The sequence below is a fragment of the Weissella coleopterorum genome (assembly GCF_011304355.1).
In the GTDB taxonomy this organism is placed as follows: Bacteria; Bacillota; Bacilli; order Lactobacillales; family Lactobacillaceae; genus Weissella; species Weissella coleopterorum.
This window is the reverse complement of sequence record NZ_CP049888.1, coordinates 461,371-922,743: the sequence shown is the minus strand read 5'-3', so window position 1 is coordinate 922,743 and position 461,373 is coordinate 461,371. Positions and strand designations below refer to the sequence as shown.

Here is a 461,373-nt window from a genome sequence, read left to right as displayed (position 1 = left end):
GATAAGCGGTAAAACGACGCCAACTATAATGTGATGACATCGACAGAATAGGCTCAATGGCACGTAACCCAATCTGCCAAATTAAGATAACTCCACCCATTGAAACAATTGCGAATCTTTTTTTGACTCCCGAGGCCATAATTATAATAGCGATAATTCCCGTCGTAATAATTAATCCACCCGTATCCGGAAAACTAAGTAGCAGGAAAAATATTATACCAAACCGGATCCAACCTAAATGCCAAAAATTGTAGTTATTTGCATGTTGACGGGTCATTGCAAATGAACCCCATAAAATTAAACAGACTTTATAAAGCTCGACAGGTTGAATTGAAATGGGTCCCCAAATAATCCATCCACGTGCCCCATTAATGGGAGGGAAGAAAAGTGTCATAACCATCAAAAGCAGTGATAATCCATACATTAGGTAGGCAATCAACCCCAATGATTTAATCCATTTTTGCGAGGCATGGTAACCAATTAACATCATTAGAAACGCGATAAAATAAAACACTAACTGTTTTGATAGTGCACTTAACGGAGTCCCCATTAATAGACCCGCGCTAGCAGAAAATGACATTACACTTCCAAAAGACATCAGTCCTAAAACTAGAATCGCAATCCACCAGTCAAAATATCGCATTCGATCTTGAATTTTTTTAAATAATTTTACCAAACCCGTTCCCTCATTCTTCTCCAAAGAGTCAATATTAATATTATATACTAATTTATCTGCAAGAATAGTGATTCTAATTGAAGTTTAACCATTTTCATTTAAAAAAAAGAACTAAAAACTGAAATGTTCTTAGTTCTATCATTAGTTAAGATTATTGTTGTGACATTTTGCGACGCTTCGCAAACTTCTCACGTTCAGAAGTGTTCAAAATATCTTTACGAATTCGAACATTTTCTGGTGTTACTTCAACATATTCATCTTCATTCAAGAATTCCAAAGCCGCTTCCAATCCCATCTCACGTGGAGTTTTGATTGAGGCAGTTTGGTCTTTATTTGAAGAACGAACGTTTGATTGTGGCTTCATCTTAGTAACGTTCACAGAGATATCATTGTCTCGAGAATTCATACCAACAATCATACCTTCATAAACTTCGATCCCAGCTCCAACGAACATTTGTCCACGATCTTCCACACCCATAATAGCGTAGTTAGTGGTTGTTCCTTGCGTAATTGAAACCAAAGCTCCATTACGACGACCAGGCTCCCAATTACGAACGATTGGTCGGTAATCTTCATACGTATGGTTATAGATACCATATCCACGAGTAGTTGAAAGGAATTCAGTTGAGTATCCAATCAAACCACGTGAAGGAGCCACATAGGCCAAACGAGTTTGACCATTTCCCATTGATTCCATATTCAACATTTCACCCTTACGTTGATTCAATGAATCAATAACAGATGATGCATATTCGTCAGGTGTATCAATTTGAACCGCTTCGTATGGTTCTGATTGTACGCCATCAATATCACGATAAATAACTTGTGGACGAGATGCTTGTAACTCAAATCCTTCACGACGCATTGTCTCAATCAAAATTGAAAGATGCAATTCACCACGACCTGATACCAACCAAGATCCAGCTTCACCAGTGTCTTCAACTCTCAAAGAAACGTCAGTATGCAACTCACGACGAAGCCGATCTTCAATTTGGCGTGCTGTAACAAATTTACCTTCACGACCAGCAAAGGGCGAGTCATTTTGACGGAATGTCATTTGCAAAGTTGGTTCATCAATTCGCAAAACTGGCAAAGCTTCAGGATGTTCTGGATCAGTAACAGTCTCACCAACTGAAATTTCTTCCATTCCGGCAAGTGCAATCAAATCACCCGCTTCAGCTTGTTCAATTTCAACTCGGTCAAGACCAATAAATCCGAATAACTTTGTAACACGGAAATTTTGTGAAGTCCCATCTAATTTCATAACTTCAACAGAATCACCAATCTTAATAGTTCCACGGAAGACACGCCCAATTCCAATACGACCAAGGAAGTCATTATAGTCAAGCAATGCAACTTGGAATTGTAATGGCTCAACTGAATTTTCTTCAGGTGCAGGAATTGTTTCAAAGACAGTATCAAAGACTGGCTTCATAGTATGTTCTTGCTTCGCAACATCTGGATCTAATGATGAAGTTCCGTTCATAGCTGAAGCAAAGACCACTGGGAAGTCCAATTGTTCTTCATCAGCTCCAAGCTCAATGAACAAATCCAAAACTTCATCAACAACTTCTGAAGGACGAGCCCCAGGACGATCAACTTTATTGACGACCACGATTGGTGTTAAGTTTTGTTCAAAGGCTTTCTTCAAAACGAAACGAGTTTGTGGCATAGTTCCTTCGAAGGCATCGACTACCAACAAAACTCCATCAACCATCTTCATGATTCGTTCAACTTCACCACCGAAGTCCGCGTGGCCGGGTGTGTCAACAATGTTAATTTGCTTGTCGCCAACCTTAACGGCCGTATTCTTGGCCAAAATGGTAATTCCACGTTCTTTTTCAAGATCGTTTGTATCCATTGCTCGATCAGTAATGTTATTTCGAGCATCTAATGTATCTGATTGCTTCAATAATTCATTCACCAACGTGGTCTTTCCATGATCGACGTGGGCGATGATTGCAATGTTACGAATGTTATCGCGTTTTGCCAAAATCCTGTTCTCCTTGACGTTTTCGTCACTTTAATTTCTGTTTACTATTCTACACCAAATGTCCCAAAATAAAACGCCAAATTGACCTTTAGAGGTTACTTGACGTATTAGTCAACATTTTAATATCTGTCGCAACTAAACTTTGAGCTGCTAAGATGACATTTGATGATAACACGTTCACTGTTTGACCGTCAAGTGTTTTTACTTGCAACCCTAGTGCTTGGCATAAAATTAATCCTGCCGCAAAATCCCATGGCTTTAGAACACTTGTAAAGCCACCTAATTGGCCTTTTAACAAACGGATGAATGAAATACCAGCTGATCCATATACACGATAGCCTAGAGCAGCACGTGCCATCGTTTGATATTGAAAATGGTCATATAGTAGGTGAATTCCTGAAAAAGACAGCAAACTCTGTTCTAACGATCTTTCCACTGGAGGTTCCATTAGATTTTGATTGAGCCAAACCTTTTGGAATGGACCACCGTGCACTATCTCATTTTTAACAACGTCCATTATCCAAGCCCCTTGTGCCTGACCATCGTAAAAATAAGCTAACATTGAGGCATATTCGTCCCTTTGTTTAATAAAATTCATGGTTCCGTCAATCGGATCAATAATCCAAACCGGTCCAGTAAGATCAGTAATCTCGTCACCAAACCCTTCTTCGCTTAAAATTTGAGCGTTTGGATCATATTGTTTGATCTTTTCAATATAAATTTTTTCTACATTCTGATCCAAATTAGTAACCAAATCACGCATATTACTTTTAGTATTAACGATTATTGGTCTTTGAATTTCTTTCAAAATGTAAGTTCTTACTTCAGCCATCCAATCTAAAACTAATCGATCCAGTTGCATATGATTAACTGGTAGTTTATCCATCTAGCCCTCCATAATCAACTGTTTTTTATTCGTTTGTCGAGCCGCTTGAATCGTCTTATAAATACTATATCCAGACATCGTTTCAAACTGCCGCCCCAGTTGCTTCTCTTCACTTTTACTAGTAACTACTACTTTAAACCCCTGATACGCTGTAAGTAACTGCTCAACTGCTACCCCACTTTCGTATGCTTTTGCCACAGCAGAGTATAGAGCGCTGACTTTAATAATATCTTCCGTGTCCCAACCGGCGAGAAGCGGATAGTCAAAATTCAAATCACTTTTCATGAATGCTTACCCCAAATATTTTGCATTTTCAATTTGATGCCAAGGTTCATCCGCTTTGATATGATCATAATATAGCGCTCCCTTTAGATGATCAATTTCGTGTTGGAACACGATAGCCGGATAACCTTCTAATTTCAGGTCATGACTAGCCCCTAGTTCGTCTTGGTAACGAACTGTGATTCGGTAAGGCCGGTGAACATATCCGGGGCGATCTTCATCCACAGAAAGACACCCCTCACCAATATTCAATGCACATTGTTTAACTGATTGCCGAATAATTACGGGATTGAAAATAACCCCTTTAAAAAAGTATTTAGGTTCAGCAACTTCCTCTGTGAATTCGGTCTCATCTTCCTCGTTCCAAGCTTGCTCATCCTCTTCAGGAATTAAAATTGCCGAAAATTGTTTTGAAATTCCAATTTGAGGAGCAGCTAATCCAACTCCAGGTCGTAAGTCATATTTTTCATTCAACTTTTCGTCCTGACTAATAACCAAATATTCCATCATATTTTGCATGGCTTCTTGATCCTCAGCGCTTAAAGGAAATGTGACTTTTGTGGCTTGTTGTCGCAAAACCTGCGCTGGGTCCCGGACGATATCTTTCATGAGATACATGTATTTTATGCCTCCAATTAAATTATTTTTATGCAATATCATTGATTATAACCCAATTTAACATAATGGGTTATGTTTGAAATGGTTGATTTAACTTCTTTAAATCATGCAAATAAGCTAACGTTTGCTGATTGTTAACATTTGCTACATCAATATGTAGAATCGGTTTAATTTGATCGTACCATAAATCCGTAATAACAATTGGCGCAATTTCTTGATCAATTTGAGGGATTTGTTGTTGAAAACAATACTTTTTAAGCTCATTATTTAAGCTTTGCTGCAAAATCTTGGGATCTAATCGCTGTTTATATTCAATTTGCATTTCAAATGCCATTACATTGTGGCCCCAGATATTGGCAATTAACGTTGAATTCAGATGCTCTGGTAAATTTAAACTATGGTCAATACTAGTTTGGGTAAATAGATTATTCATTGCTTCGTTAATGAGTTGTTGAGATTGAATAATTTCAAATTCAGTTCTACGTCTCCCTAAAACGTGCTTGATTCTGATAGTTAGCAGAATAGCAATTAGAATCAAAGCAATCATAATTATAAATATTTTCATTTGGATACCCCCAGGGATAAATAACATTCAGTTACATTAATTTTCTTTATACGATCATATATTCCGAAATCACTCCACGCATAAGTTACTCAATTTATAGGCATCAAACTGTAAAATAGCCTTCATTATCAATTTTAATTTTATAATAAAAAAAGCATAAAAAGAATATTATTAATTTCAATCATGAAAATTATTAAAAATCCTTACCTTTATGCTCACCTTAAATTGTTATAAATCTAAAAAGCTTTAAGAGTGGTTTTTTATTGTATTTATTTGTAGTAACAACACAGTAATTAAAAATTATCGTATTTAATGAATTCAAATGATATTCATAATTCTTTTTCTTGATCTAATCTCTAAATTATTACTCCTTAGGTAAATTCAAATATAGGGTCGTTCATTTCTCAGAACTTCCCTTGAATTCATATTCAAAAACCCTATCATCGAAACGACCATTAATCTTTACATGAAACTCACTTAATTTTTTCAAATCTTCAGTTTTCAAATTTTTTTAATTTAATTGCTCCAAATTATTATGCAAACTCATATTTATAATCAAAAATGTAGGCTCCATCATTTTGTTTTTTTAATCAATATATTTCACGATACTTTATAAACTAATCGTATTTACAGTATAATATTTCTTAAATAAGTTCTAATTTTAAGGAGATTTAAATGTTTAAAAAGCTATTTTTACCAATTTTGTTGATCATTTGCGCATTATCAGGCTTAGTTTTGATCCTGCACAATTCTGCGCAACAAAAGCCACAAGTACAATCATCACAACCAATTACTCAAAAAAACAAGCATCAAACCTACAAAACTGACCACAATTTAATCGTTGTTAACAAGAAACATCCTCTCAATCAAAACTATAACCCTTTCAATGGGGCAATAGATAGTAATAACCCAAATGGTGCAGGTCTTTCTAAAGCAACCAATCAAGCCAAAACGCAAATAATTTCAGATCTACAGACAGCAGGCTTCCCTATATCAGATCAAGTTTCTGGTTATCGTTCATTTAATTATCAAACTACGCTTTATAATAATTACGTTACAAGTCATGGACAAAAAGAAGCCGATACTTTTTCAGCTCGACCCGGTTACTCTGAACATCAAAGTGGTTTAGCTTTTGATCTAACCGGACAAAATGGTCAATTACCCACCGATGATAAGCTCTATCATTGGCTTCAAAATAATGCCCATAAGTATGGACTAATCATTCGTTTTCCTCGAAATTCAAGTGCCAAAACTGGTTACATGGGTGAAGAATGGCACCTCCGCTATATCGGTGTCAAAAACGCAACAAAGATGTATCAAAAAAAGATCAAAACGCTTGAAGAATTTACAGGAATCATTGGCGGTGATTATCATCAAGACGCTCGACAAGACCAAATGGCAGTCAAGGAGTAATTTATGCAATCTTTCTCCACTTTTTATGTACTTGATTTAAATATTGACCTCGCCTTATTCCCAATATTATTAACATTTATGATCAACCCAGCAGTTCTACTATTATTTAGTTAACAGTTTCATGGTACAATAATAGTCAGGAAATATTTCTATTAGCACATTTCGAATCTTTTAAATTAATCCAAAAGATTCAGAAAAATTATTATATTAAAAAGGAGTTAAATCATTATGATTTACAAAATATATTTTCAACCTACCAAAACACAAAATCCTAAACGGGAAAGTACTAAGTCACTTTATCTCGAGGCCTCTGATCTACCTGCAGCTCGGTTAGCCGTTGAATCAAAAACTGATTATAACGTCGAACAAATTGAAGAGCTTTCTGAAGCAGCGTTGACTTATGAGCAACAAAGCCTTGGTGAACGGTTTAAATTAACGGAGTTCTAATATGGCAATGGATATTGATGTACAACCAAATGAAGCCGCAGTATATGCTTTGGGTGGCTTAGGTGAAATTGGAAAAAATACATACGCTGTTCAATATGGTGATGATATTGTCGTCATTGATGCAGGTGTTAAATTTCCTGAAGATGAACTTTTAGGAATTGATTACGTCATTCCGGACTATTCATACCTCGTTGAAAATATTCATAAAGTTCGAGGATTAGTGATTACTCATGGGCACGAAGACCATATTGGTGCCATTCATTTCTTCTTGGAAGCCGTTAACGTCCCTGTTTATGCAGGACCTTTAGCAGCCGCTTTAATTACCAATAAATTAGAAGAACATGGCCTCACCAATCGCACTGAATTAAATGTCATCGGTGAAGATGATGTGCTAACATTCGGTCAATTATCGGTTGAATTTTTCAGAACAACTCACTCTATTCCAGATACCTTTGGGGTGGCAGTTCACACGCCGGTCGGTGTCATTGTTGAAACGGGTGATTTTAAATTTGATCTGACTCCAACCACTCATCAGCCACCTAACTTGCAAAAAATGGCTCGTCTAGGTGCTGAAGGCGTGCTCTTGTTGATGTCTGATTCAACCAATGCTGAACGTGACGAATTTTCAAAGTCAGAACGTTGTGTCGGGAAAACAATTGATCAATTGTTTGATGATATCAACGGTCGGATTATCTTTGCGACCTTTGCGTCAAATATGTCAAGAGTTCAAATGGCCACTGAGGCAGCTCTGGCCCATGGACGAAAAATTGCCGTCTTCGGACGGTCAATGGATACAGCGGTTCGCAATGGATTAGCTTTGGGTTATTTAAATATTCCAGAAGATATGTTAATTGATGCGCATGAAGCCAATAAACTTCCACCTGAAAAAGTATTGATCTTATCTACTGGATCACAAGGTGAACCTATGGCCGCCTTAGCGCGTATTGCCAATGGAACCCATAAACAGATTAAAATTCATCCCAATGATACTGTCATTTTCTCCTCTTCTCCTATTCCAGGAAATACTCAATCTGTAAACCACGTGATTAACGAATTAGAGGAAGCTGGTGCCAATGTCATTTATGGTAAGGTCAATAATATTCACACCTCTGGTCATGGGGGCCAAGAAGAACAAAAATTGATGTTATCGTTGATGAAACCTAAGTATTTCATGCCTGTCCATGGTGAGTATCGGATGTTAAAAGTCCACGCTGGATTAGGTGAAGCCGTTGGTGTACCAACTGATAATACGTTCATTTTAGATAATGGTGACGTCTTAGCGCTAACTGCTGATAATGCCAGGGTGGCCGATCACATTCCTGCTGCTGATACTTATGTTGACGGAAATGGAATTGGTGACGTTGGGACAGCGGTCCTAAAAGATCGTCAAATGCTGTCACAAGACGGATTAGTAGTCGTCGTTGCAACAATTGATTTAAAAAGTCAAGAAATTACGGCTGGTCCGGATATTCTATCACGCGGCTTCATCTATATGCGTGAATCAGAAGACTTGATTAATGAAGGCCGTCGTGAAATTTTCAAGGCGATCCTCACGGCTATGCGGGAACCCAATGCGAATGAAAATACTATTCGTAATGCTGTTATTTCTAAATTACAGCGTTTCCTATTTAGTCAAACTAAGCGTCGGCCACTGATCTTACCAATGTTTATTATGATTTAATAGCACCAAATAAAAAAGAACCAATCTTAATTAAGGTTGGTTCTTTTATTTTATTTTCATAACCAAAAATCAAAGGAACGTGAACTAAATCGATAATTATAGATATGTGCCCCTAATTCTTCGCCATCCGCTTGCGCTAACTCTAAACGGTGAGTTTGAAATTCTAGTGTTTGATTTGTATAACGATGAACTTCAGGTTGTTCATATAACTGTTTTTTCAATAAAGCTTGGACAATTTTAAACAACCGTATTTTATTCTTTGGCTTTTCAATAATGATTAAATCAAGAAGCCCATCATGTGGATCAGCATCCGGCATAATATTAACCCCACCACCAAAATATGGATGGTTAGAGACGGTCATTAGATAAGCGTTTTCGTATAAATCGGTTGAATGGCTTGGGTTTTTAACTGTCACAGCAAAGGCATCCTGTTCCATTAAAACTTTAAAAATTAGAAGCGGGTAAGCCAATTTACCCCATCCCAAACGATTGAGCCAAACTTTAGCTAATGACTGGTTCGTCATACTGACGACCATCGCATCGAATCCAATTCCTAGGTTATTCACAAAATATTGCCGTTTTTGATTCTTAAGATCTTCGTAGATTCCTAAGTCAATGGTTAAAGGTTGCTTCTTGAACGGTTGACTAGTTTGTTCTAAAATTCGCTGTAGAGAGGCTAATGGATCGACCGCAATCCCATGAGCTCTAGCAAAGTCATTGCCCGAACCATCTGGAATATATGCTATTGGCTGCCTGTAATTAATATCCCGTTCTAGAATAGCATTAATTGCCAAATTCAAAGTCCCATCACCACCCATGACTACCAATTGCGTTGGTGATAATTTTTGTTGTTTTAGAAAATGATTAATCCAGCGTGCTAAGTCTTGTGAATCTTTACTAATATAGAAGTTAAAATCAATTTCTTGAGCAACTAACTTTTCTTTTAGAAGCGCCCAATTTGCTAACGACTGTCCAGATTTCGCAACGGGATTGATGATAAATTGATATTTATTTTTCACTAATCTGACCGCCCCTCATCTTAATTATCGTTTTTGTGCATCTCGATACACAAAACTATTTCATTATACCTTATTATTTTAAAATTTTATAGCAAATTAGACATTTATTTCACATTCTATTTCTAGAAAGAAAAACCAAAGTTCAATTAAATTTGAACTTTGGTTTAATCAATTTAAAATACAGCTGTCAAAGGAGGTACAACTTGTTTTTTACGAGAGACAACTCCTGGTAAGTTTAAAACATTATTTTCAATATTGGTATCAAAGGCCTTGGCGACTTCGTTCTCAGCATTTCCCAAATATAACGCTTTTGAATTAGAATTTAAGATATCAGTAATGACAAATAAGAAGTTATCATAACCTTCTGCTGCCATAGCTTCCTCAAATTCACTTTGGCGTGCCAAAGCTTCGTCAATATCAACTGTGTTAACTTGACCAATGCGGAAAGCATGTCCATTAAAATCAAATGACTTGGCGTCACCATCAATTAATTCTTGTGCCGTTCGACTTGACAAATTCGTTCCAGCCTTCAATAATTCAAGACCATAAGCTTCATAATCTTGAATACCTGCAATTTCAGCCAATGCCTCTAAGGCAGGTTGATCCATTGAAGTTGTGGTGGGACTCTTCAAAAGTAAAGTATCAGAAATAATAGCTGAGGCCATCATTCCAGCAACCGTACTTGGAATTTCAGTATTACTCTTTTTAAATTCATAATATAAAACAGTTGCAACTGACCCCAATGGCATATTGATAAACCAAAGTGGAGCATTTGAGCTAAAGTTAATTTTATGGTGATCATAAACTCCCACAACTTCAACATCATCAATGTTTTTAACTGATTGAGACGTTTCATTATGGTCCACCAAATAAACTTGTGGTGTTTCGGCATTTTCAATAATCCGTAATGGTTCAAGCTTAAAATAATCCAAAGTAAATTGTGTCTCAGCGTTTGGCTTCCCCAGGGCAACTGCTTCTGTCTCTTCTCCCATCGTCTGATTCAAGAAATATGATGCTGCAATCGCCGATGCAATCGTATCGGTATCAGGATTTTGATGTCCAAAAACTAATTTTTTCGTCATTTTTCACTCCAACTTTCTAAGTTATATTTCATTTATATTTTACTATAACCACTCTATTTCAGCACTCTTAATTCAAAATCAATTCAAGATTATTGGTATGCATCATAACAGGCATTCCTACTTTTTGTGATTCCACGACAAAACTACCATTACTTTGACGTTGACTAAATGAATATTCATTTGGATTAACCACCACATTCTGATTTTGATCAGTCAAAATTGATAACTGGGGCATGTCTTTACTTTCCGTAATCACAACCGCAATAATCTGATGCGAATCCTTCTTTAATTCGCGCATAATGGCAACCCTTTTTTAGCCCTTGAAGTGACCGGAATTTCATCTGTTTTCATCAATTTATATGCACCACGATTAGAAATAAAATGTAAGGCTTGACCATCTTTTGACACTCCGCCACCAATCAGTTGATCGTCCAGCCTCAGATTAATTGCTTTAACACCAGCCGTCCGGTTCCCTTGAACCGGAACTTCATCAAGACTGTAACGCAGTCCTTGCGCCTTTTGAGTAATCAAAATTACATCTAACGGCTGAACTTGCTCGGAAGCTTTAATAAATTGTAATAAAGCAACTACGCCATTTGTATTTTTAAACTTAATCATTGGCATTGAACGCTTTTTATAGCTACTACGTGGCGCTAGTGTAGAAAAGTCGAGCCGCTTAATATAGCCCTCATTTGATGCTACTAACCACTGGCCTTTGAGTTGCTCAATATCATCAAGCACCATCACCTTTATAATTGATTCATCACTTTGTAAATCATTAATTGTTTGAGAAAGATGTTCACCTGCGTCTTTCCATTTGAATTCTGGGATTTCATTCACTGGTCGATAAATTACATTTCCATAATTAGTAAAGATGAACGCATGCTGTAGTGTATTAACTTTCTCCATATAAACCACTTCATCATCGTCGCGTAGTCCATTGTCATGCCCTGAAGCACTATATGAACGTAGTGAAGAACGCTTCACATAACCAGCTTTAGATACTAACATTACAACATCTTCATCTGCAATCATCACGGTCTTATCGATTTTAATTTCTTGTACTTCAGCTTGAATTTCTGTCAAACGGGGCGTTGAGTATTCTTTTTTGATGGCTAATAATTCGCGTTTTAATACTTTAGTCAGTTCTTTTGGCTCATTCAAAATTAATTGATATTTTTGAATCAAGTCCCGCAACTTTTCCGCTTCGCTTTGTAATTGTGTCACATCGGTATTGCTTAATCGATAAAGTTGTAATGTCACAATCGCTTCAGATTGAGCTTCGGTAAATTGATATTGGTCAATTAAATTTTGCTTAGCACCTTTCCGATCCTTAGATGCGCGAATTGTGGCAATGACTTGATCCAAAATCGATAACGCTTTAATTAAACCATCAACAATATGAAGTCGTTCTTGGGTTTTTTTAAGATCAAAAGTCGTCCGCTTCATAATAATTTCACGTTGATGTTCAATAAATGCTTGTAAGGCAGTTTTTAAACTAAATAGAACTGGTCGTTCTTGATGAATCGCCACCATATTAAAATTATAAGCAATTTGTAGATCTGTTTTTTTAAACAAATACTGTAGAATACCTTCAGCATTTCCATCTTTAGCGACTTCAATGGCAATCGTCAAACCGTCACGATCTGATTCATCACGTACTTCCGTCAAGCCAGCTACCTCTTTGTTTAAGCGTAGTTCATCAATTTTATGCACGAGTGCAGCCTTGTTTACTTCATACGGAATTTCTGAAATACGAATCAACTGCTTTCCGCCTTTGATCGCTTCAATTTGCGTTTTGGCGCGAACAACAATTTTACCCTTACCGGTTTCGTACGCTTTCTTTAGACCACTAGCCCCTTGAATAATTGCTCCAGTTGGAAAATCAGGTCCTTTAACAAATTCCATCAATTGATCAGTATTTGCCTGCGGATGACTTAATAGATAAATCACTGCATCAACGACTTCGCCTAGATTATGTGGAGGAATTTCAGTCGCATATCCAGCTGAAATTCCCGTAGCTCCATTGACCAATAAATTGGGAAAATGCCCTGGTAGGACGGTCGGTTCGTATTCCGTATCATCGAAATTCAAAACCATCTCAACGGTTTCTTTTTCTAAATCACGAAGCATTTCACCAGCTAGTTTTGATAAACGTGCTTCCGTGTATCGCATCGCTGCAGCTGGATCATTATCAATTGAACCATTATTTCCATGCATCTCAATTAGTGGTGTTCGTAGTTTCCAATCCTGCGACATTCGAACCATCGCTTCATAGATTGAAGAATCACCGTGTGGGTGAAAGTTACCCATGACATTACCAACAGATTTGGCTGATTTACGGAATTGTTTATCATAAGTATTTCCATCTTTACTCATCGCATAGAGAATACGCCGTTGGACAGGCTTTAATCCATCTCGAATATCTGGTAAGGCTCGTTCTTGAATAATATATTTGGAATATCTTCCAAACCGATCACCCATGACTGCCTCTAATGAAAGTTCTTGAATTGAACCATTTTTGGACTTTTCTGGCATAATTAGCACCTCCTTACTTTTTTATTCACTATCCCAATTTTTAATTTCTGGTTTAAAAAAATCAGTTAATGGTTCATTGGTATTGTTCGTCGAACTTGCTGCTGATGCTTGTTCTTGCTGATCGTCCACGACAATAGGTGTAGTTGCTAACTGTGTTTCATCGATTGCATGAGGGTTTTCATCGAGCTCATTTTGCTTATCTAAGATAGAAGCTTCATCCGCTAATGAGAAAGCCACGTGACTCTCAATCCATTTCCGACGGGGCTCAACTTTATCTCCCATCAAGGTTGTGACACGCTTTTCAGCCATCATGGCATCATCAATGGTAATTCGAATTAACGTTCGGCTCGTTGGATCCATGGTCGTGTCCCAGAGCTGCTCAGCATTCATTTCACCGAGTCCCTTGAAACGTTGTAGCGTGTATCCACGCCCTATTTCTTTCTCTTTTTCAGCTAATTGTTCATTGGTCCAAGCATAACTAATAGTTTGTTTCTTAGTCCCCTTCCGTAACATATATAGCGGTGGCAAAGCGATATATACTTTCCCAGCCTCCACTAAAGGCCGCATATATTTATAAAAGAAGGTCAATAACAACGTTTGGATGTGGGCCCCATCATCATCCGCGTCAGTCATAATAATAACTTTGTCATAATGAGAAGCACTCACGTCAAATTCAGATCCAACCCCCGCACCGATGGTATAGATCATAGTTGCGATTTCTTCATTTTTCATGATATCGGCTAACTTAGCCTTCTCAGTATTCAAAACTTTTCCTCGCAAAGGTAAAATCGCCTGGAATTTACGATCACGTCCTTGTTTAGCAGAACCTCCGGCAGAATCTCCCTCAACCAAAAACAATTCATTTTGTTTAGCATTTTTGGACTGTGCAGGGGTTAACTTACCCGATAGAACTCGATCTTTATTTCCCCTTTTTTTACCAGTTCGTGCATCTTCACGTGCTTTACGTGCTGCTTCGCGGGCTTCTCTTGCCCGCAACGACTTACGAATTAATTCTTGCGAAAACGTCCCATTTTCCATCAAATAAAAGCCTAATTGCTCTGCAACCACGCTATCTACAATTGAACGCGCTTCAGGTGTCCCCAACTTCTCTTTGGTTTGTCCCTCAAATTGCAAGAGTTCTTCAGGAATTCGAAGTGAGATGACTGCCGACAAACCTTCGCGTACATCAGAACCTTCAAGATTCTTATCTTTATCTTTTAATAAATTAACTTTGCGTGCGTACTCATTAAAGGCTTTAGTCCAAGCAGATCGTAATCCAGCTTCATGGGTTCCTCCACCAGGCGTTCGCACATTATTAACAAAGGACATGGTTGTCTCAGAATAGCCATCATTATATTGGGCTGCCACTTCAACTTCAATTCCTTTTTCAATTCCATCAAAGTAAAGTACATCCCCCATAATCGTCTTATCTTCATTAAGATAAGTCACAAAGGAACGAATTCCATCATTATATTGATATTCTTCAGTCTTTTCTTGCCCCAAACGTTCATCAGTCAGTGTAATTTTAACTCCGCTCAATAAAAAGGCTGATTCGCGTAAGCGCTCGGCTAGGATATCAAAATTATAATTTGTAGTTGAAAAAATCGTCTTATCCGGCTGAAATTCAACAGTGGTTCCATTCCCTGCTTTTGTCTTGCCTAAATTAACAAGTGTTCCATCAGGATGTCCGCCATTAATGAAATGTTCTTGATACTTTACACCATCACGAACGATTGTAACCGTTAAACTTGATGACAAAGCATTCACTACGGATGAACCGACTCCGTGCAACCCACCAGAAGTCTTATAACCCCCTTGACCAAATTTCCCACCTGCATGCAAAACAGTCAAAATAACTTCAGGAGTTGGTTTACCGGAAGCATGCATTCCAACTGGCATTCCCCGTCCGTGATCAACCACTTTAATTGAATTGTTTGCCCCGATGGATACATTAATTTCTTGACCGAAGCCAGCTAACGCCTCATCTACGGCATTATCAAAGATCTCATATACTAAATGATGTAGTCCTTTTCCATCCGTTGAACCGATATACATACCCGGACGTTTCCGCACGGCATCTAAGCCCTCTAGAACCGTAATATCATTTTCATCGTAGGTATTTGTCTTTACCATCTATTTTGCCTACCTTCATTTTTTATAAAAAAGTTAATATTTTGGATTAACCACCGTAACTATAAAAAGCACTCACAGTCAAAAATACCACGACTTTAAGTGCTGTTGCAATGTTTTTTGTTTTTTTTAATCAAATTTAAGATTAATAACGAGTTTTTGTTTGACCATTAATACTTCGTTGAAAGGGGATTTCATTCCAAATTTGGCCACGGATAGTTAAATCAACTTGCCCATGTGTCAAATCTATTAATTGATCTTTAATTAGATCCAATTCATGCTCATTAACTGGCACAATCAAACTCACTTGATCGGTAAAATTGGTTTCATTAATTGCCAAACTATACTCTGTTAACCAATATTTAATGCGTTCAAATTGAGCATATTCAATCGTAATAACTAATTCTGTTTGTGCCACTCTTTGCACTAGTCCAACCGCAACCACCGCCTCGGCTAACGTACCAGCATAAGCACGAATTAAGCCGCCCGCACCTAATTTAATCCCACCAAAATATCGAGTTTGAACCACCACGACGTCTTTGATGTGGTTGTTATTTAAAACTTCTAACATTGGTGTTCCAGCAGTTCCACTTGGCTCACCATCATCTGAGGCCCGCTGAATCTCTGATTGTCGACCCAAAACATAGGTCCAGACATTATGATTGGCCTTAGCGTGTTCTTTCTTAACCTGTTGAATAAAATTTCGAGCTTCTTCTTCAGTTTGCACCCGCTGCATTTGGACGATGAACCGAGACTTCTTGATGGTTTGCTCATAATTGAAATGTGATTGTTTTATAGTGATATACGCTTGTTCCACGTTCGATCACCCCTTAACTAACTTAGTCTTCAAATTCAAATTGGAAGTCTAAAATTTGTACCGTATCACCATTTTCAGCCCCTGCTTTCCGCAAAGCATCATCAACTCCCATCGTACGTAATTGTCGAGCAAAACGCATCAATGACTCCGTGAAATTAACATTAGTTCGCTTGAACAGATTTTCCAGCTCATCCCCAGTTAAGATCCAATAATGATCGTCTTCTCGAATAATTTCAAACGGTTGTTCATTTTCTTTATATTCATAAACGGTTGATTCTTCAGGTGCTGATTGCATTTCTTGAGCAATGAACGCATCTGTCTCATCCAATACATTTGCCGTCTTTTGCAAAAGTGGTTCTAATCCATCCCGTGTCAAAGAAGAAATTGGCATCATAATCGTGTCGGGATCAAAGTCAGGATCTTGCTCTAACTTGGCCTTAAATTTAGCCAAAGCTTCAGGTGCATCGGGCATATCCATCTTTGTTGGAACAATAATTTGTGGTCGATCTAGCAAAGCAGGATCATATTCAGCAAGTTCATGATTAATTTGTTGATAATTATCATAAGGATCTGAGTCAGGATCAACGCCACTCATATCAATCAAGTGTAAAATTACGCGAGTCCGTTCAACATGTCGTAGAAATTGAATTCCAAGTCCTACTCCGTCTGAAGCTCCTTCGATCAATCCTGGTAAATCAGCCATCACAAAATCTCGACCATCATTTAATCGTACCATCCCTAAATTAGGAACCAGCGTTGTAAAATGATATTCAGCAATTTTTGGCTTAGCTGCCGTTACCACCGACAAAAGAGTTGACTTTCCAACGGATGGGAAGCCAACCAGTCCAACGTCGGCCAACACTTTTAATTCCATGCGAATATCAAGCTCTTGTCCAGGCTCTCCATTTTCAGCAATTTCTGGTGCTGGGTTTTTCGATGAAGCAAATCGAATATTTCCACGACCACCACGACCACCCGCAGCAACTACCAAACGGTCGTCTTTATCAACTAAATCACCAATTAATTCACCAGTTTCGGCATTAGTTACCGTCGTTCCTTGTGGCACTCGGATAATCATATCTTCTGCGGACGCTCCTGTCATTCCTTTAGTGGCACCGTTGCCACCAGGAGTTGCCTTGAAGTGACTTTTATAGCGGAAATCCATCAAAGTACGTAGACCTTCATCAACAACCAAGATGACATCACCACCGTGACCTCCGTCACCTCCAAAAGGTCCCCCCATATTAATATATTTTTCATGTCGGAAAGAAACAGCACCATCGCCACCTTTTCCACCTTTAACAAATACTTTTACTTGGTCAACGAATGCCATCGTCGTCCCACCTTTCTGCTTCATATAATCATCTGATTAGAGCCTGTAAACTTACTTTAAAATCTATCAAGTAGAATCACAATCGATTCTACTAGCCTAGATTTAATGCGATATTAACTTATCTATTGTATCGTATTTAGCTTGATAATGCTAATAACTCCCTTAATGAATTGCTCCTAATGAAATTTTCAATGCTTGAATAACCTTTTCTGAAAGACCTAATTGCTTTAATTCTTCCTTTGATGCCTTCTCAATCTTACTTAAAGAACCATATTTCGTTAGTAGTTTTTGTCTTGTTTTTGGTCCAATTCCTGTAATTTCGTCCAACTTTGAACCCAAAGATGATTTTGAACGTAGATTTCGATGAAAAGTTATTACAAATCGATGTACCTCATCCTGAATTCTTTGTAATAGGAAAAATCCTTGTGATTTAGGATCTAGTTGCGTATGCTGACTTCCCTCAGATTTCAACAAATCTGCCGTCTTATGATGGTCATTTTTTACCATCGCTGCAACAGGGAGATCAACTAATCCTAATTCATCCTCCAAAACTTCCCGGGCTGCATTTAATTGAATCACGCCACCATCCATCAGCACCAAATCAGGTAATTTCTCATGTTCTTTTAAAAGTCTGGAATAACGGCGTCGGATAACTTCCATTGTTTCCGCCCGTTCATCTGCATGGTTAACACTTTTAATTTTATACTTACGATATTTTTGTTTATTAGGGACTCCATCTTCAAAAACAACCATTGCTGAAACAATTTCTTCACCTTGAGTATGTGAATGATCAAATGCTTCAATCCGATGAATTTCGTTAATCCCCAGCGCATCGGCAATTTCTTGCATCGCTCCGTTGGTTTTTTGCTCATTCATTTCCATTAATCGGAATTTTTCATCAAGTACAATTTTGGCATTCTTAATCGCTAAATTCATTAATTCTTTTTTCTCACCACGTTTAGGAGTTCGGACTTCTGTTTTTAAAACTGAACTGATCAACTCCGTATCAACACCGTCTGGAACCAATATTTCTTTGGGTAAAACCGTATTTTTACGATTGTAAAACTGTAAAATAAAACTAGTTAACTCTTCAGCTGGCTCATCCACAATCGCAAACAACCGTTTTTCTCGTTTTAAAAGCCGGGCCTGTCGAATAAAGAAAATTTGAACAGATAACCATCCCTTATCCATATAAAAATTGAACAGATCCCGTGGAGTCCCGTCCTTAGAAATAATTTTCTGCTTTTCGACCGTTTCTGCAATAAAGTTTAACTGGTCTCGAATATCTGCAGCTCTTTCAAACTCTAGTTTGTCAGCGGCCACGTCCATTTTTTCTCGTAACTGTTTGGCTACTGTTTGCGTATTTCCCGCTAAAAAGCTTTGAATCTTTTTAATTTGAGTTTGATATTCCATAACCGGAACTTCTCGCCAGCAAGCACCTAAACATTGCCCCATGTTGGCGTACAAACATGGGCGCCCTTGAAATCCGCTACACCGCCTCAAGGGATAATTCTTTTGAATAAAATGTAACGTTTCTTGTGCGGCATAAACGTTAGGGTATGGTCCAAAATATTGAGCATTATCTTTCTTAACAATGCTGACTAATTCAATCTGCGGATCCCGTTCATTCGTAATTTTAATATAGGGATATCCCGTCCCACGCTTAAGTCGGATATTAAAATAAGGTTGGTATTTCTGAATCAAAGTAATCTCAAGTAGTAACGACTCCTTTTCAGAGCTAGTTACGATAAAATCAAAATCAGCAATATTTCGAACTAATTCAGCTGTTTTACCGTCATGCTCGCTTTTGAAATATGAACGCACTCGATTTTTTAAACTTTTTGCTTTACCGACGTAGATGATTTTACCGTTTAAATCTTTCATTTGATAAGAACCGGGTAGGTCTGGTAATAAAGCTAATTTTTGTTCAATATGTTCTGATGCCATTGAACCCCTCTTTCGTTTTACTCTGATATTATATAGATGAAGTTAAGGCTTAAGTTTTACTATCTTAGTTCCTCTTCACACATCAAAGACATCTTAAATTGGTACAGTTTTCTCACTATTGATTATAACTTAGTATCTCGATATCTTGCCCATCAAAGGCTAGTTTAGTAATACTTCCATTCTTAGGTCGTTCATTAAGGTTAAATTGACCGTGACCATACTGTTCCATCAAGCTCAACAAAGTATTTCCGTGACTAATTACTAATACATTATCCCCATCATGAAGTTCAGGTTGCTCTGCAATTAATTTAAATCCTTTTTGGATTCTAGTCCAATACTCATTCTGGTTTTCGGCGTCATGAAAAGGATCAGCCGCCTTCATCATATTTTTTGCATCAGCAATCGAAAATTGTTGCACAATGTCTGCAAATGAATTTAAGTTCTGCTTTGATCCAACCTTAGACCATACTTCGTCCATGTTGTCGCCTTCAAAAGATCCGTAAAATTGTTCTCTAAAATATGGTGATTTAATTGCTTTTGTCAATAAGCTTTTATGATTTTCTGCCAAAATCAATTCGGCCGTATCTTCAGCTCGGGTTGTATCAGAACAAAAGGCCGCTACAAATTTAATGTCCGAGAGCCTACGTCCGGTATCTAATGCATTTTGTATTCCTTTACCGGTTAATGGTGAATTACTCCACCCTTGTAGTTTATTATAAATATTGAAATAGGTTTGTCCATGTCGAACAAGATATAATGTCACTTTTGCCATTTTATCCTCCCAGCGTATTACGCTTATTTATGCAAATTAAATAGTTTAATTCTTAAAGTTCATCTATCATTATTATAGTATAATAGATTCAAATAAGGAGGATTTTACAAATGGGATTACAATCAAACCGTCAAAACGGGATGGAAACAGCATTTGATAATTTCATCGAATTACCAAAAAAAGATGATAATGAAAAAAATAGTTTCTTAGGGAAAAAATCAAAGCCTGATTTGCAGGCCGAAGAAAATTAAAAAGCTAGGCGCTTTAATCTTTGCGCCTAGCTTTTTAATTTTCTTCACGTTTAACTTCAGTTAGTAACTTCTTCTCATCGACATCTAATTCGTACGATGCCAGTAAATCTGGTCGCCTTAAATAGGTACGACGAAGGGCCTCTTTTTTACGCCATTCTGCAATCTTAGCATGATGTCCACTCATCAAAACATCTGGCACTTTTTTACCTTTAAAATCCGCTGGACGTGTATATTGTGGGTACTCCAATAGTCCTGTTGAAAACGAATCATCAACGGCAGACATATCATCTCCTAATGCTTCATCCAAAAGGCGTACAGTCGCATCGATAATAACCATCGAGCCCAATTCGCCACCAGTTAAAACAAAATCACCTAATGATATTTCATCCGTTACTAAATCACGGATTCTTTCATCATATCCTTCATAATGACCAGCAATAAAAGTCAAATGCTCTTCCTGCGCTAATTCTTCTGCCATTTTTTGATCAAAAGTTCGTCCTGCTGGATCAAGTAAAATAACGCGGCCCCGATTTCCAGCAGTTTGCTCCACATAGTCCATTGCAGAATAGATTGGTTGTGGGGTTAACAACATCCCTTGCCCACCTCCGTAAATAACATCATCAACATTATGATGTTTATTTTCCGTGAAATTTCGGAAATCAACCACATTAAAGTCCACTAATTGGCGTTCAATCGCCTTACCAATAATCGATTCACGCATCGGCGCAAACATATTAGGAAATAAACTTAAAACATCAATTCTCATCAGCAACCCACTCTTCTAATAGATTAACTTTGGCAACACGGTTATTCAGGTCAATTTCTTGCACTACCTGTGATGTAAACGGTAGTAGCAAATCTGACCCCTGCTTTCTTTGAATCACCCAAACATCATTAGCGGGTAATTCCAAAATTTCTTTAACCGTTCCAATTACATCTTGATTTTCATTATTAATGATCGACAATCCAACAATGTCATGATAAAAATACTCATTTTGATCGAGCTGTGGAACTTTTGTCTCATCCACAAATATTTCCAATCCCTTATATTTTTCAATGAAATTAATATTTTGCAAATCTTTAAAGCTCAATAAAATAAATTGCTTATGTTTTCGAACAGTCGCAATTTCAACTGATACATTCATTTTCTGGTCAATGACCATTCGATTGCCCGGAACAAAACGTTCCGCCGGAAAATCTGTAGTGGCAATCACGCGTACTTCGCCTTTGATTCCATGGGTATTCACAATTGTACCTACTTTATATAAAGCCATTCAATTACTCACTCTCTTTTGGTTATTATCATTCTAAATTCAAATAATTTTTTAAAATTATATTGAATTGATCATTCGGCAAAGCTGTACCCGTAAACCGCCCCATTACAGTATACTCATGCCGATCTTTAAAACTTAGTGGTTTAATTTCAACCAGTACCACCGCCATATTCTGCTCAGTCAGAAAAATTTGACCTGGTTCACGTAGTTTCCCCTTTGTATGTTTACCAATACGCCAACTATGGAAATCGGCTAAGTACAAGCTGCTTTTCTCGGCGTAATACCGTCCATTTACATCTTGCTGGAGCATTACGCCTACTAGTTGTGCCGTTGGATATTTACTAGCCATTTCCCTAACCGCCCTAATTATTCAATGTACTAATTATAGATAAATCTAACTACCGAAGCAATAGGTTTCTGGCTTTGATTCAAAAAGGAATAAAAATCAAAAACATGAATCGTAGTTTGACATTCGATCAGAATGAGTTTAACATAATTCGAGTCGATTAATATGTGCAATTGCACATAAAGGAGAGAAATATGCACCCTGAATTACATCATGATCAATTTCAAAGTATTGGCATTATTAGTCGTGTCATGCGTACGGAACTAAATAGAGCTCTTAAACCTTATGGGTTAAACGATAGCAATTATTTTTTTATCTTTTATATTGCAGATCATCCAAAACCTTCACAGGGTGACTTAACCCGAACGATGTTTTTAGACCATAGCACCATTGCTAGATCCGTTGCTAAACTAGTAGAACTGGGTTATCTAAAAAAAAAACTGGATGAGAATGACCATCGAACGACACGCCTGTTCTTAACAAACGATGGGGCTCAACTTCGAGATAAGCTCCATGAAATCACTACAACTATTTTTGATAATACTTTTACTGAACTTTCAGTTGATGAAAATGATTTATTAAAGAAATTGTTATCAAAAACCGCCACCCATTTAGAAAATACGAGGTCTGAAAAATGAACCATCCAAACCAAAAAATGTCCACCAGAGATATTTTATCAATTATTGCAGCCGCCATTATGGCTTTTATTGGAGTTCTAATTGAAACTTCAATGAACGTCACATTCCCAACTTTAATTAGTCAATTCAAAGTTGATTTATCGATGGTTCAGTGGGTCACAACCGGTTACTTATTAGTCGTTTCACTAGTCATCGTTTGTTCATCTTATATTAAGGGGAGGTTCAAAGAACGCAATATTTTTATGGCTGGTGTTCTTTTTTCAATTATCGGCGATCTTGCTTGCGCACTTGCCCCTGGTTTTTCAATTCTATTGATTGGTCGTTTAATCCAAGCCATTGGAACCGGAATTGTATTACCCTTATTATTTAATATAATTCTTGAGCGTGCTCCTATGGCCAAACGTGGTGTTTTCATGGGCATGGGCGGATTAATTGTTTCAATGGCTCCGGCCTTAGGACCAACTTTTGGTGGAATTGTAGTTAATTTTACTAGTTGGCGGTATATTTTCTGGTTTGTATTACCTCTGATGATCATTGGTTTTGTCCTAGGTTTTGCAATTGAACAAATTACTCCACTTGTTAAGCAAAAATTCGATTGGATTCGCTTATTACTGTTAACGATTATGTTTACGAGTTTAACCCTTGGGTTTAATACCGTGGGGCAATCTGGTTGGTTGAATGGAAAATTAGGTCTTTGTCTTATAATTACTGCCCTTGCAGTAGGAATCTTCATTGCTGTTTCAAATCGCTCTAAGCGCGTTTTAATTAATATTTCAATTTTCAAAAATCCCGTCTTTACCCTAGCTTTAATTGCGTACGTATTAATTCAATTTTCAAATATTGGTGTTAACTTCGTTTTACCAAATTACGCTCAAATTGCTGGTCATGCTACTGCCATGATTGGTGGCATGATCCTATTACCCGGAAGTTTAATTTCTGGACTATTAAATCCCGTCTGGGGTCGAATGTATGATAATTTAGGTGCTAAAAAACCAATCTTAATTGGAAATTCAATTTTCTTTATAGCAATTATCATTTTTGCAGTCTTTAGTCTTAAATTATCACCAATGATGATCTTAGTTTACTACCTAATTTTTGCAATCGGTGTTACGATGTCATTTGCAAATACAATGACCTACGCTCTAACCATTACAGGATCTGAAAAAGAAGCTGACGCCAATGCAATATTTAATACCCTTCAACAATTTGGTGGTTCAATTGGAACTGTGATCGCATCAAGTTTCTTAGCTTCTGGCGCTGGCCATAGTCCGGCTGCTGTAATGCAATCCGGAACACAACACGTCTTTATATTCTTTGGCATCCTAATTTTTATTAATTTTTTCTTGTACAACTTCACATTTAAATTGGGGCATAAATTAATGCCTAATTTATAATAATTAAAAACTAGCTCTTTAAAATAAGGGCTAGTTTTTTTCATATAATTTTATGATGATTAAACTATCACACAATTTTTTTAACAAAAAAAGGTTAGTCCATCGTGATAATGGACTAACCTTTTTATAAGTACAAATTACTTTGAGAACTTAGCTTCATGGTACTTCTTCATGATTCCAGCTTCTGATAACAAGTTTTTAACTGTATCAGAAGGTTGGGCACCATTATTCAACCATCCCATGATAACTTCTTCGTTCAACTTAACCTCAGCTGGTTCAACCAATGGGTTATAAGTTCCAACGTTTTCAATGAAACGTCCGTCACGAGGTGAACGTGAATCTGCTACAACTACGCGATAGAATGGGCGCTTCTTTGATCCCATGCGCTTTAAACGAATTTTAACTGCCATGTTTAATTTCCTCCGGTATTTTTCTACTCTTATTATAATACCAGAGTTCTATAATAGTGTAAAGTGTTTTTCCTTTACACTTTGCTTTTAACGACGCTTTTTCTTATTTTTTTTAATTTGTCGCGCCATCCGCTTCATCGCCATGTCCTGCATCTTTTGGCCCATGTTACCGCCCATACCTGGCATATTTGGCATACCACCACCTTGTAATGAACCCATCATCTGTTCCATTTGGGCAGTATTTCCATTCATGGCTTTGCTCATCATGCCCTTCATTTGGTTAAATTGCTTAATCATTCGGTTGACTTCAACAATCGGGCGGCCAGCTCCTGCTGCTAAGCGGCGACGTCTTGAAGGATTGATTAGATCAGGATCTTCTCGTTCAGATGGCGTCATTGATAGAACAATTGCTTTCATATGATCGATCTGCTTAGGATCCATTTGCATATTCTGCAGGGCTGGATTATTTGCCATTCCCGGAATCATTTTCATCAAATCTTCTAAGGGACCCATATTTTGAACTTGATCCATTTGGTCAATAAAATCGTTGAAATCAAAAGTGTTTTGCCGCATTTTTTCTGCTTGTTCAGCCGCTTTTTTCTCATCAACATCTTTTTGCGCTTTTTCAATCAGGGTCATTAAATCACCCATCCCTAAAATTCGCGAAGCCATTCGTTCAGGATAGAAGATGTCCAAATCGGTCATCTTCTCGCCCTGACCAACGAATTTAATGGGCTTATTGGTAATCGCACGGATCGAAAGTGCTGCTCCACCACGCGTATCACCATCCAGCTTAGTCAAAACTACTCCAGTAATACCTAATCGATCGTTGAACCCAGTGGCCGTTTCAGTCGCATTTTGACCAGTCATGGCATCAACCACCAGCAAAATTTCATCCGGTTGAGCAATCGCTTTAACATCAGCCAATTCTTGCATAAGCTCTTCATCAATTTGTAAACGACCGGCGGCGTCAATAAAGACGTAATCAGATTTCAATTCAGCTGCTTTAGCTAATCCTTGCTTTACAATTTCACGGGGATCAACATCTGTTCCCATTGAAAAGACAGGGACATCGATTTGTTGACCTAAAGTTTCCAATTGATCAATCGCGGCTGGTCGATAAATATCGGCCGCAATCATCAAAGGACGTGCATTTTGTTCTTGCTTTAGTTTCAGAGCTAATTTACCCGCTGTGGTCGTTTTACCAGCTCCTTGCAACCCAACCATCATAACGATCGTGGGTATTTTTGGTGAACGATTTAAAGGTACATCTTGCTCACCCATCATTGCTGTTAATTCATCATTGACGATTTTAACAATCTGCTGTGCTGGGTTTAAGCCCTCTAAAACTTTTTGACCTGCCGCTTTTTCACGAACATCACGAACAAAACTTTTAACAACAATGTAATCAACATCGGCTTCTAACAATGCCATCCGAATTTCACGCATTGTATCGCGTAAATCAGCATCTGTAACTTTACCTTTTTTTCGTAATCCGCTCAATGCAGATTGTAATCGTTCTGTTAACCCTTCAAATGCCATACTTTTTAATCCTCCTCAAGCGTAATTAATTGTTCCATTAAATTAATTAATTGTTGATCATTTTGATAATTTTGTTTAATATAAATCTCAATTTTCGTAGCTGCGACTTGTCTTTTTAAGTATTCAGCGTATAAATGTAGCTTACTCTCATAATTTTCCAGTAGCTGAGTACTCCGCTTTAAATTATCATAGACAGCCTGTCGTGAAACTGAAAATTCTTCCGCAATTTCACCCAATGAATAATCATCAGCATAATATAGCTCTAAATAGTCATCTTGTTTGCTAGTTAATAACGAACGATAAAAATCAAATAGAATATTAAGGCGCGTGCTTTTTTCTAGTTCCATCCTATAACTCCAATAATGGTCCAAACAAACTCTTAGCAAAATCATTTGCATCAAATGGTTTCAAATCACCAACTTGTTCCCCCAAGCCAATCCATTTAACTGGTAAATGTAATTCGTTTCGAATAGGTAATACAATACCACCCTTGGCCGTCCCATCTAATTTAGTTAAGACAATTCCCGTCACATCCGTTGAATCTTTAAATAATTTGGCCTGTTGTAACGCATTTTGCCCCGTCGTTGAATCCAAAACTAAGAGGACTTCAGCCGGTTGGTCAGGTAATTCCCGTTCAATAATCCGCTTCATTTTCGATAATTCCTGCATCAAATTCACATTATTTTGCAAACGTCCAGCCGTATCAACAAATAAAATATCTGCTTCTTGCGCAATTGCAGCCTTGACTCCATCGTAAACAACTGAAGCAGGATCTGATTTTGGTGGTCCAACAATCACTTCCACACCATCTCGCTCACCCCAAACCTGTAATTGTTGGGTCGCTCCCGCTCGGAAAGTGTCTGCAGCAGCTAACAAAACCTTCTTACCTTCGTGTTTATAGCGAGCAGCTAACTTTCCAATCGTGGTCGTTTTACCAACACCATTAACCCCTACGAATAAAATAACCGTCGGACCAGATGTGGCAAAGTGCATTGAAGCATCTTCATCACGCCCTTGTTCAGTATAGTGATCAATTAATTTCTGGAGGATAACTTTGGAAACAGCTTCCTTACTTTTAGCATTTTGGAGCTTAACTTCATTGCGTAATTCATCTGTCAATTTAAAAGCGGTTTCTGCCCCAACGTCGGCCTTAATTAGGGTTTCCTCTAGATCATCAAAAAAGTCTTCATCGACACGCCTAAAATTGGACATAAATTCATTCCAACGTTGGCTCCAAGATTTCTTCGTTTTATGCAACCCTTGATCTAAGTCGGTTTCATCTGTTTGAGTCATTTCATCCATATTGGATTCCGAGGTAACAACTTCTTGTGCCTGAATTGCTGACTTTTCAACTGCTGTATCCTGATCATCGCCTTGATCGGTTAATCCTGCTTCAATCGGTTCTGAGGCCAAAGCACCAGGCAATACTTCCTTATGCTCTATCTCGTTTAACTCGCTCACATCAGCTTTCATTATTTCCGCAGAATTTACTGCTGAAACATCTAACTCAACTTTTGATTCCAAGTCCCCCACCATAGGCTTAACTTGCAATTTATTTGGCATCAAACGTTCCACTTTAACAAGCGGCTTGTCAATTTTGGGTTGAAAAGGTGTATCAGCTGTGATTCGTGGATATAAAGTCACTACTTCAATTTTTGGCTTTAAATTAGTTGATTCTACAACATCGCCAGTAAACGCTTTTTTTATTGCATCAAATAATCCCATAATTTGAATTCCTCATTCATTTTTAATTCGTTAAACTTTGATAAGCGACCCGCGCAGCAGCTTTCTCAGCTTCTTTGGTCGATTTACCCTGACCCGTTCCAATTGCTTTATTGTTTACACTAACTGCAACTGTAAAAATTTGTTCATTGTTTTCAATTTGTTCTTCATCAATTTTTTCGTAGTTAATTTCAACTGCACCATGTTTTTGTAATAATTCTTGTAATTTCGACTTATAATCAACAAATCGATCATAAAATCCTGTTTTAATTTTAGAAAAGAACACTAAGTCCAGCAAATGCATTACAGCGGCTTGACCTTGATCTAGGAACAAAGCGCCAATAAATGCCTCCCATAAATCTTCTAAAAGTGAATCGCGATTTCTCGCTCCAGACATTTCTTCACCATGGCCTAATTGGACATATTTATCAAGATGTAACTCACGTGACAAAGCTGCAAATGATCGGGTTTGCACCATTAATATTCGCAACTCTGTCAATCGACCTTCATCCCAGTCTGGGTAATTTTTAAAAAGATAGACCGCAGAGGACTGTTGCATAATTGCATCACCCAAAAATTCTAGACGTTGATAATCACGACCTTGATACCCTGGATGTTCATTGATGTAATTTGCTTGGGTTAATGCCTCTTCTAGTAATTTTAAATCGTTAAATTGTAAGCCGTATTTATCGGCAATTTCTGCTTGTAACTGCGCAAACATTAAAAATCTCCTTCTATGTTATTCTTTGTATAAGTATACCAAAAAACCGGACCTACAAACGTTCCGGTTTTTAAAATATCATGATAACGTTTATTTTTTACTTTGATGCTCATAAATATAATCAACAGTCTGATTAATTGTTGTTAATTTATCCGCATCCTCGTCAGGGATTTCTGCATCAAATTCATCTTCCATTTCTAAAACGAGCTCAACAAAGTCAATGGAATCAGCATCAATATCATTTAAGAAATTTAAATCACCATTAATTTGATCAGCTGAAAGCTCAAAGTGATCTGCAACTAAAGCGGCCACACGATCATAAATTACTTGTTTTTCTAACATGTCATTTCTCCCTTAAAAACCCTTTTTACTTATTATCCATCCGCGCAGCTAAATCATCTTTATGATCTGTCACAAAGGTATCAACCTTATTAATTAAATTACTGTCCAACATCGATTCAATTTGAACCATTGCTGCAGCAATGGCTTTAGGACTAGCTGAGCCATGCGCCTTAACAACTGGTGCTTTCACTCCCAAGACAACTGCCCCGCCATATTGTTCTGGATTCCACTGCTTAGCCATCGACTTTAGCGTTGGTAATAATAATCCCGCTCCCATTTTAGCACGAACTCCACCGTTGGAAAGTGAATTTTTCAAAGTTTTCATAATTGTTTTGGCCGTGCCTTCAATCGCTTTTAATGCGGCGTTTCCTGTGAAACCATCAGACACAACTACATCTGCCGGGCTTTGCAAAATATTAGCAGCTTCAACATTCCCCACAAAATTAACCAAATGTTTAGTATGACCGGTCTTTAGCAATTGATGCGCATCTTTGTGCATCTGATCACCTTTATCTTCTTCACCACCATTATTCAATAGACCAACACGTGGATTTTCATAATGTAAAATTTCATGTGCATAAAATGAACCCAAAATTCCATATTCATATAGATGGTTAGCTCGATTATCTGCGTTCGCGCCAACATCCATCATTACAAATACATCATGTTCTCCCCCAATCGCTGGCAGTAAGGTCATGAGTGCTGGACGACTAATTCCTTTGATACGTCCCACCAAGAAAATACCAGCGGCTAGCAACGCCCCAGTGTTTCCAGCTGAAAACAATGCATCAGCTTCGCCATGCTTAACGGCGTTGGCTGCCATAACTAATGAACTATTTTTACGGTTCCGGATGGACTTAACTGGCTCGTCTGCCATTGCAATTATATCATCAGATTGAATTAAACTAATTCGCGTCATATCTTGAATTAGCGGCTTAACTTGATCAAGCTGCCCAAATAATATAAATTCTACATTTGGTAATTGGTCTCGAGCGCTCTCTACTCCCGATACTACAGTGGTTGGCGCATCATCCCCACCCATTGCATCTACGGCAATTTTATACATCTCTTGTTCCTCTTTTTCTAGTATTACTACATAATATCATATTGATAAAATCAAGCCTAATCAAAATTTCGATATCTTTCCATTGTTTCTGATAAAAATTGACTTAGTTGAAGATTTTCAGACTGATCAGCCCAGTTTAAAGTATTTACCATTTCAATTGCTTCTTGCTGAGCTGTTTCCATCATAATTAAATCATTCACCGGATCGCCCACTTTAAATTCAGGCAAGCCAGACTGTCGGTTACCCAAAACATCGCCTGCCCCTCTGAGTTCGAGATCTTTTTGGGCTAAAACGAAACCATTAGTCGTCTGAACCATGGCCTCCATTCGTTCAATTCCAAATTGAGTTTTGGGATCTGAAATCAAAAAGGTATAAGACTGCCGTTGTCCACGTCCCACACGACCACGTAATTGGTGTAATTGTGCTAACCCAAAGCGATCAGCGTCTAAAATTAACATGACCGAGGAATTAGGGACGTCTACGCCCACCTCAATGACGGTGGTCGCAACCAAAACTTGAAATTCATTTTGTTTAAAGGCCGCCATTACATCATCTTTTTCTTGATTCGATAAACGACCATGCAATAACCCGACTTGATACTTGGGTGCAAAGTATTGCATTAGATCTTCATAAACTGCATGCGCATTTTGCACATCCAAAGTTTCAGATTCTTCAATTAACGGGGTTACGACATAGGCTTGTGCACCTGATTCCAATTGTTTTTGAATGAACTTAATCGCGTTATCAAATTCATTGTTTCGTAACCACTCAGTTTTAATCGGTCTACGCCCCGCTGGCAATTGATCAATTACTGAAACATCCATTTCACCGTATGCCGTAATAGCAAGTGTTCGCGGAATTGGAGTAGCAGTCATTGCTAAAATATCTGGGTTCATTCCAATTTCACGTAATTTTGCTCGTTGTTTGACCCCAAAACGATGCTGTTCATCAATCACAGCGAGCCCCAAATTATGAAAAGCGATATCCGTTTGGATTAAGGCATGGGTTCCAATTAAAATATCAATCTCTCCATTTTCAAGATCAGTTAAAATTTGTCGTCGTGGCCCAGCTTTCATCGCTCCAGTTAGCAATTCAATACGAACGTCCTTAACATCAAAAAATTGACTCAATGTTTTCGCATGTTGTTGAGCTAAAATTTCAGTAGGCGCCATTAAGGCCGCCTGCATTCCGGCTGAAACAGCTGCATACATAGCTAATGCAGCGACAACCGTTTTACCTGATCCGACATCACCTTGTAATAGTCGATTCATATGTTTCGGTCGTCTTAAATCGGCTACAATTTCATTAACAACCTTTTTTTGCGCATTCGTTAATTCAAATGGTAATGTTTGAATAAATTTTTTGAGTTTATTATTATCAAATTTAATTGATCGTCCATGATTTGCTTGATCCGTCATTTTTAATAATTGAATCCTCATTTGAAATAAAAAGAATTCTTCAAATGAAGCAGTACGACGAGCAGCCTGAGCTTGAATTCCATCTTTTGGGACGTGCATACCAAACATCATTTCCACTCGTGACAATAATTGATACCGGATCCGAATGGATTCTGGGATTAAATCTACCAATAAAGTCTTATATTTACCCAATGCTTGTTCAATTAAAACCTTCAAAGTTTTTTGGGGAATTTCCTTTGATGCCGGATAAGTTGCTTGAAGTTCATCCATACTATCTTTAGCTAAAATTCGAATCCCCATCAAAGTTTGTCGGCGTTGTTCATAGGTCCCATAAACTGCAACTTCTTCACCCAAATGAATTTTATCTTGGACCCATGGCTGATTAAAGAAAGTAACTGCTACATTTTCGTGCTCAATTAGCAACCTAAAATTGATTCGAGTTTTTCGATATCCATAACGTGCTAAGACCGGTTCAGATGAAACGATCCCTTTAAACGTTACCTTCTCACCACTACCAACTTGGGAAGGCAACTTGGTCGCTAGGTCACTGTAACGTAGTGGAAAATGACTTAATAAATCTTCAATCGTAAAGATCCCTAAATGATGAAGCCCGTCTAGCCGTTTTGGCCCAACTCCACTTAGTGTTTCAACAGAATCATTTAATTCCATTACTCCCTCCCCTTTTTATTATTTCTATCAATTATACAATGTTTTGCCTAAAACCGACTTTTTTATCCAGCCGATCTTGCTAATCAATCGTTTTTGAAATCATAATCTATGTATCACTCTAGATAAGACTAAATAAAAATAGCGTACCTAAGATAGATACCCTATTTTTATCATTCTAAATTTAGATTGCAAGCGAAATAAAATTAAGCAGAAATAACACCGCAATAATCCATAAGACTGGCGTAATTTCATATGCTTTCTTTTTAGCTAATTTAACAATTATATAGAAAATAAAGCCGGCAGCAATTCCATAAGAAATTGAATATGATAAAGCCATAAATGCCGAAGTAAAGAAGGCGGGGATTGCTACTTCCAAATCATTCCAATCAATCGCCTTAAACTCATTCATCATTGAAATACCCACAATAATCAAAATTGGAGCTGTTGCTGCTGAAGGAATGACTCCGACAAGCGGCGCAGCAATAATAGACAAGAGGAAGCCAACGGCAACAATAACTGAGGTTAACCCAGTTCGACCACCAGCATTAATTCCTGAAGCGGACTCAATAAATGTGGTCGTATTTGATGTTCCGTAGACTCCTGCCAACATTGTTGCAAAAGTATCCGCTACTAAACCACGATCCATTTTAGACTTAAAGCCTTTTGCTTCTTCAAACTCCTTTTGATCCTGTTTAGAGAAAATACCAGTAGTTAATCCAGTTCCAATAAATGTTCCAATCGCATCAAACAAACCTGACAATCCCATTGAAAAGACAGTTAAGATGACCACCAAAATTTGTTTTGGGGACGTAAACATTGACCATAGACCATCCTTACCCAAGGCTGCTCCAAAAACAGTTCCAAAATCATGAAAAGTCGTAACAAAAGAGTTATGTACATCAATGTGCATATTTGTCACACCCATCGGAATTCCAATCATAGTTGTGATTAAAACCGTAATCAGATAGGCACCTCGTACCTTTTTAATCACCAAAATAACAATAATAATGAATCCAATCAATGCCAATAATACTGGGGCACTACTAAACGTAGCTAATGAAGGGGTTGTCCCACCACCAGCAATTAACGTATCAATTGCCTTTGCTCCTTGACCCGCCTGAAATGGTCTATTATTGAGACTTAATATACTCTCCCCACCAACAATGAAATTAATAAAGCCGGCATTTTTTAAACCAATATATGCAATAAACATTCCAATTCCAGCAGCAATCGCATGCTTTAAAGAAATAGGAATTGCTTTCACAATTGCTGAACGTAATTTAGTCAAAGTAATAATAACATCTACTAATCCTACTAAGAACACCATCCCTAGTGCTTGTTGCCACGTAAAGCCTAATCCAAAAACAATCGTATACGTAAACATCGCTTGCATTCCAATAGAAGGCCCAATTGCATACGGCAAATTGGCAAACAGCCCCGTAATTAACGTTCCCGTAATAATTGTGAGAATCGTGGCTAGGAAAACACCTTGTGAAGGCATCCCTGTCATTGATAACACTGCTGGATTCAAGAAAATAATATATGCCATTGCCACAAAAGTGGTCAAGCCCGCGGTGACTTCTGTTCGAACGGTTGTATGGTTCTCCGATAATTCAAAAAAATGCTCTAGCACGATTGCTATCCCCCAAAAAATAAAATATGCGTCTACGTAAATGTACCGTAGACGCATGAAAATTAAAATGGCGTAAAGTAATTACTTTACGCCATCAACAGAAACTTAAACCGGTCACAAAAAACCACTTAAGTTAATTTTTCAAGTCTGTGGCAAAACACGTTAACGACTAAATAATTAAAAATGTTGTTCTAACAATACAGCGCATTCGAATCTAAGTCAAGTTAATCTTGTAACTTCACTAGTCTCTTCAACAGTGTCCCGATAAGAATTAGATCAAAAAAACTCAAACGGCGTCAAAATTCCATTTGAGTTTTAAAACAAAAAATAGTGCCAACAAGAGAACTTTTAATCCTCTTATTAACACTATTTATATTAGTGAGTTTTACGTTACATTTCACTAGGTGCTTTAACTCCTAAGAGCCGTAGAGCCTCAGTCAAATTATTTGACACTGCTTGGACCAATGCTAAACGAGCATTTAATTCATCATCTTCAACTAGAATCTTTGAATTAGCATAGTACTTACTAAAAGTACGTGCTAAATTCAAAGCGTACTTAGCGATCACTGATGGTTCTCGATCACGCCAAGCCCGACGAATTACCTCATCAAAAGTTCCTAATAATTTCACAGTTTCCCAAACTTTTTCATCAGAAATTTCTAAATTATTCGGATCAATTGTGGGGTTACCGGCTTTACGTAAAATTGAGTGCGCACGGGCATTGGCATATTGAACATACGGTCCAGTATCACCCTCAAAACGAACCACATCTTCTAATTTGAAATCGAAGTTAAGAGTTCGTTCATTCATCAAATCATGGAAAATAACCGCCCCAGTTCCAACTTCATGGGCTACCTCTTCTTTATTTGGTAGGTCGGGATTTTTTTCATTAATTTGATCCAAGGCTAACTTCTCTGAATCCGTCAAGACATCCTTCAACAAAATAATTCGTCCTGAACGAGTTGACAATTTTTTACCATCGACTGTAATCATTCCAAATGAAATATGTTCGATATCATCAGCCCATTCATAACCCATCTCTTTCAAGATAGCTTTCAATTGTTCGAAGTGCTCACGTTGTTCACCACCCACAATATAAAGTGACTTTACAAAGTTATAGTTCTTCTTACGATAAGTCGCCGCCGCCAAATCACGCGTCATGTATAATGTCGCCCCATCAGTTCGCTTAATCATAGCAACATTTAGATTGTATTCATCTAAATTCACTACTTTAGCGCCCTGTGATTCGATTAATTTACCTTTATCTTCTAATCGTTCAATCACAGCTTCCATTTTATCATTATAGAAAGCTTCCCCATTAAATGAATCAAATTGAATATCTAAGGCGTCATAAACATCCATAAACTCCTTTAATGATTCATCTCTAAACCATTGCCATAACTCTAACGCCTCTGAATCACCATCTTCAAGCTTTTTGAACCAAGCCCGTCCCTGATCATTTAATTCTGGCTCGTTTTCAGCTTTAGCATGAAACTCAACGTAATAACGAACTAAAGTATTAATCGGATCGGCGCGCACCTCAGCTTCTGAACCCCATTGCTTATAAGCAACAATCAACTTACCAAATTGCGTTCCCCAATCACCTAAATGATTAATCTTAACTGGTTGATAACCATTTGCCTTTGAAATTTCTGCCAATGAATTTCCAATAACAGTTGAACGTAAGTGTCCCATTGACATTGGCTTAGCAATATTTGGCGATGACATATCAATTGTAATATGTCCGGCTTCCCCGTCCGTATTATGACCGTATTTTTGATTTGAAATAATTTCTTGCAAGATATTTGAACCAGCCGTTTTGGGATTCAAAAAGAAATTAACGTAAGGTCCCATTGCCACTACCTGTTGATAGGCACTGGTGTCTAATTGTTCCACTAGATCACTAGCAATCATATTAGGTGCCTTTTTCAATTGCTTTGCTAAAGTGAAGGTTGGAAAAGCATAATCACCTTTACTTGAATCTTTTGGTACTTCAATTTTAGCCTTTAATGTCTCAATGTCCAAATCCGGTAACACTGTTACTAATGTTGTTGCGATTTTTTCTTTATAATCCATCGGCTTTTCTCCTAATTTTTTTCTTCTGATGATACATCCTCTTCAACATCCTCTTCAGGGAGTTCACGAGGTGCTGGATTTTCAGTCTTAACTAAAATCTTAGTTTCGCTCATTCTGGTGATAGCTCGGCGGTTGTATTCCACCACAGTTGCATCATCTACTGGATCATTTTCAGTAATCATGACTAATAAAGCATGTTCATAGATTTTCTCGATAATTCCCTTAAAAGAATGCTCAAAATTAGCAAAAGCAGGGGCTTCAACAAAATCCCCAATATCAAATTCAGATGTATTTACAAGCGGTTCTTTTTTTGCCATTCGCCAATCTCCTTGTGTTTTTATTAGTTATTTTTGTATAAAAATTCAAAATCAATTCTTTCATTATACCAATTTTTAGGTTAATTTTCCAGTTCAGAAACAACCTGTTTGGCAATATTCCAGTCATTTTCATAGGGTGTATCAATTCCACCTATTTTTTGATATTCATCTAGACCCTTGGCCGCCAAAACAGTAACATCATTTTCTTTGGAATTAGTGATTGCTTGCCGAATTGCATTCCTCCGGTCCATTTCTCGCAATACCTGTACTTTGGAATTCACAATATTCTTTTGAATTTCGTCCGCAATGACCTCTGAATCTTCAAATTGCGGATCATCCGCTGTTAAAATTGCGATATCTGCACCTTCACTCAACGCTTTTCCAATCCCTGGTCGACGAGAAACACCCTTGTTACCAGGTGCTCCTACAACTACCCTTAAAACCTCCACATGTTCATTTGAACGCACAAATTTTAACAGTGCAGCGATTGATGCATAGTTGTGTGCATAATCAACGTAAATGGTGCCATGCGTTTTGGTGGTAAACATCTGCATCCGACCCGGAATTTGAACTTCTGCTAAGCCCGCACGAATTGCCTCAGGATCAGCACCAACTAATCGACTAGCCAGTGCCGCTGCGGTTGCATTACTTTCATTGAAATCTCCTGGTAAATCTAAATCATAATTGCCTTGAATAGCTAACCGGTGAGCCTGTTGGTCTGTTTCGATCAAATCAAAGTTTGAACCACTTAAGTTAGCAGATTGTGTCTCAAACGCCAAATCAGGTCTCACACCATCTTCTTGGTCTTCACCATATAACCAAATACCATCGCGCGGGATTAGCTCAGTTGCTCGGGTTATTAGTTCCGAAAAATGTTCACTTTGCGTATTTAATATAATTTGGTCAGAATGGTCAATCATCATCATTTTATGGGCGAGATAGTCTTCAAAGGTTGGATGTTCATTCTCACCAACATGATCTGGTGAAATATTCAAGAAAATCCCCACATTATAGCGTAATCCATAAACACGTTGTTTTTTGAAAGCTTGGGATGAAACCTCCATCACCATTGCCGTCATACCATTATCAACCGCTTCGCGCATTAATTTAAAGAGATCCAATGATTCCGGGGTAGTTAAGTGCGCGCGATAATGATTTTCAGGCGCTGGTCCCGTAATTTGGCTAATGGTTGACGATAGTGCTATTTGATGATTCGTCGCATGTTTTAAAATATCATAAATCATATAAGTGGTTGAGGTTTTACCTTTAGTTCCCGTCACCCCAATTAAATTCAAACTTTGTTGCGGATAATCATAATAAGCCATGCTTAGAATGCTCATGGCCGCCAAACTATCTTCAACATACCAAACTGGCACTGCGACTTCAGAAAGGTCTATGCTGGTCTGAGCTATAATACCCGTCGCACCTTTTTGTAACGCTTCCCTTAAATATGCATCAGGCAACTGGCCTTTAACAATAAAAAGTGCGTCCGCTTCCACCTGCTTAGAATTATAACTAATTGTTTGAAAGACACCTTCATTAGCGGGTGATTCGACCAATAAACCTTCATCTGATAATAAATTAGTTATTTGTTCTGATGTTAATACCATTTAAAACTATCCCTCTTCCTCGTTAAAAATTGCTCTTAATGTATAAATTGATCCAGTCACAACAATTAAAGCATCGGATGAATCTCGATATTTGCGTGCTAATTGAACCGCAGCCCCTGGATCATCAGCAATTTCAACATCAATATTAGTATTATGCAAACAATATGAAGCCATCGCTTCGGCCGTCATACCATCCCGAGCTTCGGGGGTGACCGCAATAATGGTGGATGCAACACTTGCTACAATATCAATAATCTCATGGGCATTTCGGTCATCCAATAAGCCCAGAACAAAAACAGGCTTAAAGGGTAAATGCCACGCTTTAATTGAATCACGTAATCCACTAATTCCATCTAAATTACTTGCTCCATCATAAAGAATATTACGGTCCGCCACATACTCCATGCGCCCTGTAATCGAAACATTTGACAATGCTGCCATGGTTCTATCCGTGGACAATTGAAATCCTTTTTGTTGTAGAAATGTCACAATTTGCAACACCGTACTCAGATTACTAGCTTGATAAGCTCCCGCTAGTGGTAAATGAATATTGGGGATATCATCAATTTTCAAAGAGAGCCCCCGTGGTGCACTAGATAGAATCGTGATTTTAGGCAGTGGGTATGGGTTCCAAAATGCACCGACGGCCTGAGATTTTTCATGCAAAATTTTTTGAACATCATAATCTTGACCTGGATAACTAACAACTAAGCTTCCTGCCTTAATGATTTTGGCATATTCCGTGGCCACTTGTTGCAAAGTTGAACCAGTCAAACAAACATTATCCAATGATATTTTGGTGTATGCGATCAGATATGGACTCCGGACGGCGTTAGTAACATCATTACTACCACCAGGCCCCTCTTCTAAGATCACAAATTGCGTATCTTGCTGCGCAAAGTAAACTAACGCAATTAAGACCCACCATTCAAAAGTGCTTAATAATGAAAAATCACCATCATGTTTTTTAATCTGGAATGTAATTTCATGAACAATTTTAACAACGTCTTTTTGATCAATCGGCTGACCATCAATTGTAATCATCATTAAATCATCTTGAATTGCTGGTGCGGAAAAATGTCCCACATGGTACTTACTCTCACACAGAACACTTTTAAGCATTGTTCCAGTTGAGCCTTTACCATTGGTCCCAGCAATATGAATAATCCTAAGCCTTTTATCCGGATTTCCCAACCAAGATAAAATTTCGCGAATCATACCCACGCGTGCTAACGCAGGCTTTACAGCTTTTGCTTCTGTAATTTTTTTATTAATTTTACGGTAATCTTCACGTCCAGCCATATCATCACTATCCTTATTGTTTTCTTCAAAACTTCTTACCAAATTATACAATGTTTTTACGAAAAAAAACGTTATTCACAAAAACTTCAAGTTTTAAATTTAATTACATCACAATATTAAAAAGGATTGAAGTTATTATTCATTCTTCAATCCTTTTATTAAGCTAAATATTTAAATGTATTCAATCTAGTATACAAAATTTTTATAATTTTTCAAGGGCAGCAATTCTCTGATCCATCGGTGGATGAGTTGCAAATAAATCACTCATTTTTTCACGACTCAAAGGATTACTGATGTAAAGCCCAGCACTAGACGGAGCTACATTGTCTTCCTGCATGGGTTCGCTTTGCGATATTTTTTGTAATGCTGAAATCAGACCTTGTGGGTTACGTGTTAATTCCACAGCCCCGGCATCCGCTAAATACTCACGATTACGTGAAATAGCCAATTGAACAATGGTTCCCATCACGGGAGCCAAAATTAAAACAAGTAAAGATACTAAAATTCCTACAATATTGCTACCACTATTATTGTCACTATCTCGTCGACTACCACCCCAAAACATAAAATTTGTTCCCAAATTTGCTAGCAACGCAATTACCGAAGTTAAGGCAACTGCCAATGTTTGAATTCGAATATCGTAATTACGAACGTGCGTCATTTCATGCGCCATAACACCTTCTAATTCATCACGACTTAATCGTTGTAAAATTCCAGTTGTAGCCGCAACAGCCGCATTATTGGGATTATTTCCAGTGGCAAAAGCATTTGGTGACGGATCATTGATAATGAAAACTCGTGGCATTGGCACTTGTGCCACCAAGGACATATCTTCAACAATATGCCATAACTCTGGTGCATCATCAGGTCCCTGTAACTCTTGGGCATGATTCATCTGCATTACAATATCTGTAGATTGACTATATACATATCCCACATAGACAATTCCAACAATCAAAGTAATCAATAATCCCATAGAAACGGAGCGCCACATAAAATAACCTAAAGCTGCCCCGACAATTGCCAAAAACATGAAAAATCCAATAAACAGCATTACCGTCTTACGCTTATTTTGATTGATCTGATCGTACAACATAATTATAATCCTTGATCGCTAAACGAAACCTTAGGAGCTACTTTTTCTTCGCTAGGGACTTCTAAGAATACTGAGGGCTCAAAATGTCCCATTTTAGCAACCACAGATGTGGGAAACATTTGTATTTTAGCATTATAGTTAGCCGTAGTTGAGTTAAATAATTGTCGAGAATAGGCAATTTTATTCTCCGTATTGGTCAATTCTTCCATTAACTTGGCATATTGTTGATTTGCTTTCAAATCAGGATATGCTTCCGATAGAGCAAAAACTGATTTTAAAGCAGATGTCAATTGATTTGAAACTTCCATAGTGGCTTGCTGATCACTAGCTGGAATCTCCATTAATTGATTCCGTAGACCAATAACCTTTTCTAAGGTTCCTTGTTCGTACTTACCATACCCCTTCACGGTTTCAATTAAATTAGGAATTAAATCGTTTCGACGCTTTAATTGAACATCAATTTGCGCCCAAGACTCTTTTGTATGCATCCGTGCAGACACGAGACCATTATAGATAACGACATAAGCGATAATTAATACCAAAATAATCCCGATCCAAATAAATATGTTCATATAATACTCCTTTTGCTGATATAAGCTCGTAATTAATTATTTAAGTATGATTCAATGGTTGTTTGAATCGCAACCAACTGAGTGCGAGCCAGTTCACTGGTTGCCCCTTTGGTCCCGACATAAAACTTGATCTTAGGTTCGGTTCCAGAAGGTCGCACTGCTACCCATGAACCATCAGAAAGCCAGTATTTCAAAACTTCAGCTGCTGGAAGTTTAATTTCATGAACTGTACCAGATACCATATCTGTATCTGTTCCAGCCGCAAAGTCTTCAATTCTAACAACATCTAATGCACCAAAGGATGTTGGAACCTCTTTTCTAAATTTAGCAATCAATTGTTCAATTTGTGCCTTTCCATCTATTCCGGTAAATGTTAAAGCCTTGGTATCTTCAATGAAATAACCAAATTGTTCAAATAATTCTTGTACCCCATCATAAACGGTTTTACCAATTGACTTATAGTAAGCTGCAACTTCTGCCATCAAAACCGTTGCCTGTACGGAATCTTTATCCCGCACAAACGGCTTTACCAAGTATCCATAAGATTCTTCAAAACCAAATAAGAAGGTGTGATCATGATTTAACTCATAATTTTTAATTTGTTCTGCAATATATTTAAAACCAGTTAATACGTTAATGGTTTTGATCCCGAAACTAGCCGCGATATCAGCTGCAAATTCAGATGAAACAATTGACTTAACTAAAACACCATTATCTGGCAAAAGATTAGCCGCCTTTTGCGCTGTAAGGATATAGTTCATCATAACAGCTCCAATTTGATTCCCAGTCAACATCACGTATTCGCCAGAAGGTTGCCGAACCGCAGTCCCCATCCGGTCAGCGTCTGGATCAACTGCAATGACCACGTCTGCATCTTCTTGATTCGCTAATTCAATTCCCATAGATAACGCCTTAGGATCTTCGGGGTTAGGCAATTCAACCGTTGGAAAATCACCATTTGGTTCTTTTTGTTCCGGTACCATGACAACATTTTTAAAACCTGCATTTTCGAGTGCTTGTCCCGTAATTAAACCCCCCGTTCCATGTAATGGTGAATAGACTAATTTCATTTCTTTGCCCACTGTATCAATCAACTCTTGATTAATTGATACAGTTTTGATGTTCTTAAGATAGGCTTGGTCTAATTCAACACCCAAATTTTGATATAATTTTTGTTTTTTTAATGTATCCAAATCGGCTACGGGCACATTGAACATATCAACTTGGCGAATTGCATCTGTAATAATATCTGATTCTTTCGGCGGCATTTGTCCACCATCCTCGCCGTAAATCTTATATCCATTATAATTTTTCGGATTGTGTGATGCTGTGATCATAATTCCCGCGTACGCATTTAAATGGCGAACCGCAAACGATAATTCTGGCGTTGGACGTAATTGTTCAAATACAAAGGCTTTAATGCCATGTGCTCCTAGTACACGACCTGCTTCCTTAGCAAATTCACTAGAATAATGTCTTGAATCATAAGAAATCGCAACTCCACGATTTTTTAATGCGCTATCTTCAAAAGAATCAATTAAGCGTGCTAAACCTTCTGTCGCTTGTCGGACAGTATAGATGTTCATTCGATTAATTCCAGCACCTAAAATCCCACGCATTCCAGCGGTTCCAAAACTTAATGGTGTATAAAAAGCATCCTCGCGTTCACCATCATTTTGCATATTTTTCAAATCAGCTTTTAAATCAGCCGAAAGATCTGCTTTCTCTAACCAGATATTGTAAGTTTTTTTCCAACTCATTTTATTTCTCCTAATTATAATTTTAACTTTTAAATTGCTTTCATTATATCACAGCCCATTTCGCACCACTATCTTGACATCATTAATTTCACTAAAACTACAACTTTTAAATAAAAAATGCATTACTCAAGAGCAATGCAAGATTATAGGGAAAATATTATTATTCAACAGCTAAATAAATTGGATAAAGTGGTTGATCTCCAGCTTGAATTTCAACTTCCATCTCATCATCCAATTTTTCAATGAATGTAGCTAATTTTTGAGCGTCTGATTCTGTTGCGTCCGCTCCATAAATAATCGTCACAATTTCATCATCTTCATCTAGCATTTTTTCAACTAACTTTTGTGCCGCCATTTGAATATCGCCTTCTGGTTCGGCAATCACAATAGTTCCATCCAAGAGACCAATTGCATCTCCAACATGAATTTCTAATCCGCCAATCGTAGTATCACGTACAGATGTAGTGACCGAACCAGATTTAACATCATTGATGGCCATTGTCATGTTTTGGGCATTATCGGTCAATTCTGCATCTGGATTAAAGCCTACTAATAATGCCGTCAATCCTTGCTGGACGGTCCGCGTTTTAATAATTTCAACAGGAATATCTAACATCGACTTAGCTTGATCGGCCGCCATAAAGATATTTGAATCATTTGGCAAAACCAAGGCTTGCTTAGCTCCGCTCGCTTGAATTGCTGAAACAATATCAGCCGTTGAAGGCGCTTGAGTACTATCAATAATTACATTAGCACCCGATGACTTAAATAGATTTTGTACACCTGATCCTGCTGCAATTCCGATGACAGCCAAGTCAACTTGAATTGCTTCATCATTTTGAGCATCCTTGGTTTGTTGGGCAGCTACTGACGCCTCTTCTTGTTGATAACGCATGTTATCAACTTTAGTTTTACGCAATGATCCATATTTTAGTCCCCATTCAAAAACTTTACCTGGGTGTTCAGTATGAATATGCACTTTAACAACTTCTTCATCATTGATGACTAACAATGAATCACCTAGCTCGGCTAAATAAGCATAAAATTGATCATAATCAAAATCAGTATCGTACGTCGTCCCCACTGATAGATCAACCATCATTTCAGTACAATAACCAAATTCAATGCTTTCAGGATTCAATTCACCTTGAACCCCCGCGTTATGCAATTCTTTAATCATCGCCTCTAACCCAGCATTATCAACCGCATCATGCTTAATTTCTTGGCCAGACAAAACTGCATAAAAAGCTTCTAAGACAATAACTAAACCTTGTCCTCCTGAATCGACCACTCCAACTTCTTTTAAAACGGGAAGTAAGTCAGGGGTAGTCGCTAGCGCCGTTTCCGCTGCATCATAGGCAGCCTTAGCTACCATAACTGCATCATCCGATTGTTTTGCAGCTTGGTTTGCGGCCGCAGCTGCTTCACGAATTACTGTTAAGATAGTTCCCTCGGTTGGCTTCATTACAGCTTTATAAGCCGTTTCTGCTCCACCCATTAAACCGTCAGCCAGCGTTCGAGCCGTCAAAACATCTTCATCTTTAACAGCATTGGCAAAACCTCTAAAAATTTGCGACAAAATAACTCCGGAATTACCACGAGCACCCATCAACAAACCCTTTGAAGTAGCCTTTGCTAATGCACCCAAGCGAAGATCAATTTCATCACGCTCATATTCCGCACCAGAAGCCATTGACAAGGTCATATTTGTTCCCGTGTCTCCATCCGGAACTGGGAAAACATTTAATTTATTAATTTTTTCTGCGTTGTCTTGTAAAGCATTGGCCGCAGCGTTGATCATTTTACCAAATTCAACGTTAGTAATTTCTGTTACAACTTCCACAATTTCAAATCCTCCGAAATAACCTGATTATTCACCCAAAATACGAACGCCTTGGACAATCACATTGACTTCATCGGCGATAATTCCCAACATACTACTTAAATCATTCTTCACACGTGCCTGTACACTTTTTGAAATTTCTGAAATTTTCATACCATAGCCTACAATCACGTAAACATCCACTGCAATCCCAGTTTCGGTCTCACGAACAACTACGCCTTTAGCATAGTTGTCCCCACTCAAAGCTTGGTTAATTCCATCACGTAAAGGATTTTGGCTGGCCATTCCAACCACGCCATAATTATCAGTAGCCGCACCACCAACAATTTTAGCAATTACGTCGTTTTCAATTTGAACAGTTCCTTGTTCGGTTTGAATCTTTACTGCCATATCTAAACCCCCCTTGTAAAATCCATAATTAATATTTTATCACAGAATTTAAGACAGCTCTATCAATTGTCACTAAATTCAATGTTTACCCTATTTTAACGCAAGTGTCTAAAAATGTGTAAATTATATTATCAATTCCTTTATTCTTCTAAATAAATTTAAGTAAAGAAAAAGCTATCTAATTAAATTAGATAGCCATAATCTATTTGAATATTAAACACGTTCGATTGAACCGTTCTTCAACCCAGCCTTCAAAGTACGGGCTGATAAGTAAACTTTCTTAGGTGCTGCTCCGTTAATTTTAACGGTTACCTTTTGCAAGTTTGGCTTCCAGCTACGACGGCTTGAGTTAAGGGCGTGTGAACGTTGGTTTCCGAAGCGCGTACGCTTTCCGTTGACTGCATCAACTGCCATGGTGTGACCCTCCCATCTTAAGCTCTTTATTTCAGTGCTTTAATTTACTTAAATAATCTTATCAAAGCCCGCAACAATATGCAAGCACTTTGTGTAAAGTAATATTACTTTACATCATTTTAGCGATGAATTAATTAGCATCCTTCGATTGAATCACCGCTATCATACCAGTTTTAAACGAAAAATGATTTTTTTGACCAATAAATTCATTAGATCCCCAAATTGTAACCGGACCTTCCCAGTCATTCAATGGATATTTTTCATCAATTAAGGTCAAACCCTTCACTGGCGTAATGGCAGCAAAGCCTAAATATTGCATCCCCGGTTGTTTGGTAATTGTGTATGCGCCAGGTAAATAAAAATCAATTACATTACTCTTATCAATTAACCGACTATGTGTTGCGATGGACCTTAAATACGGTTTAGCAAACATAAAAATATTATTGAGCAAATGATCCAAACGCCCGCCTGTAGCACCATAAATCTCAATCATTTGTGGTTGATAACGCCGCTCAACCTCTTGTAAAATGGCCTCGGTGTCGGTTTGAATTTGATCTTCTTTGTTAATCAAGCTTGGTAACCCATGCACAAAATCCGAACGCTTTTCGACGTGAATCGAATCTAGATCACCTAACGTTAAAATCGGCGTTATCCCCATCTTCATAAGGTACAAAGCTCCTCGATCAGCAGCAACCCATGGACCGGTTATTTTTCCTTGGTGTAGAGCAGCGGGCCATTCAGATTGGGGACCTCCCACTAATAATCGAATGAGCGTTCTATTTACGCTAGTTTCTGGCATAAAGGCACCTCTTTTTGGTTAACGCTACTTAGTGACTTCTTTCAAACGCTCAATCTTAGCAGCAGGATCAACTTTATCATAGACATATGATCCAGCCACCGCAACTGTTGCGCCTGCCTCGTAAGCTAATTTAGTAGTCTCATCATTGGCTCCACCATCAATTTCAATATCGTAGTGATAGCCATTTTGTGCCTTCAGTTCAGCTAACTCAGTAATCTTTGCTAAGGTTTCAGGCAAGAACTTTTGTCCCCCAAAACCTGGATTAACGGTCATAACCAACACTTGATCAACCATGTGCAAGATTGGTTCAATCACCGTAACTGAAGTAGCTGGATTAATCACTACTTCTGACTTGATACCATGATCATTGATTTGTTGTAATGCCCGGTGTAGATGTTGAGTAGCTTCATAATGAACTCCTAAAATATCTGCGCCTGCGTCAACAAAAGCATCAATATAGCGTTCTGGTTGTTCCACCATTAGATGCACATCCAAAACCATATTTGTCTTAGGCTTCAATGCCTTAACCCAACCTGGACCATATGATATTGATGGTACAAACATACCATCCATCACATCAATATGTAGGTATTCTGCACCTGCATCTTCGACGAGCTTTACATCACGCTCTAAGTTTAAATAATCTGCGGCTAAAATTGATGGTGCTACTTTAATTGACATAATATCCCCATTTCCTTGTTTAATCTGAACTTAATTCAAATTATTTAAAATTAATTTAAACCTTTTCGGCAAAATCAATGTTTTTTATCATGTTTATTATATACCGGGCGACGGCCTTCAATCAAATCATAAAACAATTTATAGTTATCATATCTTGATTGCATTATTTCACCAGCCGTTACTGCAACCTTAACAGCACAGTCTGGTTCATTTAAATGAACACAGCCCCGAAATCGACAATTACGAGCGTAATAATTGATTTCACGAAAATATTTTGTAAGATCCCGAGCTTCCATTTTAAAGACTTCAAAGGTTGAAAAACCAGGTGTATCAGCCACCCAACCCTGCCCCATCGCAACTAAGCTTACCTGTCTAGTTGTATGTTTTCCTCGACTTAGCGCTTGTGAGACTTCTCCGGTGGCCAAAGCTAATGTTGGATCTAAATGATTCAATAGTGTTGACTTACCAGCCCCAGTTTGTCCCATCACGACACTTAAGCCCTGATTTAAAATTTCTCGTAAACTAGTTAAACTTGGCTTATCAAACGCAGATTGTGGCAAAATAACCTGATATCCTGCTAAACGGTAACCCGTTACAATTTCTGACAAAGCATCAAATTCTATTGCCGTCAACAAATCCGTCTTCGTAAAATAAATAATGGGTTCGATTCCGTCCTCCTCCAAGGCGACCAACTGCCGATCTAATAGATTTGTCGAAAAATTAGGTAATTTAACGGCAGTCACTAAAATAGCTTGATCGACATTAGCAACTGGTGGTCGCACAAGACCATTTTTTCGGGCATCGATCTTAAGTAAGTACCCATCTTGATCCGCATCAGCCGAAAATTCTACAAAATCTCCCACTAATGGTGTCAAACCTTTTTTTCTGAAATTGCCACGTGCCCGCGTGCGCATCATCTTGCCATCATCGGTTAATACATCATAAAATCCAGCTAATGATAGATGAATCTGTCCATGATAATTGGTCATTCAATTGCCTCAAATTTCTATAAAATTATTATTATCTAATTTTATCGTACTAATGATCGAAACACCATCATAAAAGCTTTAAAGAATATTTACTAATTAAAATTAGCAAAAAAGACTGGACTGATCATTTGATCTATCCAATCTTTTTAAGTTTGCACCCAATTTAATTAAGCTTAATTGGACGAACTGCTCTCATGACCACTTGAACTATTACCGGTTCCAGTTGAAACGCCCACCGTTAGCGTATCCCCCTTTTTGATGCTTCCACCAGCTGAAATATCTTGACTAGTAATAACGCCCTTATCTTCTGTCGACGTTACATCATTCTTTGGTTGAACTTTGACTCCATTGCTACTAGCCCAGCTCTTAACATCGTCTAAACTTTTACCAACAAAATTAGGGACGGAAATTGGTGTTGCACCCGTCGAAATAGTGACTGTAACAACTGTGCCGTCTTTAATTTTGGTTCCAGCTTTAATTGATTGTGAAATCACTTTATTCTCATCAACTGAATCTGAAGCTTGTTGCGCGAAGGAAACAATCACACCTTCTTTATTAGCCAATTTTTGAGCATCATTTTGACTTAAGTTGCTAAAATCAGGTACCACTAACGATTTTTGTCCTCGCGATACCGTGAAGGTTACCGTAGTATTAGATGGATCGACCTTGGATTCAGCCGCGACATCTTGTTCAATAATATAACCGGCTGGGACATCTGAATTATACTGGCGAACCACTTTGACGCTATACCCTTTGGTTCGGAGTTGCTGTGCTACTTTAGAATACTTCTCACCCGTATAGTCACCAAAACGCACCATCTTAACCCCAGTAGAGATATAAAGGCTAACCTTACCACCTTTTTCTATTTTTTGACCTGCCTTGGGGTTCGTTTTAATCACAAAACCCTTCTTTACCGTCTTACTATTCACATAATAGACTTTGCCAACCGTTAGTCCATCTTGTTTAAGTGATTGGCGAGCAGCGCTTTCAGTATCCCCAGTGAAGTCAGAAATCGTCACTTTATCAGGAATTAACCCAACAACTAAAAACAGTGCTAAGACACCAGCTAAAATAATTGCAGCCCAGGTTGCAATTCGTCTTTTTCTACTCCACGTTTTTAAGCCGGATTGTTCTTTATTTTGTCCCGGCTTGCTTTTTCTTGAAACTGGTTCTGCTGCTACATCAGACTGATTAGCAACTGTTCCAACCACATCACTTGGAATAATCTTAGTGACCGTTGTTGTCTGATCTGCTTGATTATTTAAATTCAAACGGGGTTCGTTTAAACGTTCAGTAGACATTACATTCGATAAATCTTGTCGCATTTCATTCACTGAACTATAACGATCCATAGAATTTTTCTGGGTGGCTCGTAAAATTACATTTTCAAGCGCTTGTGGGATTCGAGGATCAATATCTCGCACAAATGGCATTGGTTCCGTCGAGTGCATTAAAGCAACGCTAACTGCTTCTTGTGCATCAAAGGGAACTTTGCCAACTAACATTTCGTATAGAATAATTCCTAATGCATAAATATCGCTACGAGTAGTTGCCATCCCGCCTTTAACTTGTTCTGGGGACATATAGTGAATAGAACCAATCGCGACATCCGTCTTAGTCAATCCGAGACTAGATTGTGCTAAGGCGATCCCAAAATCTGTAATTTTAGCCCGTCCACTTTCATCAATTAAAATATTTTGTGGCTTCAAATCACGATGAACAATATTATGGCTATGGGCCATTGCCACACCCGCTAATACATCATCCATAATTTCTAATGTTCGCGTAATAGTCAAAGGGTGGTGGCTAGCAATATAGCGTTTTAGATCCTCCCCCTTCACATACTCACTCACTAAAAACTGTAACTGATCTGATTCACCGAAATCATAAACTTGAATAATATTTGGATGAACTAATTCGGTTGATGCGGCTATTTCATTTTCAAAACGTTGTCGGATAGTGCTATTATCACGCATATCTAACCGAAGTAATTTAACTGAAACATCTCGGTTCAAAAATTGATCATGAGCCCGATAGACATTTGCCATTCCACCTTCGCCTAAAGGCTCAATAATTTGATATCGATCGGCAATTAATTCATTAACTCGCATTAGTATCCCCCATCTCCTTCCTGCATACCCAAGAGTACCGTCACATTATCAGGCGTTCCCTTTTGATTAGCTATAGCAATTAAATGTGCCACCGCTGTAGAAATATTATCACTTTCTTGGATGATTTGAACTATTTCATAGTCTGAAAGTGCTTTTCCTAATCCATCTGTGGTAAGTAAGAGAAGATCTCCTTCTTCTATTTTCATATCCTGAATATCTGGTTTCGCCTCAGTATTGACCCCTAATTGTCGGGTAATCATATTTCGACCTGGATGTTCCTTTGCCTCTTCTGAAGTAATAGCGCCTCGACGCAATAATTCACTGGCCAAATTATGATCTTGTGTCAACTGCAAGATACTATCACGTCGTAATAGATAGGCTCTTGAATCGCCTAAGTTTGATATTACCAAAGAACTTGGCAGAATAACTGCTATAACCAACGTCGTCGCCATGCCTTTTAATGTCTTATATCGATTAGCAGTCGTCAAAATATTCTTATTTTCTTGAAGCGTCTGCTCTAACAGCCACGCCTTAGCTGCACTAGGGGTATCAATTTGAGTCATGAGCCAATCATTACCAAAATGTGAAACAGCCATGGTAGCGGCAACATCTCCAGCATTCTGGCCACCAACGCCATCCGCAACGATCGCTAATTGAACTCCACGTTGATTCACAAAAACATCAACATAATCTTGATTATCAGCACGAACAGTTCCACGATCCGTTGCAAAAGCGATTTTCATAACTTGGCCTCTCCTCTAATTTCTTCCAATATAAATTAATATTACTGTTTTTTGTGCAACGTCGCAACGAAAAATCCATCCGACTCAAAATCATCAGGAAAAATTTGCATTGTCAAACGCTCATTTTGAGTAAGTGGTCCCTGGGTTGCAACCAACTCATAATCAGAGTTTTGAGCTAAAAACTCTTTTACAACAGCATCATTTTCGATCTCTAAAATTGTACAAGTACCATAAACCAAATAACCGTCTTTTTTTAATTTAGGCGCGACGGCGTTTAAAATATCAAGTTGAATTTGATGTAATTTAATACTATCAGCGTAACTTTTTTCGTAACGAATTTCCGGTTTACGACGCAATAGTCCAAATCCTGAACAAGGGGCATCAACTAAAATCGCATCAAAATAATTATCCGCAAAACGCGTATCAACTTTACGAGCATCTAGTTCCTGAGCGTGTACTCGTTCAGAAACGTGCAGTCTCTTAGCATTTTCTTCGATTAATTTAATTTTGTGGGGATGAATATCTAAGGCTTCAACTACTCCCCCTTTTTCAGCGCTTAAATAACTAGCAATTTGTGTTGTTTTTCCGCCTGGAGCCGCAGCAGCATCCAGTACTTTCATCTCAGGTGTCAGCTGCAGATTGGGTACCATCAACATCGCTGATTCATCTTGCAATGTCAGTAGTCCATCTGAAAAAGCTTTCGATGAAGCTACATGTCCATGATTGAGCCGTAAGGCATCTGCCGTAACCGGCGACTGTTCAACTTCAAATCCCTCGATACGCAAAAGTTCTGTCACCTGTTGAACATTAGTAACGGCCCGATTGATGCGAGCAGACTGTGCAGGTGCACTATTGATCGAATGTACCACCTTTTTCATCTTTTCATCACCAACTTCAAGCGCTAATTGCTTTAACAACCAAGTTGGTAACGAAACTTCAATTGAAAGACGTTCAATTGGATCTTCAAGTGCTTTTATTTCAGGCAATCCCTGTCTTTCCAAGTTATGTAGCACGCCCGTGACATATTTACGAATACCATCATGACCTCTTCGCTTGGCCACTTGAATTGCTTCATCAAAAATCGCATGTTGCGGAATTTTATCTAAATATTGCATTTGATAAACGGAAATCATGAGCAGTTCTTTAACGAATGGATCAACATTTCCCCGCAAAAATGGTTTCAGCCAATATTCCAATGTTAAGCGATGTTGGATTACTCCATAAACAATGGTCGTTAATAAGTGCACGTCTCTTTCTTCTAACTTAGAAGCCTTTACAATTTGATTTAGTTGTAAGTTTGAATAGGCACCATCTTTAACTCGCTCTAAAACTCGAACCGCTAATGCGCGGGCATTACCTTGTTCCCAGCCCGCTATCTGTTTTGAATTTCCTTTACTCATGAGTAATTATTTGTTCTCCTTCGGTAAAATTAGCATGCCCATTTAAATAGGCAGTTACGTTCATTTTAGGCTTACCAGCTGGTTGTAATTCATCAATTGCCAAAACTTTGCCATCACCTGCTACTAACCAGAGATCATGTTTAGTCATTTTAAACACCGTTCCACTCTTCAAATCACTTTTCACGTCAACTAAATGGGATTTTTGAATTTTAGTTCTCTGCCCTTTAATCGTTGTATGAGCAACTGGAAATGGATATAAGCCTCGAATTTGATTAAAAATTGTTCGAGCCGATTTTGAAAAATCCAACACCTCTTCCACTGGTTGAACATTTGGCGAAAAAGTAACTTTGGTAGCATCTTGCGGTTCAGCCACATTGCTTCCATCAATCAAACTAGGAAGTGTTTTTAACAACAAATCACGTCCCAAAACGGATAATTTATCAAATAAAGTTCCCGTATTGTCATCATCAGTAATTTGGATTTTGGCTTGCGCTAATACATCACCTGCATCCATCTCCTTAATCATGTACATAATGGAAACCCCAGTTTCAGTATCACCATTCAGTAAAGCATAGTGAATCGGTGCACCTCCACGATACTTTGGTAACAAAGAAGCATGGACATTAATTGCTCCGATTCGAGCTGCTTGCAATAATTTAGTAGGTAAAAATTGACCATACGCCGCTGTAATCATGATATCTGGGTGTAAATCAATCATCGCTTGTTGTTCCACTGATCCGCTCAATTTAGCTGGTTGAAAAACTGGAATCTGTGCTTCTAGGGCCAACTGTTTGACTGGCGTAGGGGTTAAAACTCGTTTTCGTCCAACCGGTCGATCAGGTTGTGTTAATACAGCAACCACATCGTAAGCTGGATGATCAATTAAAGCTTGTAAGATCCCAACTGAAAATTGAGGTGTTCCCATAAAAATAATTCTGGTTTGATTTTGCATACTGTACTCCTTTTATAAATTTATTGGGTCACGATTAATACTAATTTGAATATTTTTATCAATCATTTTTTGTGCATCAGTAACTAAAGTATTTAATATCTCTTCTAATCCGGTGTCAAATTGATAGCGTAATAAAATTTGATAGATATAACGATTCTTAACTCGGCGAATTGCACCGGGTGCTGGGCCAAAGATCATAGTATCAGAACCGACCTTATCTTTTAACCAATCAACGATTTGATACGAAATTTTAGCGACATCTATTTCATTTGGATGAGTTAACTTAATTTGAATCGCATAGTAATAAGGAGAATACCGCCAATTTTTACGTAAGGCCATTTCTTGTTGATAGAACGACTCATAGTCCTGAGTCTGTGCCAAACGAATCGCATAATGATTTGGATTAAATGTTTGAATCACAACACTTCCCGCCTTATTTGCTCGACCTGCTCGACCCGCTACTTGAGTAATTAACTGGAAAGTTCTCTCACTGGCCCGGTAATCAGGGATCTTTAGTGTTGTATCCGCATTAAGGACGCCTACCAAAGTTACATTTGGGAAATCCAAACCTTTGGCAATCATCTGTGTTCCAATCAATATGTCTGCTTTTTGTGCTCCAAACTCTTCAAGTAAACGGTCAGTGGCACCTTTTCTACGCGTCGTATCATTATCCATTCGAATAATCTTAGCTTGTGGATATAAGGTTTGTAATTGTTCCTCTACTTTTTGAGTCCCTGTTCCAAAAGGCCGAATTCGACTCGATCCACATTCGCTGCATTTGTGAGGAATTGGTTCCATCGCCCCACAAACATGACATTCCATTCGTTGGGTATCTTTATGCATCGTTAAGGCCAAATCACAATTTGGACACATTGGTACATAACCACAATCCCGACACATCATAAAATTAGCATAGCCGCGCCGGTTCAACATTAGGATAACTTGTTCCTTTTTTTCAAGACGATCTTCAATTTCGATTTTCAGCTGAGGTGAAAATATTTCATCACCATTCTGCTTCATAACCTCACTCATATCAATGATTTTTGCCTCTGGTAACGGATTATCTAAGGCTCTTTTTTTCAATCTTAGTAATTGATAAACTTTCTTTTGTGCTCGTGCCCGACTTTCTAACGACGGCGTTGCCGACCCTAAGATTAAAACTGATTGATGGTACTTTGCTCGCCAAGTCGCAATTTCACGTGCGTGATATCGGGGGTTATCATCTTGTTTATATGAACTTTCGTGCTCTTCATCCATGATAATTAAGCCAATATGATTCAACGGCGCAAAAATAGCAGAACGCACTCCAACTACCACATGCACTTCTTGACGTTGAATTCTTCGCCACTCATCATATCGTTCTCCATCAGATAAAGCCGAATGAAGCAATGCAACATCGTCACCAAAACGCCCCTTGACACGGCGTACCATTTGAGGTGTTAACGTTATTTCTGGAACTAAAAACAAAGCTGTTTTACCTGCCGCAATGGTTTGAGCAATGGCTTGCAAGTATATCTCAGTTTTACCAGAACCCGTCACTCCCTCTAATAAGAAGGTTTGCGGTTTTTGTTGCATAAGGGCAGCACTAATTTCCGCAAAAGCATCCTGTTGTTCAGAGTTCAATTCAAGCGCCTGCGTTGATTGAATCTCGCTTGATAACAAAGGCTGTCGATATGTCTCCATCTCAGTTAAAGTAATCCAACCATTCTGATTAGCTAAAGTTATATCTTGTGACGTTAAATTTAGATGCTTTTGTAGATCGCTCACTAACTTCCAATCATTTGTTACATGTTGCATTAAATATGTTAGAAAACGCGCTTTTTTTTGCGCATTTTTCTTCAAATTTTTGCGCATTTGATCGTATTGTTCTGCTGTTAGTAAATTTTTATATTTCTTAACCTTTTTCACCCGGGCCTTGTCCTTTAAATAATAATTAAAGCCCAATGCTTTCAATCCTTGATAATGTTTAATTTTACTAATTAATTCCACTGGAATGGAATCTAAATCAAATGGAATTTCGTCCCGATCAACAAATAAATCTTTTACCTGCTCATCATCAATCAATTTTGAATCAAATAATACCAAGCTTTTCTGATATTTGGCTTTCATCACATTTGGTAACATAGCTTGCAAGATGCTAATCCTAAAATTGAAGTTATGATCAGCAATTTGCGCACTTAATTTTAGTAATTCCGGATTCAAAACCGGTTCCAAGTCCAAAACATTGGTGATTGGTTTTATTTTAGTTGAAACTACTTCTACGGTTGTAACTTCTAAGACAAATCCTTGAATTTGGCGTCCGCCATTACCAAATGGTACTTGAACTCGTACGCCCGGTTGAACTATCAAACGCAAATTTTCTGGAATTTGATATGTCCATGGTTTATTCGTTTGACGTGTTGAAACATCAACAATAATTTTTGCGACATCCATCAATAGCTTCTCCTTCCAAAAAACACACTTCTAATAATTATAGCAGACCAAACTCATTTCGGAACTTAATAAGTTACGTTTTTCGTTATAATTAACCGCGGCTCGAATTTCTAACATAAAAAGAACTCGACACACGTAAAATCGTCCATCAAGTCCTCTTTAAATTTAATTTATTTTTTTAATGATTCAACATCTCGTGCAATCATAATCTCTTCATCTGTTGGGACGATCAAAACTTCTGCCGTTGAACCGTTTGCAGTCAAGATTGTCTCTTCCCCGTAGACATCATTCTTCGATTCATCCATCTTAATTCCCATGAAATTTAACCGCTCAATAATGTGAGAACGTTGTTCTTTAGAATTTTCACCAATTCCACCTGAAAAGACCAAGACATCCAAACCACCCATTTCAACAATATATTGTCCAATGTAGCGTAGAACACGATCTTCCCACATATCAATTGCTAATTTGGCATGTGGATTAGTTTCTGCAACCTCTTTCAAATCGCGCATATCGGAAGAGATAGTTGACACTCCTAATAATCCAGATTTTTTGTTCATAATTTCTAACATCTGCTCATTAGTCAAGCCTTCACGTTCTTGAATATAATTTACCAATGATGGATCAATATCCCCAGTCCGGGTTGCCATCATTACTCCAGCTAAGGGAGTAAATCCCATTGAAGTATCAAATGACTTTCCATCTTTAATCGCAGTTATTGATGATCCCGCTCCCAAATGCAAAGTGATAATTTTTAATGATTCTAATGGCTTATCTAACATTTCAGCCGCACGAGCTGAGATATAACGATGTGAAGTTCCGTGCGCCCCATACTTACGTGCGCCATACTTTGTGTAATATTCATAGGGTAGCCCATATAAATAATTTATCTGTGGCATGGTTTGATGGAAAGCCGTGTCAAAAACAGCTACTGATAAAGCATTTGGAATCAATTTTTGAAAGGTTTGAATTCCAACAATATTAGCTGGTTCGTGAAGTGGCGCATAGTCAATAAGCTTCTCCAATTTTGTCATAACATCATCATCAATGATGACTGAATGATTATACCATTCACCACCTGCCACGACACGATGACCAACACCAGTGATTTCTTGAATATCAGCAATGACACCATGTTGCTTAAATTGTTCAAGCATGTAAGCAATTCCTTGCTCATGATTTTTGATGTCTAAGATATTTTCAAATTTTTCCCCATTGAACTTCAATGAAAAAATCGAATCAGATAATCCGATTCGTTCAATCTGTCCTTTTGCGATCACCTTTTCATTTGGCATCTCAATTAATTGAAACTTCAAAGATGAAGATCCTGCATTGATTGCTATTGTCTTCGCCATTCTTAAACATCTCCTTTTTTGTGCGCATTTCATCAAAGTTAATAATAACTCCATATAGAATATATCTTACCATGAAAAACATGATCTAGGGTTGCTAATTCTAAATCCCACTTTTCCAATTCTGAACTTCTTCAATAAACTTTTTGTTTGCTAGTTCATCCCCAATTTCAGGAATTTGCGCTAACAAAACTGGCTCGGCTTGTCGATTTATTCCATCGTGTTTTTGTAAAATAATCAGCTCTTTACCAACAACCCCTTTTTTAAATAATTTGTGAGGGAATTTCATAATTGCTTGTAGTAATATTTCCTCACTTTGTAATAATCTCAAAAGATCGGAACCCTGTTCGGTTTCCAAAATGTTTTCTGGTACCAATAATAGGGCTGTTCCACCCGGTTTTAGCACATTAACTGCTTTTTCTATCAACAAATGGTGCACATAACTTAATTGATTATTATCTTTGGCCTTCACTATGTAGGCAGAGTCAACCGACTTCGGATACATCCCGACTGGTAAATCTCCGACAACTATCTGATACTGTTCAGTAAAATCAAAATTAACAGCATCTTTTAATTTAAGTTGCCAATCAAGTCCCAAGATCGTATTCACGCCACTGGCTAAAGTCAACATTGTGTCATCATTATCAATTCCAGTAACTTTAATTGGTATTTCAGAATTCACTACTTGTTGAATTGTAGCACTTAAGTTTCCTGAACCAATGCTAATATCTAAAAGAGATAATTCTTTACTATCAGTATTTTTAAATTGCTCTACAAAATAAGCCACCCACATCCCAATTCCATCAGGTGTTATTTGATAATTTGCCTGTAATCGATCCTCCATCAATGTTCCAACTAAAACCAATTGTAGAACTTGACGTTTATCAGCACTACTCATTTTTTCTAAATTCAACTTATTAATATTAGATGTCCACGACATCACTAGATTTTGATCTAGAGCATTTAAATCATCACTTTCCTCGCCTAATATTATTGAAAAAACTTCAATCAATGCTTCCACGGCTGAAATATCCATTTGATCGCTTATTTTATTTCGAGTTAATTGTAGTACATTAACTGCCTGTTCAATTTCTTCAAACATGCATTCACCCCTAAGAATTTAATATTAAATATAAATTTCAGTTTAGTCATTTTATGACTTTTTAGCAAGCAGGGATTCATTTTCATTCGTTCTATTAATTAATTTTTTATATTTTTTTATTTCACGCTCTAAGTGTTTATTTTGCTCAATAATGACTTCATATTGTCTTTTTTCTATTTTTAAATAATGCTGTAACACTGTCATTCCAAATATACTAAACATTAGTATATAGACCGTAATATGTCCTTTTCTTCGCACTTGAAACCTCAACTTATTCACTAATCGTTATTCATATAAATACAACGTTGAAGACTTAAGCAATTATCCTGTCTACCAAGATGTTTTAGATGTTCTAATTCTCTAATGATCATTGAATAATAGTTACTTTTATCAGTTTTGACCATTTTTTCAATATATATTCCCTTACTTAATGGCATATATTCTTTATTACTACCCGTCAAAACTAAGCGTTGATGCCAAATAATTAGCCGATATTCTTTATCGGTTTTCAAAGAATAGAAATAATAGACAGGTCTGTGATCAATTCTCATCTTGGCATCAATCAATTTCAAATTTAACTTTGACTGATTTAAATCTAATATCAATCGGTTTGCTTGATATTGAAAATGACTTTCTCTTTCCGTGGCTTTAAATCGAATAAGTTGATAAATATTTTCAGTCATTAATTGGGCGATAATGCCCAGAATTAATAGTCCCATCATGACTTCCACTAATGAAAATGCATTTCTTTCACTTTTTACGATCATCCCATTGTTCTCGCACTTCTCGTAATTGATATAATAATTTGCTCTGTTCGTCATATAGTCTAATCTTATTTCGTTGATGATGACAAACGAGCATTTGACAATTTATTACCGTGTGCGAAATCAAAACTAATGCCAGCAAGGCATCCAACATTAAAAAACCTTTACGTCGACTTGAGATTAAAATCACCCCATCCCATCGAAAATGATAATTTCTTAAATTCTTTATTTTTTATATTTTGTAAAACAATCGTCCCTGGTTGAACCCACCCGAATGAACCGAAACAGCCCCATAAGCTACCACCCAGTCATCAGGTAAATATATAATTGATTGTATTTTTTTTTTGCACCATAATTGCTCTGTTTTTCTTTTCTTCACAACCTTCAATAATAATTTGTCCAGGTTGTGATATATTTCTAACTCGATCCACTTCAAATTGAAGTTCTTTCTTAAACTTTATCCAATTTTGTTTGGGTACTTTGTTTGCCCCACAGTATGTAAAAGTGCTTAAAATCGTACAGGTTAAAAAAAGCGTTATCATAATCTCAATTAACGTAAAACCGAATCTATTTTTCATTATCACTCTTAACTTTTTATTCTCTTTAATTTACCTTCATGATCAAAACTAAATCCTAATTGATTCATGCGAGTGACTTGTTGATTACTCAAATAATTATCCTTCAACATCTTTTCCTTAGTAACGGGTCGATTTTCAGGATGTTCTATCAAGTATAAATCAACCTGATTCTGAATCGTTTGTTCCATCGTATCAGCTTGGTGCCGATTAGCAATTTCTCTTACTCTATGAATATTTGGAAGAATTAGGACTGTTAATAGACCAACAATGAATAAAACTGTGATAACTTCAATTAACGTAAACCCTTTTCTCTTGCTCACCATCCACTAAAGTCCCCCATTTCAGAATAAATTGGTAATAAAAATTTCAAATATAGCATAATAATCAGACACCCAATACAGCCAAAGCCGATTGGCTGTATTAATAATAATAAACGTTCAATTAGTCTATCTAGCTGATTTTTCTTTAAAAGCGCCAAACGTACAAAATCACATCCAATCATTGCTTGTGTTTTACCGGTCTCAAATAAACATTCTGCTTCTTTAGGTAGAAAAGGCATCTCCCTTAACGCAGATACTAAATCATCACCGCGCATCAAATGTTTTTGCATTTCACCTCCTATTATTTCAATAAAGGGGAGCGTTGTTATCCTATTAATTCGTCGAATAACCGTAGACAAGCTAACACCTGATTTTAGTAAGGTACCCATATGAAACAAAAAATAATATGCCATTAATAGCTTCAATACATCTTTTATGACAGGTATTTTTAAATAAAATGACCAATATTTTATAAAAGTTATTCGTAAAAAATGTCTAGACCCAAGTATACATAAAATAATTAATAATACTCCTAGAATAAGGATAACAAAGGTTGTATATCCGGAAAAATTCAAAAATCGATTAGCTTGATCATGCCAAATATCATTTGAAAAAAAGCAAAATAACGCCAAACCTAATATCAATACTAAAAATAGTAATAACCCGGGGTAGAATAATAACATTTTTAATTTTTGGTAATGAATATACTGGATATATTCCTTTGTTCCTATTTCTTGAATGACCACGCGCATATTGCCATGCAATTGCACGAAACTCAATTGAAAGTTAATTCGAGCAGGGACATAATGCTTGACAGCTTGTTCAAAACTAATTCCATTTTGCATATCGATTAAAATGTTTCCAATAATTCGTTCATTTTTAGGTTGTAGCGTCTGAATAGAATTCAATGCGTTTTGTAAGGAATAACCTGACTTTAACAAATCGCCTAAAGTTTCAAAAAATTGAACTTGATCTTGTCGAGACCAGTTTGCTTTAGTTCTCATTAAACTCCTTCTCATCTAATAATTCTTGCCTATTTAAATATTTTAAATGAGCTTTTTTTTCAGCATTAACTGTTAACATTGTTTGATAGCCCACACCTTTTAATACATGTCTTAGTGCCCAATCGTCAATTCCCAGTTCTCGCATTCGATACCAAACACCTAAACATGAATCTGCATGAACAGTGCTAAGTACCAGATGACCACTCATTCCTGCTTCAACAGCAATCTGTGCGGTTTTCGCATCTCTGATTTCTCCAATAATTAATATTTCCGGGTGATGTCGTAGCGCCAGATTTAATAACTCTTGGTAATTCATATCGGCTAATGTATTGATTTGCAATTGTAAAATTTCATTATCTTCAATTTCGACTGGGTCCTCAATACTAAGTACTAAACGAGTTGCTTTTAATTGTTGAATTGCATAATAGAGAGTGCTGGTTTTCCCTACTCCTGTTCGACCACTTAAAAGAATTAATCCACTTGTTTCTTTGACAGATTCAATCAATTTATAGATCGGTTTCGCGTCTTTAAATTTAATTTCCAAATTACATATCTGATACAAGAAGCGAATTACCATTGATTCTTGTTGTAGAAAATTACCTACGCTTGAAATTCGGCAATTATAATTTGCCCCACCAATTTGATAATTCATTCGACTTAACTGTGGGCGTCGCGTTTCACTGATGTCCATTCCACTACAAAATTTAATATATCTAATCAGCCGTAATCCTAGATCAGTTTCAATTTGCTTCAATCTTTTTAATCCTTGATTCGAAATTATCATAATCCGATACCCCTTACCAGATGGTAAAAGATATAAATCGCTCCCTTTTTCTTGAATTACGTAACCAACTAATTCCTTGAACATATTTTCAATTGTCATATCAGCCTCCTTACACAGTAAGAATCACAAAATTCAAATAATGTTACATTTTATAATTAGACAAAAAAGTCAAATGCACCATACCAGTTCAATTGGCTTTTGATTATTTTCTACATCTTTTAAGTAATATGGTGATTCTGACTAGTTCACCATCTAATATCTAATAAGGCTTCATCCAATTTAATATGCTTACCGTGTAATACATCATCAAATTCCAGATTATCCTGAAAACCATTAGGTAGCTTATCATTAATTCCCCTTTTAATCTTATTTAATAGTTCATTTCCTAATTCAACATTAACTTCTTGCCGGTCATTAATATCTTCAATTGTTAATTCTTGCAAGTCGAGCTCTCCAAACTCATTCTTTTAGTACCAATTATCATAAAATTCTTCACCAACAATTTCTTGAACATCTTTCGGATCATTGGCTAAGGATTCTTTTACGAATTCCATAGCTGGATCGCTCGCAAACATTGAATTTTCTGAGTGGTAATCCACCATAGCATCCACTACTGCGTTGTACTTGTTATAAATTCCTTATTTATTCATAATTTTATTCTCCATATTCTTTTTTTAAATTATTACAAATTAAAAAAGCCACTTGAAAAGTGACTTACTTGTTTTATTTATTTGTCATAACAATTCGTTAATTAAAAATTTCCATATTTAACAATTTCAAATGATGTACATAATTCTTTACCTTGATTTAATCTAAATTGTTCTTCTCTAGGTAAGTCCGAAAATGAAACTGGTAATTTCTCGAAATTCCCCTTGAGATCATATTCATAAATATCATCATCGAAACGACCACTAATTTTTACATGAAATTCACTTAATTTTTTATTCAAAACTTTCGTATGTAAATAGTTAGTTGATTTAGTTGCCCCAAATTGTTGTGCAAAGTCAGATTTGTAATCAAAAAAATCTGTTGTATTAAATGGAATGATTTGTTGGCTGTATAAATTAGTCTCTCCCTCTTCAACTCCATCGTTTTGAAACATATAAGCAATATCATTACTAATTCTTTCCATTACATTCTCTAAAATGAATGCCACATCATCTTGATTTTTCTCATAAATATTCGGATCAAATCCACTAATATGTAATCCAATAACAAAATTATCCATCTTAAATTTGAATTTTGATTTGGCCTGGTAAATTCTTTTCGGCCATTCAACGGTAAGTATTAAATTATACCTGTAGAATGAAAATATCATATTTTCCCTCAAAAATTTCATAATAATTAAAAATATCCTTTTTTTATAATTTCAAACGAGGTTATTCTTTCACTGCCCGGATTATTATTTGAAAGTTCATCTTCTAAAATTTTTTTATCTGGTGTATTAAATAATTGAGTTACATCTGCAATCAATTCATAGTTATATTTTTCCCCATTAAATTGTCCATAAAACTTAACATGTAAATTTTTTATATTACTATCGCTAATAGTAGCATATAATTGATCTCCATTTGCAGAATCTATTTTAGTATCTTTAGAATTAAAAAAATCTTCAGATGAAAATGGAATTAACTCTTGTTTGTATAAATTATATTCTGCTCTATCTACTCCATCATTTTTTAACATATAAGTAAAATCATTACCAATAAAGTCTATTAATGTTTCTAAAATAACGGCTATATCATCCTGATTTCTTTTATAAGTAATCGGATCAAACCCACCAATTGATTTACCAAAAAAAACGCCTTCACTTTTATATATAAATTTTGATTCCGCTTGAAATTCACGTTTTGGCCATTCTATGATGAATTTTACTTTTTTTGCAAAAAAATTAAATTCCATATTTTCCATGTTATACCTCTATTTAAATGTTACTTTCTTATTATATGGGATATGTCCTTCTGGTGATTTATAATCAACTACTTTTCCATATTTGTTTAATAATCGCCCGTACTCATCATATTTATGGATGTGCTGGTATTTTGTTACTTTATCTGCTGGGTCAATTCTAATTCTAAAACCATCGTTATTATTTTTCTTTAAATCTTTTGCCTGCTTACTATTTGGATCTTTTTTGATAATATCATCAATCCTTTTTTTGGTTGCAGGATCTTTTATATGAACTCTACCATTCATATTATCATAGTTCGGCATGTCCCAGTTCTTTGGCTTCTTTGTCTTTAATTCTTCAGGAGTCATATCTTGAGCGTTTTTTACATAGTCATCTTGATATGCTTTTATTGTGGTATCAAATTTTATTATTAAATCTTGATTTTTACTAAATAAACCTGGTCCTTTAACAATTTCTCTGGCATGACTCAATGGATATGTGGGGAATACTTCTATATGATCATTAACACCAATATGTTTAATAGGTGGTGTTTTGAATAATCCTTTCTTATCTGACTTAACGTTAAATCTTTTACTGTCATAAGAAAAACCAGATCTCCAAGAAACTTCAAGATTTGCCTTTAATGCTGTTGTTTTACCAGATATTACGACATTATCTCCAACCTTAATTGGGTTAATATCTGTCCTAACAAATTTATCTTTATACTTTACGGTCTGTCCTTTTGATACATCATAAATTATACCATTCGACTTATTTAGAAAATCAATTTCATAGGGTACATCACTCTGATATCCATCTGGAAACATTGAATTAAAATTCTTAGTGGAGTATTCACCGACAAGTTCATATACCTTGTCAATTCCTTTTTTAGTATCAGGTAGATCCAAAACCACATTATTATTCCCAATTTTAGTAATCTTTATTATCTTTTCAGATTTGAACGTTGGTGCTTGCTCATCTTGTGGATATTTGTATCTCAAATATACACTAAATTCACCTGTTTTAACTTTAGAATTAACATTGAAAGTGATTTTTTTATTTTTCACATTAATGGTAGGTCGTCCCATTTGAACTGGAAAATCGGTTATTCTCTTTCTGAAATAGTCAGAATCTAAATCACTGTATGGATGCGTGGCTGTATACTCATCACCATGAAAAATTATAGGGGCGGGTTTCCAATTTCTTAGATCATTCATCGCTTTATCCAAAGCTTTCATATTAGCTGCATGATCTTTATTGTTAAACACCCTATTGAACGCTGCATTTGACTCAGCAAGCGCCTTATTCATTTCAGCCATTGCTGAAACCACTTGATTAATATTTTTAATTGCATTATTAGTTCCGTTGTTTAATTTAATAACACCTGCATTCATTTGAGAAAGGCCTGTATTAATTTTAACCATCGAGGAATTCATTTGACTAATGCTGGTATTAATCATACTTACTGCCTTATTCATCTTACTTAAAGTACCATTCAGACGAATAATGTCTTGATTAATTGTTTGTAACTCTTGATTTGTTATTGAAATACCCTTATTCATTCCATTAATTGCAGAATTTATATTAGTAAAAGTTTTCCCAAAGCTATTAAAATTAGCATCTTGAACAGCCTTAAAATTAGCAGCTTCACCTGAGTAACCATAATAAACTGGTGAATTAATTTCTTGTGTGACCGTATTAATGACTTTTTTTACATCTTTATTTGTATTACTTTGTGCACTAAGAGCGGTAATATTCGGATTTCCATACGCCCTCTTTACTCCTTGATATAAAAGATGACCTCCATATCCTATCGCTCCTGCTTGAGATGAAATAGAAAGCCCCGCAGATAGTACAGTGATTGAGGCCGCTGCTGCATCTACTAATAATTCACCTCCCACCGCAATAATTGGTATTAATAACGGTGCAAAGTTTGCTTGTCCATTTTCAAGTGTTGTCGTTTTCTTCACTTTTGTCTTAGGATCAATATAGATAAGTTGTTTTTTATTATTATTTACTTCCAATTTACAGTTGAATTTTTGAAAATTAACTGCTTTTCCATTTTTAACAAGATGAAAATAAAAAGTAACATCAACTCCGTTTTTATTTAGATAAATTTCAGTATATGCAATTTGTCCATTGGATCCTGTTTTAGCTAAAATAATTACTGATCCTTGTTCATATTGTCGTATACCTAATAATTTAGACTTACGACTATCCGCTATCCCAGATATTTTACTGACCACTGTATTCATTTGGGCGTTAGTCGCATTTTTATTATTGATTTGCTTAAAGTCACTCCCAAAATACTTTAATTGTTTATCAGAATCTGTAAACGCGCCAGTTATCGCATAACCCTTTTCATTAAAATGGTATGTCGCATTCCCCACTTTAATCGTACAATTAACCATTTTTTCAGCATTAGAATTATAATATTCTAAATACTTTCCACTTTTATGCAGACCTTTGACGGCTTGGCCGTCAACACCAAAGAAATATATCTTTCCATTGACCGTCGCTGTTTTATTTTGATATCTAATGCCATTTGGTCCATAAAATTCAAATTGAACTTTTCCAAATTTTCTTAATCCCTTAAATAAACTCCCATTTGGATTATAGAAGTAAACATCATTCCCTTTCTTCACATAACCAGTTTGCTTTGTGGCAGAAAAAATTTGTTTTGTATTATAATTTTCACTTTCAGTTTTTGTATCTGATGTAATATTTTCATCATTATGTGCGGTTTCTTCCACAACTTCACTAGAACTATCAGTCGATTCATCATCTTTTACTGAACTAGTTATATTTTTATCAGACATCTGGGTATTCGATAGATTATTATCAACTTCTATCGCTTTAGCCACATCAGATATTGGGACTACCATCACACCCGTTAAAACAGTCATTATCATTAATGCTTGTTTCAATTTAGAATATTTCATTTATCTAAGTACTCCTTTTTTACACTTCTTTTACTTTCCTTCATATCAATAATTCGCTTAATAATCATATTTGTGATCTTTGGAGTAGAAAAAGAAGTCCCTTTTAATGTTTTTCCCTGATAAGACTCATTCTCACCATTGGCATTTGCCTCTAAACCTTCATCAGGAGAAAAATCGGAATAACGACTATTTACCTTACTCCCAACCGCAATCACTCCGTTTAATCTTGCTGGATAATTTGGTTTTCCTGGTCCCCCATTTCCAGCTGCCGCTACGATTATTATATTTTTGCGAATTAATTGTTCAACTTTAGTTTGTACATTTTCATTTTTAAGAATGGAACTCAACGATAGATTAATAATATCAACATGATCTTTTTCAGCAGCACTAAGTGCCTTTAATAAATCTTCTTCATCAAATGAAAAATCGTCATCTAAGATTGAATACGAAAAATACTGAACCTTTTTAGAATTCACATTTCGCCTCAAAATATTAAAGACACTATTAGCATGAAATTCTGTCTCACTACTACCCTGTTTAATGATTCTTTCGTGTGTTTTAAAATTTGTAACTCTACCATCAATGATCGCCACTCGTAATGTGTTTTTTTTCACATTTGAAAAACAAAAAATACCAATCAAAAAAATAAAAATAATAGTCATAACTAAATAGAACTTTCGTTTTTCTTTTCAACTATTCATATCTACATACCCTTGTTTTTTTAAAATTTTGTTAAACGTTTAAACTTTCACTGCAGTGCGTTTTAAATTATATACAAACAATCGTAAATAGTAAATCATTTTCTATACAATTAATATCTTTTTATTTACCAAATAAAACATTTTTATATTTAATATTATTTAGTAAGTAATTGCACCTTCTTTAATATTTTAAAAATGTAAATAAAAATCGCCCTAACAATTGTGTTAAAGCGAAAATGTATTGCTTAGTATTATATTTATTTTATCCATTCTGCATGCTTGGTTACTGTGAAATCTGGATTTAATGTTAATTCATCAACACTATATTTTTTCTTTTCCTTGGTTTCAAACTTTGTCTTACCTAATCTACCGGTTTCTAGTAGTTTCACCAATTTATCTTCATTCATGTTTAGCGCATATAACATCTGCTTCTTACCAATTTCATGTTCGAGTTCATTAGTACTAATATTGAACAATTTTAACTGATAGTAAGTACCGTACTTACCTTTACCTTCAAAATATGTGTACTTAAATTCCCCAAAGACTGTTTTAATTGTCTTTTTAGAACTTTCATTGTCTTGTGCTGCTTTAACACCACCAAACGTGCCAATCTTACCACTCAAATCATTAATCAGTGAATTGACCATGCCTTCAGTTTGTTTTACAAACACTTCCTGACTCGCATTATCTTTATTTTCACCAATCTTATCCAAATATTCTTCCCATTTAGCTGTCATTTCAGGACTGGCTAAATTAGTATCGTTTAGAAAATCCATCAACACAAATGCTTGTGGCTTGGGTGATAATTCAGCATTCTTAGAATTCTTATTCAAATACGTTGATTCAACTTTTTCTAAAATCATCGCTTGAGTAGATGGGCGACCTAGTCCGTTCGAATCCAATACATGATCTGTCATATCAATTTCAGTATACCGTTTGGGTGGATTCATTTGATTCATCGTTGGGGTTAAATTCAATATTTGTCCTAGTTGATAGTCTGGCAAGGTTTTGTCTTTCTTGGTCTTGTTATCCCACTTAGTCCAACCTTGATCCTTAATGTGTTGCCCTTTAACTGTAAATAAAAGATTACTATTGTTGACGGTAACGGTTGTCCCATCAAAGGACATTTTTGGCGCAAACATCAACATCGTATGCAATACAATCATCTTATACAATTTTTGTTGTTCCATATCCCAACTATTAACTTGTGCCACCGTTGGAATTTGACTGGAAGGAATATTGGCTGAATGATCCAACTTACCTTCAGACACATATCGCTTATCAGGGATTGTGTTAGCTACATGAAAATCATTAATTTCAAGTATTTCTAAGAATTTATTGACATTATCTAGTAAGTACTTAAATTCTGAAGGTGCAATTTTCTCTTCATCAGTTCTTGGGTAACTAACCCAACCATCTTCATACAATTTTTGATAAATTTTCTTCACTTTTCCAGGTGAGAATTTAAAACGACGTGAAGCATCCGCCATCAGTTTTGAAAACTTATATAGCTTTGGTGCTGATAAAACCTTAGCTTCAGTCTTAAGATCAACTACCTTACTTTCACCTTGTTTCAATATACTCAATAATTTTTCAGCGGAAGCCTTTCCCCCATTTTCGGGTGTAAAACAGGTTTCACTTTCTTTTCCATTAAATTTCACATCATTTGGTTGGTCTACTAATATAATTCGCCAATTTTCATTTCCATCAAAATTTTGAATCTCTAGCTCTCTCTTAACAATCAATCCAACTGTCGGCGTTTGAACTCGTCCTACTGGGAAATAATCTCGATAACCTTGTTTTTGCAATACTGATGTTGTTAATCTAGAAATATTCATTCCAACTAACCAATCGGACTTTTCTCGTGCCATTGCTTGATAGGCCATTGGAATATAGTTTTTTCCTTCACCTAAACTTCGAAAGGCCTTTTGAAAATCGGGAATGGTCTGTGCATTAAATTCTAATTGTTTAATCACTTTGTCTTGATACTCAGGTATTTTCCAAAGAATCTTCCAGGCAATCGCTGCTCCTTCAGAATCTGGGTCAGTCGCAATAATAATCTGATCACACCACTTTACCGCTGCTTGAATGTCTTTGAATAATGCTGAAACACTTTGTCCTTTTTTTGACCGTGCTTCCCGTTTTAAACGATAGTTCCAATCATCTGGAATAATTGGTAATGCATTCAACACTTGATCATTACTTTTCCAAGATCCATCAGTATTTTTACGATCCCATGTATCTGTATATTCTTCTGGTTCTTTCAATTCAAATAGATGGCCACGTGCATTCACAAATTTGACTTCACCTAATTCAGGGAAATTACCTGAATCATACGCTTCCTTAATTTTTTTCTTTTGCGAAGGCTTTTCAGCAATTATTACTGTTTTCATTATTCAATTCTCCTTATTCCATAAATTATCTTGAAATACCTGCACGGCGCTTTAGTTCTGCTTGTTCACGTTCATATTCACTTAAAGCAATTTTTTCGCCACGATTAGCATCATTTAATGCGTGACTAAGGCCCCGATTAATTCTTCTTCCCCACGTAAATTGAATTTCTTATTTAAACCAAAACTTTGTTTTAATCTATTGGATTCTTTTTCTTTGGCACGTCGGAGGTTTTCCTTCTCAAAATCAATATACGTATTTTCTCGGCCTTCTAACTCCGCAATCTCCCCATAATATTTTGAATTTTCTTTTCTAAGTTCTTTCATCCGATTTACATCTAACTGAACATCCGAACCTAACGCTATGTTATTTTCTCGCACACTTTTTTTCAGATCCAAAATTTTAATTTCATCCTGAAGTTTATTAATTACCTCAACGTTTAACTTAATATCACCTGGTAATCCAAAATTAATTTTAAAATCTTTTATTTTCAACTTCTGACGTAATTCAACTTCTTTCAATCTATTTTCTTTTAATAGCTTATACTGGTCATCTGTCATTTTATCTGGTGATAATTGATGAATGTTTACCTGGGATTGCATTAATGCATCTCGTCGTTGTTTTTCCATTGGTGTTAAAGTCTTAGTTGGTTTGAGTTGTAGTTGGATTAATCGATTCTGATCTGACAATTGATTAATTTTAAAATTAACAAATTCAAAAGCATTTCCTTCAACTCCACTAAAGAAAAATCTACGATACTGATTTAACTCACTATTATTTATTTCTAAATCCGCAGTTAAATTTTGCCGTTTGATAACACTCTTAACCAATCCTGATTGTTTCTTCAATTGCTTTAACTTAATACGTTCCGAATTATCTAAACTATCTTTATTCTTAATGATCTTAATTTGGGCCTCTAACTGTTCTTTACGACGTTGTATCTCTTCATCGCTTAATGATTCTAATTCAACAGAGATCGCTTTATCAAATGCCTCAGGAGGTAACGCTTTAATCTCCTTATATATTTGATTAACCATTAACTCTTTTAATGTCTTGATACGTTCAACACTGTAGTTCTTCTTACTATCACCAAAACCAATTTCATATATTTCTTGGAGTTTCTCAGTATTTAATTTGAAACTATCAAACTCTTATTGACCATTTCCCTCTAAGAATTTTTCAACAATCCCATAGGCCACTTCATTTGCTGATTGCATATCTACAGCATTTGATTTGGCTCTCCATAGTTTCTCACTAGCGGGTAATACCCGAATTAGTTCATTTAACTGGCTTAATTCTCGATATTCAATAATTTGATTGGTAAATTTTTCTCGAATCTCATTTTTTCCACGATCAACATCTTTTAATATTTCCCGATCTCTTAACAAGAATTCACTTTTACGAATATTTCGCCATATCCCCTTTTTGAAATTATCCAAATTACGATATACCATCTTACCCCTGGGTTCCTTATGACCTGTAAGTTTGTTATAAACCATCGGACGTTTAGTTTCACCGGGTTCAAATGTAGCTATATGAATATGGACGTGCTTATCATTAATATCGCCTCGTAAATGAATCGCTCCAAACCATTCTGCGGATTCTGAAATACCTTCATTTTCAAGTAATTGAGGCATCCTTTTTTTGATCACGTCTTTCATCCGTTGTTGATCAATTCTACGATCAACGGCATTATCCATCAACCCCTCCTCAATCAAGAACTCATCCGAGAATGAAATTGAGGTTTGCCACATAATATTGTGCCGTTTCGCTGCATCAGATAAATGTTGTTTGGTAGTTTTGAAATCATCCATTGTCATATTATTGGTTTTACTATTAAAAACTGGTAATAATTCACTTTCTACCCCATCTTCTAAAGCAGTTACATCATGTCTTGATACATACTCGGCAAAATTATCATGTTGTCCTTTTTTACGTTCTAACTTGTTATACAGAACATCATAATCATTCTCTACACTGGTTATGCCTTCTTCTTTTCCATTATGATCTAAAACATAATCTGCAAAACTCTGAAAAGCTACTTTAAAGCCATGTTTCACAATAATGTCTGGCGGACGTTCACCTATTTTCTGTGTACTTAACGTTACTTGATTTACCATAGATTCTACCTCTACAGTTTTTATATCACGTTACATAACAAATTTAAAAAATGTGTGATTATTGTAATTTATCCCAAAACAAAAAGCTCACTGGTAAAAGTGAACCTTCATCATCTACATTTATTTTACATTGGCCCAATTAATATCTTCCAGGCTCAGCTTAACACCACCAATATAAACATTATTTTCATCATATCCTTTAACAACTCCAGAAATTATTGCTGGGACTAACCCATCAATAACCGCCTTCTCATTTAGCAAACCAGCTTCGTTTTTGGTAGGAATATGGTCGTTCATGAATTGAAGGTTTATCATCAAAATTATCCTCGGCATTCTTTTACTATTCCTTTGAATTTGTGGGTTTTACAACAATTTCTTAATTTACGGAAAAAAATTGAACACTACGACTGTTACGTATTAATTTTATAACGTTTAAGGTTAATCCTCTTTTTTATCTGCATCAAACTCAACAAAATTATTGATACTGTTCACAATATTTAAATAGTTTTGTGAACTTATTTTAATTTTACGACCACATAATTGAATCTCTTCCTGCTCAGTCATTAATTTCAATGCTCGTGAAACTGTCCGAATACTCAGACCAATTTGAGCAGCTAAATCACTCTGAGTTTTATTATAGATTATAATTGAATCTTGACGTGTCTTTGACTGTTCATAGTATCTTAATAAATGTAAGCGTAAGCGGTCTACACCTTTTAAATGAAATAAACGACCTTCACGATTTGAAGAACTATATAGATCATTAGCTACTAACCTTATACAGCTTCGTAAAAGCTGTATATCTTCCATAATTTTTAAATAGATCAATGCTGATGGAATTCTTACAACTTCTACATCAGTAATACATCTAATTGTGACAACATAGTGCTTTTTCATGGCTAATAACTCTAATAAACCAATATTTCCTCTCTGATTATCTACCTCAAAATAACTATACTCACTTCCATCAAGAAACAATTTCTTACCACCCACCGTTCCACTAACAATGAAATAAACAAATTGTGGTTCATCTCCAGCTGTTACTAATTGTGAACCATGTTCATATTTCATCCGTTTTCCATTTTGGTCAGCAAAATCTTTAATCATTTTATAATTAAATTCTTGATCGTCATTATAAAGATTCCAAATATGATCTAAATCCAAATGATCCATAGCTCTACTCTCCTAAAAATAATAATCACTACTTATTATAAGTTTAATTGACTCATGTCTACTATGTCTAATAAATAAAGACCACAGTAATTTACTATGGTCTTATCAACATTTATTCAAAATCGCTAACTCGATTAAATACAAGGAAAACAATGTTATTGGCAAAATATACCAATGGAATAATCATCAACATAAACTGTCCTGAGATAACATATGTTGAGAGCATTAAAATATTTAATACAAAGAAAATATATTCAGCAACAAAGTATCGTTTTGCTAATAAGAAACTTGCGATTAACCCTGTTCCGGTTGTAAAAGCACCTGTAATCAATCCTTGTCCTTCATGCCCAATCATCATCAGAAAGGCAACAATTGCCAATGCTACAACAATTCCAACAATAATAATGATTACTGCTTTTTTATCCATCCGTAATAGTTTAGTTTCTCCATTTTCAGTTACATTATTTTTCCAGTCAAAATATTGAATGAAACCAACGATAATCCCCCAAACACTCAAAGGCATCATTGAATATGTTTGTGCCAAAAATAAAGCAACAATCGTAGTTACCAAATTAATTAAGTCCGGGTAAATAAATTTAACATCCCGCTTTGTTGTGTAATAAATATTAATAAATCCCGCAAACATAGCAATTATTGATGCCCAAATATATACATTTTGACTTATTTTACCTGATGAATTTAAAATTGCCGGAAACGTTTGTTGAAATGAAAAATAGACCCCTACTCCTAATCCAATAATTAATATAACTTTTAAAATAATATCACGAATTTTTACTCTTTTAGTCATTTCACTGCCCCTCTTTCATCGATACTTTTTGATCAAAATATGCCAAACTTTCCATTAAATATGTTACATATTTTTCTCGATCAGACTCTAATAACACAAAAGTTTCATTTTTAACTACTGGTTTTTTTCTTAAATCAGCTAGTGTCATTCCTCGGGTTAATCCCTCATCTGTCACGATTTCGATTGAATAATTTTTCCCATTAAATACTTCTGGATTTAATAAATATACAATCGTACATAAATCATGCATTGGGCTAACTTCAAACCCAAATTGACGGCCAGATTTATTATAAAAATCCAAAAGTCCATAAATTTTTTGTGAAATAGATCCATGTTGTTTTAGTTGGTCAATTTCCAAACGTGTTAAATATGATTTTTCTGTTACATCTAGACCAGCCATAACAATTGGAATACCTGATTGATATACAATCTGAGCTGCCTCAGGATCAACGTAAATATTAAACTCAGCTGCGGGTGTAATATTACCATGATCTATACCTCCGCCCATCAAACAAATAGCTTCAATTTTAGTTTTAATTTCAGGATATGTTTTTAGTAATAAAGCCAAGTTGGTTAACGGCCCAATTGCTACCATTGTAATTGGTTCTATACTGTCTATTAATAGCTGATACCAATATTCTATTAAATTTGTTTTTGAAATTGGATAATCATTCTCAACAAATTCAATACCATCCATACCGCTCTCACCATGCGCTTCTGGAGCACTCCTTAATGATTTAACCAATGGTCCTCTCTCACCAGGAATTAATGGAACTTTAGCATTCAATAAATGCAAAATATTCTTTGCATTATTCGTTACTTTGTCTAAAGATTCATTTCCTCCAATTGTTGATACTCCCAAAAGTTTCAGTTTCTCTGGATAAGCTAATGCTGTCAAAATAGCTAATGCATCATCATGTCCTGGGTCACAATCAATCCAAATTTTTTTAACCATATCGATACCTCTCCTGATTCAATCTTTCGATCTTGAATTAACACCTTCATTATAAAATATGGTTGAAAGATTTTAATACGCCAGATGTCCGAATTGTTGAATGCGCTTTCACGTTCGGTTTGACCGTTTGTTCATACTTATTGTAACTTCGTCATACAAAAAACACCCATCCTTAGAATGCGCGTTTTCCATGTGACATAACAATCTTATAAGTATTATCTCGTTATTTAAGCTTTTTAACAGTATATTTAGGCTTTAATCGCCCAGAACTTGTAATATTTATTTTCTTTACTACAGTGAACCTTCATCATTTACATTTATTTTACATTAGCCCAATTAATATCTTCCAGGTTCAACTTAACGCCACCAATATAGACATTATTTTCATCATATCCTTTAACAACTCCAGAAATGATCGCTGGGACTATCCCATCAATAACTGCTCTTTCTTGGACACTAACTGCTTGCTGATTGGCATACGCCGCAAACAACACGCTTGAAATTTCTTCTAGTGTCATTTCAGGCATTAACTTTTGGTCCATCTTATTTTTTCTTTGTTGGGTATAGTCTGATACATTTTCTGTATGATCAGATAAGTAATATCCTTGCCACTTCACCATTCCACGTTCTTGATACTCATGTTCAAAAAATTGCTTTGCACGTTCCATTTGTGTTTGACTCATATCAGCCATATGCGTTACCTCCATTATGACCACCAACTAATCCAGCACGGTCAATCATTGTTCCACCTTCCCCTAGCGAAGATAGTTTAACAATTGATGTAACCCCATATTTATTTCTTATTTTATCTACTGTTTCATCAATGGTTCGTTCTTTTACTTGTTTCGTTGTATCTGTTAAAAGGTCCAGTTGTTCTTGACCCTCATCTACTAATTTACCCGCAGACACACCTAAATGCCTAACTGTTTGGCCTTCATAATGCTTATTAAAAATATTATTCAACGCTTCAACAATCATTTTTGAATTATTTGTTGAATCAATCGCCATCTGTGCATTAAATCCTTTACTACCAAACTCCTCCGCACTCGTAAACGAGTATCCTACATACAGTGATACAACCCCGGCCTGCTTCCCTTTTGATCGTAATCGTGATGAAACTTGTTCACCAATTTCTCTAATGACGTTTTTAATTTCAAGTACATTAGAATAATCCCTTGGTAAAACTTGGCTGTTAGAAATATTACCAGCTTTAACATGATGCTTTTTCGAAACAACGCTACGGTCCACACCCCAGGATAAAGCAAATAATTCTTCCCCACGGATACCAAATTTATTCTTTATAAATGTCGGATCTGTATTAGCCAATTGACCCATTGAATATATCCCAAAATGCTTTAATTTAGCTGAAGTCTTTCTTCTAATACTCCAAACTTCATCAAAATCAGTAATCGGCCATAACTTATCAGGAATCGTCTCATACGACCATTCCCCAATCAAACTTTTGGCATGTTTGGCCTCAATATCTAATGCCATCTTGGCCATTGAATTACTTTCTCCGATACCAACAGTTAAATATATCCCTAACTCTCTTTTAACATACAGTTAAATATATCCCTAACTCTCTTTTAACATACAACTGAATAATCCGTGCCATTTTGGTCATTGTTAAATCTTGACCAAATTTATATTTCAAATAGTTCCAATTAGGGGTTATATCTAATATGGATTCATCAATGGAATAAAGATGAAGATCTTCTTCAGAAACATATTGCCTAAAAATATCATTAACCTTCTTATTCATCGCAATATAGTGATTCATTCTTGGTTCTACAATAATAAGCCTGGGGTCCCTTGGTACATCACGTCGTCTTGTCACGTTACTAATCTCTAATAGTTTTTTAGCCATTGGAGAAGCAGCTAAAACTAACCCACCATTCGTATTTTCTTGTTGACTCATAACAACTAATATCGATTTAAGAGGATTCAATCCCAGTTCAATACTTTCAACGCTAGCGTAAAAACTCTTAGAATCGATTAACATTATTTTCTTACGTGGTTCATTCTTAGTTACTTCACCCAAAAGCATAACAATTCCCCTTACAATTGATTAGTTTTAACTTAATCAATTGTAAGGTAATAACTAACACGTATGCAATAACAATTTATTAAGTTTACAACTATTGGCATATAAAAAAACACTCATCCTTAAAATAAGTGTTTTTTATGTAATACATAATAATTTTATAAGTATTATATCGTCATTTTAGCTTTTTAACAGTATATTTAGGCTTCAACCGTCCAGCACTTGTAATATTTATTTCTGTTATTTCATCAATATTTTGGAACCATTCTAATATTGCTTCATTCGTTTCGTTATTATCAAAAGTACGACTCTGAAATCCTTTTTCCCGTGTGTAAATGCCTGACAAATGAGGATCCCCAATTTTATTCTTCTTAAAATATCCAATTACAAAATCAATAGTAAAACTTTTCATATTCCTTATAAATAATTTTTCATTCAAATCATCTTTTTCTTCTAAAATAGCCATCAACATTGCTGGATTTAATCCAATCTCTTCAGTATTTACCATCTCTTTCAATTGATGTAAGTCTAAATTACGTGGAATAGGCAAATCCATATTATTAATCACATTAACTAAACTAGTATCAATTTTTAACATTTTGTGTTCAATAAGGAATTCAACCTTTTTAGTTGAAAGGGTTTTATATTTATCAATAGAAAATGGTTCCTCATTGTAGTATCTCCAAATACCTTTAAATAAATTATAGGAAACTTCATTGTCATACAAAGAATCTTCAATAAATTCAAATCGCAAAGATTCGTCTTGTTCTAATTTAAACATTCTTAGATACTCTTTTATTCTATTTGTTAATTTCCATTCAGACAAATAAATATTAACATTTGATATTTTTTTCTCCATTAAAGTAAAATTTAATACATCGTTCCATAAATTCTTATTTTTAATATCAGATAAATTATTAAACTTAAATTTAATTCCTCCATGTTCCAACCAAAATAGTTTTAACGATTCATATACAGCGCTATTATTTAAAAACTCAATACCAATTTCTTCATTAAATTCTCTCATCACTCCTAACGTATTTAAATTATTGTCATTTGTATCTTTATAGTAGGAATGCATTATGATATCATACTTAATTTGCTCATTATCTAAATATTGTATTTCAAATTTAATGTTTTTATGAAGATCAACAATAGTTTCATAAATTCTAGGGTCTTTATCGATTAAGCCTTCTATAAATCCATTATTTTCGTCTATAGCCGTAGTCAATACTATTTTAAACTTATCAAAATCATTATCATATAAATATTGGGCTAATGAAAAGTTTAAAATTTGTTTCTTTTTGTAATCCATTTCTTGGAGCTTTACTAATAGTCCAGGAATGTCTTTAAGTTCCATATATACATCAATATCGTTCTCCTCTTTAAAGATATTTGATAAAAATAAACGAGAACTCTGATCTCCATGAAAATGATTTATAGTACTTAGATAGTTTTCTGTTATATATTCATTCTTAATAAGCATTAATAGCACATTAGGAATTTCAAAATCAAACTCATCAATATCTATATCTTTCAACTTAAACTGTCGTAATAAATTTATTCTCTCTTCTAATATAATTTTTTTTGAATTATATTCACTCTCATCCATTATTTTTGGCGTATAATTGCTAATCTCCTTAAAATCATTGTACGCATACGAGCTATATGAGTTAGATAAACTATTATCAGAAAAATAAATACTATCTTGCCCCTTAACAAATTTTTCGGCTTCTACATACGTTAATGGATCATGAATTTTTCCATTTTGTGATATCCACAAGATAAAGTATTCAACTTCTGTTCTTAACTTGCTATCTATATAGTTAGTCTCTAAAACTTGTATATCTTCATTTAATCTATTAATTTGATCTTGTATATTGTTTTTTGCTTCAGACACTATTGCAGCCAGTGTACCCTGTCCATTTTGTAAATCATCAAAATCAGATGGGTGTAGATTCTTATAAGCTATTAATGCTAATAATTCATTATTGTTCACAAAATTAGAATCGCTTTGCTGATATACCATAAACTCATTGTAAATATTCAATAGTAACCGGTAATCATCTAATTCAACACTTAAGATATCAAGTAATCGATCCTCAATGGCGTAATTATCACTTGGTAAAATTTTTCGTAGCTTATCATACGAATTATTCGTTGTGATAATGGGAATTACAGGAATAATTATTTCAAAAAATTTAACACGATCTTTAGCATTATGAAATAAGTCATCTTTCATCAAATAGATAAATGTCCATTTTTTATTACCATGTTGATTTAACTTATTATTTAACTCACGTAATTTTTCAAAAATAACTAAATTCTCAAATCTATCTAGATCTTCAATTATTAAAACGGATTTTTTTGATTTCTCAAATAAATATATTATTTCATCGGTATATGTTTCAAACAAATCATCTTGAGTAACTTTTATTTCTGTTTCCACTTGATGAAAAGATAATTTTAATTTGTTAAATTCAATCAACTCAACTAATTTCCAAGAAAGTATCATTAAAATGAATAGTATTACCAAAGGAATATACTTTTGATATGGTACGAATCTATATATGTTTGTTGGTATAGGAATAAAATATACTCCTATCAAACTAATTAATACTATTATTAATATTTTTACAAACCAGCTCAGTGGTTTTTTTACTCTAAAATGAGTTAATGGAATTTTATTTGGATTAATTTGATATATGATTTGATTAAGGATATTACTAAAAATAAGCTTATCATCTACTTTATTCTCTTCTTCGTCTTCATCCTTACCTGGTGTTTCATATTTATCCTGCTTTGTGCTATCAAATGTAGCTAAACTTACACGTAAATAATTGTTTTTATCCTTAAAATAAGTATCAATAATTGATGATTTTCCACTTCCATACTTACCAGCAATGGCAACATTGTAAATTTCTTTTGACTCTAAGCTTTGATTTAAATATCGTTTATATTTTAAGTAAGAGTCGTTATCATCGAGATTATCTTTTGCTCCAAGTGAGTATAACTCATTGTCATAGTATTTAACCCGGCTCCTATGATGGAATTACGGACAAATTGTTCGATATAATACATCATAAAGGAGCTTTTTATTATGGTTATCAAATATTCAAATGACTTTAAAGAATCGATCGTAAGCTTGCATAAAGTTGGTCGTTCAGCTAATTCATTAGCAAAAGAATACAACGTTAGTGTTTCAACGGTTTCTAAATGGGTTAATCAAGCCGATCCTAACAATACGAAAGTATTGTCAGCAAATGAAAGGGCATTGATTAAAGAAAATAAACAACTAAAAGAAGAACTTGATATTTTAAAACGAGCAGCGGTGCTTATGGCGAAAAATTGATCATCAAAGGACGTATTCCTACCTTAAAAATTATTAATGACAATCTACAGGTTGGGCACCGCATTACTAAAATTTTGAACGTCCTCAGAATTCCACGATCGACTTATTATGGCTATATACATTGGAAGCCTGGTAAAACCCTTCTTCGTCGCAATTTCATTAAGCAAAAGGTATTAGATGCATGGTTAAAATATCCTATGTATGGATACCCGCGATTAACAATTTTATTAAATCGTCAGTTAAAAATTAAAATTAGCCAGCGTATGGTTTATAAACAGATGTACGCTTTAAAAATTAGGTCTAGGATGACTAAACGAATTAATAAGCCTAAAACACATACTGAATATGATCAACGACCAAATCTAATTAAAGGATTACCTGATCAATCCAATATTCTTTTAACAGATATTACGTATATTCCCGTTAAAAATACTTGGGTTTATCTAGCTAGTGTGTACAATCCCGTAACCCGGCGGGTTATTTCTTATAAAGTTGGAAGTCATATGACTAAGGAATTAGCAACCGACGTCATTAATCAAGTCGCAGTAAAGTCTGTTAAACCAAGCATTATTCATAGCGATATGGGGAGTCAGTATACAAGCGATTTATTTGAAAGTACTTTAACTCGTTTTGGGATTAAGCATTCTTATTCTCGTAAAGGACAACCTGGTGATAACGCAAGAATTGAGAGCTTTCACTCAATTTTGAAGCGTGAATACATTAATTTTCAAGAATTTAAGACAATTAATGAAGCAATAGCTGGCATTGATAGCTATATTCGCTGGTATAACAGTGATCGAATTTCCCTTGTAGCGTAGCTACAAATAAATCATATTAATATCCCGTTTAAAACGATAAGTATAGACGGGTTGTTTAGAATGGCATGGAAACATTAAAGGATGCACTTTTTTAGATAAATCACATACTTTACCAGTACGTTAAATAATTAAAACGTTTTTCAAAATTTATTCGTATTTTTATGTCCGAATTATTGACATAGGAGCCCCCCTACCAAAAAATATTTAATCCGACGAATACTTTGTAGTATTTCATTTCTGTAGAACATTCCCTACTCCTAAATGTGATAATCAATTCCAATTGTACAATCTTCCAATTTATTTATAACATCCATTTGATACAAGATAAACCTACATTATTTTTATTAATTTAACGGACATCTTATTTTTCATTATTACCTGGAACGGAATACTGTATTTTTTATTTTTATGCTTAATAAAATTTTCACATAGCATGATATAATTATACCAAAATAAAAACTCAACATACTGCTGAACCTTGAGAAGTTGCCGTATGTTGAGTCTTTCTATCCCCCATTAGGAGTTAATGTAACTATAGCAAACTATTATTTGTGCTCCTAATCTATACAAATTAGGAGACAAAATGAATTTTACAAAAGCTTATAATAATATTCAATCTATAACAGGTAATAAAAACATTTCATTATTAGATAAATTCAATTACCATAACGGATTAGTGGAAACCTACATTTCAAACGAATTAGAGGAACAAAATACAAATAATTTAAAAATATATATTATTGTTACTTCTTCAGATAAATCATCTGAATCCTTAAAAAGCATAACCACTGTCCAACGTGGAAACAACTATTTCATCCATGGATATTGGCCTGAACAATCCTTTTTGAATGTTTTTAAAACCATTAGTACAGATAATAAGATTACTCCATTTTTAGAATATTGGATTGAAAGAATGCAAAATATCAATATCGTCAATTTAAAAGATGTTGATATTTCATATATTCATAATCGTATAAAATCAGTGTCTATTAAAAATAATATGGGAATTTCAAAAGATGCTGCAAAAATTTACCCATACTCTCTCCGGAAGAGAGCATTTAGAAAAGATAACAATAAGCGTGATAGCATAAGACCAGCTCAACAGAAAAAAATAAAAGATCATTTTGGGTATGAAGGACTTTCGATATTAGAATCAAGTATTTTTACAGTGAGATTTACTGATGATCCGTTAAAACAAAAGACCATAAATTTACTTGATCTTCCTAGATCATAGTACATTTATACTAGTTGCTATTAATGATACTTCATTGGTTTCTCCAAAGAGTATTTCAATATATCCCATAATTTCTACATATTTACCTTTTAAGTCTTCGAAATTTGCCACTGTAATTTTATCAAAATAGTTTTTAATCACTACTTGATTATCATAATGAATTTGTTCAAATATAAAGCGAATATTTGTATCATTCATAAACCCCCAATCACTATGTTGATGATTATCTGGTAAATCTCCAACGTATAATTGTAAATACCCATCAATCCATTTATAATGACGATTCCATCCATACCACTCATCTCTATCCAAATATGATGAGAGTACTGATCCTTTTAAATGGAAAGAATTATATACTTCATGAGAATTGTCCATAATACATCTCCTAATGCCCTTTTGGGGCTTTTTTTATTTTATGATAATTTAGAAACATTGTTTACACTACCCTGTGGAACCTCAAAGGTATAAGTTATCCACTCAACCGGATGTTCATCCATATACATACGATTAGTAGCTTTCAATGCATTTCTAACATCCTTATCTCTATATCTATGGTGTTCAATTTTCAATTGAGGTTGATCTACATGATCTAATTCTTGAATATAAATATCTTTAGCTTCAGCATCAGGATATTCATCACTTAACTTTCTTAGCTGTGATTTTCCGTCACCTAAATCTACATAGTATCGATAGTCTGTTTTATCTTCAGACTTAATACTTCCTTCAACTCTACCAGCCATGAGTAAATATCGATCATTAATAGATCCCTCAATATTATTATTGTCTTGCGTGCTAGTTGATACTAGATTTACGAATTCGGTCTTATAAACTTCTGTCGGCTTACTCCATAACGCTTTTAAATTCTTTTCACCAATGTCAACTTTATATTTATAAGAATCTGGATGCTTTTTTGTATAACTAATTGCTTTTTGTTGTTCTACACTTGTTAAGTAATAAGATACTGGCCCAAAATAAATAATACCTGTCATCAAAGAACCAATCATTAATAACAATCCTAATCCAAAAATAATTGCACTAGAATTATCAATTTCTCCTTCCTCTTTGTAACGATCATGATTAATAGCCCCACTGCCCATTCCAAATCCCATTACAACTGCAATAACAGCACCTATTAAAACCCAATATCCAATTCCAGAGTGTTGAGTTACTTGGTCTGAAATAGCCTGTAAATACTGTCTATTAAAATCATCCATAATATCTATTAGCCTTTCTGGTAATATTACTTTCAGTCATTTTTACTGCCAGATATGGGTCCGATCTTGTTTTATCTCAGAGTAATCTCTGATTAAGTTCCCATATATATTGATGGCCTTTGATATAAATTCAGGTGATTCATTAATACAACGTGAAATCTCGGAATTCTTAAGGCCAAAGCGTTTTAACTATACGATATTATCAACGGTTGCTTGTTGTGTGCGTTTTGATCGATGCCATTGACTTCTTACTGTAGAATCACCATTGTTGTGCTTCTGCTGTTCAAATAGCTTTTAAAATCTTCAATGACTCATTTTCATTGGCCTTCGAGCTACCCATATATCGCTTTTTTAACTTTCCATAATTCAACGTTGGATTCTTTTGTTGTGGAGTAATGAATACATCTACAAATTCTTGAATTACAAAATTAGTAATGCTATTAACTGATTGATTTCCTCCATTCACCCGATCACTATTTCCAATATAATCCTTAATCAGTTGTAAATTTTCTTGTGCTTTATCATCAACCCAAAATTGCATTTTTTCTTTTTTGTTTGTGAAACAGCCATACTACCAATCTCCTAAATTTCTTCTTCACTATAAAGTATTAATAATTATTTGATCTCTGATGCATCTTTGCTTATTTGATTAACTGCCTTCATAATGTTCGCTTCTTGTTTAGTGTGGCTTAGTAATAATTCGTCTAAATGACTAAGCTTAATTGCATCGTCGATAATCAATTTATCAATTAGATCACGAATCATTTCTCGGGTATTCTGATACCCATTTCTGTCGACGATTACTTCTAGCGCCTTTACCTTATTTTTTGGGTACCCGTTGAATTCTAATTACACGATCACCCAAAATATAAGCCTCCTAAAAGACTAATAATGAACGTCAGCCGGGTCAGGTCAACCTTGACTATTAATTCAGAGCAAAAGGGAAAACTATCTCACGCAAGCGCTAGGCATCGTGGTACGGGAGCCTCCATTTTTGTCTAAGGTAGTATCGAATTATTACCTTATTTTGTTGATTAGTAGTACCGATATTCACGTTTGGTGCTACCGTTTTTATTAGTAATATTAGGCTTTTATATAGGTTATCATTAATATTTTTACTATTTCATCTTATTTAAAGCAATATTCCTAATAATATTTAGATTATCTGAAGCCTTATTATTAGTTTCATCTCCCAAACAATTGGGTATTTAAAACAAAAAAACAGTGTCAACAAGAGAATTTTTAATCCTCTTATTAACACTATTTATATTAGTAACTTTTGATAATTATTATTATTCAGCTGTAGTAAATACTGCAGACACATCATCGTCGGCTTCTAATTCTTCAACTAGTTTAGCTAATGATTCAGCCTTGTCAGCAGGTACTTCCATCGGATTATCCGCAATCATGGTTACTTCATCATTAATTAATGTATAACCCTTTGCTTCTAGTGCATCACGAACTTCCGGAAAAGCCTTAGGATCAGTATAAATTTCAAATTGATCGTCGTAAGTCTTCATGTCATCCGCACCCGCTTCTAGCATATCCTCGAAAAGTTGATCTTCATCAATTTCAGGCGCATCTTCACCACGAGCAATTTCGATATAGCCCTTACGTTCAAACTGGAAAGCCACTGAACCAGAAGTTCCCAATTCCCCACCAGCATGTTTAAAGGCTGATCGAACATTAGATGCCGTTCGATTTGTGTTATCAGTTAAAGTTTCAACCAGCACGGCAATTCCAGCTGGTCCATATCCCTCATAAGTTAATTCTTGGTAGTTAGCACCACCAGCTCCAGATGCCTTATCAAGGGCGCGTTGCACGTTATCCTTAGGCATATTGGCTGACTTAGCTTTTTCCATTACTAACCGTAGTCCAGGATTACCATCTGGATCTACCCCTCCAGCTTTCGCTGCGGTATATAAGTCACGCGATAACTTTTGGAAAATTTTTCCACGCTTAGCATCTTGGGCGTTCTTACGTCCTTGAATGTTATGCCACTTACTGTGTCCTGACATTTCAAAAACCTCTTTTCAATCTATTTTGACAGTCTATTTATTAATAATAAATCAAATTTAGAACAATATCAATATCTTAACCAAATATCTATGACGAAGAAATGAAAATTTATCCCAATAAAAAAACCAATGCTAAAATGCAACATACTTCCGTGCTTTCATTAGATTGGTTTCTTTAATTATATCTATTAAGCAATTGAAAAATCGGTCCCATTAGAAATTCCATCAATCACACTGCCTGAAATTCCAAAACCAACTGCGGTTGTATCAGGACTCAACAACCAACGGCGATGACCTGAGTTATCTGTAATCATCCCCACACTAGCATCATCAATATTCCATGCGTTAATTACGGGTGCACCAGCCGCCCAATCAATTGCAATAACTTCGGGACCTGCTCCCCAGCTCCAGTGATCATCTGGAATTTGACCGGTCGAATTAATTAAGTTTGCCCGGCTTTGAGCACGAGCAGCCAAACTATTATCCCAAATAACAGGCTTTAAACCACGTGAAGTTCGTAGTACATTTAAGGCATCTAACGTAGCTTGTTGTGCTGCAGAAATTTCGCTATTTGAATTATTATTATCAGGTACTGAACCAGTACCATTATTTGACTCATCATTATCAGGAGTCACATTATCGTTAGAGTCATTGTTCGTAATATCATTATTATTAGAAGCTGTCCCATTCCCGTTGTCAGTATCATTATTTGACGTAGAATCATTATTCACATCATCGTCGGCGTCTGAACTAACGTCACTTCCGTTATCTACGTTGGTGTTCCCAGTATCATTTGCAGTTGCTGAATTACTTTCATTGCTATCATTAGCATCTGCCTGATTCGTAACATCACTTCCAATAGAATCGTCATCCCCTTGATCAACTGTATTTGTGGTTACAGAAGAATCATTATCGTTTTGATCAACTGTGTTGGTAGTCACAGATGAATTATTATCTGATTCTGTCCCAGTGGTATATTTGGTAGTATCATTTGCTTTTGCATCAGGGATCACAATAGATTGTCCGGTTTGAATACTTGAACTATCAATTCCATTATTTGCAGCTTGCAGACTAACATACGGAACTTCGAATTCAGTAGCAATACTCCCTAAGGTATCTCCATCGGCGACAGTATATTTTGTTGTATCAGAAGTAGTGACTGTCTTGGTCGAATTTACTGCTGCGGACTCAGCTGGTGTCAACAAGGTACTGATTCCAGCTGCGGAACTCGTCTCATCAACCGCAATAGCTGGCGTCGCAACAATTGTTCCTGCAGATGAAACCACATCAAGAGCCGTTTCAACGGCATCTGAAGCCGCCTTAGCAACTTTACTTGTAGTCGTAATGCCTGCATTTTTAGAACTATTTTCTTTTATTTGACTTGATGCTGATCCTTGCTGCTTAGCATGAGAATCGTCATTATTCGTTAAATGGTCAATTTCAGCTTGAACCCCAGGAACTTGAGATGCTGCTGCAACCCCAAGTGCACCAACCAAACCAATTGCTATTTTTTTATTTACCATATTCATACCCTTCTTAGATCATTTACATTATTAATTGAATAATCTAAGTATAACCCATCAATTTCGGATACAATGCAAACTGATGTTCGCATTATTTTTTAAATGGTTATATTTACTCTGAGGTCATCATTCAATAAAGGTTTAAGCTCAATTTAAGTTCAAAGCAGGTTAAGTACATTAATCTAATTAGCGATAGTAATATAAATGTAACTTAAAAAACAAATAATTGTAATTTCGTTAATTCCTAGATGCGAACATCTGTGCGGATTTTACGGATTTTTTCCAATTGTCATAACGTTTATGCATTCTCGGCTGGTATGATTCATCATAGTCAATTGTGAGTGTTTCTGGATTATCCGGCAATTGATCTAATGAGGCCCAAAAACCGCTTTGCAAACCTGCCATATATGCAATTCCACGAGCTGTCATTTCTAACTTTCTTGGGCGTGTAATTTTAATCTGCAATAAATTTGCCATAAATTCATGAAGATATTCATTTGCTGCCGCACCTCCATCAATCGAAAGATGTGTTCTTGCCATTTCTGTATCGATTTCCATCACATCTAAAACATCTTTCGTCTGATAGGCTAAAGATTCGATTGTTGCCCGAACCAGATCATGTTTGCGAGTTGCACGGGTTAACCCAAACGCAGCACCGCGAATTTTTTGATCCCAATATGGTGCTCCAAGGCCTGTAAAGGCAGGTACCAAATAAATGTCTTGATATGGCACAGATTGACTTGATTGATAGGCATACTCAGCAGATATGGCCGAATTATCTAAAATTTCCATTCCTTCTTCTAACCATTGGACGGCTGACCCAGCCACAAAAATGGATCCCTCTAATGCATATGTAACTTTACCATTTAAACCATACGCAATTGTTGTTAATAAGCCATGTTTAGAATTTTTAGGCTGATCACCTGTATTCATAACAATAAACGCACCAGTGCCATAAGTGCTCTTAATAGCTCCAGGTACAAATGCTTTATGTCCAAATAATGCCGCCTGTTGATCGCCGGCCAAAGCACCAATGTTAATTGTCACACCTTTCAACACTGTACTACCAAAATTATCAATGGAATTTTTAACTTCTGGCAATAAATTCTTATTAATTCCATATATTTTTAATAATTCTGAATCCCACTGCAGGGTATGAATATTAAAGAGCATGGTTCTTGATGCATTAGTATAATCAGTAGCATGCACGTGACCCTTCGTTAATTTCCATAATAACCAAGTATCAATGGTCCCAAACCTTAACCGATTTTCATCCATTAATTTTTGTAATTCTGGATGTTTTTTTAATAGCCACATGATCTTGGTAGCTGAAAAATATGAATCAATCCAAAGACCGGTTTTATCATAAATTTTTTGCTCCAAATTTTGTCCCTTTAACAAATCAGCAATTGAATTGGACTGCTTAGATTGCCAAACAACGGCCGGTGCAACTGGCTCACCTGTTTTTTGGTCCCATAGCACCGTCGTTTCACGTTGATTGGTAATCCCAATTGAGTTAATTTCATTGGCCGAAATATCATATTTGGTTAAAACTTTTTGCATTAATCCTTCTGTGTCAATCCAGATTTGATTAGCATCATGTTCAACCCACCCTGGCTCTTGAAAAATTTGTGGTAATTCCTTTTTTACCATCCCCATTGTATCACCACTTTGGTCATATAAAATAACACGGGTACTAGTCGTTCCTTGATCAATTGCCATTATATACTGTTTTGTCATAATTTTTACCTATTAACCTCAAAATGAAGATCGCCTACGTTACGATAATTAATTAAAAAAGGCGAGGCAAGTTTGCCTCACCTTTCAATATTATGCTTCAGATTTTAAAGTTCCACCATCCATATAGCGATTATTTGGCATTTCATTGACAATCACCTTAATGGCTTTGCGAGGTGCTCCTGTATTCTTTTCAACAGCATCAGTAATTTCTGTCATCATATTTTTTAATTGAGCTTCTGAGCGGCCTTCTACTAATTCAACATGTACAAATGGCATATTTTTATCTCCTCGATTTTAGTTATTTAAAACGTCTGAAATTTGCTTTTTAGCAGCAATTTTTTCAATTTGGATTTGACGTTGCAAATCTTCATTAATGAAATTATTTGAAACGTCCACGGTATTTAAAACATTGATAAATGCATCTGGATCAGCTTCTTTTGTTAGCTCTTCCATTTCATTTAATTCATATCGTGAAAGAACCATCATTAGGGTTTTTGATGGTTTTTTTGTATAGGCGCCTACAGAATCTAAAATTGTAATCCCTCGGACCACATTCGCCTGTAGATTTTCAATGACCTCATCTGGATGCTTAGTCACAATGAAGGCGGTAAGCTTTCGATGCTTCGTATAAATATTGTCCATCGCCACTGAGGTCGCATAAATTCCAATAATTGTATACATTGCGTTTTGCCAACCAATAAAGAAACCAGCAATTAATACAATGCTTCCATTGATGATCATACTCACCGAGCCAATTGAACGTCCTGTCCGTTTCTGAACAATCGCTGCCACCACATCCATACCACCTGTTGAAAATCCTAAACGAAAGGTAATTCCAATGGCAAGTCCCAGTAGAATTCCTCCAAACAAGGCAGCTAAAATTGGTTCATTATTAACAATACTCATCTTTGGCATCCACACTTGTAGACCAGAAGCTAACAAATTATTCAAAAAACTTAATACCACGAAACGTCGTCCGGCCCAAAACCAACCAGCAATCGCAATTGGAATATTGAACAGCAAAATCATCGTTCCAACTTCAATATGGATGTGAAATAAATAAGTTAAAAATAGATTCAAGAGCTGAGCGATTCCATTAAATCCTGCTGAAAATATATTATTAGGAATAAAGAAGAAATTCATGGATACCGCAACAAGTAATGAACCAAATATAAATCCTCCCACGAGGATACTGTAATTTTTCAATGATGTCCAAACCAAAGTATCTTCCTCCTAATTTTTATTTTCCGCGGGCCTTGTCTGCTGCTTTCTTTTTAGATTTTCGATTTGCTCGTAATTCTTCACGATCTGAAACACGCTTTTTGAAGCGTGCGTCCTTAGCAATTGCAGCCTTAATTTGGCGCTTATACCCCGGTTTAACATGCTTCTTTTTCTTCTTAACCATCCCCAACATTGTTGGATCTAATTTTTCAGTCGATTTATTTCGTTGACGTCGACGTCGACGATCAATTCCATCCTTTAGCTCACCATGACTAAAGTTTTTAGGCTGGAATTCAATTCCCATTTTTTCAACATTGGCGACCCGGTCTTCTTCATCGGGATTATAGATTGTAATTGCCGTTCCTGCTTGATTATTACGACCTGTCCGACCTACTCGATGAATAAAGAACTCCAATTCATTCGGTATTCCATCGTTGATAACTAAGTCAACCCCTGGGATATCAATTCCACGCGCAGCTAAATCGGTAGCCACCACATATTGATAATCCAACCTTTGAATGGCGGCCATGACGCGTTTCCGTTCTCGTGGTTGGACGTCACCATGAATTTCTGCAACTTTTAATCCTTGTTGTCGCAAGTATTTAGTTAATTCTTTGGCCCGAACTTTTGTATTCGTAAAGACCAATGCCATGTACGGATTACCCATCGTTAATAAATTATAAACAACTTCATCTTTGGTCTTACCCTTGGTTCCGACCAATAAATTTGTAATGGTATTAGCAATAATTGTCTCACTTGGAATTTCTTCAATAATCGGATTATTTAAATATTTTTTCAAGAATGGCTGTAATTTTTGTGGAATGGTTGCAGAAAAGACCAACATTTGTAGATTGCTTGGTAACGCCCCAGCGATGGCATCCACATCCGGTAAAAATCCACCATCTAATGTCATATCAGCTTCATCAATCACCAAAACGCTTGCCGTATGAATATCTAGAGATCCATTTTTAGAAAGATCATGAATTCTTCCAGGTGTTCCAATCACAATTTGCGGTTGCTTGTTTTCAAGCTGAGCCGCTTGACGACTCTTATCGGTTCCACCAACATAATAACCAACTTGTGGGCGTATTTTCTTATCAAACATATCTGCCATTTGTTTCACAGCTCGGTTAATTTGAGCAGCCAATTCCCTAGAAGGGGTTGTGATAATGACTTGGACCGTCGTTGCGTTTAAATCCAGATTTTCAAAAATTGGAATCAAAAAAGCATGTGTTTTACCAGAGCCGGTTTGTGACTGACCAACAACTGAACGTCCTTGTAAAATCACAGGAATCATTCTTTCTTGGACAGGAGTAGGCTCTTTGAAGTTGATTGCAGTTAGGGCCTGATATATTTCTTTTTTTAAATTATAGTCCGTAAATTTTGCCATTAATTTCTCCTAATTCATTCGTTAATGTCTTTTAAAACTGTATTAACTTCATCGATAATTGTATCTATTTCTGTTTGATCTTTTGCCAATGCACCTGATGCAAAGGGATGACCGCCGCCACCGTGGCGAGAGGCCACTTTATTAATCACCACGTCACGTGAACGGATCCGGACGCGATAGAAGCCCTCTTCTTGTTCTTCAAAAACGATCCACGCCTTCATCGTATTAACTTTACCCAGCAATGGTACGACAAACGCAGTTCCAAAATCGCCTAAGTTAAAACTTTCCACAATATCATGCTTCAAAACAATATAATTTAAACCCAATTCATTCATTTGCATATTGCTCAAAACGTATCCAGACATCTTCGCCGCAGCTGGTGAAATTGTATCCATCATTTGGTTGATTTTAAACCAATCAAAATCAAATTTCATTAACCCAGCCACTGCTTCCATTGTTTTTGAATTAGTTGCATATAAAAAGCGTCCAGTATCTCCTACAATTCCATTGTATAGAAACGCTGCACCATTATTTGACAATTTCAACTCAGTTGAAAACTGTTGATAAAAGCTAAAAATCATAGCCGATGTAGAAGAAGCTCCTTCAATGACCCAATTAAAATCGCCATAGGGTTCTTCATTAGGATGATGATCAATCTTAATGATGGTTGCACCCTGTTCCCAACGCTGATCATCAATTCGTGGGGTATTTGCAGTGTCAACAACGATTACTAATGCATTTTCATAAAGTTGATCATCAATTTCGTTCATTTGCCCCATCCAAAGCGCACTAGGCTGCATTTTACCAACCATATAAACTTTTTTCTCTGGAAATGATGCTCGAATTAAATCAGCTAGTCCAAATTGTGAACCAAATGCATCTGGATCTGGACGTTGATGCCGGTGGATAATAATTGTATCATGCTTTTTTATTTGGTTTAAAATACCCGTTTCAGCCGTCATGTTTATATCTCTATTCTCTAAATTATATTTTTAATTATTTTCTAATTACTAACAACAAATTATATCACATATAGCGCTTTTAAACCCCATATAAATCAAGCGGAACATCTGTAAAAGTAATTGGTGATAAATTTGTTAATGTTAGTCCTAACAACCGAATCGGTTCTTGAAACCCACCTAATTCATCCCAAAGCTCTAATGCCAATTCATAAAATAAATCAGCACGGTTGTCAATGAATTCTAGATTAGTTCGGCGCCTTGTTTCAGTTGTAAATTCTGCATCACGAACTTTTAAAACTAAAGTTTTACCATGCTTTTTTTCCTGCTTCGTCGAATTTTCCAATAAATCTGCCAAGTACCGTAATGCTTCAAAAACGCTACTTTCACTTGCTAAAAAAGGACCATAGGTTCTTTCGTTACCAATTGATTTTCGCTCTCGCTGCCATTCAACATTACGATCATCAACGCCTCGAATTCTTTGATAAAAGTCATAACCCGAACGTCCAAAATGGTCACTCAAAGTTGCTTGGCTTTGTTGAAATAGGTCATATCCCGTATAAATCCCTAATTCATTCATCTTAGGGATTGTTTTTTTACCAATCCCCCGAATATCTTGAATAGGTAAGACATTTAAAAATTCACGGATTTGTGTGACATCGATAAACGTAAAGCCTACTGGTTTATTGTGTTCTGAAGCTAGTTTAGCCATAAATTTATTATAAGAAACTCCTACTGATGAAGTTAAATGTAATTCATCAAAAATTGTTTGTTGGAGATGATGGGCCAATTCCAACGCTGATTCAAAGTGCTCTAAATCATTTGTCACATCTAAATATGCTTCATCAAACGCAATTGGTTCAATTCGCTTTGTGTAACGATGAAAAATTTCATGCACCATTTTTGAGGTTTGCCGATATAATTTAAAATTTGGCACTACAAAACGAGCATTAGGAGCTAATCGCATGGCCTCTGCTGCACTCATTGCTGAATGTACCCCCAGTTGACGAGCTTGATAATTGGCGGTTGCCACTACGCCCCTTCCACCGGTTAGGCGGGGATCATTTGCTAAAATAATTGCTTCGTGTCTATATTCAGGATGATCTCGCATTTCTATTTGCGCATAAAAAGCATCCATATCAATATGAATAATCTGTCGTTCACTATTCAATTTTAATGGAATTTCAAATAAATCGGCCATGACTGCTTACTCCCTGATCATTAACAATATATAGTTAAATACAAAAGGAGACTTGGCGAGTTAGTGCCCAGTCTCCTTTTCTGATAAAGAAATTAATCTTCCTTATTAGAGATAGCATCTTCTTTTTCAGAATCTGCATTATCTACAATTTTTTCGTTTTTTACTTCAACAGGAGCAACATTAGTTTCTACCGATTCAGTAAGATCCTTGTTTTCAACTACTGTACGAATTGCTGAACGTTCAAAGGTTAAAAATACACCATCAGCATCAAGGGTAAATGTATTCGTATCAAGTGAATCAACTTTCCCATGTAAGCCACCGATGGTGACAATTTCAGAACCAGGCTTTAATTCATTTAACATATTTTGGCGCTTCTTCGCCGTCTTTTGTTGTGGTCGAATCATCATAAAATACATCAAAGCGATGAAGGCAACAAAAATCAATAAACTCTGTGACATATCAAAAATCTCCCTTTTTAAAACAACCGTGCATTCGGTTTATTATAACCATAGTCTTCTAAAACTTGCGCTCTAAAGTCTAACAATTCATCATGATAAATTGCCTCGCGCATCTCTTCCATTAACTTTAACAGATATCTTAAATTGTGAACAGATGCAATATTTTGACCATACAATTCATTAGCTTTAAATAAGTGATGCAAATAAGCCTTCGTAAAATTATTTGAGCCATAATCCTCTGTATCTTCATCAATTAGGCTAAAATCATCTTTATATTTTCCATTCGTAATTACAATTCGTCCATGCTTAGTCATCAATGAACCATTTCGAGCAATTCGAGTAGGTAATACACAATCAAACATATCAATTCCACGAATCGCAGAGTCAATTAAGGAATCCGGAGCTGCCACACCCATTAAATAACGTGGTTTATCAGCAGGCATCCAATCAACCGTAAAATCAAGCACGCGGTTCATTTCCTCTTTGGATTCTCCGACCGAAAGACCGCCAACCGCATAGCCCGGCAAATCCAAGTCAATTAAACCGTCAGCAGATAATTTTCGCAAATCTTTAAATCCTGCCCCTTGAATGATTCCAAATAAAGCCTGATCATCAGCTCTGGCGTGTGCTATTTTGGCACGCTTGGCCCAACGAGTAGTTCTTTCGACTGAATTTTTAACATAATCATAAGATTCAAAATATGGAATCGCTTCATCAAGTTGCATCATAATGTCTGATCCAAGATTATTTTGAATCGACATAGCTACTTCAGGAGATAAGAACATTTGTGAACCATCAACGTGATTCTTGAAATCAACTCCTTCTTCGGAAATTTTATTATTTTTAGAAAGTGACCAAACTTGGAAACCACCTGAATCCGTTAAAATTGGACCATTCCATTGCATGAAATTATGCAAACCACCTGCTTTGGCAATTAATTCATCCCCCGGGCGAACCCAAAGATGGTATGTGTTAGACAAAATAAATTGAGAATTAATATCTTCTAAATCTCGTGGTGATACATTTTTAACCGCTGCCTGAGTTCCTACTGGCATAAACATTGGTGTATGTACCACTCCGTGGCGAGTATAAATACGACCTAACCGTGCACCGGTATGTTTTTCAACATGTAATAATTCATAAATTACTGGACGATGAGGATCATTCATTAATTCCTCTTTTAATGGGTATTTTTCCATTAAAAATTGATCAAATTCACTATATTGACGCATTTTTTCTCCTTAATGATGGATAAACATCGCATCGCCGAATGAAAAGAAACGATACTTTTCTTCAATCGCATACTGATAAGCATTTAAAATGTTTTCACGACCCGTAAAAGCCGCCACCAGCATGACCAAAGTAGATTTTGGTAAATGAAAATTCGTAATAAATCCATCAACCGTTGTCCATTGATACCCGGGTTTGATAAAAATATCCGTCCACCCCGAGTCAGCTTTCAATACACCATTGAATTTTGAGCCAATTGTTTCAAGCGTCCGAATCGAAGTCGTTCCAGTTGCAATAATACGTCCACCGTTGGCACGAACCTCATTTAATGTATCCGCCGCAATTTGGCTTAGTTGATAAAACTCTGAATGCATTTTATGATCTGCTAAGTTATCGGTTTCAACAGGTCTAAAGGTTCCTAATCCAACATGTAATGTCAACTCAACCAATTTAATTCCTTTTTCTGCTACTTTTTCTAATAGTTCTGGAGTCCAGTGTAGGCCAGCAGTTGGAGCGGCAGCCGATCCATTTACCTTAGAATAAACAGTTTGGTAACGTTCCTGATCTTCAAGCTTTTCTTTGATATAAGGTGGTAAAGGCATTTCTCCCAATGCTTCCAAAATCTCTAAGAAAATTCCATTGTAGTGAAACTCTACCATCCGTCCCCCATGCTCCAACTCGGCCGTAACCGTAGCAGTTAATTCTCCACTCCCGAAAGAAATTTTAGCACCTATAGGGTACTTTCGTGCTGGATTAACCAATGTTTCCCAAACATCTCCATGATCTTGGCGGAGCATGAGCACCTCAACATGACCGCCAGTATCTGGGCGGATACCATGTAGGCGAGCTGGTAACACCCGTGAATTATTCATGACGATCGCATCACCTGGATTTAAATATTCTAAAATATCATAAAAATGTCGATCTTCCACTTCACCAGTTTCAGCATTCAATGCCAATAATCGGGAGGTATCACGTTGCTCCAAAGGAGTTTGGGCAATTAATTCTGTTGGTAAGTCGTAATCAAAATCATTCAAAGTATAATTTGGTAAATTCATTTCTTAATCTTCTTTCCTTTCATACGGGATTTGTAAATGATCATAGGCTTTTATCGTAACCGTTCTTCCACGCGGAGTTCGCTTCACAAATCCAATTTGTAATAAATATGGTTCATACATTGATTCGATTGTATCTACTTCTTCACCGATATTAGCGGCAAGAGTTTTAATACCAACTGGACCGCCATCATAATTTTCAATCATCGTTGTTAAGATTTTTAAATCGACCTGATCTAATCCTGAACGATCAATTTTTAAAAGGTTTAAAGCAAAATCCACTAATTGCAGATCAATTGCAGCGTATTTTTTAACCATTGCAAAATCACGAACTCGTCGTAAAAGTCGATTAGCAATTCGTGGTGTTCCATGTGAGCGTCTCGCTAGTTCTAACGCACCAGAGGGTTCAATTTCAATTTCAAATACGTTAGCGGAACGTAACACAATATCGCTTAGTTCTTGTTGATTATAGTAATTCATATGCTCAACAATTCCAAAACGATCGCGTAACGGTTGTGAAAGCATTCCCCCACGAGTCGTTGCCCCAATCAAAGTAAAAGGCGGTAGTGGAAAATGAACAGGTCTTGAATTGTCACCTTCTCCAACGATTATATCGACGTAAAAATCTTCCATCGCTGAATATAGCATTTCTTCAACTGTCTTGGGTAAACGATGAATTTCATCAATAAATAACACATCACCAGGTTGTAATTCATTCAAGACGGCTAATAAATCACCTTGTTTTTCAATCACGGGACCAGTTGTTGTTTTGATATTGACACCTAACTCCGTTGCAATTACTAAGGCTAAGGTTGTTTTACCTAAACCAGGTGGTCCATATAGCAAGGTATGATCTAGGGCCTCTTCTCGTTGCTTAGCAGCTTGAATATATACCTGTAATCGCTCTTTTAATTCCGCTTGGCCAATATATTGTTTCAAAGTATTTGGCCTTAAATTACGATCAACCTGCTCTTCGTCCGAACTTAGGGACGTTTGATCCAAAATCCCGTCACTCATGTTCATGTACTCCTTTGGTCTTTCCTAATTAAATAATTTTAACCCCGCTGAAACATATCCAGCTGTATCTAATCCTTCTAAGGCGATTAATTTCTTTGCAACTTTGTCAACATCACGCGCACTATACCCCAACGCTTTTAGGGCCTCCAAGGCATCATCTAGTTCTTTATTATTGGATGGGCTTGGTTTTTCAATTCCAGCAATATTATCAAAATCAAACGGAAGCTTTGCTAAATTATTTTGTAGATCCAAAACAATTTGTTGGGCAGTTTTTTTACCAATTCCTGGAAACTTAACCAAGTAATTCACATCACCAGAGACAATTGCTTGAATTAATCCGGTATGATCAGAGTTTGCGAGAATTGCTAGGGCACTTTTAGGACCAATTCCGGAGACAGCCAGCAGTTGTTCAAAAAGTTGCTTCTCACTCGCCGTTTTAAATCCGTATAAGGTTTCTTCATCTTGGCGTAAAATTTGTTCAATATAAACTTTAACTTGTTCATTTTGTTCAAAAGCATAAGGGTTACCAACAATCACACGATAACCAATGCCCCCAACTTCAACAACAATAAATTTTGGGGCCAAAACTGTGATCAAGCCATTTAAGTATTCATACATTGGTTCATTTCCCTTCATCTAAAATCACATAAATTAATTATAACCTATCTGTGATAATAAACGAGCCTGCCAATAAATTAATTCAAATTAAATCGGAATAGTTGCAGAAACTAAATGTGAAAAATACCCTAAGGTCCGGATCAAGTAAAATTCTCCTACTTCGGATCAATATTTTTTTTAATTCCAATTCCCGTCCAGGCAGATAATAGTGAAAAAACGGGCGATAGGATGGCAAAGAATACAAATGGAGCAAAATCCGACACCGGAACTCCCAATGTTTGAGCCGCAAAACTACCTGCTACGCCCCAAGGCACAAGATAATTCGTGACAGTTCCTGAATCTTCCAAGGCACGTCCCAAAGCCAGACGACTAATTTCAATGCGATCGAATGCCGGTTTCCAAAGTTGCCCCGGCAAAATTGTAGCTAGATATTGTTCCCCAATTAAAAAGTTAGCCGTAATTCCGGTAAAAACGACACCGGTCAAAATCCCTGCACTAGACTTGATTTTTTTTGATAATGGCTCCATGACCGTTTGCAAGACTCGTTGCTCTGTCAAAATACCACCCAAAGCCAAAGCTAACATAATTACAATTACGGTCGGCATCATAGAAATCATTCCACCCCGATTTAAAAGATTGATTAGTTCCGGATTTTTCGAAGTTGTTTTAAACCCATCCATTAAAATTTGACTTAGTGATTGTGCTGAATGATTAAATAAGTACACAGTTCCTGTTAGTCCAATATTTAATAACAACGTGGGAATTGCTGGTATTTTGAAAAAGGCCATCCCGACTAACAAACCCAGCGGAATAATGCTCCACCAAGTCGGTGTAATTAATTGGCTCAGCGTGCTCAATTGATTATCATTCCCTCCATGATGCCCCATACCTAAGATAACAAAAATAATTAAAGAAACTAATAGTGCGGGCAACGTAGTCCACATTAAATTTTTAATATGCGCAAATAAATCTGTTTCAGCAATTGAGGCTGCCAAATTAGTTGAATCTGACAATGGAGATGATTTATCGCCAAAAATAGCGCCTGACAAAATAGCTCCTGCCACTAATGCCGGATGAAAGCCCAATGTAATTCCTACTCCCATTAACGCAACACCTACTGTTCCGATAGTTGTGAAGGCGGACCCAATCATTGATCCGACCAACGCCGAAACTAATAATGTACTAGGCAAAAACCAGGTACTATTAGCTGACTTAAATCCAAGCCATAACATTGATGGGATCACGCCTGTACCCATCCATAGAGCAATTAGCATACCAATTAACAGGAATAAAAATAGTGGAGCTAATCCTGTCCGAATTCCTGCTAAAATATTATTTTGCAGTTCGTCCCAAGTAATTTGCCTAAAGCGCAAAATAATAACAATTAAAACCAAACTCACAATCAAGGGCATAAAAGCCGGTAATTGTAGACCAATTATTCCGATACTAAAGATCATAATTAATCCAATGACAATACTAAATGCAAGTTTGAAATTTATTTTATTTATTTTTTCATCCATCCTTATTCTCCTTTACAATAAAAAAATCCCAACTACGTTAAAAAACGTAGTTGGGACGAAGCATCATTTTCCGCGGTACCACCCAAAATTATCCGCCTAAAAAAGCGAATCACTTTATAAAGTTAAGTTGTTAATAGTTCAACGAAGATACCTGCACCACTCACAGCAACCGTGGCTTCTCTTACGTATAATAAAATCGTCTACTGAATATAGAAAGTCTAACCAAATTTTCATAAACTGTCAACTACTTTGATATTTTAGTGCTAATAATTTTATGATATCGACTAATTTAGCCAATAATAATCATTAAAAGCCGTAATCACATCTACAGCTGATAAAACCGATGCTGCACCCTCAGTTAACAGTCCATTACACCCTCGTGATAGTTCAAAGTCCACACGCCCAGGTACAACTAAAACACCCCGATTTAAATCCAAAGCCAAATCTGCTGTAATTAACGAACCTGATCGACGACGAGCCTCCACAACTAAAACACAATGACTAAGTGCAGCAATTAAACGATTTCTCTGTGGAAAATGGACTCTTTTGGGTCCTTGATTCGGTAAATATTCACTAATAACTAGGCCGTGAACAGATACCGCTTTTTGAAGCGCTGCATGTTTTAGTGGATAGACACGATTTAATCCAGTTCCAAGGATTCCAACTGTCCGTCCATTATTTCTTAATGTATTTATATGCGCAATCGCATCAATTCCGGACGCCAGACCAGAAACAATAGTTAGCCCTGATTGATTGAAAGCCGGAATCCATTGATTCAGTAAATATTGACCATAGCGACTATTTTTTCGAGCTCCAACAACTGCCAAACACGGTGTATGTAATAATTCCAAATTACCACGATAAAATAAAACAATTGGTGGTTGCGATAATAAACGGAAACCTGCTGGATAATAATCATCTAGTAAACAAAGATAATCAAATGACTGAATATAGCTTAATTGTTCGGCGAATAATAACTTCAAATTCTGTACTTCTAAATTCTCAAGGAACTTCAAGTCTCCTAAAATTTTTTCTAACATTTCTATCCACTGTTCCCAAGTACATTTTTGCGCCCAATCCATTTTTTGATAAATTCTCAGCCGCTGATTTAATGTTAACTTAGGAATTAGTAAAAGGACTAAAATAAAAACACGATTTTTCATTAAAAAATTCCTCCAATACAAAAAGGAAAGATCAAAAAACCGTATTAATTTAAGTGTTTTTTTACTGGTGCAAAAGTTTTACGATGAATTGGTGTGACACCATGAGTCTCTAATCCAGCCAAATGTTTAGCTGTACCATAGCCTGCATTATTTTTAAAATCATAACCTGGGTATATGAGATCATATTCCATCATTAATCGATCTCGATAATCTTTAGCTAAAATACTTGCTGCCCCAATACTGATACTACGATCATCGCCTTTAATCAAGCTCGTTTGATCAATTGTTAGTTCTAATTCCATTGCGTCAATTAATAAGCCCTGTACGTCCCAATCCAAATTTTGATAGGCTTGTGTCATCGCCAACTTGGCCGCTTGATAAATATTAAGCTCATCTATCTGCTCTGCTGAAACCACTCCGAAGGCATAGGCCAAAACCTGATCTTTGATTTGTGGCACTAACGTTTGACGCTTTTTAAATGATAATTGTTTTGAATCATGGACATCAAGTAAATTAAAATGATCATCTAAAACCACAGCGGCAGCAACAACTGGTCCTGCCAATGGCCCTCTCCCTACTTCATCAATACCTGCAACTAATTGATTTTGAGCCCAAAAAATCTGTTCAAACTGTAGTCGACTATTAAAAGCCGACTGCTTTTTTTTATTTTGAGCCAGATTTAGTTTATATTTACTGACTAACATTTGGACTCCCTTGCGGTCGTCACGTTCCAAATTGGAAAGCATCTGAGTATCGATGTTTGATTGTTTCAAGAACTGTTTAATTTCTTTAACCGTTAATCTAGGCATATCTAATTAACTTTGACCTATTTGGTCAGCTGGGACCTCAATCGTATATGCGCCAAGTTTACCACGCCTAAGATCCAGTAAAATCCTTTCGCCCGCTCGATTATAGTCATCTTTGAAGCCTAATTTATGAGTAATCAAAAGCAGGATATTTACGTCAGTTTCTTTTTCCCAAATGTCTGAAACGAGTTTATAACGATCAATAATTACTTGCGGATTATAGGTCCGCATAAACTTCAACACTTCTAAAGCAATATCGTCCACGTTAATTAATTGGTCCTTAATTGCGCCAGTCATCGCCAGATGTTGTCCGACTCGTTGATCATCAAATTTAGGCCATAATACTCCTGGTGTGTCTAGTAGTTCTAAGTTAGTTGGAGTTTTAAGCCATTGCAGTTTTTTGGTAACTCCCGGACGGTCTCCAGTAATAGCTACATTTTTCATAACTAAATGGTTCAATAATGTGGATTTACCTACGTTGGGGATCCCCGCAACTAAGGCCCGAATAGCCTTGTCCTTCACCCCTTTTTCCAAAAGATGATCCCATTTGGCGGCTAATACTTTACGAGCTGCCTTGGTTATTATTTGTGGCGTTTTACGATCCCTAGAATCAAGTGCCACGACAGCTAGTCCCAACTCCTCAAAATATGCAATCCATGCTTTCGTCCGAGCTGGATCTGCCAAATCGGTTTTGGTCATTACTAATAATCTAGGTTTATCACCCAAAACCTCATCCAATTCTGGATTTCGTGATGACAACGGAATTCTAGCATCAACTAATTCAAAAACGATGTCAACATATTTCATGTTTTCACGCATTAAGCGAAATGCTTTAGCCATATGGCCTGGATACCATTGAATAATTTGTCCCATATTAAATACTCCTACTCCTCTGATGCTAGATATTGACGCCAAGCCGCATCAAAAATGTCCATCGACTGTAAATAACTACCATTTTCTTCCAAGTATCTTGATATTTCATCAAAATCAGTACTTTGCTTAGGAAATGACTGGTCAAAAAAAGTTCCATTTGCAAAAGTTTTTACTTCATCATGCGTCACTGGATCTCTTTGCGTCATCAACCATTGATAAAATGAACGTCGCATTATTTTGGTAACCCCACTTGGAACACAAAGTGATCCTTCTTCATATTAATTTCCTTAACCTTAATTTGCATACCCGAAACCTTCGGTACTTTTTTAAAATTAATTAAAATTGTTTGCTCTTTAGAATTAACGTTGACCCATGCCGGTAAATCTAAATGAGACGCTAATCCACCCATGACATAGTTTACCGGTAATGGTAATTGTCCAACGGCTACTGAATCAGCATGCAATAATAAATTTCCATCTTTAGTGACTGATGGAGTCATTTTCATTCCATAGTCAACATCTTGGCCTAAAAGTCTTTCTGTCCCATAAACCATCATACTTGATTGTCCCATTTCAAAACGCAGACGTTTCTTTAAAGACGGATCATCATTCAAGTATTTATTCATCCAGGCATTTAAATTTTTCTTGGTTAGCTGCACCTCCATCGAAGCATCTGTCATTTGTAGCTGCTGGTGCGAACTAAATTGCTGTTCTTTACCTTGAGGCAAAACTATCAAAATGAGCATCCCTAAAACCAATACAATTAAAGTACCACCAATTCCCCAAAAAACTCCTTGTTGTCTAAGCCGATTTTGTTCTTTACTTAAGCCTTTTTTAACCATTATTGAAACATCCACTCATTCTTTTGCTTTTGCACTGCCTTAAAAAGTACCTTACTCATCTGATCATATCCTCGATTATTTGGATGATAATGATCAGTGTTAGTAATATACTCATTTTTTTCTTTATTCGGTCCATTCAATGTCGTTTTAACAACTTTATTATTGACCGTTCCTGTGAACGCCTCCGTAGATTGTTTAGCTAATTCTGCTCGTTGCTTCTTGGTCTGAAATTGGCCATAAGTTATTTTAGTAAAAATTGATACATAATGCACATTGTCATTTTGATCGGCCTCTTCACTATTAACCACATTGTAGAGATGTACTGCTTGATTTATATCTGTTCGATTCGCCAAATATACATATAGTGGATTATAATTTCCAAAAATATAGATTGGTGCATCGGCGTTAAGTGATCGTATATAAGTCATTAATTCATGTAAATGATCTGCATATTCGCCCGTTTTTGCTTCAACTTGCGGTAAGACATCAGCTTCTTGTTTTGTTTGAATTAATTTAAATAACGCTTGTTGTAAATCATTACCGCCTGATGTCATCACAATTATATCTGCTTTTTTGACTTCTTGTTGAGCGTGCTCATTATTTTGTACACGTTTTAGAATTTGATCTGATCGATCACCAGCTTTTCCATAATTATGTGACTTAACCCGCACATGGTCTTTTTTAGCAATTAGTTGCGCGGTCCTTTTTTCATAACCACCCTGGCTGGTGGTATCACCAACTCCTTGAGTTAGTGAATCACCCACTGTAACCAATTGAATTTCTTTTTTCACATTCGCTTTAGCATCAACCTTGGGAGAGATTCCAAAGCTCATCAACAGTAGCATTAGAATGATTAGTATTTTCTTCATAAGATCCCCCATTAAAAGTCTATTATAACAAATATAGCAATCATACATTGATTTTATTTTAAAATTACCATCAATCTACATATAAATAAAAAATAGAACCAAAATCAATCTTTGGTTCTATTTTCTAATAAAAATATTAATATTCCTTCAAATAACTGAGGCCAAACGCTCCAACACCCGTATGGGTTGAAACAACAGGAGTAGTTTGTTGAACATGAACCTGTGCCTTAGGAAATTCATTCTGTAAAGTTTGCGCTAATTCTTGTGCTAATTCAGGAATCCCCGCGTGCGACAATCCAATTTTTTTAATTCCATTAGCCTCATGCATTTGATCAATGATTTTCTTTAAATAATTCTTAATTGTTTTCGAACCACGACCTTTGGTTTCAGCGATAATCTCCCCATCGACCACATGTGCTCCAATTTTAATATTAAGGAGTCCCCCAATAAAGCCAGTTGCTTTAGAAATTCGTCCACCGGCAGACAAATTATCTAACGAGCTTAAGGTAAGGTATAGTTCCGTATTTTCCTTGATCTTTTGCATTTCTTGCAAAATCTCTGAAACTGATTTTCCTTGTTGGGCCAATTGAGCTGCTGCAATAACTTGAAATCCCAATGAGCAATCAATGAATGTCGAATTAATTACATGAATCTTTTCAGTATCTAACATCTGAGCAGCTTGTTGTGCTGTATCAAATGTTCCTGATAATCCTGGTGTTAAATGAATACTAATTACTTCAACATCTTCAGCATCTTCAGCTAATAATTCTTCATAAGCTTCAGTAAAAACACCCAATGATGGAGTCGAAGTTTTTGGTAAATTCTTAGCTTGTGCCATTTTATCCATAAAATCTTCACGTGATAAATCAACACCATCTTGATAAAGTTGGTCATCGATCATAACAGTTAAAGGAATTACTTTAACGCCCAATTCCATAATTTCTTCATCGGACAAAACCGCAGTCGAATCGGTCACAATTTTAACTTTAGTCATTTTTTCTCCCACCTAATTCATATAAAATATCTTAATTTACAAGCTTTCTGGATCGCGCATCCAGGCTACCGCCAAAGCTCCTTGGCCCAAATGGGCTCCCACTACCGGACCAAAATATGATAATTCAAAATTCAAATCCGGGTACATTCCCTCCAATTCTTGACGCCATTTTTCACCCTCAATGGGATCATTAGCATGAATAATCATTGGTTTTAGTGGGTAATCAGTTGTTAAGAGCGCTTCTTTAAAAATTTCTTCAACTCGTTTTTTAGCTTTTTTCATCGAGCGAACTTTTTCAAATGGCACAATATAATTTGAATCGTTATCAAAAGTCAAGATTGGCTTAACCTTCAACATAGTTCCGATAATCGCTCCAGCGTTGGATAAACGACCACCTCTTACTAAATTATTTAAATCATCAACAACAAAATATTCATCAACGGAATCTCGTAATTGATCTAATGTAGCTAATATTTCATCTATATTTTTACCATCTTGCGCCATTTGAGCTGCCTTCAAAGCCATCCAACCCATTAATCGCACTGTAATCTTTGAATCGTAAGGAATAATTTCTAAACCATCGATCTTATCAGCAATTGACGCAACGTTATTAATAAAACCTGAAATTGTTGCGGCTAAATGAATTGAAATCACTTTATCGTAACCATCAGCTTTCAATTCTTCATAAATCTCCATCAATTCACCAATCGCTGGTTGTGAAGTTGATGGAAATGAGTCCGACATTTTTAGTTTTTCATAAAATTGCTTAGGAGTTATTTCCGTTCCTTCTTTATATACTTTTCCATCTAAAATAATGGGTATTGGAATGACTTTAATATTATATCGTTCAGCCTCTTCTGGACTAATTGTTGCCGTTGAATCGGTCATAATTGCAATCTTCATAAACAAGTTCTCTTTTCTAATCTAAAAATATTTGAACGTCAAAATAATTCATACAACAAATTAATTAATCATTATACGCTGTTCAACTAGACCTGACTAGGCTTCAATTCAATTTTATAGACCTTTTTGCATTGATTTATCCAACCGATTCAATAAAATTTGTAGCATCGATTTCTCTTCTTCCGACCAGACAGAAAATATTTGTTGTTCTATCTCGTGATACTGAGATTGAATAAATTCAAGACTTTTAGTACCTGTATCAGTTATTTGATAAATAAAATGTCGATGATCGTGCCCGACCACCTGATTTTCGATCATTTCCTTTTTCATTAAGGAATTCAACTGCCGTGATAAAGTGGATGTATCTAATCCAGTGGCTTGACTAAGTTGCTCTTGAGTATCAAATTCATTTTCTACTTGTTGTAAAAGTTTCCATTCAGCAATAGTCAGCTGATATTCTTTCGTTAATTTTTTTAATATTTTTTGATAATCTTTATCTGTTTCATGTAACACATTTAAAATTTCTTTCATCATCAACTCCTCCCATGGGACTAGCTCAATTGTAAATAATCTTAAATCATGATGAGTTTATTATTAAAATTTAGAAGAACAAGTATCAACTATTATTATAATCGCTCTGACGAAAGAAGCCTATTAAATTTTATGATTCTGATACTAGTTAATTTTATTCAACTTAATCCACATTAACAAAAAGATTGATACATCCCTTTTGATGCACCAATCCTAACTTGTTCGATTTATGGCGCTTCCTTATTTTTTAGCCGCTGCCATTGCTACTGCGCCAAGGAAATTAATTGGTTGACTGAAATTGGGTTGGAACAAAAAGTCCGAGAGTGCCAATTCATCAATTGTCATTTTATTTTGAATAGCCAAAGACAAAGCATTTGCCGTTTGTGAAATATCATGTTCAGAATAAAACGATCCGCCCAAAACCGCACGTGTCTTTTCATCCCAAACTAGTGTGGCGCGAACTGGTGTCGTAGTCAACATAAAATCAGGCCGGTAATCTTGTTCAATTGTTACCGTTTTAATGCCGTCAATCCCACGAGATTTTGCCAATTGTTGATTTAAGCCAGAGCTAGCCATAGCTTTACCATAAAGTTCAACTGCTGAGGTCGATTGAGTTCCTAAATATGCAACTTGAGGTTTTAAAATGTTTTTACCAACTAATATTCCTTGACGAACAGCATTTGTGGCTAATGGAATATAATCATCTTGTTGCGTTGGATTATAAAACACCGTTGCTGAGTCCCCAGCAGCAAAGACATCCTTAACTGACGTTTGCATGTATTTATCCACAATGATGGCGCCATTATCAATCATCTTAACTTGACCAGTAAATAAATCTGTTCGAGGCAAGAAGCCAATTCCTAACACAACGATCTCAGCTTCATAAGATCCTTTATCAGTGTTTACCGTAACACCCCCATCATGTGATTCAAAAGATTTAACCATTTGACCTAGTGCTAGAGTAACATCATGCTTTTGATACTCAAGCTCAACTTCATCTGTGATATCTTGATCAAAATTCTTGGCTAAAACACGGTCTAATCCATCAATTAATGTTGTTTTAATACCATTCACAGAGAACTGTTCTGCAATTTCTGCCCCAATATAACCAGCCCCGATTACGATAGCTGATTTGGCATCCTTAGAAGCCTCCTTAATAGCCTTGGCATCATCCCAATTTTTGCATAGATAAATATTTTTACCCTCAATTCCAGGAATTGGTGGCATTACTGGTTTTGAGCCAGTCGTTACGACAATTTTATCAAACTGATCAGTTGTTTCTTGGTTATTATTTAAGTTTTCATACGTTATCGTTTTATCATCTAAGTCAACTTTAGTTACTTCATGCTTCATTTTCATTTCAATACCGTCATGTTGCATGGCCTCAACAGAATCATAAAACATTTTTTCAGGATCAGAGACATGATCACCAACCCATAAGGCAATTCCACATGAAAGAAATGAGACGGTATCATTCTTTTCAAAAACAGTGATTTCAGCGTTCGGATCTGTTTCCAAAATTCCACGAGCTGAAAAAATTCCTGCGTGTGTACATCCAATAATTGCAACTTTCATTGTTATATCCTCCGATAATAAAAAAACGCTTTCATTTGTATAAGTCCATTATACAACGCTAGCGCCTTTTTTCACATACTATCTTTAATATATCTCACCAAATGGTGTATCTTTCTTTGATTCATCATTTTTAATTGGTAATGTAATTCTAAAAATGGATCCGTGTCCTTCCACAGATTCTAAGACAATTGTCCCCCATAACCTTCGATTAATTTTTGAGCAATACTTAGTCCCAGCCCGTTACCACCCTGTTTTCTGGAACGTGCTTTATCAATTCGATAAAAGCGATCAAAAACATGTTGAGCTTCCTTGGGGCTGATGCCTTCACCAAAATCTTGAACCGCAATTTGAACTTGTCCTCCGCTTCTAGCAACAGAATAGTGAATTTCTTTACGATCACGAGAATATTTAACTGCGTTGTCCGATAAAATAATCATGATTTGCTCTAAATGGTCCCGTGACATATTTACCATTGTAGGTTTCTTCAAGTCATCATCAAGAATAAAAGTGAAATCATCATGAATCATTTTAAAATTATTATAGACCGCCTTAACTACTTCACGAGTATCCGTATTCCCATCTTTAAAAGCTAATTCAACTTGATCTGCTCGAGTCAGATCTAACATTTCTTGAACTAATCCCTGCATCCGATTGATTTCATTCAATGAGGCTTCAATTGATTCATTTAAAATTTTAGGATCATTTTTACCCCATCGATTTAGCAAATCCATGTGCCCTTTGACAATCGCAACCGGCGTTCGTAATTCATGCGAAACATCCTCTACGAATTGATGCTGAGTCAACATCGTGCGTTGCATCTGATCAAGACTTCGATTGACGATTTTACCCAAATCGGTTAATTCATCATTTCTAGTACCGGCTAGATCCACTCTCGTTTGAGATTGAGCATCTATTCGAGCAGCATCAACGACTTTTTTAATATCTTCCATTGGGCGGAGCAGATAATCAGCTAACCAATAACCCCAAATGGCAATGAAAAACAACCCCAAAAGTGTTGCCACTAGGGTAATGAGATAAATTCGATTAAATAGTCGATTAAATCGATCGAGATGATTTACTAACCGAATCATCCCAATTGTTTGACCTGTTGAATTTTGAATCTTCTTATACCCTACTAAGGCACGCCGACCTCGGGCATCATGTTCAAGTTTTATCTTCTGATCAACTAATTGGATAGCTTGTTTTGTATGTTTTGGGTAAACCTCATTTGTTCCGTCGTAAATTGTAATTTTAAAGTCGGTTCGCATAGTTTCAACTAATCCAACCTCTTGTTTTTGCGAAAGTGCATTATCACCAACAATTTCTGATTCAATTTTCTGTGGCTCTAAATTATAAATTGGCACTTTTTGTAAACTTTGAGCTACCCAATTCAATGAAGCTCGCGTTGAAGACTTTTCATCCACCAACATTCGATTGGTAAAGGCAACAATTAAGATATAACTAAAAATTATAAATATTAAAAAAAAGCCCAAGGCTGAGCCCATAGCCCACTTCCATTTGAGGGACAAACCTGACTTTTGCTTGGGATTATTTTTAACAATGGCTGTTTTATCCATTGTATCTCTCCAAATTCTATTGACGCATTACGTATCCTGTTCCACGAACCGTTTGAATATACGAAGTTTTCGAATCACTATAATCAATTTTATTACGCAAGTAGCGAATATAAACATCCACAACATTAGTTTCAACATTGTCATCATAGCCCCAGACTTTGGCTAACAGAACTTCTCGGGACTGAACTACGTTAATATTCTCCATCAAAATCACGAGCAACTCGTATTCACGTTTTGTAAGATTAATAATTTCATCACCGCGACGAGCAATGCGATTTTCTTTTTCAACCACCAAATCGCGATACTTGACAATACTTTGATGACTAGCGTGTTCCTCAGTTTCAATATTAATCCGTCGCAGTAAAGCCCGAATACGTGCTAATAATTCCTCAATAGCAAATGGCTTCACCACATAATCATCCGCCCCATAATCTAAACCTGAGACACGATCAATCACTGAATCACGGGCGGTCATCATTATAATCGGTGTATTTTTAACTTCACGAAGTCGCCGTGCAACTTCTAATCCACTTAATTCCGGCAACATTAAATCTAATAAAATAAGATCAAAATTATCATTTAATGACGTCTCTAACCCTGTACGACCATTATCAGTAACCGTCGTTTCATAACCTTCATGTTGTAATTCTAACTCAACAAACCGTGCTAAATTTGCCTCATCTTCAATTATCAAAATTTTACTCATCTTAGCACCCTATTCCTTAAAAACAAATTTCCCCGCATCTTAACAAACTAATTAATTTTAGCATAAATATCTAATTTTCATCAAGTCATTGCTAATTTATCAACATTATTTTTTAAATTCACTGTTTTTATAAAAATTTAAAAAGCTATTTCAAACAACATTGTCAGAAATAGCTTTTTGATTTAACTATTTAATTTATGCTTATGCCTTAGATTGATTAGCATTAAGGTGATTGGTAAAACCATAATAACTCCTAAAAACGCATAAATCATTGATAAGATGGCTGCAACAAATAATTTAGAATTAATAATCTCGGCAAAACTATAATGAAGCTTGGCAAACATCATCCCTAAGCTCAAAAAGTCAGCCATAAATCCGAATAAAACAGTATTCAGCGCTGTTCCCACAATTTGTTGACCTAATTGGCGTCCTTCTTTGATTAAATCAAACAGTTTCATCTGTGGATGATGATACATAATTTCAGATATTCCAGAAGTGATGGCAACTGCTGCTTCAGCAATCGCCCCCAAAGTAGCTAATAAGGCCGCTGCTACTCCCAATTGACCAAAATTCAAACCAATTTGAAGGGATAACCCTTCTAATTCCTCGGAATTTTCGACCGCAAAACCTTGAACAAAATTAATATGCTCAACTGGAATGATGATTATCATTAAAATTAACATTACAATCAAACTACTTTGTAATGCGATCAAGATAGTATCTTCGTCGGCTCCAGAACTATAAACTGTAATTAACAAAACCAAACTGCTTCCAACTAGTAATATAACCCAAAGATTAAATCCCCAACTAATAAAAAGTAACATCCCCATTAAGATAGTGAAATTAATCCATAGGCTAATGTAAGCACCAAATCCCTTTTTACCACCAATAATGATCATCAAAATAAGCAGAATGAGCGCTAAAATGAATGTAACTGACATCAATTGCGCCTCCTTTTATGGATACTATCTTGATATTTATGATCAATTATTACCCACATAATGCCAGCGGGAACGGTTAAAACAATACCGATGGCACTAATTAAAGTTTGAATCATTCCTAACTTCATATTCATACTATATGTATATCCAATATCATTGCCGTTCCTTAAAAATAAAATTGCCATGGGGATTTGAGAAGCAATAAAAATCAAAAATAACACATTTGTTAAAGCGCCAAATATTTCTTGACCCACATGTTGTCCCGCCAGCACTAATTCCTTCGCTGTAATCTTGGGATTAGTCTTTATTAATGTAAATAGAGTTGCTATCATATCCGTTGATTCATCCATAACTGCACCCAAGACGCCCACTAACGTCATTGCAAAAAACATTGGAATTGGTAACTGTGTAATAAACCCTAATAATTCAAAATTTAAACCTTGATTATGATCCAATTTAAAAACTATGGCCGCAATTAACATAGCACTACATGTCGCAGTCAAGACTGTTAAAAATATTACCCAAGTTTGACGATTTCTAAGCCCCATCACAAATCCCAAAGTTAAGGCCGATACAATCAGGCTAAATAAAATAAAAATTACCAATAAGTAATGGGTGCCAGTCCTAAGATTAAGACCAATCGCCATAATAAATAACAATGAATTTAACAGCAAGGATACCGATGTTAATCGTCCGGCTTTTCCCATCAAATTAACTAACAACCCAATTAACATTATTAAGATTGGAATCCAAGTGGAGTCCCTTTTAACGTTATCAAAACTCCAAGTATCACCTTGTCGACGTAAGAAAATTTGCATTCTTGGTTGCAATTGCTGATCCATTCCTTGACTACTATCATAGTTGTTTTCAACCCAAATTTTTTGTCCTTGTTTATGTGTATTTAAAAATTCAACTTGAACACTTTGTTGATAGTTTTGAACATGATTTAAATAAGCATCAGTGGCATGGTTTATATCAAAAGTCTTTACCTGTTTAACTTGAACGATTGGTTGCTGATATAAAAATGCATCCTGCCTTAACCCAAAATACAATATTCCTATGCCAAAAAATAAAATTAACCACGGTGCTAATTTTACCTTATTTTGAACAAACATCATGAATCTAACCTTCTATTTTTACCACTAACCGGAATCTCCTTTGCTAAATACTTAATTCGTTGCATAATTCTTTCCGCTTTAACTGGATCGGCTCCATTTTTGGTTAATGCAAAATGTTCTTTCTCTAGTTGATTCATCGAAAAATTCGAAGTAAAAAATGTGGCTAAGCCATTCTGCATCCGGTAATCTAGAACAACACTTAAAACATCGTCTCGAATCCATCCGCTTCCATCAATTTCTGCCCCAATGTCATCTAATACCAAGATATCAACATTTTTCATCTCCAAGCGCACCGTCTTAGTGTCAATACTGGAATCATTAATAGCTTCTTTCATATTGGATGCTAGAGTTGGATAATGCAACAAAAGTACATCAATATCATCAAACGATAATTGATTAGCCATGGCCCCCATTAAATAAGTTTTACCAACTCCATAAGGTCCCTGTAAATATGTGGCTCGATGAAATTCTTTGGGGTTCTCAACATAAGCTTGAATAAATTCAGATACGGCTAAAACTGCTGCCGCCATTCCGGGCTCGATGCCAGTAAAATCATTCATGGTCGCCATTTTCAATTGTTTAGGCATTCCTAGGGTTGTAATCTTGCTAGAAGCTTTTAATTTTTCATGTTGCTTTTGCATTTGTTTGCTAGCACGATACTGAATGACCACCCTTTGATCAACAAATAATAATTCAGGGTTATAGCCAGGGTGGACATCATTTTGACCGGCATTTTGTTTTTGTCTTTGTAAATAATATTCGTAAACCGTGGCCAAATCTCGATTAAAAATGGTTTCATTCAAAGCAGGTTGATTATTTTGAATGAATTTTTGAATTTCTTCATCATCCAGGATAATTTTTCTAATTTTTTCATATTCGCTTTGCATTTTAGGACGTTTTTTTAAAATATTTTGAAAAGATTTCCCCACATTTTGCTGCCCTTGATTACTCCTAAAGTTAAATGGTTCTACATTTGACATTATAACTCCTTTTTAGTTACCCGCTTTGCTTCCATTTGAGCCATCATTTGATCAAGCTTAGCTTGATCAGCGGAGCTAACTTCTTGTACCGGCTGATTTTCCCAATCAGGTCGAGTTTCACCTTGTTGATTCCCCCCCGGATTGCTCCTCGATTTTGCTTAATTTTTTGTTCACGTTGTTGGATATATTTTATAGCTTCACCTGGGGTTTTAATTTTAGCCTGAGCCCAATCCGAGTAAGTTGCTTCTAAAATCGCCTTTGGTAATGTTTTACGTTTTTGTAAAACACTTAAAGTATACAATTCCATGTTTATGACCGAATTGGGCAATCGTCCATATTTGATTAATTGTTCAATTGCATATTGCTCACTTGATGTAACTAAACCGCCTCGTTGCTCTCGAATATTTTGTAGGAATTCCAGCGGGCTCAATTGGTTTGCTTGATCAATTAAAAGATTACCAGTCTTTGGCTGGTCAGTTATATTTTCCTTTGTGGATACAGTCTTAATCTCTTGTTGTTGTTTAAATGTTTGTCGTAATGAGCTTTCAATTCCCTTTACATCAATTTGATGATCATCTAGCATATGACCTTGAATTAATCGGATTAACGTTAAATCATCAATCGAGTATAACTTCTTAAAAATCAAAAAGCTTTCTTTATTTTGTAGTAATGTCAGACGATCTAAGCCATAACCTTTAAGCATCTCAAACATTAGATCTATATCAAGTGCTGGTTGATTTCTTTGGCGAGCATCATCCCATGCGGTTGCTGGTTGATTAATCGATGCTACATCATCAATTTGATCAAAATTATCTTCACGGACAATATCAAATAATCCCTTTGAAACATTATTTCCGGAAATCACCTCTGGATCTGGAATTAATTTACTCTTTAAAATTTCAAATTGATCATCCCCCAAATATGATTTTAATAATTTAACTAGTAATTTATCATTTAAAAAATCTTCAGCATCAATCGGTTGATTTATTTCATAAACCCATTGAGATTCAAGTGTTAAAACTTGTTCAAAAGTTCGAATAAGTCCGTAACCCTCTAATTTTTCACGTGCTTGAATCAGGCGAGGACCGGATAAATTTAATTGATTTAATAATTCTACATGGGTGGTTGTATTATCGCGTTTTAATCTTTGCGGTTGCTGGATTAGTGCCATATAAACCGCAAAGGCTTCTATCCCAATTAATGGTAAATATAAATTACCCAAACTTTCTAAATTTTTAGGTGTTAAGTTGACAATACCCTTAACTTTGAATTTTTGTTGAATGTTAAATGGCATAAATCCCTACTCCTAATTATTTAACTTAAACTTCTTAATTCATCAATGATATGATCTACTTGATCATGCATCACATTAGTTTGATTGTTCTGTACCACATAATCTGCTAACGCTTCTTTTTGATCTATGGGAAGTTGAGCATCAATTCGCTGTTTGGCCTCAGTGTTTGTTAAATGGTTCCGTTGAACTAATCGCATTAATTGTTCGTCTGGGTTCAATGTCACAACTATAATCCGATCTACTCCAACTGCATTTTTGGTTTCAAATAACAATGGAATTTCCAGAAAGATAAGATCATAACCTTCCTGTGCTAAAATCTTTGCTTGCTTTTTTAATTCTTGATTAATAGCAGGATGCATTATCGAATTTAATTTTTTCAACTTTTCTTCATCGCCAAAAACGATGTTACCTAATTTGGAGCGATCCAATTCCCCATCATCTTTTAAGATTTGTAAACCGAATTGACGTGCCAATGCTTGTAATATTATCGATCCGGGTCTAACCAATTCGCGACTCACCACATCAGCATCTAAAACCGGATATCCCTGTTCTTGAATATATTTTGCCACCGTTGATTTTCCAGTAGCAATTCCACCGGTAATTCCAATTTCCAACATTTTAATCCTCTTTGTTAATTATGTAGAACTTGACAATGTGGACAATAAGTTGTCCCTCGTTGAGCAACCTTTGTTTTTACGAGCGCAGTTCCGCAACGATAACACGGCTCACCTGCTCTTCCATAAACATTAAGTTGATTTTGAAAAGTCCCCGCTTCTCCAAAGGCAGTGGTAAAAGAATGAACCGTTGTTCCATGATTTTTTGTAGCTATAGCAAGTTCATCAATAATGGATTTTCGTAAATCTGCTAATTGTTCCAAATTAATTGTATTAGCAGGCTGTAATGGATGAATTTTAGACATCCATAATGTTTCATCAACGTAAATATTCCCCAATCCAGCTATATGACTTTGATCCAACAAGAAGGGTTTAATTGCTCCCTTACGTTGAAACTCTTTTTGCATATACTTCAAAGTTAAATCTGTTTCAGTTGGTTCAGGTCCAATTTTTGCCAGCCCTGCTACCAGCATTGCATCCGGAGTATCAACTAAATTCATACGCCCGAATTTACGTGTATCACGATAAAACAGATCAATATCTTGGTCTAAATGAAAAGTGATTAAATCATGTTTACCTGGTTTAGTTCCTGCTGGAACAGTATAGTATGCTCCTTCCATGCGCAAATGTGAAACTAATGTCTTGTTACCACTTAATCGGAACAGGAGATATTTCCCCCGCCGATCAATCTTTTCAATCTTGCGCCCCGAAATTTCTGCATCAAATTCAACTTCTGACATCCCAACTATCTTTTCCCAACGTACTTCTGCCTTTAAGATAGTCCGTCCTTGAACGAGGTTAGTCAACCCTCGTCTTACTGTTTCAACCTCTGGTAGCTCCGGCATGTGCTCTCCTAACCGTTGATAGTACAACGAATTTACATTTACCCACTAACTCGGGCACTAACTTTTTAATTTAATAACTTTCTGTGTTTGTGAAATATCAAAACAGTTTTAACTATCACTTTACTATTGTACCAAATAATTAATAATTTTATTAATGTCTTATTATCCCTCTGTAGACGCTAAATTAGCAAAATAAAAAAGGCTAACCAGCTAGGAACTCCTAACCTATTAGCCTTTTAATTTATATTAAAGTTTCAATCCAGAATCTACGCTGATCGGAGTAAAATCGAATAGTAAATTAACCTTCAAGTGTTCAACGTCCATTACAAAGATTGTATACTTTTCTCCTGGGCTTAGATCATCTAGCCCAATATGAACAGTGTGGTCATCGAAAATAGGGCTTAATGCGATAACATCATTATCTTTATCATAAATACCAAAAGATAAATGTGGGTTAGTTACCGTATCTTTCAAATGAATCATTAAATTTCTAGAATTATTTGTAGCACTACCGTTAATAGAGTTATCTACATAAACTTTAGAAATAAATTCATCATAATATTTCAAGTGATTTAAATTAGTTAACTCACTGTAAGCGTACGCATCATTTGTTTTATTACTATTAGATACGATATTGCTATTTGCTGATACAGGAATAGCAGATACTCCTAAAAATGGCACCAATAGTGTTAATGTTACTAAAAACTTCGCAAGATACTTTTTAATCATGTTTCATCCTCCTATAGCATTATCAGTAAGTGTCGTTAGAATTATTATAACCGATTGTGAAAACGTTTTCAATGATTACATTCATATATTTTCAATGTAACTATTATTTTATATTAAACTTCAACTAGGCTATCAGCCATGATCCAGATCTCTCCATAACCATGAGTATAAAATAATACAGAATTAGTTGCAGCATCATTCTTGATAACCGTCCACGGTTCTGTTTGCTTAAATTTAAACCATGAACCAACTTGTAACACTTGATCTTCACTCGAAGTATCTATTGTACCCGGTCGTACCCCATCAACGATTTCAACAGGATACCGTGGCTTTCCCAATCTCCATCAATGTTACCAGCTAATTCAACCGAAAGGACTTGCCATACGTTTTTGAACAACGTCATTTTATCAACTCGGTAAATTTGATTGGTGAAGCTAAATGTATCTCCCAGATTCAAAACTTGATCCACTACCTTGGGAACTGGATTTGGGCTCTCATTAATTGGTGGGTGTGCCACGTTCTTACCTGCAAAACTATTCAAGCGTCCTTATCCATATATGCAATATTCAAATCCAGATTACCATCATAACCAGCCAATAGTCCGGTTGAGCTATACTGATAAATTGCTGGTTCTCCCCATACTCCCCAACCTGTGCCGTCTGTCCAAGGATCAGACAAATACCCAGTTCGATCGTAATTGGCGTACTGTGCTGCCCACAAACCATATTGTGGAGAAACCGCTGACCAATCCATTTGATGAATAACAGACTTAGACATGTAAATTAATGGTGCTACACCAGTTAATTCATATACACGATCTAAGAATACCTTGGCACCGTTCGGCCCTAATCCCAATCCATCTGCTTCAAAATCAAGAATCAAAATAGCCTCGCCGATATACCCCCCAATATTATTCACAAAATATTTCGCTTGCGCTCGTGGGTCTTCATTAGACATAAAGTGATGCACACCTAGTAACTTACCTTCTGCTTTAGCTTGCTGGTAATGTTGATCCCCGACGGGATTAATAAAATAAGTCCCTTCTGTTGCTTTGACGATAATAAAATCTGCCTCAATTGCCCCTGCATTCAATCCTTCTTGGTAACTTGATAAATCTAATCCGTTCATTGTCATAATTTAATCCTCCAATTTTTTATTAAATTTGGTCGCTGATCATAATCAACATGCGTTTCAGGTTTTTTAAATCGGCGACACATAAGAGAACGAATATTAAATTGATGCATTAAACGAATTATACGAGACGTACCAATTCTAATCCCAAATGACCGTAAGGCCATCTGTAAACGTGGACGTCCATAGACTTTATAATTATCACGCCATATATTTAGCATTATTTTACCAATCAGATTAGTTTGTTGCCCGTTTGATAACTACTTGATAGGTTAAATCGCTTTAACCCATTTCGAAATAGCACCAGTCGTTACACCATCAATATATAAATCAGGTACATCGTCATCATTGGTAACTAACTTAATATGAGACAGCTCATTCATTCCATTACGTGCTTCTTGTATAAAATCATTGATAGCCTCTTTGGCTTCGCTTGTATCCACGTTTACTTTAACTGTGATTTCTCCTGCGCTTTTCTTTTGAAACATTTGCTTTAATGCTTTGAACATTCCGTTTCTCCTTATCTAATCTGTTAATAATTTGGCTCCTATGATGGAATTACGGACAAATTGTTCGATATAATACATCATAAAGGAGCTTTTTATTATGGTTATCAAATATTCAAATGACTTTAAAGAATCGATCGTAAGCTTGCATAAAGTTGGTCGTTCAGCTAATTCATTAGCAAAAGAATACAACGTTAGTGTTTCAACGGTTTCTAAATGGGTTAATCAAGCCGATCCTAACAATACGAAAGTATTGTCAGCAAATGAAAGGGCATTGATTAAAGAAAATAAACAACTAAAAGAAGAACTTGATATTTTAAAACGAGCAGCGGTGCTTATGGCGAAAAATTGATCATCAAAGGACGTATTCCTACCTTAAAAATTATTAATGACAATCTACAGGTTGGGCACCGCATTACTAAAATTTTGAACGTCCTCAGAATTCCACGATCGACTTATTATGGCTATATACATTGGAAGCCTGGTAAAACCCTTCTTCGTCGCAATTTCATTAAGCAAAAGGTATTAGATGCATGGTTAAAATATCCTATGTATGGATACCCGCGATTAACAATTTTATTAAATCGTCAGTTAAAAATTAAAATTAGCCAGCGTATGGTTTATAAACAGATGTACGCTTTAAAAATTAGGTCTAGGATGACTAAACGAATTAATAAGCCTAAAACACATACTGAATATGATCAACGACCAAATCTAATTAAAGGATTACCTGATCAATCCAATATTCTTTTAACAGATATTACGTATATTCCCGTTAAAAATACTTGGGTTTATCTAGCTAGTGTGTACAATCCCGTAACCCGGCGGGTTATTTCTTATAAAGTTGGAAGTCATATGACTAAGGAATTAGCAACCGACGTCATTAATCAAGTCGCAGTAAAGTCTGTTAAACCAAGCATTATTCATAGCGATATGGGGAGTCAGTATACAAGCGATTTATTTGAAAGTACTTTAACTCGTTTTGGGATTAAGCATTCTTATTCTCGTAAAGGACAACCTGGTGATAACGCAAGAATTGAGAGCTTTCACTCAATTTTGAAGCGTGAATACATTAATTTTCAAGAATTTAAGACAATTAATGAAGCAATAGCTGGCATTGATAGCTATATTCGCTGGTATAACAGTGATCGAATTTCCCTTGTAGCGTAGCTACAAATAAATCATATTAATATCCCGTTTAAAACGATAAGTATAGACGGGTTGTTTAGAATGGCATGGAAACATTAAAGGATGCACTTTTTTAGATAAATCACATACTTTACCAGTACGTTAAATAATTAAAACGTTTTTCAAAATTTATTCGTATTTTTATGTCCGAATTATTGACATAGGAGCCTTTCATCTTCAAGCTTTCTATAATCAACACTCATTCTTCATTACATTCCTCCTACAAAAAAACGCCTAACAAATGTTAGACACTTAAATTACTTATATATTTTTAATTTGAAGGAATAGTAAATTCAGTTCCAAATGAAGCTCCTTCTCCGTTTGGAGTCTCATACATTGCTAATGTACTATAACTAACATATTTTTCCTTTTCTCCATCTTTGAGAGTGTGCGAGAATTTCACCACTCTATCACCATGTCCTTGACCTATCACTGTAACCTTACCATCTTTATCAATACCAAACATAACAAATAATTTTGGCTGAAACGATTCTACCAAAGTTCCTGAATAGTCATTTTGGTAGACGATTTTATTAGTGTCTGTATCAAATGTCGCAATATGCTTATCTCCAGAAGTAGGTCCATCTTCCTGAGTGATGTTCAATGGGAGAATGGCTTTGGTTGAATATTTCATCGCTGATGTTGTATTAACACTATCAGAATCTAGTACTGCTGCACTAGCTGATAGTCCTGCACCACCTAAACTCAATGCTACAACTCCCATAGTGGCAACCAAACGTAAACTTTTTAACATAAGAACTCTCCTGTCTATATATATAATATGGCAATAAAGTAGATATATAAGTTACACATTGATAACTTATTCACAGAATAACATACCCTTCATGAAAGCTCAATCATTTTATAATGTTAAACTCATTAAAATGTTGACATGCCACTTAAATTACAAACAAAAAGCAACAACCTAAGTCATTGCTCTCCATTATGGACGGCTGTCCGTTGACGCCTGAATCTTTTTAAAAAGAGAGTTATGCTTAATATAAAGAGATATAATATCCGACGTCTGGGCAAGCATAACACGTTGATCAATTTAAACCTAAGCATATTATTTCCTCCTACAAAAAAAGCCTAACAAATGTTAGACGCTTAATATGATTTTCTATATTTTTCTTGCTGATATATTTAACATCATTGGGCGACGGAATTCGTCCTTCATGCCAGGAATATCTAACATTGAATCTGGTGGTGTAGGTTCTATTAAATGCTGTATTGAAAATCCATATCTAATCAAAGTTTCAATATATGTTTCTAATGTACGATGATACTTAGTTACCGGAGTATCCCAAAAATTAGTTTCCCTTACTGTTTCATCAAAGTACCTATCAACGGAGAAATATTTAATAGACCCGTCGTCATTTAAACCCCATTGTTCCGTTCCCTCAGATGTAAATATTGGATGTTCAACTGAAAAAATAAACTCTCCATCTGAATTTAGTAGTGCATTTACACCATCGACTACCTTTTCAAAATCTTCTATATAATGAAGAGCCAACGAACTAAATACTAAATCAAACTTAGTGTTCAACGATCCTAAATTATTAATATCGACGTTCTTAAATTCAACATTCTTATATTGATTTTTCTGCCTAGCAGTAGCCAACATTTTCTCAGAGCTATCAATACCTAACACGTATTTAACCCCTTGCTCAGCAGCATAAATACTGTGCCACCCATAGCCACTACCTAAATCTAACATAGTTTTATTTTTTAAATCAGGCAGTATTTTTTTCAAAGCCTCCCATTCGCCAGCTCCTTTTTAAGCCTTCCTTACTTCGATTCATTTTTGAATATTCATCAAAGAATTTTTAATTATCATATATTGTCACAGTAGACCTCCAAAGATAGATTACAACAAAAAAAGCAACAACCTAAGTCGTTGCTTTCCATTATGGACGGCTGTCCGTTGACGCCGGAAGCTTTATTAAAGGGTTTGATCAAATAACCAAGGAGATCGCCCCGACGTCTGGGCAAGCATAACACTTATAATCATATAAACCTAATTATTACAAACAAAAAAGCAATAACCTAAGTTATCGCTTTAATTGACGTCAATCTGTAAGGATTAGGGCTCATGAATATATTGTTGTTATGTAATTTATTCATTCGACGCCTATATAATAATAACATTATTTTTATGAAAGCGAAATCATTTAATGGTATAAAGCTCATAATTTCGTTGCAGAGCTCTGTAAATTTAAAACAAAAAAGCAATAAACGAAGTCATTGCTTTTTTTGATCAATAGCGGAGACAGAGAGATTCGAACTCTCGCGCCAGTTTCCCGACCTACACCCTTAGCAGGGGCGCCTCTTCAGCCTCTTGAGTATGTCCCCAAAGGAGATAGTGGGATTCGAACCCACGCGCCGATTTCTCGACCTGACGGTTTTCAAGACCGTTCCCTTCAGCCAGACTTGGGTATATCTCCTAAATAATACATTTTAAATTTTATCAAATTTTATTTTATTAGTAAATAAAAGATTTAGTAAATAAAAAGCAACAACCGAAGTCATTGCTTTAAACGTGAATCAGATAAGAATTGTAATCTCACATATTATTTAATTAGTATGTTGGTATCTGAAACACGTTTAATATAGTAGGTAAGGATTTGCACCTTACATGGTTGAATATTTATTTCGATGTCATTTAATCAAAGCTCGCCGTTTCTATTAAAGGTTGCTACTGTGTCAATAAATGGTACAGAAATAGTTAAACGGCTGTCCGTATTCTATTGTGATTGTACCAATACATATAATTTTCAATTTTCAAAATTAAATCATCATAACTTTGGAATTTAGTTAGGTAAACAAACTCACGTTTGAAAATCAAATGAAAGGCCTCAATTGGTCCATTGTCATAAGGATGACCTTTGAGAGAATACGAGTGTTGTATTTTAACTTTTTTGAGTAATTGTTCAAATTAGTTACTGGTATATTGACTTCCCATATCAGAATGAATAAATTGTGGCCTTTTATGATGTGATAATGCCATTTTCAATGTATCTGTTACTAAATTACTAGTCATCTGATTTGCTACTTTATAGGCAATAATTTTATGATTACTTTCACTATAAACACTACTTAAATAAACCCAATGACCTGGATATTCCTCTATATAAGTAATATCAGTTCGCCAGATTGACGCATTTTTATCACAATGTTTTATTAAATTTGGTCGCTGATCATAATCAACATGCGTTCCAGGTTTTTTAAATCGGCGACACATAAGAGAACGAATATTAAATTGATGCATTAAACGAATTATACGAGACGTACCAACTCTAATCCCAAATGACCGTAAGGCCATCTGTAAACGTGGACGTCCATAGACTTTATAATTATCACGCCATATATTTAGCATTATTTTACCAATATGTTGATCATCTTGTTCACGTCGTGAAGGATGATGATTTATCCAATTATAATAAGTTTGTCGTGGAATTCTTAATTTATTTAAAATCATTGTTAAGCGGTATCCTCGTTGACATAACTTTTCTATAAGCACTAACCCATTTTTAAGTTTTATCTCTTTCCGAGTAATACCGCCGCTAATTTTAAAATTTCATTTTCCTCTTTTAATCTTTAATTTCAGTCAGATTAGTTTGTTGCCCGTTTGATAACTGCTTGATAGGTTCAATTGATTTAACCCATTTCGAAATAGCACCAGTCGTTACACCATATTCACGAGATAAAGAGGCCATCGATCGATGGCCTTCTAAATATAATTTTACTATTCGTTCTTTAAAATCAGTTGAATAACGTTTACTTGAATTATTTTTCATAAAAATAGCTCCTGTTCTGATTAAATTATCGCACAAGCTGTTTCTCTTTTCTTGTACCATTTATCAGTATAGGAGCACCGAATATTAATGGAAATACACCCATCAATTTAAATACACAATTAAAAAACGTCTTCCAATTTTTTCATCTGCCGTTCTATTAACTTCTGGCTTAGTATCATTTTAACTATAATTATATTTGGGATAAAAAAGTGCTTAGTCAAAATGACTAAACGCTTTTATCTAGTTTTTCACATTTGAAACTTTGCCGACTTTCATATTCATCAGTAATTTCGAATCTCGAAGCCTTACAAAACAAGCCGTGCTATTTATCACATTTACGGTTTATCACTTTTATCATTGAAAAGTACTAATTATTTCTATGCACATTTTCTATTTCTGTCTTCATTCTCAAATGGTATTTTTTAATGTTGCTATTCAAATATAGACCAATAATAAAATTAGAAATTGCCTTCTAATTACTATCTAGCATCAAATTCAACTTAAAAAACTTGAATGGAATATTCGCCAAGATATTGAGCCCCAACATCTAACTGGTTAATCGAAAATTTATCAACCAATTGACCCGTCGCATCGATTGTATCAGCGATTCCCCACCAAGGTTCTATACAAATAAACGGTGCTTCTACATCATACTTTGTCCAAATTCCCGCAAACTTAGCGTTTTTAATTGATAACACAACACCGTGTTGTTGCTCATCATCAATAATTTTGATTTTAATCGGTTGCTTATCTAAATCAAGAATAATGGCATCGTTTTTAAAATCAGCACGTTTTAACGGAAATGACTTAGTTGCGTCAAAACCGGTAGTTTGTTTTTCATCCAAAAACGGTCCATTTAAAATTTTACGTTGATATACTTTATCCGGTTGAAGTTCCAAATGATAATCTTCAAATTTTTTTCGATCTGAAAGTGGAATATTGAATCCTGGATGACCTCCCAAACCAAAGTAAATTACTTTTTGATCGATATTTTCCACTACATATTTAATACCAAGCTCCCCTGAATTGGATAAAGTAAATATTACATCAAATTGGAATTTAAATGGATATTGTTGACGTGTTTCTGGCGAATCGATCAACCTTAATTGTATTAAATCCGCCTTAATTTCAATACAATTAAAAATATTATCTCGTGCAAATCCATGCTGGCTCATTTGGTATTCTTCACCACTGAATTGATACTTATTTTCCTTGAGCCGACCAACAATAGGGAATAGTTGGGGGGCATGACGTCCCCAAAAAGTTGAATTCGCTTGCCATAAATACTCAGTCTCATCTTCCTTTAAGTATATGCTACTTAATTCAGCCCCGATTTCATTAATTGCTACACGAACTTTTTCATTCTCTAGATACAGCATTTATTCACCCCTCTATAATACATAAAACGCTTTCATTGACTTAATTTTATCAAATTTATCAATATTGTAAATATCCTCGTTTTACCTAAATAAAAAACTGAGATAGCAACTATCTCAGTTCAAAAAATGTGTAAATTGATTTTTAATAGCCAATTTGATACTAATAAATTATTTTTTGGTATTTGCCTTTTTACGAGTCGTTACTTTCTTCTTGGCATTTTTTTACTAGTAGTCTTTTTAGATTTCGTAGTCTTAGCTTTCGTTACTTCTTCACCATCTTTTGGAGTTGTTCCGTCGGCCAAAGTCTTCTCTGTTGGCTTATCCCACGAAATAAACTCACAATCTGGATATCTAGAACAACCATAAAAAGTTCGACCGCGTTTAGTTTTTCTTTCAATAATTTGTCCTTGATGACATTTAGGACAAACTAAACCAATTTCTTTAACAATGGTTTTCGTATTTCGACAATCAGGGAAACGAGAACAAGCAAAGAATTTTCCATATCGTCCCAAACGTTCTAACATCGGGGCACCACATATTTCACAATTTTCACCTGCTAATTTATCTTTAACGACAATCTTTTCCATCTCTGATTCTGCTTTGTTCAATTCGACTTTAAACGGTTGATAAAATTCATCAACAACTTTTACCCAGTTTTCATTTCCAGTCTCAACATTATCCAGCTCATCTTCAATTTGCGCGGTAAATTGTAGATCTGCAACATCAGGAAAATAAGCTCGAACGGCATCTTGAACCATTTTACCTATATCAGTTGGGATAAATTTCTTAGCATCCATTCGCACGTACGCACGTGATTTCAATGTTTCAATCGTAGCCGCGTAAGTTGAAGGACGGCCTACCCCGGCTTCTTCTAAGGCCTTTACCAATGCCGCTTCAGTATACCGTGGCTTCGGCTGTGTAAACTTTTGTTCGGGGTTTATTTTAGCTAGTTTAACAAGGTCTCCCTCTTCCATTTCAGGCAAGATATTGTCTTTAGCTTTGGCGGCAGGATAAGCTTTCGTGTATCCCGCAAACTTACTAGTAGCACCATTTGCTCGAAACATAACTCCATTTTGAATTAATGTTACTCTGACTCGATCAATTATTTCAGGGGTCATTTGTGATGCCACAAAACGTGACCAAATTAATTGATATAGTTTAAATTGGTCATTTGTTAGTTTATCTTTAATTGATTTTGGAGTACGAAAGACTGAGGTCGGGCGAACTGCCTCATGCGCATCTTGTGCTCCTTCTTGCAGCTTTCCTTGAACGGGTTTAGTCGCCGCATATTCATTACCATATTCTTCATGAATAAATTTAGCGGCATCATTTTTAGCAATTGACGAGATTCGAGTTGAATCAGTACGCATGTATGTGATGAGTCCAACCGAACCGTCTTTACCGCCTAAATTAATTCCTTCATATAATTGTTGCGCCGTCGACATCGTTCGTCTGGTTTGAAAATTAAGCTGCGTATTAGCAGCCTGCTGCAAGGTGGAGGTTGTAAAAGATGGACTTGGATTATTTTTACCTTCACTCTTAACAACTTCACTTACCGTAAATTCTGAATTCTGATCAATACGTTTTAAAATCGACTGTACCATTTCGTTATCAGGAATTCGTTTAACTTTTTGATTGTCTAGCCCATAAAAACCAGCTTTAAATTTTTTATTAGCTTTTTTAAATTCAGATGGAAATTCCCAATACTCTTCAGGTTGAAAAGCCTGAATTTCATTTTCACGATCAATAATCAACCCTAATGCGCCTGATTGAACTCGCCCAGCACTCAAGCCCTTTTTAATTTTTTTCCAAAGAAGCGGCGAGATTGAATAACCAACCAAGCGATCAAGAATGCGCCGAGCTTGTTGCGCATCCACCAAATTCATATCCAATTGGCGAGGACGTTTAAATGCATCTTTAACTGCATCTTTTGTAATTTCGTTGAATACTACCCGATTTTCTTCTGAATTAGTATCCAATTCTAAAATATGTGCTAAATGCCAAGCAATCGATTCTCCTTCGCGATCCGGGTCAGAAGCAAGATAAACATGTTTAGCTGCCTTTGCTTCTTTCTTCAGGATTTTAATGACATCACCCTTACCACGAATATTAATATATTTAGGATTATAATCATTTTCGGTATCAACACCCATTTGGGACTTTGGCAAATCTCTAATATGCCCAATACTGGCCACGACTTTATATCCTGAGCCTAAGTATTTTTCAATCGTTTTCGCTTTGGAAGGTGATTCAACAATCACCAAATTTTTCTTTCGTTTTGTGGTGGTACGCTTTTTAGATTTAGTTTTTTCTTTTGTTGAAGTAACCACGTACTCATCCTCTTTTCTTTAATTTTTTGATCTTTATGTCTGCTTACTATAATATAAAAAATTAAAAATTACCATACTATTGTAAATAAATCATTTTTTTGAGCAATCCTAGCCAACAAAAACATCTTTCTTTTTTAATACAAAAATGTCCCTATTCTTCTTACTTTATCTACCCGTAATGAAATTTATAATTTATATTGTTTGTTAAATTTGAATCAATCATGTTTATATAAGCACATCTTAAAAATCCACTTATATAATTATTCAATATAAATTACATAAAAAAACTTGAAACAAAAAATGTCTCAAGTTATGAATTAACTATTCAAAATGTCCTAGAAATTGATAGATGGGGAATCCCGCGTTAGAGAATTTCTCTTCATATTCTGTTTCAACATTGTCTTTCATTTTTTCAAGATCTTCATGCAAATTTAGAGAAATACCTTTAGGATCAAATTTAACACCACAATTTGCAAAACTATATAGTGAGTATTCAAATAATCCACGATTGTCTGTTTTGAACGCAATTTCTCCGGAATCTGGCAAAACAGATTTGTATCCTGCTATGAATGATTTATAGGTCAACCTTCTTGATTCATGCTTAGTCTTTGGCCATGGATCTGAGAAGTTTAAATAAATTTTACTCACTTCACCCTTTGAGAAGTAAGTTTCAACTCCTGCTCCATCACCATAAATAAACCTTAGATTGGGTAGTTCTTCTTCATCTTCATCAGCCTTACGAGCAGCGACTGCAACGGCTGATTCTTGAATTTCCATACCAATAAAATTGATGTTAGGATATTTTTTAGCCATCCCGATTATAAATTGTCCCTTACCAGTACCCACTTCCACGTGAATTGGCGCTTCTTGCGCGAAAATATTCATCCAATTACCTTGAAGTCCAGTTGCTCGATCTTGGGTAATCACCAATTCGTCGTGATTCGTCAACCATGCATCCGCCCATTTTTTGTTTCTTAATCGCATTTCTACCTACACCTCCTTATGCCTGCGAAAATATAATGATATTTTTATCTCATATTATTATATTTTTAATTTAACATTAGCCTATTTTGCAAAAAGACTTTCTAACTTTTAATCGCTCTAAATTGATTTTAAACTGCAAATCTCATCATATCTAAAATTATTCATAATAACAAGATCTTGAATGATTAATATAAAAAATTTAATTTTGAAAATACAATATCAAGATTAAGTATGCTTGCAACTTGAATATTATATATGAAGTTTTAATTTGAATATCTAATTTCATTAAATTAAGTAAAAATATTAATCAATTATCTAAAACAGTTTAAGTCTCTAACATGATACAATATGTTTATATTAAACTTTTTTCTAACATGGAGGATCTATAATGACTGATGTTTTTGATAAAATTATCTCTGGTGATATTCCAGCTTTTAAAATTTATGAAGATGAATATACTTTAGCATTTTTAGATATCACCCAAATTACTCCAGGTCATACCCTTCTAATCCCCAAAAAAGATATAACTGATATTTTTGAGTATGATGATATAACAGCTTCTCAGGTACTATCAAAACTTCCCCTCATTGCACGCGCCATAAAAGCCTCTAATCAAAATATTATCGGTATTAATATTTTTTCAAATAACGGAACTGGTGCTGGTCAAGTTGTACCTCATTCTCATTTTCATCTAGTCCCTCGTTATAAAGATGATAATTTTAATATCACTGAATTTAGTAATGCTGATCAGTATGATAATGCTAAATATCAAACAATTGCAAATAATATTATCGAACAATTAGAGGGCTAATTTATGCTTAAAATCAATCTTTTAAAAAAGGAAATAGCAAGTTGTAAAGCTATTTTTAACCAGCTTAAAGTTTCTAACTCTCATTTTAAAAAAGCACAAAGTGACTTAAAAAAAGAACTACCCAAGGCACAATCTACTGTTAAAGAATTACAGCGCTCAGTTAATTTCCACCAAGAAAACAACAAATTTAGATTAGATCGAATTCAAGAAAATATTGAAAAAATAAACAAAAAATTAAAATGATTAAATTAAAAAGCTTAAAATAATTTGTGATATCAAGATCAAATTACTTTAAGCTTTTTTATTCCAACTAATATTCTATGGAAAATCATTTTACTAAATCTATATCATGATCTTCTAATTAAAGAATGTCTACTGTTTGAATGCTTGATAAATGGGACAATGACAGCAATCCCCCCCTAATATTAAAGATACTAAAATACTTAGCATGTTTTTGAGGCTTAAATCTTTTGCTATTCTAGTTTCAGGTAAATAAACCGCTCTTTTGTGATATTCACCCTTTTTAATATCCTGGGAGTCTCTAACTATTTGTCCAATATGACTTACCCGTTCATTAGTCGTTCTTGACTGATTAATTTTTCGATTCGATTCTAATTGATTTGGCCCCTTTACTGATGTATTAATCTCTACGATCTTTGTGACTAAATCAGCCTTGCCTGTTTCTGTATTTTTGTTATCATGCCCCCTTTTATTTATATTTAAATTCTCCTTTAAATTTATTTGTGACGATACTGTCTTCAATGGTATTGGTTGATTAAAAATATCATTTGATTGCTGTCCTTTCATCAAAACATTACGTTTAACATTATTTTCAGCAAGTGCATTTTGAGGCATCAATTTATTGTTTTTCAGAGAATTTTTTGCCAGTAAATCTGGACTATCCTTCATTTTTCCCGAGTCTTTTGATTCTATCAGAATATTTGGCCCCAAGTGATTTTCTTTATTGTCAGGAACAATATCATCCACTAATGCACTGATATTATTAGCTAACACTTGATAATTATCATTAATGTTATCTCCTAATTGACTAATGAATTTCTGTGTAATTTTTCCTGTTTCTTCTCTCAATAAATTAAGTTCCTTAAAGATATCACTACAAATATCTGTCCAATTATTTTCACTCAAATCTGGTTGTTTGACGGAACTTGAACTTTCATCATACTGATTTTGTCCCGTATTTTGGTTTGATTGCTCTATTAACTGTGTTTTATTTTTTTCCGGACTAACTAATTTTCCTTTTGACTCTTCAAACGAATTTTTAGCTTCCCCCTTTAAATTCAATCTACGTTCCGAATTAATTTCCTTCTTAAATTCGATTTCTCCCTCATTTAATTCTAGATTGCCTAATTCATTAGTCGTAATAAACGCATCAACGTTTTTTTCCAAATATACTTGTAAATCTGCTATTTCTTGTACAACGCTTTCCGCCTTATTTTTAAATTGATATTTATCAATACTTAATTGATTATCATCAACCTTAGATAATTCACTTTTAATTATGTTACTTTTAACGTTTAAATCATTTAGAATTACTTGCTTCGTTATATCTTGAATTTTATGATATCGAAATAACATTGTTTATTCGCTCATGTTCTAGATCTTTCGCACTCACTATAGCATTGACATTATCATCCACTACAGCCAAATGCCATTCTTTATTTAACTTATTCAACTCAATTAATTGCTTGTTAAGATCACTAATTTTTAGCCACACTTTGCGGGGATGTAATGCGTCCGATTGATTCAAATTCAACTTAAACCCAAAATAAATATTTTCGAACTTTATTTTATCAAATTATGTAATATTTTCAGGTAAAGTAACTATTACATTGATATTATTTACTTGTTTTTCACCTACTTTCTCTGTTGGAACTAACTTAAAATCATTAATAATGATACTATTGGATTTTTTGTATTTATCATCTTCACTAAATGGCACAGTCTCAGCTTTGATATTATCAATAAAAAATGTACTACTGATAACTAATGCAGTCATAACCGCTGCGTGACTTCGCTTAATATTGTTTACTGGTCTCATTAATCTACCTCATCATTTCTTATAATATATTGAATTCTAGCAATTTTTTTCAACATATTTGTGAGAAATTTGTGTATTAAACTTAAGTTATTATGTTTAATATATGGCTTATATAAGCGATATTACTTTTCATGATGGACATTAAATTAATCTTCTATCATTTACTTGAACCATTCCATTTTAGCATTTAAAATTATGTAAAAATTGATAAAATATACAATATTTTCTGTTATAAATATTTATGTGTGTAATAATTATAATTATCAAATTTAATTTTTATGTATTTATTAGAAATATCCTTAATATTAGTGTCTATATGCATATTTTTAATCTTTATCTTCAGATGTAATTAAACATTCCATCAGATAGGAGAACAACATGATTTTATTCCTAAGCACCTTCATTGCTTTAGAGCATTTCGGATTTATGCTAGTTGAAATGTTCGCCAAACCTGAAATACAATCTAAAGCCTTTAACTTACCAATCTCGTTTTTAAAAAACGACTACGCGCAAACGGCTTTAAAAAACCAAGGGATATACAACGGAATGTTGTCCATTACCATTCTATTATCAAATATTATGGTACCAAGTGCTCAACTCAAAACCATTTTATTTTTATTAATGTCCTACGTTACTGTAGTCGGTATATATGGTGCATTTACGGTTACTAAAAAAATATTTTTCATTCAATCTCTACCCGCTATATTTACAATACTGCTTATCTTAATAAATTAATTATTACAGATAAAAATTGAGTTATATAGATATTATCTTGTAAACCATAATTTTACGTAGAAGTTAGTTTAATTATTAATAAATATTTTCAATAAATTTCACTCCATTTTTTTAATTCTAAACAAAAAATGGAGTAACCTAGGTCACTATCGAATTTGCGGTTTAATTTTATTAATTTTCACTACCAAGTGGGTTGATGGCCGGATTTATTCCCATCAAACCACTAATAAATGGTCACATTTGTTAGATGAATGTTATTGATTCTAGGGTTTTCATATTGATTGAGATGGCCTATTTTAATGGACAACTAAATTAATATTACGTGCAAATCTGATCCACGTTAAAAGCTGTATATCGCGGGGGCTTACATGATTGAATCATATAAGAAATTTTGGGATAATATTTTTAATTTCTCAGGTGTTTCGGGCCGTGCTGATTACTGGTGGCCTATAATCATCAATTACATTTTAGGTGGTATCATCTTGGCTATTATTCAAGCAATTACTGGTCATTCAATTGATAGCATTTATAATTTTGGCGACTTAACAGTTGCTTGGGGGCGAAATATTGTAGTTCTCCTTGTTTGGATCGCTACACTTTCTGTTAAAGTTCGACGACTCCATGATACTGATCGTTCTGGTTGGTGGATTTTAATTGATTTAATTCCACTGATTGGTACAATCTGGTTCTTCATTTTAATGGTTCTTCCGTCAAAGAATAGTCGTTGGAATTAATAATCCCTCTCCTGCTTAGGCAGGAGATACATACATAAGCCATCAAAATCTTATGATTGAATTTTACTATAATATAAATAGACAAAATAGTTACAGGTAATATGCTGATGATTTAGACATTCACAAAACATCAATGTTAATATCGATTATAAACAATGCCTGTGCTACTTCTATACAGCAAAAATAAAGAAACAAAAATAAAGAAACAAAAATAAACGATGACTTTGATAATGATGATGATATTTCCCAACTGGATGAAATTATTTACAATTTATCATCTTATACCTAATCATCTACAGATGAACTTTTAGCCTTAATTAAATAAAAAACGCATATTCTCCACCGACCAAAGTAGAAGGATATACGTAAAAATTAAAAAATATTTTTTAGTAATTACACTGTATCAGATCGTTGATTGAAACTTCGTCAATATACTGAGCAAAATATTCGAGGATACATATTATGAGAATCAGACCATTAGAAAAAACAGACTTAAGCTATATTTATGATCAAGAAAATTCACGTAAAATTATGGCCCTTTGGTTTGAAGAAGCCTATACTTCTTTCGATGAATTACAAACTCTTTATGATAAACATGTTCTAGATCAAACCGAACGCCGTTTTGTTGTGGAAGAAGATTCCCAGTTTATAGGCGTTGTGGAGTTAATGGAAATAGATTCACTCCATCGTAATACTGAAATACAGATTATCATTAATTCAAACTACCAAGGGCATGGATACGCACAAGAAGCAATGAAAGCAGGTCTTGATTATGCATTCAATGTTTTGAATATGCATAAAGTATATTTATACGTCGATGTTGATAACTCCCCCGCTATACATATTTACAAAAAAATTGGTTTCATAGAAGAAGGTCGTTTAAGAAAACACTTCTTTGCTGAGGGACACTATCACGATAGTTTAATCATGGGTATATTCAAAGAAGAATACTCAAAATAGTCACTAGATCTAAGACCGGCTTTAAACGGCTTACTCATGAATTTCCGACCCAATCCGGAATGCAAAGCAAGGAAAATTATACAAAACAATCTGACGGGACATACTTTGTCCGCGTCCGCTACACTGATTCTCTTGGTAAACGCCACGAGAAAAAGAAAAAAGACATCAAAACGCTCACTACTGCCAAGAAGTAGGAACGCGATACCTTAACTAAAATATTTTCAGATTGTTCACGCTTCAAATATTTTAGTTTCATAAATGTATATACCTATATTAATCTTGATTTTAAAGGCCTTTTCCAGACATGAACGCTAGCTATGTATTGAATAGAACAGCAATTTAACGACACGTTTAGATCGTTCAATTACATTATATGAAAAGTCGTAATTAAAATTATAATGAGAAGCAATGTGAGTTGTACAAGTAAAATTCTCCATCTGAATATATCGTTGGGAGTTACTAATTCATAAATGGATAGGAAACTCTGCAACAATACATATACAGGAAATGAAATATACCAGATCAATATTTGTACACTAAAATCTCCAGTATCGTTAAATATAACAGATATTATGTAGAACAAAATGGCATAAATAGATAATAATAAATTTGGGATAAAAAACAAAAAGTAAAAAGATTTACTCATTTTATAATTAAAAAACAATTATTAAAATTTGTTTTTTCACTGTGCCTTTGTCTATATAAAAATTTAAAAATTAATAGGCAAAACAAAATAATGACAATCATTAATATTGATAAATATGCCAATAAAATAATACCCAAAAATAAAGGACTACTATTCCCAAAATCATTCATTTCGTTATAGCCACGAATATAAAAAAAGCCTCTATAATCCGTAAAATCCATCCATAAAGGCAGTATGACCATAAAAAACAATAAATATATGAATAAAAATATGTCTGTTCTTTTCATTTTTATCTTCCTAAAATATAGATAACTTAATATTAAGCCAACTGGAGACTGCTTATAATTGCCTACAAATTATTGCACCGAGATAATGAAAAAAGTATGTGTATGACGTACTAAAATAATGCAACATATATATTTTAGGAAAGATGGTAAAAAGTCACTCTCTCTATTAAGGCTGTAAACATTCTTGATTCCATATCATTTAAGGAAGGTGAACGCACCATTCGCCGTGATGAGTCAATCCGCCAATCTAGCTAGTCATTTATGTCCATATCGAAAATCCCTTTTTATAAAGTCACTAATCGTATGACCTAGCCGACTACTACCCTGTTGTCTATTAAGGAAAAATACAGCTATAAACTTATTTAAGGCATTTCGATACTTTTTCCGAAAGTTATTGCAAAAACCAAAGTATTTGCTCACCAAATAAGCATCTAATTCCCTTCACTTATAACAGTTGCAAATTTATACAGCAGTCGGTAAACGTTGTATTAGGGGATGAATTTATTATTATTTTTGAGCCATTACGAAACTTACGTAAAACACAAAAAACCTGCTGTATACCATAAATAATTACGCTTAATATATATTACGCAATCTGTAACATCCCCCTACACAGATTTTAACAATGGATTAGATATGTTACTTATTTTAGTAAGTTGCACTTTTTTGTAACTATTTACCTCTATTGTTTCTTCAACTATTATCACCCATGCATTAGGAGACTTTGTAAGAAATACGCTATTAGTTCCACCATCTAAATTTAATACCGAGTCATGGTCAGGTCTAGAAACTTTTAATCTCTCCCAAAGACTAGCAATATTCTTACCTTTAATTTGACGAATATATTTAATAGAAAATTCCTAAACATCTTTAACCTCACCATTTTCTTTCAATTGAATTATTTTTGCTGTATCGGTTACTGCACTCAATCCAATCACTTCTCTTTTAATAAGTTGGAAAATTTTATCACCAATATTCAATTTTTCCATCAAATCATATCCAAGCCATTCTTTACCATTACATGTTGTTTTTTGAGATCTCAAGTAAACTACCAATTTAATTTTCACTAAGCTCTTCGTTTGCAATCTGATTTGTCATGCTAAACCTATTCTTTTATCATTTCATCTGATTTATTTAAATAATTTCTAAGCCCACAAGTGGGTAAGTACACTTCAAAATAACGAACGTACTTATAGATACATTTGCACAACCATAGTTAGGACTACGCCTGTTCAATCGCTAATCTAGTATTTTTGTTTCTAAGGTAACATTAGCGTTATTTTTATGTTCAAAATATTTTATATAATCTAAAATATTTTGAAGTTTTTTGAATTTGATTTTATCAGATTTAAGTGAATTCAATACGAATTGAATTCCTTTAAAACCGTTATTTTCTTCTTTGCAGTCTTCATGGTGACTAAGAATATATAAGTTTAGCCTCCTTATTTCCTAGAATATTGTAGGGAAGTCAGTGACAAAAATATAACCATAGCAACTTGCCATATCTTTGGTACAATTCTCACATCTACTACTCACATATTTATGACTTAAAAATATAAATTAAGATAGTTATATTAATAAATATTTAACAATGCCCCCCACCGTACAGTTCATTAAGAGAAACGATACAGTATTGTCGTTTTATTAATTTTTCCCAAAAAATAACTTTTGAAAATCATTCCTAGAAAATATTTTTTTACAACTTCTTATACATTTTATAGTTATATAGCTCTACATTGTATCTAATTACTGATTGCTTGGAAATGATTTTAAAACCTTGTTTTATAAACATACTTTTTGCGATCGCACTAGCATTTGCAGTCAGTTCTTTTAATCCTATTTTACTGGCATGGTTTTCCAAACGTTTTAGTAAAGTTGTAGCTATTCTTTTATTTTGATAATCAGGGCTTACATACATTAGATCAATATATCCATCATTATTTATATTAGAAAAGCCAACGATATGGTCATCTAAAATAGCAACTAATGTATATGTACTTGGTAGTTCATATTTCCATTTTGACATCAATTCATCTTTTCTATCTAAATTTCCCCATGCTTTCAATTGTTCAACTGAATAATGAGAATATATTGAATGAATTGCATTAAAAAATATATCTACGATTGAAATTAGATCACTACTCTCATATTGTCTGATAATCATATATTTAGTCCCTTTCCATAAAAAAAGAGCAGTCGCCAAACTACTCTTAAAGCCAGATCACGCAATACTTAAATAATTATCAGTAACTCAAGCATCTTATAAACAAATTTATTATAACATGGGAGGATGTGAGATGGATAAACAGACAATTAAAAACGTTAAACGCTTCTTTAAAACAACGGTGCTATACATTGGCAATATGGCTCAAGCACGTTTAACAGAAACGGATCAAAGAGTTATTACTGATGAGTTTATCACTACTCTACCAGGTTACGATACCAGTAAAGCCGTTAAGGCATTACAGACCATTATTGAAGCCTGCGATACTATGAACGATAAACAGAAGCTAGTCTTTGAATTACGTTGCTTAAAGGGTAAATCATGGCGTGATACGTTACCACTCTTAGAACTACATAAATCAAGAGCGCAGGTAGTCTATAATCAATCTGTCCTTATCTTTGCAGAAAACTTTGCACCAATTAAAGATTTAAGAGGTGTAGACCATGAATAAAGATAAAACGCAAGTTATTAAAGACGTGAGATGTTTTTTCAATAAAGAACTGCTACAATTTCCATTAATGGCACATTATAGTTTAATTATGAATGAACAACCTTATAAGATTGAATCAGTAGTCGATCATAATAAGCAGATGAATTACTGCCGAGATATATTAAGGCGTACCATTGAAGCCACAAACAAGCTACCAAATAGACACAAACGACGATTTAAAAACAATTTACTTTTTAGAGATACATGAATGGCTATGGGTGGGGGTGATAATGTTTAAATAACTAAAAAAGACAAATATAACCGGATATAAACGGATATTTTCCGCTCAAATCAGATGGAAAGCTCCCGTTTTGGACGGTTATTTTTTTGACTATATTTAGTTATATCAACATTTAAACTGCGTTACCCCCACACCTCTACGCTTTCACTATATTTCAGACAGTCGAGACCCTTTCCCCCCGGTGTCCCAAAGTAAACAAAACGTTATTTTCTTATGATGGGGGGTATTTTGAAAAATAATAATAACTGCACTGTTTGAAAGGAATGCCACCATTTGTGATTCGGTTCTTTTCCTAAATAATGGGCGGGGGTATAAATAAAAAAGTTTAGTAAATACTATACTAAACTTATAAATAATTATTATTGTTTATTCTTATCATCACTCGTACTATCTGCATTGTTTGAGCAATCCTTTGAATCTTGTTTACTAATTTGTTTCCAATAAAACATTGGTGCCTTTTCATTTGCGTAATCCCAGTCATATTTTAAAAGGACTGATACCACGTCGAGTAAGTCCTTCATACTAATATCGTCATCTAATACTTTAGTGGCCACATATAAATCAATTGCTGAAATTCTTCCATATTTTTTAGACAATTGGTTATTTTCAAATTTAAGCACTGGTTCTGTATACAATCTTGAAATAATGTGCCCAATAAATTCCGTAGCTTCTTTATCCTTATTTTTTTGTTTAACGTTATACTTTAAAGAGTTACCCGGCTTAATAATAATACATTGTGATTTATTGTTTAATTCTGATAGTGAAAGTTCTCCGCTTTCAGCAAATCTAATAGCTTCAGGACTTACACTTCCACGTAATAATCTTATTAATTCTATTTTTCCTTTTGATTTACCTGAAGCACTACTAATCCACGACTTTAAATCTTGGCGCCACTTCGTCTCGTCTCTTATGTCTTAACCTTTTACTGTGAACAATGGGAAAATAGCAATAATTCCTGAAATAATTGAATTATTACCTTCTAAAGAAGTTTTAACAATGATTGCTAATATAATTCCAGTTATCAAAAATATAACTCCTCGAGTAAACCTTCTTTTGTATGGAACCTTAATATATACATGGTAACAAAACATTAAAAAATACTGAAAAATTATTGCTAAAAATATAATATTATCAGATATGTATTCGGGAACGTCTTTTATAAATTCAAACATTATTAATCTCCTCATTCATTTCTCAAAAAAATCGCTTCAACAATTAAGTCAAAGCGAACATGCCAGCGGGCAAATCATTAATTTTTAATCAAAAACACCACGCAAAACACAACACATTTACCACAAAAACCACGCATATTACCACGCAATTTAGTCTATCCTAATTTGCGCCATATCACTTAAAACGTTGATATATAGGCGTTTGTTCATCCTGTTTTACGTTAATTAGTTTTAACTTAAGGAGGCGGCGGGAGTAATTCCCAAAATCTGCAATGCATTGGCGCAATTAGAATTAGAGCATTACTTATAAATCAAGTACCCATACGAGCACCCAACTAACAACTCCTGGCTTAGATTGATTTACTCTATATGATTAGAAAACACAAAAAAGCCTACCAACTATAAATCTAGTCAGTAGGTTTTTTAATTTATTCTACTTACGTTTATTAAAAATAATTATTCCAACTAGTGAAACCACTACCGCACCCAACGCTCCAGTAAGAGTTAACTTCTCTGCTGCCGTCTTAGGCAACAATGTTTTTGCTCCTTCAACTACGTTATTTACAACATTTTTAATTGTTGAATTACTATCTGTAGTCTTATCAGCATCATTTGAGTCACTGTTATTTACTGGATTATCAGTATCTCCAGAATTATCTGGCTTAGCTGGTTCACTAGGATCAGTTTGGTTTTCTGAATCATCATTCTTGACATAGATATAGGTCACAGTTTGAGCTTTATCACTCAATGTTCCCGTGATACTTCCCTCGACTTCTTTGAAAGTGTATCCTTTGATGTCTTTCTTTTCAGTTGTGTACTTATCCCCAATGTTTCCACTTTTTACTTCTGACTGGGCAATTTCTTTGCCTGATTCATCAACATACTTAGCTGTTACATCTGCTCCTTTAACCGGATCCTTCGTATATACATAAGTTACGGTCTGTTCTTGATCTGTGAACTTTCCGGTTGGATTTCCTTGAACTTCTTTAAAGGTATATCCATCAATTTTCTTCTGCTTAGTTTCGTACTCGTCGCCAACATTTCCGCTTAGTACTTCTGAATCGGCAATATTACCGCCATTCAGATTCTGATAATAAACAGTGACATTGCCAGTCATAGGTGGAATATAATTCAAAATAAAGGTGAGTTTTCCTGAAAATAAGGGGAACAAGTTCCTAGACTCCATAGTGTCATCACTCCACTTGATCTCAACAAAATGTTTTCCATAGGTTAAATCATTAAATTGAAAAGCATTGCTAGACTCCAAAAACTCTCCTTGGCTTGAACCATCAACTTTAATTGAAGTAATATTTTCTTTGCTTACATTACCTCTATATTCACCTAATTTAATGGGATTATTAAAAATATACTTAGGTCCCGTAATATTAATTACACCATAATCTCTTGTTTGATTTAACAAAGGTGAGGCATTTATATCTTCACTTTTTGAAGCATCAACAATGTGATTACCATCAAGATTCATAAAGCCCTTGTAACCAATCAGACTTGCATCAATTATTGGATCAATTGTCTCAATTTCATTGTTTGATAAATCCCCACCTTCATAAAACAGTCCTTGAAAAAAGTTTAACCCAGTTAGGTCTTTAATACCCCTATTTTTAAGTAAACCAAAGTCTTGATCATATGAACCCTGATAAATTTTTTGCGCTAATTCTTTTGTTATCTCATCAACCGTTGCGTCTTCTGGAAGCATCGGCTTACCCGTATCCTTATCTTCGAATATCTTCATAACTTCTAGTAAAGCTTTTTGTAAATTTTTATCTGGAAGCCAAGAATCAACCGACTCATCTGTACTAAATTTATTAGCAACAGACAAGTCATTTAAATTATTACCTTCGTTTTTACTAACATTACTTGTATTTTTTTTAATATTTTCATCAGCTAAAGCTACTAAAGGATTCGCTAAATATAAAATAGTTGTTCCTAATAGGATATACTTACTCATTTTCATATCATTTTCCTCCTAAAAAAATCATATAAATAATTATGTATCAAATATAACATATCTGATACATGTGAAAAATCATGTTATATGTTAAGACAAACAAAAAAAGACTAACCAGCTAGGAACCCCTAACCGATTAGCTTTTTAATTTATTAATACCATTTCTGTTGTTTTTTATCTTTGTAGAAGAACGTTCTTCCGTTTTCTATATATGCTATTTTTAATTCTAATCTGTCTATTATCAAACTGTATGATTTTAAAGATAGCCAGATAGTTACCAAAAAGGCTGCTAAAGCAAGTAACTTACTAATGAGATTTATATGACTCAAGTCAATATTAAATTTACTGATTAAAAATAAGACAAGACAACCTATAATTTCTAAGATTACACATACGTATACACCTTCTAAGATACCCAAGAAACGATAGCGGTACTTTGCTTTATTTATACTTTTTTCCATATCCTTATCACGTTCATTTTTTTCATAAAAGTAAGGATAATTTATTCCTCTTGATTCAATCATTGGGGTATCTCGTGCCCAATATCCTATCTTATGAATAATTCCATAATTAAGGTCTTGAAGTAATTGAAAAAATAATATGAAGAAACATAAGAATGTCAACACCACCATTACTTCTGGGATATCACCATAAATTCTAAAAAGTTCAATAACCAAGGTTTCTAGGATAATAGATGACGCAAAAGCAAAAACACCTCCAAGACAAATTGATATAACTGTTAAACAAATATACAAAATATTAATTGCCAATTTTTTCAAAACGAACTCCTAAATAATAATTATTATAATTGAACAAACACCGTATTTTAACATAAATAAAAAAGGCAACCAATGCAAAGACTAATCACTGGTTGCCTTTTTTATTAATTCCCTTGGAAACTCACTCTCCGTCCAAACGCTCACATTTATATTTCACTTCTTTTTGATAATACAATCAATTATTAAAGTTTCAATAGTTCATCTGCATTGAACCAAATACTTCCGTACTCGCCCATATCAATTCGGCAACCATTAGTAGCTTCATCGTATTCATCAATAGTTCCATGATTATATCCATCATTAAACGCAAACATTGCACCGGGTTCAACATTATTTTCATCACCACCATCAGTTCGATGCACCGCTCCTAATGGTAGTCCATTATCTGTGTAATTATAATCATCACCACCGGCTAACTTTTTATTGATTGCTTGCCAAAGTCCATTTTCAAACTTAACTTCATCAACTCGAATTGAATTGTACAATGTATATTCATTTCCGGCTTGCTTAAAACGTTCAATAGCACTTACTGAATTAGTAGGTGGATCAAGTTGCGCTGGATTATCAGATTGTTCACCTTCATAACGCAAACTTCAATGTACATTGGCGCTGTACGGTTATAATAATCATTCCAGTTCCATGATGTTATAGCTGTTCCGTATGCTCCATTTGTTGAGTAATCACAAGAAATAAAGTTTGATCCGTCCATCATCACACCGGTATGACCACCAGCTCCACCAGAACCAGACATATCAGGCGACCATGACATTAGAATCACATCTCCACGTTCTGCATTCCAATCTTGATTAGCAGAAATACGAACAAACCCATTCGCTGCTAAATATCCACCAAGTGTGACAGTTGAAAATAAAAAGCCGGGCTTAGATGCTCCCGCCTCGTATACTGCTTGCGTTACAGTTCCTGAACAATCACCCGTTCCATCTGACCCGTTACGCGATCCTTCCATAGAATAGGTAATAATTCCACGTCGTTGTTCAAACCACGCTGGAATTGCATTTTTATTAATTGCCATAATTAGTTACTTCCTTTCAATTCTTTTACTGCTAATTCGATAGCTGCATCAATTTGTTGGGTACTAAATTTGTAGCCAAGCTTATTTGCGTTCAATCGATTAGTTAAGAACATAAGTGCTGTACGTTTTTTCTGTTCCCCGCCAACTTGTGCGTATGTTTCTGCGTACTGCACTACTTGCAACGCCCATTTAGACATGAGTTGTAAATTCTTGTCTTTGGTGTGCGCCCCGATATATTTGGCTACAAAAAAAGTGACCGCTGATAAGATACCTGTATCCCACAGTGCCGCTACTAATTTAATTACTTCATCCATTAAACTGTTACTCCTTTCATACGAGCCTCTAGTTCCGTAATCTGAATTTGTAGTTTGTCCACTGATTCAGTAGCCACCTTTAAGGCTGTTTGTAATTCAGCGTTTTGCTTTACTAATTCGCCATTTGTTTTGATTAATTCTTCGTTTAATAATTGTACTTTTGCCATTTGATCAAACACTCGATCATCGTGGCTATCTTCTGTACTAACTTTCTTAGCCAAATATCCAATTATTCCAGTAACTAAGCCAAACAAAGCAATAGCCACCTTATCACTCATCTACTTTGTCCTCCTCTGATTTTTCAATTGGCACTAAATCGTTATTGGATTCTACCGTTTCGGTTTCTGGAACAATAATTTGATCATATTCATCTTGCGTAATCATTTCTGTATCTAAAAATAATTTAATATCATCTTCCTTATATAATCCCATTTCAAAATATTGTTTAATTGTTGGAAACATTTTTATCTCCCTTCAATTCATTAACTGCCTTAGTTAATTGGGCAATCTGTAACATCATTTGCGCTTGTGTCATTTGATCCTGTGTTGGCTTTTGACCATCCAACCATTTAAGATATTCTGCCTTATCCCAATCTCGCCAATCGTCCGTTTCTGGACGATAGATTGAAATAAATTGTGGCATATTCATGTCTGGGTCAAATGGTTTTGATTGAGTATAATACTCATCGTTCGGCTGTAATGACGTCATACCGGTATATTCTTTTGTAACTTTGTCATATAAATAATGCATTGTTTTACCTCCTATATATTAAGATCGAATTACGGGCCAAATTCCGTCTCCAGTTGCAGTATAATATCCACCACCAAAGTTTTTTAATTGTCCCGTATGTAATGAAACTAAATTAGGATTTTTAAATTCTGAAAAAATGAAAGACGGTAAGATATGCGCCAAGTGTGAAAGTAAATTAAACTTAATTCACGGCACACAAGGAAACGGAAAATATTTAAATGAACTGACAATTGTCGTAGCTCAAGAAATGATTCGTGATGGAAAGATTTTTAATGAACCAAAAGTTAAAAAGAATATAAATGCACAAAATGATAATAACGTTCCTGAATTAACACCAGAAATAAAAAAATTATCAATCAACTAGAAGATGCTGGAGTTTCTTATTTATTTGGAACTAGTAAGGAAGTAAATAATATCCCTAACATGTTAGATCAAGATGAAAAAATAATTTATGCAGTATCAGGAATGATGGCTTCTTCCGGATTTCTAGGTAAACATAATTTTACGGATACCGTATTGGCTTTAATAACAGATCGACGATTCATGATAATAAATAATAATTTACTTTATGGATCAGATTTTACCGAAATACCATTCAATAAAATAAATGGTATAAATTATTCCACAAAAATGGTTTTTGCGGAAATCAGAATTGATAACGGTATGAAAACTACGGAGATTGTAAACGTCAATAAACATTTTGCTCCCATTTTTGTTAAAAAATTAAAGGAAGTAACTTCTAACAATATTAAATCGGTTTCAGAATCATCTATTGCCGACGAATTATTGAAATATAAAGAACTCCTAGAATCAGGCTTGTTGACTCAATATGAATTCGATGAACAAAAACAAAAATTATTAAACAAATAAAAAACGCATATCCCCTACCGCCTAAAGTAAAAGGATATGCGTATCTTGAAAAGAATTATTGCCAACTCGTTTCGGTATTTATTATACCAGACCTAAGCATGTCTTTAAACTGCTTGCTCATTAATTTTCGATCTAAGCCGGGATGCAAAGAAAGGAAATTAAAATGAGTTATACAAAACAATCTGACGGGACATATTCTGTCCGCGTCTGCTACTCCGATTCTCTTGGTAAGCGCCACGAGAAAAAGAAAAAAGGTATCAAAACGCTCACTACTGCCAAGAAGTGGGAACGCGATACCTTAACTAAAATTGATGATGGAGAGTTTGATAAGTTTAGTTCAAACATGACTTTAAACGATGCTTTCAAAACTTGGTTAGATAGCTACTCTCAAAAAGTCTTACCATCAACATATCGTAAAGCTGAAAACTTTATCAACGTTCATATTTTAACATCAAAATGGTTTGATCAGGTAAAAGTCGATAAAATTACATCAGTCATGCTTCAAACTTATATTAATGAGTTGAGTACACTAAATGTTAATTATAGAAAAAACCTATATCCATTTAAGCAAGTTATGACCAATCTGGTTTCACTTGAAGTTATTAACTAAGAACCCATTTGATAAAGTTACATTTCCAAAAGCTAAGCCTGCCCCGGTATTTATGGATCGTGTGGATTATTATAAAAAAGATCAACTAAAACAATTTTTAGATACTGCTGAAAGTTTGTACGCTGATAAAAAATATCATGTATATACTCTATTCCGTCTTCTATCGTTTTCTGGAATGCGTAAAGGTGAGGCCCTGGCTTTGACTTGGAAAGATGTTAATTTTGATGATTATACAATTGACATTAATAAAGCTCTTTCAGTTGATAAGAATGGACAAACTATTTTGAGTACGACTAAGACCAAAGCTGGAACACGTATCGTAAAACTCGATAAAAAGACCATTGACGTACTTAAACATTATCAAGTAATTCAATCCACATTAATTTTAAAAAACGGTCTAAAAGCACAAGGATTGATTTTTACGAGTGATGATCTACAATCTTACATGAGAATTCAAAAACCACGGAAATGGTGCGAAACAATCACTAAGAAGGCAGATTTACCCCGGATTAAAATTCACGGCTTCAGACACACTTATGCTACACTTTCAGCTCAAACTGGAATGAACATCAAACAGTTACAATATCAGCTTGGCCATGATGATGTTCAAACAACCTTGGCAATTTATACCGCTGTTACAGAGGAGATGAAAGCTACTACTGCTGATATTTTTACCAGTCTAGTAAATTTCTAAAAAGTCCCCACCTAAGTACCCTTTTATTCGAACTTCGGCGAACGATTTTGAACTCCCACGAACACATGTATAAAAACAAACCCCGTCACATCAACGATTATCGCGATATAACGGGGTTTGTATTTTTATATAAAGGAGACAACGGGATTTGAACCCGTGCGCCGGCTCTACACCGGTTCGGCGGATTTCGAGTCCGCTGCATTACCACTCTGCCATATCTCCAATAAATAACTTATTTAATTATACCCATAATATCTAAGTGAATCAAGTATATTATAAATTAGTAATTTATATTTATTCAGCCTTCGCTATACGATTTATTAAAATATCACCCTAAAGATTTAATAAATTTTATTTTGCAAATAGTATTATTAAGGCTCATTTGTGCTTATAAAAAATCTGTATCTAAATCGATACAGACTTCAATGGAACTTGAATTGACTCAAAGACCTAATTTTTTGTTGATTCACGTTTGACATAACCATGTGCCAACAAAATTTCAGGTGTTTCTAGTTCTTCATTATTCATCAATTTAGTCAACATGCGCATTGACACAGCTCCAATATCATAAATTGGTTGAATAACAGAGCTCAATTGTGGACGAGTTAATAACGTAATATGTGAATTATTAACAGTGACCACTTCAAAGTCTTCTGGAATCTTTACGCCATTATCAGTCATAAAGTTCAAAACACCTGCAGCCATTTCATCATCAACAACCACTGATGCCGTTGCGCCAGATTGACGAATTTCATCCCCTAATTGATAACCACTTTGATATTCATATTCGCCAGCAAAAATTAAACTTTCATCAAATTTAATACCCGTATTTTTCAAAGCATTTTTATAGCCCTTCAATTTAAACTCAGTATTAATTGTTTGATCTAATGGACCTGAAACAAAACTAATTTTCTTATGACCACTAACAATTAACTTATCAGTAATTTCTTGGACAGCAGAAATATAGTCAATGTTAACCGATGGATTTTGATTCTCAACATCAACAGATCCAGACAATACAACTGGAACATTGGACTTTTCCAGTTGATCCCTTAATCGATCATCAATGATATTCCCCATATATAAAATACCATCAACTTGCTTACTTAATAATGATTCAACTACTTCAGCTGCATTTTTCTCTTCTGAATTGGCTAAAATAATTTGGTAATTATACATCCGTGCCACATCATCAATTCCTCGTGATAGTTCCGAAAAATAGACATTCGTAACATCCGGAATTACGATTCCAACTGTAGTACTTCTCCGTGATGCCAATCCACGCGCGACGGCATTGGGTCGATAATTTAACTGTTCAATTACTGATTCGACTTTTTCTTTTGTCTCACTACGTACATTAGTGTTTCCATTAACTACACGTGAAACAGTAGCCATTGAAACTCCCGCTTCACGGGCAACATCATAAATTGTAACTGCTTGTTTTTCCATCATATAGCACCTCCTTTTAATAATTAATTTTTATAAACGTTATTATATCAATTTATGAAAATTAATACAACCGTTTTCATTCCCCATTCATACGCATTTAACCAACATTTTCACAAACTTATTTAAAAAATAATTTTATTTACTTTAAAAAAATGAAAATTTTTTCATAAAAGTGTAGAATATACATTACTATACAGATGAGGAGTAATTTTATGTCTTTAAAAATTAATCAAATTCAACAATGGCTAAATGAAAATGAACTAGACGTGGCTTATTTTTCAGATTTTCATTCTATCTCATATCTAACTGGATTTGAATCTGACCCGATCGAACGAATTTTAGCACTCGTTATTTTCGCCCAAGATGATCCAATTATGTTTACCCCTGCCCTAGAAGTTGAAGCAGTTAAATCTGCTGGGTGGCAATTTCCTATTTATGGTTATCAGGACCACGAAAATGGTTGGCAATTATTAGCTAACCATATTCGAGAAAGTACCAAGCATCTAACTCGCTGGGCCATTGAGAGCGAGCAGCTAACCCTTGCTCGGGCTGATTTGATTAAAACTGCATTGCCAGAAATTAAATTTAATGGTGATCTAACTAATATTATTCAACAAATGCGCCTTCACAAGTCGGCAGATGAAATACAGAAAATGCACTTAGCAGGCGATGATGCTGACCTCGCATTTGAGGCTGGTTTTGCTGCCCTTCAAACTGGGGTAACTGAATTATCCGTGGCTGCCAGTCTCGAATTTGAAACGAAGAAACGTGGCATTCCGGGAATGTCATTTGAAACTTTGGTTCAATTTGGCTCGCACGCAGCTGAACCTCATGGTGCTACGGGATTAAATCAGTTAACGTATGGCGACATGGTACTCTTTGATCTGGGAACCATTCATGATGGTTATGTTTCAGATGCTACACGAACGGTCACCTTTGGAAAAGTTTCTGAACATCAAAAAGATATTTACAATATTGTTTTGGAGGCTCAATTAGCTGCCCAATCTCAAGTCATGCCAGGTATGACTGCCAACCAGTTAGATGAAATTGCCCGCGATATCATCACTAAGGCTGGTTATGGTCAATATTTTGTTCATCGTCTCGGCCATGGTCTGGGTTCTTCAGTACATGAATTCCCCCAAATTATGGGTGGCAATGACCTAGTACTTGAACCTGGTATGGCTTTCTCTATTGAACCAGGAATTTATATCCCAGGTGACATGGGAGTTCGTATCGAAGATTCGATTGTCCTCACTGAAACTGGTGCTGATTCATTTACTCACCTATCAAAGGAATTACGTATTATTGATTAAGCAACCTTCAGATGATGATAGGCATCTATTAGTTTATTATCTGTTTTAAGTTCATACCTTCAAAAAAACCAGTCAGATCTATCCTGACTGGTTTTTTATTACTCTAATCCATAATTATAATCATCATCATGCATGACTTCAACTTGTCCTAATCGATAGCCATTCCCAACCTGAGAGAAAAAATCATGATTTGATGTCGTTGTTGAAATTCCATTCATCACAATTGGATTCACATCATCAGCGCTATCTGGGAACATCGGATCTTGGCCCAAATTCATTAAAGCTTTATTTGCGTTATAACGAATAAAGGTTAAAACCGACTCTGACCACCCCATTGGATCATATAATTCATGTGTAAATTGTTCTTCATTATTATATAAATCAAGTAAGAATTCATACATCCAGTTTTTAAATTCATTTTGCTCTCCATCGCTTAACTCATTAAAACCAAGCTGAAATTTATAACCAATATAAGTTCCATGTACTGATTCATCTCGTAAAATCAATTTAATAATTTCTGCCACATTATTCAACTTATTATGTCCTAAATAATACAATGGCGTATAAAATCCCGAATAAAATAAGAAAGTCTCTAAGAAAACAGAGGCGACCTTTTTCTGCAGTTGAGTTCCTTCCTGATAAACGGTATTAATTTTATTTGCCTTATATTGTAAATATTTGTTTTGATTAGTCCAAGAAAAAATTTCATCAATTTCATCTGAAGTATTTAGTGTTTCAAAAATGGAAGAATAGGATTTTGCATGAACTGATTCCATAAATTCAATGTTATTTAAAACAGCTTCTTCATGTTGCGTGCGAATATTCTCTTTAAGTGATGTCATTCCATCTTGAGATTGCAATGTATCTAATAAAGTTAATCCACCAAAAACATGCCCAACTAGATAATGTTCTTTTTCAGACATTTTACGCCAATCATCTAAATCATTTGATAAAGGAATTCTCGTATCGAGCCAAAATTGTTCCGTCAATTTCTCCCACGTTGCTTTATCAATTTGATCTTCAATAACATTCCAATTAATTGCTTGATAATTTTCTGCCATAGCTAATTGATCTCCCCTGTGCTTTTTAAATTGAACATGACTCACACTCATTCACACCCATTTCATTCTCATCATCTGTATAGGTCCTAATATAATAAACAGATTTTATATCCTTATGATAAGCATACATTCTAAGGATATTTAAGTCACGAGTTGTCATTTTGTTTGTTCGGTCTTTTTTCCATTCATATAGTCCTTCAGGTAATGTCGACCTCATAAACAATGTCAATGCCATTCCCTGATCAATATGTTGCTGAGCCGTTGAATATACATCGATAACTTTACGCATATCTAGATCATAAGCAGATTCATAGTATGGAATAGTATCATTTTGTAAGTATGGCGCCGGATAATAAATTTTACCAATCTTCTTCTCCTGGCGTTCTTCAATTTTATTAATAATTGGATGTAACGAAGCAGTTGAATCATTAACGTATGAAATGGATCCAGTCGGTGCAATTGCTAATCGATAGGCATTATACAAGCCAAATTCTTGAATTTGGTCTTTCAAACGTTGCCAATCGGAATGTGTGGGGATATGATGTTTTTTAAATAGCATTCGAACTTTTTGAGTCTTGGGTTGAACATCCGATTGCAAATATTTATCAAAATACGTTCCATTTGCATAATCAGACTTTTCAAAATCGTAAAAAGATTTTTGCCGTTCTTTAGCAATTTGATTTGATGCTAATAATGAATAATAATTTAGCATCATAAAATACATATTAGTAAAATCTATTGCTTCTTCATCACCATAGTACATTTTGTTTTTAGCAAAATACGCAGCCAGTCCCATTGCTCCCAATCCTACCGCATGTAATTCTTGATTCCCATTTTGAACTGATGGAACTACATCCAAATGCGAATTATCTGAGACAAATGATAAGGCCCGAATCATTGTATCGACTGATTCCGCAAAATCATCAGTTTCCATCATATTCACAATATTCGTGGAACCAAGATTACATGAGATATCTGAACCCATTTGCTCATATTCTTGTTTATTATTTATAATACTTGGCGTTTGAACCTGCAAAATCTCTGAACAAAGATTGGAAGAAATAACCTTTCCAGCAATTGGATTAGCTCGGTTAACTACATCTAAGTTAATGATGTATGGATACCCTGATTCTTGTTGTAATTTAGAAATTTCATTCTCCAAATCGCGTGCCTTAATCATCGTTTTTTTAATATTTGGATTGTCCACAAGATTATCATATTCAGCACTCAAATCAATATAATTAAATGGTTTTCCATATTCTCGTTCAACATCGTATGGTGAAAATAAATACATCATAGCATCTTGCTTAATTAATTCATAAAATTTATCAGGTACTGTAAGGCCTAAAGAAAGTGTCTTAACCCGAATCTTTTCATCCGCATTTTCCTTTTTAGTTGCTAAGAATTGCATAATATCTGGATGAAATACAGACAAGTATACTACACCTGCTCCTTGACGTTGCCCCATTTGATTAGAGTAGCTAAACGAATCTTCCAATAATTTCATTACCGGAACAACACCCGAAGCCGCATTAGTAATACCCTTAATCGTCGATCCTGCTTCACGTAAATTAGATAAATTAATTCCAACACCACCACCCATTTTTGACAATTGAAGCGCTGAATTAATGACTCGACCAATTGAATTCATATCGTCTGTGGTCTGTAATACAAAACACGAAACTAGTTCACCACGGCGGGCCTTACCCGCATTTAGAAATGATGGCGTGGCTGGTTGATAACGTTGATGAATCATTTCATTAGCTAAGTTCATTGCCAATGATTCATTCCCATTGGCATAAAATAATGCATTCATCGCAACTCGATCAATATAATTCTCAACATAAAAACGTTGGTCATTGGTCTTTAGTGCATATTGTGCATAAAATTTATACGCGGCCATAAAGGATTTAAATTTAAAATTTGCTTCCCGTAAAAAATGATACATTTTCTCAATAAAATTAAAATCATACTGTTCAAGCATTGTTGCAGCAACAAATTCATTTTTTAATAAATAATCAAAACGATCTTTTAATGATTCAAACTTAAGCGTATTCGGAATAACATTTTCTTTCAAAAAAGCTTCCAAAGCTTCATGATCCTTATCAATTTGAATCGTCCCATTTTTAGGAATATTTAATTCATTATTCAAATCAAAATATGTTACTTCATCTTGATTTAGTGTATCCAATGCCATTCCAGTTGCCCCCTGTTACATTGCTTCAAACAAAAAAGGCCGCTCGTAAAATACAATGCTGACCCTCTTTGTGAAATAGTCAATTAACTTCATTAACCTCATATTAGCTTAGATTGCAATACGTAATTTTTTTAATAAGTCTGGTCGAAATCCCTTAATCGGTTCTTGTTGATCTACGAAGATAACTGGAACAGCTTGATAACCTTCATTTTTTAAAAAGTCCATTGCTGCAGTGTCTTCTTCAACATTCTTTTCAATAAAATCAACCTCATACTGTAATAAGGTTTTTTTAGTCATCATACATTGCACACAATTATTTTTAGTATAAACTGTTACTGACATAAATAAATTCCTCCATCTCCATTAATAATTTTAATTTTTCTCATCATACTTTATGCTCTTTAGTATACTGGCGAAAATAACATAAAGCAATATTAAAATTTATTTTCTTTAATGATATGGAATTTAAAACAACTTGTAAAAGCTATTTTAAAGCCATTTTTAAACGATTATCTCAAAAAAAATAACATAACATTCCGTTATGTTATTTTTAATAATAGTTGTTTATTCATTTTAAATGGAGTATCTTTATACTATTATATTCATCAAGGAGTTTCTAATATGGTCATTCAGTTACTATACACATCAATTGCCGGAAATACTAAAAATTTTATTAAAAATTTTATAAAATTTGCTCAAAATGAACAGAGTAACTATCAATTTCAAGCTATTGAAATTTCAGATAACACACAAATTACAAATTTAGATTCTCCAGCATTTGTCTTTGTCCCAACCTACCTAGATGGTGGAAATGGAATCCATAGTGGCGTTCAAGAAATTCTAACTAATTCACTTTTCGAATTTATTGATGATCTGCCCGATAAAAGTAAAATCTTAGGAATTATTGGTTCTGGTAATAAAAATTTTAATGCGCAATATATTTTAACAGCTCGTCGATATGCGATTCAATGGGGAATTCCATTAATTGATAACTTTGAATTACGTGGTGTCCCAACAGATACGCAACGCATTTTTAAAAGTGTCATGCTACGCCTAAACCAATTTAATCGCAATGAAACAATTAAATTTAATCCAACTAATGCCTTTCAATGTATTACGAATTCAGAATCTGAATTACTTTTAATTGACGAAAAAAACCATTTAGTTTCTCCCATTTTCTTTAGTAGTAATATTAATTTAGATCCCAGCCTCTTAACCCTCATTAAAGTTGAAAAACCTGATGAATTATACTCAATTCAAGTTAAGGCACTAACCATGCAACACTATTGGTTTATTCCAAAGTCTATTTAACCATTCTTTTTGAATTATTATAAAAATATCCACACCAGTTAAGTTGAATGGTGTGGATATTTTTCATTTAAATTAATCAACTAAATTTTTTAAATAATCTTGCAATTTGAATATTGCATTTTGCACAGTATTTGAGGCAGTATTATCCAAATCGCTAAACATGGTATGCGTTAATCCTCGGTGAAAGGCATCATGCGAACGACAAACAGCCTGACCTTTGGAAGTTAAAACGATTAAAACAAGCCGTCGGTCAACGTTATCTCTTTGCCGTTCAACATATCCTTTACGCACTAATTTATCAATTGAACTCGTCATAGTACTTGGTGTGACATGAACAATATTTGCCAACTTTGACGCGGCTACTTCACCTTGTCCTCCAATAGCAGCAATGATATGCATATCTTTCAATGTAATATCACTAAATTCGGAGTCTCGTAATGAAGCCTCCTCAATCCACATTGCATTATTAAACACATCTACAAGTGAATTATTAACATCTTCAAAAGAGATTTTATCCGCCATTTGCGCCACCCTTCATTCCTATTATATTTACCACAGTTACTTCTGATAATTTGAACATCTAAATATTAGACGCTTTATCATAACGTGTTCTTTTTTTTTTGTCAAATTAAATTTATCTTTACTAAAAAACGAGAATCCTGATTATAAAATCAAAATCCTCATTTTTAATTTTTAAAACTACTCTAATCCTTCATCCAATGCCTCTGGAAAATTATCACGAACAATCTGCGCTTCATGCTTTGAAAGCATTGGGAAGTTCAGATCCTGTCCAAGATCTAGATGGTACATTCGATCACGTGGTGACATCTCACCATCTGCATGCTCAACCAGAACAAAATATTCATCAAAGCGGTCTACATCAACAGTCTTTTCATCAATATTCTTTAATTGCAATTGTGAAACCAACAGCAGAATACGAATATCCTGTCCTAAACTATCAATTAATTCTCGTTGTTCAGGCTGTAGGTATAGAGTAACCGCCGCTTCCGCTGGTTTTCCAATCAAATCATTATTACGCGCCACTTCAAGAGCCTTATTGACAGCCGAACGGACGTCCATAAACTTCGACCAACGGTTTAGCAAATCACCATCATATTCAAGATTTTCAATATCTGGCATTTCAGTCAAATATGCAAAATCACCTTCTTCATATGGCAAATATTCAAAGATTTCCTCTGATGTATGTGGCAAAATCGGTAACATTAGACGATTTAGGTCCACTAAAACCTTATAAAGTACGGTTTGAACCGACCGTCTTAATTGTCCTTTTGGTGCTTCAACATATAATACATCTTTATTGAAATCCAAATAAAATGCTGACAGATCAACAGTAATAAAATTCATTAGTGTTTTATTGACAACTTGGAAATCGTAGCGATCATAAGCTGCCTTCATTTCTGCTACCAATTCATTAAAACGAATATAAAAATATTGATCAACTGGAGTCATATCATTAAAAGCAATTTGATCTTGTATTGGATCAAAGTCACTTGTATTGGCCAATAAGAAACGCATTGTATTACGAATCTTACGATAACTTTCCGAAGTTTGTTTAAATCCATCCATTGACACACGAACGTCTTGAGATGTATCAACCGTAGATACCCATAATCGAATAATATCAGCACCCATACTATCTGTAATCTCACTTGGTTCGATTGTATTACCGATAGATTTTGACATTTTTTCACCATTAGCATCTAAGGTGAAACCTTGGGAAAGCACACTCTTGTAAGGTGCATGCCCAGTAGCAGCAACCGAAGTAATAATTGATGAATTAAACCATCCACGATATTGATCAGAACCTTCTAATACTAAATCAGCTGGGAATTCCAAATTATCACGTGTAGCCAAAACGCCTTGATGTGAAGTACCTGAATCAAACCAAACATCCATAATGTCATTTTCTTTGGTAAATAATCCATTTGGTGAATGTTCGTTCGTATATCCAACCGGTAATAATTCTTGCGCTGATTTTTCAAACCAATATGTAGAACCGTTTTCTGCTACTAAATCAGCAACATGTTCGATGACATCAGGGTCCAAGATGGCCGTTCCATCTTCGGCATAGAAAATTGGCAATGGCACACCCCAAACTCGTTGACGTGAAATTACCCAATCACCACGATCTTTCAACATATTATACAGGCGTTTCTTTCCCCATTCAGGTGAAAATGTAACATTATCTAGTTCTGATAATAAATCATCTCTAAAATCAGCGACTGAAGCAAACCATTGTGGTACCGCTCGATAAATAACCGGCTTCTTAGTTCGCCAATCAAATGGATATGAATGCGTGATATCTTCTTGCTTCAAAAGGTTACCTTGTTCAGCAAGTTTTTTTAATGAGATTTCATTGGCATCTTCATAAAATGCTCCTTCGAATTCAACTCCAGCTTCTTTAGTCATTTTACCTTGATAATCAACTGGAACGGCTACTTCGATCTTATACTTTTGACCAACATAGAAATCATCTTCACCAAATCCAGGCGCGGTATGTACTAATCCTGTCCCTGCATCTAATGTCACAAAATCAGCTAACATGACTAATAGATCAATATCCTCATAGAAAGGATGTTGAGCCGTAATATACTCTAAATCTTTCCCTGTAAATTCGGCTAATACCTCATACTTTTCCCAGCCAAATAATTCAGCATCATGCGCTAATAATTCAGTAGCAATAATGTATTTCTTATTAGATCCAGCTGGTTTAACTTGTGAATATTTAAATTCAGCATTTACCGAAATTCCACGCGACCCTGGAATTGTCCAAGGTGTTGTCGTCCAAACTACAAAATATGTATCATTATCAAGCAGTCCTTTACCATCTTTAACTTGTTCTGCATAATAGGCTGTTGGAGAAGTAATATCGTGATATTCAATTTCTGAAAGCGCTAAAGCCGATTCAGATGACCATGACCAAAAGACAGGCTTCTTACCCTTATAGATATAACCCTTCTTAGCCATAGTACCAAATACACGTATTTGCGCTGCTTCGAACTCAGGCATTAATGTTAAGTAGGGATTATCCCAGTCAGCCGCAATTCCAAGCCGCTTGAAATCATTCATTTGTTTTTTAACTTGTTTATGCGCAAACTCATCTGCCATTTTACGCCAAATAACCGGACCAACCGCCTTGCGATCCTTCCCCATCTTAGTTAGTTGTTGCTCAATCGGTAATCCATGTGTATCCCAACCGGGAATAAATGGTGAGCGGAAGCCATTCATTGACTTGTAACGGACAATAATATCCTTTGAAATTTTATTCATTGCATGCCCAATGTGAATATTACCATTTGCATAAGGAGGTCCATCATGCAAAATAAAGGTTGGCTTACCTTCATTCAATTTTTGCCGAGCCTCATATAATTTATTATCTGCCCAAATTTTTTCACGGCGCAATTCATTTACCGGTAAATTACCGCGCATTGGAAACTTAGTTTTTCCAATATTCAATGTATTTTTAATTTTCATAAAATCACCACTCCTTTTCCATGTTATAAAATAAAAAATCCGCATTGATTAAAATTAAATAATCAATGCGGGACGTCAGTTAATTAACGTGGTACCACCCGAGTTCACCAAAAAGGCCTCAAAATCGTATAAATTTGGTTTTTTAGTGATAAATATTAAGCTTAACTTTTCCCGGCTTGCACCACCCCGAAATCGCTTGAAAGTATTCTTAATACCGTTTGGTTAAAAAACTTTAATTGTAATGATAATCTAAAACTAATCTTTATTCAAGAATTGACCTTTATTTTCATCTTTTTCTGGTAACACAACCACTGTATCGACCTCGTCAGTTTTAGCAGCATTTTTTTTATTATCTCCAGAGAATTCAGCTAATTTAGCTTGTACAGCCGCTTCAAAATCTAAATCAGCTGATGACGACGCCATCGAAGACGCTTTTGGAGCCGCTGATGATGAAGCCACTGCAACAGACGTAGCGGCTTCTGATGATACCATCTCATCAGAAGCCGAAGAACTAACTGTTGAATTAGAAATATCCGCCCAATCAGCATCATTATTAACAAGATCAATTTGATTCTTCAAAATTCCAGTTAATTTACTCTTAAATGCTGTCATTTCTTGATTCAAAGCATCCTTTTCAGCCTTTAAACGATCAATCTCAGCTTGTGAGTCATTCTTAATTTGATCTGCATCATTATTGGCTTTTGTAATAATACCGTTAGCCTTTGATGTTGCATCAAGTACTGTCTTTTGAGCTTGTGACTCTGCTTGTGAACGAGTTGCTTCGACTTCAGATTCAGTCTGCTTCTTCAAACGTTCCGCAGCTTCTTGAGCAATCAAAATTGAAGAATTAACTGATTGTTTCATTTCCTCAACCTGTTGAGCATTGGCTTCTGCATCAGCCACCTTAGTCTTCAAAGTTTGATTTTCATTAATCAAGTTCTCAAAATCAATTACAACTTGATCCAAAAAGTCATTGACCTCAACTTTATCAAATCCGCGCCCACGACTAGTAAAATCTTTTGAGTGAATTTCTTGTGGTGTTAATGCCATATCTCTATCCTCTTCCTATTTTTTGATAATATTTAAGCTAATTCGCCATTTGTCTTTTTTAGTTTGTCCATTTAACGCCGTTATCTTCAAACGTCCATAACGACGGACAGAAATTAAATCATTAATTGCAACGACTTCATCAGGTCGTTCCATCACGGTCCAGTTTATCTTAACCAAACCATGTTCAATTAGTTCTTTTGCTTTGGACCTAGATATATTATAACCATTTGCTACAATAATATCCAATCTTAACGAAGTCACTAACGTCTCTTCTAGCAAATAATCCTGTAATGGTTCTAATACATTATCATTTTCTACATTTAAATAATGCACCTTAACTCGTCCAATTCTAGTTAAGTCTGGTGACTGTTGAATGTACTGAGCAATTGGATCTGTAACAATCACTTGCCAATTTTGTTGTTCATCAACAATGATATCCCCAATTCGATTTCTTTGTAATCCTGCATTAACTAATGCTCCTAAAATATCACTATGATGTAGCTCAGCAAATTTTACAGGATAGTTAATCTGCAAAACTCTTAAATCAAAATCACTAATCTGCCATTCATAATAACTAGGAATAAATAGTCCTCTTTGATTTTCAGCATCATCATAACCACCCCAAAATACCACTTTAACCTCATCATCTCCATTAATCAATGTCTCCACGATATAACGTTGGCGCGGATTTAAGAAGTCGGTTAGAATTGGACGATATTCGTCATGGACTTGCCTTAAAAGCCCTTCAGCAAAGTCAATGAAAGGTGATTCATAAGCTCGAAAATGTTGTTTTATCTGATCAACCACTTTCTCATCTCATTTCAGTAATTAATAATTAAAACATTTGACTAAGCATTCTTAGTCCTAATTCGGCTGCTTCTAAAATTAAAATTGCAATCAATGGTGAAAAGTCTAACATCCCCGTCCTAGGCATTACCTTACGAACTGGTTCAACAATTAAATCACTCATTTGCGTGGCCCATTGTCCAAACTTACTTTGCAAAGCGCCTGGAAACCATGACATTAAAGCAGTAATAACAATCAATAATTCTAATCCAGCAATTCCAAAATGTACTAAAGCAAAGATTAAATTCATATATACCTCTAATTAATTTTCAAACGAATTTCCCAAATTTTGTGAAATTGTCCCTGAGATTTCAAAATTGTGTGGTGTTGCCAAAAAAATAGACTCCCCAATTCTTTGAACACTACCTTCCACAGACTGTGCGGCCCCTGCTAAATAATCCACAATTCTCATTGATTGTGCATTATCAATCGAACTAAAATTAATCAACGCTGCATTTCCATTTAAAATTTCGTTTACAATTTCTTTAACGTCAGAATAAATTCGTGGCTCAAAGACAACAATCTTAGCCAAATCACCTAATTGAGCATCCATTGCTAAAACATTAGGTCGCTGTTGTTGTTTTGACTTAGGCCGTGAATCAGTATTGTTTACCGGATTAGTTGCTGCCGTGTTTGCAGCACTCTCATCTGCAGTTGCCACTGGTTCATCATAGTAGCCTTGTGATGAAGAACTATACTCATAGTCTTCTTCATCAGAATTAAAAAATTTTTTAAATGTTTCCATGAAGTTCATGTCCTATTCTCCGTTAGTTGTTACCACGGTTTTTCCAATTAAAGAACGGTGGGCGTTCCACTTCTTCTTCATCTTCCGCGTCGTTTGATGAAAAAGTATCAAATGATTGAAGCTCAGAATTTGATTCGTTCATTGTTGTTGCATCAGCTGAATTTGAATTCAAACTCTGATTTGTATCGTATGCATTCCAACCAGCAAACGGATCATTAGTCTTAACATTATTATTAAGTGCTGCATTTCCATCATTAGTGGTCTTGGTTTGATTTGAATTGGTTTGATTCAACTTTAATTCTGGCTTTGGTTGAGCTTCTCGATCGATTCCAGTTGCAACCACCGTTACTACTATTTCTTCGCCTAGTGATTCATCCAAAGTTGTTCCGAAGATGACATTGACATCATCGCCGGCAGCTTCTTTAATTGCATCAGCTGCTTCTTGTGCTGCGAACAAAGGCATGCTATAGCTTCCCTTAACTGATAGCAACACATCAGTAGCTCCATCAATTTTAGATTCAAGTAATGGTGATTTAATGGCAGCCTTGGTTGCATCTGTAGCAGCACTTTCTCCACTAGCCGATGCAATTCCCATAACAGCAGTTCCCTTATTTTCCATTACTGTCTTAACATCCGCAAAGTCGACATTGATTAACCCGGGATTAGTAATTAATTGTGATATTCCACTCACTCCGTTTACTAAGACCGAATCTGCCATTTTAAAAGCATCTACCATTGTTGTATTACGATCCAAAACTTGTAACAAATTATTGTTTGAAACCACGATCAATGAATCAACATTTTTCTTTAAGTTTGCAAGGCCTTCAGCAGCTGCGGTACCACGTTTTGGTCCTTCAAAACTAAACGGACGAGTAACCACTCCCACCGTTAAGGCCCCTGCTTCTTTAGCAATCCGTGCGATAATAGGTGCTGCACCAGTTCCGGTTCCACCGCCCATTCCAGCTGTGACAAAGACCATATCAGCTCCATTTAAAGCTTCAGCAATTTCAGCTTCAGATTCTGATGCAGCATCAGCCCCAACTTCAGGTCGAGCTCCTGCTCCGAGTCCTTTAGTCGCTTTTGATCCAATTTGGATCTTAACTTCTGCTGGTGAACTAGCAAGGGCTTGTGCATCTGTATTAGCTACAATAAATTGTACGCCACTAACACCGCTAGCGACCATCTGAGCGATTGCGTTTCCACCACCACCACCGACACCAATCACCTTAATTGCTGCTCCAACCGGTTGATTTTCCATTTGCATTTCCATTCGGATAATCCTCTTTCATAAATTAATTCTTTAATTAAATAACTCACTAAACCAAAGTTTTAAGCGTTCTACGATCGTAGGTTTACTAGCTTTTTCTGATGAAGATTCCGGACCAGTTTGACGGAACCGCCTCATGTCATCCTCTTCATTTGGTTCAACTGTCTTTCGGACAATATATTGATCTGACTTTGGTGCAACAATTGTTTTAGGCTCAACAGTGATGGGAATACCTAACATTGCTTGTTTTACAATCAATGCCACCTTAGTCTGTTGCGCAGCATAATTTACCAAAGCCCAAGAACCAACAAATGCCGGATTTTGCAAACCAATTTCATGCGGCATAAATAATTTTGCATTAATACCATAAGCCGCTTGCAATATATCTTGTGTATGTCGCAAAGTAGCGCTTCCACCCGATACAATCATACCACCTGGTAACTGAAAAGCTGAAACGGTGTCTAAACGCTCACCCAACTTCGTGACAATTTGTTGCATGCGTGCTCCAATAATTTCACTTAGTTCTAATTCTGAAATCCGAATTGGTTTTTTGCCAACTGGGTTCACAGTTAACAAATGCGCTTCATTTGCAAATTGTGGTGCAGCAACTCCAGCATCTAATTTCAGCTGTTCAGCATCTTGATTACTAATACTTAGCACGGTGCCAATATCCTTTGTTATATTAGCACCACCAGCACCATAAGTTGAAATAAATTTAATTTGATGATTTTGAACGATGGTTGCCGTAGTTTGACCAGCCCCCAAATCTAATAAGATCGTTCCAAATTCTTGTTCAGCATCCGTTGCAATTGTTTGACTTGCTGCAAGAGGCGCTAAGACTAAATCTCGTAAATTAAGACCTGCTCTTTCAATTGCAGATCGCAAATTTGAAATTAACAATCGAGGACCGACGTACGCGGTTGCATTTAAAGTCAAATGTGATCCAACCATATCGTTTGGATCTAACACACCGGTTAAATCATCAACCGTAAAATCTTGGCCCGTAAGATCAAGCACCGCTTGATCATGTTCTAACGGAATATTAATTGCAGATTTAGTAGCAGCGATTACATCTTGATAGGATATATGCTGTGAATCTTGCGAAGTAACTGTTCCACGCACCATCCGCATTTGAATTGCATTGGCTGGAATACTAGCAATCACTTCAGTAAAATCTTGATTTGTTTGTTCTTTAACTTGCGATAGGGCTGCTTGGATATCTTGTGCTGCAGCATCAATATCTACAACCATCCCTCGCTTGACGCCATGGGAAATTGATCTCCCGACCGCAATCACATTCACCTGTTGATCTCTAACATCAGCAACTAACACTTTAACAGTACTAGTTCCTACATCAAGGCCAACAATAACGCCGTGATTAGCCATTGTCGATCCTCCTCTACCATCTATTTTTAAAATTTTATTATTTTCAGTTTCATACTTAAAATAATACCATACATAACCGTATAAATACTAATAATTATACGTATTATTCAAGTATTTCACAGACTAATGTTACGCTTTCATTTAATATTGCTGAAAATAGGTTCCAACTTGAAAATTAAATGTCCCATTTTTATCTGTTTGTGCGACCATTCCAGGATAATATTTTAATTTTTTATTAATATCAGACCATTTAATCAGGACTTTATTTCCGTCATCCATAATTAAAGTAAGTTTTTCATCATCTTCTTGATCTGGACTCCAAATTATTTCTGAGACACTATGTTGTAAAGCTGTTGAGATGGACGCAAATTGTGTAGCAACTTTTCTGACACTCTGGTAATCCGGGAATTTTTCATACGTGGGTAAATTCTGAGGATTTTTATCTTCAGATTGATTATCAATTAATCTTCCATCCGATAAAATATAATAATTATGATTGTTTTTATTTATTAAACCTACTTTAGAATTTTCTTCAACTTTAATTTGCGCAATTCTCATATTCAAATAATTAATTTTAATATTTTTTAACTGCGGATTATTTTTTGCATGCTGAGTAAAATAATTCTGTTCACTTAATAATTGCCAAACTGGTATATTTTTATTGATATCAGATGCTGCTAATACCTCTGCTTTACTCAAGTCTTGATTGCCAATAACTTCAATTTTTTCAAATCGCATGAGAGGTGATAACAGTAGTAGCATAATCACTGCAAAGATTGATAATATCAATATCATATGTATGCTATTTCTTTCCATAAAATTAAATTTAGATCGATTTTGTGATTTCGAAATAGCGTCCGTTCTGGGAGCACTTTTGATGGGCATGCCTAAACTTTCAGCAAAGAATTGATTAATCTGTTTTCGCATACTCTTATCAGATTGCTCACCGTGCATTAATTCATCGCGTTCATTTTTTTTAGTCATCTGTACTCCTTTCACGTAATTTTAAAGCGCCGACTTAATCAAATTGATAAATTGATCGGCTGAGTCAGTTACGCCCAATTTCTTCGCTTGTTGAGCCATTTGCAAACGACGTTTTTGATCTAACATTAAGGCATTAACTTGGGTAGCTAGAACTGATCCTGTTAAATCAACTTCACGAATCATTAACGCTGCTCCTGCGTCCACCATACTTTGCGCATTTTTAGTCTGATGATCATTAGTGACATATGGACTTGGAATTAGAATCATTGGCTTGCCTAAGGCTGTTTGTTCAGCCAAACTTGTTGCACCCGACCGACCTATTACCAAATCAACCCGGGGCATCAGATCTTGCATATTCGCAATATATGGCATGATTTTAATATTCGAATTAACCTTTAGTTGTGCCGCTTCAATTTGGTCTTGAACTTGCTGAAAACGATTTTTACCAGTAGCAAAAATGATTTGATATTCTTGCTGATTAAAAGTAGGTAGAGCTTCAACCATCGCCTTGTTCAGTTTAGGGGCACCTTGTGATCCACCAAATACTAAGACAGTTGGTAGATCATTTAATAAACTTAAATCAGATAAATCAAAATTCGACTTTAGACTTCCTGAAACAACTTGTTGTGCTCGTGGATTACCCACAATTTTAGATGTCTTAAAAAAATGTTCTGCTGTCGGAAATGCAATTCCGACCTTACTAACTCGGCGTTTCAAAAATTTATTCGTAACTCCGATCACTGAATTTTGTTCGTGAATAACCGTCGGAATTTTTAAAAGTTGCGCCGCATACAAAACTGGTCCTGCAACATATCCTCCTGTTCCAACAACCACATCAGGTTGAAATGCTTTTAATATTTTTTTAGCTTTGCGAACAGCCGTTAAAAACAGGTAAATCGTTTTTAAATTTTCAAATGAAATACTACGGACAAATCCTTTAATTTTAACGGCTTGAAATTTAATTCCAGCACCTGAAACGATCTCCTTTTCGAGCCCGCGCTCTCCGCCAATGTATAAGAAATCCACCTGTGGATCTTGTTTCGACCATTCATCAATAGTGGCTAAGGCTGGATAAATATGTCCTCCTGTTCCACCACCAGAAAATACAACTTTCATTACATTTGCTCCTTTTGTTGGATGAATTTTTGCATTGATGCAATAAAGACATCACCACGAATTTCAAAATTATCAAATTGATCCCATGAAGCAGCCGCTGGAGAAAATAATATCACATCATTTTCTTCACTAAAATTAAATGCTGGCTCAAAAGAACTTTTAACGCTCACTGTTTCCACAACAGGGATTGCTAATTCACGAGCAATTTTGGCCAATTGTGGACCAGTTTGTCCAAATGTTACCATTGCCTTGACATGGGACTTAAGGTCCGACCTTAAACGGCTCAAATCATCACCACGATCCAGTCCACCCGCCAATAAGACGACAGGTTGTTTAAAGCCTGACAAAGCTTTTTGAGTAGCTTCAATATCTGTAGCTTTTGAATCATTGTATATTGTGCGGTCTTGAAACTCACCAATCAATTGAAGTCGATGTTTAACTCCACTAAAAGTTTGAAGAGTTTTTGTAATGACATCTACCGGAATATGATTTAATCGCCCAATCGCAATTGCCGCAAGAGCATTCTCAATGTTATGCTCCCCAGGAACCCCAATTTGATCAGCTTGCATTACTTTTTCAGTTTTAAAATACAACCAACCATCTTTTAAATAAGCTCCATCTTGGCTTAAATTATTCCGCGAAAATGGAATTACCTGTGCATTAGTTGTTTTTGCTATGGCTTGCCATTCCGGATTATCCCAATTAATAATTAAAAAGTCATCACTTGTCTGGTTTCTTGTAATATTTTGTTTAGCAGCGACATAATTAGCCCGTTTTTTATGCCAATCTAAGTGCGAAGAAAAAATATTAGTTATTACAGCAAAATGTGGCTTCACCATCGGTGTATCAGTTAATTGAAAACTAGACAATTCAGTAACAATAACGTCTTCTTTATTTGAATCAGGTGTAACTTCACTCACTGGGATACCAATATTACCCGCAATCAAGACGTGTCCTGTAGCTTTCGGCATTGCTCGCATTACAGCAGCAATCATTTCAGTAGTTGTTGTTTTACCGTTCGAACCAGTCACAGCGATCCAATTACCTTGAATATATTTTTGCGCCTCTGCTACCTCGACTTCAATTTTGATACCACGCTCGTTAGCAGCCTTCAAAATCGGAACACTATGCGGAATTCCCGGATTTTTAACAATTAAATCAATTTCACCTAATAGTTCCAAATTTTGTTGTGTCGTAAATTTAACCCCTTGCGCTTGCAGTTGTTGAACGCGTTGATCTTTCAAATCCAAATTAGGATCTGAAACAAGCACCTCTGCGCCTTCACGCCGTAATAATTTTGCTGCCGCTGCACCAGAACGTGCAAATCCAATTATTAATACTTGCTTAGTCATCAATCCTGCTCCTTTTTCTTACTAACATAAAATATTATTTATAGATTACAACCATATCAAAAGATATAGAGCTGCCATTAAAGCTGCCACAATCCAAAATAATGTATCAACTTTCCATTCATTCCATGGATATTTAGGATCCATGCGCCAACCACCCTTCTCGAAAGCATGATGAATAGGCGCCATTAAAAATACCCGCTTTTGAATAAAATGATATACCCCAACTTGAATCATAACTGACAATGTTTCAAGCATAAAGACTAAACCAATAAGTAATAATGACCATTCAATATTTAAAACTAAGGAGTTCATAGCCAATCCTGCTCCCAAGGCTAAAGATCCTGTATCGCCCATGAAAATTTTAGCGGGATTTTGATTCCACACAAAGAAACCTAATAAAGCTCCGATCACAAGCGCATTTAGCGCAACTACATCATAATTACCTTGCTTCAAAGCAACTACTAGATATGCACCGTAAGCAAGGATTGATAATCCGGTTGCAAGTCCATCTAGTCCATCTGAGAAATTAACCGAATTTGACCAACCAACTAACCAGATAACAGTAAACAATCCAAAAAACACTACATTTTGAATGTTCATAAATCCTAAGTGCAAAATAAAATCAAAATTACCCCACAATAGTAACGAAAATGCTATTAGTGCAGCTACAATTTCAGCAATTAACTTGGGTAAAAATCTAAATCCCTCATCCCGCTTTTCGAAAATTTTGACACTATCATCAAAGCCGCCAACCAATGCATATAGTAAAATCGATAAAACAATCGCCCAACTCGTTGGATTCATGACACCAAATACTATTTGCTTCAAAGCAAATAGTAGAAAAATCGTTACAATGAATCCAGCTCCGCCCATTGTGGGTGTTCCAGCCTTAGCTTGGTGATCTGGTCCCTTTGCTGAATTACGAATGACTAATTGTTGAATTTTAATTTTATTAAACCAATTTTTTAATAAATAAGTTCCCCCTACAGAAACTAAGAAGGCAATTAAGACCTCAGGTAACCATTTTTCTATCATTTTTTATACTCCTCCAAAATAATCTCTTCTTGATTTTAACATTGTTTAACTAAGGGGTTTTAAATTTAACAGTTATTTCATGAATTCCATCAGCAATCCGTGTCTCAGGTAATACTGATTGCTCCGTTAATAACCCTTCCCCACTCGCATTGATTTTAATATCAACTAAACGTCCCCAATTCTTTACGTCTTTTTTAGACCATCCTTGCATGTTGGGAACTTTGATATTACCTCCCGCCAGCAAAAAGATGCGCTGATTCAAAATTGTTTTTTGACCACCAGCTGGATATTGATCCTTGACTAATTGTCCGTCACCAACAGTTTCCGTCTTTAAATGATTTGCTTCAATTTCTGTCTCCGCCTTGGTAACCGTTTCATTCTTGACTGTTGGAATTTTAGTTTGTTGTCGATCACTAATTACGGCTTTTTTATCGGAATTATCCATTTGCAAGGCTTGTTGCATTGTTGATACAAAAACATTCGACATATCCTTCGCAATATTATTTGTATTTGATTGTGGTTCTTTTACCACGATATACATCATGTAGCGTGGATTATCTGATGGAGCCATCCCCATCCATGAATGAATTTCATTACTATTATCTCCAGGCTGAGTATAGCCACTAGAAGTCGAGATTTGGGCGGTACCAGACTTACCAGTCGTTCTTACATTGGGAATTGCATACATTGACCCTAAACCTTTTACGTTATAGATAACATTTTCAAGTTCTTTTCGCGTTGCAGCAGCCGTCGACTTCTTGATTGGCTTTGATACCTTTTCACGTTTAGCACTATAAATGACTTTTTGGGTATTTGGATCCACAATTTTTGAAATAATATTTGGCTTAATTTCCTCGCCATTGCCAGCAATAGCTGAATATGCTTGGAGCATTTGTGCTGGTGTAACTTTAATTCCTTGGCCAAAGGCGGTATTGGCTTGTTCAATCGGATATCTAAAATTCATTGAACCAGTTGATTCGGAATTAAATCCCATATTTGTAGGTTTTGTAAACTGAAAGCGATCAAGATACTTTCCCCATGTTTTTGGTCCCATTTTTTGTTCTGTTAAAACCATAGCCACATTCGAAGAAAGGGCAATCCCATCAGAATATGATATTTGACCCCAACCAGCCCCATCATTCCAATCTTTCACAACTTTATCATCGATCTGAATTTGTCCAGAATGATAAGTATCATTACCATTCCAATTATTAGTATCAATTGCTGACGCCAATGTAATCCCCTTTAAAACCGATCCTGGTTCAAAGGGCTCTTGCACTAAAATATTAGACCAAAATCCGCCAAATCCCGCCTTAGTAGTTGCATTATAAGTCGGTCGCTGTGTTTCTGCCACTATATCACCGGTTTTAGTATCAACAATCGCTGCAAAGGCTTGTTTAGGTTGTAAATCACTTTGCAATTCATTCATTTTATCTTCAACAGTGGATTGGAGCTTTGTGTTCAATGTCGTATAGATATCATACCCATTCTTAGCCTCTACACTTTTTGTCTGTTGGCTCAAATTTCCATTCTTAATGTTATTTGCGCTCACACCCGCTTGTTCTTGTAATTTTTGATTCCAAGAAGCTTCAATCCCCGAAATCCCTTTAATTTGATTGGTTCCAGTTGAACTGGTTGCGCCAATTAGATCAGAGGCAAATTGACCATTGGGATAAAGACGCGCCGGATGAGCTTCAAAAATCAGACCTGGAATTTTTTTCTTTTTAATATCACGGTATTTTTCTTGAGAAATATTACTACCATTATTTCCAAATTGCACTTGAAAATAATTATGTGCAATTCCATTTTTGATTATTTTCTGGTAGTAATTAGCATCTCCACCTAACTCATTAGCAATTTCTTGGGATACAGCACTAACTTGATTGGCTTTTACATAATTAGGCTGGTCTTTTTGTAAGACAATAATAGCCGTATAGACCGATGAATTCTCAGCAAGGACATTTCCAATTGAATCATAAATTTGCCCACGCTTTACCGTCTCTTGGTCTTGTGTTTTATAAAGATTTTGAGCTCGTTGTTCCAAATTAACATTATCAACTGAGTGAGTCGCTGCAACACTAAAAAAACGGGAGCCAATATAGAAAATCACTCCTGTCAGAATACATAGCATAATAATAATCGCGCCATGTGATCGCTTCATGTTTCCTTTATTTAACATCCGTTTTCCTCGTGTTATTTAACATTTTTAATATTATTGTTTTCTAACGACATTCCAGCTTTTTGAGCAATTTCATTTAGCCGTTGTTGCGTCGTTAAATTACTAATTTGTTCTTTTGTGTCATTATTTTTATTTCGATAATTTTCCAACTGTGTCGCATTAGCCTGTGAAGCTCCATTCAACAAATTAGCTTGATTCGAAAGCCAAACACTAATGACCCCAAAACACATCGTTATTAAAATTGCACAAATAATATGCTTAATTTCATTTCTCCAAGGTGTTTTAGCATAACGAATTCTTTTAGCAGGAAGAGCTTTTGACCGTTGTTTAGGGGAATTTTTCTGTGGTTGTGGTTGCCATTGTTGCACATTTTGGGCCATAATATCATTCCTTTCATATCCGATCTAGCGAATTCGTTCAATAACTCTTAGTTTGGCCGAATGTGCTCGACGATTTTCTTCTAATTCAAGTTCAGTTGCATAAATTGGTTTACGATTAACTAATTTGAAATCTGGTTGTAATTCATCAGGAATCACTGGTAATCCAGACGGTAAATCTGGTAGTTGTGTTTTTTCTTTAAACATCGTTTTAACTAAGCGATCTTCAAGACTATGGAAAGTAATTACCGCAATCCGTCCGTTTACATTTAATAAATCCAAAGCCTGCTGTAGTGATTCTTCCACTGCGCCTAATTCATCATTAACTGCAATGCGAATTGCTTGGAAGGACTTTTTTGCGGGATGTCCACCCGTTCGGCGCGCACCCATCGGAATTGCTGACTTGATAATCTCAACGAGCTCAAAAGTGGTTTCAATTGGCTTATTCATTCTAAACCGTTCGATGGCCCTAGCAATCTGTTTTGCAAATTTTTCCTCACCATAACGTGATAAAATGCGCATTAAATCATTAAATGGCCACTCATTTACAACTGTTTTTGCATTAAGATCTTGGTTTTGATTCATTCTCATATCTAATGGTGCATCATAATTGTAGGAAAAACCTCTTTGTCCGTCATCAAATTGAGGCGAAGATACGCCTAAGTCATATACGATTCCATCAATATTGTTAACACCAACTTCGTTCAAAGCCACTTTTATATTTCTGAAATTATTTTGAATCAATGCGACCTTACCCGCTTCAATTTCTGTTTGCAAATGATTTTGATTAAAATCAATTGCCGTCTGATCTTGATCAAAAGACCACAATTTACCAGTAGTCAATTTACTGGCCAATAATGCTGAATGTCCACCTCCACCCAAGGTAGCATCCACGTAAATTCCCTCAGGCTGGACCGCCAAATTATCAATTGCCTCATCCAAAAGGACGGTGATGTGATTAAATTCTGTCATGCTAATTCCCTTCACCTAACCGGTTAAATTTCAAAGCCAAGCTCAGCTAACTCATTTGAAATTTCATCAAAGTTATCTGTGACGTCAGCATTGTATTGCTTAAATCGCTGTGCATCCCATATTTCAAATTCATCATCACCATAGCCGATAATCACAATATCCTTTTTTAACAGCGCATGTTCCTTCAATGTATTGGGTAGGACGATTCTTCCTTGCTTATCAAATTCAGCTTCTGTCGCACCTGCTAAAATTGCTCTTTTAAATTGACGAACCTTTGCATTGTTTGATGGTAGCTGATTGAGTTTACTTTGATATGTCTCCCAACCAACTTGACTATAGGCATGCAAAGAATGTTCATTACCTTTTGTGACAACAAAACCACTTCCCAATTGATTACGGAATTTGGCCGGAATAATTAAACGATTTTTCGAATCTAATGTATGTTGGTATGTGCCCATAAACATTTAATTATTCCTCCTTTGTCATAAATTAAAACGTATTTTTTAAATTTATTGATAGCTATTTCAATATGTATAATTTACCACTTTACACCACTTAATACCACTACCAACCACCACAAGCCACCACGTCACTTTATCTATCTTTATAAAAAATTGATTAGAATCCCATTCCTATGCGTTTGATCTATTTTTATCTAAATATTAAAAAAATTTAAAGAATGTTTTTATTTCCATAATTTTTTATATTTTTTTGACAAAAAAAGCTTCGATCATAAAATTGATCGAAGCTTTTTTATTTTAATTTTTCACTTAACACCTTTGATACCACCATCAATTGGAATTTGAGCGTCAATATCAACCTCAGACTCTTGTCCCATCGTATAAGCAAATAATTCGATAATCAAATATACCAATCCAAAATAATAACCATAAGTACTTGGGAATAAACTCAATAATACTCCCACCCAAAAAATCAACGGCCACATGATTAGTAAATACCAAAATGAACCATGTCTACGCAGATAAATGCCTACAAAAATGCTAAAAATAATATTTATTATGAATAAAGTGGTGATTATTCCCAAAATCTTTATATTTCCTGATAAATTTTTAATTGCAAATGGAATTAAAAACCCAATAATAGGCATTAAAATCCAAAATTTCCAATCAGCATTTTTTTTTAATTCGTACATAATTATTCCCCCTTATATTGATGAATGGTCTAATTCTAACGCAAAGCTAATTGCGCTCATTATGTATAACGGTGCGGTTTCTGCACGTAAAATACGAGCACCCAAGCTTGCCTTTTTAAAACCTAATTTTTCTAGCCGCTCTAATTCTGATTTGGAAAGGCCACCTTCTGGTCCTACCATAAACCCAATCGATCCAACGTGATGAGCTTGTTCCAAGGATTTCACAAGTTGACCTTTTTCCCCACTTTTTGCACTTTCTTCCCATGCGACTACTTTCACCATGGCATTATTTAATTCTAATTGCTCAATTTTATTAAAATATTGAATCGTTGGAACTTGCAAGCGATGGCTTTGTTCAGCCGCTCCCTGTGCAATTTTATTTAATCGGGCAATTTTACGATCAGCTTTGCTACCCCAGTGAGCGACTGACCACTCTGTTTCTACCAAAATAAAGTGATGGGCTCCTAATTCAGTTGCTTTTTTAATAACATCATCCGGCTTATCACCTTTGGTTAGTCCTAAAATTAATGTCACATCAACTGGTAATTCCACGGTCTGTTCTAATACAGATCCTAATTTTACAACTGTTTTTTGATCATTAATTGAAATAACTTCGCCAATCCGAATGATTTTATGATTAAAAATAAATTCCGCCTTCGTTCCAATTTTTCCACGCAAAACTGTCATCAAGTGATGTTGAATGTCTTCTGGCAACACAACTAAGTCATCCTCTGGTGTTTCGTCTAAAAAATAACGTTGCATACTACTCTCCTGTTATTTTCAAATGAGCAATGACGCCATACCAATCTCCAATCTGCATAATTTCATCAATTATAAAATTAGCATTGATCAATTGCTCTTGAATCACTTTAATTTTATCAAAATAAATTCCTGATAATAGGAATTTACTACCCGGTCGTAAATATTCCTCTACGTTGGGAATCAGAGGTAACAAAACTTCCGTTAGCATATTAGCTACAATCAGATCGTATTTTTCACGCTTAGGGACATCTTTTAAGAGATCACTGGCGATTACAACTACATCCTTTGCAACAGGATTAAGATCCAAATTTGTCTGAGCCGACCTCACTGCAACTTCATCAATATCTGTTGCTAATACTTCACCTACCCCTAGTTGCTTGGCAGCAATACTCAAAACACCAGAGCCAGTCCCTATATCCAAAACTTTTTCATTACCTCGAACAATCATTTCCAAAGCTTGAAGCATTAATTTAGTTGTTGGATGTGTTCCTGTTCCAAATGCTAATCCCGGATTTAAAATAATTAACTTTTCCATCACATCTTTCGGAATATATTTTTCCCATTTTGGAACAATCGTTAATTGACGGGTCACACGAACTGGATGATAGTATTTTTGCCACTCCGTTTCCCAATCCTGGTCTAAAACAATATTAGACGAAACTGTTCCAGGCATAGCATCCAATCCAAAATCATTTAATTTTTGAACTTTGTTCGTAATCTCAAGCGTTTTTTCAGGCAAATGGAGTCCCACTGGAAAAAATCCAATCACTAATGCTCCATTTTCCCGATGCTTAACCTTATCCCAGTCCACAAACACCGTGGCGTCATTTGGTTCAAAATTATCAACATCTGCTGCATCTTCAATTTGTACACCCTCAGCCCCTGCTTCCATTAAGATGTTGCTAACTGCATCTACTGCTTCTGTTTGAGTTTCAACCTCTATCGTATGCCACCCCATCGTATTTTCCTCACTTAATCTAATATAATAATACTAAGAATATCATATCATTGTCCATAATACATTCCATATTTAAATTAGCAAACTTTATATTTATGATAAGGTAACAGTCCGCAAAAAGTTAAATAAACACGTTAATCAGTTAAGTTAAATTTCATTTTTAAAACCTGAATTAAAAAAGTTGGAATTTAGATAAATTCCAACTTTATAATGTTAAATTAGTATTCATTTCTTATTTCAAACCAACCTCACCCAGGTCAATTTCTTCTAACTTTCTTAACTTAGATTTATTTTTAATTTTATACCCAAAATACAAAATTAAGAATAATGGGATTGCCATATACGTAGTAATAATACCTTCCCAATTCCAGTCCAAAATGCTCCCCTTGAAAGCACTTAAATCTTGACCAATTACCACCACGACACTTAGGAATAATGCTAACAATGGGCCAAAAGGGAACCACTTAGCATGATACTTAAGTTCTTGGACCGTATGATTTTGACTATGCAAGGCCCGTCGGAAACGGTAATGTGAAATTGCGATCCCCATCCAAGCAATAAATCCTGATAGTCCCGATGCAGCCACAAGATAGTAATAGACATTTGGACCTAAAATAGCCGTCAAAAATGTCAACAACCCAACCAAAACAGTCGCCAAGACTGCAGGGACTGGGATACCTGTCTTTATATTAACTCGACTAAAAATTTTAGGTGCCAATTTATTTTCACCCATTGACCATAACATTCGAGATGATGCATAGACCCCCGAATTTGCTGCTGAAATCACGGCAGTTAAAATGACCGCATTCATAATCGAAGCAGCGGCAGCAAATCCAGCACGCTTGAAGACTAAAGTAAACGGCGACATTGCGATATTACTTTCCGATGATCGCAATAAATTAGGATCCTTATAATAAATAAGAGCCCCAATAACAAAAATGGCTAAAATATAGAACAATAAGATCCGCCAAAACACTTGTCGAATGGCTTTAGGAATCGATTTTGTAGGATTTTCAGATTCACCTGCGGTAATTCCAATCAATTCGGTCCCCTGAAATGAGAAACCTGCGACCATGAAAACCGCCAAAATCCCATTAATTCCACCGACAAATCCGTTTTTACCGCCTGCAGTTAAATTATGAACGATATCTGGCTTATAGGCAAATGCACCAAAAATCATTAATACCCCAATAATTAAGAAAGCAATCACGGCAATGACTTTTACCATTGACATCCAAAATTCAGTTTCGCCATATGTTTTAGCTGAAAGAAGGTTAATCGAAGTAATTAAAATTAACACCAAGGCCGACCAAATCCAAGATGGAATACTAGGCAGCCAAAATCCCATTACCACTCCAACCGTCGCCGCTTCAACTGCTACAGTAATCGCCCAATTAAACCAATAATTCCATCCCATTGCGAAGCCCAGTGCCGGTTCAACATATTGATCAGCATAAACCGAAAACGAACCTGATACTGGGTTATTTGTTGCCATTTCGCCTAACGAAGTCATCAGGAAAAACACCATAATTCCCATAACTCCATATGCAACTAACGATCCCATCGGTCCGGCCTGTGAAATCGTAGCTCCCGATGTCACAAATAACCCGGTTCCTAAAGTCCCCCCCAACGAAATCATCGATAGATGTCGTGTTTTCATCGTTCTCTTAAGCTTTTCCGGACTATTACCATTATCTGACATAAAAATCTCCCATCTTAATTTCCCCAACTAATATCTTTAAAACAAATAAAAAGCCCACGAAATAAATATGTAATGACATTACATAACAGTTCGCGGACTCATTTTCAGTCAATTCGATAGGAATCATCGATAAGCGCTCCGTAATGTAGCATTACGACAATCTAAATGGTATTAACATTTAGACCAACAGATAAATATGTCTATTATCCATTTCGGCAATTTCCCCTTTTTTTAGCTTCATAGCCTACCAGCTCCACTAAATAATTATGTCAATTGCGACCTCTAATCTTTATTCGTTTATAATATAAAAATTATACTTTATTACAGGAAATTAGTCAATTATTAAATAATGATTAGCTTTGATTAATTCCGAATGCCATTGCTAAAATTAATATTAATAGGACAATTATTGTAATCCATGTATATACCCAGTCTTTAACTTTGACAAAGGCAAAAATCGAGGTTATAACTCGTAAAACAGGCGTTAGAATCAAAGTAAACACCCCCCCCATTAACCAAGCATTTGGCTGTAAAACAACTATTCCTTGTAAAATTTCACTCAATTTCAGATAGGAATAATAAGGAACAACTTCCTTATTATTCCTTACAATTAGAAGAAAACAACCAAATACCATGAAGGTTATCGCAGTCGCAACGCCAAATCGCAAAATTTTCCCGATTATTAATTCTAAACGATTCATTTCATCCTTCATTAGTCCATCCCTAACCCCTTCAAAATTAATTGTATAGCCATCAATAATACAAATGGAATAAATATTTGGCGAATTAACTTAGATGGTAAATATTGCATCAATCTAGCCCCAAATGAATAACCAACAATAATGCCTAAAGCAATTGGGACCGCAATAACCGGCTGAATCATTCCACTAAAGAAATATATTACAGCTGAAGCAGCTGCCGTTACTCCCATCATCAAATTTGATGTTGATGTTGATGACTTTAATGGCATTTTCATTACTCCATCCATAGCCATGACCTTGAATGCCCCCGAGCCAATTCCCAACAATCCAGAAGCCACTCCGGCTCCAAACATGACTGCAGCCCCACCTGGTACATTTTTCAATGAATACCTTACTTCTTTTTTTGTGTTTTTATCATAATAAAAACCATTTAATTGTAACTTATTAGCCAATCGATCATGATTAATTTCCACTCGTTCATCAATCTTAACTCGTAGTTTTTTCCACATATTCCAGGCTTGGAAAATTAATAACGCGCCAAACAAGAAATATAAGACCGTTCCATCAAAGTATCCTGTTAATAGCGCTCCGATTAAAGCTCCCAGTGTAGTAAATATTTCTAAAAACATTGCTACTCTAAGATTTAAAACATCGTCCTTTAAAAATGCAATCGCAGAGCCCGATGAAGTCGCAATTACCGCAATAATCGATGCAGCAATCGCATATTTAATGTCCACTCCCATTAGAGTCAATGCTGGCGTAACTAGAATTCCGCCACCCAACCCTAAAATTGATCCCATTAATCCAGCAATTACGCCGATTATTAACATTATCATTGCCTGTGTGATCATTTTAATCTCCAATTTCTATATTTAAAAAATAAGAGGCTTGGAAAGATCCCAAACCTCTTGTGATTTATCCCAATAATCAAAATTTTTATTTCTGAATAGCAACAGAAACAACTGGAATATTATTGAAATCCATGGAAGGCTTAATATAGATTTTCTTTGATAATCCATAGTCATTTGCTTCCACCGAGCTAACAGTCCCTACAAACAACCCAGCCGGTGTCACTCCACCTAAACCGGATGTCGTAACTTTATCTCCAGGTTTAATTTCAACATCTGAAGTAACATATTCCATTAAAATTTTATTCTTGGTTTGATTAAAGCCAGTAATTAACCCATCAACCACTTGACCATCCCCGGCAGCGATCCTAATTGCAAAACGATTAGCTGTTTGACTATTATCAGATAATAGCTCTACTTTGGAACTCGTATTAGAAACTTGCGATACTCGACCTACAAGACCTCCTGATCCCATTACTGGCATATTTTTCTTGATGCCAGCATTTGAACCTTGATCAATTATAAGTTGTGTTTGCCAATTTACTGGTGAGCGAGAAATAACTGAAGCGTTAACCAAAGAATAATCAGTTAACGTATCTGTTAACTTTAATTGATCCTTCAGCGCCTTATTCTCTGAACGCATCACCTGTAGTTGAACCTTAGCCTGCGCTAGTTCATCCACTTTAGCGCTCATCTGTTGATTCTCTTGATAAGTACTAATCAAATTATCAATACTATTAAATCCATGCTGAACGCCCCCAATTGGAAGTGCCACAGTATTAGAAATCCAACTAGTAATATCATTTAACATTCGATTGGGCATTGAGGGCCCCTTATCAGAACGCAATGAATAGGAACTCAAAGTCAAAACACCTAATGTCAAAATAGTGACGATAACCCCAATTACTAGCCGCCGTGCTGTAAATATTTTTTTCATTACAATACCCTTTTTCAGTTTCACTTTCTTAAGCGAATCCGGCCCCTACAGGATTAATTGTTTTTCATTGCATCAATGGACTTCAATGCTTCCCCTGTTCCAATTGCAACTGCCTCTAGCGGATCATTTGCAATGAAAACCGGCACTTTGGTTTGCTCTGATATTGCCTCATCGATATTCTTAAGTAAGGCTCCACCACCAGTTAGTACAATACCATGGTCAATAATATCGGCTGCAATTTCAGGAGAAGTCTCCTCTAATGTTTCTTTAATTGCTACGATAATTTCAGAAATTACATCGCGCATTGCCGTTGCAATATCAACAGCCGTAATTTCAATGGTCTTTGGCAACCCTGTAACTAGATCACGTCCACGCGCACTGCTTGATGGCATTTCTTTAGCTGCTTCAATATCAGCAGATCCAATTTCCATCTTCAAACGTTCAGCAGTTTGCTCACCAATCAAAACCGAATATTTTTGTCGAATATATGAAGATATTGATTCATCTAAACGATCACCAGCTAAACGAATTGAACGTGAAGAAACAATCCCACCTAGTGAGATTGTAGCTACATCAGTAGTTCCACCACCCATATCAACAACCATTGATCCCGTAGGTTCTGAGACTGGTAGACCAGCACCAACAGCAGCCGCAAAAGGTTCCTCAATAACATAAGCATCTCTAGCTCCAGCAACGCGCGCTGCATCGATGACTGCCCGCTTCTCAACTGCCGTAACTCCTGAAGGCACACCAACAGTCACGTAAGGCTTTGAGCCATATCCTGAAAGTGCACTTCCCAAATAATGCTTCAACATTTCAACTGTTGTATCGTAATCGGCTATTACTCCATCACGCATTGGCCGGATTGCTCGGATTGAACCAGGAGTCCGCCCAAGCATGTCCTTCGCTGCAGATCCAACAGCAACCACTTTATTTGTTTTCTCGTTTCTTGCTACAACAGTGGGCTCTCGAAGTACAATACCCTTTCCCTCAATGTAGACAAGTGTATTCGCGGTTCCTAAATCAATTCCTACATTTCGAGTTCCAAATGAAAACACAACAATCACCCACTTTTCTTTATAATCTAATCTTACCCAATAATATGTTAAAGTTTATCACAAATACGGTTTAGCTTCCAATTAATTTACATAATAAATATCACATTTCCTTTTACCCATTTAATTAGGTCATCTTTAATTAAAAAGATTATTTTTAATTAAAAATAAGCGCTTAATTTCATTTCAGTTGGATCTTCTTTTCTGAGTTATTCATCATTAAAAATACGGCTTAGGTTTAATCTATAAATGTTCTTTAAACTTAATGTTTTTTTCAATAATAAATTACGAGTTATTTTGATAACTTTGTATCGAAATTCCATAATTCCATAATTCCATGATAGTTTTAACATCATAATGAAGGGTAAAATTATACTCTAAGAAGCTACAATAATGTAAATGGCTAATGATAATGAAATCTTGTAAATGGATTTGCATTAATGTCCCACAAATTGCCATTTGCCTTGCCGTATTAACATCCGCTGTTGAGGGTGCTAAATTCCCACTGGGATGATTATGAATTAATACTATTGCATAGGCATTTAAGGCAATTGCATAGGCATTTAAGGCAATTGAATTTCGAAAAACGTTCCTTGGATGTATTTGAACTTGAGCTAGACTACCTTTTGCCACACAAAAATCTCCAATAATTTGTGCTTGAGTATCTAAATAAACCGCCCAGCATTCTTCCTGAGGTCCCGTTCCTAACTTACGTTGATATTTCTGAATCAAATTATTAACAATAGTCATATTACACTTCCTTCCCAACTAAAGTTTATGCTGCTTTACCTAATAAGAATCATAAAACCCAATGTTTATTAAAAATAATTAATAAAATTATGCTATAATTAAATATGTATTTGCCGCTGTGGCGGAATTGGTAGACGCGCATCGTTCAGGTCGATGTGAGATTACTCTCATGCAGGTTCGATTCCTGTCAGCGGCATATATAATAAAAATAAACGACCAACAAATGGCTATTTAAACGCATTTGTTGGTCGTTTATTTTTGCGTTGTAGCACTTTTGTAGCACTTTTAACTTTGCCATAAAATTTATATACTGCCATATACCGTTCATTACTATAACTTACTGTTCAAAAGAAAAAAGCCTACCAACTAGAAATCTAGTCAGTAGGCTTTTAATCAGTTATTATATTCGTTAAGATACGTAATTTCATCATCGATAAATGAAATATTTTTTTTGAAATTTTTAATCATCTTTGGTAATGCAATTTTAATCTGATCATCACTGCCTGATAAAAAAACTCGTCCTTTACCTAATAATTCAATTATTGATTTAGACAAACTATCTCTACATTCTATACTAAAAAATAGTTTTTTAGTGAAACTATCATCATATTTTATTTTTAGCATATCATAATTACTGATTTCGTCTCTATTGAATAGTTCCAAAGTAGATAAATTTGATTCAAGCTCTATTTTTATTAATTTTAAATTTTTAATAGTTAATCTTTTTGACTGTATTTTTAAATTTTTTTGATCAATCCATAATTTTACAGAAGCACCTACATACCCAATAAATATCGTTACTAAAATTGTAAATATCTGTTTTATTAAAATAAAGCAAACTTCACTAATACTACTATATTTAGATTTCAAGTAGGGTAAAGAAATCAAAAATAAAATTAAAATTAAAATAGCTACTACGATTGATAATACACCACGTAAGCTTACAGTTATTTTCCTATCTAACATAATCTATTGGCCCTCTTGCTGATCCATAATCATCATAAATATATCAGTATTCATACTTGTTAATTTATTGTTTTTGGGGCCTCTAGGCTTTGGCCCGTTATCTAAAAAAGAAGTCTCTGGTTTTATTTTTAATTTGAAAAAAATATATACCATTTCATAATTAATCTCTACTTCTTCTTCAAAGTGAAATTTCTTTATAATTTTTCCATTTGATAAAATCTTATTATAATCTTCTAAGGTTATATTACCTAAATATTCAAAATTATCATAATCGCGAACTTCAAAGTAGTAATCAAAAATTTCTGATTCCAAACCGGCCATAAATAGTATCATAGATAATTCACTGGAAATTCCATTGTCAAATCCGAATTCATTAGAACTTAATCTGTGCCTTAAAAAATTAGGTTTTGAGATCAGCCAGTCGTCTAATTTTTCTATTAACGGAATAATTAACTCTTTATTTTGATTGTACTTACTTTTTGAGGTATTATTCAGGAATTTTTCTATACCACTCAAACTTTGGTAATACATATTCAGCCACCTCCTCTCGTACATTCATTTTTATAAAGTGAGTTATATAATATCGTTTATATGCAGTATACCGGACATTCAAATATTTCGTTCGATCATCTTTAGGAAGAATTTCATCTGGAATATCCCAACGTATTGTTATTGATTTTAAAGCCTTTTCTATATGAATACTATCCTTAGTATCAAAATAAACATCACTATCTTGAAGGTCCAATTCTTTATTTCCAAAAGTTCCACCAGATTTCGCGTCAACTGTCCCACCAAGAACATCCACAAATCTTATTTTTAGAACCTTACCAACACTAAAGGCCCTATTTAAAAAACTATCAAAATCTTGTCTTATTAGTCGCCTCGTAACTAAATTATTAACTCGAAGAGTCCATTCATTTATTTCATTATAATCTTTAAAATTATACTTAATATTTACTTCATTTATAAAATTATTTATTAAATTTTCAGATTCTAATGTTCTTTTACGATAAATATTTTCTTCCTCTTTTGTTAATTCATTAAACATTTTATACAAAGTATGTAATTCATTGTTTTCTTCTATTGAAAATTCATACTTATCAGAAATATTATTAACAATAAATCTCTCGAATAACGAATTGGAACTATGGTTTTCTTTTAACATATTATTGCTTTTTTCAGCAATTGACATAGTCAATATTTCATTTTCAACATCTACGTTTATATAAATATAATCAAATTTTTCAGTTATCTCATATCCTTCTAAATCTAATTCATTTACCTTGTATTTTTTCCCAAATATAAATTTTATATTAACTATTTTATTATCTGAATTAATATTAACATTTCTATACAGTTGACGATATTTAGTAGATATTTTCTCATAATCGAAAATTTCATTATTATCAATTAGAAGTTCATCTTCACCATTATACCTATTAAATAAAACAGATTTATTTTTTATATTAATACTGGAAATAAGAATTTCTCTATTTATTGTATACTGAACATTTTTTAAAATTAATCGTCGAAATTTATATTCTAATTCCTTTTTTTCAATATCACTTAAATTATCGTTATCCCCATAAATATCATTTTCTAGATCTATTAAAGCTGTCCTCTTAGTAGATGAAACCTTCCTTTTTTCAGACCTTAAAAAATCATTTAAATCTTTTGAATCAATATGTTCCTCAAATTGTTGAAATTTAATAGTCATTCTAAACATTTCCTATCTCAATTAAGTTATATATTAATATTAACATTAGTACATAACTTAGTGAAATATATAAATATCTATTAAATATATTAAAGTTTCAATAGTTCATCTGCATTGATCCAGATATCTCCATATTCACCCATATCAATTCGGCAACCATTGGTAGCTTCATCGTATTCATCAATAGTCCCATGATTATATCCATCATCAAACGCAACCATTGATCCAACTCCGACGTTGTTTTCGTCGCCACCATCAGTTCGATGCATAATCGCAAGTGGTAGCCCGTTGTATGTGTAATTATAATCATCACCACCGGCTAACTTCTTGTTAATTGCTTGCCAAAGCCCGTTTTCAAACTTAACTTCATCAACTCGAATTGAATTGTACAATGTATATTCATTTCCAGCTTGCTTAAAACGTTCAATTGCACTCACTGAATTAGTAGGTGGATCAAGTGGCGCTGGATTATCAGGTTGTTCGCCTTCATAACGCCACACTTCAATATACATCGGCACTGAACGGTTATAATAGTCGTTCCAGTTCCATGATGTAATGGCAGTATTATACTGTCCGCCAGTTGAATAGTCACACGAAATAAAATTTGATCCATCCATCATCACACCGGTATGACCACCAGCTCCACCAGAACCAGACATATCAGGCGACCATGACATTAGAATCACATCTCCACGTTCTGCATTCCAATCTTGATTAGCAGAAATACGAACAAACCCATTCGCTGCTAAATATCCACCAAGTGTGACAGTTGAAGATAAGTAGCTGGGCTTAGAAGCTCCAGCCTCATAGACTGCTTGCGTTACAGTTCCTGAACAATCACCCGTTCCATCTGACCCGTTATGTGATCCTTCCATAGAATAGGTAATAGTTCCACGTCGTTGTTCAAACCACGCTGGAATGGCATTTTTATCAATTGCCATAAATTTAATCCTCCAATTTTTTAGCTTTATGATTAATCTCTTTTGATAAAATTGAGAGATCAATTTTATCAAAAGACTTGTCCCCTAATAGATGCAAGTTTCCTCTCAACGAATTAAAATCGCCCCAAATAACTCCACCATAGACCGGTAAAACAACAGTTAGCGCAATCACACATAACGCTTTAGTTTCTGGCTTTATGATCATCAATGCATCAATTAAAAGAATGATGAATACTGGTAAGCCAATATGAATTGCATGTGTCATAATAACGCTCTTTAGCGTCTGGCTATTCCAATCACCAAATACGACCTTGTGTACTCTGTTCCCTAAATACACATCAATTCCCGCCACGCCAACACCTAACATAGTTGCAAGCCCCGTCCAAAACAAATCCCAATTTTCAATAATATTCATTACTCATCCGTTCCTTCTAATTATTATCGTCTTCAACTTCATAAACAAACTTATCAAACGCCGCTTTATCTTCTCGAACAATACTTTTATTCACTTCATATAGTTCTTGATCTGCCACATTCATACTTGTATTTGTGCCTGCACCATCACCTGAAATTGAAGCATAAAATGTTGCGATTGTCTTTCCGTCTTCCGTGGTCGATGTGGCATTAATAGTAATTGATTTCTTAATCTTAATCATTTGCTTCATCTCCTTCTAATTCGAGAGCATCAAAAAACACGTCATAAGCACTTGCGTTCTCAGCTGAAACATCGCCGTCCCAGTCTTTGAAATATGCTTTTAACGTGTTGATCTGTTCTTTGTATGTTGCTTGAATAATTGGCGTTTCGTTAGCTAAATCAATTAATTCTTTATCAGCTAATTCTTGCCCCCCCTCCGGATAAGTAACTTTTCCGGTTTTATCGTCAATTAATGCAGTATGGCTTTTAAAAATTTCTTGGCGAGATTCATTATATTCATTTACTCGCTCGGTCAATGCTTTGACAAATTTAGTTCGTGCTCGTGATACCTTAGCCGGTAAAGTTAATCCGACCAAAAAAATTCCAACTAACACCAATTCGCTATTCTTAATTTCCATCATTACAACTCCATTTCTTTTTTCAATAATCCAATAATATGATCTTTTAAGTTATTCATAACTAAGTCTTCTTTTGCTACATCAACCATAGCCGTTCCCCTAAAATTAATCACATCTTCATGGTTCAAAACAAACCGTACTTCCTTAATATTGTCATCTCGATTAATGATGGCCACAATTTCTAAATTATCCATGCTTCAACTCCTGTTCTACTAACCGACGGTTCATATCTGCTAATGCTGGCAATAATGCTACTGCCAATCGATCATAGTAAATTGATTTAACTTGACCGGTTTGTGGATCAACATACTCATCCAATCCAGCCTGCAATAAGTTTTCAGCAATCAACCCTACATATCGTCTAGGAACAGTATACTCGTCACTTTCGCCATTCCAAAATGCTTTTTCAGTAGCTAATTCTTGCTTATCAAGCCATGTTGTTGGCTTCATTTGCATTAATGAATAACCTAGCTCTGGATCATTCGTATACTTGATGTCCGTCTTATATCGCCTAGCACTAGAAGCTACGAAAAATACACCGCCGCTGGAAATAACCGTGTTTGCACTCATTGAAGTATGTGGTGCATCAACGCCTTATTCATCAATTTTAAAACGCTGTGGCGCATCATTGGTCTTCTCATAAAAACTAAAATGTAAACTCTTAGTAGCGTCCGATGGATCGTTACTTAACATCAATTTTTTACCTTGGACAAAACCGGTATCAGAATAAAGCCCAATCGTTGGACGGTTAACATTAGTACCCATTGCTAAAACATTAGGCGTAACAATCATGAAATTACTTACGTCTTTTCCAACTTGGCTCTTACTTGAAAATACTTCACTACGGAAACCCGCTTCAGAAATAGTTGTTCGACTATAAGCTTTATTACTACCCTTACCGCCCAAATCAGTATGATACCACATATAACCAGGTCCCGAACTGTCTGGGGCGGTTAGGTCACCCGCCAATTGAATGTTTCCAGTTGTGCTAAATGTAGCCGTTCCAACTTCCTTAATTGGAATGTTAGCCTGCCCTTTAGGCGTTCCACCCCAATACTTCTTATCTGATAAGAAAGAAGCGTACGTAGAATTAGATGCCCACGTTATTTTACCACCGGTCGCTACCGTGAGTGTCTTATTGACATTAATATTAACCCCAGTAAGCGTTCCGGCTCGTTTTTGTGAGTCGGTTAATAATTTCTTATTCAATTCAAATTCATACTGTTTTAAAATCGGCATCAATGTCATCTGCACAAAATACATCATATTATTTTCACTATCCACAGTAGCTTCCGTCGCATTCAAAAATGATAATGGCACATGGAATGCATTAGCAACTCGTCTGTAAAACGTATTATCATTTCTTGCTACATCTGTGGTAGCAATACTGCGTTGCATCAATTCAACTTCCGCACCAGGTTCATTAAACAAAACTCCACCATTATTTTTGACAAAGCTTTTTATACTTTCAACAACAGCATTACGTCTGTCATCATCTAAATTTTTATCATATGTAATAGAAAAACTATCACGCTTCATCATTTCGCTTAATGAAAATTGTTCAAATGCTTGATCGTATTTTAGTGAGTCAGATAAAACATTTAAGGGCGAAATTCCCATAAGTCTATTTGAACCCGTTATATTTTTTAAATGAATAACATTCGATGAATCAACAACAATTGAATTGCTTTTGACTCTAATTCTATAAAATAACGCATTAGTCTCTTGATCTTGTAGCACCACTACATCATTAGCATTAATATTCCATAACCTCATAGGCTGATAATATTCATCTCGCTCTATCAAAATAAATGCATTACCTAGTTCGTTTCTATCTGTTTCAGCTTTATTCCATAAATCAAATGAGCTAAAAATCGGATTCGGTTCTCGACCTACTAAAACAGAAACATCTTCGCTACTTACTGGCTGTCGCTCTGCATTAAATAGATTTAATGGTAATGTTGCAATAGTGTTTGAAAGCCTAGAAATAACGCCATATATTGCTGCATTAGAATTGACTGGATCATCCGAAAACTGAAAACCACTTCCTAATGACGGCTCGAATCCACTTTTATTACCAGTGTCTTTTCTGTTAAATAAATTGTTCCAAAATCCCATATTCTCCTCCTTTCATTAATTCATCAAATCATCAAACGACATAAACTTAACTTCAGGTATTTCTCCCTGATCAACTGACAACCTAGGCGCAATTTTAACGTGTGCATTTAACGCTGCTGCAAAACCGTCTATTTTTCTTTTCTTAGATGATTTTTCGGGCATCCAGTTATTATTTCGATCCGTTACTACAGCGGTATTGGATAAGTACCATTTAAAAATAGAACTATTATTGAATATAACTTTTTTATCAAGCATTAATTCCTTGAAATTTTGTAATGCAGGTCCTAAACTTCTAAAACCTTGCCTAGTTATTTCTGTATTAAATCCATAACTTATTAACATTTCATTTAATGTAATTGCTTTAGCTGGATCGTAATTAATTTGTTCAATTGGATATTTACTATCTTGTTCGATAAGCCAATCGTATACAGCACCATGGTCTACATGATATCCAGGCAATACAATCATTTCACCTGAATTAATCCAATCATCAAATCTACGTTTATACTGCTCTTCTCGATCATATCGAGCCTGAGGAATCCATGTTTGTTGTTTAATAAAAATACGACCATCCGGAAGTGAAAATTCCAACACCGCAGCCGTAAAGTCTTCTGTATCAGATAAATCAAATCCAGCTACAGGCGTAATGCCTGATAGCGTCGATTCATCAATAACATCGTTATTTTGTAAGATGGTTTCATTATCAAATAAAGAATTTGCACCAGATTCGCTAAAAATATTAAAACGTTTAGTAATCCAATCAGCCTTTAACTGTGGAGTGCGTCGATCTCTTCGATAATCTTCAACCATTGTTTTTACAGGCATCATTGGCATATTCGGATTGGCTTTAATCCACATTTCTGGATCGTTAGCTTCGATTTTATCATCTAGTTTAGCCATATAGTAAAAGGTACTCATATCGCTATCTGATTCATAATCATTCAATACTTGTTGACCCGCTTGAAAATAATCAACCATAGGACCGTCTAAGACATATCCAGCTGTAGAAATAAAGAAAGTTAAAGGTTGATCTCGCATACCCATAGAATTACGCATAACGTTAATCAGTTCATATGTTTTAAACTCATGAATTTCATCAAATACTGCAACAGACGCATTATATCCGTCCTTATTATGTTTTTCTCCACTTAACGCTACAATTTGACCATCTGATTCCTTATGAACAATATCATCACGCCTAACTTTGAAATCTTCTGCAATTGTTGATGATTGATTAATCATATTTTTAGTTTCTTTAAATAGAATTTTAGCTTGATCCTTAGAATTAGAAAGCGCATAAACTTCTGCCCCTTTTTCATCGTCATATCCAGCCATATAAGCCGCTAAACCACTAATCAGGGTAGTTTTACCATTCTTACGTCCTAAGTAGATATGCGCCGTTCTGTAACGCCTCAAATGTGTTCGTTTATCTTTCCAACCAAATATTGAGCCAAAAATAAAATGTTGCCATGGTTGCATATTCATTTGTCCGTTATTAGATTTACTTGGCTTAATGTGTTCCTCAATAAATTTAATCGGCTTCCACGCTGCTTCTTCATCAAAATAATAAGGAAAATCATCATCATCTTGTCGTTTTAGATCATTTAAATGACGTTGTGCTGATTGAATAACTTCCTTATTGGCGGGGGCTTCTCCATTCACTACAAGTTGAGCATAGTAGGTTGTCAGCAACATTTCCGATTGCCCTTCGATATAATACCAATCACGATATTTATTAACAAACTCTTGTGACCACTGATATAATTCATTTTCGTTGCATTCTAATGGGTTAATCATGTTTTATCCTTTCCGCTCTTATTGCTTTCTGCCATAATTGCCGTCCGAGCTTCAGGGGTAATTCCTAACTTATCTGCATACTTCATTGCTAAAGTATCTGCTGCCCTTGCTTCTTTTAATAATGGATGTGCAGATAACTTCCCGTTATTATCAGAAGGCGAATAACCTTCTTCAGAAATAATGTTATTAATTTCATTGGCCATATCAGAATATCGAGCGAAACCGGCCACAAGATAAATATCAGCAGAATTGAGTGTTCCCATTTTGTTTAAAAACCTTTTAACTGAATAAAATGTCTTTCGAGCTGATTCTGATATATCATCTGGAGCAACGAAATTTCTAAACTCGGTGGTATCTTCACCCGCTTCTAACGTTTCAGAAATTTTATCGTTTTTCTTTAATGGGATAACTTTATGCTGCTCCACTTTAATCACCTCCTTCCTTTATAAAATAAAAGAAGCCTCATTTTGAGGCTTCTTCATATAATTTTAATTTATTATCTAATTCTGTTTTCAACTTTAATACAGTTTTCTTTTGAATTACCTTAATATAATTTTCCATTAATTCGATGTTCAACAATTTATTTTCATCAATAGGTAATTTAATTTTTATATCTAATGATTTAGATGAACGTAGCTTTTTACCATAAGAATACTTGCCTAATAACGTTTTTTTAATAACTACAGATATATATTCCATAACAAATGGATTATATTTATTATCTTCATTCCAATACGCTCCAGTATCATCACCATAACCATATTCAAAATTACGATAAAAGGAATTCCCAAAAATATCTACTGTTATAGAATTTTTAGGCGCCACCTTATTTGGATTCGAAACATGGTCGACTATACCTAAATTTGTTGTTCCAGACATAATAAATGGTATATTCCCTTTAATTTGATCATCTTTCTTTAATCTTCGTCCTTGAACTATATGATCGAATAAATAACGTAATTCATATTTTTCAAAACCTGCACTTGCGTGCATAGATAATACCTCTTTGTCAGCCTGTGTCAGTCTAACTGATTCTACATCCGGATACCCTAAAACTGTCAAGTAGGCTTCGATGCGTTTTACGTATTCGGCTTCGATGCGTTTTACGTATTCGGCTTCGATGCGTTTTACGTATTCGGACATATACTCAAAATCAGGTTCTCCGTCTGATGTGACAGGTAATTCTAATTCTAAATTTTCTAGCCTCTTTTTTTGGACAGATGGCCTATCAGCGCCGCGCCATAACTCTCTTCGCTTCATAACGGAACTTGCTATATACAATTTCGCTTCATTAGAAATATAAAATTTGCCAAAAACACCTAAAACGTGACCACCCAAAATAAACGGCTTAGTTTGCAAAAAGACAGTCCCAGCATATTCTCCATCTTTCGAAATAGTAAGTTCATCAATATTATATTTTTCTGAATAAGAATAAAAGTTTACGCCATTATTAGTTGTTGCACCAGTAATAGTATTAACCATATTTTCTTTTTTTGTGTCAAATCTGTTATGAATATCAGGCTGCTTGCCGGAAAAAATTTTAAAAAAATCAGATAATTTAAATGTTTTAAATTTAACCATACTATTCACCAGCCTTTAATAATTGGCTAACTTCCCAACTCAGATAATCTCCTACTGTCTTCATAAAATCTTCTTCAGTTGGTGTAGTATCAATAACTTGATGTTGTTCAAAATTCCAATCATTCCCATTGATGTCAATTTGATCATCTAGAACTATATCTTCTAAATTCCACAATTCTGAGTGTTCACACAATTTAGCATTTTTTCCAGCTTTATAAATTTTAATAATATCCTGATATCGTTCTAACGGATGATCAATTTCAGTTATTCCCCGCTTAGTCCGTTTATAACCATCATTCCTAAAGTCAATAAATCTAACAGTATTATCATAATCATGTGGCTTACCCGCTTCAAAAACATATATAGATGTTTGAACTCCAGCGCTTGGCATAAATGTATCAGTAGGCATTTTAATACTTGCTAATAAAGTGTTACTTTTCAAAATATGTTTATTTGTTTTTGAAGCTTTACCACTACCTGCAGAATCTTGAATAATAATAGCCGCATATCCGCTTTCCATATGATCTAATCCATATGCTATAAAGGGCATCCCATTTTCGTCATAACTAAATGGCGGGTTTAAGAGAAGTCTATCTGCGCCAAAGTTAGTGTACAAACTTTCAGGACGGTCAAAAGAACTACCCTTTTGAATATTCGCAGAACCATCACCCCGTAGAATCATATTAGTAGCAGCTAACGTATACATCTTGGAATCTAACTCAACTCCTAATAATTGATTACGTTTGATATCTTCAATTTTATTAGCAGCATTTTCTGTCTTTTTACCAAATGAATTATTTGCGTCACTTATCATCCGTTCCATAGATGCAATTAAAAATCCAGCCGATCCAGTGGCTAGATCCATAACCTTTGAATCTTTATTGACATCTAAAATTTCAGCCATCATCTTTGTAATATATGGCGGAGTTAGAACAATTCCGATTTCTTTACCATCACCCAGTGCATACTTCAAAAATTCGGAATACATTTCTCCCATAATATCCAAAGAACTTGTACCATCAATTGATTTAAAAATATTTTCAAAAATATAGACAAATATTTGCTTGGTAATTGATGCTTTTGATTCTGTGATTAATTTCGAAACGTTTTTATCTAGTTCAATTAATTCATCACGCCCATCATCTAGTTGAATAACATTTTTAAATTGTCCTAACATGATCTTCAACTTGTCGTCAGGTATTCCTCTAGCTCTCAAAAATTCTTCAATTTGTTCATATACTTGTGATCCATCACGCTTACTATCTGTCTGTGCTCCAATAAGATCATCTGGAACTAATCCTCTTTGCAGAAATTTATCATTCTTATATATATCTTGCATAGAGAGTAACATTCCAGATACATAAACAACGCGTTGTTCGACATTAATTGCGTTATTATTCATTAATTTATTTAAATTTTTAGCGTGTTTTGCTAATTGTTCCTTCGTATTAATAAGGATTTGGTGCTTTTCTTCTTCGGTAACAGTCACATTCTTATAAAAATCGTCAAAAGATTCTTCAGATTGAAGGAAGTCCAATGTTTTATATTCAGTAAGATGTTTTGGTTCAATTTGATCAGAGAAAACAAAATAAGTATCAACCTCAACATTATCTTCTGAATCTCCAGCAACACCAACCACTACTACCTCATGGTATTTTTCCGACGAAATCATACTCTGTGCATAATATAATCCACCATTCACAGCGAAGTTAGCTATGGATGTATCATCCATCTTTATGCCATCTTTATTTTTTGCAATTAATTTGTTTAACTTAACCTTATCTTCAAAAATAACTGGTATTTTATATTTTTCAATATGAAAATCAGGTTTACCAAAATTAGTTTTACGTTTTGTTTTTGCGGATCCCTTGAGTGATTCTTTCAAATAATCACTCATACTAGATTCTTCGTTCCAATCAACATGTTTTTTTAATTTAATTGCTTTTAATTGATCTTTTACCCAATCATTAACGTCACTTTCAAGAGTCCATTTTACTGACATTTTTATACCCACATTCTAAACAAATTATATTTAATGACTTTGTTAGTTTAACCCAAAAATAATACAAAAAGAAACGTTTAAATACAATTTAATACAAAAATATACAATTTAAAACAATAAAAAACATCAATATTTGATTATTTTCAAGAGTATAACCCCGGCCCATAGCCATTAACGTATCTTTTAAAAGTAAATTGTTTTGAAATCGTTGTTTGTGTACGGTACGGGCTGACCCGTTCAATAGTAAAAAAATAAAACTTATCTGGAATTGATAGGGGGGGACTAGAAAATTTCATCCTGAACATCTCTAGATTTTACCGAATTTTTAACTTTAAAATTATCAATTTTATGACGACTTTTATTTAAATTTTTATTACCTTTTTCAATATGTTCACGATTATGATTACCTTTACTAATTGTTTCAAGGTTATCTATGTCATTGCGCAACTCCCAATGCTCTCGTATCTCCACTATGTGATGCACCGTGTCTCCCGGTATGAGTCTGCCACGCTCTGTTAATTCCCATTGATCTATACCGTGGTCACGTTCTAACACTGATTGGCGAATCCGTCTCCACTCCTTTGAATGATAGAACTGAATCACTTCATCTTCAGTTGGATATTGTTTGACATGGCTAACATTACTAAATGCTTTATGTCTACGATCGTTGGCAACTGTCTGCATATCTGTTATGAAATTACTAACCATTTATATTGTCATTCCTTGTATATTGTTTGCCACTTCCAGAAATTATTGATATAAATTCAATGTTAGATCCATACTCAAAAACGTAATCAGGACTATTAATATCATTTGCATTCATCATCTTGTTTAATAGATTCTGTTTCATCTTCCTGTTTCTCCTTATCTAATCTATTAATGATTTCATCTTCAAGCTTTCTATAATCAGCACTCATTCTTCATTACATTCCTCCTACAAAAAAACGCCTAACAAATGTTAGACGCTGTGATTTATAATCTATATTTTCTTTGCCGATATAATCAGCATCATTGGACGACGGAATTCGTCCTTCATGCCAGGAATATCTAACATTGAAACTGGTGGCGTAGGTTCTATTAAATGCTGTATTGAAAATCCGTGTCTAATCAAAGTTTCAATATATGTTTCTAATGTACGATGATACTTAGTTACTGGAGTATCCCAAAAATTAGTTTCCCTTACTGTTTCATCAAAGTACCTATCAACGGGGAAATATTTAATAGAACCATCGTCATTTAAAACCCATTGTTCCGTTCCCTCAGATGTAAATATTGGATGTTCGACTGAAAAAATAAACTCTCCCTTTGAATTTAGAAGAGAATTTACGCCGTCAACCACCTTCTCAAAATCCTCTATATAATGAAGAGCTAGCGAACTAAATACTAAATCAAACTTAGTGTCCAATGACTCTAAGTTATTAATATCGACATTCTTAAATTCAACATTATTATATTTATTTTTCTGCTTAGCAGTAGCTAACATTCTTTCAGAGCTATCAATACCTAACACGTATTTAGCTCCTTGCTCAGCAGCATAAATACTATGCCACCCGTAACCACTTCCTAAATCTAACATGGTTTTGTTTTGTAATTCGGACAGTATTTTTTTCAAAGCCTCCCATTCACCAGCCCCTTTTAAACCTTCTTTACTTCGGTTCATTTTTGAATATTCATCAAAGAATTTTTCATTATCATATATATTTGTCATAACCTACCTCCAAAAATAGATTATATCAAAAAAGCAACAACATAAGTCATTGCTTTCCATTATGGACGGCTGTCCGTTGACGCCGGAATCTTTTTAAAAAGAGAGTTATGCTTAATATAAAGAGATATGATATCCGACGTCTGCGCAAGCATAACACGTTTATCAATTTAAACCTAAACATATTAATTCCTCCTACAAAAAAACGCCTGAATTTAATCAGACGCTGTTATTTGTTTCATTTATCTCTAAAAATTATTATTACCCCAGCTATCAAACATAATATACCTGCTGAAGCAAACAAATTGGCTACCACTATATAGTTAAGAGATTCAAAAACACCTATCAATCCTTTAAACTCTTTATATATAATAAAGCATACTATGCTACTTATAAGCAACAAAGCCCCGATAAATTTATTCATTTTCATACTCTTAATTGTAATAGTGACAGCTTAAAACAAACAAAAAAAGCAACAACATAAGTCACTGCTTTCCATTATTATGGACGGCTGTCCGTTGACGCCGGAATCTTTTTAAAAAGAGAGTGCTTTTTAGGGGAATAAGATGCTATCCGACGTCACCGCAAGCATAACACTTATACTTACATAAACCTAATTATCCAATAAACAAAAAAGTGACAACCGAAGTTATCACTTTTGTGCCGGACGATAATTCAATGGCCACGCCAGATGCTATTTTGCGAGGTTGATTCTCGATGGATAATAACATCTGACGTTGGGGCAAGCATAACATTAATAATCATTTAAACCTAATTATTTTACAAACAAAAAGCGATAACCGAAGTTATCACTTGTGTCTAGAACAATTATAATGGCCACGCCAGATGAATTATTTCGATATGCCATACTTGCGATAAAACACCTCATCCGACGTTGGCGTAAGCATAACACGTTTATCTATTTAAACCTAAGCATATTAATTCCTCCTACAAAAAAACGCCCAACAAATGGTAGACGCTGTGATTTATAATATTAATTTAATTCTTCAATGCTATATCCAGAGAATGATAAATCATGTCCATTCGCCCCAGAAAAAGAAAGTGGCTCCTATGATGGAATTACGGACAAATTGTTCGATATAATACATCATAAAGGAGCTTTTTATTATGGTTATCAAATATTCAAATGACTTTAAAGAATCGATCGTAAGCTTGCATAAAGTTGGTCGTTCAGCTAATTCATTAGCAAAAGAATACAACGTTAGTGCTTCAACGGTTTCTAAATGGGTTAATCAAGCCGATCCTAACAATACGAAAGTATTGTCAGCAAATGAAAGGGCATTGATTAAAGAAAATAAACAACTAAAAGAAGAACTTAATATTTTAAAACGAGCAGCGGTGCTTATGGCGAAAAATTGATCATCAAAGGACGTATTCCTACCTTAAAAATTATTAATGACAATCTACAGGTTGGGCACCGCATTACTAAAATTTTGAACGTCCTCAGAATTCCACGATCGACTTATTATGGCTATATACATTGGAAGCCTGGTAACACCCTTCTTCGTCGCAATTTCATTAAGCAAAAGGTATTAGATGCATGGTTAAAATATCCTATGTATGGATACCCGCGATTAACAATTTTATTAAATCGTCAGTTAAAAATTAAAATTAGCCAGCGTATGGTTTATAAACAGATGTACGCTTTAAAAATTAGGTCTAGGATGACTAAACGAATTAATAAGCCTAAAACACATACTGAATATGATCAACGACCAAATCTAATTAAAGGATTACCTGATCAATCCAATATTCTTTTAACAGATATTACGTATATTCCCGTTAAAAATACTTGGGTTTATCTAGCTAGTATGTACAATCCCGTAACCCGGCGGGTTATTTCTTATAAAGTTGGAAGTCATATGACTAAGGAATTAGCAACCGACGTCATTAATCAAGTCGCAGTAAAGTCTGTTAAACCAAGCATTATTCATAGCGATATGGGGAGTCAGTATACAAGCGATTTATTTGAAAGTACTTTAACTCGTTTTGGGATTAAGCATTCTTATTCTCGTAAAGGACAACCTGGTGATAACGCAAGAATTGAGAGCTTTCACTCAATTTTGAAGCGTGAATACATTAATTTTCAAGAATTTAAGACAATTCATGAAGCAATAGCTGGCATTGATAGCTATATTCGCTGGTATAACAGTGATCGAATTTCCCTTGTAGCGTAGCTACAAATAAATCATATTAATATCCCGTTTAAAACGATAAGTATAGACGGGTTGTTTAGAATGGCATGGAAACATTAAAGGATGCACTTTTTTAGATAAATCACATACTTTACCAGTACGTTAAATAATTAAAACGTTTTTCAAAATTTATTCGTATTTTTATGTCCGAATTATTGACATAGGAGCCTTTAGTTAGGTAAACAAACTCACGTTTGAAAATTGAATGAAAGGCCTCAATTGGTCCATTGTCATAAGGATGACCTTTGAGAGAATACGAGTGTTGTATTTTAACTTTTTTGAGTAATTGTTCAAATTGGTTACTGGTATATTGACTTCCCATATCAGAATGAATAAATTGCGGCCTTTTATGATGTGATAATGCCATTTTCAATGTATCTGTTACTAAATTACTAGTCATCTGATTTGCTACTTTATAGGCAATAATTTTGTGGTTACTTTCACTATAAATACTACTTAAATAAACCCAATGACCTGGATATTCCTCTATATAAGTAATATAAGTTCTCCAGATTGAAACTTTTTTATCACAATTTTTTATTAAATTTGGTCGCTGATCATAATCAACATGCGTTCCAGTTTTTTTAAATCGGCGACACATAAGAGAACGAATATTAAATTGATGCATTAAACGAATTATACGAGACGTACCAATTCTAATCACAAATGACCGTAAGGCCATTTGTAAACATGGACGTCCATAGACTTTATAATTATCACGCCATATATTTAGCATTATTTTACCAATACGTTGATCATCTTGTTCACGTCGTGAAGGATGATGATTTATCCAATTATAATAAGTTTGTCGTGGAATTCTTAATTTATTTAAAATCATTGTTAAGCGGTATCCTCGTTGACATAACTTTTCTATAAGCACTAACCCATTTTTAAGTTTTATCTCTTTTCGAGTAATCCCGCCGCTAATTTTAAAATTTCATTTTCCTCTTTTAATCTTTTATTTTCTTTAATTAGGTCTTTAATTTCAGTCAGATTAGTTTGTTTCCCGTTTGATAACTTGATGGGTTCAATTGATTTAACCCATTTCGAAATAGACCAAGTCGTTACACCATATTCACGAGATAAAGAGGCCATCGATCGATGGCCTTCTAAATATAATTTTACTATTCGTTCTTTAAAATCTGCGTCTCTATTCTTTCAAAAAAAGGAACAACCATTTCTGGCTATTCCTTCGAATAATTAGTTTTTATTCCGTCCAAAGAACCATGATACTATTACTACCACGATAACTGCCCCAATAATCGATGGTACTAATGCCATTCCAGCCAAATGCGGTCCCCATGACCCTAATAATGTCTCACCAAGCCAAGAACCGACTAATCCAGCAATGATATTAGCTATCCAGCCCATTGAAGTTTTAGTGATAGCACCACCAATTGTACCAATAATTGCACCAATTATTAAAGTCCAAAGTAAACTCATAAAAGCCCCCCCTATTCTAAAAATCACTTATTAAATTTTTCTTTTACATCATCTACCATATCCGCAGCTGCATCTTTGGCATCTCCGAAAGCACCTTTAGCTTTTCCCACTAAACCTTCTGCCTTACCTTCAACTTCAGTCTTAGTATCACCGGATACTTTACCAGATACCTCTTTAACCTTACCTGTTGCCTGATCCTTCATTCCGTCTAATTTGTCGTCTAAAGCCATAATTATGCTCCTCCTTCTATATGTAGTGAATTACTCATGCATTAAGTAGTATATATAGCCTAACATAATAAATTAACCATTGCAAACGCTTCCATTGCTGAACTTCCCATCTTTTTGAAATTAAAATATTATTTATCTGTATTTTATAATGATGTCTATCCCATGTTTTAAACATTAATATTGGGTGCTAGTTTCCTTATTAAACATCAAAATTAATATATATTTATAACAATATTATTCAGCTAAAATTCCACTTATTTTATTTACCACAGAAGATTTTTAGTGAATCTTTTTTATTTTACAGTTAATTAACTTAAGTCTATGCATTTATCCTAAATTAACGGTATTTTAAATGTTTTTAAATAAAAAGTCAGAAATTTTTTTCAAAATTCCTGACATAATGACCTATTAAATGTTAGTTTATTAATTTAGCAAATTGAAATTCTTTTGATCGCAAATGCACCCCAGAATTGTACTGAAAAGATTTAAAAAAATCATCTCGTTTTGGCTGAAATTTTTGAAAATCTTTCTCTGTTTTCCAGGTCATCAAAATTGCATAATCAAATCCAGATGCCACTTGAACCAAACAAATATTTATCAATCCATTCAAACTATTTAATCCATCCATCCAAGCTTTAGTACGCAGAATAAAATACTCACGTTCTTCATCATTTAACGTTAGATAACTCCAAGCCATCATTCCTCTTAAATCGATGATTTTTTTCTGTGATAATAATATCTCATACTTTATACCAGAATTAAACGGACTATTAGCATTTTTTGAATACTCAATCAATTGAAAACGCTCATGATCATCTCGGTCAAAAGTTAAATAGATCGGACGGTCAGGATGTTGTTGTTGAATGGTTTGCAGAACCTCTTTAGTACCGAAAGTTGTATACAAGTATTCTTTTTCCATAATATAATCCCCCATCTACCTCTAAAATTAATCTTTATCAAGTTAATAAAATTAATATTGCTATCGAGTTATTAAGACAATGAGCAGCCATTGAATACTGTAGTCTTTGCGTTTTTTTATACACAATGGCTAGAACAACCCCAGTTAATGAATATTGAATTAACGCCATCAATTGAAATGGTTGTGCAATAACGTGGAATAATCCAAATGCGATTCCCGAAAGTAGAACATTTATCCACCAAGATAAGTTCTTAAAGAAATAATTCATCAATACCCCCCTAAAAATTGCTTCTTCCAATAGAGGAGCTAAGATTACTGATAAGCAAATTAAATATATTTTATATGCTATTCCTAATTTAGTCATTTGAACCAATGCTAACTGGTTAGCCGGCTCAACATTATGACCGACCGTGATCATTTTAATAACAGTGACTAACATCCCCGCTAAAATAATTAATCCATAGCCCTTAAAAATCCAACCCGTTTCTTTTCGTTTAAATGGTTCCATTTTATTATCCGGTGCCACTAATTGAATGAATTTTTTCATATATGTCAATGTTATATAGAGTAATCCACCTATCATCATCAACATTAGCAGAATAGGAGCCCATGTATTTTCATTTAGATTTAAAAATTTAGCTGATAAGTGTAGTGTCAATATGCCAAAATTTTGAATGATAATATCACACACTAATCCAAATAAAATGAAAATTATTCCCAATCCCGTTAATTTCCATGTTTGTTTATTTTGAGTCACGATGCTTATCCTCATTATTTTTGTTCTTTTGAGTATAGACCGTAAGCGCAGTCATACTTAATGTCGTTATAATTAATAAAATGAAATAACCTGTCATAGTGAGCAACGTTGATAAGCCCATTTTAGAGGATACATTTCCCCAAATTAAAAAGACAACTAAAATGGTCAATCCCATTAAAAATGATCCTGTTTTTTGCATTTTTTAGTCATCCCCCAAAACAAATTTTTCTAAAATTTCTGCGATTGCTCCCTCATTATTAGTTCGGTCAGTCACAACTTGAGCTACATCTTTAACGGGAGCGATTGCATTTTGTACTGCTACACCCACTCCTGCTGATTTAATCATTGCAATATCATTCGAATTATCACCTGCTGAGATAATTTCTTCAGGTTTGATTCCTAATTTTGCACCCAAAACATTTCCCGCTGAGCCCTTATCTACGCCAGCTGGATTGAATTCAACATAGCGTCCAGATGAATATGTTGCCTCTACTTGATCAACACCTACCTCACGTAATACGTCGGTCATAATTTTTTCACGAATATTTCGATTAGAATTCTCAAAAATAATCTTCATCAGTGGTTTCTCGTCCACTAGAAATGTTAAGTCAGGTGTTTCTAATAATTCAAAAGGAACACCACGTTCATTCATATATAACCGATCCGCTTCGGAAATATTAAAAATAAATAACTTATCAAGTGTATAGACATGCACATCCGTCAATTCATCACTCTGAAGTCCCGCTTTAAAAATTAAATTAGCTAAATTCAAATCCATGGCGCGTGCAATTAAAACCTCATTATTCAAGTTTTCAATGATTGCCCCGCCATTATATGAAATAACATATTGATCAGCCTTGTTTTTTAAGCCTAACTCTGTCAAGATTCCTTGAACTGAATTAAAAGACCGACCGGTATTGGGGACAAATTTAAAGCCCATTTGAACTGCTTCTTTAATAGCTTTAATATTTTTTTCATTTATCGTCCCATTATCATTTAGTAACGTTTCGTCCAGATCAGAAATTAACATTTTATATCGCATTTTGTTTACCACTTTCTCATTAATTGGTACTTTAATTATACCTTATATCCCTAAAAATTAACTCGCTTCTAAAAAGATTGAACATTATATGTTCTTTAAAAATTAAATAACGTCATCAAAAAAATAAAAATGACTAGCATAAAGTTAAAGCTGGCCATTTTTATTAATATAATACTTATAAATTAATTTACATCATTTGTTAATTGACTAGCAGACCCTGCATCCAAAATCACAATGACATTATCATGCTTTTGTAAAATTGAAGCTGGCACGTCTTCTGTCACCGGCCCCTCAATCATCGCTTTAACCGCAGCGGCTTTGTTTTCGCCATACGCTGCCATTAAGATTTGCTTAGCTCCCATAATTGACTTAATTCCCATTGAATAAGCTTGACGAGGTACATCATTCTTATCCGAAAAGAAGCGGGCGTTCGCTTCAATCGTTGATTCCGTTAAATCCACTTCATGTGTTGTTGACTGAAATGAGGTACCGGGTTCATTAAACCCAATATGACCGTTCTGCCCCAAACCTAAAATTTGTAAATCACGGGGATATTGTTCTAGAATCTTATCATAACGCCCAGACTCACTCATTCCATCGGGATTTAAACCATTGGGAACATAGCTAGTTGCAAATGGCTTAACATCGAACAAATGTTTCTGCATAAAGTAACGGTAACTTTGTTCATGCTCGCCCGAAATCCCCTTATATTCATCCAAATTAATTGAAATTTTATCTGAAAAATCCATATCACTTTTAACAATCGTGTCATAGATCGAAATCGGAGTTGATCCAGTTGCCAACCCAAAAACATGCGCCTGATTATTTAATGCATCTTGAAATACTTGAGCACCAACTTGCCCACCTTCAATTTGATCTTTTACTCTAATAATATTCATTCGTTTATCCCGACCCTTTCATTTATCAATGGTATATACCAATTATATGACACTTATTTTTAAAGCACAAGTTAAATCAAAAAACATATTTAATAATTACTCTTTTTGAGTTTTTTTAGACCACCTTCTAGCATGCTATAATGAAATTAATTATTATTTCCGAAAGGCCGCCCACTAATGGAAAAATCAATTTTTAACGTTGTAAATAATCACACCTTTGATGCTAGTGTCTACTATCTTTTTAGTGGCATTAGTCAAACTTTACCATTTCATACTTTTGGCCCAGCTAAACGTCGAGATTATATTATTCATTTTGTCTTGAGCGGGCAAGGGATTTTTTTTACTGAGAATGAACAATTTCATTTACAAGCGGGGGACGTCTTTTTAATTAGACCTGGTGAATCGTGCTTTTATCAGTCTGATATTAAAAAACCTTGGACCTATGCTTGGATCTCTTTTAATGGTAACCAAGCTCAGCAAATCATTGAACATTTTTCACCATTTAAAAACGGTCACCATGTCTTCAACTCCATAAATCAAAATAAATATCTGAATATCATCCAAAAAACTTTAAATTTATCAGATGCTTCGCCCCAAAGTGAACTTAAATTAAATCATCTAGTCCATGAATTTTTAATTGAGATTACTCAAGAATATCCATCACAAAAAGATTCCAAAAATAAATTCAAGGGATCCAACCTAGCACGTAAAGCCCGTGAATATATGGATGAATTTTTTGAAACAGGAATTAATGTTAATGATGTAGCTGAAGCATTAAATATTAACCGTTCTTACTTAACTCGAGTTTTTACAAACAACTTTGGCCTATCGCCAAAAGCCTGGTTGATTGGTGTCCGAATTAATAAAGCGAGTGAATTTCTTCAAATGCAAGATTTATCCATTGATAAAATTTCAGAAATTGTGGGATTTAATAACGTTTCTGTTTTTAGTCGTTCTTTTAATAAAATGGTTGGTGAGAGTCCTAGTCAATATCGGAAAAATCGTCAAGAAAAACGTACTACGAATTTAAATAATCAACATATAAAAGATTTACTTAATGCAGCCAAGCCTGTTCGTCAGACAACATAATCAATAAAAAACGATCACCTCATTTATAGAGGTCATCGTTTTTTTATTTTATTTTTTGTCAAAAGTTGAAATAAAATCATCAAAGCCATCAAAGCCTGAGATATCATTTTTAAAGACCCCTGCATCAGCTAAAACTCTAGTAAAGACATCTGCAACAGCTTGTTGCAAATATTTATCTACATCCGCAAAATGATGTCGCTTTAATTCTTGAGCCCATTCTTGATGAATCGTCTTTATCTGGTTTGGTTGATTCAATAAAAAGGCTTTCACTTCTGCTAGTTCATTCACTAAACGCGGTGGTAAAATGGCTAACCCCATGACTTCGATCAAGCCAATATTTTCCTGCTTAATATGTTGAACATCTGGATGCGGATGAAAAATTCCATCAGGATAACTTTCACTAGTATTATTATCTCTAAGTACTAAATCCAGTTCAAATGCTGCTCCATTTCTTCGCATAATTGGTGTAATTGTATGATGGCGAACTCCTTGTTTATCAATCGCCTGTATCATCAAGGCAGAATTATCGTATTGATTCCACTTAAGACGAATCATCTCTGCAGCTGCAATCAAACTTTCTTTATCCTGCGAATTTAATCGAATCACACTCATCGGCCATTTCACAATTCCTGCTTGAACCGTGGGAAAAGCATTTAACTTAATTTTTTTTCGTAAGTGAGCTTTTGCCATCGGAAAATCATGCTTTCCAGTTTGATAATGATCGTGCGTTAAAATAGAGCCCCCACGATTGGTAAATCTGCATTAGATCCAATCATATATTCAGGGAAAAGTTCCACAAAATTAGCCAATCTTTTAAAACTATCTTCATTGACAACCATTGGTTGGTGGACATCGTTTAATACAATCGCATGTTCATTAAAATATGCATATGGTGAGTATTGAAAACCCCATTTTTCGTCTGCCAATTCTAAATTAATAATCCGATGATTACTCCGTCCGGCTTGATTTAAACTACCAAAATAACCTTCATTCTCGATACAAAGTGGACATTCAGGATAATTATCGTGTGGTTTTTTTACAGCAGCTGCAATATCTTGAGGTTTTTTTTCAGGTTTAGATAAATTAATTGTAATTTCCAATTCGCCATACGGACTCTGCGCAAAATAATGAATATTTTTAGCAATGGCGCGCATTTTTATATAATTATTTTGTTGCGATAAATGATAAAAATAGTCAGTTGCGGCACTAGGCGCCTGCTGATAATAGTCCCAAAACTTATGGTTAATTTGACTCGGGAGGGGTGTAATTGTATCCATGATAAGGGCTTCCATCATATCTACGTTAACATGGGAATTAATCATCCCATTTTCTTTAGCGGCATCTAATAAAGTTAATATACTTTCAGCCAGATCATCGGGGGCATCTTGTACTTTAAAAATACCTAGATCTGTAACTCCTACCAAACGCAATAATTGATTTTGATGATAAATCCGATCTTCGTTCTCAATGCGTCCATTTTTAATTGCCACTGTCGTTAAGTCATATACCGCTTGACCAATGCTCATTTTATACTTCTCTCCCCATCGTAATTTAATATGTCAATTTTATTGCCCCATCCCCAATATGCGCAACATAAAATTCAGGTGTATATCCAACAATTTTTAAATAATCATCATAAACATTATTTTCAAAATTAGTAATTGCTGATTCCTTAACTAGGGCAATCGCACATCCACCAAAGCCAGCTCCCGTCATCCGAGCACCTAAAACACCTTGTTGACCTTGTGCTGATGATACTAATGTATCTAACTCTAAGCCGGTTACTTCGTAGTCATCACGTAATGAAGCATGTGATGCATCTAGCAACTTTCCAAAGGCTGCTAAATTACCTGCTGATAATTCACGTTTGGCATCAATCGTTCTTTGATTTTCATAAACAGCATGTCGAGCTCGTTTAATTAAAATTTCATCACCAATTAAATCTTGATACTTATCGAATTCTGAGTTACTTAACTGTCCCAGTGAATCAATTTCGACACCACCGTTTTGCAGGCGATGCAAAGCTTCTTCACATTCAGATCGACGTTCATTATATTTAGAATCACTTAATTCACGTCGCTTATTGGTATTCATAATGACAATTGCGTATTCACCAAGCTCAACGTGAACCATCTCATACTTCATTGTATTAACATCCAATAGTATCGCTTCGTCTGCTTTTCCAAAACCAATCGCAAATTGGTCCATAATTCCAGTATGTAACCCAAAGTATTCATTTTCAACTTTTTGACCCGTTTCAACTAAATCTAATCGATTGACTTCTAATTGATATAAGTCAGCTAACATGACTCCAACCAAGAGTTCTAAGGAAGCAGATGAAGATAATCCCGCTCCGTTCGGAATGTTTCCCTGCACTAAAAGATCAAATCCATTCTCAAAATAATAACCTTGTTCCTGTAATTTTTTGATCATTCCCTTAACATAATTGGCCCAACCATGATTAGGATTATACTCTAAATGATCCATATCAACTTGAATGACCCCTTCAGTAGAGAAGTTCATAGAATATAAAAATATTTTTGCATCATTTCGTTTCGCTGCAACTCCATATGTCCCATAAGTAATCGAAGCGGGGAAAACATGCCCTCCATTATAATCAGTATGTTCACCAATAAGATTAATACGCCCTGGTGCAAAGAATTGTTGGGTCGTTTTTGGTCCAAATTTTTCGGCAAAAGTTGTATTTAAATCCTTAATTCTTTTCATCATATTCACCTCAGTTATTTAAAATATTTATTTATTTATTTTCTTGTTGTCGATAACGATTTTCTAATTCAATCACAATTTCAGCATGTCGCTTTTCTGTTAATTTAATCTTCCATACAAAGATAATCATGGAAACCAACATCAAAATGCCAGGAATCACAAAAGCATACAGATGGTAAGTATGAATCCCACTAGCGGTAATATCCTTAGCAGTCGCACTTCCAGTCATTCCCGCTGCAATGGCTACGAACCCCACAATCGCATTTGAAAAGGCCCCTGCTAACTTATCGAGTAATGGTCGTAAAGAAAGTGTTACCGCTTCTTTTCGAACTCCATTCTTCCATTGTCCATATTCGACCGAGTCCGTAATTGTCATCAATACTGACAAAAAAATTAGTTGTTGTGGGAAATAAAATAATATCAAACCTAACGTTACAATTCCAATATTATTACCAGCAATAATAAATGATGCATAGCCTAACAACATCATGATAATTCCGATAATAAATACATAGCGCCGTGTAATTAAACGGGTCAAGACTGGGAAAAGTGGTACAGCAATGATTCCAGTAATCATTGAAACGACTCCTACCAAAGCAAATTCAGAAATTTGACCAATCACAAACTTAAAGTAAAACATCAAAACACCAGTTGTTGCAACGTTAGCAATAGCATAAAACATATATGAAATAGCTAACCACATTAATTGATCATTCATGAAAATTGCCTTAAAGACATCAATAATACTGTATTTTTCATTTTGCTCTTGTCGTCGTAAAATTGTATTGTTTTCTTTTGAAAACTTTGCTGTAATGATTGCTGAACCACCGGAAATAACTGCAATTACAATTGCAAACCAGAACCAACCAGCTGCGCTTTCATTACCTTTGCCACCAAACATAGAGGTAAAAAAAGCCACGATAGGTACGACTAATGCGGTGGTACCGTTCGCACCTAGAGAAGAACCAAAACGCGCAAATGTTGCCAAGGTTCCTCGTTCAGCAGTGTCATTTGAAAGTGCCGGGATCATAGACCAAAAGGCAATGTCTTTGAATGAATAAAAACTATCCAAAATTATGAAAACGACCGCAAATAGACCTAAATATAGCGAAGGTTGACTAACCGCCAATCCGAAAAAATTAGTATAAATAATTACCAATGCAACTGCGGAAACCAATCCACCAATCACTAACCACGGTTTAAATTTACCGTATTTTGTCTTTGTATTATCAATTATACTTCCAATAATAGGGTCAAAAATAATTTCTACCAGACGAATTCCAACTACTAACGAAGTTACTAAACCAATATATTTAGCTTCAGTCGCCTTGTCTGCACCGGTAAATAGGGTACTAGTTACAAAAATCATAAAATAAGTTGATAGTGTTACATAATATGCATCATGTCCAAATGCACCAAAGGCATAGGCAAAACGCTGTTTCATTTTATCAGACATAGTATACTCCTTAAAGTTTACTGCTTAATATTTTAATACTCTTCCACTATAAGTTGAAAGCGCTTTCGATTACAAGGCGTTTTGTCACTCCTATTTTACTTTTTGTGACCTTCGTTTGTGCTATATTTAGTATTTATTTCTTAAAATTTATCTTATTCTTTTCTTTTTACCTAAAAATTATTACAATATAAAAATTATAAATTCGGACCATTACTTTTAATAAATATATTAATAAAATTATATTTTTTAATATCATTTAAATGAAATTGTTTCTTTAATGAATTTAATTAATATGACTAATTTAACGTTGATTAATTTATAAATTGTTAAAAAAAAGCAATCAAATGATTGCTTTCATCTTTGTTACTTCAGACCACCATCAATTACGGTATATGTTACCGTTCCGTTAAATACTCCAGCTTTATCACTTTTTGAACTCTGGACTAATAGACCGTGTGATGCATCTGTGTTATAAGTTAATGTTCCTGCTGTATTAGGATCACCGTTAACACCTACATTAAAATCACTGCCTTGCAAAATATTCTGTGAACTGGCGCCTAAAATAATTGGCGAAGTACTGCCATTCTTTTTAAATCCATACTGATGATCTAAATCACCAGTTACTGATGCTTGAAGTGTAAAGTTATTTTGCTGTTTTCTGGAATCAAAAACTGAAAATGTTTGTTGATTATCCGATGCACCATTTCGTGGTAACCAAACTTTACTTTTATCATTTGGGAAAATACTGTCCGCAAGTTGATAGATCCAACTAGATGCCTTAACTTGATTAGTATTTATAATTTCACCAGGTTGAATATCGACTCTGGTTGCATTCTGTAATACACTTTGATGCGTGTTACCACTAATTTTGGGATTCAATTGATCATTTGTTTGCCAATCACCAGCGATACTTCCAAGTTCAGCAACAAATAAACTATTTAATATATTATTCTGAAATACCTTAATCGTTAATGGAGCAGTAGCCCTCAAATCAAATGTCAATATATTTGATTTAATCGGTGGTAGTTTTTGGGCTTGCATCGAAAACAACTTTACTGCATTTAGATTAATTTTTGATCCACTAACAGCTGTACCATTAATCAAGCGTTGATTCACGTTCGTAGTCGTATTATTAGTTTTTATTATTGTTTGGCTGCCACTTTGTGCTGTCAAAGTGAGTTTACTCATCGCTTGCGGATTCAATGCTGAAATATTTGAAATAAAGTTCGTTGTAGCATCAGATCCGAAATTAATATTGGTGGTAGTTGGTAAGATCGATCCTCCCCACACTGCATTATTAGCTGCCGAACCATCAGTACTTAAATACCCCAAATTATTCCAATTCATGGTTCCATTATTTGTAATATTAACTGTTATCGTGATTGAACCACGGCCATAAAAAACATATTTTTTTGGCATTATTATTAACTTCCCAAGTTGCATCGCGATTCACTGTGGTATTTGAAGTATTTCGCCCCGAGTAAGAAATACTAAACATACCATCTAAACCACCACCGCTACCCCACGTCATAACGGTTTTACCATTCACTACGGTGAGATCCGAAATCTCAGCAAACTCTTGGCCTGTTACCCCTTTAATATTAAAATTATTTTGCCCGGTAAACCGTAATGGAACATAATAAGCTGAGAACATTTGAGTTCCCGCATCTGACAAATTTGGATAATTAATACTGACATTATCATACGTCAGACTACCAGGACAACTAATGGGTACCCCCGCCCAATCTCCTCGAAACAATGAATAATATGATAATAAATAACCGCTGGTTGTGCCTGATTCATTCGTAGGGTCCGGTACAGTAGCAGCTCCGTCGGTTGCATTAGTATAGGCGCTCGAAGATTGAATATTATGCAACGTAACATTTCGATTTGGTTGTAACTGCGACATAACAAAGACTGAATTAAGTCTATTTTTTACATAATAAATATGATTATTAAAATTAATATCTAAGTTAGTAATTTTACTATTAACTAAATTACTCATATTTGAAATTGTAATATCTTTATCAACTGATATTGATAAAGAACTAGGTGCTGGATTGGTAAGACTCCAATAGCCGCCGGCATCCCCCGCCCCAATTAAGTTAACTAAATCTGTTACGGTTGTAATATGATAAACATTATTATTGTTAGTAATACTTGCTTCAATTTTATGATTATCCAAAAGAGTTGTTCCAAAACATACCCCTAAAATAATCAAAATTATTCTGAAATTATTTCGCATCTTCCTGCTCCTTCTTTCGCTTTAGCAAAATATATAGCCATATAAGCGCCATAATTAGTATTAGAATAATTATCCCAAGTAGAATTATAAGCCAAGGATTATAGGCTTTAATATTAAAATCATTTTGTTTTTTTATTGCTTCCTTAACTTCAAAATCCTGATACCAATACCACCGGTTTCCATATTTATCCTTTGCTATTTCTTTAAAAGGATACTTACCTGCCGGAATTTTACCATCATGACGAATTACATAATTAAATTGAGAATTTGGAGCAACCGAACCTTGATCGATTTTTTTCTTACTTAACACCTTGTCTGTTTTATCATTCACAATCTTTGTGTCAATTTCTAACTCCGTTATATTAATGTTTGTTGGATTACTCATTTTCACAATGATACCAGGCAAGTATTGATATTGACCGGCTTTGATTGATTTAACCACTAAGTCGGGCTTAACAACCTGATCATTTTGTTGAATAACTAGTCCTTTGACGAAGGTAAATTTATTAGTAATTCCTTTTTTACTATTTTCGGTTATTTTTTCAACACGAATCCCACCCGCAACTATACCGTTATATTTTTTTGAGGCATTTTAATTTTGACTGAAAAAGCTTTATTTTGATGCCCTGGGACGCTAACTTTAGTATCACTGAGTTCAGTAATTTGGCGAATTTGAATGTTTGGATCAGCACCCACACCCTTTGAGTTACCACGTTTCCCGTATTCAATAATAACATTATCAGAAGTTTGAACCGGATTAACCGCGATTCGATATGCTGCCTTTTCATCTGAAAGAGTTTGAATTGTCAAATTTAAAGTCGTTTCATCACCCGGCTGCATCTTTAAATCATAATTTGAAGCTTTATTGGTTTGAAATTCATTTGATTGACCATCTATGGTAAATTCAGCCTGTGGATTATCGTCGTTCGCATGGACTGAAATTTCACCAGCGCCACCGATTACTAAAAATGTCACAATCGCAAATAATATTTTTTCATATCCATAATTTAGTACCTACCTATGTAAAAAGCAGGCCCTTCGGCCTGCTTTGATTTGATCTAATTAGATGTGAAGCAGGTCTTCACCTAAAAAGTATTTTATCTTAATGCTCCATCCTGAATGATATATACAATAGTTCCAGTATATGTTCCAACTTTAGCATTATTCATAATTTTAATTTTTCCATTGGTACTTTGCGTTTGCTTAGTTCCGTTAGTGTTAGCATTTCCAGACAAGACTAATGCCTCACCTGATTTAATATCCGCATTAGTTGCTCTAGTTAAGGAGGCATCGTTAACGACAGTATCTAAAGTCATCGAAACAATCGGTAAGTTGACTGCCCCTGCTTTCATGTCTGATGCCTTAGCTGTAACTTGATACCCGGTGTCAGTTCCGCGACTATCTGTAACTTGAAGCGCAGGCGCTCCCGGTGTTCCATGCTCAGAAACAGCCTCCTTGGTTGTTAGGCTTCCCCAATCGAAACTAGGAACGCTATCCAAGGTAATTGCAGTTGGATCACTAGTTAAGCTTAACGTAGTTGACCCACTCGCTGAACCTAGAGGTGCAGCATTAACAAAAACTGGAGCTATGAATAAGCCTGCAACTAAAGCGGTAGTACCCAATAATGCGCGCATACGGTTTGCATATAAATTAAACATATTATCGCCTCCTTTGATTTACAATAAGTTATATTTCATTATTTATAGAATAACAGAAATGCATTTAAAATGAAGGCACATTCATTTTGAAGTAGATATTATTATTTATTTTTAATAAAAGCACATTTAGATCGCCTTATAATTCAATTTTAATGGAAACAAAAAACACAAATCAAATTATGATATGTGTTTTTTTAATACTTAATTCTTTCCAAAGAGCCCCTTAACCTTATCAACAGCGCCCTCAAGGTTTTCTTTGTTGTCTTCCATGAATTGCCCTGCTTGTTCTTGCACGTCCTTCATATCAACATCTTTCATAACATCTTGTGCTTTTTCCTTAATATCATTAAAATCCATGTTATTTTCTCCTAAATTAAATTTTACATTCTAATTATATAAAATACAGATGAAATGCTCAATTAATTTATCAATCTAAAAATGTAACTTTTGTGACATTAATCGGTGACTTCTATTTGCAAAGTTTTCAACACTTCCAGAGCATTTATGTGATTTTCCGGGGTCGTTCCTGCAGTTGCTTGCGCACTGACTATAATTTTAACTTCAGGTGCCATGCTTCTAATTAATGCTGCATTTGAAATAACACAAATATCAGAATCTAACCCAATTAATTCAACTTCATCTACCCGTTCATCTATTAATAATTGAGCCAATTCCACCGAACCGAAAGTGTTTTTATAAATAATGTGTTTAAACCCCACTTGAGCATCAGAATATATTTCCCATCCCTTCGTTTCAAATTGCGTATGTATGATTGGAAGTTTCAGCCCTTCCTGCGTTAATAAGTAATTTTGATCATGCGTATCCATGGTGGCTACGCGTTCATTTTCAGAATATTCACTCAATTTTTGTAAAACCGCGGGAATAATACTTTGTGCTTCTGGAGTCCCCAGAGAACCGTTAATGAAATCATTTTGAAAATCAATTAAAACTAGCATTTTTTTAGGCATGACCTACTCCTTTAAAATATAAACATAGCAGCCAATCTAATTTCATCTATAAAATTTATTAAATCTTTCATTTTATACTTTCTTTTGAACAGCTACTTCTAGAATGGTTTTTAATTTATCTGGTGCTGTCCTTCGAGCATCACTTAAATAAATTTCTCGATGATTCTTACTAGTTCTAATCAAATCATTTAGATCTAAATAATCTTGTATTATTTGAAATGATGTGTGCTCATCATCATATGAACCCACATGCATAACATGTACCACTGGTACCGAATCCACTACATGCAATTTCACATCATTTAAGCGGGGAATATCACTTTTATTTTCTTTTACATCATCTAATTGATCATTGATGAAAGTATCTGAAACAAAATCAGGAACTTGAAGTTCTAGTCGATAGATTAAATCACTTTTACTCCATTGACTTTTTTGCTGTGCCTGTTTTGAAATACTCCAATAACCTTGTAGTGGGGGGACAACATAATCATCATACTCATTACCATGTTTACTCTGTTTATATTTCATTTTTACGGCGTAAGCGGCAGCATACAAGGCCTTTACATCAACAGCAAATCCTGGTTGGTTTGGGTCGCCTTGACCTATCAAGCTTAATACTTTCACACTTGGCCGTAATAAAGCCGCCGGTTTACGCGTTGCCTTGAAAATATTTTCCTTCTTTAAATCGTACTTCATACTTACGGTTTTATATAACTATATCCAGCTCGCTGCTGCAAAGTAAGTTCTACAACGCCCGATGGTACTATCTTTACAGAATCTTGAAGCTCACTTAATGAAATGTTTCTTTGCTGCAGTGAGTTTTCACAAACCATCACATCAACTCCCAATGTAACAAGCTTTTGTAAATTGATTGGTGAAACATCTTTTACCATCTCAACCGCTTCACCATTAATTAATAATTCAACGCTTCCTACCTCTTCATAATCTTTCATCCATTCTAGTAAGTGGTAAAGATTTGAATTGACAGTAGACCATTTAAAGTTTTCATCAATATGAATAATTGTATTTAGCATGCAGATAGTCTCCTCTTTGCTTGGATTTAATGAGAGACAAAAAAATATGCTAACTCAACGTTAGCATATTTTTTATCGGTAAAATATTTTCTACCTTAATTTTTTAACAAATGTATCTGACGAGTTTCGAGCTCATATCTTACTAAATCAGAATCTTAACATCTCGCTGTATGGAAATAAAGAGTTAATTGCATTACCATTTATGCTACAAATACATATTTATAAAATTATTTAGAACTTTTCTAAAAGGATCATTTTATAGTAAAAACTAGTGATCTCACAAATTTATAAATTTTTGTTAGGTGCTTATCAGCACCAATATATATATATTAACATCTATCCTAATAAAACGCAACTTTATCCGGTTAAACTGTATTCAATCTGTTTTTCTGCTCTTATCAAGTGATATTTACACTAAAAATTTAGTGATCCTTTTCATATTACAAAAAATCAATCAAATCTAGTGGCGGCTGCATATATTACAATAAAAATTATTTTTTCTACAGATATAAATCATATCCAATTGACGCCAAATTTGATCATTTACTAACAATAAAAAAGACAACTAATTGTAATAGTTGTCCTCAAATTCAGATTAAAATATAAGTTTTATTTTTAAAACGTCCAAAGATTGCCGTTACAATTATTACAACTAAAGCGGATCCAATAATGGATGGAATTAATGTGATCCCTGCTAATTGTTGTCCCCATGTACCCAGTAACGATCCAAATAAACCAGCTAAAATATTAGCAATCCACCCCCCTGGATGTCATAGTCAAAGCACCACACATTGCTCCAATAATGGCTCCTATGATTAGTGTCCAAATAACTCCCCTCGTAACCCCTCTCTATGAATCTTTTGACTGATTATGGATGTATGTTATTAAAGTGGACAGTTTTTAATGTACACTATCCATATAAATAGACACTCATTTAAGAAAGGATTTTAAAATGACAACTTCAAGAAAAAAGCCTCGAAATTTTGATGAACAATTTAAAAAACAAATCGTCAAACTTCATGAATCTGGAAAATCTCAAAATTATTTGGCTAAAGAATATGGCATTGACGTATCTTCTATAACCCGTTGGATTAAACAATACTCTCAGGTTCGCATTGATTCGGACACAATTTTAACAGCTCAACATAATAACTATGTTTTATATCAAAATAAATTAAATCAATCATTTAACCCTCCGGCACCTAATCAGGCTTGGACTAGCGATTTCACTTATATTCCAATCGGTAATAATCGATCGGTTTATTTATGTATAGTTTTAGATTTATTTTCTCGCAAAGTTATTGCCTGGCACGTAAGTGCCCATATAAATACCAATCTAGCAATCAAAACTTTAGAAACTGCGTATACGATAAAAAAACCAAATAACCATGTTTTAATTCATACAGACCAAGGATCTCAATTTACAGCAACTAAATACCATCGATTATTGGATCAATACAATCTAGTTCATTCATGGTCTAAGCCAGGTTATCCTTGGGATAACGCCGTGACAGAATCATTCTTTAAATATATGAAAAAAGAAAAACTTAATCGAAAAAAATTTACTAATATTGAATCAGTTAAACTAGCTTATTTTGAATATATTGAAGGTAGTTATAATTCACAACGGCCTCATAGTGCATTAAATATGTTGACGCCAAATGAAAAAGAATCCGAATATTTTCTAAATAACTAATTTTTTTATACTTATTCTGTCTACTTTATTGACTATCGTCCATACATTGTATTTATACTTAAATTATAACAATGGCAATAAAAGAGTTGTGTTTTTAATTTTAATTTAATCAAACTATTTTTAGATCATTCAATTAGTAGATATGCAATTCAATTTCATTCAATCTAGTTATTATATATTAACCATTCCAAAAGCTGTGAAAATGACTGTTATGAACGCAAGAAATGCTGCCACCATGTAAGCGGTATAACCTTCTGTCTTATAACGCCATGCTCCCCAAGCAAATACTAATGAATACGCGATCAACATCAGTCGATCTGTATTAACAAACATATTTAAAACTACAGTTGTAATAACTAGCATCATTAACGCAAAATCTAATTTTTTCATTTTCTATTTCATACGAGCTTAACACAGTAAAAATTTATCATTCTACAAATGTTTGTACTTAATCAGGTTAAAATTTTTTTGTACACATAAACAAGTTGTAACTGACAAAATCCAGTTGATTTCAAGTTTATTTACCCATATATCCCCCAACATTCATATTACACTATCTCACTGGGAATAAATAATGATTTAAGCAAAAACTACTACTCACAATAAATTGACTAGTAAATCAATTTAATAAACAGGTTTCCGCTCCTAGAACTAATATTTAGATTACATCTTAAAATTATTAGCTAACCTAACAGCCGATAATCATCTATCTTCTTTTTAATATATTACTTTTCTAACCCGTTGAGATTGGGATAAATTAACAATTACACATCATTAATACTTGTAACCATAAATTTACTGCACCTTTTTAAAGCTTAAGCGCGTTTTGGGCATAATAAAAGAACTTAGCCAATTTGAATAAACGCTTATTTTTCTAAAATTTTTAACTATATCACCAATGTTTACTTTACCTGAAACAAGAAAATCAGTTAATTTTAAGTTATCTAATGTAAATCCTTTTAATTTATGAATTTCATCACCATTCTATAACTTATCTCCAATTTCTACATTTTCAAAAGAATCAGATGCAATCACCACTCTATTTTAATACATTTTTATTTCGAAACTCATTCAGCTCGGCCTGCCAATCAGATAAATTACTTTTATATAAATCAATCTCGTACTTAGACAATTCAAGAGCATCAGCATTATTAACCTGATTGTTAGTCTACAATTTTGACATTTGATACTTCATGAATGTTTTCCTCAATGCTTTTACTATTATTGGATAAGAAATAAAGATAGATAAAAAATAAAGAACCGTTATATATTGAAGTAACAACAACTAATTATAAATTTAATCCAAACTAAAAGACAAGATATTGCGGCTTACTTTTTATAACTTATTTATCTCTACCATGTTGTTAATTTCACCAAACGGGCTACGGCACACTCATGCTTCTACTTTAATCAACCATGATGTCGACATAAAATATGTTTCTGCTCGTCTAGGACACTCAAGTATATCCGTAACTCAAAATGTTTATACTCATCTTTTAAGTAGTAAAATAAATTTAGAGGCCGGAAAAACGTTAGATATCTTAGGCCAATAATAACGAGGTATCCAGTGCCTAATTAATTTTTGAAAATGTGTCTAGATATTTTTTTAATGGTGCCCAAAAGGTGTCTATTTTTCAAATTAGTACCCCAAAGTGCCTAAAAGGTGCCAAAATTTCACATATAACAATAGCTTATCATATATCATCACAACCGTTTTTTATAAATAAAAAACCTGATACACCAACATATTGACCAGTATATAAGGATTATCATAGTCTTAATTTATTCTTAAGACCATATTTCTTATTAAACGTAATAAACGCTTTAATACCAATACATAAGCCGATACTGGTGCAAATTAGTATTCTACTATAAACCAAAACAAAAAAGCCTACCAACTAGAAATCTAGTCAGTAGGCTTTTAATTTATTCTATTTACGTTTATTCAAAATAATTATTCCAGCTAGTGAAACCACTACCGCGATCAAAACTCCGGTAAGAGTTAACTTATCTGCTGCCGTCTTAGGTAACAACGTTTGTGCTCCTTCAACTACGTTATTTACAACATTTTTAATTGTTGAATTACTATCTGTAGTCTTATCAGCATTATTTGAGTCATTGTTATTTACTGGATTATCAGTATCTCCAGAATTATCTGGTGTATCTGGCTTAGCTGGTTCACTAGGATCAGTTTGGTTTTCTGAATCATCATTCTTGGCATAGATATAGGTTACAGTTTGAGCTTTATCACTCAATGTTCCCGTGATACTTCCCTTGACTTTTTTGAAAGTGTATCCTTTGATGTCTTTCTTTTCAGTTGTGTACTTATCCCCAATGTTTCCACTTTTTACTTCTGACTGGGCAATTTCTTTACCATTTTCATCAACATACTCGGCCTTTACATCAGCTGCTTTAATTGGATTTTTGGTATAAACATACGTCACCGTCTGGCTCTTATCTGTGAATTCACCTGACTCACTTCCTCTTACTTCTTTGAAAGTGTATCCTTTGATGTCTTTCTTTTCAGTTGTGTACTTATCCCCAATGTTTCCACTTTTTACTTCTGACTGGGCAATTTCTTTACCATTTTCATCAACATACTCGGCCTTTACATCAGCTGCTTTAATTGGATTTTTGGTATAAACATACGTCACCGTCTGGCTCTTATCTGTGAATTCACCTGACTCACTTCCTTTTACTTCTTTGAAAGTGTATCCTTTGATGTCTTTCTTTTCAGTTGTGTACTTATCCCCAATGTTTCCACTTTTTACTTCTGACTGGGCAATTTCTTTACCATTTTCATCAACATATTTAACTGTAACATCCGCACCTAGTAAATCGTTATCTACAAAGGCAAATGGTATAGCACCAGTATCATCGGTGGAAGCTACAATAACACTAACATCAATAAGCTTATTTCCGTTATCGTCGACAAAGTTAACAATATCCTTAACTTTTGAATTTAAAAAATATTCATCTTTTATTTTAGTTTCTTCAGGACTAATATTACAAAACATCTCTTCTGATAATCCTAAAACTCTTGTATATTGAGGAATCATAGAATCAGCCATCATTTTTAAAATGCCTTCATCTTCAGAATCAAATATCTGATCAGCTTGATCCCCCAGTTCAGAATCATAATCATGGATATCTTGTTTATATTTACTGTCATACTCTTTTTTGATTTCTTCAGCACTCATACCATGTGTTTTAAAATTCGCCAAAAATTTTAATATCATAGCTTGAAAAGAATTCTTAGAACTTAACGACTCCACTGTCTCATCGGAATCCTCACCTTCAGATATCATTAAATCATAAACCGTTTTATTACCATCATTTTCCAAAAACGATTGAGGATCATCTAATATAGTTAATAGATATTCTTTATCACTTAAGTCAAAGTCGGCTCCTATGATGGAATTACGGACAAATTGTTCGATATAATACATCATAAAGGAGCTTTTTATTATGGTTATCAAATATTCAAATGACTTTAAAGAATCGATCGTAAGCTTGCATAAAGTTGGTCGTTCAGCTAATTCATTAGCAAAAGAATACAACGTTAGTGTTTCAACGGTTTCTAAATGGGTTAATCAAGCCGATCCTAACAATACGAAAGTATTGTCAGCAAATGAAAGGGCATTGATTAAAGAAAATAAACAACTAAAAGAAGAACTTGATATTTTAAAACGAGCAGCGGTGCTTATGGCGAAAAATTGATCATCAAAGGACGTATTCCTACCTTAAAAATTATTAATGACAATCTACAGGTTGGGCACCGCATTACTAAAATTTTGAACGTCCTCAGAATTCCACGATCGACTTATTATGGCTATATACATTGGAAGCCTGGTAAAACACTTCTTCGTCGCAATTTCATTAAGCAAAAGGTATTAGATGCATGGTTAAAATATCCTATGTATGGATACCCGCGATTAACAATTTTATTAAATCGTCAGTTAAAAATTAAAATTAGCCAGCGTATGGTTTATAAACAGATGTACGCTTTAAAAATTAGGTCTAGGATGACTAAACGAATTAATAAGCCTAAAACACATACTGAATATGATCAACGACCAAATCTAATTAAAGGATTACCTGATCAATCCAATATTCTTTTAACAGATATTACGTATATTCCCGTTAAAAATACTTGGGTTTATCTAGCTAGTATGTACAATCCCGTAACCCGGCGGGTTATTTCTTATAAAGTTGGAAGTCATATGACTAAGGAATTAGCAACCGACGTCATTAATCAAGTCGCAGTAAAGTCTGTTAAACCAAGCATTATTCATAGCGATATGGGGAGTCAGTATACAAGCGATTTATTTGAAAGTACTTTAACTCGTTTTGGGATTAAGCATTCTTATTCTCGTAAAGGACAACCTGGTGATAACGCAAGAATTGAGAGCTTTCACTCAATTTTGAAGCGTGAATACATTAATTTTCAAGAATTTAAGACAATTCATGAAGCAATAGCTGGCATTGATAGCTATATTCGCTGGTATAACAGTGATCGAATTTCCCTTGTAGCGTAGCTACAAATAAATCATATTAATATCCCGTTTAAAACGATAAGTATAGACGGGTTGTTTAGAATGGCATGGAAACATTAAAGGATGCACTTTTTTAGATAAATCACATACTTTACCAGTACGTTAAATAATTAAAACGTTTTTCAAAATTTATTCGTATTTTTATGTCCGAATTATTGACATAGGAGCCGTCATCCATATTGTCCTTAGTAATTATATGTCCAAGCCCATTTATATTAATAGGTGATTTAACTAATTTATTGTTAATATAGTAATTTGATACTATACCAAGACCATCAATCTGTTGATTAGTACTATCAATTTTATTACGATTGTTATAAATATTATTATTTACATCCAATCGAACATCGGCAAACGCAGATGTTGGTACTATCATTATAAGAATTGTAGTACTAGCTAATACGTGTTTCCATAATTTCATTATATATTTCTCCCATATTGAAGATAACTTTGTACGATTAAATAATAACATATTAAATGAATCTTATGTCAAGAATTCGAACATAAAAATATGAATGAATTTTGAAAAAATTTTTAATTATTTAACTGCTCCTATACTGATAAATGGTACAAGAAAAGAGAAAATGCTTGTACGATAATTTAATCAGAACAGGAGCTATTGTTATGAAAAATAATTCAAGTAAACGTTATTCAACTGATTTTAAAGAACGAATAGTAAAATTATATTTAGAAGGCCATCGATCGATGGCTTCTTTATCTCGTGAATACGGTGTAACGACTGGTTCTATTTCAAAATAGGTTAAATCAATTGAACCCATCAAGTTATCAAACGGGAAACAAACTAATCTGACTGAAATTAAAGACCTAATTAAATAAAATAAAAGATTAAAAGAGGAAAATGAAATTTTAAAATTAGCGGCGGGATTACTCGGAAAGAGATAAAACTTAAAATGGGTTAGTGCTTATAGAAAAGTTATGTCAACGAGGATACCGCTTAACAATGATTTTAAATAAATTAAGAATTCCACGACAAACTTATTATAATTGGATAAATCATCATCCTTCACGACGTGAACAAGATGATCAACATATTGGTAAAATAATGCTAAATATATGGCGTGATAATTATAAAGTCTATGGACGTCCATGTTTACAAATGGCCTTACGGTCATTTGTGATTAGAATTGGTACGTCTCGTATAATTCGTTTAATGCATCAATTTAATATTCGTTCTCTTATGTGTCGCCGATTTAAAAAAACTGGAACGCATGTTGATTATGATCAGCGACCAAATTTAATAAAACATTGTGATAAAAATGCGTCAATCTGGCGAACTGATATTACTTATATAGAGGAATATCCAGGTCATTGGGTTTATTTAAGTAGTGTTTATAGTGAAAGTAATCATAAAATTATTGCCTATAAAGTAGCAAATCAGATGACTAGTAATTTAGTAACAGATACATTGAAAATGGCATTATCACATCATAAAAGGTCACAATTTATTCATTCTGATATGGGAAGTCAATATACCAGTAACCAATTTGAACAATTACTCAAAAAAGTTAAAATACAACACTCGTATTCTCTCAAAGGTCATCCTTATGACAATGGACCAATTGAGGCCTTTCATTCAATTTTCAAACGTGAGTTTGTTTACCTAACTAAATTCCAAAGTTATGATGATTTAATTTTGAAAATTATATGTATTGGTACAATCACAATAGAATACGGACAACCGTTTAACTATTTCTGTACCATTTATTGACACAGGAGCAATATATAATATGGCAATAAAGTAGATATATAAGTCACTCATTGATAACTTATTCATAGAATAACATTGATTTTTATGAAAGCGCAATCATTTTATAATGTAAAACTCATTAAAATGTTGACATGCCACTTAAATTACAAACAAAAAGCAACAACCTAAGTCATTGCTTTCCATTATGGACGGCTGTCCGTTGACGCCGGAATCTTTTTAAAAAGAGAGTGCTTTTTAAGGGAATAAGATGCTATCCGACGTCAACGCAAGCATAACACTTATACTTACATAAACCTAATTATCAAATAAACAAAAAAGTGACAACCAAAGTTATCGCTCGTGTCTAGAACAATTATAATGGCCACGCCAGATGAATTATTTCGATATGCCATACTTGCGATAAAGCACACCTCATCCGACGTTGGTGTAAGCATAACACGTTCACCCACTTATACCTATTTATATTTGGCAGATTGCAACTTTAATCCGAATACCTATCAAAATATTTCCTAAATGTAGACATAGCAGTATTTCCGCTCAATATTTTTAATGGCCTATTATTAATTAATTCAAGTGCTTCAAATATTTCGTCCTAGGATACAAGATTAAAATTAGTTTTTTTAGGAAAAAACCAACGCAATTTTCGATTAAAGTATTCATTTGATCCTCGTGCCCATGGGGAATAAGGATGGCAAAAATATACAGGTAAATTGTAGTTTTTATTCAACTCTTGATAGCCTGAAAATTCTTTCCCATGATCAACCGTAATAAATTTAACACTTGAACTAAATTGATTCATAAAGGTTGAAAAAACTTTATTCATAGACTTCTTGGTACGATCTGAAATTTTAATTGCCCAAATAAATCTACTACGTCGTTCCACAAAGGTAGCTAGACATTGTTTTGATTGACCACGAGATGACAGAATAGTATCTATCTCCCAGTGCCCAAATTCATTTCTCTTATTAACTTTATCTGGTCTTTGATCAATTGTATATTGTATCCTCAATCTTAAAGGTTCCACGTTTTTCATGCTTACGTTTACGTCGTCGAGCCTTATCAGGTAATAATTCTGAACTAAAATCGATAATTTCACGATAAATCCAATTATAAATTGATTTAGTACATAGATTGAAATGTATAGCGATCTGTTCAGAAGACCAAGTCAATCGAAGATGATTACTAATAATTATGGCGTATTTGGGGGTGAGTGCTGTTTTTCGGCCGCACATAGTGCGTTTATAATTAGCATCCCTTTGAACCAAAATAGGGTCATATTTATTCATTCGGTGTAATTCATAACTAATTGTAGATTTAGAACAATTAAGTTTCTTAGCGATTGAATTTTGAGAATGGCCATCTTTTAACAACTGATCTATGGCTCCACGCTAAAATTGTGATAAAGTAGATGTACTCATAGTAAATGTTTCCTTTCATGGTTTGTGTCGTTACAACCATTCTACATTTACTATGGGTATTTTTTTATCTAGGTGTTCGGATTAATTTTACAATCTGCCTTTTTTTAATGAATCAATTTGTTTTTTTAATCCTACGGCCTCTATACCTTTAGTTCTAAATTTTGAATTAAGTTCATCGTAAGAAATCCAGTCAATATCTTCTTTATGAAAATCTATTTCTTGTTGATATAGCACTCCTTTTAATAGGTTATACCCATTCAATTCTTTTTCATTATTTTTCAGCTTCTCTTTTAGTTCATACTGTCCATCCCACATCATCCCTTGGTTCCTATGATGGAATTACGGACAAATTGTTCGATATAATACATCATAAAGGAGCCCTATCTGATATGCGCATAAGTGAAACATTGTCAGTAACTCTAAATGATATGGATGAGCATAATAAATTAATAAACGTTACGAAATCTAAAACTGCTCATCGTCCTTTTGAATTAGTTAAACCTAAAACGAGTTCATCTGTACGTCAAATTGAAATGCCCCATAAATGGTTTAATCAGTTAGATCAGTATAAGCAAGAATGCTCACAATTAGATGAACATATTTTTGGAGAGTCAACAGATACAAAAATAATTAGTAAACAATTACAATCATTATTAGAAGCGATTGGATCATCAAAAATAATTTCACCACATGGGCTAAGACATACTCATGCTTCTGTCTTAATTAGTAATGGCATAGATATTAACTATACTTCAGCTCGTCTAGGTCATTCTAATGTTACGATAACACAAAATGTTTATAGTCACTTACTAGATTCACATAGAAAGATCGAATCAGAAAAAACAATAAATATTTTTGATAAATAATAATTCAATACTATCGTGCAAATAACGTGCAAAAATTATTATTGGAGATATAAAAATGGCTAAAACACTTGCATTAAACGTGCATGACAATTTAGAAAACGTTGAAATTTTTACCACATTTTTTTACAATATTTTCACTATTTAAACAAAACAAAACCCAGCTATCAAGGCGTTTATACCGTAACAGCGGGATTATCATAGGCTTAATTAGTTCTTAAGACCATATTTCTTATTAAACGTAATAAACGCTTTAATACCAATACATAAGCCGATACTGGTGCAAATTAGTATTCTACTATAAACCAAAACAAAAAAGCCTACCAACTAGAAATCTAGTCAGTAGGCTTTTAATTTATTCTATTTACGTTTATTCAAAATAATTATTCCAGCTAGTGAAACCACTACCGCGATCAAAACTCCGGTAAGAGTTAACTTCTCTGCTGCCGTCTTAGGTAACAACGTTTGTGCTCCTTCAACTACGTCATTTACAACATTTTTAATTGTTGAATTACTATCTGTAGTCTTATCAGCATCATTTGATTCATTGTTATTTACTGGATTATCAGTATCTCCAGAATTATCTGGTGTATCTGGCTTAGCTGGTTCACTAGGATCAGTTTGGTTTTCTGAATCATCATTCTTGACATAGATATAGGTCACAGTTTGAGCTTTATCACTCAATGTTCCCGTGATACTTCCCTCGACTTCTTTGAAAGTGTATCCTTTGATGTCTTTCTTTTCAGTTGTGTACTTATCCCCAATGTTTCCACTTTTTACTTCTGACTGGGCAATTTCTTTGCCTGATTCATCAACATACTTAGCTGTTACATCTGCTCCTTTAACCGGATCCTTCGTATATACATAAGTTACCGTTTGGGCTTTATCTGTAAACTTGCCTGATTCGTTACCCTGAACTTCCTTGAAAGTATATCCTTCAATATCTTTCTGTTCAGTTTTGTAGGTATCTTCAATGTTTCCACTTTTCACTTCTGATTTGGCAATTTCTTTACCTGATTCATCAATATACTTTGCAGTTACCTTAGCTGCTTTTATTTTATAAATAATTGGTTGTATAATTTTACCATTAAATGGAGTATCATTGTTAATTCCCAGTTCAGGAACTATTTCTTGCCAACAACTTATTAAATTGGTCGTATTAGGCTTAATGTCGCTCCAAAACATTTGATGATTTTGCTTATGCCAAATACCTGATGCGTTGCTTAAACTTCCATTATGAACTTCGACATAACTATCTAAATCATAAATTAAACTATCCTGAGAAAAAGAATTTTTAGTTAATTCTTTTTTAGGTAATATTTTTGTTTCATTATTAAATTCAAAGTCAGCAAAATATGGGGCATGTTCTCGCAACGGTTCTAATGTAATAATATGATTTTCATTTAATTGTAATTTGGAACCACCACCAATTCTTGATGGATTTAGTTTTTGGATACCTTCAATATCATTGATATTATCATTATTCATCGATATCTGCCACGAACCAATATTATGTAGGTTTACCAAAATATGGTCAAAGTTATCTCCAATGTTATGATTATCATCTAGGTCTATCGTTGCTAACCGGCGTCCATTAGAAGTTATTTTTATATCCTCTAATGCATCTAAATTTGTTATCTCAGTACCAGATAGGCCTAAATGACTTAATCTATTAAACGTTTTATTTTTAAATACATTCATTGTTTCATCTGTTATAGGATTATCATTTAATGCCAAATAATCATAATACCGCAAATCATTATTACTTGGCATTAAAGGAGAAATATCAGAAATATTATTATCAGATAAATCTATTTGATCCCAAAATGTTGATTTTTTTAAAGGAGAAATATCAGAAATATTATTATGACTTAAAATTAGTTTAGTTGGCCCTTGATTAGTAAATAAATATTGTAAGCCATCTATATTTTCAATATTGGAATTTGATAAATCAGCCACTGTCGGTGTATCTGCTAATTGCCCCCATGCACTTAGCATACTTGGAGTTAATTTATCAGGTGTTGTATGTAATTTGTCTGATATAATTTTTTGAAGATTTTTATCAGGCATCCAAGAGTCAATGGGTTCATCTGCATTTACCTTATCGATAACAAATAAGTCATTTAATTTATTTTCCTCATTCTTAGTTAGATTACCTGTATTTTTTGAACTATTTTCATCAGATAAAGCTACTAGAGGATTCGTTAACCCTAAAATAGTTGTTCCTAATAGGATATACTTACTCATTTTCATATCATTTTTCTCCTAAAAAATTCATACAATAACTACTTGCTCAGTATAGCACATTTAATTCGTGTGAAAAAACATGTTATATGTTAAGACAAACAAAAAAAGAAGCAGAAATATTTGAAATTAATTTTAAGTCATCACACAATAACAATGAATTGAATGGCTATCGTTCTTCTCTATTTATTGACTATTTCGATAACTGGATGGAAAAATACGAAATTTCGGGTGTGGACAGACAAACATTAATTTCTCACTATACGGCTCAGAAAATCGTTCACGAAAGATTAAGTGTTTATACCGTAGAAGAAATGACAAAAATGTATTTCAACGATTTTTAAATGACTATGCTAAAACAACAGTTAGGAGTCCATCTATAAAAGCAAATCTGCTCATAGACCATTTGCATATTCAGATCCAAAAACAAAGTCATCTATCAGAAAAATAGAAATGTCTGATAAATTTTTCAAACAATTAAGTAGATATATAAATGAATGTTCACTATTGGATGAACATATCTTTGGTGAAACAAATGGCACGAGGGCCATCGGGAAAAAATTACGATCATTATTAGAAGCTATTGGTAGTGATAAAGGCTCCTATGTCAATAATTCGGACATAAAAATACGAATAAATTTTGAAAAACGTTTTAATTATTTAACGTACTGGTAAAGTATGTGATTTATCTAAAAAAGTGCATCCTTTAATGTTTCCATGCCATTCTAAACAACCCGTCTATACTTATCGTTTTAAACGGGATATTAATATGATTTATTTGTAGCTACGCTACAAGGGAAATTCGATCACTGTTATACCAGCGAATATAGCTATCAATGCCAGCTATTGCTTCATGAATTGTCTTAAATTCTTGAAAATTAATGTATTCACGCTTCAAAATTGAGTGAAAGCTCTCAATTCTTGCGTTATCACCAGGTTGTCCTTTACGAGAATAAGAATGCTTAATCCCAAAACGAGTTAAAGTACTTTCAAATAAATCGCTTGTATACCGACTCCCCATATCGCTATGAATAATGCTTGGTTTAACAGACTTTACTGCGACTTGATTAATGACGTCGGTTGCTAATTCCTTAGTCATATGACTTCCAACTTTATAAGAAATAACCCGCCGGGTTACGGGATTGTACATACTAGCTAGATAAACCCAAGTATTTTTAACGGGAATATACGTAATATCTGTTAAAAGAATATTGGATTGATCAGGTAATCCTTTAATTAGATTTGGTCGTTGATCATATTCAGTATGTGTTTTAGGCTTATTAATTCGTTTAGTCATCCTAGACCTAATTTTTAAAGCGTACATCTGTTTATAAACCATACGCTGGCTAATTTTAATTTTTAACTGACGATTTAATAAAATTGTTAATCGCGGGTATCCATACATAGGATATTTTAACCATGCATCTAATACCTTTTGCTTAATGAAATTGCGACGAAGAAGTGTTTTACCAGGCTTCCAATGTATATAGCCATAATAAGTCGATCGTGGAATTCTGAGGACGTTCAAAATTTTAGTAATGCGGTGCCCAACCTGTAGATTGTCATTAATAATTTTTAAGGTAGGAATACGTCCTTTGATGATCAATTTTTCGCCATAAGCACCGCTGCTCGTTTTAAAATATCAAGTTCTTCTTTTAGTTGTTTATTTTCTTTAATCAATGCCCTTTCATTTGCTGACAATACTTTCGTATTGTTAGGATCGGCTTGATTAACCCATTTAGAAACCGTTGAAACACTAACGTTGTATTCTTTTGCTAATGAATTAGCTGAACGACCAACTTTATGCAAGCTTACGATCGATTCTTTAAAGTCATTTGAATATTTGATAACCATAATAAAAAGCTCCTTTATGATGTATTATATCGAACAATTTGTCCGTAATTCCATCATAGGAGCCAAAATTATCTCTCCACATAGACAAGACATACTCACGCTTCCATATTATTGAGTAAATAAGTTGATATAAATTATATATCTGCCCGACTAGGACATTCAAACGTCACTATTACTAAAAATGCATATGGTCACTTATTATAAAATCATAGAAAAACAGAAGCAGAAAAAGCTAGAAATACATTCTAAGTAATCAAAATATCCCTGTTTCATCAATCAAGTAGCATATATCTTTATGTTGCTTTTTTGTTGTACAATTTGTTTTTAGTATATATTAAACGGCTATATATATTGCTTCTTGTTGCTTTTGCTTTTTGAAAACTTAATACATTTTCTTATCATTTTAGAATTATTTTCAATTTTTCAACAAAGAAAAACCCCGCTATCACGGTATTTATACCGTAACAGCGGGGTTATCATAGGCTTAATTAGTTCTTAAGACCATATTTCTTATTAAACTTGTCAACAGCTCCATCGGCTTGAGTAAACTTAGCCTTACCAGTGTAAAATGGGTGTGAGTCTGATGAAGTTTCGATACGAACCATTGGGTAAGTTTTCCCCTCAAATTCAACAGTTGCATCAGTCTTAACAGTTGAACCTTCTAAGAACTGTGCACCAGTAGTGGTATCAACGAATACAACGTCGCGGTATTCTGGGTGAATTCCTTCTTGCATAATGTTTCTCCTTATAGCCCTGGTCCATCTGGGGAACAGAGTCAGATTTATTAACCAAATTATTATAACACATCATTTAATCGTACAAAAGGCTTATTTACAAGTAGATGTGCATTATCTTTGCTGATGCTTCACGCAAGCAATAAGCCTAACTTTTAGGTCCATCATCATCAGTCTTCAAAACCGCCATGAAAGCTTCTTGTGGTACGTCTACCGTTCCAACTGACTTCATACGAGCCTTACCTTTTTTCTGCTTATCTAACAACTTAGCCCGTCGATCAGGGTCACCCGTATGAATTTTAGAGGTAACATCTTTTCGGTATGCTTTAATAGTAGAACGAGCAATAATTTTAGAACCAATTGCAGCTTGCACGGGAATTTCAAAGTTTCGCCGAGGTATCAAATCTTTTAACTTAATCGTAATTAACCGCCCTCTTTCTTGCGCAAACTCACGATGTACAATGAAACTCAAAGCATCTACTTTATCCCCATTTAATAAGATATCGATCTTTACCAAATCAGACTTACGATAACCAGCTAATTCATAGTCTAGGGAAGCATATCCTCGAGTCGTTGACTTTAATGTATCAAAAAATTCAAAAATCACTTCTGAGAGTGGCAAAAAATACTTCACGTTAACTCGATTTTCGTCTAGATAGTCCATTGTATCGAATTCGCCTCGCTTACGCTGTGCCAATTCCATCACTGCCCCAACATATTCATTTGGCACCATGATCTGGGCATGAACAAAGGGTTCTTCAATTGACTCTATCTCACCTGCATCTGGTAATTCGGATGGGTTGGCTACTTCTACCATAGCACCATCCTTCAGATAAGCATGATAGGTAACAGCGGGTGCTGTGGTGATCAAATCTAAATCGAATTCACGTTCCAAACGTTCTTGAATGACATCCATATGAAGCATTCCCAAAAATCCCGTTCGAAAACCAAACCCTAATGCTTGCGAAGTTTCTGGCTCAAATTCCAGAGAAGCATCATTCAATTGTAATTTTTCTAAAGCTTCGCGCAAATAATTATATTTAGAGTTGTCTGATGGATACAAACCAGAATAAACCATCGGTGTCATTGGCTTATATCCATCCAACGGTTCGTCAGCTCCATTAACGACAGTAGTGATCGTATCACCAGGTCGTGCATCTCGAATATTTTTGATAGATGCAGCGATATACCCAATGTCTCCCGCCATCAATAAATCACGCTTAATCGCATGGGGAGAGTTTACACCAACTTCTGTGACTTCGTATTCCGCCCCAGAATTCATAAACTTAATTTTATCACCAGGCTTTACTACTCCATCTTTAATCCGGATTGTTAAGATTACCCCTTTATAGGCGTCATATGATGAATCAAAAATTAACGCTTTTAAGGGGGCTTCGATTTCCCCACTAGGTGCAGGCAATTCATTCACAATCTGCTCCAGTAATTCTGGAATTCCAATCCCCTTTTTTGCTGAAGCCAAGACTGCATCAAATGCATCTAAACCGATAACATCTTCAATCTCCTGACGAACGCGCTCTGGGTCAGCCGCTGGCAGATCAATCTTATTAATCAATGGCAAAACTTCTAAGTTATTATCTAATGCCAGGTAGACGTTTGCTAACGTCTGCGCTTCAACACCTTGTGCTGCGTCCACCACTAAAATGGCTCCATCAGCTGCTGCCAATGACCGAGAAACTTCGTACGAAAAGTCAACATGCCCCGGTGTATCAACTAGATGAAAAATATACGTTTCACCATCATTAGCTTGATAATGCACTTCAACTGCATTCATTTTAATCGTAATTCCACGTTCACGTTCTAAATCCATGGTATCTAATAATTGTGATTGCATATCACGAGATGCCACGGTATGGGTTGCTTCTAGAATCCGATCGGATATGGTTGATTTTCCGTGGTCAATATGCGCAACAATACTAAAATTACGAATATGACTTTGGCGCGCTTGCATTTCTTCTAAATCCATTCTGTTCATGCGCTCCTTTATGTTTTAATGTTTCTCTTATTATACTAAACCATTGATCAAACTGCACTGCTCTTTCAGTTATTATCTTGAAAAGATCTATCTAGCCACTTTTAAAAGCTCAATGAACATCATTCAAAAAATAAAAGCCATCCAAAAATGGATGGCTTTTATTGAGCTGCTGTCTCAAATTAACCGCGACGGGCTTCCTTGATACGAGCTGCTTTACCGTGCAAAGCACGCAAGTAGTACAACTTGGCACGACGAACGCGACCATGACGTACAACTTCAATCTTATCAACACGAGGTGAGTGTAATGGGAAAGTACGTTCCACACCAACACCACTTGAAATCTTACGAACAGTATAAGTCGCTTGGATTCCAGCTCCCTTACGCTTGATTACAACACCTTCGAATAATTGGATACGCTCGCGTGATCCTTCGACGATACGTGCGTAAACCTTAACAGTATCTCCGGCACGGAAATCAGGCAAGTCTGAACGTAATTGTGACTCAGTTAACTTTTCTAACAATGCATTTTGACGCATATCAAATCTCCTAATCGACATTCATTAATCATCCGACCAGCGGAATATCGTTAATATGGTTTTTTAACCATTGATAACTATACCAATAACTAACAAACATTTCAAGTAAATCATAATTTAATTTTCATTCATTGAATAAATCATTACTTATGTATGCCATTATTCCATTTTAATGGTTTTTAACAAATGCATCAAATTGTTTTACAACACCCGCCAAGAATTTATTTGTATCTTCATTCGTAATATTTCCCTGATCATCACTCAAATTTGGAGTATTTCCAATATAAAGTTCTGGTTGTGTCATAATTTTCATATTTAGGAACTCTAAAGTTTGTCGCAAGGTATGGTTAGCTAGCATTCCACCCATTCCAGAAGTTGATTGTGACGCTGGCAAAACAGGCTTACCATCCCAAACACTTTCGCCCCAAGGACGTGAAGCAATATCTAATGCATTTTTCAAAACGGCTGGTATACTTCGATTATATTCAGGCGTTGCAATGATAAACGCATCTTGAGCGGCCACTAACTCACGAAAAGCTTTATAACTAGCTGGTGAATCTGCATCGAAATCTTGGTTATAAAATGGTAAGTTTGCGATTTCTAGATAAGTTACTTCAGCATCAGCTGGTAACCCCTTGACCAAACTATGCGCCACCCCTGCGGTAAATGAATTTTCTCGTAACGATCCAATTAATACTCCATATTTAGTCATGTTTAAAAATCTCCATTCGAATTCTATTTTAAAGTTAATTGTCCTTGAATACTGACTTCCATAAATCTTTGGAAGGGATTAACCCTATACAAAAAGAATATCATTTAACTTACAAAAAGTAAATAAAAGTTCTCTAATTTTCAGATGGTCGATAAATTGATCGATTATCTAACGCCCAACTACGATTTGAAAATTCACCCGGTTCAGTTTCATTCAATACGTTGTCAAAACTTTGTAAATTGGCATCTAACTCATCTAATTGGTGTAAAACATTCGCCTCTTGAACTAATGGTCGTACAGGAGAACCATATTCCAACTGACCATGATGTGCCAAGATAACATGCCGCAGTAAAATTAGATCTTCACTAAACAGGTCTAATTTCAATTCTTGAGCAGCCAAGACAATTTGTTCATCTATCAGTACAATATGGCCAATTAAGTTCCCCGGAATCGTATAAGTTGTTGCAATCGGTCCTGATAATTCAATAACTTTCCCTAAATCATGTAGTAGCGCTCCAGCCAATAACAAACTTTCATCCAATTGTTCATATTGCTGCGCCACACTTTGTGCTAGACGAGCAATAGAAAGGGAATGATACCCTAACCCACCTGCAAAAGCATGATGATTTGATTTGGCAGCTGGATAGGTAAAAAATTGGTCACGATATTGGTTAAATAAGAATCGAACAATCCGCTGCCAAGTCGGATTAATAATTTTAAAAATCAGAGTGTTAACTTCTTCTTCCATCTCCAACGCCTTCATCGGTCCACTAGGTACAAAATCGGCCACATTTTGTGGTTCTCCTTCATGCGCTGGCCGGATTTCTAAAAATTTCAACTGTGGCTTGTCTCGATAAGATTGGCGGACAGCTTTAATAAAGACTACTTTTCCTACTTCTAAGACTTTGAATTCTTCATCGCTAGCATCCCATTTCATACCGGAAATTTCCATTGAGCGATCTGCAATCGTTATCGCGATATAGGGTTTACCACTATTAGTCACACGTATATCTGCTTGTTTTAACAAAGCAAACATCTGAATATTTTCATCTAGTTGGTAATCTTTTAATTGTTTTTGTTCACTCATAAGCTCACTCCCATTCGGAATTTGATAAATTAATGACATTGGTTTGATTGATTTGGTGTGCAGTAAAGTAGATCACTTGATGTCCATCGGCGACAAATTGTTCGAGAATGGTAATTAAGTTTCTCCGGCGATCTGCATCAAAATCAACGAAAGCATCATCTATCAACAATGGTAATTTGGCTGTTTGATCCATTTGTTTGATAAATGCCAATCGTAATGCAACATAAATTTGTTCAGCTGTCCCCTTAGACAGATCAATTAAATTGAGTAACTCGCCTTGCTTATTTTTAGCCTTTAATAACGTCTTGGTATATTTTATTTCAACGTATCGTCCATTCGTTAAAATATTTAAATATTCACCTGCCGTTTCCACTAATTTAGGCAGTCGCTTACCGATCGTTTGGTTTAATGTTAACTGAATCCACTGACTTAATAATTTATCGACAAAATACTGTTTTAAGTCCTCAAATACTTGCGTCCGTTCATCTGCCAACTGCTGATTCAAATACGCTAAACTATCATCTTGTTTAATCTGTTGCCATTGATACTCTAACTTTGTCAGCTTTGTTTGTTGTTGATTAATCTCTTGTAATAAGATTTGTTGATCTTGAATTTGACGATCATCAGTAGGTAAATTCTCCAAAGCTTTTATATCAACATTTTTTAATTGTTCATTCAGTAAACGCTCTTTTTCCAACATTTCGTTCGTTCTGCGATCGTCTAAGAGTCTTTTTTGGAACGCATCCCAATCAATTAATCCTAATTGATTTAACAAGGATTGGATCTTTGTCTGCATTTTTAACAATTGTGCCTGCTGTCTTTGATATTGTTGTCTTCCAACCTTTAATTCAGTCAAATTTGTTTTCCATTGTCCGGATTCAACATTTGTGCCGAGCCAAGCTAATTGACGTTCAAGTAAATCAACCTGTTGTAAGGCATCGTGTAATTGCTCTTGATCAGTAGCCATTTTAGTCTTTAAAACCAATTGCTGCCGTGCATCAGCTTGAACTAAGTCGACCATGTCTAATGTTAGCTTTTTATATACCGGATCAATCGTCGTCAAGTCCATTGAATCATTCGGTTGTTGCCCTTTACCAAAAAATTGCCAACCAATTAGTCCTAAACCAATTAATAATAATCCAATAGACCCACCAATTTGTTTAAATAACAAGAATAGTAGCCCAAAAACAATCAATCCCCCACCAATCAACGTTGTCGGTTCAGAAAAATTAATTGCCTTGTCAGACTGCTTTTTGGATTGATGAAAGGCGTTTAATTGTTCCCCATTAAGCGGTCGTGGTAATACATCTAATTGCCACTTGCTTTGTAACATGTGAAGCTGTACTTCATCATCCTTTAAATCTTTTTGAATTTGTTGAATAAGAAGATTCTTTTGATCTAATTGCGTCAGACCTTGCTCTGCTTTTTCAATTTGGACTTGTGAATGATTTAAATCGGCGGGCTGATGAGTTTCGATTGCTTGCACTTGTGTATCTAAAGTTTGCAACTGTTCCACTATTTTTTCCGGTAGAATTGCCGGCCTAGCATTTAAATCCAACTGTAGCACTTTGAGTTGTTGAAATGCAGGTCGATATGCCGCCAAATTACTATGCTTTGTGGATTGCTTTTGTTGCACTTGTTGTCGCTCTTTTAACGTCATCAAGTTTTCATTAGATTGTTTTATCTGAAGTTCTAATTCAGTTAAGTTGGGACTAAGTTTCAGACGCTGTTTGTATTGCGTTTCTAGTTGATTCAACTGATTCAACGCTTGATTTAAAGGACGCTTAGCCGTTTTTGTCCGTCCCATATTCATAGCCGCTTTTTTGTCCAAGTCAGTCGCTACCTGCATCCACTCTTCTGCACCAGGTGTAGCAATACTTCGTAAATAGTCATTAAATGAATCTGGTCGTAAATTGAATATTTTTAAGAGTGCTTCTTGGTCAAAACTATAAATCGCGTTAAACAGATCCAAGTTTAGGGGCGCAATAATCGCTTGGAGTTGTGTTTCTGGATTGGCATATTCCTGATCATTTTGTAAATCAACCAATTTAAGATGCGATTCCGTTCGTCCTAATCGAGTTACTAAATAATCACGATTATGGTGATTTAAGATGATGCTACCACCGTACGTACCACCAGCTTGATTTTCAAATGTTTTCTTTTTAGTCCCCCGAGCCGTTGGAAAACCAAATAATACGCCACCAATAAATTGATGGAGTGTCGTTTTTCCGGCTTCATTAAGGCCAAAAACAACTTGAAAATTATCCTCAAATACGAATTCCATCTGCTGAAACTGTCCAAAACTATTAATTTCAGCCTTTTTAATCCACATTTTTAGCCCCTCCTTGAATATTTTTTAGTTCCACTTGAATTTGTTGTTTTAATTCAGCCAAATTATCGGAACTAGTTAGCATTTCGAAGATAGTCGAATTATCGACTAAATTTAGTCCTAATTCATTCAAATTATCCAATGTTACTAACTGATCTAGAAGCTTCTCATTGGGTTGGATGGGTAATTCTGGCACCACGGTCTCTAAGACTTGCATCTGTGCATCAATTCGATAAATAAAAATTTGATCATCCGGCTGGATTTGATTTTTCAACTGCTGATAAAATGCTTCTGAATTTAAAATCTGCATCTGTTGGCGATCCGCCGTCTCAATTTTTAATTGAATTAATAAAAAGGTTTCTTCATCCGCACTATTAATATGTTTAACCCGTTCAATTAAATCTTGAATTTTTACTTCTTCATCATGTTGAAAAGTTAGAATTTCAGTTTTCCATACGAGTGGTGCACTTGCTCGAAAGGTTGGAACTAATTGTTGATTTTCATCACTTTGGACTAAATAAAAACCTTTTGGCCCCACTTCTTTGTGATTTAGGCCCTGCAAACTTCCTGAGTAGCCAATAAATGGTTGTTCTTGCAATATCTGACGAACATGAATATGTCCTAACGCCCAATATTGATAACGTTTTGCATTCATATCATTTAAATTAAATGGAGCATAATCACCAACTCCAGCAGCGCCCAAAGCACCATGATACATTCCAATATGATAGGTCTCATCGACCTGCTTAGATGGAAATTCTTTTACCCTGTTTTCTGTAATATGTCTTGTTGGGTAACTAAATCCTGATACTGCGACCTTGTCACCATGGTCGGTTACCAGATAGAATGTTTCAACATTTGGTCCAAATACATGAACATTTTTAGGAAATACTGGCAGCTGCTCCACTGAGCTCATAAAATCATGATTTCCATAACTTAAAATAACTGGAATATTATTTTGCTTTAATCTTTCCAACTGCTCCATTAAAAATAATTGAATGCGTGGATTTAATTCATTTGTATTATAAACATCACCTGGTAATAATACGATATCAACATCTTCATTTAAAGCCGTTTCAATCAATTCTTTAAAGGCCTCTAATGTCGCTTTTTGTAACTTTTCAATTAACCAATCAGGGACGTCACGCAATCCGACGAATGCATTCCCTAAATGAGCATCCCCAGCATGAATAAATTTCAGCATAATTCCTACTTCCTAAACGATTTTTGCTAATAAAAAGGGGGACTGTTATCACAACCTCCCCCCTTCAAATTATATGATTTACTTGTATAACTCTGCAATTGGCTTAGTAACAATTTCGTTAACTTCTTGAAGCAAGGTGTTCATTGCCCCTTCAGCAGCCATTAATTTTTTAAGAATTTCAGACTTATCCATATCAGCAGCTACTGCCTGCCAGTTTTTAATTTGTTCTTCACTCGGCTCTGCTCCACCTTGAATGGCAGCTTGCATTGTTTGTTGTTCTGCTTGGAAACGCTTAAAAATAGCTTCTGCTTCTGCATCTGCGTGCATTTCTTTTAATGCCGTCTCTAGTGCTGTATATTGTTCGGTCTTGACCAAATCACCGGCAACTGCATTGATATTATCATAAATATTAATCATTATTAATCTCCTCTAAAATCCCAAATTATTTCTTAATCCGTTCCAAACCGTTTCAGCACCTTTTTTGATTGTCTCTCCAGTGTCTTTCAACCCCGATGCAATGTTATCGGTAATACCATTAATATTATCAGAAATTTGACTATTTGTATCATCAAAATTCAAACTATTGTTGGCAATTTGCGTTCGGATACTTTTAACTTTAAAAGCAGTTTGTGCAGTATTTGGAATCACCTGTTCCAAGGAACGTTTCATTAATGGTCCCGTTGTCTGTGAAAGGCTTGAAGGGATGACTGATCCATCATCATTTCCAGTCCAAGTCACGTTGACAATGTCCGGCGTATAGGCAACCGCCCAAGAATCCGTCGCTTCGTTCGTAGTATTCCCGCTATCGGTTTTACTACTAAATTCGGTTGTTCCCGTCTTACCTGCAACTTGATAGCCACTTGGATCCGCAGATGCCCCTGTCCCGTTCGTATAAACTCCCATTAACATACTAGTCATTTCATTAGTCACCTTAGATGACCACAAACGAGTCTGCTTAGGTTTGACGGTATCTACTAATACACGTCCACTGGCATCCTCAATTTTAGTAATAAAATGGGCATCTGACATGTTTCCACCATTAGCAAAACTTGTATATGCCTGAGCCAGTTGTAATGGCGATACTCCCTTACTTAGCCCACCAATTGTCATCGCATAATTTTTATCGCTCTTTGTCAATGGCAGACCAGCTTTGATTCCTGCATTATACGATGCATCAATGCCAATTTTTTCACTCAACCAAACAGCCGGAATATTATATGACTTCTCCAAAGCTTGATACATTGGAACGTCTTCCGTTGTAATATCTGACGCGTTATGTGGTGCATACTTATTAGTACCAAATGTCATTTCTCGATTAGGCAACATCGAATCATAAGAATATCCCCTGCTCAATGCTGGAGCATAATCAACAATCGGCTTGATTGTTGAACCCGGCTGACGTTTCATCTGCGTAGCACGGTTAAACCCACGGAATTGGTGCTCTCCGCGCCCACCAATCACAGCTCGAACACCGCCATTTTGAGCATTTAAAATCACCGTAGCTGCTTGCGATCCCTCACCAATCGGATTCAGGTATGAATTCAAATAATCATTTTGTAAGTTTGTTTGATCATCTTGATTCATATTTGTGTAAATCTTATAACCATTTTGCATAATATCTTGTTCTTTAAGATGATACTTATTAATAGCTTCGTCAATAACCGAGTCAAAATAATACGGATACTCATAATTGGTGCTGGTTACTTGATAGTCATCAGCACCAATGGCAGTTTGCATTAAATTACTAGCTAATGTTTGTTCCATTTTTTTATTATTAACCATGTTTTGCAAAACTTGGTCTCGTCGATTTTTCGCCGCATCAGGATGCTCGAGGGGATCATAACCATTTGGTGATTGTAACATTCCGGCTAACATCGCCCCTTGTTGTGCATTTAATTGACTTGCATTAATTCCGAAATATTTTTGAGAAGCGTCTTGCACCCCCCAAACACCTTCACCAAAATAAGCATTATTTAAATACATCGTCAAAATATCATTTTTAGAATAAACATTTTCAACTTGAACAGACAAGAAAAGTTCACGAATTTTTCGCGTTAAATTTTGATTTTGAGTTAAAAATGCATTCTTAACCAATTGTTGTGTAATCGTTGAACCACCCGATAATGCCCCTGTACTAGTAAATGTTATTTTATGCCAAATTATTTTCAACGCCGCCCGAGTTAGACCAACAATCGAAAATCCATATTCATGGTAAAAATTACGATCTTCAGTTGATAAAACGGCCGTCGTAATATTAGGTGAAATATTTTTATAAGATACGTAGGTCCCTTTTCCACCAGCCAATGAACCGGCCTTATTACCACTTGCATCATATATTTCTGTTGTACTTTTTAACCTTGTTTTCAAATTGGAAACATCCGTTGTTTTCGCTTCAAAAGTTCCGGTCACACTAATAACAAAAAACAAACCTAATAAGACTACGATAATCCACCGAGTAATCTGGAATCGATGCCAGATTGGACCTAGCGTCCTATTCCAACTCTGCTTGAGGTGCCTACGTCGTTCCTGAAACCAAATATGTATTTTCTTAATCCATTTTAAAAAATTATTCATTTATTCAATCCATGTTATTAATTTATTAATCAATTGATCAGCTGCTGTCCTTGATTTGCATAAAACATGAATCGTGTCATGTCCCGCAATCGTTGAAACAACTTCATCAATTTGATTTGCATCCATTAACGCTGCTAAGCGATTTCCACTTCCAGGAGTAGTCTTAATTGAGATCATAAATTCAACCTGCGTAGCTGCAGTAGCCATCGCCTGCACCCCTTCAATTACCAAACTAGGGGTTGTCTCGACATTATCAGGCAAGACTTGATAACGGTTTTGCCCATGTTGATCCGCACGCCGGACCACTCGTAACTCTTTAATATCGCGTGAAATTGTAGCCTGCGTCACCTCATATCCCATTTGTTGTAAAGCTTGCATCAATTCTTCTTGTGAATCAATCACCTGTTGAGCTAAAATTTCTAAGATCAATGTTTGCCGGGCTTTCTTTTTTAAGGCCATGAGACTTCCCCTTTACGTTTATATGAAGCTATGTTTAACATTATATCTCTTTATCATATTTAAAACGAACTATTAAAATTTATTTCTTCTTATTATCTAATTTATCATATCATTCCTGTAATTAAGCTTAAAGTCTTTGATATTAAAAATGGCATGAAAAATCACACAAAACGGAAATTAACCATTTCAGCAACTTTCATACCAATTATATTACTGTTTTAAATCATTGTTTAATACTAATTTTTGATACATTATGACTGTAATCAAATAATAAATAAAGTATAAAATTCCCATAATCATTATTGGAATCCAAATTTGGTGATATGGTTGGTCCATCATCATTTTAAACATCTGTAATCCAAATAGAACGTGAATCAGCCCGACTCCAGCTGGAATAGCAAAAAGCCAACCTAATTCCTGTGCAATTGCTTTTTTCATAACGGGTTTTTGCGCACCAATTTTAGTCAGCATTTGATAACGACGCCGATCATCTTTCGCTCCTGACAAGATCTTAAACATTAAGGTACTAGCCATCATCGCCAAGAATGCACTTCCCAAGAAGAAGCCCATAAATTCTAATCCTTTAGCCATTTCACCAATTTCATGTTCTCCACGATACCGGCTCAAATAATTTTTGCCGTTTAAATCATTATTCTTTATCTCCATCTGATCCAATTTATTCCATAATTGTGAATATTGATGAAAATTATTAGTTTTAACTGTTGTTGTAATTTGCACGGGTTGATTAATAAGCGCAAAGTCATTCTGATCAATCACTTCAATTGTCTTAGGCATATTAATATTATCATTCATGAAGTATGGATATAAGTCGTTGGACACCATCTGCCAATTTGTTGATAATTTTTCGGCTTTCAAGTCTGACTGCTTGGGCACTAAAACTTTCCCGTTTATCCGCATTTTGGGCATATGTAGAGCCAAATCATCATCTAAGTAGTATACCTTTTCATCCATCACTTTATATTGGTAATTAATCATTTGAGCTTGGGCATCATTACTTTTAATCAAATTTCGTTCTTGATCTGTCGGATTATGTAGAATTGCATCGTAATAATAATTCCGATCGTTCACAATGGAAACATTGCTTTTAAAGCCCAATCCCACCGTTAAACTTCCCAAAGCCATTGCTAGTAGCATCGTCACTACCGCTAACATGCGGGCATATTGTCCCATTCGGAAATTAATTTGACCGAGTGTAAATGTTTTTAACTGTTTTGATATGGTCTGTGGCCGTGCCTTTAACCAATTAATAATTTGTGGAACAACTGCCACAAAAAACAAATAAGTACCTGCTGGAATTGTAAGTAAACCAGTTACAATCCCGTTAAGTTGCATCTTGCCGGCCCCCACTTGATACAACGCATAATATCCAATGGCCAGCAAGCCAATGGCCAAAATAAACAGCGTCCAACGCTGGCTATTTTTAATTTTAATCCGTTTAACTCGCTTCTCTCCTTTTAATAGATCAATTAACTTCGTTTTTCCTAAAACTAAACCATTAAAAATTGCTCCGAAGACAAATAAAATAACAAAGAATAATATGGTGAAAACAAACGCTTGACTGCTCCATACTTGAAAATTATTTGCCTTAAAATTAAGCATTTGCATTAACAAATAACTAACTATTCCGGTCAACCCAATTCCAATTCCAATTCCACTAGCCAATGCAACCAACCCAACCGAAATGGTCTCACCAAACATAATTTGGGTTACCTTACTTTTCTTCGCTCCTAACATGATATACATTCCAAACTCACGTTGTCGCATCGTAAGTAAAAATGAATTTGCGTACATGAGATAGAAGACCGTAATCATTCCCAATAAAATTGAGCCTAATTGAAAGATGATGGGCAAAACGCTGATAGATGAACTTGAATTAATAAAAGCTTTATTAGTAGCTACAGCTTCAAACATGTAAAAAATAGCAACTGTTAGGACCAGCCCGGAAAATAAGACAACGTAGTCGTGCGCCCGCTTTTTTATTCCTGATAATGATAATTTTAATAACATTTGTATACCAACTCCTAACTGGTTTATTTCAATTGTGCCACAACACTTAAGACATCTTGATAAAATGATTCATTCGTTTCACCCTGCGCCTTAATGAGTTCTTGGTAGACTTGACCATCCTGAATGAATAACACACGGTTAGCATAACTAGCACTCATTGCATCGTGAGTTACCATAAGAATTGAAACCGCCTGCTGTTGATTCATTTCTTGCATGGTATCCAACAAACTTTTGGCATTTTTAGAATCAAGCGCACCAGTTGGCTCATCCCCCAAAATAATAGCCGGATTGTGGACCAATGCCCGCGCCGCTGCAGTTCGTTGTTTTTGACCACCTGAAATTTGTTCTGGATAACTTGATAACAGGTTTTCAATTCCTAACAATTTAGCTACTTTTTGAACTGCAGCCTTAATTTTCCCCGCCGAGACACCCTGTAGCGAAAGTGGTAATCCAATATTTTCAAACACCGTCAAATTTTCTAATAGATTAAACTCTTGAAAAATAAATCCAATTTTTTGCGAACGGAATTGAGCCAATTTACGCCCCGTTAGATTGCTGGTTGATTCACCATCAATCATAATTTCACCCGTAGTTGGTGTATCAAGTGTAGAAATGGAATTCAATAAGGTTGATTTTCCAGAGCCAGAAGCACCCATGATGGCAATAAATTCACCCTTTTCCATCGAAAAGCTCAGATTTTTTAGAGCTTCATGCTGTTTTTCACCTTTTTTTCCGTAAATCTTTGACACATTTTTGACATCTAAAATATTCATTATTGTACTCCTATTAATATTGTTTTCAAAATAACGCTATACTTCGTATAATATATTACTCTCTTATATTATATGACGTATTATATTATGTCAACCTATATCATGATATTTTATTTAAAAAAGATAGCTGTTTTTACCAAAATATACCGCACACCAATAAAAAAAGGTTATTGGAAAAATTCCAATAACCTTTTTAAAAAATCAACTAGCCAAGACTAGTTGATATAATTTTTATTACTTAAGCAAAGAAGCCAAACGTGACTTATCACGAGCAGCTTTATTCTTTGCAATCAAACCCTTAACAGCAGCACGATCAAGTGCTGAAGAAGCATTTACATATAATTCTTGTAAATTATCCGCTCCAGCTTCAACAGCTTTACGGAACTTCTTCACTTCGGTACGATATGCTGAACTTTGGGCAATATTACGCTCGCGTTGTACTTTGTTCAAACGAGCACGCTTAATTGAACCTTCAATAATTGGCATGTCAATTCTCCTTTGATGATTTATGTCTTACAGTGTCTACGGGTTAAAAGATTAACGACGCAAACCAAGCTTAGCGATTAACTCACGGTAACGAGCCACATCATTATTACGTAAGTAACGTAACAAATTACGACGACGACCGATCTTCTTCATCAATCCACGTTGTGAATGGAAATCATGCTTGTGTTCAGACATATGCTCGTTCAATGAGTTGATGTCAGCAGTTAAAACTGCAACTTGTACTTCAACTGAACCAGTATCACCTTCGTGACGTGCGAACTCCTTCATGATTTCTGTCTTTTTTTCTGCAGAAATTGCCATTGGAATTTTCCACCTTTCATAAATAAAATGTCGCCCTATTCTACGTAATCCGACGGTGATCCGGGAAAACAGAGAATAAGGTCGTGTACTAAAATGCACTTAATTAGTGTATCCTATCCCATCGTAAATAGCAAACACTAATCTAAAGTTCATTAGTTAACGTTCCGTCCAACCTGTAAAATAAACAGTTCAAATAATAATTCTGGATCACGTTGCGTTGTTTTCAATTGTTGTTCCATTTTAACTAATTCCAAATAAATTTTAGCCAATTGTTGATACGGAAAGTTTCGAACCGTTTGGCGTGCCAACTTAACTCGATATGGATGAACACCCAACTCTTTTGCAGTTCCTTGTTCACTCGTTGTTGCTGACTTAACTTGTAATAGTAGCCTAAAATGCGTAGTCATAGCGCCTTGAAGTCGTAATGGCTCTTCCCCATTTAAGATAAGTTGATGATAGAGAAGGACCGCTTGGTTAACATTAAATTTAATAATTAAGTCAATCAGATCAAAAACACTATCATTTAATGTTTTGATCGCTGTTTCCTGCACCATTTGCTCACTTATCTCTCTTGCTGGTAGTGCATATAGCATCAATTTCTGTATTTCCTGCATAATTTGAGATAATTTCATGTTGGTTATCTGAAATAAACGTTGTAAGGCTTTTGGGGATATTGTGTAGTCTTTACTTTGTAATTCACGCGCAACTATTTTTCGAACGTCATTTTCAGTTAGATTACCAAAGGCAAGATGCACACTCTGTTCTTGTAACAATTTAGTGAGTTTTTTTCGACGATCTAATTTATCATACGGTGCCATTAATATTAAGATCGTTTGTGGTTCTGGATGTTGTAGATAATTAACTAATTCTTCAGGATGCTGATCCAATTTATTTTTTATCTGTTCTCCCGTTAAAATATATGCATTATCAATAATTACCACTCTGCGTTCACCAAAAAATGGCATTGATCGTGCATCATCTAACGCATTAGCTAAATTTTGTTCCTTAAGATCATACGTACCAAAATTCATTGATTGCTCATCTTTAGGAATGATATTTACAAATAATTGACGCGCTTGATACATTAAATATTGATCAGTTCCCTGTATTAGGTAGACCGGTGCAATTTTACCTCTCGCAATATCATCTTCAATTGTTTTTAAATTAACCGTCATTAAACTGCGTCCTCCACCAAAACCATTTTTCAATCCATACATATCATCATAACATTTTTTGTTTATCGGAGATTGCACCTTTAATACGAAAACTCATCAAAATAATTTCTAAATACAGATATGTCAGTATTTACATTTATTATCTTTAGCGGTCGACTATTAATTATTTCAAGCGCTTCTAAGACCTCGTTTTCATATACTGTTTAAAAATTAATTTTTTTGCGAAAAACAACCGTATTTTACGGTTAAAATATTCATTTGAATCTTTTTTCCCATGGAGCATATGGATGTCAAAAGTAAACTGGTAGTTTGTATTTTTCATTTAATTTTTGATAACTAGAGAATTCTTTACCATGATAAACCGTAATCGATTTATCGGTTGAACCAAATTTATTCATAGACTTCTTGGTACTATCTGAAATTTTAATTGCCCAAATAAATCTACTACGTCGTTCCACAAAGGTCTCTAAGCATTATTTAGATTGACCCCGGGATGACAGAATAGTGCCCAAATTCATTTCTTTTATTAACGTTATCTGGTCTTTGATCAATTGTAGCCTCAATCTTAAAGGTTCCACGTTTTTCATGCTTACGTTTACGTCGTCGAGCCTTATCAGGTAATAATTATGAACTAAAATCAATAATTTCACGATAAATCCAATTATAAATTGATTTAGTACATAGCTTGAAATGTAGAGCGATCTGTTCAGAAGACCAAGTCAATCGAAGATGATTACTAATAATTATGGCGTATTTGGGGGTAAGTGTTGTTTTTCGTCCGTTGCAAACGTAAATCTGTGATTTAATTTCCCTTCTAACCACATTCTCACGGCAGGCTCAGGTATCTTTAAATCATAATAGTCAGCCCTTGATAAAACATAACGTATCCCACTTTCCTCATGTCTTTCATGTTTTTCAACCCATTTTGGTTCAATCATTAGTTGAATACCCATTGCAACAATATCTGCCCCAGCATCTATAGCTTCCTCTGCTTGAGACGCTTTACGAACTCCTCCAACGGTAACTAATGCAACCTTTTCATCTAAAGATTACCTAAATAGTGTAACCAACGGAGTTTTTATATCCTTATCTATAAAAGGCGTACCGACTGCGTCAAGCTGTGATAAATGAATATAATCTAGACAACTCTCTTTAGTTATCACATTAACTAATTCGATTGCATCAAAATAGTGATACCCACCGAAAAATGATTCCTCTGGGCTAATTCTATAACCAACAATAAAATCATTAGGTGCATATTTTTCAACAACGTTAGATATTTTTTTAAGCAAATCTATAATAAAATTATATTTATCTCCCCATTTATCTTCTCGCTGGTTAGATTGACGTGAAAAAAATTGATGTGGCAAGAAACGATTTGCACCTTGTATCTCAACACCATCAAAGCCGGCACTAATAGCTCTTTTAACAGACTTCCCATAATCATCAATTATTTTTTCTATTTCTTCATATTTTAATTCCCTAGGCAATTCACCTCCACTAGGGTCTGTAATTGATGAAGGCGCTACCGGCTGATTATCATTTAATAACATATGATTCGATAATCTTCCTGCATGGTGTAACTGTATAACTACTTTAGCACCACCATTTTTAATACTTGAAGCAATTTGTGATAGTCCTGTAATCAAACTATCGTTAGCAATACTTATTTGTCCAGGAAATCCCTTCGCTGTGTCATTAATATACGCTGTTTCAACAATGACCATTCCCGGACCACCAGAGCGTATTGCATAATATTCAACTTCATCTTTAGATATATGCCCATCATAAAATGATGAATCCAAAGTAGTAGGCGCCATAGCTATTCTATTTCTTAAATATGCCCCATGTTTCAATTTTATCGAGTCTAAAAATTTATATTCCATACTACATTCCTCCATCATTCCATCATAAATTGTACCACTAAACTTATTCTATAAATATCTACTGTGATTCTTACAAAGATTGTCAATAATATAATCACGCACCTTCCCAATAATGATATTTATACTATAAATACCCCCCTGTATTGAACTAATCAATACAGGGGGGTCATTTTTTTGCACGATTTAAATAAGACTAATTGCTATTCTTACTTTCGCTTACGCTTTCGGGCTGCTGCCACTAATCCTAGTGCTCCCAATAATCCTAAGGCACTCAAATCCGTTTTCTGATTAATTCCAGTTTCCGGTAATGCAGCGTCATTTTCAGACATTGCTTCTGAGTTAGAACTACTTTGTGAATCACTAATTGATGCTGATTCGGATCCAGAAAGACTTTGTAAACCACTAATTGATGTTGATTCTGAAAGTGAAACTGATTCGCTCGCTGAATCACTGCTTGAGTTACGGCTTGATGTTGATGCCGACTCACTCAATGATTCCCGGTTTGAATCACTATTCTTGTTTGATTCTGACATTGAACCACTCAATGAATCACGTTGTGAATCACTGCTTGATGTTGAATCTGAACTTGACGCTGATCCTGATTCACTCATTGAGCGTGATAATGAATCTGACGTTGATGCTGATTCACTTAATGACTCACGTTGTGAACCACTCGTTGATCCTGAATCACTCATTGAATCACTCGTTGAGTTACGTTCTGACGTACTTGTTGAGTTGGATTCGCTCATTGAATCACTTAATGAATCCCGTTGTGAATCACTGGTTGATCCTGACTCACTCATTGAATCACTCGTTGAGTTACGTTCTGACGTACTTGTTGAGTTTGATTCGCTGTTTGAATCACTTAATGAATCCCGTTGTGAATCACTCATTGAACTTGACTCGCTATATGAATCTGACTCGCTTCCTGACTCTGGCTTCTCTGAACTTGAGTTTGAATGTGAGACTGATGTTGATTCTGATGCTGATCCGCTCGCTGATTCTGAACCTTGATCCGAGTGTGATGTACTTTCTGCGGCTGATTCGCTCGCTGAAGTTGAACTTGAAGCACTCATTGATGTTGATTCTGATGCTGATCCAGACTCACTTCCAGACGTTGAGGCACTCATTGAAGCTGACTCACTCGCTGATTCAGATGCCGATGTCGATGTTGACTCTGAATGTGAGCTTGATTCTGAACCTGACATTGATTCTGATCCAGACATTGAACTTGATGCACTATCTGATAATGAATCCCGTTGTGAACTACTCATTGAACCACTTGTCGAGTTAGAACCACTTTCAGATGCTGATTCAGACGTTGATGCCAATCCTGACTCTGACGCTGATGTTGATTCAGATGCCGATGTTGACCCTGACGTTGATCCTGAGTTTGATGCTGAATCACTTGCCGAATTCGTTCCTGAATTTGAGTTTTGTGATTCAGATGCTGATTCACTACTTGAGTTCTTACCTGATTCTGAACTTGAAGTACTCTCTGAACTTGATTCTGAACTTGATTCACTTCGTGAGTCACTCGCTGACGTTGATTCAGAAACTGATTCGCTATTTGAACCCTTCCCTGATTCTGAGCTTGAAAGGCTCTCTGATCCGGAAGTGCTCTGTGAATCATTTTCTGACGTACTCATTGAGCTTGACTCTGAACTTGATTCTGAACTTGAATCGCGTTGTGAATCACTCATTGAGTCTGAAGCACTTGCTGAATCACTCGCTGAGTTGCGGCTTGATTCTGAACTTGATTCACTGCTTGAAGCTGAATCTGAACTTGAATTACGGCCTGATTCTGAAAGTGAAACGGATTCGCTGACTGAATCACTGCTTGAGTTACGGCTTGATGTTGATGCCGATTCACTCAATGATTCCCGGTTTGAATCACTATTCTTGTTTGATTCTGACATTGAATCGCTTAATGAATCACGTTGTGAATCACTGCTTGATGTTGAATCTGAACTTGACGCTGATCCTGATTCACTCATTGAGCGTGAAACTGAATCTGACGTTAACTCTGATTCACTTAATGAATCACGTTTTGAATCACTCGTTGATCCTGAATCACTCATTGAATCACTCGTTGAGTTACGGTCTGACGTACTTGTTGAGTTTGATTCGCTCATTGAATCACTTAATGAATCTCGTTGTGAATCACTCGTTGATCCTGAGTTACTCATTGAATCACTCGTTGAGTTACGTTCTGACGTACTTGTTGAGTTTGATTCGCTCATTGAATCACTTAATGAATCCCGTTGTGAATCACTCGTTGAACTTGAATCGCTATATGAATCTGACTCGCTCCCTGACTCTGGCTTCTCTGAACTTGAGTTTGAATGTGAGACTGATGTTGATTCTGATGCTGATCCGCTCGCTGATTCTGAACCTTGATCCGAGTGTGATGTACTTTCTGCGGCTGATTCGCTCGCTGAAGTTGAACTTGAAGCACTCATTGATGTTGATTCAGATGCTGATTCAGACTCACTTCCAGACGTTGAGGCACTCATTGAAGCTGACTCACTCGCTGATTCAGATGCCGATGTCGATGTTGACTCTGAATGTGAGCTTGATTCTGAACCTGACATTGATTCTGATCCAGACATTGAACTTGATGCACTATCTGATAATGAATCCCGTTGTGAACTACTCATTGAACCACTTGTCGAGTTAGAACCACTTTCAGATGCTGATTCAGACGTTGATGCCAATCCTGACTCTGACGCTGATGTTGATTCAGATGCCGATGTTGACCCTGACGTTGATCCTGAGTTTGATGCTGAATCACTTGCCGAATTCGTTCCTGAATTTGAGTTTTGTGATTCAGATGCTGATTCACTACTTGAGTTCTTACCTGATTCTGAACTTGAAGTACTCTCTGAACTTGATTCTGAACTTGATTCACTTCGTGAGTCACTCGCTGACGTTGATTCAGAAACTGATTCGCTATTTGAACCCTTCCCTGATTCTGAGCTTGAAAGGCTCTCTGATCCGGAAGTGCTCTGTGAATCATTTTCTGACGTACTCATTGAGCTTGACTCTGAACTTGATTCTGAACTTGAATCGCGTTGTGAATCACTCATTGAGTCTGAAGCACTTGCTGAATCACTCGCTGAGTTGCGGCTTGATTCTGAACTTGATTCACTGCTTGAAGCTGAATCTGAACTTGAATTACGGCCTGATTCTGAAAGTGAAACGGATTCGCTGACTGAATCACTGCTTGAGTTACGGCTTGATGTTGATGCCGATTCACTCAATGATTCCCGGTTTGAATCACTATTCTTGTTTGATTCTGACATTGAATCGCTTAATGAATCTCGTTGTGAATCACTGCTTGATGTTGAATCTGAACTTGACGCTGATCCTGATTCACTCATTGAGCGTGATAATGAATCTGATGTTGATGCTGATTCACTTAATGACTCCCGTTGTGAACCACTCGTTGATCCTGATTCACTCATTGAATCACTCGTTGAGTTACGCTCTGACGTACTTGTTGAGTTTGATTCGTTCATTGAATCACTTAATGAATCCCGTTGTGAATCACTCGTTGATCCTGACTCACTCATTGAATCACTCGTTGAGTTACGTTCTGACGTACTTGTTGAGTTTGATTCGCTCATTGAATCACTTAATGAATCCCGTTGTGAATCACTCGTTGAACTTGAATCGCTATATGAATCTGACTCGCTCCCTGACTCTGGCTTCTCTGAACTTGAGTTTGAATGTGAGACTGATGTTGATTCTGATGCTGATCCGCTCGCTGATTCTGAACCTTGATCCGAGTGTGATGTACTTTCTGCGGCTGATTCGCTCGCTGAAGTTGAACTTGAAGCACTCATTGATGTTGATTCAGATGCTGATTCAGACTCACTTCCAGACGTTGAGGCACTCATTGAAGCTGACTCACTCGCTGATTCAGATGCCGATGTCGATGTTGACTCTGAATGTGAGCTTGATTCTGAACCTGACATTGATTCTGATCCAGACATTGAACTTGATGCACTATCTGATAATGAATCCCGTTGTGAACTACTCATTGAACCACTTGTCGAGTTAGAACCACTTTCAGATGCTGATTCAGACGTTGATGCCAATCCTGACTCTGACGCTGATGTTGATTCAGATGCCGATGTTGACCCTGACGTTGATCCTGAGTTTGATGCTGAATCACTTGCCGAATTCGTTCCTGAATTTGAGTTTTGTGATTCAGATGCTGATTCACTACTTGAGTTCTTACCTGATTCTGAACTTGAAGTACTCTCTGAACTTGATTCTGAACTTGATTCACTTCGTGAGTCACTCGCTGACGTTGATTCAGAAACTGATTCGCTATTTGAACCCTTCCCTGATTCTGAGCTTGAAAGGCTCTCTGATCCGGAAGTGCTCTGTGAATCATTTTCTGACGTACTCATTGAGCTTGACTCTGAACTTGATTCTGAACTTGAATCGCGTTGTGAATCACTCATTGAGTCTGAAGCACTTGCTGAATCACTCGCTGAGTTGCGGCTTGATTCTGAACTTGATTCACTGCTTGAAGCTGAATCTGAACTTGAATTACGGCCTGATTCTGAAAGTGAAACGGATTCGCTCGCTGAATCACTGCTTGAATTACGGCTTGATGTTGATGCCGATTCACTCAATGATTCCCGGTTTGAATCACTATTCTTGTTTGATTCTGACATTGAATCACTCAATGAATTACGTTGTGAATCACTGCTTGATGTTGAATCTGAACTTGACGCTGATCCTGATTCACTCATTGAGCGTGAAACTGAATCTGACGTTGACTCTGATTCACTTAATGAATCTCGTTGTGAATCACTCGTTGATCCTGAATCACTCATTGAATCACTCGTTGAGCTACGCTCTGACGTACTTGTTGAGTTTGATTCGCTCATTGAATCACTTAATGAATCTCGTTGTGAATCACTCATTGAACTTGAATCACTATATGAATCTGACTCACTTCCTGACTCTGGCTTCTCTGAACTTGAGTTTGAATGTGAAACTGATGTTGATTCTGATGCTGATCCGCTCGCTGATTCTGAACCTTGATCCGAGTGTGACGTACTTTCTGCGGCTGATTCGCTCGCTGAAGTTGAGATCGAATCACTCATTGATGTTGATTCAGATGCTGACGTTGATTCTGATCCAGACATTGAACTTGATGCACTATCTGATAATGAATCACGTTCTGAACTGCTCAATGAACCACTTGTTGAGTTTGAATCACTTTCAGATGCTGAGTCAGATGTTGACGTTAATCCTGATTCAGATGCCGATGTTGACCCTGATCCAGAATTTGATGCTGACGTTGACCCTAAATCTGAAGCGGAATCACTCGCTGAGTTGGTATCCGAATTTGAATTTTGTGATTCGGATGCTGAGTCACTACTTGAATCGCGTTGTGAGTCACTCTTTGAGTCTGAACTTGACGCTGAATCGCTCATTGAACTTGATACTGATTCACTCATTGAACTTGACGTACTTGCTGAATCACTCGCTGAATTACGACTTGATTCAGACGTTGAGTCACTGAATGAATCTGAATCACTCGCTGAGTTACGGCTTGATTCTGAACTTGATTCACTGCTTGAAGCTGAATCTGAACTTGAATTACGGCCTGATTCTGAAAGTGAAACGGATTCGCTGACTGAATCACTGCTTGAGTTACGGCTTGATGTTGATGCCGACTCACTCAATGATTCGCGGTTTGAATCACTATTCTTGTTTGATTCTGACATTGAATCGCTTAATGAATCACGTTGTGAATCACTGCTTGATGTTGAATCTGAACTTGACGCTGATCCTGATTCACTCATTGAGCGTGAAACTGAATCTGACGTTAACTCTGATTCACTTAATGAATCACGTTTTGAATCACTCGTTGATCCTGAATCACTCATTGAATCACTCGTTGAGTTACGGTCTGACGTACTTGTTGAGTTTGATTCGCTCATTGAATCACTTAATGAATCCCGTTGTGAATCACTCATTGAACTTGAATCACTATATGAATCTGACTCACTTCCTGACTCTGGCTTCTCTGAACTTGAGTTTGAATGTGAAGCTGATGTTGATTCTGATGCTGATCCGCTCGCTGAGTCTGAACCTTGATCCGAGTGTGACGTACTTTCTGCGGCTGATTCGCTCGCTGAAGTTGAGATCGAATCACTCATTGATGTTGACTCAGATGCTGACGTTGATTCTGATCCAGACATTGAACTTGATGCACTATCTGATAATGAATCACGTTCCGAACTGCTCAATGAACCACTTGTTGAGTTTGAATCACTTTCAGATGCTGAGTCAGATGTTGACGTTAATCCTGATTCAGATGCCGATGTTGACCCTGATCCAGAATTTGATGCTGACGTTGACCCTGAATCTGAAGCGGAATCACTCGCTGAGTTGGTATCCGAATTTGAATTCTGTGATTCGGATGCTGAGTCACTACTTGAATCGCGTTGTGAGTCACTCTTTGAGTCTGAACTTGACGCTGAATCGCTCATTGAACTTGATACTGACTCACTCATTGAACTTGACGTACTTGCTGAATCACTCGCTGAATTACGACTTGATTCAGACGTTGAGTCACTGAATGAATCTGAATCACTCGCTGAGTTACGGCTTGATTCTGAACTTGATTCACTGCTTGAAGCTGAATCTGAACTTGAATTACGGCCTGATTCTGAAAGTGAAACGGATTCGCTCGCTGAATCACTGCTTGAGTTACGGCTTGATGTTGATGCCGATTCACTCAATGATTCCCGGTTTGAATCACTATTCTTGTTTGATTCTGACATTGAATCACTCAATGAATTACGTTGTGAATCACTGCTTGATGTTGAATCTGAACTTGACGCTGATCCTGATTCACTCATTGAGCGTGAAACTGAATCTGACGTTGACTCTGATTCACTTAATGAATCTCGTTGTGAATCACTCGTTGATCCTGATTCACTCATTGAATCACTCGTTGAGTTACGCTCTGACGTACTTGTTGAGTTTGATTCGCTCATTGAATCACTTAATGAATCCCGTTGTGAATCACTCATTGAACTTGAATCACTATATGAATCTGACTCACTTCCTGACTCTGGCTTCTCTGAACTTGAGTTTGAATGTGAAACTGATGTTGATTCTGATGCTGATCCGCTCGCTGAGTCTGAACCTTGATCCGAGTGTGACGTACTTTCTGCGGCTGATTCGCTCGCTGAAGTTGAGATCGAATCACTCATTGATGTTGACTCAGATGCTGACGTTGATTCTGATCCAGACATTGAACTTGATGCACTATCTGATAATGAATCACGTTCTGAACTGCTCAATGAACCACTTGTTGAGTTTGAATCACTTTCAGATGCTGAGTCAGATGTTGACGTTAATCCTGATTCAGATGCCGATGTTGACCCTGATCCAGAATTTGATGCTGACGTTGACCCTGAATCTGAAGCGGAATCACTCGCTGAGTTGGTATCCGAATTTGAATTTTGTGATTCGGATGCTGATTCACTACTTGAATCGCGTTGTGAGTCACTATTTGAGTCTGAACTTGACGCTGAATCGCTCATTGAACTTGATACTGATTCGCTCATTGAACTTGATGTACTTGCTGAATCACTCGCTGAATTACGACTTGATTCAGACATTGAGTCACTGAATGAATCTGAATCACTCGCTGAGTTACGGCTTGATTCTGAACTTGATTCACTGCTTGAAGCTGAATCTGAACTTGAATTACGGCCTGATTCTGAAAGTGAAACGGATTCGCTCGCTGAATCACTACTTGAGTTACGGCTTGATGTTGATGCCGATTCACTCAATGATTCCCGGTTTGAATCACTATTCTTGTTTGATTCTGACATTGAATCACTTAATGAATCCCGTTGTGAATCACTATTTGACAATGAGTCACTCATTGACGCACTCGTTGAATCACTCTGTGAACTACTATTTGATCCACTCGTTGAAATTGAATCACTTAATGAATCCCGTTGTGAGTCACTATTTGAGTTTGAGCTTGACGCTGATTCACTAATCGAGGCACTGTTTGAAGTACTCTTTGAGTCAGACGTTGATGCTGATTCGCTACTTGAATCCCGTTGTGAATCACTGCTTGAACTTGAATCACTATATGAATCGGATTCACTGCCTGATTCGAGTGGTTCTGAGCCTGAGTTTGAACTTGACGCTGAGTCTGATTCACTTTGTGAACTAGAACTTGACATCGAACTTGAATCACTCGCTGAATCACTCGCCGAATTTGAGTTTGAACCTGATTCAGAAACTGAAGTCGAATCACTCGCCGAGTTTGAACTTGACGTTGAATTTGACTCACTCACTGATTCACTCGTTGAATTCTGTGTTGATTCAGAAATTGAGTTTGATTCACTGATTGATGTGCTTTCAGATGCTGATTCAGATGTTGACGTTAATCCTGATTCAGATGCCGATGTTGACCCTGAACCAGAATTTGATGCTGACGTTGACCCTGAATCTGAAGCGGAATCACTCGCTGAGTTGGTATCCGAATTTGAATTTTGTGATTCGGATGCTGATTCACTACTTGAATCCCGTTGTGAGTCACTCTTTGAGTCTGAACTTGACGCTGATTCACTCATCGAGCTTGATACCGATTCACTCATTGAACTCGAAGCGCTTGCGGAATCACTACTTGAATCCCGTTGTGAATCACTATTTGACAATGAATCACTACTTGAATCACTTAATGAATCACGTTGTGAATCGCTTAATGATGTTGAATCATTCGTTGATTCACTTGCTGAATTACGACTTGAATCTGAAGCGGACTCACTACTTGAATCGCGACTTGAATCACTTAGTGAATCTGAACTACTAATTGAATCGCTAATTGAATCCCGTTGTGAATCACTATTTGACAATGAATCGCTCATTGACACACTCGTTGAATCACTCTGTGAACTACTATTTGATCCACTCGTTGAAATTGAATCACTTAATGAATCCCGTTGTGAGTCACTATTTGAGTTTGAGCTTGACGCTGATTCACTAATCGAGGCACTGTTTGAAGTACTCTTTGAGTCAGACGTTGATGCTGATTCGCTACTTGAATCCCGTTGTGAATCACTCATTGAACTTGAATCACTCGCTGAATCGGATTCACTGCCTGATTCGAGTGGTTCTGAGCCTGAGTTTGAACTTGACGCTGAGTCTGATTCACTTTGTGAACTAGAACTTGACATAGAACTTGAATCACTCGCTGAATCACTCGCCGAATTTGAGTTTGAACCTGATTCAGAAACTGAAGTCGAATCACTGGCCGAGTTTGAACTTGACGTTGAATTTGACTCACTCACTGATTCACTCTTCGAATTCTGTGTTGATTCAGAAGTTGAGTTTGACTCACTGATTGATCCACTCTCGGATGCTGAATCTGATCCAGATGTCTCATTTGAAGCACTATTTGAAGTTGATTCAGATGCCGAATTTGATGCCGATGTTGAGCCTGAATCTGAGGCTGAATCACTTGCTGAATTGTGGTCTGAATTTGACTCCAATGAATCACTTGCTGAATCACTACTTGAATCGCGTTGTGAGTCACTCGTTGATTCTGAACTTGACGCTGAATCGCTCATTGAACTTGATACTGAATCACTCATTGAGCTTGAAGCACTCGTTGAGTCACTGCTTGAATCACGTTGTGAGTCACTGCTTGAACTTGAATCACTACTTGAGTCACTACTTGAATCCCGTTGTGAGTCACTTAATGATGTTGAATCATGTGCTGATTCACTCGCTGAATTACGACTTGAATCTGAAGCCGACTCACTACTTGAATCGCGACTTGAATCACTATATGAATCTGAACTACTAATTGAATCACTCAATGAATCCCGTTGTGAATCACTATTTGACAATGAATCACTCATTGACGCACTCGTTGAATCACTCTGTGAACTACTATTTGATCCACTCGTTGAAATTGAATCACTTAATGAATCCCGTTGTGAGTCACTATTTGAGTTTGAACTTGACGCTGATTCACTAATCGAGGCACTGTTTGAAGTACTCTTTGAGTCAGACGTCGAAGCTGATTCGCTACTTGAATCCCGTTGTGAGTCACTGCTTGAACTTGAATCACTATATGAATCGGATTCACTGCCTGATTCGAGTGGTTCTGAGCCTGAGTTTGAACTTGACGCTGAGTCTGATTCACTTTGTGAACTAGAACTTGACATCGAACTTGAATCACTCGCTGAATCACTCGCCGAATTTGAGTTTGAACCTGATTCAGAAACTGAAGTCGAATCACTGGCCGAGTTTGAACTTGACGTTGAATTTGACTCACTCACTGATTCACTCTTCGAATTCTGTGTTGATTCAGAAGTTGAGTTTGACTCACTGATTGATCCACTCTCGGATGCTGAATCTGATCCAGATGTCTCATTTGAAGCACTATTTGAAGTTGATTCGGATGCTGAATTTGAGGCCGATGTTGAACCTGAATCCGACGCTGAATCACTTGCTGAATTGTGGTCTGAATTTGACTCTAATGAATCACTTGCTGACTCACTACTTGAATCACGTTGGGAATGACTTGTTGATTCGGAACTTGATGCTGATTCGCTCTTTGACGTTGATACTGAATCACTCATCGAGCTTGAAGCACTAGTTGAGTCACTGCTTGAATCACGTTGTGAATCACTATTTGACAATGAATCACTACTTGAGTCACTACTTGAATCCCGTTGTGAATCACTTAATGATGTTGAATCATGTGCTGATTCACTCGCTGAATTACGACTTGAATCTGAAGCCGACTCACTACTTGAATCGCGACTTGAATCACTATATGAATCTGAACTACTAATTGAATCACTCAATGAATCCCGTTGTGAATCACTATTTGACAATGAATCACTCATTGACGCACTCGTTGAATCACTCTGTGAACTACTATTTGATCCACTCGTTGAAATTGAATCACTTAATGAATCCCGTTGTGAGTCACTATTTGAGTTTGAGCTTGACGCTGATTCACTCATTGAGGCACTGTTTGAAGTACTCTTTGAGTCAGACGTCGAAGCTGATTCGCTACTTGAATCCCGTTGTGAATCACTTAGTGATGTTGAATCACTATATGAATCGGATTCACTGCCTGATTCGAGTGGTTCTGAGCCTGAGTTTGAACTTGACGCTGAGTCTGATTCACTTTGTGAAATAGAACTTGACATCGAACTTGAATCACTCGCTGAATCACTCGCCGAATTTGAGTTTGAACCTGATTCAGAGACTGAAGTCGAATCACTCGCCGAGTTTGAACTTGACGTTGAATTTGACTCACTCACTGATTCACTCTTCGAATTCTGTGTTGATTCAGAAGTTGAGTTTGACTCACTGATTGATCCACTCTCGGATGCTGAATCTGATCCAGATGTCTCATTTGAATCACTATTTGAAGTTGATTCAGATGCCGAATTTGAGGCCGATGTTGATCCTGAATCCGAGGCTGAATCACTTGCTGAATTGTGGTCTGAATTTGACTCTAATGAATCACTTGCTGAATCACTACTTGAATCCCGTTGTGAATCACTCGTTGATTCTGAACTTGACGCTGAATCACTCATTGAACTTGATACTGAATCACTCATCGAGCTTGAAGCACTCGTTGAGTCACTGATTGAATCCCGTTGTGAATCACTATTTGACAATGAATCACTACTTGAGTCACTACTTGAATCCCGTTGTGAGTCACTGATTGATCCTGAATCACTCGCTGAATCACTACCTGAATTCTTAATTGAATCTGAATGTGATTCACTGATTGATTCGCGATTTGATTCTGAACTTGATGTCGAAATTGAATTTGAATCACTGATTGAATCTCGTTGTGAATCACTATTTGAAATCGAATCTGAAGTTGAATCACTTATTGAGTCCCGTCCTGATTCTGAACTAGATGTTGATTCTGAGTTAGAATCACTTAACGAATCTCTTCCTGATTCAGATGCTGAAGTTGAATCACTCAATGAATCAGATTCACTCCCTGACTCTGGCTCATTTGAAAACGATTGTGAGGTCGAATCAGATTCACTTGCAGAAATAGAACTTGAATTCGAGATTGAATCACTATGTGACGTTGATTCTGAGCTAGATTCTGAACTAGAAATAGAATGTGATTCGCTGTGCGAAGCAGACTCTGAACTAGAAATAGAATGTGAATTGTCCGCTGAATCACTATGTGACGTTGATTCCGATGCCGAATTTGAAGCTGATGTTGATCCTGATTCTGAATATGAATCACTCAATGAATCTCGATCTGAGTTAGATGCTAATGAATCACTAGCTGAATCACTACTTGAATTCCTTTGTGAATCACTTGTTGATTCCGAGCTTGAAACTGATTCGCTCTTTGAATTTGATGTTGAATCACTTAATGAACTTGATTCACTACTTGATTCACTGCTTGAATCTCGTTGTGAGTCACTTAGTGAGCTCGAGTCACTACTTGAGTCACTACTTGAATCCCGGTGTGATTCACTCAATGACATTGAGCTACTTGCTGATTCGCTCGCTGAATCACTACTTGATGCCTTACTTGATTCTGATGATGACTCAGAACTTGATTCCCGTTGCGAATCACTTGTTGATCCTGATTCGCTTATTGATTCTGATGATGACTCCATTTGTGAACCAGATGTTGAACTTGAATCTGATATCGATGTACTAATCGAATCACTCATTGAATCACTTACCGAAGCTGACTCGCTTGCAGAAACTGAGTTAGATTCCCGCTGTGAATCTGATAATGAACTTGAATCACTATATGAATCGGACTCGCTTCCTGATTCTGGTGTTTCTGAATTTGAATTTGATTCCGATGCTGAAGTTGAATCACTGGCCGAGTTTGAACTTGACGTTGAGTTTGATTCACTTGCTGATTCACTCTTTGAATTCTGATTTGATTCAGAGTTTGAGCTTGAATCGCTCATTGATGTGCTTTCAGAAGCTGACTCTGACCCAGACGTCTCATTCGAACCACTATTTGAAGTTGATTCAGATGCCGAATTTGAGGCCGATGTTGAACCTGAATCTGAGGCTGAATCACTTGCGGAGTTGTGATCTGAATTTGACTCTAATGAATCACTCGCTGAATCACTACTTGAATCCCGTTGTGAATCACTCGTTGATTCTGAACTTGAGGCTGAATCACTCTTTGATGTTGAGTTTGAATCACTTAATGAACTTGAATCACTACTTGAATCACTGCTTGAATCTCGTTGTGAGTCACTTAGTGAACTTGAATCACTACTTGAATCACTACTTGAATCCCGGTGTGAGTCACTCGTTGATGTCGAGATTGACGCTGATGCACTATCAGAATCACTAACCGAATTCCGACTTGATTCTGAGGCCGAATCACTACTTGAGTTTCGACTTGAGTCACTACTTGAATCAGAGCTACTGATTGAATCGCTGATTGAATCTCGTTGTGAATCACTATTTGACAATGAGTCGCTCATTGACATGCTCGTTGAATCACTCTGTGAATTACTATTTGATTCACTCGTTGAAATTGAATCACTCAATGAATCCCGGTGTGAGTCACTATTTGAATTTGAGCTTGAGGCTGAGTCACTACTTGAAGTACTGTTTGAGGCACTCATTGAGTCAGACGTCGAAGCTGATTCACTACTTGAATCTCGACTTGAGTCACTATTCGAACTTGAATCACTTGCTGAATCTGATTCACTTCCTGATTCGAGTGGTTCTGAGCCTGAGTTTGAACTTGACGCTGAGTCTGATTCACTTTGTGAACTAGAACTTGACATCGAGCTTGAATCACTCGCTGAATCACTCGCCGAATTTGAGTTTGAACCTGATTCGGATGCTGAAGTTGAATCACTCGCCGAGTTTGAACTTGACGTTGAGTTTGATTCACTCACTGACTCACTCGCTGAATCTTTATTTGATTCTGAAATCGAATTTGACTCACTGATTGATCCACTCTCGGATGCTGAATCTGATCCAGATGTCTCATTTGAATCACTATTTGAAGTTGATTCCGAGGCCGAATTTGAGGCCGATGTTGACCCTGAATCTGAGGCTGAATCACTTGCGGAATTGTGATCTGAATTTGACTCTAATGAATCACTCGCTGAATCACTGCTTGATTCTCGTTGTGAATCACTCGTTGATTCTGAACTTGAGACTGAATCACTCTTTGACGTTGATTCTGAAGTACTTAATGAACTCGAATCACTCGTTGAATCACTGCTTGAATCCCGTTGTGAGTCACTTAGTGAACTTGAGTCACTGCTTGAATCACTACTTGAATCCCGTTGTGAATCACTTGTCGATGTCGATTCACTTGATGACTCTGATTCAGAATCACGATGTGACATTGAACTTGAATTACTACTTGAGTCACTTGTTGATTCCCGACTTGAGTCACTACTTGAATCTGAATTACTGCTTGAATCACTTAATGAATCTCGTTGTGAGTCACTATTTGACAATGAATCACTATTTGACACACTCGTTGAATCACTTTGTGAACTACTATTTGAGTCACTCGTTGAAATTGAATCACTCAATGAATCCCGGTGTGAATCTGAATTTGAGTTTGAGCTTGATGCTGATTCACTACTTGATGCACTGTTTGAAGTGCTCTTTGAGTCAGACGTCGAAGCTGATTCACTACTTGAATCTCGACTTGAGTCACTATTCGAACTTGAATCACTTGCTGAATCGGATTCACTTCCTGATTCGAGTGGTTCTGAGCCTGAGTTTGAACTTGACGCTGAGTCTGATTCACTTTGTGAACTAGAACTTGACATCGAGCTTGAATCACTCGCTGAATCACTCGCCGAATTTGAATTTGAACCTGATTCAGATACCGAAGTCGAATCACTCGCCGAGTTTGAACTTGACGTTGAGTTTGATTCACTCACTGATTCACTCTTTGAATTCTGATTTGATTCAGACGTTGATGTTGAATCACTATTTGAACTTGAATCACTCGCTGAGTCACTTCTTGAAGTTTCATTTGAAACACTATTTGAAGTTGATTCCGATGCCGAATTTGAGGCCGATGTTGAACCTGAATCTGACGCTGAATCACTGGCAGAATTGTGATCTGAATTTGACTCTAATGAATCACTCGCTGAATCACTACTTGATTCTCGTTGTGAATCACTCGTTGATTCTGAACTTGAGGCTGAATCACTCTTTGACGTTGAGTTTGAATCACTTAACGAACTTGAATCACTCGCTGAATCACTGCTTGAATCTCGGTGTGAATCACTGTTTGAACTTGAATCACTACTTGAATCACTCAATGAATCCCGGTGTGAATCACTATTTGAGCTTGAATCAGAAGCCGAATCACTACTTGATGTCTTTCCTGACTCTGATGCAGATTCGCTACTTGAATCCCGACTTGAGTCACTACTTGAATCCGAGTTACTAATCGAATCACTTAATGAATCTCGGTGTGAATCACTATTGGACAATGAGTTACTCATTGAATCACTCGTCGATCCACTTTGTGAATTACTATTTGATTCACTCCTTGAAATTGAATCACTTAATGAATCGCGTTGTGATTCTGATCCCGATTCTGATTCTGATCGTGAATCACTCTTTGATTCTGACTTAGATGTCGAATCACTTGCGGATTGACTCGATGATTGTGAGCTTGAATCACTCGCTGAGTCACTTGCCGAATCTCGATCCGAATTTGAGCCTAATGAGTCACTTGCCGAATCACTCGCCGAATCGCGACTTGATTCAGAACCTGACGTTGAAACAGATGCCGAATCACTCATTGACCCTGAATTCGTCCCTGATTCTGATACTGATATTGAATCACTCGCCGAGTTTGAACTTGACGTTGAGTTTGATTCACTCACTGACTCACTCGCTGAATCTTTACTTGATTCTGACTTTGAGTTTGAATCACTAATTGACGTACTCTCAGAGGCTGAATCTGATCCAGATGTCTCATTTGAATCACTATTTGACGTTGATTCAGAGGCCGAATTTGAGGCCGATGTTGACCCTGATTCTGAGGCGGAATCACTCTCTGAATTATGATCTGAATTTGATTCTAATGAATCTGAGGCTGAATCACTGCTTGAATCTCGGTGTGATTCACTCTTTGATTCTGAAATTGATGCCGAATCACTCTTTGATGTTGAGGTTGAATCACTATTTGAGCTTGAATCACTATTTGAATCGCTTAATGAATCTCGTTGTGAATCACTATTTGAACTTGAGTCACTACTTGAATCACTACTTGAATCCCGACTTGAATCAGATTGCGATACTGACGTACTGATTGAGCCTGAATCTGAGATTGAGCCTGATTCACTAGCTGAGTCACTACTTGAGTCACGATTAGAGTCAGAAGTTGAGCCTGATTCACTTGCCGATTCACTGCTTGAATCTCGTTCTGAGTCGCTCCCGGAACTTGAATCACTCATTGAATCACTCACTGAATCACTATTTAATTCACTATCGGAAGTGCTATCTGACAATGAATCGCTCAATGAATCTCGGCCTGAATCTGACGCTGATGTCGATTCTGAACGTGAATCGTCATTGGAATCAGACTTAGATGTCGAATCACTCGCTGATTGGCTTGCAGACTGCGAACTTGAATCACTCGCTGAATCACTACTTGAATCTCGTTCAGAATTTGATTCTAACGAAGTTGAAGCTGATTCACTACTTGATTCTCGACCTGAATCAGATACTGAAATTGAATCAGATACTGAATCACTGTTAGAATGCGAATTTGAACCTGAATCCGAATAAGAAGTTGAGTCACTACTTGAGTCACTACTTGAGTCACTCGCTGAATCACTCGTTGATTCACTGCGTGACGCTTCATCTGAATCCGATGTTGAAGTGGAATGACTATGCGAAGCACTCTCTGAACTCGAATCCGAACTTGAATTCTTATTTGATTCACTGGCCGACATTGAATCACTCACTGATTCTGATCCTGAAATTGAACCCGAATCACTGGCTGAATCACTAATCGAATCACGATGTGAATTTGATTCTAATGAATCCGAGGCTGAGTCACTACTTGAATCCCGACTTGAATCTGAAATTGATGTTGATTCACTCACCGATGTACTCATTGATGCCGAATCTGAATCGCTCATTGAGCTTGATACAGATCCAGAATCGCTTAATGAATCTCGTTGAGAATCGCTTATCGATACTGATTCGCTACTTGAGTCGCTCGCTGAATTCCGTCCTGAATCACTTATTGATACTGATTCACTCGCCGAATCGCTCGCTGATTCGCGACCTGAATTCGAGAGTGATGTTGAATCTGAATCTGACACAGAGACAAAGTCCGATAGACTCGCTGAATCACTAATCGAATCTGAACTTGAAAGTGAATGCGATAATGAATCACTACTTGAATCTACTAATGACTGTGAATCTGACACACTATCTGACAATGAATCCGATGCAGATTTTGAATCTGAAACTACATCTGATAGTGATTCAGATGAACTCGTTGATAATGACTTTGACCCACTATCTGACGTTGAATCAACTGTCGAATCAGACTTTGAAACAGATGTGGATGCGGATTTTGAATCCGATAATGACGTTGATGTACTTCGTGATTCTGATGTGGTATCTGGACGATCATGTTCTGATTGAGATTCAGATTCAGATACATGAACCGATTCAGAGTCTGAAGTAGATTCAGAATACCAATTACCAGTTCCTACTTCTACACTATTACCACTTTTTGTATCTTCAAGTCCCCATAACCATATTGGATCATCAGAATTCCATTCATCGGGATTTAATTCAAATGAGGTAGATCCTCCATTATTTTTTAAAGTTACTGTCTTTACTATCTGACCATTAATTTTAATATTAATTTTACGAGAACCTGTAGAAATAATACTATCTTTATCTGAATCATTTACTACATACACGGTTACTTTTCCGGTCTTGGCATTATATGAAAAAGTAACTTCAATCTGTATCTCTCCTCTATTAATACCTACCTTTTCAGTCTTATTCTCTAATTTATATCCTTCAAAAACACTACTGGGAATTTCCCGTTCGCTTGTATCCATAGTGTCTTTTGAGTTGTTGTTTTCATCTAAAGACTCAGACTTTTGGGCCTGCTTCTCGCTCGTTGATGTTGTTGTAGAGTCCGCTTCACTCCCCTGCAGCTTGATCCCTACACTATCCTTTTGTACTAAAGCGTCTGTCGTGACTTTCTTTTCCGTCGCCGCATTCTTCGCTCCACCTACTTCTTCCGCCGACGCATGCCCTTGTTGGCTGATCCCAAATCCTAACCCTGCAGCCACTCCTGCTAATAACTTTAACTTCTGTTGTACGTCTTTGGGGACATCATCTGCCGTCTCATACAACTGTTGATAGCTATTTGTCTGGATTTCTCCGTTTACTCGACTACTCGCCGCATCTTTTTTTGATAAATTTAACCAACTAAAATTGGTCATTCCACTGACTAGCCACATCTTACCGGATTTATATAACTTAAACCGGGTTATCTGTTTGACTAGCCCTTTCTTTTTCTTCTTATCCATGGATTTCCTCCGTTGTGTTGTCTTCCTTCTTTTCTTCTTTGGTTCTAATCGTTATTTTTTCAAACCTTATCTCCTGTGCCCCCTTATTAATTACTCTGATTTCATAGGTATATGCTTTTTCTGGATAAGTAATATCACCCCCTTTAAGGTCCAAAATCTTAGACCCAATTCGATGTCCATACCGATCAAAATATACAATCATTACCAATGCACTCATGGCCGGAATGCTTTCTAAGCCTACTTCCAGTTCATATTCCATCTTTCTCTTTAATAATGGCAACTGCAGTAAGGTCCTGGCCCCTTGATAAAATGGATTCGATTGCCATTTGACAATCTCTGTCCCCGCTGGCATCAACGGATTGATAAAAAGCACATCTCCTTGAGCGTCAAAGGCTATTTTTGAGCCATATTTATAAAAATCCATTAATTCTGGAACCCACTTGATTTCAAACTCCATTTTATTAATCTTCCCTATTATATTTTTCACTCAAGATTCTTTTATACTGGTTGATAAACCATTGATTAATCGCTTGCGAATTATCATTATGTCGTCCGGGTATTCCCTTGCCTATCAAAGTTCCTTTTTTCTCTGACATTATCTGCGCTATCTTAGGATAGGCATTCACGTCATAATCATCATTTTTCATATACGAAATAATAAATTCAGTCTTCGTGTAATCTCCGGCTTCAAAAGTCTGCCAAAATCGTTTATTTAATTGTTCCGCACTCTTTTGTGATAAATCACCCATCAAGGAATTTAAAATATCAAACGATGTCGGAAATCCACCTGGTCGAATTAACGTTTCATTTGTCGCAATCGTTCCTACACTCGCTAACGGTTTTCCAATAATCACATAACTTGGCCTAAGCCGATTCGCATAATACAAAGATCCATACGTCCCCATTGATAACCCAGATAAAATCAGTTCATCTTTTTGGAACTGTAATTCATCTAAAGTTTTTTCAACGACCTTCACTAGTTTGTCCTCTAATTCTTGACTCCCCATGTAAAAGGATCCACCTTCAAGTCTTGGATCCGTTATTAATAGAAACGGACTCCCTAGGCTTTTCATCATAAAGAAGCCTTCAAAACCCTCAGCTGATCGATATCCAGAAAAATATACGGTTAGTGGTGGCTTTAAATCGCCCGGATTAAAGTAATAAAATAGCTCTTGGTTATTCACATCACTTATCTTTTTACCACCTAAGATGAACTCGCCGTATTCATGCCTCGTATCTCTAAAATGCAAAGGACCAATCTTTAAATTTCCCTGTCCCTTTGCTCGAATTGAAATCGTAATGTAACCTATTTTTCCATCGTAATCGATGTCAAATCCTTCACTAAATTCACTTTCTGTCATCGTCAGAATTTCACTGATTTGATCGGTTCCTTCAATAATCTTTGCGACATCCATTTCAATCGTCACATCATCAGAATGACTAAACTCTAACCACATATTTTTTGAACGTTGATACATACCTACGTTATATTGCCAAGTTAACAATTGCTGGTCTAATAGTTCTGAAAAATCGCCTTCAAGTTCTAAGTAAGCTTCACCTTCTAATTGACTTGCTCCCGTAAATTCGGGATTTACGATCATCGCCGTTGTATGTAACTTGGACCCCATTTGACCTGAAAAAAAATCTTCTCGTATCGTTCTAACAACCTCTTCTGGCTGAATGAAATCCATATAAAATGGTTTTTTGAGTTCATCAATCTGACTTGCTAATATCTCATCCTGTTGTAATTTCTTATCAATTATCAAACTATAAGCTTCAACGGCTTTTTCAAGTTTTTGGAATAGCTCTTGCTTAACTATCCCGGAAAAGACCACCACACTAAACGTCCGCTTTTTAACTTTAGATAACACTTGTTTTAGTTCTGATTCACTAATTCCTTCATTATCTAAATAATTCCAGCTCAATTCCTCACTACTATTAATCAGGTCAACTGTATTCGCCCAATTCTCGGGCCCAACCTGCAACACTTTTATTTTCTTAACCATTATCTTGACCTGCTACTATCTGTAATAGTTGTTTTTTTAATTCATTTCCTGAATATTTTTTGATCTGTTTTGCCGCATATACTTGTGCTTCCTGCCAATGTTTCAGTTCATTTAAATAGTACGAAAGACCATTCTTCAATTCTGTTATCGATGGTAAAATCAAACCATTCTTCTGATCCAATACATACTCGTTATCAACACTATTAATTTGTGGAATTCCCGCACTAATGGCGGCAATTTGTGTGAATAGGTCTGGATCATCTGACATATCGATAATCAATCGCGCACCTTCTAAAATTTTAAAAAGTTCGTCATCTGAATTTAGCGTGAAAAACTCAATCTGATTCATTGTCTGCATAATTACTTGAACTTTTTCATCTAAAGCCTCAACAACTGTCTCATCCAACGTGTTTTCACCTGCTTTGGGTGATAATTGACTGATCAACTCATACTCATCTGGATACATTTCATTAAAAATGCCTCCAACAATGCCTTTTAACTTGATCTCACTCCCATTCAAATGCCGAATGATAATTTTGAATTCTCGTTTCGAATTATCTATACCCTTTTCTTTAATGATAAATTCAATCATTTCTTGCATGGCCGTCTTGAATGTCAGTTCGGTAATGTTTGCACTATCAAAATAGATAATTTCTTCTTTTAACTCATTACTAATCCCTAACTTAAAGCGTGTGTCATACGGACTAATTTGATATATATTATCTTGATGCCCTAATACCTCAACCACATCATCAAACGTTTTTCGTCTATCAACAATAACGTTATGCGCATTCTTCACCAGATCAGAAACTCTTTTGCTATCTTTTTGCGCCAAACTTAGCCTGTCTCTAAAAATCGACAATGTCATTTGCTTAATAAACGCTGTTTTTCTTAAAAAATTAACGTTTTGATCAGTTACCGAAATAATGATTTGATCATCGCTCGATAATTTCTGCAATCTAGCTTCTATTAATTCCTGTCTTAACTTTCCTAATGTTTCATATCGCTTTAAAGATAATCCATGCGGATGCACTACATTAACCTGAATTTCTCCATCTTTTGCACGCTCCTGGAATATCCAAATACCATTCTTATCTAGATATTTCGTTACATGTAGCTGACCATTAGTAAATTCTTTTTGACTTGAAAGAATCCCCCGATCATCGTAGACGTCCACTAACTTTAAAACTTCATTTTGGTAATGAAAGACTTCAGCCACTTGTCCTGCATCGCCTACTCTAATCGCAACTATCTTTTTACCATTTCTGTATCCTAAGATATTGAATGGCGTGTAGAAGTAACTTAAATTTTTGTCTAATCTTAAATCACTAATTTCAATTTTTCGCTGTGACACCTCACTAAAACCTTGCAACTCATCAAAAAGATTCCAATAATTACTTTCTAACAATCCATACTTGTGTAAAAAATATCTTAAGTTAGGCATATAGTTACTAACTAAAATCTGATATTCTGTATCACTAAACATAAATGCCTTAATTTGACCAATTAAATCATCCGATGAAACATTATTAGTCGTTTCACCTCGCCATGCCGGAATAAAAGTTATCATCATATTCTCCAATCCCTAAAATTGTTGCTCACATTATTTATTGGCCTCAACTTTATGGCTATATAAATTCCTGATAATTATCGCGCGCATATAATGTGGTAATTTGTTTCAATATTTCTTGCATCAAAATAAGTAGTATCAGCCACGTTGGTACAAAATATGCCCAGATATTAACCCCGGGTTATAAATACCAATAAACATCGGTACTCCAATAACCAAGGCATTAAAGCATGCTCCAATCGTTGCCATCACAAAAATCTTATCGGACAAAAATTTCTCTGTATTTTTACCGGGGTAAACATTCAAAAAATAATCGCCACTCTTCTTTAAGTTTTTTGCGATTTCTTGATAGTCAATATTTACATACGCGAATCCATAACTAAGTAAAATAATCGTTACAATTAACAATCCAACACCTAGTGGGTGGTCTAACTGAACATCTCTGTAAAGTTCCATAATTAAATCGTTATTTTTAAACATCATTTTCAAAATGAATAGTAGATACTGTGGTAGTAACATGATGCTGAAACTATACATAAATGGCATTCCACCAGCTGGATTCGTCGGAATTGGCAAATATGATTGTGCTGCATATTTGTTGTTCAACATAATGTGCATTAGTGGTAATCTGATTTGACCATTAAAAAAGTAAATGATTATAAAAGAAAAAATATATATTAAGATCAAAAATACAATAATCTGTAACATTAGTTGCCAATCCAAATGTTGAACGGATAAATAATCACTGATCTTTTTGGGCCAACTTCGAATCATACTAATTAAAATGATGATCGTCGCTCCCCCAACACCATACTGCATGTTAAGATTTCCTAACCAAATTAATATCGACAAACCAGCCAACAAGATTAATATTAACCAAAACTTATTCGCCATTATGGATCCTGGTTTTAGACTTATTTGATCAATAATGCTAATACTTTGAATAGTCCCGATTATTAAACTAAATCCAAATTTCAACCGATAGCTTTGTCGATTCGTAAGATTATCAATATTGAAAATTTTAGTTACGGTAAACACACGCCATAAAATCAAAGCCGACATCCAAGGTCCCAGTCCGATTGATAAAAGAGAAAAGCGATCTAATGATAATCCTGTCATGCTAAGTGAGAATGCTAAGTTTGGTGTTTGGTTTATCATTTGTATTAATGCTTGGGCGTCTATCCCTGGCAATACTAAGTTACTTCCCAACAAATAAATTAAAATAACCATCATTGAAAACATTACTTTTTTTACAGCAATTCTTTTATACGTGTTTTTTAATATCATAAATTCGTTCAACTACTTTCGTATCAACATCATTAATGCACGACATTTAACAAAATTCGTACAATACTAATTACAATTCCTGATAGCAATACCAATGAAGTTCCAATCGCTAAAGCATTTCTTTTTTTATGCTTTCTTTTTAACTTGGCTTCTTTATTAATATCGTTTTTTTGTTGTGTTATGTGTTTTTCTATCGGATTTTCATCAATCATTTCAAGCTGTCCTTATATTCTTTAACAGTGGCATTACCTGCAGAATTTTTTTGTTCTTCTACTGCTTGTTGGTAGTAATTTTTTGCTCCAGAATAATTTTTTAGTAATTGCAGCATCTTCGGATATTCTTCACTGACAACTATATTTCCTTCGTTCATGAACGCCCTATTGTGCGTTGTATTATGGAATGATAGTACTAACTTGTTATGGTTAAATTCATTTCTAATAATGTTTTCAACCTCGGTTCCTTGATTAATATCTAGATAAAATGCATTTTCTTTTACTAATTGATCAATATCTTCTTCAGTTGCTAGTGGATATAATGAAATATTTTGATGTTTTTCAAAATTCATTAATCTTGTGGACATAGTAGTTCGGGCTGCGATATTGATCTTCCACTCTGGTAATCCTTCAGCAATTTCTTTCAAATGCAAAATACTATCCGAATTGGTTAAAATAAATATATTTTTCGTTAACTTTGGTTGTTGCTCAAAGTCATAAATAAATCCAAGATAACTTAATTTATCCTGTTGTTTTGCTTCTACCTGTTGTTTCAAACGTTGATACTCATTTCGATCCTGTATGATTACCTTCTTCGTCATCGACTTCTCATTGCTTAAAATTGATAGCATATTCCCAGGGATTTCTGTGGACTCTTCTTGCCAAAATAATATATGACCTACAGAACTCTTACCTTGCTGTTTTTCCAGCTTAGATACCACAAAAAATGGTGCTGCTAATGAGTTATAAAAAATACGATCAGTTGTTAACTTAGATGTCTTTAGATAGAAAATGACGAAATCGACAAATGAACTAAATACATATTGTTTTTGATTAAAATAAACTTGTACCGTATTAGTTATATGATTAACTAACACCTTTTCATGCATAGATTGATCAAAATACGTAGTTAAAGATAGAATTCCATCACTAAACGTTTTCTTTCCAAATAATTTTCCGAATTTATTATAAAGATCAACTTGACGGATCTTTCCAGCATCATTAAACCATTCAACGGATTTGACGGCTCTATAATCGTTCACTCGAGTACTATAATTAATATGTCCTCGTTTCATATAACCCTCATAAATATCGGCTTTTTGTCCATCACCCTTGATTTCCCAATAATTTGGGATTGCAACCTCATTAAAGAACTTTGTAGATTGCACTTTCCCCGTAATGTTTTCATACATCTTCGTAAAAAAAGCAATTGGTGAAGTTACATGTTCTGGTAAAAATCCATCTTCATTTAAAATAACCGTCTGATTTTCATAACCTGCTTTGATTAAAGACTTTTCCAAGTCAACAGCTTTAGTACTATAATCTTCAAATAAATTAAGCATCTGTAACCTCCTTTTCCAGTTCAATCCATTGTTCTTGAATATGTTTTGTTAGGAACGGCTCTGCAATTTCATACGAACGTTGGCTAGCCTCAATTAATTTCTTATCTGACTCCATCAGTTTATTAATCGCTAAGCTAATATTTTCAATATCTTTCACCTTGTCATGGTTATGATATTCAATTAAATATCCATTCTGATCATTTTCAATAAAGGTTTGATTTCCATAACGTACGTTGAAACCAATCATAGGTAGTCCAGATCCAACTGCCTCCAATAACGTAAGTCCAAATCCTTCACTCGTTGATGTGGAAATATATGCACTATAATTTTTATAAATTTTAGTAAGATCATGATGACCTTTTAGTTGAATGTAATCCTCGGCACCTAACTCTGAAATTAGACTTCTCAACATTCCTTCTTCACCACCCTGCCCATAAATATCAAGACTTAAGTCATTAATACTTGCATGCGCTTTAGCAACCGCATAAACCATCCAATCTAAATGCTTTTCACTAGCTAATCGAGAAGCAGTTACTAAGGAATGTGGCTTTCTCTTTTTCTTTGTCTGTAAACGATCTATACTCCCAACTGGAATTGCATAGACATTAATAGAACCCTTACCGTATTTCGCAAACTGTTCTTCCAAAATTTCTTTTTGAATTTTAGTGGCTGTCACAAAAAAATCAATGCTATCCGCATTTTCAAATTGATAATCATAGTAGTTGTTCCATAAGATATGTTCTTCATTAGTCATTGGTTCATTAAAGTGCTCTGCATGTACTACTACCCCAACTTTAGCTTCACCCTTCGCTTGAATGACCTGCGGTCCCATTCCAGTAGAACGATCAATCAAAATGATGTCGTTTTTAGTTAGTCCTAGTGATTCAAAAAATAATACTATTAATTTTTCTTTGGAATAGATCGTCTTATTCTCAAAAACATATAAACTTTCTTCACCATTTAAAAGTTCATCATATGCAATGGATCCATCTGCATTAAAGAATCGGCGTTGATATAGATTAGCACTTCCATTTACCGGTTTAAAATACTCTGAAAAAGTTTTGACATAGCTATAGTAATCTCGTTGTAATAAATTACCGTCTACAATCAATTCGGTTTTATAGACCACATCTTCTTTATGATTTGCATGTTGATCCAAAAATGCAGTTAGACGTACCCCTGTATTTTTAAATGCATACGTGATCAAATTTTCATTTTTATCCTTATTAAATTCACTTTCCGCAAATGAATTCTCTAATTCTGTGACTGAAAATCGTGTCGGACTAACTTTTACATCTGTAAAATATTGATATAACCAGATGATTTCATCATCTTTAAAACCTAAATTTTTCGTCATAGGTTCTAAGTTTTCCCGAAAAATATCTGTAAAAATAAATTTAGCTTCTTGCTTGTTTTTCTGGAAAATGTGTCCCCGATAAGCTTGCGCATACTCAACCCCGCTACTTGCCCATCCAATTCCCATATTAAGGTTATAAATTGTCATAATTTGCTCCTAAACATTCATAAATAAAAATTCTTCAATCTCTATTAACAATTTTTTAGTAAAAAAACCATCTTGTATTAACGTAGAAATACCTGCTACATTTTGTAATAGTCTTTGATACTCATCTGCGTTAATATTTGAGACATATTCATTAACTTCCTCTAACGAATCGGCCACTAATCCAATACCTTGAGACTCCACAAATGACTGCTTCGCTAATCCTCGATTCACTATAAGGGGAATCCCTGCCGCTAAATAAGAACTGAATTTAAACGATACGTTCATCTCTGAATATTCTCGTTCGGATTGATTTTCAATATTTTCACTCCACACTAAACCAAATCCACCCTGATTAAGTTCACGTAATAATTGATCATCATGCTTCCAACCTTTTATATGTAGAGTCTCCGACTCTGCAAAATTATCAAATCGATTACTGTATACTAATAAATCATTCTGGTAATTCCATTCTTTAATGAATGGAAATCTCCCCATATTTCCTGCAAACTGGATTTCTCGTTTGAATTCAGGTTTTGATAATCCCTCTACACAGGTTAAATGGTCCCAAATAGTCTGTACTTTATATGGCACATTTAGTCCATGTTCAACTAACATAGCTCCCATCTTCTCCGATGGTACAATCACTAAATCGGCTAGATTATAGGCATCAAGGTATCGCTCAAATAAATAGCTATTATTATCAAACATCAATGGCACAAAATCATGAATAAAAACCACTAATTTTTGGGTACGGCTCCTAATCTTTCTTAAAAACACCTCATCAAACGCTATTCCGTTCCACGAAGGTAATTGTGCTAATACTAAATCTTTTGATGTTACCGCCGGTAACATTCCATCAATTCGCTTCAATAATTCACTTTCGGAATCTGACGTTACCGGAAATGCAGGAACTGAAATTTCTGAATATCCCTCGTTCTTAGCTATCTGGGCCACCATATGTTGCGCCAGCATTGCCGTACTTTGTTCGCTTTGCCCATATAAGTTAGTAATAAACTTTTTCATATAACTTTTTGTAATAGTGAACTACGGAAAAGTCACTATTAACTCCCCCTTCTTGATTTCTAGTAGGCTTAATCCCACATTTTTTAACATCATTTTTACAGATTCGTCATGATAATATTGATAAGTTTTCTTAGCTTCTTGTTCATATTCTAAAGTTGGATTTTTTTGTGCCGATGATCTTGCACTCACCACAAACCTCAATTGATTTAAAGCATCAACTTGTTCACTCCAACTAACGTCAATCGCCTTAAGTATTGACACTTTCAAAAATTGTCTAAAAGCTGCTTCATCATTCAACATTTTCTGTTTTTGTTGCAGATTCGTTTTTAAGATATCTAAAATGAAATTTCTCTTTTTATCATTTGTTATCGGATTTCTAGAGGTAGCCCATCTAGCCTTAAATGAATCCTCTTTAAAGTTGTAATCAATATTGTCCAAAATAAATCTTTGTAGATTATCTAAAGAAGTGTCTATTTCTTGAGATAAATAATTATCAACTACACGACTAGCATTCTCGAAGACAAACTTCAGCAATAAATCTGTATCCTCTAACCCTATAATTAAATTTCGGCTAGCATCTACGGCTTCTTTTTGTAGACGTAAGACTTCGTCATACTGCAGGCTATTAATTCGTTCACTGTAGCCCTTATCTTCCGATTTCTTTTGTGCACGTGTAAATGTTCTTTTTATGTTAGATCGTTTAATTTCAGCCTTTTTATCAAGATGCCGTTCATAGTAGTTCTGGATACTTTCTTGGATATTTAGCTTTATAACGTCATCTTCTAACGACTCAAATGTATATGTATCCCCCGGGTTACCTTGGCGTCCCGTCCTACCTTTGGCTTGCAACTCAATTCTTTTATTCGGCATGAGTTCCGTTAAGATGACTGCTAAGCCGCCTTTTTCAAGTGACTCATCATCAACTTGAATATCAGTTCCCCGTCCAGCCATCGACGTAGCAACTGTTACAGATCCTTGTCGCCCAGCTTCTTTAATGATCATGGCTTCTTTGGCATTGTTTTTAGCATTCAAAACACTATGTGGAATCCCAATATTTAAAAGATAATTAGAATATAATTCTGATATATCCACTGATCCTGTAATAATCAAAATCGGCCGACCTACCTCATATAATTCTTTGATTTTTTTAATTGATGCATCAAATTTACTTTCAAATGAAACATATTGTTGTTTACGATGATCAATTCTTTGATTTTTTTTATGTGTTTTGATTACTTTAACGGCCATGTTATAAGTTTCAATGAACTCGTTTTCGTCAGTTTTAGCTGTACCCGTCATTCCTGATAAGGTTTTAAATTTTCTGAATAAATTTTGATATGTGATCGATGAAATAACTTGAGACTCTAGTGTCAGTTCGACACCTTCCTTAGCCTCTATCGCTTGATGTAACCCACTCTGTAAGTTAGATCCTTCCATAATTCGACCGTTTTTATAATCCAACAGCTTAACTTCATCATCTATCACCAGATAATCTTTACCTTTTTTTAAAATAAGCTGCGCTCTCAAGGCCAAAACTAAATGTTGATATAAGCTAAAATATTTTTCGCTCAATAAGTCTGGAATTGAAAAATAATCCTTCGCATTTTCCAACCCCTGCTCAGTAAACCAAACATTTTCGCCTTCCTCGTCTAACTTATAATCCACGTCATTAACTAACGTTAATATGAAGTCATTTGAAAATTGAAAATAATTAGACTGTACTTTAGGTGCACCTGAGATCAATAATGGCATTTGTGCACTATCCAATAAAATTGCATCAACTTCATCTAAAATGGCAAAATTAAGAGGCGTCATAAATTTATCATCATGACTTTCAGCTAATGCATCGATTAGGTAGTCAAACCCCAGCACACTATTAGATGTATATATAATGTCTGCCGAATAAATTTCTTTTTTTAAATCGACATCAAATTCTTCATCATCTGAACCTTGGGTACCATCAGATACCGTCAATCCTAAAAACTCAAATACCTTTGCATTTTTTTCAAAATCACGGTGGGCCAGATATTCATTGGTCGTGACCAAAAATACCCCTTTATTTTCTAAGGCTTTCAGATATAACGGTAAAGTAGCAACCAACGTTTTACCTTCACCCGTCTTCATTTCCGCAATATTTCCGTAGTACAAATTAATCGCACCTAAAACTTGTTCATCATTTGGATATAACCCCAGAATTCTTAAATCCACTTCCCGCATTAGCGCAAACGCTCGAATTACTAAACACTCCGTGTTAATTCCATTCTTAATATCTTTTAAGATATTATCTGAATAGATTTGTAGCCCCAAATCATCCATATCAGTCATTTCACTAGAAAGTTGGTTAATTTGTTTTAGGATTTTCTTTTCATGCATAATTCACTTACCTCATTGTCGTGCGTAACAAACCATTTAAAGTTCGTACGAAACTAGAGATAACCATATTTATACAAAACAAAAAACACAGAAATTACCACTAAATAAATTAGTAGTAATTTCTGTGTTTTCGGCCTAATTAAAGAAGCATCAACTATCTGTGCTGTGCTGTGCTGTGCTGTGCTGTGCTGTGCTGTGCTGTGCTGTGCTGTGCTGTGCTGTGCTGTGCTGTGCTGTGCTGTGCTGTGCTCGGTCATTATGATGGGCCTTTCTGGTCTTTGTCAACCTTTTTTTTCATAAATTAAAATTCACTTCATTTTATAAATATACGACTTAAAGTATAACATAAATTTATTAAAACAATCTACTCTAACTAAGCTATATTATCCCTAATTTCTAAAAATATAAGGAGGATTGTATAATTAATCCGAACACCTAGATAAAAAAATACCCATAGTAAATGTAGAATGGTTGTAACGACACAAACCATGAAAGGAAACATTTACTATGAGTACATCTACTTTATCACAATTTGAACGTGGAGCCATCTATCAATTGTTAAAAGATAGTTATTCTCAAAATTCAATTGCTAAGAAACTTAATCGTTCTAAATCTACAATTAGTTATGAATTGCACCGGATGAATAAATATGATCCTATTTTGGCTCAAAGTGATGCTAATTATAAACGCACTATGTGCGAACGAAAAACAACACTCACCCCCAAATACGCCATAATTATTAGTAATCATCTTCGATTGACTTGGTCTTCTGAACAGATCGCTCTACATTTCAAGCTATGTACTAAATCAATTTATAATTGGATTGATCGTGAAATTATTGATTTTAGTTCATAATTATTACCTGATAAGACTCGACGACGTAAGCATGAAAAACGTGAAATCTTTAAGATTGAGGCTACAATTGATCAAAGACCAGATAACGTTAATAAGAGAAATGGATTTGAGCGTTGGGAGGTAGATACTGTTCTGTGGTCTCCTAGTCAATCAAAACAATGTTTGTCTACCTTTGTGGAATGACTTAGTAGATTTATCTGGGCAATTAAAATTTAAGATCGTACCCAGAAGTCTATGAATCAATGTAGTTCAAGTATTAAATACATTTGGGTTAATCATAGGAAAGAATTTTCAGGCTATCAATAGTTGAATAAAAACTACAATTCACCTATATATTTTTGTCATCGTTATTCGCCATAGGAACGTAATTAAGATGAATATTTTAATATAAAATTACGCTGTTTTTCCCAAAGAAAACTAATTTTGATTCCGTATCTGAAGATTAAATATTTGAAGCACTTGAATTAATTAATAATAAGTCATTAAAAATATTGAGCGTAAACACTGCCATATCTACATTCAAGAAATATTTTGATAGGTATTCTAATTAAAGTTGCAATCCGCCTTACATTAAAAACGATTAATAATTATTATAATATTCGCGTACTTCATCCTTGGAAAATCTAATTGAGCCATCAATATTATGAACCGTTAGTTTATTATGCCCATCATTACCTACAGTGCTTTTTTCAATCTCATCCTCTCCCTGGTTTTCTTTTTGAGTCACCACATCAGGATAGTCAATTGTCAGGTCGCCATTTTCTGTTTCTAATTGTGTCTGCAAATCATCATTTAATTTTGATAAAATTGTGGATGCATTTCGAACCCAAATTTTATTTTCGCCAGTAAATTTAGTTCCAACGGTGCGTAATGCGCCGTCATCATTACGTAAATCAGCTTGATGAAGTTCACCACCTACTAGACGAATTCCACCATCAGAATTGATAATACTACTTTGATTAAAATTAACGTCATTTAGGATAATTCCAGCGTCCGCGTTTTGAATTTGAACTTTATCATCCACCTTTAAATGATTAACATCAAGTGTTCCATCACTCATCATTATTGTTAACTCACTTAATGAATAATTTTTTGGAATCGTTAAAGTAATTTGTGAAATTTCTTGATTCAAACCGATACCAACTGAATTATACCGACTAGAACTAATAGAAAGAGTTTTATCTTTCTGATCAACTGTAAATTTTTGCTGACTTGGTAAATTAGTTTCTAATTTAAAGGAAGCCCCACGTTTTATTTGAATATCGGAATTATTAACCTTTAATTTCAATTTTTTAAAATCATTAATTAGATAATCATCACGCTTTTGGTACTCAACAATTCTAAACCCATGATTATAATTCACATCTTCTAATTTCTGATCATTTCCAAACCAGCCGATCAATCCAACGATAATTCCAATCGTAGTTGCAATCAAACCAATGATAACAGTTGTTCTTAATTTCTTATGCATCGCTTACTCTTCCTTCCGGTTTAATTCAGGTCGACGCTTTAACGTCATCCCGGCAATCCATTTAATCAGCCGAAAACCAAGCCATCCAATTCCGTATATTACCCAGATGACCAGTGGAATACTAATAACTACTAACCCCAAAATTGCAATTCCACTTCCAATTAAAATCAACGCCATCATTGATCCTTTAGTTATAATTCCAAAACCGGCCGCAATCGCAAATCCACCAGCAATTGCTGCTCCAATTAATAGGCCCGCTAAAGAGAAAACCAAACCAACTAAAGTAATAATTACAGCGACAAAGAATACAATTAGCGCCAAAGCAACTGGAATTAAAATAGGTGAAGCTAAAACTCCTAGTAAAATTAACCACGCGGCATTCCATGGATTCTTCTGACTGTTTTCTTGATTTCGTCTGATCCGAGGATTACGGCTAGTATTTTCCGTTTCTTCATCAGCTTCAATCCAGCCCATTGCATAATTAGCATTAATTTGACGAGCTAAATTTTTAGGGCTTCCAAATTCTTGATAAATCTCATCAATTTTCATCCCTGAATCTAAAAATAATTCTTCATAGTATTGATAAGTATCATTACGTTCGCCATCTGGCATTGGTGCTAGATACCGATCAAATGTTACTAAGTATTCTTCAATTTCACTATGCATCGGTTTCACCTCCGTTTTCTTTCGATAATAGTAATGTATCTACCGCTCCACTGAAATTTTGCCAAGTTAATTTAATTTCTTTAAGATTTATCTTACCGGCCTCAGTTATTTGATAGTAGCGTCGGTTACGGCCTTCAAATGGTTCATCATAAGTTGTTAATAGTTTATCTTTTTGAAGACGGCGCAACACGGGGTACATTGTTGACTCACTAACATTCAAATATTTTTGAACTTGCTTTGTAATGGCATAGCCATATAAATCATGTTCATCCAAAAGCGCTAGCACTGTTCCGTCTAGGAGCACTGTGGGTACTTTAATATTCATAACATATTCCTTTCTTTATTATATTTCATATAGTATGACCTTGCTTTAATAATATACAACATATAGTATCAAGTCAAACCTTTTTTACTCAGGAAATCATATCATTCTTTCTCAAAACCAAAATAAAAAATCCGATGCATCAATTTAAGAAATACTATTCAGTACTTCTCAACTCAAACACCGGACTTTTTTAATTATTTATTTGAGGATCTTCAAAGAAGGTATTAATCATCTCAGTGACCATTTCCCACTCTTCCTCAGATTCGATGAGTAACAAAGCATCTTCATTTGATGTTTGACTTGCATCAGGCGCATAAATATAAGCTTGAATTTCTGCCTCACCATCCGAATCACTTAAATCTCCGTAATATAAAACGATATAGGTTTTATGAAAATTAGTTTCTTCTTTAAAACGAAACAACTCATGAAATTCAAATTCACCTGAAGCATCCTCAAAAAGGAATACTTGGTTGTCATCGACCATGTTATTCCTCTTCCTCGTTCTCTTCAAGCCATTGATTCAAACGGTCTTCAACCATCGCCCACTCTTCTTCGTCTTCAATTTGATCCAACGTACCTTCTGCGGTTACTTCTGTATCCGCAATATCTGAACTGAAAGCTTGAATATCAACTTCGTCTTCATCCTCAGTCCCAGCTGCGATAACATAAATATAACGCTTATTATACTTTTCCGTCTCATCAAACGCAAAAAGAATATCAAATAATTCTTCATTTCCATTTTCATCAATTAAAGTGATTACATCTTGTTCTTCATTCATTATCTTTCCTCCAATTATGTCACTTCTGAATTAATCAAAAGTCATTTTAGTACCACTTGCATTAACAAGAGGACCTTTTCGATCAAGGTAATTTTGCAAAATTAAAGATGCAGCAAGTTTATCAATGACTTGCTTTCGTTTAACTCGTGAAGTATCTGCCTCTTCAATAAGCATTCGTTCCGCCTCAACGGTAGTTAAACGTTCATCTTGAAAATCAATGGGCAAATTAAATGTTTCTTTCAATAAATCGCCATACGCTTGAGCCGCCTCGGCACGTGGTCCAATACTATTATTCATATTTTTAGGCAGTCCTAATAAGAAGCCCGTTGGTTGATATTTAGCGACCAATTCCTTCATTCGCTCAATACCAAATTCCCCTTCATCTTCATTAATTCTGATAATTTCAACTCCTTGAGCCGTCCACCCCATAGGGTCTGAAACCGCAATACCCACGGTTCTAGAACCAACATCTAATCCAAATATGCTCATTTATTTAAATATTCCTTCACCAAAATTTCAATAATTTCATCCCGTTCATATCGCCGGATCAAATTACGGGCATCATGATTACGAGGAATATACGCTGGATCACCTGAGGTAATATATCCCACAATTTGATTAATCGGGTTATACCCCTTCTCTTCTAATGCTGAATATACAATTTCCAACGTCTGTTGAATATCTAATTTATTGGAATCATTAAATTCAAATACTGTTGTTTTATCATTTGACACCATGGAAGGCCTCCCTTCTAAAACCAATTACTAACTATTCTTTAGTTAATGTAATTGTACACTAATTTATTTATTTGTCAGCCAATTTTTAGCTGCTACAAATGCATCGTTAATTCCAGCTGGGTTCTTCCCTCCAGCTTGAGCCATATCAGGACGTCCACCGCCACCGCCACCAATCATTGGGGCAATCGCCTTAATTAAATCACCAGCTTTTAGTCCTTGTTTAATGGCATCTGGAGCCACTGCAACCAATAAATTGACCTTATCCCCTAAATTAGCAGCTAAAATCAAAATATCCGAAGGTATCGTCTGCTTCCAATTATCCGCTGTCTCACGTAGGACGTCCATTGATTCAACCGCCATTTCCGTTGCAATAAAGGTCCAATTTCCAGCAGTTTCAACGGCACTAAAGGCATTCTCAGCAGCTTGATTAGCTAATCGTTTTTCTAACGAAGTAACTTGTCTTTGTGCTTCCTTTAAGCTATTTTGCAAGGCCAAGACCTTGTCATTAACCTCATTAACAGTTGGTGCTTTCACTTGATTTGCAACTTGTTGCAAAATTGTATCATGTTCCTTTACGTAATTCATCACCCCTTGACCAGTGACCGCCACAATTCGACGAATTCCTGCTCCAGTTCCAGATTCGCTAATAATCTTGAACATTCCCAATTCAGCCGTCGAATTAGCATGCGTTCCACCATCAAATTCAGCATTGAAATCGCCAATTGAAACAACCCGCACCAAATCTCCATACTTTTCAGTAAAGACGGCAACCGCCCCTAGCTTTTTAGCAGATTCAATATCAGTCTCCACCCAAGAAATCGGTAAATTCTCCAATATTTTTTGATTAATTAGTGTTTCAATTTCCTGTAACTTTTCATTTGAAACCGCCCCATTATAGGTGAAATCATAGCGCAGTTCGTCTGCCGTTACTAATGATCCAGCTTGTGTGGCATGCTCACCTAAAATATTTCTTAACGCTTGATCTAGCATATGTGTTGCTGTGTGATTTTTAGAAACCGCCACGTGATAGGCATGGTCAACTGATAATTGATATTTGGCCCCCACCTGTAGTGGCCCTGTTACTTCTAAGGTATGAATATGTTGCCCATTTGGTGCCGTTTGGACATCTGAAACTGTTGCTACAACTTCACCCGCCAGATTAGTGACAGTTCCACGGTCAGCGACCTGTCCTCCCATTTCAGCATAGAATGGTGTTTCATCGAAAATAGCTTGAATTGAACCATGTTCAATGGCCTCAATTAAGTGATCCGCCGCAATCAAATTTTCCAAAACTGCTTCTTCAACCTGTTCACGTGACCATCCAACATACTTAGAAGTCGTTTTTAAATCGGTCAATAGTTCATTTTGCACACCCATTGAAGTTTGATTACTACGTGCAGCACGGGCCCGATCTTTTTGTTCTTGCATAGCTATATCAAAACCATCTCGATCAATAGTTAGTCCTGCATCTAATGCTGATTCATCAGTTAATTCAAATGGGAAACCATAAGTATCATACATCTTAAAGGCAACAGCCCCATCAATCACTCCATCTTTTGCTTTGGCTGATTCAATTACTTTATCTAATAATGATAGCCCATCTGCTAAAGTCTTTCCAAATCGAACTTCTTCAGCATCAACAATTGAAGCAATATATTCTGCATTTCCCAAAACTTCTGGATAATAATCTTTCATGATAGTACCAACTACTGGAACTAGCTGGCTAAGGAAATTAGTACTAATCCCTAACTTACGTCCATGCAAAACAGCACGTCGTAGCAAACGTCGAATAATATAACCTCGACCTTCATTCGAAGGCAATGCTCCATCACCAATCGCAAATGTCACTGCACGGGCATGGTCCGCGATGACTTTAAATGAAACATCTTTCTCAGCGTCTTCTCCGTAATGATATTGATTAGACAAACTTTCAGTTTTTTCAATCAATGGTAAAAATAAATCGGTCTCAAAATTAGTTTCAGCATGTTGGAAAATTGAAACAACGCGTTCCAGTCCCATCCCCGTATCAATATTTTTATGTGGTAATTCAGGATAATCAGCGTTATTAGTTAACCCGGGTAAGTGATTGTATTGCGAAAACACAATATTCCAAATTTCCAAATAACGTTCATTTTCACCACCGGGATAATTTTCAGCTTCATCCGCATTATCAAAGTCCGACCCACGATCATAAAAGATTTCTGTATCGGGTCCAGAGGGTCCTTCACCAATATCCCAAAAATTATCGGGCTCTTCATAAAGATGATCTGGTGAAATCCCTACTTTTTCTAACCAAATTTTCTTGGCCTCCGTATCATTCGGATATACGGTTACAAATAATTTATCCGCATCCAAGCCAAACCATTCTGGACTGGTCAATAATTCCCAAGCCCAAGGAATCACTTCAGGCTTAAAGTAATCACCAATTGAAAAATTACCCATCATTTCAAACAGAGTATGGTGTCGAGCCGTATGCCCAACATTTTCAATATCATTCGTTCGAATTGATTTTTGCGCATTGGTAATTCGATGATTATCAGGAATTACTGATCCATCAAAATATTTCTTCAAAGTTGCCACACCTGAATTAATCCACAAAAGAGTCGGATCATCTTTTGGAATTAAGGGTTGTGATGGTTCAATGCTATGTCCTTTACTTTCAAAAAAGCGTAAAAACATTGAACGTACTTCTGCTGATGATAGTTTTTTCATTACTTTTCTTTCCTCACCTGTGATTTATTAATTTAATGTACGACAAATAGTATTTTAAAAGGCAGATCATCACACCACAAACTAAGGACGACTAACACGCGGTACCACCTTAGTTGCAATGAGACAATCTGCCCACATTACCACTCTTAGCCTGATAACGAAGGGGTCCGGTCTATTTTCATAAACATTAAGCAGGTAGCACCTTCCATCAGATTGTGTTATTTTCACCAACCATAACATCTCTGATTATTCAAATCTTGATAGAAGTATTTCCTACTTAAATTATAGCATATCTCGAAATTTTACTCATTGCAAAGTCATTACATTTTTTCTGTTGGTACTAATAAATATAAACCGAATGCGCCCCACTGTACCAGACAAATCAAAACGGCTAAAGCAACATAAGATTGAGTACCAAAGACCCCCACCAGCGGTGACATTAATCCACCAATGGCATATCGTGCCATACCTAATAAAGCCGAAGCACTACCAGCATGCTCCTGTTTACCACGCATTGCTAGTGCCGTAGCCATTCCTTGGACACCTCCAATTGATGATGTAATAATGAAAAAGGCCACTAAAATCAATTCTAGCACTCCTGTAAATCTCAAACTCACACTTAATAATAGACCACCTAAAATACCATAAATAATAAATCCACCTAATATATTATGTTCTCCATATTTTCGTGCCAAAATCCCTGCAATTGATGTGGCGATGGTTATTCCAATTCCATTGATTGCGTAAATCAAACCAAACATTGCAATACTAAGATGAAAAATATTTTCTAGAACAAATGATGATCCTGCAATATACGCAAACAATGATGCCATCATTAATGCTTGAACAAATAAATATGCCATAAATCTTTTATCTTGAAATAACCTGCGATAATTCATCTTATTTTTTGAAACAGAAATCGCTGGAACATTTCTTGTCTCAGGAAGGCCCCACTTAACCGCTAACCAAAGGCATCCACCCATTATCGCCATAATTACAAATGTCATTCGCCAATTTGAGATCATTACCACCACGCCACCCAGGACGGGGGCCAACACTGGGAATATACCATTGATAGCTTGATTAATGGCAATATTTTTCGTCAACTCTTTCCCATCAAATCGATCAGTGATAATTGCTAACGATAATACAATCCCCACCGAACCTGATAGTCCTTGAAAGAAACGTAAGACAATCATTAGCCAAATATTTTGAATATCAATCATTAATAAAGAAGTAATACCAAAGATTAACGTTCCTAATAATAATGGTAATCGTCGTCCAATTCGATCAGACCAAGGGCCGATGAATAATTGCCCAACCCCTAAACCAACTAATGAAGTCGTAATCGTCATTTGCGCTAACGAAGCTGTTGTTCCAAGATCCTTTTGTAAAGCTGGTAACCCAGGTAAATAAAAATCCATTGAAAAAACGGCAAATGCACTTAAAACCCCTAAAATAATAATTTGAAATTTATTTAATTTTTCCGAATCTCGCATGCTTTCACTCGCCCCTTTTATACATCAAGCCCATTTAATCAACTACTTCAAATCACAGTTTACCATTCCAGCTAAAACCAAACATTCAGAATCCAACTAGCAATATTAAAATAAATAATAACTGAAGTTAAATCACTAAGGGTGGAAATAAATGGTCCCGAAGCAACCGCTGGATCAATTTTCAGGCTCTCCATCAAAAGTGGCACAAAGGCGCCTGCTAAATTTGCAACGGTGATTGCTCCAGCCATTGCTAAACCAACCGCCAAACCTAGTAAGAAGTTTGCTTTCCAAACCCACACAACTAATAGAATCGTTCCACCGGTAATCATTCCAATTGATAACCCAATTAATAATTCCGTAAAAAACATCCGAAAAATTCCTTTTTTCTCTTTCAAAGTAATTCTGCGAATCGAAACAGCTAATGCTTGCGTGCCCGCATTTCCAGCCGTTCCCGTAATCAAACTAATAAACACAGCAAGAACTGACATTTTTTGAACTAATTGGTCATAATGATTAATAATAGAAGCAGTCCCTAAGCCCAAGAACACTAAAATAATCAACCAAGGTAAACGTTTCATAATTGATTGGAATGGTGATTCTTCCAAATCCAGATTGTGCACTCCAGCAAAACGTTCATAATCTTCCGCATTCTCAGCTTCAATAACATCCAAAATATCATCAATCATGATGATACCCAACATTTTGTTTTGTTCATTTACAACTGGCATAGCTACTAAATCATAATCCGCCATTAGTCGTGCCACCATCTCTTGGTCATCATTAGGTAATACCGTCACCAAAGATTGGGTCATGACATCTTTAACTTTTTCGTGATCCGGATGGACAATCAAACTACGCAGTGATATAACTCCAATCAATTTATCCTGCTCAACAACATAAATATAAGAAATTTGTTCTGACTCTTCAGCAACTTGTTTCACTAATGCAAGCGCCTCAACAATCGAAGCACTCGATTTAATCGCCACATACTCAGGAGTCATCAAAGCTCCTGCAGTTTGATCCTCATAGCTTAGTAAATGACGTAATTCGGTCGCATTAGCTGTTGATAATTGTTGCAAGTAATGTTCTTGCTTATCTTCAGTCATTTCATCTAAGACATCGACTACATTGTCAATATACATATCGTTTAAAACATCCGCCGCATAACGAGGCGTCATCTCAGACAACAATTGATCTTCTTCAACAACTTCTGGTTCAATCAAATCAAAAACATCCGCCAAATCTGACGGATCAACCCATTCGATCAGTTGATGACGCAATTGAGGAGGTAATGCCTGATATACTTTAGCTTGATCGTAATTATGTAAATCAAAAAAACACAAATTAAAGTCGTCGCGTGCTCCATGTTCCAGATCACGTACAATACGCTTGTAAATTGGGACAATTTCATTTCTTAATTCATCATTAATCATTCATCAACCCCCCTCATTCCGTAATTTTTTATTTTAATCCCTCTAAATCTGGTATAAATCCATCCATGACTTTTTTCATATCTGCTGGAAGAGGCGCCACAAAATGCCGGTCAAATTGAGCAAAGGGGTCAAACCATTTAATCCAATACGCATGCAACATTTGCCGATTCGCTCCCCGGTCCAAAGGCCCATCATAAATTTCGTCACCCACCAAGGGATGACCAATTGATTTAAAGTGGACACGAATTTGATGCGTACGCCCCGTATGCAGTTGTACCCGCACAAGCGTCTGATCACCAAATCGCTTTAATACCCAATATTCAGTTTGAGAAGATTTCCCATCCGTCCGGACTTCACGCCGAATAAAGTCACCATCCATGCGGCCAATTGGGGAATCAATCATTCCATAGTCTTGCGCTAAGTCACCATCAACCAACGCTAAATAGCATTTATCAACCGCATGCGTTTTCAAGTCTTTATCCAACAAACCATGCGCAAACCGATGCTTCGCTAATAATGCAACGCCTGAAGTAAATCGATCAAGGCGTGTTATAACATGTGGTACCAAATCGTCTGCCCCTTCTTGTTGCAAATGTCCTTTCACACGATTAACCATAGTATTTTCGCGGTCAGCTTTTCCTGGTACAGATGTAACACCCGCTGCTTTATTTACTACCAAAAAGTTATCGTCTTCAAATAAGACCTCAATCGGTTGCTTTGAAAATGGTAATAAATCATTACTTATTTCTGGCGGCATAATCACTGTAATCTTTTGATTTATTTTGATCTCATCCATTGTTTTGACAGGTCGACCATCTAATAAAATGCGTCCACCACCGCGTTTGATAATACTAAACATTCGATGTGAGACTCCCCGCTCTGCCAAAAATGTTTTAATTTTTATACTACCTGCATCTAATTTGATCCAGCTAAAAGTTGCCATTAATCAACTACCTCATCCCCAATAAAACTGTTTCGTACGCGACGCCAAAACGGTGTATGCCGGTAACTGGCAAAAGAAACTTGTTCTTTTGCCACTCTAAATTCAATCCATTCAATCTGGTCCGTAGTTTCATTTAAATGATCATGACTTAAAATAATTTCATTATCGACATTAAATGGCACAATACGAATTACCTCTTCTGGACCGACCACCAAAGGTGATCCCAATGTCCGAAATACCCGATTATTGATGGAGGCAATTTCTGACAATTGGATACTTGCTAAACTAGGATTCATCACCGCCCCACCGATAGCTTTATTATAAGCCGTTGATCCCGTTGGCGTTGCAGCAGTTAGACCATCACCACGAAATCTTTCAAATAATTCTCCATCAATTAATACATCAGCAGCTAAAGTCCCTGAAATTTGTTTTAACGCCGCCTCATTCATTGATAAAATTCTTTTCTGAGTACCATTTCGATATTTCACCAATGATTCCAGTAATGGATACTGAATGGTTTGTGGCTGTGCTGCCAATAAAGATTCCACTAACTCAGCTAGTTCAAATTCTTGCCAATCGGCATAGAACCCTAAGTGTCCAGTATGTACCCCCACAAAGCGTAATTGATCGATCTGATCTAAATATTGTTGAAATGCTGATAGCAGGGTACCATCTCCGCCAATACTAATTACTACTTCAGGATTAACGTCATCAAAAATAAAGCGTTCCGCATGCTCCGACAATAAAATTTTTAAATTATCACTCACTTTTTGCGATCGAGCACTCTTATTCTGATAGATTGAAATTCTCATCGCCTAATGTATCTCTTTTCGTATGATTTCGGAGTGCATGTTGCGACTCACTAATTTCTTGATGCATTTCTTGAAATAATGCATCGACCTGGAATGTTAATTCCGCAACTTCACGTAACTTATCCTCCATGTCATCGGGGTATTCTCCCTCATACTTATAATTAATCGCATGTTCGATCGTGGCCCAAACGTTCATTTGCATGGTACGAATTTGTATTTCTGCCAAGATTTTGCGTTCGCCGGTCACCGTCTCAAGTGGATACTCAACTACGATATGGTAAGAACGGTAACCTGATGGTTTGGAATTAGTTACATAATCACGCTCTTCTAGAACCACCATATCATTACGTGCACGAATTAGATCAACAACTGTATAAATATCATTTGTAAATTGGGTCATGATTCGAATTCCAGCTAGATCTTGCATATCCTGCTCTAAACGTTCTTCGTCAACATGTCGTCGTACCAGTTTTTCTTGAATGGCCCCCACACTTTTAACTCGGCCAGTCACAAATTCAATGGGCGTCTCAGCTCCTTTTTGAATATAATCATCTCGTAAAGCTCTAAACTTAACTTTTAACTCCGCGACCGCTTGCTCATAGGGTCGTAAAAATTTTTCCCAATTTTCAATCATCTTTTTAACCTCTCTCTGTTCATCGCGGGCGATGCGCCTGACTTTGGCCAGCACGTTCTGATCCATCACGTTTTCATGAACACTGTTATCATTATACTAAAAATTAGTAATTTCTCCCAATGATTACACTAAAATTACATCAAATAATAATAACAGGATCCAATTACTCAATTTATTCAGGTTGCATGGTAAGCCGTTCAGCGACTTTTCAATTCTTCGATTAAATCAATCAGCCAAAAAAAGCCCTGAATCGCTTACACAATTCAGGGCTTCTCATCTAAAAACTAGTTTATATAAATAACTAATTCCTTCGAGTTTTTATTTAGTTTCATCATGTGCGAAGTTAAAACCACTATCTAAATCAAATTCGTGACGTAAGTCATTGAACGCGGCGTTAATCACTTGATCCATATCAAAATAACGGTATTGACCTAGGCGACCACCAAAGAGAATTTTATCTTCATTGGCTCGTGCTTCTTTTGCATATTGTTTATACATATTAGTATTTTTTTCATCGTTAACTGGGTAGTAAGCTTCTTTACTACGATCCCACGCCTGTGGATATTCACGCGTAATGACCGTCTTCCCCTCATCAGCTAACCCATCAAAATGACGCCATTCCATTACTCGTGTATATGGTGTTTCAGCGTCCGTGTAATTAATTACTGCATTTCCTTGATAGTTATCACTGTCAATTGTCTCGCTCTCAAAACGCAATGAGCGATATTCCAACTCACCATACTTATAATCAAAGAATTGATCAATCATTCCCGTATAAACGATCCGGGGGAACTCAGCCATATATTCATCCCGATGTGCAAAGAAGTCAGCATTGACTTGTACATCAATTAAATCATTGTCCATAATCAAACGATCAAAGATTTGCGTGTAACCCCCAACCGGGATTCCTTGATAGCGGTGATTGAAATAATTATTATCGTAAATAAATCGGACTGGCAAACGCTTAATGATGAAAGCTGGTAAGTCCGTGGCTTTACGTCCCCATTGCTTTTCAGTATAACCTTTAATTAACTTTTCATAGATTTCAGTCCCGATCAATGAAATGGCTTGTTCTTCAAGATTACGAGGAGCTTTTCCATCCATTGCTGCAACTGCTGTCGCTTTTTGTTCATCAATCTTAGCTTTCGCTTCTGCAGGAGTCTTAGTTCCCCACATCTCATAGAATGTATTCATGTTAAAGGGCAAATTGTAAAGTGAGCCATTGTAATTGGCCACAACTTGATTTTGAAATCCATTAAATTCTGCAAACTTCCGAATATAATCCCAGACTTCTTTATTATCAGTATGAAAAATATGCGCCCCAAAATCATGCACCGTAATTCCGTGTTCACTGTGCGTATACATATTCCCACCAATATGAGAACGCTTTTCAATGATTAACGAACGCTTACCACGTTTAGCTGCCTCGTAGGCAAAAATCGAACCATAAGGTCCTGCTCCAACAATTAAATAATCATACTTTTTATCGTTCAAAGTCATTGGTTTTATTCCTCTCAATTACAATCTGTTATATTATTTTAGATCAATTAATTTTATCATATTTATTCTTTAGGTTCAGCAAACTCAATTTTGGGATGGAATTTATGCCCAGCCCGAACACCACTCCAAATCACCTGCAACCGTTCCTTACGATGATTAACACCAGGTTTAAATAAGGCCTTTAATAAATCAATGATGATTCGAATATTTGATTTAAAATGCCCGATAAATGGACGTTTAGCCCCATAATACATCTTGTTTCGATATGAATAAAAATACCTTGGTAATCGGTCACTAGAATCAGTCAACACGTCAGATCCCACATTATTTTTCATTTTATGAATTACTTTTGCTTGGGGAACAAAATATCCCTCAGCCAAGCGACCGGCACGTTCCGTATATTCAATATCATCGCCCCAAATAAAGAATTCCGTAATTGGTAATCCAATTTGCGCAATGATCTCTCTTTGCATTAATAAACTCACAAAAGTAGCATTCATCAAAGGTTCAGGGGTTGTACTACCCTCTGGAATTTTATGGAGACGATTGACTGGGGCGGGATTATTCATCTTCGCACGGTGACCGTCTGTCCAACGTACATCTGAAGCTAAGAAGCCAAATTGGCCCTGCTTTTGTGCAAAAGTCAATAAATTAGTCAGCGTATCTGGTAATGGTACTGTATCGTCATCCATTAGCCAGACAAAATCATCATTTGTTTTTTCCATGAAATAACGAACGCCTCGGTTAAAGCCTCCTGCTCCGCCCAAGTTTTCACCTAAGCGAACATATTCAATTTGTGAACCCAAATTGGTTAAATACGCCACTGTATCGGCTTTTGAATTATTGTCAACGACAATAATATGATCCACCTTCGTTGTGGAATTTTGTAATGCTGTAATGACTTCTTTTAACATAGGTAACCGATTAAAGGTCACAACTACTGCACTCGTTGTCATGATAGCTCTCCTTTAAAAATGTGTTTTAACCCGGCCTTTTATCCCAAAATGACGTAATAAAAAGTGCCATCCTTTATCAAACCAGTTCACTCTTTCTAATGATACAATCGGAAATTCTTGATAGGTTGTATGAGTTTTTAATAGCCAAATATCGAGAATTCGTTCCCCTAAAAAGCCCAATGCCCGCTGATCTTGTCCTTTTAGAGCATTAAAATCGATTTCCTGCTCCACAGCTGCTAAAACATCAAATAAAAAATCGGTATAAGCTTGAAATTCAGCTTGTTTCATAATGCTCATGTTAAACAAATGGGCCTTTTTAGAATGACAGACTTGCTCAAAGGCAAGGTAATATTCTGGAAATTTGGTTTCAATCACCCGACCAAAAACTTGCCAAGGTTGAGGAACATGGGCATTTAGATAATGTTGTTCCTGTGTTTCAATCCAATAATTACGAGCCTTTGGTACCAAGACATCTACCTTCTGTAAGGCTTGCCTAATCTCTTGTTCACTTAACAAATACTTATATTTATGTCCCGATCGACGCCCAAGAAAGCGACGATAATGGGCCAATCCAATAATTGGTTGATCCTTTAAATTGTACTTTGCCCAATAAAGAGCCGTCAATTCATTATAAAAAGGGTTTTTTGATGAAATATTAATGCCAGTGGCATCACTCCAAAAATCAGCCATCCGCTGTTTATGTAAAGCCGATCCTACGTAAATTGGCTGATAAAAATGATCACTGGGCATCACATAATCTTTATGTGTCGCTACCAAAACTGGCATGATTCTAAGCATCCTTTCAGAAACATTATTTAAATAAAAAAGGGGGTGAGGCACAAACCTCACCCCTTTTGTTACTTTATTATCGCTTAATTAACTTAATTAAAGGTTAATCAAAATGCTTTTCGTCTGGATCAACAATAATATTTCCAGCTTCGATTTCTTCCAAAGCTTGACCGACTGGCTTAACCGAATCAAAGTGTGAAAGTGTTGGCAGACTTCCCTGCTCTAACTCATGGGCACGTTTTGCACCCAAAGCAATTAATTTATAACGTGAATTAACTTTTTCTAGTAACTTATCTACAGATGGATATAAAATCATTTTCCTAACTCCTCAATCATGGCGATATATTCTGGTAAAATGCGATTAACTCGCAAACGTTCCACTTTGACAATGTCTTTAATTCGCTGAACGGCTAATTGAACTTCATCATTCACGACGGCGTAATCATAGTTAGCCATCATTCGAATTTCAGATGATGCAGCAGCCACTCGACGATCGATCACTTCTGGATCATCCGTTCCACGCCCTACTAATCTCTCCTTTAAGGCTTGTAGGTCTGGTGGGGTCAAAAAGATATATGCCCCTTCAGGCATCTTTTCTTTGACTTGTAGTGCACCTTGAACATCAATTTCTAAGAAAACATCATGCCCTTGGCCCAGCGTTTTATCAATAAAACTTTTAGGGGTTCCATAATAATTACCAACATACTCGGCATGTTCTAACATATTACCAGCAGCAATATTTTCTTCAAATTCAGCGTGACTGACGAAAAAATAATCTTCACCATCTACCTCACCATTGCGTGGACGGCGAGTAGTCATTGAAATTGAATATGTAAAATCAATATCTAATTCTTCAAATAAAGCTTTACGAACAGTTCCTTTTCCTACTCCCGATGGTCCTGATAATACAATTAAAACCCCACGCTTCATGGTCAATGTTCCCCTTTAATCCTTCTAATTAATAACCTTAATCTTACCTTTTTTACTAAATTAATTCAAGCATAATAAATGCCAACTAATTTGCCGGAAAGTTTGAAAATCAAGATTAACTTTTGTTTAGTAAGTCTCTGGCATTAGCCCGCGCTGCATCAGTTAATTGATCACCGGACAACATACGTGCCAATTCATCAATCCGCCCCTGTTGATCCAATTGTTGCACGGAAGTTACGGTTCGCTGCTTAATAATCTTTTTCTCAATATAGAGATGCTGGTCCGCAACTGCTGCAACTTGCGGTAAATGCGTTATCGTTAAAACTTGTGAATAGCTCGCGATTTTAGCAATTTTATTTGCAATCGCTTGAGCCACCCGACCGGATACTCCTGTATCAACCTCATCAAACACAATGGAAGTAACCCCTTGATCATGAGCAAAAATGGTTTTCATTGCTAACATCATGCGACTTAATTCTCCCCCTGAAGCGATCTTAGCAAGTGGCTTGGCTGATTCACCCGGATTTGTTTGAATATAAAATTCAATTTGATCTTGCCCCATTGTCTGCAAGTTTTTCGTTGGCGTTATATTTACCGAAAAGACTGCTTTTTCCATAAATAAGTCTGCTAGCTGTTGATGGATCGCTTTGGTTAATTCAATTGCTGCTACTTTGCGTAACTGTGTGAGCTGGTCTGCTAATTTTTGTGCTGCTTTTTTAGCGGCCAACATCTGCTGCTTTAAATCGCTCAACGTTGACCCATTAACCGTCATTTCAGCTAATTCACCTTCAATTTTAGCTTGGTAGGACAAAACTTCTGGAATATCTGTCCCATACTTGTTTTCCAACGTATTAATTAAATTTAAACGCTCGGTCACCTCATTGAGTCGCTCCGCATCGAACTCCAACCCATCCCGAACTGAAAGCGCGTCTGAAGCTGCTTCTTGTAGTTCAAAATATGCTCCACGAACCATTTCCGTCAATGACTGATACCGTGAGCTAAGTTCTTCAATACCTTCCAGAGCTGTAACTGAACGACTTATAACTTCTAACCCATTACCTTCCCAATCGCCAGCTAAAGCCTCATAGGCCGTCGACAAAGCCTCCAAAACATCTTGAAAATTGGATAGTTCTTGATACTCCTGATTTAGCAATGCTTCCTCGTTAACTTTTAAATCTGCTTCTTGTAATTCATTGACTTGAAAAGTAAGCATATCCAGGCGTTGCGCAAAAGCCTGTTCATCCGCTTTACGTTGTTGATATAATTTAAAGTATTTTTGATAATCATCATAAGCTTGCTGATATTGCACTAGGATTGGTACAACATCGTTTTGTGCAAATTGATCTAATAAAAATTCATGTCGCTCGACTTTCATCAACTCTTGATGTTCATTTTGACCATGAATATCGACTAAATGTCGGCCGATCTTTTTTAAACCCGTTCCATTAATCATTACACCATTAATCCGAATGACATTTCGCCCATTCTGATGAATTTCACGACTAATTAAAACCTGATTATCATCAAGCTCAACTCCATATTCTTCTAAAGCTGGTAAAACCGCAGCCTTCACATCTACTGAGAATAAACCTTGCAGCGTTGCCTTCTTTGTACCATCACGAATATAATCCACTGAACTACGCCCACCAACTAATAAACCAACAGCGTCAATAATAATCGACTTCCCTGCTCCCGTTTCCCCAGTGAGGACCGTCATTCCATTTTCAAAACTTAAATCAAGAGTTGGGATTATTGCAAAATCTTTAATTGAAAGTTCCTGTAACATAACTGCACCTCCTAAGCTTTACGATAATTGTAATAGTTGATTGACTAGTTGCTTTCCCAAACAACCTTCTTTAACGATTACTAAAACACTAGAATCATCACCTAATACGCCAAAAACTTCAGGTAAATCCATTGTCTCTAACGCAATTTTTAGCACTGGACCCGTTCCTGGACGGACTTGAATGATAACCATATTAGCTTGATCCTTAATTTTTGTTTGATCCTCATTTAAAATTGCCCGGACTTGAACCAGGTAATCAGACCCATGCATAATGTCATAGGCAAACCCGCCCTGTGCTAATGGAACTTTAACTAACTGCATACTAGCAATATCGCGAGAAACCGTGGCTTGGGTAACATTCCACCCCCGCTCATTGAGAATCTGTACTAGTTCATCTTGCTTTTGTACTTTTTGTTGTGTGATTATTTTTTTGATTTCAGTTTGGCGCTCTCTTTTATTACTAGCCATCACTTACTACTCCCGGTGTGCATTCAACTGTTCATGCGCTGCCGTAACAACAGCTTTCCGTTCCGTTTCGTCCATCGTTTCATCCCCACCATCCAGCTTCAAATGTGCAATAAACTCAATGTTACCTGATCCACCTTTAATTGGCGAAAAATCAAGATTAACAATACTAAATCCAGCGGCTTTTGCGTATTCACTAACTTGATTTAAAACAGCCAAATGTATCTTTTCATCTTTGACGATTCCATGCTTACCTACTGCTGCTCGACCTGCTTCAAATTGTGGTTTAATTAAGGCTGCAACAGAACCACCCGAAACTAAAATTTTAGCCAAAGGTGCTAAAATTAAATTTAGTGAAATGAAGGAAACATCAATCGTTGCCATTTGTGGCTTTCCCATCGTGAAATCAGCTAATTCGCTATAACGAAAATTAGTATTTTCCATCACAATCACCCGTTCATCAGAACGTAGCTTCCAAGCTAACTGATTAGTTCCAACATCTAAAGCATATACCTGCTTTGCACCACTTTGGAGTGAAACGTCCGTAAATCCACCCGTTGAGGAACCAATATCTAAAACAAGCTTATTTTTAAAATCTAAATGAAAAACATCCCGCATTTTTTCCAATTTAAACCCACCACGCGAGACATAGGGCATTGGGGCTCCTTTAAGATGTAGTTCAGTCGTTACAGGAATTTTTTCACCGGCTTTATCCATTCTCTGTTCATTGATTCCCAAAATTTCACCCGCCATGATCGCTCTTTTGGCTTGCTCGCGTGAAGCAAATAAACCTTGCTGTACTGCTAATACATCAACTCGCTCTTTTAATATTCCTGCCATACTAATTCTCCACCATATCATCGAAATAATGCAAACAATCTTTCAAAAGCACCATCTCCGTGTTTGTTTCAGCTTCTAATAATTGCAAACTAGATTCCGCCAGTGACAATTGCCCCATTAACTCATGTTTCGCACCGGCTACTCCGAGTAAATACGGATAGGATTGCTTATTTTCAGTATCATCTTGTTGCAGATCTAATAAATCATCTTTAATTTGAAATGCTAGTCCAAAGGCAAACCCAAATGTACCCAAGGCTTGTTGAACTACTTGGGATTGATCGGTTAAAATTCCACCAGCTACCACCGCGTAAGCAAGGAGCGCTCCTGTTTTTCGTCGGTGCAACTGCGCTAAATCATTCAGCGAAATTTCTGCTTGATTGGTTGCTTGCATATCTGAAAATTGACCACCCACCATGCCCTGATAACCAGCCGCCAACGCTAATTGCTGAACTAATTTTAATTGCTGTTCAGCATGCAGACGAGCATCTATTAACCAAGCAAATGCCATCGATTGTAGAGCATCTCCTGCTAAGATCGCCACTGCCTCACCATACTTAAGATGCACTGTGGGCTTATTACGTCTGAAATCATCATCATCCATTGCTGGCAAATCATCATGAATCAAGCTATAAGTATGAATTAATTCCACTGCGTTAGCTACATCTAAATATTGACTCGGATTTTGTCCAAAAGTTTTTACCACCGCTAATGTTAATAATGGTCGCAACCGTTTCCCACCATTTAAAGTAGCATATCGCATCGCCTCTAACAATTGATTATTAAGCCCAGGTTGTCCTAAATGTTCATCCAACGCTTGTTCTAGCTGAGGTTGATATTGCTGTATAAATTCATTAAACTGCATTATTTTCCCTCAACATCAAATGGGACCTCAGTACCATCTTCTTGAACCATCTTAGTCAGATTTTGCTCCGCAGTCTGCAATTCGTTTTGTAACGATTTAACAAGTTTCGTCCCTTCCGCAAAAGCCTCCATTGCTGTTCCTAAAGGCACTTCGCCTTCCTCAAGTTGGCCCACAATTTTTTCTAATGTATTTAATTTAGCTTCAAATGTTTGTTCACTCATCTTGCTTCTCCACTCCTTGTACTTTCGCCACAATCGTTCCGTCGCTAACTTGAACTTTGACTGTCTTTCCTATCTTTACTTGGTCAATACTTTTAATGATCGTTTCATCGATCGTAGTTACACTATATCCACGAGCCAAAACCGCCAATGGACTCACTAAATTCAAACCATTCACTAATTGCTGATAACGGTTTTGCTTACTTTGCAATTGTCGCTCCATCGCAGGGGTTAAGCGTTGTTCAAGCAAATTAAACTGATGTTGTTTTTGCTGAATTAAATTCCCATAGTTATTTTGCAAATTTTGAGTTGCCAAATCTAATCTTTGATTAACCCCCTCATACAATCGGGATGGTTCATTCAAAACCCGGCTTTGCCGCACACGTTCAAATTTCTCTCTTAAATATTGCAATTTTTTCCCAAGTCCATGGCTCATTTGCATCTGAAGAGTTAATAATCCGTTTTGAACATCTGTCAACAAAATAGGAGTTGCAATCTCCGCCGCTGCCGTGGGGGTTGCTGCGCGTTGATCGGCGACGTAATCGGCAATTGTAGTATCTGTTTCATGGCCAACGGAACTAATCACAGGAATCGGACTTTGGGCTAATTTCAAAGCTAGCTGTTCATCATTAAATGCCCATAAATCTTCCATCGAACCACCACCACGACCAATGATTAAGACATCATAAACATCTTTGGCCTCGACAGCTTCTAATTGGCGCAATAAACTGGGAACTGCTTGTTCACCTTGCACTGCCGCCGGATAAAGTGTGATCTGAGCAATCGGATAGCGTCGTTGTACCGTGGTCATAATATCGCGAATCACCGCTCCACTTGGGGATGTGATCACTGCAATATTTTTAGGAAACCGCGGAATCGAACGTTGATTTTTTTCAAAAAGTCCCGCTTTTTGCAATTTGTTTTTCAATTGTTCAAATTGAACCGCCAACGCCCCAATTCCATCAGGTTCCATTTTCTCAACGATCACTGAATAACTACCACTGGGCGCGTATAGATCCAAATGGCCCACGATATTCACCTTCATCCCACTTTCTAATTCAAAGGGGAGTTTGTTAAAAACCCCTTGAAACATCGTGGCATTAATCACCGCCTGATCATCTTTAATTGAAAAATATTGATGTTTTGGACGACGTCTGAAATTTGAGATTTCACCAGTTAAATATACTTTTTGCAGGTAAGGATCAGCTGTGAATTTGCGCTTTAAGTACTGGGTTAAAGCACTGACTGTTAAATAGTCCTTCATTTTATAGCTCCTGTAACTCCATTTGATGATGTTTGGCCGCTAATTCGACCGTTGTTTGTAATAAGGTAGCAATTGTCATCGGTCCTACTCCACCGGGTACTGGGGTAATTGCTGCGACCGTATCCTGCGCTGCCAAAAAATCAACATCTCCGGTTAAGTGACCATCCGGTAAGCGTGTAATTCCAACATCGATCACTACTGATCCCGCTTTTAGATCTATTCCTCGTACTAACCCAGGGACGCCCGTAGCAGCAATCACAACATCGGCCTGCTGTAATAAACGATGTCGCAGTTCATCTGAAGTATAGCGATGTAATAATGCTACCGTTGCATTTTCTGCTTCTAATAATGCAAATAAGGGACGCCCCACTAAAATTGAACGGCCTAAGATCACCACAAACTTCCCTTGTAACTCGACTTGTGTCTCCGCCAATAGCGTCATAATTCCCTTTGGGGTGTTCGCCACTGGATAATAACCTGCTCGATTGGCAAATAATTTCCCAATATTTAATGGATTAAATCCATCCACATCTTTATTAGGATCAATGGCTGATTGCATTTTCTCTTCATCAATCTGACTAGGAACGGGACTCTGTAACAAAATGGCGTCAATGCTATCATCCTGATTTAATTCCTGAATTTTATTGAATACGACCACTTCGGATACATCCGTTGGAAATTGAATCGTTTGTCCATTAATACCAGCCTTAGCGGCGGCACGTTCTTTATTACGAACATAGATTTGACTTGCAGGATCCTCGCCAACAATAATTACTGCTAGTCCTGGAGTAATTCCTTGTGCAATCATTTTTTCTACTTTTTTAGTAACGTCTGCACGTACTTTTTGCGCAATTTCTTTCCCATTAATAATTTTTGCCATTGACGCCGCACCTTTCTTCAACCCATCACTATGAATTTATGCATTCTTATGCATATTTTACCACAAATCCGATTGGTAAACGTACGATTCACAATTGATTTTTGCTAAATAAAAAAGCTAATAACCAATCCGAAACTGGCCATTAACCTCTAATTTTATTTTTGTTTAAAAATACATCTTAATAAGAATCTAAGTATCTTTGGCATTGCAGCTACTTATCTTGATTACGTTTAGGCTTACCCTTATCTTTTTGCTTACGTCGCTTAGCTTTCTTGATTTTTTCAAATCGTTCACTCCGACTAGTGGTCTCAACTTCTGACTCCGGGGCTACCAGAGTAATATTCTTTTTGGGAGCAGGCTTGCCGATCTTTTTTCTATCAATTGGCTTTTGTTTCTTAGAAGGGCTTGCCGAATTTTTTGTAGTTTCACGTGGCTTGCGATGCACATTTGTTGGACTTGCCGCACCTTCTAACTTAGCGCTACCGGCTTTAACTCCTAAACGACTTACAAAACTAGTCCAAGGTAAGATATCCATCTCCACTTGCACTAATCTTTTTAAATCGCGCGCATCATGATCATTTCCAAGCGTAATGACCAACCCAGCTTTACCCATCCGACCTGTACGTCCCGCACGATGCGTGTAAGTTTCTCCATCACGTGGTAAATCAAAATTAATCACTGCTGATAAATCAGTAATATCCAACCCACGAGCTGCGACATCGGTCGTTAAAAGAAATTTAGCTTGACCCTTGCGGAAATTATCCAGTGCCTTCGCTCGAGTACTACTTGAATCTCCTCGCACTAACGTGGCCATAGCCACATGTTCATGGGCTAAAAAGCTTGCCGTTGTCTTTAATGCCTTCGTCGTATTGAAAAAGACCATTGCTTGGAAGTGATTTTGACTAGCAAATTGACGTAACCGTTTTTGCTTCTGGTCATTCGCCGTTGGAATCATTAAATGCTGTAAGCTGGTCGGCATCGGTACATCCCGTTGATCAATCCGTTTAAAGGGACGATCAAATAACTTCACTGGAATCATAGGATCAACAGCAGTTGCCCCAAATAAAGCAACTTGGATGGTTTCATCACCATAAACTTCCCAAATAGTTTGAAGTTGTTCTGCGGTTTCCTCTTTGAGTAAAATATCAGCCTCATCTAAAATCAACGTACGTAACCGCTGTAGCTTCAATTTTTTATTTTGCACTAATTCAGCCACTCGCCCTGGCGTTCCCACCAAAATTTCTGGATGCTTCTTTAACCGATCCAGTTGATGTTTAACATTTGCGCCCCCTGTTAAGGCCAACACTTTTAAATCAAATAAACTAGCCCATTCGCGCATCACCCGGGTCGTTTGCATCGCTAACTCTTGTGATGGCGCCATCACCAACAATTGTTCTCCATCACCAGCTTGTAACTTTGGCAATAGTGGCCAGGTAAACGCCAATGTTTTTCCAGTCCCTGTTGGAGCCAGTCCATCAATTGATTCACCTGCTGCTAAATCCGGCTCGACGGCCGACTGAATTGGTGTCATCGCTAAGAATCCGGCTTGACTCAACCGTGCTTTAATTTGTTCGTTCATACTTTCCCCGTTCTAGTTATTATTGGTCACTTGGGAATTTAATTCCCGCTGAATGCCGCAATTTCGTCAATACTAGATTTACTTTTTGACTTAAAATAGTTGCTTCTTCATAATCATTTGGTGTTTGTAACTTATTTTGTAGAATATTGGCAAAAAATTCTGCCTCTTGCACCATTGGATTATCAGGTGCCGGCTGACTAATTACCGTGACATTTCCTTGTCCATCATCGTATTTAACTTCACCTAATTCAGCAATATTATCAATCACGATAGTGTCCCGTCGTCCATGAATTTCTGATAATTCATATGAATTGGCACTTTTACCAAAAATAAGGGTAACATCAAATTTTGGATAGCGTAAGATCACGGTTCCTCGTCCATCAGCGCCATTATCTAGTAACGTGGCAAAATAAAATTGATCATCTGGCAGTCCAAACAACTTGATTGCTGCATAAAGGGGGTAAACCCCTAAATCTGCCAAAGCACCCGCTGAAAATTCACGTGATAAGACATTCGGTTTTTTACCAGCTAAGTAATCATCAAAACGTGATGAATATTTTTCATAAACAAATGTTGCTCCTGAAATATGTGCCATTTGATTAACTTTTTGTTCAATGATTTTAAAATTATCTTGGTAAATATGCCGAGCTGCCTCAAATAATTTAACTGTTGGATTTTTTTGCAATAATGAGTAAATTTTTTCATATTGCTCCGGATTATCAAACGCTGATTTTTCAACAATCACATTGACCCCAGCTTCAATAGCCGCGTATGCCTGCTCAAAATGTAAACTATTTGGCGAAGCGATGTAAACGACATCAATCCCACTTTGCAAAAAATCGTTTAAATCGGTCCATACCGCCTGGTCACCAGCGAAGTTCGTAGTAAAATCCTGACCTTTTGCCTCGGTTCGTGAATAAACCGCAACTAATTCATATTGTTTGGTTGCCAGTGCAGCCTCAACGAACATCTTCGTAATCCAATTTGTACCAATAATTCCCAATTTTAATGTCATCAACTTGCCCTCCCTTTAATCCGTTATGATATTTCAATTATAACATTGATTATCAATGATAAGGTTGAATTCATCGACTCAAACAATTCTGTATCATTGCAACATCATGATAATTAAAAACATCGGAGCATTTTACCGTAGTTGGCCAATGCTTCCGATGTTTATATATATTGAATGAAAGTAATATTTATAAGTTAGGCTTTGATAAATACAGTTACTGTTTCAATATGGGTTGTTTGCGGGAACTGATCAATTGGTTGTACTGGGCCATCAATTTGGTAACCATTTTCCAATAAATGTTCAGCGTCGCGTGCCAAGGTTGCCGGATTACATGATATATAAACAATCTTATTAGGTTGCATACCAGTAGCTGCATCAATTAATTCAGGAGTCAAGCCCTTCCGTGGCGGATCAACGAAAATAACGTCCGGTTGAAGTTCCACTGCTTGCCACTCCACCATCTTTTCTTCGGCCTTACCAAGCTCAAATTCAACATTTTCAATTCCGTTGATCTTAGCGTTCCGCTTGGCATCTTCAACTGCGCCAGGCACAATTTCGACTCCAATTACTTGACGTGCTTGTGCGGCAACTGACAACGAGATAGTTCCAATTCCAGAATACGCATCAAGGACTAATTCCTGCCCAGTCAAACCTGCTTTTTCAACCGCCAGACTGTACAAGCTTTCCGTGGTTTGAGGATTCACTTGGTAGAATGACATTGGTCCAATTTCAAAAGTCTTTCCCCATAATGTGTCGGTGATATAGTCAGCACCCCACAATGTTTTATTCTTTGATCCCATAATAACATTGGTTTTATCAGAATTAACGTTTTGAATAATTGAAGTTACTTCTGGCAAGGCTTTTTTAATTCCTTCCACCAACATTTCAGCTACTGGTAACTTATTCCGTCGTGTTACAATAACCACCATCATTTCATGACTGTAATAACCGCGCCGAACCATGATTGTACGAATATCACCGGTATGCGCTTCTTCATCATATGCATCAAGTTGATAATGCCGCATTAGATCACGAACGATAATGATAGCTTTATCAATTGCTGGATCTTGAATATAGTAATCTTCAATGGGAACTAATTGATGTGAGTTACGACGGTAAAAACCTGTCGTTAATTGACCACGAACCTTTCGCACTGGAACTTGTGCTTTATTCCGATATCCAACTGGATTATCCATTCCGATCGTCGGATTAATTTCGGCTTGAACGTGAACCTTCTTAAATAATTCTTGAATTTGTTTTTGTTTGAATTTCAATTGAGCAGCATAAGTTAAGTTTGCCAATGGTGCAATTCCAGTAGTCAACGCTGCTTGATTAACTTCATGGTTACGCTCATCAGATTCCCGAATGCGCTTAATTACACGACCAAAAGCAAAGTTCTTTTGAACCTTAGTAACGCCCAACTGAACAATCTCACCTGGCACAGCATCCACGACAAAGATTGGATAATCATTAACTTTGACTACGCCCATCCCTTGATACGTTAGATCAATCACTTCACCTTCCAGTTCTTGATTCTTATAAACTGGTGCATTAATTTTTGCCATTATTTTATCTCCTCAAATGGTATTTTCGACAACTCATTTGTAAAACTGCCAAAAGCAGCTCTTGCTTTGGTCAAAAAGCAAGATAACTTAAACTATAACACATTAAAGTCAGTTAATGTAGATGATTTTAATCAAGCAATCTTCTAACCAAATTAACCCCATCTTAAACCAAATCATCCTTTTTGGACGCTAAATAGAATGCGTACTAACCCAAACTTGTCGAACTTCAGATACAAAATAGAGCGAACCACTAATAATTATTTTTGCCTGTATATTCTTAGCTAGTTCAGCATCTAAAACGCTCTGCCAATCCCCACCTACCGAAATATTTTGATGTGCAAGTTCATTCACTACACGATGAGGATCAATTGCCTGTCGTTGATTAGGAGCATCAAAATTCACCACAATCACTTTGATCCAAGGTTCATTGGCCAGTTCCGCTAACATTTGTTGATAATTCTTATCGGCTAAAACTCCCATAATCACAATCACCGATTCATTACGATACTTTTGACGCAATGTTTGAACTAGTGCTTGAATTCCTGCTAAATTATGCGCCCCATCCAATATTATTTCAGGGCTCCGGCTGATTTGTTCAAATCGCGCTGGCCATTGGACCTGATTAAGGGCTGATTTAATTGATTTTTCTTGCATTGACCGTCCCAAAGCTTGCAATGTCAAAGCGGATACTTCTAAAGCAACTGCCGCATTATCTAATTGATACATTCCAAGGAGCGGTAAGGTTAAGTCTTCAAAATGTCGTCCTGATTGATCCAGCCAAGCAAAATTCCAAGCTCCTTGCCGATTTTGTTGAATTTGTTCAGCCTTAAAAAACTTGCCTAATTGATATAATTGATGTGTTTTTTGATTAATCACAGGTAGAACTAACTTTGGCAACCTTCCAATCACAGTTGGTTGGTTAACATGCTTAATAATTCCTGCTTTTTGTTGGGCAATTTCTGTCATTGTTTGGCCTAATATTTTTTGATGATCTAAGCCAATCGTCGTAATAACAGCAACTAATTTATTTGGAATCACATTGGTCGTGTCCCACATTCCACCGATTCCAACTTCTAATACAACGACATCCAAGCTTTGCTGCGCAAAATAAACAAACATTAACGCAGTTAAAGTTTCAAATTCAGTCACTCCTCCAACCTCTGAAGAACGATCCATTTCCAGCAAAATCGGCTCAATTTGTTGCATCGTCCTAGTCAAATCTTCATCACTAATGGGAACATTATCCACTTGAATTCGTTCATTAAACCGCATAATAAATGGTGATGTAAACAATCCAACCTTTAAGCCATGTTCCATCAATAATTGCTCAGTCATTCGGGCAACAGACCCTTTACCGTTCGTCCCTGTAATATGCACATATTGTAATTGATCTTGCGGATTACCCAATGCCTGTAACAAATTTGTAATACGCTCAAAAGTATTCGTTTTACTCCATTTATGGCGACCATGAATAAAATTAATTGCATCATCATAATTTTTAATCATTTTTATATCCTTTAACTGTGATCAAACCTTGATTCGCCTTTTATTGATAAACCGATTAATCATTATTAGGCACTTATCTGAAACTAATTCTGACCAGCCTTATTTCAAAAAAATAGTATTTAAAATAGTTCAACCTGAACCTTTTAAATACTATCATCTCATTAAAATAAAATTCTGCAATTACTTTGCCGCTTTTAACTCTATTAAACGTTCATTGGTCGTTGCAAACTTATGTTCCCAATCAGCCAGTTTTTCACGTTCAGCCAAAACAACTTTTTCAGGTGCCGAATTGACGAATTTTTCATTCTTCAACTTACCTTGAGCTCGCTTTACCTCACCTTGAAATTTCTTGACCTCAGTTTCCAAACGAACAATCTCATCGTCTAAATTAATCAGTTCTGCTAGCGGCACAATTACCTCAGCTCCAGTAATGACTTTCGTCATTGCCAATTTTGGCGCATTGACGTCTACATTCACGATTAATTGCTTAGGTTTCACAAATCGATTGATATAATCTGAATTTTCATCAATAATCTGCATTAATTCACTGTCATCGGTTTGTACCATGACATCAATCATAGTTGACATTGGCGCATTGGCCTCCGTACGAATATTACGGACTGCAGTGATCAAATCCACAAGCCGCTTAAAGTCAGACTCAGCTTTCGCATCAGTTAATTCGGCATTGAAAACTGGGAAAGCCGCATTAGTTAATGACTCACCTTCGTGGGGCATCGTTAACCAAATTTCTTCCGTAACGAATGGCATGATCGGATGGAGCAAACGCAGTGTTTGGTCCAAAACATAAGCTAATACTTGTTGCACATTCTGCTTCGCTTGAACATCAGACCCGTTTAACGTCTCTTTAGTCATTTCAATATACCAATCTGCAAAATCGTTCCAGATAAAGTTATAAAGTGACCGGCCAGCTTCACCAAATTCAAATTTATCAAAGTTTTGACTTACAGTTGCAATAGTTTGATTTAAACGTGACAAAATCCATTTATCTGCGAGGGTCCGCTCTTCGACGTTTGGCAATTTAACATCTGTGTCATCGTCTAGATTCATGATGACATATCTAGAAGCATTCCAAATCTTATTGATAAAATTCCAAGCTGCATCCATTTTAGTATATGAGAATCGAACATCTAATCCTGGAGTTGAACCGTTGGCTAAGAACCAGCGCAACGCATCGGCCCCATATTTCTCAATAACATCCATTGGATCAATCCCATTACCCAATGATTTCGACATTTTACGCCCCTGTTCATCACGAATCAACCCATGAATTAAGACATTTTGGAAGGGACGTCGACCAGTAAATTCTTTGGATTGGAACATCATCCGCGCCACCCAGAAGAAAATGATATCGTAACCTGTTACCAATGTATTGGTTGGGAAATAACGTTTGAAGTCGGGGGCCTCGGTATCAGGCCACCCCATAGTTGAAAATGGCCACAAACCAGATGAGAACCAGGTATCTAAAACATCCGTTTCTTGCTCCCAATTTTCTACATCCGCAGGGGCAGTCTCGCCAACGTAGATCTCACCCGTTTCTTTGTGATACCAAGCTGGAATTTGATGTCCCCACCATAATTGTCTTGAAATGACCCAATCATGAATATTTTCCATCCAACTAGTAAACGTATTTTCAAAACGTGGTGGATAAAAATCTACTCGATCGTCAGTTTTTTGCATTGCTAAAGCTTGCTCAGCTAAAGGTTTCATCTTGACAAACCACTGAGTTGAAAGTCGCGCTTCAACAGGTACGCCCGTTCGTTCTGAATGCCCAACTGAATGCGTATATGGCTCCACTTCTATCATCCAACCCGCAACATTCAAATCCTTTACAATGGCCTTACGGGCTACATCGCGGTCCATACCATCGTACTTTCCAGCCCTGGCATTCATGGAACCATCTTCGTTCATAGTGTTAATCCGTTCCAAATTATGCCGATTTCCAACTTCAAAGTCATTTGGATCATGCGCAGGAGTAATTTTCACCATACCTGTTCCAAATTCCATTTCAACATATTCATCAGCAATCACTGGAATTTCGCGTTCCACTAGGGGTACTTTAATAGTTTTACCAATAATATCTTGATAACGTTCATCCTTGGGATTAACCGCCACAGCCACATCCCCAAACATAGTTTCTGGACGCGTTGTAGCAATTTCAATATAATCCTTACCATTTAAAGTCGTTCCATCTGTAAATGGATACTTAACATGATAGAAAGCACCTTCGATATCTTTATAAATCACTTCAATATCCGAGAGTGCGGTGCGGGCCTTTGGATCCCAGTTAATAATGTATTCCCCACGATAAATCAGATCTTTTTCATATAGTTTTACAAAGACTTTTTTAACTGCTGCTGAAAGCCCATCATCTAATGTAAATCGTTCTCGATCGTAATCTAACGAAAGACCTAGCTTACCCCATTGTGATTTAATAGTGCTTGCATATTCATTTTTCCAATCCCAAACTTGATCCACAAATTTCTCACGCCCTAAATCATAGCGTGAAATATTTTGCTCAGCTAAACGTTGTTCAACCTTAGCTTGGGTCGCAATCCCAGCGTGGTCCATTCCTGGAATCCATACTGTATCAAATCCCTGCATCCGCTTTTGACGAATGATAATGTCTTGCAAAGTCGTGTCCCATGCATGTCCTAAATGCAGCTTCCCAGTAACATTTGGCGGAGGGATAACAATTGAGTAAGGTCGCGCCTTCTTATTTTCAGATGGTGCAAAACGCTTATCCTGCAACCACTTATCATAACGACCCGCTTCTACAGCCGTTGGGTCATATTTTCCTGGCATTTCAATTTCACGCATTTAATTTTCTCCGTTTCTTTATTCGCTATTTATCAATTACGGACATTAAAATAAAAAAGCCCCGACGAATCAATACTGATTCATCAGGGCGAAATAATCACGGTACCACCTGATTTAGAATAAATTTTTATTCTATCTCATCGTTCCTTAACGCGGAAAACGGAATTAACTACATTCAATCATTCATTAATTCAGTGCCCTGACTACCTTGGTTTAATTGATATGGTGACTTTGCAGCAAATAATCACTCTCTAAACATATCATTTTAAACTACTCCTCCAGGACGTAACTATTTCATAATTGTACTGTGCATTGTTAAATTTGACAAGCAATTTGTCCTCAAATTATCCATTTTCAATAAATTTCTATCATCATTCATAATGATAGAAATTAAATAATTAATTATATTCCCAAAACTTATGAAAATTAAATGCTACGAATGCATCTAAAAATCATTCTCATTATTTGTTTTTCTTGAAACATATCCGTCAAACCAAGCATTTCCACTGTGATTGAATTACTATCTTACAATTATATTATTAATTTATGCTTTATTCTCAATAAAGTAACAATTCAATCACCAAAACAAAACTAAATTATTAATAAATACTTGGTATGAGCTTTTAATCTAACTTTTTGCTACAATTATATATAAAGAAAATCACTCGGAGGAAACTATGCGTAAACATACCAAAAGAATTATTATTTCAATCAGTGCTGTCGCGCTTGTAATTGTAACCCTGATTTCAGCCACCCTTATGGTTCAGCATCAAAATGATCAAAAACATCAAAAACAAGTTGCAACGCAAGTGAAGCAAAAAAAAGCAACTGATAAGCAAGAAAAAATTGCTGTCTCTGAAGCGGCTAAAGACCCTGATGCAAGCTCAGTAGCTGCCTCGACTTCAAAACAAATTATTCAAAAAAATGATTTTAGCAATATTTTCATTAAACAAATAAATGCAGAAAAGCTTTCAATTAAAGTTCAAACCATCTTACTTAAAGATCAAACTGCTACTATCATTTTACAAGACAATGTCAAACAAAAAGATATTTCAACTTATCTCAATAACTATGCCAAAACCGTTGCAATCGCATTAAAAGTTGCTGATCAAAATTCCAATCACGAAATTAATACCATTAAAATTGCGCGTCAAATTAGTCTTAAAAATGGATCTCAATTCGGAATCGCTACTCTCTGGACGGGGGACCAATTTAAAAATAATGCTAATTTGAAAATCAAAGATACTACCGCAGACAATTTGATCCCAAATTCATCTCGTTACGAATTTAGCGGTTCAATCTGGTCAAATTTTGATCAAAAGCAAAAAAACGTCTATACTAACCATATTACTAGCGGTCAAGCTGAAGATAACGCTGACTTTAATACTTGGTTTGATAATTCGACCTACAAAAAAGATTAATATGATTGAATCACTAAATGTTGCTCCATCTATGATAAAAAAATAAATTATTAAATTGATTCCCTAACGATGGATTATGCTCCGTCATTAGGGATTTTATTTTGTCTAAATCCCCGAAACCATAGATAAAAGTTATTTAAAATCATCTTTAAGCTTTACAAATTACAAAAAAAATAAACACTTACCACAGTATCCCATGGTTAATGTTTATTTTTAAAATTTATTAATCTTGACGCAAGAAAATTCGCTTCAAAAATGCAATTAAGCCACCTTTTTTGCGTTTCTTCTGACTTCGACTAGTTCGAGAATAATTTGGTTCTTCAGTTACCTTCGGCCGTGGTTCTGGAATCTTTTGATCCATTTGAATTCCGCCATTATGCATCACTTCTGCCACGCCAGTAGCAGTCGCAACCTGCTCATCACCATCAGAAAATTCGACATCATTTGGCTGCGTTACAACCGAAGACTCATTTTCTAGTGCTTCAGTTGGATCAAGATCAAGTGCAACAACTTGGTCCTTTATCGCAACTACATCTTCTTCGCTTTCCTCTACATCAATTGGTTCTTCAATTGGCATTTCAGATACCGACTCAACTTCCACCTGATAATGTGGTTGTAAGACTTCAACTTGAATCATTGTGGTTGGTTGCAGTTGTTCCACAAGAACGGGGGGTTTTACTGAATTTAATCCCTGAGCTTCCGCTTCATTTACTTCAGGAATTGAAACTTGATCATCATCTGATACTACATCAAGATCTAATACCGCTTCCGGGCGATTTAATACTGGCTCTTTTGGAGCGGTGTCATTTTCAGCACTAGCACGTTTATCCTCATTTGGCGTAATTGATTCCACAATTGAATTAACAAATGATTCTGAAGCCGCTGCTTTTTCCATTAAACTGTGATCATAGGCTTCTGAGGCCGCTCGACGACCTTCAGCCGCTGCAGCATAACTATTAATCATATCATCCGTTAAAATTGGAATCGTCATCGTCTTAGTCGTAACACCAATTTCCACTGGAACCTCCATTTGGGCCCCTGTCACGGGATTTAAAGCGGTCACTCGCAAATCTTCTGGCCTTAATGCGATTGGAATTTGTAGTTCAAATTCTAGATGATCATCTACCAAGACTTCAATTGGATGAGTATTTTCAGGAGTATGTACTTCAATGAATAATCCTGGCTGATTGACAGAACCAGTTAACTTACGCATAATACCTTGAGTTGACAAAACTGCCGTAACAATTGGCTCTGGCGCTTGAACATGCAATATCGTTTCGTTCGTTAATTCTGGATGTTCTGGTAACATTGCCTTAACTAAAATATCACCATGTGCTTTGCCCCAATCAATATCGATCACAAATGAACCATTTTCATCGACATTTGGATGAACAACTGATTGATCAGCCAAAGTTAAATCGACTTGTGCATGGTAATCACCAACCGATCCAATGATGGTGATACCGCTGCGTTTATTTAAAACTGTTGCTGTTAATGGTAATTCCATAGTTTTCCCTCGTAGCTTACTCAGCCTTTCCATCAAACTTTATATAATTATATCATATGATAAATTAGAAATTTTTGCACATATATTAATAATAAATTGATATTTATTTAATATTTACCTTTGACTATCTAACTACTATTAAAAATTAATTGTCTAAAGCTACCAAGTTATAAATACAACATCACAAACTTCACTCTTCCATCGTACCTATTTTCAATTAAAAAGGCTAACAATTTATAAAATTGTTAGCCTTTTCTAAATAATATTACTTCTTTATCTAATCAAACCAAGCATCGACTTGCTTTTGATGTGCCTTGATCCAGGTTTGCGCCGCTTTTTGCGGTGTTGAACCTTTACTGATATCTAACATCACTTTTTCCATATCATCTGGTTGCCATTTGAATTTTTTCATAACCCGATAAACATCTGGTTTACTATCCTTCAAATCTTTCCGCGTCATCGTATTCAAAGTTTCTGATTTCCCCATTACGCCCTTGGGATCATCCAGATACTTAAGATCATATTTTTGCCACATCCAATGAGGTGACCAACCAGTAATCACAATAGGCTGATGTTGTTTAATAGCCTTGTCTAAAGCCACGGCCATTGATCCGGTTGATGAAGTTTGAACTTGCCAACCACTTAAATTCGCATAATCTTTCACCGCTTCTTGAGCTGCTGCCACAACACCCGCCCCAGGTTCAATTCCGGTAATCGTTTGATCCGCTTCTTGCTGTAAATCAGCAATGCTATTCACGTCCATATAACTAGGTACGACCAAGCCAACGCGCGCGCCTTTTAAATTGGGACCTAAAATATCCAATTGATCATGATATTTTTGATACTGGGCCTTTTGGGTATTTGGCAACCAAGCAGAAACGGACGCATCTGCTTGACCATTCGCCAAGGTTTGCCACATAACAGCATTATCCAAAGGCGTTAAATTGACTTGATAACCATGCTGACGCATCGCCTCCGCTAAAACATTATTAGAGGCCACTTCCGAGTCCCATTGTACGTAAACTAAATCAACTGATTTTTTACTTTGTTGTTGTGAGTGAAATAAACCACCAACCATACTAATCAGCAGAACTACAGTAGTAATTAGACCGACCCACTTTTTCAAGGTACTCTTAGGCTCTTGTTGCGCTGGCTCCACATTTGAAAATTGAACAAATCGATCAATAACAATGGCTAAAATAACCAAGGCAAAACCACTAACAAAGCCGCTTCCAACGTCTGCTTTTTGAACAGCTGCTAGAACACCTTGCCCTAAACCAGGCGCTCCAACCATTGAGGCCATCACCACCATTGAAAGAGCTAACATAATCGTCTGATTAACACCGGCTAAGATAGTTGACTTAGCCAGCGGAAGTTCTACTTTAAATAGCTTCTGCCATGCTGTTGAGCCCAACGAATCCGCAGCTTCTTCCATTTCTTTTGGCACCTGTCGAATCCCCAAACTAGTAAAGCGGACCGTTGGTGGCAAAGCGAAAATCAATGAGGCAAATACCCCTGGAACTGCACCGATTCCAAAGAATGCAACCGCTGGAATTAAGTAAACAAATCCTGGCATTGTTTGCATCAAATCTAGAAGTGGTTGAACTATCTTGTCAACAGTGTTGACTTTTGCCATCCATATTCCCAAAGGAACCCCAATGATGATTGCCAGCACACTTGAAAGTAGTACTAAAGTCGTTGTTTGGATCAGATCGGACCATAATCCTTGATTCCAAACTAACAATAATCCTAGGAAAGTAAATAACGGAAAGCTCCATTTTTTACCACTAATTAAAATTGCAAAAATTGTTAAAGCAAAAATCAAGATAACTGGCGGAATTGCACCCAAGGCTGAGTTTGACCAATTCATGATGGCCTGGCCACCTGCCTGAATTGCGCCAAAAAAACCAGCCCAATTATCAGTCAACCAACTAACAATTTTTTCAACATTTTCAGCTAATGGAATTTTAGAGGTCAATAATAGTAAATTAAACATGGTTTTCCTCCTTATCCCCATTGTTCGTTGCTGGCGCTAAAGCTTCAAGTACACGTCCTCGAATAATGACACCTAACAATTTTCCATCCTCAACCACAGCCAAAGGCGTGGGAGCATCATAAATAATTGGAACAATTTCAGAAACTAGCATATCTTTTGACACAGTTGGCATTTCAGATAACACATCTGCGACTGACAAATGTTCTTGTCGTGCTCGTAAAGCATTCTCTGTTGAAAGGAAACCACGGAACTTGCGTTTTCGATCAACTGCAACCAAACCACTGACTTCTTCAGTAACCATTTTTTTAAGCGCCACATTGGGCCCGTCTACATCAATATTAGTGGTAAATGGCTTTGCCATAATTTTTTCGGCAGTCAAAACCTTTGACCGGTCAAGGTCCTCCGTAAATTGACGGACATAATCATTTGCTGGGTTCGTTAGAATTTCTTCTCCGGTTCCAATCTGGACAATTTCACCATCCTTCATAATCGCGATCCGATCTCCAATTCTCAATGCTTCATTTAGATCGTGTGAAATGAAAATGATTGTCTTTTTAAAATGATCTTGCAAATCAAGTAATTCATCTTGCATATCGCGACGAATCAAGGGATCTAATGCCGAAAAAGCTTCATCCATCAACAAGATTTCGGGATCATTCGTCAACGCACGTGCTAAGCCCACACGTTGCTGCATTCCGCCGGACAATTGACTTGGGTACTGGTCCTTAAATGGAAGTAAATTCACATCCTCCAGCGCCTTTTCAGCGCGTTTCACTTGCTCATCATATTTAATGCCTTGGACTTCCAGCCCATACATCGTATTTTCTAGCACCGTTCGTTGGGGAAACAGTCCGAAATTTTGAAAGACCATACTCATTTTATGCCGGCGGACTTCCAATAATTCTTGCTTTTCCATTTTTGAAATATCTTTACCATCTAAATAGATTGAACCTGATGTCGGCTCAATTAAACGGTTTAACAATCGAATTAACGTGGACTTTCCTGAGCCTGAAAGTCCCATAATTACGAAGATTTCACCTTCTTCGATCGTTAAGTTGGCGTCATAAACTCCCACCGTTGAACCAGTTTTAGCCAAAATTTCATTCTTATCGACATGTTTTTCAACTAATTCCAAAGCTGATTTCACTCTTTTTCCAAATATTTTCGTAAGGTGTTCAATTTTTACCTTAGGCATGCATTACCTCCTGCATTTTACAGTTTATAGACTAATTATTTAATCACTTGTCTTAAATTCTAACGTAATAAAAAGACGTCTGTCAAAAAAATACATTACAAAGTAATCGTTTTCACTCTTATTTTTTTATAATGTTCTTATCATAAAAGACATATTAGTTCTATCTTAACACAATTTCAATCGCGTAATTTTTTACTCTTATTTTTTCGTAATTCTAATGTAATATTTTTAAATATACATTTTTTAAATTTATTTTATCCAAGGGAAACATGCTGATGTCATACTTTTATATTTTTATTGAAATAAAAAAATGACTATGCTCTCACATAATCATTTGAAATTTTTTGTTAATTAGCACGAACAATCAAAGTATCGACTTTAGCTGAACGGGTCACATATTCGGTGACAGATCCAATTAAGAACCGTTCAATCGTATTTAATCCAGTTGCTCCCATAATAACAAGATCAATGCCGTACTTCTCAACTGCTTGATGCCCAATGATGTTCTTAGGTGATCCATACTCAATTGTATATTCAACCTGTTCAACCCCGGCGTCCTGAGCTTGCTTTAAGTAGCCATCCATCGTCTTTTTGGCGGTCTCAGCAACTTCTTCCACCATTGCAGTTTTAAAATCAGCAACGTTTTGGAAAGCTCGGGTATCAATCACATGTAAAATATGCAAGTCAGCATGATTACGCTTAGCAATTTCAATAGCCTGCTTCAAAGCGGCTTCCGCCTCTTTAGAACCATCAACCGGTACCAAAATATTTGTATAGTTCATCTCTACTGCCATAATATTAACCCCCTTTGATTAAATCGTTAGTTTATTCATATGTTCATTATAACATGAATGTAACCCTTTTCATTATTTTTTCAAAACAATTAACGGAACATTTTTTGACTAACTATTATTCCCAATAACATTGTTGATCCCATCGCTAAAATCAGAATTCCTGTAACTGGCCAAGGCGCGCTTCCCCAAATTAATATGCAAACCAACATCAAAAGTGCTAAAACTAATAACCAAATACCAAAATAAAGTGCTGTTTTTTGAATTGAGGCAGCTGGAATACCAAGGAAGCCATGCTGATTTTTCAATAATAGCGCTCCAATTCCGGCAATTAATAACGCAAATAAAATTTCTACTAATATAATCATGTTCTTTCTCCATAATTCTAAAATAAAAGCCTGCCAGGCAAAAGCCGTAGCAGGCGGTAAACACTTGATTGACGCCGTTAGCTGATCCGTCATTGTTGGCTCCTAAGATAAGAAAGTGGGGACTAAGACAGCATTTGTAGCTACCTCGTGTTAAGGTATGCTCCGCCGGCTTTCCGCCATTCCCGATTTAGAAAAAGGTTGTAAAGCAACATAATGAATATAAGATCACGCGTACGTCCAAGGAATTTACTATGTCTTTATTATACACTATTTTCTAAATTATTTATCATTTTTTAGGAACTTTTTATCGTGACCTCAGCCAAAATTTACCAGTTTCAGACCACCAACGAGTTGGATAAAAAATCATTTTTAAGAATTGATATTTCAAACTTGCTCGACCAATTAATCTTGATATTTCCCAAGTTAGAAATAGAACTATAACCATCAAGAGATAGAAATTATCTACCCCTAATTTTAAAAAGATAATTCTTAAAATTGAAGCCAATGGCGCATGCACCAAATAAATGATCAACGAATTTTCACCCGCTGCTAACCAGTATTTTTTTGTTTTATTGAGTTTGATCAACTGAAAAAATTTAAATGCAACTAACACACTCGCCAATTTACCGATCATTATTAATGGTGTCGGACCATTCGCATCATACCATTCGCCTGGTTGTTGTGTTTGTATATACCAAGTAAATAAGACCAAGATCATGGAAATCACTACTATTCCAGGCTGTAACATTTGATCAGAAAATTTTCTAATTAGATATCCTAAGAAAAAAAATAATATCCACACACAAACATCAGTTAAAATTAACGGCCCTCTAATTTGCCATCCAAGCAGAAGCATCCCAATATAAATGAGAGTTTGGCCAACCAATGGTACCTTCAAACGAAATAAAACGCTTATTAAAAGCCAAATTAGGAACAAGGTCTCTAAAAACCAAAGGTATCCAATCGGCTCCCATCCCATTTTTAGGAGCGCTGACCATTGATGACCTTCATGAACACTTCCCCCACCAAAATTTTGCAAAATAACATAAATAAAGGAAAAAAGTACTGATGGCCATAGTAAATTCCAAGCTTTATTTTTAATTTGCAATGCAAAATGAGTTCGATCAAAGGATGCTTTATATAAATAGCCGGACAAAGCTAAAAAAATAGGCATGATGATTAAAAAAATACCACTCATCGTCCATTGAAGGCCCCAATCCAGATTCGGAAATAAATTTGTCTTATAAATTCCTTCTAAAACATGAACCAGTACGACCAAAAAAATGGTTTGTCCCTTCGCAATATCAATCCATTCAATTCTCTTCATTCAATTTTACCTTTATTTTAATTTCAATCCATTTCTTTGTGCTTGCCTTAATTGTTGATATTGTTGTTGATAGGCTAGCTCTAACTTTGAATTTCCCTTTGGTTGCCAATACTGCTTACCTTTCAAACGGTCTGGTAAATACTGTTGAGCAATCCAATCACCAGGATAATTGTGCGGATATAAATAGTCAACTCCGTGACCCAATTTTTCAGCACCCGCATAATGTGCATCCTTTAAATGCGCCGGAATTTCACCAGTGTTGCCACGTGCAACATCACTCAAAGCCGCATCAATCGCTTCAATGGCTGAGCTTGATTTTGGCGATACTGCTAATTCAATAATCGCATTTGATAAAGGAATCCGCGCCTCTGGAAAGCCTAATTTTTCCGCTGTTTCAATCGCTACAATTGCCCGTTCTACGCCTGCCGGATTAGCTAACCCCACATCCTCATACGCGATCACTCTTAGGCGTCGCGCTAAAATCACTAAATCGCCCGCTTCAATCAAACGTGCTGCATAATGTAATGCTGCATCAGCATCACTACCACGAATTGATTTTTGCAGAGCTGAAATGACATTATAATGTGCATCCCCATCTTTATCAGCAGTTAAGGCCTTTTTTTGCACACTCTCTTCAACCACAGCTAAATCAATTTCGATAACGCCCGCTTCATTTGGGTCAGTTGATTTCACCGCTAACTCTAAACCATTCAAAGCGGATCTCAGGTCACCATTGGTTGCTTGCACTAAATGTTCTTTGGCCTGTTTATCAATTGTAAGCCGATACTGTCCCAATCCACGAATTTCATCATTAATTGCCCGATCAATTGCCACCAACATGTCCGTATTCGTTAACGGTTTTACCTCAAAAATTTGCGTCCGAGACCGGATCGCCGGATTGATGGATAGATACGGATTTTCGGTCGTCGCACCGATTAAAATGATCCTTCCATTTTCCAAATGTGGTAGTAAAAAATCTTGTTTCGTTTTATCGAGGCGATGAATTTCATCCAACAATAGAATTACCGTTCCCGACATTTTAGCCTCTTCAGCCACAATTTGCAGATCTTTTTTGCTATCGGTTGCCGCATTTAACATCCGAAACGCATATTTTGTCGATCCAGCTATGGCACTAGCAATACTTGTTTTACCCGTACCAGGTGGACCATATAAAATCATTGATGAAAGCATCTTTGCCTTTACCATTCGTTCAATAATTTTACCCGGTCCAATTAAATGTTGTTGCCCAACTACTTCTGCGATTGTTTTGGGACGCATACGAAATGCTAATGGTTCCTGTGCCATTCTGATCTCCTTCTAGCTTAGTTTTTATCAACTTATTGTTGCTTCACTTAATCTCTTTTCAAATTCTAATTCAAGTTAATTATTAATATACCATTTTTAGCATAAATTGGCTGATAGAATCCTTTTACATTATAGTAATCTGTCAACCTGACCAAATAAAGTTATATTCAATTAATCTAAAAAGGACCTCACCTTTAAATCCGTTGCTAATACAAAATTTTTAGTCTAAATAAAAAGCCAAAGTCTAAATGTCTTAGAATTTGACTAGGCTCTACTAAATTTGTTTTTATAATTTCTGTTCTAATTGAACATCTGGGTATTTATCATTAAACCAACGTTCAGCAAACATGTTTTCGAACAAGAAGACCGGATTTTCGGCTCGATCACGAACTAACAAATTACGCGATGAAGCCATTTTTGGATCTAAGTCATCCTCATTAACCCAACGTGCAATTTTAGATCCCATCGGTTCTAAAATTACTTCACTGTTATATTCATTTGCCATTCGAAATTGGAAGACTTCAAATTGCAATTGCCCAACGGCCCCTAAGATGTAATCTCCCGAGTCCCAAGCCGTATACATCTGAATTGTTCCTTCTTGAACCAATTGAGTCACGCCTTTATGGAATGATTTTTGCTTCAAAACGTTTTTAGCACGCACATGCATAAACAATTCTGGAGTAAACGTAGGTAGCTCTTTGAACTCAATCATCTTTTTACCTTGATAGATAGTATCACCAATTTGGAAATTTCCGGTATCGTATACCCCAATGATGTCACCTGGCACGGCATTTTCAACATTTTCACGTGAATCCGCCATAAACTGCGTCACATTTGATAAACGAATTTTTTTACCTGTTCGTTTCAAAGTCACATCCATACCACGTTCAAATTCACCAGAAACAACACGGACAAACGCAATTCGATCTCGGTGATTTGGATTCATATTAGCTTGTATTTTGAAGACAAAGCCTGAAAAATCAGTTTGATCAGGTTCAATTAGTTGATCATCCGTAGTTTCCTTTGCACCTGGAGCGGGGGCAAACTTAAGATAAGTTTGCAAGAAAGTCTCCAGTCCAAAACCAGCTAAAGCAGAACCAAAGAAGACTGGTGTCAATTCACCCTCCAGCACGGCCTTTTCATCAAATTTATTCCCCGCATCTTGCAATAATTCAACTTCATCACGTGCTTCTTCCCAGACCGGAGTCTGTTGAATTGGATTTGCATCAACCAAATCATTTCCAGCCGCATTCAAAGGTAAGAACCTTCCTGCAGCGTTGGCTGGACGATATACTTCAACTTGTTGATGATATATATCAAATAGACCAGAAAGTACTTGTCCCGAACCAATCGGCCAATTCATCGGATACGTAGCAACACCAAGTGTATCTTCTAATTCATCTAATAAATCCATCGCAGGACGCCCATCACGATCCAACTTATTAAAGAAAGTAAAGATTGGAATGTGCCGTTCCTTCACAATCTCAAATAACTTCCGCGTTTGTGGCTCAATTCCCTTGGCAGAATCAACTACCATAATCACAGAATCGACGGCCATCAAAGTTCGATAGGTGTCTTCCGAAAAATCTTCGTGCCCCGGTGTATCCAAAATATTAATCCGCTTACCATCGTAATCAAATTGTAATACAGATGATGTAACTGAAATCCCACGTTTCTGTTCAATCTCCATCCAATCAGATTTGGCAAAATTCCCTTTTCGCCCTTTTACTGTTCCGGCCGAACGGACCACTCCACCAAGCAATAACATTTGTTCTGTAATGGTAGTTTTCCCAGCGTCCGGGTGGGAAATGATCGCAAAAGTTCGGCGCGTATCAATTTGTTCTTTTAAATTAACCATAAAGTTGTATCATCTCTTCTTCTCTATTTATTTAGCATATTTTTATATATTTAAAGCCAAAAATTAAGTCGTAAGATATCAATTTATCTCCACTTACGATAATTTACATTTAAAATTAATTCTACCAAAAAATGACCCATTTGAGATCACAAACTGATAACAAATCTTAACTATTCCAGCCTCCGGTTTGATAAGCCACTTCTAATGAAGTTTGGTTTAATAAACTCATCGCCATGACCTTTTTAATATTATTATCATCATATAAGTCAACATTACTGAATTTTTGTTTCAATTGATTTCTAGCAGCTATCACATCACTATCTGAAAAATCGTATGCATTCGCTAAATCAATATGAGATGAATTGATACCACCATTAGAACTAGCTGATTGCCAACTCGAATTTGATGCTTTTTCGCTCGAACTTGAACTCACTTTTGAAGAGCTTACTTCTTTAGTGCTACTTGAATGACTACTTTTAACGCTGGCATCATCATCTTCATTTGATGCATCTTTTAAGGTCGCGTTAATTTGCTTATTAATCCGTGCGAGACTTCCGTCTACTTCTAGCGCCGCCTGGTAATTTTGTTGCATTGACTCTAAACGGCCAGCTTCCAAATCTTTATCCCCGGCTACTAAATATTCTAATTGCTGTAAAGCAGTTCGACTCTCTACTGAAGGCTTCAAGTCTTGCACCTTTTGATATTTTTTTTGTGCTTGGGACCAATTTCTTCCATCCACGGCTGAGCGCGCTTCTTTTAAGTTGCTAGCTGCCGCTGCTCCGGCGTAAATCGTTTTTCCGCCAAAGATAACGACCAACAAGCCAATAATAATTCCGATGAGTTTCAATTTATGTTTCATCTTCCATAACTCCCTTTAATTCGTAGTTAAATCAGCTTTAATTTTAGTTAACCAAGCTGGTAAAGTTTCTTGTAATTCGCGGTAAGTGACGTCAAAGCGATGCGTATACCAAGGATCCTGAATTTCTTTATCCGCTTGATCAGGTAAAATTGCATACGCTAGTTGTATTTTAGCTTGAATCATTGGATCAGATGTCAATCTTTTTAAGTTTCTTAAATTTTGTTGATCCATGGTAATAATATAGTCGGCCCACTCTAAATCCTTACTTTTAATCTGACGAGCTCGAATCCAATCAAACGGAATTTGTTGTGCACGTAGAATTTTTTGTGTTCCAGGATGTGGTGGATTTCCAACCTCTTCGTTAGAAGTCCCCGCTGAATCAATCTGAATTTGGCTGGTCAATCCAGCATTTGCAACCATCTGTGTGAAAATGGCTTCGGCCATAGTTGAACGAGCAATATTACCCAAGCATACGAATAAAACATGTTTCATCAGCTAAGCTCCCCTAAAATTTATTTTTGCTTATTATATCATTCATCAGCTTTGATCGTTGTAACCAAATTATTGAAAGCACTAAATCAGCAAAAAGCCTGCTCACATTAAGTAAAAATTGCCTAATATGGGCGGGTTTCATGATCCCGTAATGTAAAGTCAAGAATAACTATGCTTGACCCCACCATAATTTAATTAGGGCTTGCGTTCCAGCATCCCCCGAATGTTTTTCATCCACTAATTTCTCATATAAAGTTTCGGCTAGAGCCGTGGCTGGTAACGCTAAGTTCATTTTTTCTGCTTCATCTAAAGCAATTCGCAAGTCTTTGAGTAAATGTTTAGCATAGAAACCTGGTTGGAAGTCACCTTTTAGAATACGCGGTCCGTAGTTTTCAAGCGACCAGTTCTGTGCACTTCCACCGTTTAATGTATCTAAAACCAATGGTAAACTTAACCCAACTTTTTTAGCATAAACTAATGTTTCAGACATGCCTAGCATCGTTGCTGCAATCATAATTTGATTAGCCATTTTAGCATGTTGACCCCATCCAGCATCACCAAAATAATTCACTCGACCAGCAATTGCATCAAAGACTGGAGTTAACGTCTCAAAAATGACTTTGTCACCACCGACCATGACCGTTAATGTCCCTTCACGGGCACCAACGTCACCACCTGAAACTGGCGCATCGAGAACCACAACGTGCCGGTTTAGACCTTCTTTAACCAGTTCTTGCGCCAATGTCGGGGTTGAGGTCGTCATATCCATAAAAATTTGTCCGGATTTAGCACCAGCAAACAAACCTTCTGGACCATAATACTGCGCTTTAACATCATCTGGATAACCAACCATGGTAATCACGAGATCATTTTGTTCGGCTAATTCTTTCGGTGTGTCAACCCATTTAGCGCCACGCTCAATCACCTTTTGCGCATGAGCTTTCGTGCGATTAAAAACCTCGACTTCAAAGTCATGCTTTAATAAATTATTAATTACCCCGGTCCCCATGACCCCCGTACCAATAAATCCAATTTTCATGTGTCCTAACTCCTTTGTCCTAACTCCTTTTTCTAAACCCGATGAAAGGTAGATTGATTCAAATTCGATCAATGATCTCCCCTAGTGATGCGGATACTGTGCGCCCCGTTCATACACTAATTCAGGTTCTTGACTAATGCGTTTAAATTGATTTAACTCATCCAAAATTTGCATATCGGTTGGCGAAATGTCAAAATCAAATACATTAATATTTGCTTGAACCCGCTCTAAATGACTCGACTTTGGAATCAACGCCGTTTGATTTTGAAGATGCCAACGAATCACAATTTGAGCCGGACTTTTATGGTATTTTTCAGATAAACGTACTACAGTTGCATCATCTAGTTCACCACCACGACCTAATGGAGCCCATGCTTGAGTCACAATTTGATGATCATCAGCGAAAGCTTGTAATGGTTTTTGTGTTAGATATGGATGAACTTCAACTTGATTAACAACCGGCATCTCATTAGCTTTAGTAGCAAGATATTCTAAATGAATTTGACCATAATTTGAAGTTCCAATGGAACGTACTAGGCCTTCCGCCTGAGCTCGTTCAAATGCACGCCATGTTTCAAAAAAATGTTGATGAATTGGCCAATGTACCAGTAGCAAATCTACATAATCTAATTGCAAAGCCTTTAAGGATGCTTCTAAAGACCGCAAAGTTGCATCGTATCCCTGATTATCTTCAGCAATTTTAGTCGTAATGAAAAGTTCATCCCGCTCAATTTGACTATTTTTCAAAGTCCGACCAATCATAGCTTCATTCTGATACATTTGCGCGGTGTCGAAAAGCCGATAACCAGATTCATAGGCTCCACTTAATAGGCGATCCATAACACTTTCTTCAGTAACTTTGTAGAGACCTAATCCCAGTTTGGGCATGTACTGCCCGTTTGCTAAATGGTAACGATCTTGACTTGATAATTTCATAAAAATTCACCCCATATTTTCAACAATGTAATTAAAATCATTATAACATTTTCCAGTTTAGTCCTTTCATATAAAAAACAACCACTCAGAAATAAAATTCTAGTGGTTGTTTTTTTGTAAATATTAAAATTTAAATGTATTAAATTTAATGGTTTGATCCTTCAGCTTCAATTTCTTCCAATGTTCGTCCAAATGTTTCAGGTACACGGTACTTAACAAACAACACGGCGATAATTGAAATAATTCCAAAGATTCCAAAAACCATATCTTGAGACATCGTCGCCGTCATAATTGGGAATAGCAATCCAACTAAGAATGAACCAATCCAATTAAATGATGATGCTAGTCCTGAGGCCCGACCACGAATAGCAAGTGGGAATAATTCTCCAACTAAGACCCATGTCAATGGCGCCCAAGTAAATGAGTAGAAAGCCACGAAGATTGATAAGAATACTACAATCATCATTGGCGGGAACTTATCAGCCCCAAAGGCTAAGTTTAATAACGAAGGCATCAAGAATGACAAAGCCATCATTGATCCCCCTAAGACAAGCAATGTCTTACGTTGGAACTTCTCAGCAATCACCATGTACAAGATTGCACCAAGCACAAGAATAACTCCTTGAACAATTGGCCATAACAATGCCTCAGAGGCAGCTTGTCCAGTTGCTTTTTCAACAATCAATGGAATATAGTAGAAAATCGCATTTGCTCCCATAAATTGTTGGAAGGCCGCAACTCCAATTCCAGCTGTCACTAGATAACGATACTTTCCAGAGAATAAAGTTCCTAAGTTAACATTTTGTGAAACAGATGCTTCCTTAGCTACTGTTGCTTCAATGTCATTTAATTCAGGTTGAATTTCTTGATCACTTCGGATATATGACAAAACTTGACGCGCTTCTGCCACTTTCCCTAATTTAACCAAGAATCGAGGTGATTCTGGCAAACGAAGTACCCCTAAGAAGAGAATAATCGCAGGAACCGCCGCTAATCCAAGCATTAAACGCCATGCCATGCCATGTGCCAAACCTTTTAGAATGAAATCAATAATATATGAAAGTAACATTCCTGAGACAATCATTAATTGATTCAAACCAGATAAACGGCCACGTGAACGCGCTGGAGCCATTTCTGACATATATGATGGCACCAAGGCTGATGCAGCCCCAACGGCTAATCCTAAGAGAACTCGGGCAAATAATAGCCAAGCCACCGCATTATGCGGTGACAAACCTGCCATTATGGCTCCAACGGCAAAGACAAACGATGCCACTAAGATCATCTTACGACGTCCGAATTTATCGGACAGTTGACCTGCTAATGCTCCCCCAAAAATTGCACCTAGCATCAATGATGAAGTAATCCATCCAATCACAGACGCATTAGTTAAATTCCAATCGTGTTGCAAAAATGGTAACGCTCCCGTCATCACCCCAATATCATACCCGAATAGAATTCCACCAAACGCCCCAAAGAAGTAAATAAATCCACTGGGGATTTTTTTTGTCTCTTTACTCATATCTCCGTACTCACAACTTTCTATTTTTATAATATTAATTACTTAATATCAACAAAGGTTAAATCAAACATGTTGGCAAGGTCTGACAATTGTTCAGTATCAACATTGAAGCTCAAAGTTGTATGATGTCCACCACCAACTGTCAGCCAACCTTCGGCCCCGGCCTTCAAACCAGCCTTTGGTGTCCATAGTTGCTTAGCCACCGGCAAGAATGGTGTTTCTGCTTCAGGCTTGTTTCCTGAAACTTCATAACTAATCAACTTAAATTCATCTCCATAATCGGCCATTGTAACATCAACAGCATCACCAGCCTTACCAGTAAAGACCAAACGAGCAGGATCATCTTTACCACCAATATCCAATGGGTGTACTTCAACCCGTGGCTTGTCTGAAGCAATTGTTGGATCAACTTCAAGCATGTGCGATCCCAAAATAGCTTCATGGCCCTTACGAAGATCTAATGTATAGTCTTCCATAAAGACAGTTCCTTCATTGTGAGCCACAATCTTAAGCAACCGAGTCAAGGCAGCCGTCTTCCAGTCACCCTCACCGGCAAAGCCATATCCATCCGCCATCAACATTTGTGCAGCTAATCCTGGCAATTGTTCCAAACCTTCAAGGTCCTCAAAGTTAGTAGTAAATCCACTATAGCCCTTGTCATCCATGAATTGCTTAATTGCTAAGTATTCACGCAATTGATATTTAACATTATGCTCATAATTTTCAGCTGAATTATTACCTTGCACAAATTCATACTTATTTTGAAGTTCTTTGTAAAGAGCATCAATATCAGCATCTTCGATCGCATTAACATATGCCACCAAATCAGCTACTCCCCAATAATCAACAGTCCAACCTAATTTAATTTGGGCTTCAATCTTATCACCATCAGTAACGGCAACATTCCGCATCTTATCAGCAAACGTTACAATTTTGATCTTATATGATTCGTTATAAGCAACGGCAACATCCATCCACTTACCAATTTGAGTTTGAACTTCTTCATCTTCATAATGACCAAAGACAACCTTGTTCTTAATTCCCAAACGTGCATTGATGAAGGCATATTCACGATCACCGTGAGCTGATTGATTCAAGTTCATGTAATCAAAATCAATTGTGTCATAAGGAATTTTATTTAACATCTGTGTTGCTAGGTGCATCAATGGCTTGTTCAATAATTGTGTTCCACGGATCCAGTTCTTAGCAGGTGAGAAGGTGTGGGCCCAGGTAATAATTCCGGCCACATCATCATTAGCATTAGCTTCCTTCATTGTTTCAGTAATGTTTTCAGCTGTTACTCCCACCGTCTTAAATTCAACGGGGTAAGGCAAGTTACCTGATGCATTCAAAGCTTCCACTAATTTTTTAGAATCTTCTTCAACTTGCTTTAAAACTTCAGGACCATAAAGGAATTGTGAACCTGTGACGAACCAAAACTTATAATTTGTAGTTTCTAACATGATATTTTCTCCTATAATTTTAAATCTAAAGCATCTTGTGTCTCACAAAGTAACGATAAGCATTATTTCTTTTGCCCATAATATGCATTAGCACCATGCTTACGGTAATAATGCTTGTCGAGCAAGTATTGTGGAATACTCAAATCAGCGTGTGGATTTAATTGCATCGCATGATAATCCATCTCAGCAACTACTTCAAGGACCTTGGCGTTGTGGACAGCATCATGTGCATCCTTCCCCAGGTGAATGGTCCATGTTGACGAACTAAGACCGCTGGTACTGCCATAGGATCTAGGTTACGCGTCTTAAACTCGCGTTCGATCACTACACCAGTATTTAATTCATACGCTGATTCGATTTCTTCTTGTGTTAAAGCCGATGCTGCTGGTACATCACCATAGAATGTATCCGCATGGGTTGTCCCCATGGCCGGAACATCCATTCCCGCTTGAGCGTAAGAAACTGCCCATGGGGAATGAGTGTGAACCACCCCACCAATTTCAGGAAAAGCGTTGTATAAATGCATGTGTGTTGCGGTGTCACTACTTGGATTCAAGTCACCTTCCACCACGTTTCCCTTCAAATCAACAACTACCATATCATCAGGACTCAGTTCATCATATTCCACCCCAGAAGGCTTGATAACAAACAATCCTTTTTCTCGGTCAATTTCACTAACGTTTCCCCAAGTAAATGTGACTAAATCATACTTTGGCAATAACATATTAGCGTCATAAACCCGCTTTTTCATCTCTTCTAACATTTTTATCCCTCGTTTTGATCCTTCAATGTCGCAACGGCATGTGCTTCGATTGGCAATCCTGCCTTATAACGTTCCATAAAGCGATTAAATCCATTCACATCCTTAGCATCAGGCTCAATGGTTGAACGTTCTTGATCAAAGAACACTTCTTCTTCTAGATAACTAGCTAAATCCTTTTTAGTCTCATCAGCAGCATAAGCAGCTAAGATAGCCATTCCCCATGGTCCACCTTCTCCAGCTGTCTTCATCACTGTTACTGGAGCTTCCATCGCTGCGGCTAACATTTTTTGTCCTACAATTGGTGTCTTAAAAATTCCACCTTGTGCCACAATTGAATCAGTTTCAACTTGTTCATCGTGTAAGATGTCCATTCCAATTTTCATCGCTCCAAATGCAGAATACAAATTAGTCCGCATCAAGTTTCCAATATTAAATTTACTATTTGGCATTCGAGCTAGCACCGGACGTCCTTCACTCATTCCCGTGATATTCTCACCTGAATAGTATCCGTATGACAAAATTCCAGAGGTATCAGGATCCGCATTCAAAATACTGTTAAACAGATGTCCGTAAAGTTCATCTGGGGCTAAATCAATCCCCAACATTTGGGCAAATTCGTTAAACAATCCAGCCCAAGCATTGATATCTGAACTGGAGTTGTTCGCGTGAACCATCGCAACTGCTGAGCCATCAGGTGTGGTGACCATATCGATGCTAGTGTGCAACTTCTTTAATGACTTTTCCAAAACGATCATAGCAAAGGCTGAAGTTCCCGCTGAGACATTCCCAGTCCTTTGTTTAACTGAATTAGTTGAGACCATTCCTGTTCCCGCATCACCTTCAGGCGGAGCCATCACAGTCCCCGGCTTCAATTTACCAGAAACGTCCAATAACTTAGCACCTTCAGCACTCAAGACCCCTGCTTGTTCTCCAGCAACCTTGACGGCTGGTAAGATTTCTGGCAATGACCAGTGATATTGATGAATTGCCTTTAGACCATTGAACTTATCCATCATGTCTTGATTATAATCATGACTTAGTTCATCAATTGGAAAGACTCCAGAAGCATCTCCAACACCCAGCACCTTTTCACCAGACAGTTTCCAATGAACATATCCAGCTAAGGTCGTAATAAAATCGACATCCTTAACATGTGTCTCTTGATTCAAAACAGCTTGGTACAGATGTGCAATACTCCAACGTTCTGGAATATTAAAATTAAATAGATGTGTCAGTTGCAGAGCTGCTTCTTCCGTCATAGCATTTCGCCAAGTTCTGAAGGGAACTAACAATTCACCTTGTGCATTAAACGACATGTACCCATGCATCATTGCCGCAATTCCCATTGAACGAAGGTTAATTAATTCTACTCCGTACGTTTGTGATATTTGTCCAGACAACTTACTATAAGCATCTTGAACACCAGACCAAATATCTTCTAGTGAGTAGGTCCAAACTCCATTCTCTAATTGGTTTTCCCATCCATGTGACCCAGTTGCAATCACACTGTAATCGCTCGCAATTAAAACTGCTTTAATATTTGTTGAGCCAAATTCAATTCCTAATGAAGTATTACCGGCTTGAATTTCTTCAATGATTTGTCCCTTTTCCATTTAGCAAACTTCCTTTATTTTTATATTATGAAATCGTTTACATGTATTATTGTAATTTATTGTTACGTATAAATCAACAACTAATTTAAATATTTGTTTGTTTTTGTTATTAATATTAGTTTGATCCTATATAAAAACGCCTAACTTGATAGCTAGACGTTTTTATATTTATCCGTAAATATATTACATTTTTGAAATTGTTGTTGGATCTTTGTGTTCTTTATCCAAGAAAATTGTTGCAATAATCGTAATCACCAGAACAACTGCTCCCATAATCAGATACGTATGTTGGAAACCGATATTATCATACATTGATCCTGCTAGGGCCGAAAAGATGAAAACTGACACTTGCTTCATAAAATTAGCTGCCAAAGCGTACACTGTAGCGTACAAACGATTATCAAATGTCATACCAATATACTTCATGATTGATACTAAGACTAATGGCATTTCAAATCCAGCAAGCAAACGCAAGACAACGATAAAAATCCAGTTGGGCGCTAAGGCCGTTCCGATAATCCGCAATGCTGTAATAAATCCGTAGATTAGTAATCCATTTCTGGCCCCAATTTTATTGATGATATAAGGCATTGGAATCATTAGAATCATTTCAATAAACATTTGCGCAGTTACTGTATTCGAATAAACAGTTGTAGCTTGGGAAACATGATGGAAAAAAGTCTGGAAGAAAATCACAAATTGTTGATCAAACACATCATACAAAGCGGAAGCTCCCATATAAAAGATACCAAGAATCCAGAAATTACGAACCTTAAACAGGGCCATAACATCTTTCATATTAACCTTGGTACTTTCAGCATCAGCCACATTTTCAATGTTATTATCCGCAATCTTATCAAAGAATAAAAACATGATAAATGCAATTAATGCCGATACACTTGCGGCCCAAAAGATTGCACTTGGTTGCCATAGGAACAAACGTCCTCCTAGGAATGAGGCCACAGCTCCGGCAATTGAGCCCCCAATTCGCGAGTGACCAAATTCAAAATTATTTATAACTGAAGCCCGTTGGATATATTGTTCAATTACAGATACCCCACCGTTCAAGACAAATGACAAGTAAATTCCGGTAGCGATTGCTACGACCATGGCATTTGTTGAGGCTAACAATGGCAAAAAGATCCACTGGAAGAATGGGCCAATTAATGCTCCGGCCAATAAAATAATAAAGACCAAAGTTTTTTTCATTACCAAACGGTCAGAAAAATACCCAAACATTGGTTGAAAAATCAATGACATTACCGCCATCATTGAGAAAATAATTCCGGCTTGGCTTCCGTTCAAATGTGCAACTTGTTCAAGCCATAGGGTTAAATAACCATTAACAATGGCCCAAATGAAAAAATACGAGAAATGTGAGACAGGAAACGACCAAAACATTCCCTTTTCTTCTGTTTTTGTATTCATAATAAAATCTACCTTTTTATTTTATAATTGTGTGAATTTAACTGGATCACCAAAGACTGGGAATCCATTTTCATCGTAATCAAACGCTTGAATCATCGTATGTCGATTTGGGTCATACAAGGGATCGCCTTTGATATCAGCATAATTACGGATATGATAAACGAGCAAATCTTTGGTCCCATCCTCTGAAACTGTGAAAGAATTGTGACCAGGCCCTAAGAGATTATTTTTAACATCCGAAGTAAAGACGGGGTGATCTAATTTTTTCCAACTATTAGGATCCAAAAGATCTGCATTCTCATCAGCGTACAACATCCCCATGCAATAATTTTCATCTGTTGCACTTCCGGAGAAGGTTAAGAAAAACTTACCATTCCGGTGTAGTATAGCAGGCCCTTCATTTACCGCAAATATCTGTGTTTCCCAATCATATTCAGGTTTAGTCAACATAACCGGTGCTGTCTTTAACGTCCAGGGATTTTCCATTTCAGAAATATAGATATTTGTATTACCAAAAATTTCTGGATCCTTTTGAGCCCACACATAATACAACTTTTCTTGATGTTCAAAGGTTGTCGCATCAAGCGCAAAGGAGTCAAGCGGCGTTTGAACCCGCCCTTTTTCAACCCAATTGTCCTCTGTTGCCATCGGATCACTTGCAGCGCATTCAATCACATACATTCGATGTTGAAACATTCCATTACTATCAAAATCAGTTGTATGCGCAGCGGCATAATAGACATACCATTTACCATCAATAAAGTGGATTTCAGGCGCCCAGATTAATTCACTCTCTTCTCCAGTTCCAGATGCATGCTTGCGCCAAATTGTACGTGGCATCGCATGTGCTAGTCCAGCGATGGTTTTTGATCGACGTAACTCAATTAAATTGTATGCAGGTACAGATGCACTAAAATAATAATAACCATCTGTATGTTTATAAATATATGGATCAGCTCTTTGAATAATTAGGGGGTTATAATTCTCCATTAAAATACTCCTTCAATAAAAAATATGTATCAAATAAGTTCAGTAAACTTTGCAAACGTTTACATTTAAGTATACTAAGATATTGTTACGTATAAATCAAGTTATTTATTTTTGCGACCGTATAAATATTGAATTTTTTTCTTTGAAACGGCTTACATTCAGGCTTTTTGAAAAAAATATTTTTTTACTAAAATTTTCACATTATGCCAATGTTAATCAATCTTATCTTAGAAATCGACGTTCTTTCGTAGATAATTCAAGATATTTATTTGCCTAAATTTTTATCTATCGCAACAAAAAAAACTCTATGATTCATTTTTTATCACAGAGTTTTTTAGTTGTATGATTAACGTTCACTCAATTCAGCTTTGATCATCGTTTCAGCTTTTTCGAATTTACGATAAGCAAGCATGATCAATGCTCCTAGCACAAAGCAGACTGCAGGTACTAAAATAAATGAAATTTTAATTCCCATTAAAGCAGAATGACTTTGGGTATGATTTGCAATGTAGCCCGTTTTTTCCATAATCATTGAAGGTAAGAAGCCACCTAATCCTGATCCCATTTTAATACAAAATGCACTTCCAATGGCCGTTAAGAATCCTGCAGATCGAATACCATTCTTCCACTCACCATAATCAACCGTATCAGACAGCATTGCAAATGGCATTGAAACGGCAATCCCAGTCCCTAATGAGGTCACCACCCACATGACAACAATTAATATAAAATTGGATCCAACTACGCCCATTAAAAGTTGTCCAATCGCTGCTAAACTAAAGCCTAAAATTAAAGTATTTCCTTTAGATAGTTTTTTAACCAGCAATGGGATTAATGCAACCCCAATAACTTGCACTAAGACTAATCCGTTTAAGATAGATGCATAATTTAAATGCCCTAAATTATACTCAGCGTAATAAATTACCGTTGAAGTTCGAACTGTATTTCCAAGCCAATACATAATATTGGCCAAAACAATTATCACCCAGGGCCAATTTCCCTTTATGGCTTTAAAACTATCTTTCACGGGAATGCTTTGTGTTGTTTCGGTACTAATATTGTTTTCTTTTATATTAACGAATGCAAACAAGAACATAAACACTCCGATAATTGCATATGCGATGGCCGTGATTGCAAAACCTTTTTGATCATTTCCACCACCAAAATAGCCAACTAAGGGCAATGTAAATGAAGCAGTTACGAAATAACCAATATTCCCACCAATCATTCGATATGAATTTAACTTGATTCGTTCATCCGAATCATTACTTAAATTTGGTAAAATTGATGTAATTGGCGTTGAAATTCCCGTATAGATAATTCCGGTAACCAAGTATGTGATCAATGCATAAATCATTTTATTACTAACACTTAAAGCAGGTGTCATGAATGATAATGCTAGAAAAAGTCCAAATGGTACTGCTAACCATAGAAACCATGGACGACTTTTTCCGTATTTGGAATGAGTGTGGTCTATAATTAGCCCCCAAATCGGTGCATCAAATGAATCAATTACCCGAGCAATCAATAATATCATCCCCGCCATTCCCACTGAAATTCCAAAAACATCAGTATAAAAATATAAAATAAAACTAGTTAACGTACAATATAATAAATTACCAGCTGTATCAGTACTGGCATAAGCTAATATATTTCTTAAATTCAACTTTTCTGTCTGATTCATAATCTTCTACCCCTTTAAATTTTAATTACGATACTTTTCACGATAATCCCGTGGAGCTAGGCCAATATTTTTTTTGAAATGATTTGAAAAAGAAATGTAAGACTCATATCCAATAATTTCAGCAATATTTTTAAGTAAGACATTACTTTTTACTAAATATTCTTTAGCAACCTCCATTCGTAAGTCATCTAACAACTCCAGCGGCGTTTTTCCATAAATTTGACGTGAAACCCGTGCTAAATAATTAATATGTAAGTGAAAATAATTAGAAATATCCTGATTAGTTATTTTCTTATTAATGTTTTTTTCTAAAAATAAATGGATTTTTTCAGCTAGAATAGTCGCACGATCTTTTGTAAAGCCCTCATTTTCAACATATTTTAAAAATTTCAAAAACAAATCTTCCGTATGCCATATTGCATCAACATCATCATGCTCAGTACTTGTTTGAATCTGAATTAGTAGTTCAAAAATTAAATCTCGATCTAAAATTGCAGCTTGTTTTGGCAAATGTAGCGTGTAATTTCTCTGATGAAAATGCAGATCAGGAATCGGCAACATGGATGTAAAGTGCTTAGGGTGCTCACTTTCATCCCATTGAGCCGTGGTATAAATATGAATCCAAAAGAATTCCGTCTGCTCTTCGCAGGCTTTCCAAGAATAATGATGTTGATTAGGTAATAAAATAAACATTTCATTAGGATTAATGGTATAGTTTACGCCAGCTTCTGTAATAAAAAGCCGACCACTTTTCACAAAAATCAAATCAAAATATCCCAATTCCTTACGATTAGGATGCAATTGGCCTTTTTGAAATATGGCTAAGTTACCTTCAATAAAATTTGGAAAAGGTGGCAACGCTATTGAAATAATTTTTCGATCCATTGGACTCTCCTTAAAACGTCTCTACTCAAACACATCCAAATTTATACTATACTCATGATTTTCATCGGTTTCTCCTAATCTTTGTAACCCTTGACCAGTAAGTAAATATACTTCAGCTTGATAAGGCGCAAAACTATAAATTGTCACTTGGTTAGAATCTTGAGAGTAAGTCCCATTAATAACTTGAAGCTGATTATCTTTCATCAACACAAAGGTTTTTTGTCCTAATCCATCTAAATATGCGACTAATTCTTCCCCCATATCCCAATCATCAGTTTTTTCATCTCCTCTAAACAATCGAGCAAAAATTCCACCATCTTGGTAAAATGTTGCTTGACCAAACCGAGCTCGTGATAAATCTGGTCGGTTGAGGTGTGGACCTGCAACTGAATAAGTCGATGCAGCTAAACCTGTTGCTAAAGGAGTTGTCGCAGTGGCATTAGTATCATAGCAATAAAGCACGCCCGCCAAAGCCCGATAACTTGCACGTAGATACTCCTCCTTATGATTACCTTCGAAAACTTTGTACGCTGAAGCTGATGTAATCCCGCCCCACAAAGAGTGAATCATGTAACTTAAGGCCTCCCACCATCGGTCAGGATTTTGTGCTCGAAAATCGTTTGAATAACCAATATTCGCCAGCAATAAGGCCCCATAGTTTTCAGCGCTCTTAGTCTGATGTGCTGAACTCATAGCTCCTGCAGTTGGTCCAAACCCTGCATTATCAAAATAATGTTCTGTTATGGCCGCACTGTAATCATCACTTTGTGCCGCAATGCGTTTGGTTACCGCATTCCATAATTCGTTAATTTTCTGATATTCTTTTTGCAGACCTTTTTCCTTTAATTTTTGCAATAATGCATCAATGTATAAGAAATAGACCCCTAACATTTGTGCTTCTTCTTTGCCTCTTTTTGTTGCATGCAAATCAGGATTGACTCTAAGTTCAAAGACGGTTGCCGACCATTTTAGATATTCTGAAGCGGAATTAATGGTTAATATATCATCATCAAATTCTGATAATAGGAAGAATAAATGCCCGATATACTCAAAGTCCATGCATCGATAAAAATCCCCATATAAGCGAGCTGGTTGATTTAAATTACCATTTTTAAACCACTTATTTTTAACATAATAAACCGCGCTAGCTTCAACCTGCCGAACTTGCTTGGCATCAAGCTGCCCCAAAATATTTTTCTTTAAAATCAGATTAAGCTTCCCTAATGATTCACCCTGATTGGAAATCGGCGTAAACGCATACGGGGTCGCTCCATTTGGACCGAGATATGAATTTTTGGATAAATAATCAACGCGTTTTTCTATCAATTGATCTAGTGGTTCCATCACATTAATAACTACAAAGTCCGATGTTCCATCAGTAAAAGTAAATTCAACTTTATGTTCACCTAAGTCCAGCGCAGAAAACACTAGCTCATAGTTATCACCATTTTTATGTTTTAATTTTTTTAGCAGATTTTGATTATGTTGTCCGGCAGATCCACTAAAACTTTGAACTTGTTCAATCTTTTTCTGATTGGCATCAATTTTAATATGAAGATCATGTCCAATAATATTTAATGGATCGTATTCAATCATCGGATGTTGAACACGTTTCGCTTGTTCTTTAAAATCAACTTCATTTTGATTCCGATTCATCACATAACGCCAATATTGACTTTTGCCTGATTCTAAGGTTAATCCATCCCGATTATAGACCCAATCATATTCATTGACCTGCCTTTCGTACCCACCGGCTAAAATCAATTGATGAAACAATAATCCATCTAACGAAGGCGAAATATTTTCAAAAAATTTATTTTTATAATCGCAATATGTTCCGACTGACTTTGTCTCTCCAACTGTTTGATAAAAGCCTACATTACCACCCTGATTATCGCGCCGAACGACATTAATTTTAGTATAATTTTTTGAAATAGACGGAAATACTGCAGCCGAATTATGGATATTACGTAAAACATTTTTATCACGAAACATAACGTACGCAAATGAAATCCAAACCCCAAAATAATCGATATTAATTTTTTGATCAGATAAATTTTGTAATTCAATATCCCAGATTATCTGACCCCTTTCATCCAATTGATATTGCATTTTTAGATTGATTGTCGCAGTTAATTGATATAAAATCGATATTTTCTCGTCACCTTCCGAAATCACCGGGACTTGTTCATCACTCCTATACGGTTCTTGATTAATTGTGATTTTAAAATTACCAAATAACTTATTCGCGTCTGAATAACCTTCTTGTTTTAAATATTGATCATCGATCACCCAATTCATTTGATTTGGATCATCCTTAAACATTAAATTTTTGATGTGTCCATCTGAAGCCACATCTAGTTTTATAGATTGATTCTCAAGCATGCTTGCTCCTCCAATTCTCATCTGTAAGCCTATTCTAACATCTTCGAGATAACGCTTACATTTGTTAGAACAAACAAAAGTTATTCACTTTCACACAAATAAATTAAAAAAGCTTAACTCAATAATGAGTTAAGCTTTTTTAATATTTAACTTTTCAAAATCATTGTTTCTGATTTAAATCTAAAACACTATCACGTTCAATAAACGCTGGTTCGTAATTCAATGATTCTACCGCATCGCCATTAATCGCTTTAATAAGCAGATTGGCGGCATCACTTCCCATCCGTTCTTTTTCATGGGTCATTGTCGTTAGCTTTGGTGTTACATATTCATCTAAATGGTAATCGTCAAATCCCACAATTGAAATATCATCTGGCATTTTCAAGCCCATTTCATGAATTAGATCATAAATTTGAATGGCAATTTGATCATTATAAGCAACGATAGCTGTAATTTCAGGGTTCACTTTTAAATACTGCTCAACCTTTTCCAAAACCATATTAATTGGATCAGATGATCGATACATAATAGTCGATGAATTTAAGGCTAATTCTGGTTGCTGTTGGTACGCACCAATAAATCCGTTCATTCTGCGAACTCCTTGTAAATCGTCCACTTGGAAGACGCCCAGAATTTTATCATGGCCTTTTTCAAATAAATATTCAACTAAGTGTTTTTCTGCAATTTCATCATATTGTTTCACCACTGGATAATTCAATCCATCATAGATTGCATTAATAAATACGATTGGAATTTTTAATTCATCAATATGCCGATAAATATCTAGATTTTCTTTATTAAAAGCGCTCTGTGTCGGTTCAATAATTAACCCTGCCACATTATTATCTAGCATTGATAGTAAGGCTTGTCGTTCGCGGGCTGGATCGTTATGCGTGTTCGCCACTAACATTGTATAGCCCTGCTTAGATGCCGCTCGGTCCACGCCACTAATAATATTTGGAAAAATATAATGAGCAATATGCGTAGTGATCATCCCAATTAATTTTGTCGGTCCAGTTGCAACCGGTGCATGCCAGTTGTCAACAAACATTCCTCCCCTTGAACCTTATAGACATAATTTTCATTCTCTAAATCAGTAATGGCTCTTCTTACCGTAAACCTTGAGACCGAAAAACGAGCCATTAATTCAGATTCCGTTGGTAACTTTGCTCCAATCGTATAATCACCAGCTTCAATCTCATCTTTGATCTTATTTTTAATTAACTCGTACTTGGCCGCCATATTCATCCTCTTTCTAATCCATCTCTTAATGCCATTATTATACCATCAACCAGAAATTACGGTTGTGGAATTCAATTTTATTCCTTAATTTATCAAATTATCCATTTTCTGATGTATCGATCCCAATTACTCACTCAATTTTAATGTAATATCACCCCAATAGGTGTAATATTAATTGAATAACTTGATAACATTTATTACTACTTTGGGGGCTCTGCATGCTTAATCTTCTATACAACTCCACAGATATTTTCAGTTTTATGCTGATGACATTATTAATTTCATGTTTTTTTACAACCGGATATGTTGGCTACTTTAATCGGCTCTGGAATGAAATTTTTATTCAAAATAACGATGGAACCTTCTTATGGAAGAGGGTTCAAATCTTTTTATTCGGCTGTGGAATTGGCTTATACATCCATTTAGCAACAATGCTGTACTTTAGCGGTCAAATTGCAATGGTATTCCATAATATCGCGCTATTTCTACTTGTGTTACCTTTTCTCTATCTGGGTGGCTACAACCGAATGGAACGGCTACTCCAATTAATGGCAGCCGGTTATGTCTGGATCGGTCATCATATGGGCGCAATGACTGTCGGTGTTAATATGGATCAGCCACCGGTCATTATGGCTTTGTTGATCACCGTCATCCTTCTAGTCATTAGTCAAATTCCTGTGGTTCATGATAAAATTCTTTACCACTGGCAATATAGTATCGTCTATTTTAGTCTCATTGCGATTCTCTTTTGGGGCACACTTCCTGCCGTTTCCATGGGCATCACTATGGATCTTACAACAGCAATTGAGGCGATCATAATCTTTGTGACCATGAATATGGTTGTCATGTATCTATGGTTTAATGGATTTAAAAACACAACTCCTGGTCAATTTGAAAAATCTGCCGACTATGATGCATTAACGAAAGTACATTCCTTTTCATTTTTTCAAAGTGAGTCGGAAAAGCTTTTCCAAACCGCCCGAAACAATAATCAACCACTTGGTATTATCGAATGGGATATTGATCGTTTCAAGCAAGTGAATGATACCTTTGGTCATTCAGCTGGAAATAAAATATTAATTGAGGCCTCTGGCATCGTACAAAAAACTTTAAACGAAGAAATGCCAACAGCCAAACTCTTTCGTACTGGTGGGGAAGAATTCACCATTATGTTCCCTAACAATTCAATTGACGATGTTTTACCTACAATCAAAAAAGCTTGGGATAACGTCCGCAAAAATAATTTTTTCTATGAAGATACACCCATTGAAGTCACGATTTCAATGGGTGGAACAAATCTAGAAGAAAACGATACCAAATTTAAAACGTTTTACGATCGCGTTGACGAATATCTTTATATGAGTAAACGAAATGGGAGAAATCAAATCACCATTGATGGCGAGAAAATTTATTCCGGTGAACATCGTCAACAAGTAGTCGCTATGTACGCTTACTTCACTCAAAGTTTAATGCAATTTACTCAACGGCGTTTTAAGCAAGTTTCGGCTGAACTATTATTACGTTCCTTCGATTACAGTACCGGTGAATGGAAGATTCCAGAAGATATCAACATCAACATCGAAACTCAGCTAATGTTAGTTCAAAGACTAATTGATTCTAAACACTTGAATCGAATTAGTATCAATCTCGAATTAGAACAATTTTCTAATTCACACGTCATCGATGCCCTCTTAGCTTTCATGGAACAACAACAAGAATTGGAACAATTAAACGTCGAAGTATCCGATATTGATAAAATTAAAAATTGGGATTTCTTTGCTCCAACCGTTCAAAAGTTAAATGACGCTCATATTCGCGTCGTTTTCAATGATATCAATATGATCGAATTAACTTCAGAATTAAAACAGCATTTGGTTGTTATGAATGGAATTAAGCTCAACCTTCGTTCTAAAGCGGTAGAACAAGCTGATACCATTCAAATGATGAAGCCTTGGTTAAAGTTTTGCCAAGATAAAAATATCAGATTTACGATTGATGGAATTGAAAACAACGAAGACATCCAAATGGCACGCTCATTCGGTGTAACATACATTCAAGGATTCTATTTTGGTATTCCAGAACTTCCTGTTCTAAGTTAATTTAAATCAAAAACACTAGCTCAACACAATTCGGCTAGTGTTTTTTTGAGTCCTCAATAACCGTATAAAACAAAAAAACGCCTAGTAATAACTAGGCGCTTCATAAGTGGACAGCCAGGGGTTCGAACCCTGGACCTACGGATTAAGAGTCCGTTGCTCTACCAACTGAGCTAGCTGTCCATTTCTTAACAACATATAATATTATATGTCGTTAGGATATAAAAAGCAAGCATTTATTTTAAAATACTCGAAACAATTTGGTTAATGGGTCGGAGTACTCCCTACCCGCGTCGTAAAATCATCTTCATTAATTTCAAGGCGCGATATTTCAAAGGATGAATTGGTAAGACAAACTCTCCAATCATTTGCGTTGCGTGGCCTTCGAATTCTGTTTTAAATTCTAAGACTCCGTCAGATCCGTCAAATTTACCATCAATTCCCAAGAAATTATAAGTTGAAAAGCCTTGCTCTACGGCCATTTTCATCATTTCATATTGAATTAAGTATGGGCCATAGAAGTCTTTATATTTATCATACATTCCTGAGAAATAATAATCCATTTCATTTCCCTGCCCCAAAAACATGGCACCAGCAATCAAAATCGGCTCAGTTGGAACCGCCGCAAGAGAACCATACATTTGAATAATTTTATCAATTCGCTTCAAATGTTGATTTTTTTGATCCGTAAATTCATTAAATTGACCACGATTACGTTTCGTTTCCTTGGCGGCAAGTCTTTCTTCCAGTACTTTCAAACGTTCGTCTAACTGGGCAATTGTCGCTTGCTCAGCATTCAAGTAATCCATAAAGTTAATTTCAGTAATAATGAAATGAGCTTTATCTTGATAAACATCGAGAACCGTTTGGTAATACTCTAGATCCTTATCGTGAAAGCCTCGCCGTGCCGCTGTATCCTCTAACATTAATTTGAATTCTGATAATTCATCTCGTTTTAGGAAACGATGAGTTACACCAAATTGTTGATTCTTTTTTAAGTAGTATTTTACATCTTTTCGAACATGGTCTAACAGATTTTCCTTGGTAATCCCTGCTAATGACTTTTCATACTTCCAGCCCATCGCTCCACTATCAGTCATTCCAATTCGCATCGGTTGATGGATAGCTCCTGCCTTTGTCAGATTATCTAATAAATCATTACGTTTTTCTGTAATAGGTTCACCATGATCATTAAAATCTTGGAACCCAAGATATGGTGAAAATTCAACCTGAACAATGGGTTGATTTTGATAATAATTTTTAACTTCAGCTAAAAAGGTTTTAACCAATGTCGCATCTTCATAGTCTAACACCGGACCCAGTTCCATCAATGCCTTATATCCACCATGAATTTTATCAACCGTAACAACTGCTCCCGCTACCAGTTCATCATTTTGCTTCATCCCGATGATCTTAACATTTCGCCCACGAGCCTTTAATAATTGATATTGTTCAAGTGATTGCATCACAAATCCATTTTGATGCTTTTCTTCAAAATCATTCCATGCTAGTGGGTCTACTTCATAAATTTGTGCCATCTTTCCCCCATCAATCATCTATAATTCAGCTGATTTAATTAATTAATTATTCGTGTATTTAGTATTTATTATATTATATTTGATTTAATAAAGATACCAAGCTTTAATTTACTACTAAGTTAGTCTCAAAAAAAAGAGCTAGATTTTTTCTAGCCCTTAATGAATCAAATTACATGATCCCTTGCTTTTGTGCGGCCTCGATTAAGTCTAATTCTTTTGCTGCTTGCACTGGGACCACAGTCCCATCAACAGTAATATTATCAACACCTTTTTTCATTAATAACTTCTTTAAACGATTTTTCTGTGACATCTTTCCACCTCCATGACTTATATTACGTCAGGTAATTGGCCCAGCGTGATGTCGTTAACTCCAATATACCACTTTGTCTAAGCTTTGTTTAATTGAAAAGACTAGTAAAGAAATTTTTAATTTTATTCCACCATCCATCTGCGCTAGCTCGTAAATTAGCTGCATCTTCAGAATTTAAAAAATCGTTTGCCTTGGCCATCATATTACCAGTCGATTGTTTTAAATTTTTGGCTTGATTTTGGGCGTTTTTAATAAATGTTTTATTCGAAGCAATGGGGGTTGTTTGAAAGTTCTGTAGAGCGGTTACAATTGGTTGGCGCGCACTAACTGAAATATTAATATTATTATTACTCAAATTGTCATTTAAAGCATTGGAAATTTCATTACCGCTCATCTCATTGCCATCTTGCTTTGCACTGGCAATTTCAGAGGCAGTCTCAGTCACTGCCCCAGAGAGTTTACCGGCTTTATCCGCCCCAACCTCTTCTTGTGCTGGATTAGTCGCCGATAAGAGACTGTTAGCTGCCGCCGTATTATCTGCATCCAAATTAGTACCATCACTAGCTAACGCTTTATAAACACCTGCCAGCGCCGATTCACCAGAAACTGTTTGATTAGAAGAAACGGTAATAATAACATCATTGACTCCTGCCATTGTAGCCGCCATCGCATATTGTTGCGATGTGACCTTTGTAATATTATTTGCCCCATCATACTTCTCAATATTAACTAACGTGCCAGAACCCGGTTCCGCCGGTGCAACCGAAACTGAACTAATCATTGCGCTATCACTGACACCCTGTAAATTCAAATATTGATCACCATCAGTTCCCGTAACGGTTAATTGTTTGGCCTTACTATTTGGATCAAGTAAATCTAACATCGCAGCTTTATCAGAATTTCCAGAACCAATTACCACATATGGTTGTGATAATTGCTTTGTTTGTGTCTGAGTCGATGCACTAACAGGTAAGGTCGCAACTCCCATCAATAATGTGCCCACAAACACTGTCCTAGTTAATCTATTAAATTTCATATTTTACCTCCAGGCAATCTCAAGCATTGCATAATATTCAATGTATTTATTACATCGTAAACTAAATGAAATGTTTTTGCAACATTAAATATATAAACAGAATTTCATCTTGCTCAAAATTGAAGTCATTAAACCCTAACCAATTCACGTATCTAGGCAATAGATGAACCCATTAATCATCCCCTGTTCAATTTATATTATCATTTCAGCGTTAAAATAAATTAATTTTAGAAAAAAAGACTATCTAGTTTCAACGAAACGTAGATAGTCCTTATATTTATATATTTTAAAAATTATTAAACATTACTGCAAATAATTATCTAAATATTAAATTAGATCGTTTGGATTGTCATCAAGTTAGTTGAACCAACTTCAGCAGCTACACCAGCAACAACGATAATCGCGTCACCCTTCTTAGCCAAACCTTGCTCAACAGCAGCTTTCTTTGATGCTTCAATGATAGCATCTGTATTAGCTGGTGTTTCAGCAATAACTGGTTGTACACCCCAGTAAATCTTCAAAGCGCGTTCAACACGTTCGTCATAAGTCAAAGCCAAGATATCAGCATTTGGACGGTACTTTGAGATCAATTTAGCAGTGTGTCCTGATTTAGTTGAAGCAACAATCGCCTTGATATCCAACTTGCTTGTTGCTTCTGCAACAGCAGCAGCAATTGAATCAGTATTATCTTCTTCAGTTGCAAAGTTGTTAACATGACGACCATTCAAAGCTAAAGCAGTTTCAGCTTTTTCATCGATACGTGCCATTGTTTGAACTGCTTCAACTGGATAGTCACCATTAGCTGATTCTCCAGAAAGCATTGTTGCATCAGTACCGTCAAAGACAGCGTTGGCAACGTCAGAAGCTTCGGCGCGTGTAGGACGTGGGTTTTCTTGCATAGAATCCAACATATCAGTAGCAGTGATAACTGGCTTACCAACAGCATTCATCTTACGGATCAAGTCCTTTTGTACCAATGGGACGTTTTCAGCAGGAATTTCAACTCCCATGTCTCCACGAGCAACCATCAATCCATCTGAAACTTCCAAGATAGCATCGAAGTTATCGATTCCTTCTTGTGACTCGATCTTAGGGAAGATCATAACGTCTTCTTTTCCGGCTTCCTTCAACAAAGCGCGGATATCGTTAACGTCTTCAGGCTTACGAACGAATGAAGCAGCAATAAAGTTGATATCATTCTTCAAACCAAAACGAATATCATCAGCATCTTTTTCAGTAATTCCAGGTAAGTTGATTGAAACACCAGGTGCGTTAACACCCTTACGTGATCCCAACAAACCATGGTTTTGAACAGTTGTAACCAATTCTTTGTTGGCTTCATCTTTTTCAGTGATCAAGAAGTCAAGCTTCCCATCATCAAACAAAACGTGTCCGCCTACCTTAACGTCATCAAACAAACCAGGATAAGTTACGGCAACCTTTTCCTTAGTTCCTTCTAATGAATCGTCCATTGAAATACGAACAACTTCACCGATGTTGAATTCGATCTTACCTGTTGATTGAACAGTCGTACGGATTTCAGCACCCTTAGTGTCAAGCAAGAATCCAACTTTAATTCCAGTAAGCTTTTCAGCCTCGTGAACAGCATTCATCCGACCCAAGTGTTCTTCATGGTCTCCGTGTGAGAAGTTGAAGCGCACAACGTTTGCTCCACCTTGAATCAATTTAGCAATTGTCTCGACGTCGCTTGAGGCGGGTCCAAGAGTTGAAACGATCTTAGTCTTCTTCATTGTAAGAAAAATCTCCTTTTAATATCTAGGTTCTGTTACTTAATTCCTTTATATTTTAACCGTTTTAGATTTAATTGTAAAACGAATTTCATCCCATCATTCGCAGTAAAACGGTTTTATCCGGTAATGTGACATTCAACACAAATCCCTTTTATTTAATTTAATTCTAAGGAAGCGATTACATTTACATTAGACCACCACTTTAGCTCCACGGTTTTACAATAATTGTTCAAGTTAATATTTTTAAGAATTGAATATTACAATTGTATTGTATTTACATTACAAACCCTTAGTAACGTTTAAAATGCTCCAAAAGATCATTTAACGTCAATTTGTTTTTGCTTTGATCTTTTGCTTCAAATTCGATTTGCCCTGCATTAATTATAATTAAACGATTCCCATAACTTAGGGCATCTTCCAAATTATGAGTAATCATTAATGCCGTTAGTTTGTCCGCCTTAATTCGTTCGTCCGTCACTTTTAATAGTTGCGCACTAGTCTTTGGATCCAAAGCGGCCGTATGTTCATCAAGTAATAGTACCGCGGGTTTAGTGATAGTAGCCATAACAAAGCTTAACGCCTGTCTTTGTCCACCAGACAGATCACCAGTCGCCACATTCAACCGTTGTCCCAATCCATTCCCCATTTGATCTAATAAAGTTTTAAACTGATTTTGTACTTGCGATGTTAATTTTCGAGAAGTCAGTCGATGCCTTTGTCCCCGCCTTTTGGCTAATAATAAATTTTCTGAAACAGTCATACGGGGTGCCGTTCCCATTTTGGGATCCTGAAAAACCCGCGCAATTAAATGTGTGCGTTTAATTTCATTTAATTTCGTTACATCTTGACCGTTCACCAAAATTTGTCCAGTAGTGAGTGGCAATGAACCAGCGATTACATTTAAAAACGTCGATTTACCAGCTCCATTCGAGCCTAAAACGGTGACAAAATCACCAGCCTGCATCTTAAAATTAACATGGTCTAAAATTATTTTTTCATTTAAAGTGCCCTGATTAACAACTACAGTTGCATCAATCAATTCCAAAATGGGGTCCTTAATTTGTGTCATCACTTTGCTCCCTTCTGTGGAAATAACTTTGCAATATTTAATGAATGTCGAAACTTAGGTAGTAATAAGGCCAACCCTAAAATCACGGCACTAAAGAGATTTAAATCGTTGGCATCAAATCCAAATGCCAACACTGCCACTAGCACAAATCGATACAAGATTGAACCGATCACCACTGTAATTAAACGTTCAGTTAGTGTTAATTTATCCGTATAAACTACTTCTCCAATGATAATCGAAGCTAAAGCTACTACAATAATTCCGATTCCCATATTGACATCTGCAAACCCATTATTTTGAGCGACCAAAGCCCCGCCCAGCGCAATAAGTGCATTTGAGATAATCAAACCTAGGGTCACCATAGCATCAGAATTAATACCCAAAGCCCAAGCCATTGTCTGGTTATCACCTGTAGCAATAAACGCCTGACCTAATTCAGTTTGTAAAAACCATGCCACACTGGCCACAATAACGATTACAATAACAATTCCAACCCCAATTGTTGGGAAATTATCAGGTAACCAATTAACAAATTGGTTATTAAACAAGGTTTTTACTCCTAATAATGACTTATTTGCCTGTCCCATAATTCTTAAATTAATAGAATATGTTGCGGTCATCGTTAAAATTCCAGCTAACAGAATGGGAATTTGCCCCTTAGTGTACAACAAGCCAGTTATCAATCCAGCTACTCCACCGATGATACCGGCAATAATAATCGCTAGAACCGGATTGACCCCTTGAGTCACCAAGGTAACTGATACCGCCGCACCAAGTGGAAAAGTTCCTTCAACCGTCATATCCGGAAAGTTTAATATTCGAAATGATAAATATAGTCCAATCCCAAGTAGAGACCAAATGATCCCCTGTCCAATTGCTGATATAATAACTCCCATTTTCTGACTCCTTTTAATGAATAAATCTAGCACGCTGTGATAATTCTTTTGGAACTGAAATGCCCAATCGATCCGCCTGCTCTTGATTAATAACTAAATGCCCTTCTTGCATAAATTCAACCGACTGACTTTTGACAGTTTTTCCTGACAAAATTCGGCCCATCATTCGTCCGGTTTTAATCCCAATTTCCTTTTGATTAATTGCTTCTGCTGCTAGCCCACCTTGTTTAACCATCGTATCAACGGTTGGAAAAACAGGGATTTTAGCGGCATCAGTATTTTTAATCACTGTATTCATAGCTCCAGCAATACTATTATCAGTTGGAATAAACAATGCATCGACTTGGTGATTACTAATTAATTGCAATACGGTTTGGTTAATATCATTGGAAGATGCAACCGAAGCCACCTTTGTTTTCAAACCATTTTGTTTGGCCAATTTTTTAAATTTAAGGGCTTCCGTCGTGGCGGAATCATCCGAAGACGTATACAAAACTCCCACCGTTTTTAAATTCGGTAACATTTCTTTCATCATACTTATTTGTGCTTTAAGTGGTGCTTGATCTAAAACTCCGGTCACATTTCCCACCGGGTGTTCATAATTCGTAACTAACTTCGATCCAATTGGATTGGTTGAACCCGCAAAAATAACCGGTTGCTTTTGTAAAGTGTTTGCTAAACTAATCGCTGCTGGCGTAGCAATTCCCACTGCTAAGTCCACATTCTCACTATCAAATCGCGTAGCCATCGTTTTTAAATTTGACTGGTCTCCTTGGGCATTTTTAAAATCGATTTTGAGATTATCACCCACGTGGTATCCTTCCTCTGCCAAACCAGCTTCAATCCCAGTGTAAATTTGATGTAATGCCGGATGGGTCATAAATTGCAGCACACCGACTGTTTTAACTTCTTTCTTTGCATCAGCTGTGAAACTAGCTCTAACGGCTGCTCCGCCTAAAAAGAGAGTCATAGCGATAATTGTTAATTTTATTTTTATATTCATAAGAATATCCCATTTCGTAAGTTTGAATTTCAACAAAAAAAGTCTACCTAGGCAAACAAACCCAGGCAGACTTCTCCAATTTTCGAGAAATATATCCACAGATTCGGTTGCACTAGAAAAGTGCACGTCCGAATCTGCAAAATTAATGCAATTCGGTCGCGTTAGAAACGCCACCAACCATTTAATTGTAAATTATTAATCTGCATTTTATTTCTCCATCTATAAGTAATAAAATTAATTCTAGCAAAAATAATACACTAACGCAAGTTAATCTTTTATCAAAAAATTTGTTCCGCCAATTTCATTAATTGCTTATTATTAAAAATTAAATAACTAATAATAACTTCAACTGGCCACATAATGAGACTTTTTAGAGCACGAGCCCAAACAATTGGCGATGTTAACGCCGCTTGTACCGAATGGACTGGAATAAAATTATACATCCCCAACAAAATGGTATTTAAAATCACATTTGCTAATAATAGCTGTACTCCAATCGTAACTATCAAACGCCACCATGAGAGGTTTTGTTTTTGATAGTAAGAATAACCAAAGATCAGCGCTGATAATAATTTAACCAAAGCAAAGGCGATTATATATGGTTGCCCTCCCAATAAATTCGTTAAAAAATCAATTAAAAATGCAACTGGAATCCCCCACATGGGACCATACCATTTAGCGATCAATCCACCGGTAATAAACGTAAATCCAATTTGAAAAAACGAATTCCCAATGGTGAACCGTGAAATAATAATCTCAAGAGCCATTAAGACTCCTAACAATGCCAATGTCTGCGTACGCAGCTTGGGCGCTCTAAAATATTCTAATGTCTTCATTTGAAAACACCTCCTTAATTAATGGAGGGTTTCACTGATGTCAGTGAATGCGAAGTTTATATCGCAAATACATTCATGAATTCTAAAAATATCAATAAATGTATTTTTCGATCACAACCCACATTCCGTTTTTGTGACCCTTGACGCATAAACTTCTACCCTGTGATGCTCAATAACTGAACTCAAAAATTAATTATATGCTTTCATACCAGTTGTGTATATAGTAAAATCAATCTTCAAATCAATAAGATATTTTTTTGCTAGTTAAACATAAAAAAGTTTGGAAAATCAATTCCAAACTTTTTTAAAAGATTAATTTTGAGCTTGCGCTAAAGTGGCTTGCTGTTGTTGCATCAGTGCCATTTTTTTAGCCGCTGCTTGAGCCTCTTCAGGAGTCATAACTTGCCAACCATTCTTAGGCACCGTCACAATGGCCTCCTTCTTTTGCAGACTACCATCCATCCCGGCAAAATCAAATAATAACTTTGCTAAGTCAGAATTCCACCGCCAACGAGTTTCTTTTAGCGTTACCGTGGCATTTTGCGTATCTTTCACTTGATACTTTGCAGTACTATGAATAAAAGTATTCATTTTCTTCTTATTGGGAACAAAGTGTGCCGTTGCTTCTTTATCATCTTCGTGATCCCGATACATCATGACATAATTATTCGCTTTAGTTCCAATCTGCTTCGTCAAAACGAGTTTAACTGGTGAAGTAGCAGGTCCAGCTGAATAAATTTGCTTAGTTTCAGTCGTAGTCACTTGCTTCATTCCCCAATGTTGATGAAAATTCAAAGTTGTTAATCCGACTGCTCCCATCAACAAAATAATTCCGATAAAGCCAAATATCCAACGAGCCATTGGCTTCTTCAATACAACAAATGCATAAAATACAAATATTGCCAAAATAATTAAAATGAAAATCATCATAATTACTTCACCCCTTTCGTATAATCTACATCAACATCTTTGTTTTCATGTTTTCCAGCTAAGAAATTAGCAACAATTAATCCCATTACCGCAAACAACATTCCAATCCCAAATGAAACGTGGAACCCATCAAGGGAAGCATTTGCCATCTTTGATGCATATTGAATTGGATTTTCAGTTAAGACATGATGTGCTGGTGTATTATTATTAATAATATTTTGCGTTACTGAGGTTAACAAGGCCACAACCACCGCAGATGCGACTTGTCTTGCTGTATTATTTGCAGCTGTTCCGTCCGCAGCATCCTTAACTGGCAAAGCTGACATGGCTGAAGCAGTTAAGGGCATCATAACCATAGCAATTCCAAACATCCGGAGTGCATACAAAACAGTGACATAATGAATTGGTGTATCAATTCCCAAGAACATGAATGGGAATGTTGCAATCGTTAAGATCGCAAAGCCAACACGTGATAAGCGCTTAGCCCCAACCTTGTCGTAAGCAATTCCAGCAATCGGTGACATAAGTCCCATCATCAATGCCCCTGGTAACAGTGCCAAACCTGAGTCTAATGGTGAAAGTCCATGAACATTTTGCATGTATAATGGTAACATCATTTCAACACCCATCATTGCCATCATTGCCAGAGCAACTAAAATCGTAGTAATTGTAAATTGTTTATTTTTGAAGACACGGACATTTAGAAATGGCCGGTCTAACTTTAATTGACGATAACCAAATAACAAAATAAAAATAATTCCTAAGATAATTGGTAGGATAACATTAATCAGATCACCCCAACCATCAGTGGCCACATTTGTGAAGCCCCAAAGGAATGAACCGAAACCAATTGTTGAAAGAACTAATGAGAACCATTCAAGCTTTCCAGCACGATTTGGAATAACATCCTTCAATAAGAAAAATCCTAAAATAATTGAAATTCCCAAAACAATCATTGGGAAGACAAAAATTGAACGCCACGAATCATTTAAAGTTAATCCTAAAATAACGTGATCTTTTTCCAAAATCCAGCCCGAAAGAGTGGGACCAATAGCAGGCGCCATTCCTATGACCAATCCACCTAATCCCATCGCAATTCCTCGTTGCTTCTCTGGGAAAATATTGACCATTACCAATTGCATTAAGGGCATCGTAATTCCCACTGAAAGTGCTTGTAATGCGCGCCCAGCAATAAACATTGGCCAATAAGCTGACTTCGCCGGTGTCAATGCTGCCAATAACATTCCAGCAAACAATAAGATATATGCAACTTCATATAACCATTTTGTTCTAAAGCGAGTCATTAAGAAAGCTGAAACTGGAATCATAATTCCATTTACCAATAAGAACCAGGTAGTAGCTTGTTGTGCAGTAGCCATCGAAATATCAAAATCCTTCATTAAAGTTGGAATTGCTGTTCCTAATGACGTTTGGTTCAACATACCCGCAAAAGTTGCAAATAAAATAATAATTACTAATGCGACTCGTGAATATGGTTTACCATGAATATCTAATGCTTTTTTTTGATCAGTTGCCATTTTTTCCTCCTTAACATCATAATAGATGTTTTAATCATGTTGCTTATTGTAAAGTTTCTTAACAAATAAATCAATAGAAATTATTAACTTTTTTTCTGCAAACGTTTCCAATTCACTTGGATAAATATTCTTTTTTTAATTAAAAAAGTCCGAAACATTATTGTTTCAGACTCTTTTTATAAATTCACTTGATAATCTTAAAAATTAATATGCTTCACCAACAATAACTCCATTAACATAACCAAAGCCAACATGAGTATATGAAGCATTCATTTCCCAATTACGGTGACCATTAGCGGCACCAACCATGTTAGTTTCGTTATACCAAGCTGAAACAACAGTTGATCCAGCTTCAAACCCAATCGCAATAACTTCACCTGCAGTATGGAAGTGATCTGAAGGAATTCCTGAAGCAGCTACAACAGCAGCCCGTCCTTGCGCCTTAGCAGCTAAACCTGAGTCCCACGTCAATTTGCTCAAACCCGCACTTGCACGCATAGCATTTAAGGCAGCTAAAGTAGCATCGTTTGAAGATACAGCTGTTGAAGCTGTATTATTAACATTAGTAGCTTTATTAGCTACTGCTCCATTTGACTTGGCACTAGAACTTGTCGCTTGGTTACTATTTTCGCTTTCAGTTGTATCAGTTGCAACTTCCGCTGAATCATCCCCAGACAACTTCAATTGAGATCCATTAATAATCACACTTGAACTAGTCAAGTTATTGTATTTTTGTAAATCACTCGTTGAAACACCAGTAACATCAGAAATTGATGATAAAGTATCTCCAGATTGAACAGTATACATTGGTGTGTTTTTAGCTTCATCAGCATTTTTTTGAACATCATCAACTGAGGCATCCCGGAATGTTGTTGCTCCTTGGTCAGCAGAAGCATGTCCACCCATAAATGGGATAGCTGATGCTGCAGCAGCAATCGCAGTTCCAACAAATTTCTTAGTATTACTCATATTAATTATTTCTCTCACCTTCACATAATTTTTAATTATCGATTAATTTCTATTTCACCTTAGATAATATACCAAAACTACATAACAAGAATATTACGATAAGTCGAAATTTTACATCTATTTCTTTACAAACCCTTTAAATTTATCTAATTTAACCCAAAATGCCTGCCCAATATTAAGATTGGCATTCCAATTGTAAACATAATACCCGTTTTTAATAAAACTAACTTTCGCTTAGATTGGTCATCATTTCCCAAAACCTGTGCTAATTCATTAATCGGTGTTGAAAAAGTAGAAAAGCCGCCCATAATTCCCGTCGTTACCATCGTATGCCACGGTAAAACTAAACTTAACCCGCTTAAATACCCCATTCCAAATGCTGCTAATAGATTTATAATAACTACCATCCAACTAGTTGATAACTGACTGACTCTTGTTAATTGATCTAACATAAAGAATCGTAATATCGATCCTACTCCAGCTCCCAATCCAGCCATAAAAATTAATTCTGCCATTTTTTTATCGCCTCTTCTCCAACCCATTGAGCCAAATACACCATTAAAATTCCACCAAGCAGACTAATTACCATATAAATGATAGCCGGTATGACCGACATTTCTGTTATTTCCAAGATTAAGGTTGAATAGGTCGTATAAGCACCAATTATTCCTACAAAAAGAAAGTCAATTTGAATTTGCCTTAATAAATTTAATTTTTTTACTAGAATTTGGGTTAATAATACCGTTATAAAAGTACCTGTGAGATTAATGATGAGCGTTCCAATTGGACTAGCATTTTTAAAGATTAGTTCAATACTTTCGCGTAAGGCTCCCCCAATAAAACCGCCAATTCCAACCATTGTTGCTCGTAAAAGCCACTGATATGCTCTATTATGTATCAACTGATTTTTCCTCCAACAAGAATATTAATCTTCACTTTTAATTTGTTTGACATTCATTTGTGTCAACGATCTGATCATCAATATGATCCACCTCTGGTTGAATTGTTACATGATCAATATGGTATTTTTCAGATATAACTTCTTGAATTTCTAGAATACTTTTCTCAACTTGAGTTAAAGATTGATTCTCCATCGTTACATGAAAAGTTAGCAAAGTGCGATCTTCATCAAGCTGCCAAACATGAAAATGGTGGGCACCCTTTACATAGGAACAACTTAGCACTACCTTTTTAATAGCTTGCAAATCTACATCCGGATTAGCCTCCATCAAAATATTCGTTGCCTCTTTCAAAACTGACCAGGTTTCGTGCATAATATAAATCGCTACCAGTAAAGTGATTAAAGGATCCAACCACAGCCAATTAACCCAAGTAATCATAACTGCCGCAAAGATGACCCCGACCGATGATAAAGCATCCCCAATCACATGTAGTAAAGCCGCTCGTTGATTTAAATTACCCTCATTACGGGCCAAGACCAGACCTGTCACTATGTTAGCAACCAATCCAATCACCGCAATTACCAACATTAGCGCCCCCTGAATCGGATGTGGATTTAAAAAGCCTCTGATTGATTCAATGATCAAAAATAACGAAACCATGATCAAAAAAGTAGAATTAACGAAGGCCGCGATAATTTGTGCTCGGCGATAGCCAAAAGTATTTTTAGTCGTCATCTCTTTACTAGAAATTCTCTGAGCGGTCCATGCAATCACCAATGAAATCACATCCGTTAAATTATGGATTGCATCAGAAACTAAAGCCAATGATCCTGCTAGTAAACCACCTACTAACTCCGCCCCAGTAATGATGACATTCATAATCGTTGCAATCAAATAATTTTTATTATTCATTTCATTCCCATGTTCATGTTTCATTGCCATATATACTCCTTATCCTTTCATTTTATCATAAGCAAGTCCTGGCACACATCAAATCTAGTCAATAAAAAAGGTTGATATCAAGATATCAACCTTTTTATAATTTGAAAATTTTATTTTACCACCAACCATGTGATGAACGGAAAGCAATGGCGCTATCAATTGATCCGTAACGAGAAACAGCATAGCTGATCATTCCAGCAGTTTGTGTAGCGACTGATCCATATCCCCATGAATTCTTAGTTTGACCCAAACCATGATATCCATTTGATGAAACGGCGTTAGGATTACCACCAGATTCAGGCATTACCACACTTTGCCACAAGGCTGCAGTTCCACCAGCAGCGATGAATTGATCATAAACTGAGCCAGATCCTGTTGCAGCAGCCGCTGGAGCAGCCGTCGCTTGCTTAGTAGTGGTAGTTGCAGCTGATGAGGCTTTAGCTTCTGATGATGAAGCAGTTGCCTCTGATGCAGCGGCAGATGAAGCAGCAGCTGATGAGGCAGCAAGTGAAGCTGTCGCATCGTTAGCTGCTTGAGCTGCAACATCAGTAGCAGTGGCAGCTGAGTTAGCTACTTGTGTATCATCATCTGAAACTACTAATTCTTGATCTTTAATAATCAAGTTAGCATCTTTCAAATTATTAGCTTGTACCAAATCATTAACGGTTGTGTTGAACTTCGTAGCAATATCGCTCAAAGTATCTCCACCTTCAACGGTATAAGTTGTAGCGGCGTGAATAGCTGTTTGACCGGCACCAAAGACGGCAGTCAATCCGGCAACTGTTAATGCTGTTTCTTTTACTTTATTCATTATTTAAAACTCTCCTAGACTTCAGAAATCCATCTACTGCGCTCCGAGCGTTATTACTGGGCGCTCCTTTACGACGTATCCGCCGTAATCAACATATATAAGTTTACCAAGCTGAATGGATTTTATATTAAGCTAACTTTACAATCTATTACCAGCACCCCAAATCCATCTAACTCAGTGTCACATTAATGTAACAAACCCCTCGATTACACGCTTGAAATCCGATATAAAGCCATTTTAATTCAAATTAATTCCAACTCATTTTTCTTCAAGAATGTAACTTAAGTTCTTTTTTTTTTTGAAATAAGCTTACCAACAGGACTGAATCAATTTTTTGTAACATTAATGCAACACTGTTAAGTTACATTTTAGAATTTACGTAACCAAACTTCGGCAATTTGATGTTCTTTATCTTTTTTCAAAACTAAATCTGCTCGATTACGCGTTGGTAAAATATATTGTTCTAGATTTGGGACATTCACACTTTGCCAAATTTGATGACCAATCGCTATTGCGGACTTTTGCGAAAGTTTAGTCCACTGCCAGAAGTAGTTTTTGAGATCCTGTTCTTGTTTAGTTTTTGTTAATAAGGCTAAAAAACGATCAATGTACCATTTTTCAATTAATGGCGTTGGCGCATCAACAAAAATAGAAAGATCAAAGAAATCGGCTAATGAAACTGAAAATTGCTCTGAAAACTGTAACGTATTTACTCCCTCAACAATTAGAATCCCCGGTTGTTGAAATTCATCATACCCAGCTTCAACTACATCGGATAATTCATGTGAATAGATTGGAACCCTTAAAACCTCAGCTCCACCCTTCACCGTATTCAGAAATTCGATGATAGCTGCTGTATTATATGATTCGGGAAAACCTTTGCGTTCCATTAAATTGCGTTGCTTCAATGTCGCGTTGGGAAATAAAAAGCCATCCGTTGTTGTAAGAGCAACCTGATTATCACCGTACTCCACCTGTAACATATATTGAAGTAAACGCGCGGTGGTTGACTTACCTACCGCGACTGAGCCAGCAATTCCCACAATAAATGGAATTGATTTGATACTTTGTTGAGCAAATTGCTGACGTTCCACTAAATCTAAATCATATTGCCTTTTTCTTAAAATAATATAATTTACCAGAGGTTCATAAATCTTAATTACATCATCCATGGAAATTTCATCGTTAAACGCCTTAATTTGGTTTAACAATTGTGGCGTTACAAGTTCTCCTGAACGTAAAGCAATTGAAGATGATAATTTCTGCCAGGTTTCACGTTGATATTTAAAAAATGTTTTATCATATTCATCCATAATCAGTAACCCTTACTTTCTTTCGTAAAGATTAGAATCCACATCCAATAGTGGACTAAGTTGTTTTTTAGCTACAATCGTTAATTGATGCATTGCTCGTGAAGCAATTGTATAAACTAGCTGGCGCTCATCGTCCCCGTGATAATTTTCAGCTGACGCATCCCACATAATGACCGCATCAAATTCAAGCCCCTTCGCTAAGTATGCCGGAACAATAATTGTGCCGGGAACTAAACGCTGATTTTCGGTACGAATCACCGTAACCGGATGGTTTTCATTCAGGTATGCATAAACTTGTTCGGCCTCTTGCAAAGTCTTGGTAATAATCGCCGTCGTTTCTTTAGCTTGATCGTTAAGTCTTAATTGATCTAGAACCGTATGTGTCATCATCGTATCATCGTTTAAGATTTCAATCGTCGGTTTTGCACCAGCACGTTCAAAGGCATCAATTTGAACCCCATTAATCAAGGTCGCCTTCGCGAAATCAGTAATTTGTTGCGTTGAGCGATACGTCTGTGTTAGTTGGATAAACTCTGTTTTTTCAGTTCCAAAGAGACTCTTTAACTCGGATTGAAGAGTCATCGCATTTGATTTGGTAAAAATCGCTTGGTTTAAATCGCCTAGCATCGTAAAACGAGCTTTAGGAAAGCTAAACTTTAAAAATGCTAATTGGAAGGGGGTATAATCTTGAATTTCATCAATAAAGACAAATCGAATATCCCGTTCTCCATGGCTCCCTTTAATGACATCAAATAAATACATAAATGGAGTCATGTCAGCTAAATTCAATTCTTTTTGTTTTAACTCATTGATCGTGTTGGTCAAATTATTTTGCCAATCGTCCGCGGTGATTTCTGACGCATTTAATTGCGTTAAATGCGGTACCGCTCGTAAGAAATCTACAAATTGCGCGTTAATATTCAAAAATCGTGTTCGACTAATTTGTTGCAAAACAGGTCGCATCTCATTTTGAACAATCACCTTAGCCAAAGCTTGATATTCGGAACGCTCATCTTTAAATTCGCGAACTTGATCTCCCAGAAGGGAATCATATTCTTCTTTCGAAAGATTTTGAATTGTTCCCTCCACCCAATCAGACTTCATCTCATTCCCAACATAACCACGCACTTTACTTAATAGACGTTCCTTAGTTACTTCTAATCGTTGCCCAAGTTTATAATTTTCATTAAATGAATAATAAATATCAGCAATTTGATCTTTCGAAATCAATTCTCTTCCACGGAACTTAATTGACCTAAAACGAATTCCCGAGTGATTTAGTCGATCCGTATAGACCTTAATTAAATCAAAGTATGCCTTTGAACCCTTGAAACGATTAATCTTTTGTTGCCAATTTGGCTGACTCTCTTCAAACCGTGCCTGTAATGTCTCCAATTTCAACTTTGGTAATCGCCGTGAAGCATATTGGTAGAAAGTCATTTGAATCATATTTTGTTCACCCATTTCTGGGAGCACCTGATCAATGTAATCATTAAATAGCTGATTTGGCGAAAACATAACAACCTGACCAGCCGTTAAATTACCACGATAACGATATAGTAGATAAGCAACACGTTGTAAGACCGCAGACGTTTTTCCAGATCCTGCTGCCCCTTGAACAAATAGTAGCTCGGCATGCGTATTTCGAATGATTTTATTTTGCTCACGTTGGATCGTGGTCACAATTGATTTCATCTTAGTTGATGATTCACCAGCTACCGCATCTAACAGCATTTGATCACCCACAACCTCATCTGTATCAAAGAGCGTGACGATCTTTTGATCTTCAATTTGAAATTGACGTTTTAAACTAACGTCAGCTTGTTGCGCCCCTGCCGGTGTATCATATGTAACAGGCCCTAACCCACCGTCATAATAAATCGACGAGATCGGCGCTCGCCAATCATAAACTAAAAAGTTATCTGGTTGATCAGAAAATGATGCAAGCCCAATATAGATCGGTTCAACTTTGTCAGACCCGTCATCTTGTACATCAATTCGTGCAAAATAGGGATTATGTGCTAATCGTGTCAAAACTTGCGCTTGATGTTGCGCTGATGTCTGAGCTAATTCACGTTCTTGTAGCATTTGTTGCTGTTGACGAACGGACATTGCTGTTTCAAATAATCCAGAATAGGTCGAAGATTTAAAGCGTACATCGTTCCAACCTTTTTCTACTTCGACTTGTCCTTCTTCAGCACGGGCTAATTGTGCATCATTATTCTGCTTAGCTTCTTCAATCTTATCTAAGACATGATCCAGACGTTTTTGTTCAAATTCAAATTCATTCATCGTCGAGCCTACTTTCAAAAAATTAGTTATTCTATATTATCATATTTATCATTATTATTAAAGATACAGTAATAATTGCTTTTTCTACCTATATTATAGAAGATATTTTGAAACTTTAATTTTAAGATTTAACATCCAATATTTATGACAGAAAAAAGCACTCATATCCATTTTATTGGGCATAAGTGCTAAAACTATTTTAGATATTATTTATTTTTTGGCAAAAAAGCTTTAACTGTTAGTAACATCTGCTTCCAGAAACCGTGTCGTCGTAAAACTTTTTCATTTCCCACGTGTTGCCGAATCGCTTTCAATACTTTCCCAACCTCTTTAGATGAAAAATCAAGATCCCCTACTGAGGTAATAATTTTAAATCGACGTCCCAGTTTTTTATTATGATGCAATTGAGCATAAACAATCTTAATTTCTTCCCATGGAATTTGAATAAAATCATTCACATTATTAGTATTAAAAAACTCGAAACCTCGATCACCAATTAAAAAATCGCCGTATTTAGCTCCAATTCCTAAATATGAAATCCCCGGTGCCTTTAATTCAATTTTCGTATTAATTGATTCTACCATAAGTTTTGCCCCCTGCACTTTGCTACTCATCATCTCTACAAATATATTGTAGTTTAGTTGTTAAATAATAAAAAGCGGTCAGGACTACCAATCTGGTCCAGATCCGCCTCTTACAATCTTTTTACATCACATGCAACACGTGCAATCCAACTCCAATGATGAAGAGTCCAATAATCAAAACGATTGGTGATACCTTTCTCTTAAGCAACCACATGCAGGCAAATGTCAAAAGCAATCCCATCAAACCAGGAATCAACATATCAATATTATTTTGCAAAGTGTTAGGTGCTTCCTTTACTAGACTGACACCATCAGCTTGCTGTCCCAAAATTTCTTGCAACTTAGCTCCGGTCACATCTCCCTTAGGGAAATTGATATACGCCCCTTCCGCCAATTTCTTAGCAGGTAAGTCTAACGTAAATTTAACATTTACCCATCGTTCAACCAAGACCGCTAGGATAAACATTCCTAAAATTGACGCACCCTTAGTAATATCCTTTAGCAATCCACCTGATAAGTCCTTAGTGATTTCATTTCCAGTCCGATAACCAAATTCTTGTGTATACCACATAAATGACCAACGAATAATATTCCAAGCTATGAAGAATAAGATTGGTCCAACGACATTCCCATTCATAGCTAGTGAGGCTCCCAAAGCCCCCAAGATTGGCCGCACCGTGAACCAGAAGACGGGGTCTCCAACTCCAGCTAACGGTCCCATCATTCCAATCTTAACACCTTGAATTGCCGCATCATCGATGTCAGCCCCATTAGCTCGTTCTTCTTCCAAAGCTAATGTTACTCCCAAAACAGGTGAAGCTAAATATGGATGAGTATTAAAAAATTCCATGTGGCGCTTTAGCGCTTGTGCCCGATCGGCCTTTTGTGGATACAACTTTTTAATTGCCGGCATCAATGAATACGCAAACCCCAAATTCTGCATTCGTTCATAGTTCCATGAACCTTGTAAAATTGTTGAGCGAAGGGCAACAGAGAGTCGTTCCTTTTTTGTAAGTGCAATTCTTTCTTCAGTCATAATCTCGTTCCCCTTCCTAGTATTCGTTCAAAATATCGCCAACCGGATCGCCTGAGCCCCCGTTTGAACCATTATTTGAACCACCCATCTTTGACAAATTGATGTAAATCAAAGCAATCGCTACTCCAATTGCTCCCATGGCGATCAAAGTCAATTGTGTGATCGCGGCCAAAGCAAATCCAATGGCGAAAAATGGCCAAACTTCTCTGGTAGCCATCATATTAATAACCATCGCATAACCAACTGCGACAACCATTCCACCACCGATAGCCATTCCATCTGATAACCAAACTGGAACAGAGTTCAAAGCACTTTGCACGGCAGATGTAGGAATCAAAAGCAACAAAATTGCGGGAATTGCAATTCGTAATCCTTGTAACATCAAAGTTGTGACGTGAATTCGTTCCATCGTCTTAATATCACCATTCTCGGCTGCTTTATCCGCACCGTGAACCATGGCAACCGCCAAAGTACGAACGATCATTGTCAAGAACAAACCAGCAACAGCCAACGGAATCGCTGCTCCGTATGCCAAAGTGATATGTGCTGAATCAAAATGTCCACTTTGAACTAAGATAATTGATGAAGCAACTGAAGCCAAGGCAACGTCAGGGGCCACAGCGGCTCCGATATTCGCCCAACCCAATGCCATCATCTGTAAAGTTCCTCCCAAGATAACACAAGGGATCAAATGACCTGTTACCAGACCAATTAACGTACAAGCAATCAGCGGTTGGTGAATTTCGAATTGATCCAAAATTCCTTCCATTCCAGCTAAGAATGCCACTACAACCACTAATACCATTGAAATTATTGACATGATATTCTACCTTTCCACATTATAAATAATAGCTACTTAACATTCGCCTTTTGAATCAAATTAAATAAATCGGCTTTTGAATCTGATGGTACTTTACGAACATCAAATTTAACTCCTAAACCACTCAACTTTTCAAAAGTTGCAACATCGGCTTGATCCATTGACAAAACTTTATTTACCATTGTCTTGCCAGTTGAGTGTGCCATTGAACCAACATTGATTGAGTCTAAAGGTACGCCCCCTTCGACAGCTCGAAGGGCATCTTGTGGATTTTCAAAGAGCAAGAAAGCTTCTACGCCTCCCATGCGATCATCCTTCATGATTTCAATCATCTTATCAACCGGAATAACATTGGCATTAATTCCATTAGGCGCAGCCTGAATAATCAAATTTTTACGCATGTCATCTTTGGCAACATTGTCTGATACCACAATAATTCGATTGGCTTTTGAATCAGGCGTCCATGCTGTTGCAACCTGACCGTGCAACAAACGGGTATCAATTCGAGCCAAATTAATTTTCATTTTACCTTTCTTCAAGCCCTGATTCGTATCAGCACTAGTTTTTTGTGCCGAACTAGTCATATTTTCGGCTTCAGGAATTGATTTAACCCCTTCTCGTGCCATTGGTACTAATGATTTCGCAATTTCTGCGGCATTATCTTGGGTAAAGCGTGCACTATATGCTTCGATCAACATAGGCAGGTTCAATCCAGCAATCATCGCCATATTATCTGGATGTTCTGCTACTATTAAATTAGCTTGATTAAATGGTGATCCCCCCCATAAATCAACGAGGAATAATACTTGACTATCATCCCCACCTTCAAAGCGATTAATTGCATCCACAAACTTTTGATGCAAATCATCTGGACCCTCATTTGGCATAAAGGTAACAACTTCGACATTTTCTTGGTCACCAAAGATCATTTGCCCAGACATTTTGATGCCGGAAGCAAACTCACCGTGACTGGCAATAATAAAATTAACCATTCCGCGGAGCTCCTTTTTAATTTATTCATACCCTCTTAATATTTTAAGTACTTTATTATAATAACCCACGTTGATACAAAAGTAAACGTTTTCATTAGCTCAGCATCAATCATTGTAAAATTTTTACTATTTTTAATGTTTTTTTGAAAAATAATTGATAAATATATATTTCTGATATATTAATTTATCAATCCGAAGGTTTTCGCTAGTGCTTAAACATCAGTTCCCTCATGGTATAATAAAATAAATTCTTAACCAAACGATAAAGGATCCAATCTTCGATGAAACGTTTATTTAAACATGCTCTTAGCATCTACACTATGTTATTTCTAATTATTGCAATAATTGTTTTTGGTCCATTTCTACTGACAGGAAATTCACTAATTTGGAACGCAGATGGAATTACTCAGCACTTACCTGCTCTAATACAATGGCACCATGATCTCCAAAATGTTTTCTTTGACCATCAAATGCCTGCCGCATGGGACTGGAATATTAGCTTAGGTCAAGACTATCTCCAGACTTTTTCATATTATGTTATGGGGGACATCTTTACTTATCCTCTGATTTTTATAAAAGCAACGCAGATTGTTTCTTATTACAATATTATGATAATAATTCGTCTTTGGTTGGCCGGTGCAGCTCTCATCTACGTAGCTCCGCGTTTAACCGATCATCGTTTCCCAAATTGGATTTTAGGCGCTGGCGGACTCATCTATACTTTTTCTGGATTTACCGCATTTATCGCCTTTGAACATCCTTTCTTTATTAATCCTCTTATTATTTTTCCACTGCTATGTTGGAGTCTAATCCGTTTTATAAAAAAAGGCGGCTGGAAATTTTTAACAATCATGGTTGCGTGGACATTGTGGAACAACTTCTATTTTGCTTTTATGCTTGCCCTAGCTACTTTTTTAATTTGGCTCTGGTTTTTACTAACCCAACCGCAATTTAAAAAAAGAACATTACTAGCCTGTGGACCCATTATATTAGGTTTTTTCATCAGTGCTCCACTATTTCTGCCTTCCGTTTTAGCTACTCTAAATGCCGTACGTACTAATACCATCATCGCTAATGGTCTTATATTTTATCCCATTAACTATTACATTGCACTTCCTGGAAATCTCATCGGCAACGAATCACTCCCACTCTTTTGGCTGAATGGTGGGTTAAGCTTTATTAGTGTGGTTGCTGTCGTTTTTAGTTTCACTCATTTCCGGCAATTTAAAACTTATAATCTGATCTGGATCGTTACCATAGTGGGACTTTGTTTCCCTATCTTTGCGGCAATTTTTAACGGAGGAACTTCACCTTCTAATCGCTGGTTATTACTTATATCTCTTCCTGTGGCTTTAATTTCAATGGAACTCTTAGCTCATCTTGATCAATTAACCATGAAAGATTTAAAAATAAGTGGTTTGTTAGGCGGATTGGCAACTATTTCATTATTCATAAGTCATAATTTGAACGTTAATCTTAATTTTGGTTTACTCATCGCTTGTTTCTTCAGCGGATTATTTCTCCTAGCTCTCAGCCTTAATCGTCCAATTCAAATTAAAACCAAAGTTTGGTTATTAATCATGCTGAGCTTAGGTTTAAGTCTCTTAATGTTACGTAATCATGCCACTGACTATAATCCTACAACTACTAGTATCGTTCCCCATCAAACGATTAAAACTTTACTAAAAAATCAAAAAGAATTTAGAACTAATGATAAAGATCAACCACGAATTTATATTGATCAACAGCTAGGTAATATTGAAGGAATCGCTCCGGCTAGTAATCTACCTCTAGTGAGTGGATTAAATAACATTGAAAGCTATTGGTCGCTGCAAAATAAAAGTACAAATCAATTTTTACAAGGTCTACAAATTCAAAGTTCCAATCCAAATGATGTCGTTGGTAACTTGGATCAGCGAAATTTAATTTTTAATATTTTGGGAGTTAAAAATATCTGGACCGATCAATCTAAAAATCTACCAAAAACCTATTTAGAAAATCAAGAGGCAACCACGCATCAATTATCAATGGGAACCTCCAAAGATGCCTACCCTCGTTTATATTTACCAAAATATACAGTTAGTCCGAAAACCTATCAGCAATTAACTCCAACCGAGAAAGAAGCGACGTTAGTTGATTCAGTTGTCATGCGCGGAGGTCATCAAAATTCTAACTTTGCTAAAAAAGTTGAGACCGCGTCCATCGCTTTAAATGGTCGAAACGATTGGCAAACAACCGTAGAGCACACCTATACAACACAGCCAAGCGTCTTACCCGATGGGATCACTTTAAAAGCAAACCCCAAACTAAAGGGAATGGAATTACACCTGGAAATATCGGAACTGTCTTTCATACCATCAACATGGCAGCAACGTCAGCAATTTGCATATAACAATTATATTTTTAATAATCAACAAAATCAACAAAATCCGCAAAATCAACCTGACTTACGTTTTAACCCCACCGGTTTTAAATTAAATTGGTACAAGAACAACCTGAATAATTTTGGTCGAAAAATGAGCGGTTATAATTTAGATGTGAATTATCAGAATAAAACCAATTATGTTTATCAAACTGGCGCCAATAATCTTTCATTCTATCAACATCGGAATGCTTTAACAATTAATCTTGGTCCAGCCAAACAATATACACACGATCAATTTATCCCACTCACCTTCTCTCAAGAAGGAACTTATCACTATAAAGCCACCATTAAAGCCGTGCCAATTGATGCTCGCTTTGATCAGGTCGCCAAGCAAATCCAACGGACTGCTCCAATTGTGAAATATCAAAAAAATCAATTCACTGCTCAAATTAATGTTCAGCAGGATCAATGGTTAGTCAGCACCATCCCTTGGAGTCAGGGGTGGACCAGCTCAACTAATCAACTTAAATCAGTTAACAATGGGATGCTTGGAATCCATCTACACAAAGGTAATAATAAAATTAAGGTAAGCTATCAAACCCCTGGCTTAAAATTGAGCTTAGCAGTTGGTACCATCGGTCTGTTAATTTTCATTGGGGTAATAATATGTATAATTTTACGCAAAAATAAATAAGCCAATAAAAAGGCCCCGTCTAGTTACTAGATCGGGGCCTTTTTATTGACATTAAAGTTCTGTATCTGTATCTTGCATATACCAATCACTAACTTTTAGCCATTTATCATGCTCAAATATTTCAAAGTCGCTGACGTTGTAAACGGTTTTTCGGTCCCCATCTAATGGCGACCAATATGATTCATCGGCCCGTCTTAGAATATCCCAATAAGGTAACTGATATTTAACATCATGCTTTGGATCACGAACTTGAAAACCTGGTTGGGTATGAAGCGTCTTCTCGCCCACAATTGGACTGTTCAGCCCCAATTGATTAATCAAATCGATAAAAGTTTCAGCACTGATCATCTCCACTTCATCCTCCATCTTGGTTCTCCTCCATTATTTTATTTTAAAAATAAAAAAGCAATAACTAATTAAGTCATTGCCTTTTGCATCGGGACGACAGGATTCGAACCTGCGACCCCCTAGTCCCAAACCAGGTGCTCTACCAAGCTGAGCTACGTCCCGTTAAAGATTAGTTTATCTAACCCAACAGAAGTTAATTATACAGCTCTCTTAGTTGTATTGCAATCACTTTTTTATGTTTTTTAGCTCTTTAAAAATTCATGAACATTAATACAATCTTACTATGGATTTAAATCAATAATCTGACTCCCATGGACTTGCTCAACGCCTAATTCACGAGCAAGTTGCACATAATTATTAAAGTTAATTCCACCACCAGGTAAAATTTCAATTTGATCTTGGGCTTGATTAATTGTTTCTTTTAAATGTTGAATGCTTTTATCAATGGGTTGTTTTAACGGACCACCGTGAGTCAAAATACGCTCCACTTGATGCTTTGCCAACCAATGCAGCGCATCTGCTTGTTGGTCAACAGGAATCGCGTCAAAAGCCATATGCATCACCACCCGCATGGGCGCTGCCAACTGAATAAGATGTTGCATCGTTTTAATATCTAGCTGTAACTGCGCATTCAAAACTCCAAATGTAACCATCTGAACGCCATCTTCTTTCAGAGTTCTCAGAGTAGCTTCCATCACCGCAACTTCAGCGGAATTATAGTTAAAATTACCCGCTCGCGGTCTAACCATGACTACTACTGGACACCCCAATGTTAAAACTGCTTGCCAAGTTGATCGGTTTGGTGTCAAACCTCCCAATTCTAGGTGTTGATTCAATTCAATTCGATCAATTCCCTTCGCAACTGCCAATTTAGCGGTTGCGAAGTTTCCCACTGCAATTTCTTTGAGCATCACTTCACTTCCCTCTTATTATATACATTAACCATTTGATTGCAATTATTATAGCATGCTTCAATCAATAAAACCCCGTAAAAGAATTTACGGGGTTTTAAATCAATTGATCTTTTATAGAAGTAATCCTATTTTTAATAACCACTTGTCGATAGACTATTAACCACTAAACTCATAATAATGCCTATGAACATGAAATATAAGAGTGACCCTATAATTGCAACAACGAAAGCCACTAAGCCCGCACGATTCCATGTTGCCTGAACGGCTTTAAAGGTTGCTACATCTTTGTAATCACCATTTTCCCAGGCCCACTCATTCCCTTTGGCGCCGACAATAAAAATCCAAACAATATTAAATAAGGGAATAAAAACTAAGAGCGGTAAATAAGATTTATTTCCGATGCCCCACATCCAATTAAACATAAAAGCACCCCAATTCCAGCCCTTAACTTCAGTCGGTGTAACCTTACTATTTTCTTCAATCATAACATTATTCTCCTATTATTTTTTTATTAACTATTTTATATGTAAAGTCTATTTTAATACAACTTCATTGCGACCTTACGCGTACCATCCATACTAAAGACCAAATACTTTGCATTTCCATCTTTTTTATCAAACAGCAGATCACCATCATCTGACTGACCTGAACTCACATCATCCAAATCAACATAGTTAAACTTATCTTCTCCTAAATCATCTTGCGCCAATGAATTATAGATACCACTCATCACATCATCGTCATCAGTTGCAGCAACTTCAAAATCATTATAATCAAAATCAACTGTATGCTTAGTATTATTTTTCATAGTTACATTAATCGCTAAGTAATCATTATCCGTATCTTGGACTGAATTAATTTTTAATTGGACACCATCAATAGTCACTTCATCTCCCACTTTGACTTGCTTCAAGTCAGCAGCAGTAGTTTCATCATCATAATCCTCGTCATCGTCATCGTCATAACTAGGATGATCGTAATTCGAATCACCAGATTCAATATAGTTGTTCAGACCACCTAAACTATGAATAACTAAAGCTGAATTAATCATTCCCAGTGATACAACCAGCCCAATAATGGCCAACCAGCCGCGTCGATGCCAATTTAATACCACTCCAATAATTGAAAAAATTAAACCAATCCCGATTAAGATAAGCCCTGAGTAGTATGAAATATGGAAAAAACTAACAACTAATCCCAAAAGGCTAACAATAATTCCCGTTATTCCTAACCACATATTTTTTTCTTTTTTCATTTACCCTAATACCCCTTATCATCTTGATCCAAGATCCGGCGTTCATCAACTAATTTAGCTGGCTCATCATCCATCAAAGGTAAATCATCATATTTCAGTTCGATGATTTGCTCCTTATCTGTATCATCATCATTCATTTGACTAACATGGTCAGCATTCTCTCTTAAACTATTGCCTAATTGATCAGGTGCTCCCAAAGATTGATTCAATCCCCTTTCATTCAATTCTGATGACATACCAGTCTGAATTTTAGTTGGCATGAACATAAAAATTAAAATGACCAATGGTCCAACGTAAGGAATCAATAAAAAGAAAACAAATCCCCATGGGAATCCACCATCTCTAAGACGTCGAACAATAATAGCTAAGTTTGGTAATAAGGTGGCTAGATCCCAAATCAATAAAACAATAAAAATACTAACTAATCGTGGCATGATTCCCGAAACTACCGGCATTTGAATGGTAGTTGATAAAATTAACGTTGATAAGATCAAAATTACAACTGAATTAAATAAACTGGCGAACCAATATTCACTTCGCGAAGAACGTCCCTTAAAATCAACATATTTTTTCCAAAATTTCACATATTCATTCCACATATTTTCCCTACTTTCAAATCATTCCATTCGATAAATTTAATAAATCATCATTCTAAATTCATTAGCTTAATATTTCGATTAAATATAGCCGCCATGATTAGTACGGTACTAGGAATCACCAAGAAAAAACTAAATAGAATCGGTGATGCAAATCCAACCATACTTAAAATCATGCCCATCATTGAATCCTTTGCGATTTTATTATTAATGACAATATAAAGGCTAAACACAAATCCGATGATGCTAACCATGCTAACAACTGACCAATACATAATCCCCGCAAAGTTAGAAAGTGAATAAATATCAAACCATTTGATTTTATCAATGGTTGTATATGCTGTGTTACTTAAGAAACCCGCCAAAAAAATAATAGCTTGCATTATATTTAAAACCCAAACTGTTTTTGAAAATTTAATTGTCATAATGTTCTACTCCTCCATTTTGATACAAAATTTAACATGATGTTTTTAATTATACCCGAGGCCTTGAAATTAAAACGTAACAAACAGCACCAATTACATACCATTTATATCATTTTTAAATGACAAAAATTGGAATTTAAATCTAAATAAAAGAGTAGTTTTCATTTTGAAAACTACTCTTGAACATGCTTTTATCAAATTAAAACTTGGTTACTTATCTGTCCAAGTTTTATCGTGCAAAATCCATTGACCTTTATCTGAATATTTATAAAAACCAAGATAAACATTTTCTTTTTTTTGTCGCCACGTTATCACTAAATGAACAACTTTATCTTTTTTAGCACCAACGTGGTCCTCAGATTTTCTTCGAAAATCCCCTGGACCAAAAACTTTAATAATTTTTTTATATTGGCTATCCGAATTATCATCCCAATCCTGTGGTGTTAAAACCTGAAAATCTGACTTCGTCCAAGCTCTAACCTGACCAGTATCTCTAATTTGGGCGACATCATTATTTTTAAATCCACCGCCAACTTGAACTAATAATACGATTCCCCATACAATTCCCATCAAAATGATCGAGGTGGAAATAAAAATAATTATTTTTTTCATTAAACCTTCCTTCTATATATCATCATTGATAATGATATAAGTTCGAGTGGGTCCCTCACTAACTTCCAATTTTTGTAAAATAATATTATTTTCAATTAATTCGGAATGATATCTTAAATCATTAAAAATAACTTCCGCAAAATTTTCCACCGTTGGATTTAATGTATCAAAAGGCTTCACATCATTAAGAGTCTGATCCTCATAACGATTCAAATAATTCATAATTTCCTTCTCGTACTCATTAAATTGAACTTCTGCGTTCGCATTAGTAGAAAAGTCACTGGTAATTTACCAAGTATGTGGATGTAATTGTCCCATCTTTTGATTCCATTCCACCGCGTGGTATGCATTAATATAAAATTTCAAGCGATACATTGTTCTCATAATAAACTCCTATTCCTCTGATCTAATTTCAAAGACTAATCAACGGTTAGGGTCTCTTTAACCCAACGGAATCCGCGATTCAAGAAACTCCATACTATATTTGAATTATATGCTGATAATAACAAAATAGCTGGTAAAAATTGAATCATATATCTACTTCGACCACCCTCAAATATCAAAAGGTAAAATAACCCTCCCAAAATTGAGATTCGAAATATTTGAACCCATTTATCCGTATGAAACTTGGTGAAAGCTAATGTAAACAGTAGGAAAACCCAAAAAAGTTGTGCTAAAAATTTATAATTCTTTAGATTTTTGCCTTCTGGATAAACAAAAGTTTGCCAAAAGTTAGTTGGATGCGGGTTATTGGCAAAGAAATGTCCTTCCTTTAACCATGCAAAAGTTCCATCAGCTGCATTATTTTCTTGCTTCATGAACAGGAATTTTATATATCCCCACATCCCCATTTTATTTAGACGTTGCTTTAAAAGTCGAACCGAGTAATTAACTTTATCTTGTCGATTAGGTAACAATGCCATAGCTAACGCATCTTTTTCATTGTATCCCCCATCACCTGACATTCCCATACTAATAAAATGAATTGCCGGAACTGCTAAATTAGGGTTAACTCTAATATAACTTTGGGTATTAATTTTTTGTTGAATCACTTTAAAACTACCATAACCTACACCACTCATCAATATCATTGCCAACAGAAAACTAAAGATATATTTCCAATGAATCGTGTGTTCTATGAATAATGCAACATAAATTCTTTTAATTTCAATTAGAACAATTGCGATAATTGGAACTATGGAAGATGGCTTAATATAATATGTTAATATCACAGTAAATATTAACCCAATGTCCAAAATGATTCGCACCCATAAAATCGATCGAAATTTATCGATTAAAGAATAAAATAAATAAATTAGTGAAACCAGCGGAATAACCCATATATCAGAATATGAAATAATGATCCACGGGAAAAACAGAAGAAAGATCGACTGTATATAGATTAAATTTATCGTATTTTCACGTTTAATCAACCAAATAATAAGAATATTAATCAATACTGATAAATCCACTAAAATTAACCCTATGTAGTTAAAAAATAGCCAGGAAGAATTATGAAAGGTTATAGATAACCAATGTTGCACTAACAACAATGATAAGTTATTTATATATTGACTATAATAACCACGAATATTTAAATCATCAGGACTAAAAAGAGCGGAGTGAATGGCCCCCGCGTCAAAGCCAATCGCTGGATGAACAAAAGAGATGAAAATGACTTGTAAGATTACTACAAATCCAAAAAAGCACCAAGCTAATAATGTTCGACTATTGAAAATTTTATATATATTAATGTAATTCGTATTAATTAAAACGTACAAATATATAACAAAAACAACTAATACCAGTGCAATCCAAGTGACATTCTCTAATGAAAGGTTTGATGAGGAACCTGCAAAATACAACATTTGAAGTAGAAAGAAATAAAAAAGGATTGTAACTAATAAATTTATAAATTTAATGAATTTTCGATTAAAGTTCATCAATGCTCCTTTTGATAATTTTAAAATCAATTATCTAAATTATCTTTTATTTTTTGCATAAATCTTTTAAAACGGCGACCATCATTTCTAAGCAATTGTCCTGTCACACTAATCTCATCAATTAATGAGCGAACACGCCACCGCATTTGATCAGTTCCATTTAATAAAGCTGCTAATAATACCCATGACAAAACAAATTTATATAACGGCATCAATCCAATAACCCAACCACTTCGAACGAAAAAATGATATTCTTTTTTAAATTTGCGCAAGTAAATTTGAGCTAACAAATAAAATAATCCGCTAATAAAAACATATAAAAGATACAATGATATATAAATAATAATCAATGTTTTCACTGAAAATTTTTTTGCAACTAACACCGCGGGTGAAAAAAACCAAATTAGTCGTGGAAAAACAAAGGTGTGATCAAGCATAAGTTTACGCACCATAAAATTACTAAAAAATTTCCAAATCGAAATATCACCGTTTTTTTCAAACATATGAATTACTTGTAACTCACCCATTTGCCAACGTTGTCGCTGCCGATAAAACATATCAAAACTGTCTAATGGCTCTACGAAAAAAATCGCATCTTTAGCTAATCGAACTTCTCCTTTATTACGCATTTGAAAGGTCATATGAGTATCTTCCCCAACCGTCTCACTACTAAACATGAACGTACTAGATAACTCTGATCTTCTAAAGCCAGAAAATGCTCCTGACATAGTAAACATACTATTGCTTCCTGATTCCGAATTACGCCCCACTAAGAAAGCGCTAGAATATTCATGATATTCTAATAAATCCATTAATTTAATAGCAGGATTTTTTTGACGCTTAATCAGCTCTTTTTGCGTCAAGATTATTCCAGTTAATGCAACTGTCCCCTTTTCACGTTCAAACTGTCTAACCATATTGAGCAACGCATGTTCCTCTAATTCTCCATCACTATCTACGTGAATAAAGTACTTGTTAAACGTATTATACATAGCCATATTGAGCGCTTTAGATTTGCCCTGAGCGGCATCTAACCAAGAGATCATTGCTTCGTTATATTTATTTTGAATCTCTTGGAATTTTTTGAAGCTATGATCCGTACTTTGGTTATTAACTAATGTTATTTTAATTTTATTAGTGGGATAAGTCGATTTAATAACTGAAAGAACACATGCTTCGAGCGTTTCTTCAGAATTATAAACCGGAATTACCACGTCAATATCCGGTAAAAAAGAAGTATTAATTTCAGCGCTTGGAGTACGAGAGAATACTTTTAAGATCCATTCCCAAATTATCTCGATTAGCAATTTAATATAAACAAAGAGAGTTGGAATTACTTCGACAAGAACTGGAATTAGTAACCAGACTCCCACAAAAAGATATTGTGAAGCCACTGAATTTAGCAGACCTTCCATTAGCTCTCTCCTGAATTAAACTTGAATTTACCAACTCTTACGTTTAAAATTTGAACTCTTGTAAAAACGATGTAATACAAAATGATAGTTAAAACATAAAAGATAATCCGTCCAATTATGACATGTGCCCATACTAGTGAATTAATTCCAAAATAATGAACAATCGTCGCCGTAATAATTAACCGTAGAACATTACTAATGTAAATATATGGTAAGCCAATCGCTATCCAATGAATTCGTTCTTTAGTATCCTGAAAAAAAGGATAAAAACTAGTCAAGGCAATAAATGCCCCTAATTCAATGACCGCTGAACATTCATAAGTTATAAATAAGTTAATTGTATTAAATCCACTATGAATTTGAATCATGCTATATTCCAGAGAAATATGATAAAACCCCGTTAAAGATCCAAATACTCCAGCTCCAAAAGCTGCTGATTTCATCAAAAAAGATGTCATACTATAATTAGAAAAATAAATTATGATAAAAAATAAACCCACGACTCCAATGACACTATACATTGCCATCCATTTTGCTTTCTGCATAATACTCAACAGATAGACCCATAGGAACATGGCTAATACAATCAGCCAATACATTTTAGATCACCTGACGCTTCTTTCTATAGACAAAAAAACCTATTATTAAAACAACTCCCGCAGCAATCGAAATCGATAGAATTGGTGATGTTGATGCTCCATCGCTAACAATTGTTCCACTCCCTAAATTGGGATTATTCATCTCGACTTTATTGACTAAACTTGGACTTTTACCATGGCTGATAATGGAATCATAATGTGTAAAATTTGCGCAGGATGATCCGCATTCCCATTTTCACGAACTAAGACGGTTCCGGTAACAGTCTGCTGAATATTACTTGAATAATTATTAGTTTGGAATTTAATATTTGCGGTCTGTCCTACTTTGGTAGGTACATTATTTGAATCCGCTCCATCAATATTCAAAACTGCTTGTTGATCACCTAGTTTAAAATTAAAACCATATCCTTGAAAAGTTGTCGTTCCTTGTCCCTTAGGATCATTATTATAACTTAGATAAATTGCGTTATTCTGAACAACCATTCCCCATGAATGAATTGTGGAATCACTGTATGAAACCTGACTCATCGGGATACTATCATAATTAAAATCATCTGCATGAACCGTTATTAGATTTAAAGAACCTACTAACGATACGATTAGACCGATTAATATTATATTTATTTTCTTACTCATTTTAAACACCCTCTAGTATTATTTGTGACAAAACAACCACCAAATACTTATATTAACATTTATTAAACTTTTTGACCATATTTATAGTCATCATCTAATAATATTAAATTCAAATTATACTTTTATTATATTTGATAATTTTTATATATTAAATCCCATATTATCTCACTTGTAGATATTATGGAATAATATTTGTAAGTAAGCTCAAAAAAGAGCTATAACTAGAAGTAACCTCCTAGCTATAACCCTTTTTGTTTTTTTATGCCGTCGGTGGGAATCGAACCCACACTCTCTTGCGAGAACGGGATTTTGAGTCCCGCGCGTCTACCTATTCCGCCACAACGGCAAGTTATTTAAATAACTAAATGGACGTTACAGGGATCGAACCTGTGACCCCCTGCTTGTAAGGCAGGTGCTCTCCCAGCTGAGCTAAACGTCCATGATTGCGTCGCGACTTCCTATCCTCGCAGGAAGCGATCCTCCAACTACTTTTGGCGTTACTGAGCTTAACTTCTGTGTTCGGGATGGGAACAGGTGTGACCTCAGTGCTATCGTCACGACACGGATTTAATTGTTGAGAGTTAATTCCCTCAAAACTGAATCATATTTTTATAAATTTTAACAACATACCTTGAACCACCACGTCGTATTCAACTTGGTTAAGTCCTCGAACCATTAGTACTAGTCCGCTCCATACCTCACGGTACTTCCACTTCTAGCCTATCTACCTCATCATCTATAAGGGGTCTTACTTCTTTCGAATGGGAAATCTCATCTCGAGGCGAGTTTCACACTTAGATGCTTTCAGCGTTTATCTCATCCGTACATAGCTACTCAGCGATGCTCCTGGCGGAACAACTGATACACCAGTGGTACGTCCACCCCGGTCCTCTCGTACTAAGGGCAGCTCCTCTCAAATTTCCTACGCCCGCGACGGATAGGGACCGAACTGTCTCACGACGTTCTGAACCCAGCTCGCGTACCGCTTTAATGGGCGAACAGCCCAACCCTTGGGACCGACTACAGCCCCAGGATGCGATGAGCCGACATCGAGGTGCCAAACCTCCCCGTCGATGTGGACTCTTGGGGGAGATAAGCCTGTTATCCCCAGGGTAGCTTTTATCCGTTGAGCGATGGCCCTTCCATGCGGAACCACCGGATCACTAAGTCCTACTTTCGTACCTGCTCGACCTGTTAGTCTCGCAGTCAAGCTCGCTTTTGCCTTTACACTCTACGAATGATTTCCAACCATTCTGAGCGAACCTTTGAGCGCCTCCGTTACCTTTTAGGAGGCGACCGCCCCAGTCAAACTGCCTGCCAGACACTGTCTTCCACCACGATTAGTGGTGTGAGTTAGAGTGATCATACAACGAGGGTAGTATCCCACTATTGCCTCCATCGAAACTAGCGTTCCGATTTCTACGGCTCCTACCTATTCTGTACAAGCTGCACAAGCACTCAATATCAAGCTACAGTAAAGCTCCATGGGGTCTTTCCGTCCTGTCGCGGGTAACCCGCATCTTCACGGGTATTTAAATTTCACCGAGTCTCTCGTTGAGACAGTGCCCAGATCGTTACGCCTTTCGTGCGGGTCGGAACTTACCCGACAAGGAATTTCGCTACCTTAGGACCGTTATAGTTACGGCCGCCGTTTACTGGGGCTTCAATTCGCACCTTCGCTATTGCTAAGCACTCCTTTTAACCTTCCAGCACCGGGCAGGCGTCAGCCCCTATACGTCATCTTTCGATTTTGCAGAAACCTGTGTTTTTGATAAACAGTCGCCTGGGCCTATTCACTGCGGCTCAGCTTGCGCTGAGCACCCCTTCTCCCGAAGTTACGGGGTCATTTTGCCGAGTTCCTTAACGAGAGTTCACTCGCACACCTTAGGATTCTCTCCTCGACTACCTGTGTCGGTTTGCGGTACGGGCAGGTAAACACTAACTAGAAGCTTTTCTCGGCAGCGTGACATCATGGACTTCTCTACTTTATTTCGATCCTCATCATCACTTGTTCTTATAGGGATAAGCATTTAACTACTCCCAAAACTTGTGATTTAACCCAGCACTTCCAGTCGCTGGGATCCATTAGCCTTCTGCGTCCCTCCATCGTTCAAACATGTTCACCTGGTACTGGAATCTCAACCAGTTATCCATCGACTACGCCTTTCGGCCTCGCCTTAGGTCCCGACTAACCCTGGGAGGACGAGCCTTCCCCAGGAAACCTTAGTCATTCGGTGGACAGGATTCTCACCTGTCTTTCGCTACTCATACCGGCATTCTCACTTCTATGCGCTCCACCAGTCCTCACGGTCTGACTTCATTGCCCATAGAACGCTCTCCTATCGCGCCACTTACGTGGCACCCGTAGTTTCGGTGGTGTGTTTAGCCCCGGTACATTTTCGGCGCAGAATCACTCGACTAGTGAGCTATTACGCACTCTTTAAATGGTGGCTGCTTCTGAGCCAACATCCTAGTTGTCTATGCAACTCCACATCCTTTTCCACTTAACACACACTTAGGGACCTTAACTGACGATCTGGGCTGTTCCCCTTTCGACAATGGATCTTATCACTCACTGTCTGACTCCCGGACATACGTAATTGGCATTCGGAGTTTATCTTAATTTGGTAACCCGAGATGGGCCCCGCACCAAAACAGTGCTCTACCTCCAATACGCTACATTCCGAGGCTAGCCCTAAAGCTATTTCGGAGAGAACCAGCTATCTCCAAGTTCGATTGGAATTTCACCGCTACCCACACCTCATCCTAGCATTTTTCAACATGCACAGGTTCGGGCCTCCAGTGCGTCTTACCACACCTTCACCCTGGACATGGGTAGGTCACCTGGTTTCGGGTTTACAACTACATACTATGGCGCCCATTTCAGACTCGCTTTCGCTACGGCTCCGGTCTTTCCACCTTAACCTTGCATGTAATCATAACTCGCCGGTTCATTCTACAAAAGGCACGCCATCACCCATTAACGGGCTCTGACTTCTTGTAGGCACATGGTTTCAGGAACTTTTTCACTCCCCTTCCGGGGTGCTTTTCACCTTTCCCTCACGGTACTGGTTCACTATCGGTCACTAGGTAGTATTTAGCCTTGGGAGATGGTCCTCCCAGATTCCGACCGGATTTCACGTGTCCGACCGTACTCAGGATCCTACACGGGAGATTGTCTGCTTTCGTCTACAGGGCTATCACCTTGTTTCGCGTGGCTTCCCAACCACTTCGACTAACATACAATTTTGTAACTCCACAACGGTAGTCCTACAACCCCAAAGTGCAAGCACTTTGGTTTGGGCTCTTCCGGGTTCGCTCGCCGCTACTGACGGAATCGATATTTCTTTCTACTCCTGTTGCTAATGAGATGTTTCAGTTCACAACGTCTACCTTCAACTAGTCTATATATTCAACTAGTGATAACTTGCATAACAAGTTGGGTTCCCCCATTCGGAAATCTCCGGATCAAAGCTTACTTACAGCTCCCCGAAGCATATCGGTGTTAGTACCGTCCTTCATCGGCTCCTAGTGCCAAGGCATCCACCATGCGCCCTTAATAACTTAACCGATCAACTTTCGTTGATGATTCAAGTTTGAGTATGCGACCTTACGGTCGCTTGCGATTACCACGATATAAATATCGTGATGAACTAATTAAAAAACTCAAAAAATAACGCGGTGTAATTCACTGTCAATCATCATTGCGATGATCAACCCTTGATTTACTCGGTTCAATTTATATTGTATTCAATAAAATTGAAATTTTTAAAATTTATATATATGATTCAGTTTTCAAAGAACTAATTTAACACCGAAGTGTTAATGGAGAATAGCGGGATCGAACCGCTGACCCCCTGCTTGCAAAGCAGGTGCTCTCCCAGCTGAGCTAATTCCCCAATAAATTAAATTGAGTGTAGAACACTCAAAACTAAATAACGTTTCAACGAAGATGCAGGTTTCCGATTTTCCTTAGAAAGGAGGTGATCCAGCCGCAGGTTCTCCTACGGCTACCTTGTTACGACTTCACCCTAATCATCTGTCCCACCTTAGGCGGCTGGCTCCTAATAAAAGGTTACCTCACCGACTTTGGGTGTTACAAACTCTCATGGTGTGACGGGCGGTGTGTACAAGACCCGGGAACGTATTCACCGCGGCGTGCTGATCCGCGATTACTAGCGATTCCGACTTCGTGTAGGCGAGTTGCAGCCTACAGTCCGAACTGAGACAAGCTTTAAGAGATTTGCGCACCCTCGCGGGTTGGCGACTCGTTGTACTTGCCATTGTAGCACGTGTGTAGCCCAGGTCATAAGGGGCATGATGATTTGACGTCATCCCCGCCTTCCTCCGGTTTGTCACCGGCAGTCTTGCTAGAGTGCCCAACTGAATGCTGGCAACTAACAATAAGGGTTGCGCTCGTTGCGGGACTTAACCCAACATCTCACGACACGAGCTGACGACAACCATGCACCACCTGTCACTTTGTCCCCGAAGGGAAAGTTCCATCTCTGGAGTGGTCAAAGGATGTCAAGACCTGGTAAGGTTCTTCGCGTTGCTTCGAATTAAACCACATGCTCCACCGCTTGTGCGGGTCCCCGTCAATTCCTTTGAGTTTCAACCTTGCGGTCGTACTCCCCAGGCGGAGTGCTTAATGCGTTAGCTTCGTCACTCAAGGGCGGAAACCCTCGAACAACTAGCACTCATCGTTTACGGTGTGGACTACCAGGGTATCTAATCCTGTTTGCTACCCACACTTTCGAGCCTCAACGTCAGTTACAGTCCAGAAAGCCGCCTTCGCCACTGGTGTTCTTCCATATATCTACGCATTTCACCGCTACACATGGAGTTCCACTTTCCTCTACTGCACTCAAGTTATCCAGTTTCCAAAGCAATTCCTCGGTTGAGCCGAGGGCTTTCACTTCAGACTTAAATAACCGTCTGCGCTCGCTTTACGCCCAATAAATCCGGATAACGCTTGGAACATACGTATTACCGCGGCTGCTGGCACGTATTTAGCCGTTCCTTTCTGGTAAGATACCGTCACACACTGAACAGTTACTCTCAGTGTCATTCTTCTCTTACAACAGTGTTTTACGAGCCGAAACCCTTCATCACACACGCGGCGTTGCTCCATCAGACTTTCGTCCATTGTGGAAGATTCCCTACTGCTGCCTCCCGTAGGAGTATGGGCCGTGTCTCAGTCCCATTGTGGCCGATCAGTCTCTCAACTCGGCTATGCATCATCGTCTTGGTGAGCCATTACCTCACCAACTAACTAATGCACCGCGGGACCATCTCTTAGTGATAGCAGAACCATCTTTTAAATCAAAACCATGCGGTTTTAATTGTTATACGGTATTAGCATTTGTTTCCAAATGTTATCCCCTGCTAAGAGGTAGGTTTCCCACGTGTTACTCACCCGTTCGCCACTCACTGCAATGTTGAAAATCAAATCTGAACAAGTTCTTCATATCATTTCAACCACAGTGCGTTCGACTTGCATGTATTAGGCACGCCGCCAGCGTTCATCCTGAGCCAGGATCAAACTCTCAATTTAAAATTGAAGCTTGAGTATAACTCAATCTTTTTTTGTTGTTTAACAGATGTTAAACGAATTTACTAGCGAAATTGACTTCGCAAATGTTTGTATCTACCATATTATAAATATGAGACACACCTGCACATTTGTTTCATCGAAACGTTATTTAGTTTTCAATGTTCTACTCGCTGACCTCTTACGAGACAACTTAATTAGTATAACAAGCAGCTGATTTAATGTCAACAACTAATTATATTTATTTTTTGTCAACTAGCCAACGAATTAATCGTTTGCCCTTAGCCGACTTAAATAATATACTCCATTTCATATTGAGCGTCAATAACTAATTTCAAGCATTGGCTTCAAATTTACTATTCCATAGTTCTAGACGCCTTTCAACCATACTTTCATAATTTCGTCTTACTTTAATAAATACAAAAAGCACAGCTCAAAGCTGTGCTTTTTGTATTAACGATCGTGCTCTGAACCATGACCACTCAAAATTGAATTTACCGAAGCAATTTCATTTGAATTGGTCCCATCTTCACCGTCATTTTTTTCTTGTTTATTGCCACCAAGCTCTGGTGCATCAGTTTTGTATTCGGTTAACTGACCTCCATGAGCTCCAATGACCGTTTTGCTTTGATCAACTTGTTTCAGTTTTTTCAAACTAGTACTTTTCTTATAAGAGATGTTTTTAGTCTGATTCTTAGGAATATCTTTTTTGTCTAAGAAACGAAGTAAGTTTCCTTGAACTACCTTATCCGAATAACCCAAGGCTTTTTCAACATATTTGTTAGCATCATCAATTGCCATCTTGGCACGCGGATCCTGCTTAGGATTGATTTTAGTTCCCGTTGACGTAACATAGTAACTAGATCCCACGCGCGTATACTCACTAGTCACCCAGTTTCCATTTCTGAAAGGTACGATCTGCTTATTTTGACTCGACAATAAATCTTGACCGAATTTAATCTGTTGGTCATCGTCAATTCCCAACAAGCCAAGCAAAGTTGGCATTACATCAATTTCACCACCATAGGTATGTTTAATTCCACCTTCCATACCTGGTACACGGACCATAAATGGAACTTTTTGCCAGTTAGTTAAGTCCGTCGCAGTTACTTTATCAGTTCCTAATAATTTAGCAATGGCACTTTTATGGTTTTCTGATATTCCATAATGATCTCCATATAGTACAATCATTGAATTATCCCAAAGTCCATTATCCTTCAAATTTTGTTCAAATTCACCAAACGCTTGATCCAGATAACGTGCCGTTTGCACATACCCATCTACAGTTCCATCGTCCGTTTGGGTTTTATTAATCGAAACATTTTGTTCATCCAAGTCATACGGATAATGATTCGTCACTGTGATGACTTTTGAATAGAATGGCTGTGGCAACTTTTCAAGATAATTAGCTGTCCCCTTCAAGAAAATTTTATCTTTCATTCCATATCCAACATTATAGTCTGGATTATCAGCATTCTTATAATAAGACTTTGAGAAGAAATAGTCATAACCCCAATTTTTATAGGTATTATCACGATTCCAAAATGATGGTACATCCCCATGGAAAGCCGCACTTGTGTAACCTTCTTGGCTCAATTGAGCAGGCATAGTTTGGAATGTATTAGTTCCACCATAATTAGACATTACTGAACCCGATGACGTTCCAAAGAGGGATGTTTCAAGCATCAATTCCGCATCGGCTGTTTTACCTTGGCCCACTTGATTATAGAAATTATCAAAAGCAGTAGTATTTTGATCATGATAAAAAGCATTTATATTAGGGGTAACTTCTTGCCCATCCCAGCGATAATCCAATAAAAATTGTTGGAATGATTCTAGATGGAAAATAATAACGTTCTTACCCTTGGCTTTACCAAAAGTCGCACTATTGGCTAACGTTTTATTCTCATTCACAAATTCTTTGATCTGGTCTAAATCAGATGATTTAGCTTTTTTAACTTCATTTGCTTGTTCCTTAGTTTTCACAATATTGTAGGCCGCATACTCATTTAACCCCAAATATTTCACAATATAGTTGTTATCAAATGTTCGTGTTAGTAGCCCTGATCGATCAGATGAGGCCATTCCAAAGACAGCTAACATTGATGCCACTCCCAAAGCAGTCGTTAAAATTGCAAACCGTTTTTGAACAACTCCTTGATCTACTTTAATACGCTTAAAGACAAGCAACAAAATTAAAATGATAATATCCAGAAAGACAATAAAATCAATCGGATGAATAATCTCACCAATCGCCTTTCCCAAATTATTTTGCACCGACCCCCCAGCCTTCATGATATTTAATGAAATGAAGTCAGAGAATTCACGATAATATAAAATGTTTGAAAATAACCATAAAGACTGGATAAAGTTAATAATAATCATTAACCAGTAAGCCAGTTTTCCCCGGAAATATAAAGCGATTCCTAATAAAATTACCGCTGTTGGAATTGGATTAACAAATAGCAAAAATTGTTGCAGTAATCCCTTAGCTCCCAAGCTAAACTCAAATTGATAAGCCCAGTAAGTTTTAATCGTCACCAAGATGACTGATAAAATCAAGAATCCGATGGTGGAATTAAAATCAGGCCACCATTTTTTAATCGCTGACACAACCCGTTGCATGCCAAATCCCTCTATTTCTTTATTTTTTAATTTGTTAAACTCAACAATATTAACCTAAGCTAAACTGAAGCTTAAAAAGATAATTTAAATTCTGATAATCGCTCATAGATTTCAATTGCTAATGCATCTAAATCATCAAAAGCAAATTGACTTTTATTCCGTCCCTCTGCTAATACAAATAAGTTTGATGGCTGATCATAGCGAACCGTCACCACATTAACACCAAATAAATCAAAATTACGTTCTTGTAATGGCTGATCTGTACTTGTTTGCATCGCTTGAAGTCGTTGTACAATCGCAGTTAACTCACTTGCGTTTTTCAAATTTTGCTCCTTTTTACTGGTAAACTAAAGGCGACAATACCTGCAAATAATCCAAAATAGTAGGTAATAATGCGCCAAATAAGCATCGCTAATACTAACGCACCAGAATTAGGTAAAAAGCTACTAAAAAGCATGCTAAACCCTACTTCTGCTCCACCGGATCCTCCTGGAATCGGAAATAGTGAAATAACCATTACGATTAAAATATGTAGTGACATCACAAAAATCAAATTGGCATGATGCTGACCCAGAGCCAATAAAATAAAATAAGGGATCGCATAATAAAACATTAATTGAATGAATGTAACGATAATCACCTTGACTAAAGTTTTAATATCACGTCCCATGCGTAAACTTTCTGCATGAAAATTATCAATTTTACTTAGAATTTTGGCATACCATTTTTGGTAATGTTTTAAGCTTACCCAGCGAACCGGAATCAAGCAAAGCTCTACTAAACGATGGGTTACTTTAGGTGAATACATGACTAACAATAATAATGTGACAACTACTAAGTGAATTAAAAATCCCAAAACCACGATTAACGTCATTTGATGTAGTTTCGTTGTTATAAATTGAAACCCCACAATTAACGCAAAGAGAAAATTAACTACAATCATACTTTGGTAGACTACAAATTTCATTAATAGGACTGAACTAGCTCGTCCCACATCCAATCCCGTCTGTGCCAATGCGATTAATTGCATGGGTTGTCCACCACTCGAAAACGGTGTTATTCCATTACCCAATTGTTCTACTAAAGGTACTCGAATAGCATTGGCCCAACTGATTGAATCACTCTTTGTATCAACCATAATTTTCACTACCAATGCCTCTAGCAAAAGGTACACTACCATGGCCAAGACTGCTACTATGATCCAACCCCAATTTAAAAGTTTTAATGACGTTTGGAGCTGCTGACCATCTACATGGCGCATCGACCAACCAAAAATCAAGCCACCCAGTAATAACATCCCTACAAAAACTAAAATATTTTTTCGCGACATATTACTTCCTTTCTGCTTGATCCCGGTAAAATTGTTCCCATAATTCGGCAACATAATCTTTAGAATACCGCTTTGAAGCATTTAAGGCTTGCTGTGTCATTTCACTTTTCAATTTTAAGTTGGATTGGAGTTGCTCTAACTGATTTTGCATCGCATTTCGATCAGATGCAGCTAAATAATAACCAGTTAAAATTTCTTTATAGAGCTCTAAGTCTCGTAAAATAGTCGGCGTGCCAGCACTAAAAGCCTCCAAAGCTGACATCGGAAATAGTTCGTTAAAACTAGGTAATAAGAAGACATCTGCCAAATTATAATATGCATTCATTTTATCGCGTTTTACAATGCCAGGAAATTTAAGATTAGTCGGTGGATTATCGACGACCTTTTTCAACTCCTCATAACCAGCTGTAATCCCACCAAATGAAAAACCACCCGTCCAAACAAACTGCCATTGTGGATTATCTCGTGCAAGTTGGATAAAATCAAAGACACCTTTTCGTTCTTGAACTTGGCCCACTCCTAAAATGATAAAATCTTCTGGCTGATAACCCATTTTCTGTCGAAAAGCTTGTTTTTCATCAATTGTTAGTGGGTAAAATTCATCCTTCGTTACAAAATTAGGGATATAGGTGACTTTTCGAGTTGGAATCCCCGCCTGTTCTAATTTTGGAATAAAAGTGGGATTTACCACAACGATCTGATCCATTCTTCGATAAAAAGCCAAAACATATTTATAAAAAATTTGTTTAAAAGGCCAAATTAATTTAATTGAGCCATCCAGAGTTTCCGGAAGAAAATGCACGTAACCCACCTTACGGCCACGGCCTGGTAAAAAGGTATTTAAATAAAATCCAAAATTAATCGTATGGTAATGACTAATATCTGTTTTACCCAATTGATTTATTTTAATTTCAAATTGATCAGCAAAACGGTCTTTTAACAAATTAACTAATTCGCGATAAGCCGACCCAACTCCTTGACCGGGAACGGTTTCCGCGGATGAAAACATCGTAATTTTTAACATTAATCGTTCCTCTTGTTTTTAAATATCCTTCGGCTAAAAATTCGTGCATATTCAGCATCTGCATTTTCAACTTCTTCCAAATCACCCTCATGGTAAACCGCGATTGCCTCTTGGTAAAAGGCTTCCACACGCTGACCAAAGGTACGTTCATCGATTTCATGTAAAATATTTGCACGTGTCGTAGGATCACCTAGAGTTTTTCCCGCCATAGTCGCTAATAAATATTTGCGCATGGGCTCAACTAATTCATTTGGATCGCTCACGAGAGTTCCTAAATTTTCATCAGTAATCACAGTATCTAGATAGGGGCTATGCATCGCTACTACCGGAGTTGATCCGGTCATCGCTTCAATGTAAGTCAATCCTTGTGTTTCACTCTCTGACGCAGAAACAAACACGTCAGCGAGGCAATAATAGCTATACGCTGATTCATGATCGACATATCCCGTGAAAATCACGTTATCCATAATTTCAAGCGCAGCAGCGTGATCATGAATCGCTGACTCAGCAGGACCATCACCTGCGATAATTAATTGTGCCTCAGGAATATCATCTAAAATTTCAGCAAAGCTTTCCAAAACTGCCTCAATATTTTTTTCAAAAGCCAATCGACCTAATGATAATACAACCGGAGTCGTCGACTTTAAGCCTAACTTCTGTCTTAATGCAGTACTCTGATCTTCCTCAGGAGCATGTAGCACCTTGACTCCCGTTGGAATAATTTCGATCGGGACTTTAATTCCATAATCAATCAATTGCGAGCGTGTTTGTTCTGATGGTGCAATCATTCCAGTCAAGCCGTACGTGTATCCTCTTAAAATAACACCTACGCTTCCAGGTCTAATAATTCTCCCATTGAAAATATAATGAGTATAATCTTCATAATTTGTATGATAGGTGTGTACGACCGGGATGTGTAGTGCCCGGGCCACTGACTTCCCAAATAATCCCAATGAAAATTCAGTCTGTGTATGTACAATATCCAAATTGAGTTCTTTAGAAATCTCTTGAACCTGCAATCCACCACGATACGTCACCCTTCGTTCTTTAAAACCAACAAAAGGGATACTGGCAAAACGATAAACATTTGGTTCATCAATCCGTTCTGGCGCATTAGGATCAGTGGAAGTAAAAATATATACATGATGACCCTGTCGCTCTAATTGCTTCCGTAACGTTTCAATTGAGGTCGCCACTCCTGAAAGTTGTGGTAAATATGTATCTGTAAAAATACCAACATTCATCGATTAGCTCCTTTCTAAATGTAAAAACCAATATTCTTACATAATAACAAAATTCTTTGATAATTTCCCCATATTTAGGATAAAAGCCCCTACTTCATCACTAAGTCTTCATGATTTAGGCCATTATTCCATCCAACGACAATCATTTGTTTACGCCTAACTACCTTCATTCAACCTAATTCAATCGATAAAAAATTTTAAAAAAAGCCAGAGGTAACCCTCTAGCTAGTCTTGGATAATTAAGAAAGTTGGTTTTCCTGCATAATTTTCGCAATTACTGCATCCATAGCGGGGTTTTTAATCCATTCAACCCATTCTGGAATTGCCACCATCTCATAAATTTTAAAATTTTCATTAACATAATGTTCATACTTTTCCACGCTAGCTGAATGGGGAATATTAATTTTCATAATACGAACTTCTTTTAACATTCCTTGTTCCACTGCATACTCAGCTTGACCATTATGCAATAAATTTCCGATTTCATGATATTTAGTGCCATCATTTCGTGTGATTTCTTCAACCACATCTAATATTTGAAAATCTGCCATGTAAATTAAATTCCTACTTCGTTTATAACAACATCAACGATACGTTTTACATAATTCTCAACTTCAGTTTGCGTCGGAGCTTCAGCCATAATCCGCAACAAATTTTGGGTTCCTGATGGCCGCACTAAGACCCGTCCATTGTTCCCCATCTCACTCTCAACTTCGGCAATAACCGCTTGAATCGCCTCGTTATTCAATGCTGCTTTTTTATCTTGAACTTCAACGTTCACTAATTGTTGGGGATAGATACTAATTTCAGCTGCCAACTCAGATAATTTCTTCCCTGTATCTTTCATAACATACAATAATTGTAGAGCGGTTAACATACCATCCCCCGTTGTTGCCCAATCTAGGAACACCACGTGTCCTGATTGTTCTCCCCCAAGGTTATAACCGGTCTTTAACATTTCTTCAACCACATAACGGTCTCCAACGGCTGTCCTAACTGAATTAATGCCGTTTGCCTCCAAGGCTTTATACATTCCAATATTTGACATCACTGTCGTTACGACTGTATCTTTTTTCAATCGCCCATTTTCATGTAAATATTTTCCGGTAATAAACATAATCTTATCACCATCAATAATTGCTCCGGTCTCATCAACTGCAATTAAACGATCCCCATCTCCATCGAATGCTAATCCGACTTGCGCCCCTTGTTTAACCACAAATTCTGCTAGTTTCTCAGGATGCGTTGATCCTACCCCAGCATTAATATTTAACCCATCAGGGCTAGTTGCCATGGTTTCAAATTCAACTTCTTCATCTGCGAATAGATTGGCAACCAAACCGCTCGTTGCCCCATTGGCAGCATCAATGGCCGCATGAATGCCTGTCAACTTTGATGGAATTGTCGTTTGCAAAAACTCCAAATATTTAGCTACTCCTACTGGGAAATCTGTGACAACCCCTAAGCCTTCAGCAGAAGGACGTGGTAACGCATCTACTGGAGTATCTAATAAAGTTTCAATTTCGGCTTCAATCGCATCAGATAATTTGAACCCATCGGACCCAAATAATTTAATTCCATTATCTTCTGCTGGATTGTGAGAAGCCGTAATTTGGGCCCCTGCATCAGCCTGATCAGCTCGGACTAAGTAAGCTACCCCTGGGGTAGAAATTACACCAAGCTTCAAAACTTCGATTCCAATTGAAAGAAAACCAGCAATTAATGCACTTTCCAGTAATTGACCTGAAATCCGTGTATCACGTCCAACCAACACCCGTGGCCGCCGCCCTTTTTCCGCATGCTGGGTTAAGATGGCCCCTGCAAAGCGACCAACTCGAAAGGCTAATTCTGGGGTCAATTCCTTATTGGCAACTCCACGTACGCCGTCCGTTCCAAAATAATGTAAATCTGCCATCATATTTCTCCTAAATATTAGTTTATTGCATTCATTTGTTATTGTTTGGGTTCAATGGTAATTTGAACAGTTTCATGATCTGCTGTGATTCCATCAGGAATAACAAGGTCTACCGTTTGTTGACTAGTTTGTGTTACATTGCTTAAGTCTACTGTGGCTGTTACATTAGAAATTTTCGCCAGCTTTTCAGCATCACCCGACAATTTAAGTGAATTAATATCCGCAGTAATATCAAATTGACTAGCATCGCCATTCTTACTTTCAATTTTAATGGGTACATCTTTATTTCCAGTCCCCGCCTTAATTGGAATATTAACCACCGCCGTTTCAGGACTAATCGTCACATTTACAATATTGCCATTGACGTCAATTGCCTGCAAAGCGACTTTTTTATTAATATCCGTTTTAGTATTCCGATTAAGTTGGACATTGGCTACCACTCGGTTAACCGATGACACTGCCATCTGTGAGCCAACAATTTGAGCAGTTGTAACACTTGAAGTTACATCACCCACTTGATACCCATCTGCAATAGCTTCCTTATTATAAATCGTTTGAACCTTAAAGCGTTTTGTCGCCCGTTTAGCAATATTTATATTAAAAGTCTTTTCATTCAAGCGATATGTTAATTCGTGATTTAATCCACTTACTTTTAATGAAATCTGATGACTTCCGGCCGATAAACCTTTTAAGTCTGCATAGACCTGAAAATTTTTAGTGTTCATGGCAGCTGTTACCAAAGCAGATGGCCCCGTAATTTTGACATCTACCGTCTCAGGCAAGCCCGTAATCAAGTAATTATCAGTACTAATCCCTGATGTCTGAATAGGCATCGTAACGGTTTCCGTTTTTTGTAACCCTAATCCCATTAAGCCAGTTGAAGTCTGTTTTTGCACCGCTGACGAACGACTAAGTGTTGTCCCATCAACATAAATTGCCAATAAAATTGCCATTAAGAGGGATAGAATTAAATATATGATTTTGCTAACATTCATTTTAAACATATTAATCCTCCCCCGCTTAAACCAATTCATGAAAAAGAGCCGGTCAGTCCAAGTATTTTTTCCTTCTTGATTGACCAAATTCACCGTTAAGTATTTAACGAAATCCGCTTGGGTTAAATCTTGCATCAATTCCGAATTACGGGTTAATGTAATTCCACCCGTCTCTTCTGAGACAATAATAGTCAATGCATCCGTTACTTCTGAAATTCCAACTCCTGCACGATGCCGTGTTCCTAGTGATTTAGGAATCGTCGTATTATCTGATAGTGGCAAATAGGCCGCAGCTACCGCTAGACGTTCATCTTTAATGATGACTGCTCCATCATGGAGTGGCGTATTAGGAATAAAAGTATTAATTAATAACGCACTGGACACCGCGGCATCAATTTTAATTCCTGTTTCAATATACTCTTCAAGCCCCGTTTCCATCTCAATGGTAATTAATGCCCCAATTTTACGCTTGGACATATATTGCACCGCTTCATCCAGCTGTTCTACTAATTTTTCACCAACTTGATGATTTTGTTTTTTGAAAATTTGTGATCGTCCTAAATGTTCCAAGCCTCGCCGAATTTCGGGTTGAAATACGATCACCAACATAATCACTCCCCAATTAATTAATTGGTCAGTTAACCATGAGATCACTGTTAGACCAATATACACGGCAACTAATTTAACAATAATCACAATTGCCACACCCCGAATTAAGGTAATAGCCTTTGTCCCTTGCATTAAACGCATCAATTGATAAATAATAAACCATACTAGAATAATATCGACTACCCGAACAAAATTAATACTAGTTAAAGCTGCCATCCAATCCATTCAAACTTCCCCCTATCTTGTTTCATTAGTAAGTAATGCGGCTTCAGAATAGTTCACGCCTTGTCTTAATTTAACATTTGTCTCAAAAGAAATAAAATGAGCTGCAAAGAGGTGTTGGATGGCCTCTCTTTGTGCCTTTAAGCCGACCAACTCGAGATCCAAGCGCATTAAATGCGTACTTTTTTCAAATTGTTCAGCTGTTTGTCGACTCTGATTGATTCGATTTTGATATGAAATAATCAAATTGTGCGTTGTTGGATATTCGCGTTTCATTCGCTTCTTATCCATACACTCCAATTCATACTCCAAGGCTTTAATTGCTGCTTCTCCACTCGCAAATTGCGCTAAGGCTGATTCATCTCGAATCTGTTGATTATCTTCATCTGTCCACCAGATTTTAACGGATCGCCAGGCCATCCGCGTTAAATATTTCGTACGTCGCCATAATTGAACTTGACCAGGTTTTTGCACAATATAATTTAAATTATTCTCTAGTCTTTCAATTCGTTGAATTTCATTATTATAAACAAATTCAGAAATTTTTTGTGTATTCAGCAACTGTTTCAATGGGGTTAATTCTGCTTCTAAAGCAATTTTTCTTAACCGAACTTCTGCTTCTAAAATCGGATTTAAGGCTTCACTATTCATATTTTCCAACTGCAATTGGCGAATCTGATGTTGATATTCAAGTACGATTTCATAAATCAAAGCCGCATTTTCTTCTCGATACTGTTGTTCAATAATTCGCATCGCAGATTGTAAGATATATACATGGGCTCTTGGCTCAGACATATGCTGAGCAACTTGGCTTGTTTTCTTAGTCGGCTTTGTTCCATGCTTTGAAACAATTGGTAGTAAAGTCACAGCTGCTAATAATGAAATAATAATTACTGTTGCGGAGATAAATAACATTAACCCCCGCGCTGGAAAAGGTGTCTGTCCGTCTGATAACACCAAGGGCACCGACAAAACTCCAGCCATGGTCACGGCACCACGAACCCCACTGAGTCCGGATATAATTGCCATTTTCCATGTGGGACATTCCTGCTTATGCCGATAAAAACGCCAAAACTGATTACCATAAGTCCAAAAAACGCGAATTAAAAAAATAATCAGCCACGTTAAGATGGCATACAAAAACACCATGGGTAGGGCTAACTTTCCTGTATTCGCCGCAAAATTTTCCATGGCCACAGGCAATTCAATTCCTAATAGTACGAAAATCGCACCATTGAATAAATATCCTAAAACATCCCAAGTTTGCAATCCGACCACATGCAGTTCACCAGTATAATTAACATTATTTTTAGTATGTAGATTCGAAATAATCGCCCCAACTACCACGGCAATTACCCCTGAAGTATGAAAATGTTCTGCCACCAAATAAATGACAAACGGACTAAAAAGTTGCAAAACGACGACAAATACGACGTCATGAATGCCTCGGCTACCAATATAATCAAGAATAAAATTAATGATTGAGATAATAATAGCGCCAATTAGAGCTCCCACTAAGGCTGTATATAAAAACTCATTTGTCGCCTGCCACAATGAAAAAGTACCAGTGACCGCCGCCGCTAAGGCAAATTTAAAGGCAACTAGTCCACTAGCATCATTAATTAAACTTTCGCCAGAAACTAAATGTAATAATTTACTTGGTAATTTCACACTTTTTGCAATCGCCTGTACTGCAACTGGATCCGTTGGTGATAAAATAGCAGCCAATGCAAATGAAACGCTTAGTGATAATTCAGGAACAAATGTATAAATTAGAAAACCACCTAAGACCGTTGTTAAAAGAACTAAGATAATTGCATTTCCAAAAATGGGTCCACGCAAGGCCCACAATTCTCTTTTCGGAAAACGCCAAGCATCTGAGTAGAGTAAAGGTGCAATAAATAATAATAAGAACCAACTGGTATCTAATGTAATTTGAACCTTGAAAAAAACCGCTACAATTAATCCTAACAAGATTTCAATTAAACTAACTGGTAATTTAGGCAACAAATGTGAAATTAAGTTACCTATTAACACAATTCCCAACAAAGCCACTCCTGTTTCAATTAATTCCATGGCAACCCCTTTCTAGCATGATTCGGAGGCCTTTTCGCTTAGCTGAAAATGCGCACTTCCGTTTCCAATTGTACATCAAATTTTTGAGCCACCACTGCTTGAACTTGCCGAATAACTGCAATATAATCTGCCGCAGTTGCATGATTGACATTTACGATAAAGCCGGCATGTTTAGTGGAAACTTGTGCTCCCCCAATGGTGAAGCCCTGTAGACCTGCGTCCATAATTAAACGACCTGCATAGTATCCCTCTGGACGTTTAAAAGTCGATCCACATGAAGGATATTCTAACGGCTGGCGTAAGGCACGACGTGTATTAAAATCTTCCATTAACATTTCAATCGCTTTAAATTCACCAGGTACCAGCTTAAACGTTGCATCTAAAATCACATCCCCTGTCGTTTGAACCAAACTGTGTCGATAACCAAAGTCCAGTTCAACATTCTGATAAGTTTTGATTTCGTTGGTAGGTGTCAACACAGTAATTGAACTAATCCAATCGGCCGACTCGCCACCATAAGCGCCAGCATTCATATAGACGGCACCTCCGACGGATCCAGGAATTCCCGCCGCCCATTCAATGCCTGAAAGGCTATCTTGTAAAGCCGCTTGGGTTACATCAATTAAAGGTACTCCTGCACCGGCTTTAAGCGTCTGATCATCACGATTGATTGTGATTTGGTTAAGATGGCTCAAGAAGATCACTAGTCCCTCTAATCCCGCATCGCCAATCACTAAATTAGACGCATTCCCTAGAACTGTCACCGGCATTTTCTCTTGTCGCACTAAGGCTAAGACGTCAATCAATTCTTGTACGCGGTGGGGCCAGAATACCCATTCGGCTGGTCCCCCTACTTGAGTATTAGTATATGGTGCCAATTTTTCATGACTTTTGATATCAAATCCAGGGAATTTTGCTTGCAAATTAATGGTCATTGTCTGTCCTCCTAAATTACTTTTACTAAGTTCTTGAGCGGATCAACCCCAAATTCTTGAGCTTGGGTTAATAAAATTTGAGCTGCAGCCATGGTGTCATCTAGGGCGTGATGATGATGATTTAATGGAATATCTAATGCCTCCGCCACGGTATTTAGTTTGTGATTGATCAATTGAGGGTAAAACCGACGCGAAGTTTTGACTGTGTCTAAGGATAAATAGTGAGGTGCTGGTAAGTGATAATATTCTAAACTAGCTTTCAAAACACTATTATCAAATGCCGCATTGTGAGCTACCACTAACTGTTCGCTGGTATAAAATTGTTGAATTTTTTGCCAAACTAATGGGAAACTAGGTGCATCTGCAACGTCACGAGGTTGAATCCCATGAATCCTAATATTTTGTTGGCTAAAATCCGTCGGTGGATTCAATAACGAATAAAATTCGTCAACGATCTGACTTTCTCGCACAACCACAACCGCAATTGAAACGGCACTATATCGTTTGGCGTTTGCTGTCTCAAAATCCATTGCAATAAAATTCATAAATCTTTTTCCTCTAAAATCATATCAATAGTTTCAACGAGCACCCCTTGAGCGTGCATCGTTTTTTGGTTTGATCTTTCAATATATTTAAAATTCATTTTTTCATATAGATGTCGAGCTCGTTTATTTTGAATTTGAACGGTCAAAAAGAGCTGCTGACTTGAACTATACTCAACAAACCAATCCAATAAATTTTCCATTAGAGCTTGGCCTAACCCCATTCCTTGAATTTTCTGTAAAATTGCCACTCCAATTTCGGTTTGATGTAAAGCTGTTGAATTCGGTAATGCTGTTAAAATGCCATAAAAATCATTCTGCTCATTTACAACTACCAAAATCAAAGCATCCGTTGAGATTTGAATTTCTGCTAAACTCATGGATAATTGTTCCGGTATAAGCGTATCTAAATTTTCAACAACCTCAAAAGTCGTTGATTCCGCCTGTAATTGTCTCAGTAATTTGATAATTGCGGGGGCATCACTTGGCTCCGCTCCACGAATATATAATTCCATGTTAATCTTCCATATTCTTAATCATATCCGCTAATGTAGGATCAAAACTACTAATTTCGATCATCCGTAAATCGCCACTGAGATCATCGTCTAATCGTTTTAATTCAACTTGAATAACAGCAGATGGTAACAAATCTTGAATAAACTCTGCCCATTCGATCAGAACTACGCTATCAGGTCGAAAATACTCATCCAATCCTAGTTCGTCGGCTCCACCTTCTTCTCCTAAACGATATACATCAAAATGATATAGTGGGAAATTTACAGTTTCATATTCACGTACTAAGGTAAAAGTCGGACTTTTTAGTGGTCTTTGAATGCCTAATGCACGAGCAAAGCCTTGTGTAAAAGTCGTTTTACCGGCTCCTAAATCACCCTTCAATAAAATAATAGTCCCTGCTGTAATTTGTTGAGCTAGATGTCCAGCCAATGCTTGGGTTTCTTCAACCGTTTTTACAATTCTTTTCATATTTAAAATTATATCATTTTTCCCGATATTGGTCTCTCTCATCATAAAACACTACCAAATCTAAAGCCTGAATTAACCCGTTCATCTAACATCATGAACAGACACTAAATTAAAATCGTTGCACATTTAATTATTAAAAAAGCCCAAGAGGAAAATCTCTTTTGGGCTATAAAATGAATATCTAAATTAATTTTAATTTACACGATTTTCAACGACTTGGGCCGCAGTAATAATCGCAGTCTTATACACATCTTCTTCGTTTGCACCACGTGACAAATCAGAAACTGGTGCCGCTAAACCTTGTAAGATTGGTCCTACTGCTTCAAAACCACCCAAACGCTGGGCAATTTTGTAGCCAATATTCCCTGATTGCAAATCAGGGAACACGAAAACATTGGCGTGCCCTGCCACCTTTGAGTCGGGGGCTTTTGAAGCCGCGACACTTTCGACAAAGGCCGCGTCAAATTGAAGTTCACCATCCAGTGCAAGCTGAGGATCCATAGCTTGTGCAATTTCAGTCGCTTCTACCACCTTATTTACTTGCGGTGCTGCTGCTGAACCTTTAGTAGAAAACGAAAGCATAGCAACCTTCGGATCAATTCCGAAGACTTGTGCTGTTCGAGCAGACTGAATCGCAATTTCTGCCATCGTTTGTGCATCTAAATCAATATTAATTGCGGCATCAGCAAAAATATATCGTTCGTCTCCACGTTGCATAACAAATGATCCAGAGATTCTTTTTGATCCAGGAATTGTTTTAATAATCTGCAAGGCCGGCCGGACAGTATCTCCCGTCGGATGTGTCGCTCCTGAAACCATTCCATCAGCCTTATGCAGGTAAACCAACATTGTCCCAAAATAATTAACATCCTTTAACCATTTTGTCGCTGTCGCCGCATCCGTCTTACCATTCCGACGTTCTACTAAGGCATTAACCATCTTTTCATGATCAGCTTTAGGGTATTCAATTGGATCCATAATTTCAATTCCCGTGAGATCATTACCCTCAGCTTCAGCAACCGATTCAATTTCTTTCCGATTTCCTAACAAAATGGGCTGAACTAAATGATCAGCTAACAGCCGTATGGCCGCTCCTTGAATTCGAATATCTTCCCCTTCAGGGAAAACTAGGATTTGTTTTTGATCACGTACCTTTGTCGCTAATTGTTCAAACAGTTCCATGATTGACTCCTTTTATCTTTAAAAATGATTAAAATTGATGAGCACGCTTACACTTCTATTATCGCAAAAACATAGCCCTTTTTACAAGTGAAACTTTGCACCAAGTTTTAAATTAACCGACTTGTGTATTCCAATTTATAGGTGCAATCTTATTTTCAACAAGATACTGATTAATTTTTGAAAAAGGCCGACTACCAAAAAAACCGCGGTAGGCTGCTAGTGGGCTTGGATGTGGTGCTTGTAAAATCAATTGATTTGAATTACTAATTAATGCACTTTTTAGCCCGGCCGGCTTGCCCCAAAGTAAGTATACCACTGGTTGAGGTTGTTGGTTAATGACCGTAATGACAGCATCAGTTAACGGCTCCCAAATTAAATTTGCATGCCCATTCCGTTTCCCTGCAGGAACTGTTAAAATCGTATTTAAAAGTAACACACCCTGTTGGGCCCAAAAAGTTAAATCTCCATTTTGAGGCGCAGCCTGTTGCAAGTCGTTTGATAGTTCTTTATATACATTCACTAACGATTTCGGTAAAGCCTGATTTTCAGGTACTGAAAAACTCAGTCCCATCGCTTGATTTGCATTGGGGTACGGATCTTGTCCTAATAAGACTACTTTAGTATTAGACAATGGTGTCAACTCAAATGCCTTAAAAATTTGATCTAGCGCCGGATATACATTTTCATGTTGATAAACCATTTCAATAAAATTCGTTAGTTCTTTCCAATATTGAGGTCCTAATTGTTGATTTAATGGTTCCCACCAATCGGTTCCCTTTAATGAATCTAAATTCGACATTATTATCTCACTTTCTATCGTTAGGAGGATGCCACATGTGTTATTTCATATTACATCAAACACAAGCAACCAAACAATATGGTTCTAGTTGGGTGACCGATCAGAATGGCCATACAATTTACTTTTTACGTGGTCAGTTAAGTCAATATTACTATCAACTTCAAATTCATGATGCTAAGAATATGTTTTTAGCTGAAATAAAGCAACTTAACACAGGAATAATCCCGCGTTTTAAGATTCAATCTGGAGAGCGTCAGTTAGGCTCTTTCGGTCTGGCATTACCGATGCATGAGGTGATCTACATAAAACGCCTTAATTGGGTCGTCTTCGCCCACCCAAAACAGAGGGCATATTACATTTTTAAAGGAAGACAGGTCTTATTGCATAGTTCGCTCAATCAACATCAACAACTTGAAATAAATATTACGCAATCAAAACAACAAGCATTACTAATTCTCATCATTGCTTTTCTAGACCGCTACCAACAAACCATGATGCCCCTAACACTCACTCAAAAATTACAATTAAATTATCAACAATTAGCCCTAAACCCCACGTTTAATCCTCAATTTAAATCAAAACACCCGGTCTCATCAATTACATTTAAAAGTGGTGAATACCATCTTTAAACGTAATTCGTTTAATTTAAATTTAAGCCCAAATAAAAAAGTTTAACCAGCCATAAATAGTGTTGGTTAAACTTTTTATTTTTATTAATTTTGATAAGGCGACTCAGGAATTACTAATAACAATAGTAGGTACAAAATCCCAAATGGGAAAAAGCCGGTAAAGATAACCAATAATAGATAGATGATTCGCAAAATTTGTGAATTCCAACCGAAATACTCGGCTAAACCACCCAACAAACCGGCTAAGACTTTATCTTGCTTTGAACGATATATTTTTTGCTTCATAACTAACACTCCTTTTTTTATTTAATTATAATATTTCCAAACGAAGTCTGTGCTTGCACTCGAAATGTCGGATTAGATCCAACTTGGGCATTCAAGTTGGTTGAATCCGCTTGCACCTGATGTTCGCGCAAAACACGAATTGATCCCATCGTAGTATGTCCATTAAGATAGTAACTAATTTCTGGCTTAAATCGAACGTTAATATTACCAAGAGCTGTGCTAAAATCAAGATCACCTAGAATTCGATCCCAACTCAGTCCTAAATTACCTGCATTGACATCAAAATCACCACTACCAATCAAATCAAATCCATTCACATTACCTGCTGCAACATTCATATTAAAATAAGCTTGAACCTGATGCATCGTCAGCTCTCCAGCAGAGACTGATCCTTGCAATGAACTTGCAACTTTAACATCTTTTAAACTGGCCTTCCCAGCCCGAAGATCTAACTGGAGTAATTGACTCTGTACTCGGTTAACATGCAAAACGCCCGCAGACACGGTTAAATTCAAGTGTTGTGCTAATTTCAAATCAGTAATAAACACTTCACCTGCATTTAATTTCAAATTCAGATCTCCCCGATAATTAGCTGGGAGTTCAATTTTAATCACATTTTTAAAGCGGCTACGGGTGGTTTCTGTAAAAATGTTTAATAAGCTCCACCCTGACAAACGAGGGGTCGTGATATTATAACTTCTCATACGATCATCAATCTGAACTGCTAATTCAGGATGTTCATGATTAAAAACTTGTTCCACTTTCGGTTTAGATCCTTGACCTGCGACAATGAAAACTTGACCAGCAAAGACATTAACATTAATTACATCATATTCATTTTCAATGGTCTGTTGCTGTAACACCGGCAGGTTATTATTTTGCTCACCATTAATCATCTCAACGATGGGCGTTAAATCACCTAAATCTCGCATAACATGATCAATTGCTTTGACTTCGTCAATTTGGGGATGTGCAATCCGATAATCTTCTAAAGCCTCGTTGGCATCAGCTAACACTTCTTGTTTAAACTCAATTAACGGTAATGTCATTTCATAACCGATGAATATTTCATTTATACGATTTTCTAAATCCTGATTCATAGGCTTTCTCCCATCAATTCATCAATTGTTTTTTTAGCAAACTTCCAGGCCGTTTTCTCAGCTTCTAACCGTTGTTCACCCGCAGTGGTTAAAGCATAATACTTCCGTCGTGCCCCTTTAGTCTCATCACCATAATAACTATCAACTAATCCTGCTTTACCCAATCGCCGAAAAACCGAGTAAAGGGTAGCTTCATTTAAAATATATTCTTGATTAGTTAGGTCAGCAATATCATGTGCGATTCGATAGCCATAGGAATCACCTTGTTTCAAGCGATTTAAAACGATGGCATCAGTATGTCCGCGGATTAAATCTTTTGATAATTCATTCTCCATTTACATTACCTCACTATACCAACTACTATATCACGCACTACTATCTGTGTCAAAGTAATTACAAATTTAAATAGCTAATATTTTGAATTCAGCATCACTGGAAGGCTTAAAAAATAGAATTAAAAAAAGACGATCTTGATAGATCGTCCACTCTAAGGATGGCAAAGTATATATACATAACTCCGCGCTATCGAGTTTCTTTTTTAGGCAAAATTAATTGCCACTCTGAATTGTAGAATTGTCGATAAGCGAGAAATGCCGACCAAGCTGACGCAATACCAGTTGCCGCTAACAACATGAACACCACCATAATTTGGTATTTAATCGCGTTAATTGGCGAAATACCGGCCATAATTAATCCCGACATCATCCCCGGTAACGAGACAATCCCATACGTTTTAACAGAATCAATCGTCGGTTGCATCCCCGTTTGGATCGCCGTCCTAAAGATATCACCTGAAGCTAATTTCGGATTAGCTCCTAACGCTAATCGTTCAAAAACCTGACCCTGTTGATCTAAAAATTGTTGCTGTAAACTTCGATAAACTAACCCTACTGCAGTCATCGAATTTCCAGCAATCATCCCGGTAACTGGGATTAATTGAAATGGTTGTGGTTTAATAACTCCAGTCAATAATAGAATCCCCATTGTCAAAAAAGTCGATAGCATCAACCCGCCCCATGCAATCCAAAAAGCATATCGAATACCACCTCCACGTTTTTTACCATTCCAGGCCGCATTGAAGACAATTAACAACTGCATCGCCAAAGTTAGGACCAAATTATTAACTTTAAAAATCGTGGCTAACAAATAACCAACAAGAATCAATTGAAGGACCGCTCGAAAAACAGCAATTAATGTTTCACGTTCTAATCTTAATTTCTGTTGGTGACTGATTAATAAAGAAATTAATACTAAACTAAACGCCAATAGTAATGATTTATTATCCACATTTACATTCATTTAATTTTCCTCATTTGTCCAGATTCAAACGTGTAAATTTGTTCTGCTGCTTTGATCTCGTCGTGATCATGCGTGACTGATAAAATAATATTATTTTCATCATGGTGTATTTGTTTTAAGACGGACCAAATGAGTTCCTTGGTCTCTTCATCTAAACCCGTAGAAATCTCATCTAACAATAAAACCTTCGGTGGAAACAACAAATTTCTCAGTAAACCAATCCGCTGTTTTTGACCACCAGATAACTCGGTAATCGGCCTATCCAAATCAATGGCTGATAAATCCATTTGTGTTAATCCATTCAACTGTTTTTGAATATCCGGAGCTAATTTACGTACTAAAAATGGAAGGTCTAAATTATCCCGAACGGTTTCCCCAAATAATTGGGCGGCTTGAACAACATACGAAACATTTAGCCGATATTCACCGATTGCATAATCTTGATAATTTATTCCATTTAGGCTGATTCGCCCTGAGTTTAAAAGGTGTAAACGAGCTAAGGCTTTTAAAAAAAGACTCTTACCGCTTCCCGACTTACCAACTAGTGTAATCCAATCACCAGAAGAAGCCGTAAAATTTAGATCCTTTAAGATTGGTTGCTCAAAGGCGATTGTCAGGTTTCGTACCTGTATTTCATCCATAATTAAACCTCATTTAGAAAAATTCACCATCTGCCATAGCAATTAGCGTGGGTCTTGAAGGAATAAAGAAAAGTTGTCCACTCAATATTTCAGAAAAAGTTAGCAAGAAATCAGATTGTGCTAACATCTGTTCTAACATTGCTTTAGTCACCAACCAGTGCCGGGCATAGCCAATAAAATAAGTTCCTGTGAAATCTAGTGCCGGATTAGAAAATGGAACATTCATACGAATAATTTTTTGTTCAATCCCATCTACTTCTAACTTCGAAGCTACATTATGCGCATTAGGACTTTTGGCATAATCAGCTAATTCCAAATCGTCAAATTTTTTTCGTCCAACGGCCTGTTCTTGTTTTTCAACACTCATTTGTTCCCAAAAAGCCATATTATGTTGCCACTTCTGCGCAAAAGCATAAGAGCCATTTTCGTAGTCAGGATCTTCTGCTCCAATGAGTGCATATTCAGCCGCATCTTCTAGGGCTGGTGCCTCGGTTCCATCCATAAAGCCAATGATAGATCGTCCTTCCAGAAAACGAAAACCTTTAGTTTCATCTAAAACCGAAGTAATGGGACGTAGAAAAATCATCATTTGGCGCAAAACTTCGTAAACGACTGCTTCTTGCGCAGCACGGATATGTAAAAACAAATCACCGCCCGAGGCCGGCATGCTATACTTCGGTCCCGTTAACGTTTGATAATTTTCTAGTTCCTTCGGTACTGAATGATGGGGAAATAGATACTTCCACGCAGTCTGACTTAAACCAATTGCAACTTGAAGGTTATCTTGTGGATTTCTAATCCGCATCGATCGAATAATAGCTTGTGAGCGATCAAAAAATGTGGCCATTGCTGATTGATCCTCTTGCAAGTTCATTCTTTTTAAATTCAAAACTACAAAAGAAACATTCAGTCCCGGATCCTTCCAAACGTCTTGAGCCAAGTTCGCACTTATCATTTTAATTACCTCATTTCACATTCTTGTGATTAATCCATCCTTTGTTTATAATGATTATAAAATAAAACGTTATCTTTGTCGAATTCATCACAAACAACCATTAATATAATTCTATTTTTTTCAAATACCCAGTTAATTAATTTTTGAGCAACATTGATCGACGTACTCCTTTTCCGTCCAATCGTAATCAATGGTATACTTAGCTTATTATTAATAAGTTCCAGCTTGATAATAATTTGGGGCAAGTACTTTGAAAGCCCTAATTAAGACTTACCCCGGAGGAATATTTTTACCCATGAGTGAATTAAATCACGCCTTAGAAATTTTACAAAAACAAGGAATCAAAAAAACTACCCAAAGACGAAACATTTTAGACTACCTGATCCAAAACCGAATCCATCCCAGCGCGGATGTCATTGCTAAAAGTTTGCAAATGAATCTGACAACCGTATACAATACTTTAGATATTTTAATTAATAGTCAATTGGTCTATGTCATTGATAATAATCAGGATGGTAAAAAACATTATGATTATTTTGGTCATCCCCACTATCATGTCCTATGTCGCAACTGCGGTAAAATCGTTGATGGTACCAACATTGATCTGTATAATTTCCCCCGGCTCGCCCACGAAGATAGCAACTTTTTAATTGAACAAACTAGTTTAGAATTTATTGGACTTTGCGAGGATTGCCAAAAGTTATTACTCACCCACTCAACATAAATTTCCCCGTAAACTGTAACGAATTTACCGTTACAGTTTTTTTCATTAAAAAAGAGCCCTATCACTAGCGCTCCATCATTAAAGATCTCTTATTCACCTAATGCATCTTGATTAATTTCCATCAAGCGTGCTCGTAATGCATCGTCATACGCTGTTAAATAGAGCCCATATTTACCACGTTTCATTAAAACATTTAAAACATTGGCAATAAATGCTTGATACTCCTCTTTACTAAATTGACGATCCTTACGTTTTTTAAAAATTTCTTTATGTGAGTATTTTTCTGGAATAATCGTCATCGTATCAGTTTTGGGATCATATCCAAACGAGGGACCAATAATCATCCCCACATAATTCAAATCAAAACCTTGTAACGTATAGATAGTCCCCACTTGCGTAATTGAACCTTCACGCTTAGCCCAATGTGTCCGTTGTGGGTCCCATTCGTCCCAAGGCAAACTGAAGGTATCCATTTCAACATTATGTCGACCATCAATTCGAGGAAAACCAGAGGTCGCTACCACTCGACTCATCCCAACTTCATGGTTCCGTTTTTTAATTTGTTCAAACAGCGCCCCCGCCGTATCAAACATCTTAAATTCGAAATCACTATCATCCGGAAATGCCTTCATTGGTTTTTGATCCGTGAGGGCATCCATCCATGCAACCTGTTGATCACTAGCAACCATTCGATATTGAAAGTTCATATCAAACATTTTGTATGGATGTTGATCGATCGTTTGAAATAATAAATCTTGATCCCAATACATTTTTGACTGAAAAACTTGAGCAAAGTCATAAACTACGACCACCACTTTTGCTAACTCCATCAAATCAGTTAATTGATTTTCACCCCGATAATGCGCATAAGGTTCGGATTTAGAATATAATAAATGTGCTTCATCTACAAAAATAATATCATATTTTTTATGATTCTTTTGTGCATCATTAATTAACGCTGTTGGTCGTCGAATTGATTTTACATTTAAATTCGGAATTGATTCTCCTAAGTCTTGATAAGCTTTGTACAACTCGGGATGATTCACCACTAAGGCCGTCTTAAATTGCTGATCCGTCATATACTTTCGGACTAATTCCATTAATACAACAGACTTCCCCGTTCCAGCTGCACCCTGAATAATAGCTACCGCATGCTGATCTCCATCAACTCCTTTTTGGATATAATCATTAATATCTTGAATGACAGCTTTTTGATCAGCTGAAAGATCATCAACAAAAAATTGTTCTTTTAATATTTTATTCATTTTATTATTACTCCCAATCTAACTTAGATTTTAACATCTTTTTTTGATCAAAAATCATAGATTATCAATTTTATTTAACAATTTACTCGCAGATAAAATCATAACTTCAAAAATTTAATTTAAAATTATTTAAATGCTTAATCACCATTTCAGTCTCATGAAATAAATCTTCAATAATCTTTTGAACGGGTCGTCGAGTCTGAATTAACCCAACAATTTCACCAGCCATAATCGAACCATTTTCCAAATCTCCCTCAAAAGCAGCTTTGGCTAAAGAATGTAGAACCACCGTCTCTAATTCCGCCCATGTTGCCCCCTGCGCTTCTAATTCTAGATACTTATTCGTCATGGTATTTTTTAATGCGCGAACCGGCGCCCCTGCCTGACGTCCAGTGACTGTCGTCGCTGTATCATTTGCGTCAATAATAGCCGCTTTATAGGCGTCAGCAATCGGTGTTTCATCAGCCGTTAAGAATAGGGTTCCGATCTGTCCCCCTTGAGCACCCAAGGCCAAGGCTGCCGCCACTCCCCGACCGTCACCAATTCCGCCAGCCGCAATCACAGGAATATGAACAGCTGAAACCACTTGTGGCACCAACGCCATCGTAGTGGTCGCACCAATATGACCTCCGGACTCCATTCCCTCAGCCACAACGACCACCGCCCCCAACGCTTCCATTTTTTGAGCTAATTTCACTGATGGAATGACGGGAATCACCTTCACACCGGCCGCCAGTAGCATGGGCATATAAGGTTTCGGGGTTCCAGCGCCGGTCATTACAATTGGGACCTCTTCCTCAATAATAACCTCGACTAAATCAGCAATATTATCCATCATTAACATTAAGTTGACCGCAAAAGGCTGATCCGTTGCCGCTTTTACTTTTTTGATTTCCGTACGTAGTCCCGTTTGATCTAGACCAACCGATGTTAAAACACCTAATCCGCCTGCTTTAGAGACTGCAATCACCAAAACGTGATTGGAGATTCGTGCCATGGACCCTTGAACTAAAGGATATTTAGTTCCTAAAATTTCTGTTAATGCTGTCATTAATCACTCACCTCTTTAATTAATTCAACCCTTTGATAATTTTCTTTCATCGGCTTAAATTTTTATGATATACCCAATTAACATCAATATCACATTCAGAGTTCCATTATAACGCGAATAATAAGTCAAATTAGATGGAAAATAAATTATAAAATTAACATTTAACCGAACAATTACCTAAAAGCACGTAATCTTTAGCATTGGAACTAAGATAAAGAGTGTCCAACTACATTAATCCAGTTTTAAATCTTAGAACGATCAACGGATCATGCGGGTGGACCCAACAAGTTATCGCAATCAATACATTAGGATACTTTTTTAAGAAACCCATTGAATTTGATGGGTGTTTTTTATGTATTTGAATTGAAAAGTTCCCCCAATGAGAATCCCTGACTCTTCAGTGCAGACGTAGTCATTTCAGTCACAATAGATGCTATATTTGTGGGTGAAACTAACAGGTCATTATTAAGCCACGACGTAACCACCCCAATATGAGCACTAATCACGTAGTTGCTGACTAGATAACTCAGATTTTTATTATCTGTCATTTGAGAGATGAACACTTGATAAATGTGGACTCCATTTTGATTTAGCGCTGAGATGAACTGTGGCCACATTGAGCTATTATTAAATGCTCTAAAATATACCGCATTTTCAGATATGTAATCAAAATAATGAGTATAGAAACTTATCGGATTATCCGCATTATTCAAAGACGCCCCAGACAATCCCTCCATGTAGTATTCTAGGACCCACTCAAAGAATTCTTCTTTGGTCTCAAAGGAGCGATAAAATGTTGACCGACTTATATAGGCTTTATTTATTAATTCAGATACTTTAATTTCTTCAATCGGTTTGTCGTTTAAAAAATAAGCAAGTGCCTTTAATAACTGTTTCTTACTATTTGAAATTTCTTTCATACATAGTTGACACAGAATTTAAAATTCTGTACCTCCCCAATCTTTGTTTTTAATTCTATGATATATACATATTAACAAACGGAGGCAGACAAATGACTAATAAAATTGATTTTCACACCCACTTTTTACCTGAGGTATATGTTGATTATTTAAATAAGTACTACGATGGCAAAGCGGACGGGGTTCGCACCCCAAAATGGTCACTAGAAGAGCATCTCCAGTTCATGAAAGATAGCAACATTGATCACTCTGTCTTATCACTCTCTAGTCCTCATCCTAGTTTGGGAAATCAAGCTGAGACCATTGCGATTATTTCAGCAATTAATGAAGAGGCCGAAAAAATTAGCAGGACATTTCCAGAAAAGTTTTCCTACAGTGCATCATTACCATTACCATTTATTGATGAAAGTCTAAAAACAATCGAACGTTTCGCAGATACAGCACTTGGATTCTCCTTCCCAAGTAATACACAAGGATTATACCTAGGGGATCCCAAGCTCGATGATGTGATGGCCTTGTTAAATGAAAAGAAAGCGACCATTTTTATTCATCCTACCGAGCCCCAAGAACAAAATATTGATGCGGCAAAAGGTATTAAAACACCGCTAATGGAATTTTTCTTTGACACTACTCGAGCAGTTGTGAATCTTGCTCAATTCCAAATTTTTTCCCGTTACCCAGCAATTAGTTGGATTATCCCTCATGCTGGCGCCTTACTTCCAATCATTGCACAACGTATTTCTGAAGGAAATAAATTCTTATCGGCTCCAACGGATCCGCAACCAGATGATTTATTGCAAGTTATGCAGCAAAAGAATGTTCACTTTGATTTAGCTGGTATGGTGCTACCTTATCAGTTGCCAACACTACTTCAAATTGTCAAACCGGATCAATTGTTGTACGGTAGTGATTTTCCATATACACCAGCGGCTACAACTGATAAGTTGGCTCAAAAAATTGAAGATACTAGCCTATTTTCAAGTAGTGAGCTTAATGCAATTTTCAACGAAAATGCAGGGACAATTTTAACAAATCAAGAGTAGTAACCACTAAGGCTATAGGCGTTTTGATACATCTATGTCAAATAAGTAGATAACATTCCATTCATCCGCATATGATTCAAGCCAGCCGAATTATTGATTCAAAATGCAGCAATGAGTCAACAAATTACAGAAAAAAATACGCGTTATACCGTTTAAAAAATTTTTAATCAAATAAAAATAATTAATGGAGGCCTTTCAAGATTTCCCAGAAATATTTGATAAAGCAATTTTCCATGAATCGCCAATTAATGTATTCTTGCCAAAAAACGATAAGCAACAAGTTCAACAAAACCATCAGGATATCGTAAAATCAGCAAATGGCGGCAATTTAATGACAAACCATACAAACGTGTTTAAAAATACAAATTATTTAAAAAAATATGATGGTTTATTCGCCAACTTAAATAAATGAGCGTAAAATTAGAGTTGTTCATAAGTTGCGATCTTTCAAATAGTAAAGGAGTGTATTTTTATGTCAAAAGTTGCGATTGTTACTGGTGCCGCCCAAGGAATTGGACTCGCCATTGCTCAGCGTCTACACCAAGATGGCTTCAAAGTTGCTTTAGTTGATTATAAAATTGATACTGCCCAAGCCGCTGCGACTGATTTAGGGGAAAATGCGATTGCATTGCAAGCTGACGTTTCTAAACGTGATGATATGTTTAACGCTGTGCAATCGACAGTTGAAAAGTTTGGTGATTTGAACGTCTTAGTTAATAATGCGGGCTTAGGTCCAACCACGCCAATTGATACCATTACCGAGGAACAATTCCAACAAGTTTATGGTGTCAATGTTGGTGGAGTGCTCTGGGGTACTCAAGCTGCCCATGCAGCCTTTAAAAAACTTGGACATGGTGGAAAGATTATTAATGCCACTTCACAAGCCGGAGTTGTGGGCAATCCTGAACTAGCCCTATATTCTGGAACAAAGTTTGCAGTTCGTGGAATCACGCAAGTAACCGCTCGTGACTTAGCTGCAGAAAATATTACTGTTAATGCCTATGCGCCGGGAATTGTTAAGACACCCATGATGTTTGATATTGCGCATGAAGTTGGACAAAATGCTGGAAAAGATGATGACTGGGGTATGCAACAATTTGCGAAAGATATTGCCTTAAAGCGTCTTTCAGAACCAGCCGATGTGGCAAATGTTGTATCATTCTTATCAGGATCTGATTCTGACTACATCACTGGTCAAACTATTATTGTTGATGGCGGGATGCAGTTCCATTAAACTAATTAATTCTTTAAATAAAAACATCTACTGGGTACGGTTCTAATGCTATCCAGTAGATGTTTTTTTATTTAAAATTAGTTTTATCATTTCAATTGATGGCACCCATCACCAGTTAATTTAACTTGATTTGTTTCCCACGATAACCGACTTGGTCTCTCTGATTCTAAGTTTTTTTATTTATAGTTAATTACCTTCATCCAAAAAATTATGTCAATTAATTTATTTTTTTAATGAAATTAAACGAGCTAGATTAGATGTCGTCTGCTTTAAATTCTTGGCCCCATTATCAATGGCAGATTTTAAATCCACCACTCCTGGAACAATGCTAAAAATAGCATCAATACCTAAGTTGTAAAGTGTCGCACTTTCTTTGCCTATCGAGCCAGCTAGCCCAATCACTGTAGCGTGTGGTGCTATGTTCTTCACAATTTTAGCCACACCAATTGGCGCCTTTCCAAATTGCGTTTGAAAATCAATTGAACCCTCACCTACGAAAACATAATCAGCCGCTTTTACTCTTGATTTTAAATCGACGGCTTCCATCATTACTTCAATACCTGAGCGAATTTTAACCGTTGTAAAGGCCATAAAGCCTGCGCCTAAGCCACCGGCTGCACCTGCCCCGGAAATATTAGCAACATTAATTTTATATTGTTTGGTTAAAACATCGGCATAGTGGGTCAAAGCCTGATCCAGTTGTTGGACCATTTCTGGTGTGGCACCTTTTTGGGGACCAAAAACTACGGAGGCCCCTTGATCTCCAATTAATGGATTTTTGACATCGACGGCTAAGATGATTTCAGTTTCCGCTAACCGGGGGTCTAACCCGGCCATATCAATGGTCTCTAAATTTGCTAAAGCTGCACCCCCACGCGTCAAGTTCCTTTTTTGTTGATCTAAGAACCGGACCCCCAATGCTTCTGCCATCCCAGCTCCACCATCATTGGTCGCTGAACCGCCTAATCCAATAATGAAGCGTCGAATCTGGTGATCCAATGCATCTAAAATTAACTGCCCCGTTCCATAGGTGGTTGTCACTAATGGATTCATTTCAGCCTTTTCAACCAAATGAAGTCCTGATGCGGCTGCCATTTCAATCACGGCAGTTTTACTATCACCCAGAATTCCGTAGGTAGCCTGCACGGTACGTCCCAATGGATCTAGTACGTTTGCTACTTGCAGACTTCCATCGGTCGCCTGCACCAAAGTTTCAACGGTACCCTCCCCTCCATCAGCAATGGGAACTAATTCATATTCAGCATCTGGAAAAACTTCCATTAACCCAGCTTGAATCGCTCGTGCAGCATTTTGTGCGGTTAAACTACCTTTAAATGAATCGGGCGCAATTACAAATTTCATTATTCCAACTCCTTCCTAAAATTAATAGTATCTAGATCAAATTAATTCATTGTTAAACCTGACTGGCTTCAGATAATTATCTCTACTCAAATGAATCGTTCCAAGATTTAATTGCTGCTAGTAGCCCATTCTTCGAAAATTCAGGTAACTTAATTCATCTAAATTCAACTTATAGGCCTCTAATATTCTCAGTATGATTTCAAATATTCATAAAACAATCATTTAAATTCAATCTTATTAAATACATCATACCTTAAATTTAATCACTATTTATCAGAAATAAGTTTTCAAATGGATCGATTAAACTGAAACACGTGTAACATCATCTGGCATGAATTAAATACCTCAATTCTTTCATTGAGATATATTAAAAACAAATCAAATTTTTTATCATTTAATCAAAATTTAAAATCAGCCTGCCGTTGATTATCTAAAGACTTTTCCTGAAGTTTTATTTTTAAAAAATTAAGCAAGATAGTTAAACTACTAGCTATGGCAACGCCTTTGCCAAGTCCTTAATAAGATCATTTTTGCGATACTTTAGATATGAAATTCCAAACTTTTAACAAAAAATCATTTAGCCAATCGTCGACTAAATGATTTTTTGTCTCTTCAATTTTATAAATTATTTGCGCTTCTTCCAAATCACATAAAAAGGGTAAATGATCATACATCTACCCTAGAGAATTTAAATGAAAATTATCATAAACTTTGAGTAATCACGGTAAATAAAAATTTTATTTTAAAAGGTATTTTGCATCAAATTCGGCATCCTGCGATGTTAAAATTTTCGGACCATCTTCTGTGATAGCAATTACATGCTCATATTGAGCCGACCACGAACCATCAATCGTGCGAACGGTCCAACCATCTTCTTGCGATGTCTCCACTTCCCAACTTCCTAAATTAACCATTGGCTCAATCGTAATCGTCATCCCCGGTCGTAGTCTTAAACCACGCCCCGCAACACCGTCATGTAATACCGTTGGTTCTTCATGCATTGTAGGCCCAATTCCATGACCAGCGTAATCAATTACATTCCCATATCCATTTTCATCCTCAATATAATGGTTCATAACTGCTCCAATATCACCCAAACGATTCCCAACTTGAGCCTGATCAATGCCTAAATACATTGCCTTTAAGGTTACTTCCATTAACTTTTGGATTTCCGGGCTTACTCTACCAACTGCATAACTCCACGCCGAGTCGGAATATGCGCCGTCTAATTCCACAACAGTATCGACTTTAACTAAATCGCCATCTTTTAAAATTAAATCCTTACGAGGAAAGGCGTGGGCAACCTCAGAATTAACCGAAACTGTCGTTGCATACTCAAACCCTTCAAATCCAATTTGAGCGGCTCGCCCACCATGGCTTTCAATATAATTACGACTAAATTCTTCAATATCCCAAGTCGAAATTCCTGGCTTAATAATATTTTTTAATGCCTGGTGCATGCCAGCAATAATCGCTCCTGATTTCTCCATAGCTAAAATTTCACGTTTTGATTTCAATGTTATCATTATCTATCCTCATTTCTATCTCTATCATACCCCAAGTTGGGCATTAAATTAAAAATCAACTTATATAATATAATTAAATGAATTAACACAAAAAATAAACTAAATAAAACGATTTAAATTCAATCAAATCCATTTTAGATGAACCTGACTTGTCAGCAAAAATCAAATTTATCGTGACCTAAATCAATCAATATTTATATTTATTCTTGACCCTACCATAACGGAATAGTTTATGCTTGTAGTAATCAATTAAACAGGAGGTTCACAATGACTTATCTAATTAAAGATTTTGCACAATTAACGGGCGTCTCGGAACGAACACTCCGATACTATCACGAGATCGGGATTTTAATCCCTGAGCGTGCTGACAATGGCTATCGCAAATATACCAGCCGCGATGCCGATCAACTTCAATTAATTTTAATGTATCGCAATCTCCAGTTTGATTTGTCAACAATTAAACAACTGCTCGCTTTACCAGTAAAGCAAAAAATTAAAGAATTAGCGACGCAACAGTCTGTATTGATAAAAAAGCAATCTGAATTAACCCAAGCATTACAACAAATAGCAATCACATTAGCTAATTATCGGGAGGAACAACTCATGAAAGATCCAGAAAAATTTACTGTATTTAAACAAGCTGCAATTACTGAAAATCAGGAATTATTTGGGAAAGAAGTCGTTAGTAAATACGGATCTAAACAACAAAGAAACGCTAACCAACACTTTAAGAATTTAACTACCATTCAATATCAACAAATGCAAACCAATGAAGTGCAATTAATTTTCGAATTACAACAGTATATCGCATCGCCAAACTGGCCTTCGGATTTGGCGCAAAAAATTTTTAACCACCATCAAGCCTGGTTACAATTAGCTAGTCCCGATTATAGTTTAAAAATGCATCGCGCAATCGCCGAAATGTATGTTTCCGATGCACGTTTTACCAATTATTATACTAAACTCATTGGTCATCCGCAGGCTGCGAAAGCATTGAACAGTATTATAAACTATTACGCCATTAAATAGTCCCGTATTTAATACAAAATAAAAGAGGCCTTTTAATTAATTAAAAGGCCTCTTTTATTTATATATTTACCTCGGCTGTTTTTTACCACATTATATCTTTTTTTTGAGTTCTTTAATAATATCAGTCATCACATCAGCCACTGTGATTCCTCGCATATCCTTTTCCATATTATTCTGAACACGTTCTAACTTATTATCCAATGCAATATGGATATTGCCCCCACCGGACAGTCAGGATCTGGGTGCTCATGAAAGTGAAACATTCCTTCGTCATTAACACTGTCAATTGCTTTATAAATATCATAAAAAGTGATCTCATCTATGGGACGAGCCAGTGAAATACCACTCTGCCCTTGGCTAATATTAATAATATTCGCTTTTTTAAGGTCTCCCATCACGTTGCGGACTGTGACCGGATTCACCCCAATACTACTGGCTAAAATATTACTAGTAACTTTTTGCTGATCGTTTAAATAATCTAAAAGCGCAAGCAGATGTACACTGATTGTAAATTTACTTGAAATTTGCATATAAATGATTCCCTCCTGCTTGTAATATAATTTGCTACAACTAAAAAGTCAAATTATATCTATTACACCTTTGGTTCTTATTCACCAACCACACTAATTCGTTGTTGCACATGCTGACCGGATTCAATCTCATCCACCATGGCCAGCGCATAATCAGCATATGAAATAATGCTTTCGCCCTTTTTATTGAGTGTCAATTCTTCACCACCTAAAATATATGTACCCATCCTTTGACCATCACTATTAAATTCACCAGCTGGACTTACATAGGTCCATTTTACATCAGTATATTGTCGCAATGCGTCTAACGCGTTTTGATGTGCTTGAACCACAGGTAAAGCTTCTTCCGCAAATTCAGTTACATCCAAAACCGTTTTAGTATGTTCCGGATTAATAAAGAGGCTCCCTGCACCTCCAACCACTAATAAACGGGTCGCTGTATTTTTCAGAAGATCAGCTAAATGAATAGCGGCATCTGGAATAATATGGACCGTATCTGGTGCCCACGCACCAACAGCATCCACTATGACATCAAACCCGACTAAATCATCTTGGGTTAAATCTAAAATATCTTTTGACACAACGTTTTTTGCTTGGTTAGTGTTTGCTTCTCTAATAAATGAAGTAACATCCATACCCCGCTCAACTGCTTCTTTTACAATTAGTTTTCCCACACGCCCATGGGCAGCCATTACTGCAATTTTCATATTCATTTCCTCCAAAACTTCCTTGACTTGTAGTGTCGCACGTTACAAGTGTAAGGATATCTAACTCATTGCAACTTGTCAACCGAATTGTTACAAGTTGTAGAGAGACTTCTCTTATTTATGGCAGTCAATTAAAAAGAGCCCATCATTATATCTGATGAGCTCTCCGCCTATGATGTGCATAATTCAATTATATTTATTATCAAACAAAATAAGCGCTCAAGATTAAGTGATTTAGTTTCTTATTTGAAGCAAACACCGCTTGATTTATGCTTCATTTTAAAGTTCTCAAATAAACATTTTTAAACCTCACTAAGTACCATTATTAATTAAAATAAATGCGCTTTAAGATCATCACTATTTACTCGCCCATCAGAATCTTCAAAAACGCTTTTGATTGTTTGTATCTTTGGGGTTTCCATTTTGTTTAATGTCGCTTGATTCAGCGCAAAATCATTCAAACTTCCATTTTTAATATTAGCAATTAATCTGGCGCTAATCGTATTTTCTGGATTTTGAAGTTGAGACGTCAAACGATTTAAAACATCGTAGAAAACTTGACCTGCTTGAATTTGATAGGCAAATTTTTTCAAATCATCAATAAAACTCCACATCTTACCTCGATGTAATTTATCGGTGGGAGAACTTAAGGAGACTTCTTCATTCACTTGATCAGCCTGTGTTAAATTAAAGGGTCCTTCCTCATATTCAATAAAATATGCCGCCATTAACCGAATTAAATGAACTGCATCTGCGCTAATTCCATCTCTGGACCAAGGATCGAAATCTAACACTCGTAGTTCAATATGATCAATCCCCTCGGAAGCAAGATGATTTAAATCCTGTGTTCCCCGTAAACGAACCGGTGCATGAAAATCATTGTCAGCAAACAATTCGCCCGTCCTAATTCCATTTAATATCTTAGCAACATATTTTTCCACTGATGAATAATCACCTGGGTATCTAGTCCCAAAACCTAACTTACTTTGTCTGATACTCCTGACAAAGTTAACCGCATGCTGTGATTCTAGAAAATAATTTTCTTCGGCAATCGGGCTGGCACCAAAAAAATACGTTAAAACATAACGATTCTTCATAAAGCCTCTGGCAACTTTCATGTACAATTCGTTGATCTCATCACGACTCAAATCATTTGATTCGATGAATTGCAGATTTAATCCTAGATTAATATGCACTCCAGTTGGCGTGGCCCGTTGAAAATTATGCCTTTGTACCCAATTAATAAAATATGCACGCTTCTCAGCAGTTGTATGCGCAATATCAATGTCCGCCAGATTTTTCGGTAAAGTTGGTGGCATTGATAGCGGCCACAATAATTCTTCTTCAGCTAAAGATGCTTTCAAGACATTACTAATTTTATCTAGCGCTACAAAGGCCTGTTCTGCGGTCTGGGCTACCGGTGTCACCACCTCTGTCATGGTTTCCATGAAATCAGTTGTTATCCAAGCATTTTCGACTTCATTACCGATTCCTTTTGGATATGGAAATGTACTGATTTCACCCGCCAAGTTAACCCGATGTCGTTCAACTTCAAAACCAATTCTAAAATTCAATAAATGTCGAAAATCATACCCTTTTTTTGAAATTTCATTTTCACTTTTCAACATCAGCATCCCCCACTTTCAACTAGCAATCGCATTAATTTTAAACATCGACACAACCTACGTAACAGCTTATTCAAAAAATTAATTTAAATTATTATAAGCTGACGTAAAAATATTCAATCATGCTTTCTTAAATTATCAATATAAAAACACATTTTTCGGAACCATCTTGACTACTATATTATAACATTTATACATATTGGTCCTTTAATGATCAGTCCCAAAAGCAATCCCTCGGGGTCAACATCATACCATCCTCAACGGCAATTGACCCCGATTTCCGCTATTATTGATTGGACTCAATTAATCATATTTTTGGTTTTATTGCTTGCTTATATTTTTATAAATAGATCTTAAAAAATAGCGATCAATATTATCGTTTTTAATCTATCAGATTGATAATAAGTGAACCTAAATTTACTTAGTTAATCAAAAAAATTTTAGGGGAGAATCCTTCAAAACATATTTGTCCATTATCATCTTAAATCATAAAAAATCCATTAGATCAGACCTGATCTAATGGATTTCATGATAATTAATTTCTAAAATAACTTTAAGCCACTAGTCCAATGCACTTTTTTAATTTCAAAAGCCGTTATTATCAAAAATACTTTTAATCTAGCATACTTCAACCATTAATGGTCTACTACTAGTCTTATGACAATATCGAAATAGAGATATGAGCCTTTTATATCTAGTTTTTATTTTTTCTTTTTATATGACCAAGAACTAATCGTTAAGGCCAATCCATCGTTCATCAAATACAAAATATAGTTAAAAAATAATACCAAAGAATCTGGATGACCCGATTTCAATGTTATGCCCCATAATACGATAGAGAAAATTCCGCTAAAGGTGAAGCCAATATACGCTAACTTATAACGGAACAATAACAACATTCCCGCCATAACACCCATTGTAGCTTCGAATGAATCAATCAACGCTCGCGGACTGCGAAAAACATACATATCCATCAATAATAAGAAGATCCAAAGCAAAACCCCGCCAATCGACAGCATCATATAACCAAACTTATCCATATTATGTGTTTCCCGCGCTGTCCAACGGTCTCCGAGCATCAGAGAACCTACGTCAAGCGTTATTCCATAAACAAATTGCATGAATGCATTAGCATAATTCCCAGTAGCGATTGATACCAGCGCGATCAATGTCGCAGAAATCAAGCCAGCCAAGCCTTGTAATCGAGAACTATTTGAGATGGCACAAACACAGGTAAATCCGATAATTGATCCTAACCATGATGGAATTGAAAGGGGATTAAAGGGAGTCATAAAAAAACCAGTGTAAGTTAACACTACTAAACCGAAGACCCAAAAAACATAATATGTTTTTGACCATCCCGAAATACCGCGCACATAAAATTGTGGAGAAAATACTTCTTTAAAATTCGCCTTTATTTCTTTCCAAGATAGATCACTAAAAATATTATCCGAAAAATGAGACTTACTTACTTGTTGCATACGAAAAACACCATATCTGCATCATCTTATAAAACGTTCGACTGCAGTTCCTTTTATTGACCATCACGCAGGCCCGGTTGTTTATTTCTGTCAGAGTTTGACCGTCTGACTTAGCTGACGTACAGCTAAAGTTCTTTTATTTAATGCGCGCTTACTTCGCCCATAGATAAGTTTATACTGACCTTCTAGGTCACAAATTTGCAAGGAAACCCAACTGCGCCTCCCATTATGCCAAGGCATTAATTTTGCACAATATCTTACATAACCAGTGAGTTTAGTTGTTAATTAAATATGCTTAAAATACCAATAACTTTAAGGTTTAAGCTGCCATTTATTATTCAAGCAACCCACTTTATGATTTAAAACGACTTAAATTATTATACGCTCCTTCTTGTCTATTACAACTATATTCTATAAGCTTTTGTGCATATCATTTCCTAGTACTAATCAGACTAATTTTAACCTCCACCCAGAAGCATGGCATGAATTATTTAAGCATTATCCCATACAACATCGATCAAAAGCTGCTTTGATTTAGTCAAAATATAATTATTTCATCAATTTATCTTATATTAGATCGAGAATTTTTTTCAATGTTTTGAATCCTTTTTATAGCATAAAAAAAACCAGGTGAATTAATCATCTGGTACTTACAACCCTAGAACGGATAAAATTATCAATATTACCAAAAAATAAATATTTTCCCTTACGATTCCATTTTCGAAAATGTACGTTCAATTTTTTTCAGCCATTTTACTCTTTTTTCAGGCTTAACCATTTTAATCATGTTAAAACTCATCCACTTAACATTCTTCATGCCTGATTTTTTAAAGGTTCCCTTTATTAAAGCTTTTTTCACCGCATTACCATCGATTAATTTATACATTACTTTTGGGGTATTCATCGTAGTAATAACTGTTGTAGACTGCAAATTTGGCAAAAGACTAACCATACTCAATCCATTTTTCTTATAATCATATGTTAATCCCGGGTAGATAACCTTATCAATAAATCCTTTGGTCATGGCTGGCATTAATTCCCACCAAATCGGAAAAATAAAGACAACGTGATCAGCTTGATGAATCTTTTCAGCATAACTGATGGCCATTGGATCAACTGCTTGATGTTTTACAAAGCCTAATAGATCATTAGCATTCATTACCGGATTAAAATTTTCCTTATCTAAATCGATGACCTCATAATCGCCATGATTCTGATTGATTCCGTTAATTACTGCTTCTAAAATTGCGTGGTTATAACTTCCATCATACGGATGATTATAAATAATTAATGTTTTCATATTAGATTCTCCCTTATTAATTTGTATCTACATAATAAGCCGCAATCAAGCTGTTGTAATTAACATAAGATAATTCATCATTTAATTCTTTTTTTGATTCTACTTAAAGAGACTGGCGTAATTCCCAAGAAGGATGCAATATATTGTGCGGGCACCCGTTGTATCAGTTCATTATTTTTTTCAAGTAATGAACGATATCTTTTTTCAGGAGATTCTTTAATTCTTGATAAAAAGTACTCCGTGTACGCAATCAAGCGTTCAGATAATTGATCTATCATCATTTTCCTTAAATCTGGTGAATCGCTCAATAAGTTGTCTAACTTTGCTTTTTCCAAAATTAAAACATCAGTATCTTCGATCGTCTCGATGGAAAACACACTCGTTTTTTTTAGATGAAAACTTTCATATGACGATACTACTTGGCCTTCAAAGAAAAATTGAAAAGTTATTTCTCTTCCGTCATCGTTATTCCAAAGACGTATTGCGCCCTTTTCAATAAAATAAATTTTATCAGCTATATCACCTTCCAAAAGCAAAGTGGTATTTGCAGAAAAACTTTTTTTATCCCAATCATTTTTTCCTTTATAATTAATTAAATTAATTATATTCATCAGCCCCACCCAGATAGATAAATTGTCAATTTATCAGTTATTTTATTACTCAGATTAAAAGTAATTATACTTCATATTTAGATAAGCATTTATTAAATCAACCGTTTTAAATATGAATATTTAAACATCAATTAGTCTATGTAGGTTGTTAATTTATTTGTACCTTCATTGTTCAAAAAATATTATCTCAATGAATGGTAGAAACTAATCGTTTATTAGCAAAATTTCAAGAAAATTAAAATGACGAATACGTTTCGCACGAATAAATTAATCGGCTTAATCTAGATGTTTTTGCAAATATCAATGATCTAGCCTAGGTTTATTGATTAAACATAGCGCCCTTTTTAGATGGTTACCATCAAAAATCCCTCATTTATGGATCGACTTTAAATTTCATTTTTAATTACATTCAAAATTCAAATTAATTTATATACTAATTTTAAAAATTTTCATGATAATATTCCTGGCGTTAGATGCTGAAAATTATTCAAAACCGTATCTGTTTTCGGATTAAAATTACAGTTGAGGCCCTAAGATTATCTTAATCCATTCAATTTGACAATCTCATCACCTAATGGTTTAACAATTTAAACCATTAGAATGAATCCAAAATTATCAAAGAGGCCATATTAAATGTCAAATTATTCGCAACTTCAGAAGGATCTAAATGCCGTAAGTGGACTTTTGATTGCATTAGGTGACCAAAAACGCCAAGCAATTATTATTAAACTTCTAGAAAATATAAACTGTGATGGGCTTCAAGTGAGTCAACTTATAGATGCAACGCAACTATCTCGACCGGCTATATCTCATCACTTGAAAATATTAAAAGATGCCAAAATTATTAACTACCAAAGCAAAGGTACTAAAAATTTTTATTATTTAAATCATGAAACTGATGAAATCAATAAACTACAAAGCTTCTTAGACGAAGCCATTACTATCATGAAACGAGATACTTTAAAATGAAAAAAATTTTAATTGTGGAAACTAATATTCAAAATTATCAGGGTACACATGACCCTACTGGACTATGGTTAGGCGAAACCGTTGAATTTGTTGATGAAATACAAAGATTTGGTTTCGATATTGACTACGTAAGTCCAAATGGCGGATTCATTCCTCTCGATCCTCGAAGTATGAAATACACTGATGATTCCATAATGGCCCTTTACCGTAATCCTAGTTTCATTGAAAAGGCATTAAGAAATACACTCAAACCATCTGAAGTTAATCCTAATGACTATATTGCTATTTATTACACGGGCGGTCATGGTGTTATGTGGGATTTCCCAGATAATAAAGAGCTTAAATCTATTGCACGAGCAATCTATACGCATCACGGTTACTTATTATCTGTTTGTCATGGGATTGCCGGTCTATTAAATCTGAAAGATGATAAGGGAAACTTCATTATTAAAGATAAAAATATAACAGGCTTTACAACTACAGAAGAATTTTTAGCCGGCAAAACCAAGATCGTACCATTTTTAAATCAACATGTAGCTACAAGCCATGGGGCTAAATTTCAAAAGAAACGCTTTTACACAGACTTTGCTATTACAGATGGGCGGATCATCACTGGTCAAAATCCATTCTCAGTTCGCTCGGTTGCAAGACAGTTCATTCAGGAAATTAAGAAATGATACAAACCATTCTGGGAAGTAATGGACCAATTGGTCATGAATTAGCTTTAGAATTATATCGTAAATATACGCATAATATCCGTTTAGTTAGTCGCCACCCTATACGAATCAATTCTGATGATGAACTAGTGACAGCTGATATGACTAGTTATTTGGAAAAAGGACGTCCGACTATCAACAGCTGCAAATTTTTTTTGACCCAACTTCTGGATACTTTGAACGAATAATATCAAAAATAATAAAATTAAAGCCGAAAATAGCTTTGCCCTTAATTTCATTTTTTTATCTTTTCAATTAATTTAAATAGCTGTTCTGATTTAGCCTTTGTCTCTTCCGACATCAAAAGTATTTGCTCTTTTAAGTACATAAAAACCACCCTATTTTCCTTCAATTAAAATAAAAAGAGCTCATCAGATAACTGATGAACTTCCCCACTTTTTTGAAAAATAATTATCAAAATCTTTTACTTCTAAAGATTATAAAGCCAATAAATAACAATAATATAATATATCCAATCCCTCCATACAACATTTGAACGTTACTCAGTCTAGTCATATCATGATAAGAATTGTAATTATAATATTGAGTTGTTAAATGTGTTGAGATGTTCAACGGGTTCCAACGAGCAATATTCATTAAAGACTTATAACTATATATAATACTATTAGATATTCCACTTCCCATAAAAACAGTTAAAATACTTAATGTTATTACAACCTCACTAGACTTTATTAATATCGATAATAAACATACAAAACTAATTACGATCATAGTAGCAATAATATCTAAAAAACTAGTCTTCAATAAATTAATTATCAGTGGTTCATTATACTGATATATATTTAGCCACGATGAAATACTTTTATTCAATATAGTAATGGATAAAATCATTGTGTAGATGATAGCAACTACATGTAGCAGTATATCGTATAAAAAAAGGGTAATTATCTTGGCCCAAAATGCTATATGTTTACTCTTCGATTTGTATAGTAATAACCATATAGTGTTATTTTTAAATTCCATTGAAAAAATAGTTGATCCCACTAATATTAGTAAAAATGGTGATATAGTGTCTAATCCGAATGATCCCATTATTAATAATTTGCTATATTCACTTCTAAGTGATGCTCCCATAATAAGCATAAAAATAAATGTCAATATTAACGAAATCCATGATATTTTTCGTTTTGATAATTTCTTTAATTCCTTGGCCACACTAACAAACATTATAAGTTCCTTTCACTATTCAAATTCTCCGCTTTTTAAATAATAAATAACCAAAATACAGAAATAATAAAGAATACGTAATATTACCAATAATTAAATCAATACTTGATAGTCCGCTAATATATTTAAACTTAGAATTATTCAGTTGACTAATGATATAAATCATATTAAGTGGGTTCCACTTTAATATATTATGAAAGTTTGGAATAAGTTGCATTATAAATCCGGAAATCGTTGTTCCTAGAAAACCCATAAATAATCCACTACCAACTACAGCTATATTAGATTTGAAAATTGGTAGTAAAAGGAAAGACAAAGCTATCATAAAGAATGAATATATAAGCGTGCCGAAAAAATTTATAAGTAGTTCATTAACCTGATTAATACTAAATGAATCTCCAAAAAGATAACCAACCATGAGCGTTAGTATTAATGAAAATAAGACTAACAAAATACCGTAAACACTAACTACAAATAATTTATTAATATATATAGTTAATTTATGATCCTGTTTATAAAATAAATTCAATATAGTTCCATTCGCATACTCCATATCCATAAAGTTTCCGGCAACCATCATCATAATAATAGTTACCCATTGAGTACTTCCAAAACCAGACTGAAATGCCATTTTGATATTATTTGTAGTTATAGCAAAATAGATCATTAAGGAGACCAACATTACAAATCCCCATTTACCTAAACTTTGCCTTACAAATTTTCTGAACTCACTTTTCAACTTACTATAATTGGTCATTTTCATACCTCTTTTCAGAGGAAATCAATTCAATAATCTTATCTTCAAAATTGATAGAATTATTTTCAAGATCCAATATATATACATCTTCACTTACTAACATTTTCTGTGTTAATACCACATCATGTGCACTAATAACCAAATAACTTTCTTTCAATTCAAAGTTAATATTATTTTCATTTAATATATCTATCGTTTTCTTTATATCACTAGTAACCATTTTCAATTTAGTGTTATCTATAAATTCATCGATCGATTTATCTAATATTACGCAACCATGTTCAATTAGAATAATATTGGTCATTATTTTTTGTAATTCTGACAAAATATGACTAGATATTAAAAACGACGTACCTCTGGCTGAATAATTCTTAATAATATTTCTAATAAGTATTGTGGATTCTAAATCTAGTCCATTCATAGGTTCATCAAGTATCACCAGTTCTGGATTATTAACTAAAGCCATTGCAATGCCTAGCTTTTGCTTCATTCCCAATGAATAATTTTTTACATTAGCATGAATATATCCACCCATATTCAATAATCCTACCATTTCAACTATTTCATCTTCAGTCTCACAGTAGAGTTGTATATTTTCATATCCTGATAAGAAAGGATACACAGCTGGATGCTCAATTAAAGCCCCAACATTTTGTAAAATACCATGCTTATTTTCAGTAATTAAAGCATCGTTAAAAATAATTTCTCCTGTAAATTTCGTCAGCCCTAAAATAGTTTTCATAATCGTTGTTTTTCCTGCACCATTAGAACCTACTAAACCAACTATTTCTCCAGGATTTATTTCAAAAGAAACGTCTTTAATTATTTTGTTTTTCCCAAAATATGTATTAATATTTTTAACACTAAGCATTTTATATCTCCTACATTATTTCCCATCAGGTACATACGTTTCATAAAATATCGAATTAACATTGTATCTTATGTATGACTTAATGTACTTAAATAATTTTTTCCAAATAACATATACAACTAATGTTCCTAATATTCCCAAGCCAAAATATACAAATGAGTCAACTATTTCCATAGTGGAGAAATTTTGCTGTTCAAAAATAAATAAATATAGTTGCCAAAAAGGAAAGCCAACTCCAACTAAGATTAGTAAAACAACAATTAATATAAAACTTATACTGGGAAATAAATATGGAATTAAAAAATAATTTAGAGTCAGCATGCCAATTAATGCCATTAAATTTAGTCTCTTTTTTATAATCATTCTATTTTCTCCAATAATTCTCGAAATAGATTCATTATATAATTCTGATAAATCAACCAGAGCTAAAATAGGGGGTAATGGTTCAGCGTTTTCCCAGTGGGATACGGTCTGTCTAGTGACATTCAATGAATCAGCTACTTCTTGTTGTGTGAGCTCTTTCTCTAACCTAATAATCTTTAAATTATTTTCCATAATTACGTCCCCTTATATTCAATATATAGCTCTATGCTGATAAATTTACTAGCAAAATATTTTTAACATGCCCACATAACGGCATTGCATCTTAATGTTAATTATAAATATATTTATTTCGTATAACAAAAAAACCACCCAATTTTCCTTCAATTAAAATAAAAAAAGCTCATCAGATAATTGATGAACTCCATTAAGCATTATTTCACTTCTTCTTACGTCTTAATTTTCTAAGCATTGGAATAAAAATGGTAACCATTAAAACTAATGGGATTTTCATTTTTAAATTCCTCATTTCTTCCATATAACAAGTTAGATTTAGAGGTTTCGCAAGTACCTCAAATATATTTAATTTTGCTTTTTGGAAGCCATTACTAAATATGTTGCCATCCATGGACCAGTCCACCAACCGTTCATTCCATATGTTTTCACGTTAATACTGTCCATCCCAGCCTGATTCAAGACCTCAGCATATTCTCTTTTATTATGCCCGGTATCAACAATAATTAATTTCCCATCATGACCTAAAACACGAACCGCCTCTAAAAGTGCCCTTTTTCGTTCAATTTTTGGTTTGATATTATGAAAAGCCAGACTTGATACTACTAAGTCATATTCTCCATCGCCTGAAGGTAATGACCGCATATCGGCGGTTTTAATATCTACCTGACCTGCTAAATCATTTTCTTGAATGATTGCTTCTGTAGCTTCGATTCCATTATTACTCTGATCATCACTATTCCAAATATCTATCCCCATAGATTTTTTTGTTGATGATAGCTTATCTGACATTTGTAATAGCACACTGGCATGCCCAGTTCCCAAATCTAATACATGATATGAAGATTGTGATAATTCACTATTAATAATTGATGACCATATTTTTTTCTTACCTCTAGTAGAAGTATTAATAAAAATAACTCCCCCTAAGATCATTAGAACACCATATCCAATAGTCCACAAATAGCCATCGTATTGATGAAATACCGCCACGAATAATAACGCAATTAAACCTGCCAGTATATATAGTATTGGTACTAAAGGCGCATCTAGTCCATTCTTCATCAATTTTTTCAAAATGCAATGACCAACTTTCAAAATTTTTATTTCAGTATATCATTATCAAATATTTCCCGCTGTATCATTTGTGCACTATTATTGTAGGTAATTCAAATTTAGGGTTTAGAGGGTCAGAAGGGATGCAAAATATCTTAATTTTATTTTTTACATCATACCCCAAACCTCGCTTCGAAAACTATGAAAAGTGACAACAAGTGACATCTATTCAAATAGAATATGAGCAATATCATTCAAAAGCATTGAACAACGATCCTCTGTACATTTTCTAAAAAAACACAAAAAAACCCATCAAATCAGTAAAGATCTAATGGATTTCATTATAATTAATTTTTAGAATTACTTTGCAATAACAGTCTTATACTCTTCACGAGAAATAACTGAAACTTGGCGTTTGTCACGGCCCAAACGACCGAACTTTACCACACCATCAGCTTTAGCATACAAAGTATCATCATTTCCACGACCAACGTTTACACCTGGATAGATGTGTGTTCCACGTTGACGGTAAATGATTGATCCTGCCTTGATGTCTTGTCCATCGGCACGCTTAGTACCAAGGCGACGACCTGCTGAATCACGTCCGTTAGCAGATGAACCTCCACCTTTGTGGTGGGCAAGCATCGTCAAGTTAGTCAAATTCAATTGCATGATTTTATCCTCCTATATTCGATGTACGATTAAGCAATAGTGTCAATGACAACCTTAGTATAAGGTTGGCGATGACCTTGCTTACTGTGTGAGTGCTTCTTTGGCTTGTACTTGAAAGTAACAACCTTCTTTTCCTTACCTTGCTTAGCAACGGTTCCAGAAACCGAAGCACCGTCAACGTAAGGTGCACCTACAGTACCGTCTGCGTAGACAACTTTATCAAAGACAACTTTGTCCCCTTCTGCAGCGTCCTTCTTTTCGACGTAAATTACGTCACCGGCAGAAACCTTATATTGCTTTCCACCATCCTCAATGATTGCATATGATGCCATGAGTATGAGACCTCCTATTAGATATATTATATAACTTAGACTCACCTTATCCGCAGTCTGTGACTTTAAAACGGGGTTCGAGTGGTTGCAGTTTGTGGAAGCCACAAACACAACAATATTATTCTACTTTATTTGCGTTTCTTTTTCAAGGTTTTAATTACATTTATCATGATTAATATTAACCAAATGGATTATCGTCATCATTATGATAATAATCAAAATTTGAAAATTTACTATAACTTTTTTGGAAAAGCATTTTTGCCGTTCCACGTGAACCAGAACGATTTTTTTCAATAATCAATTCAATTGGTCCATCTTCATCTTGTTGCCCAGCAGCGTTGCTATCACCGTTGTCATCTTCTTGCCGGTAATAATCCTCTCGATATAAGAAACCTACAATATCGGCATCCTGTTCGATCGAACCAGAGTCACGAATATCAGAAAGTACTGGTCTTTTATCCTGACGCTGCTCCACTCCACGCGAAAGCTGCGCCAATGCAATAATCGGAACTTCTAATTCCATCGCCATTTTTTTTATATTCCGCGAAACAGATGAGACGGCTTGTTGCTGTGATTCGTTGGTCGTTCCTTCAACCAATTGGAGGTAATCGATAATGACTAACCCCAATTGACCAGTTTGCTTCTTCAGACGCCGTAACTTGGAACGAATCTCAGTAATTTTAATTCCCGCAGTATCATCAATATAGAGTTGGGTGCCACTTAACGATGCCATCGCAATCGTTAATTTACTCCACTCTTCATCCGTCAATGCTCCGGTTCGCATATTCTGTGAATTAATATTTCCTTCAGACGCCAGCATTCGATTTACTAATGAGACCGCTGGCATTTCCAAAGAAAAAATTGCTACTGGCAAACTTGGATTCATAACTGCCACTTTTTGAGCAACGTTCAATACAAACGCCGTTTTACCAACTGCAGGACGCGCAGCGACGACGACCATTTCTCCTGGATGAAAGCCCGTAGTTAGATTATCTAATTCACGAAAACCGGAAGCTAAACCAGTAATTTTTTCATCAGTCCGTGCATTCCGCTCAATCTGATCAAAAGACTCATTGACGACCTGTGCGATAGCTTGGAAATCTGCGTCACCATCGTTAATATCAATATTATCCAGCGAACCAGACATTCGAGCAATCAAATCACCCACTGATTCTATATCAGTATAACCTGCTTCTGTTCCATCGGCTAAAACATCTAGCAATGAGCGCCGCAGCGATTTATCTTTGACGATCTGTGCATAAGTTGCGGCATTCCCCGCAATTGGTACGACCATCCCCAATTCAGCCAGGTAACTCGTCCCACCTGAATTTTCGAGTTGATTCATTCCGCTCAATTGGTCTTGCAAAACCAATGGGTCAATTGGCCGACCTGCATCATCCAAAGCGAGCATCGCTTGGTAAACTAACCGATTTCTGGTTTGAAAAAAATCATGAACTTGGACAATGCTGCTAACTGTCGCTAAAGTATCTGTGGGGTCCGTACTAATCAAAATCGACCCTAAAACCGCTTGCTCCGCAAAACTATCTTGGGGAGCATTTTTATAATCAACGACTTCATCTGCCATTATTTTAATCCCTATTTTTATTGTTCATCAGTATGAATGCGGAGGTTCGCTTCCACATTTTTATGGAGCTTTACCTTCACATTGCGATATCCTAATGATCGAATTGGTTCCTTCATATCCATCTTGCGCTTATCTAGCTTAATCCCTAATTGTTGCTCCGCCGCAACCACAATCTGCTTTGATGAGATGGCGCCAAATAAACGACCATCTGAGCCCGCTTTAGCTTTTAACTGGATCACTGCATCTTCTCGTTCTAATTTAGCTTTCAAGGCTTCTGCAGTCTGTACTTCTTCAGCGGCTTCACGGTCTGCCGCGCGCTTTTGCCCCTTCAGTGCTGAAACATTAGCATTCGTTGCCACTTCGGCTTTCTTATTTTTAATTAAGAAATTATTGGCATACCCATCAGGGACATCTTTAACTTCCCCTTTTTTCCCGCGTCCTTTAACATCTTCTAAAAATATAACTTTCATTTTTTACTCCTCCTCATCAAGCAGTGTTTCATCTTTTAAGACAGCGTATAACTGCTGACCAGCTTCATCAACGGTTACCCCACTAATTTGGGTCGCTGCAAAACTCAAATGACCACCACCACCTAATCGCTCCATAATTGTTTGTACATTCTTATCCCCATTTGAACGGGCTGAAATACCAACCGTTTTTTCGTCACGCCTTGCAACCACAAAAGAGCGCTCGATTCCTACGATTTGTAATAATGAATCCGCAGCCTGTGCCACCGAAACAGAATCATAAGCCTTTTGATCGTTAGCAACTACGATGGCATCACTACCCAAAAATTGTGCTTTAGAAATCAGATCAGCACGCTGGCGATAATCTTCCATAGAATCTTTCATGAAATTTTGAATTAACTTACCATCGGCACCCACTGAACGAAGATAACTAGCCGCATCAAATGTTCGTGTCCCTGAACGAATCGTAAATGACTTCGTATCTAATTGAATACCCGCCAACAGAGTTGTTGCTTCAATTCTCGATAAACCTCGTCGATTTTTAGATTGATATTCAAAGAGTTCTGTCACTAATTCGGACGTCGATGAAGCATAAGATTCAATATAGACCAATAACGACTTCTCTGGGAATTCCTCACCTCGCCGATGGTGGTCAATAATCACCAAACGTTCATTTAACGCATCGTAGACTTCCTTACTCTCGGTAATAGACCGTTTAGAATGATCAACCATAATTAACAAGGACTGTTCAGTGGCTCTTGCTAAGACATCACTGGGACTCATCAACGCATCAGCAGTCTGCTCATCTTCATGAATAGCACTATATAACATCTGCATATCGGTGTGCCTTTTTTCATCTGGATCACTCACGATCCAAACGGGTTTATCAACCATTTTAGCAAGTCGCCGTACCCCGAGGGCCGCTCCCATCGAATCACGATCACCACGAGCATGCCCCATTACAAAGACTTGATCCGCTGAATTCATTAATTCACTCAACGCCTGCGAAATAACGCGAGCTCGGACACGCGTTCGCTTAGCCATTGGGTTCGTTGTCCCCCCATAAAAACGCGCATCTTGTTGTGGCGATTTAACAACAACTTGATCACCGCCACGTCCCAAAGCCAAATCTAATTGAGTTTGCGCCGCTTTGGCCATCGTCATCACATCATCATCGTGATATGAAATTCCAATACTTAGGGTAATTGGCATATTTTGACTTGAGGTATCTTCACGGACACTCTTTAAAATATTAAACTTATCTTTTTCTGCTAAACGCAGACCTTGATAATAACCTATCAACATATATTTATCTGGCGCTAATCGACGAACATAAATTTCATGTTGTTCCATCCAGTCCGTTAACATCGTCGTTACGTGCGAACGAAGTGTTGACGATTCGGCATCATTCAATCGTTCAGAAATTTCATCAAAATTATCTAAAGAAACAATTCCAAAAAACAGACGACTGGCTTCATATTTGCGTTGTACTTGAGCAATTTCAGTAACATCGCGCAAATAGATCGCTCGTAAATCCGTTTGGACTTGTACTTCAAATGTCCGACCTAGCCAATCAATGGTTCGCCACGTATCATGATCATCACTAGTTGCAGCCTTGACTACCCGAGCAAGGACTGAACTAATTTTATCAATTTTTTGGTCCATTAAACTGGACTGTTCACTAATTCTTTGAATAAAAGGATTCACCCAATCAATTTCAAACGCTTCATTATATAAAATAACCCCTAATGGCATTTGAATAATTGCTTCCTGTTCTCCTCGATTCACGCGGTAAGAAAGTCCTGCAATGTATTTTTGTGTATCACTGCCAATAATTTTTAAGGTGTTAAAGACAAACACCAGAGCACATAAAATAATTATGACCCATACAATCCCAACCAATAAATTCGCTCTAAAAGCTAACACAGTTCCAATTACCGCCATTACGGTAACCCAGATTGCTAAGAGTGTTAGACGCTTATTTTGAAAAAAATCTGGCAAAGATTGGAACAGACTAAAATGTTTCATTTTTGGTCTCCTCTTCACAATAATGTCTTATTTATTATACCATGAAGCACAAATCATGAGTTTTTTACATCAGAATAATCTAATTCCATCATTTCCAATAAAAAAAGTTCAAGAATAGTGATTCTTGAACCTTTAAATTTATCTTTATTTTATCTCAAAATATCATATTACGTTAGACCGCCATTCTTTTGTCAATAATTTGCCCTGTTTTTGAAAGGCAATAATTCAAAATAAAGTACAAGAGAGCGAGCATCAAAAACATCGGAATGATCTCAGCTGGATGTTGAGCATAGATAATTTGTGCTCGATAAGTCATTTCCGGCAACATGATAATAGTAGCCAAGGACGTATCTTTAATGAGTGATACAAACTGTGAAATAATCGGCGGAATCATTTTTTTATAAGCCTGTGGTAATAAAACATGCCATAGGGCTTGCTTTTTAGTCAAACCGTTGGAAAGTGCCCCCTCTAATTGCCCCTTTGGTACCGCGACAATTCCACCCCGAACAATTTCTGCTAACATCGCTGACTCAAAAATGGTTAACGCAAAGATCGCGCTGGCCATCACGCTTAGTTGAATCCCGATTTTGGGAAGTGCAAAGTAAGTGAAAAAGATAATCAACAAAAGTGGCAAATTACGAATAATATCAATGATAAATCCGATCACTCCAGATAAAATTTGAATTTTGGCGTAACGAAGGACCCCTAAAATGGAACCAATCACAAAGCTCAAAACAACTGAAAGGAATGCGACCTGTATGGTCACCCACATTCCCTCTAAGAGAAACCGCATGTTAATCCATGAATATGCCTGAATAAAGTTATCAATCATAATTTAGGCCCTCCGTGCAAGTTTGTCTTCAAGATAACGCATGTAGTAACTAATTGGCATTGTAATTACCAAATAGAAAATTCCCACAATAATATATGGATTGAAGGTATCAAAAGTTAATTGTGAAATCTGATTTGCTTGGTACATTAAATCAAAGCCGGCTACAAAGGCCAAGATTGATGAATTCTTAACTAGATTTACAAATTGGTTCCCGAGCGGCGGAATCACGTATTTAAAAGCTTGAGGTAATACTACTAAGCGCATTGCCTCCCACCAACTTAATCCATTGGACCGTGCGCCTTCATATTGTCCGCGATCAACCGAAAAAATTCCGGCTTTCACGGTTTCAGCGATAAATGCTGAAGTATATAACATCAACCCAATCGTACCCGCCATAAAGCCGTTAATTTTCAAAATATTAGCAATTACAATATAGAAAAACATAGTTACCACTAATAAGGGAACATTGCGTAAGACTTCAATATACAGACGTGCCAAATAATGGGTAATTTTGTTCGGAATCACTTCAACAATGGCAAAAAATGTTCCCAAGATCAGTGAACCAAATAGCGCAATCACACTTGATAATATCGTCCAGCCAAATCCGACTAAAAATTCATGACTATAAGTATTAAATAAATGAATCATAACTTGGCCATCTCCTTCCAGTTCATTCCTGGGACTCCACTAAACCATTTTTTCATCAATTTGGCATAGGTCCCATCTGCCTGCATTGCTTGAATGGCTTGATTGACTTGTTTGACAAGCTTTGGATTATCCTTTTTGACCGCGATTCCATACGGCTCGTGCGTGAAATTACCGCCCACCAATTTTAGACTAGAATCATCTTTGGCCATTCCAGCTAAAATACCTGAATCAGTTGTTAGGACATCACCTTGTCCCGCTTTCAAAGCTGATAAAGCAGTGGCATAATCAGCTAAAGCCAATACTCGGGCCTGGGGTGCTCGTTTTTTAATAACTTCAACAGAGGTCGATCCCTGAACGCCTAGAACAGTCACACTCTTGTTATTAACGTCGTTGATATTCTTAATTTCAGAAGATTTTTTAACCATCAACGACTGCCCCGCTTTAAAATACGGGTTCGAAAAATCAACCGTTTTAGCTCGTTCCGGCGTAATTGACATCGTTGCAATAATCGCATCAATATTTCCATTAATTAGTAACGGAATCCGGGTCCCTGACGTCACTTGTACAAACTCCGGTTTCGCTTTAGGATTGATACGCCGGGTAATTTCCTTGGCTACATCAACGTCGAAGCCTTCCACTTGGCCGGTCTTAATATTCATTAGTCCCATCAGACTAGTATCCGCTTTCGTCCCCCAAACCATCTTATCTTTATTTTCAATCCGATTTAAAACTTGATTTTTATGCTGATCCGCAAAAGTTCGACCACCCATACTAAGCGTTATTCCTAAAGCGATGGCAAAAATACTTCCAACTTTTATGAAATTTTTCATAACCTTCCAACCTCCAGTTAATTATCCATCTTATTAACTCCTATTTGGTGCGTTCACTTCTAAAATTAATGGCTCGTTAATGCTTAATTTGTGATAAGAATTGTTGGGCTCGTTCTTCTGTAGGCTTTTCAAAGAATTGAGCGGTGGGGGTATCTTCCAATATTTCACCATCGGCCATAAAAATAACACGATCAGAAACTTCACGGGCAAAGCCCATTTCATGGGTCACCACTAGCATCGTCATATCGGAATCTTCCGCAATCTCTTGCATTAAAATCAAGACATCGTTGATCATTTCTGGATCCAAAGCCGAAGTCGGTTCATCAAATAGTAATGCTTTAGGTTTCATTGCCAACGACCGCGCAATGGCAATTCGTTGTTGTTGGCCTCCAGAAAGTGATGATGGCATCTTTTCAGCTTTATCAACCAGCCCCACCTTTTCTAATAGTTTCATCGCATTGGCTTTATTTTCAGCCTCATCCATCTTCAAAACTTTACGGGGAGCTAACATTAAGTTCTCTAGAACCGTCTTATTAGCATAGAGATTGAAATGTTGAAAGACCATTCCAACATCTTTGCGAATTTTGTTCATATCAGTTTTACGATCAGCCAGATCATAACCATTCACAATTAAATGACCTTCTTGAATTGGTTCCAAGCCATTAATCGTCCGAATTAACGTTGATTTTCCAGAACCGGAAGGGCCGATCAAAACTACCGTTTCACCCGCTTCAACTTCCAAATTAATATCCTTCAAGGCATGAAAATCACCGTAATACTTACCAACGTGGTTAAATTCAATCATCGACATTATTAAATCCCCCTTAAAATTCATTAATAACTTCATCTATCTGTATAATTTCTCATAATATTGCTATATTTGTCAAATTTTTCTAAAAAAGTCGAGAACAAGCCCCGACTTTACTTAATCTATTTTAACATATTTTTAATAATACCATCGATTGCTTTTTTGGTTTGAATCCAATCGTTATTCACCACCATGTGTGCATATTGCTGAAGGGCAGGTGGTACAGCTAAATCGCGCACGAACTCAGCGCTATTTATTCTTTTTTGAATCCGTGCCAACTGATCCCCCCGTTTGATCAGACGTTGTGTTAAATCGGCTTGATCATCAACTGATAAATATAATACTTCTACTTTTTCCCCTAATTGTTGGGCATAGGTTAAGGCCCCCGCTGTATCTAAAACAATGGTAATTAAAGGTCCCTTTTCCCAAGCTCGATTTAAACCCTCATATGATGAACCATAGTGATAGTGGCTATAGACAACTTCCTCTAAGTAATGGTTACTAGGAAAACTAGCTTCAGTTTCAAAATAATAATCACGGCCATCGATTTCCCCAGCACGCGGTGGACGAGTTGTATGTGTAACTACCTGCGGTAAGTGATATTTCTCGTTTAAATAGCGGGCTACCGTTGTTTTACCGGTCCCCGTATTTCCCGTAATCACGAGCACCTTTTGATTTGCTGCATTTGCCATTTTTTCAATCCTTAGCCTAAATCTTTCGTGAAAAAAGAAACCAAACTATTCTTCAGTATCACTAACCTTTACTGATTCTAGTCTGATTTCATTCACTTTATAATTAATTATGCTTCATTAGCCAAACGATAAATGGCTTCCGCAAAAATCGCCATTCCTCGTGTCAAATCGGCCACTGGATAAAATTCATCCGGTTGATGCATGGTATCTGGAACACCTTCAAACATTGCTCCAAATGCCACACCACGGTCTAACAAGCGACCAAAGGTTCCGCCACCAATCACACGTTCTGCCGCTGGTAAACCAGTATGCTTCCGATAAACATCGAGCAAGGTTGTAACCAGTGGATCATCCCCTGAAACATAATGTGGACCTTGCGCATGACCTTCAATGGCTACTTTGGCATCAAAGTCAGGCGTCAATGCACTAGAAACTGCATTCCCAATTTCTTCAGGGTTAGTGTTTTGTGGGTAACGGAAATTCAAGTTAATAAAGCCATCTTCACCTGCTTCAAAACGTTGGATTCCAATATTCATTGAAAGATCACCCATTAAGTCATCGTGCTTTAAGGCCCCGATTCTAAATGCTGTTGAGTCATCATGTACTGCAGTTCCCAAGAAAGTTAAGAAGCCTTTGGCATTGCCACCAAAGTCATATTGTTGTAGATAGTTTGCTAAGAATGTTCCAGCATTCAATCCCGTTTCAGGCCAGGCACCATGCACTTGCTTCCCGTAGAAAGTAATAGTGGCCAAATGGTCGTTCACTTCAATTTCAGCCTTAACCCGCTTTTCGCTTGCTAAATAACGTTCTAATCCGGCAACTAACATTTGTGGATCTTGTAGGGAAACATGTGCTACCGCTGTTCCTGGCACCATATTTGGTCGTTGACCAGCTTTAAAGTCACGTAATTCAACAGTTCCCCCATTTGTCCCATTAAAGCGAACAACCTGGGAAACATTTCCTTTTTCCCCGTTAATAATTGGGAACTCGGCATCTGGTGAGAATCCCATGGTAGGGTAACCATTTGTTTCAAAGAATTCTTCCATTCCCATCCACTCAGACTCTTCGTCAATTCCCATGACCAAACGGACACGTCGCTTCATGGGAACGTTCATATCTTTTAACATCTTCAATGCATAATAAGCAATCATTGAAGGTCCCTTATCGTCTGATGCACCACGTGCATATAGACGTCCGTCTTCAATAACTGGTGAAAATGGTTCTTTCGTCCAACCTTCACCTTCAGGCATTACATCCAAATGACCAATCACATCAATTGATTCAGCTGCGTCGGCATCGCCTAATTCAGCATATCCCACTAACCCCTTAAAATCACCCGTTTTAAAGCCATCCCGTTGCGCCATACTTTCCCAAGTAGTAAGTGCTTCTTTCGTCTTTGGGCCAAGTGGTGCATCCGGAGTTGCCGCCTGATCATCACGGACTGACGGAATTGCCAATAATGTCTTCAAATCGTTTAATAAATCATCTTCATATTTAATTGACTCAGCGAGCCATTCTGATGCATTCTTATTCATTAGTAGTCTCCTCTAAAATAAATGTTAAGTACTATTTTACACTTTTTATAGCAATTTTTCCAAGAACTTATTGGAAAGTATGGTTTCCAAAATTAATCACTATGAATCTCATCATCATAACCTGATTTCTAAACAATGATAATAAAAAACTACCTTAGTTAACCAACCAAGATAGCTTTATAAATTAACCCATTTACTTATTTAAAACTAATCAGCCGCTAGAGCATCAATCGGGTTCAAACGTGAAGCTCGTCGTGCCGGCATCAAAGCAGCAAGGAATGAAATGACCAAAGCGACTATAATCGTAAAGATAACATTTGACACGCTGACTTGAATCATATTAAACTTCGCAATTTTATACAAAGCCGTATTCAATAAGAATCCAAGACCGTATGCCATCACCAATGCTAATGCCGCTGATAACAAACCAATAATAATCGACTCAGAAGTAAACAAACGGCGAATATCCCGCTTTGATTCCCCCAAAGCTCTTAAGATTCCGATTTCTTTCGTCCGTTCAGAAACAGACATATACATCGTAACAATGATCATCAGCGCTGACACAATTAATGAAATTCCTGAAATGGCAGCTAAGACATTCGTTGCTAGACTCACAATTGTATTAATAGTGTCTAGAATTGAACCAACCGAAATTGCCAAGAATGCCTTTTGACCATCAGCTTGAATGGCATTAATATCCTTTACGGCCGCTTTAACATTTTTAGTGTCCGCAATTTCAACTGAGGCATACGTATAATCGGTATTAGCCCCAGCTTCTTCCAAAACTTGGTGCATCGTAGCCTCGGTCGTAGCAGCCATGGCCCCCGTTTGTGATTCGGCCACTCCAGCCACCTTAAAGGTTTTAGTAATTGGTTTTGGCACATTATTTTCATCGTATGCCACAAATGTCAAATCGACATCTTTGCCAACAATTGACTTCCAATTATCTGCACTAACCTTTTGGGCAAATGTCTTCTTATCGACGACGATTTCTCCATCCTTAGGTGCGTGTCCGGCTTTAATGATTGAATCACTATAAGCTGGTGTCCAGCTTTGATATTGTGGAGTTTGAATATCATTTCCTTGATATGAAACCGTCACATTCGTAAACATGTAACCAGGCGTAACCTTTTTAACATGCTTAACATCTTTAATCTGATTCAAGTAATCTTGTGACATCGTTGCTTTTTTATAATCTGTCATCATAGTTTGCATGGTACTCTGCATTAATTCAGATGATTCTTTACCCTTGGCTTCTTTATTAGAAACCACATTTTTCATGATGGTTGGATAATTGGGATTAGCTAAATCCCCAACTTGCTTTTGAATATAAGCGTTAACTCCATTCCCAATTCCAGAGAAAAGCAAAACCGCAAAGAGGCCAATAGCCGTCCCAATCATAATTAACGAATTACGCCAGAAGTTATGCGAAAAATGCTTCCAGGCATTTTGGAAGCTAGCTGAAAGTGGCATTGCTTTAGATTGAATTTTTTCTGTTCGTTGTCCCACTGGATAAGCATCATGAATTCGTGAATTTCCATCTACTTTTCCATCTGCCAAATGGACAATTCTAGTTCCATGGTTGGCTACATCTTGGGAATGCGTCACAGCAATCACCAGCTTACCGTCTTCAGCAATTTCTTGTAAGAGTTCCAAAACTTCAACTGTATTTTGTGAATCCAATGCACCAGTTGGCTCATCAGCAATAATGACTTCTGGATCTGGAGCCAAGGCCCGTGCAATGGCCACTCGTTGTTTTTGTCCACCCGATAATTGGTTAGGATGCTTTTTCATTTGATCACCCAATCCAACTCGTTCCAACAGCTCCTTAGCCCGAGCTTCTCGTTCACTATGACTTAAAGTTGTCATATCAAGCGAAATCAAAACATTGTCCAACACAGTTAAATGTGAAATCAAATTGTATGATTGATAGATGTACCCAATCGTACCTCGACGATAAGCATCCAACATCTTTTCTTTTCGATGATTTAATTTCTCGCCCGAAATTGTCACACTACCTTCAAAGTTACGGTCCAATCCGCCAATAATGTTCATTAACGTCGACTTTCCGCCACCAGACTCACCCAGTACCGAAACAAATTCACCTAATTCAAAATCTAAATCAATTCCTTTTAAAACTGGAAACTCTTCTTGACCTAAGAAATATGATTTCTTAATGTCTCGTAGCTCTAAATATGCCATCAACATACCCCTCTATTTTCATTATTTGTTTTAATAGTTTAAGAACCGTATTATACTAGTCCTCCACAACATTGTAAAGTTACTTACCAAAAATTTAGATTGAAATTTGGTTGGTCTTATCTTAACATTTTTTGATTTATATTTCGGATCATTACACACTACTTTAGTATAACTTTAGATTTATCGACCATTTTAGTCATTCTTCACAACTCATTGTGCATACGAATCAAAAAAACGAAACTGTAATTGTCAGTTTCGTTTTTAAATTTTTTAATTTATTAACACATTTATTTTATTCAAATACCATTTGATTTGTATACAATTCTGCATAGAATCCCTTTTCGGCTAAGAGTTCCTGATGATTTCCTTGTTCAATCACTTCACCATCTTTTAGGACGACGATTTTATCAGCTGATAAGATCGTCTTCAAACGGTGTGCAATCACAAAACTAGTCCGGCCTTGAATCACAGCTTCCATCGCCTTTTGAATTTTGGCTTCGGTCACAGTATCAACATTAGACGTGGCCTCATCCAAAATCAGCAAATCTGGATTAGTCAAAATCGTCCGAGCAATTGATAAGAGTTGCTTTTGTCCCGTTGAGAAAACCGAATTTTCATCATCCACAGTTGTCTCATATCCTTTTGGTAACGTTTCGATGAATTCGTGAATATTAGCTTGCTTGGCAGCACTAATCATCTCTTCATCTGTCGCATTGGGTTTTCCAAAGACAATATTATCCCGAATTGTTCCTGAGAACAAAACGGAATCCTGCAAAACAATTCCCACATGATCACGTAAACTCTTTAAGTCCATTTCCCGCACATCGATTCCATCAAATGAAACCGACCCCGCATCAACGTCATAAAAACGATTGAGCAGGTTCATGACCGTCGTTTTTCCAGAACCAGTTGGCCCTACTAAAGCAACCATTTGACCTTTATTAACATCGACGGAAACACCATGGAGAATTTCGCGTTCTGCTTGATATCCAAAATGAACATTATCCAATTTAACTTGTTTTTCAATTCCTGTTAGTACATGGCCATTCGTTGGCGAAACTTCATCAATTTGTTCAAAGACTTCAGATAAACGATGAGCTCCAGTAATCGCCAACTGTAACATATTATAGGTTGAGGTAATGTTAGTAATTGGTTGGTAGTACTGTTGTGAAAATGACATAAACATCACAATCAACCCTAGTGCCGTGGCTCGTGATAAATCACCATTTAAGGCCATTGCACCACCAAAAAAGATGACCACTGCCGTATTAATTAGGCTCATTCCAGACATCAACGGGAACAAGATTCCAGACCAGACTTGTCCCTTAAATGTAGCTTTTCGCACTTTATCATTATGTTGTGTAAATTGGGCAATTGATTCGGCTTGCAAACCATTAGTAATAATTACTCGTTCTCCATTAATTTGTTCATTAATGTAACCATTCAAATGTCCGACTTCACTTTGTTGCAAATCTACATATTTCTTAGCTTGAACAATCACCAAAACGGCAATCAAAAGTGCAATCGGTGTTGATGCCATGGTAATCCAAGCCATTTTGACATTTTGTTGGAACATCATAATGATAATTCCGACCATTAAAGCAATTTGAGAGAATAACTGGAAAATTGCTTGATTCATGGCATTAAAAATATTATCCAAATCCGAAGTAAAGCGGGCTAAAATTTCACCGTCTTGATGTTCATCAAAGTAGCGAATCGTCATTCGTTGCAATTTTGCAAAGAGACCCGTTCGCATATCATTTACAGAATTGGCTGATATTAGAGATTGAATAATCCCCATAATCAACATTGAAACTGCCATCATCATAACAAATGCAACCATCATCAATAGGGCATGATGGAATTTATCTAAGTTAGCATGCGCCGCAGTCATAGGATTGAGCTTAACAAAGAGATAATTTCCCATCTCTTGTATGGAATTCCCCATATAAACAGGCGCCTTAACTTGTAGATATGTTGATAGAACAGTGAAAACCACTACCAAAAACAACCCCAATTTAAAACGCTTAAAATAATGTGCAAAGAACTTAATTGCTTTCAAAAAATCTGCCATTAGTTATTTACCTCCTGCGCTTTTTGTGTTGCATAAATTTCACGGTAAACATCGGAATTTTTGATTAATTCTTGATGCGTTCCTACACCGACTAATTTCCCTTCATCCAGAACCAAAATCCGGTCAGCATTAATCACAGAAGAAATCTTTTCAGCAATAATGAAAGTTGTTGTATCCTTCAAATCATGATCCAACGCTTCTTTGACCAATTTTTCAGACTTAGCATCTAAGGCAGAAGTTGAATCATCCAAAATTAATATCTTTGGTTCAGCAATGACTCCCCGTGCGATCGACAAACGCTGTTTTTGACCACCCGAGAAATTAGAAGAACGTTCTTCAACCGGATGATCGTAAACATCTTCATAACGTTCCACGAATTCTGCGGCTTGCGCAATTTCCGTTGCCCGTTTCATATCGGTTTCATCAGCGTCCTTTTTCCCTTGACGTAAATTATCTGCAATTTTACCTGAAAAGAGGGTTGCACGTTGAAGAACATACGAAACTGTTTGGCGTAATGATTTTTCATTAACTTGCTTTAAATCGACGCCTCCAATTTTCACCGTTCCCTGACTTGGATCAAATAAACGGGCCATAAGTTGCGCCAAGGTCGTCTTACCTGAACCAGTAGCACCCACGATTCCAATCATTTCACCCGCTTGGGCTGTAAATGTAATATCCTTTAAAACCATCATGTCATCGTCTGGATAACTAAATGACACATCTTTAAATTCAACAGATCCCTTTAATTCCTGCTCTGGTGCGTCAAGATCAAAGGTCATGGTTGGCTTAGTATCAATAACTTCTTTAATTCGCTTAATTGAAACCAATCCACGAGCTGCAAACGACATCATCATTCCACCAATAATGACGGCCATCATAATTTGCATCAAATAATTCGTAAATGATGATACACTCGCAATCCACAAAGGATGCTTATCCACTTGACTTCCAACAAACCAAATTGAACCTGCAATGGCTAGTTGACTAACCATTGTAAATAAAGGTGACATAACCGAGAATAGATAACCAATTTTGACATTGATCGCATTCAATTCACCCGAGGCAACATCGAATCTCTTTTGTTCATTTTGCTCTTGATTAAATGATTTAACCACGCGCACACCTTGGAGATTTTCTTTAGCTAAATTATTAGTCTTTTCAATCAGACCTTGAATCTTACCAAATAAAGGTCCCATTTTAGTAAAGACAAACATAGTAATTAACATCACAGTAATCACCATAATCACAATAATCCACCAAAGATTTGGTAACGTTTTAATCGCTAAATATAAGGCCCCAATGAATAAAATTGGCATTCGAATCAATGCTTGAAGCGCTGTCATAACCAAAGTTTGAATTTGTTGAATATCATTAGTCAAACGTACAACCAAATTCCCCACTGAAAATCGCTCAATATCTGCGAATGAAAAAGTTTGAATTTTACGATACGTTTGTTCGCGAACATCGGCCGCAATATTTTGTGCAACCTTCGCCGCAAAAATCGCATTGATTGTCCCCGCAATCAAGCCAATCACCGCAACCGTAATTAATTCAATTCCAATTGAATTAACTTGGCTCATCTTATCCTGCGTAATTGCCTTCATCACTTCTTGTAATAGTTTTGGCTGCCAAAGTGCAGCTCCGGCCATCACGATCACTGATATAATCGTGATTGCCAGATCGCTTTTGTATTTGCCAAAATAAGGTTTTAATAAATCCATATAACGTTCTCCTTATCTAGTTTCGAATAAATCTTTGAAAAACCACAGTATCGATTAGTCTAACCTTTTTATAAAATTAATTCAAGTCGGTTTATCCTAATTTAATTAAAAAAGCGCGATGAAGCTCCACCTAGCAACTACAGACCATTTTTATCCTAAAATTAGACAAAAAATGGTAAATTTTATAATAAAAAAACGAGTTAATCCTAACTCGTTTTTTACTATGATAAATTAACTCTGAATGTATTGATTTAGCCGTTGAACTTGCACGGGCGTTAGCACTACTTTTAGTTGCGTACCTTCAGCTAAATATTCAGTCGTTAGTACATGTGCTGATTCGTTTAGTTCTGCGACAACTTGTCCATCAGCAAATGGTATCAATAATGTATATTCCTTGAGATCAGCAAATAATTTTTGATGCAGTGTCTCGACCAACAAGTCTAAAGAATTGTTGTCTAATGCCGAAAGTGTGAGTGTATCAGCCGTACGCTCAGGATATACACTGCCCATTATTCGGTCAGCCTTATTATAAATTGTTACCATTGGTAAGTCAGTGATCCCAATTTCCTTCAAAGTTTGCATCGTTGTATCCATCATTGCTTGATAGTTTGGATCCGAGAAATCTACCACTTGTAGCAACAAATCAGCTTGAGCAGCTTCAGCTAAAGTTGCTCGAAATGCCGCGACTAAGTTATGTGGTAATTTGGATACAAAACCGACCGTATCAGAAAGCAAAAAGCTCTGATGGTCAGGCAAATTCAATTTCCGTACCGCTGTCTCCAAGGTAGAAAAGAGCATATCTGCTTGAAAAACCGTTTTCTCCTGATTTTCACCATAACGTTTCACCAATTGGTTCATGTAGGTTGATTTTCCTGCATTGGTGTAGCCCACCAAGGCAACACTCTTAATTGCTTGTTTATCCCGATACTTTCGTCGATTTTGGTCGTCAGCCTCGATATCAGTGATTTCTTTTTTAATCATTGAAATTTGATGTTCGATCAACCGTCGGTTCGTTTCTAATTTAGTTTCACCCGATCCACGGCTGGTGAAACTACCACCCCCACCACCGGTCTGTTGATCTAGTCGAATATTCATACTAGTACGCAAGCGTGGCAATTGATATTGTAACCGGGCCATTTCAATCTGCAATTGAGCTAAACGAGTTTTGGCACGTGAGGCAAATATATCTAAAATTAAAGCGGTCCGATCCAGAATCGAAACCCCAATTTGAGTTTCCAAATTCCGAATTTGCGATGGTGACAATTCATCATTTGCTACCACCATCGAAACTTGATGAAAGGCCACTGCTTCCTTTAACTCCTCGACTTTTCCTTTTCCGAAATAAGTCGCTGCTACCGGTCGTTCTAATTTTTGTGTAAGGGTTGCGATAACTTCCATTTGATTAGCTTCTGTTAAATTAGCTAATTCCGTCATCTGATAATCAAATTGCGGATCATTCCGATCTAAACCGATTAACAGGACAGCTACGCGAGGGTTTTCCTCATTTTCATGCATTCAATCACCAAACTTTCTCAATGTCATTGAAAACTTCTAAATTCATTTGTTCATCATCAACGGTCCATTTTGAAATTGAGCCATTGTACATACTTGAATACGTGTATTCTCGACCGGCATATTTTCCTGACAAATTCCGAATCAAAGTTCCATGGGCCACAACCAAAATATTTTCACCATCTTGCGTATGTTCACGTAGATATTTTAGGCCATTTTCAAGTCGTTGCCAAAAAGCTGTTGCATTTTCGGCATCTCCTTCATCATCCGCTGCAGCAATTGCATCTAAAACTTCTTCTTGAGTCATTGCTTGCATTAAATCCCCATAATCGGCAATATTTTGTAAGTTATACCTTTTTTTAATAGTAGTCGCAAGCTCACTACTTGGCAATCCTTCAAAAGAACCAAAAAATTGTTCTCTAAACTCAGGTAATTGGATTGGATTTAATTTTTCTGCCGTAGCTTGGTTATTTTGCATAATATATTCGGCAGTATGCACCGCCCGTGATAAATCAGAGGAATAAACGTGATCAAACTTCACATTTGCTAAACGACTTCCAGCGGCCAAACCATCTGTAATCCCCTTATCAGTCAACGGTGCGTCTGACCACCCTTGCATTCGGCTATACTTATTGAGGTATGTTTGTCCGTGCCGGACTAAATAAAGATTAAAGCTCATAATTCACTCCCCTAACTGTTACTTTTCTACTATTATATCATGTTATGATATGCAATCGATATTGATCTAAGCCAATTATTAAAATATTATTCATTTTTTTGATTAAAAAAGTCAAATGGTTCACACCATTTGACTCAAGGTTAAACATCATTTATTCACAACCGAAATAGCATCTTCTCCATTTAAAATGGAAACAATATCATTTGCTGCATCAATAGCCATTTGACGTTTGGTTTCCACAGTATTTGATGCAATATGTGGTGTTAGTAGCACATTATTTAAAGTTAGTAACGGATTATTAAGTGGTAACGGTTCTTCTTCAAATACATCCAGTGCCGCTCCCGCAATTTCATGCTCTTGTAATGCTTGAACTAGGTCTGTTTCAACGATAATAATTCCACGGGCCATATTAATAAGATAGGCCGTTGATTTCATCGCTTTAAATTCCGCCATTCCGATTGAGTGCTTTGTACTATCCATTGCTGGTAAGTGAACCAAAACATAATCGGCATTCGCAAATAATTCCTCACGCGAAACCATTGTCACATTTTCAATTGCCTGCGCGAACGGATCATGCGCGATAATTTTAACATTAAACCCGGCTAATTTTTGAGCAACCGCATGTCCAATTCGGCCAAAACCTAAAATTCCAATCGTTTTACCCATGACATCATTCCCGGGATGAGCTTTTTTATAGTTCCATTGTCCATCATAAATCGATTTCGTATTCCAAAAAATATTTTTACTAATTGCTAATAATTCAGTTACCGCTGTTTCTGCCACTGAATCATTCAATGCAAACGGAGTATTGACAACTTTTATTCCACGGGCCGTTGCTGCTGGCATATCTACAGCATCATAACCCACCCCATTTCGAGCTATTACCTTTAAATTCGGCATAGCATCCATAATAGGAGCATCAAATATTTGGGTTCCAATTAAGACCGCCGCCGCTTGAGCGCCTTCTTGCATCATCTGCTTGGCACTGCGACCAGTCCCATGAATTATCTCTAAACCTGCGTCAGTTAAAATTTGTTCACCTTCGGCTGGAATTGAGTCAGGTAGTAATACTTTAGTCATGATTTTCCTCCGTTATTTATGTGTTAAAAATTGAGTTAATTGTTGTTGATCAGGATATCCATCGTTATCCCCCATGGTTTGAACTTGAAGTGCTCCGACGGCATTCGCTCGAATAACTGCTTGTTCCACCGAAAGACCTTCTAATAACCCTGTAATTAATCCCAGCGCAAATCCGTCTCCAGCACCAACTGTATCCACCACCTTTTCAACATGAAAACCTTCGACTACGTAACTTGAACCATTTTTATTTTTGACATAAGCACCGGCTGCTCCTAATTTAACAACTATGGTTTGCGTTAAGTCACTGTTATTAAGATAAAAGTCAGCAATTTTTTCCGGATCACGAGTACCGACTAAAATTTCACCTTCGTTAATCCCAGGTAAAATAATTTCCCCATATTTAGCTAAATCATTAATTGTTTGAATCATCTTTTCGGATGAAGCCCATAAGGCCGGTCTTAAATTAGGATCAAATGTCGTTCTGATCCCTCGTTCAACAACTGTTTTAGCAAAATAGCGAAAGGTTTGCTCTGCCTGATCTGAAATAGCCGGAAAGATACCCGATAGATGTACCATTTTGACTTCTGAAAAATCAATTTGATCAATCTTATCCGGACTTAAATGTGCAGCTGCTGAATTACGTCTGAAATTATACGTTTGGGGATCTCCCTGACTGATCAACTCTTTTAGTTGAAAGGCCGTCCAGTTTACTGGATCTTCGGAAATGTATTGATGCCCTACACCGTATTTTTGAATTTCTTGGATCGCAAATTGTCCCAACGGATCATGCCCTACCTGTGAAATGTAATCAGTTGTATGACCCAAACGACTGGCTCCGATTAAAACATTTAGCTCTGCTCCCCCTAAAAATTTGTAATAATTAATGCTATCAATTAGTCCCTGATCAACATCCTTTGCCATAAACGTTACAATTGGTTCACCCAATGTCAATAATTCACTCATTTCATTTCTCTCCTCAAAAATTCATTTAATTATCCAAAAAAGACGAAACCCAATAATGCATTGATTATAGACACAATCCACATGACCGGGACACCCATCTTCAAATACGTTTTTGCGTCTAACTGCGAATAATTCAATGCCCATGTATTCCATGACTGCGTCAAATCGATTGATACCGCCATAATACTAGCTGTGTACAGTAACGGTAACAAAAGATTTGGTGAAAAAATCCCGGTGGCTGCTAATACGGAAGCCGTTGCAGCTCCAGCTCCCCAAACATGAAGTGGTCCTCGAAATAAAGCTAGCGGTGCTAGTAATCCAATTGCTAACGCCAAAACTAACGGACTGTGTGGAACAATCACCTCAATCATCCCTTTAAATCTTGGTACATTAATTGAGGCTGCACCCACAAACATAATTAAGGCCATCAAAAAGAAAATTAATCCCGAAATATCATTAATGGCTTTAGTGGTTGTCATATTAATAAAGTCAATTAATTTATGCCATGATCGCATTTTACCAGTTATCAAAAGTGCTAAAAGCGTAGCCAATAATAACGATGGGATTGCATCCCAATGAAATAACATATTAAAAACAACCGGTAAAATTGGAATCACATACGTTACTGGATGAGCTTTTTGAATGACAGTGGTGCTTACTTCCGTCGCTAATGTATCAATATGTTCATCTAAGATACTGCGTCGATTTAGTATGATAAAAATAATCACTGCAAGCAGTTGAATGATCATTGCTAAAATACCAAAGATTAAGTATTTTCCCGAAAAACTAACGGAAGGGAAAAATGCTTTAATTTGATTGAATAACACCACATTAATATACATTGGCGCTCCAATCGCCATGGTAAACGCAGGAATGGCGACCTTCTTTGGAACTCCGATGGATAACATGATTGGTATTAAGATTACTCCCATCGCCATCACGGAACCGACACCATACGCAGATGAAAAAATTAGTGCTGTCACTAAGACAATAATGATGGCTGCCAAAACTGGCGCTTTTCGTCCAATTTTTTCAGTCTGAGCCGAAATAGATGCGGCAATTCCTGACTCTACTAAGACTCGACCAAACCAAGATCCAAAAACAATATAAATAATGGTAGGTCCATAATTCAAGGCCGGTTGCGCAATAACTTTCTCCATAAAGGTTGAAAATGGAACTAGGCCAATCACTGACCAAAGAATTGTCATGCCAAAGAAGCCAATTAATAAATTGCCACCCTTAATGATATAGCCTATGAAGAGGATGAATGTGATCAATAATAAACTACTAATAATAATGTTTGTCATTTCAATGGGCTCCTAAATTATCATTAAGCATCGAAATCCCCTTTTGCAGAATTTGCAGATCTGCAGTGGGATACTCTAAAGCGACGGGAACAGTTTGGGGTAAAACTTCTAAAATATTTTGCCACATAATTTCGCCTGCACCAAGCAAAACCGTTTGGGCGGTCTGTTTGAATCCAGTCCCATCTTTTACATGAATATAGCGAACATATTTAGCTAGTACTTTTGCTGCCTCCAATTCATCATCACCCACAAACCGCCAATTCCCCATATCATAAACATATCCAAGATCTAAACCAGCTTGAGCCACAGCATCCATGAACTTTTTAATCACAGCTAACCGACCAGATGTTTGTGTTTGATCATTTTCCACATTAATTTGAATACCTAACATCAGCCATTTTTTCAATTCCGCGATGATTTCGTTATTAAAGCCTTGAAACTCACCAATGTTAAATTTGATAGCATAAATACCTAATTGTTGAGCTTCATGAAAGTATTGCTCCAAACGTGGATTTAATTTCCCATTCACAAATAATTCATCAGGTACTGAGTAAAATAAACGTATGGGCGTTGTGAGCATCATTTTCTGAATGGATGAAGTCTCATTTTTAATCTGATCAAAATATTCACGACGTAATTCAACCGCCGAAATTTTCAAATTGGAAGCCATTTGCAACATTTCTGTTTGTTGCATACCTTGTTCTCTTTGACTAGCAAATACCAAGTTATTTAACACTAAATTTGAATTTATCATTATCCATACCTCAATTTTGAAGGAAGAGTTCGTTTTTTGTTTACCGGTTTACGAAACCGGTTTCCAAAATATATAGTAACCGCTTACAATGTTTTTGTCAAACATTTTTGCTACATTTATCGTATAATTACCGTATGAATAAAAAAATTACAATTAATGAGATTGCTAAAATTGCCAATGTTTCAAAAACAACAGTTTCACGATTTTTAAATCAAAAATTCGAGAATATGTCTCAAGCTACCAAAGAAAAAATCGAAAGAACTATTCAAGAATACGACTATCAACCTAATCGACAGGCTCAGACTCTGAAAACTCAGTCTTCCTTAACGATCGGTATTTCAGTTGCCGATTTATCAAATTTATATACTTCTCGGCTTCTAAAAGGAATTAGTCAAACTTTTCAGGATACAAATTACCAACTTTTAATTATGGACGCGGATAATCACCAAGAACGTGAAATCAATAATATCCAGGTGCTACTAAATGAAAATGTTGATGGCATAATTTTACAGCCACTCTCCCATATTCCTAGCCAATATCAATTATTAGTTGATCAAGGCCTACCTGTGATTCAAGTGGATCGCTATGTTGAACCATTTACTTTTCCAGCGATTGTCTCCGATAATTTTCAGAAATCATTAGAGATTGCCGATCTAGTCCAAGCCAAACAATATGAGCAAATTCTGGTATTAGCCAATCAAATTTCTGGTATTAGCAGTCGGATGAATCGCTTTGATGGCCTGTCAAACGCGCTAACTGAGAGTAATATCTCAGTGAGTTTAATTGAAATTGACTTGGATTCTGATTGGCACACCAAAGTCATGCAATTTATCGAACAACCTCAAAAAACAGCTATTTTTGCTTTAAATGGGCAAGTTTTATGGGAAGTTGTCCGTTTTTTACAAAAAAATCAGATTATTTATCCCAAAGACGTTGGTTTAATTGGCTATGATGATGATAATTTTGCCGATCTAATTCAGCCCGGTATTTCAGTCATCAAACAAAATCCACACCAAATTGGGCAAACCGCGGCTAAATATTTGCTGGATCAACTTCAAAATAAAACACCGATGAAGCCTCAAAATATTCGCATTGCAGCAGAGCTAGAATTAAGGCATTCATTATAATTTAAAAAGACTCAGACGTTCGAAATACAGAAAGTCTTGAGTCTTTTTTGTAGCCCCAACTGCAAAAAAAGACCGTATTTAATCACAATCTATTACGACATAAAAAGCTACAAAAAAGCCGTCATATCAACGATAAACGCTGTACAACGACTTTTTTAAAATGTATCATTTATAGCCCAACAGGGAATCGAACCCTGGATTCCGCGCTGAGAACGCGACGTCTTAACCACTTGACCATTGGGCCATTGAGTTGATTACTCAACAACAATATATAAATATACAGGAATATTATATTTTAGTCAACAGTTTTACGATTTAAAATCAAAAACCACTTTAATGGGAGCATGATCGCGCCGCTCACCAGTGTCTAACACTGTAAAATCTTTTAATTGCGACCGTAATCGCTGTGAAGCTAGATAATAATCAATCCGCCATCCACTATTATTCTGCTTTGCCGTTCGACTAATTTGCGCCCACCAAGTATAAATTTGTTCTTTCGTGGGATTCAAAGTTCGAAAAGTATCAATAAATCCGGCTTCTAATAACTCAGTAAAACTAGCTCGTTCCTCATCCGTAAATCCTGCAGAATGGTGATTACTTTGTGGATTTTTAAGATCAATCGCTTGATGAGCAACATTAAAATCGCCACTCACAATAACCGGCTTTTGACGATCCAAGCTTTCCAAATAAATTTTAAAAGCGTGGTCCCATGCTTGGCGATCTTCTAAACGAGCTAACTCTGAACCAGAATTAGGAGTATACACTGTGGTCACAAAATATTCTTCAAATTCAAGCGTAATTATGCGGCCTTCCAAATCCATGTCACCTGGCGCACCAATAGTCGGATAGTCGACCTGCAATGGTTCTTGCTGGCTCAACATTAACGTTCCAGCGTAACCTGGACGCCCCATACTAATATTTGCATATTGAAAATAATCTGGAAATAATTCGCCCATTACCTCAGTTTGTTTTTTAGTCAATCCGGTTTTTTTAGCTTTGGTTTCTTGAATCGCAAAAACAGCGGGTTTTTTTGCTGCTATTTCTTGCAAGACTGACCAAGTCATTTCCCCACGAGCTGATGTATGTTCCACTGCCGCATTTAAACTATCAATATTCCACGATATAAATTCCAAAATGATTCCTCCCATATTTAACGTGTCTTAAGCATACCAAATTCAATTCATTGTGCAAATAAAATCCCCATCCAAAACACAAGCTAATCCAATGCGATACAAAAAAAGCACTGCTCACTAAATGAGTGTGTGCTTTCTGATAAGGTGTCCCCACCTTATTTCACCATAATAAGTTTAGTTGATCCACCACGACAACTAAACTTTTTTCCATCTGGTCAAGCCATCACACTTGACCATTCTCCCACTAAATTCGAGGCCTTCAACCCTCGAATTTAGTCATTACCGGACAACAGGGCATCGCACCCTTTTGAATTCAATCAAACAGTCCTAGGTTCCTTAACTCCTTGACTAGTTGCATCCCCGGTAACAATTATATTATACGCTCTACCACTTAATTTTGGTATCTTTATTCAAACCTAGCAGACGACTAAATTCAGGTAAAATTTGATCTTCAAATCCATCTACATTCACTACATCTGGCAACATACCTTCTGTTAACCCAACCAATGCTAAGGCTTGTGAATCCCATTGGGCATGTCCCAAGTCGTATAGTCCTGTTCGTGCCGCTAAATGAGGCATAATTTGGTTTTTGCCTGTAAATAGGTAATGGAGATATTCTTGAAAACTAGCAAAATAAGCTAATTGTTCATATTGATCCGCATGTTCATTTTTAAACCATAAAGCCGCCAACAATGGAGTATTCAAAGAAAATTCAGCTCCAGCTTTACGTTCTAATTGACCCGCAATTCCATTCAGGCGCATGGCTTTTAAATAACCTTTAAATTGCGGCTGCAACTCAGCACGGTAATTTCCTGCTTGTAAAGTCTGCCCATTGGCATCTAGGAACGCCCAGCCGTCAATATTATCATGTAACTGAATTTTGGTGATCTCAGAACGTTCTGGTAAGTGGTTCGTAATCCGCACTACAAATGCTTGAAAAAATCGTCCCATTGCTTTTAGATCCATGATTTGGAGCTGTTCATCCCACGAATGTTGATAGAATTCGTTGACCTCGTGCTGATTACCATTTTCATCTTCGATAATTCCCACGATTTGCTCACCGGTCATTCGGATTTCTAACGTATATTTCATCTCGGTACACTCCCGTTAAGCCGTCCTATTTCAAATGCCAGTCATTTAACATATTATTAACATCATTCGCTAATTTTTGATTAATATCACTCGTTACTGATTGCACGATTTCATCTTGAGTCTTTTTTTGTGCATCCTTATCATTTAAATAGTCTGGATTCTTTTTAACTTCCGCTTGAACAGCTTCAGTAACGTTTTCTTTAATCTTATCTTCTAAGCCAGAGTTGGAAGCTTTAATCTTATCTTGAATTTCTTGATCTTGTTCATTTGAGATAATGTACCAATTTTCAGGTAAGACAAATGTATATTTAACATCTGGTTCTGTAGTCGTTGGCAAACCAATCAACATAAATTTCGCAAAGAAACTCTTGGCCTGATAGTTACTAATATGCTCTTTTACTTCTGCGGTCTTTCCCTTCACAACATGCGTCGTTCCAGTTTTGGGTGTAATACGATAATTTTTGTTATCCCACTTGTAGTGATATTCAAACTTAGAATTTTTTGCCTTAGTTGTCACGATAAATGAATTATCACCAACTTTCGTTTTAGCATCCATTTTAATCGTTTTATTCAATACTTGATGTTCCATAAACCAATGATTACTAGGGGCCATTGAAATTCCAACCGCACTACCGATCATTAAAATGGCTCCAATGATGATTAGGCTCCACCGTACAATCTTATGCCGGAAATATGTAATTCCAGCTAGTCCTAATAAGACAACTCCAATAAATAGTAAAATTAACATTTTTAACCTCTCAATGTGTGGATACAATCTTTTAATACAATAATACCATATTATGAATCAATACATAATTTGTATAAAAAAACGACACCTTTATTTACAAGATGTCGTTTTAAATAATAGCTCATCAGGGAGTCGAACCCTGGATGCCGGTGTGAAAAACCGGAGTCTTAACCGCTTGACCAATGAGCCATAATTACTTGTTGTCGCTTAACAACAAATAATATAATACCAAGAATTAGAATGCTTGGCAAGTCTTTTTTGAAAATAAATTTAAATTTATTCAAATTCAGCATTTTTTTGCATGGTGGCGTGAATCACATTCGTCACTAAGCCATTCAAATTACCCGCTTGCATTACTTCCCAACCGGCCGCGGTTGATCCACCTGGTGTCATCACCAACTGAGCCAAATCAAGGGCCTTTAAATCATCTTGTCTCATTTTATCAACAGTACCACGGAAAGTTTGTACGCTTAGCTTGGCTGCCATTTCTTCATCTAAACCGGCCGCTTTACCAGCTTCGGTCAGCGCTTGGATAAATCCAGCGACAAAAGCGGGACCAGAACCAGCTAGAGCACTTACTGCTCCAAACTCAGCTTCGGGCATTTCATCCACCCGTCCCAGTTCTGCCAAAAGTGCAAAGACTGCACCTTTTTCTTCCGCTGTAATTTGTGATCCAGCATACATCGCGGTATAACCTTGTCCTACCGCCACGTTAACATTGGGTAGGGCACGAACAATCTTAGCTTGGCGACCCAATGCTTCTTCAAGCATCGAAACTGAGATCCCACCCAAGACGGAAACCACAATTTTATGAGGCATCGCCGCCAGAATGGGCTTGAGCTCATCAGCAATCGCCGTCAAAGCGGTGGGTGGTGTTGCTAAGACCAACATATCACTCACTAAGGCCGCCTCACTAATACTCTGGAATGGCTCCACTTGCCAAGCTTGCGTCTGTTCTGGTAATTGATGGCGAACGTAAGCGCCTTGCGTCACCTGATTAGCATCTAACTTTGACCAGCCCTGCATCATAGCTTGAGCCATATTTCCAGCACCAATAAATCCAATTTTAAACATTATGCGAAGCCCTCCCTTTCTGATAAGGTGTACTTTTGATTATGAAAGCTCATTGACATGATCAAACCAATTCCAATCATGTTTCCAACTAATGCGGAACCTCCTTGGGAAATAAAGGGTAGGGGGATTCCAGTTAACGGTACTAATCCAATACTCATTCCAATATTTTCGAAAATATGGAACACTAACATCATGATAATTCCTGCTCCAATATAAGCATAGAATTGATTTGAAGTCTCCATCACAACTTGAAAAATTCGATAGATCAAAAGGAAATATAATAACAAAACAATTAACGAACCTACAAAACCAGCATTTTCACCAATCACTGAAAAGATCATATCTGATTCACGAACGGGCACATTCACGTGTGAGACATTAAAACCCGTTCCCGTTAATCCACCAGATCCAATCGCCGTCATCGAATGCCATAATTGATAGGCCGAGTTAGAAGTATCCCCCTGCGGCTTCAGCCATGCATCAATACGCGCAAATTGATATGCTTGAAAGCCAAATTTACCTAAAATATGCCGACCGACATCTGATGCTACCAATGCAATGGCTCCACCACCTAAAACAGCACCCGCTCCTATCACAGTACCTAAAATACGCCATGAAATTCCCGAGACAAGCGTCATTCCAAAAATAATTGCTAAAAAGACTAGCATCGTTCCAAAGTCATGTTGCAACAAGACAAGAATGATAATGGGTAAACTCCACATAACAATTTTACGTAAAAGCAACAAGTCATTTGCTAAAGTATGTTCACTATATTCCAGATTGTGCACTGCAATGACGCGGGCCAGCATTAAAACGAAGGCTGGCTTCATTACTTCGGACGGTTGAAACGTTAGCGGTCCTAAGGCAAACCAAGATTTACCTCCAGTTGTCATAGCATACGAGCGACTATAGAATATTAGCACTGCCACCATTAAAAAGACCCCAACGGCAAAGATATATGGCGAGATCCGCCATAATCTTTCAGAATCAAATTGCATGATGAAAATGACTGCACAGATCCCCAAAATGTACCAAATTCCTTGCATAACCATCATCCGCATTGGATTGGCTCCACTTGAGTCATGAACGACCGCTACATAAATCGATGCTAACCCAATAAGCGCCAGCATCAACACCACAAAAATAATGCCCCAGTCTACTTCACCCTTACCGCCTAAAATTCGTTTAAACATTTTCTTTTACCTCTTATTTATCTTCATCCAGCATATAGCACTTAACTTAAGTTAAGCACAATTTAGTTTAGTGATGAAGATTATATTCAGCAATTAAAACTTCCACGCCCTCATCAAATGATTTAACAATTTGTTTATGATTTGGTCCAATTTGAACTTGAATTTGTTGACCACTTTCATCAATTTGTCCAAGGGTATTTTTATTAATTTTAACTTCACTGATTTGATCCGTGATCGCCTTAATTTCGACATCAATTGCCTTATTTTTACGATTTGACATATTGTTCCCCTTCTTTCATTTTAAATATATTAAAAAAAGCATATTACTTTAATTATCGTGCATATGTTCCAAAAGCTCACCAGCTCCACGGGCCACATTATCCAGTGGATGATCCGCAATAAAGACCGGTACTCCTAGTTCAGAAGAGATTAATTTATCCATATTACGCAATAATGCGCCACCACCTGTCAAAACGACCCCACGATCAATTACATCGGCCGCTAATTCTGGTTGAATTTCAGCTAAAACATCATGAGCGGCTTTAACAATTTGTTGTAATGAATCATGCAAAGCTAATTCCACTTCATTTGAATTAATTTCAACCGATTTAGGCATTCCATCATAAATGTCACGGCCTCGAATAATCATAGTCTCTGGTTCTTCAGATTGAAGGGCATTTCCTAATTTAATTTTAATTTGTTCTGCCGTTCGTTCTCCAACCTGTAACCCATGCTTCCGTTTGGCAAAGCTGGTAATTTCATTATTGAATTTGTCACCCGCGACGCGAATTGATCGGGCTGAAACAATATCTCCTAATGATAGGACTGCAATGTCAGAAGTTCCACCTCCCATATCAATCACCATTGAAGAAATTGGTGAAAAAATATCCAATCCAGCTCCAATTGCTGCCACTTTAGGTTCATATTCCAAATAAACTTTAGCGCCTCCAACTTTTTCAGCCGCTTGCATAATCGCCTTTTTTTCAATCTCAGTGATATTTGTCGGCGCAGCTACCATAATATTAGGTCGTGACATTACACCTTTCACGTTCAACTTTTTAATAAAGTAGGCCAGCATTGCTTCTGTCATATCAAAGTCTGAAATTACTCCATCCTTTAAAGGACGCACAGCACGAATATTACCCGGAGTTCGACCAACCATCTGGTAAGCCTCGGTTCCCACTGCTAAGACTTTATCCGTTTTCATATCGACAGCCACAACGGATGGCTCATTTAAAACAATGCCCTCACCCTCGACAAAAATCAATACATTTGCAGTCCCTAAATCGATTCCAATTTCTTTAGCCATCCCTTTTTTACCTCTTCATTTAAAATATATCAATTTTTTGCTGATTAATTCCTATTATAGCAGAATTTACCCGAGTTTTTAGAATCGATCAAAAAGAAACTCGGTAATTCTTCTAAATTGATCCGGAATTTTATTCTTTTAAATTGATTTATTAAATCTAACCCCCTATCCCATTAATCAACTCAAACCGAATCATTTTGATTCATTTTTATAACTCTATTTATCTCAATCGGTTTTTGATAAAATAAAATTAACAAAAATTGCAGTAGGAGATAATTTTATGGAATACTCGTTGGAAAAAATCGCCCAAATCGTCGGTGGTGATTTATCTAATCCCCAGAACAGTCAGATCACCGATGTCACCTTTGACGGTCGAACCGCCAAGCCAGGTACGCTCTTCATTCCTATCACATGGGGAAATGATGGACATAATTTTATTCAAGGTGCCATTGATAATGGTGCTACTGCTACCTTATGGGCCGAAGATCACCTCGAAACGAAACCCCAAGACTTTCCAGTAATTTTGGTAAAAGATACACTAAAGGCGTTTCAACAATTAGCCCAAGCTTATCTTAAATCCGTTGCACCAAAAGTAATCGCCGTTTCCGGTTCCAATGGCAAAACCACCACCAAAGACTTTATTGCCGCCATCGCTAGTACCACTTTTCAAACGGTTAAAACGCCTAAAAATTTCAACAATGAACTAGGGGTGCCGCTAACGATTTTAGGCATGCCATCTGATACTGAAGTTTTGGTCATCGAATTGGGGATGGATCATCCCCATGACTTAGATGTCCTTTCCAAATTAGTAAATCCAGATATTGCCATACTGACGATGATTGGTGAGGCACATATTGAATTCTTTAAAACCCGTGCACGCATTGCTGATGGTAAAATGGAAATTGTTAACGGTTTGAACCAAAATGGGACTTTAGTTTATAACGGAGACGAACCGCTCCTGATTGAACGCGCCACGCACCAAAGCTACCAAACCAAAACCTTTGGATTAAGTGAACAAAATGACCTCTTTGCTTCAGAAATCAGCTTGAACGCGCAGCACGCACATTTTAAAACCAACCAATTTTCTGAACAATTCCAGATCCCATTAACTGGTAATTACAATGTTAGTAACGCGCTAGCTGCGATTAGTGTGGGACAATTGCTAAAAATTCCAGTCCCTTCAATGCAAACTGCCCTCCAAAAAACGATGATTACGGAAAATCGTACTGAATGGTTAACCGGTAATTTTGACGGTCAAATTCTTAGTGATGTTTATAATTCCAACCCAACGGCCGTTCGGGAAGTCTTGAAAAGTTTTGCATCGATTCAAAAAACTGGAAAAAAAATCATCGTACTTGGTGATATGCTCGAATTAGGTGCGGCCGGTCCTAAATTACATGCTGAGCTTGCACCAGATATAATTGCTGCCAAACCAGATGCAGTTTACCTGGTTGGTCCAATAATGCAAAACTTAGCAAAAGCTATTTTACAACAAGCGCCAGATATGCACCTGCAAACCTTCTCAGAAGCGGACATGAACCAACTTATTTTAGATTTGCAAAACCAACTCAACCCACATGATCAAATACTGCTCAAAGCTTCCCACGGACTGCACTTAGAACGAATTGTAACCGCCCTAACGGATTAATACTCTCAAAAACTAAACGACCAGGACCATTTTTATCAATGTCCTGGTTTTTTCATTGTAAACAAAAAAGATCGATAGTTGGTTTCCCCACCATCGACCTTGCTAGATCAAATCTTAGAGCTATTCAAAATTCAACGTTTCGTTTTTTTCAGGTTGTTTTACCGTTAACCCGACTTTTCGTAACTGATCAGCCATTAAACTCGACTTAAAAGTATGCCATGGAACCGTTACTTTAGCATTGACGAGGTGTGCAATTTTAGTTAGATCAGTACGCGTGGCATGTCCACTAGCGCCTAATTCAATTAATGTACCCTGCTGTTCCTGTAAAAAATGTTCCATTTGTGAAAACCGTTCATCATAGCGTCCCAGTGGTTCACCGTTCATATGCAAATAAATAAACGGAGCTCTCAACTGGCTCAATTGTGCGAGGTTATGAAAACGATTTTGTACCACAAACCGTTGCGGAGTTTCTTTGATCATTTGCCAACTAATATCGCTACCTAAAACGAGCCCCGCAAAACTATCCAATTTTTTTAAAATCTGAGCATATTCAGGTTCCCAGACCATTTGTCGACCAGCAGCTTGGGCTGAATTGTACAACGCAACTAGTCGACGTACGTTCCGTTCATACGGATTTATAACAATTAATTGATCGGTTTGCAACATCTTTTGTTGAAATTGCTGTTGAAGTTGCATCTCAGTATTTCGTTGCAAATTTTGTGACTTGGGAAAACTAAATTCCGTTCCCTCCATCAAAAGTAAATCCACCGTTTCATTTTGCAAAGCGTGCACCCAGTGAGTGACCAAATCCGCCTGATCTCCGTCCCAACGAACATCGCCACTATGGACAAAGAGATGTGTCCCATCTGAAATTTTAAACATCATAGCGCCTTGAATATCATGATCTGTCACATATCCCGTCACTGTAAAGGGACCAAAGCTCATTGCCACTTCAGACTCCAAAACCTTAATATTGGCCACGGTCGGCTTTTCCCAACCCAATGTTAATAAAACTTGATATAAATCATAACTAGCTTGGCTCATATAAACTAAGGTATTTTGCTTTAAATAGCTTAAAGCCCCCATATGATCAATATGTAGATGCGAAATAAAAACAAAAGTTTTCAATTCATCTGCTTGTTGATCCGTAAATAAGGTTGGTAATTTCGGGAAGTATCCGATCGCATACCCATCGGCATTAGCTTGCTGCTCCGGATTAAAATTAATTCCTAAATCCATCACCAATCGCGTGGTTCCATTAACAAATGACACCACATTTCCACCAATTGTATCGAGGCCATTTAAAAATTGGACCGTTGTTTGCATTTATTTAGCTTCCTTCACGATTTTTTGCGTTTGTTGCTTCAAAGTCTTCAAGGCGTCCTTCGCTGGAGTTTGCTTCGTAATCATTTGGTCGACCGCTGCTAACAATTGATTACGATATTCTTGAAAACCAGTAAAGGCTGGATCAGAAAAGCCATACTTTAAGGAATTTGAACCGGCTTGCGCCATCGGATTAGCTTGCAAATACTTCTTGTAATCCTTAGAAGCGGCCCCCTTCTTAGTTACAGGTAAATATCCTGTAGCTTTAGCCCATTTCACCGTTTCTTTATCAGACATGACATATTTCATAAAGGCAAAGGCCCCGGCCGCTTGTTTTTTATTGGCTTGAGAAGTCAAAACGAGATTATTGCCAGCAAACTGGGTTGCTGTTTTACCTTGATAAGAAGGGACTACCGCTGTACCCCACTCCATGCCATCAGGAGCGGCTTGCTTGGTAGCCGCAATTCCGGCAGAAGAGGTAAAACTCAAAGCCGTTTTACCATTGACAAAGTTATTGGTACCATACATATCAGAACCAGCAGACTTGGCATAACCTTGTTGTAACAGTTGATTTAACATATCAGCCGCCTTAACCGCTTTGGGGTCGTCAATGTGAATCTTGCCTTTAGCATCCACTCCTTCGACACCAACTGCGTGCATTAACCCATTTAACTCCATATCATAAGACTTATCAAAGCCAACGGTTGCAATGCCATCTTTGGCTAATGTAGGTGCCATAGCTTGAATATCATCCCAAGTTTTAGGCACACTCAAATTATATTGATCTAATAAAGTTTTATTGTAAAGCATGATTCGGACCGAAGCTGAAAACGGCATCGCATAATAATGCCCTTTATATTTAGTTTGTGCTAAGAAGCCTGGATAAATATTTTTCAAATCTTTTTTACTCCAGCCTTGTTTCCCTTTGACCTGTTGATCTAAATTTTTGACAATTCCATTTTTGGCATAATCCGGAACTTGGGTATAGGTCGCTTGTGCCACCGTTGGTAAAGTTTTTGACTTAGCTGCCGCCATCACCTTCTGATTTAAAGTCGTGTAGTCCCCTTGACCGGTGATTTCAACTTTATAGTCCTTTTGTGAAGCATTAAAATCTGCGACTTCATCCTTTAAAGCATCATTATAAACACCATTCATAGCATGCCAAACTGTAATTTTGGTTGGTTTTTTAGCGGCGCTGACAACATTAGTCAGACTGACCGAAATTCCTGCGAAGGTCATCACCATGACTGCCGATGAGACTGCTAATTTTTTGAATGTTTGATTCATGACTAACCAGATCCTTTCAAAATTCCAAGAAAACGATAAATATTGCTACTCCTCCCTAGCCGATTCAAATCAACTAGGCTGCTGTGGTCATAGTCTGATCGGGCCCTTAATCAGATTAAGCCTTTATCAGCAGTCATTAAAAATATAATTCCATATTCCTAATGACCACTCATAAAAGTGATCTGTGCAAACTAACCTTTTAAGCCATTATTACTAATACCAATTACAACGTATTTATTGAAGCACACATATAAGAGTGCCATCGGTAAAATCACAAAGGTTGAAGCCGCCATTAGTTCCGGATAATTCACCCCTGAATCTGTTGAAAACGCTTGTAATCCAACTGGTAATGTTCTGAGATTTTCGGTATTGGTCACAATTAATGGCCACATAAATGAATTCCACGAACCAATCATTTGAAGGAGCAAGATGGCTGTGATCGATGATTTTGCATTTGGCACTAAAATTTGCCATAAAAAAAGCCAATCTGATGCGCCGTCTAAACGCGCTGCAAAATAAAGTTGTTCTGGAATCATATTGAAACTTTGCCGCAGGGTAAAGACGGCAAAGAAACTCCCTAACCATGGAATAATCAACGCTCCATAAGTATTGATGAGTTTCATTTGGGATAAGGTCACAAAATTTGGAATAATTAGTATCTCAATGGGCACCATCATTGTCATTAGTAAAAGACCAAAGAGCACTTTTTTACCACTAAAATTCAATTTAGAAAAGGCAAAGGCAGCTAAAATCGCCGTAAAAATTTGGCCCACCGTTGTCGCTAAGGCCACAATCACGGAATTAATTAAATATTGCAGAAATGGGGCGGCTTGCCAGGCATGACTCCAATTTTGCCAAATCAATTTTTTAGGCCACCACGTAATGGGAGTTTGTAGGCTTTCAAAACCCGTTTTAAAAGCCGTTGTGATCATCCAATAAAAGGGTAGTAGCATCGAAAACGCCCCAATACTTAAAACTAAATAAATGAATATTTTATTCACCGATATTTTCATCTTATCCTCCTAGTAATGGACATGACGTTTACTGATCGAAAATTGGATGAGGGTCACCAATAAGATAATCAAGAATAAGATAACGCCCGCAGCGGCAGCTTGACCATATTGATTTTGTTCATAAAAAGCCCGATACAGATAATATACCAATGTTATTCCTGCATTCGCTGGTCCCGGTTGTCCGCCAAATAATGCATATACTTCATCAAAAACTTTAAATGCAGCAATCACCGCATTAACAGTTACTAGTAAAGTCATGGGTGAAATCATGGGGATGGTAATATAGCACCATTGCTGCCACGGCTTAGCTCCATCTAATTTAGCTGCATTATACAAACGTTGGTCCACATTATTTAATGCCACTAAAAATAGCATTATGTTAAAGCCTAATCCTTTCCAAATGGCTAAAATAATTAAAGCCAATAATGCAAAATGTGGATCGTTTAACCAATCAATCGGTTGAATTCCCAACCAGCCTAGCCCGTGATTAAGTAGGCCCGCATCTTTATTGTAGATCCAACGCCAAACCATTGCGATTGCTACCACGGAAGTCACAAAGGGAAGAAAGTAGATGGTTCTAAACCACCCTGCTAACCAAGTAATCTGATTCAACAATGTCGCGATTAGTAAAGATAATCCGATTTCCAAAGGAACGACACCTAAGACAAAAATAAATGTGTTTTTTAAAGCTAATTGGAAATTAGGATCCAGGAACAAATCCATGAAATTACCCCAACCAGTCGCTAAAACTTCATTCGTAAAGAAATTATATTCTGTAAAAAAACTCATGGTAAAGCTAGCGATAATCGGATAAATTCCAAATACCAACACAATCAGCAACATGGGTAAAACATATAACCAACCTTTAATGGTCTCACGCCAAGTTGGTCTACCAATCTTAAGCATGTTGAACCTCCCTACTTTGTTCAGCATAGATTCTTCGACCTTTAGCATCAAAGCCATAGATTTGATCAATTGGAACATAACCCATTGTTTTTCCCAATTTTTGATGTTCTGATTCCATTTGATTGGCAATTACCTGATAACCGTTTAATTGCAAGTCGATGCGTTGTTCTTGACCAAAATACTGAATTTGATTAATCTCAATCGGGATTTGAATATGCGGTTGAGCCATCGGTTTTAGTGAAAATGCTTCAGCTCGAATCCCCAACCGTTCAATTTGTGCGGCCCCAGTCCCAAAAATTCCGCCTACTGCAGTGCGCAGCGCCTGAACCGGAATCACATTTAACCGTGGTTCTCCAATAAATTCGGCGACAAATTGATTTATCGGATTGGTATATAACGTCTGTGTGGCGCCAAATTGTTGAACAATCCCTTCATTTAAGACCATAATTTGATCAGCCACATGTAGTGCTTCATTTTGGTCATGCGTTACAAAAATCGTGGTCACGCCAGTTGCAATCTGAATCCTGCGAATTTCTTCACGCATCTCTACTCGTAAGCGTGCATCTAAATTCGATAGTGGTTCATCTAATAAAAGTAAAGTTGGTTCTTTCGCTAATGCTCGGGCAATTGCTACTCGTTGCTGCTGCCCTCCAGATAACGCGGCTAGTTTTTGATTGATTTGAGGCATAACACGTACTAATTTTGCTAGTGCCAATGCTTTTTCTTGTCTAATTTTTTTAGGGATTTTCGCCATTTTCATCGGAAAAATAATATTATCTAGAACGGTTAAATGAGGATATAATGCATAATTTTGAAAGACCATCCCCACTCCCCGTTTTAGTGCATCCTGTTTAGTTACATTTTCACTACCAAAAAAAATTTCACCTTGACTGGGTTGCAATAAGCCGGAAATCAAATTAAGAGTCGTTGATTTACCACCTCCTGATGGTCCTAATAGAGCAATCAATTTCCCTGATGGAATGACAAAATCCATATCATGCAAAATTTCATTTTTTTGATCATACGATAATGTTACATGTTTAAAACTAACTTCCACAATCTTTTCCCGCCCTTTCGTTACCTTTGGAAATAAATTACGCTTATATCAATTTATCCGTCTGGTTTAGAACTTAATTTTTGATAACCAATCACTTTAATATTATGTGGCGGATTGATTTCAAGATCAGGATACGCTTCTAAATAGTCTGCCATTAAATCAGTGATCTCGACAGGAACTTCACGTACAATCTTATTAGCTTGATACATTTTAAAATTACCCGCCCCGTTAGCTCGATAGCTATTCAAAGCGACTTCATAGTGACGCTCTAGTTGCAGGGGGCGTCCCTGAAAAAATACGTCTTTGACACGTTGATTCATCGGTTGACGCATATCGATGGTATATTCTATTCCACTCCAAAGATCATAATTATAGTGTTGCACCTTGGGCCGCATAAAGTGGTGATTTACACCCAACTCTAAGGCACGATTTAGTTGAAAATAACGGGCACTCACTTCAATTGCATCAACAATTTCTTGCCCTGTTAAACTCTCAACTACCACGATATTCGGATAAAGGTAGTTGGTCATAATATCCCGTCTAGTCACACAGTTAGGTAAGCCCCGCACTTCATTATTAAAAATAGCTGTGTTCGCAATTTGCGTCTTCCCAAACTTCATTTGAACTTGATTCACGAACGCAACAAAAGGATGACTTTCAATTCGGGCTAGATGATGATTAATAATTTTCATATTCAATCCCACTCGCCCAATTGGTTGATCCAACCATTGGTTAATTTTGGATTGTAAAGGTTGAATTTGAGTCAAAATACGTGGCTCTTCCGGAAAGGATTTAGTTGCGATTAACCGTGCACGACTAGTTTGCAACTGCCCTGCATTCAAAGTAAAATCCATCACACCTATGGCTTCTCCACGATAGCCCGGTTGGGTGGCAACGAGACCATTAATTTGCTGGGCAATTAAACGGTGTTGATGTCCTGTGACAAGTGCATCAACACCTGATAGTTGGCTGAGTTCATAACCTTGATTCTCCCCTGTAACATGTCCTAGGGCCTCACCCGTTTCCAAATCACGTTCAAATCCACCGTGATAAGCCAAAATTAAGAGATCCACTTGAGGCTGTACAATTTTAATATATTTTTGGGCAATTAACACTGGATCCTCAAAAATTAGACCTTGTATATTTTTAAGCGGTTCCCAATTTGGAATAAATTTGGTTGTCAACCCAATAACACCCACTTTAACCTTACCTTTGCTAAAAATCTGATAAGGCTGTCCAATAAACGGTTTTTGGGTCGCTTGATCAATAATATTGGCATTTAAAACATTATTTGCTTGGAGAGCACGTTCCAAATAATCACGACCATAGTTAAATTCATGATTACCGATTATTCGAACATCGTAACGTGCTAATTTAGCTAAATCATCATAGAGCGGCAAAAATTGTGGTTCTTTCTTTTCAAGGTAATTTGTTAAAGGGGAACCTTGAATAAAATCACCATTATCAATTCGAATTATTAAATCATTTATACCTAACTGATCTGCTTCTTTTTGCATGGCTTCAACTGCTCGTGTTAAACCAAACCCATGATTTTTTAATGGTCGTCTAAAGTCATCGGCATTAAAATAACCATGTATATCAGAGGTTGATAGAATTTTTACTTGCATACCTTTCCTCCATTCCTTTGTAATTAACATTCAATCTATCTATTAGCTTACTAATAAATCACGAACTTTTCAACGTTGTTTTGTTAAAAATACGCTATTTTACAACCTAATCACGAATATTAAACGGTTAAATGTATTTAAATACAGTTTTTTGCTAAATAAATTAAATTTAAATTGGAAGATTAAACCGAATTCCACTAAAATATAATTTTTGGTCTGTTTTTGACGATCCAGCTAAAATAATTAAAAAAGTAATAAAAAAATCCAGTCGTAGCGAACTGGATTTTAATTAAATTAGCTTAATTATCTTTAGTCATTGGAACGGCTTGCCAAAAATTAATTTCATCTTCGTATGCTTGCTGATAAATTTTCGTCCACGCTGCCAATTGTTCAACCGAAAGAACGCCAATATCTGGAACCAAGGTATTCAGAGTCTGCCATAGCCAATGGGTTGTTGCCATATAATCTTGACTGGTATAGTAATTAAACCAATCTTGAAATGGTAGCGCGGCTTGCTCGGAAAACTCACGTGCCAACAAATGGTAGGACTCTGTACAGGGTAACAACGCTAAAATTCCGGCAACGGGATCTGACTGACTAACTGCAACTTCAATATGCTTTAAGTAGGTTAAATTGTGGTCTCCCACTGAAATATTTGACAAATCCTCATCTGGTTTTAAAGCTTGATGGGCCTCTGCTTCCAAACCATTGCCATGGGGTTGTTGCGCTTGGAGCGTTTGAGGTAGTTTTTGAGTCACCGTCTGAAAAAAAGCATCAAATTTATCTACATAAAAATGATCTTGTGCGACATAATAGTTGCGAGCATTTTGTGATAAGGTTCCATTAATTAACGCTTGAACAAAAGCAGTGCCAGCAATCGTTTGTCGTTTTGCTTTTGATTTTGATAATAAATACTGATTAAATTTCATACCACGCTCCTTTGATCGCTTCAATGGTTAATTTAGGCGTTGTCGCCTGCGTTAGGAGTGAAATTACTGCCACGCCATCCAAAGCAAGTTGGGCCAATGCTGGTACAACTTGCTCGGTAATCCCCCAATGGCTACAATCGGTAGTTTATTCTCCATTAGCAACGTTTTTAATTTGGTGAGCCCAATGGCTGGTGCGGCATCAACTTTGGATTGTGTCGCAAAAATTGGCCCAATCCCCAAATAATCTGCTCCGCTCTTTTGAGCAGCTTGCAATTCTGTTGCATTTGAGACTGACAGACCGATCAACATCGATGTCGTCTGTGGGAGTGCTAGGGCCGCTTGAACTTGATCACTCTGCCCCACATGCAACCCATCAGCATGAATTAATTGAGCAAGCTCTATATCATCATTAATAATAAACAGTATTTGCCACTTTTTAGCCGCTTTTTGTAATATTTGGACGACCTCCAAACGTTCCGTAGCGCTCTGATAATGGAAACCCTTATCTCGGAATTGATACGCTGTTATTCCTGCCTGCATTAAAACGATAATTTTTTCTGTGAATTCAACTAACGTTAAGCCAGGATAGTCTTGTGGCCCTGCAACTAAATAACATCGTAATTGTGATTTTTTCATTTTTCCCCCGTCACCCAATGATTTAACGGACCATGTCCATGCCCCACTCGAATGGTTTCTTGAATCGCTTGATTCATAAACATTTTTGCTCGGGGCATAATCACAGCCAAATCTTCATCCCGTGCTAATCCAGCTACGATAAACGCTGCCAACGTATCCCCGGTTCCGTGAGTCCGATTTGTTGCGATACGTGGCGCTTCATACCAAGTCATCGTTCCATCTGCAAATAACATTAAGTCTCGCACCAGCGTGCCGGCTTGATGACCGCCTTTAACTAATACATTTTGGGCTCCCAAATTTTGTAAATCCTTTGCTGCCCGCTCCATCTCTTGATCACTCTTTATTTCACGTTCTAAGAGAACTTCCGCTTCAGCTAGGTTAGGAGTGATAACTTCGGCTAGTGGGATTAGTTCGTACTTAACTAATTCGATTGCCGCTGTTTCCAACAATGGTACTCCACCCTTTGCCACCATCACGGGATCAACAACTAAATGTTTAACCGGAAATTGATGAAGCCCATCAATGACAGCTTGAACGCGAATTTGATCAAAGAGGGCACCCGTTTTAGCCGCGGTAATATCCAAATCCGTAAAAATTGATTTGAACTGTGCCAAAATGATATCCGCCTGAGTTGGTTCAATTGCCTGAACCCCTTGTGTATTTTGTGCGGTAATTCCTGTGACAACTGTCGCAGCATAGACTCTTTGATTATGAAAAGTTTTTAAATCGGCATTAATTCCAGCACCGCCACTCGAGTCAATTCCCGCGATGGTCACTACTTGTGGTATCTCAATCATCCTTGCTTCACCTCACTGATCTGTTGCATCTTTGTCCATGTCATTTTATATAATTGATCCATTAAGACCGGCATCAGTTGCCCTGGTTGATGCTCAACCTGATCACTTGCTAATGTACCAGCTGTCGCCATCAGCATGGTCGCCGTCAACCCTGCTTGAACATAATCTTGGGTGACTGCAGCAAAGCAACCAACAAGACCACTCAATAGATCACCCGCTCCGACATTCACCGCCAATAAAGGATTATCATTCTCCACCAACCAAGTTTTTTCACCATCCGTAATCACATCAACAACCCCCGTTTGAATAATCACGGCGCCCGTTAATTGCGCTGCGCGTTGCGGAATATTTATCTGCAACGATGCCTGTGTATCGGCATCAATCCCTTGACCTTGACCTTTTGATTCGGCAAACCAAGCTATTTCAGCCGCATTACCTCGAATTATGTCAAATTTTACTGCTACCCTTAATCGTTGAATAAATGAACTCCGATAAGGCATCGCTACCGCTACTGGATCTAAAATGACTGGCTTCCCAGCTCGATTCGCCATTTGTCCCATTAAAATAACCATTGGTAAGTCTTTTTCCTGTAAAGTACCAATATTAATCACGACTGCCTGCGCAATTTCAACCAATTCTGGAACTTCTAGCACTTCTTGCGTCATCAACGGTGAGGCCCCAATCATACTAATTCCATCGGCCACGTGTTGCTGCGTCACAGTATTAGCATAGTTTAAAATCAATGGTTTTTGCTGTTTAACTGCTTCCAATAACATTACATCTCCTCCACTTTAAGAAAATTAATTGATCTCATTAATAATTAAAAAACTCAATTAATTTGCCACGTCGCCGTCACAAATTAATTGAGTTTTATTTTATTCTCAGTTAATATGTCACTTCCCTCCGCAAGTCTTAACTTAATCAGGTTCAAAGGGTCCGGTTAACCGTCTCAGCAAATGCTCCCCTAGTGAATAAAATATTTAATTATAGTCTTATTCTAGCACGCTCCGCATAAATGTTCAATTTATGCTGCGTGAATTAAAAAAAGGCCGAAACAATTAAGTTTCGACCGATCAAGCATATATTAATTAACTTGAAGTTATT

Annotated in this window: 445 protein-coding genes, 11 tRNA genes, 3 rRNA genes, 18 pseudogenes, 3 riboswitches and 2 other annotated features (1 of these 482 only partly in view); of the genes and pseudogenes, 59 read left to right on the top strand and 418 right to left on the bottom strand. The window is 36.3% G+C overall.

Features of this window, described 5'->3' with window-relative positions; genetic code table 11:
* From G7084_RS04775 to G7084_RS04750, 6 genes are all read right to left on the bottom strand, one after another.
* Positions 1-676: the 5' portion of an FtsW/RodA/SpoVE family cell cycle protein gene (locus G7084_RS04775; RefSeq protein ID WP_166010532.1), read on the bottom strand. The gene continues 494 nt to the left of window position 1, outside the view; only the first 676 of its 1,170 coding nucleotides appear in the window; its start codon is at positions 674-676; the stop codon falls past the left edge of the window.
* 151 nt (positions 677-827) lie between these two features.
* A complete protein-coding gene (gene typA, locus G7084_RS04770) occupies positions 828-2,669 on the bottom strand; it encodes a translational GTPase TypA (RefSeq protein WP_166010530.1) in 1,842 nt (613 codons plus the stop codon).
* Between the two features lie 88 nt (positions 2,670-2,757).
* Positions 2,758-3,555 (bottom strand): inositol monophosphatase family protein, encoded by a 798-nt coding sequence (locus tag G7084_RS04765; RefSeq protein WP_166010528.1) that lies wholly within the window; start codon positions 3,553-3,555, stop codon positions 2,758-2,760.
* A complete protein-coding gene (locus G7084_RS04760; RefSeq protein ID WP_166010526.1) occupies positions 3,556-3,840 on the bottom strand; it encodes a UPF0223 family protein in 285 nt (94 codons plus the stop codon).
* 6 nt (positions 3,841-3,846) lie between these two features.
* The gene (gene def, locus G7084_RS04755; protein WP_166010524.1) at positions 3,847-4,455 is read right to left on the bottom strand and encodes a peptide deformylase; all 609 of its coding nucleotides are present in this window, start codon (positions 4,453-4,455) and stop codon (positions 3,847-3,849) included.
* A gap of 70 nt (positions 4,456-4,525) precedes the next feature.
* On the bottom strand, positions 4,526-5,020 hold the full coding sequence (locus G7084_RS04750; protein WP_166010522.1) for a hypothetical protein: 495 nt from the start codon (positions 5,018-5,020) through the stop codon (positions 4,526-4,528).
* A 675-nt stretch (positions 5,021-5,695) separates the two neighbouring features.
* Here G7084_RS04750 and G7084_RS04745 point away from each other — a divergent pair.
* From G7084_RS04745 to rnjA, 3 genes are all read left to right on the top strand, one after another.
* The gene (locus G7084_RS04745) at positions 5,696-6,433 is read left to right on the top strand and encodes a M15 family metallopeptidase (protein ID WP_166010520.1); all 738 of its coding nucleotides are present in this window, start codon (positions 5,696-5,698) and stop codon (positions 6,431-6,433) included.
* 228 nt (positions 6,434-6,661) lie between these two features.
* Positions 6,662-6,880 carry a DNA-directed RNA polymerase subunit epsilon gene (locus G7084_RS04740; RefSeq protein ID WP_166010518.1) on the top strand — a complete coding sequence of 73 codons (219 nt, stop codon included), beginning with the start codon at positions 6,662-6,664 and terminating at the stop codon, positions 6,878-6,880.
* 1 nt (position 6,881) lies between these two features.
* A complete protein-coding gene (rnjA, locus tag G7084_RS04735; RefSeq protein ID WP_166010516.1) occupies positions 6,882-8,561 on the top strand; it encodes a ribonuclease J1 in 1,680 nt (559 codons plus the stop codon).
* Positions 8,562-8,617: 56 nt separating this feature from the next.
* Here rnjA and G7084_RS04730 read toward each other — a convergent pair whose 3' ends face one another.
* The 8 genes and pseudogenes from G7084_RS04730 to G7084_RS04695 all read right to left on the bottom strand — a co-directional run bounded on the left by G7084_RS04730 (position 8,618) and on the right by G7084_RS04695 (position 20,199).
* Entirely contained in the window at positions 8,618-9,580 is a 963-nt protein-coding gene (locus tag G7084_RS04730) for a diacylglycerol/lipid kinase family protein (RefSeq protein ID WP_166010514.1), read from the bottom strand.
* Positions 9,581-9,753: 173 nt separating this feature from the next.
* A complete protein-coding gene (locus tag G7084_RS04725; RefSeq protein WP_166010512.1) occupies positions 9,754-10,662 on the bottom strand; it encodes a manganese-dependent inorganic pyrophosphatase in 909 nt (302 codons plus the stop codon).
* A gap of 67 nt (positions 10,663-10,729) precedes the next feature.
* Positions 10,730-13,200: pseudogene (parC, locus tag G7084_RS04720) on the bottom strand (DNA topoisomerase IV subunit A).
* A gap of 21 nt (positions 13,201-13,221) precedes the next feature.
* Entirely contained in the window at positions 13,222-15,333 is a 2,112-nt protein-coding gene (parE, locus tag G7084_RS04715; protein ID WP_166010510.1) for a DNA topoisomerase IV subunit B, read from the bottom strand.
* Between the two features lie 142 nt (positions 15,334-15,475).
* Entirely contained in the window at positions 15,476-16,147 is a 672-nt protein-coding gene (locus G7084_RS04710) for a YigZ family protein (RefSeq protein ID WP_166010508.1), read from the bottom strand.
* Positions 16,148-16,169: 22 nt separating this feature from the next.
* Complete coding sequence (gene obgE / locus G7084_RS04705; RefSeq protein ID WP_166011708.1) at positions 16,170-17,480, bottom strand: GTPase ObgE; 1,311 nt, start codon at positions 17,478-17,480, stop codon at positions 16,170-16,172.
* Between the two features lie 162 nt (positions 17,481-17,642).
* Positions 17,643-19,427, bottom strand: a complete 1,785-nt coding sequence (gene uvrC / locus G7084_RS04700; protein WP_166010506.1) for an excinuclease ABC subunit UvrC — start codon at positions 19,425-19,427, stop codon at positions 17,643-17,645.
* Positions 19,428-19,542: 115 nt separating this feature from the next.
* Positions 19,543-20,199 carry a histidine phosphatase family protein gene (locus G7084_RS04695; RefSeq protein WP_166010504.1) on the bottom strand — a complete coding sequence of 219 codons (657 nt, stop codon included), beginning with the start codon at positions 20,197-20,199 and terminating at the stop codon, positions 19,543-19,545.
* Positions 20,200-20,309: 110 nt separating this feature from the next.
* On the opposite strand from G7084_RS04695, the gene G7084_RS04690 reads away from it, so the two are divergent.
* Positions 20,310-20,450 carry a hypothetical protein gene (locus G7084_RS04690; RefSeq protein ID WP_166010503.1) on the top strand — a complete coding sequence of 47 codons (141 nt, stop codon included), beginning with the start codon at positions 20,310-20,312 and terminating at the stop codon, positions 20,448-20,450.
* Between the two features lie 34 nt (positions 20,451-20,484).
* Here the strand turns inward: G7084_RS04690 and trmD are convergent, their stop codons facing one another.
* Genes trmD through G7084_RS04675 form a run of 3 tightly spaced genes read right to left on the bottom strand, consistent with a single transcriptional unit; the run spans position 20,485 to position 22,073 of the window.
* Entirely contained in the window at positions 20,485-21,216 is a 732-nt protein-coding gene (gene trmD / locus G7084_RS04685) for a tRNA (guanosine(37)-N1)-methyltransferase TrmD (RefSeq protein ID WP_166010501.1), read from the bottom strand.
* The gene (gene rimM / locus G7084_RS04680; RefSeq protein ID WP_166010499.1) at positions 21,206-21,724 is read right to left on the bottom strand and encodes a ribosome maturation factor RimM; all 519 of its coding nucleotides are present in this window, start codon (positions 21,722-21,724) and stop codon (positions 21,206-21,208) included. Before rimM ends, trmD begins: the two co-directional genes overlap by 11 nt.
* A 28-nt stretch (positions 21,725-21,752) precedes the next feature.
* A complete protein-coding gene (locus G7084_RS04675) occupies positions 21,753-22,073 on the bottom strand; it encodes a DUF7671 family protein (protein WP_166010497.1) in 321 nt (106 codons plus the stop codon).
* A gap of 191 nt (positions 22,074-22,264) precedes the next feature.
* Between G7084_RS04675 and G7084_RS04670 the strand changes: the two genes are divergently transcribed.
* Both G7084_RS04670 and G7084_RS04665 read left to right on the top strand, forming a co-directional pair.
* Complete coding sequence (locus G7084_RS04670; RefSeq protein WP_166010495.1) at positions 22,265-22,708, top strand: MarR family winged helix-turn-helix transcriptional regulator; 444 nt, start codon at positions 22,265-22,267, stop codon at positions 22,706-22,708.
* Positions 22,705-24,102, top strand: a complete 1,398-nt coding sequence (locus G7084_RS04665; protein ID WP_166010493.1) for a DHA2 family efflux MFS transporter permease subunit — start codon at positions 22,705-22,707, stop codon at positions 24,100-24,102. The genes G7084_RS04670 and G7084_RS04665 overlap by 4 nt, the downstream gene beginning before the upstream one ends.
* Positions 24,103-24,239: 137 nt before the next feature.
* Here the strand turns inward: G7084_RS04665 and rpsP are convergent, their stop codons facing one another.
* The 51 genes and pseudogenes from rpsP to G7084_RS04415 all read right to left on the bottom strand — a co-directional run.
* Positions 24,240-24,512 (bottom strand): 30S ribosomal protein S16, encoded by a 273-nt coding sequence (rpsP, locus tag G7084_RS04660; protein WP_166010491.1) that lies wholly within the window; start codon positions 24,510-24,512, stop codon positions 24,240-24,242.
* A gap of 87 nt (positions 24,513-24,599) precedes the next feature.
* Entirely contained in the window at positions 24,600-26,054 is a 1,455-nt protein-coding gene (gene ffh, locus G7084_RS04655; protein ID WP_166010489.1) for a signal recognition particle protein, read from the bottom strand.
* 5 nt (positions 26,055-26,059) lie between these two features.
* A complete protein-coding gene (locus G7084_RS04650; protein ID WP_166010487.1) occupies positions 26,060-26,401 on the bottom strand; it encodes a putative DNA-binding protein in 342 nt (113 codons plus the stop codon).
* 1 nt (position 26,402) lies between these two features.
* Positions 26,403-27,779: a signal recognition particle-docking protein FtsY gene (gene ftsY, locus G7084_RS04645; RefSeq protein WP_166010485.1), complete on the bottom strand. Its 1,377-nt coding sequence runs from the start codon at positions 27,777-27,779 to the stop codon at positions 26,403-26,405.
* A 22-nt stretch (positions 27,780-27,801) separates the two neighbouring features.
* Positions 27,802-28,497 carry a ribonuclease III gene (gene rnc / locus G7084_RS04640; protein ID WP_166010483.1) on the bottom strand — a complete coding sequence of 232 codons (696 nt, stop codon included), beginning with the start codon at positions 28,495-28,497 and terminating at the stop codon, positions 27,802-27,804.
* A 90-nt stretch (positions 28,498-28,587) separates the two neighbouring features.
* Positions 28,588-28,839 carry an acyl carrier protein gene (acpP, locus tag G7084_RS04635; RefSeq protein WP_166010481.1) on the bottom strand — a complete coding sequence of 84 codons (252 nt, stop codon included), beginning with the start codon at positions 28,837-28,839 and terminating at the stop codon, positions 28,588-28,590.
* A 25-nt stretch (positions 28,840-28,864) separates the two neighbouring features.
* The gene (plsX, locus tag G7084_RS04630; RefSeq protein WP_166010479.1) at positions 28,865-29,905 is read right to left on the bottom strand and encodes a phosphate acyltransferase PlsX; all 1,041 of its coding nucleotides are present in this window, start codon (positions 29,903-29,905) and stop codon (positions 28,865-28,867) included.
* Between the two features lie 56 nt (positions 29,906-29,961).
* Positions 29,962-31,992 (bottom strand): ATP-dependent DNA helicase RecG, encoded by a 2,031-nt coding sequence (gene recG / locus G7084_RS04625; RefSeq protein WP_166010477.1) that lies wholly within the window; start codon positions 31,990-31,992, stop codon positions 29,962-29,964.
* Between the two features lie 181 nt (positions 31,993-32,173).
* Positions 32,174-33,625, bottom strand: coding sequence for an NCS2 family permease (locus G7084_RS04620; RefSeq protein WP_166010475.1), 1,452 nt, complete (start codon positions 33,623-33,625; stop codon positions 32,174-32,176).
* Positions 33,626-34,015: 390 nt separating this feature from the next.
* Positions 34,016-35,701 (bottom strand): arginine--tRNA ligase, encoded by a 1,686-nt coding sequence (gene argS, locus G7084_RS04615; RefSeq protein ID WP_166010473.1) that lies wholly within the window; start codon positions 35,699-35,701, stop codon positions 34,016-34,018.
* Positions 35,702-35,712: 11 nt separating this feature from the next.
* Complete coding sequence (locus G7084_RS04610) at positions 35,713-36,018, bottom strand: hypothetical protein (protein WP_166010471.1); 306 nt, start codon at positions 36,016-36,018, stop codon at positions 35,713-35,715.
* 80 nt (positions 36,019-36,098) lie between these two features.
* A complete protein-coding gene (gene murE / locus G7084_RS04605; protein WP_166010469.1) occupies positions 36,099-37,628 on the bottom strand; it encodes a UDP-N-acetylmuramyl-tripeptide synthetase in 1,530 nt (509 codons plus the stop codon).
* A 6-nt stretch (positions 37,629-37,634) separates the two neighbouring features.
* On the bottom strand, positions 37,635-38,930 hold the full coding sequence (locus G7084_RS04600) for a bifunctional folylpolyglutamate synthase/dihydrofolate synthase (RefSeq protein ID WP_166010467.1): 1,296 nt from the start codon (positions 38,928-38,930) through the stop codon (positions 37,635-37,637).
* A 202-nt stretch (positions 38,931-39,132) separates the two neighbouring features.
* Positions 39,133-40,026, bottom strand: a complete 894-nt coding sequence (gene htpX, locus G7084_RS04595) for a zinc metalloprotease HtpX (protein ID WP_166010465.1) — start codon at positions 40,024-40,026, stop codon at positions 39,133-39,135.
* A gap of 2 nt (positions 40,027-40,028) precedes the next feature.
* Positions 40,029-40,598: a LemA family protein gene (locus G7084_RS04590; protein WP_166010463.1), complete on the bottom strand. Its 570-nt coding sequence runs from the start codon at positions 40,596-40,598 to the stop codon at positions 40,029-40,031.
* Positions 40,599-40,630: 32 nt separating this feature from the next.
* Positions 40,631-42,358 (bottom strand): phospho-sugar mutase, encoded by a 1,728-nt coding sequence (locus G7084_RS04585; RefSeq protein ID WP_166010461.1) that lies wholly within the window; start codon positions 42,356-42,358, stop codon positions 40,631-40,633.
* A gap of 160 nt (positions 42,359-42,518) precedes the next feature.
* Complete coding sequence (locus G7084_RS04580; protein ID WP_166010459.1) at positions 42,519-44,201, bottom strand: DAK2 domain-containing protein; 1,683 nt, start codon at positions 44,199-44,201, stop codon at positions 42,519-42,521.
* A 27-nt stretch (positions 44,202-44,228) separates the two neighbouring features.
* Positions 44,229-44,591: an Asp23/Gls24 family envelope stress response protein gene (locus G7084_RS04575; protein ID WP_006845516.1), complete on the bottom strand. Its 363-nt coding sequence runs from the start codon at positions 44,589-44,591 to the stop codon at positions 44,229-44,231.
* Between the two features lie 213 nt (positions 44,592-44,804).
* Positions 44,805-45,005, bottom strand: coding sequence for a 50S ribosomal protein L28 (gene rpmB, locus G7084_RS04570; protein ID WP_006845517.1), 201 nt, complete (start codon positions 45,003-45,005; stop codon positions 44,805-44,807).
* A 130-nt stretch (positions 45,006-45,135) separates the two neighbouring features.
* Complete coding sequence (locus G7084_RS04565; protein WP_166010457.1) at positions 45,136-45,804, bottom strand: thiamine diphosphokinase; 669 nt, start codon at positions 45,802-45,804, stop codon at positions 45,136-45,138.
* A 24-nt stretch (positions 45,805-45,828) separates the two neighbouring features.
* Positions 45,829-46,485 carry a ribulose-phosphate 3-epimerase gene (gene rpe, locus G7084_RS04560; protein ID WP_166010455.1) on the bottom strand — a complete coding sequence of 219 codons (657 nt, stop codon included), beginning with the start codon at positions 46,483-46,485 and terminating at the stop codon, positions 45,829-45,831.
* A gap of 74 nt (positions 46,486-46,559) precedes the next feature.
* Positions 46,560-47,474: a ribosome small subunit-dependent GTPase A gene (rsgA, locus tag G7084_RS04555; RefSeq protein WP_166010453.1), complete on the bottom strand. Its 915-nt coding sequence runs from the start codon at positions 47,472-47,474 to the stop codon at positions 46,560-46,562.
* 173 nt (positions 47,475-47,647) lie between these two features.
* Positions 47,648-49,585, bottom strand: a complete 1,938-nt coding sequence (gene pknB, locus G7084_RS04550) for a Stk1 family PASTA domain-containing Ser/Thr kinase (protein WP_166010451.1) — start codon at positions 49,583-49,585, stop codon at positions 47,648-47,650.
* Positions 49,585-50,328 carry a Stp1/IreP family PP2C-type Ser/Thr phosphatase gene (locus tag G7084_RS04545; protein ID WP_166010449.1) on the bottom strand — a complete coding sequence of 248 codons (744 nt, stop codon included), beginning with the start codon at positions 50,326-50,328 and terminating at the stop codon, positions 49,585-49,587. Before G7084_RS04545 ends, pknB begins: the two co-directional genes overlap by 1 nt.
* A 41-nt stretch (positions 50,329-50,369) precedes the next feature.
* On the bottom strand, positions 50,370-51,728 hold the full coding sequence (gene rsmB, locus G7084_RS04540) for a 16S rRNA (cytosine(967)-C(5))-methyltransferase RsmB (protein ID WP_166010446.1): 1,359 nt from the start codon (positions 51,726-51,728) through the stop codon (positions 50,370-50,372).
* Positions 51,721-52,680 carry a methionyl-tRNA formyltransferase gene (fmt, locus tag G7084_RS04535; protein ID WP_166010444.1) on the bottom strand — a complete coding sequence of 320 codons (960 nt, stop codon included), beginning with the start codon at positions 52,678-52,680 and terminating at the stop codon, positions 51,721-51,723. The genes rsmB and fmt overlap by 8 nt, the downstream gene beginning before the upstream one ends.
* A 12-nt stretch (positions 52,681-52,692) precedes the next feature.
* Entirely contained in the window at positions 52,693-55,113 is a 2,421-nt protein-coding gene (gene priA, locus G7084_RS04530) for a primosomal protein N' (protein ID WP_166010442.1), read from the bottom strand.
* A 170-nt stretch (positions 55,114-55,283) separates the two neighbouring features.
* Positions 55,284-56,468, bottom strand: coding sequence for an acetate/propionate family kinase (locus tag G7084_RS04525; RefSeq protein ID WP_166010440.1), 1,185 nt, complete (start codon positions 56,466-56,468; stop codon positions 55,284-55,286).
* 100 nt (positions 56,469-56,568) lie between these two features.
* Entirely contained in the window at positions 56,569-57,567 is a 999-nt protein-coding gene (locus G7084_RS04520) for a class I SAM-dependent methyltransferase (protein ID WP_166010438.1), read from the bottom strand.
* Positions 57,568-57,618: 51 nt separating this feature from the next.
* Positions 57,619-57,825 carry a hypothetical protein gene (locus tag G7084_RS04515; RefSeq protein WP_166008876.1) on the bottom strand — a complete coding sequence of 69 codons (207 nt, stop codon included), beginning with the start codon at positions 57,823-57,825 and terminating at the stop codon, positions 57,619-57,621.
* 20 nt (positions 57,826-57,845) lie between these two features.
* Positions 57,846-58,334: a prepilin-type N-terminal cleavage/methylation domain-containing protein gene (locus G7084_RS04510; protein WP_166010436.1), complete on the bottom strand. Its 489-nt coding sequence runs from the start codon at positions 58,332-58,334 to the stop codon at positions 57,846-57,848.
* A gap of 308 nt (positions 58,335-58,642) precedes the next feature.
* A complete protein-coding gene (locus tag G7084_RS08250) occupies positions 58,643-58,909 on the bottom strand; it encodes a prepilin-type N-terminal cleavage/methylation domain-containing protein (protein ID WP_246163736.1) in 267 nt (88 codons plus the stop codon).
* An 8-nt stretch (positions 58,910-58,917) separates the two neighbouring features.
* On the bottom strand, positions 58,918-59,232 hold the full coding sequence (locus G7084_RS04500) for a competence type IV pilus major pilin ComGC (RefSeq protein ID WP_166010434.1): 315 nt from the start codon (positions 59,230-59,232) through the stop codon (positions 58,918-58,920).
* Entirely contained in the window at positions 59,226-60,233 is a 1,008-nt protein-coding gene (locus G7084_RS04495) for a type II secretion system F family protein (protein WP_246163734.1), read from the bottom strand. The genes G7084_RS04500 and G7084_RS04495 overlap by 7 nt, the downstream gene beginning before the upstream one ends.
* Positions 60,223-61,116 (bottom strand): competence type IV pilus ATPase ComGA, encoded by an 894-nt coding sequence (comGA, locus tag G7084_RS04490; protein WP_166010430.1) that lies wholly within the window; start codon positions 61,114-61,116, stop codon positions 60,223-60,225. Before comGA ends, G7084_RS04495 begins: the two co-directional genes overlap by 11 nt.
* Before the next feature lie 146 nt (positions 61,117-61,262).
* Entirely contained in the window at positions 61,263-61,460 is a 198-nt protein-coding gene (locus tag G7084_RS04485; protein ID WP_166010428.1) for a hypothetical protein, read from the bottom strand.
* A 24-nt stretch (positions 61,461-61,484) separates the two neighbouring features.
* Positions 61,485-61,616 (bottom strand): hypothetical protein, encoded by a 132-nt coding sequence (locus tag G7084_RS08350; RefSeq protein WP_281346928.1) that lies wholly within the window; start codon positions 61,614-61,616, stop codon positions 61,485-61,487.
* A 152-nt stretch (positions 61,617-61,768) separates the two neighbouring features.
* Positions 61,769-62,245, bottom strand: coding sequence for a hypothetical protein (locus tag G7084_RS04480; protein WP_166010426.1), 477 nt, complete (start codon positions 62,243-62,245; stop codon positions 61,769-61,771).
* A 116-nt stretch (positions 62,246-62,361) separates the two neighbouring features.
* Positions 62,362-62,928 (bottom strand): hypothetical protein, encoded by a 567-nt coding sequence (locus G7084_RS04475; protein ID WP_166010424.1) that lies wholly within the window; start codon positions 62,926-62,928, stop codon positions 62,362-62,364.
* 9 nt (positions 62,929-62,937) lie between these two features.
* Positions 62,938-65,850 carry a hypothetical protein gene (locus G7084_RS04470; protein ID WP_166010422.1) on the bottom strand — a complete coding sequence of 971 codons (2,913 nt, stop codon included), beginning with the start codon at positions 65,848-65,850 and terminating at the stop codon, positions 62,938-62,940.
* Positions 65,847-66,512: a S8 family serine peptidase gene (locus tag G7084_RS04465; RefSeq protein ID WP_166010420.1), complete on the bottom strand. Its 666-nt coding sequence runs from the start codon at positions 66,510-66,512 to the stop codon at positions 65,847-65,849. Before G7084_RS04465 ends, G7084_RS04470 begins: the two co-directional genes overlap by 4 nt.
* Before the next feature lie 296 nt (positions 66,513-66,808).
* Positions 66,809-68,944, bottom strand: a complete 2,136-nt coding sequence (locus G7084_RS04460) for a DNA topoisomerase (RefSeq protein WP_166010418.1) — start codon at positions 68,942-68,944, stop codon at positions 66,809-66,811.
* A gap of 114 nt (positions 68,945-69,058) precedes the next feature.
* Entirely contained in the window at positions 69,059-69,979 is a 921-nt protein-coding gene (locus G7084_RS04455) for a hypothetical protein (RefSeq protein ID WP_166010416.1), read from the bottom strand.
* Positions 69,980-70,093: 114 nt separating this feature from the next.
* Entirely contained in the window at positions 70,094-71,062 is a 969-nt protein-coding gene (gene mobL / locus G7084_RS04450) for a relaxase MobL (RefSeq protein WP_166010414.1), read from the bottom strand.
* A 120-nt stretch (positions 71,063-71,182) separates the two neighbouring features.
* Positions 71,183-71,359 (bottom strand): hypothetical protein, encoded by a 177-nt coding sequence (locus G7084_RS04445; protein ID WP_206212032.1) that lies wholly within the window; start codon positions 71,357-71,359, stop codon positions 71,183-71,185.
* A gap of 141 nt (positions 71,360-71,500) precedes the next feature.
* Entirely contained in the window at positions 71,501-72,235 is a 735-nt protein-coding gene (locus tag G7084_RS04440; protein WP_166010410.1) for a Crp/Fnr family transcriptional regulator, read from the bottom strand.
* Between the two features lie 112 nt (positions 72,236-72,347).
* Positions 72,348-73,043: a nicotinamide mononucleotide transporter gene (locus tag G7084_RS04435; RefSeq protein WP_166010408.1), complete on the bottom strand. Its 696-nt coding sequence runs from the start codon at positions 73,041-73,043 to the stop codon at positions 72,348-72,350.
* Between the two features lies 1 nt (position 73,044).
* Complete coding sequence (locus G7084_RS04430) at positions 73,045-73,998, bottom strand: nucleoside hydrolase (RefSeq protein WP_166010406.1); 954 nt, start codon at positions 73,996-73,998, stop codon at positions 73,045-73,047.
* A 317-nt stretch (positions 73,999-74,315) separates the two neighbouring features.
* Positions 74,316-74,690 (bottom strand): hypothetical protein, encoded by a 375-nt coding sequence (locus tag G7084_RS04425; protein ID WP_166010404.1) that lies wholly within the window; start codon positions 74,688-74,690, stop codon positions 74,316-74,318.
* Positions 74,683-76,045, bottom strand: a pseudogene (locus G7084_RS04420) (Y-family DNA polymerase). The gene G7084_RS04425 and the pseudogene G7084_RS04420 overlap by 8 nt, the downstream one beginning before the upstream one ends.
* Before the next feature lie 172 nt (positions 76,046-76,217).
* A pseudogene (locus G7084_RS04415) lies at positions 76,218-78,989 on the bottom strand (YobI family P-loop NTPase); the annotation flags it as partial.
* Positions 78,990-79,142: 153 nt separating this feature from the next.
* On the opposite strand from G7084_RS04415, the gene G7084_RS04410 reads away from it, so the two are divergent.
* Both G7084_RS04410 and G7084_RS04405 read left to right on the top strand, forming a co-directional pair.
* Positions 79,143-80,212, top strand: a protein-coding gene (locus G7084_RS04410; protein ID WP_166009179.1) for an IS3 family transposase whose coding sequence is annotated in 2 segments (ribosomal slippage) — positions 79,143-79,359 and positions 79,359-80,212 — 1,071 coding nt in all. Because the reading frame shifts where the segments join, the coding sequence is not laid out codon by codon here.
* A gap of 583 nt (positions 80,213-80,795) precedes the next feature.
* Positions 80,796-81,446, top strand: a complete 651-nt coding sequence (locus tag G7084_RS04405) for a hypothetical protein (RefSeq protein ID WP_166010400.1) — start codon at positions 80,796-80,798, stop codon at positions 81,444-81,446.
* Here the strand turns inward: G7084_RS04405 and G7084_RS04400 are convergent.
* The 42 genes and pseudogenes from G7084_RS04400 to G7084_RS04195 form a co-directional block, all read right to left on the bottom strand.
* Positions 81,441-81,821 carry a hypothetical protein gene (locus G7084_RS04400; RefSeq protein WP_166010398.1) on the bottom strand — a complete coding sequence of 127 codons (381 nt, stop codon included), beginning with the start codon at positions 81,819-81,821 and terminating at the stop codon, positions 81,441-81,443. The two genes, G7084_RS04405 and G7084_RS04400, sit on opposite strands and share 6 nt — an antisense overlap.
* A gap of 38 nt (positions 81,822-81,859) precedes the next feature.
* Positions 81,860-82,660, bottom strand: a complete 801-nt coding sequence (locus G7084_RS04395; RefSeq protein ID WP_166010396.1) for a hypothetical protein — start codon at positions 82,658-82,660, stop codon at positions 81,860-81,862.
* Positions 82,661-82,943: 283 nt separating this feature from the next.
* Positions 82,944-83,201: a hypothetical protein gene (locus tag G7084_RS04390; protein ID WP_166010394.1), complete on the bottom strand. Its 258-nt coding sequence runs from the start codon at positions 83,199-83,201 to the stop codon at positions 82,944-82,946.
* A gap of 74 nt (positions 83,202-83,275) precedes the next feature.
* Complete coding sequence (locus G7084_RS04385; RefSeq protein ID WP_166010393.1) at positions 83,276-83,425, bottom strand: hypothetical protein; 150 nt, start codon at positions 83,423-83,425, stop codon at positions 83,276-83,278.
* A 527-nt stretch (positions 83,426-83,952) separates the two neighbouring features.
* Positions 83,953-84,678 (bottom strand): YebC/PmpR family DNA-binding transcriptional regulator, encoded by a 726-nt coding sequence (locus G7084_RS04380; RefSeq protein ID WP_166010391.1) that lies wholly within the window; start codon positions 84,676-84,678, stop codon positions 83,953-83,955.
* 188 nt (positions 84,679-84,866) lie between these two features.
* Positions 84,867-86,201, bottom strand: a complete 1,335-nt coding sequence (locus tag G7084_RS04375) for a LysM peptidoglycan-binding domain-containing protein (RefSeq protein WP_166010388.1) — start codon at positions 86,199-86,201, stop codon at positions 84,867-84,869.
* A gap of 237 nt (positions 86,202-86,438) precedes the next feature.
* On the bottom strand, positions 86,439-87,941 hold the full coding sequence (glpK, locus tag G7084_RS04370) for a glycerol kinase GlpK (RefSeq protein WP_166010386.1): 1,503 nt from the start codon (positions 87,939-87,941) through the stop codon (positions 86,439-86,441).
* 90 nt (positions 87,942-88,031) lie between these two features.
* Positions 88,032-88,217 carry a 2-hydroxymuconate tautomerase gene (locus G7084_RS04365; protein WP_166010384.1) on the bottom strand — a complete coding sequence of 62 codons (186 nt, stop codon included), beginning with the start codon at positions 88,215-88,217 and terminating at the stop codon, positions 88,032-88,034.
* Positions 88,218-88,235: 18 nt separating this feature from the next.
* The gene (locus tag G7084_RS04360; RefSeq protein ID WP_166010382.1) at positions 88,236-89,162 is read right to left on the bottom strand and encodes a YitT family protein; all 927 of its coding nucleotides are present in this window, start codon (positions 89,160-89,162) and stop codon (positions 88,236-88,238) included.
* A gap of 19 nt (positions 89,163-89,181) precedes the next feature.
* A complete protein-coding gene (locus tag G7084_RS04355; RefSeq protein WP_166010380.1) occupies positions 89,182-90,552 on the bottom strand; it encodes a DEAD/DEAH box helicase in 1,371 nt (456 codons plus the stop codon).
* Between the two features lie 14 nt (positions 90,553-90,566).
* The gene (locus G7084_RS04350) at positions 90,567-91,514 is read right to left on the bottom strand and encodes a DHH family phosphoesterase (protein WP_166010378.1); all 948 of its coding nucleotides are present in this window, start codon (positions 91,512-91,514) and stop codon (positions 90,567-90,569) included.
* Positions 91,515-91,593: 79 nt separating this feature from the next.
* Complete coding sequence (gene dinB, locus G7084_RS04345) at positions 91,594-92,712, bottom strand: DNA polymerase IV (RefSeq protein ID WP_166010376.1); 1,119 nt, start codon at positions 92,710-92,712, stop codon at positions 91,594-91,596.
* Positions 92,713-92,804: 92 nt separating this feature from the next.
* Entirely contained in the window at positions 92,805-93,170 is a 366-nt protein-coding gene (gene yajC, locus G7084_RS04340) for a preprotein translocase subunit YajC (protein WP_166010374.1), read from the bottom strand.
* A gap of 17 nt (positions 93,171-93,187) precedes the next feature.
* The gene (tgt, locus tag G7084_RS04335) at positions 93,188-94,339 is read right to left on the bottom strand and encodes a tRNA guanosine(34) transglycosylase Tgt (RefSeq protein ID WP_166011706.1); all 1,152 of its coding nucleotides are present in this window, start codon (positions 94,337-94,339) and stop codon (positions 93,188-93,190) included.
* Between the two features lie 72 nt (positions 94,340-94,411).
* Positions 94,412-95,458 (bottom strand): tRNA preQ1(34) S-adenosylmethionine ribosyltransferase-isomerase QueA, encoded by a 1,047-nt coding sequence (gene queA / locus G7084_RS04330; RefSeq protein WP_166010372.1) that lies wholly within the window; start codon positions 95,456-95,458, stop codon positions 94,412-94,414.
* A 3-nt stretch (positions 95,459-95,461) separates the two neighbouring features.
* Positions 95,462-96,472, bottom strand: a complete 1,011-nt coding sequence (ruvB, locus tag G7084_RS04325) for a Holliday junction branch migration DNA helicase RuvB (RefSeq protein WP_166010370.1) — start codon at positions 96,470-96,472, stop codon at positions 95,462-95,464.
* Between the two features lie 24 nt (positions 96,473-96,496).
* Positions 96,497-97,090, bottom strand: a complete 594-nt coding sequence (gene ruvA / locus G7084_RS04320) for a Holliday junction branch migration protein RuvA (RefSeq protein ID WP_166011704.1) — start codon at positions 97,088-97,090, stop codon at positions 96,497-96,499.
* A 155-nt stretch (positions 97,091-97,245) separates the two neighbouring features.
* Complete coding sequence (locus G7084_RS04315) at positions 97,246-98,610, bottom strand: Na+/H+ antiporter NhaC family protein (RefSeq protein WP_166010368.1); 1,365 nt, start codon at positions 98,608-98,610, stop codon at positions 97,246-97,248.
* A gap of 284 nt (positions 98,611-98,894) precedes the next feature.
* Positions 98,895-99,773 (bottom strand): DNA-processing protein DprA, encoded by an 879-nt coding sequence (gene dprA, locus G7084_RS04310; RefSeq protein ID WP_166010366.1) that lies wholly within the window; start codon positions 99,771-99,773, stop codon positions 98,895-98,897.
* Between the two features lie 44 nt (positions 99,774-99,817).
* Positions 99,818-100,582, bottom strand: coding sequence for a ribonuclease HII (locus G7084_RS04305; protein WP_166010364.1), 765 nt, complete (start codon positions 100,580-100,582; stop codon positions 99,818-99,820).
* Positions 100,583-100,588: 6 nt separating this feature from the next.
* Complete coding sequence (gene ylqF, locus G7084_RS04300; protein ID WP_166010361.1) at positions 100,589-101,452, bottom strand: ribosome biogenesis GTPase YlqF; 864 nt, start codon at positions 101,450-101,452, stop codon at positions 100,589-100,591.
* Between the two features lie 11 nt (positions 101,453-101,463).
* Positions 101,464-101,685, bottom strand: a complete 222-nt coding sequence (locus G7084_RS04295; RefSeq protein ID WP_166010359.1) for a YozE family protein — start codon at positions 101,683-101,685, stop codon at positions 101,464-101,466.
* Positions 101,685-102,293 (bottom strand): YpmS family protein, encoded by a 609-nt coding sequence (locus G7084_RS04290; protein ID WP_166010357.1) that lies wholly within the window; start codon positions 102,291-102,293, stop codon positions 101,685-101,687. The genes G7084_RS04295 and G7084_RS04290 overlap by 1 nt, the downstream gene beginning before the upstream one ends.
* Complete coding sequence (locus G7084_RS04285; RefSeq protein WP_166010355.1) at positions 102,293-103,162, bottom strand: GDSL-type esterase/lipase family protein; 870 nt, start codon at positions 103,160-103,162, stop codon at positions 102,293-102,295. Before G7084_RS04285 ends, G7084_RS04290 begins: the two co-directional genes overlap by 1 nt.
* 136 nt (positions 103,163-103,298) lie before the next feature.
* Positions 103,299-104,156 (bottom strand): DegV family protein, encoded by an 858-nt coding sequence (locus G7084_RS04280; RefSeq protein WP_166010353.1) that lies wholly within the window; start codon positions 104,154-104,156, stop codon positions 103,299-103,301.
* A 36-nt stretch (positions 104,157-104,192) separates the two neighbouring features.
* On the bottom strand, positions 104,193-105,059 hold the full coding sequence (locus tag G7084_RS04275) for a DegV family protein (protein ID WP_166010351.1): 867 nt from the start codon (positions 105,057-105,059) through the stop codon (positions 104,193-104,195).
* A gap of 114 nt (positions 105,060-105,173) precedes the next feature.
* Positions 105,174-105,593: a MarR family winged helix-turn-helix transcriptional regulator gene (locus G7084_RS04270; protein ID WP_246163733.1), complete on the bottom strand. Its 420-nt coding sequence runs from the start codon at positions 105,591-105,593 to the stop codon at positions 105,174-105,176.
* 237 nt (positions 105,594-105,830) lie between these two features.
* On the bottom strand, positions 105,831-107,165 hold the full coding sequence (locus G7084_RS04265) for an FAD-dependent oxidoreductase (RefSeq protein WP_166010349.1): 1,335 nt from the start codon (positions 107,163-107,165) through the stop codon (positions 105,831-105,833).
* A gap of 179 nt (positions 107,166-107,344) precedes the next feature.
* A complete protein-coding gene (locus G7084_RS04260) occupies positions 107,345-108,742 on the bottom strand; it encodes a sensor histidine kinase (protein WP_246163732.1) in 1,398 nt (465 codons plus the stop codon).
* A gap of 16 nt (positions 108,743-108,758) precedes the next feature.
* Positions 108,759-109,448 (bottom strand): response regulator transcription factor, encoded by a 690-nt coding sequence (locus G7084_RS04255; protein ID WP_166010347.1) that lies wholly within the window; start codon positions 109,446-109,448, stop codon positions 108,759-108,761.
* 182 nt (positions 109,449-109,630) lie between these two features.
* On the bottom strand, positions 109,631-110,389 hold the full coding sequence (locus tag G7084_RS04250; RefSeq protein WP_166010345.1) for a YibE/F family protein: 759 nt from the start codon (positions 110,387-110,389) through the stop codon (positions 109,631-109,633).
* Complete coding sequence (locus G7084_RS04245; RefSeq protein WP_166010343.1) at positions 110,389-111,507, bottom strand: YibE/F family protein; 1,119 nt, start codon at positions 111,505-111,507, stop codon at positions 110,389-110,391. Before G7084_RS04245 ends, G7084_RS04250 begins: the two co-directional genes overlap by 1 nt.
* Entirely contained in the window at positions 111,504-112,487 is a 984-nt protein-coding gene (gene dnaI, locus G7084_RS04240; RefSeq protein WP_166010341.1) for a primosomal protein DnaI, read from the bottom strand. The genes G7084_RS04245 and dnaI overlap by 4 nt, the downstream gene beginning before the upstream one ends.
* A gap of 43 nt (positions 112,488-112,530) precedes the next feature.
* Positions 112,531-113,781 (bottom strand): DnaD domain protein, encoded by a 1,251-nt coding sequence (locus tag G7084_RS04235; RefSeq protein WP_246163884.1) that lies wholly within the window; start codon positions 113,779-113,781, stop codon positions 112,531-112,533.
* A gap of 20 nt (positions 113,782-113,801) precedes the next feature.
* A complete protein-coding gene (coaE, locus tag G7084_RS04230; protein WP_166010339.1) occupies positions 113,802-114,398 on the bottom strand; it encodes a dephospho-CoA kinase in 597 nt (198 codons plus the stop codon).
* A gap of 14 nt (positions 114,399-114,412) precedes the next feature.
* Positions 114,413-115,240, bottom strand: coding sequence for a bifunctional DNA-formamidopyrimidine glycosylase/DNA-(apurinic or apyrimidinic site) lyase (gene mutM, locus G7084_RS04225; RefSeq protein WP_166010337.1), 828 nt, complete (start codon positions 115,238-115,240; stop codon positions 114,413-114,415).
* A gap of 246 nt (positions 115,241-115,486) precedes the next feature.
* On the bottom strand, positions 115,487-115,969 hold the full coding sequence (locus G7084_RS04220; protein ID WP_166010335.1) for a hypothetical protein: 483 nt from the start codon (positions 115,967-115,969) through the stop codon (positions 115,487-115,489).
* Between the two features lie 113 nt (positions 115,970-116,082).
* Positions 116,083-116,229, bottom strand: a complete 147-nt coding sequence (locus G7084_RS04215) for a hypothetical protein (protein ID WP_166010333.1) — start codon at positions 116,227-116,229, stop codon at positions 116,083-116,085.
* Between the two features lie 20 nt (positions 116,230-116,249).
* Entirely contained in the window at positions 116,250-116,510 is a 261-nt protein-coding gene (locus tag G7084_RS04210) for a hypothetical protein (protein ID WP_166010331.1), read from the bottom strand.
* On the bottom strand, positions 116,507-117,103 hold the full coding sequence (locus tag G7084_RS04205) for a GH25 family lysozyme (protein ID WP_166010329.1): 597 nt from the start codon (positions 117,101-117,103) through the stop codon (positions 116,507-116,509). The genes G7084_RS04210 and G7084_RS04205 overlap by 4 nt, the downstream gene beginning before the upstream one ends.
* Before the next feature lie 14 nt (positions 117,104-117,117).
* Positions 117,118-117,321 (bottom strand): annotated as a pseudogene (locus tag G7084_RS04200) (IS3 family transposase); the annotation flags it as partial.
* 51 nt (positions 117,322-117,372) lie between these two features.
* Positions 117,373-117,609, bottom strand: a complete 237-nt coding sequence (locus tag G7084_RS04195) for a hypothetical protein (RefSeq protein ID WP_166010325.1) — start codon at positions 117,607-117,609, stop codon at positions 117,373-117,375.
* Between the two features lie 97 nt (positions 117,610-117,706).
* Here G7084_RS04195 and G7084_RS04190 point away from each other — a divergent pair.
* Positions 117,707-118,776, top strand: a protein-coding gene (locus G7084_RS04190) for an IS3 family transposase (protein ID WP_166009179.1) whose coding sequence is annotated in 2 segments (ribosomal slippage) — positions 117,707-117,923 and positions 117,923-118,776 — 1,071 coding nt in all. Because the reading frame shifts where the segments join, the coding sequence is not laid out codon by codon here.
* A 289-nt stretch (positions 118,777-119,065) separates the two neighbouring features.
* Here G7084_RS04190 and G7084_RS04185 read toward each other — a convergent pair.
* The 8 genes and pseudogenes from G7084_RS04185 to trmB all read right to left on the bottom strand — a co-directional run bounded on the left by G7084_RS04185 (position 119,066) and on the right by trmB (position 127,284).
* Positions 119,066-119,518: a hypothetical protein gene (locus tag G7084_RS04185; protein ID WP_206212055.1), complete on the bottom strand. Its 453-nt coding sequence runs from the start codon at positions 119,516-119,518 to the stop codon at positions 119,066-119,068.
* Positions 119,519-119,914: 396 nt separating this feature from the next.
* Positions 119,915-120,596, bottom strand: a pseudogene (locus G7084_RS04180) (class I SAM-dependent DNA methyltransferase).
* A gap of 462 nt (positions 120,597-121,058) precedes the next feature.
* A tRNA-Ser gene (locus G7084_RS04175) sits at positions 121,059-121,146 on the bottom strand.
* Positions 121,147-121,148: 2 nt separating this feature from the next.
* Positions 121,149-121,238, bottom strand: a tRNA-Ser gene (locus tag G7084_RS04170).
* A 281-nt stretch (positions 121,239-121,519) separates the two neighbouring features.
* Positions 121,520-122,591, bottom strand: a pseudogene (locus tag G7084_RS04165) (IS3 family transposase).
* Positions 122,592-123,091: 500 nt separating this feature from the next.
* On the bottom strand, positions 123,092-123,970 hold the full coding sequence (locus tag G7084_RS04160; protein WP_166010322.1) for an aldose 1-epimerase family protein: 879 nt from the start codon (positions 123,968-123,970) through the stop codon (positions 123,092-123,094).
* A gap of 200 nt (positions 123,971-124,170) precedes the next feature.
* Complete coding sequence (topA, locus tag G7084_RS04155) at positions 124,171-126,300, bottom strand: type I DNA topoisomerase (protein WP_166010320.1); 2,130 nt, start codon at positions 126,298-126,300, stop codon at positions 124,171-124,173.
* Positions 126,301-126,621: 321 nt separating this feature from the next.
* Positions 126,622-127,284, bottom strand: a complete 663-nt coding sequence (gene trmB / locus G7084_RS04150) for a tRNA (guanosine(46)-N7)-methyltransferase TrmB (protein WP_166010318.1) — start codon at positions 127,282-127,284, stop codon at positions 126,622-126,624.
* A gap of 388 nt (positions 127,285-127,672) precedes the next feature.
* Between trmB and G7084_RS04145 the strand changes: the two genes are divergently transcribed.
* Together G7084_RS04145 and G7084_RS04140 are read left to right on the top strand one after the other, a co-directional pair.
* Positions 127,673-128,095 (top strand): HIT family protein, encoded by a 423-nt coding sequence (locus G7084_RS04145; protein ID WP_166010316.1) that lies wholly within the window; start codon positions 127,673-127,675, stop codon positions 128,093-128,095.
* Between the two features lie 3 nt (positions 128,096-128,098).
* Complete coding sequence (locus G7084_RS04140) at positions 128,099-128,338, top strand: hypothetical protein (protein WP_166010314.1); 240 nt, start codon at positions 128,099-128,101, stop codon at positions 128,336-128,338.
* A gap of 129 nt (positions 128,339-128,467) precedes the next feature.
* Here the strand turns inward: G7084_RS04140 and G7084_RS04135 are convergent, their stop codons facing one another.
* Positions 128,468-129,691, bottom strand: a complete 1,224-nt coding sequence (locus tag G7084_RS04135; RefSeq protein WP_166010312.1) for a hypothetical protein — start codon at positions 129,689-129,691, stop codon at positions 128,468-128,470.
* A gap of 220 nt (positions 129,692-129,911) precedes the next feature.
* Positions 129,912-130,154 carry a hypothetical protein gene (locus tag G7084_RS04130; protein ID WP_166010310.1) on the bottom strand — a complete coding sequence of 81 codons (243 nt, stop codon included), beginning with the start codon at positions 130,152-130,154 and terminating at the stop codon, positions 129,912-129,914.
* A 378-nt stretch (positions 130,155-130,532) separates the two neighbouring features.
* Between G7084_RS04130 and G7084_RS04125 the strand changes: the two genes are divergently transcribed.
* The 3 genes from G7084_RS04125 to G7084_RS04115 all read left to right on the top strand — a co-directional run bounded on the left by G7084_RS04125 (position 130,533) and on the right by G7084_RS04115 (position 132,583).
* Complete coding sequence (locus G7084_RS04125) at positions 130,533-130,889, top strand: DUF1304 domain-containing protein (protein WP_166010308.1); 357 nt, start codon at positions 130,533-130,535, stop codon at positions 130,887-130,889.
* A 368-nt stretch (positions 130,890-131,257) separates the two neighbouring features.
* Positions 131,258-131,623: a DUF805 domain-containing protein gene (locus tag G7084_RS04120; protein ID WP_166010306.1), complete on the top strand. Its 366-nt coding sequence runs from the start codon at positions 131,258-131,260 to the stop codon at positions 131,621-131,623.
* A 462-nt stretch (positions 131,624-132,085) separates the two neighbouring features.
* The gene (locus tag G7084_RS04115) at positions 132,086-132,583 is read left to right on the top strand and encodes a GNAT family N-acetyltransferase (protein ID WP_166010304.1); all 498 of its coding nucleotides are present in this window, start codon (positions 132,086-132,088) and stop codon (positions 132,581-132,583) included.
* Positions 132,584-132,701: 118 nt separating this feature from the next.
* On the opposite strand, the gene G7084_RS04110 is transcribed toward G7084_RS04115, so the two are convergent.
* The 3 genes from G7084_RS04110 to G7084_RS04100 all read right to left on the bottom strand — a co-directional run bounded on the left by G7084_RS04110 (position 132,702) and on the right by G7084_RS04100 (position 135,680).
* On the bottom strand, positions 132,702-132,839 hold the full coding sequence (locus tag G7084_RS04110) for a hypothetical protein (protein ID WP_166010302.1): 138 nt from the start codon (positions 132,837-132,839) through the stop codon (positions 132,702-132,704).
* Positions 132,840-134,376: 1,537 nt separating this feature from the next.
* Positions 134,377-134,583, bottom strand: coding sequence for a hypothetical protein (locus G7084_RS04105; RefSeq protein ID WP_166010300.1), 207 nt, complete (start codon positions 134,581-134,583; stop codon positions 134,377-134,379).
* A gap of 629 nt (positions 134,584-135,212) precedes the next feature.
* Positions 135,213-135,680 (bottom strand): GNAT family N-acetyltransferase, encoded by a 468-nt coding sequence (locus G7084_RS04100; protein WP_166010298.1) that lies wholly within the window; start codon positions 135,678-135,680, stop codon positions 135,213-135,215.
* Between the two features lie 133 nt (positions 135,681-135,813).
* Here G7084_RS04100 and G7084_RS04095 point away from each other — a divergent pair, with 133 nt between their 5' ends.
* Positions 135,814-136,191: a hypothetical protein gene (locus tag G7084_RS04095; protein ID WP_166010296.1), complete on the top strand. Its 378-nt coding sequence runs from the start codon at positions 135,814-135,816 to the stop codon at positions 136,189-136,191.
* Between the two features lie 639 nt (positions 136,192-136,830).
* On the opposite strand, the gene G7084_RS04090 is transcribed toward G7084_RS04095, so the two are convergent.
* The 10 genes from G7084_RS04090 to G7084_RS04045 all read right to left on the bottom strand — a co-directional run bounded on the left by G7084_RS04090 (position 136,831) and on the right by G7084_RS04045 (position 142,486).
* Positions 136,831-137,091: a hypothetical protein gene (locus G7084_RS04090; protein WP_206212054.1), complete on the bottom strand. Its 261-nt coding sequence runs from the start codon at positions 137,089-137,091 to the stop codon at positions 136,831-136,833.
* A gap of 294 nt (positions 137,092-137,385) precedes the next feature.
* Positions 137,386-137,643, bottom strand: a complete 258-nt coding sequence (locus tag G7084_RS04085; protein ID WP_166010292.1) for a hypothetical protein — start codon at positions 137,641-137,643, stop codon at positions 137,386-137,388.
* 433 nt (positions 137,644-138,076) lie between these two features.
* Complete coding sequence (locus tag G7084_RS04080) at positions 138,077-139,615, bottom strand: MucBP domain-containing protein (RefSeq protein ID WP_166010290.1); 1,539 nt, start codon at positions 139,613-139,615, stop codon at positions 138,077-138,079.
* Positions 139,616-139,761: 146 nt separating this feature from the next.
* The gene (locus G7084_RS04075; protein ID WP_166010288.1) at positions 139,762-140,388 is read right to left on the bottom strand and encodes a hypothetical protein; all 627 of its coding nucleotides are present in this window, start codon (positions 140,386-140,388) and stop codon (positions 139,762-139,764) included.
* A gap of 182 nt (positions 140,389-140,570) precedes the next feature.
* A complete protein-coding gene (locus G7084_RS04070) occupies positions 140,571-140,978 on the bottom strand; it encodes a lytic exoenzyme target recognition domain-containing protein (RefSeq protein WP_166010286.1) in 408 nt (135 codons plus the stop codon).
* Positions 140,915-141,421, bottom strand: a complete 507-nt coding sequence (locus G7084_RS04065) for a peptidoglycan amidohydrolase family protein (protein ID WP_166010284.1) — start codon at positions 141,419-141,421, stop codon at positions 140,915-140,917. Before G7084_RS04065 ends, G7084_RS04070 begins: the two co-directional genes overlap by 64 nt.
* 2 nt (positions 141,422-141,423) lie before the next feature.
* Positions 141,424-141,735 (bottom strand): phage holin, encoded by a 312-nt coding sequence (locus G7084_RS04060; RefSeq protein ID WP_166010282.1) that lies wholly within the window; start codon positions 141,733-141,735, stop codon positions 141,424-141,426.
* A complete protein-coding gene (locus G7084_RS04055; RefSeq protein ID WP_166010280.1) occupies positions 141,735-142,013 on the bottom strand; it encodes a hypothetical protein in 279 nt (92 codons plus the stop codon). Before G7084_RS04055 ends, G7084_RS04060 begins: the two co-directional genes overlap by 1 nt.
* Complete coding sequence (locus G7084_RS04050) at positions 142,006-142,197, bottom strand: XkdX family protein (RefSeq protein ID WP_166010278.1); 192 nt, start codon at positions 142,195-142,197, stop codon at positions 142,006-142,008. Before G7084_RS04050 ends, G7084_RS04055 begins: the two co-directional genes overlap by 8 nt.
* Positions 142,181-142,486, bottom strand: a complete 306-nt coding sequence (locus G7084_RS04045; RefSeq protein WP_166010277.1) for a hypothetical protein — start codon at positions 142,484-142,486, stop codon at positions 142,181-142,183. Before G7084_RS04045 ends, G7084_RS04050 begins: the two co-directional genes overlap by 17 nt.
* A 97-nt stretch (positions 142,487-142,583) precedes the next feature.
* Here G7084_RS04045 and G7084_RS04040 point away from each other — a divergent pair.
* From G7084_RS04040 to G7084_RS04025, 4 genes and pseudogenes are all read left to right on the top strand, one after another.
* Positions 142,584-142,850: pseudogene (locus G7084_RS04040) on the top strand (hypothetical protein); the annotation flags it as partial.
* 59 nt (positions 142,851-142,909) lie between these two features.
* Positions 142,910-143,356 carry a PH domain-containing protein gene (locus G7084_RS08245; protein WP_246163883.1) on the top strand — a complete coding sequence of 149 codons (447 nt, stop codon included), beginning with the start codon at positions 142,910-142,912 and terminating at the stop codon, positions 143,354-143,356.
* Positions 143,357-143,519: 163 nt separating this feature from the next.
* Positions 143,520-143,966 carry a tyrosine-type recombinase/integrase gene (locus G7084_RS04030; RefSeq protein WP_166010275.1) on the top strand — a complete coding sequence of 149 codons (447 nt, stop codon included), beginning with the start codon at positions 143,520-143,522 and terminating at the stop codon, positions 143,964-143,966.
* A complete protein-coding gene (locus tag G7084_RS04025; protein WP_246163882.1) occupies positions 143,950-144,660 on the top strand; it encodes a site-specific integrase in 711 nt (236 codons plus the stop codon). The genes G7084_RS04030 and G7084_RS04025 overlap by 17 nt, the downstream gene beginning before the upstream one ends.
* Positions 144,661-144,793: 133 nt before the next feature.
* On the opposite strand, the gene G7084_RS04020 is transcribed toward G7084_RS04025, so the two are convergent.
* Positions 144,794-144,882, bottom strand: a tRNA-Ser gene (locus G7084_RS04020).
* Positions 144,883-145,110: 228 nt separating this feature from the next.
* Positions 145,111-146,109 (bottom strand): catabolite control protein A, encoded by a 999-nt coding sequence (ccpA, locus tag G7084_RS04015; RefSeq protein WP_166011698.1) that lies wholly within the window; start codon positions 146,107-146,109, stop codon positions 145,111-145,113.
* 212 nt (positions 146,110-146,321) lie between these two features.
* On the opposite strand from ccpA, the gene G7084_RS04010 reads away from it, so the two are divergent.
* A complete protein-coding gene (locus G7084_RS04010) occupies positions 146,322-147,422 on the top strand; it encodes a M24 family metallopeptidase (protein ID WP_166010273.1) in 1,101 nt (366 codons plus the stop codon).
* Positions 147,423-147,520: 98 nt separating this feature from the next.
* Here the strand turns inward: G7084_RS04010 and nrdF are convergent, their stop codons facing one another.
* From nrdF to nrdH, 3 genes are all read right to left on the bottom strand, one after another.
* Entirely contained in the window at positions 147,521-148,483 is a 963-nt protein-coding gene (gene nrdF, locus G7084_RS04005) for a class 1b ribonucleoside-diphosphate reductase subunit beta (RefSeq protein WP_166010271.1), read from the bottom strand.
* A gap of 25 nt (positions 148,484-148,508) precedes the next feature.
* The gene (gene nrdE / locus G7084_RS04000) at positions 148,509-150,680 is read right to left on the bottom strand and encodes a class 1b ribonucleoside-diphosphate reductase subunit alpha (RefSeq protein WP_166010269.1); all 2,172 of its coding nucleotides are present in this window, start codon (positions 150,678-150,680) and stop codon (positions 148,509-148,511) included.
* A gap of 108 nt (positions 150,681-150,788) precedes the next feature.
* Positions 150,789-151,022: a glutaredoxin-like protein NrdH gene (gene nrdH, locus G7084_RS03995; RefSeq protein ID WP_166010267.1), complete on the bottom strand. Its 234-nt coding sequence runs from the start codon at positions 151,020-151,022 to the stop codon at positions 150,789-150,791.
* Positions 151,023-151,301: 279 nt separating this feature from the next.
* Between nrdH and G7084_RS03990 the strand changes: the two genes are divergently transcribed.
* Positions 151,302-151,991, top strand: coding sequence for a class Ib ribonucleoside-diphosphate reductase assembly flavoprotein NrdI (locus tag G7084_RS03990; RefSeq protein ID WP_166010265.1), 690 nt, complete (start codon positions 151,302-151,304; stop codon positions 151,989-151,991).
* A 72-nt stretch (positions 151,992-152,063) separates the two neighbouring features.
* Here G7084_RS03990 and G7084_RS03985 read toward each other — a convergent pair whose 3' ends face one another.
* The 25 genes from G7084_RS03985 to G7084_RS03865 all read right to left on the bottom strand — a co-directional run bounded on the left by G7084_RS03985 (position 152,064) and on the right by G7084_RS03865 (position 177,661).
* Positions 152,064-152,513 carry a MarR family winged helix-turn-helix transcriptional regulator gene (locus G7084_RS03985; protein ID WP_166010263.1) on the bottom strand — a complete coding sequence of 150 codons (450 nt, stop codon included), beginning with the start codon at positions 152,511-152,513 and terminating at the stop codon, positions 152,064-152,066.
* Between the two features lie 177 nt (positions 152,514-152,690).
* Entirely contained in the window at positions 152,691-155,486 is a 2,796-nt protein-coding gene (gene ileS / locus G7084_RS03980) for an isoleucine--tRNA ligase (RefSeq protein WP_166010261.1), read from the bottom strand.
* A 255-nt stretch (positions 155,487-155,741) separates the two neighbouring features.
* Positions 155,742-156,536: a DivIVA domain-containing protein gene (locus G7084_RS03975; RefSeq protein WP_166010259.1), complete on the bottom strand. Its 795-nt coding sequence runs from the start codon at positions 156,534-156,536 to the stop codon at positions 155,742-155,744.
* A 15-nt stretch (positions 156,537-156,551) separates the two neighbouring features.
* Positions 156,552-157,343: a YlmH family RNA-binding protein gene (locus G7084_RS03970; protein ID WP_166010257.1), complete on the bottom strand. Its 792-nt coding sequence runs from the start codon at positions 157,341-157,343 to the stop codon at positions 156,552-156,554.
* A gap of 28 nt (positions 157,344-157,371) precedes the next feature.
* Positions 157,372-157,632 (bottom strand): YggT family protein, encoded by a 261-nt coding sequence (locus tag G7084_RS03965; protein WP_166010255.1) that lies wholly within the window; start codon positions 157,630-157,632, stop codon positions 157,372-157,374.
* Positions 157,633-157,644: 12 nt separating this feature from the next.
* The gene (locus G7084_RS03960) at positions 157,645-158,127 is read right to left on the bottom strand and encodes a cell division protein SepF (RefSeq protein ID WP_246163881.1); all 483 of its coding nucleotides are present in this window, start codon (positions 158,125-158,127) and stop codon (positions 157,645-157,647) included.
* A gap of 22 nt (positions 158,128-158,149) precedes the next feature.
* Positions 158,150-159,397 carry a cell division protein FtsZ gene (ftsZ, locus tag G7084_RS03955; RefSeq protein WP_166010251.1) on the bottom strand — a complete coding sequence of 416 codons (1,248 nt, stop codon included), beginning with the start codon at positions 159,395-159,397 and terminating at the stop codon, positions 158,150-158,152.
* A gap of 30 nt (positions 159,398-159,427) precedes the next feature.
* Positions 159,428-160,780, bottom strand: coding sequence for a cell division protein FtsA (ftsA, locus tag G7084_RS03950; protein ID WP_166010249.1), 1,353 nt, complete (start codon positions 160,778-160,780; stop codon positions 159,428-159,430).
* A 141-nt stretch (positions 160,781-160,921) separates the two neighbouring features.
* A complete protein-coding gene (locus G7084_RS03945; protein ID WP_166010247.1) occupies positions 160,922-161,764 on the bottom strand; it encodes a cell division protein FtsQ/DivIB in 843 nt (280 codons plus the stop codon).
* Positions 161,765-161,785: 21 nt separating this feature from the next.
* Positions 161,786-162,880, bottom strand: coding sequence for an undecaprenyldiphospho-muramoylpentapeptide beta-N-acetylglucosaminyltransferase (murG, locus tag G7084_RS03940; protein ID WP_166010245.1), 1,095 nt, complete (start codon positions 162,878-162,880; stop codon positions 161,786-161,788).
* A complete protein-coding gene (gene murD / locus G7084_RS03935; protein ID WP_166010243.1) occupies positions 162,880-164,232 on the bottom strand; it encodes a UDP-N-acetylmuramoyl-L-alanine--D-glutamate ligase in 1,353 nt (450 codons plus the stop codon). The genes murG and murD overlap by 1 nt, the downstream gene beginning before the upstream one ends.
* A gap of 45 nt (positions 164,233-164,277) precedes the next feature.
* Complete coding sequence (gene mraY, locus G7084_RS03930) at positions 164,278-165,267, bottom strand: phospho-N-acetylmuramoyl-pentapeptide-transferase (protein ID WP_166010241.1); 990 nt, start codon at positions 165,265-165,267, stop codon at positions 164,278-164,280.
* Positions 165,268-165,316: 49 nt separating this feature from the next.
* Entirely contained in the window at positions 165,317-167,446 is a 2,130-nt protein-coding gene (locus tag G7084_RS03925) for a penicillin-binding transpeptidase domain-containing protein (RefSeq protein WP_166010239.1), read from the bottom strand.
* 14 nt (positions 167,447-167,460) lie between these two features.
* A complete protein-coding gene (locus G7084_RS03920) occupies positions 167,461-167,826 on the bottom strand; it encodes a hypothetical protein (RefSeq protein WP_166010237.1) in 366 nt (121 codons plus the stop codon).
* Positions 167,827-167,850: 24 nt separating this feature from the next.
* Positions 167,851-168,795, bottom strand: coding sequence for a 16S rRNA (cytosine(1402)-N(4))-methyltransferase RsmH (gene rsmH, locus G7084_RS03915; protein WP_166010235.1), 945 nt, complete (start codon positions 168,793-168,795; stop codon positions 167,851-167,853).
* 23 nt (positions 168,796-168,818) lie between these two features.
* Positions 168,819-169,259 carry a division/cell wall cluster transcriptional repressor MraZ gene (gene mraZ, locus G7084_RS03910; RefSeq protein ID WP_166010233.1) on the bottom strand — a complete coding sequence of 147 codons (441 nt, stop codon included), beginning with the start codon at positions 169,257-169,259 and terminating at the stop codon, positions 168,819-168,821.
* Between the two features lie 302 nt (positions 169,260-169,561).
* A complete protein-coding gene (locus tag G7084_RS03905) occupies positions 169,562-169,948 on the bottom strand; it encodes a hypothetical protein (protein ID WP_166010231.1) in 387 nt (128 codons plus the stop codon).
* Between the two features lie 12 nt (positions 169,949-169,960).
* On the bottom strand, positions 169,961-170,710 hold the full coding sequence (locus G7084_RS03900) for an RsmE family RNA methyltransferase (RefSeq protein WP_166010229.1): 750 nt from the start codon (positions 170,708-170,710) through the stop codon (positions 169,961-169,963).
* 1 nt (position 170,711) lies between these two features.
* Positions 170,712-171,668, bottom strand: a complete 957-nt coding sequence (gene prmA / locus G7084_RS03895) for a 50S ribosomal protein L11 methyltransferase (RefSeq protein ID WP_166010227.1) — start codon at positions 171,666-171,668, stop codon at positions 170,712-170,714.
* Between the two features lie 232 nt (positions 171,669-171,900).
* Positions 171,901-173,370 (bottom strand): amino acid permease, encoded by a 1,470-nt coding sequence (locus G7084_RS03890; RefSeq protein ID WP_166010224.1) that lies wholly within the window; start codon positions 173,368-173,370, stop codon positions 171,901-171,903.
* Between the two features lie 123 nt (positions 173,371-173,493).
* Positions 173,494-173,663: riboswitch (Lysine riboswitch) on the bottom strand.
* Positions 173,664-173,723: 60 nt separating this feature from the next.
* Entirely contained in the window at positions 173,724-174,083 is a 360-nt protein-coding gene (locus tag G7084_RS03885; protein WP_166010222.1) for a DUF1634 domain-containing protein, read from the bottom strand.
* Complete coding sequence (locus G7084_RS03880; protein ID WP_166010220.1) at positions 174,083-174,922, bottom strand: sulfite exporter TauE/SafE family protein; 840 nt, start codon at positions 174,920-174,922, stop codon at positions 174,083-174,085. The genes G7084_RS03885 and G7084_RS03880 overlap by 1 nt, the downstream gene beginning before the upstream one ends.
* Before the next feature lie 85 nt (positions 174,923-175,007).
* Positions 175,008-175,856, bottom strand: a complete 849-nt coding sequence (gene mreC, locus G7084_RS03875; RefSeq protein WP_166010218.1) for a rod shape-determining protein MreC — start codon at positions 175,854-175,856, stop codon at positions 175,008-175,010.
* 53 nt (positions 175,857-175,909) lie between these two features.
* Positions 175,910-176,914, bottom strand: coding sequence for a rod shape-determining protein (locus G7084_RS03870; RefSeq protein ID WP_166010216.1), 1,005 nt, complete (start codon positions 176,912-176,914; stop codon positions 175,910-175,912).
* 282 nt (positions 176,915-177,196) lie between these two features.
* Positions 177,197-177,661, bottom strand: coding sequence for a JAB domain-containing protein (locus G7084_RS03865; protein ID WP_166010214.1), 465 nt, complete (start codon positions 177,659-177,661; stop codon positions 177,197-177,199).
* Between the two features lie 112 nt (positions 177,662-177,773).
* On the opposite strand from G7084_RS03865, the gene G7084_RS03860 reads away from it, so the two are divergent.
* Positions 177,774-177,857 (top strand) — tRNA-Leu (locus G7084_RS03860).
* 197 nt (positions 177,858-178,054) lie between these two features.
* Here the strand turns inward: G7084_RS03860 and G7084_RS03855 are convergent.
* The 16 genes from G7084_RS03855 to G7084_RS03780 form a co-directional block, all read right to left on the bottom strand.
* Positions 178,055-178,627, bottom strand: coding sequence for a DOMON domain-containing protein (locus G7084_RS03855; protein WP_166010212.1), 573 nt, complete (start codon positions 178,625-178,627; stop codon positions 178,055-178,057).
* A gap of 3 nt (positions 178,628-178,630) precedes the next feature.
* Complete coding sequence (locus G7084_RS03850; RefSeq protein ID WP_166010209.1) at positions 178,631-179,158, bottom strand: hypothetical protein; 528 nt, start codon at positions 179,156-179,158, stop codon at positions 178,631-178,633.
* A complete protein-coding gene (locus G7084_RS03845) occupies positions 179,115-180,344 on the bottom strand; it encodes a hypothetical protein (protein ID WP_166010207.1) in 1,230 nt (409 codons plus the stop codon). The genes G7084_RS03850 and G7084_RS03845 overlap by 44 nt, the downstream gene beginning before the upstream one ends.
* An 89-nt stretch (positions 180,345-180,433) precedes the next feature.
* The gene (locus G7084_RS03840) at positions 180,434-181,285 is read right to left on the bottom strand and encodes a peptidoglycan amidohydrolase family protein (protein WP_166010205.1); all 852 of its coding nucleotides are present in this window, start codon (positions 181,283-181,285) and stop codon (positions 180,434-180,436) included.
* Between the two features lie 4 nt (positions 181,286-181,289).
* A complete protein-coding gene (locus G7084_RS03835) occupies positions 181,290-181,700 on the bottom strand; it encodes a hypothetical protein (RefSeq protein ID WP_166010203.1) in 411 nt (136 codons plus the stop codon).
* A gap of 16 nt (positions 181,701-181,716) precedes the next feature.
* Entirely contained in the window at positions 181,717-181,941 is a 225-nt protein-coding gene (locus G7084_RS03830) for a hypothetical protein (RefSeq protein ID WP_246163879.1), read from the bottom strand.
* A complete protein-coding gene (locus G7084_RS03825; RefSeq protein ID WP_166010201.1) occupies positions 181,934-182,338 on the bottom strand; it encodes a hypothetical protein in 405 nt (134 codons plus the stop codon). Before G7084_RS03825 ends, G7084_RS03830 begins: the two co-directional genes overlap by 8 nt.
* 2 nt (positions 182,339-182,340) lie before the next feature.
* Entirely contained in the window at positions 182,341-182,532 is a 192-nt protein-coding gene (locus G7084_RS03820; protein WP_166010199.1) for a hypothetical protein, read from the bottom strand.
* On the bottom strand, positions 182,525-182,908 hold the full coding sequence (locus G7084_RS03815; RefSeq protein WP_166010197.1) for a tail fiber domain-containing protein: 384 nt from the start codon (positions 182,906-182,908) through the stop codon (positions 182,525-182,527). The genes G7084_RS03820 and G7084_RS03815 overlap by 8 nt, the downstream gene beginning before the upstream one ends.
* A gap of 24 nt (positions 182,909-182,932) precedes the next feature.
* A complete protein-coding gene (locus G7084_RS03810; protein WP_166010195.1) occupies positions 182,933-184,456 on the bottom strand; it encodes a phage portal protein in 1,524 nt (507 codons plus the stop codon).
* 15 nt (positions 184,457-184,471) lie between these two features.
* Entirely contained in the window at positions 184,472-186,253 is a 1,782-nt protein-coding gene (locus G7084_RS03805) for a terminase large subunit (protein WP_166010193.1), read from the bottom strand.
* A complete protein-coding gene (locus G7084_RS03800; RefSeq protein WP_166010191.1) occupies positions 186,250-186,678 on the bottom strand; it encodes a phage terminase small subunit P27 family in 429 nt (142 codons plus the stop codon). Before G7084_RS03800 ends, G7084_RS03805 begins: the two co-directional genes overlap by 4 nt.
* A 37-nt stretch (positions 186,679-186,715) precedes the next feature.
* Positions 186,716-187,834: a restriction endonuclease subunit S gene (locus tag G7084_RS03795; protein ID WP_166010189.1), complete on the bottom strand. Its 1,119-nt coding sequence runs from the start codon at positions 187,832-187,834 to the stop codon at positions 186,716-186,718.
* 1 nt (position 187,835) lies between these two features.
* The gene (locus G7084_RS03790) at positions 187,836-189,836 is read right to left on the bottom strand and encodes an HsdM family class I SAM-dependent methyltransferase (RefSeq protein ID WP_166010187.1); all 2,001 of its coding nucleotides are present in this window, start codon (positions 189,834-189,836) and stop codon (positions 187,836-187,838) included.
* 282 nt (positions 189,837-190,118) lie between these two features.
* Positions 190,119-190,544 carry an HNH endonuclease gene (locus tag G7084_RS03785; RefSeq protein WP_246163877.1) on the bottom strand — a complete coding sequence of 142 codons (426 nt, stop codon included), beginning with the start codon at positions 190,542-190,544 and terminating at the stop codon, positions 190,119-190,121.
* A 271-nt stretch (positions 190,545-190,815) separates the two neighbouring features.
* Positions 190,816-191,544, bottom strand: coding sequence for a class I SAM-dependent methyltransferase (locus G7084_RS03780; protein ID WP_166010185.1), 729 nt, complete (start codon positions 191,542-191,544; stop codon positions 190,816-190,818).
* 1,125 nt (positions 191,545-192,669) lie between these two features.
* Here G7084_RS03780 and G7084_RS03775 point away from each other — a divergent pair.
* A protein-coding gene (locus G7084_RS03775; RefSeq protein ID WP_166010183.1) for an IS3 family transposase occupies positions 192,670-193,739 on the top strand; the annotation gives its coding sequence in 2 pieces (ribosomal slippage) (positions 192,670-192,886 and positions 192,886-193,739; 1,071 coding nt in all).
* Positions 193,740-193,848: 109 nt separating this feature from the next.
* On the opposite strand, the gene G7084_RS03770 is transcribed toward G7084_RS03775, so the two are convergent.
* The 8 genes from G7084_RS03770 to G7084_RS03735 all read right to left on the bottom strand — a co-directional run bounded on the left by G7084_RS03770 (position 193,849) and on the right by G7084_RS03735 (position 199,047).
* A protein-coding gene (locus tag G7084_RS03770; protein ID WP_166011691.1) for an IS3 family transposase occupies positions 193,849-194,885 on the bottom strand; the annotation gives its coding sequence in 2 pieces (ribosomal slippage) (positions 193,849-194,684 and positions 194,684-194,885; 1,038 coding nt in all).
* Positions 194,886-194,957: 72 nt separating this feature from the next.
* Positions 194,958-195,200: a GlsB/YeaQ/YmgE family stress response membrane protein gene (locus tag G7084_RS03765; protein WP_166010181.1), complete on the bottom strand. Its 243-nt coding sequence runs from the start codon at positions 195,198-195,200 to the stop codon at positions 194,958-194,960.
* A 23-nt stretch (positions 195,201-195,223) separates the two neighbouring features.
* Positions 195,224-195,430 (bottom strand): CsbD family protein, encoded by a 207-nt coding sequence (locus G7084_RS03760; RefSeq protein WP_166010179.1) that lies wholly within the window; start codon positions 195,428-195,430, stop codon positions 195,224-195,226.
* Positions 195,431-195,845: 415 nt separating this feature from the next.
* Positions 195,846-196,349, bottom strand: coding sequence for a hypothetical protein (locus G7084_RS03755; RefSeq protein ID WP_166010177.1), 504 nt, complete (start codon positions 196,347-196,349; stop codon positions 195,846-195,848).
* 37 nt (positions 196,350-196,386) lie between these two features.
* Complete coding sequence (locus tag G7084_RS03750; RefSeq protein WP_246163875.1) at positions 196,387-196,896, bottom strand: CPBP family intramembrane glutamic endopeptidase; 510 nt, start codon at positions 196,894-196,896, stop codon at positions 196,387-196,389.
* A 196-nt stretch (positions 196,897-197,092) separates the two neighbouring features.
* Complete coding sequence (locus G7084_RS03745; RefSeq protein ID WP_166010173.1) at positions 197,093-197,305, bottom strand: hypothetical protein; 213 nt, start codon at positions 197,303-197,305, stop codon at positions 197,093-197,095.
* Between the two features lie 3 nt (positions 197,306-197,308).
* Positions 197,309-198,148: a Cof-type HAD-IIB family hydrolase gene (locus G7084_RS03740; RefSeq protein ID WP_166010171.1), complete on the bottom strand. Its 840-nt coding sequence runs from the start codon at positions 198,146-198,148 to the stop codon at positions 197,309-197,311.
* Between the two features lie 182 nt (positions 198,149-198,330).
* Entirely contained in the window at positions 198,331-199,047 is a 717-nt protein-coding gene (locus G7084_RS03735; RefSeq protein ID WP_166010169.1) for a glucosamine-6-phosphate deaminase, read from the bottom strand.
* Between the two features lie 177 nt (positions 199,048-199,224).
* On the opposite strand from G7084_RS03735, the gene G7084_RS03730 reads away from it, so the two are divergent.
* Positions 199,225-200,136 carry an AraC family transcriptional regulator gene (locus G7084_RS03730; protein ID WP_166010167.1) on the top strand — a complete coding sequence of 304 codons (912 nt, stop codon included), beginning with the start codon at positions 199,225-199,227 and terminating at the stop codon, positions 200,134-200,136.
* Positions 200,137-200,184: 48 nt separating this feature from the next.
* Here G7084_RS03730 and galT read toward each other — a convergent pair.
* The 13 genes and pseudogenes from galT to G7084_RS08220 form a co-directional block, all read right to left on the bottom strand.
* Positions 200,185-201,662 (bottom strand): annotated as a pseudogene (gene galT / locus G7084_RS03725) (UDP-glucose--hexose-1-phosphate uridylyltransferase).
* A gap of 25 nt (positions 201,663-201,687) precedes the next feature.
* On the bottom strand, positions 201,688-202,863 hold the full coding sequence (locus G7084_RS03720; protein ID WP_166010165.1) for a galactokinase: 1,176 nt from the start codon (positions 202,861-202,863) through the stop codon (positions 201,688-201,690).
* Positions 202,864-202,894: 31 nt separating this feature from the next.
* Complete coding sequence (locus tag G7084_RS03715; RefSeq protein WP_166010163.1) at positions 202,895-204,319, bottom strand: glycoside-pentoside-hexuronide (GPH):cation symporter; 1,425 nt, start codon at positions 204,317-204,319, stop codon at positions 202,895-202,897.
* A 363-nt stretch (positions 204,320-204,682) separates the two neighbouring features.
* Positions 204,683-205,738 carry a hypothetical protein gene (locus G7084_RS08240; RefSeq protein ID WP_246163874.1) on the bottom strand — a complete coding sequence of 352 codons (1,056 nt, stop codon included), beginning with the start codon at positions 205,736-205,738 and terminating at the stop codon, positions 204,683-204,685.
* Positions 205,686-206,564 (bottom strand): hypothetical protein, encoded by an 879-nt coding sequence (locus tag G7084_RS08235; protein WP_246163872.1) that lies wholly within the window; start codon positions 206,562-206,564, stop codon positions 205,686-205,688. Before G7084_RS08235 ends, G7084_RS08240 begins: the two co-directional genes overlap by 53 nt.
* Positions 206,554-207,042: a WxL protein host-binding domain-containing protein gene (locus tag G7084_RS08230; RefSeq protein WP_246163894.1), complete on the bottom strand. Its 489-nt coding sequence runs from the start codon at positions 207,040-207,042 to the stop codon at positions 206,554-206,556. Before G7084_RS08230 ends, G7084_RS08235 begins: the two co-directional genes overlap by 11 nt.
* Positions 207,043-207,128: 86 nt before the next feature.
* Positions 207,129-207,539 (bottom strand): WxL protein peptidoglycan domain-containing protein, encoded by a 411-nt coding sequence (locus tag G7084_RS08225; RefSeq protein ID WP_246163870.1) that lies wholly within the window; start codon positions 207,537-207,539, stop codon positions 207,129-207,131.
* Between the two features lie 122 nt (positions 207,540-207,661).
* Positions 207,662-208,222, bottom strand: a complete 561-nt coding sequence (locus G7084_RS03700) for a WxL domain-containing protein (protein WP_166010161.1) — start codon at positions 208,220-208,222, stop codon at positions 207,662-207,664.
* A 201-nt stretch (positions 208,223-208,423) separates the two neighbouring features.
* The gene (locus tag G7084_RS03695; RefSeq protein WP_166010159.1) at positions 208,424-208,579 is read right to left on the bottom strand and encodes a hypothetical protein; all 156 of its coding nucleotides are present in this window, start codon (positions 208,577-208,579) and stop codon (positions 208,424-208,426) included.
* Between the two features lie 98 nt (positions 208,580-208,677).
* Positions 208,678-209,190 carry a cysteine hydrolase family protein gene (locus G7084_RS03690; RefSeq protein WP_166010157.1) on the bottom strand — a complete coding sequence of 171 codons (513 nt, stop codon included), beginning with the start codon at positions 209,188-209,190 and terminating at the stop codon, positions 208,678-208,680.
* 72 nt (positions 209,191-209,262) lie between these two features.
* Positions 209,263-209,886, bottom strand: a complete 624-nt coding sequence (locus G7084_RS03685) for a GyrI-like domain-containing protein (RefSeq protein ID WP_166010155.1) — start codon at positions 209,884-209,886, stop codon at positions 209,263-209,265.
* Between the two features lie 2 nt (positions 209,887-209,888).
* Positions 209,889-210,224, bottom strand: coding sequence for a DsrE family protein (locus G7084_RS03680; protein WP_166010153.1), 336 nt, complete (start codon positions 210,222-210,224; stop codon positions 209,889-209,891).
* A gap of 590 nt (positions 210,225-210,814) precedes the next feature.
* Positions 210,815-211,016, bottom strand: a pseudogene (locus tag G7084_RS08220) (GlsB/YeaQ/YmgE family stress response membrane protein).
* A gap of 160 nt (positions 211,017-211,176) precedes the next feature.
* Between G7084_RS08220 and G7084_RS03670 the strand changes: the two are divergent.
* Entirely contained in the window at positions 211,177-211,920 is a 744-nt protein-coding gene (locus G7084_RS03670; RefSeq protein ID WP_166010151.1) for an IS3 family transposase, read from the top strand.
* A 171-nt stretch (positions 211,921-212,091) separates the two neighbouring features.
* Here the strand turns inward: G7084_RS03670 and G7084_RS03665 are convergent, their stop codons facing one another.
* Positions 212,092-212,310 carry a hypothetical protein gene (locus G7084_RS03665; RefSeq protein WP_166010149.1) on the bottom strand — a complete coding sequence of 73 codons (219 nt, stop codon included), beginning with the start codon at positions 212,308-212,310 and terminating at the stop codon, positions 212,092-212,094.
* 968 nt (positions 212,311-213,278) lie between these two features.
* On the opposite strand from G7084_RS03665, the gene G7084_RS03660 reads away from it, so the two are divergent.
* Positions 213,279-213,473, top strand: a complete 195-nt coding sequence (locus G7084_RS03660; RefSeq protein WP_166011690.1) for a tyrosine-type recombinase/integrase — start codon at positions 213,279-213,281, stop codon at positions 213,471-213,473.
* 378 nt (positions 213,474-213,851) lie between these two features.
* Here G7084_RS03660 and G7084_RS03655 read toward each other — a convergent pair whose 3' ends face one another.
* Entirely contained in the window at positions 213,852-215,372 is a 1,521-nt protein-coding gene (locus tag G7084_RS03655) for a MucBP domain-containing protein (RefSeq protein ID WP_166010147.1), read from the bottom strand.
* A gap of 16 nt (positions 215,373-215,388) precedes the next feature.
* On the opposite strand from G7084_RS03655, the gene G7084_RS03650 reads away from it, so the two are divergent.
* A protein-coding gene (locus G7084_RS03650; RefSeq protein WP_166009362.1) for an IS3 family transposase occupies positions 215,389-216,458 on the top strand; the annotation gives its coding sequence in 2 pieces (ribosomal slippage) (positions 215,389-215,605 and positions 215,605-216,458; 1,071 coding nt in all).
* A 109-nt stretch (positions 216,459-216,567) separates the two neighbouring features.
* On the opposite strand, the gene G7084_RS03645 is transcribed toward G7084_RS03650, so the two are convergent.
* Positions 216,568-216,897, bottom strand: coding sequence for a hypothetical protein (locus G7084_RS03645; protein WP_166010145.1), 330 nt, complete (start codon positions 216,895-216,897; stop codon positions 216,568-216,570).
* A 203-nt stretch (positions 216,898-217,100) separates the two neighbouring features.
* Between G7084_RS03645 and G7084_RS03640 the strand changes: the two are divergent.
* Positions 217,101-218,183: pseudogene (locus G7084_RS03640) on the top strand (IS3 family transposase).
* Positions 218,184-218,686: 503 nt separating this feature from the next.
* On the opposite strand, the pseudogene G7084_RS08215 reads toward G7084_RS03640, so the two are convergent.
* Both G7084_RS08215 and G7084_RS03625 read right to left on the bottom strand, forming a co-directional pair.
* Positions 218,687-219,584 (bottom strand): annotated as a pseudogene (locus G7084_RS08215) (IS30 family transposase).
* A gap of 126 nt (positions 219,585-219,710) precedes the next feature.
* A complete protein-coding gene (locus tag G7084_RS03625; RefSeq protein ID WP_166010139.1) occupies positions 219,711-219,941 on the bottom strand; it encodes a hypothetical protein in 231 nt (76 codons plus the stop codon).
* Between the two features lie 71 nt (positions 219,942-220,012).
* Between G7084_RS03625 and G7084_RS03620 the strand changes: the two genes are divergently transcribed.
* Positions 220,013-220,489, top strand: coding sequence for a site-specific integrase (locus G7084_RS03620; protein WP_166010137.1), 477 nt, complete (start codon positions 220,013-220,015; stop codon positions 220,487-220,489).
* Between the two features lie 357 nt (positions 220,490-220,846).
* On the opposite strand, the gene G7084_RS03615 is transcribed toward G7084_RS03620, so the two are convergent.
* Positions 220,847-222,739 carry a MucBP domain-containing protein gene (locus G7084_RS03615; RefSeq protein ID WP_281346943.1) on the bottom strand — a complete coding sequence of 631 codons (1,893 nt, stop codon included), beginning with the start codon at positions 222,737-222,739 and terminating at the stop codon, positions 220,847-220,849.
* Positions 222,740-222,819: 80 nt separating this feature from the next.
* Between G7084_RS03615 and G7084_RS03610 the strand changes: the two genes are divergently transcribed.
* Entirely contained in the window at positions 222,820-223,074 is a 255-nt protein-coding gene (locus G7084_RS03610) for a hypothetical protein (RefSeq protein WP_166010135.1), read from the top strand.
* A gap of 440 nt (positions 223,075-223,514) precedes the next feature.
* Here G7084_RS03610 and G7084_RS03605 read toward each other — a convergent pair.
* A protein-coding gene (locus G7084_RS03605) for an IS3 family transposase (protein ID WP_166010133.1) occupies positions 223,515-224,584 on the bottom strand; the annotation gives its coding sequence in 2 pieces (ribosomal slippage) (positions 223,515-224,368 and positions 224,368-224,584; 1,071 coding nt in all).
* Between the two features lie 87 nt (positions 224,585-224,671).
* On the opposite strand from G7084_RS03605, the pseudogene G7084_RS08210 reads away from it, so the two are divergent.
* Positions 224,672-224,788 (top strand): annotated as a pseudogene (locus G7084_RS08210) (tyrosine-type recombinase/integrase); the annotation flags it as partial.
* Between the two features lie 284 nt (positions 224,789-225,072).
* Here G7084_RS08210 and G7084_RS03595 read toward each other — a convergent pair.
* From G7084_RS03595 to G7084_RS03510, 19 genes are all read right to left on the bottom strand, one after another.
* On the bottom strand, positions 225,073-225,318 hold the full coding sequence (locus G7084_RS03595) for a type B 50S ribosomal protein L31 (RefSeq protein WP_166010131.1): 246 nt from the start codon (positions 225,316-225,318) through the stop codon (positions 225,073-225,075).
* Between the two features lie 148 nt (positions 225,319-225,466).
* Positions 225,467-227,311, bottom strand: a complete 1,845-nt coding sequence (lepA, locus tag G7084_RS03590; protein ID WP_281346942.1) for a translation elongation factor 4 — start codon at positions 227,309-227,311, stop codon at positions 225,467-225,469.
* A gap of 179 nt (positions 227,312-227,490) precedes the next feature.
* Positions 227,491-227,847, bottom strand: coding sequence for a 50S ribosomal protein L19 (gene rplS, locus G7084_RS03585; RefSeq protein WP_006845723.1), 357 nt, complete (start codon positions 227,845-227,847; stop codon positions 227,491-227,493).
* Positions 227,848-228,016: 169 nt separating this feature from the next.
* Entirely contained in the window at positions 228,017-228,559 is a 543-nt protein-coding gene (locus tag G7084_RS03580; protein ID WP_166010127.1) for an NADPH-dependent FMN reductase, read from the bottom strand.
* A 133-nt stretch (positions 228,560-228,692) separates the two neighbouring features.
* Complete coding sequence (locus tag G7084_RS03575) at positions 228,693-229,646, bottom strand: 3'-5' exoribonuclease YhaM family protein (RefSeq protein WP_166010125.1); 954 nt, start codon at positions 229,644-229,646, stop codon at positions 228,693-228,695.
* Between the two features lie 4 nt (positions 229,647-229,650).
* Positions 229,651-231,978, bottom strand: a complete 2,328-nt coding sequence (locus G7084_RS03570) for an ATP-binding protein (RefSeq protein ID WP_166010123.1) — start codon at positions 231,976-231,978, stop codon at positions 229,651-229,653.
* Positions 231,968-233,179 carry a metallophosphoesterase family protein gene (locus G7084_RS03565; RefSeq protein WP_166010121.1) on the bottom strand — a complete coding sequence of 404 codons (1,212 nt, stop codon included), beginning with the start codon at positions 233,177-233,179 and terminating at the stop codon, positions 231,968-231,970. Before G7084_RS03565 ends, G7084_RS03570 begins: the two co-directional genes overlap by 11 nt.
* A 78-nt stretch (positions 233,180-233,257) precedes the next feature.
* A complete protein-coding gene (locus G7084_RS03560) occupies positions 233,258-233,596 on the bottom strand; it encodes a YlbF family regulator (protein WP_166010118.1) in 339 nt (112 codons plus the stop codon).
* Between the two features lie 12 nt (positions 233,597-233,608).
* Positions 233,609-235,753 (bottom strand): PBP1A family penicillin-binding protein, encoded by a 2,145-nt coding sequence (locus G7084_RS03555; RefSeq protein WP_166010116.1) that lies wholly within the window; start codon positions 235,751-235,753, stop codon positions 233,609-233,611.
* Positions 235,754-236,212, bottom strand: coding sequence for an arginine repressor (locus G7084_RS03550; RefSeq protein WP_166010114.1), 459 nt, complete (start codon positions 236,210-236,212; stop codon positions 235,754-235,756).
* Positions 236,213-236,422: 210 nt separating this feature from the next.
* Positions 236,423-238,240: an ABC transporter permease gene (locus G7084_RS03545; protein ID WP_166010112.1), complete on the bottom strand. Its 1,818-nt coding sequence runs from the start codon at positions 238,238-238,240 to the stop codon at positions 236,423-236,425.
* A 23-nt stretch (positions 238,241-238,263) separates the two neighbouring features.
* On the bottom strand, positions 238,264-239,016 hold the full coding sequence (locus tag G7084_RS03540) for an ABC transporter ATP-binding protein (RefSeq protein ID WP_281346950.1): 753 nt from the start codon (positions 239,014-239,016) through the stop codon (positions 238,264-238,266).
* Positions 239,017-239,247: 231 nt separating this feature from the next.
* Positions 239,248-239,499: a 30S ribosomal protein S20 gene (rpsT, locus tag G7084_RS03535; protein WP_166010108.1), complete on the bottom strand. Its 252-nt coding sequence runs from the start codon at positions 239,497-239,499 to the stop codon at positions 239,248-239,250.
* 51 nt (positions 239,500-239,550) lie between these two features.
* Positions 239,551-239,820 (bottom strand): 30S ribosomal protein S15, encoded by a 270-nt coding sequence (gene rpsO, locus G7084_RS03530; protein WP_166010106.1) that lies wholly within the window; start codon positions 239,818-239,820, stop codon positions 239,551-239,553.
* A gap of 152 nt (positions 239,821-239,972) precedes the next feature.
* Complete coding sequence (holA, locus tag G7084_RS03525; protein WP_166010104.1) at positions 239,973-240,995, bottom strand: DNA polymerase III subunit delta; 1,023 nt, start codon at positions 240,993-240,995, stop codon at positions 239,973-239,975.
* Between the two features lie 290 nt (positions 240,996-241,285).
* A complete protein-coding gene (locus tag G7084_RS03520; RefSeq protein WP_166010102.1) occupies positions 241,286-241,453 on the bottom strand; it encodes a hypothetical protein in 168 nt (55 codons plus the stop codon).
* A gap of 285 nt (positions 241,454-241,738) precedes the next feature.
* Positions 241,739-241,933 (bottom strand): hypothetical protein, encoded by a 195-nt coding sequence (locus G7084_RS08205; protein WP_246163868.1) that lies wholly within the window; start codon positions 241,931-241,933, stop codon positions 241,739-241,741.
* Between the two features lie 111 nt (positions 241,934-242,044).
* On the bottom strand, positions 242,045-242,881 hold the full coding sequence (locus G7084_RS03515; protein WP_246163866.1) for an oxidoreductase: 837 nt from the start codon (positions 242,879-242,881) through the stop codon (positions 242,045-242,047).
* 206 nt (positions 242,882-243,087) lie between these two features.
* Positions 243,088-243,414, bottom strand: a complete 327-nt coding sequence (locus tag G7084_RS03510) for an LPXTG cell wall anchor domain-containing protein (RefSeq protein WP_166008874.1) — start codon at positions 243,412-243,414, stop codon at positions 243,088-243,090.
* Between G7084_RS03510 and G7084_RS03505 the strand changes: the two genes are divergently transcribed.
* Positions 243,398-243,895, top strand: a complete 498-nt coding sequence (locus G7084_RS03505; RefSeq protein ID WP_166010100.1) for a hypothetical protein — start codon at positions 243,398-243,400, stop codon at positions 243,893-243,895. The two genes, G7084_RS03510 and G7084_RS03505, sit on opposite strands and share 17 nt — an antisense overlap.
* A 256-nt stretch (positions 243,896-244,151) precedes the next feature.
* Here the strand turns inward: G7084_RS03505 and G7084_RS03500 are convergent, their stop codons facing one another.
* Positions 244,152-244,514, bottom strand: a complete 363-nt coding sequence (locus G7084_RS03500) for a hypothetical protein (protein WP_166010095.1) — start codon at positions 244,512-244,514, stop codon at positions 244,152-244,154.
* Between G7084_RS03500 and G7084_RS03495 the strand changes: the two genes are divergently transcribed.
* The gene (locus tag G7084_RS03495) at positions 244,499-245,281 is read left to right on the top strand and encodes a hypothetical protein (RefSeq protein ID WP_166010098.1); all 783 of its coding nucleotides are present in this window, start codon (positions 244,499-244,501) and stop codon (positions 245,279-245,281) included. The genes G7084_RS03500 and G7084_RS03495 overlap by 16 nt on opposite strands.
* Before the next feature lie 256 nt (positions 245,282-245,537).
* Here G7084_RS03495 and G7084_RS03490 read toward each other — a convergent pair whose 3' ends face one another.
* Positions 245,538-245,900, bottom strand: a complete 363-nt coding sequence (locus G7084_RS03490; RefSeq protein ID WP_166010095.1) for a hypothetical protein — start codon at positions 245,898-245,900, stop codon at positions 245,538-245,540.
* Between G7084_RS03490 and G7084_RS03485 the strand changes: the two genes are divergently transcribed.
* On the top strand, positions 245,885-246,667 hold the full coding sequence (locus tag G7084_RS03485) for a hypothetical protein (protein WP_166010096.1): 783 nt from the start codon (positions 245,885-245,887) through the stop codon (positions 246,665-246,667). The genes G7084_RS03490 and G7084_RS03485 overlap by 16 nt on opposite strands.
* A 256-nt stretch (positions 246,668-246,923) precedes the next feature.
* Here the strand turns inward: G7084_RS03485 and G7084_RS03480 are convergent, their stop codons facing one another.
* Positions 246,924-247,286, bottom strand: a complete 363-nt coding sequence (locus tag G7084_RS03480) for a hypothetical protein (protein WP_166010095.1) — start codon at positions 247,284-247,286, stop codon at positions 246,924-246,926.
* On the opposite strand from G7084_RS03480, the gene G7084_RS03475 reads away from it, so the two are divergent.
* The 4 genes from G7084_RS03475 to G7084_RS03460 all read left to right on the top strand — a co-directional run bounded on the left by G7084_RS03475 (position 247,271) and on the right by G7084_RS03460 (position 253,471).
* A complete protein-coding gene (locus tag G7084_RS03475) occupies positions 247,271-247,945 on the top strand; it encodes a hypothetical protein (protein WP_166010093.1) in 675 nt (224 codons plus the stop codon). The two genes, G7084_RS03480 and G7084_RS03475, sit on opposite strands and share 16 nt — an antisense overlap.
* 294 nt (positions 247,946-248,239) lie before the next feature.
* Positions 248,240-249,007, top strand: coding sequence for a hypothetical protein (locus tag G7084_RS03470; RefSeq protein ID WP_166010092.1), 768 nt, complete (start codon positions 248,240-248,242; stop codon positions 249,005-249,007).
* 294 nt (positions 249,008-249,301) lie between these two features.
* Entirely contained in the window at positions 249,302-250,069 is a 768-nt protein-coding gene (locus G7084_RS03465; RefSeq protein ID WP_166010090.1) for a hypothetical protein, read from the top strand.
* Between the two features lie 294 nt (positions 250,070-250,363).
* A complete protein-coding gene (locus G7084_RS03460; protein ID WP_166010088.1) occupies positions 250,364-253,471 on the top strand; it encodes a hypothetical protein in 3,108 nt (1,035 codons plus the stop codon).
* A gap of 523 nt (positions 253,472-253,994) precedes the next feature.
* Here G7084_RS03460 and G7084_RS03455 read toward each other — a convergent pair.
* Positions 253,995-254,219 (bottom strand): hypothetical protein, encoded by a 225-nt coding sequence (locus G7084_RS03455; protein ID WP_166010086.1) that lies wholly within the window; start codon positions 254,217-254,219, stop codon positions 253,995-253,997.
* 182 nt (positions 254,220-254,401) lie between these two features.
* Here G7084_RS03455 and G7084_RS03450 point away from each other — a divergent pair, with 182 nt between their 5' ends.
* The gene (locus G7084_RS03450; RefSeq protein ID WP_166010084.1) at positions 254,402-255,835 is read left to right on the top strand and encodes a hypothetical protein; all 1,434 of its coding nucleotides are present in this window, start codon (positions 254,402-254,404) and stop codon (positions 255,833-255,835) included.
* Between the two features lie 36 nt (positions 255,836-255,871).
* A complete protein-coding gene (locus G7084_RS08345; protein ID WP_281346941.1) occupies positions 255,872-255,997 on the top strand; it encodes a hypothetical protein in 126 nt (41 codons plus the stop codon).
* Positions 255,998-256,166: 169 nt separating this feature from the next.
* On the opposite strand, the gene G7084_RS03445 is transcribed toward G7084_RS08345, so the two are convergent.
* Positions 256,167-256,376 carry a hypothetical protein gene (locus G7084_RS03445; RefSeq protein ID WP_166010083.1) on the bottom strand — a complete coding sequence of 70 codons (210 nt, stop codon included), beginning with the start codon at positions 256,374-256,376 and terminating at the stop codon, positions 256,167-256,169.
* 26 nt (positions 256,377-256,402) lie between these two features.
* On the opposite strand from G7084_RS03445, the gene G7084_RS03440 reads away from it, so the two are divergent.
* A complete protein-coding gene (locus tag G7084_RS03440) occupies positions 256,403-257,005 on the top strand; it encodes a hypothetical protein (protein ID WP_166010081.1) in 603 nt (200 codons plus the stop codon).
* Positions 257,006-257,174: 169 nt separating this feature from the next.
* On the opposite strand, the gene G7084_RS08145 is transcribed toward G7084_RS03440, so the two are convergent.
* The gene (locus G7084_RS08145) at positions 257,175-257,360 is read right to left on the bottom strand and encodes a hypothetical protein (RefSeq protein WP_206212053.1); all 186 of its coding nucleotides are present in this window, start codon (positions 257,358-257,360) and stop codon (positions 257,175-257,177) included.
* 182 nt (positions 257,361-257,542) lie between these two features.
* On the opposite strand from G7084_RS08145, the gene G7084_RS08140 reads away from it, so the two are divergent.
* A complete protein-coding gene (locus G7084_RS08140) occupies positions 257,543-257,851 on the top strand; it encodes an MSCRAMM family adhesin SdrC (RefSeq protein WP_246163863.1) in 309 nt (102 codons plus the stop codon).
* On the opposite strand, the gene G7084_RS08135 is transcribed toward G7084_RS08140, so the two are convergent.
* Complete coding sequence (locus tag G7084_RS08135) at positions 257,826-257,999, bottom strand: hypothetical protein (protein WP_206212052.1); 174 nt, start codon at positions 257,997-257,999, stop codon at positions 257,826-257,828. The two genes, G7084_RS08140 and G7084_RS08135, sit on opposite strands and share 26 nt — an antisense overlap.
* Positions 258,000-258,212: 213 nt before the next feature.
* The gene (locus G7084_RS03430; RefSeq protein ID WP_166010080.1) at positions 258,213-258,356 is read right to left on the bottom strand and encodes a hypothetical protein; all 144 of its coding nucleotides are present in this window, start codon (positions 258,354-258,356) and stop codon (positions 258,213-258,215) included.
* A 26-nt stretch (positions 258,357-258,382) separates the two neighbouring features.
* Here G7084_RS03430 and G7084_RS03425 point away from each other — a divergent pair, with 26 nt between their 5' ends.
* A complete protein-coding gene (locus tag G7084_RS03425; protein WP_166010077.1) occupies positions 258,383-258,559 on the top strand; it encodes a hypothetical protein in 177 nt (58 codons plus the stop codon).
* Positions 258,560-258,785: 226 nt separating this feature from the next.
* Here the strand turns inward: G7084_RS03425 and G7084_RS08130 are convergent, their stop codons facing one another.
* Positions 258,786-258,959 (bottom strand): hypothetical protein, encoded by a 174-nt coding sequence (locus G7084_RS08130; RefSeq protein ID WP_206212051.1) that lies wholly within the window; start codon positions 258,957-258,959, stop codon positions 258,786-258,788.
* A gap of 159 nt (positions 258,960-259,118) precedes the next feature.
* A complete protein-coding gene (locus G7084_RS03420; protein ID WP_166010076.1) occupies positions 259,119-259,358 on the bottom strand; it encodes a hypothetical protein in 240 nt (79 codons plus the stop codon).
* A 44-nt stretch (positions 259,359-259,402) separates the two neighbouring features.
* Here G7084_RS03420 and G7084_RS03415 point away from each other — a divergent pair, with 44 nt between their 5' ends.
* Positions 259,403-259,696 (top strand): hypothetical protein, encoded by a 294-nt coding sequence (locus tag G7084_RS03415; protein WP_166010074.1) that lies wholly within the window; start codon positions 259,403-259,405, stop codon positions 259,694-259,696.
* Positions 259,697-260,387: 691 nt separating this feature from the next.
* On the opposite strand, the gene G7084_RS08125 is transcribed toward G7084_RS03415, so the two are convergent.
* The 11 genes and pseudogenes from G7084_RS08125 to G7084_RS03360 all read right to left on the bottom strand — a co-directional run bounded on the left by G7084_RS08125 (position 260,388) and on the right by G7084_RS03360 (position 272,789).
* Entirely contained in the window at positions 260,388-260,555 is a 168-nt protein-coding gene (locus tag G7084_RS08125) for a hypothetical protein (protein ID WP_206212050.1), read from the bottom strand.
* Positions 260,556-261,372: 817 nt separating this feature from the next.
* A pseudogene (locus G7084_RS08435) lies at positions 261,373-261,471 on the bottom strand (KxYKxGKxW signal peptide domain-containing protein); the annotation flags it as partial.
* Entirely contained in the window at positions 261,464-261,928 is a 465-nt protein-coding gene (asp3, locus tag G7084_RS03400) for an accessory Sec system protein Asp3 (RefSeq protein WP_166010070.1), read from the bottom strand. The gene asp3 and the pseudogene G7084_RS08435, both read right to left, overlap by 8 nt.
* Before the next feature lie 4 nt (positions 261,929-261,932).
* Positions 261,933-263,477, bottom strand: coding sequence for an accessory Sec system protein Asp2 (gene asp2 / locus G7084_RS03395; RefSeq protein WP_166010068.1), 1,545 nt, complete (start codon positions 263,475-263,477; stop codon positions 261,933-261,935).
* Positions 263,470-265,047, bottom strand: coding sequence for an accessory Sec system protein Asp1 (gene asp1 / locus G7084_RS03390; RefSeq protein WP_166010066.1), 1,578 nt, complete (start codon positions 265,045-265,047; stop codon positions 263,470-263,472). The genes asp2 and asp1 overlap by 8 nt, the downstream gene beginning before the upstream one ends.
* 138 nt (positions 265,048-265,185) lie before the next feature.
* Positions 265,186-266,334, bottom strand: a complete 1,149-nt coding sequence (secY2, locus tag G7084_RS03385; RefSeq protein WP_246163861.1) for an accessory Sec system protein translocase subunit SecY2 — start codon at positions 266,332-266,334, stop codon at positions 265,186-265,188.
* 32 nt (positions 266,335-266,366) lie between these two features.
* Positions 266,367-266,546 carry a hypothetical protein gene (locus G7084_RS03380; protein WP_166010064.1) on the bottom strand — a complete coding sequence of 60 codons (180 nt, stop codon included), beginning with the start codon at positions 266,544-266,546 and terminating at the stop codon, positions 266,367-266,369.
* Positions 266,543-267,889, bottom strand: a complete 1,347-nt coding sequence (gene gtfB / locus G7084_RS03375; RefSeq protein WP_166010062.1) for an accessory Sec system glycosylation chaperone GtfB — start codon at positions 267,887-267,889, stop codon at positions 266,543-266,545. The genes G7084_RS03380 and gtfB overlap by 4 nt, the downstream gene beginning before the upstream one ends.
* Positions 267,882-269,393, bottom strand: a complete 1,512-nt coding sequence (gene gtfA / locus G7084_RS03370) for an accessory Sec system glycosyltransferase GtfA (RefSeq protein ID WP_166010059.1) — start codon at positions 269,391-269,393, stop codon at positions 267,882-267,884. Before gtfA ends, gtfB begins: the two co-directional genes overlap by 8 nt.
* A 9-nt stretch (positions 269,394-269,402) precedes the next feature.
* On the bottom strand, positions 269,403-270,416 hold the full coding sequence (locus tag G7084_RS03365) for a sugar transferase (protein WP_166010057.1): 1,014 nt from the start codon (positions 270,414-270,416) through the stop codon (positions 269,403-269,405).
* Between the two features lie 21 nt (positions 270,417-270,437).
* Positions 270,438-272,789: a preprotein translocase subunit SecA gene (locus G7084_RS03360; RefSeq protein ID WP_166010055.1), complete on the bottom strand. Its 2,352-nt coding sequence runs from the start codon at positions 272,787-272,789 to the stop codon at positions 270,438-270,440.
* A 507-nt stretch (positions 272,790-273,296) separates the two neighbouring features.
* On the opposite strand from G7084_RS03360, the pseudogene G7084_RS08200 reads away from it, so the two are divergent.
* Positions 273,297-274,195: pseudogene (locus G7084_RS08200) on the top strand (IS30 family transposase).
* 29 nt (positions 274,196-274,224) lie between these two features.
* Here G7084_RS08200 and G7084_RS03350 read toward each other — a convergent pair.
* The 30 genes from G7084_RS03350 to G7084_RS03205 form a co-directional block, all read right to left on the bottom strand.
* A complete protein-coding gene (locus G7084_RS03350) occupies positions 274,225-275,115 on the bottom strand; it encodes a DUF4097 family beta strand repeat-containing protein (protein WP_166010051.1) in 891 nt (296 codons plus the stop codon).
* A gap of 3 nt (positions 275,116-275,118) precedes the next feature.
* Entirely contained in the window at positions 275,119-275,781 is a 663-nt protein-coding gene (locus G7084_RS03345) for a DUF1700 domain-containing protein (RefSeq protein ID WP_166010049.1), read from the bottom strand.
* The gene (locus G7084_RS03340) at positions 275,774-276,106 is read right to left on the bottom strand and encodes a PadR family transcriptional regulator (protein WP_166010047.1); all 333 of its coding nucleotides are present in this window, start codon (positions 276,104-276,106) and stop codon (positions 275,774-275,776) included. Before G7084_RS03340 ends, G7084_RS03345 begins: the two co-directional genes overlap by 8 nt.
* A 190-nt stretch (positions 276,107-276,296) precedes the next feature.
* Positions 276,297-276,590: a DUF1292 domain-containing protein gene (locus G7084_RS03335; RefSeq protein ID WP_166010045.1), complete on the bottom strand. Its 294-nt coding sequence runs from the start codon at positions 276,588-276,590 to the stop codon at positions 276,297-276,299.
* 1 nt (position 276,591) lies between these two features.
* Positions 276,592-276,885, bottom strand: coding sequence for a DUF1292 domain-containing protein (locus G7084_RS03330; protein WP_166010043.1), 294 nt, complete (start codon positions 276,883-276,885; stop codon positions 276,592-276,594).
* A gap of 30 nt (positions 276,886-276,915) precedes the next feature.
* Positions 276,916-277,374, bottom strand: coding sequence for a Holliday junction resolvase RuvX (gene ruvX, locus G7084_RS03325; protein ID WP_166010041.1), 459 nt, complete (start codon positions 277,372-277,374; stop codon positions 276,916-276,918).
* On the bottom strand, positions 277,371-277,622 hold the full coding sequence (locus tag G7084_RS03320) for an IreB family regulatory phosphoprotein (protein WP_166010039.1): 252 nt from the start codon (positions 277,620-277,622) through the stop codon (positions 277,371-277,373). Before G7084_RS03320 ends, ruvX begins: the two co-directional genes overlap by 4 nt.
* A gap of 63 nt (positions 277,623-277,685) precedes the next feature.
* Positions 277,686-280,334 (bottom strand): alanine--tRNA ligase, encoded by a 2,649-nt coding sequence (gene alaS / locus G7084_RS03315; RefSeq protein WP_166010037.1) that lies wholly within the window; start codon positions 280,332-280,334, stop codon positions 277,686-277,688.
* A gap of 320 nt (positions 280,335-280,654) precedes the next feature.
* Positions 280,655-281,833, bottom strand: a complete 1,179-nt coding sequence (locus tag G7084_RS03310) for a multidrug effflux MFS transporter (protein WP_166010035.1) — start codon at positions 281,831-281,833, stop codon at positions 280,655-280,657.
* A gap of 71 nt (positions 281,834-281,904) precedes the next feature.
* Positions 281,905-283,266, bottom strand: coding sequence for a magnesium transporter (gene mgtE / locus G7084_RS03305; RefSeq protein WP_166010033.1), 1,362 nt, complete (start codon positions 283,264-283,266; stop codon positions 281,905-281,907).
* A gap of 28 nt (positions 283,267-283,294) precedes the next feature.
* Positions 283,295-284,209 carry an RluA family pseudouridine synthase gene (locus G7084_RS03300; protein WP_166010031.1) on the bottom strand — a complete coding sequence of 305 codons (915 nt, stop codon included), beginning with the start codon at positions 284,207-284,209 and terminating at the stop codon, positions 283,295-283,297.
* On the bottom strand, positions 284,209-285,021 hold the full coding sequence (locus G7084_RS03295) for an NAD kinase (RefSeq protein ID WP_166010029.1): 813 nt from the start codon (positions 285,019-285,021) through the stop codon (positions 284,209-284,211). The genes G7084_RS03300 and G7084_RS03295 overlap by 1 nt, the downstream gene beginning before the upstream one ends.
* Positions 284,996-285,655: a GTP pyrophosphokinase gene (locus tag G7084_RS03290; RefSeq protein ID WP_166010027.1), complete on the bottom strand. Its 660-nt coding sequence runs from the start codon at positions 285,653-285,655 to the stop codon at positions 284,996-284,998. The genes G7084_RS03295 and G7084_RS03290 overlap by 26 nt, the downstream gene beginning before the upstream one ends.
* Positions 285,656-285,973: 318 nt before the next feature.
* On the bottom strand, positions 285,974-287,155 hold the full coding sequence (gene glf / locus G7084_RS03285; protein WP_166010025.1) for a UDP-galactopyranose mutase: 1,182 nt from the start codon (positions 287,153-287,155) through the stop codon (positions 285,974-285,976).
* 62 nt (positions 287,156-287,217) lie between these two features.
* Entirely contained in the window at positions 287,218-288,111 is an 894-nt protein-coding gene (locus G7084_RS03280; protein ID WP_166010023.1) for a glycosyltransferase family 2 protein, read from the bottom strand.
* 12 nt (positions 288,112-288,123) lie between these two features.
* Complete coding sequence (locus G7084_RS03275; protein WP_166010021.1) at positions 288,124-288,897, bottom strand: DUF4422 domain-containing protein; 774 nt, start codon at positions 288,895-288,897, stop codon at positions 288,124-288,126.
* A gap of 106 nt (positions 288,898-289,003) precedes the next feature.
* Positions 289,004-289,216, bottom strand: a complete 213-nt coding sequence (rpoZ, locus tag G7084_RS03270) for a DNA-directed RNA polymerase subunit omega (RefSeq protein ID WP_166010019.1) — start codon at positions 289,214-289,216, stop codon at positions 289,004-289,006.
* On the bottom strand, positions 289,213-289,830 hold the full coding sequence (gmk, locus tag G7084_RS03265; protein ID WP_166010017.1) for a guanylate kinase: 618 nt from the start codon (positions 289,828-289,830) through the stop codon (positions 289,213-289,215). The genes rpoZ and gmk overlap by 4 nt, the downstream gene beginning before the upstream one ends.
* 115 nt (positions 289,831-289,945) lie before the next feature.
* On the bottom strand, positions 289,946-291,616 hold the full coding sequence (recN, locus tag G7084_RS03260) for a DNA repair protein RecN (RefSeq protein WP_166010015.1): 1,671 nt from the start codon (positions 291,614-291,616) through the stop codon (positions 289,946-289,948).
* Between the two features lie 18 nt (positions 291,617-291,634).
* Positions 291,635-292,084 (bottom strand): arginine repressor, encoded by a 450-nt coding sequence (locus tag G7084_RS03255; RefSeq protein WP_166010013.1) that lies wholly within the window; start codon positions 292,082-292,084, stop codon positions 291,635-291,637.
* A gap of 6 nt (positions 292,085-292,090) precedes the next feature.
* Positions 292,091-292,921 (bottom strand): TlyA family RNA methyltransferase, encoded by an 831-nt coding sequence (locus G7084_RS03250; protein ID WP_166010011.1) that lies wholly within the window; start codon positions 292,919-292,921, stop codon positions 292,091-292,093.
* Position 292,922: 1 nt separating this feature from the next.
* Positions 292,923-293,783 (bottom strand): polyprenyl synthetase family protein, encoded by an 861-nt coding sequence (locus G7084_RS03245; RefSeq protein ID WP_166010009.1) that lies wholly within the window; start codon positions 293,781-293,783, stop codon positions 292,923-292,925.
* Positions 293,783-294,004, bottom strand: a complete 222-nt coding sequence (locus G7084_RS03240; protein ID WP_166010007.1) for an exodeoxyribonuclease VII small subunit — start codon at positions 294,002-294,004, stop codon at positions 293,783-293,785. The genes G7084_RS03245 and G7084_RS03240 overlap by 1 nt, the downstream gene beginning before the upstream one ends.
* A complete protein-coding gene (gene xseA, locus G7084_RS03235) occupies positions 293,997-295,265 on the bottom strand; it encodes an exodeoxyribonuclease VII large subunit (protein ID WP_166010005.1) in 1,269 nt (422 codons plus the stop codon). Before xseA ends, G7084_RS03240 begins: the two co-directional genes overlap by 8 nt.
* A gap of 1 nt (position 295,266) precedes the next feature.
* Positions 295,267-296,145, bottom strand: a complete 879-nt coding sequence (locus G7084_RS03230; RefSeq protein WP_166010003.1) for a bifunctional 5,10-methylenetetrahydrofolate dehydrogenase/5,10-methenyltetrahydrofolate cyclohydrolase — start codon at positions 296,143-296,145, stop codon at positions 295,267-295,269.
* A 211-nt stretch (positions 296,146-296,356) separates the two neighbouring features.
* Positions 296,357-297,724: a DEAD/DEAH box helicase gene (locus G7084_RS03225; RefSeq protein WP_166010001.1), complete on the bottom strand. Its 1,368-nt coding sequence runs from the start codon at positions 297,722-297,724 to the stop codon at positions 296,357-296,359.
* 19 nt (positions 297,725-297,743) lie between these two features.
* Positions 297,744-298,739, bottom strand: coding sequence for a Gfo/Idh/MocA family protein (locus tag G7084_RS03220; protein ID WP_166009999.1), 996 nt, complete (start codon positions 298,737-298,739; stop codon positions 297,744-297,746).
* A 194-nt stretch (positions 298,740-298,933) separates the two neighbouring features.
* A complete protein-coding gene (gene rlmD / locus G7084_RS03215) occupies positions 298,934-300,304 on the bottom strand; it encodes a 23S rRNA (uracil(1939)-C(5))-methyltransferase RlmD (protein ID WP_166009997.1) in 1,371 nt (456 codons plus the stop codon).
* A 189-nt stretch (positions 300,305-300,493) separates the two neighbouring features.
* On the bottom strand, positions 300,494-301,810 hold the full coding sequence (locus tag G7084_RS03210) for a bifunctional folylpolyglutamate synthase/dihydrofolate synthase (RefSeq protein WP_166009995.1): 1,317 nt from the start codon (positions 301,808-301,810) through the stop codon (positions 300,494-300,496).
* A gap of 180 nt (positions 301,811-301,990) precedes the next feature.
* On the bottom strand, positions 301,991-304,648 hold the full coding sequence (locus G7084_RS03205; protein ID WP_166009993.1) for a valine--tRNA ligase: 2,658 nt from the start codon (positions 304,646-304,648) through the stop codon (positions 301,991-301,993).
* Between the two features lie 81 nt (positions 304,649-304,729).
* Positions 304,730-304,944 (bottom strand) — a binding site (T-box leader).
* 381 nt (positions 304,945-305,325) lie between these two features.
* Here G7084_RS03205 and G7084_RS03200 point away from each other — a divergent pair.
* The gene (locus tag G7084_RS03200) at positions 305,326-306,069 is read left to right on the top strand and encodes a hypothetical protein (RefSeq protein WP_166009991.1); all 744 of its coding nucleotides are present in this window, start codon (positions 305,326-305,328) and stop codon (positions 306,067-306,069) included.
* Positions 306,070-306,292: 223 nt separating this feature from the next.
* Here G7084_RS03200 and G7084_RS03195 read toward each other — a convergent pair whose 3' ends face one another.
* The 22 genes and pseudogenes from G7084_RS03195 to G7084_RS03090 all read right to left on the bottom strand — a co-directional run bounded on the left by G7084_RS03195 (position 306,293) and on the right by G7084_RS03090 (position 333,717).
* On the bottom strand, positions 306,293-307,576 hold the full coding sequence (locus tag G7084_RS03195; RefSeq protein WP_166009989.1) for a hypothetical protein: 1,284 nt from the start codon (positions 307,574-307,576) through the stop codon (positions 306,293-306,295).
* A gap of 277 nt (positions 307,577-307,853) precedes the next feature.
* The gene (locus tag G7084_RS03190; protein ID WP_166009987.1) at positions 307,854-309,572 is read right to left on the bottom strand and encodes an ABC transporter permease/substrate binding protein; all 1,719 of its coding nucleotides are present in this window, start codon (positions 309,570-309,572) and stop codon (positions 307,854-307,856) included.
* Positions 309,565-310,767: a quaternary amine ABC transporter ATP-binding protein gene (locus G7084_RS03185; RefSeq protein WP_166009985.1), complete on the bottom strand. Its 1,203-nt coding sequence runs from the start codon at positions 310,765-310,767 to the stop codon at positions 309,565-309,567. Before G7084_RS03185 ends, G7084_RS03190 begins: the two co-directional genes overlap by 8 nt.
* Before the next feature lie 347 nt (positions 310,768-311,114).
* Positions 311,115-311,561, bottom strand: a complete 447-nt coding sequence (locus G7084_RS03180; protein ID WP_166009983.1) for a universal stress protein — start codon at positions 311,559-311,561, stop codon at positions 311,115-311,117.
* An 89-nt stretch (positions 311,562-311,650) separates the two neighbouring features.
* Positions 311,651-312,019, bottom strand: a complete 369-nt coding sequence (locus tag G7084_RS03175) for a hypothetical protein (RefSeq protein WP_246163859.1) — start codon at positions 312,017-312,019, stop codon at positions 311,651-311,653.
* A gap of 211 nt (positions 312,020-312,230) precedes the next feature.
* Positions 312,231-313,253 (bottom strand): acyltransferase family protein, encoded by a 1,023-nt coding sequence (locus tag G7084_RS03170; protein WP_166009981.1) that lies wholly within the window; start codon positions 313,251-313,253, stop codon positions 312,231-312,233.
* A gap of 12 nt (positions 313,254-313,265) precedes the next feature.
* Positions 313,266-314,558 (bottom strand): replication-associated recombination protein A, encoded by a 1,293-nt coding sequence (locus G7084_RS03165; protein WP_166009978.1) that lies wholly within the window; start codon positions 314,556-314,558, stop codon positions 313,266-313,268.
* Positions 314,559-314,844: 286 nt separating this feature from the next.
* Positions 314,845-316,416 (bottom strand): peptide chain release factor 3, encoded by a 1,572-nt coding sequence (locus G7084_RS03160; protein WP_166009976.1) that lies wholly within the window; start codon positions 316,414-316,416, stop codon positions 314,845-314,847.
* A 166-nt stretch (positions 316,417-316,582) separates the two neighbouring features.
* Complete coding sequence (locus G7084_RS03155) at positions 316,583-317,275, bottom strand: hypothetical protein (protein WP_166009974.1); 693 nt, start codon at positions 317,273-317,275, stop codon at positions 316,583-316,585.
* A gap of 15 nt (positions 317,276-317,290) precedes the next feature.
* Positions 317,291-317,767, bottom strand: coding sequence for a low molecular weight protein-tyrosine-phosphatase (locus G7084_RS03150; RefSeq protein ID WP_166009972.1), 477 nt, complete (start codon positions 317,765-317,767; stop codon positions 317,291-317,293).
* Between the two features lie 169 nt (positions 317,768-317,936).
* Positions 317,937-318,860, bottom strand: a complete 924-nt coding sequence (locus tag G7084_RS03145; RefSeq protein WP_281346949.1) for an NAD(P)-dependent oxidoreductase — start codon at positions 318,858-318,860, stop codon at positions 317,937-317,939.
* Between the two features lie 27 nt (positions 318,861-318,887).
* Positions 318,888-319,742 carry an aldo/keto reductase gene (locus tag G7084_RS03140; protein ID WP_166009970.1) on the bottom strand — a complete coding sequence of 285 codons (855 nt, stop codon included), beginning with the start codon at positions 319,740-319,742 and terminating at the stop codon, positions 318,888-318,890.
* Between the two features lie 145 nt (positions 319,743-319,887).
* Positions 319,888-321,264: a sugar porter family MFS transporter gene (locus tag G7084_RS03135; protein WP_166009968.1), complete on the bottom strand. Its 1,377-nt coding sequence runs from the start codon at positions 321,262-321,264 to the stop codon at positions 319,888-319,890.
* Positions 321,265-321,302: 38 nt separating this feature from the next.
* Positions 321,303-322,727 (bottom strand): L-arabinose isomerase, encoded by a 1,425-nt coding sequence (araA, locus tag G7084_RS03130; protein ID WP_166009966.1) that lies wholly within the window; start codon positions 322,725-322,727, stop codon positions 321,303-321,305.
* A gap of 62 nt (positions 322,728-322,789) precedes the next feature.
* A pseudogene (locus G7084_RS03125) lies at positions 322,790-323,490 on the bottom strand (L-ribulose-5-phosphate 4-epimerase).
* Between the two features lie 2 nt (positions 323,491-323,492).
* Positions 323,493-325,103 (bottom strand): xylulokinase, encoded by a 1,611-nt coding sequence (locus tag G7084_RS03120; protein ID WP_166009964.1) that lies wholly within the window; start codon positions 325,101-325,103, stop codon positions 323,493-323,495.
* Between the two features lie 183 nt (positions 325,104-325,286).
* Entirely contained in the window at positions 325,287-326,531 is a 1,245-nt protein-coding gene (locus G7084_RS03115; protein WP_166009962.1) for an oligosaccharide MFS transporter, read from the bottom strand.
* A gap of 21 nt (positions 326,532-326,552) precedes the next feature.
* Positions 326,553-327,521, bottom strand: coding sequence for a glycoside hydrolase family 43 protein (locus G7084_RS03110; RefSeq protein WP_166009960.1), 969 nt, complete (start codon positions 327,519-327,521; stop codon positions 326,553-326,555).
* 346 nt (positions 327,522-327,867) lie between these two features.
* Positions 327,868-329,205 carry a glycoside-pentoside-hexuronide (GPH):cation symporter gene (locus G7084_RS03105; RefSeq protein WP_166009958.1) on the bottom strand — a complete coding sequence of 446 codons (1,338 nt, stop codon included), beginning with the start codon at positions 329,203-329,205 and terminating at the stop codon, positions 327,868-327,870.
* Between the two features lie 21 nt (positions 329,206-329,226).
* On the bottom strand, positions 329,227-330,090 hold the full coding sequence (locus tag G7084_RS03100; RefSeq protein ID WP_166009956.1) for a helix-turn-helix transcriptional regulator: 864 nt from the start codon (positions 330,088-330,090) through the stop codon (positions 329,227-329,229).
* A 21-nt stretch (positions 330,091-330,111) separates the two neighbouring features.
* Positions 330,112-332,475, bottom strand: coding sequence for a hypothetical protein (locus tag G7084_RS03095; RefSeq protein ID WP_166009954.1), 2,364 nt, complete (start codon positions 332,473-332,475; stop codon positions 330,112-330,114).
* Between the two features lie 160 nt (positions 332,476-332,635).
* Positions 332,636-333,717 (bottom strand): annotated as a pseudogene (locus tag G7084_RS03090) (GntR family transcriptional regulator).
* A gap of 218 nt (positions 333,718-333,935) precedes the next feature.
* Between G7084_RS03090 and G7084_RS03085 the strand changes: the two are divergent.
* Entirely contained in the window at positions 333,936-335,816 is a 1,881-nt protein-coding gene (locus G7084_RS03085) for a GGDEF domain-containing protein (RefSeq protein ID WP_166009952.1), read from the top strand.
* A 107-nt stretch (positions 335,817-335,923) separates the two neighbouring features.
* On the opposite strand, the gene G7084_RS03080 is transcribed toward G7084_RS03085, so the two are convergent.
* The 22 genes from G7084_RS03080 to G7084_RS02975 form a co-directional block, all read right to left on the bottom strand.
* Positions 335,924-335,996 (bottom strand) — tRNA-Lys (locus tag G7084_RS03080).
* Positions 335,997-336,097: 101 nt separating this feature from the next.
* The gene (locus G7084_RS03075) at positions 336,098-337,351 is read right to left on the bottom strand and encodes a peptidoglycan bridge formation glycyltransferase FemA/FemB family protein (protein ID WP_166009950.1); all 1,254 of its coding nucleotides are present in this window, start codon (positions 337,349-337,351) and stop codon (positions 336,098-336,100) included.
* Positions 337,352-337,520: 169 nt separating this feature from the next.
* The gene (locus tag G7084_RS03070; RefSeq protein ID WP_166009948.1) at positions 337,521-337,661 is read right to left on the bottom strand and encodes a hypothetical protein; all 141 of its coding nucleotides are present in this window, start codon (positions 337,659-337,661) and stop codon (positions 337,521-337,523) included.
* An 88-nt stretch (positions 337,662-337,749) separates the two neighbouring features.
* Positions 337,750-338,697 (bottom strand): DUF1002 domain-containing protein, encoded by a 948-nt coding sequence (locus tag G7084_RS03065; protein WP_166009946.1) that lies wholly within the window; start codon positions 338,695-338,697, stop codon positions 337,750-337,752.
* 332 nt (positions 338,698-339,029) lie between these two features.
* Positions 339,030-340,448: a pyruvate kinase gene (gene pyk, locus G7084_RS03060; RefSeq protein WP_166009944.1), complete on the bottom strand. Its 1,419-nt coding sequence runs from the start codon at positions 340,446-340,448 to the stop codon at positions 339,030-339,032.
* 289 nt (positions 340,449-340,737) lie between these two features.
* Positions 340,738-341,517, bottom strand: a complete 780-nt coding sequence (locus G7084_RS03055) for an ABC transporter ATP-binding protein (protein ID WP_166009942.1) — start codon at positions 341,515-341,517, stop codon at positions 340,738-340,740.
* Positions 341,517-342,413 (bottom strand): ABC transporter permease, encoded by an 897-nt coding sequence (locus G7084_RS03050; protein WP_166009940.1) that lies wholly within the window; start codon positions 342,411-342,413, stop codon positions 341,517-341,519. The genes G7084_RS03055 and G7084_RS03050 overlap by 1 nt, the downstream gene beginning before the upstream one ends.
* 13 nt (positions 342,414-342,426) lie before the next feature.
* Entirely contained in the window at positions 342,427-343,416 is a 990-nt protein-coding gene (trpX, locus tag G7084_RS03045) for a tryptophan ABC transporter substrate-binding protein (RefSeq protein WP_166009938.1), read from the bottom strand.
* Positions 343,417-343,694: 278 nt separating this feature from the next.
* Complete coding sequence (locus G7084_RS03040) at positions 343,695-344,252, bottom strand: folate family ECF transporter S component (RefSeq protein ID WP_166009936.1); 558 nt, start codon at positions 344,250-344,252, stop codon at positions 343,695-343,697.
* A gap of 39 nt (positions 344,253-344,291) precedes the next feature.
* Positions 344,292-344,417: riboswitch (THF riboswitch) on the bottom strand.
* Positions 344,418-344,564: 147 nt separating this feature from the next.
* On the bottom strand, positions 344,565-345,182 hold the full coding sequence (locus G7084_RS03035) for a DUF4811 domain-containing protein (RefSeq protein ID WP_166009934.1): 618 nt from the start codon (positions 345,180-345,182) through the stop codon (positions 344,565-344,567).
* A gap of 2 nt (positions 345,183-345,184) precedes the next feature.
* Positions 345,185-346,720 carry an MDR family MFS transporter gene (locus tag G7084_RS03030; protein ID WP_166009932.1) on the bottom strand — a complete coding sequence of 512 codons (1,536 nt, stop codon included), beginning with the start codon at positions 346,718-346,720 and terminating at the stop codon, positions 345,185-345,187.
* Between the two features lie 204 nt (positions 346,721-346,924).
* The gene (locus G7084_RS03025; RefSeq protein WP_166009930.1) at positions 346,925-347,689 is read right to left on the bottom strand and encodes a CAP domain-containing protein; all 765 of its coding nucleotides are present in this window, start codon (positions 347,687-347,689) and stop codon (positions 346,925-346,927) included.
* Positions 347,690-347,835: 146 nt separating this feature from the next.
* Positions 347,836-348,204, bottom strand: coding sequence for a fluoride efflux transporter FluC (locus G7084_RS03020; RefSeq protein ID WP_166009928.1), 369 nt, complete (start codon positions 348,202-348,204; stop codon positions 347,836-347,838).
* Positions 348,192-348,590, bottom strand: coding sequence for a fluoride efflux transporter FluC (locus G7084_RS03015; RefSeq protein WP_246163857.1), 399 nt, complete (start codon positions 348,588-348,590; stop codon positions 348,192-348,194). The genes G7084_RS03020 and G7084_RS03015 overlap by 13 nt, the downstream gene beginning before the upstream one ends.
* A gap of 37 nt (positions 348,591-348,627) precedes the next feature.
* The gene (locus G7084_RS03010; protein WP_246163855.1) at positions 348,628-349,533 is read right to left on the bottom strand and encodes a cation diffusion facilitator family transporter; all 906 of its coding nucleotides are present in this window, start codon (positions 349,531-349,533) and stop codon (positions 348,628-348,630) included.
* Between the two features lie 115 nt (positions 349,534-349,648).
* The gene (locus G7084_RS03005; protein ID WP_166009926.1) at positions 349,649-350,344 is read right to left on the bottom strand and encodes a LysM peptidoglycan-binding domain-containing protein; all 696 of its coding nucleotides are present in this window, start codon (positions 350,342-350,344) and stop codon (positions 349,649-349,651) included.
* Positions 350,345-350,712: 368 nt separating this feature from the next.
* Positions 350,713-351,657, bottom strand: a complete 945-nt coding sequence (coaA, locus tag G7084_RS03000) for a type I pantothenate kinase (RefSeq protein WP_166009923.1) — start codon at positions 351,655-351,657, stop codon at positions 350,713-350,715.
* Between the two features lie 12 nt (positions 351,658-351,669).
* Positions 351,670-353,949 carry an RNA polymerase recycling motor HelD gene (gene helD, locus G7084_RS02995; RefSeq protein WP_166009921.1) on the bottom strand — a complete coding sequence of 760 codons (2,280 nt, stop codon included), beginning with the start codon at positions 353,947-353,949 and terminating at the stop codon, positions 351,670-351,672.
* 206 nt (positions 353,950-354,155) lie between these two features.
* On the bottom strand, positions 354,156-354,533 hold the full coding sequence (locus G7084_RS02990; protein ID WP_166009919.1) for a DUF956 family protein: 378 nt from the start codon (positions 354,531-354,533) through the stop codon (positions 354,156-354,158).
* A gap of 121 nt (positions 354,534-354,654) precedes the next feature.
* Entirely contained in the window at positions 354,655-355,569 is a 915-nt protein-coding gene (locus G7084_RS02985; RefSeq protein WP_166009917.1) for a PTS system mannose/fructose/sorbose family transporter subunit IID, read from the bottom strand.
* A 16-nt stretch (positions 355,570-355,585) separates the two neighbouring features.
* Positions 355,586-356,389, bottom strand: coding sequence for a PTS mannose/fructose/sorbose transporter subunit IIC (locus tag G7084_RS02980; RefSeq protein ID WP_166009915.1), 804 nt, complete (start codon positions 356,387-356,389; stop codon positions 355,586-355,588).
* 32 nt (positions 356,390-356,421) lie between these two features.
* Complete coding sequence (locus G7084_RS02975) at positions 356,422-357,381, bottom strand: mannose/fructose/sorbose PTS transporter subunit IIA (RefSeq protein WP_166009912.1); 960 nt, start codon at positions 357,379-357,381, stop codon at positions 356,422-356,424.
* 281 nt (positions 357,382-357,662) lie between these two features.
* Between G7084_RS02975 and G7084_RS02970 the strand changes: the two genes are divergently transcribed.
* A complete protein-coding gene (locus tag G7084_RS02970) occupies positions 357,663-360,440 on the top strand; it encodes a YfhO family protein (protein ID WP_166009910.1) in 2,778 nt (925 codons plus the stop codon).
* 51 nt (positions 360,441-360,491) lie between these two features.
* Here G7084_RS02970 and G7084_RS02965 read toward each other — a convergent pair whose 3' ends face one another.
* The 36 genes and pseudogenes from G7084_RS02965 to G7084_RS02795 all read right to left on the bottom strand — a co-directional run bounded on the left by G7084_RS02965 (position 360,492) and on the right by G7084_RS02795 (position 391,219).
* Entirely contained in the window at positions 360,492-360,806 is a 315-nt protein-coding gene (locus G7084_RS02965; protein WP_166009908.1) for a hypothetical protein, read from the bottom strand.
* A 70-nt stretch (positions 360,807-360,876) separates the two neighbouring features.
* Positions 360,877-360,950: transfer RNA gene (locus G7084_RS02960), tRNA-Pro, on the bottom strand.
* Positions 360,951-361,069: 119 nt separating this feature from the next.
* Complete coding sequence (locus G7084_RS02955; RefSeq protein WP_166009906.1) at positions 361,070-361,699, bottom strand: copper homeostasis protein CutC; 630 nt, start codon at positions 361,697-361,699, stop codon at positions 361,070-361,072.
* 134 nt (positions 361,700-361,833) lie between these two features.
* A complete protein-coding gene (locus tag G7084_RS02950) occupies positions 361,834-362,184 on the bottom strand; it encodes a ribonuclease G (protein WP_166011677.1) in 351 nt (116 codons plus the stop codon).
* A gap of 56 nt (positions 362,185-362,240) precedes the next feature.
* Positions 362,241-362,957: a DUF4352 domain-containing protein gene (locus G7084_RS02945; protein WP_166009904.1), complete on the bottom strand. Its 717-nt coding sequence runs from the start codon at positions 362,955-362,957 to the stop codon at positions 362,241-362,243.
* Between the two features lie 5 nt (positions 362,958-362,962).
* Positions 362,963-363,556 carry a DUF805 domain-containing protein gene (locus tag G7084_RS02940; protein WP_166009902.1) on the bottom strand — a complete coding sequence of 198 codons (594 nt, stop codon included), beginning with the start codon at positions 363,554-363,556 and terminating at the stop codon, positions 362,963-362,965.
* Positions 363,557-363,603: 47 nt separating this feature from the next.
* Entirely contained in the window at positions 363,604-363,978 is a 375-nt protein-coding gene (locus tag G7084_RS02935) for a hypothetical protein (protein WP_166009900.1), read from the bottom strand.
* A gap of 210 nt (positions 363,979-364,188) precedes the next feature.
* Entirely contained in the window at positions 364,189-364,590 is a 402-nt protein-coding gene (locus G7084_RS02930; protein ID WP_166009898.1) for a hypothetical protein, read from the bottom strand.
* Between the two features lie 12 nt (positions 364,591-364,602).
* Positions 364,603-364,878, bottom strand: coding sequence for a 6-carboxytetrahydropterin synthase (locus G7084_RS08195; protein ID WP_281346948.1), 276 nt, complete (start codon positions 364,876-364,878; stop codon positions 364,603-364,605).
* A 131-nt stretch (positions 364,879-365,009) separates the two neighbouring features.
* On the bottom strand, positions 365,010-366,533 hold the full coding sequence (locus G7084_RS02920; protein WP_166009896.1) for a TIGR03766 family XrtG-associated glycosyltransferase: 1,524 nt from the start codon (positions 366,531-366,533) through the stop codon (positions 365,010-365,012).
* Positions 366,534-366,559: 26 nt separating this feature from the next.
* Entirely contained in the window at positions 366,560-367,948 is a 1,389-nt protein-coding gene (locus G7084_RS02915; protein ID WP_166009894.1) for a TIGR03111 family XrtG-associated glycosyltransferase, read from the bottom strand.
* A complete protein-coding gene (gene xrtG / locus G7084_RS02910) occupies positions 367,948-368,547 on the bottom strand; it encodes an exosortase family protein XrtG (protein WP_166009892.1) in 600 nt (199 codons plus the stop codon). Before xrtG ends, G7084_RS02915 begins: the two co-directional genes overlap by 1 nt.
* 156 nt (positions 368,548-368,703) lie before the next feature.
* Positions 368,704-369,183, bottom strand: coding sequence for a Firmicu-CTERM sorting domain-containing protein (locus tag G7084_RS02905; RefSeq protein WP_246163849.1), 480 nt, complete (start codon positions 369,181-369,183; stop codon positions 368,704-368,706).
* 262 nt (positions 369,184-369,445) lie between these two features.
* Positions 369,446-369,529 (bottom strand) — tRNA-Leu (locus tag G7084_RS02900).
* 20 nt (positions 369,530-369,549) lie between these two features.
* A tRNA-Val gene (locus G7084_RS02895) sits at positions 369,550-369,622 on the bottom strand.
* 6 nt (positions 369,623-369,628) lie between these two features.
* Positions 369,629-369,745: ribosomal RNA gene (gene rrf / locus G7084_RS02890) — 5S ribosomal RNA — on the bottom strand.
* A 93-nt stretch (positions 369,746-369,838) separates the two neighbouring features.
* Positions 369,839-372,753: ribosomal RNA gene (locus G7084_RS02885) — 23S ribosomal RNA — on the bottom strand.
* A 256-nt stretch (positions 372,754-373,009) separates the two neighbouring features.
* Positions 373,010-373,082 (bottom strand) — tRNA-Ala (locus G7084_RS02880).
* A 77-nt stretch (positions 373,083-373,159) separates the two neighbouring features.
* Positions 373,160-374,740, bottom strand: a 16S ribosomal RNA gene (locus G7084_RS02875).
* Together the 16S, 23S and 5S rRNA genes with 3 tRNA genes alongside form the textbook arrangement of a ribosomal RNA operon.
* Before the next feature lie 450 nt (positions 374,741-375,190).
* Positions 375,191-377,362, bottom strand: coding sequence for an LTA synthase family protein (locus G7084_RS02870; RefSeq protein WP_166009890.1), 2,172 nt, complete (start codon positions 377,360-377,362; stop codon positions 375,191-375,193).
* Between the two features lie 71 nt (positions 377,363-377,433).
* Entirely contained in the window at positions 377,434-377,685 is a 252-nt protein-coding gene (locus G7084_RS02865; protein WP_166009888.1) for a YkuJ family protein, read from the bottom strand.
* Positions 377,682-378,692, bottom strand: a complete 1,011-nt coding sequence (locus G7084_RS02860) for a lysylphosphatidylglycerol synthase transmembrane domain-containing protein (protein ID WP_166009886.1) — start codon at positions 378,690-378,692, stop codon at positions 377,682-377,684. Before G7084_RS02860 ends, G7084_RS02865 begins: the two co-directional genes overlap by 4 nt.
* A 1-nt stretch (position 378,693) precedes the next feature.
* The gene (locus tag G7084_RS02855; protein WP_166009884.1) at positions 378,694-379,716 is read right to left on the bottom strand and encodes a glycosyltransferase family 4 protein; all 1,023 of its coding nucleotides are present in this window, start codon (positions 379,714-379,716) and stop codon (positions 378,694-378,696) included.
* A complete protein-coding gene (locus G7084_RS02850; protein ID WP_166009882.1) occupies positions 379,716-380,960 on the bottom strand; it encodes a glycosyltransferase family 4 protein in 1,245 nt (414 codons plus the stop codon). The genes G7084_RS02855 and G7084_RS02850 overlap by 1 nt, the downstream gene beginning before the upstream one ends.
* A 239-nt stretch (positions 380,961-381,199) precedes the next feature.
* A complete protein-coding gene (locus tag G7084_RS02845) occupies positions 381,200-381,511 on the bottom strand; it encodes a hypothetical protein (protein WP_166009880.1) in 312 nt (103 codons plus the stop codon).
* Positions 381,512-381,516: 5 nt separating this feature from the next.
* Entirely contained in the window at positions 381,517-382,875 is a 1,359-nt protein-coding gene (gene glmM, locus G7084_RS02840) for a phosphoglucosamine mutase (RefSeq protein ID WP_166009878.1), read from the bottom strand.
* A gap of 38 nt (positions 382,876-382,913) precedes the next feature.
* Positions 382,914-383,195: a CdaR family protein gene (locus G7084_RS08385; RefSeq protein ID WP_343032831.1), complete on the bottom strand. Its 282-nt coding sequence runs from the start codon at positions 383,193-383,195 to the stop codon at positions 382,914-382,916.
* Positions 383,196-383,696 (bottom strand): annotated as a pseudogene (locus G7084_RS08380) (CdaR family protein); the annotation flags it as partial.
* Positions 383,697-383,888: 192 nt separating this feature from the next.
* Positions 383,889-384,704: pseudogene (gene cdaA / locus G7084_RS02830) on the bottom strand (diadenylate cyclase CdaA); the annotation flags it as partial.
* Between the two features lie 12 nt (positions 384,705-384,716).
* Complete coding sequence (locus G7084_RS02825; protein WP_166009876.1) at positions 384,717-386,777, bottom strand: Na+/H+ antiporter; 2,061 nt, start codon at positions 386,775-386,777, stop codon at positions 384,717-384,719.
* A 38-nt stretch (positions 386,778-386,815) separates the two neighbouring features.
* Positions 386,816-387,712: a UDP-N-acetylmuramate dehydrogenase gene (gene murB, locus G7084_RS02820; protein WP_166009874.1), complete on the bottom strand. Its 897-nt coding sequence runs from the start codon at positions 387,710-387,712 to the stop codon at positions 386,816-386,818.
* An 11-nt stretch (positions 387,713-387,723) separates the two neighbouring features.
* Complete coding sequence (locus G7084_RS02815; RefSeq protein ID WP_166009872.1) at positions 387,724-388,257, bottom strand: 3'-5' exonuclease; 534 nt, start codon at positions 388,255-388,257, stop codon at positions 387,724-387,726.
* Positions 388,254-388,769, bottom strand: coding sequence for a GNAT family N-acetyltransferase (locus G7084_RS02810; protein WP_166009870.1), 516 nt, complete (start codon positions 388,767-388,769; stop codon positions 388,254-388,256). Before G7084_RS02810 ends, G7084_RS02815 begins: the two co-directional genes overlap by 4 nt.
* Before the next feature lies 1 nt (position 388,770).
* Positions 388,771-389,238 (bottom strand): tRNA (adenosine(37)-N6)-threonylcarbamoyltransferase complex ATPase subunit type 1 TsaE, encoded by a 468-nt coding sequence (tsaE, locus tag G7084_RS02805; RefSeq protein WP_166011673.1) that lies wholly within the window; start codon positions 389,236-389,238, stop codon positions 388,771-388,773.
* A 192-nt stretch (positions 389,239-389,430) separates the two neighbouring features.
* On the bottom strand, positions 389,431-390,420 hold the full coding sequence (gene pta, locus G7084_RS02800; RefSeq protein ID WP_166009868.1) for a phosphate acetyltransferase: 990 nt from the start codon (positions 390,418-390,420) through the stop codon (positions 389,431-389,433).
* A gap of 112 nt (positions 390,421-390,532) precedes the next feature.
* Positions 390,533-391,219, bottom strand: a complete 687-nt coding sequence (locus G7084_RS02795) for a uracil-DNA glycosylase (RefSeq protein WP_166009866.1) — start codon at positions 391,217-391,219, stop codon at positions 390,533-390,535.
* A gap of 35 nt (positions 391,220-391,254) precedes the next feature.
* Between G7084_RS02795 and G7084_RS02790 the strand changes: the two genes are divergently transcribed.
* Entirely contained in the window at positions 391,255-391,848 is a 594-nt protein-coding gene (locus tag G7084_RS02790; protein WP_166009865.1) for an LURP-one-related/scramblase family protein, read from the top strand.
* Positions 391,849-391,932: 84 nt separating this feature from the next.
* Here the strand turns inward: G7084_RS02790 and G7084_RS02785 are convergent, their stop codons facing one another.
* The 6 genes from G7084_RS02785 to G7084_RS02760 form a co-directional block, all read right to left on the bottom strand.
* A complete protein-coding gene (locus tag G7084_RS02785; protein WP_166009862.1) occupies positions 391,933-392,133 on the bottom strand; it encodes a PspC domain-containing protein in 201 nt (66 codons plus the stop codon).
* 17 nt (positions 392,134-392,150) lie between these two features.
* Positions 392,151-393,233 carry a DUF4097 family beta strand repeat-containing protein gene (locus G7084_RS02780; protein ID WP_166009860.1) on the bottom strand — a complete coding sequence of 361 codons (1,083 nt, stop codon included), beginning with the start codon at positions 393,231-393,233 and terminating at the stop codon, positions 392,151-392,153.
* Entirely contained in the window at positions 393,230-393,568 is a 339-nt protein-coding gene (locus tag G7084_RS02775) for a PadR family transcriptional regulator (RefSeq protein ID WP_166009859.1), read from the bottom strand. The genes G7084_RS02780 and G7084_RS02775 overlap by 4 nt, the downstream gene beginning before the upstream one ends.
* A gap of 187 nt (positions 393,569-393,755) precedes the next feature.
* On the bottom strand, positions 393,756-394,532 hold the full coding sequence (locus G7084_RS02770; protein ID WP_166009858.1) for an ABC transporter permease: 777 nt from the start codon (positions 394,530-394,532) through the stop codon (positions 393,756-393,758).
* Positions 394,529-395,173: an ABC transporter ATP-binding protein gene (locus tag G7084_RS02765; RefSeq protein WP_166009857.1), complete on the bottom strand. Its 645-nt coding sequence runs from the start codon at positions 395,171-395,173 to the stop codon at positions 394,529-394,531. The genes G7084_RS02770 and G7084_RS02765 overlap by 4 nt, the downstream gene beginning before the upstream one ends.
* A gap of 13 nt (positions 395,174-395,186) precedes the next feature.
* Complete coding sequence (locus tag G7084_RS02760; RefSeq protein WP_166009855.1) at positions 395,187-396,128, bottom strand: Dyp-type peroxidase; 942 nt, start codon at positions 396,126-396,128, stop codon at positions 395,187-395,189.
* 295 nt (positions 396,129-396,423) lie between these two features.
* Between G7084_RS02760 and G7084_RS02755 the strand changes: the two genes are divergently transcribed.
* Entirely contained in the window at positions 396,424-396,852 is a 429-nt protein-coding gene (locus G7084_RS02755) for a Fur family transcriptional regulator (protein ID WP_166009853.1), read from the top strand.
* Positions 396,853-396,941: 89 nt separating this feature from the next.
* On the opposite strand, the gene G7084_RS02750 is transcribed toward G7084_RS02755, so the two are convergent.
* From G7084_RS02750 to G7084_RS02740, 3 genes are all read right to left on the bottom strand, one after another.
* Complete coding sequence (locus G7084_RS02750; RefSeq protein ID WP_166009850.1) at positions 396,942-398,117, bottom strand: DUF2075 domain-containing protein; 1,176 nt, start codon at positions 398,115-398,117, stop codon at positions 396,942-396,944.
* Between the two features lie 106 nt (positions 398,118-398,223).
* Positions 398,224-399,168 (bottom strand): nitronate monooxygenase, encoded by a 945-nt coding sequence (locus G7084_RS02745; protein WP_166009848.1) that lies wholly within the window; start codon positions 399,166-399,168, stop codon positions 398,224-398,226.
* A gap of 350 nt (positions 399,169-399,518) precedes the next feature.
* A complete protein-coding gene (locus G7084_RS02740) occupies positions 399,519-400,088 on the bottom strand; it encodes a TetR/AcrR family transcriptional regulator (protein WP_166009846.1) in 570 nt (189 codons plus the stop codon).
* A 92-nt stretch (positions 400,089-400,180) separates the two neighbouring features.
* Between G7084_RS02740 and G7084_RS02735 the strand changes: the two genes are divergently transcribed.
* The 3 genes from G7084_RS02735 to G7084_RS02730 all read left to right on the top strand — a co-directional run bounded on the left by G7084_RS02735 (position 400,181) and on the right by G7084_RS02730 (position 402,365).
* Positions 400,181-401,131 carry an amidohydrolase family protein gene (locus tag G7084_RS02735; RefSeq protein ID WP_166009845.1) on the top strand — a complete coding sequence of 317 codons (951 nt, stop codon included), beginning with the start codon at positions 400,181-400,183 and terminating at the stop codon, positions 401,129-401,131.
* A 184-nt stretch (positions 401,132-401,315) separates the two neighbouring features.
* On the top strand, positions 401,316-401,543 hold the full coding sequence (locus G7084_RS08120; protein ID WP_206212049.1) for a hypothetical protein: 228 nt from the start codon (positions 401,316-401,318) through the stop codon (positions 401,541-401,543).
* Between the two features lie 60 nt (positions 401,544-401,603).
* Entirely contained in the window at positions 401,604-402,365 is a 762-nt protein-coding gene (locus tag G7084_RS02730) for a (S)-acetoin forming diacetyl reductase (protein ID WP_166009842.1), read from the top strand.
* A gap of 222 nt (positions 402,366-402,587) precedes the next feature.
* Here the strand turns inward: G7084_RS02730 and G7084_RS02725 are convergent, their stop codons facing one another.
* Both G7084_RS02725 and map read right to left on the bottom strand, forming a co-directional pair.
* Positions 402,588-403,727 carry a glycerate kinase family protein gene (locus tag G7084_RS02725; RefSeq protein ID WP_166009839.1) on the bottom strand — a complete coding sequence of 380 codons (1,140 nt, stop codon included), beginning with the start codon at positions 403,725-403,727 and terminating at the stop codon, positions 402,588-402,590.
* Between the two features lie 737 nt (positions 403,728-404,464).
* Positions 404,465-405,253 (bottom strand): type I methionyl aminopeptidase, encoded by a 789-nt coding sequence (map, locus tag G7084_RS02720; protein WP_166009836.1) that lies wholly within the window; start codon positions 405,251-405,253, stop codon positions 404,465-404,467.
* 267 nt (positions 405,254-405,520) lie between these two features.
* Between map and G7084_RS02715 the strand changes: the two genes are divergently transcribed.
* Positions 405,521-406,282: a MerR family transcriptional regulator gene (locus G7084_RS02715; protein ID WP_166009834.1), complete on the top strand. Its 762-nt coding sequence runs from the start codon at positions 405,521-405,523 to the stop codon at positions 406,280-406,282.
* A 185-nt stretch (positions 406,283-406,467) separates the two neighbouring features.
* Here the strand turns inward: G7084_RS02715 and G7084_RS02710 are convergent, their stop codons facing one another.
* From G7084_RS02710 to G7084_RS02685, 6 genes are all read right to left on the bottom strand, one after another.
* Positions 406,468-406,812, bottom strand: coding sequence for an RrF2 family transcriptional regulator (locus G7084_RS02710; RefSeq protein ID WP_246163847.1), 345 nt, complete (start codon positions 406,810-406,812; stop codon positions 406,468-406,470).
* Positions 406,813-406,889: 77 nt separating this feature from the next.
* Positions 406,890-407,519: an NAD(P)-dependent oxidoreductase gene (locus G7084_RS02705; RefSeq protein ID WP_166009832.1), complete on the bottom strand. Its 630-nt coding sequence runs from the start codon at positions 407,517-407,519 to the stop codon at positions 406,890-406,892.
* Positions 407,520-407,848: 329 nt separating this feature from the next.
* The gene (locus tag G7084_RS02700) at positions 407,849-409,147 is read right to left on the bottom strand and encodes a glutamate--cysteine ligase (RefSeq protein ID WP_166009830.1); all 1,299 of its coding nucleotides are present in this window, start codon (positions 409,145-409,147) and stop codon (positions 407,849-407,851) included.
* Between the two features lie 698 nt (positions 409,148-409,845).
* On the bottom strand, positions 409,846-410,625 hold the full coding sequence (pnuC, locus tag G7084_RS02695; RefSeq protein WP_166009828.1) for a nicotinamide riboside transporter PnuC: 780 nt from the start codon (positions 410,623-410,625) through the stop codon (positions 409,846-409,848).
* Between the two features lie 706 nt (positions 410,626-411,331).
* On the bottom strand, positions 411,332-411,925 hold the full coding sequence (locus G7084_RS02690; RefSeq protein ID WP_166009826.1) for an NAD(P)H-dependent oxidoreductase: 594 nt from the start codon (positions 411,923-411,925) through the stop codon (positions 411,332-411,334).
* A 77-nt stretch (positions 411,926-412,002) separates the two neighbouring features.
* Positions 412,003-412,536 carry a Crp/Fnr family transcriptional regulator gene (locus tag G7084_RS02685; protein ID WP_166009824.1) on the bottom strand — a complete coding sequence of 178 codons (534 nt, stop codon included), beginning with the start codon at positions 412,534-412,536 and terminating at the stop codon, positions 412,003-412,005.
* Positions 412,537-413,169: 633 nt separating this feature from the next.
* Between G7084_RS02685 and G7084_RS02680 the strand changes: the two genes are divergently transcribed.
* The 3 genes from G7084_RS02680 to G7084_RS08430 are packed head-to-tail and all read left to right on the top strand — an operon-like array spanning position 413,170 to position 414,409.
* Positions 413,170-413,505, top strand: coding sequence for an ArsR/SmtB family transcription factor (locus G7084_RS02680; protein ID WP_166009822.1), 336 nt, complete (start codon positions 413,170-413,172; stop codon positions 413,503-413,505).
* A complete protein-coding gene (locus G7084_RS02675) occupies positions 413,502-414,182 on the top strand; it encodes a type 1 glutamine amidotransferase domain-containing protein (RefSeq protein ID WP_166009820.1) in 681 nt (226 codons plus the stop codon). Before G7084_RS02680 ends, G7084_RS02675 begins: the two co-directional genes overlap by 4 nt.
* The gene (locus tag G7084_RS08430; RefSeq protein WP_425508987.1) at positions 414,179-414,409 is read left to right on the top strand and encodes a hypothetical protein; all 231 of its coding nucleotides are present in this window, start codon (positions 414,179-414,181) and stop codon (positions 414,407-414,409) included. Before G7084_RS02675 ends, G7084_RS08430 begins: the two co-directional genes overlap by 4 nt.
* A 226-nt stretch (positions 414,410-414,635) precedes the next feature.
* Here G7084_RS08430 and G7084_RS08425 read toward each other — a convergent pair whose 3' ends face one another.
* The 25 genes from G7084_RS08425 to G7084_RS02545 form a co-directional block, all read right to left on the bottom strand.
* Positions 414,636-415,409 carry an ABC transporter permease gene (locus G7084_RS08425; protein ID WP_166009818.1) on the bottom strand — a complete coding sequence of 258 codons (774 nt, stop codon included), beginning with the start codon at positions 415,407-415,409 and terminating at the stop codon, positions 414,636-414,638.
* A gap of 19 nt (positions 415,410-415,428) precedes the next feature.
* Positions 415,429-416,166: an ABC transporter permease gene (locus tag G7084_RS02660; RefSeq protein WP_166009816.1), complete on the bottom strand. Its 738-nt coding sequence runs from the start codon at positions 416,164-416,166 to the stop codon at positions 415,429-415,431.
* Positions 416,153-417,037, bottom strand: coding sequence for an ABC transporter ATP-binding protein (locus tag G7084_RS02655; RefSeq protein ID WP_166009814.1), 885 nt, complete (start codon positions 417,035-417,037; stop codon positions 416,153-416,155). The genes G7084_RS02660 and G7084_RS02655 overlap by 14 nt, the downstream gene beginning before the upstream one ends.
* Positions 417,038-417,052: 15 nt before the next feature.
* Positions 417,053-417,592 carry a helix-turn-helix transcriptional regulator gene (locus G7084_RS02650; RefSeq protein WP_166009812.1) on the bottom strand — a complete coding sequence of 180 codons (540 nt, stop codon included), beginning with the start codon at positions 417,590-417,592 and terminating at the stop codon, positions 417,053-417,055.
* Positions 417,593-417,940: 348 nt separating this feature from the next.
* Complete coding sequence (locus tag G7084_RS02645; RefSeq protein ID WP_246163845.1) at positions 417,941-418,657, bottom strand: class I SAM-dependent methyltransferase; 717 nt, start codon at positions 418,655-418,657, stop codon at positions 417,941-417,943.
* Positions 418,658-419,008: 351 nt separating this feature from the next.
* Positions 419,009-419,320, bottom strand: coding sequence for a 50S ribosomal protein L27 (gene rpmA, locus G7084_RS02640; protein ID WP_166009809.1), 312 nt, complete (start codon positions 419,318-419,320; stop codon positions 419,009-419,011).
* Positions 419,321-419,349: 29 nt separating this feature from the next.
* Complete coding sequence (rplU, locus tag G7084_RS02635; RefSeq protein ID WP_166009807.1) at positions 419,350-419,652, bottom strand: 50S ribosomal protein L21; 303 nt, start codon at positions 419,650-419,652, stop codon at positions 419,350-419,352.
* A gap of 27 nt (positions 419,653-419,679) precedes the next feature.
* Positions 419,680-419,749 (bottom strand) — a sequence feature (ribosomal protein L21 leader region).
* Positions 419,750-419,830: 81 nt separating this feature from the next.
* Entirely contained in the window at positions 419,831-421,237 is a 1,407-nt protein-coding gene (gene dnaB, locus G7084_RS02630; RefSeq protein ID WP_166009805.1) for a replicative DNA helicase, read from the bottom strand.
* A gap of 17 nt (positions 421,238-421,254) precedes the next feature.
* A complete protein-coding gene (gene rplI / locus G7084_RS02625) occupies positions 421,255-421,707 on the bottom strand; it encodes a 50S ribosomal protein L9 (protein WP_166009803.1) in 453 nt (150 codons plus the stop codon).
* A gap of 3 nt (positions 421,708-421,710) precedes the next feature.
* Positions 421,711-423,732 (bottom strand): DHH family phosphoesterase, encoded by a 2,022-nt coding sequence (locus tag G7084_RS02620; RefSeq protein WP_166009801.1) that lies wholly within the window; start codon positions 423,730-423,732, stop codon positions 421,711-421,713.
* A gap of 172 nt (positions 423,733-423,904) precedes the next feature.
* Positions 423,905-424,561: an amino acid ABC transporter permease gene (locus G7084_RS02615; protein WP_166011670.1), complete on the bottom strand. Its 657-nt coding sequence runs from the start codon at positions 424,559-424,561 to the stop codon at positions 423,905-423,907.
* A 6-nt stretch (positions 424,562-424,567) separates the two neighbouring features.
* Positions 424,568-425,212, bottom strand: a complete 645-nt coding sequence (locus G7084_RS02610; protein WP_166009799.1) for an amino acid ABC transporter permease — start codon at positions 425,210-425,212, stop codon at positions 424,568-424,570.
* Positions 425,209-426,042 carry a transporter substrate-binding domain-containing protein gene (locus tag G7084_RS02605; protein WP_166009797.1) on the bottom strand — a complete coding sequence of 278 codons (834 nt, stop codon included), beginning with the start codon at positions 426,040-426,042 and terminating at the stop codon, positions 425,209-425,211. Before G7084_RS02605 ends, G7084_RS02610 begins: the two co-directional genes overlap by 4 nt.
* Before the next feature lie 76 nt (positions 426,043-426,118).
* The gene (locus G7084_RS02600) at positions 426,119-426,853 is read right to left on the bottom strand and encodes an amino acid ABC transporter ATP-binding protein (protein WP_166009794.1); all 735 of its coding nucleotides are present in this window, start codon (positions 426,851-426,853) and stop codon (positions 426,119-426,121) included.
* Positions 426,854-426,972: 119 nt separating this feature from the next.
* Complete coding sequence (locus G7084_RS02595; RefSeq protein WP_166009792.1) at positions 426,973-427,542, bottom strand: guanylate kinase; 570 nt, start codon at positions 427,540-427,542, stop codon at positions 426,973-426,975.
* 107 nt (positions 427,543-427,649) lie between these two features.
* Positions 427,650-429,077, bottom strand: coding sequence for a dipeptidase PepV (gene pepV, locus G7084_RS02590; RefSeq protein WP_166009790.1), 1,428 nt, complete (start codon positions 429,075-429,077; stop codon positions 427,650-427,652).
* Positions 429,078-429,284: 207 nt separating this feature from the next.
* Positions 429,285-431,279 (bottom strand): ABC transporter ATP-binding protein/permease, encoded by a 1,995-nt coding sequence (locus G7084_RS02585; RefSeq protein ID WP_166009787.1) that lies wholly within the window; start codon positions 431,277-431,279, stop codon positions 429,285-429,287.
* 292 nt (positions 431,280-431,571) lie between these two features.
* The gene (locus tag G7084_RS02580) at positions 431,572-433,353 is read right to left on the bottom strand and encodes an ABC transporter ATP-binding protein (RefSeq protein WP_166009785.1); all 1,782 of its coding nucleotides are present in this window, start codon (positions 433,351-433,353) and stop codon (positions 431,572-431,574) included.
* Positions 433,353-435,074 (bottom strand): ABC transporter ATP-binding protein, encoded by a 1,722-nt coding sequence (locus G7084_RS02575; RefSeq protein WP_166009784.1) that lies wholly within the window; start codon positions 435,072-435,074, stop codon positions 433,353-433,355. Before G7084_RS02575 ends, G7084_RS02580 begins: the two co-directional genes overlap by 1 nt.
* A 231-nt stretch (positions 435,075-435,305) precedes the next feature.
* Positions 435,306-436,589 (bottom strand): GTPase HflX, encoded by a 1,284-nt coding sequence (gene hflX / locus G7084_RS02570; RefSeq protein ID WP_166009782.1) that lies wholly within the window; start codon positions 436,587-436,589, stop codon positions 435,306-435,308.
* Positions 436,590-436,593: 4 nt separating this feature from the next.
* Positions 436,594-437,265 (bottom strand): histidine phosphatase family protein, encoded by a 672-nt coding sequence (locus tag G7084_RS02565; protein WP_166009780.1) that lies wholly within the window; start codon positions 437,263-437,265, stop codon positions 436,594-436,596.
* Between the two features lie 147 nt (positions 437,266-437,412).
* On the bottom strand, positions 437,413-438,345 hold the full coding sequence (locus tag G7084_RS02560; RefSeq protein WP_166009778.1) for an NAD(P)-dependent oxidoreductase: 933 nt from the start codon (positions 438,343-438,345) through the stop codon (positions 437,413-437,415).
* Positions 438,346-438,357: 12 nt separating this feature from the next.
* A complete protein-coding gene (locus tag G7084_RS02555; RefSeq protein ID WP_166009776.1) occupies positions 438,358-439,308 on the bottom strand; it encodes a sugar kinase in 951 nt (316 codons plus the stop codon).
* Between the two features lie 29 nt (positions 439,309-439,337).
* Positions 439,338-440,615, bottom strand: coding sequence for a gluconate:proton symporter (locus tag G7084_RS02550; RefSeq protein ID WP_166009774.1), 1,278 nt, complete (start codon positions 440,613-440,615; stop codon positions 439,338-439,340).
* A 1-nt stretch (position 440,616) separates the two neighbouring features.
* Positions 440,617-441,369: a sugar phosphate isomerase/epimerase family protein gene (locus G7084_RS02545; protein ID WP_166009772.1), complete on the bottom strand. Its 753-nt coding sequence runs from the start codon at positions 441,367-441,369 to the stop codon at positions 440,617-440,619.
* A gap of 134 nt (positions 441,370-441,503) precedes the next feature.
* On the opposite strand from G7084_RS02545, the gene G7084_RS02540 reads away from it, so the two are divergent.
* The gene (locus G7084_RS02540; RefSeq protein ID WP_166009770.1) at positions 441,504-442,496 is read left to right on the top strand and encodes a LacI family DNA-binding transcriptional regulator; all 993 of its coding nucleotides are present in this window, start codon (positions 441,504-441,506) and stop codon (positions 442,494-442,496) included.
* 172 nt (positions 442,497-442,668) lie between these two features.
* Here the strand turns inward: G7084_RS02540 and G7084_RS02535 are convergent.
* The 9 genes from G7084_RS02535 to mreB form a co-directional block, all read right to left on the bottom strand.
* A tRNA-Glu gene (locus G7084_RS02535) sits at positions 442,669-442,740 on the bottom strand.
* 64 nt (positions 442,741-442,804) lie between these two features.
* Positions 442,805-443,629, bottom strand: coding sequence for an exodeoxyribonuclease III (locus tag G7084_RS02530; RefSeq protein WP_166009768.1), 825 nt, complete (start codon positions 443,627-443,629; stop codon positions 442,805-442,807).
* Between the two features lie 384 nt (positions 443,630-444,013).
* Positions 444,014-444,721, bottom strand: coding sequence for an FGGY family carbohydrate kinase (locus G7084_RS02525; protein ID WP_166009766.1), 708 nt, complete (start codon positions 444,719-444,721; stop codon positions 444,014-444,016).
* Between the two features lie 25 nt (positions 444,722-444,746).
* Complete coding sequence (locus G7084_RS02520) at positions 444,747-445,469, bottom strand: DUF4811 domain-containing protein (RefSeq protein WP_166009764.1); 723 nt, start codon at positions 445,467-445,469, stop codon at positions 444,747-444,749.
* 117 nt (positions 445,470-445,586) lie between these two features.
* Positions 445,587-445,658 (bottom strand) — tRNA-Glu (locus tag G7084_RS02515).
* Between the two features lie 87 nt (positions 445,659-445,745).
* Positions 445,746-446,543, bottom strand: coding sequence for a pyrroline-5-carboxylate reductase family protein (locus G7084_RS02510; protein ID WP_166009762.1), 798 nt, complete (start codon positions 446,541-446,543; stop codon positions 445,746-445,748).
* Positions 446,543-447,736 (bottom strand): FtsW/RodA/SpoVE family cell cycle protein, encoded by a 1,194-nt coding sequence (locus G7084_RS02505; protein WP_166009760.1) that lies wholly within the window; start codon positions 447,734-447,736, stop codon positions 446,543-446,545. The genes G7084_RS02510 and G7084_RS02505 overlap by 1 nt, the downstream gene beginning before the upstream one ends.
* A 67-nt stretch (positions 447,737-447,803) precedes the next feature.
* Positions 447,804-448,016 carry a DUF2969 domain-containing protein gene (locus tag G7084_RS02500; protein ID WP_166009758.1) on the bottom strand — a complete coding sequence of 71 codons (213 nt, stop codon included), beginning with the start codon at positions 448,014-448,016 and terminating at the stop codon, positions 447,804-447,806.
* Between the two features lie 48 nt (positions 448,017-448,064).
* The gene (gene mreB / locus G7084_RS02495) at positions 448,065-449,045 is read right to left on the bottom strand and encodes a rod shape-determining protein (RefSeq protein WP_166009756.1); all 981 of its coding nucleotides are present in this window, start codon (positions 449,043-449,045) and stop codon (positions 448,065-448,067) included.
* A gap of 280 nt (positions 449,046-449,325) precedes the next feature.
* Between mreB and G7084_RS02490 the strand changes: the two genes are divergently transcribed.
* The gene (locus tag G7084_RS02490; protein WP_166009753.1) at positions 449,326-450,693 is read left to right on the top strand and encodes a UDP-N-acetylmuramoyl-tripeptide--D-alanyl-D-alanine ligase; all 1,368 of its coding nucleotides are present in this window, start codon (positions 449,326-449,328) and stop codon (positions 450,691-450,693) included.
* A gap of 120 nt (positions 450,694-450,813) precedes the next feature.
* Here G7084_RS02490 and G7084_RS02485 read toward each other — a convergent pair whose 3' ends face one another.
* From G7084_RS02485 to thiM, 10 genes are all read right to left on the bottom strand, one after another.
* Complete coding sequence (locus tag G7084_RS02485) at positions 450,814-452,019, bottom strand: MBL fold metallo-hydrolase (protein WP_166009751.1); 1,206 nt, start codon at positions 452,017-452,019, stop codon at positions 450,814-450,816.
* Entirely contained in the window at positions 452,020-453,303 is a 1,284-nt protein-coding gene (locus tag G7084_RS02480; RefSeq protein WP_166009749.1) for an ABC transporter substrate-binding protein, read from the bottom strand.
* Positions 453,304-453,494: 191 nt separating this feature from the next.
* On the bottom strand, positions 453,495-454,316 hold the full coding sequence (locus tag G7084_RS02475; protein WP_166009747.1) for a carbohydrate ABC transporter permease: 822 nt from the start codon (positions 454,314-454,316) through the stop codon (positions 453,495-453,497).
* A 9-nt stretch (positions 454,317-454,325) separates the two neighbouring features.
* Positions 454,326-455,222 carry a carbohydrate ABC transporter permease gene (locus G7084_RS02470; protein WP_166009745.1) on the bottom strand — a complete coding sequence of 299 codons (897 nt, stop codon included), beginning with the start codon at positions 455,220-455,222 and terminating at the stop codon, positions 454,326-454,328.
* A complete protein-coding gene (locus G7084_RS02465; RefSeq protein ID WP_166009743.1) occupies positions 455,215-456,279 on the bottom strand; it encodes an ABC transporter ATP-binding protein in 1,065 nt (354 codons plus the stop codon). The genes G7084_RS02470 and G7084_RS02465 overlap by 8 nt, the downstream gene beginning before the upstream one ends.
* A gap of 53 nt (positions 456,280-456,332) precedes the next feature.
* On the bottom strand, positions 456,333-457,907 hold the full coding sequence (locus tag G7084_RS02460) for a bifunctional metallophosphatase/5'-nucleotidase (RefSeq protein ID WP_166009741.1): 1,575 nt from the start codon (positions 457,905-457,907) through the stop codon (positions 456,333-456,335).
* Between the two features lie 299 nt (positions 457,908-458,206).
* Positions 458,207-458,836: a TenA family protein gene (locus G7084_RS02455; RefSeq protein ID WP_166009739.1), complete on the bottom strand. Its 630-nt coding sequence runs from the start codon at positions 458,834-458,836 to the stop codon at positions 458,207-458,209.
* A 63-nt stretch (positions 458,837-458,899) separates the two neighbouring features.
* Positions 458,900-459,472, bottom strand: a complete 573-nt coding sequence (locus G7084_RS02450; RefSeq protein WP_246163843.1) for a thiamine phosphate synthase — start codon at positions 459,470-459,472, stop codon at positions 458,900-458,902.
* The gene (gene thiD, locus G7084_RS02445; RefSeq protein WP_166009737.1) at positions 459,469-460,269 is read right to left on the bottom strand and encodes a bifunctional hydroxymethylpyrimidine kinase/phosphomethylpyrimidine kinase; all 801 of its coding nucleotides are present in this window, start codon (positions 460,267-460,269) and stop codon (positions 459,469-459,471) included. The genes G7084_RS02450 and thiD overlap by 4 nt, the downstream gene beginning before the upstream one ends.
* Positions 460,266-461,045 (bottom strand): hydroxyethylthiazole kinase, encoded by a 780-nt coding sequence (gene thiM, locus G7084_RS02440; RefSeq protein ID WP_166009735.1) that lies wholly within the window; start codon positions 461,043-461,045, stop codon positions 460,266-460,268. The genes thiD and thiM overlap by 4 nt, the downstream gene beginning before the upstream one ends.
* Positions 461,046-461,150: 105 nt before the next feature.
* A riboswitch (TPP riboswitch) is annotated at positions 461,151-461,245 on the bottom strand.
* Positions 461,246-461,373 lie beyond the last annotated feature (128 nt).

Coding starts and splice junctions, on each gene's coding strand:
- G7084_RS04765 (WP_166010528.1), bottom strand. CDS start 3,555: ATGGATAAACTACCAGTTAATCATATGCAACTGGATCGATTAGTTTTA.
- G7084_RS04760 (WP_166010526.1), bottom strand. CDS start 3,840: ATGAAAAGTGATTTGAATTTTGACTATCCGCTTCTCGCCGGTTGGGAC.
- def (WP_166010524.1), bottom strand. CDS start 4,455: ATGTATCTCATGAAAGATATCGTCCGGGACCCAGCGCAGGTTTTGCGA.
- G7084_RS04750 (WP_166010522.1), bottom strand. CDS start 5,020: ATGAAAATATTTATAATTATGATTGCTTTGATTCTAATTGCTATTCTG.
- G7084_RS04745 (WP_166010520.1), top strand. CDS start 5,696: ATGTTTAAAAAGCTATTTTTACCAATTTTGTTGATCATTTGCGCATTA.
- G7084_RS04740 (WP_166010518.1), top strand. CDS start 6,662: ATGATTTACAAAATATATTTTCAACCTACCAAAACACAAAATCCTAAA.
- rnjA (WP_166010516.1), top strand. CDS start 6,882: ATGGCAATGGATATTGATGTACAACCAAATGAAGCCGCAGTATATGCT.
- G7084_RS04725 (WP_166010512.1), bottom strand. CDS start 10,662: ATGACGAAAAAATTAGTTTTTGGACATCAAAATCCTGATACCGATACG.
- parE (WP_166010510.1), bottom strand. CDS start 15,333: ATGGTAAAGACAAATACCTACGATGAAAATGATATTACGGTTCTAGAG.
- obgE (WP_166011708.1), bottom strand. CDS start 17,480: ATGGCATTCGTTGACCAAGTAAAAGTATTTGTTAAAGGTGGAAAAGGT.
- uvrC (WP_166010506.1), bottom strand. CDS start 19,427: ATGGCATCAGAACATATTGAACAAAAATTAGCTTTATTACCAGACCTA.
- G7084_RS04695 (WP_166010504.1), bottom strand. CDS start 20,199: ATGGCAAAAGTGACATTATATCTTGTTCGACATGGACAAACCTATTTC.
- G7084_RS04690 (WP_166010503.1), top strand. CDS start 20,310: ATGGGATTACAATCAAACCGTCAAAACGGGATGGAAACAGCATTTGAT.
- trmD (WP_166010501.1), bottom strand. CDS start 21,216: ATGAGAATTGATGTTTTAAGTTTATTTCCTAATATGTTTGCGCCGATG.
- rimM (WP_166010499.1), bottom strand. CDS start 21,724: ATGGCTTTATATAAAGTAGGTACAATTGTGAATACCCATGGAATCAAA.
- G7084_RS04675 (WP_166010497.1), bottom strand. CDS start 22,073: ATGGCTAGTAAATATCCAACGGCACAACTAGTAGGCGTAATGCTCCAG.
- G7084_RS04670 (WP_166010495.1), top strand. CDS start 22,265: ATGCACCCTGAATTACATCATGATCAATTTCAAAGTATTGGCATTATT.
- G7084_RS04665 (WP_166010493.1), top strand. CDS start 22,705: ATGAACCATCCAAACCAAAAAATGTCCACCAGAGATATTTTATCAATT.
- rpsP (WP_166010491.1), bottom strand. CDS start 24,512: ATGGCAGTTAAAATTCGTTTAAAGCGCATGGGATCAAAGAAGCGCCCA.
- ffh (WP_166010489.1), bottom strand. CDS start 26,054: ATGGCATTTGAAGGGTTAACAGAACGATTACAATCTGCATTGAGCGGA.
- G7084_RS04650 (WP_166010487.1), bottom strand. CDS start 26,401: ATGGAACTAGAAAAAAGCACGCGCCTTAATATTCTATTTGATTTTTAT.
- ftsY (WP_166010485.1), bottom strand. CDS start 27,779: ATGGGATTATTTGATGCAATAAAAAAAGCGTTTACTGGCGATGTTGTA.
- rnc (WP_166010483.1), bottom strand. CDS start 28,497: ATGTTTGCGCAGTTACAAGCAGAAATTGCCGATAAATACGGCTTACAA.
- acpP (WP_166010481.1), bottom strand. CDS start 28,839: ATGTTAGAAAAACAAGTAATTTATGATCGTGTGGCCGCTTTAGTTGCA.
- plsX (WP_166010479.1), bottom strand. CDS start 29,905: ATGTATAAAATTGCCGTAGATGCAATGGGTGGGGATGATGCGCCAACC.
- recG (WP_166010477.1), bottom strand. CDS start 31,992: ATGGAATTAAATGATTCTGTTGAAACACTAAGTGGAGTTGGGCCAAAA.
- argS (WP_166010473.1), bottom strand. CDS start 35,701: ATGGATTATAAAGAAAAAATCGCAACAACATTAGTAACAGTGTTACCG.
- G7084_RS04610 (WP_166010471.1), bottom strand. CDS start 36,018: ATGGCAAAAAAAGAACCGCTTGTAAATACATCTGAATTTGATATTGGG.
- murE (WP_166010469.1), bottom strand. CDS start 37,628: ATGGTATTAACATCAGAACAAATAACTAATTTATTATCAGATGAAGGT.
- G7084_RS04600 (WP_166010467.1), bottom strand. CDS start 38,930: ATGGCTGGACGTGAAGATTACCGTAAAATTAATAAAAAAATTACAGAA.
- htpX (WP_166010465.1), bottom strand. CDS start 40,026: ATGTTGTACGATCAGATCAATCAAAATAAGCGTAAGACGGTAATGCTG.
- G7084_RS04590 (WP_166010463.1), bottom strand. CDS start 40,598: ATGAACATATTTATTTGGATCGGGATTATTTTGGTATTAATTATCGCT.
- G7084_RS04585 (WP_166010461.1), bottom strand. CDS start 42,358: ATGAGTTGGAAAAAAACTTACAATATCTGGTTAGAGAAAGCAGATCTT.
- G7084_RS04575 (WP_006845516.1), bottom strand. CDS start 44,591: ATGGCAGTAAAGATTCAAACCGAACAAGGAACTGTTCAAATTGAAAAC.
- rpmB (WP_006845517.1), bottom strand. CDS start 45,005: ATGGCAGTTGATGCAGTCAACGGAAAGCGTACGCGCTTCGGAAACCAA.
- G7084_RS04565 (WP_166010457.1), bottom strand. CDS start 45,804: ATGCCAGAAACTAGCGTAAATAGAACGCTCATTCGATTATTAGTGGGA.
- rpe (WP_166010455.1), bottom strand. CDS start 46,485: ATGTCAATTAAAGTAGCACCATCAATTTTAGCCGCAGATTATTTAAAC.
- rsgA (WP_166010453.1), bottom strand. CDS start 47,474: ATGACCAATTATCATGGACAGATTCATCTATCATTAGCTGGATTTTAT.
- pknB (WP_166010451.1), bottom strand. CDS start 49,585: ATGCGAGTTAATGAATTAATTGCCGATCGATATCAAATTATTGAGCCT.
- G7084_RS04545 (WP_166010449.1), bottom strand. CDS start 50,328: ATGAAAATCGCTTTTGCAACGGATCGTGGAACTGTTCGTGCTGATAAT.
- rsmB (WP_166010446.1), bottom strand. CDS start 51,728: ATGAGTAAAGGAAATTCAAAACAGATAGCGGGCTGGGAACAAGGTAAT.
- fmt (WP_166010444.1), bottom strand. CDS start 52,680: ATGCAAAATCAAACCAGAATTATTTTTATGGGAACACCTCAATTTTCA.
- priA (WP_166010442.1), bottom strand. CDS start 55,113: ATGGATGTCGCAAAAATTATTGTTGATGTTTCAACACGTCAAACGAAT.
- G7084_RS04525 (WP_166010440.1), bottom strand. CDS start 56,468: ATGGCGAAGACAATAGCAATCAATGCAGGATCTTCATCTTTGAAGTTT.
- G7084_RS04520 (WP_166010438.1), bottom strand. CDS start 57,567: ATGTTTGAAGAAATTGAACAGGCAGTTAATGTACTACAATTAACTCGA.
- G7084_RS04510 (WP_166010436.1), bottom strand. CDS start 58,334: ATGATCGTAAAAAGTGAAAGAAATGCATTTTCATTAGTGGAAGTCATG.
- G7084_RS08250 (WP_246163736.1), bottom strand. CDS start 58,909: ATGAAAAATAGATTCGGTTTTACGTTAATTGAGATTATGATAACGCTT.
- G7084_RS04500 (WP_166010434.1), bottom strand. CDS start 59,232: ATGGTGAGCAAGAGAAAAGGGTTTACGTTAATTGAAGTTATCACAGTT.
- G7084_RS04495 (WP_246163734.1), bottom strand. CDS start 60,233: ATGAGAACTAAAGCAAACTGGTCTCGACAAGATCAAGTTCAATTTTTT.
- comGA (WP_166010430.1), bottom strand. CDS start 61,116: ATGACAATTGAAAATATGTTCAAGGAATTAGTTGGTTACGTAATTCAA.
- G7084_RS04480 (WP_166010426.1), bottom strand. CDS start 62,245: ATGGATAATTTTGTTATTGGATTACATATTAGTGGATTTGATCCGAAT.
- G7084_RS04475 (WP_166010424.1), bottom strand. CDS start 62,928: ATGGAAAATATGGAATTTAATTTTTTTGCAAAAAAAGTAAAATTCATC.
- G7084_RS04470 (WP_166010422.1), bottom strand. CDS start 65,850: ATGAAATATTCTAAATTGAAACAAGCATTAATGATAATGACTGTTTTA.
- G7084_RS04465 (WP_166010420.1), bottom strand. CDS start 66,512: ATGACTATTATTTTTATTTTTTTGATTGGTATTTTTTGTTTTTCAAAT.
- G7084_RS04460 (WP_166010418.1), bottom strand. CDS start 68,944: ATGAAAACAGTAATAATTGCTGAAAAGCCTTCGCAAAAGAAAAAAATT.
- G7084_RS04455 (WP_166010416.1), bottom strand. CDS start 69,979: ATGGTTAATCAAATATATAAGGAGATTAAAGCGTTACCTCCTGAGGCA.
- mobL (WP_166010414.1), bottom strand. CDS start 71,062: ATGGTAAATCAAGTAACGTTAAGTACACAGAAAATAGGTGAACGTCCG.
- G7084_RS04445 (WP_206212032.1), bottom strand. CDS start 71,359: ATGAACGACCATATTCCTACCAAAAACGAAGCTGGTTTGCTAAATGAG.
- G7084_RS04440 (WP_166010410.1), bottom strand. CDS start 72,235: ATGGATCATTTGGATTTAGATCATATTTGGAATCTTTATAATGACGAT.
- G7084_RS04435 (WP_166010408.1), bottom strand. CDS start 73,043: ATGACTAAAAGAGTAAAAATTCGTGATATTATTTTAAAAGTTATATTA.
- G7084_RS04430 (WP_166010406.1), bottom strand. CDS start 73,998: ATGGTTAAAAAAATTTGGATTGATTGTGACCCAGGACATGATGATGCA.
- G7084_RS04425 (WP_166010404.1), bottom strand. CDS start 74,690: ATGGCTGATATGAGTCAAACACAAATGGAACGTGCAAAGCAATTTTTT.
- G7084_RS04405 (WP_166010400.1), top strand. CDS start 80,796: ATGAATTTTACAAAAGCTTATAATAATATTCAATCTATAACAGGTAAT.
- G7084_RS04400 (WP_166010398.1), bottom strand. CDS start 81,821: ATGGACAATTCTCATGAAGTATATAATTCTTTCCATTTAAAAGGATCA.
- G7084_RS04395 (WP_166010396.1), bottom strand. CDS start 82,660: ATGGATGATTTTAATAGACAGTATTTACAGGCTATTTCAGACCAAGTA.
- G7084_RS04390 (WP_166010394.1), bottom strand. CDS start 83,201: ATGCAATTTTGGGTTGATGATAAAGCACAAGAAAATTTACAACTGATT.
- G7084_RS04385 (WP_166010393.1), bottom strand. CDS start 83,425: ATGATTCGTGATCTAATTGATAAATTGATTATCGACGATGCAATTAAG.
- G7084_RS04380 (WP_166010391.1), bottom strand. CDS start 84,678: ATGTCAGGACACAGTAAGTGGCATAACATTCAAGGACGTAAGAACGCC.
- G7084_RS04375 (WP_166010388.1), bottom strand. CDS start 86,201: ATGGTAAATAAAAAAATAGCAATTGGTTTGGTTGGTGCACTTGGGGTT.
- glpK (WP_166010386.1), bottom strand. CDS start 87,941: ATGACAAAACAGTATATAATGGCAATTGATCAAGGAACGACTAGTACC.
- G7084_RS04365 (WP_166010384.1), bottom strand. CDS start 88,217: ATGCCATTTGTACATGTTGAATTAGTAGAAGGCCGCTCAGAAGCTCAA.
- G7084_RS04355 (WP_166010380.1), bottom strand. CDS start 90,552: ATGGCAAAATTTACGGACTATAATTTAAAAAAAGAAATATATCAGGCC.
- G7084_RS04350 (WP_166010378.1), bottom strand. CDS start 91,514: ATGACGGCTGAAACGGGTATTTTAAACCAAATAAAAAAGCATGATACA.
- dinB (WP_166010376.1), bottom strand. CDS start 92,712: ATGGCCGATTTATTTGAAATTCCATTAAAATTGAATAGTGAACGACAG.
- yajC (WP_166010374.1), bottom strand. CDS start 93,170: ATGTCACAGAGTTTATTGATTTTTGTTGCCTTCATCGCTTTGATGTAT.
- tgt (WP_166011706.1), bottom strand. CDS start 94,339: ATGAATGATCCTCATCGTCCAGTAATTTATGAATTATTACATGTTGAA.
- queA (WP_166010372.1), bottom strand. CDS start 95,458: ATGAATTTACCAAATTATACTTTGAATGATTTTGATTACGACTTACCA.
- ruvB (WP_166010370.1), bottom strand. CDS start 96,472: ATGAGTGACGGGATTTTGGATCAAACGTCCCTAAGTTCGGACGAAGAG.
- ruvA (WP_166011704.1), bottom strand. CDS start 97,090: ATGTATGAATACTTAAATGGCTTGATCACAGTTTTGGCCCCAAAATTT.
- G7084_RS04315 (WP_166010368.1), bottom strand. CDS start 98,610: ATGGATGAAAAAATAAATAAAATAAATTTCAAACTTGCATTTAGTATT.
- dprA (WP_166010366.1), bottom strand. CDS start 99,773: ATGAAAAATCGTGTTTTTATTTTAGTCCTTTTACTAATTCCTAAGTTA.
- G7084_RS04305 (WP_166010364.1), bottom strand. CDS start 100,582: ATGCCTAGATTAACGGTTAAAGAAATTAAACAGTTCTTGAAACAATCA.
- ylqF (WP_166010361.1), bottom strand. CDS start 101,452: ATGGGACAAATTATTCAATGGTATCCAGGCCATATGGCTAAAGCATTT.
- G7084_RS04295 (WP_166010359.1), bottom strand. CDS start 101,685: ATGCGACGTTCATTTTATCAATGGTTGATGACGCAAAGAGATCCAGTG.
- G7084_RS04290 (WP_166010357.1), bottom strand. CDS start 102,293: ATGGTTAAAAAAGGCTTAAGTAAAGAACAAAATCGGCTTAGACAACAA.
- G7084_RS04285 (WP_166010355.1), bottom strand. CDS start 103,162: ATGAAGAAAATACTAATCATTCTAATGCTACTGTTGATGAGCTTTGGA.
- G7084_RS04280 (WP_166010353.1), bottom strand. CDS start 104,156: ATGACTAAAGTTAAAATTGTGACCGATTCGACTGCGGTTTTGTCCGAT.
- G7084_RS04275 (WP_166010351.1), bottom strand. CDS start 105,059: ATGAAGATTGCAATTATGACCGATTCAACGGCAACAATTAGTCCAGAA.
- G7084_RS04270 (WP_246163733.1), bottom strand. CDS start 105,593: ATGATGAAAGAAATTTTAAATGTGTTACATGAAACAGATAAAGATTAT.
- G7084_RS04265 (WP_166010349.1), bottom strand. CDS start 107,165: ATGAAAGTTGCAATTATTGGATGTACACACGCAGGAATTTTTTCAGCT.
- G7084_RS04260 (WP_246163732.1), bottom strand. CDS start 108,742: ATGGATAAAACAGCCATTGTTAAAAATAATCCCAAGCAAAAGTCAGGT.
- G7084_RS04255 (WP_166010347.1), bottom strand. CDS start 109,448: ATGAGTAAAATTTTGATAATTGAAGATGAGGCAAATTTAGCACGGTTT.
- G7084_RS04250 (WP_166010345.1), bottom strand. CDS start 110,389: ATGTCAGTTACATTCATTTTAGCGCTCATTCTGCTTATTTTGATGATC.
- G7084_RS04245 (WP_166010343.1), bottom strand. CDS start 111,507: ATGATGTTTGTTCAAAATAAGGTAAAATTAGCACCGTGGTTAATTTTA.
- dnaI (WP_166010341.1), bottom strand. CDS start 112,487: ATGTCAAATGTAGAACCATTTAACTTTAGGAGTAATCAAGGGCAGCAA.
- G7084_RS04235 (WP_246163884.1), bottom strand. CDS start 113,781: ATGCCATTTAACATTCAACAAAAATTCAAAGTTAAGGGTATTGTCAAC.
- coaE (WP_166010339.1), bottom strand. CDS start 114,398: ATGTTGGAAATTGGAATTACCGGTGGAATTGCTACTGGAAAATCAACG.
- mutM (WP_166010337.1), bottom strand. CDS start 115,240: ATGCCGGAGCTACCAGAGGTTGAAACAGTAAGACGAGGGTTGACTAAC.
- G7084_RS04220 (WP_166010335.1), bottom strand. CDS start 115,969: ATGATTAAAAAGTATCTTGCGAAGTTTTTAGTAACATTAACACTATTG.
- G7084_RS04205 (WP_166010329.1), bottom strand. CDS start 117,103: ATGACAATGAACGGATTAGATTTATCAAGTTACCAAGAAGGATTGAAT.
- G7084_RS04195 (WP_166010325.1), bottom strand. CDS start 117,609: ATGTTCAAAGCATTAAAGCAAATGTTTCAAAAGAAAAGCGCAGGAGAA.
- G7084_RS04185 (WP_206212055.1), bottom strand. CDS start 119,518: ATGGGAGTTGTAGCATTGAGTTTAGGTGGTGCAGGACTATCAGCTAGT.
- G7084_RS04160 (WP_166010322.1), bottom strand. CDS start 123,970: ATGCTGTATCTAGAGAATGAAAAAGTTCGTGTAGCAATTAATGAAATC.
- trmB (WP_166010318.1), bottom strand. CDS start 127,284: ATGCGATTAAGAAACAAAAAATGGGCGGATGCATGGTTGACGAATCAC.
- G7084_RS04145 (WP_166010316.1), top strand. CDS start 127,673: ATGACTGATGTTTTTGATAAAATTATCTCTGGTGATATTCCAGCTTTT.
- G7084_RS04140 (WP_166010314.1), top strand. CDS start 128,099: ATGCTTAAAATCAATCTTTTAAAAAAGGAAATAGCAAGTTGTAAAGCT.
- G7084_RS04135 (WP_166010312.1), bottom strand. CDS start 129,691: ATGTTATTTCGATATCATAAAATTCAAGATATAACGAAGCAAGTAATT.
- G7084_RS04130 (WP_166010310.1), bottom strand. CDS start 130,154: ATGAGACCAGTAAACAATATTAAGCGAAGTCACGCAGCGGTTATGACT.
- G7084_RS04125 (WP_166010308.1), top strand. CDS start 130,533: ATGATTTTATTCCTAAGCACCTTCATTGCTTTAGAGCATTTCGGATTT.
- G7084_RS04120 (WP_166010306.1), top strand. CDS start 131,258: ATGATTGAATCATATAAGAAATTTTGGGATAATATTTTTAATTTCTCA.
- G7084_RS04115 (WP_166010304.1), top strand. CDS start 132,086: ATGAGAATCAGACCATTAGAAAAAACAGACTTAAGCTATATTTATGAT.
- G7084_RS04110 (WP_166010302.1), bottom strand. CDS start 132,839: ATGAAACTAAAATATTTGAAGCGTGAACAATCTGAAAATATTTTAGTT.
- G7084_RS04100 (WP_166010298.1), bottom strand. CDS start 135,680: ATGATTATCAGACAATATGAGAGTAGTGATCTAATTTCAATCGTAGAT.
- G7084_RS04095 (WP_166010296.1), top strand. CDS start 135,814: ATGGATAAACAGACAATTAAAAACGTTAAACGCTTCTTTAAAACAACG.
- G7084_RS04085 (WP_166010292.1), bottom strand. CDS start 137,643: ATGTTTGAATTTATAAAAGACGTTCCCGAATACATATCTGATAATATT.
- G7084_RS04080 (WP_166010290.1), bottom strand. CDS start 139,615: ATGAAAATGAGTAAGTATATCCTATTAGGAACAACTATTTTATATTTA.
- G7084_RS04065 (WP_166010284.1), bottom strand. CDS start 141,421: ATGGCAATTAATAAAAATGCAATTCCAGCGTGGTTTGAACAACGACGT.
- G7084_RS04060 (WP_166010282.1), bottom strand. CDS start 141,735: ATGGATGAAGTAATTAAATTAGTAGCGGCACTGTGGGATACAGGTATC.
- G7084_RS04055 (WP_166010280.1), bottom strand. CDS start 142,013: ATGAGTGATAAGGTGGCTATTGCTTTGTTTGGCTTAGTTACTGGAATA.
- G7084_RS04050 (WP_166010278.1), bottom strand. CDS start 142,197: ATGTTTCCAACAATTAAACAATATTTTGAAATGGGATTATATAAGGAA.
- G7084_RS04045 (WP_166010277.1), bottom strand. CDS start 142,486: ATGCATTATTTATATGACAAAGTTACAAAAGAATATACCGGTATGACG.
- G7084_RS08245 (WP_246163883.1), top strand. CDS start 142,910: ATGTTAGATCAAGATGAAAAAATAATTTATGCAGTATCAGGAATGATG.
- G7084_RS04030 (WP_166010275.1), top strand. CDS start 143,520: ATGAGTTATACAAAACAATCTGACGGGACATATTCTGTCCGCGTCTGC.
- ccpA (WP_166011698.1), bottom strand. CDS start 146,109: ATGGAAAAACAAGCAGTTACAATTTATGATGTTGCCCGTGAAGCGGGA.
- G7084_RS04010 (WP_166010273.1), top strand. CDS start 146,322: ATGTCTTTAAAAATTAATCAAATTCAACAATGGCTAAATGAAAATGAA.
- nrdF (WP_166010271.1), bottom strand. CDS start 148,483: ATGGCAGAAAATTATCAAGCAATTAATTGGAATGTTATTGAAGATCAA.
- nrdE (WP_166010269.1), bottom strand. CDS start 150,680: ATGGCATTGGATACACTAAATCAAGATGAAGTAACATATTTTGATTTG.
- nrdH (WP_166010267.1), bottom strand. CDS start 151,022: ATGTCAGTAACAGTTTATACTAAAAATAATTGTGTGCAATGTATGATG.
- G7084_RS03990 (WP_166010265.1), top strand. CDS start 151,302: ATGGTCATTCAGTTACTATACACATCAATTGCCGGAAATACTAAAAAT.
- G7084_RS03985 (WP_166010263.1), bottom strand. CDS start 152,513: ATGGCGGATAAAATCTCTTTTGAAGATGTTAATAATTCACTTGTAGAT.
- ileS (WP_166010261.1), bottom strand. CDS start 155,486: ATGAAAATTAAAAATACATTGAATATTGGAAAAACTAAGTTTCCAATG.
- G7084_RS03975 (WP_166010259.1), bottom strand. CDS start 156,536: ATGGCATTAACACCACAAGAAATTCACTCAAAAGATTTTACTAGTCGT.
- G7084_RS03965 (WP_166010255.1), bottom strand. CDS start 157,632: ATGAATTTAATCTTTGCTTTAGTACATTTTGGAATTGCTGGATTAGAA.
- G7084_RS03960 (WP_246163881.1), bottom strand. CDS start 158,127: ATGGAAACATTTAAAAAATTTTTTAATTCTGATGAAGAAGACTATGAG.
- ftsZ (WP_166010251.1), bottom strand. CDS start 159,397: ATGGAAATGCAAATGGAAAATCAACCGGTTGGAGCAGCAATTAAGGTG.
- ftsA (WP_166010249.1), bottom strand. CDS start 160,780: ATGGCTAATCACGGCGTTATTGTTGGCCTTGATGTAGGAACTAGTACT.
- G7084_RS03945 (WP_166010247.1), bottom strand. CDS start 161,764: ATGACTAAAAAAAATGAACGCGATGAATTAATGCACGGTGAGCAATCT.
- murG (WP_166010245.1), bottom strand. CDS start 162,880: ATGAAAGTTGTATTTTCTGGTGGTGGAACAGGAGGACATATTTATCCA.
- murD (WP_166010243.1), bottom strand. CDS start 164,232: ATGACTAAGCAAGTATTAATAATTGGATTTGCACGTTCTGGTGCAGCG.
- mraY (WP_166010241.1), bottom strand. CDS start 165,267: ATGATAGAAAAATGGTTACCTGAGGTCTTAATTGCCTTCTTAGTTTCT.
- G7084_RS03925 (WP_166010239.1), bottom strand. CDS start 167,446: ATGTTAAATAAAGGAAACATGAAGCGATCACATGGCGCGATTATTATT.
- G7084_RS03920 (WP_166010237.1), bottom strand. CDS start 167,826: ATGGCCCAAAATGTGCAACAATGGCAACCACAACCACAGAAAAATTCC.
- rsmH (WP_166010235.1), bottom strand. CDS start 168,795: ATGACAGAATTTAATCACATCACCGTCCTTTTGGATGAGGCAATTGAT.
- mraZ (WP_166010233.1), bottom strand. CDS start 169,259: ATGTTTATGGGCACATACCAACATACATTAGATTCGAAAAATCGTTTA.
- G7084_RS03905 (WP_166010231.1), bottom strand. CDS start 169,948: ATGTACGAATTAAAAAAAAATGCTGATTGGAAATTTTGGATTTTAATG.
- G7084_RS03900 (WP_166010229.1), bottom strand. CDS start 170,710: ATGCAACGTTATTTTTTAGACGAAACACCAGAGGATGACTTAGTTGTG.
- prmA (WP_166010227.1), bottom strand. CDS start 171,668: ATGGGGTGGCATACGATAGAGGTTGAAACTCAAACAGAAGCAGTAGAT.
- G7084_RS03890 (WP_166010224.1), bottom strand. CDS start 173,370: ATGTCAGATAATGGTAATAGTCCGGAAAAGCTTAAGAGAACGATGAAA.
- G7084_RS03885 (WP_166010222.1), bottom strand. CDS start 174,083: ATGAAGGATGAAATGAATCGTTTAGAATTAATAATCGGGAAAATTTTG.
- G7084_RS03880 (WP_166010220.1), bottom strand. CDS start 174,922: ATGATCACACAGGCAATGATAATGTTAATAATCGGCGTAATTGCTGGA.
- mreC (WP_166010218.1), bottom strand. CDS start 175,856: ATGAAAAAAATATTTACAGCACGGCGGCTAGTAATTGGGGTTATCGTC.
- G7084_RS03865 (WP_166010214.1), bottom strand. CDS start 177,661: ATGACTATTGTTAATAATTTGATTCAGAAATATCAACGTAAGTTAGGA.
- G7084_RS03855 (WP_166010212.1), bottom strand. CDS start 178,627: ATGTTAGATAGGAAAATAACTGTAAGCTTACGTGGTGTATTATCAATC.
- G7084_RS03850 (WP_166010209.1), bottom strand. CDS start 179,158: ATGTATTACCAAAGTTTGAGTGGTATAGAAAAATTCCTGAATAATACC.
- G7084_RS03845 (WP_166010207.1), bottom strand. CDS start 180,344: ATGACTATTAAATTTCAACAATTTGAGGAACATATTGATTCAAAAGAT.
- G7084_RS03840 (WP_166010205.1), bottom strand. CDS start 181,285: ATGGCAATTGATAAAAATGCCATTCCAGCGTGGTTTGAACAACGACGT.
- G7084_RS03835 (WP_166010203.1), bottom strand. CDS start 181,700: ATGAATATTATTGAAAATTGGGATTTGTTTTGGACGGGGCTTGCAACT.
- G7084_RS03830 (WP_246163879.1), bottom strand. CDS start 181,941: ATGATTAAGATTAAGAAATCAATTACTATTAATGCCACATCGACCACG.
- G7084_RS03825 (WP_166010201.1), bottom strand. CDS start 182,338: ATGGAAATTAAGAATAGCGAATTGGTGTTAGTTGGAATTTTTTTGGTC.
- G7084_RS03820 (WP_166010199.1), bottom strand. CDS start 182,532: ATGGATAATTTAGAAATTGTGGCCATCATTAATCGAGATGACAATATT.
- G7084_RS03815 (WP_166010197.1), bottom strand. CDS start 182,908: ATGAGTGCAAACACGGTTATTTCCAGCGGCGGTGTATTTTTCGTAGCT.
- G7084_RS03810 (WP_166010195.1), bottom strand. CDS start 184,456: ATGGGATTTTGGAACAATTTATTTAACAGAAAAGACACTGGTAATAAA.
- G7084_RS03805 (WP_166010193.1), bottom strand. CDS start 186,253: ATGATTAACCCATTAGAATGCAACGAAAATGAATTATATCAGTGGTCA.
- G7084_RS03795 (WP_166010189.1), bottom strand. CDS start 187,834: ATGGTTAAATTTAAAACATTTAAATTATCTGATTTTTTTAAAATTTTT.
- G7084_RS03790 (WP_166010187.1), bottom strand. CDS start 189,836: ATGTCAGTAAAATGGACTCTTGAAAGTGACGTTAATGATTGGGTAAAA.
- G7084_RS03785 (WP_246163877.1), bottom strand. CDS start 190,544: ATGGTTAGTAATTTCATAACAGATATGCAGACAGTTGCCAACGATCGT.
- G7084_RS03780 (WP_166010185.1), bottom strand. CDS start 191,544: ATGACAAATATATATGATAATGAAAAATTCTTTGATGAATATTCAAAA.
- G7084_RS03765 (WP_166010181.1), bottom strand. CDS start 195,200: ATGAGTTTACTTTGGACTTTAATAATTGGTGCAATTATTGGTACAATT.
- G7084_RS03760 (WP_166010179.1), bottom strand. CDS start 195,430: ATGGCTTTAGACGACAAATTAGACGGAATGAAGGATCAGGCAACAGGT.
- G7084_RS03755 (WP_166010177.1), bottom strand. CDS start 196,349: ATGGAAAAAGAATACTTGTATACAACTTTCGGTACTAAAGAGGTTCTG.
- G7084_RS03750 (WP_246163875.1), bottom strand. CDS start 196,896: ATGAAAAAATTCATTCAATTAGTGGCACCGGATAATAAAATGGAACCA.
- G7084_RS03745 (WP_166010173.1), bottom strand. CDS start 197,305: ATGCAAAAAACAGGATCATTTTTAATGGGATTGACCATTTTAGTTGTC.
- G7084_RS03740 (WP_166010171.1), bottom strand. CDS start 198,148: ATGCGATATAAAATGTTAATTTCTGATCTGGACGAAACGTTACTAAAT.
- G7084_RS03735 (WP_166010169.1), bottom strand. CDS start 199,047: ATGAATATTATTAGAGTAAAAGATCAAATTGAAGGTGGGCAAGTTGGT.
- G7084_RS03730 (WP_166010167.1), top strand. CDS start 199,225: ATGGAAAAATCAATTTTTAACGTTGTAAATAATCACACCTTTGATGCT.
- G7084_RS03720 (WP_166010165.1), bottom strand. CDS start 202,863: ATGAAAAGAATTAAGGATTTAAATACAACTTTTGCCGAAAAATTTGGA.
- G7084_RS03715 (WP_166010163.1), bottom strand. CDS start 204,319: ATGTCTGATAAAATGAAACAGCGTTTTGCCTATGCCTTTGGTGCATTT.
- G7084_RS08240 (WP_246163874.1), bottom strand. CDS start 205,738: ATGCCAAAAAAATATGTTTTTTATGGCCGTGGTTCAATCACGATAACA.
- G7084_RS08235 (WP_246163872.1), bottom strand. CDS start 206,564: ATGCGAAATAATTTCAGAATAATTTTGATTATTTTAGGGGTATGTTTT.
- G7084_RS03700 (WP_166010161.1), bottom strand. CDS start 208,222: ATGTTTAATTTATATGCAAACCGTATGCGCGCATTATTGGGTACTACC.
- G7084_RS03695 (WP_166010159.1), bottom strand. CDS start 208,579: ATGGATTTTAATGATATTAAGGAAAAAGCACAAGATGTTATGAAAGAT.
- G7084_RS03690 (WP_166010157.1), bottom strand. CDS start 209,190: ATGCCTAAAAAAATGCTAGTTTTAATTGATTTTCAAAATGATTTCATT.
- G7084_RS03685 (WP_166010155.1), bottom strand. CDS start 209,886: ATGAAGTACGATTTAAAGAAGGAAAATATTTTCAAGGCAACGCGTAAA.
- G7084_RS03680 (WP_166010153.1), bottom strand. CDS start 210,224: ATGCTAAATACAATTATTCATATTGATGAAAACTTTAAATGGTCTACT.
- G7084_RS03670 (WP_166010151.1), top strand. CDS start 211,177: ATGACAACTTCAAGAAAAAAGCCTCGAAATTTTGATGAACAATTTAAA.
- G7084_RS03665 (WP_166010149.1), bottom strand. CDS start 212,310: ATGAAAAAATTAGATTTTGCGTTAATGATGCTAGTTATTACAACTGTA.
- G7084_RS03660 (WP_166011690.1), top strand. CDS start 213,279: ATGTTGTTAATTTCACCAAACGGGCTACGGCACACTCATGCTTCTACT.
- G7084_RS03655 (WP_166010147.1), bottom strand. CDS start 215,372: ATGATGTATTATATCGAACAATTTGTCCGTAATTCCATCATAGGAGCC.
- G7084_RS03645 (WP_166010145.1), bottom strand. CDS start 216,897: ATGAAATTATGGAAACACGTATTAGCTAGTACTACAATTCTTATAATG.
- G7084_RS03625 (WP_166010139.1), bottom strand. CDS start 219,941: ATGATGTGGGATGGACAGTATGAACTAAAAGAGAAGCTGAAAAATAAT.
- G7084_RS03620 (WP_166010137.1), top strand. CDS start 220,013: ATGCGCATAAGTGAAACATTGTCAGTAACTCTAAATGATATGGATGAG.
- G7084_RS03615 (WP_281346943.1), bottom strand. CDS start 222,739: ATGAAAATGAGTAAGTATATCCTATTAGGAACAACTATTTTAGGGTTA.
- G7084_RS03610 (WP_166010135.1), top strand. CDS start 222,820: ATGTTAAGACAAACAAAAAAAGAAGCAGAAATATTTGAAATTAATTTT.
- G7084_RS03595 (WP_166010131.1), bottom strand. CDS start 225,318: ATGCAAGAAGGAATTCACCCAGAATACCGCGACGTTGTATTCGTTGAT.
- lepA (WP_281346942.1), bottom strand. CDS start 227,311: ATGAACAGAATGGATTTAGAAGAAATGCAAGCGCGCCAAAGTCATATT.
- rplS (WP_006845723.1), bottom strand. CDS start 227,847: ATGCGTCAAAATGCATTGTTAGAAAAGTTAACTGAGTCACAATTACGT.
- G7084_RS03580 (WP_166010127.1), bottom strand. CDS start 228,559: ATGACTAAATATGGAGTATTAATTGGATCGTTACGAGAAAATTCATTT.
- G7084_RS03575 (WP_166010125.1), bottom strand. CDS start 229,646: ATGAGTGAACAAAAACAATTAAAAGATTACCAACTAGATGAAAATATT.
- G7084_RS03570 (WP_166010123.1), bottom strand. CDS start 231,978: ATGTGGATTAAAAAGGCTGAAATTAATAGTTTTGGACAGTTTCAGCAG.
- G7084_RS03565 (WP_166010121.1), bottom strand. CDS start 233,179: ATGCTGAAATTTATTCATGCTGGGGATGCTCATTTAGGGAATGCATTC.
- G7084_RS03560 (WP_166010118.1), bottom strand. CDS start 233,596: ATGATTAATATTTATGATAATATCAATGCAGTTGCCGGTGATTTGGTC.
- G7084_RS03555 (WP_166010116.1), bottom strand. CDS start 235,753: ATGAATAATTTTTTAAAATGGATTAAGAAAATACATATTTGGTTTCAG.
- G7084_RS03550 (WP_166010114.1), bottom strand. CDS start 236,212: ATGGCCTTAAAAAAGAAAGCCCGGCAAACATTGATCTTAGAAATTTTA.
- G7084_RS03545 (WP_166010112.1), bottom strand. CDS start 238,240: ATGTTATTAAAATTATCATTATCAGGAATAAAAAAGCGGGCGCACGAC.
- rpsT (WP_166010108.1), bottom strand. CDS start 239,499: ATGCCAATTATTGAAGGTTCAATTAAGCGTGCTCGTTTGAACAAAGTA.
- rpsO (WP_166010106.1), bottom strand. CDS start 239,820: ATGGCAATTTCTGCAGAAAAAAAGACAGAAATCATGAAGGAGTTCGCA.
- holA (WP_166010104.1), bottom strand. CDS start 240,995: ATGACGGTTAATTTAAAAACAATTGAAGATGATATTGCGAGAGGTAAA.
- G7084_RS08205 (WP_246163868.1), bottom strand. CDS start 241,933: ATGATTGAACCAAAATGGGTTGAAAAACATGAAAGACATGAGGAAAGT.
- G7084_RS03515 (WP_246163866.1), bottom strand. CDS start 242,881: ATGGAATATAAATTTTTAGACTCGATAAAATTGAAACATGGGGCATAT.
- G7084_RS03510 (WP_166008874.1), bottom strand. CDS start 243,414: ATGTCAGAATCAAACAAGAATAGTGATTCAAACCGGGAATCATTGAGT.
- G7084_RS03500 (WP_166010095.1), bottom strand. CDS start 244,514: ATGATTCACAGAGCACTTCCGGATCAGAGAGCCTTTCAAGCTCAGAAT.
- G7084_RS03490 (WP_166010095.1), bottom strand. CDS start 245,900: ATGATTCACAGAGCACTTCCGGATCAGAGAGCCTTTCAAGCTCAGAAT.
- G7084_RS03480 (WP_166010095.1), bottom strand. CDS start 247,286: ATGATTCACAGAGCACTTCCGGATCAGAGAGCCTTTCAAGCTCAGAAT.
- G7084_RS03440 (WP_166010081.1), top strand. CDS start 256,403: ATGCTCGTTGAATCACTCTGTGAATTACTATTTGATTCACTCGTTGAA.
- G7084_RS08125 (WP_206212050.1), bottom strand. CDS start 260,555: ATGATCGTCCAGATACCACATCAGAATCACGAAGTACATCAACGTCAT.
- asp3 (WP_166010070.1), bottom strand. CDS start 261,928: ATGGAGTTTGAAATCAAGTGGGTTCCAGAATTAATGGATTTTTATAAA.
- asp2 (WP_166010068.1), bottom strand. CDS start 263,477: ATGGTTAAGAAAATAAAAGTGTTGCAGGTTGGGCCCGAGAATTGGGCG.
- asp1 (WP_166010066.1), bottom strand. CDS start 265,047: ATGATAACTTTTATTCCGGCATGGCGAGGTGAAACGACTAATAATGTT.
- secY2 (WP_246163861.1), bottom strand. CDS start 266,334: ATGATATTAAAAAACACGTATAAAAGAATTGCTGTAAAAAAAGTAATG.
- G7084_RS03380 (WP_166010064.1), bottom strand. CDS start 266,546: ATGATTGATGAAAATCCGATAGAAAAACACATAACACAACAAAAAAAC.
- gtfB (WP_166010062.1), bottom strand. CDS start 267,889: ATGCTTAATTTATTTGAAGATTATAGTACTAAAGCTGTTGACTTGGAA.
- gtfA (WP_166010059.1), bottom strand. CDS start 269,393: ATGACAATTTATAACCTTAATATGGGAATTGGATGGGCAAGTAGCGGG.
- G7084_RS03365 (WP_166010057.1), bottom strand. CDS start 270,416: ATGAAAAAGTTTATTACTAACTTATATGGGCAAAGCGAACAAAGTACG.
- G7084_RS03360 (WP_166010055.1), bottom strand. CDS start 272,789: ATGCATGAAAAGAAAATCCTAAAACAAATTAACCAACTTTCTAGTGAA.
- G7084_RS03350 (WP_166010051.1), bottom strand. CDS start 275,115: ATGCATAAGAAATTAAGAACAACTGTTATCATTGGTTTGATTGCAACT.
- G7084_RS03345 (WP_166010049.1), bottom strand. CDS start 275,781: ATGCATAGTGAAATTGAAGAATACTTAGTAACATTTGATCGGTATCTA.
- G7084_RS03340 (WP_166010047.1), bottom strand. CDS start 276,106: ATGAATATTAAAGTACCCACAGTGCTCCTAGACGGAACAGTGCTAGCG.
- G7084_RS03335 (WP_166010045.1), bottom strand. CDS start 276,590: ATGGTCGATGACAACCAAGTATTCCTTTTTGAGGATGCTTCAGGTGAA.
- G7084_RS03330 (WP_166010043.1), bottom strand. CDS start 276,885: ATGAATGAAGAACAAGATGTAATCACTTTAATTGATGAAAATGGAAAT.
- ruvX (WP_166010041.1), bottom strand. CDS start 277,374: ATGAGCATATTTGGATTAGATGTTGGTTCTAGAACCGTGGGTATTGCG.
- G7084_RS03320 (WP_166010039.1), bottom strand. CDS start 277,622: ATGGTGTCAAATGATAAAACAACAGTATTTGAATTTAATGATTCCAAT.
- alaS (WP_166010037.1), bottom strand. CDS start 280,334: ATGAAAAAACTATCATCAGCAGAAGTACGTTCAATGTTTTTACGCTTT.
- G7084_RS03310 (WP_166010035.1), bottom strand. CDS start 281,833: ATGCGAGATTCGGAAAAATTAAATAAATTTCAAATTATTATTTTAGGG.
- mgtE (WP_166010033.1), bottom strand. CDS start 283,266: ATGATTAATGATGAATTAAGAAATGAAATTGTCCCAATTTACAAGCGT.
- G7084_RS03300 (WP_166010031.1), bottom strand. CDS start 284,209: ATGGCAACTTTTAGCTGGATCAAATTAGATGCAGGTAGTATAAAAATT.
- G7084_RS03295 (WP_166010029.1), bottom strand. CDS start 285,021: ATGAGAATTTCAATCTATCAGAATAAGAGTGCTCGATCGCAAAAAGTG.
- G7084_RS03290 (WP_166010027.1), bottom strand. CDS start 285,655: ATGATTGAAAATTGGGAAAAATTTTTACGACCCTATGAGCAAGCGGTC.
- glf (WP_166010025.1), bottom strand. CDS start 287,155: ATGACTTTGAACGATAAAAAGTATGATTATTTAATTGTTGGAGCAGGA.
- G7084_RS03280 (WP_166010023.1), bottom strand. CDS start 288,111: ATGACAACGAGTGCAGTAGTTGTGACCTTTAATCGGTTACCTATGTTA.
- G7084_RS03275 (WP_166010021.1), bottom strand. CDS start 288,897: ATGCCAGTTTTGGTAGCGACACATAAAGATTATGTGATGCCCAGTGAT.
- rpoZ (WP_166010019.1), bottom strand. CDS start 289,216: ATGATTTTATATCCATCTGTAGATAAGTTACTAGAAAAAGTTAATTCA.
- gmk (WP_166010017.1), bottom strand. CDS start 289,830: ATGAAGCGTGGGGTTTTAATTGTATTATCAGGACCATCGGGAGTAGGA.
- recN (WP_166010015.1), bottom strand. CDS start 291,616: ATGTTACAGGAACTTTCAATTAAAGATTTTGCAATAATCCCAACTCTT.
- G7084_RS03255 (WP_166010013.1), bottom strand. CDS start 292,084: ATGGCTAGTAATAAAAGAGAGCGCCAAACTGAAATCAAAAAAATAATC.
- G7084_RS03250 (WP_166010011.1), bottom strand. CDS start 292,921: ATGGCAGGAATATTAAAAGAGCGAGTTGATGTATTAGCAGTACAGCAA.
- G7084_RS03245 (WP_166010009.1), bottom strand. CDS start 293,783: ATGCAGTTTAATGAATTTATACAGCAATATCAACCTCAGCTAGAACAA.
- G7084_RS03240 (WP_166010007.1), bottom strand. CDS start 294,004: ATGAGTGAACAAACATTTGAAGCTAAATTAAATACATTAGAAAAAATT.
- xseA (WP_166010005.1), bottom strand. CDS start 295,265: ATGAAGGACTATTTAACAGTCAGTGCTTTAACCCAGTACTTAAAGCGC.
- G7084_RS03230 (WP_166010003.1), bottom strand. CDS start 296,145: ATGGCAAAAATTATTAATGGGAAAGAAATTGCGCAAAAAGTACGTGCA.
- G7084_RS03225 (WP_166010001.1), bottom strand. CDS start 297,724: ATGAACGAACAAATTAAAGCACGGTTGAGTCAAGCCGGATTCTTAGCG.
- G7084_RS03220 (WP_166009999.1), bottom strand. CDS start 298,739: ATGACATTAAAATTGGGAATTATTGGTACAAATTGGATTACGAAGATG.
- rlmD (WP_166009997.1), bottom strand. CDS start 300,304: ATGGCAAAAATTAATGCACCAGTTTATAAGAATCAAGAACTGGAAGGT.
- G7084_RS03210 (WP_166009995.1), bottom strand. CDS start 301,810: ATGATTAAAAATTATGATGATGCAATTAATTTTATTCATGGTCGCCAT.
- G7084_RS03205 (WP_166009993.1), bottom strand. CDS start 304,648: ATGCGTGAAATTGAAATGCCAGGAAAATATGACCCAACGGCTGTAGAA.
- G7084_RS03200 (WP_166009991.1), top strand. CDS start 305,326: ATGCGTAAACATACCAAAAGAATTATTATTTCAATCAGTGCTGTCGCG.
- G7084_RS03195 (WP_166009989.1), bottom strand. CDS start 307,576: ATGGAATTACCATTAACAGCAACAGTTTTAAATAAACGCAGCGGTATC.
- G7084_RS03190 (WP_166009987.1), bottom strand. CDS start 309,572: ATGTTTAATTTACTATTATTGACCTCTAAAATTCCATTAGCTGAAAAT.
- G7084_RS03185 (WP_166009985.1), bottom strand. CDS start 310,767: ATGCCTAAGGTAAAAATTGAACACCTTACGAAAATATTTGGAAAAAGA.
- G7084_RS03180 (WP_166009983.1), bottom strand. CDS start 311,561: ATGGCAGTAGAGATGAACTATACAAATATTTTGGTACCGGTTGATGGT.
- G7084_RS03175 (WP_246163859.1), bottom strand. CDS start 312,019: ATGACGGATCAGCTAACGGCGTCAATCAAGTGTTTACCGCCTGCTACG.
- G7084_RS03170 (WP_166009981.1), bottom strand. CDS start 313,253: ATGAAGAGAATTGAATGGATTGATATTGCGAAGGGACAAACCATTTTT.
- G7084_RS03165 (WP_166009978.1), bottom strand. CDS start 314,558: ATGGCACAGGAACCATTAGCATTTCGTATGCGTCCCAAAACAATCGCA.
- G7084_RS03160 (WP_166009976.1), bottom strand. CDS start 316,416: ATGGTTAATTTAAAAGAACAAATTGATACGCGCCGAACTTTTGCGATC.
- G7084_RS03155 (WP_166009974.1), bottom strand. CDS start 317,275: ATGAAACATAAATTGAAACTCATCGGAATTATTATTGGCTTGTTGGTC.
- G7084_RS03150 (WP_166009972.1), bottom strand. CDS start 317,767: ATGAAACATGTTTTATTCGTATGCTTGGGTAATATTGCTCGTTCAACT.
- G7084_RS03140 (WP_166009970.1), bottom strand. CDS start 319,742: ATGAAATTATCAAGTCAAGATCGTTACCATTTAGCAAACGGGCAGTAC.
- G7084_RS03135 (WP_166009968.1), bottom strand. CDS start 321,264: ATGAGTAAAGAGACAAAAAAAATCCCCAGTGGATTTATTTACTTCTTT.
- araA (WP_166009966.1), bottom strand. CDS start 322,727: ATGTTAGAAACTACAAATTATAAGTTTTGGTTCGTCACAGGTTCACAA.
- G7084_RS03120 (WP_166009964.1), bottom strand. CDS start 325,103: ATGGAAAAGGGACAAATCATTGAAGAAATTCAAGCCGGTAATACTTCA.
- G7084_RS03115 (WP_166009962.1), bottom strand. CDS start 326,531: ATGAATACAAAAACAGAAGAAAAGGGAATGTTTTGGTCGTTTCCTGTC.
- G7084_RS03110 (WP_166009960.1), bottom strand. CDS start 327,521: ATGGAGAATTATAACCCCCTAATTATTCAAAGAGCTGATCCATATATT.
- G7084_RS03105 (WP_166009958.1), bottom strand. CDS start 329,205: ATGAATCAGACAGAAAAGTTGAATTTAAGAAATATATTAGCTTATGCC.
- G7084_RS03100 (WP_166009956.1), bottom strand. CDS start 330,090: ATGGATCGAAAAATTATTTCAATAGCGTTGCCACCTTTTCCAAATTTT.
- G7084_RS03095 (WP_166009954.1), bottom strand. CDS start 332,475: ATGCTTGAGAATCAATCTATAAAACTAGATGTGGCTTCAGATGGACAC.
- G7084_RS03085 (WP_166009952.1), top strand. CDS start 333,936: ATGCTTAATCTTCTATACAACTCCACAGATATTTTCAGTTTTATGCTG.
- G7084_RS03075 (WP_166009950.1), bottom strand. CDS start 337,351: ATGGCACAAATTTATGAAGTAGACCCACTAGCATGGAATGATTTTGAA.
- G7084_RS03070 (WP_166009948.1), bottom strand. CDS start 337,661: ATGTCACAGAAAAATCGTTTAAAGAAGTTATTAATGAAAAAAGGTGTT.
- G7084_RS03065 (WP_166009946.1), bottom strand. CDS start 338,697: ATGAAATTTAATAGATTAACTAGGACAGTGTTTGTGGGCACATTATTG.
- pyk (WP_166009944.1), bottom strand. CDS start 340,448: ATGAAGAAGACTAAGATCGTTTCAACTCTTGGACCCGCCTCAAGCGAC.
- G7084_RS03055 (WP_166009942.1), bottom strand. CDS start 341,517: ATGACACAAATTAAGGACCCCATTTTGGAATTGATTGATGCAACTGTA.
- G7084_RS03050 (WP_166009940.1), bottom strand. CDS start 342,413: ATGGGAGTTATTATATCAGCAATTGGACAGGGGATCATTTGGTCTCTA.
- trpX (WP_166009938.1), bottom strand. CDS start 343,416: ATGAATATAAAAATAAAATTAACAATTATCGCTATGACTCTCTTTTTA.
- G7084_RS03040 (WP_166009936.1), bottom strand. CDS start 344,252: ATGAAGACATTAGAATATTTTAGAGCGCCCAAGCTGCGTACGCAGACA.
- G7084_RS03035 (WP_166009934.1), bottom strand. CDS start 345,182: ATGATGATTTTCATTTTAATTATTTTGGCAATATTTGTATTTTATGCA.
- G7084_RS03030 (WP_166009932.1), bottom strand. CDS start 346,720: ATGGCAACTGATCAAAAAAAAGCATTAGATATTCATGGTAAACCATAT.
- G7084_RS03025 (WP_166009930.1), bottom strand. CDS start 347,689: ATGAGTAATACTAAGAAATTTGTTGGAACTGCGATTGCTGCTGCAGCA.
- G7084_RS03020 (WP_166009928.1), bottom strand. CDS start 348,204: ATGGCAGAATTAATTTTTATGGCTGGATTGGGAGCTGGAGTAGGATCG.
- G7084_RS03010 (WP_246163855.1), bottom strand. CDS start 349,533: ATGGCAATGAAACATGAACATGGGAATGAAATGAATAATAAAAATTAT.
- G7084_RS03005 (WP_166009926.1), bottom strand. CDS start 350,344: ATGAATAAAGTAAAAGAAACAGCATTAACAGTTGCCGGATTGACTGCC.
- coaA (WP_166009923.1), bottom strand. CDS start 351,657: ATGGATGAATATGATAAAACATTTTTTAAATATCAACGTGAAACCTGG.
- helD (WP_166009921.1), bottom strand. CDS start 353,949: ATGAATGAATTTGAATTTGAACAAAAACGTCTGGATCATGTCTTAGAT.
- G7084_RS02990 (WP_166009919.1), bottom strand. CDS start 354,533: ATGGTAGAATCAATTAATACGAAAATTGAATTAAAGGCACCGGGGATT.
- G7084_RS02985 (WP_166009917.1), bottom strand. CDS start 355,569: ATGACTGAAGAAAGAATTGCACTTACAAAAAAGGAACGACTCTCTGTT.
- G7084_RS02980 (WP_166009915.1), bottom strand. CDS start 356,389: ATGTCAATAATTTCAATGGTATTAGTGGTTGTAGTGGCATTCTTAGCT.
- G7084_RS02975 (WP_166009912.1), bottom strand. CDS start 357,381: ATGGTTAATTTTATTATTGCCAGTCACGGTGAGTTTGCTTCCGGCATC.
- G7084_RS02970 (WP_166009910.1), top strand. CDS start 357,663: ATGAAACGTTTATTTAAACATGCTCTTAGCATCTACACTATGTTATTT.
- G7084_RS02965 (WP_166009908.1), bottom strand. CDS start 360,806: ATGGAGGATGAAGTGGAGATGATCAGTGCTGAAACTTTTATCGATTTG.
- G7084_RS02955 (WP_166009906.1), bottom strand. CDS start 361,699: ATGCTCAAAGAAATTGCAGTGGGAAACTTCGCAACCGCTAAATTGGCA.
- G7084_RS02945 (WP_166009904.1), bottom strand. CDS start 362,957: ATGAAAAAAGAAAAAAATATGTGGTTAGGAATAACGGGAATTATTGTT.
- G7084_RS02940 (WP_166009902.1), bottom strand. CDS start 363,556: ATGTGGAATGAATATGTGAAATTTTGGAAAAAATATGTTGATTTTAAG.
- G7084_RS02935 (WP_166009900.1), bottom strand. CDS start 363,978: ATGACAATTAAATTTTCAAAAACAGTTTGGGTTTTAAATATAATGCAA.
- G7084_RS02930 (WP_166009898.1), bottom strand. CDS start 364,590: ATGAAAAAAATAATTATTTTTATTTCCACCTCGATCATTTTGATGGGA.
- G7084_RS02920 (WP_166009896.1), bottom strand. CDS start 366,533: ATGAACTTTAATCGAAAATTCATTAAATTTATAAATTTATTAGTTACA.
- G7084_RS02915 (WP_166009894.1), bottom strand. CDS start 367,948: ATGGAAGGTCTGCTAAATTCAGTGGCTTCACAATATCTTTTTGTGGGA.
- xrtG (WP_166009892.1), bottom strand. CDS start 368,547: ATGTATTGGCTGATTGTATTAGCCATGTTCCTATGGGTCTATCTGTTG.
- G7084_RS02905 (WP_246163849.1), bottom strand. CDS start 369,183: ATGAGTAAGAAAATAAATATAATATTAATCGGTCTAATCGTATCGTTA.
- G7084_RS02870 (WP_166009890.1), bottom strand. CDS start 377,362: ATGCAACGGGTTGTGTCAGCGATTAAAAAATGGTGGCCTGATTTTAAT.
- G7084_RS02860 (WP_166009886.1), bottom strand. CDS start 378,692: ATGTCGCGAAAAAATATTTTAGTTTTTGTAGGGATGTTATTACTGGGT.
- G7084_RS02855 (WP_166009884.1), bottom strand. CDS start 379,716: ATGTTAAAAATTACGATGTTTTCATCCGCGGAAACCGTTCCCGGTCAA.
- G7084_RS02850 (WP_166009882.1), bottom strand. CDS start 380,960: ATGAATGTTGGTATTTTTACAGATACATATTTACCACAACTTTCAGGA.
- G7084_RS02845 (WP_166009880.1), bottom strand. CDS start 381,511: ATGGCAGATTTTCAAATATTAGATGTGGTTGAAGAAATCACACGAAAT.
- glmM (WP_166009878.1), bottom strand. CDS start 382,875: ATGGCAGATTTACATTATTTTGGAACGGACGGCGTACGTGGAGTTGCC.
- G7084_RS02825 (WP_166009876.1), bottom strand. CDS start 386,777: ATGGAATTAATTGAAACAGGAGTGGCTTTGTTGGGAATTGTGTTAATA.
- murB (WP_166009874.1), bottom strand. CDS start 387,712: ATGACCATTAATTTGCAAGCAAAATTCCCTGGATTTGATATCAAAAGT.
- G7084_RS02815 (WP_166009872.1), bottom strand. CDS start 388,257: ATGAATTTTATTGCAATGGATTTTGAGACAGCAAACGCCAAACGATAT.
- G7084_RS02810 (WP_166009870.1), bottom strand. CDS start 388,769: ATGGAATTATATATTCGTGGAGCGGAGCCAAGTGATGCCCCCGCAATT.
- tsaE (WP_166011673.1), bottom strand. CDS start 389,238: ATGAAAAGAATTGTAAAAACGGTTGAAGAAACCCAAGCATTGGCTGGA.
- pta (WP_166009868.1), bottom strand. CDS start 390,420: ATGGAACTGTTTGAACAATTAGCGACAAAGGTACGTGATCAAAAACAA.
- G7084_RS02795 (WP_166009866.1), bottom strand. CDS start 391,219: ATGTCGAATTTAGATTCATTAAAGGGAACCGATTGGTGGGAACCATTA.
- G7084_RS02790 (WP_166009865.1), top strand. CDS start 391,255: ATGTGTTATTTCATATTACATCAAACACAAGCAACCAAACAATATGGT.
- G7084_RS02785 (WP_166009862.1), bottom strand. CDS start 392,133: ATGAAGCAAAAAATATATCGTTCAAAGCAAGATAAAGTCTTAGCCGGT.
- G7084_RS02780 (WP_166009860.1), bottom strand. CDS start 393,233: ATGAATCAGGATTTAGAAAATCGTATAAATGAAATATTCATCGGTTAT.
- G7084_RS02775 (WP_166009859.1), bottom strand. CDS start 393,568: ATGGAGAATGAATTATCAAAAGATTTAATCCGCGGACATACTGATGCC.
- G7084_RS02770 (WP_166009858.1), bottom strand. CDS start 394,532: ATGAATGTAAATGTGGATAATAAATCATTACTATTGGCGTTTAGTTTA.
- G7084_RS02765 (WP_166009857.1), bottom strand. CDS start 395,173: ATGGATGAAATACAGGTACGAAACCTGACAATCGCCTTTGAGCAACCA.
- G7084_RS02760 (WP_166009855.1), bottom strand. CDS start 396,128: ATGATAAGTGCGAACTTGGCTCAAGACGTTTGGAAGGATCCGGGACTG.
- G7084_RS02755 (WP_166009853.1), top strand. CDS start 396,424: ATGAGTGAATTAAATCACGCCTTAGAAATTTTACAAAAACAAGGAATC.
- G7084_RS02750 (WP_166009850.1), bottom strand. CDS start 398,117: ATGAATAAAATATTAAAAGAACAATTTTTTGTTGATGATCTTTCAGCT.
- G7084_RS02745 (WP_166009848.1), bottom strand. CDS start 399,168: ATGACAGCATTAACAGAAATTTTAGGAACTAAATATCCTTTAGTTCAA.
- G7084_RS02740 (WP_166009846.1), bottom strand. CDS start 400,088: ATGAAAGAAATTTCAAATAGTAAGAAACAGTTATTAAAGGCACTTGCT.
- G7084_RS02735 (WP_166009845.1), top strand. CDS start 400,181: ATGACTAATAAAATTGATTTTCACACCCACTTTTTACCTGAGGTATAT.
- G7084_RS08120 (WP_206212049.1), top strand. CDS start 401,316: ATGGAGGCCTTTCAAGATTTCCCAGAAATATTTGATAAAGCAATTTTC.
- G7084_RS02730 (WP_166009842.1), top strand. CDS start 401,604: ATGTCAAAAGTTGCGATTGTTACTGGTGCCGCCCAAGGAATTGGACTC.
- G7084_RS02725 (WP_166009839.1), bottom strand. CDS start 403,727: ATGAAATTTGTAATTGCGCCCGATTCATTTAAAGGTAGTTTAACCGCA.
- map (WP_166009836.1), bottom strand. CDS start 405,253: ATGATAACATTGAAATCAAAACGTGAAATTTTAGCTATGGAGAAATCA.
- G7084_RS02715 (WP_166009834.1), top strand. CDS start 405,521: ATGACTTATCTAATTAAAGATTTTGCACAATTAACGGGCGTCTCGGAA.
- G7084_RS02710 (WP_246163847.1), bottom strand. CDS start 406,812: ATGCAAATTTCAAGTAAATTTACAATCAGTGTACATCTGCTTGCGCTT.
- G7084_RS02705 (WP_166009832.1), bottom strand. CDS start 407,519: ATGAAAATTGCAGTAATGGCTGCCCATGGGCGTGTGGGAAAACTAATT.
- G7084_RS02700 (WP_166009830.1), bottom strand. CDS start 409,147: ATGTTGAAAAGTGAAAATGAAATTTCAAAAAAAGGGTATGATTTTCGA.
- pnuC (WP_166009828.1), bottom strand. CDS start 410,625: ATGCAACAAGTAAGTAAGTCTCATTTTTCGGATAATATTTTTAGTGAT.
- G7084_RS02690 (WP_166009826.1), bottom strand. CDS start 411,925: ATGAAAACATTAATTATTTATAATCATCCGTATGATGGAAGTTATAAC.
- G7084_RS02685 (WP_166009824.1), bottom strand. CDS start 412,536: ATGAATATAATTAATTTAATTAATTATAAAGGAAAAAATGATTGGGAT.
- G7084_RS02680 (WP_166009822.1), top strand. CDS start 413,170: ATGTCAAATTATTCGCAACTTCAGAAGGATCTAAATGCCGTAAGTGGA.
- G7084_RS02675 (WP_166009820.1), top strand. CDS start 413,502: ATGAAAAAAATTTTAATTGTGGAAACTAATATTCAAAATTATCAGGGT.
- G7084_RS08430 (WP_425508987.1), top strand. CDS start 414,179: ATGATACAAACCATTCTGGGAAGTAATGGACCAATTGGTCATGAATTA.
- G7084_RS08425 (WP_166009818.1), bottom strand. CDS start 415,409: ATGTTTGTTAGTGTGGCCAAGGAATTAAAGAAATTATCAAAACGAAAA.
- G7084_RS02660 (WP_166009816.1), bottom strand. CDS start 416,166: ATGACCAATTATAGTAAGTTGAAAAGTGAGTTCAGAAAATTTGTAAGG.
- G7084_RS02655 (WP_166009814.1), bottom strand. CDS start 417,037: ATGCTTAGTGTTAAAAATATTAATACATATTTTGGGAAAAACAAAATA.
- G7084_RS02650 (WP_166009812.1), bottom strand. CDS start 417,592: ATGGAAAATAATTTAAAGATTATTAGGTTAGAGAAAGAGCTCACACAA.
- G7084_RS02645 (WP_246163845.1), bottom strand. CDS start 418,657: ATGAAGAATGGACTAGATGCGCCTTTAGTACCAATACTATATATACTG.
- rpmA (WP_166009809.1), bottom strand. CDS start 419,320: ATGCAATTGAATTTGACTAACTTGACGATGCTTGCCCACCACAAAGGT.
- rplU (WP_166009807.1), bottom strand. CDS start 419,652: ATGGCATCATATGCAATCATTGAGGATGGTGGAAAGCAATATAAGGTT.
- dnaB (WP_166009805.1), bottom strand. CDS start 421,237: ATGGCAGATGAAGTCGTTGATTATAAAAATGCTCCCCAAGATAGTTTT.
- rplI (WP_166009803.1), bottom strand. CDS start 421,707: ATGAAAGTTATATTTTTAGAAGATGTTAAAGGACGCGGGAAAAAAGGG.
- G7084_RS02620 (WP_166009801.1), bottom strand. CDS start 423,732: ATGAAACATTTTAGTCTGTTCCAATCTTTGCCAGATTTTTTTCAAAAT.
- G7084_RS02610 (WP_166009799.1), bottom strand. CDS start 425,212: ATGATTCATTTATTTAATACTTATAGTCATGAATTTTTAGTCGGATTT.
- G7084_RS02605 (WP_166009797.1), bottom strand. CDS start 426,042: ATGAAAAATTTCATAAAAGTTGGAAGTATTTTTGCCATCGCTTTAGGA.
- G7084_RS02600 (WP_166009794.1), bottom strand. CDS start 426,853: ATGTCGATGATTGAATTTAACCACGTTGGTAAGTATTACGGTGATTTT.
- G7084_RS02595 (WP_166009792.1), bottom strand. CDS start 427,542: ATGGCAAATGCAGCAAATCAAAAGGTGCTCGTGATTACGGGAAATACG.
- pepV (WP_166009790.1), bottom strand. CDS start 429,077: ATGAATAAGAATGCATCAGAATGGCTCGCTGAGTCAATTAAATATGAA.
- G7084_RS02585 (WP_166009787.1), bottom strand. CDS start 431,279: ATGGCATATTTAGAGCTACGAGACATTAAGAAATCATATTTCTTAGGT.
- G7084_RS02580 (WP_166009785.1), bottom strand. CDS start 433,353: ATGGCAGATTTTTTGAAAGCAATTAAGTTCTTTGCACATTATTTTAAG.
- G7084_RS02575 (WP_166009784.1), bottom strand. CDS start 435,074: ATGGATTTATTAAAACCTTATTTTGGCAAATACAAAAGCGATCTGGCA.
- hflX (WP_166009782.1), bottom strand. CDS start 436,589: ATGCATGAAAATGAGGAAAACCCTCGCGTAGCTGTCCTGTTAATCGGT.
- G7084_RS02565 (WP_166009780.1), bottom strand. CDS start 437,265: ATGAGCTTTAATCTTTATTTAGTCCGGCACGGACAAACATACCTCAAT.
- G7084_RS02560 (WP_166009778.1), bottom strand. CDS start 438,345: ATGACTAAAGTATTACTACCTGACTCAATTCCAGCCGAAGGTGAACAA.
- G7084_RS02555 (WP_166009776.1), bottom strand. CDS start 439,308: ATGAGTGAATTATTGACATTGGGTGAACCAATTGTAACGTTTATGGCA.
- G7084_RS02550 (WP_166009774.1), bottom strand. CDS start 440,615: ATGACAAACATTATTATTAGTAGTTTATTATTGATCACATTCATCCTC.
- G7084_RS02545 (WP_166009772.1), bottom strand. CDS start 441,369: ATGATAAATTCAAATTTAGTGTTAAATAACTTGGTATTTGCTAGTCAA.
- G7084_RS02540 (WP_166009770.1), top strand. CDS start 441,504: ATGAATAAAAAAATTACAATTAATGAGATTGCTAAAATTGCCAATGTT.
- G7084_RS02525 (WP_166009766.1), bottom strand. CDS start 444,721: ATGAAATATACGTTAGAAATCCGAATGACCGGTGAGCAAATCGTGGGA.
- G7084_RS02520 (WP_166009764.1), bottom strand. CDS start 445,469: ATGTTAATTTTACTATTTATTGGAGTTGTCTTATTAGGACTAGCTGGA.
- G7084_RS02510 (WP_166009762.1), bottom strand. CDS start 446,543: ATGTTTAAAATTGGATTTATTGGTGCTGGAAATATGGCTCAAGCTATG.
- G7084_RS02505 (WP_166009760.1), bottom strand. CDS start 447,736: ATGTTTAAACGAATTTTAGGCGGTAAGGGTGAAGTAGACTGGGGCATT.
- G7084_RS02500 (WP_166009758.1), bottom strand. CDS start 448,016: ATGTCAAATCGTAAAAATAAGGCAATTGATGTCGAAATTAAGGCGATC.
- mreB (WP_166009756.1), bottom strand. CDS start 449,045: ATGGCTAAAGAAATTGGAATCGATTTAGGGACTGCAAATGTATTGATT.
- G7084_RS02490 (WP_166009753.1), top strand. CDS start 449,326: ATGGAATACTCGTTGGAAAAAATCGCCCAAATCGTCGGTGGTGATTTA.
- G7084_RS02485 (WP_166009751.1), bottom strand. CDS start 452,019: ATGCAAACAACGGTCCAATTTTTAAATGGCCTCGATACAATTGGTGGA.
- G7084_RS02480 (WP_166009749.1), bottom strand. CDS start 453,303: ATGAATCAAACATTCAAAAAATTAGCAGTCTCATCGGCAGTCATGGTG.
- G7084_RS02475 (WP_166009747.1), bottom strand. CDS start 454,316: ATGAAAATATCGGTGAATAAAATATTCATTTATTTAGTTTTAAGTATT.
- G7084_RS02470 (WP_166009745.1), bottom strand. CDS start 455,222: ATGCTTAAGATTGGTAGACCAACTTGGCGTGAGACCATTAAAGGTTGG.
- G7084_RS02460 (WP_166009741.1), bottom strand. CDS start 457,907: ATGCAAGTAAAAATTCTATCAACCTCTGATATACATGGTTATTTTAAT.
- G7084_RS02455 (WP_166009739.1), bottom strand. CDS start 458,836: ATGAAATTTAATCAGTATTTATTATCAAAATCAAAAGCAAAACGACAA.
- G7084_RS02450 (WP_246163843.1), bottom strand. CDS start 459,472: ATGAAAAAATCACAATTACGATGTTATTTAGTTGCAGGGCCACAAGAC.
- thiD (WP_166009737.1), bottom strand. CDS start 460,269: ATGATTGAGATACCACAAGTAGTGACCATCGCGGGAATTGACTCGAGT.
- thiM (WP_166009735.1), bottom strand. CDS start 461,045: ATGTTATTGGAAGCAGTTAAACAGCAAAAACCATTGATTTTAAACTAT.